At 71.4% G+C, this 418,680-nt stretch carries 412 protein-coding genes, 6 tRNA genes, 1 other RNA gene, 3 pseudogenes and 3 riboswitches (1 of these 425 only partly in view); of the genes and pseudogenes, 231 read left to right on the forward strand and 191 right to left on the reverse strand.

All coding sequences use genetic code 11. From position 1 onward, the window contains the following. A protein-coding gene (locus ASG23_RS12620) for an ArsR/SmtB family transcription factor (protein ID WP_056025365.1) crosses the window boundary here: on the forward strand, positions 1 to 92 show its 3' portion. Its footprint begins 199 nt before the window's first position; the window shows 92 of its 291 coding nt (coding positions 200–291); the start codon falls outside the window, past its left edge; the stop codon is at positions 90 to 92. Then, positions 92 to 484: a VOC family protein gene (locus ASG23_RS12625; RefSeq protein WP_056026274.1), complete on the forward strand. Its 393-nt coding sequence runs from the start codon at positions 92 to 94 to the stop codon at positions 482 to 484. Before ASG23_RS12620 ends, ASG23_RS12625 begins: the two co-directional genes overlap by 1 nt. On the opposite strand, the gene ASG23_RS12630 is transcribed toward ASG23_RS12625, so the two are convergent. After that, positions 481 to 846, reverse strand: a complete 366-nt coding sequence (locus ASG23_RS12630) for a YciI family protein (protein WP_056025368.1) — start codon at positions 844 to 846, stop codon at positions 481 to 483. The two genes, ASG23_RS12625 and ASG23_RS12630, sit on opposite strands and share 4 nt — an antisense overlap. Positions 847 to 942: 96 nt before the next feature. Between ASG23_RS12630 and ASG23_RS12635 the strand changes: the two genes are divergently transcribed. The 3 genes from ASG23_RS12635 to ASG23_RS12645 all read left to right on the forward strand — a co-directional run bounded on the left by ASG23_RS12635 (position 943) and on the right by ASG23_RS12645 (position 3,077). Further along, the gene (locus tag ASG23_RS12635; protein WP_056025371.1) at positions 943 to 1,650 is read left to right on the forward strand and encodes an SDR family NAD(P)-dependent oxidoreductase; all 708 of its coding nucleotides are present in this window, start codon (positions 943 to 945) and stop codon (positions 1,648 to 1,650) included. Positions 1,651 to 1,767: 117 nt separating this feature from the next. Continuing rightward, on the forward strand, positions 1,768 to 2,484 hold the full coding sequence (locus ASG23_RS12640; protein WP_056025374.1) for a PadR family transcriptional regulator: 717 nt from the start codon (positions 1,768 to 1,770) through the stop codon (positions 2,482 to 2,484). Between the two features lie 86 nt (positions 2,485 to 2,570). Continuing rightward, positions 2,571 to 3,077 (forward strand): hypothetical protein, encoded by a 507-nt coding sequence (locus tag ASG23_RS12645; RefSeq protein ID WP_056025377.1) that lies wholly within the window; start codon positions 2,571 to 2,573, stop codon positions 3,075 to 3,077. Positions 3,078 to 3,083: 6 nt separating this feature from the next. Here ASG23_RS12645 and ASG23_RS12650 read toward each other — a convergent pair whose 3' ends face one another. Together ASG23_RS12650 and ASG23_RS12655 are read right to left on the reverse strand one after the other, a co-directional pair. Next, entirely contained in the window at positions 3,084 to 3,800 is a 717-nt protein-coding gene (locus ASG23_RS12650; protein WP_200941590.1) for a YqjF family protein, read from the reverse strand. A 104-nt stretch (positions 3,801 to 3,904) separates the two neighbouring features. Continuing rightward, positions 3,905 to 4,651: a DUF4386 family protein gene (locus ASG23_RS12655; protein ID WP_056025380.1), complete on the reverse strand. Its 747-nt coding sequence runs from the start codon at positions 4,649 to 4,651 to the stop codon at positions 3,905 to 3,907. Between the two features lie 105 nt (positions 4,652 to 4,756). On the opposite strand from ASG23_RS12655, the gene ASG23_RS12660 reads away from it, so the two are divergent. After that, complete coding sequence (locus ASG23_RS12660; protein WP_056025383.1) at positions 4,757 to 5,470, forward strand: TetR/AcrR family transcriptional regulator; 714 nt, start codon at positions 4,757 to 4,759, stop codon at positions 5,468 to 5,470. A gap of 131 nt (positions 5,471 to 5,601) precedes the next feature. On the opposite strand, the gene ASG23_RS12665 is transcribed toward ASG23_RS12660, so the two are convergent. Both ASG23_RS12665 and ASG23_RS12670 read right to left on the reverse strand, forming a co-directional pair. Continuing rightward, the gene (locus ASG23_RS12665; RefSeq protein ID WP_056025386.1) at positions 5,602 to 6,654 is read right to left on the reverse strand and encodes an NAD(P)-dependent alcohol dehydrogenase; all 1,053 of its coding nucleotides are present in this window, start codon (positions 6,652 to 6,654) and stop codon (positions 5,602 to 5,604) included. A gap of 73 nt (positions 6,655 to 6,727) precedes the next feature. Beyond that, positions 6,728 to 7,066, reverse strand: coding sequence for a VOC family protein (locus ASG23_RS12670; protein ID WP_056025389.1), 339 nt, complete (start codon positions 7,064 to 7,066; stop codon positions 6,728 to 6,730). A gap of 114 nt (positions 7,067 to 7,180) precedes the next feature. Here ASG23_RS12670 and ASG23_RS12675 point away from each other — a divergent pair, with 114 nt between their 5' ends. Beyond that, complete coding sequence (locus ASG23_RS12675) at positions 7,181 to 8,395, forward strand: sensor histidine kinase (RefSeq protein WP_056025392.1); 1,215 nt, start codon at positions 7,181 to 7,183, stop codon at positions 8,393 to 8,395. Beyond that, entirely contained in the window at positions 8,392 to 9,039 is a 648-nt protein-coding gene (locus ASG23_RS12680) for a response regulator (protein WP_056025395.1), read from the forward strand. The genes ASG23_RS12675 and ASG23_RS12680 overlap by 4 nt, the downstream gene beginning before the upstream one ends. Here ASG23_RS12680 and ASG23_RS12685 read toward each other — a convergent pair. Next, on the reverse strand, positions 9,012 to 9,851 hold the full coding sequence (locus ASG23_RS12685) for a class I SAM-dependent methyltransferase (RefSeq protein WP_056025398.1): 840 nt from the start codon (positions 9,849 to 9,851) through the stop codon (positions 9,012 to 9,014). The two genes, ASG23_RS12680 and ASG23_RS12685, sit on opposite strands and share 28 nt — an antisense overlap. Further along, positions 9,851 to 10,573 (reverse strand): SAM-dependent methyltransferase, encoded by a 723-nt coding sequence (locus ASG23_RS12690; RefSeq protein ID WP_056025400.1) that lies wholly within the window; start codon positions 10,571 to 10,573, stop codon positions 9,851 to 9,853. The genes ASG23_RS12685 and ASG23_RS12690 overlap by 1 nt, the downstream gene beginning before the upstream one ends. A gap of 122 nt (positions 10,574 to 10,695) precedes the next feature. Here ASG23_RS12690 and ASG23_RS12695 point away from each other — a divergent pair, with 122 nt between their 5' ends. Beyond that, on the forward strand, positions 10,696 to 11,484 hold the full coding sequence (locus ASG23_RS12695; RefSeq protein WP_056025402.1) for a DUF6345 domain-containing protein: 789 nt from the start codon (positions 10,696 to 10,698) through the stop codon (positions 11,482 to 11,484). 29 nt (positions 11,485 to 11,513) lie between these two features. Further along, the gene (locus tag ASG23_RS12700; protein ID WP_056025405.1) at positions 11,514 to 12,308 is read left to right on the forward strand and encodes a hypothetical protein; all 795 of its coding nucleotides are present in this window, start codon (positions 11,514 to 11,516) and stop codon (positions 12,306 to 12,308) included. 51 nt (positions 12,309 to 12,359) lie between these two features. Here ASG23_RS12700 and ASG23_RS12705 read toward each other — a convergent pair whose 3' ends face one another. After that, positions 12,360 to 13,007: an NADPH-dependent F420 reductase gene (locus tag ASG23_RS12705; protein WP_056025408.1), complete on the reverse strand. Its 648-nt coding sequence runs from the start codon at positions 13,005 to 13,007 to the stop codon at positions 12,360 to 12,362. Between the two features lie 51 nt (positions 13,008 to 13,058). Between ASG23_RS12705 and ASG23_RS12710 the strand changes: the two genes are divergently transcribed. Genes ASG23_RS12710 through ASG23_RS12730 form a run of 5 tightly spaced genes read left to right on the forward strand, consistent with a single transcriptional unit; the run spans position 13,059 to position 15,867 of the window. Then, a complete protein-coding gene (locus tag ASG23_RS12710) occupies positions 13,059 to 13,583 on the forward strand; it encodes a universal stress protein (protein ID WP_056025411.1) in 525 nt (174 codons plus the stop codon). Next, complete coding sequence (locus ASG23_RS12715) at positions 13,580 to 14,005, forward strand: fluoride efflux transporter FluC (protein WP_056025414.1); 426 nt, start codon at positions 13,580 to 13,582, stop codon at positions 14,003 to 14,005. The genes ASG23_RS12710 and ASG23_RS12715 overlap by 4 nt, the downstream gene beginning before the upstream one ends. Then, positions 14,002 to 14,367 (forward strand): fluoride efflux transporter CrcB, encoded by a 366-nt coding sequence (crcB, locus tag ASG23_RS12720; protein WP_056025417.1) that lies wholly within the window; start codon positions 14,002 to 14,004, stop codon positions 14,365 to 14,367. The genes ASG23_RS12715 and crcB overlap by 4 nt, the downstream gene beginning before the upstream one ends. Before the next feature lie 25 nt (positions 14,368 to 14,392). Continuing rightward, positions 14,393 to 14,977, forward strand: coding sequence for a TetR/AcrR family transcriptional regulator (locus ASG23_RS12725; protein WP_056025420.1), 585 nt, complete (start codon positions 14,393 to 14,395; stop codon positions 14,975 to 14,977). Positions 14,978 to 14,997: 20 nt separating this feature from the next. Beyond that, on the forward strand, positions 14,998 to 15,867 hold the full coding sequence (locus ASG23_RS12730) for an alpha/beta fold hydrolase (RefSeq protein ID WP_082516150.1): 870 nt from the start codon (positions 14,998 to 15,000) through the stop codon (positions 15,865 to 15,867). Here ASG23_RS12730 and ASG23_RS12735 read toward each other — a convergent pair. From ASG23_RS12735 to ASG23_RS12765, 7 genes are all read right to left on the reverse strand, one after another. After that, on the reverse strand, positions 15,864 to 16,043 hold the full coding sequence (locus ASG23_RS12735; RefSeq protein ID WP_056025427.1) for a hypothetical protein: 180 nt from the start codon (positions 16,041 to 16,043) through the stop codon (positions 15,864 to 15,866). The genes ASG23_RS12730 and ASG23_RS12735 overlap by 4 nt on opposite strands. Positions 16,044 to 16,104: 61 nt before the next feature. Further along, positions 16,105 to 17,343, reverse strand: a complete 1,239-nt coding sequence (locus ASG23_RS12740; RefSeq protein WP_056025431.1) for an APC family permease — start codon at positions 17,341 to 17,343, stop codon at positions 16,105 to 16,107. Continuing rightward, positions 17,340 to 17,753: an arsenate reductase ArsC gene (locus ASG23_RS19935; RefSeq protein WP_056025434.1), complete on the reverse strand. Its 414-nt coding sequence runs from the start codon at positions 17,751 to 17,753 to the stop codon at positions 17,340 to 17,342. The genes ASG23_RS12740 and ASG23_RS19935 overlap by 4 nt, the downstream gene beginning before the upstream one ends. Next, complete coding sequence (locus ASG23_RS12750) at positions 17,750 to 18,712, reverse strand: metalloregulator ArsR/SmtB family transcription factor (protein ID WP_056025437.1); 963 nt, start codon at positions 18,710 to 18,712, stop codon at positions 17,750 to 17,752. The genes ASG23_RS19935 and ASG23_RS12750 overlap by 4 nt, the downstream gene beginning before the upstream one ends. A 31-nt stretch (positions 18,713 to 18,743) precedes the next feature. After that, positions 18,744 to 19,991 carry an MFS transporter gene (locus ASG23_RS12755; RefSeq protein WP_056025440.1) on the reverse strand — a complete coding sequence of 416 codons (1,248 nt, stop codon included), beginning with the start codon at positions 19,989 to 19,991 and terminating at the stop codon, positions 18,744 to 18,746. Between the two features lie 134 nt (positions 19,992 to 20,125). After that, positions 20,126 to 20,902, reverse strand: a complete 777-nt coding sequence (locus ASG23_RS12760) for an SDR family oxidoreductase (RefSeq protein WP_056025443.1) — start codon at positions 20,900 to 20,902, stop codon at positions 20,126 to 20,128. Between the two features lie 197 nt (positions 20,903 to 21,099). Beyond that, the gene (locus ASG23_RS12765; RefSeq protein WP_056025446.1) at positions 21,100 to 21,507 is read right to left on the reverse strand and encodes a type II toxin-antitoxin system VapC family toxin; all 408 of its coding nucleotides are present in this window, start codon (positions 21,505 to 21,507) and stop codon (positions 21,100 to 21,102) included. Positions 21,508 to 21,630: 123 nt separating this feature from the next. Here ASG23_RS12765 and ASG23_RS12770 point away from each other — a divergent pair, with 123 nt between their 5' ends. The 6 genes from ASG23_RS12770 (at position 21,631) to ASG23_RS12795 (ending at position 26,254) form a co-directional block, all read left to right on the forward strand. Further along, complete coding sequence (locus ASG23_RS12770; RefSeq protein ID WP_200941591.1) at positions 21,631 to 22,059, forward strand: nitroreductase/quinone reductase family protein; 429 nt, start codon at positions 21,631 to 21,633, stop codon at positions 22,057 to 22,059. A gap of 57 nt (positions 22,060 to 22,116) precedes the next feature. Beyond that, complete coding sequence (locus tag ASG23_RS12775) at positions 22,117 to 22,329, forward strand: hypothetical protein (RefSeq protein ID WP_056025449.1); 213 nt, start codon at positions 22,117 to 22,119, stop codon at positions 22,327 to 22,329. Between the two features lie 37 nt (positions 22,330 to 22,366). Continuing rightward, positions 22,367 to 23,476, forward strand: a complete 1,110-nt coding sequence (locus ASG23_RS12780; protein ID WP_056025453.1) for an AAA family ATPase — start codon at positions 22,367 to 22,369, stop codon at positions 23,474 to 23,476. A gap of 47 nt (positions 23,477 to 23,523) precedes the next feature. Next, complete coding sequence (locus tag ASG23_RS12785; protein WP_056026280.1) at positions 23,524 to 24,162, forward strand: class I SAM-dependent methyltransferase; 639 nt, start codon at positions 23,524 to 23,526, stop codon at positions 24,160 to 24,162. Positions 24,163 to 24,275: 113 nt separating this feature from the next. After that, positions 24,276 to 25,262 (forward strand): ABC transporter ATP-binding protein, encoded by a 987-nt coding sequence (locus ASG23_RS12790; RefSeq protein ID WP_056026282.1) that lies wholly within the window; start codon positions 24,276 to 24,278, stop codon positions 25,260 to 25,262. Next, the gene (locus ASG23_RS12795; protein WP_056025456.1) at positions 25,259 to 26,254 is read left to right on the forward strand and encodes an ABC transporter permease subunit; all 996 of its coding nucleotides are present in this window, start codon (positions 25,259 to 25,261) and stop codon (positions 26,252 to 26,254) included. Before ASG23_RS12790 ends, ASG23_RS12795 begins: the two co-directional genes overlap by 4 nt. 9 nt (positions 26,255 to 26,263) lie before the next feature. Here ASG23_RS12795 and ASG23_RS12800 read toward each other — a convergent pair whose 3' ends face one another. Genes ASG23_RS12800 through ASG23_RS12810 form a run of 3 tightly spaced genes read right to left on the reverse strand, consistent with a single transcriptional unit; the run spans position 26,264 to position 30,269 of the window. Beyond that, positions 26,264 to 28,561: an ATP-binding cassette domain-containing protein gene (locus ASG23_RS12800; protein WP_200941592.1), complete on the reverse strand. Its 2,298-nt coding sequence runs from the start codon at positions 28,559 to 28,561 to the stop codon at positions 26,264 to 26,266. Next, positions 28,558 to 29,334 (reverse strand): ABC transporter permease, encoded by a 777-nt coding sequence (locus ASG23_RS12805; protein WP_056025462.1) that lies wholly within the window; start codon positions 29,332 to 29,334, stop codon positions 28,558 to 28,560. The genes ASG23_RS12800 and ASG23_RS12805 overlap by 4 nt, the downstream gene beginning before the upstream one ends. Then, the gene (locus ASG23_RS12810; RefSeq protein ID WP_056025465.1) at positions 29,331 to 30,269 is read right to left on the reverse strand and encodes an ATP-binding cassette domain-containing protein; all 939 of its coding nucleotides are present in this window, start codon (positions 30,267 to 30,269) and stop codon (positions 29,331 to 29,333) included. Before ASG23_RS12810 ends, ASG23_RS12805 begins: the two co-directional genes overlap by 4 nt. 85 nt (positions 30,270 to 30,354) lie before the next feature. Here ASG23_RS12810 and ASG23_RS12815 point away from each other — a divergent pair, with 85 nt between their 5' ends. The 3 genes from ASG23_RS12815 to ASG23_RS12825 all read left to right on the forward strand — a co-directional run bounded on the left by ASG23_RS12815 (position 30,355) and on the right by ASG23_RS12825 (position 32,111). Further along, on the forward strand, positions 30,355 to 31,125 hold the full coding sequence (locus ASG23_RS12815) for a TetR/AcrR family transcriptional regulator (protein ID WP_056026284.1): 771 nt from the start codon (positions 30,355 to 30,357) through the stop codon (positions 31,123 to 31,125). Between the two features lie 62 nt (positions 31,126 to 31,187). Then, positions 31,188 to 31,448 carry a GlsB/YeaQ/YmgE family stress response membrane protein gene (locus ASG23_RS12820; protein ID WP_056025468.1) on the forward strand — a complete coding sequence of 87 codons (261 nt, stop codon included), beginning with the start codon at positions 31,188 to 31,190 and terminating at the stop codon, positions 31,446 to 31,448. A gap of 141 nt (positions 31,449 to 31,589) precedes the next feature. Next, a complete protein-coding gene (locus tag ASG23_RS12825; RefSeq protein ID WP_056025471.1) occupies positions 31,590 to 32,111 on the forward strand; it encodes a flavodoxin family protein in 522 nt (173 codons plus the stop codon). Between the two features lie 40 nt (positions 32,112 to 32,151). Here the strand turns inward: ASG23_RS12825 and ASG23_RS12830 are convergent, their stop codons facing one another. The 7 genes from ASG23_RS12830 to ASG23_RS12860 all read right to left on the reverse strand — a co-directional run bounded on the left by ASG23_RS12830 (position 32,152) and on the right by ASG23_RS12860 (position 37,174). Beyond that, the gene (locus ASG23_RS12830) at positions 32,152 to 32,355 is read right to left on the reverse strand and encodes a helix-turn-helix domain-containing protein (RefSeq protein WP_056025474.1); all 204 of its coding nucleotides are present in this window, start codon (positions 32,353 to 32,355) and stop codon (positions 32,152 to 32,154) included. Further along, entirely contained in the window at positions 32,355 to 32,852 is a 498-nt protein-coding gene (locus ASG23_RS12835; protein ID WP_056025477.1) for a DUF2975 domain-containing protein, read from the reverse strand. The genes ASG23_RS12830 and ASG23_RS12835 overlap by 1 nt, the downstream gene beginning before the upstream one ends. 99 nt (positions 32,853 to 32,951) lie before the next feature. Beyond that, positions 32,952 to 33,659 (reverse strand): hypothetical protein, encoded by a 708-nt coding sequence (locus ASG23_RS12840; RefSeq protein ID WP_157465648.1) that lies wholly within the window; start codon positions 33,657 to 33,659, stop codon positions 32,952 to 32,954. Positions 33,660 to 33,667: 8 nt separating this feature from the next. Continuing rightward, positions 33,668 to 34,579, reverse strand: a complete 912-nt coding sequence (locus ASG23_RS12845) for an ATP-binding cassette domain-containing protein (protein ID WP_056025482.1) — start codon at positions 34,577 to 34,579, stop codon at positions 33,668 to 33,670. Continuing rightward, complete coding sequence (locus ASG23_RS12850; RefSeq protein WP_056025485.1) at positions 34,576 to 35,418, reverse strand: CPBP family intramembrane glutamic endopeptidase; 843 nt, start codon at positions 35,416 to 35,418, stop codon at positions 34,576 to 34,578. The genes ASG23_RS12845 and ASG23_RS12850 overlap by 4 nt, the downstream gene beginning before the upstream one ends. 119 nt (positions 35,419 to 35,537) lie before the next feature. Next, a complete protein-coding gene (locus ASG23_RS12855; RefSeq protein WP_056026286.1) occupies positions 35,538 to 36,737 on the reverse strand; it encodes an RNA polymerase sigma factor in 1,200 nt (399 codons plus the stop codon). Then, positions 36,734 to 37,174, reverse strand: coding sequence for a YciI family protein (locus ASG23_RS12860; RefSeq protein WP_056025489.1), 441 nt, complete (start codon positions 37,172 to 37,174; stop codon positions 36,734 to 36,736). The genes ASG23_RS12855 and ASG23_RS12860 overlap by 4 nt, the downstream gene beginning before the upstream one ends. Before the next feature lie 99 nt (positions 37,175 to 37,273). Here ASG23_RS12860 and ASG23_RS12865 point away from each other — a divergent pair, with 99 nt between their 5' ends. Continuing rightward, positions 37,274 to 37,624 (forward strand): hypothetical protein, encoded by a 351-nt coding sequence (locus ASG23_RS12865; protein WP_056025492.1) that lies wholly within the window; start codon positions 37,274 to 37,276, stop codon positions 37,622 to 37,624. Between the two features lie 7 nt (positions 37,625 to 37,631). Here ASG23_RS12865 and ASG23_RS12870 read toward each other — a convergent pair whose 3' ends face one another. Beyond that, complete coding sequence (locus ASG23_RS12870) at positions 37,632 to 38,414, reverse strand: MBL fold metallo-hydrolase (protein ID WP_056026288.1); 783 nt, start codon at positions 38,412 to 38,414, stop codon at positions 37,632 to 37,634. A 2-nt stretch (positions 38,415 to 38,416) separates the two neighbouring features. Continuing rightward, on the reverse strand, positions 38,417 to 39,250 hold the full coding sequence (locus tag ASG23_RS12875) for an alpha/beta hydrolase (RefSeq protein WP_056025495.1): 834 nt from the start codon (positions 39,248 to 39,250) through the stop codon (positions 38,417 to 38,419). A 204-nt stretch (positions 39,251 to 39,454) separates the two neighbouring features. Between ASG23_RS12875 and ASG23_RS12880 the strand changes: the two genes are divergently transcribed. Next, positions 39,455 to 39,949, forward strand: a complete 495-nt coding sequence (locus ASG23_RS12880) for a putative immunity protein (RefSeq protein ID WP_056025497.1) — start codon at positions 39,455 to 39,457, stop codon at positions 39,947 to 39,949. A gap of 233 nt (positions 39,950 to 40,182) precedes the next feature. Here ASG23_RS12880 and ASG23_RS12885 read toward each other — a convergent pair whose 3' ends face one another. After that, positions 40,183 to 40,593 carry a GNAT family N-acetyltransferase gene (locus ASG23_RS12885; protein WP_200941593.1) on the reverse strand — a complete coding sequence of 137 codons (411 nt, stop codon included), beginning with the start codon at positions 40,591 to 40,593 and terminating at the stop codon, positions 40,183 to 40,185. After that, positions 40,590 to 41,081, reverse strand: coding sequence for a MarR family winged helix-turn-helix transcriptional regulator (locus tag ASG23_RS12890; protein WP_235521074.1), 492 nt, complete (start codon positions 41,079 to 41,081; stop codon positions 40,590 to 40,592). The genes ASG23_RS12885 and ASG23_RS12890 overlap by 4 nt, the downstream gene beginning before the upstream one ends. Before the next feature lie 102 nt (positions 41,082 to 41,183). Here ASG23_RS12890 and ASG23_RS12895 point away from each other — a divergent pair, with 102 nt between their 5' ends. The 3 genes from ASG23_RS12895 (at position 41,184) to yiaA (ending at position 43,805) form a co-directional block, all read left to right on the forward strand. After that, complete coding sequence (locus ASG23_RS12895) at positions 41,184 to 42,263, forward strand: alkene reductase (RefSeq protein WP_200941594.1); 1,080 nt, start codon at positions 41,184 to 41,186, stop codon at positions 42,261 to 42,263. A 16-nt stretch (positions 42,264 to 42,279) separates the two neighbouring features. Beyond that, a complete protein-coding gene (locus ASG23_RS12900) occupies positions 42,280 to 43,179 on the forward strand; it encodes an NADP-dependent oxidoreductase (RefSeq protein WP_056025506.1) in 900 nt (299 codons plus the stop codon). Positions 43,180 to 43,340: 161 nt separating this feature from the next. Beyond that, the gene (yiaA, locus tag ASG23_RS12905; RefSeq protein WP_056025507.1) at positions 43,341 to 43,805 is read left to right on the forward strand and encodes an inner membrane protein YiaA; all 465 of its coding nucleotides are present in this window, start codon (positions 43,341 to 43,343) and stop codon (positions 43,803 to 43,805) included. A 52-nt stretch (positions 43,806 to 43,857) separates the two neighbouring features. On the opposite strand, the gene ASG23_RS12910 is transcribed toward yiaA, so the two are convergent. The 3 genes from ASG23_RS12910 to ASG23_RS12920 form a co-directional block, all read right to left on the reverse strand. Continuing rightward, the gene (locus ASG23_RS12910; RefSeq protein WP_056025509.1) at positions 43,858 to 45,129 is read right to left on the reverse strand and encodes a pectate lyase; all 1,272 of its coding nucleotides are present in this window, start codon (positions 45,127 to 45,129) and stop codon (positions 43,858 to 43,860) included. Between the two features lie 119 nt (positions 45,130 to 45,248). Continuing rightward, a complete protein-coding gene (locus tag ASG23_RS12915) occupies positions 45,249 to 45,842 on the reverse strand; it encodes a histidine phosphatase family protein (protein WP_056025511.1) in 594 nt (197 codons plus the stop codon). 9 nt (positions 45,843 to 45,851) lie between these two features. Continuing rightward, on the reverse strand, positions 45,852 to 47,009 hold the full coding sequence (locus ASG23_RS12920; protein WP_056025514.1) for a PEP/pyruvate-binding domain-containing protein: 1,158 nt from the start codon (positions 47,007 to 47,009) through the stop codon (positions 45,852 to 45,854). A gap of 57 nt (positions 47,010 to 47,066) precedes the next feature. Between ASG23_RS12920 and ASG23_RS12925 the strand changes: the two genes are divergently transcribed. From ASG23_RS12925 to ASG23_RS12935, 3 genes are all read left to right on the forward strand, one after another. Next, a complete protein-coding gene (locus ASG23_RS12925) occupies positions 47,067 to 47,462 on the forward strand; it encodes a hypothetical protein (RefSeq protein ID WP_056025516.1) in 396 nt (131 codons plus the stop codon). Further along, positions 47,459 to 48,094, forward strand: coding sequence for a hypothetical protein (locus ASG23_RS12930; RefSeq protein ID WP_056025519.1), 636 nt, complete (start codon positions 47,459 to 47,461; stop codon positions 48,092 to 48,094). Before ASG23_RS12925 ends, ASG23_RS12930 begins: the two co-directional genes overlap by 4 nt. 114 nt (positions 48,095 to 48,208) lie before the next feature. Continuing rightward, the gene (locus tag ASG23_RS12935; RefSeq protein ID WP_056025522.1) at positions 48,209 to 49,078 is read left to right on the forward strand and encodes an AraC family transcriptional regulator; all 870 of its coding nucleotides are present in this window, start codon (positions 48,209 to 48,211) and stop codon (positions 49,076 to 49,078) included. Between the two features lie 39 nt (positions 49,079 to 49,117). Here ASG23_RS12935 and ASG23_RS12940 read toward each other — a convergent pair whose 3' ends face one another. Further along, positions 49,118 to 49,561 carry a MarR family winged helix-turn-helix transcriptional regulator gene (locus ASG23_RS12940; protein ID WP_056025525.1) on the reverse strand — a complete coding sequence of 148 codons (444 nt, stop codon included), beginning with the start codon at positions 49,559 to 49,561 and terminating at the stop codon, positions 49,118 to 49,120. A 94-nt stretch (positions 49,562 to 49,655) separates the two neighbouring features. Between ASG23_RS12940 and ASG23_RS12945 the strand changes: the two genes are divergently transcribed. Both ASG23_RS12945 and ASG23_RS12950 read left to right on the forward strand, forming a co-directional pair. Then, positions 49,656 to 50,555: an alpha/beta hydrolase gene (locus ASG23_RS12945; protein WP_056025528.1), complete on the forward strand. Its 900-nt coding sequence runs from the start codon at positions 49,656 to 49,658 to the stop codon at positions 50,553 to 50,555. 222 nt (positions 50,556 to 50,777) lie between these two features. After that, positions 50,778 to 51,629, forward strand: a complete 852-nt coding sequence (locus ASG23_RS12950; protein WP_056025531.1) for an alpha/beta hydrolase — start codon at positions 50,778 to 50,780, stop codon at positions 51,627 to 51,629. A 9-nt stretch (positions 51,630 to 51,638) separates the two neighbouring features. On the opposite strand, the gene ASG23_RS12955 is transcribed toward ASG23_RS12950, so the two are convergent. The 4 genes from ASG23_RS12955 to ASG23_RS12970 form a co-directional block, all read right to left on the reverse strand. After that, positions 51,639 to 51,878, reverse strand: coding sequence for a hypothetical protein (locus ASG23_RS12955; RefSeq protein WP_056025534.1), 240 nt, complete (start codon positions 51,876 to 51,878; stop codon positions 51,639 to 51,641). 108 nt (positions 51,879 to 51,986) lie between these two features. After that, positions 51,987 to 52,709, reverse strand: coding sequence for an alpha/beta fold hydrolase (locus ASG23_RS12960; RefSeq protein WP_056025537.1), 723 nt, complete (start codon positions 52,707 to 52,709; stop codon positions 51,987 to 51,989). Continuing rightward, the gene (locus ASG23_RS12965; protein ID WP_056025540.1) at positions 52,709 to 53,197 is read right to left on the reverse strand and encodes a RidA family protein; all 489 of its coding nucleotides are present in this window, start codon (positions 53,195 to 53,197) and stop codon (positions 52,709 to 52,711) included. The genes ASG23_RS12960 and ASG23_RS12965 overlap by 1 nt, the downstream gene beginning before the upstream one ends. Further along, a complete protein-coding gene (locus tag ASG23_RS12970) occupies positions 53,197 to 54,018 on the reverse strand; it encodes an alpha/beta fold hydrolase (RefSeq protein WP_056025543.1) in 822 nt (273 codons plus the stop codon). Before ASG23_RS12970 ends, ASG23_RS12965 begins: the two co-directional genes overlap by 1 nt. A gap of 159 nt (positions 54,019 to 54,177) precedes the next feature. Here ASG23_RS12970 and ASG23_RS12975 point away from each other — a divergent pair, with 159 nt between their 5' ends. Together ASG23_RS12975 and ASG23_RS12980 are read left to right on the forward strand one after the other, a co-directional pair. After that, complete coding sequence (locus ASG23_RS12975) at positions 54,178 to 56,448, forward strand: helix-turn-helix domain-containing protein (RefSeq protein WP_056025546.1); 2,271 nt, start codon at positions 54,178 to 54,180, stop codon at positions 56,446 to 56,448. A gap of 80 nt (positions 56,449 to 56,528) precedes the next feature. Continuing rightward, complete coding sequence (locus ASG23_RS12980) at positions 56,529 to 56,915, forward strand: nuclear transport factor 2 family protein (RefSeq protein WP_200941595.1); 387 nt, start codon at positions 56,529 to 56,531, stop codon at positions 56,913 to 56,915. On the opposite strand, the gene ASG23_RS12985 is transcribed toward ASG23_RS12980, so the two are convergent. The 4 genes from ASG23_RS12985 to ASG23_RS13000 form a co-directional block, all read right to left on the reverse strand. After that, positions 56,905 to 57,696: an SRPBCC family protein gene (locus ASG23_RS12985; RefSeq protein ID WP_056025552.1), complete on the reverse strand. Its 792-nt coding sequence runs from the start codon at positions 57,694 to 57,696 to the stop codon at positions 56,905 to 56,907. The genes ASG23_RS12980 and ASG23_RS12985 overlap by 11 nt on opposite strands. Continuing rightward, entirely contained in the window at positions 57,693 to 58,271 is a 579-nt protein-coding gene (locus ASG23_RS12990; protein WP_056025555.1) for an ArsR/SmtB family transcription factor, read from the reverse strand. The genes ASG23_RS12985 and ASG23_RS12990 overlap by 4 nt, the downstream gene beginning before the upstream one ends. A 144-nt stretch (positions 58,272 to 58,415) precedes the next feature. Further along, complete coding sequence (locus ASG23_RS12995) at positions 58,416 to 58,913, reverse strand: GNAT family N-acetyltransferase (RefSeq protein ID WP_235521076.1); 498 nt, start codon at positions 58,911 to 58,913, stop codon at positions 58,416 to 58,418. Then, positions 58,910 to 59,218 (reverse strand): cupin domain-containing protein, encoded by a 309-nt coding sequence (locus ASG23_RS13000; protein ID WP_056025558.1) that lies wholly within the window; start codon positions 59,216 to 59,218, stop codon positions 58,910 to 58,912. Before ASG23_RS13000 ends, ASG23_RS12995 begins: the two co-directional genes overlap by 4 nt. A gap of 257 nt (positions 59,219 to 59,475) precedes the next feature. On the opposite strand from ASG23_RS13000, the gene ASG23_RS19575 reads away from it, so the two are divergent. After that, the gene (locus ASG23_RS19575) at positions 59,476 to 62,550 is read left to right on the forward strand and encodes a pectate lyase family protein (RefSeq protein WP_235521077.1); all 3,075 of its coding nucleotides are present in this window, start codon (positions 59,476 to 59,478) and stop codon (positions 62,548 to 62,550) included. 76 nt (positions 62,551 to 62,626) lie between these two features. Here ASG23_RS19575 and ASG23_RS13010 read toward each other — a convergent pair whose 3' ends face one another. After that, on the reverse strand, positions 62,627 to 63,226 hold the full coding sequence (locus ASG23_RS13010; protein ID WP_056025561.1) for a GNAT family N-acetyltransferase: 600 nt from the start codon (positions 63,224 to 63,226) through the stop codon (positions 62,627 to 62,629). Between the two features lie 195 nt (positions 63,227 to 63,421). On the opposite strand from ASG23_RS13010, the gene ASG23_RS13015 reads away from it, so the two are divergent. After that, positions 63,422 to 64,594, forward strand: a complete 1,173-nt coding sequence (locus ASG23_RS13015; RefSeq protein WP_235521079.1) for a VOC family protein — start codon at positions 63,422 to 63,424, stop codon at positions 64,592 to 64,594. 25 nt (positions 64,595 to 64,619) lie between these two features. Here ASG23_RS13015 and ASG23_RS13020 read toward each other — a convergent pair whose 3' ends face one another. After that, positions 64,620 to 65,255 (reverse strand): class I SAM-dependent methyltransferase, encoded by a 636-nt coding sequence (locus tag ASG23_RS13020; RefSeq protein ID WP_157465649.1) that lies wholly within the window; start codon positions 65,253 to 65,255, stop codon positions 64,620 to 64,622. Between the two features lie 95 nt (positions 65,256 to 65,350). Here ASG23_RS13020 and ASG23_RS13025 point away from each other — a divergent pair, with 95 nt between their 5' ends. Beyond that, positions 65,351 to 65,800, forward strand: coding sequence for an HIT family protein (locus ASG23_RS13025; RefSeq protein ID WP_056026297.1), 450 nt, complete (start codon positions 65,351 to 65,353; stop codon positions 65,798 to 65,800). A 52-nt stretch (positions 65,801 to 65,852) separates the two neighbouring features. Here the strand turns inward: ASG23_RS13025 and ASG23_RS13030 are convergent, their stop codons facing one another. After that, positions 65,853 to 66,212, reverse strand: coding sequence for a VOC family protein (locus ASG23_RS13030; RefSeq protein ID WP_056025568.1), 360 nt, complete (start codon positions 66,210 to 66,212; stop codon positions 65,853 to 65,855). 170 nt (positions 66,213 to 66,382) lie between these two features. On the opposite strand from ASG23_RS13030, the gene ASG23_RS13035 reads away from it, so the two are divergent. Continuing rightward, entirely contained in the window at positions 66,383 to 67,309 is a 927-nt protein-coding gene (locus ASG23_RS13035) for a cold-shock protein (RefSeq protein WP_056025571.1), read from the forward strand. 182 nt (positions 67,310 to 67,491) lie between these two features. Here ASG23_RS13035 and ASG23_RS13040 read toward each other — a convergent pair whose 3' ends face one another. Then, a complete protein-coding gene (locus ASG23_RS13040; protein WP_056025576.1) occupies positions 67,492 to 68,322 on the reverse strand; it encodes an IclR family transcriptional regulator in 831 nt (276 codons plus the stop codon). A gap of 149 nt (positions 68,323 to 68,471) precedes the next feature. On the opposite strand from ASG23_RS13040, the gene ASG23_RS13045 reads away from it, so the two are divergent. Both ASG23_RS13045 and ASG23_RS13050 read left to right on the forward strand, forming a co-directional pair. Further along, the gene (locus tag ASG23_RS13045) at positions 68,472 to 69,761 is read left to right on the forward strand and encodes an MFS transporter (RefSeq protein ID WP_056025579.1); all 1,290 of its coding nucleotides are present in this window, start codon (positions 68,472 to 68,474) and stop codon (positions 69,759 to 69,761) included. 44 nt (positions 69,762 to 69,805) lie between these two features. Continuing rightward, on the forward strand, positions 69,806 to 71,059 hold the full coding sequence (locus ASG23_RS13050) for a glycoside hydrolase family 1 protein (RefSeq protein WP_056025582.1): 1,254 nt from the start codon (positions 69,806 to 69,808) through the stop codon (positions 71,057 to 71,059). Between the two features lie 46 nt (positions 71,060 to 71,105). Here ASG23_RS13050 and ASG23_RS19580 read toward each other — a convergent pair whose 3' ends face one another. Together ASG23_RS19580 and ASG23_RS13060 are read right to left on the reverse strand one after the other, a co-directional pair. Beyond that, on the reverse strand, positions 71,106 to 72,713 hold the full coding sequence (locus ASG23_RS19580) for a cellulase family glycosylhydrolase (protein ID WP_200941596.1): 1,608 nt from the start codon (positions 72,711 to 72,713) through the stop codon (positions 71,106 to 71,108). 182 nt (positions 72,714 to 72,895) lie between these two features. Then, on the reverse strand, positions 72,896 to 73,462 hold the full coding sequence (locus tag ASG23_RS13060; protein WP_056025585.1) for a dihydrofolate reductase family protein: 567 nt from the start codon (positions 73,460 to 73,462) through the stop codon (positions 72,896 to 72,898). Positions 73,463 to 73,683: 221 nt separating this feature from the next. Here ASG23_RS13060 and ASG23_RS13065 point away from each other — a divergent pair, with 221 nt between their 5' ends. The 3 genes from ASG23_RS13065 to ASG23_RS13075 all read left to right on the forward strand — a co-directional run bounded on the left by ASG23_RS13065 (position 73,684) and on the right by ASG23_RS13075 (position 75,325). Further along, positions 73,684 to 74,259, forward strand: coding sequence for a TetR/AcrR family transcriptional regulator (locus ASG23_RS13065; RefSeq protein ID WP_056025588.1), 576 nt, complete (start codon positions 73,684 to 73,686; stop codon positions 74,257 to 74,259). A gap of 50 nt (positions 74,260 to 74,309) precedes the next feature. Continuing rightward, positions 74,310 to 74,669 carry a DoxX family protein gene (locus ASG23_RS13070; protein WP_056026299.1) on the forward strand — a complete coding sequence of 120 codons (360 nt, stop codon included), beginning with the start codon at positions 74,310 to 74,312 and terminating at the stop codon, positions 74,667 to 74,669. Between the two features lie 218 nt (positions 74,670 to 74,887). Further along, entirely contained in the window at positions 74,888 to 75,325 is a 438-nt protein-coding gene (locus tag ASG23_RS13075; protein ID WP_056025591.1) for an SRPBCC family protein, read from the forward strand. 64 nt (positions 75,326 to 75,389) lie between these two features. On the opposite strand, the gene ASG23_RS13080 is transcribed toward ASG23_RS13075, so the two are convergent. From ASG23_RS13080 to ASG23_RS13090, 3 genes and pseudogenes are all read right to left on the reverse strand, one after another. Next, positions 75,390 to 75,824 carry a DUF2332 family protein gene (locus tag ASG23_RS13080; RefSeq protein WP_056025594.1) on the reverse strand — a complete coding sequence of 145 codons (435 nt, stop codon included), beginning with the start codon at positions 75,822 to 75,824 and terminating at the stop codon, positions 75,390 to 75,392. 182 nt (positions 75,825 to 76,006) lie between these two features. Next, positions 76,007 to 76,216: pseudogene (locus ASG23_RS20145) on the reverse strand (VOC family protein); the annotation flags it as partial. Positions 76,217 to 76,959: 743 nt separating this feature from the next. After that, on the reverse strand, positions 76,960 to 78,048 hold the full coding sequence (locus ASG23_RS13090; RefSeq protein WP_056025599.1) for a ScyD/ScyE family protein: 1,089 nt from the start codon (positions 78,046 to 78,048) through the stop codon (positions 76,960 to 76,962). Between the two features lie 362 nt (positions 78,049 to 78,410). Between ASG23_RS13090 and ASG23_RS13095 the strand changes: the two genes are divergently transcribed. Next, positions 78,411 to 78,935, forward strand: coding sequence for an AAA family ATPase (locus ASG23_RS13095; protein ID WP_056025602.1), 525 nt, complete (start codon positions 78,411 to 78,413; stop codon positions 78,933 to 78,935). Between the two features lie 92 nt (positions 78,936 to 79,027). Here the strand turns inward: ASG23_RS13095 and ASG23_RS13100 are convergent, their stop codons facing one another. From ASG23_RS13100 to ASG23_RS13120, 5 genes are all read right to left on the reverse strand, one after another. Then, complete coding sequence (locus ASG23_RS13100) at positions 79,028 to 80,458, reverse strand: serine hydrolase domain-containing protein (protein WP_056025605.1); 1,431 nt, start codon at positions 80,456 to 80,458, stop codon at positions 79,028 to 79,030. Positions 80,459 to 80,581: 123 nt separating this feature from the next. Beyond that, complete coding sequence (locus tag ASG23_RS13105) at positions 80,582 to 81,031, reverse strand: hypothetical protein (protein WP_056025608.1); 450 nt, start codon at positions 81,029 to 81,031, stop codon at positions 80,582 to 80,584. A 58-nt stretch (positions 81,032 to 81,089) separates the two neighbouring features. Further along, a complete protein-coding gene (locus ASG23_RS13110; protein ID WP_056025611.1) occupies positions 81,090 to 82,106 on the reverse strand; it encodes a hypothetical protein in 1,017 nt (338 codons plus the stop codon). After that, positions 82,103 to 82,987, reverse strand: coding sequence for an ABC transporter ATP-binding protein (locus tag ASG23_RS13115; RefSeq protein ID WP_056025614.1), 885 nt, complete (start codon positions 82,985 to 82,987; stop codon positions 82,103 to 82,105). The genes ASG23_RS13110 and ASG23_RS13115 overlap by 4 nt, the downstream gene beginning before the upstream one ends. Then, complete coding sequence (locus ASG23_RS13120) at positions 82,984 to 83,376, reverse strand: GntR family transcriptional regulator (protein WP_056025617.1); 393 nt, start codon at positions 83,374 to 83,376, stop codon at positions 82,984 to 82,986. Before ASG23_RS13120 ends, ASG23_RS13115 begins: the two co-directional genes overlap by 4 nt. Positions 83,377 to 83,670: 294 nt before the next feature. On the opposite strand from ASG23_RS13120, the gene ASG23_RS13125 reads away from it, so the two are divergent. Then, positions 83,671 to 84,315, forward strand: a complete 645-nt coding sequence (locus ASG23_RS13125) for a class I SAM-dependent methyltransferase (RefSeq protein WP_200941597.1) — start codon at positions 83,671 to 83,673, stop codon at positions 84,313 to 84,315. A 289-nt stretch (positions 84,316 to 84,604) separates the two neighbouring features. On the opposite strand, the gene ASG23_RS13130 is transcribed toward ASG23_RS13125, so the two are convergent. The 4 genes from ASG23_RS13130 to ASG23_RS13145 all read right to left on the reverse strand — a co-directional run bounded on the left by ASG23_RS13130 (position 84,605) and on the right by ASG23_RS13145 (position 87,525). After that, on the reverse strand, positions 84,605 to 85,291 hold the full coding sequence (locus tag ASG23_RS13130) for a hypothetical protein (RefSeq protein WP_056025620.1): 687 nt from the start codon (positions 85,289 to 85,291) through the stop codon (positions 84,605 to 84,607). Then, positions 85,291 to 85,869, reverse strand: coding sequence for an ATP-binding cassette domain-containing protein (locus ASG23_RS13135; RefSeq protein WP_200941598.1), 579 nt, complete (start codon positions 85,867 to 85,869; stop codon positions 85,291 to 85,293). The genes ASG23_RS13130 and ASG23_RS13135 overlap by 1 nt, the downstream gene beginning before the upstream one ends. A gap of 309 nt (positions 85,870 to 86,178) precedes the next feature. After that, positions 86,179 to 86,826: an HAD-IA family hydrolase gene (locus ASG23_RS13140; protein WP_056026304.1), complete on the reverse strand. Its 648-nt coding sequence runs from the start codon at positions 86,824 to 86,826 to the stop codon at positions 86,179 to 86,181. Positions 86,827 to 86,943: 117 nt separating this feature from the next. Then, positions 86,944 to 87,525 (reverse strand): dihydrofolate reductase family protein, encoded by a 582-nt coding sequence (locus ASG23_RS13145; protein ID WP_056025625.1) that lies wholly within the window; start codon positions 87,523 to 87,525, stop codon positions 86,944 to 86,946. 505 nt (positions 87,526 to 88,030) lie between these two features. On the opposite strand from ASG23_RS13145, the gene ASG23_RS13150 reads away from it, so the two are divergent. From ASG23_RS13150 to ASG23_RS13195, 8 genes are all read left to right on the forward strand, one after another. Further along, complete coding sequence (locus ASG23_RS13150; RefSeq protein ID WP_235521082.1) at positions 88,031 to 88,528, forward strand: suppressor of fused domain protein; 498 nt, start codon at positions 88,031 to 88,033, stop codon at positions 88,526 to 88,528. Positions 88,529 to 89,003: 475 nt separating this feature from the next. Beyond that, positions 89,004 to 90,866 carry a molecular chaperone DnaK gene (gene dnaK / locus ASG23_RS13160; RefSeq protein WP_056025634.1) on the forward strand — a complete coding sequence of 621 codons (1,863 nt, stop codon included), beginning with the start codon at positions 89,004 to 89,006 and terminating at the stop codon, positions 90,864 to 90,866. Beyond that, positions 90,863 to 91,441 carry a nucleotide exchange factor GrpE gene (grpE, locus tag ASG23_RS13165; RefSeq protein ID WP_056025637.1) on the forward strand — a complete coding sequence of 193 codons (579 nt, stop codon included), beginning with the start codon at positions 90,863 to 90,865 and terminating at the stop codon, positions 91,439 to 91,441. Before dnaK ends, grpE begins: the two co-directional genes overlap by 4 nt. A 76-nt stretch (positions 91,442 to 91,517) precedes the next feature. Then, the gene (locus tag ASG23_RS13170) at positions 91,518 to 92,477 is read left to right on the forward strand and encodes a DnaJ C-terminal domain-containing protein (protein ID WP_056025639.1); all 960 of its coding nucleotides are present in this window, start codon (positions 91,518 to 91,520) and stop codon (positions 92,475 to 92,477) included. A gap of 2 nt (positions 92,478 to 92,479) precedes the next feature. After that, the gene (locus tag ASG23_RS13175) at positions 92,480 to 92,902 is read left to right on the forward strand and encodes a heat shock protein transcriptional repressor HspR (protein WP_056025643.1); all 423 of its coding nucleotides are present in this window, start codon (positions 92,480 to 92,482) and stop codon (positions 92,900 to 92,902) included. A gap of 36 nt (positions 92,903 to 92,938) precedes the next feature. After that, entirely contained in the window at positions 92,939 to 94,105 is a 1,167-nt protein-coding gene (locus ASG23_RS13180) for an aminotransferase class V-fold PLP-dependent enzyme (RefSeq protein ID WP_056026306.1), read from the forward strand. A 197-nt stretch (positions 94,106 to 94,302) separates the two neighbouring features. Next, positions 94,303 to 95,286: an ATP-binding cassette domain-containing protein gene (locus ASG23_RS13190; protein ID WP_056025649.1), complete on the forward strand. Its 984-nt coding sequence runs from the start codon at positions 94,303 to 94,305 to the stop codon at positions 95,284 to 95,286. Then, on the forward strand, positions 95,286 to 96,113 hold the full coding sequence (locus ASG23_RS13195) for an ABC transporter permease (RefSeq protein ID WP_056025652.1): 828 nt from the start codon (positions 95,286 to 95,288) through the stop codon (positions 96,111 to 96,113). The genes ASG23_RS13190 and ASG23_RS13195 overlap by 1 nt, the downstream gene beginning before the upstream one ends. Positions 96,114 to 96,147: 34 nt before the next feature. Here the strand turns inward: ASG23_RS13195 and ASG23_RS13200 are convergent, their stop codons facing one another. Then, a complete protein-coding gene (locus ASG23_RS13200; RefSeq protein ID WP_056025655.1) occupies positions 96,148 to 99,339 on the reverse strand; it encodes a BTAD domain-containing putative transcriptional regulator in 3,192 nt (1,063 codons plus the stop codon). 476 nt (positions 99,340 to 99,815) lie between these two features. Here ASG23_RS13200 and nrdH point away from each other — a divergent pair, with 476 nt between their 5' ends. The 4 genes from nrdH (at position 99,816) to nrdF (ending at position 103,753) form a co-directional block, all read left to right on the forward strand. Next, positions 99,816 to 100,061 (forward strand): glutaredoxin-like protein NrdH, encoded by a 246-nt coding sequence (nrdH, locus tag ASG23_RS13205; protein ID WP_056025658.1) that lies wholly within the window; start codon positions 99,816 to 99,818, stop codon positions 100,059 to 100,061. A gap of 111 nt (positions 100,062 to 100,172) precedes the next feature. After that, positions 100,173 to 100,604: a class Ib ribonucleoside-diphosphate reductase assembly flavoprotein NrdI gene (gene nrdI, locus ASG23_RS13210; protein WP_056025660.1), complete on the forward strand. Its 432-nt coding sequence runs from the start codon at positions 100,173 to 100,175 to the stop codon at positions 100,602 to 100,604. Then, complete coding sequence (nrdE, locus tag ASG23_RS13215) at positions 100,574 to 102,721, forward strand: class 1b ribonucleoside-diphosphate reductase subunit alpha (protein WP_056025663.1); 2,148 nt, start codon at positions 100,574 to 100,576, stop codon at positions 102,719 to 102,721. Before nrdI ends, nrdE begins: the two co-directional genes overlap by 31 nt. Before the next feature lie 51 nt (positions 102,722 to 102,772). Beyond that, positions 102,773 to 103,753 carry a class 1b ribonucleoside-diphosphate reductase subunit beta gene (nrdF, locus tag ASG23_RS13220; RefSeq protein ID WP_056025666.1) on the forward strand — a complete coding sequence of 327 codons (981 nt, stop codon included), beginning with the start codon at positions 102,773 to 102,775 and terminating at the stop codon, positions 103,751 to 103,753. A gap of 153 nt (positions 103,754 to 103,906) precedes the next feature. Here nrdF and ASG23_RS13225 read toward each other — a convergent pair whose 3' ends face one another. After that, positions 103,907 to 104,683 (reverse strand): SDR family NAD(P)-dependent oxidoreductase, encoded by a 777-nt coding sequence (locus tag ASG23_RS13225; protein WP_056025669.1) that lies wholly within the window; start codon positions 104,681 to 104,683, stop codon positions 103,907 to 103,909. Positions 104,684 to 104,880: 197 nt separating this feature from the next. Between ASG23_RS13225 and ASG23_RS13230 the strand changes: the two genes are divergently transcribed. Beyond that, a complete protein-coding gene (locus ASG23_RS13230) occupies positions 104,881 to 105,180 on the forward strand; it encodes a DUF1540 domain-containing protein (RefSeq protein WP_056025672.1) in 300 nt (99 codons plus the stop codon). A gap of 60 nt (positions 105,181 to 105,240) precedes the next feature. On the opposite strand, the gene ASG23_RS13235 is transcribed toward ASG23_RS13230, so the two are convergent. Both ASG23_RS13235 and ASG23_RS13240 read right to left on the reverse strand, forming a co-directional pair. Then, the gene (locus ASG23_RS13235) at positions 105,241 to 106,131 is read right to left on the reverse strand and encodes an aminoglycoside phosphotransferase family protein (protein ID WP_056025675.1); all 891 of its coding nucleotides are present in this window, start codon (positions 106,129 to 106,131) and stop codon (positions 105,241 to 105,243) included. A gap of 100 nt (positions 106,132 to 106,231) precedes the next feature. Then, complete coding sequence (locus ASG23_RS13240; protein WP_235521086.1) at positions 106,232 to 106,987, reverse strand: hypothetical protein; 756 nt, start codon at positions 106,985 to 106,987, stop codon at positions 106,232 to 106,234. Positions 106,988 to 107,196: 209 nt separating this feature from the next. Here ASG23_RS13240 and ASG23_RS19590 point away from each other — a divergent pair, with 209 nt between their 5' ends. Then, positions 107,197 to 109,206, forward strand: coding sequence for a sigma-70 family RNA polymerase sigma factor (locus ASG23_RS19590; protein WP_162242692.1), 2,010 nt, complete (start codon positions 107,197 to 107,199; stop codon positions 109,204 to 109,206). Between the two features lie 133 nt (positions 109,207 to 109,339). On the opposite strand, the gene ASG23_RS13250 is transcribed toward ASG23_RS19590, so the two are convergent. The 3 genes from ASG23_RS13250 to upp all read right to left on the reverse strand — a co-directional run bounded on the left by ASG23_RS13250 (position 109,340) and on the right by upp (position 111,175). Continuing rightward, entirely contained in the window at positions 109,340 to 110,005 is a 666-nt protein-coding gene (locus ASG23_RS13250) for an SDR family oxidoreductase (RefSeq protein ID WP_056026311.1), read from the reverse strand. A 69-nt stretch (positions 110,006 to 110,074) separates the two neighbouring features. Beyond that, positions 110,075 to 110,341, reverse strand: a complete 267-nt coding sequence (locus ASG23_RS13255) for a hypothetical protein (protein ID WP_157465650.1) — start codon at positions 110,339 to 110,341, stop codon at positions 110,075 to 110,077. Between the two features lie 198 nt (positions 110,342 to 110,539). After that, the gene (gene upp, locus ASG23_RS13260; protein WP_056025681.1) at positions 110,540 to 111,175 is read right to left on the reverse strand and encodes a uracil phosphoribosyltransferase; all 636 of its coding nucleotides are present in this window, start codon (positions 111,173 to 111,175) and stop codon (positions 110,540 to 110,542) included. Positions 111,176 to 111,214: 39 nt separating this feature from the next. Between upp and ASG23_RS13265 the strand changes: the two genes are divergently transcribed. Then, on the forward strand, positions 111,215 to 111,694 hold the full coding sequence (locus tag ASG23_RS13265) for a nucleoside deaminase (protein WP_235521088.1): 480 nt from the start codon (positions 111,215 to 111,217) through the stop codon (positions 111,692 to 111,694). On the opposite strand, the gene ASG23_RS13270 is transcribed toward ASG23_RS13265, so the two are convergent. Next, positions 111,682 to 112,533: an NAD-dependent protein deacetylase gene (locus ASG23_RS13270; protein ID WP_056025684.1), complete on the reverse strand. Its 852-nt coding sequence runs from the start codon at positions 112,531 to 112,533 to the stop codon at positions 111,682 to 111,684. The genes ASG23_RS13265 and ASG23_RS13270 overlap by 13 nt on opposite strands. A 70-nt stretch (positions 112,534 to 112,603) precedes the next feature. Here ASG23_RS13270 and ASG23_RS13275 point away from each other — a divergent pair. After that, positions 112,604 to 112,693 (forward strand) — tRNA-Ser (locus tag ASG23_RS13275). 82 nt (positions 112,694 to 112,775) lie between these two features. On the opposite strand, the gene ASG23_RS13280 is transcribed toward ASG23_RS13275, so the two are convergent. From ASG23_RS13280 to ASG23_RS19595, 4 genes are all read right to left on the reverse strand, one after another. Further along, entirely contained in the window at positions 112,776 to 114,290 is a 1,515-nt protein-coding gene (locus ASG23_RS13280) for a hypothetical protein (protein WP_157465651.1), read from the reverse strand. A 170-nt stretch (positions 114,291 to 114,460) separates the two neighbouring features. Continuing rightward, complete coding sequence (locus ASG23_RS13285; protein ID WP_056025689.1) at positions 114,461 to 115,483, reverse strand: hypothetical protein; 1,023 nt, start codon at positions 115,481 to 115,483, stop codon at positions 114,461 to 114,463. Positions 115,484 to 116,362: 879 nt separating this feature from the next. After that, on the reverse strand, positions 116,363 to 116,809 hold the full coding sequence (locus ASG23_RS13290) for a hypothetical protein (protein WP_157465652.1): 447 nt from the start codon (positions 116,807 to 116,809) through the stop codon (positions 116,363 to 116,365). 244 nt (positions 116,810 to 117,053) lie between these two features. Then, the gene (locus tag ASG23_RS19595; RefSeq protein WP_200941600.1) at positions 117,054 to 117,332 is read right to left on the reverse strand and encodes a helix-turn-helix domain-containing protein; all 279 of its coding nucleotides are present in this window, start codon (positions 117,330 to 117,332) and stop codon (positions 117,054 to 117,056) included. Between the two features lie 337 nt (positions 117,333 to 117,669). On the opposite strand from ASG23_RS19595, the gene ASG23_RS13300 reads away from it, so the two are divergent. The 7 genes from ASG23_RS13300 (at position 117,670) to ASG23_RS13330 (ending at position 122,777) form a co-directional block, all read left to right on the forward strand. After that, positions 117,670 to 118,356: a hypothetical protein gene (locus ASG23_RS13300; RefSeq protein WP_157465653.1), complete on the forward strand. Its 687-nt coding sequence runs from the start codon at positions 117,670 to 117,672 to the stop codon at positions 118,354 to 118,356. Continuing rightward, positions 118,356 to 118,733, forward strand: coding sequence for a hypothetical protein (locus tag ASG23_RS13305; protein ID WP_056025698.1), 378 nt, complete (start codon positions 118,356 to 118,358; stop codon positions 118,731 to 118,733). The genes ASG23_RS13300 and ASG23_RS13305 overlap by 1 nt, the downstream gene beginning before the upstream one ends. Before the next feature lie 271 nt (positions 118,734 to 119,004). Continuing rightward, positions 119,005 to 119,424: a hypothetical protein gene (locus tag ASG23_RS13310; RefSeq protein ID WP_157465654.1), complete on the forward strand. Its 420-nt coding sequence runs from the start codon at positions 119,005 to 119,007 to the stop codon at positions 119,422 to 119,424. Positions 119,425 to 119,478: 54 nt separating this feature from the next. Next, a complete protein-coding gene (locus ASG23_RS13315) occupies positions 119,479 to 120,087 on the forward strand; it encodes a hypothetical protein (RefSeq protein WP_056025704.1) in 609 nt (202 codons plus the stop codon). Continuing rightward, positions 120,088 to 120,513: a hypothetical protein gene (locus ASG23_RS13320; protein WP_056025707.1), complete on the forward strand. Its 426-nt coding sequence runs from the start codon at positions 120,088 to 120,090 to the stop codon at positions 120,511 to 120,513. Between the two features lie 116 nt (positions 120,514 to 120,629). After that, positions 120,630 to 121,250, forward strand: a complete 621-nt coding sequence (locus ASG23_RS13325) for a hypothetical protein (protein WP_056025710.1) — start codon at positions 120,630 to 120,632, stop codon at positions 121,248 to 121,250. Positions 121,251 to 122,255: 1,005 nt separating this feature from the next. Next, positions 122,256 to 122,777: a TrmH family RNA methyltransferase gene (locus ASG23_RS13330; RefSeq protein ID WP_056025713.1), complete on the forward strand. Its 522-nt coding sequence runs from the start codon at positions 122,256 to 122,258 to the stop codon at positions 122,775 to 122,777. Positions 122,778 to 122,979: 202 nt separating this feature from the next. Here the strand turns inward: ASG23_RS13330 and ASG23_RS13335 are convergent, their stop codons facing one another. Both ASG23_RS13335 and ASG23_RS13340 read right to left on the reverse strand, forming a co-directional pair. Continuing rightward, the gene (locus tag ASG23_RS13335) at positions 122,980 to 123,594 is read right to left on the reverse strand and encodes a DUF305 domain-containing protein (protein ID WP_056025715.1); all 615 of its coding nucleotides are present in this window, start codon (positions 123,592 to 123,594) and stop codon (positions 122,980 to 122,982) included. Positions 123,595 to 123,765: 171 nt separating this feature from the next. Continuing rightward, the gene (locus ASG23_RS13340; RefSeq protein WP_157465655.1) at positions 123,766 to 124,035 is read right to left on the reverse strand and encodes a glutaredoxin family protein; all 270 of its coding nucleotides are present in this window, start codon (positions 124,033 to 124,035) and stop codon (positions 123,766 to 123,768) included. Positions 124,036 to 124,185: 150 nt separating this feature from the next. Between ASG23_RS13340 and ASG23_RS13345 the strand changes: the two genes are divergently transcribed. The 4 genes from ASG23_RS13345 (at position 124,186) to ASG23_RS13360 (ending at position 129,051) form a co-directional block, all read left to right on the forward strand. After that, positions 124,186 to 124,911, forward strand: coding sequence for a response regulator transcription factor (locus tag ASG23_RS13345; RefSeq protein ID WP_157465656.1), 726 nt, complete (start codon positions 124,186 to 124,188; stop codon positions 124,909 to 124,911). After that, a complete protein-coding gene (locus tag ASG23_RS13350; protein WP_056025721.1) occupies positions 124,908 to 126,017 on the forward strand; it encodes a sensor histidine kinase in 1,110 nt (369 codons plus the stop codon). Before ASG23_RS13345 ends, ASG23_RS13350 begins: the two co-directional genes overlap by 4 nt. 261 nt (positions 126,018 to 126,278) lie before the next feature. Then, positions 126,279 to 128,729: a heavy metal translocating P-type ATPase gene (locus ASG23_RS13355; RefSeq protein ID WP_056025723.1), complete on the forward strand. Its 2,451-nt coding sequence runs from the start codon at positions 126,279 to 126,281 to the stop codon at positions 128,727 to 128,729. A gap of 97 nt (positions 128,730 to 128,826) precedes the next feature. After that, positions 128,827 to 129,051: a heavy-metal-associated domain-containing protein gene (locus tag ASG23_RS13360; RefSeq protein WP_056025725.1), complete on the forward strand. Its 225-nt coding sequence runs from the start codon at positions 128,827 to 128,829 to the stop codon at positions 129,049 to 129,051. Between the two features lie 272 nt (positions 129,052 to 129,323). Here the strand turns inward: ASG23_RS13360 and ASG23_RS13365 are convergent, their stop codons facing one another. Then, positions 129,324 to 129,941, reverse strand: coding sequence for a TetR/AcrR family transcriptional regulator (locus tag ASG23_RS13365; protein WP_056025727.1), 618 nt, complete (start codon positions 129,939 to 129,941; stop codon positions 129,324 to 129,326). A gap of 80 nt (positions 129,942 to 130,021) precedes the next feature. Between ASG23_RS13365 and ASG23_RS19940 the strand changes: the two genes are divergently transcribed. Together ASG23_RS19940 and ASG23_RS13370 are read left to right on the forward strand one after the other, a co-directional pair. After that, the gene (locus tag ASG23_RS19940) at positions 130,022 to 130,240 is read left to right on the forward strand and encodes a hypothetical protein (RefSeq protein ID WP_157465657.1); all 219 of its coding nucleotides are present in this window, start codon (positions 130,022 to 130,024) and stop codon (positions 130,238 to 130,240) included. Next, complete coding sequence (locus ASG23_RS13370; RefSeq protein WP_235521092.1) at positions 130,231 to 130,752, forward strand: DUF2269 domain-containing protein; 522 nt, start codon at positions 130,231 to 130,233, stop codon at positions 130,750 to 130,752. The genes ASG23_RS19940 and ASG23_RS13370 overlap by 10 nt, the downstream gene beginning before the upstream one ends. 139 nt (positions 130,753 to 130,891) lie before the next feature. On the opposite strand, the gene ASG23_RS13375 is transcribed toward ASG23_RS13370, so the two are convergent. The 3 genes from ASG23_RS13375 to ASG23_RS13385 all read right to left on the reverse strand — a co-directional run bounded on the left by ASG23_RS13375 (position 130,892) and on the right by ASG23_RS13385 (position 132,698). Beyond that, positions 130,892 to 131,770, reverse strand: coding sequence for a F510_1955 family glycosylhydrolase (locus ASG23_RS13375; RefSeq protein WP_235521094.1), 879 nt, complete (start codon positions 131,768 to 131,770; stop codon positions 130,892 to 130,894). Between the two features lie 20 nt (positions 131,771 to 131,790). Beyond that, positions 131,791 to 132,030 (reverse strand): hypothetical protein, encoded by a 240-nt coding sequence (locus tag ASG23_RS13380; RefSeq protein ID WP_235521096.1) that lies wholly within the window; start codon positions 132,028 to 132,030, stop codon positions 131,791 to 131,793. 152 nt (positions 132,031 to 132,182) lie between these two features. Further along, the gene (locus ASG23_RS13385) at positions 132,183 to 132,698 is read right to left on the reverse strand and encodes a C40 family peptidase (protein WP_327019471.1); all 516 of its coding nucleotides are present in this window, start codon (positions 132,696 to 132,698) and stop codon (positions 132,183 to 132,185) included. Between the two features lie 274 nt (positions 132,699 to 132,972). Further along, a riboswitch (cyclic di-AMP (ydaO/yuaA leader) is annotated at positions 132,973 to 133,125 on the reverse strand. 171 nt (positions 133,126 to 133,296) lie between these two features. Between ASG23_RS13385 and ASG23_RS13390 the strand changes: the two genes are divergently transcribed. From ASG23_RS13390 to ASG23_RS19945, 9 genes are all read left to right on the forward strand, one after another. Further along, positions 133,297 to 133,554 (forward strand): hypothetical protein, encoded by a 258-nt coding sequence (locus ASG23_RS13390; RefSeq protein ID WP_056025733.1) that lies wholly within the window; start codon positions 133,297 to 133,299, stop codon positions 133,552 to 133,554. A 323-nt stretch (positions 133,555 to 133,877) separates the two neighbouring features. Then, complete coding sequence (locus ASG23_RS13395; protein ID WP_056025735.1) at positions 133,878 to 134,087, forward strand: heavy-metal-associated domain-containing protein; 210 nt, start codon at positions 133,878 to 133,880, stop codon at positions 134,085 to 134,087. After that, the gene (locus tag ASG23_RS13400; RefSeq protein WP_056025737.1) at positions 134,087 to 135,040 is read left to right on the forward strand and encodes a hypothetical protein; all 954 of its coding nucleotides are present in this window, start codon (positions 134,087 to 134,089) and stop codon (positions 135,038 to 135,040) included. The genes ASG23_RS13395 and ASG23_RS13400 overlap by 1 nt, the downstream gene beginning before the upstream one ends. Positions 135,041 to 135,079: 39 nt before the next feature. Beyond that, positions 135,080 to 137,350, forward strand: a complete 2,271-nt coding sequence (locus ASG23_RS13405) for a heavy metal translocating P-type ATPase (RefSeq protein ID WP_056025739.1) — start codon at positions 135,080 to 135,082, stop codon at positions 137,348 to 137,350. Positions 137,351 to 137,395: 45 nt separating this feature from the next. Next, entirely contained in the window at positions 137,396 to 137,698 is a 303-nt protein-coding gene (locus ASG23_RS13410; RefSeq protein ID WP_056025741.1) for a YHS domain-containing protein, read from the forward strand. An 80-nt stretch (positions 137,699 to 137,778) separates the two neighbouring features. Beyond that, the gene (locus ASG23_RS13415; RefSeq protein ID WP_082516232.1) at positions 137,779 to 138,132 is read left to right on the forward strand and encodes a metal-sensitive transcriptional regulator; all 354 of its coding nucleotides are present in this window, start codon (positions 137,779 to 137,781) and stop codon (positions 138,130 to 138,132) included. Positions 138,133 to 138,546: 414 nt separating this feature from the next. Further along, positions 138,547 to 139,911, forward strand: coding sequence for a M23 family metallopeptidase (locus tag ASG23_RS13420; RefSeq protein WP_235521098.1), 1,365 nt, complete (start codon positions 138,547 to 138,549; stop codon positions 139,909 to 139,911). Positions 139,912 to 140,330: 419 nt separating this feature from the next. Beyond that, the gene (locus ASG23_RS13425) at positions 140,331 to 141,509 is read left to right on the forward strand and encodes a hypothetical protein (RefSeq protein ID WP_056025746.1); all 1,179 of its coding nucleotides are present in this window, start codon (positions 140,331 to 140,333) and stop codon (positions 141,507 to 141,509) included. Next, the gene (locus ASG23_RS19945) at positions 141,506 to 141,976 is read left to right on the forward strand and encodes a PIN domain-containing protein (RefSeq protein WP_157465658.1); all 471 of its coding nucleotides are present in this window, start codon (positions 141,506 to 141,508) and stop codon (positions 141,974 to 141,976) included. Before ASG23_RS13425 ends, ASG23_RS19945 begins: the two co-directional genes overlap by 4 nt. Positions 141,977 to 142,083: 107 nt before the next feature. Here ASG23_RS19945 and ASG23_RS13435 read toward each other — a convergent pair whose 3' ends face one another. After that, on the reverse strand, positions 142,084 to 142,353 hold the full coding sequence (locus ASG23_RS13435) for a hypothetical protein (protein WP_056025749.1): 270 nt from the start codon (positions 142,351 to 142,353) through the stop codon (positions 142,084 to 142,086). Positions 142,354 to 142,582: 229 nt separating this feature from the next. Here ASG23_RS13435 and ASG23_RS13440 point away from each other — a divergent pair, with 229 nt between their 5' ends. Both ASG23_RS13440 and ASG23_RS13445 read left to right on the forward strand, forming a co-directional pair. Next, on the forward strand, positions 142,583 to 144,160 hold the full coding sequence (locus tag ASG23_RS13440) for an exonuclease domain-containing protein (protein ID WP_082516172.1): 1,578 nt from the start codon (positions 142,583 to 142,585) through the stop codon (positions 144,158 to 144,160). Positions 144,161 to 144,211: 51 nt separating this feature from the next. Then, on the forward strand, positions 144,212 to 146,296 hold the full coding sequence (locus ASG23_RS13445) for a competence protein CoiA family protein (protein ID WP_056025753.1): 2,085 nt from the start codon (positions 144,212 to 144,214) through the stop codon (positions 146,294 to 146,296). Positions 146,297 to 147,369: 1,073 nt separating this feature from the next. Here the strand turns inward: ASG23_RS13445 and ASG23_RS13450 are convergent. Further along, complete coding sequence (locus tag ASG23_RS13450; RefSeq protein ID WP_082516173.1) at positions 147,370 to 148,389, reverse strand: DUF2971 domain-containing protein; 1,020 nt, start codon at positions 148,387 to 148,389, stop codon at positions 147,370 to 147,372. Positions 148,390 to 148,960: 571 nt separating this feature from the next. Between ASG23_RS13450 and ASG23_RS20890 the strand changes: the two genes are divergently transcribed. Next, positions 148,961 to 149,533 (forward strand): GNAT family N-acetyltransferase, encoded by a 573-nt coding sequence (locus ASG23_RS20890; protein ID WP_442856817.1) that lies wholly within the window; start codon positions 148,961 to 148,963, stop codon positions 149,531 to 149,533. A 179-nt stretch (positions 149,534 to 149,712) separates the two neighbouring features. Here ASG23_RS20890 and ASG23_RS13455 read toward each other — a convergent pair whose 3' ends face one another. The 3 genes from ASG23_RS13455 to ASG23_RS13465 form a co-directional block, all read right to left on the reverse strand. Continuing rightward, entirely contained in the window at positions 149,713 to 150,627 is a 915-nt protein-coding gene (locus tag ASG23_RS13455; protein ID WP_157465659.1) for a DUF6615 family protein, read from the reverse strand. Positions 150,628 to 150,884: 257 nt separating this feature from the next. Beyond that, on the reverse strand, positions 150,885 to 151,625 hold the full coding sequence (locus ASG23_RS13460) for a hypothetical protein (protein WP_056025757.1): 741 nt from the start codon (positions 151,623 to 151,625) through the stop codon (positions 150,885 to 150,887). A 480-nt stretch (positions 151,626 to 152,105) separates the two neighbouring features. Continuing rightward, on the reverse strand, positions 152,106 to 153,488 hold the full coding sequence (locus ASG23_RS13465; RefSeq protein ID WP_157465660.1) for a hypothetical protein: 1,383 nt from the start codon (positions 153,486 to 153,488) through the stop codon (positions 152,106 to 152,108). 304 nt (positions 153,489 to 153,792) lie between these two features. On the opposite strand from ASG23_RS13465, the gene ASG23_RS13470 reads away from it, so the two are divergent. The 4 genes from ASG23_RS13470 (at position 153,793) to ASG23_RS13485 (ending at position 157,280) form a co-directional block, all read left to right on the forward strand. Beyond that, positions 153,793 to 154,254: a hypothetical protein gene (locus ASG23_RS13470; RefSeq protein ID WP_157465661.1), complete on the forward strand. Its 462-nt coding sequence runs from the start codon at positions 153,793 to 153,795 to the stop codon at positions 154,252 to 154,254. 263 nt (positions 154,255 to 154,517) lie between these two features. Further along, positions 154,518 to 154,859 (forward strand): helix-turn-helix domain-containing protein, encoded by a 342-nt coding sequence (locus ASG23_RS20895; RefSeq protein ID WP_200941601.1) that lies wholly within the window; start codon positions 154,518 to 154,520, stop codon positions 154,857 to 154,859. A 785-nt stretch (positions 154,860 to 155,644) separates the two neighbouring features. Next, a complete protein-coding gene (locus tag ASG23_RS13480; protein WP_056025765.1) occupies positions 155,645 to 156,331 on the forward strand; it encodes a hypothetical protein in 687 nt (228 codons plus the stop codon). Positions 156,332 to 156,659: 328 nt separating this feature from the next. After that, entirely contained in the window at positions 156,660 to 157,280 is a 621-nt protein-coding gene (locus ASG23_RS13485; protein ID WP_056025767.1) for a hypothetical protein, read from the forward strand. Between the two features lie 10 nt (positions 157,281 to 157,290). Here the strand turns inward: ASG23_RS13485 and ASG23_RS13490 are convergent, their stop codons facing one another. From ASG23_RS13490 to ASG23_RS13500, 3 genes are read right to left on the reverse strand one after another with little or no spacing between them, the layout of a single operon-like run. After that, positions 157,291 to 158,025, reverse strand: coding sequence for a phosphatase PAP2 family protein (locus ASG23_RS13490; RefSeq protein WP_056025768.1), 735 nt, complete (start codon positions 158,023 to 158,025; stop codon positions 157,291 to 157,293). Continuing rightward, positions 158,025 to 158,699 (reverse strand): phosphatase PAP2 family protein, encoded by a 675-nt coding sequence (locus tag ASG23_RS13495; protein WP_056025770.1) that lies wholly within the window; start codon positions 158,697 to 158,699, stop codon positions 158,025 to 158,027. The genes ASG23_RS13490 and ASG23_RS13495 overlap by 1 nt, the downstream gene beginning before the upstream one ends. Positions 158,700 to 158,755: 56 nt before the next feature. Beyond that, the gene (locus tag ASG23_RS13500) at positions 158,756 to 159,649 is read right to left on the reverse strand and encodes a L,D-transpeptidase family protein (RefSeq protein WP_056025773.1); all 894 of its coding nucleotides are present in this window, start codon (positions 159,647 to 159,649) and stop codon (positions 158,756 to 158,758) included. Between the two features lie 188 nt (positions 159,650 to 159,837). Here ASG23_RS13500 and ASG23_RS13505 point away from each other — a divergent pair, with 188 nt between their 5' ends. The 5 genes from ASG23_RS13505 (at position 159,838) to ASG23_RS13525 (ending at position 165,213) form a co-directional block, all read left to right on the forward strand. Further along, entirely contained in the window at positions 159,838 to 160,224 is a 387-nt protein-coding gene (locus tag ASG23_RS13505) for a YciI family protein (protein WP_200941614.1), read from the forward strand. Between the two features lie 19 nt (positions 160,225 to 160,243). Continuing rightward, positions 160,244 to 161,440 (forward strand): RNA polymerase sigma factor, encoded by a 1,197-nt coding sequence (locus tag ASG23_RS13510; protein ID WP_327019472.1) that lies wholly within the window; start codon positions 160,244 to 160,246, stop codon positions 161,438 to 161,440. 5 nt (positions 161,441 to 161,445) lie between these two features. Beyond that, positions 161,446 to 162,240, forward strand: a complete 795-nt coding sequence (locus tag ASG23_RS13515; RefSeq protein WP_056025779.1) for a tyrosine-protein phosphatase — start codon at positions 161,446 to 161,448, stop codon at positions 162,238 to 162,240. A gap of 125 nt (positions 162,241 to 162,365) precedes the next feature. Continuing rightward, the gene (locus tag ASG23_RS13520; protein WP_056025781.1) at positions 162,366 to 164,270 is read left to right on the forward strand and encodes an AAA family ATPase; all 1,905 of its coding nucleotides are present in this window, start codon (positions 162,366 to 162,368) and stop codon (positions 164,268 to 164,270) included. Between the two features lie 10 nt (positions 164,271 to 164,280). Then, positions 164,281 to 165,213: an Fpg/Nei family DNA glycosylase gene (locus tag ASG23_RS13525; RefSeq protein WP_056025783.1), complete on the forward strand. Its 933-nt coding sequence runs from the start codon at positions 164,281 to 164,283 to the stop codon at positions 165,211 to 165,213. Positions 165,214 to 165,226: 13 nt separating this feature from the next. Here the strand turns inward: ASG23_RS13525 and ASG23_RS13530 are convergent, their stop codons facing one another. Next, on the reverse strand, positions 165,227 to 165,877 hold the full coding sequence (locus ASG23_RS13530; RefSeq protein ID WP_235521121.1) for a DUF1684 domain-containing protein: 651 nt from the start codon (positions 165,875 to 165,877) through the stop codon (positions 165,227 to 165,229). Between the two features lie 59 nt (positions 165,878 to 165,936). Here ASG23_RS13530 and ASG23_RS13535 point away from each other — a divergent pair, with 59 nt between their 5' ends. The 4 genes from ASG23_RS13535 to ASG23_RS13550 are packed head-to-tail and all read left to right on the forward strand — an operon-like array spanning position 165,937 to position 169,597. Continuing rightward, entirely contained in the window at positions 165,937 to 166,860 is a 924-nt protein-coding gene (locus ASG23_RS13535; RefSeq protein WP_056025785.1) for an LLM class F420-dependent oxidoreductase, read from the forward strand. Positions 166,861 to 166,909: 49 nt separating this feature from the next. Then, positions 166,910 to 167,494, forward strand: coding sequence for a CDP-alcohol phosphatidyltransferase family protein (locus tag ASG23_RS13540; protein WP_056025787.1), 585 nt, complete (start codon positions 166,910 to 166,912; stop codon positions 167,492 to 167,494). 7 nt (positions 167,495 to 167,501) lie between these two features. Continuing rightward, entirely contained in the window at positions 167,502 to 168,380 is an 879-nt protein-coding gene (locus ASG23_RS13545; protein ID WP_056025788.1) for a phosphatidate cytidylyltransferase, read from the forward strand. Further along, on the forward strand, positions 168,377 to 169,597 hold the full coding sequence (locus ASG23_RS13550) for a lysophospholipid acyltransferase family protein (protein ID WP_056025789.1): 1,221 nt from the start codon (positions 168,377 to 168,379) through the stop codon (positions 169,595 to 169,597). The genes ASG23_RS13545 and ASG23_RS13550 overlap by 4 nt, the downstream gene beginning before the upstream one ends. Here the strand turns inward: ASG23_RS13550 and ASG23_RS13555 are convergent. The 4 genes from ASG23_RS13555 to ASG23_RS13565 all read right to left on the reverse strand — a co-directional run bounded on the left by ASG23_RS13555 (position 169,540) and on the right by ASG23_RS13565 (position 172,093). Then, the gene (locus ASG23_RS13555; protein ID WP_056025791.1) at positions 169,540 to 170,808 is read right to left on the reverse strand and encodes a glycosyltransferase 87 family protein; all 1,269 of its coding nucleotides are present in this window, start codon (positions 170,806 to 170,808) and stop codon (positions 169,540 to 169,542) included. The two genes, ASG23_RS13550 and ASG23_RS13555, sit on opposite strands and share 58 nt — an antisense overlap. A 131-nt stretch (positions 170,809 to 170,939) precedes the next feature. Beyond that, complete coding sequence (locus ASG23_RS19950) at positions 170,940 to 171,083, reverse strand: hypothetical protein (protein ID WP_157465663.1); 144 nt, start codon at positions 171,081 to 171,083, stop codon at positions 170,940 to 170,942. Positions 171,084 to 171,167: 84 nt separating this feature from the next. After that, positions 171,168 to 171,800: a LytR C-terminal domain-containing protein gene (locus ASG23_RS13560; RefSeq protein WP_056025793.1), complete on the reverse strand. Its 633-nt coding sequence runs from the start codon at positions 171,798 to 171,800 to the stop codon at positions 171,168 to 171,170. Further along, a complete protein-coding gene (locus ASG23_RS13565; protein ID WP_056025794.1) occupies positions 171,797 to 172,093 on the reverse strand; it encodes a type II toxin-antitoxin system VapB family antitoxin in 297 nt (98 codons plus the stop codon). The genes ASG23_RS13560 and ASG23_RS13565 overlap by 4 nt, the downstream gene beginning before the upstream one ends. 280 nt (positions 172,094 to 172,373) lie before the next feature. Here ASG23_RS13565 and ASG23_RS13570 point away from each other — a divergent pair, with 280 nt between their 5' ends. Then, complete coding sequence (locus ASG23_RS13570; protein WP_162242693.1) at positions 172,374 to 175,013, forward strand: rhamnogalacturonan lyase; 2,640 nt, start codon at positions 172,374 to 172,376, stop codon at positions 175,011 to 175,013. Between the two features lie 271 nt (positions 175,014 to 175,284). Here ASG23_RS13570 and ASG23_RS13575 read toward each other — a convergent pair whose 3' ends face one another. Both ASG23_RS13575 and ASG23_RS13580 read right to left on the reverse strand, forming a co-directional pair. Then, positions 175,285 to 176,364 (reverse strand): fatty acid desaturase family protein, encoded by a 1,080-nt coding sequence (locus ASG23_RS13575; RefSeq protein WP_056025799.1) that lies wholly within the window; start codon positions 176,362 to 176,364, stop codon positions 175,285 to 175,287. 145 nt (positions 176,365 to 176,509) lie between these two features. Further along, entirely contained in the window at positions 176,510 to 176,713 is a 204-nt protein-coding gene (locus ASG23_RS13580) for a cold-shock protein (RefSeq protein ID WP_028049733.1), read from the reverse strand. 298 nt (positions 176,714 to 177,011) lie between these two features. On the opposite strand from ASG23_RS13580, the gene ASG23_RS13585 reads away from it, so the two are divergent. From ASG23_RS13585 to ASG23_RS13600, 4 genes are all read left to right on the forward strand, one after another. After that, positions 177,012 to 177,419, forward strand: coding sequence for a YchJ family protein (locus tag ASG23_RS13585; protein WP_056025801.1), 408 nt, complete (start codon positions 177,012 to 177,014; stop codon positions 177,417 to 177,419). A gap of 43 nt (positions 177,420 to 177,462) precedes the next feature. Continuing rightward, complete coding sequence (locus tag ASG23_RS13590; RefSeq protein ID WP_056025802.1) at positions 177,463 to 178,986, forward strand: ATP-dependent DNA ligase; 1,524 nt, start codon at positions 177,463 to 177,465, stop codon at positions 178,984 to 178,986. Next, positions 178,983 to 179,312 carry a DUF2314 domain-containing protein gene (locus tag ASG23_RS13595; RefSeq protein WP_056025803.1) on the forward strand — a complete coding sequence of 110 codons (330 nt, stop codon included), beginning with the start codon at positions 178,983 to 178,985 and terminating at the stop codon, positions 179,310 to 179,312. Before ASG23_RS13590 ends, ASG23_RS13595 begins: the two co-directional genes overlap by 4 nt. A 101-nt stretch (positions 179,313 to 179,413) precedes the next feature. Then, entirely contained in the window at positions 179,414 to 180,619 is a 1,206-nt protein-coding gene (locus tag ASG23_RS13600; RefSeq protein WP_056025805.1) for an NAD(P)/FAD-dependent oxidoreductase, read from the forward strand. 7 nt (positions 180,620 to 180,626) lie between these two features. Here the strand turns inward: ASG23_RS13600 and ASG23_RS13605 are convergent, their stop codons facing one another. Then, on the reverse strand, positions 180,627 to 181,064 hold the full coding sequence (locus tag ASG23_RS13605) for a hypothetical protein (RefSeq protein ID WP_056025807.1): 438 nt from the start codon (positions 181,062 to 181,064) through the stop codon (positions 180,627 to 180,629). A gap of 386 nt (positions 181,065 to 181,450) precedes the next feature. Between ASG23_RS13605 and ASG23_RS13610 the strand changes: the two genes are divergently transcribed. Then, entirely contained in the window at positions 181,451 to 182,311 is an 861-nt protein-coding gene (locus ASG23_RS13610; protein ID WP_056025809.1) for a pentapeptide repeat-containing protein, read from the forward strand. A gap of 33 nt (positions 182,312 to 182,344) precedes the next feature. Here ASG23_RS13610 and ASG23_RS19955 read toward each other — a convergent pair whose 3' ends face one another. After that, positions 182,345 to 182,890 (reverse strand): hypothetical protein, encoded by a 546-nt coding sequence (locus tag ASG23_RS19955; protein WP_157465664.1) that lies wholly within the window; start codon positions 182,888 to 182,890, stop codon positions 182,345 to 182,347. Between the two features lie 228 nt (positions 182,891 to 183,118). Here ASG23_RS19955 and ASG23_RS13615 point away from each other — a divergent pair, with 228 nt between their 5' ends. Together ASG23_RS13615 and ASG23_RS13620 are read left to right on the forward strand one after the other, a co-directional pair. After that, entirely contained in the window at positions 183,119 to 185,023 is a 1,905-nt protein-coding gene (locus tag ASG23_RS13615) for a hypothetical protein (RefSeq protein WP_157465665.1), read from the forward strand. Between the two features lie 45 nt (positions 185,024 to 185,068). Further along, on the forward strand, positions 185,069 to 185,812 hold the full coding sequence (locus ASG23_RS13620) for a GNAT family N-acetyltransferase (protein ID WP_157465666.1): 744 nt from the start codon (positions 185,069 to 185,071) through the stop codon (positions 185,810 to 185,812). 38 nt (positions 185,813 to 185,850) lie between these two features. Here ASG23_RS13620 and ASG23_RS13625 read toward each other — a convergent pair whose 3' ends face one another. Next, a complete protein-coding gene (locus ASG23_RS13625; RefSeq protein WP_056025816.1) occupies positions 185,851 to 186,204 on the reverse strand; it encodes an antibiotic biosynthesis monooxygenase family protein in 354 nt (117 codons plus the stop codon). A 509-nt stretch (positions 186,205 to 186,713) separates the two neighbouring features. Then, positions 186,714 to 188,126, reverse strand: a complete 1,413-nt coding sequence (locus tag ASG23_RS13630; RefSeq protein WP_082516177.1) for an FAD-binding oxidoreductase — start codon at positions 188,124 to 188,126, stop codon at positions 186,714 to 186,716. A gap of 491 nt (positions 188,127 to 188,617) precedes the next feature. Between ASG23_RS13630 and arsD the strand changes: the two genes are divergently transcribed. After that, on the forward strand, positions 188,618 to 189,001 hold the full coding sequence (gene arsD, locus ASG23_RS13635; protein WP_056025818.1) for an arsenite efflux transporter metallochaperone ArsD: 384 nt from the start codon (positions 188,618 to 188,620) through the stop codon (positions 188,999 to 189,001). Then, complete coding sequence (arsA, locus tag ASG23_RS13640; RefSeq protein ID WP_056026331.1) at positions 188,995 to 190,794, forward strand: arsenical pump-driving ATPase; 1,800 nt, start codon at positions 188,995 to 188,997, stop codon at positions 190,792 to 190,794. The genes arsD and arsA overlap by 7 nt, the downstream gene beginning before the upstream one ends. A 26-nt stretch (positions 190,795 to 190,820) precedes the next feature. Here the strand turns inward: arsA and ASG23_RS13645 are convergent, their stop codons facing one another. The 7 genes from ASG23_RS13645 to ASG23_RS20570 all read right to left on the reverse strand — a co-directional run bounded on the left by ASG23_RS13645 (position 190,821) and on the right by ASG23_RS20570 (position 194,715). After that, positions 190,821 to 191,093: a metal-sensitive transcriptional regulator gene (locus tag ASG23_RS13645; protein ID WP_056025821.1), complete on the reverse strand. Its 273-nt coding sequence runs from the start codon at positions 191,091 to 191,093 to the stop codon at positions 190,821 to 190,823. Between the two features lie 67 nt (positions 191,094 to 191,160). Next, positions 191,161 to 191,556 (reverse strand): DUF302 domain-containing protein, encoded by a 396-nt coding sequence (locus ASG23_RS13650; protein ID WP_056025822.1) that lies wholly within the window; start codon positions 191,554 to 191,556, stop codon positions 191,161 to 191,163. Then, the gene (trxA, locus tag ASG23_RS13655; protein WP_056025823.1) at positions 191,553 to 191,933 is read right to left on the reverse strand and encodes a thioredoxin; all 381 of its coding nucleotides are present in this window, start codon (positions 191,931 to 191,933) and stop codon (positions 191,553 to 191,555) included. The genes ASG23_RS13650 and trxA overlap by 4 nt, the downstream gene beginning before the upstream one ends. 172 nt (positions 191,934 to 192,105) lie before the next feature. Next, on the reverse strand, positions 192,106 to 192,468 hold the full coding sequence (locus ASG23_RS13660; RefSeq protein ID WP_056025825.1) for a rhodanese-like domain-containing protein: 363 nt from the start codon (positions 192,466 to 192,468) through the stop codon (positions 192,106 to 192,108). A 14-nt stretch (positions 192,469 to 192,482) separates the two neighbouring features. After that, on the reverse strand, positions 192,483 to 194,198 hold the full coding sequence (locus ASG23_RS13665) for an FAD-dependent oxidoreductase (RefSeq protein WP_056025827.1): 1,716 nt from the start codon (positions 194,196 to 194,198) through the stop codon (positions 192,483 to 192,485). Positions 194,199 to 194,299: 101 nt separating this feature from the next. Next, complete coding sequence (locus ASG23_RS20565; protein WP_235521099.1) at positions 194,300 to 194,476, reverse strand: hypothetical protein; 177 nt, start codon at positions 194,474 to 194,476, stop codon at positions 194,300 to 194,302. Between the two features lie 32 nt (positions 194,477 to 194,508). After that, positions 194,509 to 194,715, reverse strand: a complete 207-nt coding sequence (locus ASG23_RS20570; protein ID WP_235521100.1) for a DsrE/DsrF/DrsH-like family protein — start codon at positions 194,713 to 194,715, stop codon at positions 194,509 to 194,511. A 152-nt stretch (positions 194,716 to 194,867) separates the two neighbouring features. Here ASG23_RS20570 and ASG23_RS20900 point away from each other — a divergent pair, with 152 nt between their 5' ends. After that, complete coding sequence (locus ASG23_RS20900; RefSeq protein ID WP_056025829.1) at positions 194,868 to 195,233, forward strand: tyrosine-type recombinase/integrase; 366 nt, start codon at positions 194,868 to 194,870, stop codon at positions 195,231 to 195,233. Between the two features lie 136 nt (positions 195,234 to 195,369). Here the strand turns inward: ASG23_RS20900 and ASG23_RS13680 are convergent. Then, positions 195,370 to 195,454: transfer RNA gene (locus ASG23_RS13680), tRNA-Ser, on the reverse strand. A gap of 358 nt (positions 195,455 to 195,812) precedes the next feature. Between ASG23_RS13680 and ASG23_RS20150 the strand changes: the two genes are divergently transcribed. After that, positions 195,813 to 197,435 (forward strand): LCP family glycopolymer transferase, encoded by a 1,623-nt coding sequence (locus ASG23_RS20150; protein WP_162242694.1) that lies wholly within the window; start codon positions 195,813 to 195,815, stop codon positions 197,433 to 197,435. 234 nt (positions 197,436 to 197,669) lie between these two features. On the opposite strand, the gene tsaA is transcribed toward ASG23_RS20150, so the two are convergent. After that, positions 197,670 to 198,080, reverse strand: a complete 411-nt coding sequence (gene tsaA / locus ASG23_RS13690; RefSeq protein ID WP_056025833.1) for a tRNA (N6-threonylcarbamoyladenosine(37)-N6)-methyltransferase TrmO — start codon at positions 198,078 to 198,080, stop codon at positions 197,670 to 197,672. Continuing rightward, positions 198,077 to 199,543 (reverse strand): Si-specific NAD(P)(+) transhydrogenase, encoded by a 1,467-nt coding sequence (gene sthA, locus ASG23_RS13695; RefSeq protein WP_056025835.1) that lies wholly within the window; start codon positions 199,541 to 199,543, stop codon positions 198,077 to 198,079. The genes tsaA and sthA overlap by 4 nt, the downstream gene beginning before the upstream one ends. 89 nt (positions 199,544 to 199,632) lie before the next feature. Here sthA and ffs point away from each other — a divergent pair. After that, an RNA gene (ffs, locus tag ASG23_RS19610) (signal recognition particle sRNA small type) lies at positions 199,633 to 199,729 on the forward strand. Here the strand turns inward: ffs and ASG23_RS13700 are convergent. Next, complete coding sequence (locus ASG23_RS13700) at positions 199,728 to 200,156, reverse strand: Lrp/AsnC family transcriptional regulator (protein ID WP_056025837.1); 429 nt, start codon at positions 200,154 to 200,156, stop codon at positions 199,728 to 199,730. The two genes, ffs and ASG23_RS13700, sit on opposite strands and share 2 nt — an antisense overlap. 79 nt (positions 200,157 to 200,235) lie before the next feature. On the opposite strand from ASG23_RS13700, the gene ASG23_RS13705 reads away from it, so the two are divergent. The 8 genes from ASG23_RS13705 (at position 200,236) to ASG23_RS13740 (ending at position 209,011) form a co-directional block, all read left to right on the forward strand. After that, positions 200,236 to 200,841, forward strand: coding sequence for a LysE family transporter (locus ASG23_RS13705; RefSeq protein WP_056025839.1), 606 nt, complete (start codon positions 200,236 to 200,238; stop codon positions 200,839 to 200,841). Positions 200,842 to 200,952: 111 nt separating this feature from the next. After that, a complete protein-coding gene (locus tag ASG23_RS13710) occupies positions 200,953 to 201,654 on the forward strand; it encodes an ABC transporter ATP-binding protein (RefSeq protein ID WP_056025841.1) in 702 nt (233 codons plus the stop codon). Next, a complete protein-coding gene (locus ASG23_RS13715; protein WP_056025843.1) occupies positions 201,651 to 203,009 on the forward strand; it encodes an FtsX-like permease family protein in 1,359 nt (452 codons plus the stop codon). Before ASG23_RS13710 ends, ASG23_RS13715 begins: the two co-directional genes overlap by 4 nt. Before the next feature lie 55 nt (positions 203,010 to 203,064). Next, positions 203,065 to 205,284: a DNA polymerase III subunit gamma and tau gene (locus tag ASG23_RS13720; RefSeq protein ID WP_056025845.1), complete on the forward strand. Its 2,220-nt coding sequence runs from the start codon at positions 203,065 to 203,067 to the stop codon at positions 205,282 to 205,284. Between the two features lie 63 nt (positions 205,285 to 205,347). Then, complete coding sequence (gene recR, locus ASG23_RS13725; protein WP_056025848.1) at positions 205,348 to 205,947, forward strand: recombination mediator RecR; 600 nt, start codon at positions 205,348 to 205,350, stop codon at positions 205,945 to 205,947. A gap of 10 nt (positions 205,948 to 205,957) precedes the next feature. Next, positions 205,958 to 206,521 carry a DUF5063 domain-containing protein gene (locus tag ASG23_RS13730; RefSeq protein WP_056025850.1) on the forward strand — a complete coding sequence of 188 codons (564 nt, stop codon included), beginning with the start codon at positions 205,958 to 205,960 and terminating at the stop codon, positions 206,519 to 206,521. 161 nt (positions 206,522 to 206,682) lie between these two features. Next, on the forward strand, positions 206,683 to 207,957 hold the full coding sequence (locus ASG23_RS13735; RefSeq protein WP_056025852.1) for an aspartate kinase: 1,275 nt from the start codon (positions 206,683 to 206,685) through the stop codon (positions 207,955 to 207,957). A gap of 4 nt (positions 207,958 to 207,961) precedes the next feature. Continuing rightward, positions 207,962 to 209,011: an aspartate-semialdehyde dehydrogenase gene (locus ASG23_RS13740; protein ID WP_056025854.1), complete on the forward strand. Its 1,050-nt coding sequence runs from the start codon at positions 207,962 to 207,964 to the stop codon at positions 209,009 to 209,011. A gap of 78 nt (positions 209,012 to 209,089) precedes the next feature. On the opposite strand, the gene ASG23_RS13745 is transcribed toward ASG23_RS13740, so the two are convergent. After that, positions 209,090 to 210,583, reverse strand: coding sequence for a peroxidase family protein (locus tag ASG23_RS13745; protein ID WP_056025856.1), 1,494 nt, complete (start codon positions 210,581 to 210,583; stop codon positions 209,090 to 209,092). Positions 210,584 to 210,712: 129 nt separating this feature from the next. Here ASG23_RS13745 and ASG23_RS13750 point away from each other — a divergent pair, with 129 nt between their 5' ends. From ASG23_RS13750 to ASG23_RS13790, 9 genes are all read left to right on the forward strand, one after another. Then, the gene (locus ASG23_RS13750; protein ID WP_056025858.1) at positions 210,713 to 211,075 is read left to right on the forward strand and encodes a GntR family transcriptional regulator; all 363 of its coding nucleotides are present in this window, start codon (positions 210,713 to 210,715) and stop codon (positions 211,073 to 211,075) included. Continuing rightward, positions 211,072 to 211,971 (forward strand): ATP-binding cassette domain-containing protein, encoded by a 900-nt coding sequence (locus tag ASG23_RS13755; protein ID WP_056025859.1) that lies wholly within the window; start codon positions 211,072 to 211,074, stop codon positions 211,969 to 211,971. The genes ASG23_RS13750 and ASG23_RS13755 overlap by 4 nt, the downstream gene beginning before the upstream one ends. Next, entirely contained in the window at positions 211,968 to 212,708 is a 741-nt protein-coding gene (locus ASG23_RS13760; protein WP_056025860.1) for a hypothetical protein, read from the forward strand. The genes ASG23_RS13755 and ASG23_RS13760 overlap by 4 nt, the downstream gene beginning before the upstream one ends. Positions 212,709 to 212,781: 73 nt before the next feature. Then, positions 212,782 to 213,672, forward strand: a complete 891-nt coding sequence (locus ASG23_RS13765; protein ID WP_056025862.1) for an ABC transporter ATP-binding protein — start codon at positions 212,782 to 212,784, stop codon at positions 213,670 to 213,672. Between the two features lie 19 nt (positions 213,673 to 213,691). Further along, positions 213,692 to 214,501 carry an ABC transporter permease gene (locus ASG23_RS13770; protein WP_056025864.1) on the forward strand — a complete coding sequence of 270 codons (810 nt, stop codon included), beginning with the start codon at positions 213,692 to 213,694 and terminating at the stop codon, positions 214,499 to 214,501. Between the two features lie 241 nt (positions 214,502 to 214,742). Beyond that, positions 214,743 to 218,030 carry a glycoside hydrolase family 48 protein gene (locus ASG23_RS13775; RefSeq protein ID WP_056025867.1) on the forward strand — a complete coding sequence of 1,096 codons (3,288 nt, stop codon included), beginning with the start codon at positions 214,743 to 214,745 and terminating at the stop codon, positions 218,028 to 218,030. Positions 218,031 to 218,171: 141 nt separating this feature from the next. Further along, on the forward strand, positions 218,172 to 219,506 hold the full coding sequence (locus ASG23_RS13780; protein ID WP_056025869.1) for a sensor histidine kinase: 1,335 nt from the start codon (positions 218,172 to 218,174) through the stop codon (positions 219,504 to 219,506). Then, entirely contained in the window at positions 219,494 to 220,162 is a 669-nt protein-coding gene (locus tag ASG23_RS13785; RefSeq protein WP_056025871.1) for a response regulator transcription factor, read from the forward strand. Before ASG23_RS13780 ends, ASG23_RS13785 begins: the two co-directional genes overlap by 13 nt. After that, a complete protein-coding gene (locus ASG23_RS13790; RefSeq protein ID WP_056025873.1) occupies positions 220,159 to 221,022 on the forward strand; it encodes a DUF4097 family beta strand repeat-containing protein in 864 nt (287 codons plus the stop codon). The genes ASG23_RS13785 and ASG23_RS13790 overlap by 4 nt, the downstream gene beginning before the upstream one ends. Before the next feature lie 57 nt (positions 221,023 to 221,079). On the opposite strand, the gene ASG23_RS13795 is transcribed toward ASG23_RS13790, so the two are convergent. From ASG23_RS13795 to ASG23_RS13805, 3 genes are all read right to left on the reverse strand, one after another. Then, positions 221,080 to 221,153: transfer RNA gene (locus ASG23_RS13795), tRNA-Pro, on the reverse strand. A gap of 48 nt (positions 221,154 to 221,201) precedes the next feature. Further along, positions 221,202 to 222,155, reverse strand: a complete 954-nt coding sequence (locus ASG23_RS13800) for a metallophosphoesterase (protein ID WP_056025875.1) — start codon at positions 222,153 to 222,155, stop codon at positions 221,202 to 221,204. After that, complete coding sequence (locus tag ASG23_RS13805; protein WP_056025878.1) at positions 222,152 to 224,602, reverse strand: penicillin-binding protein; 2,451 nt, start codon at positions 224,600 to 224,602, stop codon at positions 222,152 to 222,154. The genes ASG23_RS13800 and ASG23_RS13805 overlap by 4 nt, the downstream gene beginning before the upstream one ends. 235 nt (positions 224,603 to 224,837) lie before the next feature. Here ASG23_RS13805 and ASG23_RS13810 point away from each other — a divergent pair, with 235 nt between their 5' ends. The 3 genes from ASG23_RS13810 to ASG23_RS13815 are packed head-to-tail and all read left to right on the forward strand — an operon-like array spanning position 224,838 to position 225,819. Beyond that, positions 224,838 to 225,128, forward strand: coding sequence for a WhiB family transcriptional regulator (locus tag ASG23_RS13810; protein WP_056025880.1), 291 nt, complete (start codon positions 224,838 to 224,840; stop codon positions 225,126 to 225,128). A gap of 38 nt (positions 225,129 to 225,166) precedes the next feature. Next, the gene (locus ASG23_RS19960) at positions 225,167 to 225,325 is read left to right on the forward strand and encodes a DUF4177 domain-containing protein (protein ID WP_146847999.1); all 159 of its coding nucleotides are present in this window, start codon (positions 225,167 to 225,169) and stop codon (positions 225,323 to 225,325) included. After that, the gene (locus ASG23_RS13815) at positions 225,325 to 225,819 is read left to right on the forward strand and encodes a RidA family protein (protein ID WP_056025882.1); all 495 of its coding nucleotides are present in this window, start codon (positions 225,325 to 225,327) and stop codon (positions 225,817 to 225,819) included. The genes ASG23_RS19960 and ASG23_RS13815 overlap by 1 nt, the downstream gene beginning before the upstream one ends. A gap of 4 nt (positions 225,820 to 225,823) precedes the next feature. On the opposite strand, the gene ASG23_RS13820 is transcribed toward ASG23_RS13815, so the two are convergent. Both ASG23_RS13820 and ASG23_RS13825 read right to left on the reverse strand, forming a co-directional pair. Further along, the gene (locus ASG23_RS13820) at positions 225,824 to 226,501 is read right to left on the reverse strand and encodes a Crp/Fnr family transcriptional regulator (protein WP_056025884.1); all 678 of its coding nucleotides are present in this window, start codon (positions 226,499 to 226,501) and stop codon (positions 225,824 to 225,826) included. Positions 226,502 to 226,625: 124 nt separating this feature from the next. Then, positions 226,626 to 227,036 (reverse strand): hypothetical protein, encoded by a 411-nt coding sequence (locus ASG23_RS13825; RefSeq protein WP_056025886.1) that lies wholly within the window; start codon positions 227,034 to 227,036, stop codon positions 226,626 to 226,628. 178 nt (positions 227,037 to 227,214) lie between these two features. On the opposite strand from ASG23_RS13825, the gene nth reads away from it, so the two are divergent. Beyond that, entirely contained in the window at positions 227,215 to 227,934 is a 720-nt protein-coding gene (nth, locus tag ASG23_RS13830) for an endonuclease III (protein ID WP_056026334.1), read from the forward strand. 3 nt (positions 227,935 to 227,937) lie between these two features. On the opposite strand, the gene ASG23_RS13835 is transcribed toward nth, so the two are convergent. The 3 genes from ASG23_RS13835 to ASG23_RS13845 are packed head-to-tail and all read right to left on the reverse strand — an operon-like array spanning position 227,938 to position 230,951. Then, positions 227,938 to 228,879, reverse strand: a complete 942-nt coding sequence (locus tag ASG23_RS13835) for an alpha/beta fold hydrolase (RefSeq protein ID WP_056025888.1) — start codon at positions 228,877 to 228,879, stop codon at positions 227,938 to 227,940. Positions 228,880 to 228,890: 11 nt separating this feature from the next. Beyond that, on the reverse strand, positions 228,891 to 230,171 hold the full coding sequence (gene nhaA / locus ASG23_RS13840; protein WP_082516183.1) for a Na+/H+ antiporter NhaA: 1,281 nt from the start codon (positions 230,169 to 230,171) through the stop codon (positions 228,891 to 228,893). A 51-nt stretch (positions 230,172 to 230,222) separates the two neighbouring features. Next, the gene (locus ASG23_RS13845; protein ID WP_056025890.1) at positions 230,223 to 230,951 is read right to left on the reverse strand and encodes a winged helix-turn-helix transcriptional regulator; all 729 of its coding nucleotides are present in this window, start codon (positions 230,949 to 230,951) and stop codon (positions 230,223 to 230,225) included. 287 nt (positions 230,952 to 231,238) lie between these two features. On the opposite strand from ASG23_RS13845, the gene ASG23_RS13850 reads away from it, so the two are divergent. From ASG23_RS13850 to ASG23_RS13860, 3 genes are all read left to right on the forward strand, one after another. Next, positions 231,239 to 231,973, forward strand: a complete 735-nt coding sequence (locus tag ASG23_RS13850; RefSeq protein ID WP_056025892.1) for a hypothetical protein — start codon at positions 231,239 to 231,241, stop codon at positions 231,971 to 231,973. A gap of 3 nt (positions 231,974 to 231,976) precedes the next feature. Then, complete coding sequence (locus tag ASG23_RS13855; protein WP_056025894.1) at positions 231,977 to 232,438, forward strand: thioredoxin family protein; 462 nt, start codon at positions 231,977 to 231,979, stop codon at positions 232,436 to 232,438. Positions 232,439 to 232,539: 101 nt separating this feature from the next. Then, positions 232,540 to 233,001, forward strand: a complete 462-nt coding sequence (locus ASG23_RS13860; RefSeq protein ID WP_056025897.1) for a DUF4395 domain-containing protein — start codon at positions 232,540 to 232,542, stop codon at positions 232,999 to 233,001. Here ASG23_RS13860 and ASG23_RS13865 read toward each other — a convergent pair. Continuing rightward, a complete protein-coding gene (locus ASG23_RS13865; RefSeq protein WP_056025899.1) occupies positions 232,998 to 233,369 on the reverse strand; it encodes a DsrE family protein in 372 nt (123 codons plus the stop codon). The two genes, ASG23_RS13860 and ASG23_RS13865, sit on opposite strands and share 4 nt — an antisense overlap. A 180-nt stretch (positions 233,370 to 233,549) precedes the next feature. On the opposite strand from ASG23_RS13865, the gene ASG23_RS13870 reads away from it, so the two are divergent. From ASG23_RS13870 to ASG23_RS13915, 10 genes are all read left to right on the forward strand, one after another. Next, on the forward strand, positions 233,550 to 234,131 hold the full coding sequence (locus ASG23_RS13870; RefSeq protein WP_056025901.1) for an FABP family protein: 582 nt from the start codon (positions 233,550 to 233,552) through the stop codon (positions 234,129 to 234,131). After that, positions 234,131 to 235,318 carry a CAF17-like 4Fe-4S cluster assembly/insertion protein YgfZ gene (gene ygfZ, locus ASG23_RS13875; protein ID WP_056025903.1) on the forward strand — a complete coding sequence of 396 codons (1,188 nt, stop codon included), beginning with the start codon at positions 234,131 to 234,133 and terminating at the stop codon, positions 235,316 to 235,318. The genes ASG23_RS13870 and ygfZ overlap by 1 nt, the downstream gene beginning before the upstream one ends. Then, positions 235,315 to 236,427 carry an FUSC family protein gene (locus tag ASG23_RS13880; RefSeq protein WP_056025905.1) on the forward strand — a complete coding sequence of 371 codons (1,113 nt, stop codon included), beginning with the start codon at positions 235,315 to 235,317 and terminating at the stop codon, positions 236,425 to 236,427. The genes ygfZ and ASG23_RS13880 overlap by 4 nt, the downstream gene beginning before the upstream one ends. A gap of 34 nt (positions 236,428 to 236,461) precedes the next feature. Continuing rightward, complete coding sequence (locus ASG23_RS13885; protein WP_056025907.1) at positions 236,462 to 236,728, forward strand: type II toxin-antitoxin system Phd/YefM family antitoxin; 267 nt, start codon at positions 236,462 to 236,464, stop codon at positions 236,726 to 236,728. 1 nt (position 236,729) lies between these two features. Continuing rightward, positions 236,730 to 237,149: a type II toxin-antitoxin system VapC family toxin gene (locus ASG23_RS13890; protein ID WP_056025909.1), complete on the forward strand. Its 420-nt coding sequence runs from the start codon at positions 236,730 to 236,732 to the stop codon at positions 237,147 to 237,149. A gap of 19 nt (positions 237,150 to 237,168) precedes the next feature. Beyond that, complete coding sequence (locus tag ASG23_RS13895) at positions 237,169 to 237,516, forward strand: DUF2516 family protein (protein ID WP_056025910.1); 348 nt, start codon at positions 237,169 to 237,171, stop codon at positions 237,514 to 237,516. A gap of 11 nt (positions 237,517 to 237,527) precedes the next feature. Beyond that, positions 237,528 to 238,478 (forward strand): asparaginase, encoded by a 951-nt coding sequence (locus ASG23_RS13900; RefSeq protein ID WP_442856822.1) that lies wholly within the window; start codon positions 237,528 to 237,530, stop codon positions 238,476 to 238,478. Beyond that, positions 238,475 to 238,912 (forward strand): D-aminoacyl-tRNA deacylase, encoded by a 438-nt coding sequence (gene dtd, locus ASG23_RS13905; RefSeq protein ID WP_056025914.1) that lies wholly within the window; start codon positions 238,475 to 238,477, stop codon positions 238,910 to 238,912. Before ASG23_RS13900 ends, dtd begins: the two co-directional genes overlap by 4 nt. Before the next feature lie 786 nt (positions 238,913 to 239,698). Then, entirely contained in the window at positions 239,699 to 240,253 is a 555-nt protein-coding gene (locus ASG23_RS13910) for an O-acetyl-ADP-ribose deacetylase (RefSeq protein WP_056025915.1), read from the forward strand. Positions 240,254 to 240,262: 9 nt separating this feature from the next. Next, on the forward strand, positions 240,263 to 241,012 hold the full coding sequence (locus tag ASG23_RS13915; RefSeq protein ID WP_056025917.1) for a PIG-L deacetylase family protein: 750 nt from the start codon (positions 240,263 to 240,265) through the stop codon (positions 241,010 to 241,012). On the opposite strand, the gene ASG23_RS13920 is transcribed toward ASG23_RS13915, so the two are convergent. The 9 genes from ASG23_RS13920 to ASG23_RS13960 all read right to left on the reverse strand — a co-directional run bounded on the left by ASG23_RS13920 (position 241,013) and on the right by ASG23_RS13960 (position 253,667). After that, the gene (locus ASG23_RS13920) at positions 241,013 to 243,781 is read right to left on the reverse strand and encodes a cation-translocating P-type ATPase (RefSeq protein WP_056025919.1); all 2,769 of its coding nucleotides are present in this window, start codon (positions 243,779 to 243,781) and stop codon (positions 241,013 to 241,015) included. A gap of 102 nt (positions 243,782 to 243,883) precedes the next feature. After that, positions 243,884 to 245,986, reverse strand: a complete 2,103-nt coding sequence (locus ASG23_RS13925; protein ID WP_056026337.1) for an MMPL family transporter — start codon at positions 245,984 to 245,986, stop codon at positions 243,884 to 243,886. 166 nt (positions 245,987 to 246,152) lie between these two features. Further along, positions 246,153 to 247,205: an aminotransferase class V-fold PLP-dependent enzyme gene (locus ASG23_RS13930; RefSeq protein ID WP_056026340.1), complete on the reverse strand. Its 1,053-nt coding sequence runs from the start codon at positions 247,203 to 247,205 to the stop codon at positions 246,153 to 246,155. A 46-nt stretch (positions 247,206 to 247,251) separates the two neighbouring features. Beyond that, complete coding sequence (locus tag ASG23_RS13935) at positions 247,252 to 247,812, reverse strand: alpha/beta hydrolase family protein (protein WP_056025921.1); 561 nt, start codon at positions 247,810 to 247,812, stop codon at positions 247,252 to 247,254. Then, positions 247,812 to 248,615, reverse strand: a complete 804-nt coding sequence (locus ASG23_RS13940; RefSeq protein WP_056025923.1) for a Cof-type HAD-IIB family hydrolase — start codon at positions 248,613 to 248,615, stop codon at positions 247,812 to 247,814. The genes ASG23_RS13935 and ASG23_RS13940 overlap by 1 nt, the downstream gene beginning before the upstream one ends. Positions 248,616 to 248,627: 12 nt before the next feature. Beyond that, positions 248,628 to 249,872, reverse strand: coding sequence for an allantoate amidohydrolase (locus ASG23_RS13945; RefSeq protein ID WP_056025924.1), 1,245 nt, complete (start codon positions 249,870 to 249,872; stop codon positions 248,628 to 248,630). After that, entirely contained in the window at positions 249,872 to 251,089 is a 1,218-nt protein-coding gene (locus ASG23_RS13950) for a pyridoxal-phosphate-dependent aminotransferase family protein (RefSeq protein WP_056025926.1), read from the reverse strand. The genes ASG23_RS13945 and ASG23_RS13950 overlap by 1 nt, the downstream gene beginning before the upstream one ends. Beyond that, positions 251,086 to 252,594, reverse strand: coding sequence for an AtzH-like domain-containing protein (locus ASG23_RS13955; RefSeq protein WP_056025928.1), 1,509 nt, complete (start codon positions 252,592 to 252,594; stop codon positions 251,086 to 251,088). Before ASG23_RS13955 ends, ASG23_RS13950 begins: the two co-directional genes overlap by 4 nt. After that, complete coding sequence (locus ASG23_RS13960; protein ID WP_056025930.1) at positions 252,591 to 253,667, reverse strand: acetamidase/formamidase family protein; 1,077 nt, start codon at positions 253,665 to 253,667, stop codon at positions 252,591 to 252,593. Before ASG23_RS13960 ends, ASG23_RS13955 begins: the two co-directional genes overlap by 4 nt. Before the next feature lie 29 nt (positions 253,668 to 253,696). Here ASG23_RS13960 and ASG23_RS13965 point away from each other — a divergent pair, with 29 nt between their 5' ends. Continuing rightward, positions 253,697 to 254,377, forward strand: a complete 681-nt coding sequence (locus ASG23_RS13965; protein ID WP_056025933.1) for a YoaK family protein — start codon at positions 253,697 to 253,699, stop codon at positions 254,375 to 254,377. A gap of 4 nt (positions 254,378 to 254,381) precedes the next feature. Here ASG23_RS13965 and allB read toward each other — a convergent pair whose 3' ends face one another. Then, complete coding sequence (gene allB, locus ASG23_RS13970; protein ID WP_056025935.1) at positions 254,382 to 255,701, reverse strand: allantoinase AllB; 1,320 nt, start codon at positions 255,699 to 255,701, stop codon at positions 254,382 to 254,384. 227 nt (positions 255,702 to 255,928) lie between these two features. On the opposite strand from allB, the gene ASG23_RS13975 reads away from it, so the two are divergent. Beyond that, on the forward strand, positions 255,929 to 258,508 hold the full coding sequence (locus tag ASG23_RS13975; protein ID WP_056025937.1) for an ATP-dependent Clp protease ATP-binding subunit: 2,580 nt from the start codon (positions 255,929 to 255,931) through the stop codon (positions 258,506 to 258,508). A 243-nt stretch (positions 258,509 to 258,751) separates the two neighbouring features. Next, complete coding sequence (locus ASG23_RS13980; protein WP_056025938.1) at positions 258,752 to 260,206, forward strand: serine hydrolase domain-containing protein; 1,455 nt, start codon at positions 258,752 to 258,754, stop codon at positions 260,204 to 260,206. A gap of 2 nt (positions 260,207 to 260,208) precedes the next feature. Here the strand turns inward: ASG23_RS13980 and ASG23_RS13985 are convergent, their stop codons facing one another. The 4 genes from ASG23_RS13985 to ASG23_RS14000 form a co-directional block, all read right to left on the reverse strand. Then, a complete protein-coding gene (locus ASG23_RS13985; RefSeq protein ID WP_056025940.1) occupies positions 260,209 to 261,417 on the reverse strand; it encodes an MIR domain-containing protein in 1,209 nt (402 codons plus the stop codon). 243 nt (positions 261,418 to 261,660) lie between these two features. Next, positions 261,661 to 262,983 (reverse strand): ABC transporter substrate-binding protein, encoded by a 1,323-nt coding sequence (locus ASG23_RS13990; RefSeq protein ID WP_056025942.1) that lies wholly within the window; start codon positions 262,981 to 262,983, stop codon positions 261,661 to 261,663. A gap of 58 nt (positions 262,984 to 263,041) precedes the next feature. Then, complete coding sequence (locus ASG23_RS13995; protein ID WP_082516184.1) at positions 263,042 to 263,977, reverse strand: carbohydrate ABC transporter permease; 936 nt, start codon at positions 263,975 to 263,977, stop codon at positions 263,042 to 263,044. Then, complete coding sequence (locus ASG23_RS14000) at positions 263,970 to 264,920, reverse strand: carbohydrate ABC transporter permease (protein WP_056026346.1); 951 nt, start codon at positions 264,918 to 264,920, stop codon at positions 263,970 to 263,972. Before ASG23_RS14000 ends, ASG23_RS13995 begins: the two co-directional genes overlap by 8 nt. Before the next feature lie 167 nt (positions 264,921 to 265,087). Here ASG23_RS14000 and ASG23_RS14005 point away from each other — a divergent pair, with 167 nt between their 5' ends. The 6 genes from ASG23_RS14005 to ASG23_RS20805 all read left to right on the forward strand — a co-directional run bounded on the left by ASG23_RS14005 (position 265,088) and on the right by ASG23_RS20805 (position 279,287). Then, positions 265,088 to 267,049: a DUF6807 family protein gene (locus ASG23_RS14005; protein ID WP_056025944.1), complete on the forward strand. Its 1,962-nt coding sequence runs from the start codon at positions 265,088 to 265,090 to the stop codon at positions 267,047 to 267,049. Next, on the forward strand, positions 267,046 to 268,203 hold the full coding sequence (locus tag ASG23_RS14010; protein ID WP_056025946.1) for a Gfo/Idh/MocA family protein: 1,158 nt from the start codon (positions 267,046 to 267,048) through the stop codon (positions 268,201 to 268,203). Before ASG23_RS14005 ends, ASG23_RS14010 begins: the two co-directional genes overlap by 4 nt. A 50-nt stretch (positions 268,204 to 268,253) precedes the next feature. Further along, on the forward strand, positions 268,254 to 268,730 hold the full coding sequence (locus ASG23_RS14015; RefSeq protein ID WP_056025948.1) for a GNAT family N-acetyltransferase: 477 nt from the start codon (positions 268,254 to 268,256) through the stop codon (positions 268,728 to 268,730). Between the two features lie 92 nt (positions 268,731 to 268,822). Beyond that, the gene (locus ASG23_RS14020; protein ID WP_056025950.1) at positions 268,823 to 269,728 is read left to right on the forward strand and encodes a hypothetical protein; all 906 of its coding nucleotides are present in this window, start codon (positions 268,823 to 268,825) and stop codon (positions 269,726 to 269,728) included. Positions 269,729 to 269,971: 243 nt separating this feature from the next. Continuing rightward, positions 269,972 to 275,713: a rhamnogalacturonan lyase family protein gene (locus ASG23_RS20800; protein WP_082516186.1), complete on the forward strand. Its 5,742-nt coding sequence runs from the start codon at positions 269,972 to 269,974 to the stop codon at positions 275,711 to 275,713. 67 nt (positions 275,714 to 275,780) lie between these two features. After that, positions 275,781 to 279,287, forward strand: a complete 3,507-nt coding sequence (locus ASG23_RS20805) for a rhamnogalacturonan lyase family protein (RefSeq protein ID WP_056025952.1) — start codon at positions 275,781 to 275,783, stop codon at positions 279,285 to 279,287. 185 nt (positions 279,288 to 279,472) lie between these two features. On the opposite strand, the gene ASG23_RS14035 is transcribed toward ASG23_RS20805, so the two are convergent. Further along, positions 279,473 to 280,684, reverse strand: coding sequence for an alpha-hydroxy acid oxidase (locus ASG23_RS14035; protein WP_056025954.1), 1,212 nt, complete (start codon positions 280,682 to 280,684; stop codon positions 279,473 to 279,475). Positions 280,685 to 280,927: 243 nt separating this feature from the next. Between ASG23_RS14035 and ASG23_RS14040 the strand changes: the two genes are divergently transcribed. The 4 genes from ASG23_RS14040 (at position 280,928) to ASG23_RS14055 (ending at position 284,926) form a co-directional block, all read left to right on the forward strand. After that, complete coding sequence (locus ASG23_RS14040; RefSeq protein ID WP_056025956.1) at positions 280,928 to 282,253, forward strand: ABC transporter substrate-binding protein; 1,326 nt, start codon at positions 280,928 to 280,930, stop codon at positions 282,251 to 282,253. A 113-nt stretch (positions 282,254 to 282,366) separates the two neighbouring features. Then, positions 282,367 to 283,320: a carbohydrate ABC transporter permease gene (locus ASG23_RS14045; RefSeq protein ID WP_056025958.1), complete on the forward strand. Its 954-nt coding sequence runs from the start codon at positions 282,367 to 282,369 to the stop codon at positions 283,318 to 283,320. Next, a complete protein-coding gene (locus ASG23_RS14050; RefSeq protein ID WP_056025960.1) occupies positions 283,320 to 284,231 on the forward strand; it encodes a carbohydrate ABC transporter permease in 912 nt (303 codons plus the stop codon). Before ASG23_RS14045 ends, ASG23_RS14050 begins: the two co-directional genes overlap by 1 nt. A gap of 44 nt (positions 284,232 to 284,275) precedes the next feature. Continuing rightward, positions 284,276 to 284,926, forward strand: a complete 651-nt coding sequence (locus ASG23_RS14055; RefSeq protein ID WP_082516187.1) for a hypothetical protein — start codon at positions 284,276 to 284,278, stop codon at positions 284,924 to 284,926. Positions 284,927 to 284,941: 15 nt separating this feature from the next. On the opposite strand, the gene ASG23_RS14060 is transcribed toward ASG23_RS14055, so the two are convergent. Both ASG23_RS14060 and arfA (ASG23_RS14065) read right to left on the reverse strand, forming a co-directional pair. Continuing rightward, positions 284,942 to 285,940, reverse strand: coding sequence for an alpha/beta hydrolase (locus tag ASG23_RS14060; protein WP_056025962.1), 999 nt, complete (start codon positions 285,938 to 285,940; stop codon positions 284,942 to 284,944). Positions 285,941 to 286,025: 85 nt separating this feature from the next. After that, positions 286,026 to 287,543 carry an arabinosylfuranosidase ArfA gene (gene arfA / locus ASG23_RS14065; RefSeq protein ID WP_056025964.1) on the reverse strand — a complete coding sequence of 506 codons (1,518 nt, stop codon included), beginning with the start codon at positions 287,541 to 287,543 and terminating at the stop codon, positions 286,026 to 286,028. Positions 287,544 to 287,666: 123 nt separating this feature from the next. On the opposite strand from arfA (ASG23_RS14065), the gene ASG23_RS14070 reads away from it, so the two are divergent. The 4 genes from ASG23_RS14070 to ASG23_RS14085 all read left to right on the forward strand — a co-directional run bounded on the left by ASG23_RS14070 (position 287,667) and on the right by ASG23_RS14085 (position 291,384). Then, a complete protein-coding gene (locus tag ASG23_RS14070) occupies positions 287,667 to 289,112 on the forward strand; it encodes a Gfo/Idh/MocA family protein (RefSeq protein WP_056025966.1) in 1,446 nt (481 codons plus the stop codon). Beyond that, positions 289,109 to 290,014 (forward strand): PmoA family protein, encoded by a 906-nt coding sequence (locus ASG23_RS14075; protein WP_056025968.1) that lies wholly within the window; start codon positions 289,109 to 289,111, stop codon positions 290,012 to 290,014. The genes ASG23_RS14070 and ASG23_RS14075 overlap by 4 nt, the downstream gene beginning before the upstream one ends. A gap of 43 nt (positions 290,015 to 290,057) precedes the next feature. Continuing rightward, complete coding sequence (locus tag ASG23_RS14080; protein ID WP_056025970.1) at positions 290,058 to 290,786, forward strand: cupin domain-containing protein; 729 nt, start codon at positions 290,058 to 290,060, stop codon at positions 290,784 to 290,786. Positions 290,787 to 290,880: 94 nt separating this feature from the next. After that, complete coding sequence (locus ASG23_RS14085; protein WP_162242695.1) at positions 290,881 to 291,384, forward strand: hypothetical protein; 504 nt, start codon at positions 290,881 to 290,883, stop codon at positions 291,382 to 291,384. A gap of 15 nt (positions 291,385 to 291,399) precedes the next feature. On the opposite strand, the gene ASG23_RS14090 is transcribed toward ASG23_RS14085, so the two are convergent. Beyond that, positions 291,400 to 293,046 (reverse strand): bifunctional 3'-5' exonuclease/DNA polymerase, encoded by a 1,647-nt coding sequence (locus ASG23_RS14090; RefSeq protein ID WP_056025974.1) that lies wholly within the window; start codon positions 293,044 to 293,046, stop codon positions 291,400 to 291,402. A 118-nt stretch (positions 293,047 to 293,164) separates the two neighbouring features. Here ASG23_RS14090 and ASG23_RS14095 point away from each other — a divergent pair, with 118 nt between their 5' ends. After that, positions 293,165 to 293,731 (forward strand): hypothetical protein, encoded by a 567-nt coding sequence (locus tag ASG23_RS14095; protein WP_157465667.1) that lies wholly within the window; start codon positions 293,165 to 293,167, stop codon positions 293,729 to 293,731. A 235-nt stretch (positions 293,732 to 293,966) separates the two neighbouring features. Here the strand turns inward: ASG23_RS14095 and ASG23_RS14100 are convergent, their stop codons facing one another. Both ASG23_RS14100 and ASG23_RS14105 read right to left on the reverse strand, forming a co-directional pair. Further along, positions 293,967 to 295,181: an ABC transporter permease gene (locus ASG23_RS14100; protein ID WP_056025978.1), complete on the reverse strand. Its 1,215-nt coding sequence runs from the start codon at positions 295,179 to 295,181 to the stop codon at positions 293,967 to 293,969. Continuing rightward, the gene (locus ASG23_RS14105) at positions 295,178 to 296,113 is read right to left on the reverse strand and encodes an ABC transporter ATP-binding protein (protein ID WP_056025980.1); all 936 of its coding nucleotides are present in this window, start codon (positions 296,111 to 296,113) and stop codon (positions 295,178 to 295,180) included. Before ASG23_RS14105 ends, ASG23_RS14100 begins: the two co-directional genes overlap by 4 nt. Before the next feature lie 47 nt (positions 296,114 to 296,160). Here ASG23_RS14105 and ASG23_RS14110 point away from each other — a divergent pair, with 47 nt between their 5' ends. Next, positions 296,161 to 297,258 (forward strand): DNA glycosylase AlkZ-like family protein, encoded by a 1,098-nt coding sequence (locus tag ASG23_RS14110; protein WP_056025982.1) that lies wholly within the window; start codon positions 296,161 to 296,163, stop codon positions 297,256 to 297,258. A 57-nt stretch (positions 297,259 to 297,315) separates the two neighbouring features. Here the strand turns inward: ASG23_RS14110 and ASG23_RS14115 are convergent, their stop codons facing one another. From ASG23_RS14115 to ASG23_RS14130, 4 genes are all read right to left on the reverse strand, one after another. Then, positions 297,316 to 299,310, reverse strand: a complete 1,995-nt coding sequence (locus ASG23_RS14115; protein WP_056025983.1) for a beta-galactosidase — start codon at positions 299,308 to 299,310, stop codon at positions 297,316 to 297,318. Continuing rightward, positions 299,310 to 300,164, reverse strand: coding sequence for a hypothetical protein (locus ASG23_RS14120; RefSeq protein ID WP_235521107.1), 855 nt, complete (start codon positions 300,162 to 300,164; stop codon positions 299,310 to 299,312). Before ASG23_RS14120 ends, ASG23_RS14115 begins: the two co-directional genes overlap by 1 nt. 215 nt (positions 300,165 to 300,379) lie before the next feature. Next, positions 300,380 to 301,495, reverse strand: coding sequence for a Gfo/Idh/MocA family protein (locus tag ASG23_RS14125; protein WP_082516189.1), 1,116 nt, complete (start codon positions 301,493 to 301,495; stop codon positions 300,380 to 300,382). A gap of 186 nt (positions 301,496 to 301,681) precedes the next feature. Next, positions 301,682 to 302,728 carry a LacI family DNA-binding transcriptional regulator gene (locus ASG23_RS14130; protein WP_056025988.1) on the reverse strand — a complete coding sequence of 349 codons (1,047 nt, stop codon included), beginning with the start codon at positions 302,726 to 302,728 and terminating at the stop codon, positions 301,682 to 301,684. A gap of 258 nt (positions 302,729 to 302,986) precedes the next feature. Between ASG23_RS14130 and ASG23_RS14135 the strand changes: the two genes are divergently transcribed. The 4 genes from ASG23_RS14135 (at position 302,987) to ASG23_RS14150 (ending at position 308,091) form a co-directional block, all read left to right on the forward strand. Further along, on the forward strand, positions 302,987 to 303,352 hold the full coding sequence (locus ASG23_RS14135; RefSeq protein WP_056025990.1) for an L-rhamnose mutarotase: 366 nt from the start codon (positions 302,987 to 302,989) through the stop codon (positions 303,350 to 303,352). Then, positions 303,349 to 304,503: an L-rhamnose isomerase gene (rhaI, locus tag ASG23_RS14140; RefSeq protein ID WP_056025992.1), complete on the forward strand. Its 1,155-nt coding sequence runs from the start codon at positions 303,349 to 303,351 to the stop codon at positions 304,501 to 304,503. The genes ASG23_RS14135 and rhaI overlap by 4 nt, the downstream gene beginning before the upstream one ends. Continuing rightward, entirely contained in the window at positions 304,500 to 306,530 is a 2,031-nt protein-coding gene (locus ASG23_RS14145) for a bifunctional aldolase/short-chain dehydrogenase (RefSeq protein WP_442856818.1), read from the forward strand. Before rhaI ends, ASG23_RS14145 begins: the two co-directional genes overlap by 4 nt. 97 nt (positions 306,531 to 306,627) lie before the next feature. Then, complete coding sequence (locus tag ASG23_RS14150; protein ID WP_056025997.1) at positions 306,628 to 308,091, forward strand: rhamnulokinase; 1,464 nt, start codon at positions 306,628 to 306,630, stop codon at positions 308,089 to 308,091. A 152-nt stretch (positions 308,092 to 308,243) separates the two neighbouring features. Here the strand turns inward: ASG23_RS14150 and ASG23_RS14155 are convergent, their stop codons facing one another. Further along, positions 308,244 to 309,149, reverse strand: coding sequence for an AEC family transporter (locus ASG23_RS14155; protein WP_056025999.1), 906 nt, complete (start codon positions 309,147 to 309,149; stop codon positions 308,244 to 308,246). A gap of 292 nt (positions 309,150 to 309,441) precedes the next feature. Here ASG23_RS14155 and ASG23_RS14160 point away from each other — a divergent pair, with 292 nt between their 5' ends. The 4 genes from ASG23_RS14160 (at position 309,442) to ASG23_RS14175 (ending at position 314,040) form a co-directional block, all read left to right on the forward strand. Next, entirely contained in the window at positions 309,442 to 309,888 is a 447-nt protein-coding gene (locus ASG23_RS14160) for a nitroreductase/quinone reductase family protein (RefSeq protein ID WP_056026001.1), read from the forward strand. Between the two features lie 227 nt (positions 309,889 to 310,115). Beyond that, a complete protein-coding gene (locus tag ASG23_RS14165; RefSeq protein WP_056026003.1) occupies positions 310,116 to 310,874 on the forward strand; it encodes a 3-ketoacyl-ACP reductase in 759 nt (252 codons plus the stop codon). Beyond that, positions 310,874 to 312,892, forward strand: a complete 2,019-nt coding sequence (locus tag ASG23_RS14170; RefSeq protein ID WP_056026005.1) for an FAD-dependent oxidoreductase — start codon at positions 310,874 to 310,876, stop codon at positions 312,890 to 312,892. Before ASG23_RS14165 ends, ASG23_RS14170 begins: the two co-directional genes overlap by 1 nt. Next, positions 312,892 to 314,040, forward strand: coding sequence for an SGNH/GDSL hydrolase family protein (locus ASG23_RS14175; protein ID WP_056026007.1), 1,149 nt, complete (start codon positions 312,892 to 312,894; stop codon positions 314,038 to 314,040). The genes ASG23_RS14170 and ASG23_RS14175 overlap by 1 nt, the downstream gene beginning before the upstream one ends. On the opposite strand, the gene ASG23_RS14180 is transcribed toward ASG23_RS14175, so the two are convergent. From ASG23_RS14180 to ASG23_RS14200, 5 genes are all read right to left on the reverse strand, one after another. Beyond that, on the reverse strand, positions 314,037 to 314,501 hold the full coding sequence (locus ASG23_RS14180) for an HAD hydrolase-like protein (RefSeq protein ID WP_056026009.1): 465 nt from the start codon (positions 314,499 to 314,501) through the stop codon (positions 314,037 to 314,039). The genes ASG23_RS14175 and ASG23_RS14180 overlap by 4 nt on opposite strands. Before the next feature lie 33 nt (positions 314,502 to 314,534). Further along, positions 314,535 to 315,452, reverse strand: a complete 918-nt coding sequence (locus ASG23_RS14185) for a sugar phosphate isomerase/epimerase family protein (RefSeq protein WP_235521108.1) — start codon at positions 315,450 to 315,452, stop codon at positions 314,535 to 314,537. Beyond that, on the reverse strand, positions 315,449 to 316,612 hold the full coding sequence (locus ASG23_RS14190) for a Gfo/Idh/MocA family protein (RefSeq protein WP_056026013.1): 1,164 nt from the start codon (positions 316,610 to 316,612) through the stop codon (positions 315,449 to 315,451). The genes ASG23_RS14185 and ASG23_RS14190 overlap by 4 nt, the downstream gene beginning before the upstream one ends. Before the next feature lie 227 nt (positions 316,613 to 316,839). Beyond that, the gene (locus ASG23_RS14195) at positions 316,840 to 318,354 is read right to left on the reverse strand and encodes a mannitol dehydrogenase family protein (protein WP_056026015.1); all 1,515 of its coding nucleotides are present in this window, start codon (positions 318,352 to 318,354) and stop codon (positions 316,840 to 316,842) included. Further along, positions 318,351 to 319,451, reverse strand: a complete 1,101-nt coding sequence (locus tag ASG23_RS14200) for a LacI family DNA-binding transcriptional regulator (protein WP_056026361.1) — start codon at positions 319,449 to 319,451, stop codon at positions 318,351 to 318,353. The genes ASG23_RS14195 and ASG23_RS14200 overlap by 4 nt, the downstream gene beginning before the upstream one ends. Positions 319,452 to 319,664: 213 nt before the next feature. Between ASG23_RS14200 and uxaC the strand changes: the two genes are divergently transcribed. From uxaC to ASG23_RS14220, 4 genes are all read left to right on the forward strand, one after another. Beyond that, positions 319,665 to 321,149, forward strand: a complete 1,485-nt coding sequence (uxaC, locus tag ASG23_RS14205) for a glucuronate isomerase (protein ID WP_056026364.1) — start codon at positions 319,665 to 319,667, stop codon at positions 321,147 to 321,149. Then, positions 321,146 to 321,775 (forward strand): bifunctional 4-hydroxy-2-oxoglutarate aldolase/2-dehydro-3-deoxy-phosphogluconate aldolase, encoded by a 630-nt coding sequence (gene eda / locus ASG23_RS14210; RefSeq protein ID WP_056026017.1) that lies wholly within the window; start codon positions 321,146 to 321,148, stop codon positions 321,773 to 321,775. Before uxaC ends, eda begins: the two co-directional genes overlap by 4 nt. Positions 321,776 to 321,802: 27 nt before the next feature. Beyond that, positions 321,803 to 322,906 (forward strand): sugar kinase, encoded by a 1,104-nt coding sequence (locus ASG23_RS14215; protein WP_056026020.1) that lies wholly within the window; start codon positions 321,803 to 321,805, stop codon positions 322,904 to 322,906. Positions 322,907 to 323,159: 253 nt separating this feature from the next. Continuing rightward, positions 323,160 to 323,396 carry a hypothetical protein gene (locus tag ASG23_RS14220; RefSeq protein WP_157465669.1) on the forward strand — a complete coding sequence of 79 codons (237 nt, stop codon included), beginning with the start codon at positions 323,160 to 323,162 and terminating at the stop codon, positions 323,394 to 323,396. A 130-nt stretch (positions 323,397 to 323,526) separates the two neighbouring features. Here the strand turns inward: ASG23_RS14220 and ASG23_RS14225 are convergent, their stop codons facing one another. Next, entirely contained in the window at positions 323,527 to 325,056 is a 1,530-nt protein-coding gene (locus ASG23_RS14225; RefSeq protein WP_056026024.1) for a UxaA family hydrolase, read from the reverse strand. Between the two features lie 90 nt (positions 325,057 to 325,146). Here ASG23_RS14225 and ASG23_RS14230 point away from each other — a divergent pair, with 90 nt between their 5' ends. Beyond that, positions 325,147 to 326,169: a LacI family DNA-binding transcriptional regulator gene (locus ASG23_RS14230; protein WP_056026026.1), complete on the forward strand. Its 1,023-nt coding sequence runs from the start codon at positions 325,147 to 325,149 to the stop codon at positions 326,167 to 326,169. On the opposite strand, the gene ASG23_RS14235 is transcribed toward ASG23_RS14230, so the two are convergent. From ASG23_RS14235 to ASG23_RS14245, 3 genes are all read right to left on the reverse strand, one after another. Beyond that, complete coding sequence (locus tag ASG23_RS14235) at positions 326,166 to 326,861, reverse strand: FadR/GntR family transcriptional regulator (RefSeq protein ID WP_056026028.1); 696 nt, start codon at positions 326,859 to 326,861, stop codon at positions 326,166 to 326,168. The two genes, ASG23_RS14230 and ASG23_RS14235, sit on opposite strands and share 4 nt — an antisense overlap. 25 nt (positions 326,862 to 326,886) lie before the next feature. After that, the gene (locus ASG23_RS14240) at positions 326,887 to 327,765 is read right to left on the reverse strand and encodes an amidohydrolase family protein (RefSeq protein ID WP_056026030.1); all 879 of its coding nucleotides are present in this window, start codon (positions 327,763 to 327,765) and stop codon (positions 326,887 to 326,889) included. Positions 327,766 to 327,863: 98 nt separating this feature from the next. Further along, positions 327,864 to 329,591, reverse strand: a complete 1,728-nt coding sequence (locus ASG23_RS14245; RefSeq protein ID WP_200941620.1) for a gamma-glutamyltransferase family protein — start codon at positions 329,589 to 329,591, stop codon at positions 327,864 to 327,866. A gap of 179 nt (positions 329,592 to 329,770) precedes the next feature. Here ASG23_RS14245 and ASG23_RS14250 point away from each other — a divergent pair, with 179 nt between their 5' ends. Next, entirely contained in the window at positions 329,771 to 330,106 is a 336-nt protein-coding gene (locus tag ASG23_RS14250) for a hypothetical protein (RefSeq protein WP_056026034.1), read from the forward strand. A gap of 166 nt (positions 330,107 to 330,272) precedes the next feature. Here the strand turns inward: ASG23_RS14250 and ASG23_RS14255 are convergent, their stop codons facing one another. Continuing rightward, positions 330,273 to 330,734, reverse strand: coding sequence for a tRNA (cytidine(34)-2'-O)-methyltransferase (locus ASG23_RS14255; protein ID WP_056026037.1), 462 nt, complete (start codon positions 330,732 to 330,734; stop codon positions 330,273 to 330,275). Positions 330,735 to 330,762: 28 nt separating this feature from the next. Here ASG23_RS14255 and mgrA point away from each other — a divergent pair, with 28 nt between their 5' ends. Beyond that, the gene (gene mgrA, locus ASG23_RS14260) at positions 330,763 to 331,788 is read left to right on the forward strand and encodes an L-glyceraldehyde 3-phosphate reductase (protein WP_056026039.1); all 1,026 of its coding nucleotides are present in this window, start codon (positions 330,763 to 330,765) and stop codon (positions 331,786 to 331,788) included. A gap of 162 nt (positions 331,789 to 331,950) precedes the next feature. On the opposite strand, the pseudogene ASG23_RS14265 reads toward mgrA, so the two are convergent. From ASG23_RS14265 to manD, 3 genes and pseudogenes are all read right to left on the reverse strand, one after another. Further along, positions 331,951 to 332,628, reverse strand: a pseudogene (locus tag ASG23_RS14265) (acetylxylan esterase); the annotation flags it as partial. After that, a complete protein-coding gene (locus ASG23_RS20590) occupies positions 332,601 to 332,888 on the reverse strand; it encodes a hypothetical protein (RefSeq protein WP_235521128.1) in 288 nt (95 codons plus the stop codon). The gene ASG23_RS20590 and the pseudogene ASG23_RS14265, both read right to left, overlap by 28 nt. Beyond that, complete coding sequence (gene manD / locus ASG23_RS14270) at positions 332,885 to 334,156, reverse strand: D-mannonate dehydratase ManD (RefSeq protein ID WP_056026040.1); 1,272 nt, start codon at positions 334,154 to 334,156, stop codon at positions 332,885 to 332,887. The genes ASG23_RS20590 and manD overlap by 4 nt, the downstream gene beginning before the upstream one ends. Before the next feature lie 182 nt (positions 334,157 to 334,338). Here manD and ASG23_RS14275 point away from each other — a divergent pair, with 182 nt between their 5' ends. Genes ASG23_RS14275 through ASG23_RS14285 form a run of 3 tightly spaced genes read left to right on the forward strand, consistent with a single transcriptional unit; the run spans position 334,339 to position 336,847 of the window. Beyond that, positions 334,339 to 335,343, forward strand: a complete 1,005-nt coding sequence (locus tag ASG23_RS14275; protein WP_056026042.1) for a LacI family DNA-binding transcriptional regulator — start codon at positions 334,339 to 334,341, stop codon at positions 335,341 to 335,343. Positions 335,344 to 335,393: 50 nt separating this feature from the next. Beyond that, positions 335,394 to 336,368, forward strand: coding sequence for a phosphotransferase enzyme family protein (locus ASG23_RS14280; RefSeq protein WP_056026044.1), 975 nt, complete (start codon positions 335,394 to 335,396; stop codon positions 336,366 to 336,368). Next, on the forward strand, positions 336,365 to 336,847 hold the full coding sequence (locus ASG23_RS14285; protein WP_056026046.1) for a nucleoside deaminase: 483 nt from the start codon (positions 336,365 to 336,367) through the stop codon (positions 336,845 to 336,847). The genes ASG23_RS14280 and ASG23_RS14285 overlap by 4 nt, the downstream gene beginning before the upstream one ends. A 75-nt stretch (positions 336,848 to 336,922) precedes the next feature. Here the strand turns inward: ASG23_RS14285 and recQ are convergent, their stop codons facing one another. Beyond that, positions 336,923 to 338,938, reverse strand: a complete 2,016-nt coding sequence (gene recQ / locus ASG23_RS14290; RefSeq protein ID WP_082516247.1) for a DNA helicase RecQ — start codon at positions 338,936 to 338,938, stop codon at positions 336,923 to 336,925. A 101-nt stretch (positions 338,939 to 339,039) separates the two neighbouring features. Between recQ and ASG23_RS14295 the strand changes: the two genes are divergently transcribed. The 4 genes from ASG23_RS14295 to ASG23_RS14310 are packed head-to-tail and all read left to right on the forward strand — an operon-like array spanning position 339,040 to position 341,777. Next, entirely contained in the window at positions 339,040 to 339,834 is a 795-nt protein-coding gene (locus ASG23_RS14295; RefSeq protein WP_056026047.1) for an SDR family NAD(P)-dependent oxidoreductase, read from the forward strand. 22 nt (positions 339,835 to 339,856) lie between these two features. Beyond that, positions 339,857 to 340,432: an orotate phosphoribosyltransferase gene (gene pyrE, locus ASG23_RS14300; RefSeq protein WP_056026049.1), complete on the forward strand. Its 576-nt coding sequence runs from the start codon at positions 339,857 to 339,859 to the stop codon at positions 340,430 to 340,432. Between the two features lie 7 nt (positions 340,433 to 340,439). Beyond that, on the forward strand, positions 340,440 to 341,150 hold the full coding sequence (locus tag ASG23_RS14305) for a DUF3137 domain-containing protein (protein ID WP_056026051.1): 711 nt from the start codon (positions 340,440 to 340,442) through the stop codon (positions 341,148 to 341,150). Positions 341,151 to 341,207: 57 nt separating this feature from the next. Continuing rightward, on the forward strand, positions 341,208 to 341,777 hold the full coding sequence (locus tag ASG23_RS14310) for a LemA family protein (RefSeq protein ID WP_056026053.1): 570 nt from the start codon (positions 341,208 to 341,210) through the stop codon (positions 341,775 to 341,777). On the opposite strand, the gene ASG23_RS14315 is transcribed toward ASG23_RS14310, so the two are convergent. Then, complete coding sequence (locus tag ASG23_RS14315; protein ID WP_056026370.1) at positions 341,774 to 342,514, reverse strand: HAD-IIA family hydrolase; 741 nt, start codon at positions 342,512 to 342,514, stop codon at positions 341,774 to 341,776. The two genes, ASG23_RS14310 and ASG23_RS14315, sit on opposite strands and share 4 nt — an antisense overlap. Positions 342,515 to 342,555: 41 nt before the next feature. Further along, positions 342,556 to 343,323 (reverse strand): VTT domain-containing protein, encoded by a 768-nt coding sequence (locus tag ASG23_RS14320; protein ID WP_056026055.1) that lies wholly within the window; start codon positions 343,321 to 343,323, stop codon positions 342,556 to 342,558. A gap of 95 nt (positions 343,324 to 343,418) precedes the next feature. Between ASG23_RS14320 and ASG23_RS14325 the strand changes: the two genes are divergently transcribed. From ASG23_RS14325 to fbaA, 7 genes are all read left to right on the forward strand, one after another. After that, complete coding sequence (locus ASG23_RS14325) at positions 343,419 to 344,423, forward strand: LacI family DNA-binding transcriptional regulator (protein WP_056026373.1); 1,005 nt, start codon at positions 343,419 to 343,421, stop codon at positions 344,421 to 344,423. A gap of 153 nt (positions 344,424 to 344,576) precedes the next feature. Continuing rightward, positions 344,577 to 345,941: an extracellular solute-binding protein gene (locus ASG23_RS14330; RefSeq protein WP_082516193.1), complete on the forward strand. Its 1,365-nt coding sequence runs from the start codon at positions 344,577 to 344,579 to the stop codon at positions 345,939 to 345,941. A 10-nt stretch (positions 345,942 to 345,951) separates the two neighbouring features. After that, a complete protein-coding gene (locus ASG23_RS14335) occupies positions 345,952 to 346,911 on the forward strand; it encodes a carbohydrate ABC transporter permease (protein WP_442856819.1) in 960 nt (319 codons plus the stop codon). Next, positions 346,911 to 347,840 (forward strand): carbohydrate ABC transporter permease, encoded by a 930-nt coding sequence (locus tag ASG23_RS14340; protein WP_082516195.1) that lies wholly within the window; start codon positions 346,911 to 346,913, stop codon positions 347,838 to 347,840. Before ASG23_RS14335 ends, ASG23_RS14340 begins: the two co-directional genes overlap by 1 nt. After that, entirely contained in the window at positions 347,840 to 349,375 is a 1,536-nt protein-coding gene (arfA, locus tag ASG23_RS14345; protein ID WP_056026057.1) for an arabinosylfuranosidase ArfA, read from the forward strand. Before ASG23_RS14340 ends, arfA (ASG23_RS14345) begins: the two co-directional genes overlap by 1 nt. Before the next feature lie 14 nt (positions 349,376 to 349,389). Next, entirely contained in the window at positions 349,390 to 350,049 is a 660-nt protein-coding gene (locus ASG23_RS14350) for a TrmH family RNA methyltransferase (protein ID WP_442856820.1), read from the forward strand. An 81-nt stretch (positions 350,050 to 350,130) separates the two neighbouring features. Next, complete coding sequence (gene fbaA / locus ASG23_RS14355) at positions 350,131 to 351,156, forward strand: class II fructose-bisphosphate aldolase (protein ID WP_056026386.1); 1,026 nt, start codon at positions 350,131 to 350,133, stop codon at positions 351,154 to 351,156. Positions 351,157 to 351,201: 45 nt separating this feature from the next. On the opposite strand, the gene ASG23_RS14360 is transcribed toward fbaA, so the two are convergent. Beyond that, positions 351,202 to 351,621, reverse strand: a complete 420-nt coding sequence (locus ASG23_RS14360; protein ID WP_056026059.1) for an STAS domain-containing protein — start codon at positions 351,619 to 351,621, stop codon at positions 351,202 to 351,204. An 85-nt stretch (positions 351,622 to 351,706) separates the two neighbouring features. Here ASG23_RS14360 and ASG23_RS14365 point away from each other — a divergent pair, with 85 nt between their 5' ends. Continuing rightward, positions 351,707 to 353,839 (forward strand): SpoIIE family protein phosphatase, encoded by a 2,133-nt coding sequence (locus ASG23_RS14365; RefSeq protein WP_056026389.1) that lies wholly within the window; start codon positions 351,707 to 351,709, stop codon positions 353,837 to 353,839. 9 nt (positions 353,840 to 353,848) lie between these two features. Here the strand turns inward: ASG23_RS14365 and ASG23_RS14370 are convergent, their stop codons facing one another. Then, entirely contained in the window at positions 353,849 to 354,220 is a 372-nt protein-coding gene (locus ASG23_RS14370) for an STAS domain-containing protein (protein WP_056026061.1), read from the reverse strand. A 109-nt stretch (positions 354,221 to 354,329) separates the two neighbouring features. Here ASG23_RS14370 and ASG23_RS14375 point away from each other — a divergent pair, with 109 nt between their 5' ends. Both ASG23_RS14375 and ASG23_RS14380 read left to right on the forward strand, forming a co-directional pair. Next, positions 354,330 to 354,758, forward strand: a complete 429-nt coding sequence (locus ASG23_RS14375) for a DUF3151 family protein (RefSeq protein ID WP_056026063.1) — start codon at positions 354,330 to 354,332, stop codon at positions 354,756 to 354,758. A 126-nt stretch (positions 354,759 to 354,884) separates the two neighbouring features. After that, entirely contained in the window at positions 354,885 to 356,171 is a 1,287-nt protein-coding gene (locus ASG23_RS14380; RefSeq protein ID WP_056026392.1) for an adenylosuccinate synthase, read from the forward strand. On the opposite strand, the gene ASG23_RS14385 is transcribed toward ASG23_RS14380, so the two are convergent. After that, positions 356,164 to 356,739 (reverse strand): GNAT family N-acetyltransferase, encoded by a 576-nt coding sequence (locus tag ASG23_RS14385; protein WP_056026065.1) that lies wholly within the window; start codon positions 356,737 to 356,739, stop codon positions 356,164 to 356,166. The genes ASG23_RS14380 and ASG23_RS14385 overlap by 8 nt on opposite strands. A 19-nt stretch (positions 356,740 to 356,758) precedes the next feature. Continuing rightward, on the reverse strand, positions 356,759 to 358,024 hold the full coding sequence (locus tag ASG23_RS14390) for an MFS transporter (protein WP_056026067.1): 1,266 nt from the start codon (positions 358,022 to 358,024) through the stop codon (positions 356,759 to 356,761). A gap of 66 nt (positions 358,025 to 358,090) precedes the next feature. On the opposite strand from ASG23_RS14390, the gene ASG23_RS14395 reads away from it, so the two are divergent. The 5 genes from ASG23_RS14395 (at position 358,091) to ASG23_RS14415 (ending at position 363,352) form a co-directional block, all read left to right on the forward strand. Further along, the gene (locus tag ASG23_RS14395; RefSeq protein ID WP_056026069.1) at positions 358,091 to 358,687 is read left to right on the forward strand and encodes a helix-turn-helix domain-containing protein; all 597 of its coding nucleotides are present in this window, start codon (positions 358,091 to 358,093) and stop codon (positions 358,685 to 358,687) included. Between the two features lie 105 nt (positions 358,688 to 358,792). After that, complete coding sequence (locus tag ASG23_RS14400; protein WP_082516200.1) at positions 358,793 to 360,673, forward strand: phosphoenolpyruvate carboxykinase (GTP); 1,881 nt, start codon at positions 358,793 to 358,795, stop codon at positions 360,671 to 360,673. Positions 360,674 to 360,684: 11 nt separating this feature from the next. After that, on the forward strand, positions 360,685 to 361,989 hold the full coding sequence (purD, locus tag ASG23_RS14405; protein ID WP_056026071.1) for a phosphoribosylamine--glycine ligase: 1,305 nt from the start codon (positions 360,685 to 360,687) through the stop codon (positions 361,987 to 361,989). 24 nt (positions 361,990 to 362,013) lie between these two features. After that, positions 362,014 to 362,421, forward strand: a complete 408-nt coding sequence (locus tag ASG23_RS14410; protein ID WP_056026074.1) for a hypothetical protein — start codon at positions 362,014 to 362,016, stop codon at positions 362,419 to 362,421. A 28-nt stretch (positions 362,422 to 362,449) separates the two neighbouring features. Continuing rightward, positions 362,450 to 363,352 (forward strand): phosphoribosylaminoimidazolesuccinocarboxamide synthase, encoded by a 903-nt coding sequence (locus ASG23_RS14415; protein WP_056026076.1) that lies wholly within the window; start codon positions 362,450 to 362,452, stop codon positions 363,350 to 363,352. Positions 363,353 to 363,388: 36 nt separating this feature from the next. Here ASG23_RS14415 and ASG23_RS14420 read toward each other — a convergent pair whose 3' ends face one another. Beyond that, on the reverse strand, positions 363,389 to 364,192 hold the full coding sequence (locus tag ASG23_RS14420) for a DNA/RNA non-specific endonuclease (RefSeq protein WP_056026078.1): 804 nt from the start codon (positions 364,190 to 364,192) through the stop codon (positions 363,389 to 363,391). Positions 364,193 to 364,203: 11 nt separating this feature from the next. On the opposite strand from ASG23_RS14420, the gene ASG23_RS14425 reads away from it, so the two are divergent. From ASG23_RS14425 to ASG23_RS14445, 5 genes are all read left to right on the forward strand, one after another. Beyond that, positions 364,204 to 365,664 (forward strand): amidohydrolase, encoded by a 1,461-nt coding sequence (locus ASG23_RS14425; protein ID WP_056026079.1) that lies wholly within the window; start codon positions 364,204 to 364,206, stop codon positions 365,662 to 365,664. A gap of 31 nt (positions 365,665 to 365,695) precedes the next feature. Next, the gene (locus ASG23_RS14430; RefSeq protein ID WP_056026080.1) at positions 365,696 to 366,730 is read left to right on the forward strand and encodes a zinc-dependent alcohol dehydrogenase family protein; all 1,035 of its coding nucleotides are present in this window, start codon (positions 365,696 to 365,698) and stop codon (positions 366,728 to 366,730) included. Positions 366,731 to 366,870: 140 nt separating this feature from the next. Further along, positions 366,871 to 367,125 (forward strand): phosphoribosylformylglycinamidine synthase subunit PurS, encoded by a 255-nt coding sequence (gene purS / locus ASG23_RS14435; protein WP_056026082.1) that lies wholly within the window; start codon positions 366,871 to 366,873, stop codon positions 367,123 to 367,125. Further along, positions 367,122 to 367,817, forward strand: a complete 696-nt coding sequence (gene purQ / locus ASG23_RS14440; protein WP_056026084.1) for a phosphoribosylformylglycinamidine synthase subunit PurQ — start codon at positions 367,122 to 367,124, stop codon at positions 367,815 to 367,817. Before purS ends, purQ begins: the two co-directional genes overlap by 4 nt. 5 nt (positions 367,818 to 367,822) lie before the next feature. Further along, positions 367,823 to 368,794, forward strand: a complete 972-nt coding sequence (locus ASG23_RS14445) for a GNAT family N-acetyltransferase (RefSeq protein ID WP_157465671.1) — start codon at positions 367,823 to 367,825, stop codon at positions 368,792 to 368,794. On the opposite strand, the gene ASG23_RS14450 is transcribed toward ASG23_RS14445, so the two are convergent. Then, positions 368,722 to 369,099 (reverse strand): hypothetical protein, encoded by a 378-nt coding sequence (locus ASG23_RS14450; RefSeq protein WP_157465672.1) that lies wholly within the window; start codon positions 369,097 to 369,099, stop codon positions 368,722 to 368,724. The genes ASG23_RS14445 and ASG23_RS14450 overlap by 73 nt on opposite strands. Before the next feature lie 92 nt (positions 369,100 to 369,191). Between ASG23_RS14450 and ASG23_RS14455 the strand changes: the two genes are divergently transcribed. Continuing rightward, positions 369,192 to 369,674: a pyridoxamine 5'-phosphate oxidase family protein gene (locus ASG23_RS14455; RefSeq protein WP_056026089.1), complete on the forward strand. Its 483-nt coding sequence runs from the start codon at positions 369,192 to 369,194 to the stop codon at positions 369,672 to 369,674. On the opposite strand, the gene ASG23_RS14460 is transcribed toward ASG23_RS14455, so the two are convergent. Both ASG23_RS14460 and ASG23_RS14465 read right to left on the reverse strand, forming a co-directional pair. Beyond that, positions 369,671 to 370,930 carry an O-succinylhomoserine sulfhydrylase gene (locus ASG23_RS14460; RefSeq protein WP_056026091.1) on the reverse strand — a complete coding sequence of 420 codons (1,260 nt, stop codon included), beginning with the start codon at positions 370,928 to 370,930 and terminating at the stop codon, positions 369,671 to 369,673. The genes ASG23_RS14455 and ASG23_RS14460 overlap by 4 nt on opposite strands. Further along, positions 370,927 to 371,340, reverse strand: coding sequence for a rhodanese-like domain-containing protein (locus ASG23_RS14465; RefSeq protein ID WP_056026093.1), 414 nt, complete (start codon positions 371,338 to 371,340; stop codon positions 370,927 to 370,929). The genes ASG23_RS14460 and ASG23_RS14465 overlap by 4 nt, the downstream gene beginning before the upstream one ends. Continuing rightward, positions 371,336 to 371,450: riboswitch (SAM riboswitch) on the reverse strand. It overlaps the preceding gene by 5 nt. A 118-nt stretch (positions 371,451 to 371,568) precedes the next feature. Then, positions 371,569 to 371,683, forward strand: a riboswitch (SAM riboswitch). A gap of 44 nt (positions 371,684 to 371,727) precedes the next feature. On the opposite strand from ASG23_RS14465, the gene ASG23_RS14470 reads away from it, so the two are divergent. Further along, positions 371,728 to 373,122, forward strand: coding sequence for an aminotransferase class V-fold PLP-dependent enzyme (locus ASG23_RS14470; protein ID WP_056026095.1), 1,395 nt, complete (start codon positions 371,728 to 371,730; stop codon positions 373,120 to 373,122). A 40-nt stretch (positions 373,123 to 373,162) separates the two neighbouring features. On the opposite strand, the gene ASG23_RS14475 is transcribed toward ASG23_RS14470, so the two are convergent. From ASG23_RS14475 to ASG23_RS14485, 3 genes are read right to left on the reverse strand one after another with little or no spacing between them, the layout of a single operon-like run. Beyond that, positions 373,163 to 374,029 carry a MaoC/PaaZ C-terminal domain-containing protein gene (locus ASG23_RS14475; protein WP_056026097.1) on the reverse strand — a complete coding sequence of 289 codons (867 nt, stop codon included), beginning with the start codon at positions 374,027 to 374,029 and terminating at the stop codon, positions 373,163 to 373,165. After that, the gene (locus tag ASG23_RS14480; RefSeq protein ID WP_056026100.1) at positions 374,026 to 375,369 is read right to left on the reverse strand and encodes a 3-oxoacyl-ACP reductase; all 1,344 of its coding nucleotides are present in this window, start codon (positions 375,367 to 375,369) and stop codon (positions 374,026 to 374,028) included. The genes ASG23_RS14475 and ASG23_RS14480 overlap by 4 nt, the downstream gene beginning before the upstream one ends. 2 nt (positions 375,370 to 375,371) lie before the next feature. Next, on the reverse strand, positions 375,372 to 376,697 hold the full coding sequence (locus ASG23_RS14485; protein WP_056026102.1) for an acetyl-CoA C-acetyltransferase: 1,326 nt from the start codon (positions 376,695 to 376,697) through the stop codon (positions 375,372 to 375,374). Positions 376,698 to 376,815: 118 nt separating this feature from the next. Here ASG23_RS14485 and ASG23_RS14490 point away from each other — a divergent pair, with 118 nt between their 5' ends. Together ASG23_RS14490 and ASG23_RS14495 are read left to right on the forward strand one after the other, a co-directional pair. Continuing rightward, on the forward strand, positions 376,816 to 377,664 hold the full coding sequence (locus ASG23_RS14490; protein ID WP_056026104.1) for a TetR/AcrR family transcriptional regulator: 849 nt from the start codon (positions 376,816 to 376,818) through the stop codon (positions 377,662 to 377,664). Further along, positions 377,661 to 379,745: an acyl-CoA dehydrogenase family protein gene (locus tag ASG23_RS14495; protein WP_056026106.1), complete on the forward strand. Its 2,085-nt coding sequence runs from the start codon at positions 377,661 to 377,663 to the stop codon at positions 379,743 to 379,745. The genes ASG23_RS14490 and ASG23_RS14495 overlap by 4 nt, the downstream gene beginning before the upstream one ends. A 39-nt stretch (positions 379,746 to 379,784) precedes the next feature. On the opposite strand, the gene ASG23_RS20320 is transcribed toward ASG23_RS14495, so the two are convergent. Genes ASG23_RS20320 through ASG23_RS14535 form a run of 8 tightly spaced genes read right to left on the reverse strand, consistent with a single transcriptional unit; the run spans position 379,785 to position 389,585 of the window. Continuing rightward, positions 379,785 to 380,516 (reverse strand): DUF2599 domain-containing protein, encoded by a 732-nt coding sequence (locus ASG23_RS20320; RefSeq protein ID WP_200941602.1) that lies wholly within the window; start codon positions 380,514 to 380,516, stop codon positions 379,785 to 379,787. Continuing rightward, on the reverse strand, positions 380,513 to 381,991 hold the full coding sequence (locus ASG23_RS14505) for an alpha-amylase family glycosyl hydrolase (RefSeq protein ID WP_056026110.1): 1,479 nt from the start codon (positions 381,989 to 381,991) through the stop codon (positions 380,513 to 380,515). The genes ASG23_RS20320 and ASG23_RS14505 overlap by 4 nt, the downstream gene beginning before the upstream one ends. Continuing rightward, positions 381,988 to 383,781: a GH39 family glycosyl hydrolase gene (locus ASG23_RS14510; RefSeq protein WP_056026111.1), complete on the reverse strand. Its 1,794-nt coding sequence runs from the start codon at positions 383,779 to 383,781 to the stop codon at positions 381,988 to 381,990. The genes ASG23_RS14505 and ASG23_RS14510 overlap by 4 nt, the downstream gene beginning before the upstream one ends. Further along, the gene (locus ASG23_RS14515; protein ID WP_200941603.1) at positions 383,778 to 385,334 is read right to left on the reverse strand and encodes a glucoamylase family protein; all 1,557 of its coding nucleotides are present in this window, start codon (positions 385,332 to 385,334) and stop codon (positions 383,778 to 383,780) included. The genes ASG23_RS14510 and ASG23_RS14515 overlap by 4 nt, the downstream gene beginning before the upstream one ends. A 17-nt stretch (positions 385,335 to 385,351) precedes the next feature. Continuing rightward, positions 385,352 to 386,233: a carbohydrate ABC transporter permease gene (locus tag ASG23_RS14520; RefSeq protein ID WP_056026112.1), complete on the reverse strand. Its 882-nt coding sequence runs from the start codon at positions 386,231 to 386,233 to the stop codon at positions 385,352 to 385,354. Then, positions 386,230 to 387,243, reverse strand: a complete 1,014-nt coding sequence (locus ASG23_RS14525) for a carbohydrate ABC transporter permease (RefSeq protein WP_056026114.1) — start codon at positions 387,241 to 387,243, stop codon at positions 386,230 to 386,232. Before ASG23_RS14525 ends, ASG23_RS14520 begins: the two co-directional genes overlap by 4 nt. A 4-nt stretch (positions 387,244 to 387,247) precedes the next feature. Then, positions 387,248 to 388,522, reverse strand: coding sequence for a sugar ABC transporter substrate-binding protein (locus ASG23_RS14530; protein ID WP_056026116.1), 1,275 nt, complete (start codon positions 388,520 to 388,522; stop codon positions 387,248 to 387,250). A 40-nt stretch (positions 388,523 to 388,562) separates the two neighbouring features. Then, positions 388,563 to 389,585, reverse strand: a complete 1,023-nt coding sequence (locus ASG23_RS14535; protein WP_082516204.1) for a LacI family DNA-binding transcriptional regulator — start codon at positions 389,583 to 389,585, stop codon at positions 388,563 to 388,565. A gap of 276 nt (positions 389,586 to 389,861) precedes the next feature. Between ASG23_RS14535 and purL the strand changes: the two genes are divergently transcribed. From purL to ASG23_RS14550, 3 genes are all read left to right on the forward strand, one after another. Further along, on the forward strand, positions 389,862 to 392,225 hold the full coding sequence (purL, locus tag ASG23_RS14540; protein ID WP_056026120.1) for a phosphoribosylformylglycinamidine synthase subunit PurL: 2,364 nt from the start codon (positions 389,862 to 389,864) through the stop codon (positions 392,223 to 392,225). 65 nt (positions 392,226 to 392,290) lie between these two features. Then, positions 392,291 to 393,301: a ribosome small subunit-dependent GTPase A gene (gene rsgA / locus ASG23_RS14545; RefSeq protein WP_235521111.1), complete on the forward strand. Its 1,011-nt coding sequence runs from the start codon at positions 392,291 to 392,293 to the stop codon at positions 393,299 to 393,301. 174 nt (positions 393,302 to 393,475) lie between these two features. Further along, the gene (locus ASG23_RS14550; protein WP_056026122.1) at positions 393,476 to 394,843 is read left to right on the forward strand and encodes a glycoside hydrolase family 6 protein; all 1,368 of its coding nucleotides are present in this window, start codon (positions 393,476 to 393,478) and stop codon (positions 394,841 to 394,843) included. Positions 394,844 to 394,850: 7 nt separating this feature from the next. On the opposite strand, the gene ASG23_RS14555 is transcribed toward ASG23_RS14550, so the two are convergent. After that, a complete protein-coding gene (locus tag ASG23_RS14555; RefSeq protein WP_056026124.1) occupies positions 394,851 to 395,258 on the reverse strand; it encodes a hypothetical protein in 408 nt (135 codons plus the stop codon). Positions 395,259 to 395,267: 9 nt separating this feature from the next. On the opposite strand from ASG23_RS14555, the gene ASG23_RS14560 reads away from it, so the two are divergent. From ASG23_RS14560 to purM, 4 genes are all read left to right on the forward strand, one after another. After that, positions 395,268 to 395,648 (forward strand): sterol carrier family protein, encoded by a 381-nt coding sequence (locus tag ASG23_RS14560; protein ID WP_056026126.1) that lies wholly within the window; start codon positions 395,268 to 395,270, stop codon positions 395,646 to 395,648. A gap of 35 nt (positions 395,649 to 395,683) precedes the next feature. Continuing rightward, positions 395,684 to 396,076 (forward strand): histidine kinase, encoded by a 393-nt coding sequence (locus ASG23_RS14565; protein ID WP_235521113.1) that lies wholly within the window; start codon positions 395,684 to 395,686, stop codon positions 396,074 to 396,076. Between the two features lie 62 nt (positions 396,077 to 396,138). Next, positions 396,139 to 397,686 (forward strand): amidophosphoribosyltransferase, encoded by a 1,548-nt coding sequence (gene purF, locus ASG23_RS14570; RefSeq protein WP_056026130.1) that lies wholly within the window; start codon positions 396,139 to 396,141, stop codon positions 397,684 to 397,686. Beyond that, positions 397,683 to 398,813, forward strand: coding sequence for a phosphoribosylformylglycinamidine cyclo-ligase (purM, locus tag ASG23_RS14575; RefSeq protein WP_056026132.1), 1,131 nt, complete (start codon positions 397,683 to 397,685; stop codon positions 398,811 to 398,813). The genes purF and purM overlap by 4 nt, the downstream gene beginning before the upstream one ends. 255 nt (positions 398,814 to 399,068) lie before the next feature. Here the strand turns inward: purM and ASG23_RS14585 are convergent, their stop codons facing one another. Then, entirely contained in the window at positions 399,069 to 399,281 is a 213-nt protein-coding gene (locus ASG23_RS14585) for a DUF3073 domain-containing protein (RefSeq protein ID WP_056026136.1), read from the reverse strand. Between the two features lie 507 nt (positions 399,282 to 399,788). On the opposite strand from ASG23_RS14585, the gene ASG23_RS14590 reads away from it, so the two are divergent. Then, a complete protein-coding gene (locus ASG23_RS14590) occupies positions 399,789 to 399,998 on the forward strand; it encodes a BldC family transcriptional regulator (protein WP_056026407.1) in 210 nt (69 codons plus the stop codon). A gap of 221 nt (positions 399,999 to 400,219) precedes the next feature. Here the strand turns inward: ASG23_RS14590 and ASG23_RS14595 are convergent, their stop codons facing one another. From ASG23_RS14595 to ASG23_RS14615, 5 genes are all read right to left on the reverse strand, one after another. Further along, positions 400,220 to 400,537 (reverse strand): DUF3618 domain-containing protein, encoded by a 318-nt coding sequence (locus tag ASG23_RS14595; protein WP_056026139.1) that lies wholly within the window; start codon positions 400,535 to 400,537, stop codon positions 400,220 to 400,222. Further along, on the reverse strand, positions 400,534 to 400,944 hold the full coding sequence (locus ASG23_RS14600; RefSeq protein WP_056026141.1) for a phage holin family protein: 411 nt from the start codon (positions 400,942 to 400,944) through the stop codon (positions 400,534 to 400,536). Before ASG23_RS14600 ends, ASG23_RS14595 begins: the two co-directional genes overlap by 4 nt. Before the next feature lie 192 nt (positions 400,945 to 401,136). Continuing rightward, a tRNA-Phe gene (locus ASG23_RS14605) sits at positions 401,137 to 401,212 on the reverse strand. A 51-nt stretch (positions 401,213 to 401,263) separates the two neighbouring features. Continuing rightward, positions 401,264 to 401,337 (reverse strand) — tRNA-Asp (locus ASG23_RS14610). 52 nt (positions 401,338 to 401,389) lie between these two features. Beyond that, positions 401,390 to 401,462 (reverse strand) — tRNA-Glu (locus ASG23_RS14615). A 137-nt stretch (positions 401,463 to 401,599) separates the two neighbouring features. Between ASG23_RS14615 and ASG23_RS14620 the strand changes: the two genes are divergently transcribed. Genes ASG23_RS14620 through ASG23_RS14630 form a run of 3 tightly spaced genes read left to right on the forward strand, consistent with a single transcriptional unit; the run spans position 401,600 to position 403,800 of the window. Next, positions 401,600 to 401,953, forward strand: coding sequence for a metallopeptidase family protein (locus tag ASG23_RS14620; RefSeq protein WP_056026143.1), 354 nt, complete (start codon positions 401,600 to 401,602; stop codon positions 401,951 to 401,953). A 4-nt stretch (positions 401,954 to 401,957) separates the two neighbouring features. Then, positions 401,958 to 402,869, forward strand: a complete 912-nt coding sequence (locus tag ASG23_RS14625; RefSeq protein WP_056026145.1) for a cation diffusion facilitator family transporter — start codon at positions 401,958 to 401,960, stop codon at positions 402,867 to 402,869. Positions 402,870 to 402,888: 19 nt separating this feature from the next. Further along, a complete protein-coding gene (locus ASG23_RS14630; RefSeq protein WP_056026147.1) occupies positions 402,889 to 403,800 on the forward strand; it encodes an LLM class flavin-dependent oxidoreductase in 912 nt (303 codons plus the stop codon). A 45-nt stretch (positions 403,801 to 403,845) separates the two neighbouring features. On the opposite strand, the gene galE is transcribed toward ASG23_RS14630, so the two are convergent. Then, positions 403,846 to 404,805 (reverse strand): UDP-glucose 4-epimerase GalE, encoded by a 960-nt coding sequence (galE, locus tag ASG23_RS14635; RefSeq protein ID WP_056026410.1) that lies wholly within the window; start codon positions 404,803 to 404,805, stop codon positions 403,846 to 403,848. 229 nt (positions 404,806 to 405,034) lie between these two features. Here galE and ASG23_RS19965 point away from each other — a divergent pair, with 229 nt between their 5' ends. Genes ASG23_RS19965 through ASG23_RS14665 form a run of 6 tightly spaced genes read left to right on the forward strand, consistent with a single transcriptional unit; the run spans position 405,035 to position 410,305 of the window. Beyond that, positions 405,035 to 406,219 carry a polyprenyl synthetase family protein gene (locus ASG23_RS19965; protein ID WP_056026150.1) on the forward strand — a complete coding sequence of 395 codons (1,185 nt, stop codon included), beginning with the start codon at positions 405,035 to 405,037 and terminating at the stop codon, positions 406,217 to 406,219. A 16-nt stretch (positions 406,220 to 406,235) separates the two neighbouring features. Continuing rightward, positions 406,236 to 407,135 carry a phytoene/squalene synthase family protein gene (locus tag ASG23_RS14645; RefSeq protein ID WP_056026413.1) on the forward strand — a complete coding sequence of 300 codons (900 nt, stop codon included), beginning with the start codon at positions 406,236 to 406,238 and terminating at the stop codon, positions 407,133 to 407,135. Continuing rightward, positions 407,132 to 408,778, forward strand: coding sequence for a phytoene desaturase family protein (crtI, locus tag ASG23_RS14650; protein WP_056026152.1), 1,647 nt, complete (start codon positions 407,132 to 407,134; stop codon positions 408,776 to 408,778). The genes ASG23_RS14645 and crtI overlap by 4 nt, the downstream gene beginning before the upstream one ends. Continuing rightward, positions 408,775 to 409,137, forward strand: a complete 363-nt coding sequence (locus tag ASG23_RS14655; protein ID WP_056026155.1) for a lycopene cyclase domain-containing protein — start codon at positions 408,775 to 408,777, stop codon at positions 409,135 to 409,137. The genes crtI and ASG23_RS14655 overlap by 4 nt, the downstream gene beginning before the upstream one ends. Further along, entirely contained in the window at positions 409,134 to 409,436 is a 303-nt protein-coding gene (locus ASG23_RS14660) for a lycopene cyclase domain-containing protein (protein ID WP_056026156.1), read from the forward strand. Before ASG23_RS14655 ends, ASG23_RS14660 begins: the two co-directional genes overlap by 4 nt. Next, positions 409,433 to 410,305: a prenyltransferase gene (locus tag ASG23_RS14665; protein WP_082516208.1), complete on the forward strand. Its 873-nt coding sequence runs from the start codon at positions 409,433 to 409,435 to the stop codon at positions 410,303 to 410,305. Before ASG23_RS14660 ends, ASG23_RS14665 begins: the two co-directional genes overlap by 4 nt. Before the next feature lie 7 nt (positions 410,306 to 410,312). Here the strand turns inward: ASG23_RS14665 and ASG23_RS14670 are convergent, their stop codons facing one another. The 6 genes from ASG23_RS14670 to ASG23_RS14695 form a co-directional block, all read right to left on the reverse strand. Next, the gene (locus ASG23_RS14670; protein ID WP_056026160.1) at positions 410,313 to 412,346 is read right to left on the reverse strand and encodes a beta-galactosidase; all 2,034 of its coding nucleotides are present in this window, start codon (positions 412,344 to 412,346) and stop codon (positions 410,313 to 410,315) included. Positions 412,347 to 412,380: 34 nt separating this feature from the next. Continuing rightward, on the reverse strand, positions 412,381 to 413,331 hold the full coding sequence (locus ASG23_RS14675) for an aldo/keto reductase (RefSeq protein WP_056026162.1): 951 nt from the start codon (positions 413,329 to 413,331) through the stop codon (positions 412,381 to 412,383). Then, positions 413,328 to 414,197: a carbohydrate ABC transporter permease gene (locus ASG23_RS14680; RefSeq protein WP_056026165.1), complete on the reverse strand. Its 870-nt coding sequence runs from the start codon at positions 414,195 to 414,197 to the stop codon at positions 413,328 to 413,330. The genes ASG23_RS14675 and ASG23_RS14680 overlap by 4 nt, the downstream gene beginning before the upstream one ends. Beyond that, a complete protein-coding gene (locus ASG23_RS14685; protein ID WP_056026167.1) occupies positions 414,197 to 415,156 on the reverse strand; it encodes a carbohydrate ABC transporter permease in 960 nt (319 codons plus the stop codon). The genes ASG23_RS14680 and ASG23_RS14685 overlap by 1 nt, the downstream gene beginning before the upstream one ends. A gap of 59 nt (positions 415,157 to 415,215) precedes the next feature. Beyond that, a complete protein-coding gene (locus ASG23_RS14690) occupies positions 415,216 to 416,523 on the reverse strand; it encodes an ABC transporter substrate-binding protein (protein WP_056026169.1) in 1,308 nt (435 codons plus the stop codon). Positions 416,524 to 416,748: 225 nt separating this feature from the next. Beyond that, complete coding sequence (locus tag ASG23_RS14695; RefSeq protein WP_056026171.1) at positions 416,749 to 417,750, reverse strand: LacI family DNA-binding transcriptional regulator; 1,002 nt, start codon at positions 417,748 to 417,750, stop codon at positions 416,749 to 416,751. A 233-nt stretch (positions 417,751 to 417,983) separates the two neighbouring features. On the opposite strand from ASG23_RS14695, the pseudogene ASG23_RS14700 reads away from it, so the two are divergent. Continuing rightward, positions 417,984 to 418,680 (forward strand): annotated as a pseudogene (locus ASG23_RS14700) (alpha-xylosidase); the annotation flags it as partial.

Consider the following 418,680-nt stretch of genomic DNA (forward strand, 5'->3'; position numbering starts at 1 on the left):
AGGGCCGCTACAAGTTCCACCACCTCGACACCGGCCCGCTGCGGCAGATCGCCACGCGGTGGCCGGTTCCCGACGAAGGAGAGTCCCCATGATCCGCATCACCGTGACCAGCGTGTTCGTCGACGACCAGCGCAAGGCCCTCGACTTCTACACCGACGTCCTCGGGTTCGTCGTGAAGAACGACATCCCCCTCGGCGGCGACGACCGGTGGCTCACGGTCGTCTCGCCGGCCGCCCCGGACGGCGTCGAGCTCCTCCTCGAGCCCAGCGGGCATCCCGCGGTCGGCCCCTACAAGGCGGCGCTGGTCGAGGACGGCATCCCCGCCACCTCGTTCGGGGTCGACGACGTGCAGGCGGAGTTCGAGCGGCTGACCGCGCTGGGCGTGCGGTTCGTGCAGCCGCCGACGGACATGGGCCCCGTCATCGTCGCGGTGCTCGACGACACCTGCGGCAACCTCATCCAGCTCGCCCAGATGACGGCTTAGAGACCGTCCGGGGGAGCGATCGACTCGCGGATCTCGGCGACCTCGCCCGTCCCGCGGATGAGCTCGCCGACGAGCAGGGCCAGCCCGTCGACGTCGTCGGTCGCAATCCGGTAAAAGCCCGCGAGGACCTCGGTCGGCTCCGCGAAGGGGCCGTCCGTCACGGACGTCCGGCCGTCCCGCAGGCGCACCACCCGGGAGACCGAGTGATGGAGCTCGGCGCTGTCGTGGATGACGTGCCCGCCGTCGGCGCAGGCGCGTCCGAACGCCTCGTGCACCTGGTGCCCGGGGACGCGGTCGGGGGCGTCGTCGCCGTGCCAGACCGTCTGGTCGCCGTACAGGGCCACGATGTACTCGGTGGTCATGGTCGTCCTCTCGTGCTCGTCGTCGGTCGGTCGTGGCCATGACGCACGCCGTCCCCACCGATCGACAGAGTCGCACGTCGATGCTTCGGTGGACCGATGCGAACAGCGGTGGTGACAGGCGGCGGGACAGGCATCGGACGCGCGGTGGCGCGCAGGCTGGTGGCCGACGGGGATGACGTGGTGATCGTCGGGCGGCGCCGGGAGGTCCTCGAGGAGACCGCCGCGGGGGTGATGCGGGTCGAGGTCGCAGACCTCCGGGACCCGGGCGAGGTGGCCGCGCTCGCGGAGCGGCTGGGTGCGGTCGACGTGCTGGTGCTCAACGCGGGCGGGTCGCTGGAGCCTCGGGACGGCAGCCTGGAGGCGAAGGCCGACCTGTGGGTCGACGAGTTCCGGCTGAACGTCCTCACCACGGTCCTGCTGGGTGAGGCGCTGCTGCCCGCCATGCCGCGGCCGGGTGGGCGGATCATCGCGATGAGCTCGGTGGCCGCCTTGCGCGGCGCCGGGTCGTACGGCGCAGCCAAGGCCGCAATCAACTCGTGGGTCACCGGGATCGCGGCCCGGGTGGCCTCCGACGGGATCGCCGTCAATGCCGTCGCGCCCGGGTTCGTGCCCGATACGGAGTTCTGGGCGGGCCGGCTCGACGACGCCGAGTACGCGCGTCGGCTGGCGCGCGTGCCGATGGGGCGGCCGGGGACCGTCGAGGAGGTCGCCGCAGCGGTCGCCTACCTGGCGTCGCCGGACGGCGGGTGGACGACGGGGCAGGTGCTCGGCGTGCACGGCGGCGCGGTGCTCGCGCGGCTCTGAGTATCGCTAGGGGTTGTCAAAGATAGATCGACGATATATCTTTAGGTCGTCCGGTCGAGATCGCACGACCTCCCGGATCCGCGGAGCTCCGCGGCCCCATCGTCAAGGAGACATCCCATGCGACACCCACACCACCCCTTCGTCAGCACCCCCTCCGACCCGACCGCCGAGCGCGGCCGCACCCGCCGCCGTCGCGGCGACTTCCCCGACGCCCCCTACGAGGAGGGCTTCGACCCGCGCCGCGGCGGCCCTCGCGGAGCGTTCCCACACGAGCACCACGAGCACGAGGGGCACCGCGGCCCGCGGGGCTTCGGCGGTCCGGGCTTCGGCGGTCCCGGTTTCGGCCCTGGCGGCCGTGGCCGCGGTCCGGGGCGCCGCGCCGGACGGGGTGACATCCGCGCCGCGATCCTGCTGCTTCTCGCCGAGGAGCCGATGCACGGCTACCAGCTGATCCAGCAGATCGGCGAGCGGTCGGGCGGCACCTGGCGGCCGAGCCCCGGCGCCATCTACCCGGCGCTCAACCTGCTGGAGGACGAGGGCCTTATCGCCATCACCTCCGAGTCGGGCCGCAAGATGGCCACGCTCACCGAGGCGGGCGGCACCTACGTCACCCAGAACGCCGACCAGCTGGGCAGCCCGTGGGAGGACGCCGCGAGCCGGCCGACCTCGCCGGGTCGCGCGCTGCGCGGAGCGCTCGAGGCGCTCGGGGCGGCGGCCCACCAGGTCGCCCGTACCGGCACCGACCAGCAGGCGACGAAGGCCCTCGAGGTCCTCGACCGCGCCCGACGTGACCTGTACCTGATCCTGGCGGGCGACCCGACGCCGGAGCCCTGACGCACGTGACGCACCACTGACGAGGCACCCCGCGGCACGCGCTGCGGGGTGCCTCGCTGCGTCCACACATGTGAGAATCTCCAGCCATGATCGAGGTCGACCACGTCCGCCGGTGGGCGCTCGCGCTGCCTGAGACCGCCGAGAAGCCGCACGTCCACCTGGTCGGGTTCCGCGTCGCGGACGTGGGCTTCGCGGCCGTCGACGAGCGTCGCGGGGTCACGCTGCTGAACGTCGACCCCTCGCTCGAACGGTCCGAGGCGGGCATCGGACCGCTGACCAGGGGATCCACCCCCATCGGTGTCGAGGTCGATTGCGCTGTGGCCGACCCTGCCCTGGTGGAGCGGCTGGTCGCCGAGGCGTGGAGGTTCCGGGCTCCGGCGGTCGTCGCCGACGCGCACCCGTACGTCGGCGCCCCGTCCGGGGGTGCGCTGCCGAAGGCGATCGGGATCGCCGCGACCCGAGCACTCCGCCATGCCGGGTTCGCCACGTGGGATGCCGTGCGGGCCGCCGACCTCGACGCCCTGCTCGACCTGCACGGCGTCGGCCCGAGGGCCGTCCGGATCCTGCGGGAGCGGCTGGGCGAGACGGACTGACGCGGGCTACAGCGGCATCGCGAACCGGGCATGCACGCCCGGCGAGTACAGCACCGAGTCCGGCGGCCGTGACGCCACGCCAGGCAGCCCGCCGGCCGCGACGAGCTCGTCGTCCAGCGACACCAGACTCGCCCGCCGCAGCGGCCAGGGCTCGTGCTCGTTGGGCACGAACCGCGTCCGCCCCCGCAGCACCGTGTGCATGCCCCAGCGCGCGGTGAGGAAGTCGGCCAGCGGGTCGCCGACGACGGTCTCCGACGTCGGCCGGACCACCGTGTGCGTCGACGGACGCGACCCCGTGAGCCGGGTCGACCGGTAGTCGATGGCGGCTCCGGACCGTCGGATCGACATCCGCGCCCACTGGTACGGCACGTTCATGACGGTCCGCGCGCCTAGCACGGTCACCACGCGCGACGCCTCCAGCGACCGGAACAGCACCCCGCGCCTGCCCTCGTCGTCGACCGTGTAGAGCCGGACGTTGATCTCGGGGAAGTCGCCGATGTACGGCAGGGCCGGTCCGGGGACGATCGTGAAACGCGCCATCTGGAACGCGATGAGCCCCACCCAGGAGGAGCCGTCGTGCTCGTCGGGACGCGTACCCGCAGGCAGGAGCGGCGCGACGCGGTCGGACGGCACCCGCCAGTGCAGAAAGCTGACCCGCAACCAGTCCTGCGACAGGATCGCGCGCCCACGCAGCGGAGGCGCGACGCTCTGGATGGGATCCACCCGGCCACCGTAGGCGGGACCCGAACTCGTCGCCTGCGGCCGAGCTCGTGTGTGGCAACACGCGAGTTCGGCGCCGACCGACGCGTTCGGCGACGGCCGTCCGGTCAGCGTGCGACGAGGTGTGCGTCGGGTTCGGCGGGGGTCGGCTCGCCTGACCGCGAGCGCAGCAGCGTCACGCCGAGGACCAGGAGTGCCAGGTACCAGACCGAGTAGGTCGTCGTGCCGATCGTCGTCAGGGTGTCGTCGGCGAGCCAGCCGGCCGGGATCAGCGTCACCGTCCACGCGACGGCGAGGACGGCCAGCGTGCGGCGCAGCCAGGCGGGGGCGACGTCGGCGGCGCGCCACGCGAGGAGCGCGAGGCCGACTGCCCACACGCCCTGGAGCAGCCAGCCGAGGTGCTCGCCGAGCGCCCCGCCCGCGTAGGCGTTGATCAGCTCATAGGTCGCGGCGGTGGCCTCCGTGCTCGCGGGGGACGCGGACGGGTCGAGGTAGCGGTCGGCCAGGCCGGGTACGACGAGCGGCCAGCGGATCCAGCCGAGGGTCTGGATGACCGGGGCCAGCACGCCGAACGCGGTGACGGTGAGAAGTGCCGCGTCGGTGCCCCGGCTGCGGGCGAGCAGCAGGTGGAGCGCGATGACGCCGGGGACGAGGACGAGGCTGCTGGCCATCTGCATGAGGAAGAGCGTCTGGACGGTCCCGGCGATCTCGGCGAACGCGGGCAGCACCTCGGCGGCGGGGGCGTCGAGGATCTCGGGCCACCCGAACCGCGCGGCCAGGCCGATGCTGGCGACGGCGGCGAGCGTGCCGGAGGCGATGAGGGAGTAGGCGGCGGTGCGGCGGTCGCTGACCATGAGGGCTCCAGACGAGAAACAAGAACACTGTTCTCTGTTGTGTGAACAGTGTTCTCGTGCCCGCGTCCTAAAGTCAAGAACAGTGTTCTCGTTTAGGCTGCGCGGATGGTTGCCACCCGCGAGCGACGTCGTCAGGAGACCACCGACGCGATCCTGCGCTCCGCCCGCACGCACCTCGAGCGCGCCGGCGTCGAGGGGGTCACGCTGCGCGCGGTGGCCCGCGACCTCGACATCGCCGTGTCCGCGCTCTACCGGTACGTCGACGGTCGCGACGACCTGCTCACCGAGCTGCTGGTCGAGGCGTTCACCGAGCACGCCGACGCGGTCGACGCCGCCGTCGACGCGTCGCTCGCGACGGATCCCGACGACCTCGCCGCGGCCGTCACTGCGGGGCTGCGCGCCTACCGGGGGTGGTCGGTGGCGCACCCGGCGCAGTTCGGCCTCGCGTTCGGCGCACCGGTGCCCGGCTACCACGCACCTGCCGACCGCACCGTCGCGGTCGCCGTCCGGCCGGGGAGCCGGATCATGGGACTCTTCGCGACGGCGTACGAGCGCGGTCTGGTCGACGAGGACGTCGTGACCGCGCGGGCGTCGACGCTCGACGACGGCACCGCCGCGGGCTTCGACGCGCTGGCCGCCCGGCAGTCCTACCCGCTGCCCGCCCCCGCGATCGCGCTCGCCGTCGACGCGTTCGTCCGCGTGCACGGGTTCACGGTCATGGAGGTCTTCGGTCAGCTCCGACCGCTGGTGATGCCGGCGGACGCGTACTACGAGGCGCTGCTGCGCGAGATCGTCGCGACGCTCGGCCTGCGCGCCTGACCGTTCAGCCGCGCGAGCTGGGCAGTTTCCGACGAGATCGTGAGCTTCAACTGACGACCTCGTCGGAAACCGCCGAACTCGTCACCTTCGGAGCGCGTCGGTGGTGACGGACGGGCCCGGCCGGAAGGAGGTCAGGTCGCCGGGATCGTGGCCGTGTCGATGACGAAGCGGTAGCGGACGTCGCTGTTGACCACGCGGTCGTAGGCCTTGTCGACGTCGTCGGCCGTGATGGTCTCGATGACCGAGCCGATCCCGTGCTCCGCGCAGAAGTCGAGCATCTCCTGGGTCTCGCGGATGCCGCCGATGTTGGACCCGGACAGGTTCCGACGAGCCGCGGTGAGCGAGAACACGCGGAACGACTGCTTGTTCTCGGGCAGCCCGACGAACACCAGCGACCCCTCGAACCGCAGCAGCGACAGGTACGCGTCCACGTCGATGTCGGCGCCGACGGTGCTGATGATCAGGTCGAACGACCGGCGCAGGTCCCGGAAGGTCTGCCGGTCGCTCGTCGCGTAGTAGTGGTCGGCGCCCAGCGAGAGCCCGTCGGCCTGCTTGGAGAGCGACTGGCTGAGCACGGTGACCTCGGCGCCGAGCGCGTGCGCCAGCTGCACGCCCATGTGCCCGAGCCCGCCCATCCCGACGATCGCGACCTTCGTGCCCGGACCGGCACCCCAGTGCTTCAGGGGCGAGTAGAGGGTGATCCCGGCGCACAGCAGCGGTGCGGCGACGTCGAGCGAGATCCCCTCGGGGATGCGCAGCGCGTAGCTCTCGTCGACCACGATCTGCGTCGAGTACCCGCCGTACGTCGGGGATCCGTCGTAGGCCTTGCTGTTGTAGGTGCCGACGTTCCCGCGGAGGCAGAACTGCTCCTCGCCGGCCAGGCACATCTCGCACTCGCGGCAGGAGTCGACGAAGCACCCGACGCCGGCGCGGTCGCCGACGGCGTGCTTGGTGACGGCCGAACCGACGGCGGAGATGACGCCGGCGATCTCGTGGCCGGGGACCATCGGGAAGATCGCCTTGCCCCACTCCTCGCGTGCCTGGTGGATGTCGGAGTGGCAGATGCCGGCGTAGGCGATGTCGATCAGGACGTCGTGCTCGCCGAGCTCGCGGCGCTCGACGGTGCCGCGCTCGAACGGGGCGCCCGCGGAGGGGGTGAGCAGGGCGGGGACGGTCAGGGACACGGGTGACTCCTCGAGGACGTGCGGGTGGCTGGTCCCATCATGCGCCAGGGCCGATCGAACGTGCCTGTCGTGCTCACGCGTCCTGCGCGAGCCCGACCGTGTGGCCGTCGACGTCGGTCAGGGTGGCGATGATCCGGCCGCCGCCCACGGCGGTCGAGTCCTGGACGACCGTGGCGCCGGCCGCGACCAGCGCGTCCCGCGTGGCCGCGAGGTCCTCGACGTGCCAGTAGTAGACCAGTCCCGCGCTCACGTCACCGTTCGGGTTGAGCCCGAAGTGCTGGCCGGCGACCTCGAAGCCGACGTAGTACGGCGCGTCGTGCGCCGGCTCGACGCCGAGCAGCCGCGTGTAGAACGCCTTCGACGCGGCGAGGTCGCTCACCGGGACCACTACGGTCTTGATGCCGTCGGTCATCGCGTGCTCCTCATCTCGTGGGCTTCCCACGCTACTCACCGGGACCTGGGGAGGACCGGGACGTCAGCCGCGCGGCTGAGGCGGTGGGGACCTGGGAGAGGCGACGATGACGCCATGACGACGACCGCGCTCCCGACGGGGCAGTCCACCCGCCCGGTCGCGACCGTCCCGGACTGGCGCCCGTGGGTCACTCCTGCCGTCTTCGCGCTGATCGTCGGGGCCTTCCTCGTGATCACGCCCGCGTTCAGCAGCGACTGGCCGGGGGCCCAGACCTGGATGGTCGCGGCTCCGAGGATCGTCACGGTCGCCGCCGGGGTGAGCGTCGCAACCGGGGTGCTCCTCGCGCGGTGGTCGCCGGTCTGGGCGACGGTGCTGACGGTGGCTCCGTGGGTGATGGTGCCGTTCACCGGGTGGTTCGTGTGGGGCTGGTGGCTGGGGACCATCGCGGTGACCGTCGTCGCAGCGCTCGACGGGCTGCGGCGGGCGGTCGTGCCGTACGTCGCAGCCGTGACGATCGCCGTCTGGTACTGCGGTTCCGGAATGGAGGCGATGCTCCCGATCGGGCTGGTGAACGCGGGGACTGGCGGTGGCGAACATTTCCTGTGGCCCGTCTTCATCGTGTACGTCGTCATGATCAGCGCGGCGGTCGGCATCTCGGCCGCCATCGGCGCCGGGCGACGGGCGAGCGCCCGGCACATCGCGGCCCAGGTGACGGAGCAGCACGCCCTCGAGGTCGAGTCGCTGGCCGGGGAGCGGGCCCGGCTCGCACGGGACCTGCACGACGTCGTCGCCCATCACGTGTCGCTGGTCGCGGTCCGCGCGGAGTCGGCGCCCTTCCTGCACCCGGACCTGAACGAGAACGCCCGGGCGGTGCTGGCGGACATCGCTGCGGACGCCCGCGAGGCGCTGACCGAGCTGCGGCAGGTGCTCGTCGTGCTGCAGCGCACGTCCGACGAGAGCGAGCGCGCGCCGCAGCCGACGGCGTGCGACGTCGACGACCTGGTGGCGGGCGCAGTCGCGGCGGGTCAGCCGATCGAGGTCGAGGGCGCGTGGCGCGACGTCTCGCCCGCCACCGGGTACGTCCTGTACCGGGCGGTCCAGGAAGGGCTGACCAATGCGCGCCGGCACGCGGCGGCGAGCCTGACCACCGTCAGCCGGTCGCAGTCCGACACGACGGTCGGCTTCCGGATGGCCAACGCGGCCCAAGGAGCGGCCGAGCCGGGGCGCGGCCTGATCGGCATGCGCGAACGCGTCGAGGCGCTGGGTGGCACCATGACGGCCGTGGTCGTCGACGGAGAGTTCGTGCTGGACGTCGTGGTGCCCGCATGACCCGCGTCGTGGTCGCCGACGACCAGCCTGTCGTCCTGCAGGGGTTCGCCGCGATCATCGGCGCGGCGCCGGACCTCGAGGTGGTCGGTGCGGCCGCCGACGGGCGCGCCCTCCTCGGTCTCGTGGCGCAGCACCAGCCGGACGTCGCGGTGGTCGACGTGCGGATGCCGGTGCTCGACGGCATCGCGGCGACAGCCCGGATCAGCGCGGAGCACCCGTCGACCCGCGTCCTGATCCTCACCACGTTCGACCTGGACGAGTACGTGTACGACGCCCTGCGTGCCGGGGCCAGCGGGTTCCTGCTCAAGGACGTCACGGCGGACCGGCTGGTCGAGGCGGTGCGGATGGTCGCGGAGGGCTCGATGCTGCTGGGCCCGACGGTCACCCGGCGGCTGGTCGAGGACTTCACGACGCGTGCGCCGGCGCCCGTGCCCGCCAAGGGCGTCGCGGACCTGACGCCCCGCGAGCTCGAGATCCTGCGGGCGGTGGCGCGAGGCCTGTCGAACGCGGAGATCGGTGCCGAGCTCTGGATCGCCGAGCCGACCGTGAAGTCCCACGTCTCGGAGGCGCTGCGCAAGACGGGCTGCCGCGACCGGGTGCAGCTGGTGATCGCGGCCTACGAGTCGGGGCTCGTCGGCTCCTGACGGCGCCGGCCGACGTACAGCAGGTGCCCGGCGGTGGAGAGCACGCCCCGGTCCGTCGCCGTCGCGACGAGCCGGTCGAGCAGGCGGGTGTACGCCGCCGGGTACTCGACCCGCAACGCCTCGAACCCGTCCTCGACGCCCGTGAGGAACCCGTGCGTGGACGCGAGCGACACGGTCGAGAACCCGTGCGACTCGAAGAACGGTGCGACGGCGGCCGGCTCGACGCCGTACACGTGCGTGAACCGGTCGGGGACGGCGTTCTCGAGCACGCCGTCGTCGAGCAGGCGGTCCACGAAGGTGGGGTCGGCCAGCTGCCAGCGCTCGTCGGCGAGGGAGAGGACCCGGCGCAGGGACACGTACCGCGGCATGAGGGCCACGGCGACCAGACCTCCGGGTCGGGTGACACGCGCGAGCTCCTGGGCGGCGAGAGCGCGGTCGGTCGCGGTCGTCAGGTGGTACATGGGGCCGAGGCTGAGGACCGCGTCGAACGTGTCGTCGCCCCAGCGGGACAGGTCCCGGGCGTCGATCTCGACGACCTCACGGACGGTGCCGGCGGGCAGCGAGGACTCGGCGATGGCCAGCAGCTCGGGGGAGAGGTCCGCCAGGGTCACGTCCCAGCCGAGCTCGGCCAACCACACCGAGTAGGGCCCGGTGCCACCGCCCAGGTCGAGCGCGCGACCAGGAGCGCCCAGGTGGGGTTCCAGGAGCCGGGTGGTCAGCACGCGCTCGAGGAGCCCTTCCGCGGAGAGCAGCCGGTCGCGCTCGTGCTGGCTCTTCGCGGCGTAGTAGGCCCGGACGGCCGAGGGGTCCATCAGGACCGTCGCACCAGCGCGAGGACGCCCCAGCCGAGGTACGGGCGCTGGTTCGTGACGTACTCCAGGGGCGCGGTCGACAGCTCGTGCCGCAGGGACGGTGCCAGCTCGTCGTCGGGGTGCTCGTCCAGGAACCGGCGCAGGTTCAGCCACTGCGCGGCCACGTACCGGTCCCAGCTGTGCTCGTCGGCCAGCACCATCTCGACCAGGTCCCACCCGGCGTCCCGCGTCTGCCCCACCAGGCCGGGCAGCGTCAGGAAGTCACCGATCGCCCGAGCCGCCTCGGGTGGGTCCGCCCGCCAGAACGGCTCACCGACGAGCGCGATCCCGCCCGGCTTCAGCGACCGGCCCAGCAGGTCGAGCGTGCCGACGACCCCGTCGCCGATCCACGTCGCGCCGACGCAGGAGGCCACGTCGACAGGCCCGTCCGCGACGTAACCGGAGGCGTCACCCTGCACGAAGGTCACGTCGACGCCGAGCTCCGCCGCGCGCTCGCGGGCCGCCGCGACGAACACCGTGCTGAGGTCGACGCCGGTGCCGACGGTGCCGTGGTCCCGCGCCCACGTGCACAGCAGCTCGCCCTTGCCGCACGCCAGGTCGAGCAGGGTGGTGCCGGGCGTCAGGTGCAGCGCTTGGCCCAGGGTGGCCAGCTGGTCGTCCGTGAACGGGTCGAGGATCCTATGGCTGGTCTCGCGGATCGTGTGGTGGCGGGGGAGGTCCATGAGCCGGACGTTACGACCGGCTCCTTCGCCGGGCGAGCGGATATGACCCGCGCCCGCCGTATCACCGCCCCGAGCGAGTCCCTCGTTCTCGGTGACAGGACCGACGACGAAGGGGGACGACGATGTCGTACGGCATCGGCACCGAGTGGATCAACGCGTACAACAACCTCAACGTGCTGACCCACGAGCACGAGGACGCAGGCGGGTTCTACGACGAGCTCCGCGTGCACGACGGCGCGACCGGCAAGTTCAACTGGGGCGACGGCAACGCGTTCGAGGACGACTTCAAGGCGAACGCCCGCGGCGGGCACGCGGACCAGTGGGTGGAGCAGGCCGACATCGTCTACTTCACCGGCCACGGGAGCCCGAGCGGCTTCTACTTCCGCAGCGACGTGCCGGACGACTCCCAGGTGCGGGGCGACTTCACCTCGACGTCGGCCGGCAACGACGGCGACCTGCGTCTGGGCCACGGTGACCTGGAGTGGCTGGGCCTGGAGGTCTGCAACACCCTGCAGATGGACGCGTTCCAGCAGGGCGCCAACCGCGACGTCTTCGACCGGTGGGCCGACGCGTTCGAAGGTCTGCACGCGCTGCTGAGCTTCACGACGACCAGCCTCGACCTGGCCAACCCCGGGCGGGCGTTCGCGTCCGCGCTGGACGGCCGCTGGCTGACGGCCATGTACGGCATCCCCGAGTTCCTGGTCGGCCGCCGCCCGATGCGCGTGGTCGACGCGTGGTTCTGGATGGCTCAGTTCACGCAGCCCGACTGGGTGGAGTCGGCGGTGCTCTACGCCAACAGCTCCGGCACCAACACCGGTGCGGACTTCCTGCACGGCCACGGCTTCGTCAGCTCCGACCCGCAGCGCGGCGGCTCCTGGTTCTCCTGGACCTGGATCCCGCACGCCTGCTGAGCGCCCGCACACTCCCGGAAGGAACAGTCATGACCACGATCTCGGTCGCCCGCGTGCGACCCGCTGCCCTGGACGACGACCGCCTCCGTGCGCTCGCCGAGACGTACCGCATCGACGGCGACGTCGTGCGCACCGAGGAGGCGTTCGCCCTCGTCGGCACAGAGGCCACCCTCGTGCACGGCGGACCGGGCAACCGGCTCGCCGGCGTCACCACCCTGGTGGACACGGTCCGCGGCATCGCCGCCGCCGACCCCGAGAAGGACCATCCCGAGCCGCTCCCCGCGGAGAAGGCGCTCGGGATGACCGCCGAGCTCACCGAACGGTTCGGGCTGGGCCCGGCGGTCGCGCGGTTCGACGGCGTGCGGCTCGAGTCGAGCATCGACGCGACCGTCGTCCACGCCGTGCGGTTCGACGGCAAGGAACGGACGCGGTTCGCGGCGAAGACCGATGTGCGCGGCCGCGTGACGCTCGACGGCATCCCGGTGACGGGTCCGCGGGCGGGCGTGAGCGCGACGTTCCTCGACGACGACCGGCCGCTGCGTCTGATGGCGACGACGTGGGACGCGGTCGAGCTGGACCACGAGGCGGAGCTCGTCGAGGAGGGCGAGGTGATCGAGCGGGTGCTCGAGGCCGCGCGTCACCGCAAGGAGCGTCGGGGTACCCACCTCGAGGTCGCCTCGTCGGTGCTGGCCTACTGGGCCGCTCCGTACGGGGGCGGCGCCGACCTCCTGGAGCCCAGCTGGTTCATCGAGCTGGCGCACCCGGCCGACGAGTACGGGAACGACGGCCCGAAGCAGATGGTCCGGGTCAGCGCCACCCGCTGAGGGACCGGACGGCCTGCGCCCGGGGGGGAGCGCAGGCCGTCCGGCCGTCGGTCACATGTCGCGGTAGCGCACGGCCTTCGCCAGCGCGGCGCGCAGCCCGTCGGCGTCGAACCGCTGCACGTAGGCCGCGGTGTCGCGCTGGTAGCGCCAGCCCTCCGCCAGCGGGCCGACGTCGACCGTGTCGAAGCCCAGCTCGTCGATGAGCTCGGCCACCGCGGCGCGAGCCTCGTCGGAGTCGCCGGCGACGGCGAGCGCGCGACGGTCCGGGGTTCCGGCCGGTACGCCCTGCGTGGCGAGGTCGCCGGACGCGATGTGGTTGAACGCCTTGACCACGTGCGACTCGGGCAGGTGGGTCTGCAGGAGCTCCGAGACGGTGGTCGACTCGTCGTCCAGGGCGGGGATCTGGCCGTCGCGCTGGGGGTAGTAGTTGTTCGTGTCGATGACGACCTTGCCGGCCAGGGGCTCGACGGGGACGTCCTTGACGTTCTTGGTGGGGATGGTCACGACGACCACGTCACCCGCCGCGGCGGCCTCCGCGGAGGTCCCGGCCCGTGCGCTGTCACCCAGCTGCTGCACCAGGTCGACCAGGGTCTCCGGGCCGCGGGAGTTGCTGACGACGACGTCGTAGCCCTGCGCGATGGCGAGCTGGGCGAGGGCGCCGCCGATGTGGCCGGCTCCGATGAATCCGATGGTGGTCATGGGTCACGCAACCTCCGCGGCCCGACGGGTGTTCCCCGGTAGCCTCGGCAGGTGACCCGGTCCGCCCCGCACGCGTGGCACGGCTCGCCGACGCCGGGTGCGCCGACGGTCGTGGTCGGTGTGGTCCCGCGGCAGTCACCCGTGGTCGTGCGCGCTGCGGCCGACCTCGCCCGCGCCCTCGGGGCCGCGCTGGTCTGCGTGTGGTCCGACCCCGCCCGCACGTTCGTCGCCCGGGAGCCGGACGGGACGCTCGTGACCACCCCGCTCGACCCGGACCACGTCGACAGCCGCGAGGGCGACGGCGTCGCCGAGACCGCGATGGCGGAGGAGCTCGGCAGGAACCTCGAAGGGTTCGACGTCGCCTGGCGGTTCGTCTACGCGGTCGGGGAGGCGTCGCGCGCCCTGGCCCGCGTGGGACGCGAGGAGGGTGCGGCGATGATCGTCATCGGCAGCCGCCGACCCGGGCTGGGCGGGTGGATGAACCACCTGATCGGCGGCTCGACCGCCGGACACCTCGCGCACACCCAGCCGCTGCCGGTCACGATCGTGCCCCAGGCCCCCGAAGAGGTCGCGTGACCCGTCCGCCGCACCTCGACCTGCGCCTCGTCGCGGTCGTCGCGGTCGGGGGAGCGGTCGGGACCGCGGCGCGCTGGGCGGTGGCTGAGACCGTGGGGGCGTCGCCGTCGGGGTGGCCGACCGCGACCTTCGTCGTCAACCTGCTCGGGTCGTTCCTGCTCGGTGCCCTGCTGGAGGCGCTCCTGCGATCGGGCTCGGAGTCGCGACGAGGGCGTCTCGTCCGGCTCGGCGCGGGCACCGGTGTGCTGGGCGGGTTCACCACGTTCAGCAGCCTGGCCCTCGAGATGGAGCGGCTGATCGCGGCCGGCCAGGTGACGATGAGCCTGCTGTACGGGGTGCTCAGCGTGGTACTCGGACTGCTGGCGTGCATCGCCGGCGTCGTGCTCGCGTCGCGGCGCCACAGCTGGCGGCACGACCGATGACGATCCTGCTCATCGCCGTCCTCGGCGGGGTCGGCGCTGCCGCGCGGTTCGTCGTCGACGGCTCCGTGCGCGCACGGTGGACCCGTGTGTTCCCGCTGGCCACCCTCGTGGTGAACGTGACGGGCTCGTTCCTCATCGGGCTGCTCGACGGCGCCCACCTCTACCACGGCCTCGGCCCGACGTGGCTGGCGGTCGCCGCGACCGGGTTCTGCGGCGGGTACACGACGTTCTCGACCGCGATGGTGGAGACGGTCCGCCTGGTCCAGGCCGGGGAGGTCCGCCGCGCGACCGTGAACGCCGTCGGCTCCGTCGTCCTCTGTCTCGGCGCTGCAGCGCTGGGCGTCGCGGTGATGGCGCTCTAGCGCACGATCGTGCTATTAGTTGGGTATGAGCAAGGGTGATGCCACGCGGCAGGCGGTGATCGGCCAGGCGGTCGAGATCGCCGGGCGCCTCGGCGTCGCCGGTCTGACCATCGGCACGCTCGCCACCGCGACGGGCATGTCCAAGAGCGGTCTCTATGCGCACTTCCGCTCCAAAGAGGCGCTCCAGCTCGCGGTCCTGGGCAGCGCGCGCGAGAGCTTCGTCGCCCAGGTGATCCGGCCAGCACTGGCCGCTCCCCGCGGTGAGCAGCGGGTCCGCACCCTGTTCGAGGCGTGGCTCGCCACCTCGTCCTCCGGTGCTGCGGGCTGCTTGTTCGTGTCCGCGGCCACCGAGTTCGACGACCAGCCGGGCCCGGTCCGCGACCAGCTGGTCCGCGACCACTGGGACCTGGCCGACTCCCTCGCGCAGATGTACCGCTCCGGCGCCAAGGACGGGGCGTTCCGCGACGACCTGTCGCCCGAGCAGTTCGCGCACGACCTGCACGGCCTGATGCTGGCCCACTTCCACGCGTTCCGGCTGCTGCACGACCCGGCCGCCGAGGCCCACACCCGGTACACCTTCGAGCGGCTCCTGCAGTCGCTCCTGCGCTGATCCCTCTGGAGGAACCTGCCGTGACCGCTCCATCGACCGAAAAAAGCACGACCGTTCGTACGCAGCTCCCGCCGATCCCGCCACTCGTCCGGTCCGCCGTCGGGGCTGCGGACCGCATCGCCCCGGAGCTGGTGGCCCGCGGGGCGCTGCGCCTGTGGTGCACGCCCGCCCGGGCGAAGGACCGGCAGGGCATCCCCGGGGGCACCGCCTTCCGCACCGGGCCGATCGTCGGCCAGATCTGGGGCGACGGCCCGACCGTCTACCTGGTGCACGGCTGGGGCGGCCACCGCGGGCAGCTGCGGTCGCTCGTCGAGCCCCTCGTCGACGCCGGCCTGAGGGTCGTCGCGTACGACGCGCCGGCGCACGGCGACTCAGGCCCGGGCGCTCTCGGGGGCCGACGGACGACCCTCGTGGAGATGATGTCCGCGCTCGACACCGTCATCGACGCGCACGGGCCTGCCCGCGCCGTCGTCGGTCACTCGATGGGCGCCGCTGCGAGCGCGCTGGCTGTCCTGGACGGCACCCCCACGGAGCGCCTGGTGCTGGTCACCCCGCTGGCGGACCCGACCACCTACATCGAGGGCTTCGCGCACGCCCTCGGCTTCAGCGAGCGGACCCGGCACCGGTTCGAGGTCCGCATGCAGGTGCTCGCGGAGCGGCGCCTGGCTGATCTCGACGTCCCGCTGCGGGTGGCCAACACGCGACTGACGCTGCCGGCCACGCTGGTGCTGAGCGACCGGGACGACAAGGAGGCCGACCACGCCGACGGTGCCCGCATCGCACGCGCCTGGCCGGGGGCGGAGCTGGTGGTCAGCGAAGGGCTCGGGCACCGGCGGATCCTGCGCGACGAGGAGACGATCAAGCGGATCGTCGCGCACGCCGCCAGTTAGCTGTCACAGCCGCAGACGAGGTTGCGCTCGAGCACCTGGTCGCCGAGCTCCGGCTGCGCCCAGGCCTCGGCCTCGGCGCGGTCGGCGAACGACCGCGGCGCCAGGCGACCGTTGCTCATCATCACGACGGCTTCGGTCTGCTCGCGCGGGTCGGTCCAGGTGGTCTCGCTGCTCACTCTGGGATCAACCACCGCCGGGTGCCGGTTTACTCCCGTCGTCACATCGACGCGCCCGCACTCACTCGCCGTGGGTGCGGGCGCGCGTCCGTCGTGCAGCCCAGACGCCCGCGCCGACGAGAGCGACGGCGGCGCCGCCGAGCACCGACGCGGCCGGGAGCGTGAGCGCGAGGACCACGCAACCCACCAGCCCGAGCACCGCCACCCACCGCGGTGGGCGGCCTTCGTCGGCCCGCAGGCGTAGCGCGCTGGCGTTGGTGAGCGCGTAGTAGGTGAGGACGCCGAACGACGAGAACCCGATCGCGCCGCGCACGTCCAGGGTGGCGACGAGCACGATCACGACGGCCGCGACCGCCAGCTCTGCGCGGTACGGCACCGCGTGCCGAGGGTGGACGGCCGCGAGGAACGGCGGCAATTCCCGCTCGCGCGCCATCGCCAACGTGGTGCGCGATACCCCGAGCAGCAGCGCCAGCAGGGCACCGAGCGACGCGACGGCCGCCCCGACCTGCACCACCGGGCTCAGCCCCGCCAGGGACCCTGCCTCGACCACGGCGCGCAGCGGGGCCGTGGTCGCGGCGAGCCCGTCGGCGCCCACTGCGAGCAGCGCGCTGAGGCCCACGACGAGGTAGACGACCAGCACGATGCCGAGCGCGATCGGGATCGCCCGCGGGATCGTGCGACGCGGATCGACCACCTCCTCGCCCAGCGTCGCGATCCGCGCATAGCCGGCGAACGCGAAGAACAGCAGCCCGGCGGACTGGAGCACGCCGCCGAGGTCCATGCCCGAGAGGTTCTCCGCCGACGCGGTGCCGCCCGCCAGCGCCGCGACGACGACCACGGCGAGGGTCGCCAGCGTGAGGACGACGATCACCCGGCTCACCCGCGTCGACCGCTGGACGCCGCGGTAGCTCAGCGCGGAGATCGCCACCACCGCGAGGACCCCCACCAGCCGGGCGTGCCCGGGCGCGGCGTAGCTGGCGAACGTGAGCGCCATCGCCGCGCAGCTTGCCGTCTTGCCGACGACGAACGACCAGCCCGCCTGGAACCCCCAGAACGGTCCGAGCCGCCGCCGCGCGTACACGTAGGTCCCCCCGGACTCCGGGTACAGCGCCGCCAACCGAGCCGACGACGTCGCGTTGCAGAACGCGACGACTGCGGCGATCCCGAGCCCGATCAGCAGACCCGACCCGGCGGCCTGCGCCGCGGGCGAGAACACCGCGAACACTCCGGCGCCGAGCATCGCGCCGAGCCCGACGACCACCGCATCGGTGACGCCGAGCCGTCGGACGAGGGTGGTCACACGCTGACGGGCGCCACGCCCAGCTCGTCGAGCAGCGCGAGGACCCGGCCGCGGATCTCGTCGCGGATCGGGCGCACCGACTCGATGCCCTGACCCGCGGGGTCCTCGAGCACCCAGTCCTCGTACCGCTTGCCGGGGAAGTACGGGCACGCGTCGCCGCAGCCCATGGTCACGACGACGTCGGACGCCTGCACGGCCTCGGTGGTGAGGACCTTCGGCTGCTCCGCGCGGATGTCGATTCCCACCTCCGCCATGGCATCGACGGCGACCGCGTTGACCTTGTCCGCCGGCATCGAGCCGGCCGAGCGGACCTCGACCGCCCCGCCGGACAGTGCGGCGAGGAACCCGGCCGCCATCTGGGACCTCCCCGCGTTGTGGACGCAGACGAACAGGACGCTGGGCGTGGTCATGACACTCCTGGGTTGTCGGACGAGAGAGGGACATCGAGAGAGACGAGCAGATCGCGGACGCGGGCGTCGATGTCGGTGCGGATCGCCGCGACGCCCTCCGGCGAGGCGAGCGCCGGGTTGCCGACCGCCCAGTCCTCGTAGCGGATGCCGGGGTAGACCGGGCAGACATCGCCGCAGCCCATGGTCACCACGACGTCGGCGGCGCGGACGGCGTCGTCGGTGAGCGGCTTGGGGAAGCCGTCGGCGCCCAGGGCGTCGAGCTCTGGCTGGACGTGAGCGTGGACGGCGGCGGCGGGCGCTGAGCCCGCCGACCGGGCCAGGACCGCGTCGCCCGCGTACCGCTGGAGCAGGGCGGCCGCCAGCTGCGAGCGGCCGGCGTTGGCGACGCAGACGAACAGCACGCGAGGGACCGCGGCACCACCCTCGATGCGGACCAGGTCGTCGAGGCGCTGCCGGGCGAACCGTTCCGTGAGGGCGGTCGACCGGGAACCCGCGGTCCGGGCGAGGGCGGTCGAGGAGTCGCGGACCACGTCCCGCACCCGGGCGGCGTCGATCGTCGGGAAGCGCGGGGCGAGCGCGCGGGCGACGCGGTCGAGGGCGTCGTCGAGGTCCTCCGGGACCGGAGCTCGCGGTGCGTCCGCGTCTACGGTCGAGGGTGCGAACGACTCGAGGAGCGCACGGACCGCTCCGCGGTGCTCGTCGGCCAGGCGGTACCAGACCCAGGTGCCGCGGCGCTCGGCCGTGACCAGGCCCGCGTCCCGGAGCACCTTGAGGTGGTGGGAGACGGTCGGCTGCGACGCCGCCGTGAGCTCGCTGACGTCCTCCACGCACGCCTCGCCTGCGGGGCTGGCCGCGATGAGCGACAGCGCGCGCAACCGCAGAGGGTCGGCGAGGGCCTTGAGTGCTCGGGACACCTGCTCCGCGGCGGGGGCGCTCATGGCGTTCGCCGCAGTGGTCATCTGGCTATATTGATTGATTTCGATGCAGCGGTCAATCGGCAGTCAGCGCGGCGTCCTGCTCGTCGGCGTGCGCCACGTGCCGCAGCTGGTGCCAGATGAGCACGACGAAGATCGCCGACCCGACGAACGCGAACCAGAACGGCGCCGTCACGCCGTACCGCTGCGCGAGCAGGCCGCCGATCGCGGCGCCGACCACCAGCCCGCCGTACACCCCCACCAGGTTCACGCTCCCGACCCGCCCCTGCAGCTGCGTCGGCACCGCCCGCTGCCGGATGGTCACCGACGTCGTCCCCCACACGAACGCGTGGGCGCCGAACACGAAGAACACGAGCAGCGCGAACCACGCGGTCGTCGTCAGCGCGAGCGCCAGGTGGGTGAGGGTCTCGATGATCAACCCGATCCGCATGAGGTTCGCCAGGCTGACCCGGCGGGTGATCCAGCCGTAGGACAGGGTGCCGACGAGTCCACCGAGGGCGGAGACGGTCGTGATGATCCCGAACCCGATCGCCCCCAGCCCCAGCTGGTCCCGCGCGTAGAGCACCAGCACGGACCAGGCGGCTCCGAACGTCACGTTGAAGATGAGGATCGTCAGCACGAGCGTGCGCACCGCAGCGTGGTGGCGCACCCAGCGGACGCCTTCGGCGATGTCGTGGCGGATGTGCGTCGTGTGCTTCTCGGCCCGGTCGGCAGGAAGCACCACGCGGGAGATCAGCACGGCCCCCGCGGCGACCAGAACCGCCTCCGCTGCGAACGGCCACGCCTGCCCGACGGCGAACAGGAACGCCCCCAACGGCGGGCCGACGAGCTGGTTGACCGTGACGAACCCGGCCATGATCCGGCTGTTCGCCAGCGCCAGGTCGTCACGCTGCACCAGCATCGGCACCAGCGTGCTCGACGCGTTGTCGGCGAACGTCTCGGCGGTGCCCAGCAGGAACATGGCGACGAGGACGAGCCAGATGGTCGCGACGTCGACCGCGACCGCGGTCGCGAGCAGCAGCAGCACGAGGGTCCGCAACGAGTCGACGACGATGACGAGCCGTCGGCGGTCCAGCCGGTCCGTCACCGCCCCGGCCCACAGTCCGAACAGCAGCGGGGGCAGCCACTGGAGCAGCGCCGCCAGAGCGACCAGGAACGCGTCGTCCGTCCGCGACGCCACCAGCAGCGGGCCGGCCGCGAGCACGATCCCGTCGCCGAGGTTCGAGCTCCACGACGAGGCCAGCAGCCACCGGAACGAGGTGCCCAGCCTGCGCGGGACGACGGTGTCGACGATCCGGCTCACGAGGGCTAGACGCTAGTCCGTCGGGCGGGACGGGTCATACCCGATTGTCTGCCGCGTCGCGGTACCAGACGACGAACGCCTCGCCCGGTTCCCCGGTGCGACGACGGAACGCCGACCGCGGCAGGCGCGCGCGATCAGAGCGAGGAGAAGCCCCCGTCCGACGCGATCGTCTGGCCGGTCACCCAGTCGGCCTCGTCGCTGAGGAGCCAGGCGATCAGCTTGGCCGTGTCGGCCGGGGCGCTCCACCGGCCGCCGGGGCTGTGCGCGCTGAGGGCAGCACGCGCTGCCTCGTCGGCGTAGCCGGTGTCGTTCGGGCCGGGGTTCACGCAGTTGACCGTGATGCCGCGGGGCATCAGGTGCACCGCGAGGCTCGCCGTGAGCTCGTGCAGGGCCGCCTTCGACGCGATGTACGGCAGCTCGCCTGGCATCGCCCCCCGGTACTGGCCGGACGTGAAGACGACGACGCGCCCGCCAGGTCCGTCGACATGGCGCGCGGCGAACGCCTGCACGAGCAGCAGCGTGGCGCGGGTGTTCACCGCGTAGGACAGGTCGATCTCGGTGGCGGTGAGCTGCTCCAGGTTCTGCCCGGAGCTGCGCGCGTGGTTGGCGACCACGGCGTCCAGCCGGCCGAACGCGGCGTGCGCGGCGTCGACGAGCGCGTGCGGCGCTGCCGGGTCGGCGAGGTCCATCGACACGTGCTCGACGGTTCCGCCCGCCGCGCGCAGCTCGCCGACGAGGGCGTCGACTCCTCCCTCGTCGGCACCCCACGGCTGCTCGGCGTCGTGCGGGGACCAGGAGTGCAGGAGCACCGTGGCGCCGTCCGCGACCAGGCGGCGGGCGACCCCGGCGCCGATCGCGATCCGTCGGCTGGCGCCGGTGACGAGGACGACGCGTCCATCAAGTGCGGGCAAGGCGGACCTCCGGGGCTTGGGGGGCGTCACTCTGCCAGCGACGGGCGGCCTGGTCATCGGTTTTCGTTCGGTACTGGTCGGACCCGTGAGCGCTCGGTCGGAAGGGCCCTCCTCGGCATCGGACGCGGACCACGGGGTGAGGGAGACGTTCACGGAGGGACGGTGGCACGGCCAGGTCGACCGGGCGCTCGCACGGGTCAGGCCGACGGGTCGAGGAGAGCGTCGAACGGGGCCGTCGCGACCACACCCTCGACAGCGCGGGCGAGCTCGTCGTCGAGCGTCACCAGGAAGTCGCCCTGCAGCCGCGTGAGGGCGACGTACTCGGCGGCGAAGGTGGACTCCCAGCCGAGCTCGTCGGCGATCTTCCACGCCACCTGGCGCAGCACGGCGTCGCCCAGCAGCCGGATCTTCAAGCGGTTCAGCCGCACCAGGCGCTCGCGGGCGACGTCGGCCGAGAGCTCTGCGCGGTGCACGGCCTCGTGCATCGCGGAGAGCGCCTGCGAGCGCAGGAGGGTCGGCGCGAGGAGCTCGTGGGTGTCGGGCAGCCGGGTGTCGGTCGCGGCGAGCCGCAGGGCAGCGCCCGCGTCGACGACGAACTTGGTCATCCCGGCATCGTCGCACCGCGGTACGACACCCCGCTCGGCATGGGATGGCGGCGCGCCCCGGGAGGTGGTCGGGCGTGGTGCGTGCTCTCATCGACGCATGGCCCACCTCCCGGGATGCACTCCGTGACCAGCACCGTCGTCATGCGGACGCTCAGCTGGCTCCACCGTGCGGGTGTGAAGGTGAGCGGTGGCCGCGTCGGCGGGACGCTGGTGGGGCTGCCGTCGCTGGAGCTGGTGACCGTCGGGCGGCGGTCCGGAAAGCCGCGCTCGTCGATGCTCACGGCCCCGCTCACGCTCGGGGAGACGCTGGTCGTCGTCGCATCGGCCGGGGGCAACGACGAGCACCCGTCCTGGTTCCTCAACCTGCGCGACCACCCGCAGGTGACGGTGGCCGTCGGCGGGGGTAGGCCCGTGCCGATGGTTGCGCGCGTCGCGACGACCGACGAGCGCGAGCGGCTGTGGCCGCGCATCGTCGAGGCGCTGCCGAACTACGCGCGTTACCAGGAGCGGACGTCGCGGGTCATCCCCGTGGTGCTGCTGGAGCCGGTCTGAGCCGTCCCAGTAGGGTCGCTCGACGGCTCCAGGCGGCGCCGCGGACGGAGGCGTCAGATGGACGGCCAGGAACCACCCGTGGACGACGCCGCAGCGCGCGCGAAGCAGGAGAAGCAGGAGTCGGAGAACCGTGCGCTGCTGTCACTCGGCATCGTCTTCACCTGCGTCGGCATCGGCCTGTTCGCCGGGCCCCGGACCGTCGGCGTGCCGTTCCTCGTGATCGGTCTCGTGTTCCTGGCCACTGTCCTGACCCGGCGTCGCCGCCGCTGACCGGAGGACCGTCGGCGCCCGCCGCTAGGGTCGCGCCATGATCAGGACGCTCGCCGTCGAGGGGTATCGCAGCCTGCGCTCGCTGACCCTCGGCCTCGGCAACCTGACAGTCGTCACCGGCGCCAACGGGAGCGGGAAGACGAGCGTCTACCGCGCGCTGCGCCTGCTCGCCGAGGTCGCCCGCGACGGTGCCGTGTCGTCGCTCGCGCGCGAGGGCGGCATGCGCTCCGCCGTGCACGCGGGTCGCCGGCCGGACGGCCCGGTCGCGGTCCGGCTGGGAATCGCGACGGAGGACCTCTCCTACGCGATCGACCTGGGACTCCCGCAGCTGGGTCCGTTCAAGCTCGACCCGGAGATCAAGTCCGAGGTCGTGTGGGCCGGCCCGGTGCTGCGCCCGTCCACGGTGCTGACGGAGCGCACGGGATCACGCGTCCGCACCCGCGACGACGACGGCGCCTGGACGACCGTGCCGCTCACGGTGAACGCGCACGAGTCGGTGATGGCGCTCCTCGCCGACCCGGCTGCCACCCCCGACCTGTTCGCGCTGCGGGAGCAGGCCCGCCGCTGGCGGTTCTACGACCACCTGCGCACCGACGCCGACAGCCCGGTCCGGCGCCCCGGCGTCGCGACGTACACCCCGGTGCTGGCGTCGTCGGGCGACGACCTCGCGGCGGCGCTCATGACGATCGAGCTGGCGGGCGACGCCGACGCGCTCCAGGCATCCGTCGACGTCGCGTTCCCCGGCTCACGCGTGGTGATCACGGCCGACGACGACGGCGTCTGCCGAGTCGCGATGACGCAGCCGGGTCTGCGGCGACCGCTCTCGGCGGCCGAGCTGTCCGACGGCACCCTGACGTTCCTGCTGCTGGTCGCCGCCGCCCTCGCGACCCGACCGCCGCACCTGCTGGTGCTCAACGAGCCGGAGTCGAGCCTGCACTCGAGCCTGATGCCGGCTGTCGCCGCGCTGATCGCGTCGGCCGCCGAGCGGTCGCAGGTGCTCGTCGTCACCCACGCCGGCGACCTCGTCCGCGCACTGCGCTCCGCCGACGCCACGACGATCGAGCTCACCAAGGGAGGTGGCGGGGCGACGTCCGTGGAGGGCGCCGGGCTGCTCGACGGCCCGGCGTGGACGTGGCCGAAGCGCTGAGGCGCGGGGGTGTGCCGGAGGTGGGAGCGGTGGCAGCCTGGAGCACCATGAGCGTGACGCGGGCGCAGTACTGGGACGGGCAGGCGGAGAACTACGACCGGACCACCGCGTTCCTCGAGCCCCGACTCTTCGCCCCGGCACGGCGCTGGATCGCCGAGCGGGTGTCCGGCCGCACTCTGGAGGTCGGCGTCGGCACGGGCGCGAACCTGCCGTACTACGCCGACCGGGTCGCGGACCTGACGATCACCGATGTGAGCCCGGCGATGCTGCGTGCCGCGTCGGCGCGAGCGAAAGCCCTCGGCGTGCCGGTCCGGCTCGTGGAGGCTGACACCGCCCACCTGGACCTGCCGGGCGGGTCCTTCGACACCGTCGTCTCGACGTTCGCGATGTGCTGCGTGGCCGACGAGCTTGCGGTGCTGCGCGAACTGGCGCGGGTGCTGCGACCGGGCGGGCGGCTGCTGATGGCGGACCACGTGGAGTCGTCGGCACGGCTCGGCCGCGGGGTGCAGCGAGTGCTGGACGGAGTCACGCCCGCTCGCGCGGGGGAGCACCACCGCCGACGGCCTCTGCTGCTGCTGGAGCGGGCCGGGCTCACGCTCACCGAGAGCGGCGCGTCGCGGTGGCGTCTGGTCGAGCGGCTGGCCGCCACCCGGTCGCCGTCGCCCGCGCTCGCGGAGACCCCGTGACATCCAGGTGACACGGGCGGAACGGACCCGCGACCGGCAGGCGAGCGGGTACCGTGCACGCGATCGGGCGTGCGGCTCGTTCCTCGCCCTGGATCGTCAAGGAGCACACCGACGTGTCGACGGAGCTCGCCATCTCCACCCGCGGCCTGCGCAAGACGTACCGCAACCGCCGCGGTCAGCGGGCCGTCGCCGTCGGCGGGCTCGACCTCGACGTCCCCGTCGGTGGCGTGCACGGGTTCCTCGGCCCCAACGGGGCGGGCAAGACGACGACGATCCGGATGCTGCTGGGCCTGATCCGCGCGGACTCCGGGACCATGTCGCTCTTCGGGCAGACGGTGCCCGAGCGGCTGCCGGACGTCATCGGCCGCGTCGGGGCGATCGTCGAGCAGCCGAAGTTCTTCCCCAGCTTCTCCGGCCGCAAGAACCTCACGATGCTCGCGCGGGCGATCGACGCCCCGACGACGCTGGTGGACGTGGTGCTCTCGGATGTCGGGCTGCTGGACCGGGCCGGTGACCGGTACAAGGGCTACTCGCTGGGCATGAAGCAGCGGCTCGCCATCGCCGCCACGCTGCTGAAGGACCCGGACCTGCTCATCTTCGACGAGCCGACGAACGGGCTGGACCCGGCGGGCATCCGCGAGATCCGCGGCACCATGCGCGGGCTCGCCGACCGCGGCAAGACCGTCCTGGTGTCCAGCCACATCCTGGCGGAGGTCGAGCAGGTGGCGGACACGGTCTCGATCATCGCGCGGGGCGAGCTCATCGCCAGCGGCCGCGTGGCCGACCTCATCGGGGCGGGCGCGGCCGGCACCGTGCGGGTGGGCATCGCCGACGTGCCGCGCGCGCAGCAGGTGCTCGGCGCGCAGGGCTGGACGGTCCGGAGCGAGGGGCGGTACCTCCTGGTCGACGGCGGGGTGGCCCCGGCGACCATCACCGAGGCGCTCGCGGCGCAGCGGCTGTTCGTCGACGAGCTGGTCCCGGTGCGCGTCGACCTCGAGTCCGTCTTCCTCGACCTGACCGCCGGTCGCGGACCGGGCACGCACGCCCCGCCTCCCGCCGGCCAGAGCAGACCCGCCCGCCACGCCGAGGAGGCCTCATGAGCCGGCTGCTGCGGGTCGAGCTCGACCGGTTCGCGTCGCGCACGCTGATCCGGCTCGGGGTCGTGGCGGTCCTGGTCATCTGCTGCCTGGGTCTGGTCAACGCCTGGCAGTCGGCCTCCCCTCCGTCGCAGGCAGAGCTGGCTCAGGCCCAGGCGTACTACGAGCAGGCGCTCGCCGACTGGGAGGTCAACGGCGAGCAGTGGGTCGCCGACTGCGAGGCCGGTGAGGCAGCGGAGAAGGAGGCGTCCGACACCCCGGATGCGGTCGACTACGGCTGCGACTCGATGGAGCCGAGGCTCGAGAACTGGACGGGATCCGAGCCGTCGTTCGAGCGCGACACCGCCGGGCTCCTCACGTCCCTCGCGGTGCTCTTCGTGATGGCACCGCTCCTCCTGGCGGGGAGCTTCGTCTCGGCCGAGTTCTCCACCGGTGCGATCGGCAACTGGCTGACGTTCGCCCCGCAACGCGTTCGCGTGTACCTGAGCAAGGTGCTCGCCGCGGGGATCGCGATCGTGCCCGTCGCCGTGGTGGGTGTGGGTGTCGTGCTCGGCGGGTCGTGGGCCGCGTACCGGTACTTCGACGTGGTCGACTCGGGGGCCGTGGCGGGTGTGAGCCCTCCGGTCGACGTCGCAGTGCGGCTCGTGGCCCTGGCGCCGGTGGTGGCGATGGTCGGCGCCGCCGTGGGCTTCCTCGTCCGGCACACCGCGGCCGTGCTCGGCGTCGTCCTGGGCTGGCTGATCCTCGTCGAGGTCATGCTGACCAACCGCATCCAGGGGCTGCAGCCCTGGACGATGCTGCTCAACATCACGGCCTGGGTCGAGGGCGGCACCTCGTACTCGTCGCAGACCTGCACCACGACCGCGTCCGGCCAGTCCTGCGAGGTGGTCACGCACGTGGTGTCCCAGACCCAGGGCGCGATCTACCTGGGTGTCGTGACGGTGATCGTCGCCGGGGTCGCCCTGCTCGTGTTCAGGCGCCGAGACGTGGCCTGACCGGCGGACCTACCGGGCGATCCGGTGCCGGCGGGCCAGGTGCTCGCCCGTGAGGGAGTCGGCCACGTGCACCAGCTCGGCGGGCGGTCCGGCGAACACGACCCGCCCGCCGTCGGCACCCGCGCCCGGTCCCAGGTCGAGCACGTGGTCGGCGCGGGAGATCACGTCGAGGTTGTGCTCGATGACGATGACGGTGGAGCCCGCGTCGACGAACCGGTCGATGAGCCCGATCAGCCGGTCGACGTCGGACATGTGCAGGCCCGTGGTCGGCTCGTCGAGGACGTAGACGTCGGCCGGGGAGGCCAGCTCGATGGCCAGCTTGAGCCGCTGGCGCTCGCCCCCGGACAGGGTGGACAGCGGCTGACCGAGCGTCAGGTAGCCGATGCCGACGTCGTCCATCGCGGTCAGGGTCGAGGCGAGGGCCTTCTCCGAGCGCTCGGTGAAGAACTCCCGAGCCTCCACGACCGACATCTCGAGGACGTCCGCGATGGACCTGTCCCGCAGCGTGTAGCCGAGCACCTCCTCGGTGTACCGGCGCCCGCCGCACACCTCGCACGTCGACCTCATCGGCTCGAAGTTGCCCAGGTCGGTGTAGATGATGCCGAGCCCGCCACACTCCGGGCAGGCGCCCTCGGAGTTGGCGCTGAACAGGGCGGGCTTGACCCCGTTGGCCTTGGCGAACAGCTTGCGGATGATGTCGAGCATCCCCGTGTAGGTCGCGGAGTTGGACCGGCGCGAGCCGCGCGTGGTGGCCTGGTCGACCACGACGACCTCCGGGAACCGCTTGGGCAGGACGCCGCGGATCAGCGAGCTCTTGCCGGAGCCGGCGACGCCGGTGACGACGGTGAGGACGCCTCGGGGGATGTCGACGGACACGTCCTGGAGGTTGTGCAGCGTCGCCTTCTGCACGGACAGGGCGCCGGTCGCCGACCGCACGTCTGTCTTGAGCGGCTGATGGCTGGTCAGGTGGTTCCCGGTCAGGGTGCCCGAGGTCCGCAGCCCGCCGAGGTCGCCCGCGTACACGACCTCACCGCCCGCACCACCGGCGCCGGGACCCATGTCGATGATGTGGTCCGCGATCTCGATGACCTCGGGCTTGTGCTCGACCACCAGGACCGTGTTGCCCTTGGCCCGGAGCGCGACCAGGAGCTCGTTCATCCGGTGCACGTCGTGCGGGTGCAACCCGACGGAGGGCTCGTCGAACACGTAGGTGACATCGGTCAGCGCCGAGCCCAGGTGCCGGACCATCTTGACCCGCTGCGACTCCCCACCGGACAGGCTGGTGCTCTCCCGGCTCAGCGAGAGGTAGCCGAGCCCGATGCGGACCAGCGCGTCGAGCCGGTCCGCCAGGTCGTCGAGCATCGGCCGGTGCTCGGGGGAGTCGATGCCGCGGATGAAGGGCGCCAGGTCGCTCACCTGCAGGTCCGCACACTCCGCGATGGACCGACCGGCCACGAGCGAGCCGCGGGCCGCCTCGTTCAGGCGGGATCCCCCGCACGCCGGGCACGCGCCGCGGGTCGAGATGCGCTCGACCGCGGCCCGCATGTGCGGCTGGAGCTGTTCCGGGTTCTTGGTCAGGTAGAGCCGCTTCAGCTTGGGGACCAGGGCCTCGTACGTGAGCGACATCCCGGAGACCGCGACCTTGGCGCCCTTCCTCGGCGCCTCGTCTGGCCCGTAGAGGAGCAGCTGGCGCTGCTCGGGCGTGAACGACCCCACCGGCTGGTCGACCGGGTAGAACCCGCACTCGGCGTAGACCTTCCAGTACCAGGAGTCGACCTGGAAGTTCGGGAACTCGATCGCACCCTCCAGCAGCGACTTCCCCGGGTCGACGAGGGCGTCCTCGTCGATGGCCGCCACGTTGCCGATGCCCTCGCACTCGGGGCACATGCCGCGGGGGTCGTTGAACGAGAACGCGATGGGGGTCCCCAGGTTCGGCTGTCCCATGCGGGACCACACCCGGCGCATCCCGGCGTAGGTGTCGGTCGCGGTGCCCACGGTCGAGCGCGACGACCCGCCCATCGGCTGCTGGTCCACGACGATCGACGCGGTCAGCCCGGTGAGCTCGTCGGCCTCCGGCTGCGGCGACTGCGGCAGGAAGTTCTGGATGAACGCCGAGTGCGTCTCGTTCAGCAGGCGCTGGCTCTCGGCCGCGATCGTGTCGAACGCCAACGACGACTTGCCCGAGCCGGACACCCCCGTGAAGACGGTGATCTGGCGCTTGGGCACGTCGACGTCGACGCCCTTGAGGTTGTTCTCCCGACCACCGCGGATCCGGATCGCGTCGTGCACAGAGGGTCCCTTCGTCATCGGCCCAGGTGCGCCCAGCGCCGCACGGCCAGTGTCGCAAAGACCGCCGACAGGACGACCGGCCAGACGACGGCCAGCAGCACCACGTTCTCCGACGCCCACCCGCTCGCGGCCACGGTCGGGTTGCCGAACAGCTCGCGCGTCGCCGCGACGGTCGCGGTGACCGGGTTCCACGCGGACAGCGTCTCCAACCAGCCGGGCATCGTCGAGATCGGCACGAACGCGTTCGACAGGAAGACGAAAGGCCACACCAGGATCTGGACCGCCATCACGCCGCCCTGTCCCCGGAATACCAGCCCGAGGTAGATGCCGACCCAGAGGAACGCGAACCGCAGGAGCAGGAGCAGCGCCACGGCGGCCAGAGCGTTGCCGATCCCCTCGTGGATGCGCCACCCGATCACGAGCCCGGCGACGAGCAGCACGGCCAGGCCGACGACGCTCGCGAGCATGTCCGCGGTCGACCGGCCGAGGAGCACTGCGCCGCGGGACATCGGCAGTGACCGGAACCGGTCGGTCACGCCCCGCTGCACGTCCTGCGACACGGCCGTCATGGTGCTCTCGAGCCCGAACGCCATAGTCACGGCGAGCATGCCGGGGAAGAGGAACTCGATGTAGCCGCCGGGCACGTCGATCGCGCCGCCGAGCAGGAAGCCGAACATCAGCAGCAGCAGGATCGGGAACGCGAGCCCGATGAGCACGTCCCACGGCTGGCGCCGCCAGTGCCCGAGGTCGCGCAGGGTCACAGTCCACGAGTCACGCAGGGCCCAGGTCATGAGGCCTCCTTCGTCGAGCCGGTCAGGTGCAGGAACACTTCGTCGAGTGTGGGTCGGCGCAGGATCACGTCGTCGACGACGATCCCGGCGTCGTCGAGGGTGCGGACCACGTGCGTGAGCGCGGCCACGCGGTCGGTGACCGTCGCGGTGACCCGGCGGCCGTCGAGGTCGACCTCCGTGTCCCCCGCGACCGCCCGCAGCGCGGTCTGCGCAGCCGGCAGGTCGGCCTCGTCGCGCACGACGACGTCGAGCCGGTCCTGCCCGATCGACGCCTTGAGCGCGTCCGGCGTCCCCTCGGCTGCGACCCGGCCGTGGTTGAGCACCGTGACTTGCGACGCCAGCTGGTCCACCTCCTCGAGGTACTGCGTGGTGAGCAGGACCGCGGTGCCACCCGCCACGAGCGCGCGCACCGCCTGCCAGACCTCACGTCGACCGCCCGGGTCGAGGCCCGTGGTCGGCTCGTCGAGCAGCAGCACCGTCGGATCGAGCACCAGCCCGGCGGCGAGGTCGAGCCGTCGTCGCATGCCGCCGGAGTAGGTGGACACGGAGCGGTCGGCCGCGTCGAGCAGGTCGAACTGCTCGAGCAGCTCGTCGGCTCGGTGTCGCGCCTGCCGCGTGCCCAGGTGGGAGAGCCGGCCGAACATCACGAGGTTGTCCCGGCCGCCGAGGATCTCGTCGACGGCCGCGTGCTGCCCGACGAGCCCGAGGTGCCGACGCACCTGCGCGGACTGCGTGACCACGTCGTAGCCGGCGACGCTCGCCGTGCCACCGTGCGGGTCGAGCAGCGTGGAGAGGATCCGCACGGCGGTCGTCTTGCCGGCGCCGTTCGGGCCGAGCAGCCCGTGCACCGTGCCCGGCTCCACCGAGAGGTCGAGGCCGTCGAGGACCGTCGTCTCGCCGTACCTGCGGGTGAGTCCTGTCGCGCGGATGGCCATGCGTCCTCCCGAGGGCTAGTCGTACAGTGTACGACAAGAACGATGCGAGCCGCCAGGTTGTTCCCGACGGGAGAGGATGAGCGTCATGACGGAGATCACGGGCACCGGCGACCCGGCCCGCAGCCTGTCCTTGCTGTGGCGGCTGGTGGAGCCGTCGCCGCGTGGCCGGGGCGCCGAGGCGGGCCTGTCCGTCGACCGCGTGGTGGACGCCGCGATCGCGCTCGCGGATGCCGAGGGCCTCGGCGCGCTCTCGATGCGACGCCTGGCCACCGACCTCGGCGTCGGCGCGATGACCCTCTACACCTACGTCCCCGCCAAGGCCGAGCTGCTCGACCTCATGGTCGACAGCGCGCTCGGGGAGTTCCCTTCGCTCTACGCCCCGGCCGCCGATGACTGGCGCGCCCGGCTCGAGGCCGTCGCGCGCGCCAGCTGGTCCACGTACGAGCGGCACCCCTGGCTCCTGAACGTCGCCGCCTCCGGTCGCCCGCCGCTGGGACCCGGCGTGCTCACCAAGTACGAGCTGGGACTGCAGGCGGTGGACGGCACGGGCCTCGACGAGGTCGCGATGGACGCCGTGTTCACCCTGATCGAGGGCTTCGTCGCCGGGACCGCGCGCGGCGTGGTCGAGCAGGTCGCCGCCCAGCAGGCCACCGGGATCACCGAGGCCGAGTGGTGGGAGGCGACGGCCCCCGTGCTCGACCGCGTCTACGACCCTGAGCGGTTCCCCACGGTGACGCGCGTCGGACCTGTCGCCGGCGAGGCGCAGCAGGCGGCCTACGACCCCCGCCGCGCGTTCGAGTTCGGGCTCGCCCGGCTGCTCGACGGGGTGGCGGTCCTGGTCGACGGCGCAGCGTGAGCGTCGGCTCGCCGATCCGGAGCGGAACCGCCCGACAAGTCCCCGTGCCCTAGTCTCTGCGCATGCTCATCCTCGGACTGATCCTGTTCGGCATGCTCATCGGTGCGCTCGCCCAGCTGATCCTCGGCCGGAATCGCGGCCGGATCGACTGGACGATGGCGATCATCGCCGGGCTCGTCGGTTCCTTCGTCGGCGGTCTGCTGGCCAGCCTCCTGACCGGTCACGGGCTCGAGCTGCACGCCAGCGGCATCATCGGCTCCATCGTCGGCGCGATCATCGTGACCGCGATCTGGCGCTACGCCAGCGGCCGCACCAAGGCCTGACGCGCCCGGACGCCGAGAACGGCAGCTCCCCACGAGCGAGGCAGTTCCGACCGCCGCTCTCGCGTGAAGCTGCTGCTCTCGCACGGCGGATGAGGACGTTAGGCCCGCGACTGCGCAGGTTTCTTGCGCGACCGTGGATCCATGACTGCACTCCTCGTCTTCGAGTCGATGTACGGAAGCACTGCGGCGGTCGCCGCGGCCGTCGCGGCGGGGCTTGCCGAGCTGCGGATCCCGGTCACCGTCTGCGAGGTGGGTGTGGCAGGGGTCCCGACGCTCGACACCAGACCCAGCCTGCTCGTGGTGGGCGCACCGACCCACCAGCGCGGCCTGCCCACCTCTCGCACTCGGGAGGCGGCGCGCGCAGACGTCGCCGTGACGGTGTCCCGCGGTGACGGGGTGCGCGAGTGGTTGGACCAGGTGGTCGGGCAGGCGTCGGGGCAGGCTGTCGCCGTCTTCGACACCGCGCTCCCGGGCCGGCTCGCGGGGTCGGCCGCGCACGCCATCGGCAAGCGGCTCACCCGGGCGGGGGCGGAGCTCGTCATGCCGCCCGAGTCGTTCACCGTCACCGGTCGCACCAGCGGTCTGCTGCCCGACGAGCTCGAGGAGGCGCGATCGTGGGGCCGAAGCCTTGCGCTGTTCGCCGCCGCGGTCGGCGCCCGATGACCCCTGGGCCCGGTCGATAGTCCCGTCCACGGGGGGGCAGTCAGGCCTCTCGGCGCAGCAGGTCGCCCGGCTGGCACTCCAGCACCTCGCACAGGGCCTCGAGCGTGGTGAACCGGACCGCCTTGGCGCGCCCGTTCTTCAGCACCGCGAGGTTGGCGGGCGTGATCCCGACCCGGTCGGCCAGCTCTCCGACGGACATCTTGCGGCGAGCGAGCATGACGTCGACGTCCACGACGATCGGCATCAGATCACCTCGTCGAGCTCGGCGCGCAGGGTGGTCGCCGTGGTGTCGAGCGCCACGGCCTTGGCCAGCAGCACGCGCAGCACGAGCACCAGCAGGGCGATGCCGGCCGTGCCCATGCCGCCGATCACGATGAGCAGGACGATCCCGGGTGCGACCGCCTCGCCGGGCGCCAGGAGGAACGACAGGACCATCGCGAGCAGGGTCATCGCCACGGCCGAGCCGATGATGACGTCGACGTACCGGAACGCGGCGGCGCTGAACACGGTGTCTCGTCGCACCATCGTGAGCAGCTGCCAGATGCAGACCAGGGCGACCTGCACGGCCAGCACGCCGAGGAACAGGACGATCACGATGGGCCACCGCAGGTGGGCGAACTCGGCGCCGCCGTCGTCGATGTCGCGGCCGATGGCGGGGATGATCATGCCCTGCACCACCAGCAGGCCGGCGAACATCAGCGCGATCACCGCCCGGAGGGCGAGGATGGCCAGTCGGCCCATGGTGGAGCTCCTTCGAAGCGACCTATTGATTAACGATAGAAAACTATCGTTATACGACCCAGGTGGCAAGCCTGTGACGCGATCGCAGCGTTCGGCCGGTCAGGCGTCCCGTCGGCGCAGGACCACGACGGCGGCGACGAGCAGGGCGACGGCAAAGCCGCCGAACACGGCGGCATGCTCGAAGGCCTCGACGGCGGGGGTGCCCACGGACGTCGCCTCGGACGCGTTGATGAACGGCAGCAGCGAGGCGAGCGTGTTCGACGGGAAGACCGACAGGAGCCCGATCTCGACGATGTAGGCCACAGCGACCGGCACCAGGAACCCGGCGACCTGGCTGCGGGTGAGTGCGGCGACCGAGAAGCCGATCACGCCCCAGGACACGAGCACGAGAGCAGAGCGCGTGCCGAGCCCGAGCCACTCACCGCCGAAGCCGGTGCCCCCGGCAGCCACGCTGATCACGGCGGTGTCCACGCCGGTGCACACGATGCTCAGGGCGACGAGCAGCGCGACGACGACCCCGACCTTCGCCAGGACGATGTCCGTGCGTCGGGGGAAGGCTGTGTAGAGCGCGCGCAGGGTGTTCCAGCGGAGCTCGGCCCCGATCGCGGACGCCCCGATGGCAGCCGCGAGCACGCCTCCGGCGGTGAGGTGGTTCACGGCGCCGAGCGGGAAGTCGTCGGCAGTGACCTCGCCCCTCAGGAGGTTCAGGGTCGTCGCGAGCCCGACCAGGAAGATCAGACCCAGCAGGATCCAGGTGGACCACACCGACGTCACCCGTCGGACCTCGAAGAGGAGTGCTCGGCGCATGCCCGCCATCACGCGACCTCCCCACCGGTGTACTCCTGCGCGTCACGGGTCAGGTCGATGAACGCCTGCTCGAGGGAGGCGTTCCGGGCGACCAGCTCGCGGACCGGCTGCCCGGTCTCGTGCACCAGCAGCCCCACCTGCTCGGTCGACGCCCCCGTCACCACCACGCCGTCAGGCCCCTCGGACACCGCGGCGAGGCCGGCGCGTGTGGCGGCGCTCAGCACCGCTGCGGTGTCCGCCACCCGCACGAGGACCTGGCTGGACGCGCTGCGGTCGACGAAGTCGGCCACCGACTGGTCGGCCAGGACCGTGCCCCGCCCGATGACCACCACGTGGTCGGCCATGAGCTGCATCTCCGGGAGCAGGTGGCTGGACACGAAGACGGTGTGCCCGGCGTGGGCGTACGCGCGCAGGAACTCCCGCAGCCACTGGATCGACTGCGGGTCCAGCCCGTTCGAGGGCTCGTCGAGCATCAGGACGTCCGGCTCGGCGAGGATCGCCGTCGCCAGACCGACCCGCTGGGCCATCCCGAGCGAGAACCCGCCCGGAGAGTCGTCGGCCACGGAGCCGAGGCCGACGAGGTCGAGGACCTCGGCGACGCGTCGGGCGCCGACCCCGCTGGCCGCCGCGTGCATCATCAGGTGCCGACGGACGGTCCGCTTCGGGTGGAAGGCCTTGGCGTCGAGGTGCGCCCCGACCGCGCGGGCGGGGATCGGCAGGTCGCGCAGCTGTTGCCCGTCCCACTCGGTGCGGCCGTCGCCGCGGTCGAGGCCCAGCATCAGGCGCATCGTCGTGGACTTGCCGGACCCGTTCGGACCCAGGAAGCCGGTCAGGCGACCGGGCCGCAGGGTGAAGCTCACGTCGTCGACGGCCCTCTTGCGCCCGTACGTCCGACCTAGACCTGCCGTGGTGACGATCATGCGACGGCGGCCTCTCCGCTGCGCTGGACACGGCCGCGGACGAAGATCAGCCCGACGATCGCGATCAGGATGAAGATCATGTTGGACGGCCCGGCGAGCGTGAGGAGCTCGCTCTGCGGGCCCGAGTGCGCCTCGTCGATGCCGCCGGTCGCCAGGAACAGCGTCGGGTCGTAGAGGCCGTGGATGAGCATCGGCCAGATCAGGTTCCCGGTCACCCGGAGCGTCAGGTACATGCAGATGCCGAACCCGAAGGCGAAGACCACGGTCAGCGCGACGGTGAGGATCTCCTGGCCGCCCAGGATGTTCGAGGCGTGCAGCAGGCCGAAGATCAGCGACGAGACCACCATCACCACCCACTCGGACTTCCCCGCGTCACGCAGCATCTTCACCGCGATGCCGCGCGTGAGGATCTCCTCGACGAACCCGACGAGCAGGCCGGACACGAAGGTGATCGCGACGACCCCGGCCGCGTACGAGGCGTAGTCGATGCCGAGCAGCCGCAGCACGATGGAGGCGACGACGGCGACCGGTGCGAGCCACATCCACCACCGGCCGCCGATCGGCTGGCGCGCGAACAGGGCCGGGAACCAGTGCAGGGACGCGACGAACGCGATCAGCACGACAGCGCCGATGGCGAGCGGGAGGAACAGACCGAAGAACACGCTCTGGGGGGTCGCGAACAGGTCCTCGGCGTCGACCTGGTCACCGAACAGGGCGCCGACGAGCCGGCCACCGAGCAGGTAGAGGACCAGGTACACGACGGCGACGAGCACCGCCCGCCACCACCCGCCACGGTTCCAGAAGGAGCTCCAGCCGGACGTGGAGGCGGTCTCTGTCACTGATGGCTCCTGTCGCGAGGACTCGACGTGGCGGAGCGCCACTGGAAGCCACGATGACCGAAGCCGGGCGGGGTCGCACCCGGGGGGCGCAGGACCCGGCGAAGGTCACACCGCCCAGGTCAGGCGGACCCACCGGCGAGCCGGGCCACTTGGGCGTCGAGGTACCGGCGCTCCGCGACGTTCGTCGCCCGGCCGGCTGCCCGCCGGTAGTGGGTGAGGGCCAGGTCGTGGGCGCCCGCCAGCTCGTGGAGGTGCGCCTTGAGCTGGTCGACGCGAGGGAGCGTGCCGTCGACGCCGTCCAGGACCGCCAGGCCCGCCGCAGGGCCGTGCACCATCGCCGCCGCGACCGCCCGGTTGAGCGCCACCACGGGGCTGGCCGTCATCCGCTCCAGCAGCTCGTACAGAGCGAGGATCTGCGGCCAGTCCGTCGCGTCGGCGGTCGTCGCACTGTCGTGGATCGCCGCGATCGCCGCCTGCAGCTGGTACTCGCCGACCGCTCCCCGACCGATCGCGCCGTCGAGCAGCGCGGTCCCCTCGGCGATCCGGGCGTGGTCCCACAAGCTCCGGTCCTGGTCGGCCAGCGTCACCGGGGTACCGGACTCGTCGGTGCGGGCGGGACGACGGGCGTCCGTCAGGAGCATCAGAGCGAGCAGACCGACGACCTCGGGGTCGTCGTCGGCCGCGTGCACGTGCCGGGCGAGGCGGATCGCCTCGTCGGACAGGTCGACGCGCGTGAGGTCGTCGCCGGTGCTCCCGACGTAGCCCTCGTTGAACATGAGGTACAGGACACGCAGGACGCTGCGGCGCCGGTCGGGGCGCTCCTCGGGCGACGGCATCGAGAAACGTTCGCCGGCGACGCGTTGCTTGGCGCGGCTGATGCGCTGCGCCATCGTCGACTCGGGAACGAGGAACGCACGGGCGATCTCCGCGGTGGTCAGCCCACCGACCGCGCGCAGGGTCAGCGCGATGGCGGACGTCGGCGACAGCACCGGGTGGCAGCACAAGAACAGGACGGTCAGGGTGTCGTCGACCTCGGCGGCCGTGCCGGTCTCCGGTTCCGAGGCGACCCGGATCTCGCGCTCGCGACGGGCGGTGTCGCTGCGCCACTGGTCGACCATCCGCCGCGTCGCTGTCTGCAGCAGCCAGCCGCGAGGCTGCGCCGGTGCGCCGTCCGCCGACCAGTGCCGGGCGGCGGCGATCAGCGCCTCCTGCACCGCGTCCTCGGCCGCGTCGAAGTCGCCCCAGCGGCGGGCGAGCGTGCCGAGGACCTGCGGTGCGAGCTCGCGCAGCAGGTCCTCGACGTCGCGGGAGACGTTCAGCGCGGGTTGCTCGCCGTCTCGAGGTACGCGTTCATCTCCTCGACGCCCGACGGGCCGTCGTCCATGATCCGACGCACCTGGATGGGCTGCTGCGTCGGGACGCCACCGCGCCCCGGCACCGCGGAGACGAGCCCGGCGATCTCCAGCGCGCGCTCCTCGGACTCCACGTCCACGATCTGGTAGCCCGCGATCCACTCCTTGAACTCCTGGAACGGACCGTCCGTGATCACGGGCGTGACACCGTCCGACCGCACGACCTTGGCCAGGTCGGGGCCGGTGAGCACCTCGCCGCCGACGAGCTCGCCGTTGGCGATCAGCTCGGCGTTCAGCCGCCCGTAGTAGTTCAGGTGCGCGGCGACCTCGTCGTCGGTCCACTCGGACATGGGGGACTCGTCGGGACCGCTCTGGAAGTCCACGATCAGCAGGTACCTGGCCATGACTGCTCCTTCGTCGTCGTGCCCAGACTGGCACTGTCACTCGAAGAACGGAGCCCGCCCGCCGTTCTCGACGTGCGCGGTAGGAGTAGTTTCGCGCGCATGGACCCGTCGTCCTCGACCAGGATGCCCGGCCGGCTGGTACCCGCCGGCGGCGGGCACGTGCCTGTGCGGGTGCGGGGGTTCATCGAGGACGCCGCGCCGGCCCGAGCCCAGCGGTCCGAGCGGGGGTTCGCCGTCGTGCTGGCGCGCACCGAGCACGACGTGGTCAAGGTCGTCGACGGCGCCACCGTCCTCGGCTACCTGCCGGAGGCGTGGTCGCGGGTGATCGACTTCGAGCTGTGGTCGGCGGAGCAGGCCGGGGAGCCTGCTCTGGCCCGGGCGGTGCTGGAGGGTGCCCGAGGCGACCGGGACCTGTTCGTCATGCTGAGCTGGGGGCGGCGCCGGGCGTGAGCCCGGCCTACACCTCGACGACCAGCGGCCGGCCCGGCTCGGCCCAGACCGTGCGGCCGCCGTCCGGTGCGAGCTCCGGTCGCTCGAGCGCCGCGGCGCTGTCCCGGAAGTGCGACCACCCCTCGTGGTGCACGGGCAGCACCGTGCGCGGTCGCAGCTCCCGGCACAGCTCGCGCCCGTCGTTGACCGTCATCGTGAAGCGCACCGGTCCGGTGGTGGGAAACCGGACGCCGCCGAGGTGCAGGACCACGGTGCCCACCTGCACCCGCTCCGCGACCCGACGCACCGCGGAGGTCAGCACCGTGTCCCCGGTCACCCACACCGCGCCGTGCTCCTGGCCCTCCCACGTGAGGCTGAAGCCGGTGACGGCCCCCACGAGTGCCTGGGCGCCGACGGGCCCGTGCCGGCCGGGGGTCGCCGTGACCGTCAGCGCGGGTCGGTCGGGGTGGGTCAGCGTCGTCACCTCCCACGGGCTCAGGCCCTGGGCAGGAGCGCCGAGCCGACGCGCGCCGGGGACGGTGGTCAGCACCGCGGGGACACCGGCGAGCATCGCGCGGCCCGAGTCGTCGAGGTTGTCCGCGTGGTGGTCGTGGCTGAGCAGGACGGCGTCGACCTCGCCGACCTCCTCCACCGACAGCGCGGGACCGGCCGTCTTGCGCGACGACGTCCCCCAGCCGAACGCGTAGGTCCGGCCGGGGGCGTCGAACGTCGGGTCGGTCAGGATGCGCCACCCGTCGACCTCCAGCAGCGCCGTCGGGCCTCCGACGTGCGTGAACGTGAAGGACGACACCGTCAGGCGTTGACGCTGGGGGCGGGCGACCACGCGGCGTGCGCGAGCGCCCACTCCAGGGCTCGGTCGGCGATCTCCTCCCAGCCGGGCCCGGCGACCATCAGGTGCGGACGGCCCTCGTAGGTCTCGTGCTCGGTGACCGTGCCCGCGCCCTTGTAGTGCTTGGCGTTCGACGCCTGCACCGACGGCGGCATGATGTGGTCCTCCGAGCCCGACAGGAACAGCAGCGGCACCCGGTTCGGGTTTTTGAAGTCGACCCAGGCGTCCTGGTGCCCCGGCTGCACGTTCGCCAGCACGGAGTCGATGAGCACGCGGCCCGACGCCGGGATGTGGTACCGGTCGTAGAACGTCTGCGACTCCTCCTGCGTGTACGTGTTGGTGAACGCGTACGTCCACTCCTCGAACGACAGGCCGACCGCGCGGTGGTGGTTCGCCGGGTTCTTCACCACGGGGAACACCGACTTCAGCTGCGACCACGGCGTGGTCAGCACCCCCTCGGTCGGCGCCGAGTTCAGGGCGACCCCGGCGCTGCCGTGCCCCCGGTCGAGCATCAGCTGCAGGAACGTCCCGCCCGCGGAGTGGCCCATCAGGATCGGCTTGGTGGGGGTGTCCAGCGAGCTCAGGAAGTCGTCGAGGTGAGACGCGATGGCGTCCACCGTGAGGTCGGCGATCGGCGTCGGGTCCGCCCGCAGCGCCTCGACCTCCACCTCGAAGCCGGGGTACCCCGGCGTGTGGACCGTGTAGCCCTGGGCCTCGTAGTGCGCCTTCCAGCCCTCCCAGGAGCGGGGCGTGACCCAGAAGCCGTGGATGAGCACGATCGTGTCCGGAACCGTCATGACGCCACCTCGTCTCTCGTCGCCTGTCCGGTTCGTCCGACCGGTTGCGGAGCACTGTGGCACTCGCGTGTGACGCGCGGTGGTCTGTGGGTGCACAGATCTGGAACTGGTGTGCAGGTCAGCCGGCCGCCGCCGGAGCTCGCCGCACTGGCCCGGGAGCGGGGTGCGCTTCGGGCGGGCTGTGGGGGAGTGATAGGAACGGGTGTGCCGATCCTCCCGACCGAGCGTGACCCTCGACTGATCACGATCCGGCGAGGCGGCACGTTGACGGACGAGCACCACCAGCTCCTGGCCGATTGGGCCCTCCGGTGCGCCGAGCACGTGCTGCCCCTGTTCGAGGACCACCACCCCGACGACAGCCGGCCGCGCGACGCGCTCGAGGTCGGTCGGGCATGGATCCGCGGCGAGGTGCCCATGAAGGTCGCGCACGCCGCGGCCTTCCAGGCGAACGCCGCGGCGCGTGGGCTGCCCGATCCGGCGAAGTTCGCCGCGCTCTCGGCCGGCCAGGCGGTCGCGGTGGCGCACGTCGCCGCGCACGACCTCGGCGCTGCGGCCTACGCCATCAGAGCAGCGGGTGCCACGGCGCGGCTCGCGGAACGGGACTGGCAACGAGAGCAGCTGCCCGCCGCGGTGCGTGAGCTCGTCCTGGACGACCAGCGGCGCCGGAGCGCCATCTGCTGGCACGCGTTCGACGACTGACGTCAGCTCCGGTCGCCGAGTGCGTCCGTAATCATCCGGTGCCCCTGCCGCTCGAACTCCTCGTCGCCCACCACGTGCGCCCAGACCGCCGTCCCGATGGCTTCCCGCAGAAGGTCCCGTCGCCACGACGACGGGTCGCGCGGGTCAAGGCCGTAGCCGTCCAGGAACGCTTGCTCGAGGTGGGGTCGACCACGGAACTGCTGGGTGTGGAGCCGCGACTCTAGCGAGACCCGTCATACCAACCGCAGGAGTCCGGCCTCGCTGTGCTTCAAGCCGCACGCACCCTCGTAGAAGTCGACCAGGTGGGGCTCGTAGTCGGCGTGCAGCCAGTGGCAGCCTGACCGCCGCGCCTCGTCGGCTGCGGCCCTGACGAGCGCCCGCCCGACGCCACGTCCGTGCAGGTCGGGTGCGACGCAGGTGTCCAGGGGGATCGCGTGGACTCCGCCGTCGCTGATCACGTTGACGAAGCCCACGAGCCGGTCGTCGAGGCGGGCGGTGACCCACGTGAGGCTGTGGTCGGCCAGGCGCTGTCGCCAGGGGGTCTCCGTGGCCTGATGGCCGAACGCGGCGGCGTGCAGCGCGTCGAGCTCGGGGTCGGTGAGCTCGCCTCCGGTGAGCAGCTCGATGTCCGCGGAGGTGCTCACGGCTGTGCTCCGGGGCTCTGCGGGTCGAGCAGGTTCTGCTCGAGCCGGCGCAGGTTCTGCAGGGACGCTGCCTGCTCGTCGCGGTCCAGGTCGCCGACTGTCGCCTGCTCGAGGCTCGCCCACAGGGCCTCGATGCGGGGACGCAGGGCGAGGCTCGCCGCTGTGGGCTCGACGAGCGTCACTCGGCCGTCGACCGGGCTCGGTCTCCGGCGGACGAACCCGGCCCGCTCCAGGCGCTGGACGGTGCGGGTCATCGAAGCAGAGTCGGTGTCGACCAGCGCGGCGAGGTCTGCCTGACGCTGCGGACCGTGCTCCCACAGGTGCATGAGCAGGAGCTCCTGGCCGGGCCGGAGCCCGAGCTCGCGGAACAGCCGACCGGCGAGGGCGCGGTGCGTGCGGGCGAGTCGGAAGATGGCGTGGCTGATCGGCCCGCTCGCTGCTGCGCCCGGTTCACTGTCCATGGCAGGGATATCGGTGGTAGGTGCCACGGGCTGATCATATCCATCGTGAGTGCCGGGAATGTCTGAACACTGCGGCAAGTTACCTGTCTCGAACAGCAAATGCTGCTCGCGACGAGAGGGCGATACATCGTGACCACGGCATTCGACCCGGCCCGCATCGGCCGCTACACCACCCGCAACCGCATCGTGATGGCGCCCATGACCCGCTCCCGCGCCTACGGCCAGGGAGCGAGCGCGACCCCGCTCATGGCGCAGTACTACGCGCAGCGAGCCGGCGCGGGGCTCATCATCACCGAGGGCACCCAGCCGTCCGCTCATGGCCAGGGGTACCCGGACACCCCCGGTCTGCACACGACCGCGCAGGTCGAGGCCTGGCGGGAGGTCACGTCCGCGGTGCACGCCCGCAGCGGCCTGATCTTCGCCCAGCTCATGCACACGGGACGGGTCGGCCACCCGAGCATCACGGGCCTGACCCCCGTCGGCGCGTCCGCCGTCCCGGCCGCTGGCACGGTGTTCACCGCGGCCGGCCCCCAGGAGTTCGTCACGCCGCTCGCGCTCGACGAGGTCGGCATCGCCCGGACGATCGCCGACTTCGCCCAGGCGGCCCGCAACGCCGTCGACGCCGGCTTCGACGGGGTCGAGCTGCACGGTGCCAACGGTTACCTGCTGCACCAGTTCCTGGCCACCAACGCGAACACCCGCACCGACGGGTGGGGCGGAGACGTCGCCGGGCGCACCCGACTGACGGTCGAGGTGACGCGGGCGGTCGTGGACGCGATCGGCGCGGACCGCACCGCCCTGCGGATCTCACCGGGGAACCCCTACAACGACATCACCGAGGACGACGTCGAGGCCACCTACACCGCGCTCGTCGACGCGCTCGACCCGCTGGGGCTGGCCTACCTGCACCTGGCCGAGGGCCCCGATGCAGAGCTCACCCAGACGCTGCGCGCGCGCTGGGCCGGTCCGCTGATCCTCAACCCGTTCACTCCGGGGAGCTGGACTGGGCCGGACGCGCTCGACCGCATCGAGGACGGCTCGGCCGACCTCGTCTCGTACGCGGCGCTGTACCTGGCCAACCCGGACCTCCCGGCACGGCTCGCCGCCGGTGGGCCCTTCACGGCACCCGACTACGCCACCGCGTACGGCGGCCACGAGCAGGGCTACACGGACTACCCGACGCTCGACGACGCCACCGTCGTCGGCTGATCACGAGAGGCACACGATGAAGGCGATCATCATCGACACGTTCGGCGGACCGGAGGTCCTGCGCTCCGCCGAGGTTCCCGTCCCCGAGCCCGGACCCGGTCAGGTACGCGTCCGCGTCGTGGCCGCCGGCGTGAACGGCATCGACGGCAAGCTCCGCGCGGGCGTCGTCCCGGGCGCCGACCTCCCGGCCGTCCTCGGCATCGAGGTCGCCGGCGTGGTCGACGCGCTCGGCACCGGCATCGACGACGTGCGCGTCGGCGACACCGTCGTGGGCTGGGCCGACCCACCGGCGGGTGGGTATGCCGAGCTGGCGCTCGCGAGCACCTACGCGCCGGTGCCCCCAGGGCTCGAGCCGGTGGACGCGGTGACCGTCCCCGTGGCGGGCGAGACCGCCCTGCGCGTGCTGCGTGAGCTGGCCGTGCAGCCCGGCGAGACGCTCCTGGTGCACGGCGCGAGCGGCTCGGTCGGCGAGCTGGCGACCCAGCTGGCTCTCGCCCGCGGCGTGCACGTCGTCGGAACCGCCTCCCCGGACCACCAGGCCCGGGTCGCGGCACTCGGTGCGACCCCCACCACCTACGGCCCGGGGCTCGTCGACCGGGTCCGAGCCGCCGCACCTCAGGGGGTCGACGCGGTGCTCGACACCACCGGCCGCGGGGTGCTGCCCGACTCGGTCGAGCTGCGCGGTGGCACGGAACGGATCATCACGATCGCGGACCCGGCCGCGTTCGCACTGGGCATCGCCTTCAGCTCGGCCGCGCAGCGATCCGTCCCCGAGCTGGCGGACCTGCTCGCGCAGCGGGCACGCGGAGAGCTGACGACGACGATGGGCGGAGTGTTCCCCCTCGCCGACGTGCGGAGTGCGGCCGAGCTCAACGACGCCGGGCGCGGGGGCGGCAAGCTCGTCCTCATCCCCTGAGCGACGGCCTCGGCGGGCCAGGTGCCCGCCGAGGCCACGGTCGGCCGCGACTACGCCGACCGAAGGTTCGTGCGGCGAGGTGCTTGCGGTGGACCGTCCCGAACCACCACCATCATGGCCGCGGCTGGCACGATGCCGGCAGCTCGACCTCCGGAGCATCCATGTCGCAGAACCCTGTCCCCGCCCGACCGACCGCCGCCTTCGTCGGCGCGTCCTGGGTGGCCCTCGCCATCGCCCTCCTCGCGTACGGCGTCGGGCTGTGGAACGCGGAGCTGGTCCCGTCGGAGAAGGGGTTCCTCGGCACGCTGCTCCTGCTGGGTCTGTTCTCCGCGATCGCCGTGCAGAAGTCGGTGCGGGACCGCGCCGAGGGTGTCCCGGTGACCGGGATCTTCCTGGGCCTGGCGTGGGGCATGGTCCTGACCTCGCTGGTGCTCGTGTCGGTCGCGCTGGTCAACGCGCCGCTGGAGCTGTCGGAGAAGGGCTTCTTCGGGCTGAGCTTCACGATGGCGCTCTTCTCGGTGGTCGCCGTCCAGAAGAACGTCCGCGACCTGGCTGCGGCCGGCCCCGCGCCGGTCGCGCCGACGCTGCCCGCCGAACAAGACGTCAAGGCGACCGTCTGGCAGTGAGCGACGAGCGGCCCACCGCACCCCCGCGGAGGGGGTGCGGTGGGCCGAGTCGTCACTTGTAGGTGATGGACGAGCTGGAGTATCCGCACGCGGCGGACGGTCCGGAGCCGATCTTGGTCGGTTCGCCGGAGGTGACGCCCTTGTACTCGTCGCAGATCAAGATGTTCCTCGACGAGTCGCCGTAGATCTGGACGTTCGTGAGCGTGGCCTTGTCACCGAGGTTGGAGTTGATCCCGACCAGGGACTTGCCCGGGGCGGTGACCTTGATGTTGTCGATGACGACGGTGCGGGCGTACTGCGTGGAGCAGTTGCCGCACGAGCGGTAGAGCTTGCCGAAGTTGGTCACCTGGAAGTTCTTGATGACGAACTTGCCGGGGCCGTTGTGCTGGAAGACCTTGTCGGAGGCGCCCTTGGCCCCGCCGCCGTTGATCGTCATGACCTGCGAGGTCGACGAGCCCTTCAGCGTGGCGGCGTCCTCGCCCACGTCCTCCCACCAGACGTTCTCCAGCGTGCAGGTGCCGGTGCAGTGCACGCCGTCGCCGGCACCGGTGCCGATGATGACGTTCTTCAGGACGGCGCCGTTGGACAGCTGGAAGATCGGCGGCTGGGACTCGTCCTGGTCACCGGAGGAGATGCCGTAGTACCGCACGTTGCCGCCGTCGAACGTGCCCGAGACGGCGATCGTGGAGGAGACCTGCTTCTGGCTCGTGGCCGACGGCCACGACGGGAACGAACCGGTCGGCGGCGTCGTGGTGCCACCGCCGGAGCCGACCTTGATCAGCTCCCACTGCTGGTTGTACGCGTTGGAGTCGGTGGACTGCACCGCCCAGGCGCCGTCGGCCGTCGACCGGTCCTTGATCCCGAGGACCTTGCCGCTGTGCCGGTTGTAGAGGCGGATGCGTCCACCCTCGGAGTCGCCGAGCTTGAAGTGCTGGTTCCAGCCGTTGAGGTCCTGGTACTGGCGGAACTCGCCGCCGTCGGCGGTGCTCCACCCCCACAGGTCGACGACCTTGCCGGAGTTCTTCGACTTGAGCTTGTAGTAGCCGTCGCCGACGCTGACGAACTGCCACTGCTGCCAGGGTCCGTCGTTGCGGGACCACTGCTGGATGTTGGTGCCGTCGGCGGTCGACGTGCCCGCCACGTCGAGGACCTTCCCGGACTGGCGGTTGACGAGGATGTACCAGGCGCTCGTGTCGACGCTGGCCGCGGTGGCGGTCACGGCGGTGGAGACGCCGAGCAGACCGGCGAGGACGAGTGCGAGCGCACCGGCGATCATGACGCGCAACGAGCGACGTCGTTGTCTCTCGGGTGACAGGGTGGACATGGGCTTCCTTCCGGGTTGTTAAGCGCTTTCCCGGCGAAGCAACCACGCGCGACCGTTCCACGACAGGGTGTGAATCGTTCAAGGCCGTGTTTCAGAGCCCTGTTTCAGAACGGCAGCCCTCACGGCCTCACAGTGGCGGGGAACCCTGTCCAGCGCAGGTCGGGCGGCAGGTGGCCCAGGTCGTTGAAGATCACGAGCGCGGGCGGCATCGCGGGGCGGTACTCGATGACGGTCAGCGCCGCATTCCCACTCTCCAGGCCGAGCCACCGGGACGGCGGTGCGTCCAGTGCGTGCCGCACGAGCCAGGCGATCGGGTACGCGTGCGTGACGAGGACCTCGTGCGTGTCGGCATCGACCTCGGTCGTGAACCGGGCGACCAGGGCGTCGGCGACGGTACGCCCGGCGGCCGCCTCGGTGTCGTCGTAGCCGTCGAAGAAGCCGAGCCAGGACCGCGGTGTCTCGCTCGGGGCGGGGACGTGCGGCACGTGGTCGACCAGCTCCGGCGCCTCGGCGACGGGGACGCCTGGCAGGTGACGGGCGAGCTCGTGGGCGCTGGCGGCGGCGCGGGCGAGCGGCGAGTGCCACACGGCGTCGACCGGGAGGTGGGCGAGGCGAGCACCCAGCAGGCTCGCCTGCCGGCGACCTGTGTCGGTGAGCTCCCCGAAGGCGTCGGCGGCGCCGTGGCGGGCGAGGTAGAGGTGTCGAGCTCCCATGACCGGTCCTCACTCGTCGATCATCGTGACCGTGCCGGCCGCGCCGTCGATCGCGAGGGTGGTGGCATCACGCAGGGTCGTCGTCGCGTCCGGGATGCCGAGGACGGCGGGGATGCGCTGTTCGCGAGCGACGATCGCGGCGTGCGACAGCACGCCGCCGGTCTCGGTGACGACGCCGGCCGCGATGCGCAGCAGGGGCGTCCAGCTCGGGTCGGTCCAGGGGCAGACGAGGATGTCGCCCGGACGCACGCGGGCGAAGTCGGCGGGGCCGCGGACGACCCGCGCCGGTCCGGTCGCGGTGCCGCTGCTGCACGGTGTGCCGACGAGCGTCGCGGGCGAACCGCTGTGGGCGGGTGACCGTCGCGCTGGCAGGTCCGCGGTGACCGGCCGGGCCTGCAGGATCCAGGCGTCGCCGTCGACGATCGCCCACTCGATGTCCTGCGCTCCGCCGAGCACGTCGGCGACGCGTCGCCCGAGCCTCGCGAGCCGGCCGGCGGCGGCGTCGTCGAGCGTCGGACGGCCGCGGTCGGGCCCGGGGACGTCGTTCGTCACCAGCCGCGCGCCGCGCCGGTCCAGACGGGTCCGCTTGTCGGCGACTGCGCGGGTGATCGTCCCGTCGGCGGCGACGTGGAACGCGTCCGGGGTGACCGTGCCCCCGACGACGCTCGGCCCGAGACCCCAGGACGCCTCGATCTCGGTCCCGTCGGCGGGACCGCCGGGGGTGAACATCACCCCGGACACCTCGGCGTCCAGCTGACGCTGCACGAGGACGGCCATCATCGGCTCGGCGGCGGACGCGTCCCGGTAGGCGACGGCGCGCGGCGAGGACGTCGAGGCCCAGCTGCGTCGGACCGCGTCGGCCACCTGGTCGATGCCCTGCACCGCGAGGACGCTGTCGTACTGGCCCGCCGCCGACGTGCTGTCGGTGTCCTCGTCGTCGGCCGACGACCGCACGGCGACCGGCCCGTCGCCGAGCAGGTCGAGCCCGCGCGCGATCGCCTCGCGCAGGGTGGCGTCGACTATCCGGTCGTCGATCACGGCTCGGTAGACGGCGAACGGGATGACGAACCCGTCGGGCACCGGAAGCCCTGCCCGCAGCAGTGCGCCGAGCGTTCCCGCCTTGCCGCCGCAGGTCGGGCTCACGGCGTCGCCGAGGCGCACGAGCATCAGGGGTGACCTCTCGACGCGTTGACAACGTATTGTTGACTATGCACGATGTGCCGCATGGAGAGCAAGGACGACGCCGGCCGCACGGCGCGAGCGGACCAGGCGTCGGCCCGGCGTGAGGAGGAAGCCCGCGAGCGTCTGCTCCGCCTGGGAGCCGACGGGCTCGAGGATCGTCCGTGGCGTCCCGCGCCCGTGCCGGCGTCGGCGGTGGACCTGGTCCAGTTCGCCCTGTGGCGCTCCGCGGAGCTGGGCCCCGACGACATCCTGAGCGCACTGGCGCTGCTGCCCGCCGCACGCGCCGAGGTCGACGGACTCGAGGACGGCCTGCTGTTCGTCGCCCGCAGCGCAGGTCTGACATGGGCCGAGATGGCGGACGCCATGGGGTTCAACTCCCGCCAGGCGTGTCAGCAGCACTACACCAGGCTGACGGCCCGACGGGGGATGGCCTCGTGACCCAGGAGTCCGCCCCCGAGCTGCTGGTGCTGCACGCGGTGCGCATCGTCGGCTTCGCCGAGGCCCCGGTCATCGCCCGTCGCTTCGGTCTCGACCCGGCCGGCACCGAGGAGCTGCTCCTCGACGCGGAGGCGCGCGGCTGGGTCACGCACGCATCCTTCGCGGGCCTCGGCGGCTGGTCCGTGACCGAGCGAGGTCGGGCGCAGGACGAGCGCCTGCTGGCGGCCGAGCTCGCCGGCGTGCACGGGCAGGACGAGGTCCGCGAGGCCTACCGCGCCTTCCTCCCGCTCAACGCTCGCCTGCAGCAGGCCTGCACCGACTGGCAGCTCCGGCCCACCTCCGACGACCGGCTGGCCACCAACGACCACTCCGACGTCGAGTGGGATCGCCGCATCCTGGACGAGCTCGCGGCGATCGAGCGCGGCCTGACCCCGCTCGCCGAGCGGCTCGGAGCACTCCTGGCACGGTTCCAGGGCTACGACACGCGGTTCTCCGCGGCGCGACGACGCGCCCACGCGGGAGAGCACGGCTGGGTCGACCGCACCGACGTCGACTCGTGCCATCGCGTCTGGTTCGAGCTCCACGAGGACCTCCTGGCCACGCTCGGGATCGATCGTCACGCGCACCCCTGACCCGGGATCCGACGGGATGGGCCCGGCTCGGACGGTGGCCTGATCGCAACGGGCAGCGATGATCGGGTCCGTGTGCGCACCGGGACGCCAGAGTGGACGACGAAAGGGGGCACCGTGATCGCCTGGCTCAACCGGCTGGTGGACCTCGTCGAGGAGAGTCTCACCGAGGAGCTCGACGTCGTCCGTCTCGCCGCATCGCTCGGAACCACCGAGTACCACCTGCGTCGCATGTTCTCCTCGCTCGCCGGGATGCCGCTGTCCGAGTACGTGCGTCGACGCCGCATGACAGTCGCGGCGGCGGAGGTCGTCTCTGGTTCGAGGGACCTGCTGGGCATCGCCGTGCGCTACGGCTACGGCTCGGCGGAGGCGTTCGGCCGGGCGTTCCAGTCCGTGCACGGCGTCAGCCCGGGCCAGGCCCGTCGTGACGGTGGCCCCTTCCGCACCCAACCCCGTCTCAGGTTCCGCCTGACCGTCGAAGGAGCAGCCCCCATGGACGTCCGACTCGTCACCCGACCCGCGTTCCGCCTCGCGGGGCACGCCACCCGCGTCCCGCTCGTGCACCACGGGGCCAACACCGCCATCCAGCAGCACGTCACCTCTCTGGCCCCGCAGGAGCACCAGCGGCTCAAGGCGCTGGGCGACGCGGAGCCGCAGGGCTTGCTCGCCGTCAGCACCGACCTCGACCCGGACCGCCGGGAAGGCACCGAGCTGACGTACCTGCACGGCGTGGCTGTCACGGACGCTGTGCAGGTCCCCGACGATCTCGACGTGATCCCGGTCGCGGCCGGCTCCTGGGCCGTCTTCCGCGCGGCCGGTCCGTACCCGGACACCCTGCAGGCGGTGTGGGCCGCGACGGCGACCGAGTGGTTCCCGTCGAACCCGTGGCGCCTGCGACCCGGCCCCGAGGTGGTCGCCGTGATCGACCGTGCCGACGACTTCAGCACCGCCACGGTCGAGCTCTGGCTGCCGGTCGAGGAAGGCTGAGGCCTGGCCCGACCCGGCCGGGGCCTCGACCACGTGCGGTCAGAGGGAGGCGGCCTGCTGTAGCGCGGCCCGCAGCTCCCGCAAGATGTGCGCCAGCCGGTCCAGGTCCGGCCCGGACAGCAGGGCGCCGAGGGTCTCTCGGGCGGCGGCCTCGAATGCCGGTTCGGCGCGGTCGACGGCGGTCGAGCCGTCGGCAGTCAGTGACAGCACGGACGAGCGACGGTCCGCCGGGTCCACGGAACGCCTGCACCAGCCGTGGTCCTCCAGGCGGTCGACAGCCTTGCTGGCCGCGCCGACCGTGATGGAGATCGTCCGCGACACGTCCAGCACACGGCAGCCAGGCACGTCGCGGATCACGCTGAGCAGCTCGAGCTGGGGCAGCGTGAGTCCGCCGGCTTCCTTGAGGCGAGCATCCACCGCGTTGTACAGCCGCGTCTCCACCCGGACGAGGTCGATGAGCATCGACCCTGGATCGACCGCCATGTCTGACCTCCGGCCTGAAACTAGATTCCTGGGAATGCATCCCGCGACGAGATGGTTGTTCAGGAATCTATCTCGCCGCTACCAGGAGGTCAGGATGTCGCAGGACCAGCTCACCGCCATCGACGTCGCCCTGCGCAGCGGGTTCGCCGAGAACCCGTCCCTCGCCGAGCAACGCGCCGGCTACGAGCAGTTCGCTGCCCGGCCCGTCGAGCGCGACGTGGCGGTCGCCGAGGCCATGCTCGGCGGCGTCCCAGCGCTGCGGCTCGAGCCGCCGGACGCCACCGGTGCAGCGCTGCTCTACCTGCACGGCGGTGGGTACGTCATCGGTTCCGCCCGCTCGGGCGCCGGGCTCGCGACCGCTCTGGCCCGCCGCACGGGCGCGGTTGCCTACTCGCTGGACTACCGGTTGGCTCCCGAGCACCCGTTCCCGGCCGCGCTCGAGGACGGGATCGCCGCGTACCGGGCGCTGCTCGCCGGGCACGAGGCGGAGCAGGTGGTGGTCGCGGGGGACTCGGCCGGCGCCGGCCTCGCGCTCGCGCTGCTCGTCTCCGCGAGAGACGAAGGCCTGCCGCAGCCGGCGGCCGTCGCCGCCATGTCACCGTGGGTCGACCTGACGCTCACGGGGGAGAGCCTGCACGCCAAGGAGGCGGAGGACGCGATCTTCGACGCGGCGGACGTCGCCTCGTCCGCGTCCCGCTACCTCGGCGGGCACGACGCCGCCGACCCCCGCGTCAGCCCGCTGCTCGCCGACCTGAGCGGGCTGCCCCCGCTGCTCGTCCAGGTGGGGACGAACGAGGTCCTGCTCGATGACGCCACCCGGCTCGCGGCTCGCGCGGCCGCTGCGCACCTCGACGTGACGCTCGAGGTCGTCGCCCGGGCGCCCCACGTGTTCCAGCACTTCGCCGGTCGGCTGGACGAGGCGGACCGTGCGCTCGACCGCGCAGGCCGCTTTCTCGCGAGCCACCTGCACGCGCCTCTCCCCACCCGTTCCTGAGGAGGCGGTGGGCGCCAACCGCTCCTCCCGTGCACCGCGGTCGCCGCTGATGACGCGCCCCGACGTCGCGTGACGGTCTCCGGCCGCCGATGGTCGCCAGCGCCGTCGGCGGACCGGTCCAGACCCTCGACGCCCACGCCAGCCCACCGCGACGAGGAGCGGGGGACCCTGGACATGCATTCCCCTCGACGCGCGGGCGGTGCGCCTCTAGCGTCCTGAGGCGTGCCGACGCAGGTTCCGTCCAGTCCGCTCCCGCTCGACGACGTTGCCGTCACCTACGTGCACGGCCCTGACTCCCGGCGACACCCCGACGTACCGGCCGGCGAGACCGTCGAGCTGCGGTGGACCACCAGCGCGGTCTATCCCGGGACGTCGCGTCGATTCTGGATCCACGTGCCCGCAGGGTACGACCCAGCGCGGCCGGCAGCGCTGATGGTCTTCAACGACGGCTGGTGGTACCTCGACCCGGCGGGGGAGGTCCGCGGCGGGATCGTCCTCGACAACCTGGTCCGCCGCGGCGACATCCCCTGCACGATCGGCGTCTTCGTCGACCCCGGGGTCGTCGTCGGGGGCGAGCAGCCGAAGAACCGCAACGTCGAGTACGACGCCTTCGACGACCGCTACGCCACCTTCCTCCTCGACGAGATCGTCCCGATGGTCACCGCGCTGTACTCCGTCACGGACGATCCTGAGCTCTGGGGCATCTGCGGTGGCAGCAGCGGAGGGAACGCCGCCTTCACGGCCGCATGGATGCGTCCCGACCGCTTGCGTCGTGTCGTGTGCTCCCTGTCCAGCTTTGCCCAGATGCCTGACGGCAACCCGTACCCGGACCTCGTTGCACGCACGCCTCGCAAGCCGCTGCGGATCTTCATGCAGGCCGGCCACCGGGACCTGAACTGGAGTGCGCCGACGATGAACTGGCTCGCCGAGAACCTGCGCGTCGCCGCCGCCCTGGCCGAGGCCGGCTACGACTTCCGGCTCGTCCTCGGCGACGGCGGTCACAGCCCCAACCACGGCGGTGTCCTGCTGCCCGACGCTCTCCGGTGGTCCCTGGGCTCGGCACCGGGACGGTAGCCCTGGATGTCAGGCCAGCAGGCCCAGGTCGTGGAAGTAGTCGGGGTAGGTCTTGGCCACGCAGGCGGGGTCCCGGACCTGGATGCCGGGGCGGCGCAGCCCGAGCAGCGCCAGGCTCATCGCCATGCGGTGGTCGTCGTAGGTCTCGAACGTGGTCGGCTCCGGGGTGCCGGGGTGGATGGTGAAGCCGTCGTCGTCCTCGACTGCCGGTCGGCATCCGCGTCGCCCTCGACGCGCAAGAGCGGACACTGTCGCTCCTCGAACCGGCGGTACGCCCGCACGCGACACCGCCACCGGCCGGCTGACCCGCGGCGGCATCCCGGTCCCTGCGACGGGACCGGGATGCCGTGGTCCGCGCTACGCGGTGGTGAGGTGATCGATCGCCGCGAGGATCACCGCGACGACGGCGTCGGGCTGCGACACCATGACCGAGTGGGACGCGCCGGGAACTTCCTGGATGGCGACCGCTCCGGCGCGCTCTGCCATGAACCGCAGGCCTTCGACGGGGATGTTCTTGTCGGCGTCGCCGAAGACGAACCACGACGGCAGCGACTTCCAGGCCGGGGTGGCCGCAGGCTGCGCCTCGCCCAGCGCGAAGTCCCTGATGGGCCGCTGGGTCCGCGCCTGGATCGCGGCCTCGGCGGGTGCGACGTCGGCGGCGAACTGGTTCGGGAACAGGTCCCGGTCGACGAAGAGATCGTGGGTGCCGTCCCCGAGTGGGTAGGGCCGCACGGTCTCGCCGAGGGTGCTCCCGGGGAACTGTCCGGTCAGCTGGAGGGCGTTCTCCCCGTGGTCGGGTGCGAAGGCGGCGACGTAGACCAGACCGACGACCGCGGGATTGTCGACTGCTGCTTCGGTGATGACGGCGCCACCGTAGGAGTGCCCGACGAGCAGGACCGGTCCGCCGATCCCCTCGACGGCGCTCCGGACGTTCGCGGCGTCGGTGGTGACGCTGCGCAGCGGGTTGGGCGTCGCGACGACGGCGACTCCTCGCTCGGCGAGCCGGGAGATGACGCCGGACCAGCTGGCGGACTCGGCGAAGGCGCCGTGGACGAGGACGACTGTGGGTGCGGCGGACATCAGTTCTCCAGTGAGGTGAGGGGTGACGAAACTTCGACGATGAGCTCGATCTCGACGGGCGAGTCGAGCGGCAGGGTGGCGACGCCGACCGCGCTGCGGGCGTGCACGCCCGCGTCCCCGAAGATGGCGGCGAGGACGGTCGACGCTCCGTCGACGACGCCCGGCTGCGAGGTGAATCCGGGGTCGGACGCGACGAAGCCGACGACCTTGACGATGCGTACGACCCGGTCGAGGGAGCCCACCACCTCGGCCACGGCCGACAGGGCGTTGAGGGCGGCCGTGCGGGCGCACTCCTTCGCGTCCTCGGCGCTCACGTCCGCCCCGACCTTGCCGACGACGGGGAGCGCCCCGTCGACGAACGGGAGCTGCCCCGCGGTGAACACGAGGTTGCCGCTGGCCACGGCCGGTACGTAGGCGCCGGCAGGGGACGGCGAGCGGTGGGGGATCGCGATGCCCAGCTCCGTCAGGCGCGCCTCGATGTCGGCCATCAGTCGGCGATGAACGCGAGGATGTCGGCGTCCAGCTGCTTCTGGAAGTCGCCGTAGATGCCGTGCGGCGCCCCCGGGTAGACCTTCAGGGTGCCGTGCTTCACCAGCTCGGCGGACAGCAGAGCGGCACCGCCGATCGGCACGATCTGGTCGTCGTCGCCGTGCGCGATCAGGATCGGCACGTCGAGCGCCTTGAGGTCCTCCGTGAAGTCCGTCTCGGAGAACGCCTTGACGCAGTCGTAGGCGGCCGCCAGGTTGACCAGCATCCCCTGGCGCCAGAAGTCGTCCCTCGCGCCCTGGGACACGGTCGCCCCGTCGCGGTCCGCACCGAAGAACGGGGTCGTCAGGTCCTGGTAGAACTGCGAGGCGTCGTTCAGCACCCCGGCACGGATGTCGTCGAACGCGCTGATCGGCAGGCCGTCGGGGTTGGCGTCGGACTTCACCATGATCGGCGGCACGGCGCCGACGGTGACGACCTTCGAGACGCGCCCGACACCGTGCTGCGCGGCGTACCGGACCACCTCGCCGCCGCCGGTGGAGTGACCGACGACGACCAGGTCGCGAAGGTCGAGCGCCTCGACCAGCTCGGCGAGGTCGCGGGCGTACGTGTCCATGTCGTTGCCCGTGTAGGTCTTCGACGACCGGCCGTGGCCGCGGCGGTCGTGCGCGATGGCCTGGTAGCCGGCGTCGGCGAACACCTTGAGCTCCACCTGCCAGGCATCGGAGCTCAACGGCCAGCCGTGGCTGAAGAGCACCGGCTGACCGCTACCCTGCGCCGTGTAGTAGATCTCGGACCCGTCGGAAGTGGTGATGTACGGCATGTCGGTCTTCCCTCGTCTCGTGGTGGACGCATGTCTCGGGATGCCGTCCGGGCTGTCGCGAACCCATGGCAGCGCTCCCATCCTGGCGTCGGGACCCACTCCACAGCCCCGAGGTCGCCTCCGACCAGGCAGGACGCAGGCAGAAGTGCGGATCTGCGTGTGGTGAACGCGACACGCACGCTCGCCGAGCAGCTCAGAGAGCTCCGGCTCGCCGCCGACCTCACCCTGGAAGGCCTCGCGGAATGCTCCGGCGTCAGTGTCCGCACGCTCAGCGACATCGAGCGGGGCGTCAGCGCCGCGCCGCAGCGGCGGACCGTCGAGGCGATCATCGACGGGCTCGGCCTGGAGCCGCACGAGCGTGACGCCTTCCTGCGAGAGGCGCGCGCCCGGCGTGCCGTCCCGGTGCCGGGCCAGGAGTCGGCTGTCGCCCCCCGCCGGGTCCCGGACTTCACCGGCCGCGACCGGGAGGTGGCGGAGATCGTCTCGCTCCTCGGTCGGAGCCCGGCGGGGACCTCGTCGCCGGTCGTCATCGCCGGGCCCCCCGGTGTCGGCAAGACCAGCAGCGCGCTCGAGGCGCTGTCTCGCGTCGCGGAGGGCAGGCCCGTGCTCGTCGTCGATCTCGCCGGACTCAGCCCGAGCCCGCTCTCACCGCTCCAGGTGATCCGCGCGCTCTTGCGCCAGCAGCCCGCGCCGGCACGGAAGATGCCCGCCGACCTCGAGGCGGCGACAGCGCTGTGGCGCTCGGCCGTGGCGGAGCGGCCCGCGACCGTCCTGCTGGACAACGCGGCGCACGAGAGCCAGGTCCGCCCGGTCCTCACGGCCGACGGTCGCAGCAGGGTGGTCGTGACGTCGCGGCGCACCCTTGCCGGACTCGAGGGCGTGCGCCGGATGACGCTCGGGCCCCTGAGCCCGGAGGAGAGCGTGGCGTTCCTGGCGAAGCTGATCCCGTCGGCCCAGCGAGCGGCGGGGGACCTGCGGGAGCTGGCTGCTCTCTGCGACCACATCCCCCTGGCCATGCGGATCGCCGGGAACCGCATCGCGAGCCGTCCGGCGCTCCAGGCGGCGGACTTCATCGCCCGTCTTCGCGAGAGTGAGAACCGCCTGCGGCTGCTGGTCGCGGGCGACCTCGCGGTCGAGGCGGCGTTCGCCCTGTCGTACGACGACCTGGAACCGCAGACCGCGGCCCTGTTCCGGTCGATCTCGGTGATCGACGTCGGGTCGTTCGACGCCCAGGCCGCCGCCGTCACCCTGGACTCCGACGACCGCGACGTCGACCTCCGGCTGGACGACCTCGTCGACCTCGGTCTCGTGGAAGCCCGCGACGGCAACCGCTACCAGATGCACGACCTCCTGCGGCTGTTCGCCGCCGAACGCCTCCGCTCGGTGGAGGGAGAGCACGACGCGCAGCAGCGCCGTGCTCGCCTGCGCGCCTGGCTGCTGAGCACCCTCGAGCGCGCGGGCGCCTGGTTCGAACCAGGACGCACGCCCGGGGGCCCCGGCGCGATCGGGGTCGCGTTCTTAGACGCCGCGGCCGCGGAGGCATGGATCCGTCGGGAGGACCACCAGTGGTTGCCGGCGATGCATGCCGCCGCGCGCGCCGGCGACAACACCGTCGTCGTCGACGTCGCCGACGCCTTGCACTGGTTCTCCGAGAAGTGGGTGGAGTGGGGCAGCTGGCTCGAGCTGTTCAGCCTGGCTGCCGACTCGGCGCGAGCGCTCTCGGACAAGCGGCTGGAAGCCATGCACCTCGGGTACATGGTGTGGGCGACGTTCCTGGAGACCGAGGACCGTGTCGAGGCGCTGCGGATCGCCCGCCTCGCCGTGGCAGCGGCCGAGGCCTCGTCGGACCACCAGCAACGCGGGTGGGCGCACTTCTACCTGGGGTGGACGTTGCGGAGGACGCACCTGGACGAGAGCCTCGCCGCGTGCCGCGAGTCCCTGGTCCAGTTCGAGCTGGCCGGCGACAACGACGGGGCAGCGCAGGCAATGATTCTGCTGAGCCAGACGCTCCACCAGTCCGGCGACTATGCACGCGCCATCGACGAGTACCAGCGGGTGCTCGAGCATCTCGAGGAGAACCGGTCGACGATGCACGACCTGGTGCAGACGATCACGACGCTGAGCCTGCACCAGCGGATGTCCGAGATGTTCTTGGCGGTCGGCAGACCGACGGACGCCGTTCGGTCTGCCACCACCGCGGTCACCGCCGCCGTGGCTCTCGGATCAGCCACGAGAGTCGCCGAGGGGCTGCGCCTCCGGGCGACCGCGCACCTCGCGGCGGGTGACACCGACGAGGCCGAGGCGGACATCTGCCGGGCTCTCGGCGAGCTCGACGCCGGCTCGACGAGCCCCTATCTCGTGGCCGAGCGAGAGAAGCTGGAGGTGCTTCGTCTCGGAACGCGCGACGCCGCGTCCCTGGCCGACGCCTAGCACGGAGCGCCCGTCGGGCTGCCGTCAGCGGACGTTCGTCCGGCTGTCGTGCTGCCCGGGTGAGGTGCAGGATGCGCAGCGTGGACGACACCGAGCTGGTCATGCGCAGCGAGCGGGCGCTGCTCTCGTCGGTGACCCGACGCGACGCACGTGAGGTCGATCGCCTCATCGACGAGGACTTCGAGGAGATCGGCGCATCTGGTCGGCTCTGGTCGCGCAGCGAGATGATCCACGCCCTCGCGGCAGAGCGACCCGGCGACGACGACATGATCCGTGACACCGAGATGCGCGCCTGCGTCCTGGGCCCCGATCTCATCCTGCTGACGTACGTGTCCGACCGTGACGGTCGCCGGGCGCGCCGGTCCTCGCTGTGGCGCCGCACCGCGACAGGGTGGCGGCTGCGGCACCACCAAGGCACTGTGCTGGACGGCGACGGTGGCGCGTCCGGCGCAGCGATCAGGCCGTGACGGCGAGCCCCTGCAACCACTCCTGCCAGGCCGGCTCCTCGCGCCGCACGTAGTCCGCCGCGTCGGCGGAGAACAGGAACGCCCGGACACTCGCCATCACCTTGCCGTCGCCGAGGTCCCAGGCGATGACGTTGAGGATGCCGGGCACCGGCGCGGTGAGCCGGACGAGCGCCCGCCGCTCCCCGACACGCTCGACCGTGCCGGCGGCACCGCGCACGTCGACCGTCGCGCCCTCGTCGCCCAGCCCCAGCGCCGTGCGCATGGTCGACCAGAGCGCATCGGGATCGCCGGGGTGGATGGCGGAGGCCTCCAGGTGCGTGGCCTCCTGGCCGGGGAAGCGCGCCAGGTAGAGGCGCAGGTTGTCGAAGGACGGCATCCAGCCGGGGGCGAGGGTGTCCCACCACTGCGACTCCCAGTCGGCGCCGGTCCCGAAGCCGCTGCTGGTGACCCGCACGACGCAGGTGCCGCCGGACTGAGCCTCGACCAGGAACTCGGACGTCAGCGGGCTGAGCGCATCCGGGTCCTTGCCCATGAGGGCGGCCCAGTCCTCCTCGTAGACGATGCGCCGCGGCGGGTCCCAGCCGGTGACCTGACCGTCCGAGCCCATCTCGGGGCCCATCGTGAAGTGCAGGGAGCCGCCTTCGCGCTCCTCCATCTCGGTCGGCGTGAACCACGCGCTCATGCCCTTGGCGGTGGCGATGGCCTCCCAGACCTGCTCGGGGGTGCCCGGGACCTCGACGCTGAACTCCAGGCGGTACGGGACGTTCGTGATCGTGCTCATGTCTCCTCCTCAGGAACGGGGTGGGCGGCGACGACGAGCCGGTGCGGGCGCCCGTCGTCGTGGTGGTAGCGCGCGGCCAGGTCGAGCACCGCGGCGGTCAGGTCGTCCGCGAAGGCCGCCCGGTCGGCGGCCGACCGGAAGCCGATCTGCGTGTCGATGGTCAGCGTCGGCAGGCGCGTGCCCGACGCGCCGGCCCGGCGCGCCAGGGCGCCGACCTCGCGCACCAGCCGGCCGGCCAGCGCGACGAGGTAGCCCGCCGACAGGTGGTCGGCGTTGGCGTCGGGATCCGCCGCGGACGCGCTGACGGCCGCCGGCGAGACGACGTAGGACGCCGCCGACGCCTGCAGCACGCGCTCGGTGATGCCCCCGTGCCGGCGCTCCTCGGACAGCTCCACCAGACCGTGCGCCTCGAGCGCCTTGAGGTGGTAGTTGATCTTCTGGCGCGCGATGCCGACCCGGGCGGCGAGCCCGGCGGCCGAGGCCGGGACGGCCAGCTCGCCGAGCAGCCGGGCCCGGACCGGATCCAGCGCGGAGGCGGCGGCCTCGGCGCTCTCGATGACTTCGATGTCCTGCATGACGCCACCGTGGCATTGACAACAATACTTGTCAAGGGGTCGGAGTCTGATCTTGACCCCACGACCCTCTGCCGTGACGACGTGGCGCCCGCGGCTCTCGGGGGCCGCCTCGTCGTGGGTGTGGGCGAAGGTGGTTCGGCTCCGTCAGAGCTCACGCAGCATGGTGTCGGAGCCCCCGTTCCTGCCGACGGTGACGAAGCCGTGCCGCTCGTAGAGCGCGCGGGCGCCCGTGTTGCCGTCTTCGACGCTGAGGCTCAGGGCCCGCCATCCCAGTCCGCGGGCCTGCTCGATGCAACCGGCCAACAAGGCCGAACCGACACCACGCCCGCGGTGGCCGCGCGCGACCGCCATGCTGATCTCCGGGACATCGTCCGCGACGTACCCATATCCGGGTGAGGATGCCGGAAGCGCTCGGGCACAGATCGCGCCGGCGGGACTCCCGCTGTCGAGCGCCACCAACCCGAAGTCATCGACGCGCCGCCATCCGCCGAGGTAGACGGCGGTGTGCGCGTCCGCGATCACCTCGTCGCGGGTGAAGCGGGCTGTGCCATCCCAGTTGAAGGCCTCGAGGAGCATGTCGTAGAGCAGCTCGAGGTCTGCGCTGGTCGCGGCCCTGAGGTCCACACTGCGATCGCGGCTCACCCTTCCACCACGACGGCGGTCAGGTCGGTGGTCGCCCAGGTCTGGTGGACCTCGCCCGGCTCCCACACAACGACCACTCCGGGGCCGACCGGCCGACGAAGCTCCTGACCGGCCTGCACCTCGCCGCGCCCGGAGACGACCGCGAACAGCTGACGCCGCACGGCGGGGTGCCGACCTAGCGTTCCGCCCGCCGCCATCGTCGCCAGGTGCACAGACGTACCGCCTGTCGTCGGCAGGAACCGCATGGCGACGCCCTTGCTGTCGAACGAGTCAATCTCGTGCTCGGGGAGATCGAAGAGCTGCATGTGCTCATCCTGGCTGAACGTGCAGGCGCGAGGCGGGACCCGCAGCCTGCCTAGCCCGGCCACCGTATGAGAAACACCGTGCCGAAACGTTTCGCCACTCGGCCAGCGGAAAGCGGTCTCCTACAGTCGGGAAACCGGTTACTCGCTCCCGGCACGAGATCGGGATCCCCTGTCCCAGAGCGGGACGGCGCCCTGCATTCAATGACGAAGATGAGGCAACGATGAGACGAGCATTAGCACGACGGCCCCTTGCGGCGGTGGCCACGTTGGCCATGGCCGCCACGATCGGCGTGACCGCCATCTCGATGTCCGCCGCGCAAGCCGCGACCGGTGGAGTGACCGGTTTCGCGACCCAGAACGGCGGCACCACCGGTGGCGCCGGCGGTGCGACCGTGACCGCGTCCACCGGAACCGCGATCCACCAGGCGCTGTGCAACCGCGCCAGCAACAGCACCCCCATCACGATCCAGGTCTCGGGGACGATCACGGTCGGGAACACCTCGCAGGTGTCGGGCAGCTGCTCCACCGCGTCCGGCGTGATCGAGCTCAAGAACATCAGCAACGTCACCATCGTCGGCGTCGGCAGCGGTGCAACGTTCGACCAGATCGGGATCCACATCCGGGACTCGAAGAACATCATCATCCAGAACGTCACCGTCAAGAACGTCAAGAAGTCGGGCTCGCCCACGTCCAACGGCGGCGACGCGATCGGCATGGAGTCCACCGTCCGCAACGTGTGGGTCGACCACGTGTCGCTCGAGGCGTCGGGTGGGGAGTCGGAGGGCTACGACGGCCTCTTCGACCTGAAGAACGACGTGCAGTACGTGACGCTGTCCTACAGCACCCTGAAGAACTCAGGCCGCGGTGGGCTCATCGGCTCCAGCGAGGACGACCGGGGGAACTCGTTCATCACGTTCCACCACAACCTCTACTCGAACCTCGACTCGCGCACCCCGCTGCTGCGTGGCGGCATCGCGCACATCTACAACAACTCCTACGTCAACCTGAACGAGTCGGGGATCAACTCCCGGGCGGGCGCCAAGGCGAAGGTCGAGAACAGCTACTTCAAGGACTCGAAGGACGTCCTCGGCACGTTCTACACCGACCAGGCGGGCACCTGGCAGGTCGCGGGGAACATCTTCGACAACGTCACGTGGTCGCCCAAGGGCACGGACTACAACCCGGCCGGACCGAACGTGACGTCGACGACCTCCGTCAGCATCCCGTACTCCTACACGCTGGACGGGGCGAGCTGCGTGCCCGCGATCGTCAGCCAGACGGCCGGCGCCAACACGGGCCTGAAGGTCTCCGACGGGTCGTGCACGCCGACGACGCCCACCGCCAACCCGACCACACCGGCACCCACCACGCCGGCGCCCACCGCCACGACGCCGAACCCGACGCCCACGTCCAGCCCGAGCGGGACCAACCTCAGCATCGGCGCCGGCGCGGACGGCAGCAGCAAGGCTGACGGGACCTCCTACGGGAGCGTGATCGACGGCAACAAGAGCACCTACTGGTCGCCGATCGGCAGCACCGGCACGATCTCGGTCAAGTGGGCGTCCGCGAAGACGGTCTCGTCGGCCGTCATCGTCGAGGCGTCCGGCGCCACCGGTCGGCTCGGCTCCTGGAGCCTGGTCAACGCGAGCACCGGCAGCGTCCTGAAGACCGGCAGCGGTGCGGGCACGGTCACCTTCTCCCCGACGAGCCTGACCAAGCTCAGCCTCGTCATCACGAGCGCGTCCGGCACACCGCAGATCGCCGAGATCGAGACCTACGCGGGCTCCGTCTCCACGCCGAATCCCACCCAGTCGCCCAGCCCGACCTCGTCGCCCAGCCCGACGGGCGAGCCGCAGCCGAGCGCCGGCACGCTGTACGTCTCGCCCAACGGGAGCGCGAGCGCTGCGGGCACCATCTCGAACCCGACGTCCCTCGTCTCGGCCATCAGCAGGGTCACCTCGGGTGGTGAGATCTTCCTGCGGGGCGGCACCTACAACCTCTCGCAGACGGTCGTCATCGCCCCGGGCAACGACGGCACCTCGAGCGACCGCACGCGGCTGTCCGCCTACCCGGGGGAGACGCCCGTGCTGGACTTCTCCGCTCAGAGCGAGCTCACCACCGCCCGCGGCCTGTCCCTCAACGCCGACTACTGGCACGTGTACGGCATCGTCGTGCAGAAGGCCGGCGACAACGGGATCTCGCTCGGTGGCAGCAACAACATCATCGAGCGGGTCGTGACGCGGAACAACCGCGACACCGGCCTGCAGATCTCGCGCATGGCATCCGACACGCCCAAGTCCGACTGGCCGTCGAACAACCTCGTCGTGAGCAGCGAGTCGCACGACAACGTCGACTCGGACGGTGAGGACGCGGACGGCTTCGCCGCCAAGCTCACGGTCGGCACGGGCAACGTGTTCCGGGACACCGTCTCGCACAACAACATCGACGACGGCTGGGACCTGTACACCAAGCCCGACACCGGGGCGATCGGGCCGGTCACCATCGAGCACTCGCTCGCGTACGAGAACGGCACGCTCAGCAACGGAGGCCAGGCCGGTGCCGGTGACCGCAACGGGTTCAAGCTCGGTGGCGAGGACATCGCGGTCAACCACGTCGTGAAGAACAGCTACGCGGTCGACAACGGCAAGCACGGGTTCACGTTCAACAGCAACCCGGGCTCGATGACCATCTCGAACAACGTCAGCGTCGGCAACGCGCAGCGGAACTTCAACTTCGACGCCGGCACGTCGGTGTTCAGCGGGAACGTCTCCTGCTCCAGCGGGTCCACCGACCGGATCGTCGGCACCGACAAGGGCGACAACCTGTTCTGGTCCGGCTCGAACAGCTCGGCGTGCAGCAAGTACGCCGGGGCGCTCGGGTGGTCCTTCAACTCCGACGGCACGCTGAAGATCACCTTCGGCGGCACCACCACGGACCCGACGCCCACCCCGACGCCGACGGCCACGTCGACACCGACGCCGACGTCGACCAGCACGCCGACGCCCACGGCCACGACCACGCCGCCGGCGCCGACCGGCGCGTGCACGGCCAAGATCACCTCGGTCAGCACGTGGGTCGGCGGCTACTCGGCCTCGGTGACGGTCACGGCCGGATCCAACGCCATCACCTCGTGGAAGACCTCGGCGACCCTGCCCAGCAGCGGGTCGGTGGAGGGCTGGTCCGGCACGTTCGCGCTGTCTGGTAGCGCACTGACCGTCTCGAACGGGGCCTGGAACGGCGCGCTCGGATCGGGTGGGAGCACCGCGTACGGCTGGAACGGCACGGGTACCGCGCCGACCACGTCGACGCCGGTGAGCTGCTCGACCAGCTGATCTGACAGCACTGACGAGGCCCGGGGTGAACGTGACCCCGGGCCTCGTCCTGTCGTCGGAATCTCGTCGCTGGGGACTATGGCCTTGGGCTTCTCTGGTCCGCGAACGTGAGGCGCATGACCGGCCGGCTCGCGTAGGTGCGGCCGATCTCGTGGAAGCCGGCCGCCTCGAACATGGCGAGTGTGCCCGTGAACACGGCCGATCCGGAGACCTTGGCGGCACGGAGCCTGCGGACGTCGACCGGGTGGCCCTCCACTGCCGATGCCCCGTGTCGACGGGCGTGCTCGACGGCGGCCACCAGCAGCGCCGTCCCGACGCCCGCGCCGCGGTGCTCGCTGCGAACCGCGAAGCAGGTCACCCACCACGCGGCCGGATCATCGTCGAGCAGGCGTTGAAGCGCGCGGTTCGTCGTGACCCCCGGCAGGGTTGCGCGCGGAACGACCCGGGACCACCCCGCGGGATCGCCGTCGACGTAGGCGACGAGGCCGACAGGGACGTCGGCCGCCTCGATCTCTCGATGCAGCTCGTCCCGATTGCTCGGCTGGTCGTGCGTACGAAGTCGCTGGCACCAGCAGGAGTCGGGGTTGGACGCGCGAGCGCCGAACGCCGCGACGACGTCGGACCAGCGATCCGGCGCGGCCGTCTCGACGCGAATCCGCGCGCGGGCGCCGGTCATGGTTGACGGACCCGCTCCGAGGACTCCATGGCCCAACTCAACCCGACCCGCAATACTGGCACCACCGCCGCGATGGACTCACCACCCACCACGCCGCTCAGGGCACTGCCCGCGGCGCCGTCCATCGATACCCCGGCCGGGACGTGATCGGTGTCCGCGAGCAGGTCTCCTGGAATGGACGCGACAATGCCGGACGTGACAGAGGTCGGAACCGAGTGGCGCGTGCTCGATGGCGTGGCGACGGCATGGTTCGACGCGCCGTCGCTGATCGAGGGGGCCGCGCTGGCCGGGCGCATCGTGAAGCTGTCGGCCCAGATCGCGGTCGACGTGCGCGTGACAGGCATCCGGGTGCGCCTCGACTCGGACGAGCACGCCGAGGCGGTGTCGGCGGCTGCGCGGGACCTCGACCTGGCCGCGAACCCGGCCGCGCTGCAGCACCTGAGCGTCGTGCTCGAGTCCGCGAATCCGTCTGCGGTGAGGCCGTTCTGGCAGCGCGCGCTCGACTACGCGCCCGGGGAGGACGGCGGTCTGGTGGATCCGTTGCGACGCGACCCCGCGATACGGCTCCGGCGGTCGACCGAGCCACGGCCGTTGCGGAACCGCATCCACCTCGACGTCGTGCGGCCGGCCGTCGCGGTCGAGCAGGCGGGTCTGGGTGAGGCATACGGAGCGTACGGGGTCTGTCACGCCGATCCCGACGGCAACGAGGTCGACCTGGTGCCGGGCGATCCGCTCGGCGAGAAGTCCGGGACATCCGACTGGCAGGCGGTGTTCAGCGCGATGGCCTGTTACCGCACCACCTCGCCGACGCAGCAGAGCGACCTGGCCGCCGCGGCAGCGGCGCTGGCCGACGACACCGGCTTCCCGCTGCTGGTCGACCTGCGCCCCGGGCTCGTGATCCTCGACAGCGGCAAGGACCAGTGGGTGGACGACGCCCACGGCCTCGAGCTCGACTTCACCGACCTCGCCGCACACCTCCAGAGCGCTGCCCGCGATCTCGGGGCCACTGCCGATCCGACGCTGCCGCGCTTCGCCCAGCTCTTCCTGGACGCCGCCGATGTCGCTGCGGTCCGCACGTTCTGGGTCGCCGCGCTCGGATACACCCCCGACCGGCGAGACTGGAACACCGACATCGTCGATCCGCGGCGGCTGAACCCGGTGCTGGTGTTCCAAGAGATCGACACATCGGAGACGGAGCGTCGTCGGCAGCGCAACCGCATCCACGTCGAGCTCGCTGTGCCGTCGGACCTCGCGCAGACGCGCCTCGCGGCGACCCTCGCGGCCGGCGGCCGGCTCCTTGACGAGTCGGAGGGGCGCTGGCGGGTCGCCGACCCCGAAGGCAACGAGCTGGTGATCGTCGGGGGTTGAGGTCGCGGCCGGCTGAGTTCCTTCGTCACGCCCGGTCCGCCAGCAGCACGCCGTGCAGGCGGTCGGGTCGAGCGGGGTTGGGGCGGGTCTGAGCGTCTCGGACCACGAACCCAGCATCCTCGACGTGTCGGGTCAGCTCGTCGACCGGCCACGACCAGGCCGTCGTCACCGTGTGCGGGAACGGCTCGAGCCGAACGCTGGCGAAGAACCCGACGACGAGGCTGCCGTCGTCCCGGAGGCAGCGTCGGAACTCCCGCAGGACGGTAGGCACCCTGGCGGGCCCGAGGTGGATCATCGAGTACCAGGCCAGGATGCCGGCGGCCGCCTGGTCAGGCAGGCCGAGGTCGTCGAGCTGGGCCACCCGGTAGGAGGCCGTCGGGAACCGCGTCCTGGCCAGCTCGACGAACGCCGGGACGAGATCGACACCCTCGACGTCGGCCCCGAGCTCACTGAGCCAGTGGGTCCAGTGCCCGGGTCCGCAGCCGGCGTCGACGATCGGGCCACGGCAGCGCGCGGCCCAGTCGGAGATGAGCTGGATGTCGAGGGGATCCATCGCCGAGATGGAGCCGAGCGCCGCCGCATACTCGTCTGCTCGGTCCGAGTAGGCCGCCCTCACGACGTCGTCCGTCGACGCCGGCTGCGCGGCAGCGCGCTCGCCCACCTCGCCTCGTCCTGGGTCACGGGGCGCGAGAGGCACGAGACAGCATGGCACCTGCGAGCGCGCCCGCTGCGAGCCGCACTGGGACTATTGCGCGCATGACACAGAACGCGACGTCGGCGGCGCAGGGGTGCATCTTCTGCGCCATCGTGGCCCGAGAGTCCGAGGCCAGCGTGGTGTACGAGGACGAGACCGTCGTGGTGTTCATGGACCTGAACCCCGTCACACCCGGCCACCTTCTCGTCGTCCCACGCGAGCACGCGGTGGGCCTCGACGACCTCGATCAGGCCACAAGCGCTCGCGTGTGGGAGGTCGGTCGTGACATGGCACGAGCCTTGCGACGCTCACGCATGCGCTGCGAGGGGATCAACGTCCTGGTCTGTGACGGCGAGGCCGCCTTTCAGACGGTCTTCCACTTCCACCTCCACATTGTTCCTCGCTACGTCGGAGACGGCTGGATCCTCATGTCCGAGCCGCCGGAACGGGAGAGGTCGCTCCTCGACAGCGACGCGCACGCGATCAAGGAGGCCATCGCGTCGACGGACTGACTGGTGACGTCCGCTCACGCCGCGGTCGGGAGGGACGCCCGACGACCAGCACTCAGCTCAGCGGCTCCTGGTAGAGGCCCACGATGTTGCCGCCAGGGTCTCGAAATCGAGCGGTCAGCTCACCCGGGTCCCCGCCGACCGGCTGAACGAGCTCGCACCCCTCGGCGATCACGCGCTCGACGGCCGCGGCGATGTCATCGACCCAGACGTAGACGAGCACCCCGAGCGGGGTCGACTCGCGGTGGGGGACCCAGTGGCCACTGACCTCGTCGGTCGAGTCCTCGAAGAAGTAGGTGCCGTGCTCGGAGCGCACCTTCCAGTCGAAGACGCGGGCGTAGAACTCCGCCGCCTTCTCCGGATCGTCCGCCGGCAGCTCGACGTGGCAGATCTTGCCGTGGCGCAGGGTCGTCATGTCGATCGCCTCCGGTCCATGGTCGCCCCCGCCTGGGTACGCGGTCCAGTGCTACGTGTCCCGTGCCGGACGCCCGCCGGCCGAGCGCGTCGACATGATCGCCGTCGCAGCGGAACTCCTGTCGGGGGAGACTGGGCACAGCAACCTTTTGCTTCGACGAGGAGTCCACCGTGCCCCAGGGAACTGTCCGCTGGTTCGACGCCGAGCGGGGGTTCGGCTTCCTCGCCCTCGGGGACGACGCCGAGGACCTGTTCGTGCATGCGTCCGAGATCGTCAGCGACGACGGGGTCAGACAGCTCCGCGAGGGGCAGGAGGTCGAGTTCGAGGTGGGCGAGGGGGACCGCGGCCCGCAGGCGCGTCGCGTCCGAGTCACGGGCGACCACGCCGCCGACGCACCCCTGGGCGTGCTCGGCACCGTGGCCTGGTACGAGCCGGGCAAGGGGTACGGCTTCATCGCGCCCGACGGCGGTCGACCCCAGATCTTCGTGCACAGCTCGGCCATCGTCGGGGGCGGAGTGATCTCGGACGGTCAGCGGGTCGCGTTCCTGGTGGTCGACGGGGAGAAGGGGCCGCAGGCAGACCACCTGCTGCCGCTGGGGCCGGAGGCCGCGCAGCGGGCGTCCGACGGAGCCGACGGCACGGTGTCCTGGTACGACGGGGGCAAGGGCTTCGGGTTCGTCGCTCCCGACTCCGGCGGCGAGGACGTCTTCGTGCACGTCCGCGACCTGGCCCGGGGGCTGACCGAGCTGTCGGAGGGCGATCGCGTGAGCTACAGGGTCTCCGCCGGCGAGAAGGGCCCGCAGGGCAGCGACGTGCGGCTCGTGGGCGGCGCGGCGCAGGGCGTGACGCCGGCTCGCGGTCGTTCCGGCCGCCCGACCGCATCCGAGGCACCTGTGAGCGGCGGGGAGGGCGAGGTCGCCCGCTACGACGCGGAGCGCGGGTTCGGCTTCATCACCCCGGATGCGGGGGGCGCGGACCTGTTCGTGCACGTGTCGGTCGTGCGGGGCGCCGAGGCGCTGCACGAGGGCGACCGGGTCCGCTTCAAGGTGCGGCAGAGCGATCGGGGACCGCAGGCCGACAGCGTCGAACGGGTCTGAGAGCGGCCCTACGTCAGGTGAACCGCGCGCCGTACCGACTCAGCGGTGGCTGTCGGCTCGCCTCTGCGGCGAGCTCCGTGGGCGACCGAACCGCCGCCACCGCGGCGATGTCCCCGGTCCCGCGGTCCTTCGTGTGAGTCGCGCTGGTCGGCTCGAGGCGACACGTGGCGCGGGCGTCGCGATCACCAGCGGGACCAGTCGGGTTGGGCACGGGCACCTTCGCCGGCTGCCAGCGCCCGGTCGGCGGCGCGGGCGGTGGCGCGCAGCAGCGGCTCGATGCGACTGACGGGAAGACCGTCGGCGGGCACGATCATCCCGATCGCCGCGACCACCCGGCCGTGCCGGTCGCGCACGGGGACGCCCACGGACACGACGGGCGACGTCGGCCTGCGCAGCACGGCGATGTCGGCGCGGCGCACCTGCGCGACCTGTTCGCGGAGCTCGGCGCCCGACGGTCGAGGGGACTCGAACGTCGGCCAGCGGTAGTCCCCCTGCTCGATCAGCGTCTCGAGCAGCGTGCTGCCGCCGGCCGCGAGGAGCACCAGTCCGGCGGCCGTCGGGACGAGCGGCACGTGTCCTCCCACGTGGTAGTGCACGGGCAGCGCCTCCTGGCCGTCCCGGCGGTCCAGCACCACGGCCTCGTCGCCGTCCCGGACGACGAGCTGGACGTGCTGGCGGGTGACGGCGACCAGGTCGTCGAGGAGCGGGGCGACGGCGCCGCGGAGCGAGACGGTGGGTTCCGCGAGCGAGGCGAGCTCCCACAGCCGCAGCCCGACGCCGAACGTGCCCGAGGGGTCCCGGTCGAGCATGCCGAGGGCGACCAGCTGGGAGGCCAGCCTGCTCGCGGTGCTCATCGGCAGCCCGGCGCGCGCCGAGATCTGCCCGAGCGAGAGATGGCGGTCGTCGTCGTCGAACGCCTCGAGGATGCGCGCTGCCCGGCGTAGGACGGCCTCGCCCTGGGGTGGCCGACGCCCACGCGCGCGGGGCGGTGTGGTGTCCGCGCTCTCGTCCACCCGCCTCCTCCGTCCGTCGCGCTCGACTCCGGGTTTTCCATTCAATGGAATCGAGTATGCGGCGCCGACGGTCCCCGCCGCACCCTCGTCACCACGGAGCACCGCCTCCGCGCAGGTCGCCACCACCCCGCATCGACGAAGGAGTCGCCATGCACGACCTCGACCGCCACCCCGTGACCGTGGACCCACCGCCCGGCGTGCCGACAGCCGGCCGACGCCCCGGTGCGCGGTTCCACCTGCTGCTCGCTGCCGGCGTGTTCACGGTGAACGCCGCGCTGCTGACGGCGTCGATCCTCACGCTGTCGCTCAAGGCCACGCAGATCGACCCCGAGCACGCCACCTCGATCCTGTCGGTCGCGGCGAGCGTCGGTGCGGTGTTCACCATCATCGGCTACCCCCTGATGGGGCGGCTCAGCGACCGGACGCTCGGCAGGTTCGGAAGGCGGCGCCCCTACCTCGTGCTGGGCGCGGCCCTGATCGGCGCCGGCGCCGTGCTGATGGTCTCGGCGGCCACCACCCCCGTCCTTGTCGCCGCGCACGTCCTGCTCAGCGTCGGCTACGTGACCTCCCTGGTCGCCGCCTCCGCCCTGGTGCCGGACCAGGTCGTCGCCGAGCACCGCGGTCTGTCTTCGACGATCGTCGGGCTCGGAACTCCCGTGGGGGCGCTGCTCGGACTGTTCGTCGCGCAGCTGGTGCAGCCCAACCTCACCGCGATGATCGTGCTGCCCGCCGGGCTCGGCGTGATCGGCAGCCTCGCACTCGCCCTCGGGGTGAAGGACGCACCACTGCCGCGTGAGCTGCGCCCGCCGCTCGCGCTCCGCGACCTCGCCGGCACCTTCTGGGTCAACCCGCTGCGGGCACCGGCCTTCGCGTGGGCGTGGGTCAGCCGGATCCTCATCTTCTTCGGCGTCGCCGCGGTCAACGCGTACCAGGCGTTCTACCTGATCATGGTCCAGCACGTGGACCCCTCCGAGGTCGCCGGCAAGATCTTCCTCGCGACCCTGCTGCTCACCGGCGCCTCGCTCCTGCTCGCGCCGATCGCCGCACGGATCTCGGACCGGATCGGTCGTCGCAAGCCGTTCGTCCTCGTCGCGGCGGTGGTGTTCGCGGTGGGCCTGGGCCTCGTCACCACGGCGTCCTCGTTCGAGCAGTTCCTCGTCGCGATCACCATCATGGGCGCCGGTCAGGGTGTCTACCTCGCGGTCGACTTCGCGCTCGTCACCCAGGTGCTGCCGGACCCCGACAACCCCGCCAAGGACCTCGGGATCATGAACCTCGCCAACACGCTGCCGTCGTCCCTCGTCCCCGCGATCGCCCCCGCGCTGCTCGCGATCGGCGCTGCCGAAGGCCAGCAGAACTTCACGGCGTTGTTCGGCTTCGGCGCTATCGCGGCCGTGCTCGGCGCGCTCGCGGTCCTGCCCATCCGCGGCGCCCGCTGACCTCGCACGCCTTCCCCACACCCGCCATCACGCAAGGAGCAGCCATGCCCCGGACCTACCCCGAGTCGTTCCTGTGGGGCGTCGCGAGCGCCGGCCACCAGATCGACGGCAACGACGTCATGAGCGACACCTCGTTCCTCGAGCAGGTCGAGCCCACGGTGTTCGTCGAGCCCAGCGGGGACGCGTGCCGCAGCTGGGAGCTGTGGCCGCAGGACCTCGACCTCGTCGCGGCGGCAGGGCTGACGTCGTACCGCTTCTCCGTGGAGTGGGCGCGCACCGAGCCGGAGGACGGGTGTCCCGACACGGCCGGGCTCGACCACTACGACGCGATGGTCGACGGCTGCCTCGCGCGAGGGCTCGCTCCCGCGATCACGCTCAACCACTTCACGTCGCCGCAGTGGTTCGCGCGAGCGGGCGGCTGGCTCTCACCCGATGCGCCGAGCCGGTTCGCCGACCACTGCACCAGGGTCATGGAGCGGCTGGGGGACCGCGTCGCGCTCGTCGTCACGCTCAACGAGCCGAACCTGCCGGCGACGCTGCTGTGGGGTGGGCTGCCCGACAGTGTCGTCGAGCTGCAACGCAGGACGCTCGAGGCTGCGTCCCGCGCCGCCGGGGTGCCGCGGTTCCGGGCCGCCAACGTCGTCGTGCCCGAGGAGCGGCTCGCGATCGAGGACGGCCTGGCGCTCGGGCACGTAGCAGCGCGGGCCGCGGTTCGGGCCGCGGCACCCGGTGTGCCGGTTGGCCTGTCCATCGCCGTCGTCGACGACGTGGCGCTCGACGACGAGGGCGCGACCCTCGTGTCCCGCAAGCGGGCCGACTGCTACGAGCGGTGGCTGGAGCTGGCCGCCGGCGACGACTTCGTCGGCGTGCAGAACTATGAGCAGGTCGCCCACGACCGCACCGGCCCGGTGCACCCGGTCGGGGCAGCCGCGGTGAACCAGATGGGGACACCCGTCGTGCCCGGATCGCTGGGGGGCGCGGTCCGCTACGTCCACAGTGCGAGTGGTCTGCCCGTCGTCGTCACGGAGCACGGCATCGCGACCGCGGACGACACGGTGCGATCCCGGTTTCTGCCGTCGGCGCTCGCGAGCCTCGACGCTGCGACGGCCGACGGCGTCCCGGTGCTCGGGTACTACCACTGGACGCTGCTGGACAACTTCGAGTGGATCTTCGGGTACCGCTTCCAGCTGGGTCTGCACACGGTGGACCGGGTGACGGGTCGCCGGACGCCCAAGCCGAGCGCCGCCGTGCTCGCGGACGCCGTTGCCCGACGACGGTCCGAGGTGCGCGTGGCCTGACCGGCGTCGGCGTGCGGATCGACGACGTCTTCCTCGGCGGCGCGGGTCACCTCCCCATGATGGCGTCGATGATGCCCTGCTGGGTCACCGTCGCGGAGCTCCGGTCGAACAGCGCGAACCCGTACTGGCCGTTGTGGCCGTTGTCCCAGTAGGCGGTGGCCACACCGTACTTCGCCGCCGTGGCGACGAGGGTCCGGGCGTAGTCGGCGCGGTACCTGGTGTTCGACGGGTCGAACGCCGTCTTGTCGATGGAGCCGTACTCGCCGATGAGCACCGGGTACCCGTTCACGGTGAACTTGTCGTGCATCTTCTTCAGCTGCGCGTCCATGAAGTCCTGCTGGCCCCACGTCGACTTCCTCGCCGGGTCGGTCGCGGCGGGACCCCACTGGGTGATGGCGCCGTTCTCCGTACCGGTGAAGTCCCACGGGTCGTAGAAGTGCGCGGAGATCATGATGCGCCGCTCGGCGCTGGGGACGGCGGTCGACCTGTACTGGTCGGTGGGCACGACGAAGCCGTAGCTGCCGGCGGTGTAGTCGATGTTGGTGTTCCAGCCCGGCACCAGCAGCCACCGGGAGGTGTTGTTGCCGCCGGTCCGGCGCACCGTGTCCACGAAGATCTGGTTGTACGCGTTGATGTTGGAGTAGCACGGCTGCGTGGGGGCGCCGTACTGCCCGTCGAAGTTCTCGTTCATGGACTCGAGGATCAGGCGCCCGCCGTAGCCCTTGAACGTCGACGCGACCTGCTGCCAGACCTTCTGGTACTTGTCCTTGATCGTGTCCTGCGCGGACGCGTCGCAGATGAGCCAGGAGCCGCCGACGCTCTTGTAGCCGTCGCCGTGCATGTTGATGATCACGTGCAGCCCGCGGTCGTAGGCCAGGTCCACGACCTGCTGGACCCGGCCGAGCCAGGCGGGGTCGACGGTGTAGCCCGGGGCGGAGCCGATCTTGCCGAGGTAGGAGACCGGGATCCGGATCGTCGTGAAGCCGGAGGCCTTGACCCGGTCGATGAGGGCCGATGTCACGACGGGGTTGCCCCATGCCGTCTCGCTGGGCGTCCCGTTGATGTTGGCTTCCAGCTGGTTGCCCAGGTTCCAGCCCTTGCCCATGCCGGCGATGAGCTGTGCGGCGTTGCCCGTGACCGGGCCGGTGGTCGGTGAGGGGGTCGGGGTCGGCGTGGTCGTCGGCCGCGGTGTCTGAGACGGAGTGGCTGACGGCGACGTCGTCGGCGAGCTGGACGGGGTGACCGGGCTCCCGGTGCACGCGACACCGTTGAGCGTGAACGCGCTCGGCGAGGGGTTGGTCCCGGCGTACGCACCGTTGAAGCCGACCGACGCGGTGCCGTTGGTGGCGATGGACCCGTTCCACGCGGCGTTGCGCACCGACACCGCCGCTCCGGACTGGGTGACCGTGCCGTTCCACAGCTGGGAGACGGTCTGGCCGGTGTCGAAGGAGAAGCGGAGGTCCCATGCGGTGACCGGATCGCCCAGGTTGGTCACCTGCACGCCGGCGCTGAAGCCGCCCTGCCACTGGTTGGGCACCGTGTAGTCGACACGGCAGCCGGCAGCGGCGCTCGCCTGGCCGGTGACCGCGACCGAACCGGTGAGGGCGACCAAGGCGACAGCGGCCGCGGTCAGCAGCTTGCGTAGTGAGAGCACGGGATGGGTCCCTCTCAAGAACGGGAGCGCCCAAAGGCCGTGGGCGGCCCTGGCGACGGACTGGCAAGCCCACCAGACGGACGCCGCCCGCGCAGCCGTGCGAATCGATTCACGCCGGCGGTCACGCCGAAGGGCGGACGAGGTGTCGCGCACGGACGAGCGCGACAGCCGCCAGTGGTGTGTCAGGTAGCGCTTCGAACGGCGTGGCGCACGTAGATCACGCCGTTGCCGAACCGTCGGTGATCGAGCAGCTCCAGGTCGAGTCGTACGCCCCGCGGCAGCGCCGGCTTACCGCCGCCCACGATCACCGGGCACAGGAGCAGCACGCACTCGTCGACGAGCCCGTGCCGGAACGCCTCAGCCCCGAGGGTCGCGCCGCCGATGCTCAGGTCCGAGCTGGACGCCTCCTTGAGCCGTCGTACCGCGTCTGGTTCGAACCGCCGCTCGAGCCTCGTCCGCGCTGTCGACACCTCGTCGAGCGTCGTGGAGTAGACGACCTTGTCGGCGTCGCGCCAGATCCCTGCGTACTCGCGGACGACGGCTGGTTCGGTCGTCAACCAGTCGTCGCTCTCCCAGACGCGCATCGTCTCGTACATGCGGCGGCCGTAGAGCGACGTGCCGATGTGCCGCTCGTGCTCGTTCCAGAACGCGTGCACCTCGTCGTCGGGTACCGACCAGTCGAAGGCGCCGTTCTCGTCTTCCAGGTAGCCGTCGAGCGAGGTGTTGGCTGCGTAGATCAGCTTGCCCATGAGTGCCTCCGGCCGGACGAGGACTCCAGGTTTGCAGCGACACGGAGGCGCCGGCAAGCGACAGGACGCAGGAGCGCCCACTGACGGCCCGGGCCCACGACGTAGCCGTCGAGCCGGTCAGCGCCCGAGTCCTGCGCACGAGCCGGATCGCGCTGTCGTCGTCCTGCACGCGCCCGTGTCCGCGGCGGCCGCGGCGCCATACCGGATGGTACGGTCCGGCCATGAGCGAGGCGCGGGACCGCTGGTTGGACGAGGGCATCCGGGTGCTGGCGGAGGAGGGTGCGACCGGCGTCCGCATCGACCGGATCGCTGCCCGGCTGGGACTGTCCAAGGGGTCGTTCCACCACCACTTCGACGGCGCCGAGGGGTTCAAGCGCGACCTGCTCGCCTACGTCGAGCGCCTGTCGACACAAGCCCTGGACACGGCGATCGCCGAGGTCGCGCCCGACGCCGACGCCCGGACGGTCCTCGGGCACCTGACCGCGCTCATCGAGCCGAGGGACGCCGGCCTCTACCGGCCGGAGCTCGACGTCGCGGTGCGGGCCTGGGCGACGTCCGATGCGGAGGTCCGCGACGTCCAAGCGCGGATCGACGAGGCGCGGATCGCCGCCCTGCAGCGGGTGTGGCGGCCCTACGTGACGACGGAGGCCGAGGCGCGGACCGCCGCGCTGCTGCCGTACCTGCTCTCGGTGGGAGCGAGCGTGGTGACCCCGCCGGTCGGGACAAGGGAGCTACGGGAGCTGTTCGAGCTGCTGCTGCCGCTCGTGCCGGACGAGCCGGCGGCGACCAGGGGGTAGGCGCCGGACGATCCTTGCTCCGTTCCATACCATGCCGTATGGTACGGAGCATGTCGTCGTTGCCCGAGCCGATCTGGCCCGTCGTGCTCCTCGCCTTCATCCAGGTGGTCGACGGGGTGCTCTGCATCGGGCCGGTGCGGTTCATCGCGCAGTGCTTCGAGGACGTGCACTTCCCCCGCACGTACTGGTGGGTGACTCCTCCGCTCAAGTTCGCGGCGGCGGCCGGCCTGCTCGCCGGCATCTGGATCCCGTACCTCGGCGCGGTCACGTGCGGTGCGCTGGTCCTGTACTTCGTCGTCGCCATCTCGATGCACGTGCGGGCTCGGGACTTCGGCCGCAACCTTCTGGTCAACGCGACCGGGATGCTCGTGCTCTGCGTCGCCACCCTCGTCTTCGCGTTCCTCCGATGACCGCCACAGTCCGTCACCGGCACCTGGACGACGTCGACGACTTCTACGGCGCGTCGGTCCCCGACCGCCCGGATCCAGAACGGCACGCGTGCATCGAGGGATCTCCGGCGACGCTCGCGTGTGCACCGCCCTGCGCCCGGAGACGCCCGGATCCGAACAGACGATCCGCGACCTGATCGCGGATCCTGACGGCAGCATGGAGAGGGAAGGAGTCGACCATGGTCGAGTACACAGCGAGCACGCGGATCGACGCGTCGCCTGAGGTGGTGTGGAGCGTCCTGTCGGAGGTCGAGGCGATGCCCACCTGGACCCCGACCATGAGCAAGGTGGCGGTGCTGTCGCCGGAGGCACTCGGCGTCGGCAGCCGGGTCCAGATCGACCAGCCGAAGATGCGCCGCGCGGTGTGGGAGATCGAACGGTGGCAGCCCGGGACCGGGTTCAGCTGGGTGACGCGCAGCCCGGGAGTGCGTACGCGCGGCGACCACGTCCTGGCGCCCACCACCGACGGCGCCAGCGAGATCACCCTCACGGTCACGCACGACGGCCCGCTGGCGGGAGTCGTGTGGGCCCTGACCGGCAAGCGCACCCGCGCGTACGTCGACCGCGAGCTCGCCGGTCTGGCGGCGCGGTGCGCCGAGCGGATCGGGCGCCCCTGACGGCAGCGCCCTGCCGTCTTTCAACCCAAGCGCCTGCTGCCGTCTCAGCGTCTTGTCCGAATCCTCAGGCCGTCGTCATAGCGGTAGGAGTACCCTCGGGCAGGAGGCACAGCCCTGCGGCGGCGCCGACCTCCAGCAGGGCGAGCGGTTGGGGCAGCTCCGCGAGGAACGGCAGGAGGACCGCGCAGCGGTTGGCCTCGTTGGTCTGGGTGGCGCGGGCGAGGATCGTCGCACGGACCTGCGGCCACTGCTCGAGCAGCGTTGTACGGAAGTCGTCGTAGGCACCCCTCGCGCCGTGCCATCGAGCGGCCGCGAACACGAGGTTCGGCTGACGCTTGGCACGCGGGAGCGACGTCAGCAGGTCAGCAACAACGGGATCCTCGCTGACCCCGATCGCCCAGGACTCGTAGGTTCGCGAGACGCCCCGAGCCTCTCGCACGCCGAACGCGCGATAAGCCTCGGCGACGGGGGTGCCGCCACGGTGGGTCGCCGGGTCCATCGGCCCAGGATGCCTGACGTGACGCGCACAGACTTGCCGAGGTCGATGCCTCGGGCCGCTGTGACCTGCGTGGGAGCTCGCGCAGGTGGCTGTCTCACGCTCGTGACCGAATCGGTCGGTACTGGAGTTCTGCGGGGTCAGCCGATGGTCGTGATTGGGGAGCCCGCGTGGGAAGGGGCCCCTCAGGTGGCAAGGAGCTCGGGCGTCGGTGTCACGGTGGTGATGCAGAACGGGTGGCCTGCGGGGTCCAGGAGCACCCTCCACCGCGAGTCCGGCTGCGGATCAGCCAGCCTGGCTCCCAGAGCCACCGCGCGCTTCACCGGCTCGTCCAGGTCGTCGCCGGCCGTCAGGTCGAGGTGAACGATCGAAGCGCGGCTCGGGGCGCGAGACCATGGCCTCCGACCGTTCCTCGGCCAGGTCTCTCGATCGGAGGCGTCGCAGGGAGTGCGAGCGTCGGATCAGCTCGGTCGTCGCCTCCTGGGCGAACTCGGTCAGGTGCCAGTTGAGCTTCTCGATCTCCGACCAGACCGCAGGCTCCGTCCGAGGGTCGGCCTTCAGGCGGTGCACCAGGCTTGTGCACAGGACGAAGCGGTAGTGCAGGCTGCTCGGGTGCTGCGGGTCGAGGTCGTCGCGGTAGTTCAAGAAGCTCAGTGCGTGTGACGCTCCGAGGTGCCGGCGGATTCCCTGGTGGTGGGTCCTGAGCTTCTCGTTCCACTCGTGAACCGTCGCGAAGTAGACCGCCTCGCGCTCGGCGAGCTTCTGCTCCGGCTCGTCGTCGCGCACGGACGAGTACCACCGGTAGAGGCCGTAGTACCGCCGGTCGATCGACGTGAGCACCTGCTCAAGCATGGTGGTGGCGTCGACGTACCCCTGCTTGGCGATGTCGAGCCGCGCCTGCCGGTTCCACTGGGTCCGCTGGAGGCCCGCGCCGAGCAGGCCGCCGAGGACGGTCGTGAGGACGAAGCCGATGACCAGGGACTGCATGTCGGCATCCATCGGAACTCCGTTCGCTGGTGCGTGACCCGGCACGAGGTGTGCGCGCGAGCGATGTAGGAACTCGACAGGGATGTCGACGCGATCCGCCCAGGACGACGCCCCTGCGTCATGGCGGAGGGGCGTCGTCGTGGCGGCAGACCTACAGCTTGAGTGAGATGAGCGACCCGTTGCCGAAGGCGTCGATGGTGGCGTAGAGCGTCGATCCGCTCACCTCGACGTCCGCAGCATTGGTCGCCGCGAGGAACAGGCTCGCGTCGTCGGACCCGGCAGGGATCTTGTAGATGCCCTCGCCGAAGAGCGACGCGACGTACACGTTGCCCGCTCCGTCGAGCGCCAGCCCCGTCGGCGACAGGATCCCTTCGGAATACACCTCGGTGGCTCCGCTCGCCGGCGCGATCCGGAACACGGCACCGCGGGCGCCGAGAGTGGCGTCCTCCGGTCCGCCCGGCAGCGACGACACGTACAGCCACCCGTCCGGGCCCATCTCGACGTCGGTCGGCACGGGCTCGAAGGCGTACGTCAGGCCGACGCAGTCAGTGAGCCCGAAGGCGGCAGCGAACTCCGCTGTGATCGTGGCGGGTCGCGGCGGGAGGACTGCCAGGGTCCGGATCGCGCCGGTCCCGAGGTCCACGGCGAGCACGGCGTTGATCCCGGCATCGGCGACGTAGGCGGTGTTGCCGACGACGGTGAGCGCGTACGGGTGGGAGTCGACCTCTCCCGTGTAGCTGACCGGGAACCCGATGGCCGTGACCTGCGCGACGCAGCCGGGGTTGGCCGCAGCGTCGGCCGCGGACAGCCCGAAGGTGGTACCGCCGTCGGGGTTGACTGACGTCTCGTAGGCACCGATCTGGTCCGTGATGGTGCTGACGTTCCCGCGCGCGTCGATCGCTTTGAGCGACCCTGCGAGCGGGCGGGGGTCCTCGGGCCCCGCACCCTGGCTCTCCAGGAAGTAGGCCGTGCTCCCCCGGTAGTCGACGCCGGCGACGTCCCACTCCGGACCTCCGTCGTACAGGGTCGACGTCGACCCCTTGTTGACAGTCGTGAGCAGGGAGGCGAACTCCTGGGAGACCGTGACCGACTTCCCGGGCCCGACAGCCAGGTGTAGCGGGCCGATCAGACCCTGCGCCAGCGTCTCAGGCCCGGTCGGCGGCGGTGCTGCGGTAGCGGCTCCGACCGGTCCGAGGACCATGATCGCGGCGGCGGTGACGGCAAGAGCAGGAATCCTCATGACTCTCTCCTTCGAGCGACATTCGAGGTATTCAGGACATTTCGCCCCGGCCTGACGGTACGCGCAGTCCCCAAAGCCCCACAACCGCCGACCTGCCCACAGACGGACCGAGCTGTAGGAACCCACCGGACTTGTCCGCCACGCGGCGCTCTGACCTGCGCCCTGGCAGGAGCGTCTGCGAGCCTCTGTCTCCCGCTCGTGTCCGGGTCCTCAGCTGGGGCGCGCGGGCACGTTCTACCGGCCATCGCCGATGTCCGGATGCGGACGCCGAGGCGCTGCGGGCATCTCAGCCTGCCTGTGGCGGACGCGGGTCGCTCATCGCCCACCGGCACGGGGCCCAAGCGATCCGTAGGCTGGTCGAGATGTCGAATCCCCTCTTGGTGGTGCTTTCTGGCCGGCCTGGTACCGGCAAGACGACGCTGGCGCGTGCGCTCTGCCGCGAGCTGCACGCGGTCCACCTGCGCGTGGACGCCATCGAGACATCCGCGGCGCCCTTCATGAACGGCCCGGTGGGAGCGCTGGGCTATGCCGTTGCCCATGAGATCGCGGTCGGCAACCTCGCACTGGGCCTCACCGTTGTCATCGACGCGGTCAATCCTGTACCTGAGGCGCGGGCAGGTTGGCCGGTCGCGGCCCGGCGCGCCGAGGCGGCGATGGTCGTGCTTGAGACGTACGTGAGCGACGCGGACGAGCACAGGCGTCGCGTTGAGGCGCGCCTGCCCGACATGCCGGGCCAGACGGTGCCGACATGGCGGGACGTCGAGCGGTCCGAATGGGCGAACTGGGACCAGGAGCGCGACGGCCGACGAGTCCGCATCGACATGAGGGACCCCCGAGCAGGGCTCACCAACGCCATCCGGGAGTGTCGCGCTCTTCGGCGGCTGTGACTCCCGATCAACAGGGGTCGGGGCTGAATGCCGCACTGAGTATCTGACCCGTGGGCCCCGACCCCATGGACGAGCGGTCCCCGGCGGAGCGGTCAGCCCGTCGATCCCTCGACGCTCCGGAGCAGCGTCGCCGCGTCGTCGTTCTCGGGATCGAGGTCGAGGGCCCGCCGCAGGAGCTCGGCTGCCTGACCGGCGTCGCCGTCCACAAGGTGCGCCCACCCGGTCATCGCCCACGCCTGCGACGAGTCCGGCCGGATCGTCGTCCAGACGTCCAGGAGCGGTCGGACCAGCTCGGGCCGGTGCAGCTCGATGGCGCCCCAGACGGCATCCTCGAAGCGCCCGTCGTCGACGTCGACCTCGGCGGGGGCAGCCAGTTCCAGCCGGTGGAACGTCTCGACCGCAGCCGCCTTGCCCCCGGCCTCGAGGGCAGCTGCCACCGGCAGCGTGATCGGCTGGAGATGCGCGTCGATCTCGGTCGCCTCCGCCGGGAGGTCAAGGGCGAGGTCGAGCGCGGCGCTCACGACGGTGCGCATGGGGGCGGCGTTGGAGTTCGACAGCACCACGACCCCGATCCCGCGGTCGGGGAGCAGCGCGATCCGCGACTCGAAGCCGGGATCACCACCGCTGTGGCCCACCATCCGGTGTCCGCGGTAGGTGCCGAGGAACCATCCCAGAGCCATCGCCTCGCTCCACGGCGGGTCCCCGACCTCCGCCTGCCGCTGCCACATCCGCTCGGGCACGCTGGTGTCGGCGAGGGTTCCCAGCATCCACCGGGACAGCTCGGCCACGCTGGAGTGCAGCGTCGAGCTCGGTGCGTGCCGTCGGGTGTAGGGGTAGGCGCCGGTCGGAACGACCAGTGGTGCTCCGACATGTGGGGAGGAGGCGAGCTCCGACGGGACGTCCGCGCGCAGGAACGTGCTGTGCACCATGCCGGCCGGGTCGAGGACGAGGTCCTTCATCGCAGTCTCGAACGTCCGCCCGGTCACGGTGGCGACGACGTGCCCGAGCACCTCGTACCCGGCGTTGCAGTAGGCGAACTGGGCGCCGGGTGTCGTGGTCAGGCTCGCGCCGGACAGGCCGCGGACGAACTCGGCCAGGGCGTCGTCGCCCAGCTGCGGGTCGTGCCAGCCGTAGTCCACGACGTCGGGCAAACCGCTCGTGTGCGTGAGCAGGTGACGCAGGGTGACCTCGGACTGCCGCCCGTCGGCCAGGCGCAGCTCAGGTATCCACCGGACGACAGGGGAATCGAGGTCGAGCGCGGGCTCGCTCTGCTCTGGTCCGGCGGTCGCCAGCCCGACCACGGCCGCCGCGACGAACGGCTTCGACACCGACGCCAGGTGGAACAGCGTGTCGGTTGTCACCGGGCTGCCAGTGCGGACGTCGCGCGTCCCGAACCCGCGGGCCAGGACGACCTCGCCGTCTTGCACCACCGCGACCGCAAGACCCGCGAGACCGTGCGCCTGCACCAGCCGCTCGATCAGCGGCCACAGCGACGCCTCCGCCCGACGCTCCGCAGAAGTCACTCGCCCACTCTCTCGCACACACGCCGCTGGCCCTTCCAAGGGTGTAGGAACTCAGCCGAGTTGTCAGAGAGGCATCGGTCTGACCTGCGGTTGGACAAGTAGGTGAGACGCGCTTCGTCTCACCTACTTGTCCACATCCTCCGGTGCCGCTGGGGCGGTCCCAGGGACGCCCGCCCGGCGGTGGGTTCGTGCGTCAGGTGGTGCACGCCCCGTGCGCCGAGCCGGTGTCCCGCTCTGACCGGAGACGACAGCGACAAAGTCGTCGACGATCGCCGCGACCTTGTCGACGGGGGCGAAGCCGGTTCTGTGTTGGTCGGGCCGGATGTCGGTCCCCGCGATGCCCGCCGTGGCAACCGCCAGGAGTGCAGCGATCGCGAGGGCACCCACCCACGCCCTGCGCCGCTCGCTTGCCACGAGGCGTCGGAGCGGGCCGACGAGGATCAGGGCCATGCCGACGAACGCGACGCCGGCGGTGGTCTTCCCGGCGACGAGCAGGACCACGCTGCACGCACACAGCGACGAGGCCCAGATCGCTCGCGCGAGCCCGTGGCCGGTCGTCGACCCCTCTGCCATGGTGTGTCTCCCGATAGTGAGTGACGTGGCGGACCGAGGCGAGCCGCGCGGCGGATGATCAGGTGAGGTTGCGGCGGACGCGCCAGAGGCACAGTCCGGCGAGCGCGAGGCTGAGCCCCACGTAGACGGCCGACTCTCGCGCCTGCATCGGCCAGAAGTGGCTCAGCGGCTGGTAGCGAACCTGGAACTGGTATCCGAGCTCGCCCATCTCGGCGAAGCATGCGGCACGGTCCTGGTTCACCGGCGACACGCACGGGCCTGAGGCGGACACCGGGATCGAGTCGACGACGGTGCCTGAGGGATCGACGATGGTGCTGGACAGGAACCACGCACCACTGCTGCCGGGAAGCAGGGCGGCGCTGTCCGGGCCGACCCGTTCGACCGTGAAGCCGTCGCTCCTGTGGTCGCTGATCTCGGTCGTCGTCTCCACGGGCGCCGCCAGGTGAGGGCGGACGAGCACCGGGAACAGGACCTGCGCGGTGATCAGGAGCGCGACCGTGGCCGCCATGGCAGCGGTCGTGCGTCGCACCAGCATGCCCACCGTCACGCCGAGCACGAAGGCGAACAAGGCGTAGGCCACGGGTGCGACGCCCCTGGCGGCGAACATCAGGGGATCCATGAGCGGGAAGTCCCCGATTGCCACCTCGTCGAGCGGGGACGACCACCAGGACACGGCCGCTGTGCAGAGAGCCGCGGTCAGCATGGCGGCAAGCGACAGCACGCGCAGCTTGACCAGCAGCCAGTGGCGTCGCGTCGTGCTCTGGTTCCAGGCGACGAAGTGCGTGCCCGTCTCCACCTCGCGCGCCACCAGCGGGGCGCCCCAGAAGGTGCCGACGAGAGCGGGCACGACGAGCACGAGGGCGATGGCTGCCAGCCACGCGGACCTGTTCTCCCGGAAGAACGCCTGGGCGACCACCGAGCACTCCGGCCCGCCGCTGCCGCACGCGGGCCGCAGGGCGGAGTAGCGATCGCGCAGGCCCACGCCCGTGGCCGCCAGCAGCGCGAGGATCACCGCGAGTGCGGCCGTCGTGGCGTAGGCCGCGGTGCGGAACTGCCGCAGAGCGAGCCAGGTCACTGCGCCACCCCCAGGAGCGTCCGGTCCGGCGGGGCCGCGACCATGTACGCGATGACCAGGTCCTCCAGCGTGAGCCGGCTGACCGTCCACGTCGGGTCGAGGAGCGGCTCCCTCGCGCGCACGATCAGGGTGCTGTGGCGCTCGGTGTGGCTCGCGCAGATCACCTTGTGACTCCGAGGGATTCGACTGCCCTCGCGCCGGGCACCGGTGAGGCGATGATGGGTCGCGAGCAGCTCGTCGACGCTTCCGGCCAGGACCACCCGGGACTCGGCCAGCACCACCAGGTAGTCGCAGAGGCGCTCAAGGTCCGCGACGAGATGCGACGAGAGCATCACGGTCAGGTCGTTCTCCGCCATGGCCTCCATCAGGGACCCGAAGAACTCGCGACGAGCGACCGGATCGAGTGCTGCAACCGGTTCGTCGAGGAGCAGGAGCTCAGGTCGCTTGGCGAGGCCGAGGGTGAGTGCCAGCTGGGCGCGCTGGCCGCCGGAGAGCTGCCTTGCGCGACGACGCGGGTCGAGGCCCAGCCGTCGTATGCGAGCCTGTGCGAGGGCGTCGTCCCAGGCCGGGTTGAGCTTCGCCCCTAACCGCAGGTGGTCTCGCACCGACAGCCCCGCGTAGGTGGGCGTGCCCTGTGCGACGAACCCGACCTTCGCCAGCTGGACGCGACCCGAGCCCGGTCGTCCGCCGAGGACGGAGATGCTGCCGGCCGACGGGGTGAGCTGACCGCTCGCCAGACTCAGGAGGGTGGTCTTGCCGGCGCCGTTCGCGCCGACGAGCCCGACGACGCGGCCCGCCGGGATCTCGAGCGTGCAGTCGGCCAGCGCCCACGATCGCCCGTACCGCAGGCCGAGCCCGTCCGCCTCCAGCGCGGCGGTCACGCGACGTCGCCTCGGGCCTGCGCCCGGACCGCCGCGACGAACAGCGCCTCGATGCTCTCGTCGTCGAGCCCGGCCTGTCGGCTCCGTGCCAGCCAGTCGTGGAGCTCGCTGCGCAGGGCGCTGTGAGCCGCCAGTGAGGTCGAGCCCAAGGATCGGGTCACGAAGGTGCCGACGCCCGGACGGGCAGCGACGAGATCCTGGTGCTCCAGCTCCCGGTACGCCTTCTGGACGGTGTTGGGATTGATCGCCAGGCCGGCGACGACCTCCTTGACCGTCGGCAGCTGATCACCCTTCCGCAGCACCCCGAGCTGCAGAGCCTGGCGGACCTGCCGGACGAGTTGCAGGTAGGGCGGCAGTCCCGAGGCGGGTTCGAGGTAGAACTCGAGCATGGCGGACCATTTCACTAGGAAACTAGTGCGATCGTCAAACGTAGACCCCCGATCCGACGCCGGGCAAGTCTCCGCTCAGGGGTGCCCCGGAGTGTAGGAACCCATCGAAACTTTCCGGAGCCCGACGCTCTGACCTGCGGCAGGACAATTAGCTAGTACGGACGTTGTCTCACCTAGTTGTCCGAATCCTCCGCGGTCCCAGTTGAGGCCGCTTGAGTCCGGACCGACCGACGTGGGGAACCCGAAGTCTGCGTACCACGACCCGCGCCTGTGAAGCGAGGCACGATGGACGCCGTGACGAACGATGTGCGGGAGTACTGGGACAACGCGGCGGCGACCTTCGACGAGGCGGCCGACCACGGCCTGCTCGACCCGTCCGTGCGCGCCGCGTGGTCGCGAATGCTGATGCCCTTGCTCCCCGTGCACCGAGCGACCGTCGCCGATCTCGGGTGCGGAACGGGAAGTCTCTCGGTCCTGCTCGGCGAGGCCGGCTATGAGGTCACAGGACTGGATGTGGCACCCCTGATGATCGCGGCCGCCCGGCAGAAGGCACTCGCCGCCGGGCTGACGTCGACCTTCGTGGTCGGCGACGCGTCTGCTCCCGACCTGCCACCGAGCTCGTTCGACGTCGTCCTCGGCCGGCACGTCCTGTGGGCCCTCCCGGATCCGGCCGCGGCACTGGGCAGATGGATCGCGCTCCTGCGACCCGAGGGCCTCCTCCTGCTGATCGAAGGGCACTGGGACACCGGTGCCGGGCTCGCGGCGCAAGAGACGCTTGCGCTCGTCCGTCGGCACGGGCGGGACGCCACCGTCGTCCGTCTCGTCGAACCCGAGTTCTGGGGTCGAGAAATCACCGACGAGCGCTACCTGGTATCGAGTCGAGGCAGCGTGGACCGCGGACACGCAAACGCGACGACGGACACGCAGCGGACACGCTGACGCGAATCGGACGAGCTCAACGCGAACCCACATGTAGGAACTCAGCGGATCTGTCCGGGGCGCACCGCTCTGACCAGGCATCGGACAAGACGGTGAGACGGCCCGCGTCTCACGAACTTGTCCGAATCCTCAGGGCCAGCAAGACGGGGCGACCTTGCGCATCCGCGAGCGTCACCGATGCCGATGCCGGTGCCGGCATCGACGACGACGACGGGGGCCAGGCGTGCGGGCGCGGCCCCGGCTGCCACCCGTGCCGGGCGACGCGTTGCCCGGGGCTCCGGTGAAGTGCTCACGCGGCGCCGACGTACTCCAGGTGCCGGCGCCGGCGCAGCCGCACCGCGGTGATCGCGAGCGCGACGACGGCCATGCCGACGCCGTACGCGACCCAGTGCACGATCGCGGCGTCGACGTCCCCGACACCGTCGACGGCGTGCGCGACCAGCTCGCGAGTGGACCACAGCGGGAGCGCCTCGGCGACGGCTTTGGTGGGGTCGATGATCATCTGCAGGCCCACGATCGTGATGAGGACGAGCATGCCCTCGAGTTCGCGGGGGATGACCGTGCCGACGAGCAGGCCCAGGACCGCGGCGATCGTCCCGGACGCGACCAGCGCGAGCACGGCGGACCAGGGGTTCACGGTCTCCTGGTCGAGCGTGACGAGTACGGCATACAGGGCGGCGACAGACGCGCCCAGCCCCACGGTGGAGGTCAGTCTGCCCAGGTAGAGCCCGACGCTGCCGTGCCCGGCGAGACGGAGCCGCGGCTCGAGCGCGCGGACGCTGTTCGTGGCGAACAGCGCCACGGTGCTGACTGCCCACGCGAGGCCGAGGCTCGCGAACCGGATGGCCTGCCCCTGGAAGTCGTCGTGGCGGGCGGCGTAGAAGACGAGCGGGACGAGGACGAGCAGCAGGACGACGGTGCGACGGCCGAGCAGGTCACGGATGGTCATCTGGGCGGTCACGGCGAGGCCACGCATCAGTCGACCTCCGTCCCGGACAGGTCGAGCACGTCGTGGACGCGGTTCAGCTCGTGCAGCATGTGCGTGACGATGACGACCGCGCGGCCCTCGTCGCACCACTGGTCGACGAGGCCCCAGAAGTCCAGGTAGCTGCCGTGGTCGAAGCCCTGGTAGGGCTCGTCGAGCAGCACGACGCCCGGGTCGGAGAGCATCGTCGTCGTGACGTTGAGCTTCTGCCGGGTGCCGCCCGACAGGTGCCGGACCTGCTGCCGGCGGGGGACAGACCAGTCGAGCGCCGCCGCGACCCGGCTGCCCTCGGCGACCGCGGCCCGGCGGGACAGCCCTCGTCCGCGGCCGAACCAGGCGAGGTGGTCCTCGGAGGTGAGGAACCCGTCGAGCCCCATCTCCTGCGGGCAGTACCCGAGGCGGCCGTGCACGCGGACCGTGCCGCGGTCGGGCGAGACGAGGCCGGCGCAGACCTTCAAGAGGGTCGACTTGCCGCAGCCGTTCGCTCCCACGACGGCCAGCGACCGTCCTGCGGGGACGTGGAACGAGATGTCCGTCAGGACGCGGCGCCGCCCGTATGACTTAGTCACGGAGCGGACCTCGAGGCCACCGACCTTGGGCGATGGGACGGTCGGCGATGATGCCGGTGCGGGAGCGGAGCGGGAAACGGCGTCGTCGGAAGCCATGTGGCGACTCTAGCTAGGCGCCGTCCGGGAACAGTTGCTGCTCTCGGTCGGAGCAGCGGCTGTAGCAACTCATCAGAGTTGTCCGGTGCCCAGCGCTCGGACCTGCGGCGGGACACGTTCGTGAGACGAGCGGCGTCTCACCTACCTGTCCGAATCCTCATGCAGGCCCGAGGAGGTCGCGCCACGGTAGTGAAGCGCTGAAGGCATGTCGACTCAGCTTGCCGTGCTGATGACCAGGCCCTCGACAGTCACCTCGACGATGCAGGCCGCGAGGTCGGGCACGACCACGTGCGCTGCGCTCAGGTCGTGGGCCGGGTGGGAGGTGGCCACCCCGAGCACGTGCGCTCCCGCTGCACGTCCCGCCTCCAGGCCAGCTGGTGCGTCTTCCACGACGAGGCACCGGCGAGGGTTGAAGCCGAGCTGGCGGGCCGCGTTCAGATATCCCTGCGGGTCAGGCTTGCCCAGCCGGACATCCTCTGCCGCTACCAACACGTCGGGCACCGGCAGCCCGGCGGCGGCCAGCCGCGCACGCATCAGCAACTGCGACCCCGACGTCACTGCGGCCCATCGATCGGATGGGAGGCGCGACAAGAGGTCTCGCGTGGCGGGGAGCGCGATCACGTCATCGAGGTCTGCCATCTCCAGCCGCTCGAGCTCAGCGACCGCCGCGGCGCGTTGGTCGCTGGGCAGAAACTCGGCCACCGTGTCCTCCGAGCGGCGCCCGTGACAGACCCGGAGGACCTCCAAGGCGTCGATCCCGCGGACAGCGGACCATGCCCGCCACGTGCGCCCGACCGCAGCGGTCGAGTCCACCAATGTCCCGTCGATGTCGAATAGGATCGCGTCCACCTCAAAGCGCATACGTAGCAACCTACGGGCGTTGCCCGGGAACATCGCGAGGCCTCACGTTCCCCTGGGCGGTAGTGACGCCTCCGAGAGCAACTTGGTCTCGTGTACCGCCAGCCCCCGAACGGAAGGTCAGGCGGACGTGGGTGCACCCACCCGGTAGTGCAGGTGCGTGACGCCGGGCGCAGCGAGGACGCGCGTCAGCTCGAGCTCTGCGGGGTCCGTGCCGAACAGGCGACGGCCGCTCCCGAGGACCACGGGGATCAGATGGATCTCCACCTCGTCGAGCAGCGCTTCGCGCAGCAGGGTCTGCGCGAGGCGGGCGCCGTGCACCATCACGTTCTTCTCGCCCGCGGCGGCCTTGGCCGCGCGCATGGCGGTCTCGGCGTCGGGCACGAAATGCACCCAGCCGCTCTGAGGTGGCAACGGGGTGGCACGGGTCGGGACGAAGATCGGCACGCCGTGGTGGTCGCCGTCCCACTGCCCGTACTCGAACGTCTTGCGGCCGACGACGACGGCACCCGTCGCCATCAGCTCGGCGAACACCTGCCCGCTCAGCCCGGGAGGGTCGAAGTGGGGCAACGCCGCGGTGGGCTTGCCGAGCCACTCGTGCAGGCGCTCACCGCCGGTCCCGAGCCCGTTCTCCGGGCCGTCGTCTGGGCCGGTGATGAACCCGTCGAGGGACATCGACATGTAGAGCACCGACTTTCCCATCAGGACCCTCCTCGTTCCCCCGGTCGAGCGCGACCGGAATGCTCAACCCAGCCGGACGCCTCGAACGGCGCTCGTAGCGCACACCGTCTCGGCGTGGAGCAGTCATCCGGCCGGCTCCACCGCGGCGATCGATCCGGAGCGTCGGTGATCGATCCGGAGCGTCTCGAGCGCGCCCCTTCCAGCATGCCCCTGCCCGGGTCTTGACTCCACTGCACTGTGCCTTCCAAGCGAGAATGTAGGAACTCAGCAGACTTGTCCCGATCCCATCCTTCTGACCTGTGACGGGACAACTCCTGAGCCGCTGTCCGTCTCACAGAGTTGTCCAAGTCCTCAGATGTCGGCCTGCGCAGATCGATGGCCTGCGTAGAACCAACGCACTTCGTCGAGAGGCGAGCGAGGGCAGGCGCAGCCTCTGATTAGGCTGAGATTTGTGGCGACCCGGATTGAGGAGTACCTGACGCGTCTGGATCGCTTTAGCGGTGGGGCAGAGCCTCGCTTCTTCCCGGTGGATCCACCGCCGGAAGGCGCGCACAAGATCACGACGATCATCTACCAGGATCTGCCTGACCACGGTTTCCTCACCGCGCTGACCTACGGACTGTCCCTCGCCGACCACCCAGAGTGGACGCTGGGCCGCCCTGAGCTCTGCATCAGCGTCAGGTCGAGCGACGAGCGTTGGGGTCACGCGATCGGGTACCTAGCGAGCACGCTGATCCATGCGTGCCCCTTCGGATACGGCGACACCATCAACTTCGGCGAGCCCATCGCGACCGACACGACCATGACGGCGTTCGTCGTGTTCGCCCCCGCAGTCCTGGACCGGGCCGACTACATGAGGGTTCTGGACGCCCCACCCGGCGCCGACCCCGCCGACGTCGTCAACATCGCGGGCATGTACCCGATCTACGACAGCGAGCGGCACTTCATCCACGCCGAGGGCCTGGAGCGGTTCTGGCAGCTCGGCTGGGACCCGTACGACCCCTCCCGCCCAGCCGTCGTCTAAGTCCTCAGGGCCGATCAGCCGTCGCCGCAAGTCGCATGCTCGGTCCGGTCATACGGCGATCCGTGGGCTCCCCTCCGCAAGCCGGGCGCGCCCGCGCTCTCACGAGTTCAAGCGTGGGGCGAGAGGGCGGCCTCGAGCTCGTGCCCCTCGGCAGTCGCGTACGTGGCCCGAGCCACGCTCATCTCCACGCATCGAGCGCCCTCCGGGGACAACTCGGTGAGAGCGGGGCACGCCGTGGGCAACTTCGTGTGATTGGGACAACTCAGATGAGATCCCACAGAGAACAACGCCGACCACGCCTCGGCGTCCAGCTGGGAATGCATCGGGTCGTATCAAAGTTGAGCGGAACAGACTCAAGTCCGACCGTCCCGAGTTTGCGCGCAGTCCGATCCCGTCGCAGACTTGAGCCAGCCGGACTCAAGAGCGGTCCGTACGGACCACCTGAACCCAGTACGACACGAAAGAAGGCACGCACATGGCACGAGCAGTCGGCATCGACCTCGGTACCACGAACTCGGTTGTCTCGGTCCTCGAGGGCGGCGAGCCCACGGTCATCGCCAACGCCGAGGGGTCCCGCACGACGCCGTCGGTCGTGGCGTTCTCCAAGACGGGTGAGGTGCTGGTCGGCGAGATCGCCAAGCGCCAGGCCGTCACCAACGTCGACCGCACCATCACGTCGGTCAAGCGACACATGGGCACGGACTGGTCGCAGGCGATCGACGACAAGAAGTACACCGCGCAGGAGATCAGCGCGCGGGTGCTCTCCAAGCTCAAGCGCGACGCGGAGGCCTACCTGGGCGAGCCCGTCACCGAGGCTGTCATCACGGTCCCGGCGTACTTCAACGACGCCGAGCGCCAGGCCACCAAGGACGCGGGCGCGATCGCCGGCCTCAACGTCCTGCGCATCATCAACGAGCCCACCGCCGCCGCCCTCGCCTACGGCCTGGAGCGCGGCAAGGAGGACGAGCTCATCCTCGTCTTCGACCTCGGTGGCGGCACGTTCGACGTGTCCCTCCTCGAGGTGGGCAAGGACGACGACGGCTTCTCGACGATCGAGGTCCGGGCGACGTCCGGTGACAACCGGCTCGGCGGCGACGACTGGGACAACAGGATCGTCGACTTCCTGGTCTCCGAGGTGAAGAACTCCACGGGCGTCGACCTGGCCAAGGACAAGATCGCCGTGCAGCGCCTGCGCGAGGCCGCGGAGCAGGCCAAGAAGGAGCTCTCGTCCGCGACGAGCACCAACATCTCGCTCCAGTACCTGTCGATGAGCGAGAACGGCCCGGTCCACCTGGACACCAAGCTGACGCGCGCGCAGTTCCAGCAGATGACGCAGGACCTGCTCGACCGCACCAAGGCGCCGTTCCAGTCGGTCATCCGCGACGCGGGCATCAAGCTCTCGGAGATCGACCACGTCGTGCTCGTCGGCGGCTCGACCCGTATGCCCGCGGTCACCGAGGTCGTCAAGGAGCTCACGGGCGGCAAGGAGCCCAACAAGGGCGTCAACCCCGACGAGGTCGTCGCCGTCGGTGCCGCGCTCCAGGCCGGCGTCATGAAGGGCGACCGCAAGGACGTCCTGCTCATCGACGTCACCCCGCTGAGCCTCGGCATCGAGACCAAGGGTGGCGTGATGACCAAGCTCATCGAGCGCAACACGGCCATCCCCACCAAGCGGTCGGAGATCTTCTCCACGGCCGAGGACAACCAACCGTCCGTGCTGATCCAGGTGTTCCAGGGCGAGCGTGAGTTCGCGCGGGACAACAAGCCGCTCGGCACGTTCGAGCTCACCGGCATCGCGCCGGCGCCGCGTGGTGTGCCGCAGATCGAGGTCACGTTCGACATCGACGCCAACGGCATCGTGCACGTGTCCGCGAAGGACCGCGGCACCAACAAGGAGCAGTCGATGACGATCACCGGCGGCTCGGCCCTCCCCAAGGAGGACATCGAGCGCATGGTGCGCGAGGCCGAGGAGCACGCCGCCGAGGACAAGGCGCGTCGCGAGGAGGCCGAGACCCGCAACACGGCCGAGCAGCTGGCCTACTCGACCGACAAGCTGCTGGTCGACAACGCGGACAAGCTCCCCGAGGACGTCAAGACCGAGGTCCAGACGGCCGTCACCGAGCTGAAGACAGCGCTCGCGGGCACCGACCTCGACGAGGTCAAGGCCAAGCACTCGGCCCTGCTCGCGGTCAGCCAGAAGATCGGCGAGGCGATCTACTCGGCGGACAACATGGCGCAGAACGCGCCGGCCGACGAGCAGCCCGCGGCGGACACCACGTCCGACGAGGACGTCGTGGACGCCGAGATCGTCGACGACGAGGAGGAGGCGGCCAAGTGACCACCGAGCCCGGCGACCAGGACCTCCCGGACCGACAGGAGGACGAGCTGACCCCCGAGGAGCAGATCCTTGCCGACGCGGAGTCGATCGCGGCGTCCGCCGAGGAGGAGGTCGTGCTCGAGGGTCTCGTCGCGGTCGAGAAGCTGGCGGCCGAGCGGCTCGAGGAGCTGCAGCGGTCGCAGGCGGCCTACTACAACCTGGAGCAGCAGTACTCGGGGTTCGTGAAGCGGTCGAAGGCTGACGCCCTCGCCGCCCACGAGCGCGGTGTGCACACCATCGTCGAGGCGCTCATCCCGGTGCTGGACGACATCGAGCTGGCCCGCCAGCACGGTGACCTCACCGGGCCGTTCGTCTCGATCGCGGAGAAGCTCGAGGGCACCCTCGGCCGGTTCGGCGTGGTGCGCTACGGCGAGGTCGGGGAGACGTTCGACCCCGCGGTGCACGAGGCGCTCATGCACTCGCACTCCGCGGACGTCACCGAGTCGACCGTGCAGATGGTGCTCCAGCCGGGGTACCGCACGCCCGACCGGGTCATCCGGGCGGCGCGCGTCGCCGTGGTCGACCCCGAGGCGTAGAAACCGCAGTAGCGTCCGAGGCCCCACGGGTCACCGTGGGACCTCGGACGCACTCGACGATGAAGGAAGGAGCGGCGTGACCGGTCAGGACTGGCTCGAGAAGGACTTCTACTCGGTCCTCGGCGTCCCCAAGGATGCCGACGCCGCCACCATCAAGAAGGCGTACCGCAAGCTCGCGCGCCAGGAGCACCCGGACCACAACCCGGGGGACGCCAAGGCGGAGGCGCGGTTCAAGGACGTCGGCGAGGCCTACGCAGTCCTGTCCGACCCCGAGCAGCGCGGCCAGTACGACCAGCTGCGCGCGATGGCGGGCGGCCCGCGCTTCACGTCGGGCGGTCGCGGTGGCGCCGGGTTCGAGGACGTCTTCGGCGGCATGTTCGGCGGGCAGCAGGGCGGTCGCGTCCGGTACACCAATGCCCCCGGCGGCGCGGCCGGCTTCGAGGACCTGCTCGGCGGGCTGTTCGGCAACGCCGGAGCCGGTGGGTTCGGCCCGCAGCAGGGCGCCGACCTGGCCACCAGCGCGACGCTGCCCTTCCGGCAGGCCGTCGAGGGGTCGACGGTCTCGCTCAACGTCGAGGGCCGCACGGTCAACGCACGCATCCCCGCGGGGGTCCGCGACGGTCAGAAGATCCGCCTGCGCGGCAAGGGCCGCCCGGGTGCCGGCGGCGGACCTGCGGGCGACCTCGTCATCACCGTCCGTGTCACCCCGCACCCCGTCTTCTCGCTCGACGGTGACAACCTGCGGATCACCGTCCCGGTCGCCTTCGACGAGGCGGCGCTGGGCGCCACGATCGAGGTGCCGACGCTCGACGGTTCGACCGTCCGCGTCCGCGTGCCCGAGGGCACCCCGTCCGGTCGGGCGCTGCGGGTCAAGGGCAAGGGTGTCCCCGGCAGCAAGGGTGACCTGCTGATCACCGTGCAGGTCGTCGTCCCGCAGCGGCTCAGCGCCGCCGCGCGGGAGGCCGTCCAGGCGTTCGGCATCGCGACGTCCGGTGAGGACGTGCGCGCAGACCTGCTCGACGCGGCGAAGAAGTAGTCATGCCCGCCGAGGACGCCAAGGTCTACGTCATCTCGGTCGCCGCCGAGCTGGCCGGCATGCACCCGCAGACCCTGCGCCAGTACGACCGGCTCGGCCTCGTCACCCCCAGTCGCGCGAGCGGCCGGGGCCGGCGCTACTCGTTGCGGGACATCGCGACCCTGCGCGAGGTGCAGCGGCTGTCCCAGGACGAGGGCGTCAACCTGGCCGGCATCAAGCGGATCCTCGAGCTCGAGGCGGAGCTCGAGCAGCTGAAGCGGCAGGTCGAGTACCTGCGCGCGTTCGTCGACCCCGGCCGCCGCGTGTTCACGGCCGACCCCCGCGGCGACGTCGTCGCGGTCAACCGCACGGCAGGCCGCAGCCGCCGCCCGACGACGAGCACGGAACGTGCCGCAGTCGTCCTCTGGCGCCCGAGCAACCGCTGACCCCTTCCGAGGGAGTGCTGCCTAGACTCCGTGACCGTGACGATCGATCTCGACCGCGCCCGCCGTGACACGCCCGGCATCGACCATGTCGCTCACCTCAACAACGCCGGCGGCGCCCTGCGCCCTAGCGTCGTGACGGACACCGTCGTGGCGCACCTGCGCCGCGAGGCCGAGATCGGCCCGTACGAGGCGGAGGCCGAGTCGGAAGCTCGGGTCGCCGGCGTGTACGACTCGGTCGCACGGCTGATCGGCGCGCAGCCGGACGAGATCGCGCTGGTGCAGAGCGCCACCGCCGCCTGGAACGTGGCGTTCTCGTCGATCCCCCTGAAGGCCGGCCAGCGCATCCTCACCGCGCGCACCGAGTACATCAGCAACGCGATCGCCCTCCTCCAGGCGTGCGAGCGCTCGGGCGCGACCCTCGAGATCATCGAGGACGACGAGCACGGCCAGGTCGACCTCGACCATCTGGAGCGTCGGCTCGACACCGACGTCGCCCTCGTCGCGCTGACGCACGTCCCGACCGGCGGGGGGGTGGTCAACCCCGCGGCGGAGGTCGGTGCGCTCACTCGAGCGGCGGGCGTACCGTTCCTTCTCGACGCGTGCCAGTCGGTCGGCCAGCTCGACGTCGATGTCGACACGCTCGGCTGCGACCTCCTGGCCGCCACGGGCCGCAAGTTCCTGCGCGGCCCCCGCGGCACCGGGTTCCTCTACGCGTCCCGCGGGATCACGGACAGCCTGGTCCCACCCGTCCTCGGTCTTGGCGCCGCCACCTGGACCTCGCCGACCACCTACGAGGTGGTCCCCGGCGCGTTGCGGTTCGAGACGTGGGAGCGGTCGATCGCGGACAACCTCGGGCTCGGCGTGGCCGTCGACTACGCGCTCTCCTACGGTCTGGCACAGATCGAGGAGCGCGTCACCGGTCTCGCGGCCCGGCTGCGCGAGGACCTGTCGCAGACCCTCGGCGTCACGTTGCGGGACAAGGGCGTCCGCAGGGCGGGCATCGTCACGTTCACGGTCGACGGTCTGCGCGCCGACGAGGTCCGCGCCCGGGTCGCCGCGGCGGGCGTCAACGTCAGCGTCACGCGCGTGTCGTCGGCCCAGCTGGACTTCGGTGCCCGGGGACTGACGGAGGTTGTCCGGGCGTCCCCGCACTACTACACGTCCGACGAGGAGCTGGACCGCCTGCTGGCCGCGCTGCGCTAGCCGAACGTCCGCCGGTAGTCCGACGGGCTGACCCCGACGATCCGGCGGAAGTGCACCCGGAGGTTGCGGTCCCGTCTCCCGACGACGTCCGCACGATCGGTCGTCCTGACGCTCGAACCTGCGGACCTCCGGCCACCGACACGGTCGTGTCGGCGCCGTGTCGGTGGGCTGTCAGCGGAGCCCTCCACGATCGAGCCATGACACAAGACCTGGTGATCGAGGCCGAGGGCCTCGTCAAGCACTTCGGCGAGACGAAGGCCCTCCAGGGCGTCGACCTCGCCGTCGCCCGCGGCACGGTCCTCGGCGTGCTCGGCCCCAACGGGGCCGGCAAGACGACGGCGGTCCGCATCCTGTCCACCCTGCTCGTCCCCGACGCGGGCCACGCCCGGATCGGCGGCTGCGACGTGGTCAAGGACGCCGAGCGCGTCCGCCAGTCGATCGGCCTCACGGGGCAGTACGCATCCGTCGACGAGGACCTCTCCGGCCGGCAGAACCTCGTGCTGTTCGGCACGCTGCTGGACCTCGGCCGCGCGGGCGCCCGGACCAGGGCCGCTGAGCTGCTGGAGTGGTTCGACCTGACTGCCGCCGCCGACCGCCCCGCCAAGACGTACTCGGGTGGCATGCGCCGCCGGCTCGACCTCGCGGCCAGCCTCGTCGGCCGCCCCGATGTCATCTTCCTCGACGAGCCCACGACGGGCCTGGACCCCGCCAAGCGTGAGGACATGTGGGACGTCGTCCGCTCGCTGGTCACCGACGGCTCGACCGTGCTGCTCACCACGCAGTACCTGGAGGAGGCGGACGCGCTGGCCGACGAGATCACGGTCATCGACCACGGCCGCGTCATCGCGCACGACACCCCAGAGGGCCTCAAGCGCGTGGTCGGTGGCCAGACTCTCGAGGTCCGCCCGTCCGACCTGGCCCGCATGCACGACACGGCGACCATCCTCGGCCAGGTGACGTCGGGTGCGGCCGCCGAGGAGATCCGCAAGGGCGTCCTGGCGGTCCCCGTGCGCGACGACTCGGCGCTCACCGCCACGGTGTCCCGCCTGGCGAGTGCCGGCATCGGCGTCACCGAGCTGTCCCTGCACCTGCCCAGCCTGGACGAGGTGTTCTTCTCCCTCACGGGCCGCACGGCCTCCGAGGACGACAGGGCAGACACAACACAGAAGGAGGTGGCCTGATGACCACGCTCACGCAGCCCAGGTCTCCGCGCCTGACCCCTACACCGGCCGCCGCGGTGAATCGCCGGCCCTTCCCGCTCGTCCGGCACTCGCTGTCGCTGGCCAAGCGCAGCCTGATCAAGACGTGGCGGACGCCCGAGGCGCTCATCGACGTGACGCTGCAGCCGGCGATCTTCCTCGTGATCTTCGTCTACATCTTCGGCGGCGCGGTGGCGGGTGACACCCACACCTACCTGCAGTTCCTTCTGCCGGGCATCCTCGCGCAGACCATCGCGACGGGCGCCATCGCGATCGGCGTCAACCTCAACACCGACCTGGAGAAGGGCATCTTCGACCGCTTCAAGTCCCTGCCCATCCCGCGGTCGTCGCCACTGATCGGCGCCGTGCTCGGCGACGTGGTCCGCTACGTCATCGTGACGGTCATGACGCTCGGCATCGGCTACCTGATGGGCTTCCGGATCCTCACGGACCCGGTCAGTGCGCTCGCGGGCTGCCTGCTCGCCGTCGTGTTCGCCCTGTCGCTCTCCTGGGTCTCGGTGTTCGTCGGGATGAAGGTCCGGACGTCCGGTGCGGTGCAGGGGATCATGTTCCTGATCATCATGCCGCTGAGCTTCGCGTCCAACGTGTTCGTGCCGGCGGCCTCGCTGCCCAGCTGGATGCAGACGTTCGTGGCGTGGAACCCGCTGACCCACCTGGTCCAGGCGATGCGCGGGCTGTTCCTGGGCACGCCGATGGGCGAGAGCGTGTACTGGACGCTGGCCTGGTGCGTCGGGCTGGTCGCGGTGTTCCTGCCGCTGGCCATGCGGGCGTACCGCCGCAAGGTCTGAGCGTTCGACGGCATCCCGACGCCGGCTGGGATTCTCAGCCGGCGTCGGCCGTCAGCTCCCGCACCCGTGCGGCAGCCTGCGCGGGTGGCAGCGCCCGCCATCGGTCGAGCAGCTCCTGGCGGGTGGCCTCGTCTCCGAGGGCCTCGGCGGCCAGGCTGCCCAGGTCCAGCTGGAAGAACATGACGAGATTGGCGCCGAGCCGAGTCCCCAGCGCCCAGAGCTCCCGCGCGCGGTCCGCCTGGCCCCGGGAGGCCGCGAGCTCGGCGCACCCGAGCGCATACGTCCCCAGCACCGGGATGTCCGTGGACCCGACGGCGTCGGCTCCGGCGACGGAGAGGAGCTCGACCGCGCGAGCCTCGGAGGCGGCCGAGTGCGTGCCGGGCAGCGCGGCGACCCGGAGGTGGACCACCGCGATCGCGACGAGCAGCACCACGCGGGGCTGCGGCATGGGGATCCGCGCGGGGGTGATCAGCGAGGCCGCCGACTCGGCGTGGTCGATCGCGTCCTGCCGGCGCCCGTCCTTCGACGCCACCTGGGCCAGGCCGAGGTGGGCCTGCGCTGCATCGACGTCGTCCACCTGCGTCGACGCCGTGACCTCGTGCAGCTGGTCCAGGGCGGCGGTGTCGCCCGCCAGCGCCCGCTGCAGGTCGAGCTGGACCCGCAGGCTGCGCACGTCCTGCATCGCACCGACCAGCTCGAGCTGGTCCAGGCTCTCCACGAGCCACCTCTCGGCGTCGCTGCCGCCGCGCGCGACCTCCCACTGGCCGATGCCCTGCGCCGCCACCCCCATGCCCCAGTGGTCGCCGATGGCCTGGAACCGGCGGTAGGCCTCGCGCGCGTCGTCCCCGGAGATGGACGCGTCGCCGGAGTTCTCGCGGACCGCCGCCCGCATGAAGAGGCCGAGCCCCTGCAGGAAGTCGTCATCGGTCGCGATCATCCGCTCGGCCGCTCCCAGGCTGACCGTGAGGTCGGGCGAGCCGAGGGCGGGCAGGGCCTCGGCGAGCGCGCTGACCCGCGGGGACACCTCGTGCGGGCGGTCGGCCCGCACGCGCCGGACCGCGCGCAGGGCGAGCGCCACGGGTCGCTGCGAGGTGGCGACGCCGGCGTTGACGGCGGTGAAGACGCAGGCGGTGGTCGCCCGGCCGGCGTCGGGGAGCGCCCGCCCGGTCGCGGAGCCCTGGAACAGGGTCGACGCCCGCCGAGCGGCCGGGTCATCGGCGTGGAGGAGCCGCATACCCCACTGGACGCACTCGACGTGCAGCCCGCGGATGCTCCAGAGGTGGAACAGGGCGCTCGCGATGTCCACCGCGCCCACCTCGTCGCCGTGGTCGACGGCCCACCGCAGCGCCGCCAGGAACGTCTCCTGCTCCGCCGCGCAGCGGTCGAACGCGGCGAGCTGGCCCGCTCCGACGAAGTCCGCACCGACGCGCGCGGCGGTCGTCGCAGCCCAGCGGACCAGCCCGCCCATGGCGCCCGCCCGCTCGCCTGCGCCGTCGAGCCGCACGTCGCCATACTCGCGCACCGTCTCGAGCATCCGGTAGCGCGCGAGGCCGGCATCGTCCTCGTCGAAGGTGAGCAGCGACTGCTCGACCAGGGTGGACAGCCCTCGCCGCACGCTCGCGGGGTCCGCGCCGGAGACCGCGACCGCGGTCTCGGCGGTGAACGGGGCCGGCACGACCGCCAGCCGCTGGAGCAGGTCGCGGTCCTCCGGATGCAGCAGCTCGCGGCTCCAGTCGACCATCGCCCACAGGCTCGCGTGCCGGTCCGGGAGCCCGCGCAGGGCGTCGTCGAGCAGGCCGAAGCGGTCGCCCAGACCGTCCAGCACGTCCTGCACGGTCATCGCCCGCAGCCGGGCGGCCGCGAGCTCCAGCGCGAGCGGCAGGTTGTCCAGGTGGTGGCAGAGCTCGAGCGCGCGCGCGGGATTCCAGGCGAGGCCCGCACGTCCGGCGCGGGCGCGTGCCTCCAGCAGGGCGAGCGCGTCGCTGTCGGGCAGCGCGCGCAGCCGGTGCACGAGCTCGCCGACGAGGCCGAGGGGAGCCCGGCTCGTCGCCAGCACGACCACGTCCGGGGAGGCGACGGCGAGCAGGTCACCGACGACCACCGCCGCGGCTGCCAGCACGTGCTCGCAGTTGTCCAGCACCAGCAGGCCGTCGAGGTCCTGGGCGGCCAGCCGCAGGCGGTCCTGGGGTGTGAGCAGCCGGCGGTCGGTCGAGATGTCCGCGCGGGCGGCCGTCGCGTCGGACCCGCCGATCGCAGCGAGGACCGTCGGCAGCACCTCGTCTGGCGACCGCAGACCCGCGAGCTCGACCACGCGGACCGAGCCGCCCGCGGCCGCAGCACGGCGGGCCACCTCGCCGGCCAGCCGGGTCTTGCCTGCGCCGCCCGTCGCGACGACGGTGACCAGCGCCGACGTGCTGAGGCCGGCCTCCACCTGGGCGACGGCGTCGTCCCGGCCGACCAGCGCGGTGGCCGGCCGACGCCAGGCCGCGGGCATGGTGACGACGGAGCGGACCGTCGCGACGTGCGGCGCGGGGGCGGCCGCCGCCAGCTCCCCGCGCAGCAGCGCCAGGTGGGCGTCGGCGACGACCGGCGACGGGTCGGTGCCGTAGCGGTCGGCCAGCTCGGCGCGCACCTGCTCGACGACCTCGAGAGCCTCGGCGTCCCGGCCCTGCGCGGCGAGCACGCGGACCAGGAGGGCGACCAGAGGCTCGTCGGGCGGGGTCCGCAGCGCGCAGCGGCGCAGGTCCTCGACCATGTCCTCGACGTGGCCGAGCGTGAGCCCGGCCTCCGCCTGGAGTGTCACGACGTCGGCGAGGAGGCGCGCGGTCGCGGGGTCGCCGAGGTCGGGGACGGCCGGGAGCAGTCCGCGGGCGTCCCGGCCGAGGTCGCGCGCCCGTGCGGCGTCCCCGGACCGCAGAGCGTCGCGACCGCCCGCGAGCAGCGCCTCGGCCTCGACGACGTCGATCCGCAGCCCGTCGGTGGGCAGCCGGTAGCCGCCCGGCGCGGCCTCGATGGCGAACCCCAGCCGCCGCGCGCGCGAGACGAGCGCCTGCACCGCGCCCGCTGCGTCGTCGGGCGGGATGCCCTCCCACACGTCCTCGACGAGCGCTGCCGACGACACCGCGCGCCCGCGCGCGCCGAGGAGCCCAGCGATCAGGGCCACCAGGCGGTCGCCACGGACGGGCCGACCGTCGACGGCGAGCGCCCCGAGCGTCGTGATCTGCACGGGAACAGCATCCCGCACGGGCGGGTGGCACCCGTTCGGGTACATGTCGGGCGCGTCTCGCACGAGTGGTTCTGGCGTGTCGCGCACGGCATTCCCGACGTACCGGGCGAGGCGGGTGTGGACTGCCTGTGGAGCACGTTGTGGGCGCCGGACGGCCCTCTGTGGATGCCTGTGCACGGCAGTGCATCTGCGCTGGTCGGGGGCCGTGTCAGTGGTCGGCGGTAGCCTGGAACTTCTCCACAGGGTGAAGAACGACACGGTTGTCACTACAACCCCTAGTGGTCCGTTGCGTGTGGGACCCCTAGGTGTAGTGTCTAGTCACGACGCAGTGCAGAGAGTTCGGGATCAGGTCGCGGTCAGGTCATGGTCAGTCTCGGCACCACGCCAGGCCCGGAAGACGGGCCCTTCAGCTTCAGAGAAACAGCTTCGCGATCGCTCCGGGGGGAGCGTGCCGCACAGGACATGGGGAGCCCACGATGACGATCACCGTCTACAGCAAGCCGGCGTGCGTGCAGTGCAACGCGACGTACCGCGCGCTCGACAAGCTCGACGCGGACTACACGGTGGTGGACATCAGCGAGGACGCCGACGCGCGTGACTACGTGATGTCGCTCGGCCACCTCCAGGCTCCCGTCGTGATGGTCGACGGGGAGCACTGGTCGGGCTACCGGCCCGACCGCATCAAGGCGCTGGCCGACCGCCTGGCCGCTGCAGTCGCCTGACGGACTCCCCGGATCGGCGCCGGTCTCGACACCGCGCCGATCCGGCGGGCACTCCTGTGCGCCTTGAGCGTCACGCACCACCGCACGACCCGAGGTGAGGGGATCCGGCCGATGAGCTCCGTGGTCTACTTCTCCTCCGCCTCGGACAACACCCACCGTTTCGTCCAGAAGCTCGGTCTGGCTGCGCAGGGTATGTCGATACATCGCATCCCCCTGTACTCGACTGACCCGTTCCTGCACGCCTCCGAGCCGTACGTGCTGATCCTGCCGACGTACGGCGGGGGCAACGAGGGTGGCGCAGTACCGAAGCAGGTCATCAAGTTCCTCAACGACGAGGACAACCGTGCGCTGATCCGCGGCGTGATCGCGGCAGGCAACACGAACTTCGGCGAGGCCTACTGCATCGCAGGGGACATCATCGCGACCAAGTGCCGCGTCCCCTACCTGTACGGGTTCGAGCTCATGGGTACCACAGAGGACGTGCACAACGTCCGTGAGGGATTGGGAAGATTTTGGCAACGACAGTCGCAGATACCCGCGTAGAGACGTCTGGCCTGGATTACCACGCCCTCAACGCCATGCTGAACCTGTATGGCGCGAACGGCGAGATCCAGTTCGACAAGGACCGTGAGGCGGCGCGCGCGTACTTCCTGCAGCACGTCAACCAGAACACGGTCTTCTTCCACGACCTCAACGAGAAGCTCGACTACCTGGTCGAGAACAAGTACTACGACCCCGAGATCCTCGGGCAGTACGACCGCGCGTTCATCAAGACGCTCTTCGAGTACGCGTACTCCAAGAAGTTCCGCTTCCAGACGTTCCTCGGCGCGTTCAAGTACTACACGTCGTACACGCTGAAGACGTTCGACGGGAAGCGGTACCTCGAGCGCTTCGAGGACCGCGTCTGCATGGTCGCCCTCGCGCTCGCGGAGGGGAACCAGGACTTCGCGATCTCCCTCGTCGACGAGATCGTGTCCGGCCGCTTCCAGCCCGCCACCCCCACGTTCCTCAACCTCGGCAAGGCGCAGCGCGGTGAGCCCGTCTCCTGCTTCCTGCTGCGCATCGAGGACAACATGGAGTCGATCGCCCGCGGCATCAACTCCGCCCTGCAGCTGTCCAAGCGCGGCGGCGGCGTGGCGCTCCTGCTCAGCAACATCCGCGAGCACGGCGCGCCCATCAAGCACATCGAGAACCAGAGCTCCGGCGTCATCCCCGTGATGAAGCTCCTCGAAGACTCCTTCTCCTACGCCAACCAGCTGGGTGCCCGCCAGGGTGCCGGGGCCGTGTACCTGCACGCGCACCACCCGGACATCTACCGGTTCCTCGACACCAAGCGCGAGAACGCCGACGAGAAGATCCGCATCAAGACCCTCTCGCTGGGCGTCGTCATCCCGGACATCACGTTCGAGCTGGCCAAGAAGAACGAGCCCATGTACCTGTTCTCGCCGTACGACGTCGAGCGCGTGTACGGGGTGCCGTTCGCGGATATCAACGTCACCGAGAAGTACTACGAGATGGTCGACGACGCGCGGATCAAGAAGACCAAGATCAGCGCCCGCGAGTTCTTCCAGACGCTCGCCGAGCTGCAGTTCGAGTCCGGCTACCCGTACGTCATGTTCGAGGACACGGTGAACCGGGCCAACCCGATCGCCGGCAAGATCACGCACTCGAACCTGTGCTCGGAGATCCTGCAGGTCTCGACGCCGTCGACGTACAACGAGGACCTCTCGTACAAGCACGTCGGCCGCGACATCTCCTGCAACCTCGGTTCGATGAACATCGCGCTGTCCATGGACTCGCCGGACTTCGGCAAGTCGGTCGAGGTAGCCATCCGGGCACTGACGGGCGTCTCCGACCAGACCGACATCGAGTCGGTCCCGTCCATCAAGCGCGCGAACGCCGGCGGGCACGCGATCGGCCTCGGCCAGATGAACCTGCACGGCTACCTGGCCCGCGAGCGCATCTTCTACGGGTCCGACGAGGGCCTCGACTTCACCAACATCTACTTCTACACGGTGGCGTACCACGCGATCCGCGCCTCGAACCTGCTGGCCCAGGAGCGCGGTCGCGCGTTCGACGGCTTCGCGGAGTCGAAGTACGCGACCGGCGAGTACTTCGAGAAGTACATCGAGAAGGAGTGGAAGCCGAGGACGGCCCGCATCGAGGCGCTGTTCGCCGAGGCCGGGGTGCACGTCCCGACGCAGGACGACTGGCGGTCGCTCGCTGCTCTGGTCAAGGAGCACGGCATCTACAACCAGAACCTCCAGGCCGTGCCGCCGACGGGCTCGATCTCGTACATCAACCACTCGACGAGCTCGATCCACCCGATCGCGTCGAAGATCGAGATCCGCAAGGAGGGCAAGATCGGGCGCGTCTACTACCCGGCGCCCTTCATGACCAACGACAACCTGGAGTACTACCAGGACGCGTACGAGATCGGCTACGAGAAGGTCATCGACACCTACGCCGAGGCCACGCAGCACGTCGACCAGGGCCTGTCGCTGACCCTGTTCTTCAAGGACACGGCCACCACCCGTGACCTGAACAAGGCGCAGATCTACGCCTGGCGCAAGGGCATCAAGACGATCTACTACATCCGCCTGCGCCAGCTCGCGCTGGAGGGGACGGAGGTGGAGGGTTGCGTCAGTTGCATGTTGTAGCGCCTCTGACCTGCGGTTTTATCCGAATCTTGACGAGATGTGAGTGTTGACATGACCCCCACCGGCAAGCTCAAGCTGGTCAGCCGTGTGTCGGCTATCAACTGGAACCGGCTCGACGACGACAAGGACGCCGACGTCTGGGACCGCCTCGTCGGTAACTTCTGGCTGCCCGAGAAGGTGCCGGTATCCAACGACGTGCAGTCGTGGGCCACGCTGACGGAGCAGGAGAAGACGCTCACGATGCGCGTCTTCACCGGCCTGACGCTGCTGGACACCATCCAGGGCACGGTCGGGGCCGTCTCGCTGATCCCGGACGCGATCACGCCGCACGAGGAGGCCGTCTACACGAACATCGCGTTCATGGAGTCGGTGCACGCCAAGTCGTACAGCTCGATCTTCTCGACGCTGTGCTCCACCAAGGAGATCGACGAGGCGTTCCGCTGGTCGGAGGAGAACCCGAACCTGCAGCGCAAGGCCGAGATCGTCATGGACTACTACCGCGGTGACTCGCCCTTGAAGCGGAAGGTCGCCAGCACCCTGCTGGAGTCGTTCCTCTTCTACTCGGGCTTCTACCTGCCCATGTACTGGTCCAGCCGCGCCAAGCTCACCAACACGGCCGACCTGATCCGCCTGATCATCCGCGACGAGGCCGTGCACGGGTACTACATCGGCTACAAGTACCAGAAGGGCCTCGAGAAGCTGTCGGCCGCCGAGAAGGCGGAGATGAAGGACTACACCTTCGAGCTTCTCTTCGAGCTGTACGACAACGAGGTCGAGTACACGCAGGACCTCTACGACGGCGTCGGCCTGACCGAGGACGTCAAGAAGTTCCTGCGCTACAACGCCAACAAGGCGCTCATGAACCTCGGCTACGAGTCGCTGTTCCCGCGCGACGAGACCGACGTCAACCCGGCGATCCTGTCCGCCCTGTCCCCGAACGCCGACGAGAACCACGACTTCTTCTCCGGGTCGGGCTCGTCGTACGTGATCGGCAAGGCAGTGAACACCGAGGACGACGACTGGGACTTCTAGGTTCGGGGTCGGTGGGGGTCTCGGGGACACCGGGACCCCCACCGATTGGCGCGCGCGTTTCCGCATCGAGGACGACGACTGGGACTTCCGACCCGACGCTCGACCTTGTCCGACGCACGGCTCGCATGTCACGGCGCTCGGGGTGCGGTGGCGTCACAGGTCGGGCAGCGCCCCTCGGCTGAGGTTCGTCACGGTCGCTGTCATCGCGCGGGCGCGATCGGACGCGAGGAACGCGACCACGTCTCCGAGCGCGCCGAGCGAGAGCTCCTCGGCGAGCAGCGCCCCCGGCACGCCCAGGCCACCGGCCATCGCTTCTTCCAGCGTCGAGCCCCGTGCCTGCGCGGCGCGTGACCACATCGCCGCCGCGTGCGACCCGTGGGCGACCGACCCGGGGATGGCGTCGGGCCGGACGCACACCACGCGGACGCCGCTCGGACCGACCTCGGAGGCGAGCTGACGCGCGAACGCCTCGACCGCAGCGCAGGCGGGACCGAAGCCGTCGGACGGCAGCCCGACCCGCGCAGCGGTCGTCGACAGGACGACGATGACGCCACCGCCGGCCGCGGCCATGTGCCGTGCCGCAGTGGTCGCCGTGACGAACTGCGTGGTGGCGACGGCCACGATGGGTCGGAGGTAGTCGTCGACCGCGAGGTCGCGCAGCGGAACTCCCTGGACGTGGTCGGCGCCGACGGCGTTCACGGCGATGTCGACCCGGCCGACGTCGGCCAGGTGTGCATCGACAGCTCCCGGGTCTGTGGCGTCGACCTGCGCCGCGGTCCCGCCGACCTCGGCGGCGAGCACCTCCAGCGGTGCGAGCGTCCGGCCCGTGACGTGCACGGTGGCGCCGTCGCGTGCCAGTGCCCGGACGATCGCGCTGCCGAGGGCACCCGCTGCGCCGTGCACGACCGCGACCGACCCGTTCAGCTCCATGGCGAACCCCGTCCTCACCCCGCACGGGGTGCTCAGCACGATGACGCGCGAGAAGACCGCACATCGACAACGCGACGACCACGCTGCTGGGACGGGTCTGAGCTGCGGGTAAGCCAGGCCTTCCTTTCTAGGCAGGGTCCGGGGACGGGTCTACCGTCGACTGGAACAGGCCACACCCCGCCCCCACGGAGGTCGACATGAGCACCCTGATGGACATGCCCGCAGTCGCCGAGTGTTCGGTCGCCGGCTGCTCGTACAACGACCACTCGCACTGCCACGCCGCCGCCGTGAACATCGGTGGCGCCACGGGCGACGCGCAGTGCACCACGTTCTTCCCGCTCGGCACCAAGGGCGGGCTCGACAAGGTGATCACGCACGTCGGTGCCTGCCAGCGCGCCGAGTGCGTGCACAACACGTCGCTCGAGTGCACCGCGGAGTCCATCCGCGTCGGTGCCGGCCACGAAGAGGCCGACTGCCTCACGTTCAGCCCGCGCTGACCCTCCCGGAACGACGACGGCCGCCCGGCTGACCGGGGCGGCCGTCGTCGTGCGTGGGACTCAGGGGTGCGCGGTGACGTCGACGAGGTCCCCCACGAGGACCGCGGCCGCGGGGACGAGCTCCCGCTCGCCGGGCACCAGTGACGGGTCGAGAGCGCGCAGCTCAGCAGCCTCGGCCAGTGCGACGAGCGGGTCGATGTCGGTCGCCACCAGGAACGCGGCGAGCAGAGCCCGGGCCGCCTGCGAGTAGACGCCACCGGCGTCGACCGCGACCTCCGCGATGATCAGGGCGGTCAGCGACACGTCGAGCTCCGCGGTGCCGGCGCGGGCGTTGGCCCAGTCGACCAGCGCAGGTCCGTGGCTCTCGGTGAGGAACACGTTGCCGGGGTGCAGGTCGAGGTGGACGACGACGGGTCCGGACGAGACCTGTGGCCACGCCTCGCGCTCGTTCGGTCCCCACCCGTCGGGCGCCGGGATCGCGTGCAGGCGGGTGTGCAGGTCGTGCATGATGCCGGCCGCGTCGGACAGCGAGACCTCGCCGGCCCCGAGCGCCTGCAGGAGGGTCGGGCCATGCAGACGCTCCATGACCAGGTCGGGTCCGCTCGCCTGGAGCACGGCCGGCGCTGGGAAGCCGTGCGCGACGACATGCCGCAGCAGGTGGACCTCGGAGGAGGCGTCGCCGCCGGAGCGGTAGCGGCGCAGGACGTGCAGGTCGTCGAGGGCGAACACGTCGGCGGTCGCGCCGGAGGCGAGGATGGGGCCCGGTTCGGTCGAGGCGGCCAGCGCCGCGTCGACAGGCGGGAGCGGGTGGTCGATCGAGGCGGCCGCACGGCGGTCGGGCTGCGTCGGGAGACCTGGTGCGGGTTCGTGCGAGTACGACTCAGCGATCTCAGCCGCCCTTCGTTCAGAAGGCGTCGTGGGGTCGCTCGGAGCAAGTCCAGCGGAGTTCATGGATCGACGGTAGACGCATTCGCCCGAGATGTCCCCTGACTGCTACCAGGAAGTCCCTGACCTGCGCTTTACCCGCCGGACACCTGTTGCCGATCGCCGATCAGGGTCGGGCGACCCGGTCCAGCATCCGCAGCGCCTGCTCGTGGGTGGTCGGGAGCGGCTCGACCCAGACGCGGACCGGCTGACGCACCGACGAGCGGACCTTCAGGAGCTCGCACCGGCGGGCGATCTCCCGGTGGAGGGCCTCGAGCGGCGGGTGCGGGTCCTCGTTCGCGCGGGCGAGGACGGCGAAGACGCCACCGCCCAGTGTCGCCATGGGGTGCCCGTCGCCGTAGGTGTCGGTCATGGCGGCTCCGACCGCTGCGGACCGGGCGGCCCGGGTGAACGGGTCGACGTCCCCGGTGGCCACGTCGATGATCACCAGGTGGTGCCCGACCTCGGCGACGCTCCGTGCGCGCTGGGTGGGCAGCGCCGCGTCGCGGTAGGTCTCCGCGAGTCGGAGCGCCAGGTACTGCCGGCTGGGCAGTCCTGACTCGGGGTCCAGCGCGGCGCCGGTGACGACGGCGCCGGCCTGGGCATCGGCCCAGCCCTCGCACAGCGCCCTCGTGACCGCCATCGGCGGCTCGGCGGCGCCGAGGGTGCGGTACAGGCAGGCCAGGTCGTCGAGGGTCTCGCCGATCCCGACGCCGTCGTAGCCCCGGGCGGCGCCCAGCTCGGTGGCGGCGCCCACGGCGTCCCCTGAGGAGAGCAGCGCGAGCGCCAGTGCGTCGACGGCCGGGTGGTACCAGTCCGAGGGCCGCCGCCACACCGAACCGACGCTCTCGTCGCGCCAGCGTTCCCGGAGCGTCGCGGGCATCGCGTCCATCGGAACAGGGCCCGAGACGGCCGGCTGCGCGGCGGTGTGGGACCCGTGGTTCATCGTCACGCCGGATGAGAGGCCAACACCTGTCGGGTGTGACGCCACTCGGGTGACTTTTCACCCGACGAGTTTTCGCACCGCTTATGCGGAAACGCCGGATATGGCAGGCTGTGCCCCCGGACGAGTATTGCCGACGGGAGCCGTTCGTGTCAGCGAGCACGCAGCTGGACAGCGGTGTCACGGGCGACGCGGAGCTGATCGCTACCGCGCGCTCCGGAGACGCGGCTGCCATCGGCGCGCTCTACGAGCGGCACGCGGGCGCCGCCTGGGTCGTCGCACGGCAGTACTCGGACTCCCCGACGGACGCGGACGACGTCGTCGCGGACTCGTTCGCGGCCGTCTTCGGTGCGATCGAGCGGGGCAAGGGACCCGAGTCGGCGTTCCGTGCGTACCTCTTCACTGTGGTGCGACGCGTGGCGGGGCTGCGCCGTGAGAAGAACCGCCGCGTCCGGCCGACGGACGACATCGCTGTGCTCGAGGCGGGCACCGCTCTGGCGGGCACCGCGGAGGAGCCCGCGCTGGCCGGCTTCGAGCGCGGGGTCGTCGCGCGAGCGTTCCACTCGCTGCCCGAACGGTGGCAGGCGGTCCTCTGGCACACCGAGGTCGAGGGCCTGACGCCGGCGGAGATCGCGCCCATCCTCGGGCTGACCGCCAACGGCGTTGCCGCCCTGGCGTACCGGGCGCGGGAGGGCTTGCGGCAGGCCTACCTCCAGCAGCACCTTCAGGATCCCCTCGACGAGGGTTGCCGGACCGTCGCCGGCAAGCTCGGCGCCTACGTCCGCGGCGGACTGGGCACGCGGGAGACCGGGCAGGTCGAGGCGCACCTCGAGGACTGCGGCACGTGCCGCGGCCTGCTGCTCGAGCTGGGTGACGTCAACCACGGCATGCGCGCCGTCATCGCGCCCCTCGTGCTCGGCGTGCTCGGGCTGGGCGCACTCGGTGTCGCCCTGCCTGTGGGCGGCGGTCTGGCGGCCGGTGCCGCAGCGGCGTCTGCGGCGGGTGTCGCCGGAGCCGGCGCCGGCGGCGTCGCTGTTGGCGGCACGACCGCGGCGGGTGCTGCGGCGACGACCGGAACCGTCACTGCGGCGACGACCGGAACGGTCACTGCGGCGACGACCGGAACGGTCACTGCGGCGACGACCGGAACCGTCGCTGCGGCGACGACCGGAACCGCCGCTGCGACGACCGTCGCCGCGGTCGGTGCCGGAGCGGCGGGTGCTGCGGCTGCGGTCGGTGCCGGAGCGGCCGGTGGTGCGGCCGCAGCCGGCGGGGTGGCGGCGGTCCTGGCAGCGATCCCGATGGGTGTTGCCGCGGCGGTGGCGGGCGGCGTGACACTCGCTGCGGTGGCCACGGTCGGCATCACCACTCTGCTGGGCCCCCCGGACGAGGCGACGGCCGCCGCGCCGGAGCCGACCTCCAGCGAGTCCCCCAGCAGCACCGCCGAGCCGTCGACCAGCGCCGGCGCGGTCGCGACACCGCAGCCGACCGACATCCCGACGGCCGAGCCCAGCGACCTGCTTGCGGACGACCTCGTCGTCCTGGACGAGGAGGACGCCGCCACCAGTGCGGACGGGGTCGACGACGTCACGGCCGACAGCCCCGAGGGCACCGGCACCACCCTGGCCGACCCCGACGTCTTGACTGACCCCGTCGTTCCGGCGGCTCCCGAGGTCCCGGTGGACCCGCCGGCGCCTGCGCCGGTCGACGCTGTGGCACCGGTGCTCAGCCTGGACGAGGGCGATCCCCATGTCTGGCTGGGCGGCGGTACGGGGACCGTGTCGTTCACGGTGCGCGCGAGCGGCGCCGACGCGGTGGGTACGCGGGCGACGCTGACACTGCCGGTCAACCTGCGGGCGAACCTCGCCGCCGGGGCGTCGCCGGCGAACGCGTGCACCGAGTCGGCGAACCGGCGGACCGTGGTCTGCGACCTGACGACGGTGACGGCCGGTTCGACGGTGCTGGTCTCCGTCAGCGTCGTGTCGGTGGGCAATGCGCGGGGCACTGTGTCGGTCGCCGTGGAGGCTGTGGGCGCATCGGCGCAGGGGGCGAGCGAGGTCCCGACGTCGTCGGCCGGGCTGGACGTACCCGACAGTGCCACCCACGCGACCGAGAGCCGCGCTGCCGATCGCGTTCCAGTTCGCGGCCGACGCGACTGATCAACCGGCACGCGAAGCCGTGCTCGGGCACCCTCGGCCGGATCGGCGTGGTGGGCCTGTGAGGGCGACCTCGGCGGCACCGGTGACAGCCTCCTGCTGGGAGGCGCGTACCTGGGAACTCGGTCGCCTCGGGTCAGTCCGCTACTTCTGTGACGGCGGCGACCGCCGCATCGGTGGGCACGATCCCGTCGGTCACCTCGAGCACCAGCCCCGCCGTCCGCGGCTCGTGCAGCAGGGCGACGAGGACCGCGGCGACGTCGGCCCGGGGGACCGAACCGCGCGGCACGGACCCGTCGAGCTGGACCGATCCGGTGGCCGCGTCGTTGGTGAGGCCACCGGGGCGCAGGATCGTCCAGTCGAGGTCGCGGGTCCGCAGGTCGAGCTCGGCGGCACGCTTGGCGACGAGGTAGGCGGCGAACACCTCGTCGGTCCCGGGGGGTGGGGGAGCGTCCGCGCCCATCGACGAGACGAGCACGTACCGCCGGACCCCGGCCTGCTCGGCTCCGTCGGCCAGCAGCGCGGCAGCGGCCCGGTCCACGGTGTCCTTGCGGGCGATGCCGCTGCCCGGTCCGGCGCCTGCGGCGAACACGACCGCGTCAGCACCGGCGATCGCCTCGGCCACGTCCCGCGCGTTCGCACGCTCGAGGTCGAGGACCACCGCCTCGGCGCCGTCGGAGACGACGTCGTCGACGTGCGCGAGCTGGCGCACCAGGGCGACGGGCACGTCACCCCGCGCGGACAGGTCTCGGGACAGGTGTCGTGCGATCTGACCGTGCCCCCCAGCGATCGCGATGCGCATGACACCCACGGTAGGCACGACGACGAGGACCGGCGAGCGGAGGCCGGCCTGCCGGGCCCGGGCAGGTCCTCAGCCGGCGTCTCCCGGGTCGGCGAGGACGTCGAGGAGTCGCAGGTGGCTCATGCGGTCGCCGAGTCGGTGCACGTCGTCGGAGCCCGCCGGGGCGAGGGACAGCGCCGCGTACGTCTCGGCCCCGGGCAGCATCTCGGTGGCGAACTCACGCAGGACCTCGGCGACCTCGGCCAGGTCGCCGGGTGCGCGTCGGGTCCCCTCGGGCAGGCTCACGTACAGGAGCAGCCCGGGCTGCGGGGTGGGGAGCTGAGCGGGAACTGCCATGACGTCTCCGGTGTGCGCGTCCGCAGCACCCGGTGACGGGCGGCGGACAGGGTCGAGGGTCTGGTGGATCAGGACCGATGACACGCGCACGGATACGCGGCGGCGAGGCGCAGCGCAGACGTGGACATAGGGCGACTGTCGCACGCCGGTGCGCCGTCACCAAGGGAGATTGGCGGACGTCCCAGGGGATGGGACGGGTCAGACGACCCCGTACAGCCGGTCGCCCGCGTCGCCGAGCCCCGGCACGATGTACGCCTTGTCGTTGAGGCGCTCGTCCACGGCCGCGACGACGACGGACACGTCGGCCCGGTCCCCGACGGCCCGCTCGACGACCGCGAGGCCCTCGGGGGCGGCCAGCAGGCAGACCGCGGTGACGTCGCGGGCGCCGCGGGCCAGCAGGAAGTCGATGGCGGCGACCAGCGTGCCGCCGGTCGCCAGCATGGGATCGAGCAGGAAGCACTGGCGGCCGGACAGGTCGTCGGGGAGCCGGTTCGCGTACGTCACGGCCTCGAGGGTCTCCTCGTCGCGCTGCATGCCCAGGAAGCCGACCTCCGCCGTGGGCAGCAGGCGCGTCATCCCGTCGAGCATGCCCAGGCCGGCGCGCAGGATGGGCACGACGAGCGGGCGCGGGTCGGCCAGCTTGACGCCCGTCGTCGCGGTGACCGGGGTGACGATGTCGACGGACTCGACGTGGACGTGCCGGGTCGCCTCGTAGGCGAGCAGGGTGACCAGCTCGTCGACCAGGAGGCGGAACGTGGGCGACGCGGTCTTCTCGTCACGCAGGACAGTGAGCTTGTGGGCGACCAGGGGGTGGTCCGCGACGTGCAGGCGCATGGCCTCAACCTACCGGGCGCCGTACGCGATGATGCCTCCATGACCGACCTCCTCCGCCCGTGGCAGGTGGCCGACGCCTGGGCGATGGGGCTCGCGCTCGACGAGGCCCGCCGCGCCGTGCTGACCGCCGACGTGCCGGTGGGCGCCGTGGTCATCGGCCCGGGTGGTGAGGTCGTCGGCCGGGGGCGCAACGTGCGCGAGGCGCGTGCGGACCCGACCGGTCACGCGGAGATCCTCGCGCTGCGATCGGCGTCAGAGAACCTGGGCCGGTGGCGGCTCGACGACTGCACGCTCGTCGTGACCCTGGAGCCGTGCCTCATGTGCGCCGGCGCCACCGTGCTCGCGCGCATCCCGCGCCTGGTGCTCGGCGCCTGGGACCCGAAGGCAGGGGCGTGCGGGTCACAGTGGGACGTCGTGCGGGACCGGCGGCTGAACCACCGGGTCGAGGTCGTGGGCGGGGTGCGCGCGGAGGAGTGCGGGTTGCTGCTGCAGCGGTTCTTCGAGGCTCAGCGCGACTGACGAGCGGCCGGCAGCGTCTCGGCCAGGTCGGTCAACGTCTCCGACGTCCCCGCGTCCAGCGTCATGGCCGCGTACTTGTCGCCGCGGGTGGCCCCCCGGTTCACGACGACCACCGGCTTGCCCGTCTGGGCGGCGTGCCGCACGAACCGTAGCCCCGACTGGACGGTCAAGGACGACCCGGCGACCAGCAGCGCGTCGGCGGCGTCGACCATCGCGTACGCCCGCTCCACACGCTCACGCGGCACGTTCTCACCGAAGTAGACGATGTCCGGCTTGAGCATCCCGCCGCAGGCGCTGCACCCGGCGACGACGAAGTGGCTGGTCTGCTCGATGACGGCGTCGGCGTCAGGGGCGATCTCGATGTCCGCGACCGCCGCGGTGAACCCGGGGTTGAGCGTGTCGAGGCGGTCGGCCAGCTCCGCGCGGGAGATCACGATGCCGCAGGACAGGCACCGCACCCGGTCGTAGCGGCCGTGCAGGTCGATGACGTGCCGGGAGCCTGCGGCCTCGTGCAGCAGGTCGACGTTCTGGGTGATCACGCCGGTGACCACGCCGCGGCGCTCCAGGGCGGCCAGCGCACGGTGGCCCGCATTCGGCATCGTGCGGTGCACGTGCCGCCAGCCGACGTGGTTGCGCGCCCAGTAGTGGCGGCGGAAGCCCTCGTCGGACGTGAACTGCTGGAACGTCATCGGCGTGCGCGGCGGTGAGTCGGGGCCGCGGTAGTCGGGGATGCCGGAGTCCGTCGATACCCCCGCGCCCGTGAGCGCCGCGAGGCGGTGGCCGGCGAGGACCTCGACGACGTCCGCCAGCGAGCCTGCGGTCATCGGGCGTGCCTCCATCGCTCCACCGTACGACGGTCCGGCAGCGGATTCGTGGGACGGGCTCTCGACCAGGTACCCTTCTCGCCGAGGTAGCGTGTCCGAGCGGCCTAAGGAGCACGCCTCGAAAGCGTGTGTGGGTGAAAGTCCACCGTGGGTTCAAATCCCACCGCTACCGCCAGTGTGGAGGTTACGAAACTGGAGCCTCCCAGGTTACGAAACCCCCGCCGGGTCATCCCGGCGGGGGTTTCGTCTTGCTTGGGCTAAGCGGTGGGGTCGGGGTCGGGGTTGACCAACTTGTTGTAGAGCGCGATCGCGCCGGCCTTGTCGTAGAGCTCCATCTCGCCGGCCTCGTTGAGCTCCTCGTGGCCGAAGAATGCGGCTGGGCCGCGCAGGATGACGCACGGGTCGGCGATGTCGGGGTGGTCCGCGATGTACTTGATCGCGAGGCGGAGGTTCTGCGACATCGCGCTCACCGCGAACATGAAGGTCACGTTGACGAGGCCGTGCAGTTGGATCCAGCCTCGGCTGACCCGTTCGTTCGCGCTGCTCTTCACCGATGCGTAGCTACGCTCGACGGTGGTGCGGTTGCGGTAGTCCTTGAGCCAAGGGGCCGACAACCACGGGTGCCGTTGACGTGTCTTCGGGGACACGTCGTCGTACACGGTAATCGACTTCCGGAAGCAGATTCCTTCCTCGACGCGCAAGTGCGCGGGGGGCGGTTCGACGATCGTGAGCTTGTCCACGTCTGGGTACTGCATCGTGAACGCGCGCAGGGGGCACGCCGCGTGGTGTTTCAACGCCTGGCACATGAACCGCTCCTTGCCGGCGCCGTTCCCGCTGAGCCGGACGAGCTCGTAGGGGCGCCGGGCCTCCGTGAGGCTGCGGAGCTCCTCGTGCTGCTTGCGCACGTTGTCCCACATCGCTTGAGCATCTGGATCGTCGTCGCCGGGCCGCTCGCCCTGAGTGAGCCGGTCTGGGCGGTTGACCACCTGGAGGTGCACGGGAAGGCCCGGGCAGAACGGGTAGCCGTTGATGAACATCATCCCGCGGTAGTGCTCGATGCCCATGTCGAGCTCGTTGATGTCGAACACCAGCTCGGCGCCCAGCGCGCGCAGCGGGTGGTGCCAGTTCTCGGGCAGGGAGTGGGGGTACTCACGGTCGGCGTAGATCTTCGTGAACGTGTTCTCGACGTTCGTAGGGTGGTTGGCGAGCCACTGTCCGAGGCGTACCGAGGGTTCGGCACCACCGACGTTCGCCGGGCGGACCTCGACGGCCTCGATGAACGCGGGAACGTCATCGCCCACGATCGTGTACGTGTTGGCGCGATACCCGAACACCCATTGGTTGTTCCCCGTCTGGAACGTCGGTGTGGCGTGACCCCACCTTGCTTCCTGGTCGGCGGAGACGATCCGGTCGTTGCCGTCGTTGTCCTTGTACTTCGCCCAAGGCCGTGCCCACGCAGGGAGCGGTGTGTGGTCGAGCGCCCAGACACCCAGGAAGCCAAACAGCTCGGGTACCGTCCCCGATGCCATCGTGGACGCGAGCTTCTGCAGGGTGCGGCGGCGGTGTTCACGGACGGCCGCGGGCAATGCAGGGTCACTCTGATTGAGATTCTTCGCGAGACGCGCCAGTGGTTCGCGGATCTGTCGAATCGTGATGATGTCGGCGTCCTCGTCACTGCCTGCCCGCTCACGTCGCACCCCCAGCGCTACCTGCAGGGACCGCGGTAGATCCTCGGTGAGAACCTGAAGGGCGCGAGTCTCGTAGGCGCCCATGCCTGACATGACGGCGACGACGAAAGCTGCCAGCCACACATCCAGCCCGAACCGACGCGGAGCGCCTCCAAGTCGCGGGTCGGGCTTGAGGACCGCCTCCAGGAGCGGGATGACCCCGCTGGCCCGCACGACCGCGAGCACCCACATGAACAACTTGCCGTTGATACTCATCACGGGAATCGCCTCCACTTGAGGTCCATGCTGGCGAACAGCTCGTTCACGTAGTCCTTGTCCAGCGGCGTGCTGTACGGCATCAAGCGAAGAAGCGTGGTGGCGTACTTGAGGCCGGCTGCGGCGAGCAGCTCGGGCACCGGGATCCGGGCGTCCAGGGCCGCGAGCAGCCACGTGTTGCGCATCCGACGGCAGCTGACCGGCGGCCTGATGCGCGGGTCGGCTGTCCGGGCCTTCTCGATGTAGTTCTGGACGACCCCGTCACGGCCGGTCGGGGTGCCGAGGATGAACGCGTCCTCGCCCCTGCCGGCCTGGTCGTGCATCTCCATCGCGAGCTCGACCGTCGACCGCATGACGTCCGCGACGACAACGAGACGTTCGCCGTCGGTGTCGACGACCAGGACTGTGAGGACGTCTCCACCGTTGGGCGTCGGCCGTGTGCGCAGGTGTCGGCGGCGGACCAGCGACAGATCGTGAGCGTCGAGTCCAGATCCGGCGCTGAGGCCCACGATGAAGCACATCGATCGGCGGCCCGTGGGGGTCGACTGCTGGTGGGCGTACTTCACCAGCAGGCCGATCTCGAGGCCGGTGTGCGGGACGGCCGTGGTGCGCTCGTACGTGGTGGCGGGGCGTCGTCCACCCTTCGCGTGCAGCAGCGCCCGGGTGACGATGGACCGTCGCGAATCCATCGTCGCGCCCGGTTCATCGGCGGTCTCTCGGTGGCGCTCCTGGAGGCCAGGCGTGTCGAGCTCATCAAGACGAAGCGGTGCCGTCAGGTCCGTGCGGTGCGGTTGGCGTGCGACCCACCGCAAGTACCGCGACAGGTGCCACATCACGTTGACCCGTGCGGCGTCGCTGTCGGGTGCGTAGTACCTCGTCAAGAGCCGGCACAGCGGACCGATCTGCGCCCAGACGCCCGCTCCGAAGCCCGAGCCTTGGGGCTTGTACCGGTCGATCCGGTCGATCATCTCCAACGGAAGGAGCGGCAGCGGCGCCGGGCCAGCGCCCCGCAGCGCAGACACGGCCGCCTCGTGGCGCCGCTTCGCCTCCTTGACCGCGTCCTTCCCCGAGAGCGGCCTCGCCGCGCGAGGAGCGGCAGCCGATTCGCGATCGGAAGGATTGTTGGGCATTGGCGCGCCAACCTCAGGTGCAGCGGGTACCAGGCGCCGCCAGAGAACGGCGGAGCAGGGCAGTTCGGGTCCGCTGGACGAGGGTGCGGCACCGGACTGCGGTCTCCCACGTGGTGGGGTCCCCGAGTCTGGCACCGGTTCAGAAAGCGAGTCAATCGTCTGACCTGCACGATGCGCGATCTGTGACGTGGTTGGCGCTCGGGTGGCCGAAGGCCGCGGCGGTTGACGGCGCATCAGCCGAAGCAGAGCGTTCTGTGCGTCAGCCGGCCGCGTCGGCGCCTTGGGACGCAGTTCGAAGTACAGGCCGATCGCCGCGGGGGTGAGGACGGCGTCCAAGTCGAGCGGCGAACGTCGGTCCCACGTCGGTGTCACCGCGAGGAAGTTGACCAAGTCAGTCACCATGCTCTTCGCGGTGTTCCACAGTCGCGGTTCGCACTCGCGCACTCGGCATAAGACCGGGTTGCGCGCGAGCCGCCAGGCAAGGTCGTCCAGGTTGTGCGGGACGTAATCGACGAGCCTGCGCTCGAGCTCGGGGGAGACTTGTGCGGTGTGAACTCGCGCGCGGCGTGAACGCCGGCGTGTGCGGGTAGGCATGCGGGAACCTCCGTTGTTGCGACACGCGGGGACGAACCTGCGCGCGCGCGGCAACACGGAGTACCGTCAGCAGCGCACAGGTTTAGCGGCCAGTGCTTTGCCGCCGGCGCGAGTAGGGCTCGCGTCGGCGGCCTTGTGTGCGGGACCGGTAGGGCCAGCTCCTCACACGACGGTCGGCTAGGTGCTCGTCACCTCCACCTTCGAGAACGAACCGTTGCTGTTCTTCACGAGCGCGCCCCGGTCGACGAGGCGACGCGCGTAGGTCCGGATGCCTTCGACCTGACCAGGGGTTGGATCCGTGTCGTACACCGCGGTCGCGAGTTCGCGAGCCTTCCAGGTCATCCCGGTCTCGCTGTCGGCGATGAACTGCGTCAGGCGGTTCACCATCGAGGGGCGCGTCGTCTCGTCGGCGTCGTCGCTCGCGGTCCGCGTCTGCGACGCGAGCGTCTCCGTCGCTGGCAACCCGGAGACGGGCGGCGATGTGCTTGTCGGGATGGCGGCGAGCAGGTCGCGCAAGGCGTTGCGCGCGGTGAGCGTGAGCCGAACCTGGCGCTCGAGATCAGCGAGACGTGCGTCCAACGTGGCTAGCGTCGCAGCGAGCTCGTGCGTTGAGCCATCTGTCATGGGTGCGACTGTAGCGCGCGTGACTGGATTCGCTCACGGTTGTCTGGGGCGTGTCGCGCCGATGACTGGTTCAGATAGGTAGAGGTGATCAGGTAGAGCCAGTTAACCGCGGCGCCAGTGTCCGGAGGAGACGCTCGAAGCCACCAAGCACGCGTCCGTGCTAACTGGATTCCGCGCAGTGCCCCCGCAACTCCGAACGTCGCAAGGCCGCCCCACATCCGCCACGACTGTGGCGAAGTTCCGGTCAGTCCCGCTGCGAGGGCTCCCCCTTCGTAGCGCGGCGGCGACGCTCTGCGGCTCCCGTCGGCGTGTTGAGGCTCGCGAGGAAGAACTGGTCGGGCGTCACATGGAGGGCGTCGGCGAGCTGCCACATGGTGCGCAGCGAGAGGTTGCGGCGCCCGTTCTCGAGATGGCCGACGTAGGCGCGCTCCAGGCCGGCCGCACGTCCCAGGTTCTCCTGGGAAAGACCCGCCTCCGTGCGCAGATGGCGGAGCGTTGCCCCGAATGCGAGGCGCCGCTTCAACTCCAACGATCGGGATCGCGCACGCGGGGGAGCGGTGGCCCCTCCGTCAGTCCCGTGGACGCGGTCATCGGCCACCGCGCCAGAGCACCACAGCACGGTGCCCGAGCACCACGGCAGATAGTCCACACGACGTGAGCTTCGATGCATCGACGCGCACCGGGGTCGGCGCATGGACGGTGGCCCTGCCCTGCGTCGACTGGCTAATCCACGTCGTTGCTGACCGGCTGGTCGTGCGTAGGTCACCGCGGGCATGGCATCGACGTGTCCTGGCTTTGTGCGTACTATTAGTCCCCGGACTATCAGTCACGTTCGTGTCGCTCTGGCGAGGTGGTGCCCGATGAGTACGCCCGAGGCTCACGTGGATGTGCCGACGTCGGTCGAACTGCCTCCCGGGTCGAAGGTGCAACTGTTCATGCCGGGTGAGCCGGCCGAGGACCTCGACCCGGCGACGGTGGCGAGACTGTTCATGCTCGGCCTGCGGTTTGGGCGTGGCGATCGTCCGAGCCCAGCAACAGCAGCACCACTGCTTCTCCACGGACCTGTCCGTTTCATGGTCGGCTCGATGGACGTCGGTCCCAAGAGAGGGTTGCGTGCCGTCAGGGACGGGCTCGAACGGTCACTTCGCGTCATCGCCGAGATCGACGGCGCAGCGACCACGCACGCCCCCGAAGAGTCAGCCGAGCCCGCTGACCACGACGCACCGAGGACGGCGCCGACGGAGATGTTCGTGGATGTCGACCGTGCCAGCGCGGACTTCACCGACCTCGTGGACGCGGTTCGCTCCGGAACCCGGGTCGTGCTCACCGAACGCGGTGAAGCCCGTGCAGTGATGATCGACTGGGGTGCGTACTGCGAGCTGAACTATCGGTTGGCGCACGTGCAGGCTGGGTATTGGTCGGCATGGCGGCGTGGCCGGTTCGATGCCAACGCGTTCTCCGCCGTCGTCGACAACCTGCTCCGCCCGCCGACGGAGCCTCGGCCGCCGACGGCAGGCAGCGACCCCGAGTCGTCGGTGGACCAATGATGAGCGTCGATCCCTTCACCAGCCCGGGCCGGTGGCTCGTCGTGACTGGGTCCGGTGCCCAGCACCTGCTGGACTCGCGCGACCTGGACGGTCCCGTGACCGTCACTCGGGTCAGCGGCGGCGGGCAGCCAGGACCGGATCTGCGCTTTGCTGATCTGCGTCGCGATGGCGCCGCCCTGCGGGTGCTGGCCGTCGAGCACCGCGATCCCGAGTGGGGCCTGGTCGCGGGCATCGCGGTCGGGGCCGACATGTACCTGACCCTGGAGCCGCTCGCGGTGGACGCAACCGTGACGGTCCGCCGAACAACCCCGGTGCGCACCATCACTGCGTGCCCTGATGCAGTACGCCTCACTGGGGAACAGGTCCACCATGACTGACGACGACGCCCAACAGCCCCCCGTCTCTGAACCCGAGGACGCAGCGACGGTCCACGGTGATCAGGGTCGCGCCGCGCGCGTCGCCGAGCGCCGAGCGTTGCTCGAGATGATGCCAGGGGACGCACACGACCTGGACGCAGCAGCCGAGTGTGAGTGCGGATGCCACCCCCGCCCAGGCTCCGACGTGCACGACGGGCAGCGGTGCGTGTGCCAGCTCACCAAGGATGAGCGGGCACAACGGTGGGCGAACGCGAGAGCATCGTTGGCCGACGTGCGTGAGAGCCTCGCCCCGGTCGTGGCGCAGCACCGCGCAGCATTGGCCGCAGCCGCCGAACGCCTCGGCGTCGAAGCCACGGAAGTCGGGTTGTTCGCCCCGTGGGTGATCGTCGGCACGGTGGATGGGCGGGCGTTCTCGATGAGGGAGCGCTGGGAGGCCTACGAGATCCTGCTCGCTCCGGACGACGACCCGTTGCTGACCCCGTGGGGTGCACCGCAGGGCACCAAGGTCATCCTGGTGGCGTCCGGAACGATCGACGACCTCTACATCGGCGCCCCGGACTACGACCGTGCCCTGACCTCCATCGTGGCCGCGATCCGCTCCTTCCTGCGCCGTCGGACATGCACCCATGACCTCGGCGGCCGCTACTGCCCCCGGTGCGGCACCGCCCTGATCGACCCGGCCCTGCGATGACGCACGCAAGCCGCTACCCGGTGGCATCGGTAGCACTGCGACGGCGAGTTCTCGATGGATGACGACACGACCGTCAGCCGCGGCGAACACTCCCTGAACGGCGACTGGTCGGCGCAGCTCGACCAACTGCAGGCGCGGCTGCTCGCTGCCGGCGAGGGCTGGCTGGTCTGGTGCGCCGCCCACGGGGTCGACCCGTTGGGATCTGACGTCGACGAGCTCGAGCGCGCCGCACTCGCGTTGCGCGATCGTGGTGGGAGCGCGCAGGAGGTGCTGGACCTGCTCGACCAGGTTGGTTCCACGACCGGGATGTGGCGTACGTCCGAGTGGCTACACCTGCGTCGAACGATCCTGACCCGAGCCGGTGCGCCACCGATGACCGTCCAGGAGTTCATCAAGGTGCCCGGCGGTGTGCTGCGGACCCACGGGCGCGCCTCGTGCGCCGGCCCCGAACCGTGCCCAATCCACCGACCCTCCGGCCATCCCCTGCGCATGGCGCCGATGGCGTGGCGCGCGGATGTCGGATTGCTCGAGCGGATCTGCCAGCACGGGGTGCACCACCCCGACACGGATGCCCTGGCCCACCTGCGTCGCAACGACGCCGACCTCGACGTCGCGGAGCTAGCACGGCACCACTGCGACGGATGCTGCCGGGAGGCGAAGTAGATGGCAAAGACACGCTCCGAGCCGGACACGATGGCAACCGACGGGGGCTCGCGCGCGCGCGACGGCTCCTGGGCTATCCGGCGCAGGTTCCTGGTCTGGTGGGCAGACGTCGGCATCGTCGCTGCCGTGTGCCTCGCCCAGCTCGCACGACTGTGGCAGACCGGTTCCGACTTCTTGACGGTCATCGCGCCCGGGCTGTGGCTAGCAGCGTTCGTCGTCCTCAAGGTCATGGGCCTCCTCGAGTTCCGCCGAGGGTGGTTCCGCGGGATCGCCGACGCGCGACGGATGAGTCCAGGAACCCAGGGAGGGGCATCGGGGATCGATCCTCGTGCGGCGGTGGCCGATGAAGCCTGCCCTCCCTGGCCGTGGGATGAATCCGTCAACCTTCACGACCACGGCATCCGGACGGGCGGTGCTGCCTCGTGACTGGCGAGGTACGGGCCGACGTCCGGTGGGCAGCGGCTCTCGGGCGATGGGAGATCACGGCCCGACCGCTGCCCGCTCCGGTGGGCGCGGAACGTTTCGGTGAGTGCCTTCCTGCGGTGTCCGAGGCACTCGCGATGGACGGCGGGGAGGTCGTCCTCCATGTCGATGGCGTCGCCGTTCGCGGTGAACCACCCGAGCATGACCGGCACGGTTACATGCAGCGTCCTGACAACGCCGCGGTGACCTCGGACCTGACGGACGGGCGTGTCCTGGATCAGGACGAGTTCTGGGTCGACGTCGCGGGGCTGGTTCACCCGATTGGAACGATGACCACGCCGCACCTGGCGAACGTGCTCCTCTTCCTCGAGCGCACAGCCCAGCAGTGGCTGATCGAGTGGTACGTGGACCACGAGATCGCAGACGATCCCCTGCCGACCTCGCTGCTCGTCATCGCCCGTGCGCCCCGCGCCGAGGCCACCGCACTTGTGCGATCCCTGCCCGTCGTCCTCGCGATCGAGAACGAGCTCGCGCATCGACTGGGAGCCCCCACAACGGCTCCGGCGCCCATCGTGTGGTTCGGCGCACGCTTCACGTCCAAGTCGGCGTCCGAACATGCATGGTCGGCTCACCACGACGTCTCACCCGGTCCGAACCCCTCGCTGTTCAACCTTGCGTGGCACGTGAACAGCCGACCGGCGCCAGAGAGGGGCGTGCGTGACCGTCGAAGCGACCCCTAAGCGCAGAGCAGCGGCATCCCCGGACGCGGGGGTGAGGCGCATCGACGACGCCGAAAGAGTGCGGGCGAGCCGGACCTTAAGCCTCGTCGACGAGGGCATCCCGTGACTTGTCGCTACCGGCGTTCGCCCGCCGTGCCTCCCGCGGGCGCGGCCGGTCTCGTTCGGGGTCGGAAGCTTGTGATCTACCCCGCGCTCTTCATGATCCCGGGGGGAACCAAGCGTGACGTCCGCCGACTCCAGCAGCGGATCGCTCGCGCGGAGCGCGAGGGCTGGATCACGATCGCCAGCTTCGCAGCAAGCACGACCGAACCTGGCCCGCCGCCGTGCGGTGGTAGTCACAACCCCCGCTGCTGTGCGACCACAGACGGCTCGGATAGGGCGACAGGTGCACGTGCTCCATCGTCGCGGTTCTCCGCTGCAGCGAACTCCCCAGTGCACTTTGGCGCGGCGGGGGCCTTCTTTGCCGCCATCATCCGTCGCTCATGCGGCGACCGAGGCTCGAGCACGCGCCATCGGGACTGACCCGCTAGCTGGGTGGCCGGCAGATCAATCGCGAGGGCTTGGATGAACAAGTGGGCGCGGCTGAACAAGCCAGCTGACGGATCGGGCGACGTCGCCTGCACGCAGCCATTCGTGGCGTTCCGAGTAGGGATCAGTCGGTGAATCGCGCCACGCCACCATGACGTGTGTGGATGTCCATCTCACGGCCCGAGCCGGCCGCCACTCGTCAGAACCGTCCGACCACACCACCCGCACGATCACGGGCACGTCGCCCTGAGGGCGCAGCGGCGGATCCGCTGGAACCTCCCGGTTCGCCACGAAACGCGGATCCCGACCACCACTCATGGGAAGAGTATCGAACAAACTTTCGAAGACGTGGAGCCGCTAAGCCTTGGATCCCTACCAATGCGGGTGAGACACTGGCGTCCCCGATGATGGCCCGCGCGCGCCGCCAAGCGCGCTCAACATGAATGCTGAGTTTGGAGCGCACGCCCTCATTGCGCCGTGAGCGGCCCCCAGGTGCGCGTCCGCACCGCGAAGGATCTCCGCCGCGAACGCCGCCGGCGCCCGCACTCCTGCTGGGATCACCTGATCGCCGCGCCGCTGTGGCCACTGCACGGCGTCAACCTTGGCACCCTGCTGCGGACCTGCGATGCCGTCGGCGCGTGCCTCGCCGTTCCCCGGCTGCCCTGGGTGCCCGAAGCGCTCGGACGCGGCAACACCTTGCGCCATCCGGCCTGTGTGCACTGGACCGGCAACCCGACTCGCTGGCTCGAGCAGCAACGTGCGCGGAACTCAACCATCCTCGGCGTCGAACTCGCCGAGGAGTCGATCCGACTCGGCGACCTCCCAGCTGCACGTCAGCGCACCGTCATGGTCCTTGGGCACGAGCAGACCGGCATCCCACCCGAAGCACTCGACCTGCTCGACCTGGCGGTCGAGATCCCCATGATCGGGACCGGCGCAAGCTTGAACGTCGCGGTCGCGGGTTCGCTGGTGTTGTACCGCTTGGCCGGGTTGCTCTAGGCGTGAGCAGGTTGCACCGACGTGCGCCTCGCTTCGCCAACGCGCAGCAGCACGGCGGTAGATCGCCTGCGGAGACCAGGCGTCCACGTCCGTCGACGCTGAGCGCCGGGCCGTAGTGGGCAGCGTCCCCGTCACGGTTCTCCAGGACTGCGGCGTGCGTGTGCCTCCACGCGCCGTGTCAGGCACAGCCTCCGAGGCTCGGTCAAAGGTCGCTGCGCAGGTTAGTCATCTCGGTGATCTCGGCGTTCTGCGCGTCGATGATCGTGCGGGCCAAGGCCCGCGCCTCCGCGTTCTCGCCGTCCGCGAGCTCCTGTTCGGACATCTCGATCGCGCCCTTGTGGTGGGCGATCATGAGCTCCAGGAAACGCTGGTCAAACTCCGTGCCCGACAGCGACTCGAGCTCAGCCATCGCGCCCTCTTGGTCCATTCCGTCCATCTCCATGCCACCGTGGTCCATGCCGCCCATCGCACCCTGCGCCGACTCGCCCCAGGTCTGAAGCCACTCCGTCATCTGGTCGATCTCAGGCTGCTGGGCGGCGGAGATCTGTTCGCCGAATGCCTTGACCTCGGGGTGGGTGCCCTGGCTGACGGCGAGGTCGGCCATCTCGATTGCCCCCTGGTGGTGGACGATCATCATCTGCGCGAACTCGGTGTCGGCCGCGTTGTGCGTTGCCACCTCTGCGTCGGCAGACGCGGTCGAGTCACCGGCGGCTGCCGAGGCGTCGTCGGTCGACGGGTCGCCCGAGCAGGCCGCCAGTGCCAGAGCGAGCGTTGTGGCGGCTGCTGCGGCGGCCAGACGTCGGCGAAGCGTGGTCATGGTTCAACTCCTGTAGATGTCGGTGATCGGACGGGGCGATTCCCACGGGTGCGCAGATGGTGACGCGCGTGAGGTTCCGGGACGGCGTCGTACAGCGGTAGCAGGACATGCCGTCAACTTGGCGGACTGGCGGGGTGGGTGGTGGCTGTGGCTGCTCACACAGGGGGCCGATCAACCTGCGGTCTGCACGGTGGAGTGCCGCGCGGTGAGGGTGCGTTCGAGCTTGCGTCGGGGCAGCCGTCCGGCGGAGAAATACTCACCGTCGACCAGGACGAGAGGCGCCTGAGGTGGGCGGTGCCGTGCGACAAGATCCCGCCCGACCTCGGACTGCGCGTCCACCACCTCGACGCTGATCGGATGGTCCTTGGCGAGCTCGGCGAGGACGGCGTCGGCGTCCTCACACAGGTCACACGGCGACGTCTCGACGACTGTGATCCGCACGTGCGGCCGTGCCGACCCCGACACCGGAAAGCGTTGGCCTTGACTCACCCCGTCAGCCTCAACCCTCGGCCTCGCATGACCGCTCGCGGTTCGATCAAGGTTTGATGAAGGCGTCCTGCCGACCCACCGACGTCACGGAGGATGGAGGCTATGACACCCACGGCACCGCAGGTCGAGGCACTCCGGGCCGTCGTGGTGGACGACGAGGTCGCCCTGGCGCGGCTGGTTGCCGGCTACCTGGAGCGCGACGGTTTCGCGGTCTCGTTGTGCCATGACGGTTCGAGCGCTGTCGAGCTGCTCCGGGAGGTCGATCCCGACGTCGTGATCCTCGATCTCGGCCTCCCGGGCATCGACGGCGTCGAGGTGTGCCGTCAGCTGCGCACCTTCTCCGACTGCTACGTCGTGATGCTGACCGCGCGTGCGGAGGAGGTCGACACGCTGATCGGTCTCTCGGTCGGCGCCGACGACTACATCACCAAGCCGTTCAGTCCGCGAGAGCTCATGGCGCGGGTCGGCGTTCTGATGCGGCGTCCCCGGCGAGCACCGTCACACGCATCGCCGCCGGCCTCGCCCGCCCTGGAGGTTGGCGCGCTCACGGTCGACGTCGAGGCCCGAGAGACGCACGTCGGCGGACGCCGAATCGACCTGACGCGCACCGAGTTCGACATCCTCGCTGCCCTAGCCTCCCGTCCCGGCTCGGTGCTGTCTCGGCGCGCACTCATCGACGCCGTGTGGGGACCTGGGTGGGTCGGCGATGACCACCTGGTCGACGTGCATGTCCTGCACGTGCGGCAGAAGCTCGGTGACACCGCCCGCGAGCAGAGATATGTCCGGACGGTCCGCGGCATCGGCTACCGGATCGGCACGGGCACGTGACGAGACCGAGGCGGCAGCTCGGTCTGGCGTCGCGGCTGCTCGTCGCCATCGGCATCGTGCTGGCCACGGCCGCTGCGACTGCGGGGGCGGTGGTTGCCGTCGTTGGCCCGGCCGTCTTCCACGATCATCTTCATCGAGCCGGCGTGGCCGACCACGAGCTGGCCGACCTGCATGTGGAGGAGGCCTTCCGGTCGTCGTCCGCCGTGGCGTTCGCACTGGCCCTCGTTGCAGCGGCCATCGCGTCCGCCGTCGTGAGCATCGTGCTGACGCGGCGAATCGGCGGATCGTTGTCCGCGGTCTCCACTGCCGCGACGTCGCTCGGTGACGGCCACTACGACGTCCGAGTCCCCGCTCCTGGCCTCGGAGCGGAGTTCGACCAGCTGGCCGAGTCGTTCAACCGGCTCGCTGACCGCCTCGAGGACGCGCAACGCCTGCGGGGAAGGCTGCTCGCGGATCTGGCCCATGAGGTCCGAACGCCCGTCGCGACGATCACCGGTTACCTCGAGGCCATCGAGGATGGGGTTCAGCCCCTCGACGCGACGACCACCGCAGTCCTGCGCGAACAGGGTGACCGGCTCACACGGCTGGCGCACGACTTAGCGGCCTTGACCCACGCCGAGGCGGGCGATGTCGTGCTCGACACCGCACCCGTGCCCCCTGGTGAGATCGTCGAGGCCGCGCTGCACGCCGCGCGCGAACGCGCCGCAGCCAGGGGCGTAGATCTCACCGGCTCGGCGGCGCCAGGGCTTCCCGAGGTGCTTGCCGACCGTCATCGCATCGCGCAGGTGCTGGACAACCTGTTGACCAACGCCCTGCGGCACACCCCAACCGGTGGTGCGGTCCTCGTCCGTGCAACGCGAGCCGACCGGCAGCAGGTCAGCCTCGTCGTCTCGGACACAGGCGAGGGCATCGGTGCAGAGGACCTCGCCCACGTCTTCGACCGGTTCTACCGTGCGGGAACGGCCCGCGACCGAGCGAGCGGAGGCTCCGGGATCGGGCTCGCCATCAGCAAGGCGCTCGTCGAAGCGCACGGAGGAACCATCTCAGCATCCAGCGCCGGACCGGGCCAAGGCGCCACGTTCACCGTGACCCTGCCGACCGCGTGACACTCGCATCTGTGGCGGCTAGGAGACGACGAGTGCCGGGGGCCAGCGCCGAGCGGGCATCGCGAGCAGACGCGAGATCGACGTAGAACAGGGCTGGGGTGCGACCCCTTCATCGAATCTTCATCGTCCGAGGGACTACACGACGACTCACCGGCGTTAGCGTGGATATACCCCCTAGGGGTATCCCGCCGTAGAGTTGCACCAGGGTCCGATGGACGGCTCCGACGGGTAACCGAACCGGGTGACCGAAGGGATCTGGCCATGTCCAATCAGACGACAGTCCTCGAGGTGGGTGGACTTCACTGGGCGACGTCCGCGCCAGTGGTCGAGCGGGCGCTGGAGCGGCGACCCGGAGTGCTGGCGGTCGACGCGAACGCCGCCGCCCAAACCGCCACGGTGACGTTCGACGACGACCTGACATCTGTCGCGCAGCTCGCTGGCTGGGTCCGCGACTGCGGGTACCACTGCAACGGAGAGTCCGTCCCTGATCACATCTGCGAGCCGATGGGCCAAGCGTCCGACCTCGATGCGCCGCATGCGCACGCCGGACACGGCGGGACGGCAGTGGCACACGATCAGCACGCCGAACACGTCACCGCCCCGGCCGCTGCTCCGTCACCTCACGATGCGATGGGACACGGCGGCCACCACGGCGACGGTTCCATCGCTGCGATGGCCAAAGACATGCGTAACAGGTTCCTCGTGGCCCTCGTGCTCTCGGTGCCGATCACCCTGTGGTCGCCGATCGGTCGCGAGATCATCGGCTTCACGGCACCCGCACCGTTCGGCCTGCGCGACGACGTCTTCGCCTTGATCCTCTCGCTGCCCGTCATTTTCTACTCGGCCTGGATCTTCTTCGATGGCGCCTACCGTGCCCTGCGCGCCAGGACCCTCGACATGATGGTCCTGGTCGCCGTCGGGGTCGGAACCGGATGGCTCTACAGCCTGGCCGTGACGCTCTCCGGCGGCGGTGAGGTCTTCTACGAAGCAGCGAGCGTCCTGGCGACCTTCGTCTTGCTCGGCCACTGGGTCGAGATGCGCGCACGTGGTGGAGCAAACGACGCGGTCCGCACGCTGCTCGAGCTCGCGCCGGCGACCGCCGTGGTGCTGCGCGACGGAGTCGAGGTCGAGTTGCCGACCTCGGACGTGCACGTCGGGGACCTGGTCCTCGTGCGCCCCGGCGCCAAGATCCCTGTCGACGCGGTGGTGGAGTCCGGCGAGTCCGAGGTGGACGAGTCGATGGTGACCGGTGAGAGCCTGCCGGTGGCCAAGGCCGCCGGTGACGAGCTCATCGGCGCCTCGATCAATACCACCGGGACCTTGCGGGCCCGCGCGACCAAGGTTGGCGCCGACACGGCGTTGGCCCAGGTCGTGGCCCTAGTCCAGCAGGCGCAGAACTCCAAGGCTCCGGGCCAGCGCCTCGCGGACCGAGCCGCGTCGTGGCTCGTCCTCGTCGCACTCGCCGGCGGCGCCCTGACGTTCACGGTTTGGATCCTTGCGGGTGCCAGCGTGCCCACGGCGATGCTCTTCGCGATCACCGTTGTCGTGATCACCTGCCCGGACGCGTTGGGGCTTGCCACGCCGACGGCGATCATGGTGGGCACTGGGCTTGGCGCGAAGCGGGGCATCTTGTTCAAGAGCGCCTCCGCGCTCGAGAGCGCGGCGAGCATCGACACGGTGGTACTCGACAAGACCGGCACGCTCACCGCCGGCCAGCCACAGGTGACTGACGTTGTGGTCGGCGGCATCGACCGCACGGACCTGATGACCGCCGTGCGAGCGATCGAACGCGAGTCCGAGCACCCCCTGGCGAAGGCCATCTCGGCGTACGCGGCCGCGCAGGGCGCCGTTGAGGCATCGGCGTCCGACTTCCGCAACGTGCCCGGTCATGGCGCCACCGCCCTGGTCGGCGGGAAGCGGATCCTGGTGGGCAACCGCCGGCTCATGACCTCCGAAGACGTCTCGCTCGGGACACTGGACGCCGCGCGTGCCCGGCTGGCCGCCGGTGGGCGCACAGCCGTGCTGGTCGCGGTGGACGGTCGAGCCGTCGCGGTCTTCGCCCTCGCCGACGAGCCGCGCCCGACGGCGGCCGCCGCCGTCGCAGCGCTGCACGACTCCGGGGCGCAGGTGGTCATGCTCACGGGCGACAACGAAGACACAGCACGCCGCATCGCGGACCAGCTCGGCATCGACACCGTGATCGCGGAGGTGCTGCCCGGCGACAAGGCAGCGAAGATCTCCGAGCTGCAGAGTGCGGGTCGACGCGTGGCCATGGTCGGTGACGGCGTCAACGATGCTCCCGCACTCGCGACCGCCGACCTCGGCATCGCGATCGGTGCAGGTACGGACGTCGCCATCGAGACGGCCGACGTCGTCCTGATGCGTTCCGACCCGCTCGACGTTCCCATCGCCCTGCGTGTTGGCCGGGGGACAGTACGCAAGATGCGCCAGAACCTCGGGTGGGCGATCGGCTACAACGCCATCGCACTGCCGATCGCCGCCGGCGTGTTCTACCCCTCGCTCGGCCTGTCCCTGAGCCCGGAGATCGCCGCACTGGCCATGTCCGGCTCCTCGGTGATCGTCGCCGTCAACGCCCTGCTCCTGAAGCGCCTGCACCTACCGACACCGGTCGAGGCCACCACGTCTGTGCTGCCTGCATCACCGAGTGTCGAACCAACGGCCGCAACTCCGGCAGCACACAGCGACCGATGACTGTTCGCTTCCTCAAAAGTTGTCCAACCGTGCGGCGACCCGCCGCTACCCGGCGTCGACCAACCGGTCGGCGCCCCGAGCAAGAGAAGGAGTCGAGATGAGCACCACGACCTACGGCGTCACCGGAATGACCTGCGGACACTGCGTCGCGGCGGTCACCGAGGAAGTGGGCAAGGTCGCCGGCGTGAAGGACGTAACTGTCGAACTCGTCAACGGGGGCGAATCGAAGGTCACCGTGGCCAGCGACGGTGAGATCGATGTCGACGACGTCCGCGCCGCGGTCGACGAGGCCGGGTACGTCCTCACCGGCCCTTCCGCCTGATCGCTCGCCGGTCGGCTCGCCGGGTCAGCGGCGCGGTGCCCTCGCAGGCGCGACTGCGGCGCCCCTTCGAGACCATTCACGGCTCTCGCGCGGGCCACGTCCGGCGAGCCGACCGGCGGTGTGCCCCACGGGCACGGCCGACCCACAACGTCAGCGCCATCAGGTACCGCCAGGTCGAGATGGGCGCGACCACATGGCCGCCGCACGGCATTCATATGGGGACACACTCGCCCGCGCGCGGCGTGGACGTCTTGCTCGACCGTTCCAGCCATTCAGTGGTGCTCGTGCAGGTGCCCAGCCTTGTTCGGCGGCATCGCTGTCGAACTGCCCGGCCGCAAGGCGTCCAGAACGAGAGCGGTCACCGTCCGGGGCGCGTCGGGTGACGTCATGTGGGATGCCGCGCCCAGGGCGTGCGCACAGTAGGTGGCGAGGTCGTCGACGTTGATGTCACCGCGCACCTGGCCATGACGAACCCCGTCGGCGAGAAGGTCCCGCAGGAGCAAATGGAGCTCGCGCTGGGCGCCCTCCATATGCTCGCCCGTGTGCAGCGTGGCCGCTGACTCCCCGATGTCATGCGCTGACGACAGGCCGGCGTACGCCTCCAGCACGTCTCGCACCGCGCGGTCTGTGCCCCCAGCACCTGCACGCACCTCGAGCAGCTGGTCGAGGTGCGTTCGAACCTGGCGCTCATGCCAGGCGAGCACGATCTGGCGACTGTCCGAGAAGTACCGGTAGAGCGCGGCCCGCCCAATCCCAGCGCGCTCTGCTACCGCGGACATCGTCAAGCCGGTCATGCCCGTCTCTTCAAGAATCGCACCGGAGGCGTCGAGCACGGAGTCGCGCACCGCTTGGCGGTGGGCGTCGATGGAGTCTCGCCAGAGCGCAGGCATTGCTGCACAGTACCAACAACGTGACACTGCGTCGCCTCTGTGACACTGTGTATCGCAAACAGCGATCGAGGAGACACACCATGGACGTCACGCCCGACCCGGCAACCCCCACCGACTCTGCTGGTGTGCGCCAGCGTCCCCCGACGCCCACGTGGGTCAAGATCCTCGCCGTGGTCGGCGTAGTTGCACTCGTGCTTGTCATCGCCGCCTTGTTGTCCGGCGGCGAGCACGGACCGCAGCGCCATAGCTCGCAAGGTGTGCAGCCCGCGCCGGCGGTGGCGGTTGGTGCATGGCGGTGACCATGTCGCCGGGCGTGCGCAAGGCAGCGCTATGCCTGCACATCAGCTGCTCGGTCGGCTGGACCGGCGCAGTGCTGACGTTTCTGGGCCTGTCTCTGGTAGCCCTCACCACACCGGACGAGACGACGGCGCGTGCGATGTACGTGGCGATGGACGCTTTGGCGTGGACGGTGCTGGTGCCGCTGGCCGTGGCCTCCCTGGTCACCGGCGTCGTGCAGTCCTTGGGGACGGTGTGGGGACTGACCCGCCACTACTGGGTGGTCACCAAGCTCGCGATCACGGTGGCCGCCACCGTCGTACTGGTCCTGTACACGCAGACGCTTGCCGGGCTGGCCGACGTCGCGGCGGCCGCCTCCGGCCAGGACGCAGACCTGCTGCGCTCGCCGTCTCCGCTGTTGCACGTCGTCCTCGCCCTGCTCATGCTGCTGGGCGCCACGGTGCTGTCCGTGTTCAAACCCAGGGGCCTGACCGCGCGGGGATGGCGGCTGCAGCAGCGCGCGCGCTCCGCCTGAGCTCCTCCGGTCGAGCTCCTAGGCGGGGCCGGCTACCTCGGGCGCCGCGCGCACAGGGTCCCGTCGACTGCCAAGAGGGAAGGCAAGTTCATCACGCGACCGTGGTTCTGGATGGGATGGTGACCGTCTGGGTGAGGCGTCACTCGGTGAACGTGATGCCACTGTCCGTGGATCGCAGGATGGCCGACTCGATGACGACGAGGATCTCGAGCTCACCGTTCGGCTGTGCGCGCGCGGTGACAGCCTGGGGCGCGTGGCCGACGGTTCCCCGTTGATCCCAGGTCGCGCCGCCGTCGGTACTGAGAAAGACACTCCCGTCGGGTGCGACTCCGACCACCGACCGGTCGTCGGAGAAGAACGCGAGCTGCAGCAGCGGCGCTTGCGGGTCAACGCTCCACGTGGCGCCGCCGTCAGGGGAGAGTGCAGGCCCGGCCTGGCTCGTGGCGAGCAGTGTCGACCCGTCAGGTGAAACAGCCAGGGCGAACGTGTCGACCGGTGGTTCCAGAGTGGTCCAGCTCTGCCCGTCGGCGGTGCTCAGAACCGCCGTTCCGTCGTAGCCGACCACTCCCGCTTGGGATGCGGTCAGCGTGTGGAAGTCGCTCTGCCCTTCGCGCGAGAGGGTCGACCATGTCTGGCCGGCGTCGGTGGACTCAATCAGTCCGACAGGGTTCGCCATCTTCACCCCAGGCCCGGGGTGGCCCGAGGAGTAGAAGTGGTTTGGTCCCGCTGCGGTGAAGCCCATCAAATCGATCACCGGGCCGACGCGCACGGGTCCGCTTTGGTCGTAGCGGAACAGGCCGTCGTGGGTAGCGAGGTACACCTTGTCGTCGGCGGCGTTGAAGGCGACGCCGTGCACATGCTCGCTGGGAAGCCCCTGCCCGGGCGCAGCCCCCGCGGTGCCGTGGTCCCGGGAGCTGTCGGTGTTTGCGGGCGCCGAGCAGCCGGCCAGAACCAGCGCCAGCAGCGCGACGCATGAAGCGGCGCGGCGTGCGCGGTGAGGTGCAAGGGTGAGGGGCATCGCAGTTGTCCGAACGGGGGCTAGGACGGGGTCCGGTTGGACCTGTCGATGATGTGCGGATCGAACGACTCGGGAGTCGGCGCACGCCCCGGCCCGCCGTCGGTGAGCCAGTTCTCCAGTTCCTGCGTCAGCTCGTCGCCGGCGATCCTCTCGAGCCAGACCGGCCGTGCATCTCGCCTGCGACCTGATGCAGGTCGAACGACGAGGACGTCGCCGCGGTTGCACTCGTCAAGACACTCCGACAGCGTCAAGCGGGTCACCCCGCGTGCTTCGAGTCGTCGCAGGCGCCCGAGCTGGCCACCGCTGGCGGGATCGGTGTCACCGAGTGTCTCGCCCACACAGAGGGAGCACGCGGTCAAGCCCGGCTTCATGCCCAACCGGTTTCTCTAGTGTGCTGACGAGTCAACCGGCGTCAGCCGACCCGGATGAAGGTCGGGCTCGACTGCCAGATCTCTCGCACCTGGATCGTCTTGCCCGGACGCGGCGAGTCGATCTGAAGGTTGTCTCCGATGTAGATCGAGATGTGGCCCGGCGACCAGATCAGGTCCCCCGGCTGAGCGTCCGCCCGGGATACGACCGTGCCGGCGTTGCGCTGTGCCGAGGAGGTGCGCGGCAGGGAGATGCCTACCTGAGCAAAGACGTAGGACGTGAAGCCGGAGCAGTCGAAGCCGTCCGGCGTCGTGCCGCCTGCCACATAGGGAACTCCGACGTACCGCATACCGATCTCGACGATCGCATTGCCGTTTGCGCTTGCCGGGACCGCGATGGCGGGCGCGGGTGCCTCGGCCGGCGTTGCGACCGTCGAGTCAGCGGGCGCCGCGGTGGCCGCCCGTTCGCGCGACCGCGAAGCAGGGGCGGGAGCCGCCGGCGCGGGTGGCGGTGGGGGCGCGACCGCGGTGACGGCCGGCGCTTCGAAGGTCCAAGCCACGTCCGTAGGGACGACCACCTGGGACGCGAGTGCGGCACGTGCAGGCTCGGTCAGCGCAGCGGTGTCCACCGACCCGAAGGCCCATGCTGATTCGGTGCTCTGGGCCGCATGGCTTGGGGTCCCAGCCATGGAGACCACGAGTCCGGACGTGAGCACGGCCGCCGCCGAGCGACGACCGGCCGTCGCCATCCCTTCGGCCGACGCTGCGGCGATGTCATCAAGTGCGGTCAACGAGCGGCCGGTGGCGCGGTGGCGCGCGGCGGAGCGAGCGAGCATGAAGCCTCCCTGACGCCTTCGAGGTGAGCTGTCGGGTTCGGGAGAGAGTCGCCCGGCCAGACGTGCTGGCTTCACCCCAAGGACGCCGATTCGGCGTCCACGTTCTTGGTTCCCCCGTCCCTGCCATTTCTGTTGCGGGCCTGCAGTGGTGGCAGGGCTCGGCGCCCAGCTGCAGGTGTGTCGGCGGTCGCCGACCGCCTGATCCTAGGCAGCGCTCTGCTCGCACTGGGCCGTCGGCCGCAAGACTTCATCGAACCTTCATGGCTTTCAGCGATACGCATGCGGAGTGCTGACTGGTGCGCGCGAGACGTAACCTCGCCGGGTGGACCGGCACCAGATGCACCGCATCAACCTGTCTGGCGCTGACTTGATGCTGCTGCGCGCTGGACTCCGCGCGTACCTGCGGACGTTCGAAGCGCACGCAGCCGAGGACGACTACGACAGCCACAATCATGAGCAGGTGGCGGCCCTGCGAAAGACCGTAGGCGAGTTGATCTGGCGTCTCGAGGAAGCTGACGCGCCACCGGGAGCACGCATCGAGCACAGCGACGAAGCGATTGCACCGTCCAACGAGGACTGACCCGACGTCTCGCCATGCCGAAGCGATGGGTGGCCGTACCCAAGTGGCGCGCTGACCCTTCTTGAGACCGCGATCGTTTCCGGACGGTCGCCGTGATGTGCCACTCACGATCCGGCAGGCGATCGGCGGATACCCCCGGGGCGTATCGCCCTGACCCGTGCCACATGCCGGCATTCCCGCCGTGACGCAGGCCGCACGGCGTCGCCGCGCTGCGCTGCCGACGATGATCCGCCGACCGCTCCTGTGCGTCGGGAATACCCAGGGGGGGTATAGCCTTGGAGCAGGCAGATACCCACCGGGGGTATCCCAAGCATAGGAGCGACATGACGACGACCGAGTTCCAGGTGACCGGGATGACGTGCGCGCACTGCGAGATGTCGATCCGCGAGGAGGTCGGCCAGGTGCCGAACGTCACCGGCATCGAGGTCAGCGCGCACACCGGCAAGCTGGTCGTGACCAGTTCTGGCCAGGTCGTCGACGCGGCAGTTCTCGCAGCGGTCGACGAGGCCGGGTACTCGGCGGTGCGAGCCTGATGAACGCAGCTGGACGACTCTCCGCCTACGGGGCAGGGCTCGTGCTGGCCTTCGGCGGCGCGTTCGCGATCGCGACGGCAGTCGCGCCTGACGACGCGGCAGCAGACTGGCAGGCGTCGACCGCGCAGGAGCATGGTGAGGCGCCCGCGCGGGAGCACGGTGAGGTATCGACGTCCGCCGAGGGGCTTCGCGGACTGGGTCTGGCCCAGGACGGGTTCATGCTCTCGCCGGTGGAGGTGCCGGCGAGCGTGGAGGAGCAGGGCGAGCTGTCGTTCCGGGTCCTCGACGACGACGGCGACCCGGTGAGCACGTTCACCACCTCGCACGACAAGGAACTGCACCTGATCGTGGTCCGCTCGGACGGTACGCGGTACAAGCACGTGCACCCTGAGCTGGACCGCTCGAGCGGGACCTGGTCGTTGCCGTGGAGCTGGGATGCGGCCGGTGCCTACCGAGTGTTCGCCGACTTCGTGCCTGCCGACGAGGAGGACACCAACGTCACGCTGACCCGCACGGTCGAGGTCAGCGGACCGTTCACCGCGGCGACGTCGCACGAGGTCATGACCACCCACAGCGTGGACGGCTTCGATGCGACGATCACCGGTGACCTGGTCGCGGGATCGACGACCGAGCTGACGGTCTCCCTCGCTCGCGACGGCAAGCCCGTGACGACCCTGCAGCCCTACCTGGGGGCATTCGGCCACCTGGTCGCCCTGCGGGAGGGGGACCTGGGGTACCTGCACGTGCACGCCGAGGGCGACGAGCCGCAGCCCGGCGAGACAGCGGGCCCCTCGATCACCTTCGCGACCCAGGCGCCCACACCGGGCCGCTACCTGCTCTACCTGGACTTCCAGGTCGACGGGCAGGTCCACACCGCCCGGTTCGTCCTGGACGCGGCCGTCGGCGACGGCACGAGCGGCCAGATGACCGACATGGACTCCAGCGGGCACTGACCCACGGGTCGGCTCGCACGAGCTGGAAGGAACGTGCTGATGAGCACCACAGCGCCCCCGTCGACGGGGACGAGCGTCGAGCTGGAGATCGGCGGGATGACCTGCGCCTCCTGCGCGATGCGGATCGAGAAGAAGCTAAACAAGCTCGACGGGGTCGCGGCGACGGTCAACTACGCCACCGAGAAGGCCAAGGTCACCGTCCCCGAGGGGTACGACCCCGCGCAGCTGATCGCCGAGGTGGAGAAGACCGGGTACACGGCGGCGCTGCCCGCGCCGAAGAAGCCCGACACTGGCGCCGGCGTGGCCTCGGGTGAGGGCTCCGCCGAGGACCGCGAGCTCACGTCGCTGCGTCACCGCCTGGTTGGCGCCGTGACGCTTTCCGTGCCGGTCATCGCGATGGCGATGATCCCGGCGCTGCAGTTCACGTACTGGCAGTGGGCCTCGCTCGCGCTGGCCGCGCCGGTGATCGTGTGGGCGGCCTGGCCGTTCCACAAGGCGGCGTGGACCAACCTCAAGCACGGCACTGCCACGATGGACACGCTCATCTCGCTGGGCACTGGCGCGGCGTTCCTCTGGTCGCTGTACGCGCTGTTCCTCGGCACTGCCGGCACCCCGGGGATGAGGCACCCGTTCGAGTTCACCCTCGCCCCGTCCGACGGTGCCTCGAACATCTACCTCGAGGTCGCAGCCGGCGTCACGATGTTCATCCTCGCCGGCCGCTACTTCGAGAAGCGCTCCAAGCGTCAGGCCGGGGCGGCGCTCCGTGCGCTGCTCGAGCTGGGCGCCAAGGAGGTCTCGGTGCTGCGCGGCGGCATCGAGACGAAGATCCCGATCGAGGACCTGGCACCCGGCGACGAGTTCGTCGTGCGGCCGGGGCAGAAGATCGCGACCGACGGCGTCGTGGTCTCGGGCACCTCCGCAGTGGACGCGTCGATGCTGACCGGTGAGTCCGTGCCGGTCGAGGTCGCCGAGGGCGACACCGTCACCGGCGCGACGGTTAACGCCGGCGGCCGGCTGGTCGTGCGGGCCACCCGTGTCGGGTCGGACACCCAGCTGGCGCAGATGGCCAAGCTCGTCGAGGACGCCCAGACCGGCAAGGCTGAGGTCCAGCGCCTGGCCGACCGCATCTCCGGGGTGTTCGTGCCGATCGTCATCGCCATCTCCGTCGTCGCGCTCGGCGCCTGGCTGGGGGCCGGCTTCCCGGTCACCGCGGCCTTCACCGCAGCCGTCGCCGTGCTGGTGATCGCCTGCCCCTGCGCCCTGGGCCTGGCCACCCCGACCGCGCTGCTGGTCGGCACCGGCCGCGGGGCCCAGATGGGCATCCTCATCAAGGGCCCCGAGGTGCTGGAGTCGACGCGCAAGGTCGACACGATCGTGCTGGACAAGACCGGCACCGTCACCACCGGGAAGATGACCCTCGTCGATGTCGTCGTCGAGCCCGGCACCGACCGCGGCGAGCTGCTGCGTCTGGCCGGGGCCCTCGAGGACGCCTCCGAGCACCCGATCGCCCAGGCGATCGCCAAGGGCGCCACCCAGGAGATCGGCGCCCTGCCGACGCTCGAGGACTTCGCCAACGTCGAAGGCATGGGCGTGCAGGGCATCGTCGACGGGCACGCGGTCCTCGTGGGTCGCACCTCGCTGCTTGCCGAGTGGTCGCAGTACCTCAGCGACGACCTCGCGCAGGCCAAGACCCGCGCCGAGCACCAGGGCAAGACTGTCGTCGCGGTCGGCTGGGACGGCCGGGCCCGTGGCCTGCTCATGGTGGCCGACACCGTCAGGGCGACGAGCGCCGAGGCGATCGCCCAGCTCAAGGAGCTCGGCCTGACCCCCGTGCTGCTCACCGGTGACAACGAGGCGGTCGCCCGACAGATCGCCGCCGAGGTCGGCATCGAGCAGGTCATCGCCGAGGTCCTGCCCCAGGGCAAGGTCGACGTCGTAACCCGCCTGCAGTCGCAGGGCAAGGTCGTGGCGATGGTCGGCGACGGCGTCAACGACGCACCCGCCCTCGCCCAGGCCGACCTCGGCCTGGCCATGGGCACCGGCACCGACGTGGCAATCGAGGCCTCCGACATCACGCTCGTGCGCGGCGACCTGCGCAGCGCACCCGATGCGATCCGGCTCTCGCGCAGCACGCTCGGAACCATCAAGACGAACCTGTTCTGGGCGTTCGCCTACAACGTCGCGGCCATCCCCGTCGCGGCCCTGGGGATGCTCAACCCGATGCTTGCCGGCGCGGCAATGGCGTTCTCCAGCGTCTTCGTCGTCGGCAACAGCCTGCGCCTGCGCGGCTTTCGCAGCACCGCGAACTGAGCCACCCACCGACCGCAGTACCCACCCAGAAGGAGAAGTAACACCATGACGCACCAGATTGAGAACGCGACCGCCGACGCCAGCTGCTGCGGCCACTCCGCGTCCACGACGCCCGCCCCGGCGCAGGCGAGTAGCTGCCACAGCGGCACCTCGCAGCCCAACCTGCTCGCGCCCACTGGTGACGACGTCACGACTTGCCCGGTGATGGCGGGGAGCACCGTCGTCAAGGCCGTCGCCGAGGCCGCCGGCCTGTTCCGCGACTACCAGGGCGAGCGGTACTGGTTCTGCTGTGCTGGGTGCGGGCCGATGTTCGACGCCGACCCCGACAAGTACGTCACCGCGGCCTGAACGCCGCTGCGGGGCACGCGGGCGTGCGAGCACGCGCGCAGGGCCCCGCACCCAACAAGGGAGATGCCACCATGGCGATCATGAGCACTGAGCCGGGGCAGCACGAGCAGTCGGACCACAGCACCACCACTGACGCGCACGACGTGCACAGCCACCACGGCTACATCAGCGACAAGGCCAAGTATCTTGCCCGGCTGAAGCGCATCGAGGGTCAGGCCCGCGGCATCAGCCGCATGGTCGACGAAGAGCAGTACTGCATCGACATCCTCACCCAGGTCTCCGCCGTCACCAAGGCGCTGGAGGGCGTCGCCCTGGCGCTCCTGGACGACCACCTGCGCCACTGCGTCGTCGATGCCGCCCGCACCGGCGGCGAGGTCGCCGAGGACAAGCTCACCGAGGCTTCCGCGGCGATCGCCCGCCTCGTTCGCTCCTGAGCGCAGGACACGCCACCCACTACCCTGCTGCTGCTGACTGACGTGGAGTGTTCGACGGCGACGTCGAAATGGGTCGCGGCGCACTCCTGCGGCTGGTCGAGGATCCGCCCGGCGAGGCCGTCGTTGAAGGAGCCCTCGTCGACGACGACATGCGCGCTCAGCACGGGTAGACCGGCGGCGCCGAGCCATCGAACCCGAGTGGTCCCGCCGATTCGCACGCGTGTCGGACCGGCCACGTTGCTACCCGCGCGTAACCTGCCCACGGCCGCACCACACCGACCTGTCCCCGAATCGGCCGTCACGCACATGGCGATGTTCTCTCGCGGTACGCCGGCCCCGTTCAGGCCGACGCCCAGATCGGTGGCGCGGACCACTCTTCTGCGGCGCCGGGCGGGCGCCATCTGCCTCGCCGCCGTGATCACGGTGACGAGTACGGGAGGGGCCAGCTACGCAGACGGCATCGACGACCGCCGCGCCGAGGCTGAACGGCGCAGCAGCGCGGCCGACAGACGGGCGGAGGAGCTGGAAGCGTCCATCGAGGGCCTCAGCAGCGACCTCGGCCAAGCCGCGCTCGAGCTTGAGGCGACGCAGGCGCGTCTGCCCGCGGCGCAGGCGGAGCTCGACGAGGCTCGCGTGGCGCTGGAGGCCACCCAGCGTGAGGCAGTCGCGGTCGCCAGTCGGCTCCAGGATGCGACGGATCTGCGAGGGAGCCTGATCGCCACCATCGCCGCGGATCGTGCCGACGAGGAGGAGCTTCGCGCGGCCGTGGGGGCGATGGCTCGGGAGGCCTACCGCGGTGCACCGGGGGTCTCGCCCTTGGACGTGATGCTCGACGCCGAGGACGCCACCGACTTCCTCGACAACGCCCGCCTCGTTGACTCGGCCCTGCGCACTCAGGCGCGAGTCCTGGACGAGCTGCGCCAGGTCGACGCGAACAATCGCAACAGCGAGACCCGTCTGGGCGCGGTCGCCGACCGGGTCAGTGAGCTGAAGGAGCAGGCGGAGGCCAACGTCGTTGCTGCCGACGAGGCCCGGCGAGTGGCCCAGGCCCGCGAGGACGAGATCAACCAGCTCATCGCCGACCAGAGCGCCAAGCAGGACGCGATCGCGTCGCTCAAGGCACAGGCGGAGGCCGAGCAGGCCGAGGTCGACGCCCAGCGCGCCGCTATCGAGCGCGAGCTCGTCGCGATCATCGCCGAGCAACGAGCCGCCCGCGAAGCCGCCGAGGCGGCGGCACGGGCCGCCGAGGCTGCCGCGCGTGCCGCCGCCGACGCCGCAGCGCGTGCCGCGGCCGAAGCAGCGGGCCGGGAACCGCCACCACCAGCACCTGCTCCGGCTCCGGCGCCGCCATCGTCCGGCTCCGTATCCGGAGCGATGTTCACCAACCCGACGTCGATCAACCCGATGTACGTGACCTCCGAGTACGGGATGCGACTGCACCCGATCCTGGGCTATGTGCGCCTGCACGCTGGTATCGACCTCCGCACCGGGTGCAACACGCCGCTGTACGCCCCGCGCGACGCAACCGTGCTGTGGTCGCAGTGGCGCAACGGCTTCGGCAACCAGGTCATGCTCGACTACGGCACCGTTCAGGGAAATGCCGTCATGAGCAGTTCCAACCACCTGACCCGCTCGGTCGTTCGAGCCGGACAGGACGTCTCACGCGGGCAGCTCATCGGCTACTCCGGCAACACCGGGCTGTCTGGCGCATGCCATTTGCACTTCGAGGTCTACGTGAACGGTGCGACCGTGAATCCACGACCACTCCTTGGCCGCTGAGCGGCAGCCCGACGGCTCGTCTTCAGAAGCACCACCTCGCGCGGGCTAGCAGGCAACTGCTCCGTCGCGGAGGTGACTGACGTTCGGGCCTTTGGCGTTGCTCTGGACATCTCGTCGGGTCGAGTCCGGGCGCCGAGACCGGCCGAAAGTCGCAGCGAAGAACAAGTCCGGAGCCATTGAGCCATCGGATCTTGCCTCGCCACCGTTTGCGTAGTGCAGAACAGCACGGGCACGGCCGAGGAAGCGAGGGTGCGGCAGTCGACCGGCGCCGATCCGCGGAGCTTGGCAAGTCAGCCCCGATCGGTCGTCGCTCTGCGATCCTCGAGCCATGACCCGAGGATCTCGACGCGGACGAGGCGAACACCTGCTTCGGCCAGGGAGCTACAGGCCCGAGCGAGGCGCGAGCGGAGTGTCGAGCTGTGACCATTGACGTCCTCTTGGACGGCACCGCCGTCCCGATCGACGCCGCTGTGTTCTCGACGTTGCTCGGCAACTCCGTCGCAGGCACGTACGTCAACTACGAGCGCGCCCTCGAATCGGGATCGATCAAGTTCCCGACCCTCAAGTACCTCGCTCGAAAAGGCGACATCCCCTACTCCCTTTTCTTCGCGCCGCTCTCCCTCGTCGAGGCGCAAGTGCTGACGAAGACGGAAAAGCTGCTTGCCGGGGTGAGCAAGGAGACGTTCCAGATCGGGTCCCGCGAGAAAGTGGAGCTCCGGGACGTCGAGCTGATCGTCAAGGACCTGATCCGCAAGCAGGAACTGCTCAAGCGGCACGATGGCTCACTCGCGCGAAACAAGATCGTCGGGATGCTGCGCAAGCCCGGCGAATCGGCCGACGCGGACGCCGTCAGGCTCATGGGTGCCCTCGGGCTGCCCCACGCCGAGGTATGGGAGTGCCGGACGAAGGAGAAGGCGCTGGAGCTAATGATCAAGCGACTGGAGGCCAACCAGGTGCTGGTCTCCCGCAGCGTCCAGCACTACATGCCGCAGCGCCTCACGCACGTGAACTTCAGCGGCATAACGATCAGGGACAGCAAGGTCCCGTTCATCTTCCTCGCCGGCGGGGACCACGGCGACCACCAGGAGCCCGTGGGCCGCACTCTCTTCACCCTCGCCCTCATGGCCGTCCTCGTCGCCCGTAGGGTGTTCGCCCCCGTGACGTGGGACGCGGAGAGCACGCGGACCGGGCTCGGGCGCGAGTACGACACCGCAGGTGCGATGCTCATGCCTTCAGGTCGGTTCCGGGAGATCGCGCCGACGTCGCTAGACGACATGAAGGCGGCAGCCGAGCAGTTCAAGGTCACGCCGAGCGCGGTGGCTGTCCGCGCGATGCGCCTGGGGCTCATCGGTGGGGAAACCGCCCGGTCCCACCTCGACGAACTCCGCGCCGAGTTCGCCAGGCGGCCGGACAAGGGCGGGATGAGCCCGATCAGGCCCGAGAACGCCGTCCGCAAGTACGCCGGCGGCGAGTTATCGAGGCGGATGCTGCACGCCTTGGATGCGAGAAGCATCACCCCACGCGAGTTCTGCCGCGCGGTCTGTCTGAACTACCTCAAGCCCCACCAGATCGACGACCTGAGGAGGGCAGTGCGATGAACGACTTCGGAGCGAGGTACGTAGTCGACACCAACTCGCTCAGCCAACTCGGGCGGCCCCGGCGATCCAGTTCGTTCTTCCGGGAGAGCGCACGCATTCCGAGCGAGGTCCTGCACGAGGCTCAGGGTTTCCCCGATATCACCACGCTTCGAGAGAACGCCTACCCGACGACCGCTGCGGTCCTCCGATGGCTTGTCAAGGTCATGGCGACAGTCCCCGCGGATGACACGGCGCTGGTCGACCTGTACGCGAACCGCGGCAACGCCGACCCCCTCGTCGTGGCGTGCGCGCTGAACGGTCAGGACGAGGACAGCCAGTATCTGGACGCGCCGGAGTGGACCGTCGTCACGGCAGACAACGCGGTGCGGGCCAAGGCGGAGGAGTTCGGGCTGAGAGCCCTCAGCAACGCAGAGTTCGCCGCACTCATCGACGCAGCGGAGAGCAACAGTCCGGATGCTCCACCGTGAGAGGACCGGCCGGAGGTCCCGCGTACATCAGCGAGTGCGCCTGAACCCCCGCCAGCAAAACGTCCTCGGGCCGACGAGGACGCCGTTTGAACCGGCGGTACTTCAGATCAGCCCCGGCGGTCGCGGGCGTACTCGTGCCCGTACAGATTCAGCATCCACATGCAGCGCTCGGGGTCCGCGACGAGGGCTGCAAGGGCGATCCGGGTGTAGCGGGAGACGTTGAGTTTGCTCGATGGGTCCGCCGGGTCCGGAGTCTGGGCAAGAGCATCTTGGGCTGCCTGCCAGAGTTCGTCGTCGACCCGAATCGCGCGCATGCGCTTGGTGTCACGCGGTGCGCTGATGATCTCGGACTCGAACTGGTCGACATTGGTAGTCATGGTTCTCCTGGGCGTTCACGGGGCGTGCTCTACGGCTCTTGGGTAAGCCCGGCAGACGATGCCACGGCTTATTGGACAACCGTCCATGTGACACGCGCGCGTTCTCCGACGATCGAACTCGATCGCGTGTCATGGAACAGCGATATGGCGCTCGCGCCGGGGCATGGCCGGCAGGTTCGAGCGGAGCCGACCGAGCCACAGCGACTGAGCAGCTCGGCGGTGACATTCCTTGCTCTGCCCCTTCAGCGAGATGAGCAAAGCGTCTTCCTCCGGGACAGGGTGGCATTCGAGGCCCGTGATCTTCACCCGTGAGCAGCAGCCGGCGTGCCTAGGGTTTGTCGCTCATCCGTGTGACGCTGCGGGTCGAGGCGCTTCGCAGTCCAGTAGTCACGCCGTTCTGCCGATACATCTGGGTCGCCGTCTGGCGGCCCATCGCGGAAGGCATGACCACATGGGGATCTTCTCGAGGCTCTTCGGCTCGAAGGACGCGAGCATCAGCACGGACAACTCCCACCGTCGCGCTGTGTACTCGGTTCTCGACGTCGAGACCACGGGGCTCTCTCCACGAGCGGACCGCATCGTCGAGCTCGCCATAGTCCGCCTAGATGCCAACGGTGCGGTCGTCGACGACTGGGTCACTCGGTTCAATCCACAGGGACCGGTTGGTGCGACGCACATCCACGGCATCACCAGCGACGACGTCAAAGACGCGCCCCTCTTCGCGAGCCTCGTCACGGAGGTCAATCAGCGACTTGCAGGCACCGTGGTCGTGGCACACAACGCGTCGTTCGACATCGCGTTCGTGCGCGCCGAGTACCAGCGGGCGGGCTGGGAGATGCCCTTCGTTCCCACCTTGTGCACCCTCAAGGCGAGCTGGCACTACCTGCCGAGCCTCGACCGACGACGCCTAGCAGACTGCTGTGCAGCGTCCGGCATTCGACTGACGGCCGCTCACTCAGCGCTCGGAGACGCCCGCGCGACCGCATCGATGTTCGCGGACTGGTTGCGACGCAGCCCTGCCCACCCCGACCTGGCCGAAGCGCCTGTCCAGGCCGCAGCCCTCGTCTGGCCGACCGGAGCCACTCGTGCACCCCGGGCGGCCGAGCAAGTACGCCCCCCAACTACCCGTCGCGACCGCATGATCGCGCGCCCGCCGGCGCCCGCACTGGTTTCGTTGCTCGGCAACCTCGACCTGTCGAAGGTCAAGTACAGCAACGCCCCAGAGAACTTCGAGGTCTACGTCGAGAAGCTGGTCGAGGTGCTCGAGGACGGCGTCCTGGACGCCGACGAAGCAGCCGCACTGGCCGACATCGCCGCGGTGTACGAGCTCGACGAAGACACGGTGACCTCAGCGCACGCCATCGTCGTGAACCTCATGGCTCACCTCGCCCTCGCCGACTCCAAGATCACCACCGCCGAGCGCGACGAGATCCGACGCATCGCGCTCGAGCTCAACGTCGACCCCGACACGATCCCCGACCTCATCGACGCGGCCAGCGCGCAGCGCCTTGCTGCCCTGTCGGCGAGCCTCGAGCCTCTGCCCGACGGGTGGGCATTCGGCGAACCTCTACGCGTCGGAGACAAGGTCGCACTCACCGGAGGCGACCCCGACACCCGCGACAAGCTTGAATCGATCGCCGGCGAGCGCGGGGTCATCGTCATGAGCAATGTCTCGCGCTTCACCGCCCTCCTTGTCTCGGACGGCCAGCCCAGCGGCAAGGCGACCAAGGCTGCCGAGATCGGAACGCGGGTCGTAACCCACCGCGACTTTGTCGAGCTGTTGCGCCATGTTCAGCCGCGACACTGAATCGTCGTATGTCGCTAGTGCGCCCCGCCTGAGGAACTTGCAGACCCCGAGGTGACGGGGCACAGCGCAAGCCTGATCGCCGCGTTTACCAACGGGGAGACCCGCCTCGTGTACGCGGCCCGCAAGGACAACCTCGGCGGGCCGTTGGTGTACCTCGAGGACAACACCGCTAAGGCGATGAAGCAATACACCGTCGCCCACCTTCGCTGCTTCCTGCCGGACTGCACCAGCCCTGAGTTCACGACGGTCGCGCGCCGGACCCGTCGTGACGGGTTCAAGCACAAGACAGGCGGGAACCACAGCGACGAGTCGCTGTTCCACCGGCAGGGCAAGCAAGCCCTGATCGACTGGCTCGCCCGAGTGCACCCCGAGTTCGTCACCGTCGCTGAGGCCGCCCTGGACGTCGCCCGCTCACGTGTCGCGGACGTCATGGTGACGCTCCCCGACCAGCACCGCGTCGCCCTCGAAGTGCAGTACGCGGCGCTGGACGCCATCGACACCCACCACTCGTGGCAGACCCGCACCACCGACTACGGCACCGCCGGCGTCGTGGCTGTGTGGTTCTTCGGGCACACCGGGGTGCACATGAACGTGACCGGAGAGGTGGTCACCCTCAACGCGGTGCAGCGGACCGTGCTCGACACCGGTGCCAACGTGCTGTGGCTCAACCCGACCACCCGTCAGGTCGCCATCCCGTACACCGTCAAAACCGCGAACGGGGCAGCGTTCGTCGTGCCGCCCACCAGCGATACACCAGCGGTGCGATTGTGGATCGAACCGCTCGACAGCGTCACGCTGACATCGAACGGTGTACGCAGCCCACGCCTGGACACCCTGGCGGTGCAGCAGCGCAAGTACGAGGTGGCTCTGCTGGTCGAACGAGAGCGCTTCGAAGCGGACCGTGCTGCCGCTGCCGTGAAAGCCGCCGAGGACGAACGACGACGAATCGAGCTCGCCACCCAGGAGAACCAGCGACGCGTCGCGGCAGCCGCGACAGCCGAGCAGGAACGGCAACGGCGAGACCGGCAGCAGGCCGAACGTCGCCGCCGGCTGGACGCCGCCGCCCAGGCGACCCAGGAGCGCCAGACGCGGGACTGGGAGCGCTCAGGCATGCGTGCAAACGTGCTCGCCGCGCACGGAGGGATGATCCCGGACCACCTGGACCTGCCCACAAAGACGGGTGCGGGCATTCGTGCGCACCGTCAGCACTGGCAATCGGCCATCTACGGGACTGTGATGCTTCGTCACGTCGGGGAGTGCGCCTCGGTCGAGGACTGCGTAAGGGCGCTCTCGACGTGCGACATCAAGCACGACAGCACCGCGACGACCCTCGTGCATTCTTGGATCGTTCGGCTGCACGAGCTCGGGCATGTGCGCCTTGACCCCCAGCTCGCCGGGGCGTTCACCGTGACTACGCCAGACGTCGAGCTGGCAAGGCGTGCCGGTGTGGCGCAGCGGGCTGCCGTCGCGCAGCAGGAAGCCGCTCTGCGCCGCGCACAGACTTTAGATGCGGCCTGGCGACGTTCCCCGCACAAAGCAGTGCTGATCGAACGGTGCGGGGGCATCCCGAAGATCGTGCGCACCACCGGGACCATGACCGCGAGCGGGATCGAGGCCAGCGATGAGAACTGGCGCGCGATCGTGGTGCTGACGTTGCTGGACCGGGGTGCGATCACGCGGGCCGTTCCCGTCGCCGCGCTCGAGCGTGCCGTCAGCGACCAGTTGACCATCACCCACAAGGATCTGTTCCACGGCACGCTCGCCAGCTGGCTGCAGGTGCTGATGCGGCAGGGGTACCTCGGTGCGCTTCCGCTGCGGCTCGTGGCCGTTCAAGACTCGCTCCTCGCACTCGACAAGCAGCCACCACCACCAGCCGCTGTGATCGCACCTACGCGGCCGACTGGTCGACCCAGCCCTGCGCCCGTGGCGCGATGTCGCACCTGCGGGCACCCGTTGGCGGCCGAGCTCGCTGTCAGCAGTGACACCCACATCGGGTGCGGATCAGCCGCACCAACCACGCGCAGCAGCCGGACGCGAACTCGGACATGCAAAGGGTGTGCGTACCCGCTCGACGGTGACGGGCCCTACCACGCAGGCTGCGAGCCGTGGGCGCGAGCCGCCAGAGCCGGCATGTAGGGAGCGCCAACCCAATCCGCGAACGAGGCGTTTCAGCAGGACGGGCCGCGGACGGTCCAAGTCAAGCGAGCGATCATGCCGACTGCTGTCTCCACGCCCAATGCACGAGCGCCCGGATCCATGGATCTGTCACGGATCGCCCGGTGAGCACGGCGTGGGCGACTTCTTGGATCGGTCCCCCGAACGACGTCGAGTTCGTCATCCCAGATCTCATCTTCAGCGGCGTGCGGAACGACGAGCGGTCCGAACCTCGACGAAGCCCTTGACTCACGAAGCCAAGTCCTCAGCGTCATGCGGTGGGCGAGCAGCGCACCCGAGATGTAGTCCTTCAGGTGCAGCCGAGCTCGTCCTCCGCTTCCTCGTCCGTCGGGGGCTACGCCAGAGGTGACGGCTCTGCGGCCAGGGTCCCGCGTAGTGGATGAACGCGTTGTCCCAGGGTTCGCACTCCCACACAGACCTGCCAGTGCCCAGTCCAAGGTCGACCTCGGCCGAGATGAATGACGATCCGCCGCGCATCACACTTGCTACCGGGTGCCCCGCTTCATGGTGGGCGGCCAATGTGTCGAGTGCCGAGGCGCGTTCCAGAGCCTCCGGAGGCGCGACAGGCGTCGGGCCTAACGATCGAACAGCTCGGCGGGCGTGAGCACCGCCAGCGGCACCGGCGTCAGGATCCACGTCCAACACAGTGCACGTCGCAACACCCCTCCGGTAGATCAATGTCTATGCCATCACGGCCGTGGACGCACGTCGCGAGGGCCGACTTGACGACGTCGTCCGTCTGTTGGATCGGCTCGAGGTGGAAGGCGGGCACGCTCCTGCCCCCGTTTCGGAGTCCGTCTGCTCGCTTGTTTGGATTGAGGAGAGCCGCTCGTGACGGGTTCGAGGCGTGATTGGGGGCCTGAGTCGCTAGGTACGGCCGCCGCGGCTCGTCTTCACGTGGATGTTCCGCCGTTGGCTAGCTCGGTCGATGCGAACGAGTCGCGTCAAACGAGTGGACGCATGGGGCGGCGGTGGTTGCTGAGCTCCTCGCTGGCCCCGATGACCGCGCCCCTGCAAGATCGGGGGCCATCGTATTAGCGGAGCGGGACGTCTGACGGCTCGACCGCAGCATTCTTATGGCCGTGCCGTGCCAGCAATACCTCGATTGCCTCCCGGTTGTTCTCTGGGTGCAAAAGCGGGCCCATTCGGACCGACGTGATCGGCAGCGACGGCTTAATACGCCAGTCGGGGGCGACGGCAAGCTCGGAGGCTTTGTGGGCCCACATCACTTTGCCCTGAGCATGTTTCCCGCCGGTAACCGGTACGTAGCGCACCACCCCGTATCGGCCGCCCCGGAACCGCTGATGGTGGTTGCTGAGGAAAGTTGCGATCACGCGGACCTCGTTCTCACCGGAGAATCCAGGCGCCTTGATAAGCTGCGCGATCACCGAAAGGCGCTCGTACATTGCGCTCTGAAGCATCTGCCAGGACTCAGATGATTCCTCCTCGTCCATCGGCTCGCTGCGGCGCTGAGTTTCCTCGTCTGTGAAGTCCGACACGAGTTCGGCAAGAGCACGGTCGATCTCGTCCGGGTCGTAGAGCACGTGCAGCCACGGCGTCACGGTGCAGGAGTCCCTCAGCATCCGACCGAGATGGATCGTTCCGGACTTGCTGACACGCGGAACTGCGCGCTCTACCTCTGGATCTGGTTCCGAGATGTCCTTACGGGAGAGCGCGACGAGCGGCACTCGGCTGTCGAGTCCGACGGCGTACCCGCGCCCACCGTCGCCGTAGAGACGCCACTGGTTGGCATCGTCACCGCGCGTCGACCCACACAGCACAAACGTGTCAGGAGCCCGCCAGATCGGCCGCTCCGCGAGATTCATCAGATCGACGGCAGCTTCGACTTCCGCCCGCTTCGCGAGCCATCGCCGGACGTGGTCCCAGCCCTGGCGGATCTCGGCTGTGTCGTTCAGCCCAGTCGCTTCGCCGACCCAGAGCTCCTCGTTTTGCACGATCCCGACGAGGCCGTCGGCTGAGGTGTAGTGGAACACCGTTCCTTCGGCCGGGCGAACGACCGATGGGACCCGAACGCTGGGCTCCTTGACGCTCATGGCGTGAGCGTATGCGTGCGGTCAGCGAAGCGAGGTAGAAGCGGGCCGGACATGTTGTGGCGGCAGGCTCGGGAACTTCTACGTGTCCACGTCGCCGTGCCGACTATCGCTTCGCTATTGATCGACAGTGTGACGTGTCGAACCCAAGGCTTGTCGCCGGCGACCGCAGTCGCGCCGGTGAGCACGTCACCGACGGCGGACTCCGGCCCGACCCATCAGAGCGGCGGGCTCACGCTCATCCGCGCAGGCCTCGAACCAACTCAATGGGAATGTGATCGGATCGTCCGCGATTTCAGCCGGGGACGATGCAGGCCCGGCGCTAGTCTGATCAGGAACCAGCCGCGGTCCCTCATGGACGCGCCGACCGTAGGAAGGGTGATCCTCATGCGTGCGCTGCGGCGATCCAAGCCGAACGATCGGGCCGGACGCGGCGACGACGGCCTGACCGTTGGCGAGCGGTCGATACGCGCAAAGAGGTACATGCGCGCCGTGGCCGGCCCCGTGTCTGAGCAGGAGCGGCGAGTTCTGGCGGAGCGGCTCGCTGCGCGTCACATCAGTGGAGCGGACGCACGTGGCCGAAGCGGCGGAGAGTTCAACCCTCACATGGCGTGACGCTCGACGCGACGACCGCGGAGCCCTGAAGGCATTTGTCTGCACTTCGCCCGACCGGGCCACGTGGATTCCGATCCGGCGACGGCGGTACCACCCGCGGCAGTGGGAACTGGACGCGCAGGCAACCGTGCGGAGTATGAAGCCGCCTGCGCAGAACGGGGAACGCATCCGCCTCGCCTTTGATGGCGACGGCCTCGCAGCGGTAGTCCATGTCACGTCGGCGAGCCATGGTGACTTTGGCCTAACGATCCCGATCGCGGCACTCGCGCAGCGATTGCGGCATGGCAAGTCGCGCTACGGGGATGAGTTGATGGATGAGGCTCTGCGCGTCGCCGCCGAGATGCGATCTCGATTAAATGAGAGCGTGGGCGTGTTCGCTCGAGTTCACCCAAAGAACCTCGCGAGCAAGCGCATGCTTGAGCGCGCTGGTTTCAGCCCCGCCGGTCTGATCCACCAAGACCCCCCGACAACAGGACCTGACCCTCACCACCGATGCGTTGAGTGCGTCGAATCGTGGGTCGCTGACGTTTGACACTCAAGCGGGCAAGTCTCCGCCGTCGCGCCCGGAGTGGGCCGGCGATGAGTGTTGAACGGACCTGGAATCTGGCCCGGCCAGCCGCTTGCCATGTCGACGACCGGATGATCGCGTGATGCCCTCCATCTGGTTGGCGTGCTGGGGAGTCCCCGCGCTCTTGGCAGCCCCGTTCGCGCTCACTGGTCGACTGAGCGGTACTGCGCGACCACGAACCGTGGCGCTCGCCCCTGCCGTGCGAGGGGGTGGGGGAGCTGGTTCGACGGGTGGAGCTCGTCTCCGCTGACCAGGGGCACGTACGGTGGCGGCTCGCGTCGGAAGCCGTCGCTCACTAGCGATATGTCGTCCAACGAATCGGCCCGGAAGTCCGCGCGGGGTTCCGTTCGCAGCGACAGGCTTGCGACGAATGACGCAGCAGCGGCGGCGGCGTCGCCGTCCGGGCCGCCGGGCTCAGCCGGGCCATCATTCCAGGGCGCGTGCGGCCACCATCCGATGCCCATGCCGCCTCCACGTCCGAAGCATGTCGCAAGGCACGACCAAGGGGCAGCGTAGGGCCGCACTGCCTGGAGATTTATAGGAGCGTTCGACACCCCGGGAGCGTCGAGCAACCGTCGGGCGGTCGACGCGGCGATCGCGGTCACCCCGTCGATTCCAGCCGGAAGCGCGGGGGCGCAGAAGCACGAAGTCTGGGAGTAAGGGCCCGCGGAGTCCGCCTGGTTATAGAGCGCGTAGATCGCAGGAGTTCCCGTTGTCCTGGCGGTATCTAGGAGCGTGTCGATCTGGCGTAAACGCGGCGGATCGCCGCGCCTGGCCCGCGGGCGGTAGCCAAGGTCGTACGTTCCTGTCCCGTCGGACTTCCAGTGGATCCGCTTCGCCTGAACGAGAAAGTGGAACCACCCGCCGGTCCCTTCGATCCACCACTCCCAGTCCGCGCCTTCCGCTGTCTCCTCAGAGTGCTTGAGGGTTCGGATGCGGAGGCCGGGCACGGTCTGGGCCAGTTCGAGCAACACGAGCTCGGTGATCGTCTCTTCCGATTGCCGTACACCGACGCTCTCGCCGGCCGAGATCCGGTCGCCAGTCCCGATCGCGCTCATGGCCAGCGCTCGCGCAAGGGGCGCTAGTTCGCGAGGAGCGTGCGCTTGAATGATCCGCAACCAGAGCAGGGTTGAGGAGTCCACGTTTGTGATCCTCTCTTTCCTCAACGGTGTTGGACAGACCTGAAGATGAATCCAGCCGCCGAGGCGCCCGGACGGCACGCGTGCGTGCTAGGTAAGGGTCGCGACGTCTGATGGTGCGCATGCCCGGGGCCCACGGCCATGGGATGCGGGCTTCGCCTCTCGACATCGAGGTTTCAGTCGCGCACCCTGCTGGCGCCCTGGCCGAGCCAAGCCTTTGAGAGAACGCGCTCGACGAGCCACAAGACACCGTCTCCGTCGATGGCGACCTGAACGCCGCGGGCAGCGTCTGCCGGCGACTCCGGTTCCGGCGTATCCCTCTGGAGGTGGGACAGGTCGAGTCGATCGTCGGGGACGATCCGTGTTACCCCGGACAGGTACTGACCAGCGGTGTTCACGACCGGTCCATGGAGCGCGTGGAGTTGATCGAGCTGCTGATGGTTGGGGAACTCGGGAGGCCCTGGGCTGACGTACAAGTCGAGCATTGCGCTCGAGCCTGCGGGTGGTGCTTCAAGCAGTCCTGCGAACATCCGGCTGCGAACAGTGCCGGGCTCACCACCGTTCGGTGTTCCTCCCACAAGGGTGTCAGCTGGGACGCAGATACGGATCGCGTGGGTGAGGTTGTTGGCGTCGTCCTTCCCCGGGAACCACCAGGGCAGCGGATCGCCGGTGTTGACAGCGGCGGCCGGCCGGCCGACAACCGACGTATCACGGCCGAACTTGAAGCCGGGTCGCGCGTGCCGCGGATCGGGGCCGTGGAGGGAGACCTTCGACTCGGCCAGACCAGGCTCACGGGTCTTGATGTAGAACGACGTACCCGCCGACCAGACCCGCCAAGTGAGGCCGTACCGCAATGGCTCGCGGCTCCCGACGAGGAACAGGATGGCGTTGAGGGGCGCCGCGGCGGTGTCCGTCATGCTCGGACGGTACTCGCGGCACTGGTCGCCCGACGTTGCGCACCGCTCGACCGCAAGCGTGCGGTCGACCGTGACGGGCGATGCTGCAGCAGTTGCGCGAGGCGCTAGTGCCCTGGATGCGATGCTCCTGCGTCGGGGGACGATGAACATCGACGCCTACGGCGCCGCCCTCGAAGTCGGCCCGATCGCGCTCCACACTCAGAGCGTCACGATCGAGAACAGTGCGGACCCTCGCCGACGACTGGACCACGGTCACCTGGCCGGTGAGCGACTCACCTACATCGCCGACGCGACACCTGTTGGCGTGCGGTGCCCATCGTTGCGCACCAACTCGCACCAACTCGCACCGAAGCGTGGCAAGCCGTCCGCGTGGGGGCTCCTCGAGATCGACGGGCACTTGGCACTGACTGGCGAGCGCCGTGAAGGGCTCGTGATTGGGATTCAGGCTCGTCATCAAGCTCGATGTCGACACGTGTCCCATCAGATGGAGGAGCGTGACGCCCTCTTCCCGCGCTTGCGCACTCTCGTGCGCTCAGCAACGGCCGACAGTGCCGCATAGTTTTCCGTGATCGCGGCTGCGATCGTCCAATGGTGGACACGCCCGACAGCGAGCTCCTTCGCTTGAGTAGCCGCAAGTCCAACGGCGACGAGGAACCTGACCTCGAAGAGCAGCAGCAAGGCCTCGCTGGCCGCGACGAGTGGTCGTTGGTCTCGTAGGACCTCGATGGCGTGCACGTCGCCGTGGAGGGCGAAGTTGCGCAGCGCTGCGATCTCCGTTCGCCATTTGCGGTTACCGATGATCTCGTCGACGAGGTTCCCTGACTCGTCCTCGAGCCGCTTCAAGCGCTTCTCCAGCGCCATGTCGCCGACGTCGTGCGGATGCAGTGTTCGATCGAATGCCTCGATGAGCTGCGTCGCGACGCCGAATCGTGCGAGGTTTCCTCCCGCGGCCCGCTCGGCGTGAAGCAAGCTGTAGTGGCTCAGCGCAAACCGGTGGACATCCACAGCACGGAGCAGTTTCGGCATGTGCACGTCGAACTGAAGATCGGACAGCCGGTGGAGGTACTTCAGGTCAGTGCTGGCCGGTGTCTTGAGCGGCCCGTGGAAGCGTCGGACCTGGAACCACTTGGTCGGCATCTGCTCAGCTCCTGGACCGAACTCCCACGCGTTGCTTGTGCCGGCCATTGATGCGACGCCCGGCATCCTGCCGGATGCACTGAGTAGCGCCACCTGAAGTGGGTACACGTACCGGTCGAACACGTCGTTGATCGCGACGGGCCGCGCGAACGCGAACTCGAACATCGACCGGACCTGGAACGCCCACCGCCGCTCGTGCGGGTCGTACGTCACGTAGGACGCGTCAACGAGGCGCAGAACGCCTTGGTCAACATCCGCTTCGATCCTCGGCACGAAACGCAGCTCGACACCAATGTCGGTGAGCGCCCCATGCTGATACTTCACGGCGAAACGGTTCCAGCCGGTCCACACATCCTGATCGGTGAATCGGACGCGCACTTCGGTGAAGGCAAGTTCGTCCTGATCGAGGAACGCAAACCCCTCAAGTGCATAGTCCGGCCTTATCGTGACGTCGCACATGTCACTGGTGCCGCCGCGGCTCGCGACGACCCGGGCGCCGACGAGGGTGAGATGCTCGCGAAAGGACTCGCCGTGGAGCACCGGTGGCAGCTCGCGCGGTGGCCCGAAGCCAACCGGTCCGTATCCGTTCCGGGTGGCGTGAAGGTGCGCCTCGACACGTCCTTCGTCATCTACCAAATAGGTGCCAGGGACGGCCGTCTCGTCGTGGGCCTCGTCGGGCCGCGACCATCGGGCTGGATGAAGATCGCCAGTGTCCATGAGCGCCATCGTGCTCCGTCGGTGGGATTCGGGTTGGCAGTTCTGCCAAGAATCCGCCCGGCGCGTGAACCCACGTGCGTAGCCGTCGCGGTCAGGGCGGCGCGCGACTGGACTATTGCCTGTGCACAGGTCAGGTGACGTGGTCCACCAGTCGTGATGAAGTGAGCGCCGGAGTGCTTGCGTACCGAGCCACCTGTCATCCCGCCCCAGTGCGTCCCGGCGCGGGCACCGCAGGGATGTTTTGGTCGTGCGACGCCCTCCGGCAGGACAAGATGTCTTGACGCGACAGGAAACCTTGTCGATACTGGACGACATGGACCTCCAGGACGAATGTCTCGCCACAGTTCGGCTCGCCGTAGCGCGCGAGTCAGAGGCCTCGCGTGCGACGCGTCTGGCAATCGGGCAGGCGCGAATCGCAGGATGCTCGTGGGACGCGATCGGCCGGGAGCTCGGTGTGACCAAGCAGGCAGCACGCGAGCGTTACCTCGTTCTCGAGCACCTCGCGAAGGCATGGGACGCGATCGCGTTGCAGTTGGCCCAGGTCGCGCGTGCCCGACAGTGGGACAAGTCGGATGCAGAGGCCGTCGAGGCGTTGATCGCTGACGGTGTCTTGACCCGTGACGACGGCGCTCAGATCGCACGAGTGCTGGCGGCCCTCGGTGCGGCGCTCGCAGGTCGGCGAGTCACCGACGGCGAAGGCGATCGCGTCACGGATGGCGTCGAGGGGATCACGGCCCGCATCTTTGTCGCCAGCCAACCGCCGGTGCGTACGTGACCGGGCCGTTCTTGCGGCGATAGCGCAGTCGCAGGCGCGGCGGCATCAGCGGGAAGCCGGTGGAGTGGAGGGTTCGCCCAGCTGGATGACGGGGCCACGACGTCGCAGGTTTTCATTGAGCCACTCCCGGACGTGCTCGACGTCGACACGCGCGGTGCGCTGCCCCCCAATGTCTAGACATCAAGGTATCGATAGATGTGACTTATAGTCCGGTGACCTATCGTCCGTCGACGGATAAGCCGCTCGTTCCTACTGTCCGCTGGGTGCGCGACCGAGAACGACAATCAGAGCAACGCCTCGCGTTCGGCCTGCGGATGCGTCGACTGCGCACCGCGCGAGGGTTGACGCAGGAGCACCTCGCTCACGTCGCGGCGCTTGACCGGACCTACGTCGGTGCCGTGGAGAACGGGCGACGAAATCTTTCGCTCCATGCCATGTGGCAGCTCGCCGAGGCACTTCGAGTTAGCCCGGAGGCCTTCTTCTGCGACGAGGCGGCCGTCGACGATTACCTCGCGACCGCCGAGCCCGGTGACGAAGAGACAACTGGCTACGGGGGGACTGGTGACCGAGCGGACGGCGACTCGCCAACGCGACAGCCTTCCTAAGCGGCCCTACCTCTGATCGGTGGCGCCGGACGGGGGGCACTTCGGACGCGTCCGCGAGGTGCGGTCCCTTGGGACGACCCGCGCGGGCCGCGTTGCCACCTGCCGTACTGGAGAAGGTTCGGCTGCCACCGAAATGGACCTGAACCTGGCCTGCAGCCGGATCCGTTCGAATCCATCACGCGTCAGAAGCGCCGAGGGCGGCTCGCGTCACCGTCTGGCGCCACCGCTCGTACCCCGGGCGGTACCCAGGCAGTGTGAACTACAACGATGTCACTCGGATTCTGCGACGTTTCATCACGTCACAGACTCGCGTGATCAATCACGCCGAAACGTGTGATGGCAGGTCAGCGAGCCAAGCGAACCTGCAGCGCTACGTAGGTTTCGTAACCCCTCCGCCAGTCGAAGGGCCCCACCCGCGTGATCATGCGGATGTGGGGTCCTTCGTCGTTTCGGCTGCTCCGCTTTGGCTCCACATTGCCTCAAATCGAGGCCTCATCCGACGCCTGAGCGACAAGCTGGTCGATCACCACGCGCAGGTCCGGAGCGACGTGGATTCGCTGCACGACCGCTTGACCGTTGTCCCGCTTCGGTGGACGGTGGTGTGAGACACCTCGCCGCGCGGAGCACCCGTCCCGAGTCTGGGCCACCTGGCTGACGCGACCCGAACAAGCGCTCACGGAGCCGCCCGCTCGACCGTGACGCACACGGAGTACTGAGTGAGGTACGGCGGCGGGGGAAGTCCGATGGCGTCGAAGCGACCCGCAAGGCGGAACCGGGCGGTCAGGATGGTCGACGTCGAGTTCGTCGAACCCGCCGACCCGTCGGCCGCGCCTCTCGAACAGCGTCGCCGGCGTCGCGGGACGGCGTGGCTCTGGTCGGTAGCACTCGTCGGTGCTGCGGCCGTCGTGATCGTCACCTCGGGCCGGCTGGGCCTCACCACGCCGCCAGACGTGCCCGACGGCGCGACCGACACGGCGAGCATGCTGCCGGCTCCCGAAGGAGAGGGAAGTAGTTTCAACGTCCCTCCGACAATCCCGCCCAGCACGCTCGCCCCGGACTACGTGCTCGCACAGGACTACGTGCTAGCGCTGGAGTCGGTCGATGCGGACGCCGACGAGCCGAAGGACAACCACGGCACTCTCAACGCGCTGGGTCTCAGTGCCGATGAGATGCGGCGCTACGAGGACGTGGGGGGCCTCAGTGTGTGGAGCGGAGAGTCTCGTGACGGCACGACGTGCCTGCTCGTGGCCCACCCCGGCCAGGGGCTCAGGGAGGGGATTGGTGCCGAAGCGTGTTCGCCCAAAGGCATCGACCCCATCGCTGAACTGGGGCCGTTGGGCTCCTGCTGCGCCCCGCCGGGAGTCTTCGCCGCCCTGCCGGCAAGCAGTGTCATCCGGTTCGCACTCGAGGGCGACCACGTCGACGTCTCCGTGTTCGTGAGGGCCGCCGACCCGGCCGCGTCGCACGACTAGCAAGGCGTCGCGCCACTGATCCGGTCCACGGCGTCCGCTACCGGTTCGGCGCATCGAAGTGTCCCCACCTCCAGCAAGGCCCAGGAAGTCGCCTTCTAGCCTCCACTTTAGGGACCAAACGATCGCCGAGACCTGCAACCCGATGCAGACCGCTACGAAGAGTCCGACGAGGTCAGAGGGAAGATCGCCCAACGAAACCAACCCCCTCAAAGTCCCGCGTCCCAAGCCCACCGCTACCGCCGATCGACAGCCCGGACCCCTGTGGGTCCGGGCTGTCGCTGTTCGTGGCGCAGACGCACGGCGAGCCCGCGCACGCCAAGATGTCCGCGTGATCCTCTACGCACAGACCCCGTGGCGCCGTACCTTCCAGATCGCGGGCGACCTGCTCGTCGCCGCCTGGATCGTCCTGTGGGTCCGTGCTGGCCTGTGGGTGCACGAGGTAGTGGGACGGCTCGCCGCTCCGGGACGGACGCTCGAGGACGCCGGGACCTCCCTCTCGGAGAGCCTGACCTCCGCCGGGGACACCGTCGCGCGCGTCCCGCTCGTCGGCGACGACGCGCGTGCCCCGTTTACCGCCGCCGGTGGCGCCGCGGACTCGATCGCCCGCGCAGGCGTCGAGGTGCAGCAGGGGGCTACCCAGCTCGCGCTGCTGCTCGGGCTCACCATCGCCGCCGTCCCGATCCTGCTCGTCGCCGCGGTCTGGCTGCTCGCCCGCGCCCGCTTCGTCAGCCGCGCTCGTGCTGCCACGCGCATCCTCGACTCTGCCGGCGACCTAGACCTGTTCGCCCTCCGCGCGCTCGCCACACAGCCGGTCCGCGCGCTCGCCCGCGTGAGCAGCGACCCGGTGAACGACTGGCGCGACGGTGACCCTGAGGTCGTCCGCGCACTGGCGTCGCTCGAGCTCAGCGCGCTCGGCCTTCGGGTACCCGCCTGGTCGACGTCGGCGTGAGCCCCGCCGATCAGGTGTGGGTCAGGCTGCGACCCTCCGAGGTGGCCCCGGACGCGGCCGACGAGGTGTCCCGGCGCAGGTAGTTCCACGCCAGGAACGCGCAGACCAGGCCGTTGAGCGCGCCCATGAGCACGTCGGAGAGGCTGTGCATGCCCCGGTACAGCCGGGCGGTGCCGACGGCGATCGGCACCAGCAGGCAGACGACGGTGACGACGATCCGCAGAGCTCGGTGCTGGATGCGCTGGGCGAGCATCGCCAGAACGACGTAGAACGCGGTCGACGCGCCCGTGTGGCCGCTCGGGTAGCTGGACGTCGGGGGCGAGTCGTCGAGCTTCTCGACCTCGGGGCGCTCGCGGCCGACCACCAGCGCGGACGTCATGAACACGATGGCCTGGACGGCGATGGCCTGCGGCGGTACCAGCGCGAGCCACCACTGCTTCGTCCGCCACCAGAACAGAGCGACGAAGAGCACGCAGGCGCCGATGATGAACTCGGTGGTGCCGATCGCGGACATGACCGCGGTGACCGAGTCGAGCGTGGCGGTGCGCTGCTCGACGAACCACTCGTTGACCGCGGCCTCGCCCGGCAGGTTGTCCAGCGGCCCTGTGATGAGGAGCCCGACGCCGACGATGACCGCCCAGAGGGCGACCGCAGGCAGCAGGACGCGGACGGCGAAGTCGCGCCACGCCTCCTTGCGGGTGGGGGCGGACGTGTCCAGGTCGTAGCGGTGCAGGAAGGTGTTCATCACGTCTCCTGGTCGGGGGGTGTCGCGGACCAGCCGCTGTAGCCGAGATAGGACGCACCCGCGAGGGCCGTCCCGAGCGCCATCCCTGCGACGACGTCGGAGGGGTAGTGCACGCCGAGCATCACGCGGTCGACGGCGGTGAGGATCGTGCAGGTGGCGGCGACGAGCGGGACGACCACCCGGCCGCGTCGCCCGAGCAGGGGCCAGACCAGCAGCGTCAGGGTGAGCGCGACGGCCGCGGTGTTCGTCGCGTGGCCCGACGGGAAGCTGGAGCCGGGTGCGTGCGCGACGGCGTCCTCGACCACCGGCCGGGCCCGCTGGACCAGTCCCTTGGCAGCCAGCTGGAGGATCCACGCGGCCATGATCGTGAGGAACGCCCACAGCGCCCGGGTGGTCAGCCCGTGCCGGCGCCAGACCCACACGCACACGAGAGTCGCCGCGAGGTTGACCCACTTCGCCTGGAACAGCTCCTGCCAGACGAGCAGCGCCTGGTGGAGCGCGGGGTGGTCGCGGGTGTACTCCGTCGCGGCCTGGATCGTCTGCTGGTCGAACTCGACGACGGCGTGCACCTGGGCGCGCACGAGGTAGGCGAGCACGGCGACGGGGACGGTGAACGCGATCCCGAACGCAGCGGCGCGCAGGAGCGCACGGCGGCGGAGCGGAAGCGGACGCATCCCCGGAGATTATGGGCGAGGCAGGCACAGCGCGCGCTGAACGGATGGCAGGCGGGTCAGCCGACCGTCGTCACGACCGTTCCCGCAGGTGCCTGCCACACCAGGTCCAGCACGTCGTCGCCCACCCGGACGCAGCCGTTCGACACCGCGCCCGCGCCTCGCAGGGTCGTCGTGTGGATCGCTGTCACCGCGGTGCCCGTCGGCTTGTCGTAGTGGTCGATCGACTCGCTCTGCGTCGACAGCAGGAGGACCCGCGGGGTGGTGGAGCCGGGCTGCAGCCAGCGGGTACCCACCAGGAACGCCGGGACGTGCGGGGTCGGCGTGCCCGGTGCGCCGGTGGCCTTCACGGGCAGGACGTGCGTCGTGGTGCCGTCGTCGACCGTGATGGTCTGCGCGGCGGTGTCCACCTGGATCGACCAGTCGGTGCCGGCGGGCTCGGTGTCCGCGGAGTCGATCCAGACGCTGCGGCCGTTGGTCTGCGCGACGTCCTGGCTGGGCAGGGCTCCGCGGGTCGCCACCATCACGCGCAGCCACCGACCGCGCTGGTCGATGACGGGGAGCGTCGTGCGCACCTCGAGCGTCAGCGGGGGGACCACGCCGACGGCCGCACCGGCCGGTGCGACGCGTCCCGCCGTGTCGCGGACCACGACGACGGTCTGCCAGCGGCCGAGCGACGGGTCGGCGTTCTCCCGCTGCGTGAGTCCGTCGATGCCCGGTAGGCCGGGGACGACGTGCAGGAGGTCGATGACCGGCAGGGTGCTCAGGTCCGCGGCGGGCGGCGCGGGGACGGTGGGTGCGGCGGCCTTCTCGACGGCGACCGGCGCGGTCACGACCACCGGCGCCGGTGCGGCGGCCGGGGTGGCCGCGGGCGCGTCGGCGCACGCCCCGGCCAGCGCCAGGACCGCCAGTGCGGCCAGTGCGGACCGTGCCGTGAGCCTCGTGCGAGCCAATCTGCGTCCCCTCGTCGTGGCCATGGTGCGCCCGCGCCGCACGATCGGCCAAGTCGACCTGTCGCGCAGAGCTGATCAACGACAGGATGCATGTCGAGAACCTGCGCCCGGCGCCGACCACCCGGTGAGCGGACCCGCCGGGGGGCCGCATGGGCAACAGTGGACACCGGGAGTGCACCGTGAAGTACATGCTGCTGATGAACTACTACATCGAGGGCGTCCCGCCGATCGACCAGTGGGCGCCTGAGGACGTGCGGCGCCACATCCAGTTCCAGCATGACCTCGGGGCGGAGCTCGTGGCCAGCGGTGAGTTCGTCGACGGGCAGGGGCTTGCCTGGCCGGACGCCGCCAAGCTGGTCAGGAGCGACGGGCTGTCCGCCCCGGTCGTCACCGACGGACCGTTCGCGGAGTCGAAGGAGTTCCTGGCCGGCTACTGGACGGTCGACGTCGAGGACGAGGCGCGGGCGATCGAGATCGCCGCCAAGGCGTCCTCCGCACCGGGCCCCGACGGCGTCCCGATCCAGCAGGTGATGCAGGTCCGCGCCGTGATGGAGGCACCCGCTCCTGCCGAGTGACGGAGGCGTCGAGGACCTGCTGCGCGAGCTGGCGCCGCAGGTCCTCGGCGTCCTCGTCCGCCGGTCCGGGGACCTCGCCGACGCGGAGGACGCCCTGCAGGACGCGCTGCTCGCGGCCACCACCCAGTGGCCGACCGACGGGCTGCCGGACAACCCGCGCGGCTGGCTGATCGTGGTCGGCCAGAACAAGCTGGTGGATCGGTACCGCAGCGAGGACGCGCGACGACGCCGCGAGGAGCTCGTCACCGCGATGGAGGCGGTCGAGCAGGCGGAGGCGCCGCAGGCCGACGACTCGCTGCTCCTGCTGTTCGGCTGCTGTCACCCGGCGCTCAGCCCGGCGTCCGCGATCGCGCTCACGCTCCGGTCCGTCGGCGGCCTGACCACGGCGGAGATCGCGCGGGCGTTCCTGGTCCCGGAGCCGACGATGGCGCAGCGGCTCAGCCGGGCGCGCCGCACGCTGCGAGAGCTGGACGGGCCGTTCCGGATGCCGTCGGCGGACGAGTACGGCGAGCGGCTCCGCGCCGTCCTGCGCGTGCTGTACCTGATGTTCAACGAGGGGTACGCCAGCACCACGGGCGCGACCGTGGCCCGCGCCGACCTGGCCGTCGAGGCGCTGCGCCTGACCCGGACCCTGCACGCGAGCCTCCCCGACGACCCCGAGGTCACCGGACTGCTCGCCCTGGTGCTGCTCACCGACGCCCGCCGACCCGCCCGCACCGGGCCGCACGGCGAGCTGGTCTCGCTGGCCGACCAGGACCGCGCGGTCTGGGACCGCGCCATGGTCGACGAAGGCATCGCGCTGGTCGAGGACGCGCTCGTGCGCGGCGCCGTGGGGGAGTACCAGCTCCAGGCCGCGATCGCCGCCGTGCACGACGAGGCGCCGAGCACCGACGCGACGGACTGGCCCCAGCTGCTCGCGCTCTACGCGCTGCTCGAGCGGATGACCGGCAACCCGATGGTGACGCTCAACCGCGCGGTGGCGCTCGCGATGGTCGACGGACCCGACGCCGGCCTGGCCCTGCTGACGACGCTCGACGACCGGCTGCCCGGTCACCACCGCCTCGCCGCCGTGCGCGGACACCTGCTCGAACGTGCCGGCCGCCCGCAGGAGGCCGCCGACCAGCTGCTCCTGGCATCGCACGGGACCACCAGCCTCGCGGAGCGCGACTACCTCCGGGTGCAGGTGGCGCGGCTGCGGCGAGGGCTGACACCCTGAACCGCGTGACCGTCGACGCGCACGTCCTCCTGTCTCCCGCCGTCACCAACCTTCGGGACGTGGGGGGCCGGGCCACGGCCGACGGCGGCACCGTCGCGACCGGCATCGCCTACCGGTCGGCCGAGCTGACGGACGAGTCGGTCGTCACGGATGCCACGCTCGCGGACCTCGGCATCCGGACGGTCGTCGACCTGCGCACCGATGCCGAGCGCGACCCGCGCCCCGACCGGCTGCCCGCCGGCGCGCAGCACCTCGTGCTCGACGTGCTAGCGGACCTGCCCGTCAGCGCGGCGGCGCAGCTGCCGGCGCTGTTCGCCGCGGGCCGGGTCGACGAGTTCGCGCGCCTCGACCTGATGGGGGAGATGCTCGCGGTCTACCGGCACCTGGTCCTCGACCGCTCCGCGCAGGCGGCGTACGCGGCGTTCGTCCGCACGGTGCTCGACCCCGAGCGGACGCCCGTGCTGTTCCACTGCACGGCCGGCAAGGACCGCACCGGGTGGGCGGCGACCATCCTGCTGCTCGCGGCGGGCGTCGACGAGGCCGGGGCGTCCGAGGAGTTCCTCGCCGTGAACCCCGCGGTCCGCGCGACGTTCGCGCCGCTCCTCGACCGGTTCACCGACGCCGGGGGCGACCCCGACGTGCTGCGTCCGATGCTCGAGGTCCGGGTCGAGTTCTTCGAGGCCGCCCTGGCCGCCGTCCGGGAGCAGTTCGGTACGTTCGAGGGCTACCTGACGGACGGTCTCGGGCTGAGCCTGATCGAGGTCGAGGCCCTCCGCAGGACGCTTCGCACGAACGGGTGACGCGTTGGACCGTTCGGGTGGTCCGGTATGTCCGATATTGCTGACTCACCCGGTCGCGCCCACGATGGGCAGATCGCATCTCCCGCGACGCAGCGTCGTCTGAAACCAGGCGCCGAGGGAAAGGCATGCCTGTGGCCGACGAGATCACGTCCCCCATCCGACGGGGCGCGCACGACATCGCGGTCGAGCGCGACAGGGTCCGCCGCAGACGGGTGTACCGCGCCTCCGCCGTCGTGATCGCGATCGAGACGTGGGTCATCGTCAACGCGCTGCTGGACCGCCCGATCCTGCCGGCGATGCCCACGGTCGACCCGCTGGTCCTCGTGCCGGTGCTGTTCTTCGCGGCGCTGCTGCTCCTGCTGGTCGGCACGCAGATGGGTTCCGCGCGGTCCCCGCACGTGGTCTACCGGCCGGAGCAGGTGGACGTGCGGCTCGACGACGTCATCGGGATCGACCCCGTCAAGGAGGACGTGCGGCGCTCCATCGACCTGTTCCAGACGCACAAGCAGTTCGCCGAGCAGATGGGCGGGACGCCCCGTCGCGGCCTGCTGTTCGAGGGCCTGCCCGGCACCGGCAAGACGATGACCGCCAAGGCGATGGCCGCGGAGGCGGGGGTGCCGTTCCTGTTTGTCTCCGCGACGTCGTTCCAGTCGATGTACTACGGCGCCACCGCCAAGAAGATCCGCGCGTACTTCAAGGCGCTGCGCAAGGCTGCCCGGACCGAGGGCGGTGCGATCGGCTTCATCGAGGAGATCGACGCCATCGCCATGCGCCGCGGCGGCATGTCGTCCGCCGCGGTGGCGTCCAGCCCGTTCGACGCGTTCCGGGTTCCGCACATGGTCACCAACGCGGTGGTCAGCGAGGGCACCGGGGGAGTCGTGAACGAGCTGCTGGTGCAGATGCAGTCGTTCGACCAGCCCACGGGGTCCGACAAGTTCGTCAACTGGTTCATCGCGCGCATCAACCTGCTGCTGCCGGCGTCCCGCCAGCTCCAGCAGCGCAAGCCGGTCAAGGCGCCGATCCTGCTGATCGCCGCCACCAACCGCGCCGACCACCTCGACCCGGCCCTGCTGCGCCCCGGCCGCTTCGACCGTCGGCTGACGTTCGCCACCCCGGACGCGGTGGGCCGACGCGCACTCGTCGACCACTTCCTGGCCCGGCGCTCCACCGACTCCGAGCTGAACGACCCGGCCCTGCGGGACCGCCTCGCCGCGGCGACCAACGGATGGACGCCGGTCATGATCGAGCACCTGCTGGACGAGGCGCTGGTCAACGCGCTGCGCCGCGGCTCGATGGCGATGACGTACGCGGACGTCGAGCACGCGCGGATCACCGAGATGGTCGGCATCGGCCACCCGGTCCGCTACACCGAGGGCGAGCAGCGGCTCATCGCCACCCACGAGGCCGGCCACGCCGTCACCGCATGGCTCGCGGCGCCGAACCGGACCCTCGAGGTGCTGACGATCATCCGCCGCGGCGACGCTCTCGGACTGCTCGCGCACGGCGACTGCGAGGAGGTCTGGACCCACTCGCACTACGACCTGCGCGCGCTCGTGCAGATCGCGATGGGCGGCTGGGTGGCCGAGGAGCTGTTCTTCGGGCAGACCAGCACCGGCCCCGCCGGCGACCTCGCATCGGCCACGCGGACCGCTGCGCAGATGGTCGGCGCGGCCGGGATGACCGGCTCGCTCATCTCGTTCGCCGCCACGCCCCACGACCTGGTCTCCGCGGTGCTCAGCGACGCGCAGGCCCGCGCCCAGCTCGAGGCCGTCCTCGACGACGCCCGGACCACCGTGCGCCGGATGCTGTCCCGGCACCGCCACCTGGTCGAGGCGCTGCGGGACGCGCTGCTGGAGCGGCACGAGCTCATCGGCGAGGAGATCACCGACGTGCTCGAGGCGGCGACCGTGGCCCAGGAACAGCTGCTGGCGCGCGAGGAGAGCGACAAGCTGGCAGCCGGTGCGGCGGCGGTTGCCGCAGGCATCGCGGCTGCCGCCGGTGCGGCGGCGGAGCGGCTGCGGGTGGCTTAGCCTTCGGGACGTGCCCGAGGGTCATACCGTCCACCGCATCGCCCGCCAGCTCACCCAGGACCTCGTCGGTCGGCGTCTGGCTGTGAGCTCCCCGCAGGGCCGGTTCGCGGCGGGTGCGGCGCGGATCGACGGCCAGGTCCTGGTGGCCGCGGACGCCGTCGGCAAGCAGCTGTTCTGCACGTTCGAGTCGGGTGACGTCCTGCGCGTGCACCTGGGCCTGTACGGCGCGTGGGACTTCTACGGGTCGCTCACGCCGCTGGTCCCCGGAGGGTTCGCCGCCGGCAGCATGGGCGCTCCCCGGCTGCGCAGGATCGTGCGGATGGGTGAGGACGAGCGGGAGAGCCCTGCGGAGGAAGGCGGGCTCGTCGCCACGTTCCCACCCGAGCCCGTCGGCCAGGTGCGGGTGCGGCTCGCCTCCGACTCGACCGTCGCCGACCTGCGGGGGCCGTCGGCGTGCGAGGTGCTCGACCCCGCCGGTACGGCAGCGGCGATCGAGCGGCTCGGACCCGACCCGGCGTCGACCGACGACCTCGCCGCGGCCGGCGACGTGATGGTGGACCGGCTGACCTCCCGGAACGTGGCCGTCGGGCAGCTGCTCATGGACCAGTCGGTGGTCGCGGGCATCGGCAACATCTACCGCGCCGAGCTGCTGTTCCGTGCCCGCCTGGACCCGCACACCCCCGGGCGTCGGGTGCCCACCGACGTCGCCCGGGCGCTGTGGGACGACTGGACCGTCCAGCTGGCCGACGGCATCGAGCGGGGCTTCATCCTCACGCGCGACGACCTGTCGGACGCGCAGCGCGACGACGCGGTCACCGACTCGTCGCTGCGCCACTGGGTGTACCACCGCACCGGCTTCCCGTGCCTGGTCAGCGGCACTCCGGTGGTCGTGGAGGAGATGGCCGGGCGCAAGCTCTACTGGTGCCCCGCCTGCCAGGTCTGACCACGAACCGGGCTCACGACCTCATCCGTTCGCCCACCGGGACGTCCGCGGCGAGCGTGTTGGCGCGGGTGGCCAACGGGCAGGTCCACGCCGGGTCGTAGGCGCACGACGGGTTGTACGCGAAGTTCAGGTCGATGACGAGCCTGTCCCGGGCCATGCCGAGATCCGCGCCCTTGACGGTGTCCAGCAGGTAGCGCCCACCGCCGTACGTGCCGCCCGGCGCGCCGGCCAGCGCGTCCTTCACCGGCACGAACAGGCCACCTCCGTAGCCGCGGAGCACCCACACGGCGAGCCTGCCCAGGTCGCCCAGCTCGACGGTCCCGATGCGCTCGAAGGGCACGAGCCCGTCGGTGCCTGTGCTGACGTCGAGCCGCTGCGCCGTGGCGGGGCGGACCTCGCACTCGAACCGGTAGGCCGGGTCGTAGTGCGGGATGTCGAGGCCCTCGAACGCCGCCTTGGTCGCCGCGTCGAGCGGCGACGCGGGGTGCTCGGCGAGCAGCTCGTCGCGTCGCTGGACCCAGACCGCGTGCGCGGACGCCGGGTCGTCGGCGGCGATCCGGCGCACGTCGGCGTAGATCCCGGCGACGCGACGACGCCAGTCGGCGACCGCGAACGGCTCGTCGGCGGGATGGCGGCCAGGGGTCAGCACGGGGAAGCCAGGGATCACCCGCCCACCGTCGCACGGCGCGCTGTCCGGGGTCGACCTGTGTGAGGGTGGTCCGCATGGATCTGCGCATCTTCACCGAGCCCCAGCAGGGGGCCACGTACGACGACCTGCTCGCCGTCGCCAGGGCCACGGAGGACCTCGGCTTCGACGCCTTCTTCCGCTCCGACCACTACCTCAGCATGGGCGACGGCGACGGTCTGCCGGGACCCACCGACGCGTGGACGACGCTGGCGGGCCTGGCGCGGGAGACCAGCCGGATCCGGCTGGGCACACTGGTCTCGTCGGCCACGTTCCGGCACCCGGGCGTCCTGGCGATCCAGGTGGCGCAGGTGGACCAGATGTCGGGCGGCCGCGTCGAGCTGGGCCTCGGTGCCGGGTGGTTCGCGCAGGAGCACGCGGCGTACGGGATCCCGTTCCCCGAGAAGCGGTTCGGTCTGCTCACCGAGCAGCTCGAGCTGATCACCGGGATGTGGGGGACGCCGGTGGGTGAGCACTACGACTTCGCGGGCGAGCACTACCAGCTGAAGCGCTCACCCGCGCTGCCCAAGCCGGTGCAGGCGCAGGTGCCGATCATCGTCGGCGGCAGCGGTCCCAAGCGCACGCCTGCGCTGGCTGCGAGGTTCGCCGCCGAGTTCAACCAGTCGTTCCCCGCGCCGGCCGACGTCGCGGAGCGCGTGGCCACCGTCCGGGCGGCGTGCGAGGAGGTCGGCCGAGACCCGTCGACCCTCACGTTCTCCGTGGCGCAGGTGCTGTGCGCGGGTCGCGACGACGCCGAGGTGGCCCGTCGGGCGGCCGCCATCGGGCGTGACGCGGTCGAGGTGCGTGCCGTCGGGTTCGCCGGGACGCCGACCGCCGTGGTCGACCGGATCGGCTCCTACCGGGAGCTCGGCATCACGCGGGTGTACCTGCAGGTGCTGGACCTGCACGACCTGGACCACCTGGAACTCGTGGCGTCGGAGGTGGCGTCACAGCTGGGGTGACCTGTGGCTGACGTGCACGGGAGCCCCGCGACCTCGCTAGGGTCCCGGCATGCGCGGCCTGTACGCACTCAAACCCTGGTACACCCGGCAGCTCGACGGCATCGTCCGCTGGGCGGTCCGCGGGGGCGTGTCCCCTGACGTCTTCACGTGGCTGGGCGTGGTCAGCGCGGCTACCGCGGGCGTGGCGGTCGCCGTCGGCTGGTGGTTCCTCGTGCTCGTCCTGCTGGCGGGGCGGCTCGCGGGCGCCAACCTCGACGGCGCGGTCGCCCGTGCGCGGGGGGTGTCGCGCCCCTGGGGGTTCGTGCTCAACGAGATCGGGGACCGGCTCAGCGACCTGCTCATGTTCGCCGGCCTGGCCGTGCTGCTGGGGCGCGAGCAGGGCACGTCGGGGCTCGTGCTCGTGATGGTCGCCGCGGTCGTCGCGACGCTGCCGACGGTCGCGTCGCTGGCCGGCGCAGGGGCGGGTGCGCCGCGGCTGAACGGGGGACCGTTCGGCAAGACGGAACGCTGCCTCGCCGTGGTCCTCCTGGTGGCTGCGCCCGCGCTGTCGCCCCTCGTGCTGCCCGTGATGATCGGGATGTCGCTGGTGACGGCCGTTACACGACTGCGCGAGCTGCGCCGGTTGCTCGCGTGAAGCGCGCGTGAACCTCGTGCCGGACCTCGACATCCACCTCGTGCTGGCCGGGTGGCACCTCGACCTCGAGGGTCGGGCCGTCTGGCTGCTGGCGGTCAGCGTCACGATCCTGGCGCTCGCGGCCGTCCCGGTGTTCCTGTCGGGCAAGCCCGAGCTCCGCCGCCGCTGGACCACGTGGGCGCTGATCCTGCCCGTCATCGGGATCCCCATGTGGCTCGGTCCCGGGCCGACGGCGGCGCTCGCGGCGCTGCTCGCGCTCCAGGCGGTGCGCGAGTTCGCCGCGATGATGCGGCTGCCTCGCGCCGAGACGACGCTCCTGCTGGTGCTCGCGGTCGTCTACCCGGTGGCCGCCTGGCTCGCGCCGGACCTGCTCGGCCTGGTGCCGCTCGTGGCACTGCTCTGCGCGGTCCCCGCCCTGCTCTCAGGTGACTCGGAGCGGGGCCTGGAGCGCGCGACCCTGACGGCCTTCGGGTCGATCTGGCTGTGCTGGTCGCTGGCCAACCTCGTCCTGGTCGGCAGCGACGCGTACCTGCTGTGCTTCGCGGCCGCCGCCACCGACATCGCGGCCTGGTGCGGCGGGACAGGGCTGCGCCGGTTCACGTGGGCGCGACGACCACTCTCCCGGCTCAGTCCGAACAAGACCGTCGGCGGTATGGTCGGAGCCGCCGTCGGGGCTGCGATCGTGCTGGTCGTGCTGGACTCCGCCTCGCCGGGGCTGTATGTCGCCCTGCTGCTCGGAAGCGTCGGAGGAGACCTCTTGGAGTCGATGGTGAAGCGCCGCGCCGGGGTCAAGGATGCCGGGTCGTGGCTGCCCGGCTTCGGTGGCCTGCTCGACCGCGTGGACTCCCTGCTGCTGGTGCTCCCGCTCGCCGCGGTGCTCGCATGACGTCGCGCCGCCGGGTGGGCCTCCCGCCCGGGTTCAACCTGGCCGGCGCGGCGCGGCACACGTTCTGGCGCAACGTCTTCCACCTGGTCGGCGGGTACAAGGTGCGCGGCTCGGCGCCGTACGAGGCGATGGTCATCGTCGCCAACCACAGCTCGCACGCCGACACCCCGGCGCTGATCGCCGCCTTCCCCGCGCCGTACAAACCCGTGGTCGTGGCGGCGGAGGACTACTGGTTCGAGAAGGCGTGGATGCGGCTGGGCCTCAAGCTGGCGATCGGCGCGGTCCCGGTGCACCGCAACGGCGGCGGCTACGGCGGCCTGGTGGACGGCGCCCAGACGGTGCTGGGCGCCGGGTCAAGCCTGCTCGTGTTCCCCGAGGGCACCCGCAGCACCGACGGCCGGCTCGGGGAGCTGCGCAGCGGTGCCGTCCGGATCGCCCGCGAGTTCGACGTCCCGCTGCTGCCTGTCGCCATCGTCGGCACCCACGACCTGCTGCCCAAGGGCGGCGGGCTGCGCCCCGGCCCGGTCGAGGTCCGCCTCGGCCACCCCATCCAGCCGGAGGACCTCGTCGACGACGACATGTCTCCGGTCACCCACCAGCTCGAGGCGCTGCTCGCCGAGGGGCCCGCGACCGCGTCGCAGTCCCGCACGTGGAGCACCCTGCACCGGGCGATGGACGGCAACGCCGGGATGGCGGGCGCCGCCGTGTGGGGGTTCGCCGAGGCCGTGAGCTGGCCGGTGACCATGGAGATGTACCTGGCGGTCGTGGGCGTCGCCAACCCGCGCCGGATCCTGCCCGCGGCCGCGTGGCTCACCGCCGGGTCGGTCGCGGGCGTCCTGGTCACCTCCGAGCTGACCCGGCGCGGTCTGCGACCGCCCGCTCCGTTGACCACGGCCTCGATGCGCGACGAGGCCGCGCGGCACATGGCGGCCGGTGCGCGGGGCGTCTGGAAGCAGGCGGCCAACGGGGTCCCGGTCAAGCTCTACGCCGCCGCGGCAGGGGAGGCGGGCACCCCGCGGATCCCGCTCGCGTTCCATACGGCGGGTGCGCGCGGTGCGCGTGCGGCGGCGATGGGTGCGGCGATCGGTGGCGCGGCCGTGGTCGCGCACCCCGTGCTGAGGCGCTTCTACGTGCCGTACCTGGGCGTGCTCGGGGTGACCTACGCGGCTGGGCTCGCGCTCGTGATCCGCTCCTGGCGGCGCAGGGCGTCCGGCTGATCGTCCTCCCACGGTCTGACCAGCGCGACCACGGTGTGCACGAGCAGCACCACAAGGGCCACGTTCCGCGCGGCGAGCGTCAGCGTGACCGCGGGCTGGCCCGCGGTCACCTCGCTGTAGAACCAGGGGAACACCACCTGCGTCGCCGCCGCGGTGCCCAGCACGAGCCAGGCGGTCGTCCGCCAGCCGGGCAGCTGCAGCGCCAGGGCGACAGCCACGGGCGCCGCCAGCCAGCCGATGTACTGCGGCGATCCCACCTTGTTGAACACCAGCATCGCCAGCGTCAGGAGCATCGCGCCACGGACCAGGAGCTCCGTGCGCGCGATCCCGCCGGACCACATCCGGGCACCCAGCTGCTCGCGTCGCCACCACAGCAGCAACGCCGACGCGCCGAGCGCGAGGAAGAAGAGCGCCCCCAGCACGTCCGCGGCGCCCTGCGTGCCCGGTCCCGTGATCTCCCAGGTGACGAGCGGCTCGTTCAGGTAGCGCGTGATGGACGTGGAGAACAGCCCGGCGACCAGCCACGGCGTGGCCCCCGGCGCCTCGATCTGCAGCCCACGGTCCTCCTGCTCGGTGAGGAACGACGACACGTGGGGCAGGCCGCCGAGCGCCGCGACGGTGCCGACGACGACAGCGCAGACGATCGCGGCCGGCACGACCACGCTGCGCCACGGCCGGCGGACGGCCACGAACAACGCGATCAGCAACGCACCGGGCGCGACCTTGACCCACGCGGCGGTCGTCAGGAGCGCGGACGTGATGCGCGGGTGGTTCAGCGCGATGGACAGCGCCACGACGACAACGGGAGCGATGACGGCGTCGAGGCGGCCCATGGCGACCGGTCCGAGGAGCACGAGGAACGCGAGCCACCACCAGGCGCCCGCGGCGGTCGGGGGCTCGTGCGGGCGGTCGGGCCGACGCGTGTGCAGCAGGAACGCGAGCGCGACCGCGTCGAGCACGGTGACCATCAGCGCCCAGACCGCCGGATACGCGGAACCGCCGCCCGTCCCACCGATCGCGGCCGTGAGCATCGGGACGATAGCGCCCGCCGGGTACACCCACGAGCCGGAGAGCACGGGCCACTCGCCGCGGTTGATCCCGAGCCACATCCAGTAGCGGTAGAGGTCGAGGTCCCAGAACGCCTCCTGGGGGATCAGCACCAGGCCGACGAACGCGAGCCAGCCGTGCACCAGGACGAACGCGACCCACACGGCCGTGGTGGAGTGCAGCAGGCGGCGGAGCAGGACGACCTCCGAGGTTGGGCCGGACGTGGCCGACGGGCGGGCAGGGGTTCAGGCTAGCCCGCGCGCCGGGCCCGTCGCGGTCCCTCTCGCTGTGAGTGTCAGCCGGTGCGGGGCGGGGCCACCGGCGGAAGCACGCGCTCGCCGTCGACGTACTCGTCGTCACGCGGCGGGTCGTCGGGTGCGGGCGGTGCGTCCGGAGCCGTGGCCCGCACAGGGTCGGGTGTGACGTCTGGCTCGGTCATCGTCGACCTCCCTCGTCGTCCGTGGTCGGTGACCACGGCAGACACCCACGGTCGCACGGTCCTCACGGCCGCGCACGACGGGCGTCAGCCGGCGGCGGGGGTCTCCGTCGCGGCGGGGACGGCCGGTGCGACCACCTCGTCGAACGGGGTGCAGCCGGGCGGAGCCACGAGCGGGACTGCGGGGTCGAGGCCGACCGTGTCGATGGGCTTGAGCTCGGCGAACTCCGCGCCCAGCGCCAGGTCCAGGCTGGCGTCCGGTCGGGGGTCGAGCACGAGGACCGCGCCGTCGATGTGCGCGGCGAGGGTGTACGCCTGGGCCACGCCGCCGACCCCGAAGATGATGCGAGCTGTGCCGTCGTAGGAAGCGGCCGCGTTCTCCGTGGCCGCGACGACGAAGCGGCGCTCCGACAGGGCAGCCCCCGTCGCACCGGCCAGGCCGACCCGGTTGGTCGCGTTGAAGACCTTCACCGTGATCTGGTCGTAGGCCACCGGCAGCGCCCCGGCCGGGGGGCACGGGTACGGGTCCTGCGCAGCCGTGGGTGTGGCCACGGCTTGGAAGTCGCGGGCGAACACGGGCAGGTTCAGGCTTCCGGTGAACATCGCCGCGGCGCCGAGCCCGGCGAGCGCGAGGGCAGCGAGCAGCACGCCGAAGATGACGGCCTGCCGCTCGTGCATGTGCCGTCGACGCAGCTGCCGGGCCCGGTCCTGCTCGCTCACGTGATCACCAGCACCCGTGCGTGCAGCAGCGCGCGCTGGTGCAGCGCGGCCCGGACGGCCCTGTGCAGACCGTCCTCCAGGTACATCACGCCGCGGTACTGGACCACGTGCGCGAACAGGTCGCCGTAGAACGTCGAGTCCTCCGCGAGCAGCGCATCGAGGTCGAGGGTGCGCTTCGTGGTGACCAGCTCGTCGAGGCGCACCTGGCGCGGCGGGACCTCGGCCCACTGCTTGGCCGTCTCGAGCCCATGCTCGGGGTAGGGCCTGCCCTCGCCCACCGCCTTGAAGATCACGGAGGGAGTCTAGGTGACGCGCTCGTCGCCCGTACCTTCTCCGCGGGTGACGTCATCACGAGCCTCACGGGGCGGTGCGCACGGCGGCTTGGATAGCGATTTCCGTTGACGGGAGCGCTCTCGTCAACGGTATCCGGCGAATGTCGTAGCAGGGGTTGACTCGGGTGAATCAGGCGATACGGTCGTGGGCGGTCGGGGTCAACGGCGCCCCCGGCTTTCCTCGTCGGGAGCCAGCCCTCCACCCGTCGGGGGACGCCTAGCCGATTGAAAGGATTCAACGATGAGTCTGACGCAACGACGAGGTTCTACGCCGCCACGAGGCCGCACGTCGGCACAGCGCGCCCGCACGATCACTGCCATCGCCGGCTCCGTCGTGCTCGTCGGCACGCTGGCGGCCGTGCCCGCGACGGCCGCCCCCGCGACGAGCCAGGTCGCCACGACCGGTGGCCACGGACCCACCCGCGGTCCCGACGGTCTGACTCTGGAGCACCTCGACCGCGGACTCGTCGCGGCCAGCACCCCCGAAGGGGTCTTCCTCTCGTGGCGGCTGCTCGCCAGCGAGGTCACCGGCACCACCGCGACCGGCCTGACCGGACCGGACTTCGCCGTCTACCGAGACGGCGCGCTGCTCGGCACGGTCACCGACTCCACCAACTTCGTCGACCCCGCCGGTACTGCGACGTCCCGCTACCGGGTCGCCGCGGTCGTTGACGGTGCCGAGGTCGACGGGGCCGAGGCGACCCCGTGGGCTCAGCCCAGCCTCGACATCCCCCTGCACAAGCCGGCCGACGGCGTCACCCCGGTGGGCGAGGCGTACACGTACTCGGCCAACGACATGTCGGTCGGCGACGTCGACGGCGACGGCCAGTACGAGTACATCGTCAAGTGGGACCCGTCGAACTCCAAGGACGTGAGCCAGGTCGGCTACACGGGCAACGTCTTCGTGGACGCCTATGAGCAGGACGGCACGCAGCTGTGGCGCATCGACCTCGGCGTGAACATCCGCGCCGGCGCGCACTACACGCAGTTCCCCGTCTACGACTACGACGGTGACGGCAAGGCCGAGCTGATGATGAAGACGGCCCCCGGCAGCAAGATCACGACGTACGGGGCCGACGGGTCGGTGCTCAGCGAGGAGTTCGTGACGCTGCCCGGGCGCGACCGCGCCGCGGGAGTCACCGACACCGTCGACTACCGACTGAGCAAGCAGGGGTACTTCGACCACCTGGTGACCATGCTCGAGGGCTGGAGCAGCCACCCCGAGGTCGTCGCGGGCCACTGGCCCTCGACGGTCGAGGCGGCGCTCGGCATCGCGCCGCAGTACGCGTACCCGCTGTCGCACGAGGACGCGACGGCGCTCGCCAACTACTTCATCGACGTCTACGCGCCCAGCCGCAGCGCCCGCAACGTGCTGCGCAACTTCGAGGGCTTCATCGTCGACGGTCCCGAGTACCTCACGGTGTTCGAGGGGGCGACCGGCAAGGAGCTCCAGACCATCGACTACAAGCCGGGTCGTGACGACGACGGTCTGCTGTGGGGCGACTACGCGATGGCCCGCATCGAGCCCGGCAACCGCGTCGACCGCTTCCTGGCCGGCGTCGCATACCTCGACGGGCAGACGCCGTCGGCGGTCTTCGCCCGTGGCTACTACACGCGCACGACGCTCGTCGCGTACGACTGGGACGGCAAGAACCTCGAGGAGCGCTGGTACGTCGACTCGGGTCATGTCCCGATGACCAACCCGTTCAACGACGGCCCGCACGGCCGCGACGGCACCGACCCGGTGTACGGGAAGATCACCACGCAGGGCTTCCACTCGCTGTCCGCGTCCGACGTGGACGGCGACGGCAAGCAGGAGATCGTCTACGGCGCCGCGACGATCGACGACGACGGCTCTGTCCTGTACTCCTCGTTCGACACCCTGCCCGCCGGCAGCGCTGCGCCCGGTGAGGTGGTTCGTCTCGGTCACGGCGACGCCATGCACGTGACCGACATCGACCCGGACCGTCCGGGCCTGGAGATCTTCACGGCCCACGAGGGCGCCACGTACGCGCCCTACGGCATGGCGATGCGCGACGCCAAGACCGGCGAGGTCCTGTTCGGCGTGTACTCCGGGCGGGACACCGGCCGCGCGATGATCGGCGACGTGCTCCCGTCGGTGCGCGGCAGCGAGGTGTGGGCCAGCCTGCCCGGGGGCTCCGACGCGCTGGGGCTGTACTCGGCGGCCGGCGCCGTCACCCCGGGCCCCATCCCCGGCACCAACATGAGCATCAAGTGGCTGCCGGACGGGACCACGCAGATCGTCAACGGCTCCGCGGCGCAGGACGTCACGATCGACGACTGGACCCGGGGTCGTCAGCTGACCGCCACGGGCACGCGGTCGAACAACGGCACCAAGGGCAACCCGTCGCTGGTGGCGGACGTCCTGGGTGACTCCCGCGAGGAGCTGCTGGTCCGCACCGCGGACTCGTCGGCGATCCGCCTGTTCATCAACACCGGGCTGAGCCACACGAAGATGTACACGCTCATGCACGACCCGCAGTACCGGGTCGAGGTGGCCCGTCAGCAGACTACCTACAACCAGCCGTCCTACGTGGGCTTCTACCTGGCCTCCGACACCGACTACACGCAGGTGCCGGTGCCGTCGTACTTCGCGCCGGGCAGCATCGACGCCCTGCGCGACGCGACCGAGGCGCAGATCGCGGCCGGTGCGATCACGGGCCCCGTGGTCGGGCCGCTGCTCGCCGCGATCCAGGTGGCCGACAAGACCGCCGACGCGGGCAACGAGGAGGCCGCTGTGAAGTCGCTGACGGCGTACGTAGAGCTCCTCACACCGCGGACGGGGCCGTCGACGGTGACACCTGGCGCCCGGGCGCTCCTCGGGTACCAGGCTCAGCAGGTGATCTCGATGCTCGACTGACGGTCGAGGATCGAGGGGTCGCGAGGGCAAGCGCGACCCACGGGCGCCGGTCGGGATCACTCCCGACCGGCGCCCTTCTGCGTGTCGCCGGTCTGTGCGTTCCTGCCGCGAACAAGCAATGGCTGACGCGACAGCGCGCCGTGGCGGCACTCATGGCTCATGCGTCGGCTGAGGGTGGGGAACGGGGATCCGGCTCCACCCGGTGGGGCGGCCGCTCACGACGAAGCCCCCGCCGCCTCACAGGGCGACGGGGGCTTCATCGAGCCGAGCGTCAGACGCGGTAGAGCGCCGTCATCGGGCAGTTGAACGGGTCGCGGTCGGGCTTCCCGACGGTGTTCAGGTACTTCACGATGATCGCGTACGACCGCGGCAGCGAGACCTGCACGTACGGGATGTTGTGCTCCCGGCAGTACGCCTCGACGATCGGCTTCGCGCGGCGCAGGGACGGGCGGGGCATCGACGGGAACAGGTGGTGCTCGACCTGGTGGTTGAGCCCGCCCATGAGCACGTCGACCCACTTGCCGCCGCCGATGTTCCGGCTGGTCAGCACCTGGCGGCGCAGGAAGTCGAGGCGCGAGTCCTTGGGGATCAGCGGCATGCCCTTGTGGTTCGGGGCGAACGAGGCGCCCATGTAGAACCCGAAGACACCCATCTGCACGGCCAGGAAGACCAGCGCGATCGGCCAGGACATGGCCAGGAAGACGAGGGCGGTGCCGCCGACGAGCCGGATGCTCATCATCACGATCTCAGCGGCACGGTGCTCGAGCTTCTCCCGCGACGAGAGCCGCTTGATCGCGGCGATGTGCAGCGCGAGGCCTTCGAGCAGCAGGAGCGGGAAGAAGAACCAGCCCTGGTGGTTGATGAACCAGACCGACAGCGGCTTGGTGCGCTTCGCGGCCTGCTCGGGCGTGAAGGCGAGGACCTCGAGGTCGATGTCGGGGTCGGTGTCGATCTTGTTCGGGTTGGCGTGGTGGCGCGTGTGCTTGCGCTGCCACCAGCCGTGGCTCAGGCCGACGAACAGGTCGGCCAGCACGAGGGACGTCCAGTTGTTGGCGCGTCCGTCGGCGAAGATCTGGCGGTGCGCGGCGTCGTGGCCGAGGAACGCGACCTGCGTGAGGATCACGGCGGCGGCGAAGGCGACGGCTATCTGCCACCAGGAGTCACCCACCAGGATGATCGTGGCGATCAGGCCGAAGACGGCGACGACGGCGGCGGAGAGCCGCACGGCGTAGTGCGCGGGGCGACGCTTCATCAGGCCGGCGGCCTGGATGGTGCGCGTCAGCTCGGTGAAGTCGCTGACGGCGCGGTCGCGCGGGCGTTGGGGTGTGTCGGTAAGCGTCTGGGAGCTCACGGGGGTCCGTCCTGTCGGTCGTGCAGAGCGCGGCGCGAGTTCGGTCGGGGGATGAGCTGGATCGGAGGCGCCTCGGTGATGATGCGACGGGACCCCGGCCACAAGGCCGGGGTCCCGTGCGATGGAGCTATGAGCTCAGATCAGCTCAGAGAGGCGTGATGTTCGACGCCTGCGGGCCCTTCGGGCCCTGCGTGACCTCGAACTGAACCTTCTGGTTCTCCTCGAGCGTGCGGTAGCCGCTCGTGGTGATGGCGGAGTAGTGCGCGAAGACGTCGGGTCCGCCGTCCTCGGGGGCGATGAAGCCGAAGCCCTTCTCGGCGTTGAACCACTTCACGGTGCCAACAGGCATGATGCTCTCTTCTCTCACGTGCGGTATGGACAACTCCCGGGTGACCGGGACCGGTATTCACGGTGTTCGTCGTCCGTCTCCGAGGTGGTCCTCGAGAACGTCCTGCCGGGTTTCCCCTGGCCGTCATGACAAGCGATTCACTGCGACTACAGGTCTAACCGTACGGCACTATGGCTCTGACCGGAACGTAGGACGTGAAACGGTCTGCTCACACTCCCCGGCGCGGAGGGGTTGGGTCCCCTCTGCGAGCCCCACGGACTGTTGCTAGGTTCGCCGGGACGACGCGCCGGGAGGATCGATGAGCGAGCACGACGACCGCTGTCCGTGCGGCTCGGGGGAGACGTACGGCGAGTGCTGCGGCCGCTACCTGGCCGCCGGCCGCCGGGCACCGACCGCCGAGGCGCTGATGCGCTCGCGCTACACGGGCTTCGCGACGCGGGCCACCCACTACCTGCTCGCCACCTGGCACCCGAGCACGCGGCCCGAGGTCCTCGAGCTGGACGACGCCATGGTCTGGCACCGGCTGGACGTGGTCCGCACGGACGCCGGCGGCCCGTGGGACGACGCCGGCACCGTCGAGTTCGTCGCCCACTACCGGCTCGACGACGGGACCGTGATCGGTCAGCGCGGCCGGCTGCACGAGACCAGCCGCTTCGTGCGCGAGGACGGTCGCTGGCTCTACGTGGACGGCGGCATCGGCCTGTAGTCCCGACGCGCGGGATGTCGGCGCCGCGCGGCAGGATGCAGGGATGCTGCTGGTCGACCTGGCGACGACGTCGTCCGCCCTCGCGACGACGCGGTCGCGGCTGGCCAAGCGTGCGCTCCTGGTCGACCTGCTCCGTCGGACACCGCCCGAGGACGTCGGGATCGTCTCGCGGTACCTCGGGGGTCAGCTTCGCCAGCGGCGGACCGGGCTGGGCTGGCGCTCGCTGACGTCCCTGCCGTCGCCGGCAGCCGACCCCTCGCTGACCGTGGCGGGGGTCGACGCCGTGTTCGAGCAGATGTCGCGGCTGGAGGGCCCCGGCTCCGTGATCAGCAGGAACGCGCTTGCGGCCGAGCTGTTCGGAGCAGCCACCGCGGACGAGCAGCGGCTCCTGGGCGGTCTGGTGACCGGTGAGCTGCGGCAGGGGTCGCTCGACGCACTGCTCCTGGACGCCGTCGCGGAGGCCGCGGGGGTCCCGCCGGAGGTCGTGCGCAGAGCCGCGATGCTCGCGGGCGACACCGAGCCGGTCGCGGTCGCCGCCCTGACGTCCCCCGATCCGGTCGCGGCGCTCGCGGGCTTCACGCTCACGGCCGGCCGGCCGGTCCGGCCCATGCTGGCGCAGTCGGCGCCCGACGTGGACGGAGCCTGGGCGAGCCTCGGTCCCGGTCCGGTGGTCGTCGACTCCAAGCTCGACGGCATCCGCATCCAGGTCCATCGCCAGGGTCCCGACGTGAGCGTGTTCACGCGCAGCCTCGACGACATCACCAGTCGGGTTCCGGAGATCGTGGCGGTCGTCCAGGCGATGCCGGCGTCGACCCTCGTGCTCGACGGCGAGGCGCTGGCCGTCGGCCCGGACGGTCGCCCGCGACCGTTCCAGGAGACGGCGGCGCGCTCGGCCACCAAGGACGCCGAGGTCGCCGCCGTGACCACGTTGACGCCGTTCTTCTTCGACGCGCTGCACGTCGACGGCGTCGACCTGCTCGACGCACCGCTGCTGCGGCGCCTCGACGCGCTCGACACGGTGGCCGGTGCGTCGGTGGTGCACCGGCTCGTCACGTCCGACGTCACGGAGGCCCGCGACTACTTCGCCGCCGTGGTGGCCGCCGGGCAGGAAGGCGTCGTCATCAAGGCGGCCGACGCTCCGTACGAGGCCGGGCGGCGTGGCGCCGCGTGGATCAAGGTCAAGCCGAGGCACACCCTCGACCTCGTGGTGCTGGCCGTCGAGCGGGGGTCCGGGCGGCGGCAGGGGCTGCTGTCGAACATCCACCTCGGCGCCCGCGACGGGGACGGGTTCGTGATGCTCGGCAAGACGTTCAAGGGCATGACCGACGAGATGCTGGCGTGGCAGACGGAGCGGTTCCGGGAGCTGCAGGTCTCCGACGACGACTGGGTGGTGACCGTGCGGCCGGAGCAGGTGGTCGAGATCGCGTTCGACGGGTTGCAGACCTCGACGCGGTACCCCGGCGGGCTCGCGCTGCGGTTCGCGCGTGTGGTCCGCTACCGCGACGACAAGACGGCGGCGGAGGCGGACACGATCGTCACGGTGCGCGCGCTGGCGGGTCTGCGGTGAGCCTGTTCCGTCGGCGGACCGGGTGGACGCTTGCCGACGCCGTCGAGAAGCACGCGGCCGCGCCGAACTCGTTCCGCATCCCCAGCGACGACGCGAAGGCCTCCGCGCAGGTGGGGGACCGCGTCAAGCTCGTCGTCGAGCCGGACTCGGGCCTGGTCGAGCGCGTGTGGGTCCGGGTGACTGCGGTCGGTGAGGTCGAGCTCGAGGGGAGCCTGAACAGCGACCCCGCGGAGCTGCGCGGTCTGCACGCCGGTGACACGGTGCAGTTCGAGCGACGGCACATCGTCGCGATCACCCCGCATCGGTCCGACCCCGGACCGACCTGATCTGTCGGACTCTGGACCGTGCCCGCAAGGTCGACTTCCGCGCGACCGGCCACAGTCGGTTACGTTCGGCCGGTGCCGACTCCCATCCCCGAGCTCGTCCGATGAGCACGGCGAGCGTCGTCGGTGGCGGACCGGCTGGGCTGATCGCCGCCGAGGTGCTGGCCCGGGCTGGTGTCGCGGTCACGGTGTACGACCGCATGCCGTCGCCGGCCCGTAAGTTCCTCCTGGCCGGTCACGGCGGGCTGAACCTCACGCACAGCGAGGATCGCGACCCCTTCCTGGCCCGGTACGGCAGCTCCGCCGACCGGCTCGCGCCGATGCTCGAGGTGTTCGGCCCGGAGGACCTGCGCGACTGGTGCGCGGGGCTGGGGGAGCCGACGTTCGTCGGGTCGAGCGGGCGGGTGTTCCCACGGTCGTTCCGCGCGACACCGCTGGTCCGTGCGTGGTTGTCGCGGCTGGCCGACCTCGGGGTGCGGATCGAGCGACGGAGCCTCTGGATGGGCTGGGCCGACGAGGGCCTGCGCCTGACGGCCGTCGACGGACAGGAGACCTCGGTGGCGGCCGATGTCACGGTGTTCGCGCTCGGTGGTGCGTCGTGGCCGAGGCTCGGTTCCGACGGCGGATGGGTCGGCCCGTTCTCCGATCGGGGCGTGGCGGTGGCACCCCTGCGACCGGCGAACGTCGGGATGCGTGTCGGCTGGACCGACGTGTTCGCCGACCGGTTCGAGGGCACGCCGCTCAAGCACGTCTCGCTGACGGTCCAGGGTCGGCCGGGTCCCGCGGTGCAGGGCGACGCGATGGTTACCCGGGCAGGGATCGAGGGTGGACCGGTCTATGCGATCGGCGCCGCGGTCCGCGACGCCCTCGACGCCGACGGTCGGTGCATCGTCGATGTCGACCTGCGTCCCGCGCTGACGGTCGACCAGGTCGCTGACCGGTTGGCGCGCCGTCGACCCAAGGACTCCGCCTCGAACTGGCTGCGTCGGACCCTCGGCCTGGACCCGGTCGCCATCGCGCTGCTCCGGGAGGCGGGCGCCGCCCTGCCGACCGACCCGGGGGCGATGACTGCTCGGGTGAAGTCGGTGCCGGTGCTGGTGGCCGCGACGATGCCGATCGAGAAGGCGATCTCCACCGCCGGCGGCATCGCGTGGTCCGAGGTCGACGAAGCGCTCATGCTCCGCCGGCTGCCCGGAACGTTCGTGGCGGGCGAGATGCTCGACTGGGAGGCGCCCACGGGTGGCTACCTGCTGCAGGCGTCGTTCAGCACCGGGGTGGTCGCGGCGCAAGGTGCGCTGGCGCGCCTCTGACGACGGCTCAGCCGCACTCGTCGCAGATGCCGGTCGCGGGCAGGGTCATCGAGCACGTCGGGCAGATCGCCGACGGCGCCTCCCGCACGGCGGTCGCTCTCACGACGGGCGTCCGCGGAGCCCGCGGCGCGCGCGCGGAACGCACCGGCGCCGGCCGGAGCGCGACCACGGGTTCAGTCACGTCGAAACCCCGCTTGCGCAGGATCGCGACGGCGCCGTCCGTGCTGCTGCCGAACTCCTCGGAGGTGGCGAGCCGGCCAGTCGCGAGACGGTGCGCGACACCGACGACGGCCCTCAGGTCGTAGCTGCGTCCGTCGTGCAGGAGCGCGTAGCCGGGGAGCGGCTCGAAACCGTAGACGTCGAGGAAGCCCGTGTCCCCACGGGAGTCGTACTCGGCGATCGCCTGGAGGACGTGCTGTCTCGACACGGAGGAGAAGGTGGCCACGACGACGAGCCTACGGCGAGCGGCGGTCCGGCTCGCCGGCCGGCCGCCGCCCTCAGGACGTCACGGCCTCACGTCCCGGGGCCTGGAGCAGCGTGCTCGGGCCGTGCAGACCGTTGCAGGTGTCACGCATCCTCCGGTGTGGGTAGTCAGGTCGGCCGCCCGAAGACGACTCACTGCTTCGCCCTGGACGGCATGCCCGGCGAGGAGCACGATGAGATACGCATCGACCGATCCGGCAGGGGGTCGTCCGCGAGCGACCGAGTCGCCAGGGGGGCGCGAGGGTGCCGTCTGAACGTCGCGCGGCGGCTCCCAGCCGCACAGCCGGGCGGCCCATCTCCCGGGCAGTCGTCCTGTCCGTTGCCGCTTTCGGCCTTGCGGTCGCGGTCGTGTGGGTACTGGCGGCGGTGATGCCGGCGAGGATCTATCCCTCGATCTCCCTCGCGGCCGTCGGCTCGTTGGACAAGGACCAGCGTCTCGAGGTGTACCTCGCGACAGCGGAGCTGCAGGCGTCCACCCGCACGGCGCTATTGCAGATCGGTGGCGTGCTCACCGTGATCTCTGCGGCGATACTGGCATGGAATCAATTCGCGGCCGCTCAGCGCAAACAGCGTGAGGACAACCATCTGGCCGTCTTCGGGCAGGCCGTGGACGCGCTTTCCGGCAGCACGGTGGGAGTCCGAGTTGCAGGCCTGCACCAGCTGGCGATCCTCGCGGAGCAGTCGCCCGAGCATCGCGCTGCGTGTGCCCGCGCCTTCGCCGAGACTGTGCGGGCCGGTGCCCCGTGGCCGCCGACCGAGAGCCGACCGAAGGCTGAGAGGTTCACCAGCGTCGAGGCGCTCCGCCGCCAGCCGCTGCCTCCCGAGGTGACCGCTGCCTTCGAGTTCCTGTCGACCCTGAGCAGTGCGTACCCGGGCTCGGTCGGCCGAGCAGCCATCGGTGCGGCGGATCTCCGCGGATCGGTCCTCCCCCGCGTCGTCGTCCAGGAGCTCGACCTCGCCGGCTGCCAGTTAAGGCACAGCGACCTCACCAAGGCGTCGTTCATCAGGTGCAACCTGGCGGGCGCCGACTTTCGAGATGCCGTGATTCGTGGGGCACGTTTCGTGGAATGTGGGCTGGCGCATGCCGACTTCGGGGGCGCGCAGTACGACACGGAGACGGCCGTCGTCGGCGGCAGCTACGACCGGAACACGAGGTGGCACGTGGAGGGCTTCACGCCTGCGGGAGCGGAGCTCCTGCCGGACGCATGAGCTACCGGCTCGTCTCGTGGTCTTCCGCATCGCTCAACAGGGTTGGCCTCCTGGAAAGGACTGGTGACAGAGATGCCGGATCGACAATTCGTCGGACGTGACCACCTGCTCGAGAGCATCGCGATCGAAGCCGACGGCCGCGACAGTGCGCCTGTCGCGGACGTGGTCGGCAAGCTGGGTACCGGCAAGACGTCCCTGCTCTCGGCACTCAAGGAACGGCGACGGGGTCGGCCGGGCGGCGACTCTGCTACGACCATCATGGTGGACCTCGCGGACTACGACCCGGGTCACCCCGGACAGACCGGTGCCAAGGCGTCGATAGGCGCTGTGCAGGCGAGCTTCAACCAGTTCGCGGCGTTGCTTCGACAGCTGGTTGCCGAAGGATGCGATCAGGGCTCGCGTGCCCGGATGGCCGACGTCGTCAACGAGGCGCGCAGCCAGGACGTCTATGCAGGCAGGGTCAGCAGCATCGAGACGAGTCTTCTGGAGATCAAGGCGCCCTTCAGCACCCGCCAGCTCGCCGATGCATGGAGGTCGGCGGCGAACCGTGTCGCCCTCGGCTTCCTCGACATCTGGCACGCGGCCGACACCGACCGCCTGCTCCTGCTGGACAACTACGACCGCGTGGCCGACCAGGAGATCGGGCGGTGGCTACGGAGCCTGCTCAGCTCGACCGCGGGGACCGACGCGCCGTCCGGACCGTTGCGTCGCACCGCGGTCGTCCTGGCGCGCGGTCCGGGCCTGCGCGACATCGACGTGCCGTCGCCAGTGACGTCATGGCAGGTCGGCAACCTCGACCTGCGCGAGGTGAGCAAGTACCTCGTCTGGGTCGGGGGAAGCACGCCCGACGACGAGACGGCGAAGCTCGTCTTCGAGATCACCGGTGGACATCCGGCGACCCTTCGCCTGGTCCAGGAGCTGATCTGGGGTCGTGGCGTCGGTCCTGCCGGCCGCCAGGTGAAGACGGACGATTCGGAGCCGGACCTCAACCGGCTGACGACGCACCACGAGGAGCGTGCGGCCGAGCTCGTGGAGTCCCTGGTGAAGCGGCTTGACGAGCCGGTGCTTCTCGATGCGGTGCGCGCGGCAGCGGTGCCCAGGCGCTTCGATGAGCCCTTGCTCAGGGCTCTCCTGAAGAAGGGCAGACAACGGGACACGGTCGAGCAGCCATGGTCGTCAGGTGAGCTGTTCGTGTGGCTGCGCGACCTGCCGTTCATGGAGCCCGCGTCGGGCAAGATGCGTCGTGTCCATGAGTACGTTCGGGAGAGCATCCTGATTCGCCTGCAGGTCACGGATCCCGACGGACTGGAAGAGCTCCACGGGCGTGCCGCGTCCTTCTATGCGTCCGCGCTCACCAAGCACAAGGTGCGAACCGCCACCGACACCCTCGAATACGGTGACTTCTTCTTGATGGAGAAGCGGGAGTGGCAGGACAAGAAGCGCGAGTGGCTCTACCACGCCGCGCGTCTCACAGGTGACGAGCACCGGCACGGTGTCGTGCTGGAAGCGGCGAGGCTCTTCCTGGATGCCTTCTGGTGGTGGGGCAACTATGTCCACTTCGACTTCTGCGATCAGCTGCTCGCCGACCTGGAACTGCTAGTCAGCCGACGGGAAGCGACCGAGCCTGACGCGAGCGGCCATCGTGACGGGGAGGACGTCCCAGACTGGCCCCAGATGGAGAGTCTGTACCGCGGGCTCTCCGAGCTGGTCGCCGAGTACCCGCTCCGCTCGCAGAAGACCCCGCACGCCGACTGGCCCGCCGTTCGAGCCGCCCTGGTGAGGATCCAGATGGCCTGCAAGCTGGACACGCTGCCCGCGCGACCCACCGAGCGTCAGCGTCATATCTCCGCGTTGCTGTGCATCTTCATGGCGCACACATGGCGTTATCAGGCTCATGCAGGCGAAGGAGGTACCGACGATCGCCGCCTTGCGGAGCAGATGTACAGGCTGGCTGACGAGCGGCTGGGACCGTTCCGCGGTCTGAAGGAGGACAGGTGGGACAGAGCCTGGGTGGTGTTCGAGCTGGCCGACATGCTGTGGACCTGGGCCTTCCGCGACGAGCCACCCGCGCGGGAGGTGCTGGCCCGCATCGACGAGCTCTGGGGGCGAGCGGCGCGGATCGCCCAGCCTGTGACCGTCCCCGGCGGGACGGTCGAGCAGAGCCCGGGCGTCGACCCGACCGCGCCCCCGAGCGGGGAGACTGACTGGAGCGAGGTCGAGCACGAGCTGTCCAGCAACCTCCACCGGCTGCGTGGGGACATCCATCGCGCCCTGGGACGGCTGACGGAGGCTGCACAGTCCTACGGCCGAGCCGTGCTGCACGCGTACCTGTTCCACATCATCGGCGGACCGCCTGATGAGTACACCCTGCAGTTCCATGTCGATGCCAAGGCGTGGGCGATCAGCTTTGTCCGTGACCTCTGGGTCGATGAGAAGGAAGCCCTCGCCGTCGAGTGCAGCCTGGAGATGAAGAAGGCGTCCGGGCCTGCCGGGCTTGTCGAGCAGGTCCCCACGGAGGCCCACCTCCGCCAGCTGCTGACCGATGCCAGCGCCGAGCCGCCAATCCCCGTTCCGCTCGCCAACGCGCTCTTCGTCCCCGGCCCGGTGGTCAGGGACCTTGGGGTCGAAGGGTCCGCGTACGCGACGACCGTCGGGATGGCGTTCTCGGTCTTGGACCCCAGGGTCTCGATGGATCTGCACTCACCGGCCTAGGGTTCGTCCCTGGACAGCGCACGACAGTGCGAGCACCATCGGTGGATGGATGAGCTGTCCATGTCACCTGAGGCGCCCGGGAGCGGAGCCCGGCCCGGTTACGTGGAGGTTCCGCTCTCCGACCTCGGTCCAGCGCTTGTCGAGGAGGTCTACCACCGGCTGCTGGTGCCTGCGTTCAGGCCCGACGAGCTGATCACCCTGGACGAGCTGCGGGAGGCGTACGTCCGCCCGGGCACCGAGCCGTCGCTGGTGGTGCTGTCCGGCGGCGCCCCGCTGGCGGTCATGCTGGGCGAGTGGTACGTCCAGCAGCAGGTTCTTCTGCTCGCCTATCTGTCCGTCGACAAGGCGACGCGCGGTTCCGGTCTGGGAGCCCGCCTGGTTAGTGAGGTCCTCCCTGGCTGGTGCGACGGCAGGGGACCGGTCCTGGTGCTGGCAGAGGTGGACGATCCGCGGTTCTGGCCGGCGAGCGACGATGCAGGGGACCCGGACGCGCGGTTGCGCTTCTACGACCGCCACGGGGCGCGCCTGCTTCCGCTGCAGTACTTCCAGCCGTCGTTGCGACCGGGCTCGCCACGGGTGGAGGGCATGCTGCTGCTGCGCTTGGACCAGTCGCCGCAGGTGCGCAGCCAGGTGTTGCACGCCTTCCTCGAGGAGTACTTCACGGTGTGCGAGGGCTCCGCGTCCCTGGACGACCCGCCCGTCGAGCGTCTCCTGGCGGCAGCGCGTGGGCTCGAGCTCGACCGGGACGCCTGGCCCGTCAGCCGATGGACGGAGCTGGCGGCCACCTAGGTCGCGCGCCCACTGGCACGGAGCAGAGGCCGCGCTGGTCAGGCGCTGCTGTTGGCCGAGGGTTCGGGCATCGGCGTGTCGGCGTCCGACCCCCGCCGCCAGCTGTACTGGCGGCCCACCGTCGCGACGGTGATGTCGTACGCCTCGAAGAACTCCTCGCGGCCGCGCCTGCGAGTGAGCACGTGGTCCGGCTGCTCGCGCCACCGCGCGAGCGCGACGTCGTCCTCGAACCGCGCCACGGCGAGCTCGGCCCCGTCCGACGACGTGTAGCTGGAGAAGCTGAGGAACCCAGGAATGTCCTGGACCAGCTCCAGCATGTGCACGAACGCCTGCTCGTACGCGGCCTCGTCGACGTCGGCGCGGGCCCGGATCTCGAAGAGGACGACCAGCACGGTGAGCCTCCGTCTTCCGTTCGCAGCGCGTGCGCGGGCTCCGACGGAGCGTGCACCGCCAGCCCTCGATCTGATCGTCCTCCCCGTCATTGTCGACGTCCAGTTCCGCCGTGGCACTGGTCGGTTGCGACCTGACCTTCACGGCGCCGCTGCAGCCCCGAGCAGGGTCGGGCCCGTGCGGTGAAACCACGAAGGGCCCGCGGTCTGCATGTCTGCAGGTCACGGGCCCTTCGACCGGCGGAGGATGGGGGATTTCGAACCCCAGAGGGCTTTCACCCAACACGCTTTCCAAGTGCCTTCGAGGGGTTGTCGGGGAACGCGCGCATGTTCGTATGTGCAGGTCAGGCCGCATTTCCGAAGTTGACGTCGCTCGTGGAATGGCACCGAACAGAGCAAAACTGCTACCAAAACTGCTACCGCGATCCCACACCCGGCGTACGGGTGCTCTGTTCTGGAGGCAGGTTGAAGGCGGACGGCTCCGGCGATGGCGTGGGTGTGGTCGGCTTTTCTCAACCGCGCGGCGGGATGTTGTTGTTCATCCGGAACAGGTTGCCGGGATCGTACGTCGTCTTGGCCGCCACCAGCCGGTCGTAGTTCGCACCGTATGAGGCGCGCACGAGCGCCTCCTTCTCTTCGCCGAAGCCGACGAAGTTCAGGTACGGGCGGTCCGTGGCGAATCGCTTCTGCATCGCCGCCCAGGTCCTTCGGGTCCAGTCGATGCACCGCTCGGTTGCGTCGCGATCGAACCACGAGGTGTCGAGGCTGAGCAGGTACTTGGCGTCGCGCTGGGCGAACGCCGTGGCATCCGGAGCGACCCGTTCGATCTCGCCGCCCAGCTGCCAGAAGTTCACGATCGCGTCAGGCGAGGGCCGGTCGGCGGCAGCTTCGACGACCGCGTCGAGCAGGTCGTCGCTCGGTTCGCCCACGAGCAGTGACTTCCAGTAGTAGTAGCCGCCGGAGGGGAAGAACGCATCGAATGAACTCTGGGCGAGCGCCCAGGGCGCGCGCCCGCTGAGGTCGAGGATCGGCGTCGCCCAGTCGAGAACCGGTGCCAGCAGCCGCTCCCCCTCGTCGGGGTCGCCCGAGTAGACGACCAAGGCGACGACGATCGGCATCCCGTGCAGCTCTGCTGGGAAATCGTCGACCGCCGGCACGCTCCAGAACATCGCCTGCGGCCCGAACTCGTCGGGCGCGGTCGCGCAGAAGTCCCGGTACCTGCGCAGGACGGCCGGCGCATCGTCGAGCGAGAAGATCGGGGCCGCCTGGTAGATCTCGGGTCCAACCGGATGCAGCGCGAACTCGAACGACGTGACGACGCCGAAGTTGCTCCCGGCACCCCGCACCGCCCAGAAGAGCTCGGGGTTCACCGATTCGCTCGCCGTGCGCACCTGACCGTCGGCCGTGACGATCTCGACCGAGCGCAAGTTGTCGAGCGCCAGCCCGTACTTCCGATGCAGCGAGCCCAGACCGCCGTGCAGGGTCAGGCCGGCGACGCCGGTGGTGCTCACCTGGCCGCCCGGCGCGGCGAGACCCCACAGCTGCGTCTCACGGTCGACGTCGCCCCACGTCGCACCGCCCTGCACGCGCGCGACGCGGTGCTCGGGATCGACGTGCACGCTGCGCATCGCGGAGAGGTCGATGACGATCCCTCCGTCGTTGACGGCGTTTCCGGCGACGTTGTGCGCGCCGCCGCGGATCGACAAGAGCAAGCCGTGGTCACGGGCGAATCCGACAGCGTCGACCACGTCGGCCGTTCCATGGCACTGCACGATCAGCGCAGGGCGCCGGTCGATCAGCCCGTTCCGTACGGCGCGAGCATCGTCGTAGGCGGCATCGCCCGGCTGGAGGACGCCGCCGCGCACGCCCGCTGCGAACTGCTGGATCCGTTGCGCGTCGATCGACGCCGGCGCTTCGGTGCTCATCTCAGGCTCCTTCGGACTCGTCGGGACCCGTCCAATCGACGGTTGAACCGGGCCGAGCGTCGTAAGCCAGTGCGTTTCCCGAGCGTGACCGTGAGGGCGACGACCGCGGGATCCGACCTCGTCACTCACCATCCTCTTCCCCGGCCTGCGGAGTCCAGCAACCGGGAGCACAGAGCCTTGACGTCATCGGTGTCAGCCCGATACCGATCCGCGACGTTATTGCCAGTCGGCAGGTCGGATCCGCTCTTCGACCAAGATCGCGTCCGCCGGTGGCGACGGTAGCGATGTCATCCGCCGAGTCGTTCGTGACCCTATTGGCCATGGAACGACCCCCAGGGGTGCATGCCGAGGTAGTGACCGCGGTCGAGACGGTTCCGAGTCGGAGGTGACCGCAAGATAGGGCCCAAGGTCCCTGTGCCGACCGGCCTCGGAGATCGACACTGGTCGATATCGACGCGTGTCGATGTTTGCCTTTGGAAGGGTCACTGCAGATGAGCAAGATCGAGGTCTTCGAACCAGCGCAGTGCTGCAGCACCGGGGTCTGCGGCCCGGACGTTGCGCAGGACCTGGTGACGTTCTCAGCGGACCTGGACTGGGTGCGGGAGCAGGGTGCCGCGGTCTCGCGGTTCAACCTGGCCGGGGAGCCGGCGGTGTTTGTCGATAACCCCGCCGTGCTCGACTTTCTGCGGGTGTCGGGATCCGACGGGCTTCCGCTGGTGCTCGTCGACGGTGCGGTCGCGATGGCCGGTCGCTACCCGAGCCGTGCGGAGCTGGAGCGGTGGGCGCACACGGACGTGGCAGCGATGGCGGCTCGAACGGTCCTACCGATCTCCTCGGGCGGGTGCTGCGGCGGTGGCTGCGACGGGCCATGTTGACCCCCGGCGGCGCAACCCTGCCCACCTTCCTCGTCGACGCCCCGCGCTTCCTGTTCCTGACCGGCAAGGGCGGCGTGGGCAAGACGTCAATCGCCTGTGCCGCGGCGATCGCGCTGACCCGCGCGGGCGCGTCGGTCTTGCTGGTCAGCACCGACCCTGCCTCCAACATCGGGCAGGTCTTCGGGCTGCGCATCGGGAACGCGATCACGCCCGTCCCTGAAGTCCCGGGGCTCTCGGCGATGGAGATCAATCCGGAGCAGGCAACGGCGCTCTACCGCGAACGGATCGTCGGTCCCGTCCGCGGCGTCCTGCCCGAGGCGGAGGTCGCGCTCATCGAGGAGCAGCTCGCGGGCGCGTGCACGACGGAGATCGCGTCCTTCAACGAGTTCACCGCCCTGCTCACCGCAGAAGTGTCCCTCGGCTTCGACCACGTCATCTTCGACACCGCGCCGACTGGGCACACCATCCGGCTCCTCCAGCTGCCCGCGTCATGGACCGACTACCTCGATGAGGGCAAGGGCGACGCGTCCTGCCTGGGGCCGCTGGCCGGCCTGGACCGGCAGCGCACCGTGTATGCCGACGCTGTCGCCGCCCTGGCCGACTCCCGCCGCACGCGCCTCGTCCTGGTCGCCCGCGCCCAGCACGCCGCGGTCGCGGAGATCCAGCGCACCCACACCGAGCTCGCCGCCCTCGGACTTCGCCACCAGCACCTGGTCATCAACGCCGTCATGCCCCGCCCGACCTCCGGCGACGCACTCGCCACCGCCGTCCACGAGCGTGAGCGGGCAGTCCTGGCGACGCTTCCCCCGGACCTCGCCGTCCTGCCACGCGACGTACTGGCTCTCAAGGCCGAGAACATGGTGGGCCTCCTGCCGCTGGTCGAGCTGTTCGAGCCGGATCCTCAGGTCGACTTCCGGGTGCCGGCTGCGGCCACTCTTACGGTCGGTGCGTCGCTGGCTGACCTCGTCGACGAGCTCACCGCCACCGGGCATGGCTTGATCATGACGATGGGCAAGGGCGGAGTCGGCAAGACCACGATCGCCGCCGCGATCGCCGTCGCACTGGCCGAACGTGGGCTGCCCGTCCACCTGACCACCACCGATCCCGCGGCACACCTCGGGCAGACTCTCGCCGGATCCGTGTCGAACCTCGTGGTCACGCGGATCGACCCAGCAATGGAGACCGAGCGGTACCGCCAGTCGGTTCTCGCGCGCCGGGGTGCCACTCTGGACGCAGCAGGACGCGCCGGCCTCGAAGAAGACCTGCGCTCCCCGTGCACCGAGGAGATCGCCGTCTTCCAGGCCTTCTCCAAGGTAGTCAACGAGGGCAGGCGACGGTTCGTCGTCATCGACACCGCCCCGACCGGGCACACCATGCTCCTGCTCGACGCCACCGGCTCCTACCACCGGGACATCGTTCGGCAGATGGGTCAGAGCGCGGCGGCGTTCACCACGCCGATGATGCGGCTGCAGGACCCGGACTACACCAAGGTCCTCATCGTCACTCTTCCCGAGGCGACCCCGGTTCTGGAGGCCGAGGAGCTCGTCGCCGACCTGGTCCGCGCGGGGATCAAGCCGTGGGCCTGGGTGATCAACAACTCCGTCGCGGCGGCCGCGACCACCGACCCGCTCCTGTTGCAACGCGGCGCGGCCGAGGTGGACCAGATCGCGCGTGTGTACGAGGAACGCGCGGACCGGTGCGCCATTGTGCCGCTCTTGGCTGACGAACCCGTCGGCGTGGAAGCGCTGCGTGAGCTGGTCCGTGTGCGGAAGCCGGCGATTGTCACGGCGTGAGGAGGGTCGGCCACCCCTCCCTAAGGTCAGGCGAGCGAGAGGAACAGCTTCTCGAGCTTCTGCACGTCGAGTGCCGCGGTTGCGCCGTCCTGCTCGGGCTGGACCAGGCACTGCCGCATCCCTGAGGCGATGATCGCGAAGCCGGCGCGATCAAGGGCGCGGGAGACCGCCGACAGCTGCATGACGACGTCCTCGCAGTCGCGACCCTCGTCGAGCATGCGCACGACGCCCGCCAGCTGGCCCTGGGCGCGCTTGAGCCGGTTGGTCACCTTGGACATCTCGTCCTTGTCCAGCTCCATGGCGGGACCTCCTTCGTCGCGGCGAGTCACGATACCCCGGGAGGTACCACGTCGAGGTGTGTCGACCTCACAGCGTGGACACGGCGTCGAGAGCAGCACGCAGGCGTGTGCCGGCGTCTTGTGCGACGCGCTGGAGGGCGCCGTTGCCGCTCAGGCTCACGAGTACGTCCGGGTTAACGGCCTCGATGAGGGTGCTCCCGTCGGCGGCGGTGCGGACGACGACGTTGCAAGGCAGAAGCAAGCCGATGTCCGGTTCGGTCTGCAGCGCGTCGTTCGCGAGCGCGGGGTTGCACGCGCCAAGGATGACCTGGGCAGGGATCTCGACCCCGATCTTGGCCTTGAGGGTGGCGGCCAGGTCAATCTCGGTGAGCACGCCAAAACCCTGTGTCGCCAGAGCCGCGCGGGCAGCGTCGAGCGCCGCAGCGAACGGAAGTCGGGTCGTTGTGCGAAGCGCGTAGCTCATGACCGGGTCGCCGTCGGCTCGTGCTCCTGGGAGATCTCGCGACGCACCTCGTCCATGTCCAGGGTCTTGATCGCGCCGATGATCTCCTCGAGCGCGGCGGCGGGCACGGCGCCTGCCTCGGAGTAGAGCAGCACGCCTTCGCGGAATGCCATCAGGGTCGGGATGGAGGTGATGCCGGCCTGGGCGGCGAGCTGGTGCTCCGCCTCGGTGTCGACCTTGGCGAAGACGACGTCGGGGTGCTGCTCGGATGCGTTCTCGAAAACAGGAGCGAACCTCCGGCACGGGCCACACCAGGCGGCCCAGAAGTCGACCAGCACGATGTCGTTCTGGTGAATCAGGTCCGCGAACGCGGCGCCGGTCAGGGTGAGCGTAGACAACGGAGCTCCTTAGGGGGTTGAGGTGGTCAGCGGCAGGTGCACTGCTGGGTGCGCGGGACGTCGGCCATGACGGCGTCGACGTGCATCCCGCAGCCGGACCAGGTGACCTTGCCGCAGGTGGAGCAGCGGGCGGGTGAGCACATGGGGTCCTCCTTCTCGGGTCGGGTGGAGGTCAGCGGCGGACGGCGCCGCCGGCGGACTGCCAGGCGCCGATGCCGCCGGACAGGCTGGTGGCCTCGAAGCCGAGCTTGCGAAGCCGCTTGGCGGCGGTGCGTGACCGCATGCCGGAGGCGCACATCACGACGACGGGCGTGTCCTGCTTGAGGCGTCGGGGTGCCTTCTCGATCTCACCGAGGGGCACGTGCACGGCCTGGGGTGCGTGGCCCACGTTCCACTCCGACCGTTCGCGCACGTCGAGCAGGGCAGCGCCGTCGCGGACGAGCTCGACCGCCCGTGCGGCGCCGATCGTGGGCCGTAGAGTGCCGTCGTCGTCGGAGCTGCCGAACAGTCGGCGGAGGCTGCTGCTGATGGACATGGGAGTGCTTGGGATCAGGCGACGAGGTCGGGTCGGACGGCGGTCAAGGTGAGCCAGCCGCCGGACAGGTTGCGGGCGTCCAGACCCTCGGCGAGCAGGACGCGGGTGGCGATGTAAGAGCGGACGCCGGAGGCGCAGTGCACGCTGACCGGGCGGCCCGCAGCAGCGTCGCGGACCTCGTCGAGCCGTTCCCTGAGCTCGGTGTGGGGGATGTGCAGCGCGCCCTTGAGGTGGCCGCGGTCGAACTCGCCCTGCGTCCGGACGTCGAGGACGAGGGTGTCGGCGAGGGCGTCGTCCAGGTCAGACGGATGCCACTGGGGCATCGTGCCGTTGAGCACGTTCTGGGCGACGAACCCGAGCATGTTCACCGGGTCCTTGGCGGACCCGTAGGGCGGGGCGTAGGCCAGTTCGAGCTCGGCGAGGTCGTCCGCGTACATCCCTGAGCGCAGCGCCGTGGCCAGCACGTCGATGCGTTTGTCCACACCGGCGCGTCCGACGCCCTGGGCGCCGAGCAGGCGCCCGTCGGGAGCGAACGTCGCAACGAGGTGCACCTGCTCGGCACCGGGGAAGTAGCCCGCATGGTGACCCGGGTGGATCCGGACCACCTCGTGCGCGATCCCGGCGCGGGCGAGCGTCAGCTGGCTCGGGCCGGTCACGGCGGCCGTGAGCCCGAAGACCCGCACGATCGCCGTACCCAGGACCGCGGCCTGGGGCGTGGTGCGCCGCCCGAGCATTGCGTCGGCGGCGCGGCGACCCTGCCTGTTGGCCGGACCGGCCAGCGGGACAGGACCGACGGCCCCGGTCACCGCCTGGACGACCTCGACGGCGTCGCCTACGGCCCAGATGTGCGGGTCGGAGGTGCGCTGGTCGGCGTCGACGCAGATGGCGCCGGTCGGGCTCAGGTCCAGGCCCGCGTCGCGTGCCAGTGCGCTGGCCGGACGCACGCCCACGTTGACCAGGACCAGGTCGGCACTCAACGCTGCGCCGTCCGACAGCACGACGCTGAGATCGGTGTCGGTGCCCGCCGTGATGGCGCGCGCCGAGGCACCGAGGTAGAGGCCGACGTCGTGCACCCGAAGCTCCTCTGCCAGCAACGGTGCCAGCTCGGCGTCCAGCGGCGGCAGCACGTGGTCGGCGAGCTCGACCACGTCGACCTCCATGCCGCGGGCGACCAGCGCCTCGACGGCCTCCACGCCGATGAACCCGGCCCCGATGACGACGGCGCGGGGCCGCTGGTCACCGAGCTGAGCGGCCAGGAGCTGCGTCACGTGGTTCTCGACGTCGTCGAGGTCGGGGACGGTTCGCAGGGAGTGCACGGCTGGGTGGCCGATGCCCTCGATCGGCGGGCGCACGCCGACGGCGCCCGGGGAGAGGAGCAGCGCGTCATAGGCCAGCTCGTAGGAGCCCTCGGAGGTGGTGACCGAGATGGTTTGGCCCGTGCGGTCGATCGCGGTGGCCCGGCTGCCGGTGCGGACATTGAGCGCGAGCGCCGCGCCCAGCGAGGCCGGTGTGTTCAGCAGGAGGTCGTCGCGGCGCTCGATCTCCCCGGACAACCCGTATGGCAGACCGCAGTTGGCGAACGAGACGTACTCAGACTGCTCGAGCACGACGATCTCGGCCCGCTCGTCGAGCCGTCGCGCGCGGGCCGCCGCGCTCATCCCTCCGGCGACGCCTCCGACGATGACGATCCGGCGGCCTTCTGTTGGCGAGCCTGTGTCCGAGTTCTGCATGGCGTGAGAATACCCCCGGGGGTATCGAAACTCCAAGTCGGGCGCGCGCCGGAGATAGGTAGATCAGCGGGCACGACAGGCCCGCGGCCGGCGATCTGTTGTCAGATGAAGAGAAGTTGTGCTCCTGCGGTCTTCTCGATGAAGTCGCTCGCGCTGATGATGCCCTCGACGTCCTCGTCGAGGTCGTCGACGGTCAGGTGGTTCATGTCGGCGGACAACCGGCACGCCCACAGTTGCCCGCCGGACGCCACGATCTGCTCCTCCAGGAACTCGGGCACGTCCGGGACATCGAGGTCCGCGATCGCCTTCTTCAGCTCGAGGTGGCCATGTGGGTCATCCCCGGCAGCCCGCCGAGCCCCAGGGGCATGTGCGTCGCGGTGTTGCCGAGCATCTTGAACTTCAGATCGGCCATCGTCGCCTTCGTGATGATGTCGAGGCCCCAGAACGTGAAGAACAGATGGGTCTCGACGCCCTCGCCCAAGGCCGCGTTGGCAAGGATCAGGCCGGGGTAGGCCATGTCGAGGTCGCAACTGGCGCCACGGCTGCGACGACCCGCTCGCCTGCGACGAAGCTGCGGCGAAGTGCCCGCAGCGCAAGGACGGGGGACTGATCCTGACCGAGCTCAAGACGAAACAGTCGCGACGTACGCTCCCGATCCCCGGACCGCTCGTGGCTCAACTACGACAGCACCGCCAGCGGCAGCGCGAAGCCCGCATCCACACTGGGTCGCTCTGGAGCGACTCCAAGCTCGTCTTCACGAACCTCGTCGGCCGCCCTGTGGCGCCACGAGACCACTCGCTGCACTGGACAGCTTTCCTCGAACGCCTCGGCATCCGTCCCGCCCGCCTCCACGATGCGCGTCACACGACCGCGACATTGCTCCTCGTCCAAGGCGTCGACCAGCGGGTTGTGATGAGCATGTTCGGCTGGACGTCCTCAGCGATGACGACGCGCTACCAGCACGTCGTACCCGAGCTGGTCGACGAGGCGAATCGTCGAATGAGTGAGCTCCTGTGGGGGCAACAGTCCAGCTGATCCAGCCATCGCAGGCCGAGCTGGTCGGGCAAAACTGCTACCGAAACTGCTACCGGCGCTGCACTGGGCAACGATCGTGGCGGCATAGCGAAGGGCCCGTGACCTACATCGCTGCAGGTCACGGGCCCTTCGACGGCGGAGGATGGGGGATTCGAACCCCCGAGGGCTTTCACCCAACACGCTTTCCAAGCGTGCGCCATAGGCCACTAGGCGAATCCTCCTGGCCTCAATAGGTCACGAAACCATTGGATGGCTCCGTGGCGCCTGAGGACGCCGGACCAGAGTACCGGACCCTGACGCCCGCCCCGAACGTTCGCGACGACCTGCGAGACGCCCCTACCCACGTGCGCGTCTCGATGGACCGGCCTGTGAGGCGGCCGCCATCACGAGCAGCAGAGACGGAGATCCGGGAGAGAGCCGCACGCAATGGATGACGACCGACCGCATCTGGCCGGAACGACATCCGGCGTCAGGGGCGGTCGCGCGGCCGGTGTTCAACAGCTTGAGGTCTGATGCACCAGACAAATGGCTTGGAATCGGCCCATAGCGGGCCTGACGAACCTCCCGCACAATGGCTCGATGACTCCGTCCGGAACGGATGCGTCGTCGGCTCCACCGAGCCGCTTCGACGTGCTCGTCGTCGGCAGCGCGAACGTGTCCCGGTCCCGCGCCGCCGAGCGGCTGATGCGCGCGCGGGTCGGGCAGGACGAGGGCATCGAGGTGAGCAGCGCGGGCACCCGCGCCGCGCTCGGCGAGCCGGTCGTGGAACCGTTCGACGAGCTCCTCACGGCCGTCGGCGCGTACACCGACGGCCGCTCCGCCCGTCAGCTCAGCACCGAGACCGTGCACTCGGCTGACCTCGTCCTGACGGCGACCCGGGAGGAGCGGGCGGCCGTGGTCCGCCTGGTGCCCGCGGCGGTTGGGCGGACCTTCACCCTCCGCGAGTTCGCGCGCGTGGCCGCGTCGCTCGGTCCGTCGTCGCTTCCCGAGGGCGACTTGGCCGCTCGGCTGTCCGCCCTCGTGCGCGCCGCGCCGCCCCTCCGCGGTCCGACGGCGCCCACCGTGGCCGCCGACGACGACGTGCTCGACCCGTCCGGCATGGGACCGGCTGCGTTCGAACGGTCGTTCGTCCAGGTGCAGGCCGCCGTCGACAGCATCGTGCGGACCGTCCGGCCCACCCTGGCGGACGGCGACCCGCCGCTCCCCGAGCCGTACGCGCCGCCGGCACGGCGGAGCCGCGGCCTGCGCAATGTCGCGCTGCTCGCCCTCGCCTCGCTGGTCGGGCTCGTCGTCGTTGGCACCGTCGGCGCCTTCGTCGCCATAGGCCTGCTCGACGACCGCGTCGAGCGGTTCCCCGACCCGTTCGCAAACCTGTCGTCGCGCCCGGCGCCCTTCGTGCCCACGACTCCCGGAGGCGCGCTCCCGGTCACCATCCTCGTCCTCGGCTCCACGGACGACGTGCGGACCGACGACCCCGACGCGTGGGCGACGGCGGCGGCCCAGACCGACGTCGTCATGCTGGCGCACGTCTCGGCGGACCGCTCGCACGCGCATGTGATCGCGATGCCCCCGGACCTGTGGGTGGAGGTGCCCGGCGAGGTGCCCGGGACGCTTCGTGCCGCGTTCGCCGAGGGCGGGCCACCTGGCGCCGTGCAGGCGGTCGAGCGGCTCACGAACGTGCGGCTCGACCACGTCGCGCTCGCGGACTCCGAGACGTTCGCCCGGGTCACGCAGTCGCTCGGCGGGGTGACGCTGCCCCTGGAGAGCAACCTCGTGATCGGCGGTCGCGTGGTGGCCACGGCGGGCGAGCGACGGCTGACGGGGGAGCAGGCGCTGGTGTGGGTCCGGGGAGCCGTGGACGACGACCTCGGGCGCGCGCAGCGCTCGGCGGTCTGGCTCCTGGCGATCCTCGACCGCATGGGGGACGGCGACGTCCGCCACAACCCGCTCACCTGGCTCCGGCTGCTCGGCGTGATCACGGCGTCCGTGGCGGTCGACGAGGGGTTCGACCGCTCCGAGATGGTCGGCCTGCTGGCGAGCGTGCGGACCCTAGGACCTGGCGAGGTCGACGTCCTCCCCGTGCCGACGGTGCTCGCCGCCGGCGAGACCGGGGCGCTGCTCGTGCCGGACGCGGCGCCGTTCTCCACCCTCATGGACAGCCTGCGCACGGACACGCTGGGCGCGCACCTCGACGGCGGCTGACGCCGTCAACCCGTGGCTCGCCGGGAGTTGCCTCGTGCAGCGCCAGGAGGATCCTCGAACTGCGCCGTCGCGGTGCGGCATGAAGATCCGCGCACCCCTGCTCGCGCTGGTCGATTCCGGGCTCACCGTCACGGGTGCTGCACCGCCGTCGGCCGCGGTCGTCGCCGGGTTCAGCGACACACTCTCGTCGCCAAAGCCATCTCCCCCACGGCAATCGCGTTCACCCCGGACGGTTCAGCGTTCGTCGACGGCTCCCAGCACCGGCTTGATGTCGACGACGGGCGTCCCGTCGACAGCCTCGCAGCCGGACACGTGCAGGTGCAGGCCGTCGAGGCGCAGGAGCTCAACCCGGTGCAGGCCGATGGGGTTCGGACGGTCGGGGGAGCGCGTGGCGAACACTCCGGTCGTCGGGCGCGTGACGTCGCCGCGGGGGTGGACGGCGAGCGTCGTGCGGTCGGCGAGGTGGAACCAGGTGAGCAGCAGGAGATCGTCGCCGGGGTGCAGGTCCGCGGCAGCGGCGGCCGCCGACGGGACCAGCTCGACGACGACGTCGGGCGCACCCTCATCGCCCTGCCGGACGGCGTCGGCTGGATCGGTGACCGGGCTGCGAACCCAGCCGATCGGACGGAGCTCGGCGACGGTCACAGGCTGAACCTCGCCACCTGGCGGATCTTGTTCGTCGCGTCCAGGGCGGCGACCTTGTAGGCCTCCGACAGCGTCGGGTAGTTCAGGACGGTGTCGACGAGGTAGTCGACGGTGCCGCCGCACGCCATGATCGCCTGGCCGATGTGCACGAGGTCGGTGGCGGACGTCCCGAAGATGTGGACGCCGAGCAGCTCACGGGTCTCGGTGTGGACGAGGAGCTTGAGCATCCCGTAGGAGTCGCCCACGATCTGGCCACGAGCCAGCTCGCGGTAGCGCGCGACGCCCACCTCGTAGGGGACGGCCTGCGCGGTCAGCTCCTCCTCCGTGCGGCCGCAGTAGGAGATCTCCGGGATCGTGTAGATGCCGATGGGCTGGACGGACTGCAGCTCGCGGGCCGGCTCGTCGAACGCGTGGTACGCGGCGAGGCGCCCCTGGTCCATGCTCGTCGCCGCGAGCGCGGGGAACCCGATGACGTCGCCGACGGCGAAGATGTTCGGCACCTCCGTCCGGTACTGGTCGTCGACGGCGATGCGTCCCCGCGAGTCGGCCGACAGTCCCGCCGCGGACAGGTTGAGCGCGTCCGTCTGGCCCTGCCGGCCCGCGGAGTACATGACGGCGTCGGCGGCGATCCGCTTGCCGGACGCCAGCCGGGTCACGGTGCCGTGCGTGTTGCTGTCGACCCCCGACACCTCCTCGCCGAACCGGAAGGACACCGACAGGTCCCGCAGGTGGAACTTCAGGGACTCGGCGACCTCCGGGTCGCACATCTCGAGCATCGCGGGACGCTTGTCGATGACGGTGACGCGGGTGCCCAGGGCGGCGAACATCGACGCGTACTCGATGCCGATGATCCCGGCGCCGACGACCACCATCGAGTTCGGCACCTTCTCCAGCGCCAGGACGCCGTCGGAGTCGAGGACCGTGCGCTCGTCGAACTGGACCGTCGTCGGCCGGTGGGGCTTGGAGCCGGTGGCGACGATGACGAACCGGGCCGTGAGCTGGGTGCGTCGGATGCCGTCGTCGTCGAGGACGCCGAGCGTGTGCGCGTCCAGGAACGAGCCGGTGCCGCTGAGGATGTCGACGTGGTTGCGCAGCAGCTGGGCCCGGATGACCTCGTGCTCGCGGCCGATGACGTGCTGGGTCCGCGCGAACAGGTCCTCCATCGTGATGTCGGACTTCACGCGGTAGCTCGCGCCGTACACCTCCCGCTGCGCCATGCCGGTCAGGTACATGACGGCTTCACGCAGAGTCTTGCTCGGGATGGTCCCGGTGTTCGTCGAGACGCCGCCCATCATGTGCCGGCGCTCGATGATGGCCACCTTGTGGCCCAGCTTCGCGGCGGCGATCGCGGCCTTCTGCCCACCCGGGCCGGTGCCGACGACCACGAGGTCGTAGTCGTACCGCACGTCGGTCGCCGCGTCGGGGGCGGTCGGGGTCTCGTCTGGCACACCGTCAGTCGCCATGAGAAGCAGTCTGCCCACAAACCCGGCCCCGCGAGAGCTGAGCGGGTGACCGGCGTGTGAACGTGGGCGCGCGCTGGGTTAGGCTTTTCCCCGACCCCTCGTGCGGCGTCATCTCGCTGAACTCCCCCAGGGCCGGAAGGCAGCAAGGGCAGGTGAGCTCTGGCGGGTGTGCGGGGGGTCCTTTCTATGCGCGCAGCGCCAGGCGGGTGAACGTCTGGCCCGCGCCCGCCTCCCGCTTGAGCCGCCGGACGAAGAGGTCCAGCGCAGCCGGATCCGCGACGACGGCGTGCAGCAGGTAGTCGTACGACCCGGTGACGTGCACGGCGTCGAGCACCTGGCCGAAACCGTGCGTGAGCGCTGCCGTGAATGCCTCGTTCGTGATGCCGTCGGCCAGGCGCACCTCGATGAACACCTCCAGCCCGGAGCCCGGGCGCGTGGGGGGCGACGACGCCGTCACGATGGTGAACCCGCGGATGGTGCCGTCCGCGACGAGGCGGCGGACGCGGTTCGCGGCGGCGTTCGGGCTGAGGCCGACCCGCTCGCCGAGGTCGCTGTAGGAGAGCCGCGCATCCGCGGTCAGCTCGCGGAGGATTGCGTCGTCGATGCCGTCCATCCGTCGACTATCGCAGTCGGACGACCGATATCGCGGAAACGGCACGACGATGGCCAGGCCGCCGCGCGACCCTGGTCCCATGTCCCCAGCGCTTCTCCTCGGGGTGCTCGCCGGGCTGGCGGTGGCGATGCCCGTCGGCCCTGTCGGCGTCCTGCTCCTGCGCAGCGGGCTGGTCGACGGCGTGCGGGTGGCGGTCGCGGCCGCGTGCGGGATCGCGACGGTCGACCTCCTGTACGCCGTGGTCGCGGTGACCGTCGGGACCCCGGTGAGCCGGGCCGTGGGCGAGCACGCGGCCCTGGTACGCGGAGTCAGCGCCGCGGTGCTGGTCGTGATCGGCGTCGTCGGTTCCGTCGCGGCCGCCCGCCCGGCTGCGCCCGACGTCGGGCCGGACCGGACGACGTCGGCGGCAACGACCTACGGGCGGTTCGTCGCACTGACGGCGGTCAACCCGCTCACCGCCGTCACGTTCACCACGATCGCGGTCGGTCTGGCGGCGCAGGTCGGTGGCGCGGGATCCGTCGTTGCGTTCTTCGTCGGTGTCGGCCTCGCCTCGCTCGCCTGGCAGCTCCTGCTCGCGGTCGGCAGCGGGTTGCTCGGTCTGCGGCTCCCTCCGGCGGCGCGGACGTGGGTGTCGGTCGGGGGCTCGGTCGTCGTCGTGCTCGCCGGCATCGCGCTCGTCGTCTGAGGCGTCATCCGACGGGCCGACGCCGGTCCCCCTGCGGGTGCACGCCCGGCCCGGGGGAAGGATCCCGGGGTCCGACGCGGATCTCGCGCTCGACCGGGAAGCCTGGGCGGCATGAACACCGCCACCCCACGACTGTCCGCCCGCGGCCTGGTCAAGCACTTCGGCTCGACGACCGCGCTCGCCGGGGTCGACGTCGACCTCGCCGGCGGGGAGTCGCTCGCCGTCATGGGCCCGTCCGGCTCGGGCAAGTCGACGCTGCTGCACTGTATCGCCGGCATCCTGCTGCCTGACTCGGGCGCGGTCGCCCTCGACGGTCGTGAGGTGGGCGGGCTGTCGGACCGCGAGCGCTCGCTCTTGCGCCGCCGGCGGTACGGCTTCGTGTTCCAGTTCGGCCAGCTGCTCTCGGAGCTGCCCGCGATCGAGAACGTGGCCCTGCCCGCCATGCTGCTGGGGACGTCGCGACGTGACGCGACCGAGCTGGCCGGCCGGTGGCTGGTGTCGCTCGGGCTGGCGGGGATGGAGGGCCGACGGCCCGGTGAGCTGTCCGGCGGGCAGGCGCAGCGTGTCGCCGTGGCGCGGGCGCTCATCACCGGACCCGCGGTCGTCTTTGCCGACGAGCCGACGGGCGCCCTCGACCAGACCACCGGCCACGACGTGATGCGCATCCTCACGGAGACGACGAAGGCCGCGGGAGCGTCGCTCGTCGTCGTGACCCACGACGCGCAGGTGGCCGACTGGTGCGACCGGCGCATCGAGGTGCGCGACGGTCTGGTGCGTGCCGGCCTCGTCGACGAGACCACGGCCGCCCGATGAACGCGGTCCTCGCGCTCGCGCCCCGGTTGCAGCGGGCGGGCGGTCGGGACGCTCGCGTCACCACCGGGCTCGCCATCACCGCGTTCGCCGTGAGCACCGGCCTGACACTGAGCGTCGTCGGCGGGCTCCTGGGCTTCGCCGCGCGCGCCGACCTCCCGCTGGCGCCCGGTGAGAACGACATACGCAGCCTCTACGAGAGCCTCGCCTGGGTGGCCGTCATCCTGCTCGTCGTGCCGCTGGTGACCCTCGGCGGCGGCGCAGCCCGGCTGGGCGTCGCGCGACGGGACGCCCGGCTGGCGACGCTCCGGCTGCTCGGCGCGACGCCTCGCGAGGTGGTCGGGCTGACCGTCGCCGAGACCGCGTGGCAAGGGCTCGTCGGCGCGGTTCTCGGCATCGTGCTCTACGCCGCACTGCTGCCGCTGTGCGCGCTGCTGCCGTTCCAGGGCACCACGTTCACCCTCGCCGAGCTGTGGGTCGGCTGGCAGGGGCTCGTGATCGCGCTCGCGGCGGTGCCGCTCCTCGCCGCCCTGTCCGGTGCGTTCTCGCTGCGGCGCGTGAACGTGTCGCCGCTCGGGGTCGCCCGGCGGGAGACGCCGAAGAAGATGACCTGGCTGCGTGCGGTGGTCGCGGTCGTCGGCATCGGCACGTTCATGCTCGTCAGTGCCGTCGTCGGAGCGCTCGGTGCCGCGGCCGTGGCTGCGCTCCTCGGGGCGATGGCCGTCGGCTTCGCGACCCTCAACGCCGTCGGGCCGTGGGTGCTCGGGCTAGTCGGCAGGGCGCAGCTTCGCCGCGCGGCGACGCCCGCCCGGCTGCTCGCCGCGCGGCGGCTCCTCGACGACCCGAAGGCCGCGTGGCGGGTGGTCGGCGGGCTGGGGCTCGCCGGGTTCGCGGCCGGGGCGCTCGCGGTCGTGCCGTCGATCACCGCGGTCGACACCTCGCAGGACCCGCAGGGTGCGATCCTCATGGACGACCTCGTGACCGGGGCGATGGTCACCCTGGTGGTCGCGTTCCTGCTCGCGGCCGTGTCTGCGGGCATCGCGCAGGCTGCCTCGGTGCTGGACCGGCGTCGGGAGATCGCGCTGCTGAACCTGGCCGGCACCCCTGTCGAGCTGCACGACGCCGTGCGCCGACGCACCGTGCTGGTGCCGCTGCTGTTCGTCGCGGTCGGATCGGCGGTGACCGCGCTGGTCATGTTCTTCCCGCTGCTCGGCCTGTCGGCCGTGATGTCCCCCGAGGGTCCGTTGATGCTCGTCGCCTTCCTGGCCGGGGGCTGCGCGCTGGTGTTCGCCGCGACGGAGACCTCCCGATCGCTGCTGCGGTCGGTGCTGGCGGACACGGTGGTCCGCGCGGACTGAGGGTGCCTGAGGGGGCCGCTGCCTCTTGTCAGCGAGGGCGTCTAGGGTTCGTGGCGTGACGACAGCCCTGTACCGCCGCTACCGGCCCGAGAACTTTGCCGAGGTGATCGGTCAGGACCACGTCACCGCGCCCCTGCGGCAGGCGTTGCGCAGCGGTCAGGTGAACCACGCGTACCTCTTCTCGGGTCCGCGCGGGTGCGGCAAGACCACGTCCGCCCGGATCCTTGCGCGCATCCTCAACTGCGCGCAGAACACGGAGGAGAACCCGACCGACACCCCGTGCGACGTGTGCCCGTCGTGCGTCGAGCTGGCGCGCGGGGGACCGGGCAGCCTGGACGTCGTGGAGATCGACGCGGCCAGCCACGGCGGCGTCGACGACGCCCGTGAGCTGCGGGAGCGCGCCACGTTCGCGCCCGCTCGGGACCGCTACAAGGTGTTCATCCTCGACGAGGCGCACATGGTCTCGAACCAGGGCTTCAACGCGCTGCTGAAGATCGTCGAGGAGCCCCCGCCGCACATCAAGTTCATCTTCGCGACGACGGAGCCGGACAAGGTCATCGGCACCATCCGCTCGCGCACCCACCACTACCCCTTCCGGCTGGTTCCGCCGGACGTGCTGGTGCCGTACCTGCAGCAGCTGTGCGACAGCGAGGGCGTGCCCGTGGCGTCCGGCGTGCTGCCGCTCGTCGTGCGCGCGGGCGGCGGCTCCGTCCGGGACACGCTGTCCGTGCTCGACCAGCTGATCGCAGGCTCCGGCGGAGGCGAGCTCGCGTACGAGGGCGCCGCCGCGCTCCTCGGGTACACGCAGGCTTCGCTGCTGGACGACCTGACCGAGGCGATCGCCGCCCGCGACGGTGCGTCGGCGTTCCGGGTGGTCGAACGCGTGATCTCCACCGGCCACGAGCCGCGCCGCTTCGTCGAGGACCTGCTGGAGCGCCTGCGCGACCTCATCGTCATCGCGGCCTCCGGCGACGCCGCCGACGCCGCCCTGCGCGACGTGCCCACCGACCAGCTGGACCGCATGCGCCTGCAGGCCCGCCACCTTGGCGCCTCCGAGCTCTCGCGGTCGGCCGACCTCTGCAACGCCGCGCTCACCGAGATGACCGGCGCGACGTCCCCCCGTCTGCACCTCGAGCTCCTGATGGCGCGGCTCCTGCTGCCCGCGGTCGAAGACACGCGCTCCGGCTTCGGTGCACGTCTCGACCGGCTGGAGCGCGGGCTGCCCGCCGACGGCGCTGCGGCGGTCCGGGTACCGGTCGCCGGACCGTCCGTCTCGACCGCCGCGCCGCAGGTCCCCGCCCCGGCCCCGCGACCGGAGCCCGCGCAGCCCCCGGCACCGGTCGTTGCTCCGACGAGCGTGCCGGAAGGACGAGACGCCCCGGCGCTCGCACCCGCCACACCGCCGCCGGCACCGAGCGCAGATGCCGACGACAGCCCGCCGTGGGACGTCCCGGAGCCGGCGAGCAGTGCCGAGCGCGTCGTCCCCGAGACACCGGCCGCGTCGACAACCCCCGCAGCTGTGGTGAGGCCAGTCGCCGCCGCATCGTCTGCCCGTGAGGTGCAGCCGTCCGCCGTGACCCCGCGGCCCGCAGCCCAACCGTCCGCCGCGACCCAGCCTGCGACCGGAGGACCCGAGACCGAGGTGCTGCGCCGCCGCTGGCCCGAGGTCCTCGAGACCGTCAAGGGCCTGCGCCGTGTCACGTGGGCGCTCATCGACCCGCGCAACGCCCAGGTGGCGGAGCTCGACGCCACGACGCTGAAGGTGGCCTTCGACAACCCGGCGCTCGCGACCACGTTCCGCAACGGCGCCCACGCGGACGTCGTCGCACGGGCCGTGCGTGAGACGCTCGGGTTCGACGTGCGGGTCGAAGGCGTCCTCGCCGAGCAGGGCGCGCCGCCGCCCCCGGCCGCCACGACTGCTCCCCGTTCCGCACCGGACGACCGGTCGAACCCGCGCGCCGTGACGCCCGCGGAGGCGGCCGCGTCGTGGGACGACGAGCCTCCGATCGTCGAGCCGCCGGACGACGAGCCGGGCGAGCCGGTCACCGCGGCGGCGCCGCCTCAGGACCTCGCGCCACCGGCGCCGGGAACGGCCCGCGAGCGCGGTGTCGCGGCTGCCCGGGAGTCGGCGTCGCGCACGGCCACGAACGTCCCAGACGACCCGTCCCCGGACGACCCGGACATCACCACCTCGAGCCTCATCGGCGCGCCCCTGGTCGCGCAGATGCTCGGCGGGACCGTCATCGACGAGCAGCTGGACGACGGCACGTCCTGATCGGGTCGTCTGTGGGGGGTGGCGACAGGCGGTGCCGAGCCGTGCACCCCGTAGGCTGACGGGGTGTACGAAGGCGCGGTCCAGGACCTGATCGACGAGCTCGGGCGACTGCCCGGGGTCGGTCCGAAGAGCGCCCAGCGCATCGCGTTCCACATCCTCTCGGCGGACCCGGCGGAGGTCCGCCGGCTGTCGGACGCGCTCACCGAGGTGAAGCTGCGGGTCCGCTTCTGCGAGATCTGCGGCAACGTCGCGCAGGAGCCGCAGTGCCGCATCTGCCGCGACCCCCGCCGCTCCCCGACGTCGATCTGCGTGGTCGAGGAGTCCAAGGACGTCGTCGCCATCGAACGCACCCGCGAGTTCCGCGGCAAGTACCACGTGCTCGGCGGGGCCATCAACCCGATCGCGGGCGTCGGCCCGGACGACCTGCGCATCGCTGGCCTGATGACGCGCCTCGCGGACGGCACGGTCACCGAGGTCATCCTGGCCACGGACCCGAACGTCGAGGGCGAGGCGACGGCCACGTACCTGGCGCGGCTGCTGGTCCCGATGGGGCTGACGGTCAGTCGGTTGGCGTCGGGCCTGCCGGTGGGTGGCGACCTGGAGTACGCCGACGAGGTGACCCTCGGCCGGGCGTTCGAGGGCCGTCGACGGATCAGCGCGTAGGGGGAGCCCGATGAGCACAGACGACGCCGATCTCCGCGACATCGCCGAGTCGGTCGCGTCGGAGGCCCGCAGCTACCTGACGACCATCACGGAGGTCGCGTCGGGGGCGAACCCGGACGCGTCCCTGCCGCTGCTGCTGCTCGCGGTCAGCGACATGCTCGCGGCCGGTGCGCGCCTGGGTGCGACCACGGACGTGGTGCCGTCCGAGCGGTTCGAGCCGGACGTCGGTCCCGACCCGGACGTGGAGGCACTGCGGGCGAACCTCGCGAACGTGTTCGAGGGCATCGACGAGTACGCCGAGGTGGTCGACCCGCTCCTGGGCGTCGAGGTCCAGCCGGCGAGCGTGTCCGGGGACCTCGTCGCGATCGCCGGGGCGCTGGCCCAGGGCCTGCGGCACTACGAGTCCGGCGGCGTGCTCGAGGCGCTGTGGTGGTGGCAGTTCTCGTACCTGTCGGACTGGGGCGAGCGCGCCTCGAGCGTGCTGCGCACCCTGCAGACGATGCTGGCGCACCTGCGTCTCGACGTGGAGGACGACGTCGCTGCCGAGGCGGAGTACGACGCCCTCCAGCCCTGAGGCGTCGCACCCGCCCGTGCAGCGTCAGCAGCCCGGTCGATCGGTTGCCACCGCTTCACCGTGAGCCCGGACGATCCGCCATCTGAAACTCGCTGCCCACCTGGTGGGCACGCACGTACACTCGCCCGGACCTGTCCCGAGCCCGCGAAAGACCTCCTCCCGTGGCCCTGATCGTGCAGAAGTACGGCGGTTCCTCCGTCGCCGACGCCAGCAGCATCAAGCGTGTCGCCAAGCGCGTGGCCGAGGCGAAGCGCGCCGGTCACGACGTCGTCGTGGTGGTCAGTGCGATGGGCGACACGACGGACGAGCTCATCGACCTGGCCCAGCAGGTCACGCCGCTGCCGCCGCAGCGCGAGATGGACATCCTGCTGACCGCGGGCGAGCGCATCTCGATGTCGCTGCTCGCGATGGCCATCCACAACCTCGGCGTCGACGCGAAGTCGTTCACCGGGCAGCAGGCGGGGGTCATCACCGACGAGGCCTACGGCAAGGCACGGATCATCGACGTGACGCCGAGCCGGATCCGGGACACGGTCGCGCGAGGCTCCGTCGCGATCGTCGCCGGGTTCCAGGGCGTCAACCCGTCCACCAACGACGTGACCACCCTCGGTCGCGGAGGGTCGGACACGACCGCGGTCGCGCTCGCGGCGTCACTCAAGGCGGACGTCTGCGAGATCTACACGGACGTCGACGGTGTGTTCACCGCGGACCCGCGGATCGTGCCGAGCGCGCGCAAGCTGGAGCGAGTCAGCTACGACGAGATGCTCGAGCTGGCGGCCAGCGGCGCGAAGGTGCTGGTGCTGCGCTGCGTCGAATATGCCCGCCGGTACGGGGTACCGATCCACGTGCGTTCGTCGTTCACCACTCATACGGGCACCCTGGTGACCGACCAGCCTGCCGCCGAAGGAGAGATTGTGGAACAGCCGATCATCGCCGGCGTCGCGCACGACCGCAGCGAGGCCAAGATCACGGTCGTCGGTGTGCCGGACGTGCCCGGCAAGGCCGCGCGCATCTTCGAGGTCGTCGCCAGTGCGGGCGTGAACATCGACATGATCGTGCAGAACGTCTCCGTCGCCGCGACCGGTCTGACGGACATCTCCTTCACGCTGCCCGCCACGGACGGTGCGGCCGCCACCGCGGCGCTCAGTGAGCACCAGCCCGACATCGGCTTCGCGTCGCTGCAGTACGACGACACGATCGGCAAGCTCTCGCTCATCGGCGCGGGCATGCGGTCGCACCCCGGGGTCTCCGCGCGGCTGTTCGCCGCGCTGTCGGACGCCGGTATCAACATCGAGATGATCTCCACGTCGGAGATCCGGATCTCCGTCGTCACCCGCGCCGACTCGCTCGACGAGGCGGTCCGCGCGGTGCACACGGCGTTCGATCTGGACTCCACGGAAGACGAGGCCGTCGTGTACGGCGGGACGGGACGGTAGGGACATGGGACTGAACATCGCGGTGGTCGGTGCCACCGGCCAGGTCGGCAGCGTCATGCGCCGGCTTCTGGACGAGCGCGACTTCCCTGTCGACTCGATCCGCTACTTCGCGTCCGCACGCTCGGCGGGGACCACGCTGCCGTGGAAGGGCACGGACGTGGTGGTCGAGGACGTCGAGACCGATGACCTCTCGGGCATCGACGTCGCCCTCTTCTCGGCCGGCGGAGCTGCCTCGAAGGTCCACGCCCCCCGGTTCGCCGCCGCGGGAGCGCTCGTCATCGACAACTCCTCTGCCTGGCGTCGCGACCCCGAGGTCCCGCTCATCGTCTCCGAGGTGAACCCGGGCGCGCTCGCGGGTGCCGTCAAGGGCATCATCGCCAACCCGAACTGCACGACCATGGCCGCGATGCCGGTGCTCAAGGTCCTGCACGACGAGGCGGGGCTCCGGCGACTGGTCGTCTCCACCTACCAGGCCGTCTCCGGGTCGGGCCTCGCGGGCGCGGCGGAGCTGGACACCCAGATCCGCGCCGCCGTCGAGCAGGACACCCTCGCGCTGGTGCACGACGGGTCCGCCGTGACGCTGCCCGCCCCGGTGAAGTACGTCGCGCCCATCGCGTTCGACGTCATCCCGCTGGCCGGTTCGATCGTCGACGACGGCTTGAACGAGACCGACGAGGAGCAGAAGCTGCGCCACGAGTCGCGCAAGATCCTCGACCTCCCCGGTCTGCTGGTGTCCGGCACCTGCGTGCGCGTGCCCGTGTTCACCGGCCACTCGCTGTCGATCAACGCCGAGTTCGAGCGTGCGATCACCCCCGAGCGCGCCGCGGAGCTGCTGGCCGACGCCCCCGGGGTCCAGCTCACCGACGTGCCGACGCCGCTGCAGGCTGCCGGGCAGGACCCGTCGTTCGTCGGCCGGCTGCGTCAGGACGAGGGCGTCGAGGGCGGCCGCGGTCTCGCGCTGTTCGTCAGCAACGACAACCTCCGCAAGGGCGCCGCGCTGAACGCGGTCCAGATCGCGGAGCTGGTCGCGGCCCAGCGCCTCACCACCGTCTGACACACGCCAACGTCCGCACTCGAGAGGGCGACAACCCTCCCGAGTGCGGACGTTGCTGCGTTCTGCCTCGTGACGGGGTCAGGCCAGGGCGCCGACCACGCCGGCGGCCGTGAGCAGGTCCGTGATGCCGAACTCGTCGTCCGTCCCGTAGGTCGGGGTCCAGTCCGGGTCCTGCGACAGGTACGACGACGGGTCGCCGTCGATGAGCCCGTGGAACACCTCCGCGACGATCCGCCCGCCGACGGGTCCCAGGTGCTCGCCGTCTGCCGCGACCTCGGCCTCGCGCAGGATGTAGAACCACAGCGGCGTCCGCTTGTGCAGGCCGAACGGCTCGAGGTCGGCCAGGTCGGCCGCGGGCAGCGGGGTCTCCTGCATGGCGGCGGCGACGCGCTGCCCGGAGGGCACCTCCATCGTCAGGCCACGGATCAGGTTGCGGATGGCGAGGGAGTCAGGCTCGTCCGACGGCTGGCCCAGCAGGTGGAACAGGGCCGAGGAGAGCTTGGTGTCGATCCGCTTGTTCTTGCGCACCTGGCCGCCGCCGAAGTCGAAGAACGTCTGCCAGTCGATGAACCGCCGCGGTGCCCGGCAGCCGCCGCGCAGGTCGGCCGGGTCGGTGCCGGTGGCCGTGTGGTCGAAGATGACCGCGAAGAACTGCAGCGTGCGGTCCGTGGCGGACGTGCCGAAGTTCGCGCGGTAGCTGGGCCGCACCTGCGAGTGCCCGAACCGGTACGCGGCCACGGAGAACTCCACCGGGATGTAGGGCGAGTTCCGCCAGTGGTAGAACTTGCGACCGTTCGCCAGGATGTCCGCGACGAGGGCATCACCGCAGGTCAGGGGCAGGAACTCGTGCAGGATCATCCACTGGTAGTGCCACCGGACGATCCGCTGGGCCTCGGCGAACAGCTCGCCCGGCGTGGCGAGTGGGCCGAGGTCGTCCCGCACGTCGGCGACGACGCGGTTGTGGAAGCGCAGGAACGCGAGGTGCAGCTGGTCGACGATGAGGTTCTCGTCGTTGCGCGGGTCGCCGATGAGTGCGGTGCCCTGGGTGTTGCGCGGGACGTCGAAGCGCGTCACGTGGTCGATGCAGACGGTCTCGGAGCCGGCGTTGGGCTCGACCAGCATCGTGGTGCGACCGTGGTCGACGCTCTGGTCGTAGAGGTGCGGTGAGACGCCCGGGCCGCCGCCGTAGACGCTGTCCAGGTCGAGGGCCGGGATGCGGAAGTTCCGGAGCGACTCGGGGTCCTGGGTGCGCGCGAGGCTCGAGGTCGGGTCGAACGTCATGTCGTGGTCGAGGAACTGCCCGAGGAACGTCATCCCGGCGGTGAGGCGCGGGTTGTCGGGGTTGGCCGCGCTGAGGGTCGGGTCGACGATCAGCGCGAACGGGTCGGCCGTCGGGCTCTCGTTGGTGTCCATGATGCCGCCGGGCTTGCCTAGCTCGACGAGGGCCGCGCGGACAGTGGGTGTGTCCGCGGCGAACCCCGGCAGCGTCGGGAAGAGCCGGCCGAACCGACCCTGGTCGTAGAACGTGGACTTCGGCGTGCGAATGCCCTGATCGGCATCTCCGTGCGGCATGGCTCCCCCTCCAGCGGAACTGACGGTCGTTCGGGATGAGCGGCCAGGGGCGGCGCAGATACCTCTTGTGGGTGAACCGGGTCGTATGGTTAGTTGGTCATGTAATGAACCATAGAACGGAGGGCCGCGATGTTCGACGGACGTGACCCCCTGTACGTGCAGATCGCCGACCAGATCCGGTCGGACGTGCTGACCGGAGCCCTGCGAGCGGAGGAACAGGTGATGTCGACCACGCAGTACGCGACGACCTTCCGGATCAACCCTGCGACCGCCGCCAAGGCGTTCACCGAGCTGGTCGACGAGGGCGTCCTCTACAAGCGCCGCGGCATCGGGATGTTCGTCGCCGAGGGCGCCCGCGAGCAGCTGCTTGCCCAGCGCCGTGCGTCGTTCTTCGCCGACGTCGTCGAGCCGATGCTCGAGCAGGCGCGCGTGCTGGGAATCGGCGTCGAGGAGATCGTCGAACGGCTCCGCGAGAAGGAGGGACCGCGATGAGCGGCTTCGGCGTCGAGGTCCGGGACCTCACCGCCCGCTACGACACGACGGTCGCGCTCGACGCGGTGTCCTTCACCATCCGCCCCGGCGTGATCACGGGCCTGCTCGGCCGCAACGGCTCGGGCAAGACCACGGCGCTGTCCGTGCTGGCCGCGTTCCGCCGCAGGACGTCCGGCACGGTGCTCGTCGACGGGGAGGACCCGTGGGAGAACGAGCGGGTGCTGGCCGGGACGTGCCTGGTGCGGGAGAGCGGCGACGTCGCGATCGACCAGTCGCTCACGCGGACCCTGGACTTCCTCGGCGACCGACGGCCGACGTTCTCCCGCGAGCTGGCGGACTCGCTGATGGACCGCTTCGAGCTCGACCCGCACACGAAGCCGAACAAGCTGTCCCGCGGCAAGCGGTCGGCGTTCGGGGTCGTCGTCGGGCTCGCCAGCCGCACCCCGCTGACCCTGCTGGACGAGGTGCACCTCGGCATGGACGCCCCGTCCCGGTACGCGTTCTACGACGTCCTGCTGGCCGACTGGCTGGAGCACCCGCGCACGATCGTCCTGTCGAGCCACCTGATCGGTGAGGTCGAGCGGCTGCTCGAGGACGTCGTGGTGCTCGACCGGGGCACCGTGCTGACGGCGTCGGACGCGGAGACGCTCCGCGGCGGCGGCGTGACGGTCACCGGGCCGGCCGACGTGGTGGCCGAGTTCGTGGCCGACCGGAACGTCGTCGCCCGGCAGCAGCTGGGCCGCACCGCCCAGGCGACCTTGGTCGGGGCGCGCGCCGACGACGTCGACCGCGCACGACAGGTCGGGCTCGAGCTCGGCCCCGTCGCCCTGCAGGACCTGTTCGTCCACCTGACCGACCGTCCGGCCGGCGCCCAGAGCACGGAGGAGTCTCGATGAGCATCGACACGGCACGACTCCCTGCGCGCAGCTCCGTCCGCGCCACCGCGAGCTGGCTGCTCGGGATGAACGTGTACCTGGCCGCGTGGTTCTGGGGGATGGCGATCGTCGTGGTGACCGCCGCGATCGTGGTCATCACCGTGGTGGGCGAGGTCAACATGAGCATCATGGCGTTCGCGCGTCAGGGTGCCGTCTGGTTCCCGTTCTCCGTGCTGATCGCGATCACGGCCGCGTACCTGCCCGTGCACGTCGCGGCCGGGCTGACCCGGCGCAGCCTCGCGCTCGGATCGCTGGTCGCCGCGCTCGGGACCGCTCTCGCGTACTCGGCGGCGTACTGCGGCCTGCTGCTCGTCGAGCGTGCCGTCTTCGGGGCGCTCGATTGGCAGTGGCGGATCTTCGATGACGTCCCGCTGGCCTCGACAGACATGGCGACGATGCTCGTCAGCACCGTGCTGCTCCTCGTCGTCGCCGATGTGTCCGGCCTGCTGGTCGGGATCTCGTACCAGCGTCTCGGTGGCTGGTGGGGGACGCTCGCGCTGCCGCTGACGGCTGGACCGGTGGTGCTGGCCTTCGCCATCTTCGAGGTGGACGCCGGGCCGTTCTCGACGTCCGAGTGGTTCGGCGGCGCCCGGCCGCTCCTCGTCGCCTCCTTGGCGACCCTGCTGATCGCGGGCGCCATGGCGTTCGCGTTCGACCGCCTGACGCGCGGTGCGTCAGTGCCCAACCGCACCGCCTGACAACCCGTCCACCGCCCCGGGACCGGCCCAGCGCCGCTCCCGCGGCACCCCACACCTGAAACGAGGAGCCATCGTGTCCGTCATCCAGGTCGAGCACCTGCACAAGCGCTACGGCAGCAAGGTCGCCGTGGACGACATCAGCCTCGAGGTCCACCGCGGCGAGATCTTCGGCGTGCTGGGCCGCAACGGGGCCGGCAAGACCACCGCCGTGGAGATCATCGGCGGTCTCCGCGAGGCCGACTCCGGCACCGTCCGCGTCCTCGGCCTGGACCCCGTCCGGGACCGCAGCCGTCTGCGGGAGGTCGTCGGCCTCCAGCTCCAGGAGAGCCAGCTCCAGCCGAAGCTCGGAGTGCGCGAGGCCCTCGATCTCTACGCGTCGTTCTACCCGGACCCCGCCGACCCGGCGCAGCTGCTCGAGGAGCTGGGCCTGACCGACCGGGCCGACGCGCGGTTCGAGCAGCTGTCCGGCGGCCAGAAGCAGCGGCTGTCTGTCGCGCTCGCGCTCGTCGGCAACCCGCAGGTCGCCATCCTCGACGAGCTCACCACCGGCCTCGACCCGCACGCCCGCCGGGACACCTGGGACGTGGTGGAACGCATCCGCGACCGGGGCGTGACGATCGTCCTGGTCACGCACCTCATGGAGGAGGCGGAGCGGCTCTGTGACCGGATCGCCCTGATCGACGCCGGCCGTGTGGTGGCGACGGGGACGCCGGGGGAGCTGGTCGCGCGGGCGACCGTCGAGCAGGTGCTGCGGTTCCGCCCGTCGGCCCCCGTCCCCGTCGGCCTGCTGGAGCAGCTCGCGAGCATCACGCACGCCGACGACGGCACCGTCGTGGCCCGCGGCCGGGACAACGTCGTGCAGGACGTGCTCGTCGCATTGGCGCAGCACGGCATCCGCCCCGAGAACCTCCGCCTCGAGCAGAGCTCGCTCGAGGACGCGTTCGTCGCACTCACCACAGCCTGAACCCGAAGGAGGTCCGACCATGTCCAGCACGACCCCGAGCACCACCCGCACCAGATCAGGAAGCGCCACCCGGTACGGCGCCCTGTCCCGGCTCACCGTCGTCGAGTCCCGCCTGTTCCTGCGAGAGCCCTCCGGAGCCTTCTTCGCGGTCCTGTTCCCGGCAGTCCTGCTCACCGTGCTGGGGCTCGTGATGCCCTGGGCGGATCAGCCTTTCGACGACAAGGACCCGATCCTGTCCCAGGTCAACGGCATCACCGGGTACGCGCCGACCGTCCTGGCGCTCGCCGTCGCGACGGTGGCGCTGTCCTCCTTCCCGACGACGATCGCCAACTACCGCGGCCGCGGTGTGCTCAAGCGGCTGTCCACAACCCCGGTGCCGCCGTCGCGCATCCTGGTCGCCCAGGTGCTGGTGAACCTGGTCGCCCTCCTGGTCGCTGCCGTGCTCATGTACGTGCTCGGCGCGACCGTGGTGGGGGTTGCCGCGCCCGCGGAGCCGCTCGTCCTGCTCCTGGCGTTCTTCCTCACCGTGCTCTCGGCGTTCGCGGTCGGCTCCGTGATCGCGGCCCTGGCCCCGACCGCCTCAGCAGCGACCGCGTGGGGGATGGGCGTGTACTTCGGGTCGCTGTTCTTCGCCGGCGTGTGGCTCCCGCTGCCCCTGATGCCGGACGTCATCCAGACGATCGCCGGTCTCACGCCGCTCGGCGCCGGCAGCGAGGCGCTGGCGGCCGCCTGGTATGGACAGCCGTTCCCGACCTCGTCTCTGCTGGTCATGGCCGGGTGGACGCTCGTGGGTCTCCCGGCGGCCGCGCGACTGTTCCGATGGTCGTGACGACCATGTGGTCGCGCTCCCACCAGAATCGTTTAAGACCCTGGACGCTGGCTGTGGACCCCCGGAAAGTGGGCGCCGACCCGGCCGCTGTCCGCCCGGAGGCCCGCACCGCTGCGGGCCGAACAGGCATCGACGGTCAGTTCCTTCGTGCACCTCCGTCACCGCTCCCGCACGCGCGGGGCGCCGGGACGTGCCCGCGGCGTCGCGGGTTCGTGCCCGACAGCCAGAAAGGTACGAGTAGATGTCCTCATCGACCCGACGGCGAACTGCCTGGGTGGCCACGGCCACCTTGAGCGCAGCTTCGCTGCTGGCCATCTGCGGGGTCTCACCCGCGATGGCCGCCTCCGCCCCCGCGACGGTGGTCGTCCCGGCCGCCGCGCCCGTCAAGGCCGCCGTGGCCGACGGCGAGTACGCCCAGCGCTTCCTTGCGCAGTACAAGAAGATCAAGGACCCCGCCAACGGCTACTTCAGCGCGCAGGGCATCCCGTACCACTCCGTCGAGACCCTCATCGTCGAGGCCCCCGACTACGGCCACGAGACGACGTCGGAGGCGTACTCCTACTGGCTCTGGCTCGAGGCGCTCTACGGCCAGTTCACCGAGGACTGGGGCCCGCTGAACGACGCGTGGGCGACCATGGAGAAGTACATGATCCCCACGTCGGCGGACCAGCCGACGAACTCGTTCTACAACCCGAACAGCCCGGCGACGTACGCCTCGGAGTTCAACCACCCGAGCAGCTACCCGTCGCAGCTCAACAACGGCGTGACGTCGGGCAAGGACCCCATCGGCGCGGAGCTGAAGGCCACCTACGGCAACGCGGACGTCTACGGCATGCACTGGCTCGCCGACGTCGACAACAAGTACGGGTTCGGCGCGACCCCGGGTGCGGGCTGCGAGCTCGGCCCGACAGCCACTGGGACGTCCTACATCAACACCTTCCAGCGCGGCCCGCAGGAGTCGGTCTGGGAGACCATCCCGCAGCCGTCGTGCGAGGAGTTCAAGTACGGCGGCCCCAACGGCTACCTCGACCTGTTCACCAAGGACGCGTCGTACGCCAAGCAGTGGAAGTACACCAACGCCCCCGACGCCGACGCGCGTGCGGTCGAGGCCGTCTACTGGGCCAACCAGTGGGCGACCGAGCAGGGCAAGGCGGCCGACGTCGCCGCGACAGTGGCCAAGGCCGCCAAGATGGGCGACTACCTGCGCTACGCCCTGTTCGACAAGTACTTCAAGGCGGTCGGCTGCACCTCGCCGTCCTGCCCCGCCGGCTCCGGCAAGGAGAGCGCGCACGGTCTGCTCTCCTGGTACTACGCCTGGGGTGGCGCGCTCGACTCGTCGGCCGGCTGGGCGTGGCGCATCGGGTCCTCGCACGCGCACTTCGGCTACCAGAACCCGCTCGCGGCCTGGGTGCTGTCGACCGACCCGGCCCTCACGCCGAAGTCCCCGACGGCCAAGTCGGACTGGGCCAGCTCGATGGACCGCCAGCTCGAGTTCTACAAGTGGCTCCAGGCACCCCAGGGCGGGATCGCCGGTGGCGCCACCAACAGCTGGGACGGCGCGTACGCGACGCCGCCGGCCGGCACACCCACGTTCTACGGCATGGGCTACACCGAGGCGCCCGTCTACAACGACCCGCCGTCGAACCAGTGGTTCGGCATGCAGGCGTGGGGCGTCCAGCGCGTCGCGGAGCTCTACTACGCCTCGGGCAACCCGCAGGCCAAGGCGATCCTCGACAAGTGGGTCCCCTGGGTCGTCGCGAACATCTCGACCGACGGCGCCAGCTGGAAGGTTCCGTCGGAGCTGACCTGGACCGGCAAGCCGGACACCTGGAACAAGACGAGCCCCGGTGCCAACTCCGGGCTCTCCGTCTCGGTCAAGAGCTATGGCCAGGACGTCGGCGTCGCCGGCGACACCGCCCGTGCGCTGCTCTTCTACGCCGCCAAGTCGGGCGACACCGCGTCGCGTGACAAGGCCAAGGCACTGCTCGACGCCATCTGGGCCTCCAACCAGGACAGCCTGGGCGTCGGCACCGTCGAGACCCGCGGGGACTTCCTGCGCTTCGACGACACCTACGTCCCCGGCGGCAACGGCGTGTACGTCCCGGCCGGCTGGACCGGCACCATGCCCAACGGCGACGTGGTCAAGCCGGGTGTCTCGTTCCTGGACATCCGCAGCTGGTACAAGAACGACCCCAGCTGGCCGAAGATCGAGACTGCTCTGGCCACCGGTGTGGCGCCGCAGTTCACGTTCCACCGGTTCTGGGCGCAGACGGCCATCGCGGGTGCGCTCGGTGACTACGCGCGGCTGTTCGAGGGCGGCACCACGCCGGACCCCGACACCACCGCGCCGTCCGTGCCGGCGGGCCTGCTCGCCGGTACCACCACCGCGACGTCGGCCACGATCTCGTGGACGGCCTCGACCGACAACACGGGTGGCTCCGGCGTGGCCGGGTACGACATCTACCGCGGCACGACCAAGGTCGGCAGCTCGACCACCCCGTCGTTCACGGAGACCGGGCTGACCCCGTCCACGGCGTACTCGTACACCGTCCGGGCGAAGGACGTCGCGGGCAACGTGTCCGCCGCGTCGTCGGCACTGTCCGTCACCACCAAGGCCGCGCCGTCCGACACGACCGCGCCGAGCGTCCCCACGGGCCTCTCCGCGAGCGCTGTCACCCAGAACAGCCTCACGCTGTCCTGGTCGGCGTCGACCGACAACGCGGGCGGCTCCGGCCTGGCCGGGTACGACGTGTACCGGGGGACGACGAAGGTCGGCTCCACCACGTCGACGTCGTACTCCGACACCGGTCTGACGGCTGCGACGGCGTACTCGTACACCGTCCGGGCGAAGGACGTGGCGGGGAACATCTCCGCGGCGTCGAGCGCCCTGTCGGTCACGACGCTGCCGGCCACCACCCTGGACACCATCGCTCCGTCGGTGCCCGCTGGCCTCGTCGCGACGACCGTCACGGAGACCAGCGTCGCCCTCACGTGGACCGCATCCACGGACACGGGTGGCTCGGGCCTCGCCGGCTACGACGTCTACCGGGGGACCACCAAGGTCGGCACACCGACCTCGGCGTCCTACACGGACAGCGGCCTCACGGCGGCGACGGCGTACCAGTACACCGTCCGAGCACGGGACAACGCGGGCAACGTGTCCGCCGCGTCGTCGGCCCTCTCGGTGACCACGAAGTCCACCACGCCGACCGGCTCCTGCAAGGTGTCCTACACCGCCAGCAGCTGGAACACGGGCTTCACGGCCTCCGTCAAGGTGACCAACACCGGCACGACGGCACTGAGCGCCTGGACCCTCGGGTTCTCGTTCGCCAACGGCCAGACGGTCACGCAGGGCTGGAGCGCCGACTGGTCGCAGTCGGGCACGGCGGTCACGGCGAAGAACGCTGCGTGGAACGGCACCCTCGGTGCCGGTCAGAGCACGGACATCGGGTTCAACGGCTCCCACTCGGGGACCAACACCAACCCGACGGCGTTCACGCTGAACGGTGCTGCCTGCACTATCGGCTAGTCGAGTGACGAACGGGCCGGTCCTCTGAAGGGAGGATCGGTCCGTTCGTCTGTGTTGGCCAGGGGGTAGGGCAGACCCCACCGTGCCCTCGTGGGTGGTCAGGCTGTCTGCCGGTCGGCCCCGAGCCCTAGCGTCATCGTCATGACCTCACCGACGCCCCCGGGCAGCGTGTCCGACGACCTGCGCGTCGTCGCCCCCGCATTCGTCGACCTGCGGGCGCTCACCGCGGCCCCCGTGTCGGTCGCTACGTGGCGGGGCGTCTCGCAGTGCGTCGTCGGCTCCTTCGTCCTGCTGTTCGCGATCTTGTCGTTCACCGTCGTGATCTCGCTCGCACTGAGCCTCCTGATCCTGTTCGTCGGCATCCCGCTGCTCGTCGCCGGCCTGTGGCTCTGCCGGCCGTTCGCCCAGCTCGAGCGGGCCAGGCTGCACGCGCAGCTGGGCGTGGAGATTGCCGCACCCACGTACCCGCACCGGGAGGGCACGTGGGCCTCCTGGCGTGGCGTGCTGGCAGACAGCCGCACCTGGGCGCACGTGGCGTACCTCGTGGTCGCCGGGCTGATCCTCACGGTCCAGGGCGTCCTGGTCAGCGTCACCGGCGGGTTCGCGATCGGCGGCCTCGTCTACCCCGTCGTCGCGCTCGCCACCGGCCTGAGCCACCCGCCCATCCCGCTGGTCCTCCTGGTCCCGGGGGCCCTCGTCCTCGCGTGGCTGTCGGCACTGATCATCCAGGCAGGGTCGCTCGCGATCGTCCGCACGGCACGCTCGCTCGTCGGGGCGTCGGCGCGGGCGGAGGCCGTCGAGGCCGCGCGGCAGGCCCAGGCACGGGCCGCGCAGGCCGAGGGCCGGGCCGTCCAGCTCACCGAGACGCGGACCGCCGCCGTGGGTGCCGCCGACGAGGAGCGCCGCCGCATCGAGCGCGACCTGCACGACGGCGCCCAGCAGCGCCTGGTCGCCCTCGGGGTGGAGCTGGGCACCGCCCGCCGGAAGGCGTCGAGCGACCCCGACGCAGCCGCGGCCCTGGAGCACGCGCACCGCGAGGTCAAGGAGACGCTCGCCGAGCTGCGGGACCTCGTCCGCGGCATCCACCCGGCCGTCCTGACCGACCGTGGTCTCGATGCAGCCCTGTCCGCGCTGGCCGCCCGCAGCCCTGTCCCGGTCCGCGTCGACGTCCCGGACCCGCCGACGCTGGGCCGCGCGAGCACGTCCGCGCAGGCGGCTGCCTACTTCGTCGTCGCCGAGGCGCTCACCAACGCTGCCAAGCACGCCGACGCGCACCAGGTCGTGGTCACCGTCACGGCCAACGACACGCTTCGTCTCGTCATCGCCGACGACGGCCGCGGGGGAGCGGTCGCGACACCTGGCAGCGGGCTCGACGGACTGCGCAGCCGAGTCGCGGCCCTCGACGGCACCTTCGACCTGGACAGCCCGGCCGGAGCCGGCACACGACTGACCGTGGAGGTGCCGTGCGTATCGTGATCGCCGAGGACTCGGTCCTCCTGCTCGACGGCCTCACCCGGCTGCTCGTCGCGGAAGGGCACGACGTCACCGGCTACACCACCGCCGACGAGGTCGTCGCAGCTCTCGGGCCTGCCTCCGCTGTCCCCGACATCCTGGTGACAGACGTCCGGATGCCCCCGTCGCACACCGACGAAGGCCTGCGAGCCGCCGTGCACCTGCGCAGCCTGCACCCGCGGCTGCCCGTGCTTGTCCTCTCGCAGTACGTCGAGCAGCGGTACGCCCGCGAGCTCTTCGCCGGTGACGTGCGCGGCCTCGGGTACGTGCTCAAGGACCGCGTCGCGGACGTGGACGAGTTCCTCGACGCCCTCGGCCGCGTGGCCGGCGGCGGCACGGTGATCGACCCCGAGGTCGTCGCCCAGATCCTCGCCCGGACCCGCCGGTCGGGCCTCGAGACCCTCACTCCGCGCGAGCGGGACGTGCTCGGTCTCATGGCGGAGGGCCGCTCCAACGCGGCCATCGCCGACCGTCTCGTCGTCGGGCTCCCCGCCGTCGAGAAGCACGTGACCTCCATCCTCACCAAGCTGGACCTCCCGCAGGCCGCCGACGACCACCGCCGTGTGCTCGCCGTGCTGCGCTGGCTGGAGCACGAACCCACGAACGGAGAACGACCATGACCAGCACCCTGGAGCGACCGGTCGACTCCACGAGCCCCACCCCGCGCGGGCGCGGCGCCCGTGCCCTGACGTGGACCGGCGCCATCGTCGGAGGCGTCCTGCTGCTCTTCGGCGGCTACAGCGCGGTCGACCTGCTCGCGAGAAGCTCCGACGACGCGACGACGATCTCCGAGAGCGCGTCGTACGACGCCGCGCCCGTGGTCGAGATCGTCGCCGACGGGCACGTCACCGTCACCACCGGCGGTGACCGCGTCGAGGTCGACCGCACCGCGAGCACGGTGCTGGGCGCCGTGCACTACGGCGTCGACGAGTCCGCCCGGCGGCTGCACGTGAGCCACCGCTGCGACTGGTGGCGGCCTGGCTTCTGCTCGGCGTCCCTGGACGTGACCGTGCCCGACGGGACCTCCGTGGTCGTCCGCGCCCAGGATGGCTTCGTCACGGCGACCGCCCTGCGCGGACCGCTGGACGTGCACCTCCGCGACGGGGGTGCGGACGTGTCCGACATCGACGGCGACGTGACCGCCCGCGCGTCGGACGGCCGGATCGACGTCGACGGCGTCCGCGGCTCTGTGGACGCGAGCTCGGCGGACGGTGCCATCACGGTCTCCGACGTCTCCGGTGACGTCGTCACCCGGTCCAGCGACGGACTCACCGAGATCTCGCGAGCCCGAGGAGACATCGACGCCCGCGCGAGCGACGGAGACGTCACCGTGTACGGCACGGGGAAGCCGGTGGCGCTCGAGATCACCACGGCGGACGGAGGGCAGACCATCGAGGGGCCTGTTGACCCGAGCTCGTCGATCCAGGTCCGCATCGACACCGTCGACGGTCACGCGGAGTACCTGCGTCCGCGCGGCTGATCCCACGACAAAGGCCCCTGATCAGCAGATCTGCTGATCAGGGGCCTTTCTCGTCTGTCGGGGTGGCGGGATTCGAACCCACGACCTCTTCGTCCCGAACGAAGCGCGCTACCAAGCTGCGCCACACCCCGTGGAGCCTGGCAAGGATAGCCGACGACCGGGCGTGGAACGAAACCGGATCAGGGAGCGACGAGCGTGAGGAGCGTCGCTTCCGGCCGGCACGCGAACCGCACGGGCGCGTACGGCGAGGTCCCGAGCCCGGCGGACACGTGCATCCACGTCGAGCCCGCACCGCCCGGCTGGTCCGGACGCGGCCCGGGCCAGCCGTGCAGGCCCTTGGCGCGGCGCGTGTCGAGGTCGCAGTTGGTCACCAGGGCGCCCCAGAACGGGAGGGCCAGCTGGCCGCCGTGCGTGTGCCCGGCGATCGCCAGGTCGACGTCGTCGGCGTGCATCGCGTCCAGGACCCGGCGGTAGGGCGCGTGCGTGATGCCCAGGTGCAGGTCGACGGGTGTCGGAGCGGTCCGGGCGTCGTCGGCGTCACCGGCGTCGGGGAACCGGTCGCGGTCCAGGTGCGCGTCGTCCGTGCCCACGAGGGACAGCACCCGGCCGTCGACCTTGAGGACGTCCCGACGGTTGGTGAGGTCGATCCAGCCGGCGGACCGGAACCGGGACGCGAGCTCACGCCACGGCAGCTCGGGCGGGCTCTGCGCTTGACGCCGCCGGGCGTCGGGCAGCAGGTACCGGGCCGGGTTCTTCGGCGCAGGCGAGATGTAGTCGTTGGAGCCCAGCACGAACGCCCCGGGGACCGCGAGGTGCGGCTCCAGGGCCTCGAGCAGGGCGGGCATCGCGTCGAGGTGCGCCCAGTTGTCGCCCGTGTCGACGACCAGGTGCGGGTCGAGCGAGGCGAGGTCCTTCACCCAGTCGACCTTCTTGCGCTGACCGGGCGTCAGGTGCAGGTCGGAGAGGTGCAGGATCCGCAGCGGGTCCTGACCGGCGGGGAGCACCGGCACGGTGACCTGTCGCAGGGTGTACCAGCGCACCTCGATCAGCGAGGCGTACGCGAGCGCACCCGCACCGGCCAGCGCGAGCGCACCGGCGGTGCGGGCGACGCCAGACGTGGTCAGGCCGGTCAACCGTTGCCACCGCCACGGCCACCGCCGCCACCGCCCTGACCGGGCTGAGGCTGAGGAGGCTGAGGCTGAGGCTGAGGCTGAGGTTCAGCGGGGGGCGGCGCCGCCGGCGGCTGCCCGTTGGACAGCGTGAGCGTGACGTACGAGCCGCGCACCGCGGTGCCCGACGGGCTCTGCGACACGACGGTACCTGCAGGCAGCGCGGAGCTGACCTGCTCGGGAGCGATCGACGCCCTGAACCCGGCGCCAGCGAGCCGGTTGCGGGCGTCCGCCTCGTTGAGGCCGACCACGGAGGGGACGGGGATCTTCTCGCCGAACACTTCCTTGTCGCCAGGTGCGGCGAAGCCGGGGTTGGGCGCCCCGTCGCTCAGGGCGGTGACCATGAACCGCTTCCAGGTGGGTGCCGCAACCGATGAGCCGTACGCCCTGCGGACGAACTTGCCGCCGATCGTGACGTCCTTGACCGGGATCACCCCGTCGCTGTGCCCCACCCAGACGGCTGCCGCCAGCCGCGGCGTGTAGCCGACGAACCACGTGTACTCGTTCTCGGAGGTGGTTCCGGTCTTGCCCGCCGACGGGAACGGAGGAGCGCCCACGGAATCGGCGGTGCCCTGCCAGACGTGGGAGAGAGCGAAGTTCAGCGCGTTCGCGATCCGCGGCTCGAGCGCCTGCGTGCAACCGGCCTGCGGGACCGGGAGGGAGACGCCGTCGGTGTCGACGACGCTCAGGATCGCGATGGGCTTGCAGTACACGCCGCCGGAGGCGAACGCGGCGAACGCGGCGGCCATCGTAAGCGGCGCGACCCCGTCCGAGCCGAGCACGTTGGCGGGGAGGACCTTGAAGGGCTCTCCGGTGTTCGCCTGGTGGACGCCCAGCGAGGTGGCCGTGTCGATCATCCCGCAGAGGTCGATCTTGGTCGCCATGGCGATGTACCCGGAGTTGACCGAGTTCTTCGTCGCGTCGAGGACCGACATCACTGCGCCCTTGCCCTCGGCGTTGCCGAACTTGTACGGCGCGCCGGCGAGCCTGGTGCACGAGGCGTTGAACGCGGACATCGGGTACTGCATGGGCTTGCCGTCGATGATCTCGTTGAGGCTGTGGCCTTCCTTCAGCCACTGCGCGAGCGTGAACGGCTTGAACGTCGAGCCGGGGGCGAACCCCTTCGAGGCGCCGTACGCGGCGTCGGTGTTGTAGTTGACCGCGTCCTCGCCAGGGCCGGGGGTGGAGGTCGGGTTGAACACGGTGGTCTGCGCCATCGCGGTGATCTTGCCGGTGCCGGGCTCGACGACAGAGATCGCGGACTTCACGCCGGACGCGTCGCCGACCGGGACGCCTGCCTTGACCTCGCCGTCGGCGGCGGCCTGCAGGCGGGGGTCCAGTGTCGTGGTGATGGTGAGTCCGCCGGTGTAGAGCAGGGCCTTGCGCGCTTCCCTGTCCGGACCGAACGCGGGGTCGTTGAGGATCACCTTGGTGGCGTAGTCGCAGAAGTAGCCGGACCCGGCCACCACGTCACCTGCCGTCATGCAGCCCTGCTTCAGGGGCTGGATGTGCATGGTGTCCGGCAGCGGCGTCGCGACGCCGGCGGCGTACTCCTCGTCGGTGATGAAGCCCTGCTCGTTCATCAGCGTGAGGACGCGGTCCCGGCGGGTCTGGGAGGCCGCGGGGTTGAGCACCGGGTCCCACTTCGTCGGGCTCTGCGTCACACCGGCGATCGTCGCGGCCTCGATGTAGTTGAGGTCCTTGGCGGACTTGCTGAAGTAGTAGTTCGCGGCGGACTCCGCCCCGTACACCGACGCCCCGAACGGCGCGATGTTCAGGTACTTCTCGAGGATCTCGTCCTTCGTCATCGTCTTCTCGAGCGCGATGGCGAGCTTCGCCTCCCGCAGCTTGCGGGCGTACCCCTCGGTGCCCTCGGCGCCACGGGCGGCCTGCATGGCCTCGAGCCGCTCGGCCTCGGTCTCCTTCGCCAGCGCGGCGTCGATGAGGACGTTCTTGATGTACTGCTGGGTGAGCGTCGACGCGCCCTCCTGGCCGCCGTCGGAGTCCGCCTGGTTCTTCACGAACGCGCGGAACATGCCCCGGGGGTCGACGCCCACGTGCTGGTAGAACCGCTTGTCCTCCGTCGCGATCACCGCGTGCTGCAGCAGGGGCGAGATCTCGGTGAGGGGGACGATGACCCGGTTCTGGTCGTAGAACGTCGCCAGCAGCGTGCCGTCCGCGGCCTTGATGACCGACTTCTCGGGCAGCCGCTTCTGCGCGAGCTCGGTGGGCAGGTCGTCGAAGGCCGTGCGCGTGATGTCGGTCACACCGTTGGCGACGGCCACTCCGGGCAGAACGAGTCCGGCGGCGAGCACTCCGGACACACCCGCGACGAGCGCGAACGTGAGCAGGAGGGCCACCGCCTGGAAGAAGTTGACCTGTCGGCCGCGCTGGCGCGCAGGGTTCGGCATGCCGTCAGGGTAGTCGGACGCTCTGTCACACCCTGGAGAGAACGGCCTCAGCAGCCCCGACCTGCACGGGACCTGCACATCGGCGCTGGACCTCTCCTGACCCGGTCGCACGTCCACCTGACGATATGACCCGAACGGAGTCTCGCCAGGAAGGTGCTCGGACCAGTAGTTTCCCGGCAGGACTCGGGTGCGGATGCCACGGCACGCTCCCGTCGGCGTGCTCGGGAGGACATGAGTGACCACGGTTGCGCAGGACGCGCACTGGACAGCGCTCGCAGCGTGCGGGACTGGCAAGCTCGCGCCCGACGCGCTCTTCGTCGAGGGTGCTGCCCAGCGGGAGGCGCGCTCGGTGTGCACCGGCTGCCCCGTCCGGCTGGCATGCCTGGCCGACGCGCTCGACAACCGCATGGACTTCGGCGTCTGGGGCGGCATGACGGAACGCGAACGGCGGGCCCTGCTGCGTCGCCGACCCGAGGTGCGGTCCTGGCGCAACGAGCTCGTGGGGAACGTCGTCGACGCGCTGTGAGAGCGCTCCGACACGTTCCCGGGCCCTAGGGTGAGCCCATGGCAACGACGTGGGAGTACGCGACGATTCCGCTCATCATTCACGCCACGAAGGCGATCCTCGACCAGTGGGGCGCCGACGGCTGGGAGCTCGTCCAGGTGATCCAGGGACCGGACGCCGGCCTCGTGGCCTACCTCAAGCGGCCCAAGGAGTCCTGATGGGGGCCGCCGCCCGGCTCGCTGACCTGGGGCTGGATCTGCCCGAGGTGGCGCTGCCTCTCGCGGCCTACGTGCCCGCAGTCCGGTCCGGCGCCTACGTCTACACCTCCGGGCAGCTGCCCCTCGTCGCCGGCGCGCTGCCGGCCACGGGCAAGGTCGGCGTCGGGGACGGTCTGGTCTCCCCGGACGACGCGGCCGGGTACGCGCGGACGTGTGCGCTGAACGCGCTCGCCGCGGTCGCCGCGGTGGTCGCCGCCGAGGGCGGACCGCAGGGCACCGACGCGCTCGACCGGATCGTGCACGTCACCAAGGTCGTCGGCTTCGTCGCGAGCGACCCGGCCTTCACCGGTCAGCCCGCCGTCGTCAACGGCGCCAGCCTGCTGCTGCACGCCGTCCTGGGTGACGCAGGCGTGCACGCGCGGTCGGCCGTGGGCGTGGCGGTGCTGCCGATGGACGCCCCGGTCGAGGTCGAGATCGTCGTCGAGCTGGCGTGACGGCCTAGCGGGCCCGTCGTTCCAGGCGCTCCACGTCGAGCAGGACGACCGCGCGCCCTTCCCGGCGCACCCAGCCGCGGGCGGCAAAGTCGGCGAGGGCCTTGTTGACGGTCTCCCGCGACGCGCCGACGAGCTGCGCGAGCTCCTCCTGCGTCAGGTCGTGCGCCACCCGGATCCCCTCGTCGACCCTCTCGCCGAACCGGGTCGACAGGTCCAGCAGCGCCTTGGCGACGCGACCGGGGACGTCCGAGAACACCAGGTCGGCGAGCGCCTCGTTGGTGCGGCGCAGCCGTCGGGCGAGCGCCTGGAGCAGGTGCTGCGCCACCGTCGGCTTGTCCTGGAGCCAGCGGATCAGGTCGCTGTGCCCGAGCTCGAGCACCACCGCGTCGGCGACGACGGTCGCGGTCGCCGTGCGGGGGCCGGGGTCGAAGAGGCTCAGCTCGCCGAACATCTCACCCGGCCCGAGGACGGCCAGCAGGTTCTCGCGGCCGTCGTTCGAGCGTCGGCCGAGCTTGATCTTGCCCTCGCGCACGACGTAGAGCCGGTCGCCGGGCTCGCCCTCCTGGAACAGGGCGTCGCCGCGGGCGATCTCGATCGGCTTCATCGTCGCGACGAGCGTCTCGGACGCTTCCGGGTCGAGCCCGGCGAACAGCGGCGCCGACAGCACGATGTCGTCCTCCACGGGGACACCTCACCTCTCTGGCCGCACCCCGGTTCATCCCGGACGGCATCGTTCACGATGGAGACGGTCGGACCGGCCGCTGGTCAGCGGCCTGATCCGCACTCAGTCTGCCCCATGGTGGGTGTCATCCGCGGCCCAGGGGCTCCGGCAGGCCGGCGACGGCGATGCCGGGGTCCGCCGCGAGGCGGGTGATGAGCCGGTCGGTGGCCCGCGTGAGCGCCTCCTCCACGCCGGCGGCGTACGTGGAGAGCTGCTCGTCGAGGGCTCTCAGCTCGCCCAGGCGGTCGACAGCCTCCGTCCCGGCGTCGAGCACCGCGGCGAGGTCAGCGGGGCGGGGGACGTCGAGACTGACGTCGAGCGGCAGCTGGAAGGCCATCTCCTCGCCGAGGGCCTGCGGGCGGGCTGCCTGCGCGACCGCCAGGTCCAGGCGGGCGCGGACGAGCCGACGCCACCACGCGACCCTCGCGTGCTCGGCGCGCAGCGCGCGCCGGTCGAGGCGGAGATCATTGACCCGTTGCTCGACGGGTGACGTCATGGGGGCAGGTCCTCCTCGGACAGGCATCTCGAACGGGCGCCGTCGGTGGATTCGGTCCGGTGCGAGCCGACCTTGAGCGTGCAGGCCCGGGTGCGGCTGCAGATCACTCCAAGGGAGCAGCGCCGCAGGTCAGAGGCGCCCCGAACGGGTGTGGGCGACGGGTCGTAGGCTGCCGATCGTGACTTCAGGAGACGCCGGGCCCGACTCCGCCGGCAACGAGTCCTCGCTCGCCCGCACACGGCGCGCGCGCCGGGTGGACCGGGTCCTGGCCGTGCGCTACCCCGACGCGCACTGCGAGCTGGACTTCACCTCGCCGTTCGAGCTGCTGGTCGCCACCGTGCTCTCCGCCCAGACCACGGACGTCCGCGTGAACCTCACCACCCCGATCCTCTTCGCGCGCTACCCGGACGCCGCGGCGCTCGCGGCCGCGAACCCCGAGGAGGTCGAGGAGATCCTGCGGCCCACCGGGTTCTTCCGGGCCAAGACGAAGTCGGTCATGGGGCTGTCCCGGGATCTCGTCGAGCGGTTCCACGGGGAGGTTCCCGGGCGGCTCAAGGACCTCGTGACGCTGCCCGGGGTCGGACGCAAGACGGCCAACGTGGTGCTCGGCAACGCGTTCGGCGTCCCCGGGATCACCACGGACACGCACGTCATGCGGCTCTCCAGGCGGCTCGGCTACACCGCCAGCGAGGACCCGCTGGTGGTCGAGCAGGAGCTCGGCGCGCTGCTGCCCCGCAAGGACTGGACGATGGCGTCGCACCGGTTGATCTTCCACGGGCGGCGCACCTGCTTCGCCCGCAGGCCCGCGTGCGGAGCGTGCCCGGTCGCAGCGATGTGCCCGTCGGCGGGGATCGGTGAGCTCGACCCCGTGCGAGCGCTGGCGATGGTCAAGGCGTGAGCGTCACACCGTCACCGGGGCGACCTCGCGCAACCACGTCAGGAGCAGGTCGGTGACGAGGTCCGGCGCCTCCTCCGCGGGGTAGTGCCCGGCCTGCGGCAGCAGCTCGAACTGGTAGCGCGAGGCCACCACCGCGGCGGTCTCCTTGGACAGGGCTGCGCGGGACGCGGGTCGCAGCCCGTCCCGACCTCCGTGCACCTGCAGGACGGGGAGCGTCCGGGTGCTCTCCTGCAGCGTCGCGTGGTAGCGGCGACCGTCGGGACGCGGCATCGAGCGGACCAGCCAGCGCAGCTGCTCCATCTGGCTGTGCGCCGCGAAGGGCACGCGTGCCGCGGAGCGGTACGTCGTCTCCGCGCGCGGGTCGAGCCAGCCCGGGGCGCCGCCCCACTCGCGCAGGAGCCGGACGACCAGGTCGCCCTCCATCAGTGCATGCTCGGGCCACGACGGCAGCTGCACGAAGGCGAGCCGTCGCAGGGCCGACGGGCGCACGGCGCGACGTGGGTGCCCGCGGGTGTCCAGCGGGTGCGGAGCCGCCAGCGCGGCGACCGCGCGGACCCGGTCGGGCTGGAGCCCGGCCATCGCCCACGCGATCTCGCCACCCGTGCCGCTGCCGACGATCGCCGCATCCGTGGCACCCAGCGACTGGATGACGCCCGCGACGTCGGCGGCCAGGGTCGGGACGTCGTACCCGACGGGCGGCTTGTCCGAGCCGCCCGTGCCCCGCACGTCCATGGCCGCCACGCGGTAGCCGGCGTCGGCCAGGGCAGGCAGCTGGTGGCGCCATGCCCACCAGAACTGCGGGACCCCGTGCAGGAGCACGACCAGCGGGGCGTCACGGTCGTCGGGGCCGGCGACGGCCACGTGGAACCGGGCGCCGTTCGCGGCCACGTAGCGGTGCTCCCAGGGGCCGTCGATGAGGAGCGAGGCGGAGTCGACGGTGCTCATCGGTGCCGAACCTACCCGCTCAGGTCGATGTCGCGTGAGGTCCTGCCCGCCACGTGCGCGTGATGTCGGTCGCGCTGGTACAGGGCAGCGCCGCCGAGGATGGCCGCCACGAGCGACCCGACGAGCACGGAGACGACGACGTGCTCGTCGTGCGGGCTGCCGGCGCCGAACGCGAGCTCGCCCACCAGCAGGGACACGGTGAAGCCGATCCCACCGAGCAGACCGACGGCTCCGACGTCCAGCCAGCCGAGACCGGGGGCGAGCGCGGCACGCGTGAACCGGGCGACGAGCCAGGTGGCGCCGAGGATGCCGAGCGGCTTGCCCACCACGAGCCCGAGGGCGACGCCCTGGGCCACCGGGTCGGCGAACGCGGTCTGCAGCGTCCCCACGCTGAGGGTCACCCCGGCAGCGAACAGCGCGAACACGGGCACGGCGATGCCGGCGGACAGCGGCCGCCACGCGTGCTCCCACCGCTCGGCGAGCGACTCCTCCGGCAGGCTGGTGAGTCGGAGCGCCCGCCGGGTGGCCTCCGGCGTGGCCGGGACGACGAGCCCGAGCGCGACACCGGCGATGGTCGCGTGGACCCCGGACGCGTGCACCGCGGCCCACGCGGCCAGGCCGAGCGGCACCAGCAGCCACCCGCTGACCCACCCCCGCCGGATGGCGAGGGCGAAGAGGACGACGGTCGCCGCACCGACGCCGAGCCAGAGCGCGGAGACCGACTCGGTGTACACCGCGCCGATGACGATGATCGCGAGCAGGTCGTCGACGACCGCGAGCGTGAGCAGGAAGGCACGCAGCGCGTTCGGCAGGCTGCGCCCCACGATGGCCAGGACCGAGACCGCGAACGCGATGTCCGTCGCCGTCGGGACCGCCCACCCGCGCGCGTTGCCGTCGGGAGAGGACAGGTTGACGGCGAGGTAGATGCTGGCGGGGACCAGCATGCCGCCGACCGCGGCGACGATGGGCACCACCGCCGTGCGCGGGTTGCGCAGCTCACCTGCGACGATCTCGCGCTTGAGCTCGAGCCCGACGACGAAGAAGAAGATCGCGAGCAGCCCGTCGGTCGCCCAGGTGGCCAGCGTGAGGTCGAGGTGCAGGGCAGCCGGTCCGACCACCGTGTCCGACACCGCGGTGTACGACGCGGGGCTGACGTTGGCCCAGAGCAGGGCGATGACGGTGCCCGCGAGCAGCAGCGCACCGCCGACGCGCTCCTCGCGCAGGGTGTCGAGCAGGTTGCGTTCGGACGCCGGGGAGAGGGCGGCGAACAGGCGGCGGGCGGGCGTGGGCACGGGGACCTCCGGCTGGCTCGGGACGTGCCCTCGCGTCAGGCTAGGGGACGGTCAGGCGTCCGCGGGCTCGGGGACCTCGCTGCGACCGTCGACCGCGCCGCGGCGGTCCTTGGGCGGGTCGAAGCGATAGCCGACGTTGCGGACCGTGCCGATGAGCTGCTCGTGCTCGGGCCCGAGCTTGGCGCGGAGGCGTCGCACGTGCACGTCGACCGTCCGGGTGCCTCCGTAGTAGTCGTAGCCCCAGACCTCCTGGAGCAGCTGGGCGCGGGTGAACACGCGGCCCGGGTGCTGGACCAGGTACTTGAGGAGCTCGAACTCCTTGTAGGTGAGGTCGAGCGGCCGGCCACGGAGCCGGGCGGTGTAGCCGCCGGCGTCGATGGTGAGCTCGCCGGACGAGATCTCCTGCGGCGCGTCGTCGTATCCCGCGGTGGCGGCACGCTCCATGACCAGCCGGAAGCGCGTCTCGACCTCGGCCGGGTTGGCTGTCTCCAGGATGATGTCGTCCGCGCCCCACTCGGCCGTGACGACCGTGAGGCCGCCCTCGGTGAGCACGAGGATCAGCGGGACCGTCAGGCCCGTGGCGCGCAACAGCCGACAGGTGGTCCTGGCGGTGACCAGGTCGCGCCGTGCGTCGAGCACGACGATGTCGGCGTCCGGTGCGTCCACGAGGGCCGAGGGTTCGACCGGGAGCACACGGACGCGGTGGGACAACAGACCGAGGGCCGGGAGCACCTGGGCGGAGCCCCCGGACGCTGGAGTGAGCAGCAGCAGATCTGCCACCTGGGACCTCCCCGCGTGCGAGTGGGGGCAACGGTACCGCGCGGCCCGCCCTGGTCGTGCCCGGTGCCCGAGGGATGGCGCGTGTCACCAGGACGGGTGACCAGGTGCGAGGACCTCGAGAGACAAAGGCATGAGTGACGCGAGCGACGCGAGAGACGGACGGCGCCGGGATGCGACAATCGGCGGCGTGCTCCTCCCCTCCCAGCAGACCGGTCGCGTCAGCGCGCGCACGGCACCGATGCGCGACGGTTCGCTCGTGACCCCGGTCGCGGGACGGTAGGGGATCCATGCAGCTCGCCACCAGGGTGGTCGTGACGGCCGTGCTCGCCGCCGCCGTCGCCGTCGCCGGGTACCTGGGCGGCCTGCCCCTGACCGGCACCGCCGCGGTGCTCGCGCTGCTCTTCGCCCTCGGCTGGCCGGCGCTGGCGGGACTGCCGTTCAAGCCCGGGTCCGCCACGGTCGTGGCGCTGGGCGGTGTCGGTGCCGTCGCCGTCGTCCACCTCACCGTCACGCAGCCGTACCTGCGGGACCTTCCGGTCGTCTTCGCCGCCGCGATCCTGCTCGCGTTCGTCAACGAGCTCCTGCGCCGCGACGGCCGCACCCGGCTCGTCGAGTCGGTGTCCGGGACGATCGCCGGCACGCTCGTCGCGGTCGCCGCGGCCGGGTGGGTCGCGATCGGGCGGACGCCCGGCGGCGAGCCGATCGTGGTCGTCGGCGCCCTCGCGCTGGCCGTCGGCTCCGTCGTGGTCGCGCTGCACCTGCGCTCGTGGGTCGGCGCGCTGGTCACAGCGGGGGCAGCAGCCGGTGCCGGCGCGCTCGGCGGGCTCCTGCTCCCGGCGATCGACCCTCTCGCGGGTGCCCTGCTGGGCCTGTCGGTCGGGGTCCTCGTCGCCACCCTGCACGCGCTCTTCGACCAGCTGCCCTCGCTCGAGCGGCGCTGGCCGTCGCTCGCGGCCGTGACCCTGCCCGTCACCGTGACGGGCATCCTCGTGTACGTCGTCGGCCGGGTCCTGGTGGGCTGAAGAGTGGATCGCGCGCTGCTCGTCCTCGCCCTGCTGGTCGTCGCGTCCGCGCTGGGCCTGTGGTGGCGCTCGCGCAACGGCCGGTACACCGCCGTCGACCCCACGTTGCTCGAGGACGTGCCGCTCGACGTGGCTGACGACTCGCGCCTCACCGCCGACGAGCTCGGAGCGCCCCTGGGCGCCCGCGCGACGTTCGTCCAGTTCTCCAGCGAGGTCTGTGCGCCCTGCCGCCGCACCCACGCCGTGCTCGCGCAGCTGGTCTCCGAGCACGACGACCTCTCACACGTCGAGATGGACGTGGTCGAGCACCTGGATCTCGTGCGACGCTTCGGCATCATGCGCACCCCGACCACGCTCCTGCTCGACGCCCGCGGCGTCGTGGTCGGTCGCATGTCCGGTGCCACGGACCGTCGGCACGCGCTCGCCGCGCTCGACTCCTGTCCGGGCGGGGTCTCCGCCGTCTGACTCCGGGCCGTGAGGCGTCCGGCCGGGCGCGCCGCGGCCCCGGCCGATGGACCGCGCACCCCCGAACATCCCGCACGCTCTCTGCCGTCGTTGGAGTCCCCATGAGCACGCCAGTACGCACGAACGCCCCTGCCGGCATCGACCCCCGCGGCCCGCGGTTCGGCGCCGCCGTCAACCTCGTCCTGCTCGTCGCGGTCCTCCTGCTCGGCACCACGCCCGCCGCGTACGTCGTGCTCGCCGTCATCGTCGCCGGGTTCGCGCTCGGCGCGTTCGGCGGCATCGGACGCACCTGGCAGGGGTGGGTGTTCCGGAAGGTCGTCCGCCCCCGCCTGGCACCGCCGGCCGAGCTCGAGGACCCCCGTCCGCCGACGTTCGCGCAGCTGGTCGGGCTGATCATCACGGGTGCGGGCCTGGTCCTCGGGCTGGCCGGCGCGGCCGTCGCCGTCCCGGTCGCCGCCGCGATCGCCCTGGTCGCGGCGTTCCTGAACGCGGTGTTCGGGCTGTGCCTCGGCTGCGAGCTGTACCTGCTCGGCGTGCGGCTGCGCGCGGGGAGGACCGCTTAGTACACGAGCGCCTGCGCGCGCTCCGCCAGGGATTCCTCGACGAACACCGCGGCCCCCGCGATCCGGACGCCCGGCAGCACGTGCTCCGGACCGATGCCCCGTCGGGCGGCGCACTGCGTGCACACCGTCACGCGGCCGCCCTCCAGCACCAGGTCCAGGAGCTCGCTCAGCGGGGTCGCGTGCTCGAGGACGAGGTCGGCCGCGCGACCCGGCAGGGCGAGCCAGGCCGACTCGCCCGTGAGCCAGAGGCTGACCTCGGCGCCCGCCGCGACGGCCGCGGCTGCCACGGTGAACGCCTGGTTCGTGGCCTCCGGACGCTCGGTGCCGGACGTGGTCTTGATCACGAGGGGGCGTGGCGTGGGACTCATCGGAACAGGGTAGGGGTGCGCGCTCGTTAGGATCGTCGGCATGACTGCGCTCGAGGGAGTCTTCATCGGCCTGCTGGTCGCGGCGACGCTGGTGATCGGCTGGTTCGCCTGCTTCGTCGTCTACCGGCTCTACAAGGGCCAGCGCTGACGTCATGCACTGAACCGACTGGGAGGCCCGCTGTGCCGTTCGTCCTGCCCGACCCCGAGGGCCTCGCTCCCGAGGTCTACCCGCTGGCCTGGCTGGTGGGCACGTGGCGCGGTGAGGGAGTCGTCGACTACCCCGGTATCGACGAGGCGACGTTCACGCAGGAGATCGTCATCGCCAGCGACGGCGGGCCGTACCTGTCGTACACGTCGACCATCCGGCTGATCGTGGCGCCGACCAGCACGGCCGCCCTCGAGGACGAACCGCCCGCCCCGGTCTGGCAGACCGAGTCCGGGTACTGGCGGATCCCGCCCGAGCGGCCCACCGACTGGGGCCTCACCGACGACCAGCACGCCGTCGAGCTCCTGGTCGCCGACCCGTCCGGCCACGTCGCCCTGTACATCGGCGCCGTCGGCAAGGGGCGTATCGACCTGGTCAGCGACGCGATGGTCCGGGCCGCCTCCGGTGCCGACGTCAGCGCGGGCAAGCGCCTCTACGGCCTGGTGAACGGCGAGCTCATGTGGGCGCACGACATCGCCGCGTTCGGCCACCCCATGCAGTCCTACGCCTCCGGCCGCCTCGCGCGGGTCGAGGCCCTCACCGACGACGAGGCATGATGACCACCGACGTACCCGTCGAGACACCTGCCGGGCACGGCGAGCCGCCCCGGCACGCCAGTCCGCTGCTGGCCCGCCGCGGCGCGGTCGCAGGCTCCGGTCCCGACGCCGGCGTCGCGTGGCACTACGGCGACCCGACGGCCGAGCAGCGCGCGCTGTCCCGCGGCGGCGCAGTGGTGGACCAGTCCCACCTGGGGGTCGTGACCGTCACCGGCCCCGACCGGCTGACCTGGCTGCACTCGATCACCACGCAGGAGCTGACCACGCTGGCACCGCGGACCTCGACGGAGCTGCTGGTGCTCAGCCCGCAGGGGCACGTCGAGCACGCGGCGGGCGTGATCGACGACGGCGAGACCACCTGGCTGCTCACCGAGACGCCGATCGGCCTGGCAGCCTGGCTGAACCGCATGAAGTTCATGCTGCGGGTCGAGATCGTCGACGCGACCGACGCCTGGGCGGCCATCGGCGAGCCGGTCGACGCGGAGGGCGCTCCCGATGAGCCCATCACCTGGCGCGACCCCTGGCCGACGACCGCGACCGGCGGCACCCGGTATGGGCCGGCCGATGACGAGCACCCGGGGGCCGACCGCGACTGGCGGCTCGTCCTGGTCCCGCGCGACCGGCTGGTCGAGGAGGTGCGCGCACGGGAGGCCGCCGGCTGGCCGCTCGTCGGCACGTGGGCCAGCGAGGCCGCACGCGTCGAGGCGTGGCGTCCACGCGCGTCCCACGAGGCCGACCACCGGACCATCCCGCACGAGCTCGACTGGCTGCGCACCGCGGTGCACCTGACCAAGGGCTGCTACCGCGGGCAGGAGTCCGTCGCGCGCGTGCACAACCTCGGCCGACCGCCGCGCCGCCTGGTCATGCTGCACCTCGACGGGTCCGGGCACCTGCTGCCCGAGCCGGGCGCCGCCGTGCACGACGTCGTCCGGACCGCTGACGCGCAGGAGCCTGGACGGGTGGTCGGGCACGTCACGACCGTCGCGCGGCACCACGAGCTCGGCCCGGTCGCGCTCGCCGTGGTCAAGCGGTCGGTGCCCGCGGACGCCGAGCTCGTCGTCGAGTCCGAAGCAGGGTCCGTCGCGGCCGGCCAGGAGCAGATCGTGCCGGGCGACGGCGTCTCCGTGGACCGGCCCGCCGCCCGCGGACCCCTGACCCGCGGCCTGGGGCAGCACCCGAGCCTGTGAGCGCGCCGGACTCACGCACGTCCTCCCGCCTGGACGTGGTCGTCGAGGTCCGGGTGCGCCAGGGGTGGGCGCGGGTCCGGGCCGCGTGGTTCCCGATCCTGCAGGCGTCGATCGCCGCGGCGATCGCGTTCGCGATCGCCAAGTACGCGGTCGGGCACCCGTACCCGTTCTTCGCACCCGTCAGCGCCTGGGTCGCGCTCGGGTTCACGTCGGACCGGTCCGTCCGACGGGTCGCGGAGCTGGCCGTCGGCGTGGCGATCGGGGTCGCGCTCGGGGACCTGCTGGTGCACCTCATCGGCAACGGCGCCTGGCAGGTGGCCGTGGTGCTGTTCCTGGCGGCGATCATCGCGCGGTTCATCGACCGCGGGCAGATGCTCACCACGCAGGCGGGTGTGCAGGCGCTGGTCATCGTCGGACTGCCCGCGATCTCCGCGACCGGTGGGCCGCTGGGGCGGTGGATCGACGCGGCGATCGGCGGGGCGGTGGCGCTCGCCGTCGCGCTGCTGACCCCGCGCGACCCTCGTCGGCACCCCCGGACGCTGGCCCGTGCCGCGGTCGAGGACCTCGCGGGCGTGCTCCGCATCCTCGCGCGCGGGTTGCGCACCGGATCGACGGCGGACGTCGAGGACGCGCTGGTGCGCGGGCGGGCGTCGCAGCCCGCGCTCGACGAGTGGTCCGAGACCGCGACCAGCGCGGGCGAGCTGGCCCGCGTGTCCCCGACGATCCGCAAGCATCGCGCCGAGCTGGCGGGGCTGGCCGCCGACGCGGTCCACATCGACCGCGCGATGCGCAACGCCCGCGTGCTGGCGCGACGGTGCCTGGCTGCCGTCGAGGCGCAGACGCACGACATGACGACCATCGCCGCCCAGGTGGAGGCCACCGCGCGGGCGGCCGACGAGCTCGCCGTGGCCCTCGGCGCCGGCCGGGACCCGGAGCGCGCGCGGGCGCAGCTGCTGGCGGTCGCCGGCGCGCTCGACCCGTTCCGGCTGGCCGCGCGCGACTGGCAGGTGCAGAGCCTGGTGCTGCTCCACCGCTCGCTGATCGTCGACCTCCTGGAGGCTGCCCGGGTCCCGCCGCAGGTTGCCCGCGACTCCCTGCCGGAGATCTGACCTGCGGGGCCGTGGGGTCTTGTACGGTCGCTGCGTGGACGTCTCGGTCAGCGCGTTGCGCGCAGAGCTCAGGCAGTGGATCGAGGCCGCGCGCGCCGGGGAGGACGTGGTGATCACCGAACGCGGGATCCCGGTCGCCCGGCTCAGCGGCATCGAGGCGGCGGACCTGCTGACGCGGCTCGAGCGGGACGGGCTGCTGACGTCGGCCCCGGCACCCCGACCGCCGGCCCGGTCCACGGAGCGGAGCGCCCCGGCGGCGAAGGGCGGGGTCTCGGACCTGGTCCGTCGGCTGCGGCGCTGAGATGGCGGTCGTCTACCTCGACACCAGCGCGCTGGTGAAGCTGTGCGTCGCCGAGGGCGGGTCCGCGCTGGTCGCAGCACTGTGGGACGGCGCCGACCTGGTGGTCACGTCCCGGCTGGCCAACGCCGAGGTCCGGGCGGTGCTCGCCGGTGGCAGGCGCGCGGGCCGGCTCGACGAGGTCACCGCCGCGGAGGCGCTCGCCGCATGGGAGCGGTTGTGGCCCGGGTTGCACGTGCTCGAGCTGCGGGAGTCCGTGACCGCGTCAGCCGCCGTGCTCGTCGGTCGGCACCCGCTGCGCGCCGCCGACGCCCTGCACCTCGCGTCCGCCCTGGAGCTGCGGTCGCCCGACCTCGTCGTCGCCGCGTGGGACGAGCATCTTGCGGCCGCGGCGCGCGCCGAGGGCCTGCTCGTCGTCCCGTGATGTCTCGTAGGCTCGACCCGTGATCGCGAGCCTGCAGGTCGTCATCTTCTTCGTCTTCTACATCGCCATCTTCGGGCTGTGCCTGTGGGCGCTGATCGACCTGCTGCGGCGGCCGTCGAACGCGTTCCCGCAGGCGGGGAAGCGGACGAAGGGGTTCTGGGGAGCGATCGTCGGCGTCGCCACCGCGGTCTCGTTCAGCGTGATCCCGATCCCCGGCGTGCCGCACCTCCCGTCGTTCCTCGCACTGCTCGCCGCGGTGGGCGGGATCGTGTACCTCGTGGACGTGAAGCCGGCCGTGACGCCGTACTCGGGGGGGCGGGGCCGCAACGGACCCCGCGGACCGAGCGGACCGTCCGGCGGCTGGTGACCGTGGGGGACATCTCCACCGCCGCGGTCCCGCTCGCGCGGGTGCTGCGCGGGGACCTCGTGGAGTCCGTGCACTCCGGTCACGTGGTGGTGCTCGCGCCGGACGGCTCGGAGCGTCTGGTGCTCGGAGACGCCGACGCCACGATGTGGGCGCGGTCGTCGCTCAAGCCGTTGCAGGCCGTCGCGATGCTGCGCGCCGGGCTCGACGTCGACGGTGCCGAGCTCGCCCTGGTGTGCGCCAGCCACAACGCCGAGGCCGCGCACCTCGACGTCGTCCGCGCCCTCCTCGCCGGCGCAGGCCTGCGTGCCGAGGACCTGCGGAACACGCCCGACTGGCCGCTGGACCCCGACTCCGCGTGGCAGTGGCGGTCGTACGGTCACGGCACCGAGCCGCTCACGCAGAACTGCTCCGGCAAGCACGCCGGGATGCTCGCGACCTGCGTCGCCGCGGGCTGGCCGACCCAGGGCTACCTCGAGCCCGAGCACCCGCTGCAGCTGGCCACGCGCGAGGTGGTCGGAGAGCTCACCGGGGTGCCCGTGGACCTGGCGACCGTCGACGGCTGCGGCGCTCCGCTCTTCTCGACGACGCTGCGCGGGCTCGCCCGGTCGTTCGCACGCCTCGCGTCCGGTGACGACCTGCTGCCGCGGCGCACCGGGCGGGCGATGTCGGCGCACCCGTGGCACGTCGCCGGCACCGGACGGGACGCCACACGGTTCATGGAGGCGGTCCCGGGCCTCGTCGCCAAGGACGGTGCCGACGGCGTCTACGCGGCCGGCCTGCCGGACGGCGGGGCGGTCGCGCTGAAGATCGTCGACGGGTCGTCGCGGCCCCGGCCTGCGGTGCTCGCGGCCGCGCTGACCGTGGCGGGCGTGGATCCTGCACTCGTCGAGGCGGTCGCCCTGACGCCGGTCCTGGGACGCGGACGGCCCGTCGGCGCGGTCGTCGCGACCTTCGGCGCATGAGGGCGGTCGTCCAGCGCGTCACCCGCGCGTCGGTGACCGTGGACGGCGTCGTGGTCGGGGCGATCGACCGGCCCGGGCTGGTGGCGCTGGTCGGTGTGACGCCGGGCGACGGTGCGGCGCAGGTCGAGCTGATCGCCCGCAAGATCGCCGAGCTGCGCATCCTGCGGCACGAGCAGTGCGCGGTGGACGTGGGCGCCCCCGTGCTGGTGGTCAGCCAGTTCACGCTCTACGCCGACACCCGCAAGGGCCGTCGGCCCACCTGGAACGCCGCGGCACCCGGTCCGGTTGCGCAGCCGCTGGTCGAGGCCGTCGAGGAGGCCCTGCGCGCCCGCGGGCTCGAGGTGGCCACCGGGGTGTTCGGCGCGGACATGGCGGTCGAGCTGGTCAACGATGGACCTGTGACGATCCTGCTGGAGTCGGTGCCGGACGCCTAGCTGTGCTCGCAGCCGGGAACGGGGAAAGGGCCCCTCGGAGTAAGCGTCCGAGGGGCCCTTCCGAGCTCGCAGGTCTTCCGTCACCGGAGACCGGTGACCGACGCCGCGCTGACGGTGCGGCTACGTCCCAGCTCCCGGTTCGTCGCCGACACGATCACCCCAGGGGGTTCCGGCGCCGACGACCCGCCGCGGGCGGGACGACTACGAGCTACCTTCCGGTCCTTGACGGCCCCCGCGTCGTCATCCGCGGGTCGTCGCGTTGCCACGACGATGTGGTCGTCCGTTCTCCGGTCGGCTCGACATCCACAGCCTGTCCCCACCGGCGCCACCTCCCCGAAGGGCGTTCTGCGCCGCCTGCTCGAGTCCCCGAGGGGCCTCGCGCATCGAGGTTCCGGCCCTGTTCGGGCGGTCATCGACCCGGTCCACGCGATCTCCGAAGAGGCCACCTGACCTGCGGTTTCAGACTCCCCGAGAGGGATCCTTCGCCTGCGGTTCTCGATCTGTCGATCTCGATGTGAGATTTCTAACCCTGTTCGGTAGGGGGCCACAAGGGCTTCTCCGAGCTTTCTTTGTCCACCGCTCTACCCACACCCTTGTCCACAGGTCGACCTGCGGAAACACCCGGTGAACACAGGGGTGTGGACGAAAGATGTGGACGACGCGCGCGTCCTTCACCCGTCCGGCGGTGGACCCCTTGTACCCTGGCAACCGGTGAAGGCCCCTCGGAGTAAGCGTCCGAGGGGCCTTACCCATGTCTGCACCCCTCACTGCCGACATGATGGGGCGATGCTGATCGAAGCCGTCCTCGGGGACATCACGACGCAGGACGTCGACGTCGTCGTCAATGCCGCGAACTCGTCGCTGCTCGGTGGTGGGGGCGTCGACGGCGCGATCCACGCCGCCGCCGGGCCCAGGCTGCTCGACGCGTGCCGAGAGCTGCGTCGGACCACGCTGCCGGGTGGGCTGCCCGTGGGCGACGCCGTTGCGACGCCCGGGTTCGGGCTGCCGGCCCGCTGGGTCGTGCACACCGTCGGCCCCAACCGGCACCGAGGGCAGACAGATCCTGTGCTCTTGTCCTCCTGCTTCGCGCGGCCCCTCGAGCTGGCCGTGGGGCTGGGGGCGTCCAGCGTCGCGTTCCCGGCGGTCAGCGCCGGTGTCTACGGGTGGGCGGTCGAGGACGTCGCGCGGGTCGCTGTGGGGACCGTCCGGGTGTGGCAGGAGGGCACCGAGGCGGGCTGGTCCCCGGGTCATCCGCGACCGCACGGGATCGAGCTGGTGCGGTTCGTGCTCTTCTCGGCCACCGCGCTCGACGCCTTCCGGGCGGAGCTGGACCGCGCGTAGCGTCTGGGCATGCCCGAGATGCTGCCGGCGCTGCCGGACTCCGAGTTCCGTCGCGTGCTGTGCGTCGTCGCCCATCCTGACGACGTCGAGTACGGCACCTCCTCCGCGGTCGCCGTCTGGACGTCCCGCGGTGTCGAGGTCGCCTACCTGGTGCTCACCCGCGGGGAGGCCGGCATGGACGCGTCCCCGCCCGACCGCACGAGGGAGATCCGCACCCGTGAGCAGATCACCGGCTCCGCGGCGGTCGGTGTCACCGACGTGCGCTTCCTCGAGCATCCCGACGGCGTGCTCGAGTACGGGCTGCCCCTACGGCGGGACATCGCGCGACGGATCCGGGAGTACCGGCCCGACGTGGTGCTCACCGGTTCCTGGGAGATCGAGTTCGTCGCGGGGCTGAACATGGCCGACCACCGCGTCGCCGGGCTGGCGACGCTGGACGCGGTCCGCGACGCGGGCAACCGATGGGTGTTCACCGAGCTCCTCGACGACGACGGGCTGGAGCCATGGCAGGTTCGCTGGCTGCTCGTCGGCGGCGACCCCCGACCGACCCACGGCGTCGACGTCACCGGGGACGCCCTGCAGGCCGGGATCGCGTCCCTGGAGGCGCACGAGGAGTACCTCGCGGGTCTGCCGGGGCATCCGGCCCCGAAGGACATGCTCCCGATGATCGCGTCGATGCAGGGGCGCGCGATGGGGGTCGAGCACGCGGTCCTGTTCCGGGCCCACGACCTCCAGGCGCCGCCGCCCCTGCTCGACTGACTAGCCGCGGGCGCGGGCCGGGCTCACCACCTGCTGCGGGTGCAGGGCCGGCTGCGCGGTCGCCCGGCGACGCTTGATCAGCTTGTCCACCTCCGCGACGATCGGCAGCACCAGCGCGAGGCCCAGGCAGGCCAGCCACTGCGGACCCGACAGCGACTGCGTCGTGAGCCACCCCTGCAGGAAGTCCAGCTCGGTGGCCAGCACGACGAGGATCACCGGGGCGGAGAGCACCTTCACCGCCGTCAGCAGGGGAGCGGCGAGGCCCGACTCCGGCTCGCGCCGCAGGACCAGCCCGGACAGGACCGAACCCAGGCCCATGACGACGAACGCCATCGTCATCGACGCCGTCGGGGTGTCGGCGGCCGGGGTGTCCGGACCGAACACCAGCGGGATCCCCGAGGCGATGCACAGGACCAGCCCGTACAGGATCCAGCGGCGCACGGCGTAGCCGTTGCTGATGCCTACCTTCGGGTCGCGCGGCGCCCGGTCCATGATCCCGGGGCCGACCGGGTCGAGCATGATCGCGATCACCGGGAACACGGCGACGAAGAAGTTGAGGAACAGCACCATCATCGGGGTCATCGCGACGCCGTCGGCGATGTCGAAGATGCTCGCCGCGAGGAACAGCACCACGAGACCGATCAGCTGGCTCATCTGGAAGCGGATGTACGCGGTGATCTTCTGGTAGATGCTGCGCCCCAGCTCGACGGCGTGCACCAGGGTGCTGAAGTTGTCGTCGGTGAGCACGAGGCGGGCGGCCTGCTTGGTGACCTCGCTGCCCGAGCCCATCGCGACGCCGATGTCGGCCTGCTTGATGGCGGCGGCGTCGTTGACGGCGTCGCCGGTCATGGCGACCACGAGACCCTGACGCTGCATGAGCTGGACGAGCCGGAGCTTGTCCTCGGGGGTGACGCGGCCGAACACGTGCAGGTTCGGCAGCCGCTCCAGCAGCTCCTCGTCGGTGAGGCTGGCCAGCTCGGGTCCGCTGATCGCTCCCGGGCCGAGGCCCAGCTGCTTGCCGATGGCGCTCGCGGTCACCGCGTGGTCGCCGGTGATCATGCGGACCTCGATGCCGGCCTTCAGGGCGATCTCGACGGCCACCTTGGCCGTGGGCCGCAGCGGGTCGACGATGCCCACCAGGCCGACGAAGACGAGCTCCTCGACGTAGGACATCGGGTCGGCGACCAGGCCGGCCTCGTCGGCCGGCGTGAGGAACCGCGTCGCGAAGGCCAGCGTGCGCAGACCCTGCTCGGCGAGCCGCTCCATCTCCGCCTCGATGTCTGCGCGCATGTCCTCGAGCGGGACGGTCCGGCCAGGACCGGCGAGGGCGTGCGTGCAGCGTTGCAGCACGACGTCCGGACCGCCCTTCACCACCTCGACCAGCGACCGGTCGCCACGCCAGGGGAGCCAGTGGGCGGTGGCCATGAACTTGTACGCCGAGTCGAACGGCACCTCCGCGACGCGGGGGTACGTCCGGCGGCTCTCCTCCGCGTCGATCCCCAGCTTGGCGGCGAGCACCACGAGGGCGGCCTCGGTCGGGTCGCCGATGACGTCGCCGGAGTCGGACACGGTCGCGTCGCTGGCCAGGCACAGGCCGTAGGCGAGCGGGGTCAGGTCCGGCACGTCCGCGCCGGCGGTCTGCAGGATCTTGCCCGTCTTCGCGTAGCCGCTGCCCTCGACGGTGAAGTGCTGACCGATCGTGTAGAGCGCGGTCACGGTCATCTCGTTGAGGGTCAGCGTCCCCGTCTTGTCGGAGTTGATCGAGCTGGTCGCCCCGAGCGTCTCGACGTCGTTGAGGTTGGCGACGACGGCCTTCGCGTCGGCCAGCTGGCGGGCGCCGTACGCGAGCATCGCCTGCACGAAGGTGGGGAGACCGGTCGGGATCGCGGAGATGGCGACCGCCGTCGCGAGGAACAGCAGGTCGCTCGCCGACTGGCCGCGAAGGACGCCGATGAGGACGATGATCGCGACCGCGCTCCACGCGATGACGCCGAGCACCTTGGTCAGCTTGTCGAGCTCGCGCTGCAGCGGCGACTTCGTCTTCTCCACCGACGACAGGAGCGTGGCGATGGTGCCGATCTGCGTCGTCATGCCCGTCGCGGTGACGAGCATCGTGCCGGTGCCGCGGGTGACCGACGTGTTCTGGAACGCCATGTTGGCGCGGTCGCCGAGCGGGACCTCCTCGTCGGCGAGCGTGATCACGTCCTTGCCGATGGGGGTGCTCTCGCCGGTCAGGGCCGCTTCCTGCGTCTCCATCGTGGCGGTCCGCAGCAGCCGGCCGTCGGCGGGCACGATGTCGCCGGCCTCGAGCTCGACGATGTCGCCGGGCACCAGGTCGTGGGCGGGGATCTGCACCAGGGCGCCGTCCCGCCGCACGCGGGACTGCGGCTCCTGCATCGTCGCCAGCGCGTCGACGCTCTTGCGCGCGAGCATCTCCTGGCGGGCGCCGATGACCACGTTGATCACCACGAGGAACCCGACGATGAGCGCCGTCGATCCCTGGCCGATGGCTGCGCTGACCGCCGCGACGGCGATCAGCATGATGTTCATCGGGTCGCGCAGCTGCTGGAAGACGACGGACCAGACGGACGGTGGCGCCTGCGCGGTCAGCGTGTTCGAGCCGTACCGTTCGCGCCGGGCCGTGACCTCGGCGGCGGACAGGCCCGTCGCCGGATTCGTGGCGAGCTCCGCGGTCGCGGCCTCCGGGTCGAGCGCCCACCACCTGGTGGCGGGCGCGGTGGCGGTCTGGGTCTCAGCGATCTCGGTCACGTCAGCTCCTGGCGGCGCGGGGGTGCCCTACGGAGGGCCCTGCGCAGACGCTATCCCGAGATGCCCGGATCGACGGAACGACCCGGGCATCTCGCGTGGCGCTCAGGCCACCGGGACGGGCACCGGCTTCTCGGCGGGCTCCGGTTCGGCCTGCTTGCTCAGCGCGCTGGGCCACCACATCGTCGTGCCGATGTCGAGGTTCAGCGCGGTGACCAGTACCGACCGGACGATCAGCGTGTCGAGGAGCACCCCGAACGCCACGGCGAACCCGATCTCCGCGAATGCCACGAGCGGCAGCGTGCCCAGCACCGCGAACGTCCCTGCGAGCACCAGGCCGGCCGACGTGATGACCCCACCGGTGGCCGCGAGACCGACCAGCGAGCCACGGTGGTGCCCGAGCCGGATCGTCTCCTCCCGGACCCGGGTCATGAGGAAGATGTTGTAGTCGATCCCCAGCGCGACCAGGAACACGAAGACGAACAGCGGGAACGAGGTGTCCGCCCCGGCGTAGCCGAAGACGTACTTGAACACCAGTGCGCTGAAGCCGATGGCGGCGCCGAACGAGAGCACGACCGTGCCGATGAGGACCAGCGGGGCCACGATCGCCCGGAGCAGGACCATCAGGATGAGGAAGACGACGAGCAGGATGATCGGGATGATCAGCCGGTTGTCGTCCGCCGAGGCGCGCTGCACGTCGAGGTTGACGGCCGTGGCGCCGCCGACCAGGGCATCCGCGTCGGGCACGGCGTGGACCGCGTCGCGCACCCGGTCGACGGCGGCGTATGCGTCGTCGCTGTCGGGCGCCGAGGTCAGGGTGCCTTCGACGTAGGCGAGGTCGTCGATGACGGCGGGTTCGGTGATGCTCGACGGGTCGATGCCCTCGACGTCCCCGAAGACGGACGCCACCTCCGTCGCCCGGTCCGCGTTCGAGATGACGACGACGGGCGTGCCGGCTCCGCCGGGGAAGTGCGCGGAGAGCACCTTCTCGCCCTCGATCGACGGCTGGGCGCCGCGGAACGACTCCTCGGTGGTCAGACCGGTCGCGTTGAGCGCGACGACGCCGACGCACGCGACCGCCAGGGCGGCGGAGGTGCCGATCCACGTGGCACGCGGGCGGCGTGCGATCCGACCGCCGACACGGGCCCAGAAGCCGTGCTCGGACGGCTCGTCGTCGCCGAGCCGCGGCGCGCGCGGCCAGAAGATCCAGCGACCGCATGTGACCAGCAGTGCTGGGAGCAGAGTCAGCATGACGAGCACGGCGACGCCGATGCCGACGGCCGCGACCGGGCCGAGTCCGGCGGTCGAGTTCATGGTCGCGAAGAGCAGGCAGAGCATGCCGATCGCGACCGTGGCTCCGGACGCGATGATTGCCGGGCTGGCGCGGTGCAGGGCCAGGGCCATCGCCTCGTGCCGGTCGCCGTGCTTGCGCAGCTCCTCGCGGTAGCGCGCGACGAGCAGCAGGGCGTAGTCCGTCCCGGCGCCGAACACCAGGACCGTGAGGATGCCGGCGCTCTGCGCGTTGACGGTCAGGTCGTAGTTGTCCGCCAGCAGGTAGATGAGAGCCTGCGAGACCGTGAGCGCCACCCCCGCGGACACGACCGGCAGGATCCACAGGATCGGGCTGCGGTAGGTGATGAGCAGGATGACGATCACGACGGCGACCGCCGCGTACAGCAGCGTGCCGTCGATGCCTTCGAACGCCGCGGAGGAGTCGGCGGCGCTGCCGGCGGGGCCGGTGACGTAGACGTCGAGCCCGTCGGGACCGTCCTGCGCGGTGGCCCGCAGGTCGTCGACCGCGTCGGCCGCGAGGTTCCAGCCGTCGGAGCCGAGGTCGAGCGGCACGATGATCTGGACGGCCTCGCCGTCCTGCGACGGGACCGGGCCGATCACCTCACCGTCGAGCGTGTCCAGGGCGCCGAACTCCTCGGCGTCCGCCGCGACGGCGGCCAGGTCGTCGGGCGTGAGGCCCTCCTGGCGCTCGTACACGAGGACCGCGGGGATCGTGTTGGAGGACACGAAGCCGGCGGCGACGTCGAGCACCTCGGTCGACTCGGCGTCGGCGGGGAGCCAGGACGTGGCGTCGTTGTCCTGCGCGCCCGTGAGCTTGCCCGCGAGGGGGCCCAGGAGCGCGAGGACGGCGAGCCAGAAGACGATGACGGCGAACTTGAGGTAGCGATGGGTGATCCATCCGGCGACCTGAGACATGGAGACTTCCTTCGTGGGAGTCGACGACGACATGTAAAGGGCGGCCCGCGCGACGGGTGATACCTCGTCGGGGCGCCGGTGTCGGTGCTGGTAGCGATACTAGAATTTAGGCGTCGCCCGGCCCAGGGAAATCAGGGAGACCCCCTAATCGACCCTCAGGTTCCCCTCAGGAGTTGCTCAGGGCAGCCACAGCCTGCGCGACGTCCGCGGCGTCGTTCCAGACGTGGAACGCGAGACGCAGGCCCCCGCCCCGGCCCGCCGCGCGCGTGCCCTGCGCCGCCAGCCGGGCTCGCCGGGAGCCGGCGGCGTCATCGGGCAGGCGGACGATCGCGCTGCCGCCGGGCGGCAGTCCGAGCCCTGCACGGAAGGCGTCGGCGAGGCCGACGGTGTACCGGTGGACGGCCTCGTGCGGGGCGTCCGCGAACAGCTCCAGGGCCGGCACGGCGCCCACCCAGCAGAGCCAGGCGGGGGAGACGTCGAGGCGCCGCGCGTCCCGGGCGAGCTGCATCGTCGGCCCGTACACCGACGACCAGATCTCCTCGCCCGCGTACCAGCCGGCGCTCGTCGGGCGCAGCCGGTCCAGCAGGTCCGGTCCGACCGTGAGGAACGCGGTCCCCCGCGGTGCCGACAGCCACTTGTAGGACGCGCACACCGTGATGTCGAACAGGGCCGCGTCCACCGGGAGCCAGCCGGCGGCCTGCGTGATGTCGCAGAGCGTCAGGGCGCCCGCGGCTGCGGCGGCGGCACGGATCGCGTCGACGTCGGCGACGCGTCCGTCGATCGACTGCACCAGGGAGAACGCGACCGTGTGGGTGGACGGGCGGACCTCGTCGGCCAACGCCTCGAGGGCCACGGTCCGGACGGTGACACCGCGGTCCGCGTGGGTCAGGAACGGGAACACGACCGAGGCGAAGTCCCTGTCGACGGTGAGCACCTCGGTGCCGTCCGGCACGCTCGCCGCGACCATGCCGACCAGGACGGACAGGTGCGAGCCGACCGCCACCCACGACGGCGCCACACCGACCAGCCGGGCGTACGCCTGTCGCGACGCGGAGACGGCCTCGTCGTACGCGGCCAGGTCGGCTCTCCCGGCCTGCCAGGAGTCGAGGGCGTCGTGCATCGCCGTCACCGTCGCCCGCGTGGGCAGACCGCACGTGGCGGCGTCGAGGTAGCCGGGCACGGGTACGAACGCTGCGCGCAGCGTGTCGAGGACGTCCATGTCCTTGATCGTCGCGTGCACTCCGACCTCGCACAACGACGACCGGTCACGGACGGAGCGTCGGTGGCCCGTCGGGGTCGTGGAGGCTGGCCAGCCAGTCGCGGACCGCGGTCGCGACGGCGGTCGCGCTCGTCGGCAGGTGGGGTCCAGGGAGGAACACCGTGGTGACCGGTCCGGGGATCGCGGCCAGGTGGGCCGTCAGCTCGTCGGGGGAGCCGAACGGGTCGGTCGAGCCCGAGACGGCGAGGACCGGGACGTGGATGTCCGGCAGGTGCGCGACCCGGAGCGTGTCGGGCCGACCCGGCGGGTGCAGGGGGTAGGAGAGGAGGACCAGGCCGGCGGCGGGCAGACCCTGCGCGACGGCCATCGAGCACATGCGGCCACCGAACGAGCGGCCGCCGAGGACCAGGTCCCCGGTGCCGACGCCCAACGACGACGCGAAGGCCTCGGCCTGCGCCCGGACCTCCGCGACCGCCGGCGCCGCGGTCTTCGGGAGGTCGAGCCGGAGCACGGGCAGCGGGGCGACGGCCTTCTCGACGGCGACGAGCGGTGCGCCGTCGCGGGTCCCGCCGAAGCCGGGGGTGAGTAGCAGGCCGGCGATTGACATCAGAGACCGAGCACCGAGCGGATCGTGCGGACCACGCCGTTGGCGTTGTTGGAGGGGGCGACGAACCGCGCGTGCGCCCGGACGTCGGGGTGCGCGTTGTCCATCGCGAACGAGAAGGACGCGGCGTCGAGCATGCCGACGTCGTTGAAGTAGTCGCCGAACGCCATCGTGTGGTCGGCGGTGATCCCGAGGGTGTCCTGGACCGCGCGCAGGGCGTGCCCCTTGTCCGCGGTCGGGCTCATGACGTCCACCCAGTGCTCGCCCGACACCAGGGCGTCGAACTGCTGCAGCAGCGGGCCGGCGCCCGTGGCCGCCGACCCGAAGTCGTAGACGGCGACCTTGAGCACGTCGTCGTCGACCGCGAGCAGGTCGGCGACCACCTCGAGCTTCGCGTAGTACGGCACGGCCTGCTCGAGGAACGGGTCGTCGGACCGTTCGACGTAGGCGGAGCGCCTGCCGCACAGGACCGTGCCGAGGTCCAGGTGGGTCGCCGCGCGCACCGCCTCGACCGCCTCCCGGGCCGTCGCCGGGGACAGGCCGTCCACGCTGATCTCCTCGTCGTGCCGCACGACGTAGGCCCCGTTCTCCGCGATGTAGACCAGCTCGTCGCGGCCCACCTGACGCCGCAGGGTCGCGTACTGCCGACCGCTCGCCGGGCACAGCAGGATCCCGCGGGTGGCCAGCTCGTCCAGCAGCGGCCAGAAGTCGTCGTGGATCTGCTTCTCGTCGTCCAGCAGCGAACCGTCCATGTCGACGGCGATGAGACGGATGTCGGGGACGGCGTCGAAGACGGGAGGTTCCACGGGTCGATCTTCTCAGGCGGTCTCGCGGGCCAGGTGCTCGACCGTGGCGACCAGCGCGGTGAGGCCGGTCTCCACGTCCGCCAGGCTGACGTCCTCGTCCGGGTGGTGGCTGATGCCGTCGGGGTTGCGCAGGAACAGCATGCCGACGCCGGTGACCGCCCCGATCGCCATGGCATCGTGCCCGGCGCGACTGAACAGCGCGGGGACGTGCCGGCGGCCCGTGTCCTCGATCCCGGCGCGCACGACGTCCTGCAGGAGGGCGTCGCACCTGACGGCCGGTGCCTCGTGGAGCTCGCGCGCGGACCAGGTCAGCCCGCGCCGGCCGGCGATCTCGTCGAGCTCGCGGGTGATGCCGCCCCAGACGCGGTCGCGGTCGTCGTCGTGCTCGCCGCGCAGGTCGACCGTCAGCCGCGCCTCGCCGGGCACCACGTTGACTGCACCCGGGAACGTCTCCAGGCGGCCGACCGTGCCGATGATGTGGTGCTCCGCGCGGCACAGCCGCTCGACCGCGAGCGCGACCTCGCTGGCGCCGAGCAGGGCGTCGTGCCGCTTCTCGTACCGGGCGCCGCCGGCGTGCCGGGCCTCGCCGTCGATCTGCACCGCGAACCGCCGCGCGCTCGCGATCGAGGTGACGACGCCCAGCGGCGCTCCGCCGTCGTCGAGCTCGGGGCCCTGCTCGATGTGCGCCTCGAGGTACCCGGCCAACGACTCCGGCGCGCGTGCGGCGGTGCCGATGCGGCCCGGGTCCAGGCCGAACTCGCTGAACGCCGTGTGCAGCGTGGTGCCGTGCTCGTCGGTCAGGTCCCACCACGCTTCGTCCCAACGACCGGCCATCGCGGACGACCCGAGCAGCGCGGTGCCGAACCGGGCACCCTCCTCGTCCCAGAAGGCGACGACGTCGAGCCCGAAGCGGAAAGAACCGACCTGGGGCCGCAGCGCGCGGACCACCTCGATCGCCATGAGCACGCCGAGGATCCCGTCGTACCGGCCGGCGTCACGCACGGTGTCCAGGTGCGACCCGAGCAGCAGCGACGGCGCCTCCGGGTCCCGCCCGGCCAGGTGCCCGCACTGGTTGCCGGCCGCGTCCTGCCACGTGTCCAGCCCGACCTCGCGCATCCAGCGCGCGGCGAGCCGGTTCACGCGGGCGTGCTCGGGGGAGAGGTAGACGCGCTCGATGCCGTCGGTCATCGAGGTGTACGCCGCGAGCTCGTCGCAGCGCGCCATGATGCGCCGGGCGGCGGTGTGGACGTCGAGCATCAGGCCGCTGACCAGGCCGGGTAGGCCGCGTCGACGCCGCCGCCGTGCGGCACCCGGGCACCCGCGCGGCGCAGCACCTGCTCCAGCGCGGCGAGCGTGGTGAGCACGGTGTCGAGGCGCGCGTTGGCGCCCATCGTGCCGATCCGCCACACCCGACCGTGCAGCGGGCCGAACGACGTGCCGATCTCGATGCCGAAGTCCTGGAGCATCGCCCCGCGCACCGCGTCGCCGTCCACGCCATCCGGGATCTCGACCGCGACGACGTTGTTCATCTTGTGCGCCACGTCGCCGAACACCCCCAACCCCAGACCACGGACGCCCGCGAGCATCGCGCGACCGGCCCGCTCGTGCCGGTCGATCACGTCCTGCCGGCCCTCCTCGACGATGATCCGGGCGCACTCCCGCGCCGCGTAGAGCATGCTCGTCGCCTCGGTGTGGTGGTTGAGCCGCCGCGGTCCCCAGTAGTCGAGGATCATGCCGAGGTCGAAGTAGTTGGAGTGCACGGGCTCCCCGGTGTCCTCGTCGGACTCCTCCCGGATCCCGGCCTCGATCCGGCGACGTCCGCGGATCACGTCGACCGCCCGCTCGGACAGGCTGATCGGCGCGCTCCCCGACGGACCCGACAGGCACTTCTGCAGACCGGCCGTGGCGGCGTCGAGGCCCCACGTGTCCATCTCGAACGGGTTTCCACCCAGGGACGCCGTCGCGTCCGTGTAGAACAGCACGCCGTGCTTCTGGCAGACCGCACCGAGCTCGTCGAGCGGCTGGAGCATCGTCGTCGACGTGTCGCCCTGCACCATCGCGAGCAGGTGCGGGCGCACCCGCACGATCGCCTCCTCGACGACCGATGTCGGGAACACCTGCCCCCACGGCACCTCGATCGTGTGCACCTCGGCCTGCGCGCGCATGGCGATCTCCGCCAGCAGGTGCCCGAACCGCCCGAACACCGGGACCAGGACGCGCTCGCCGGGACGGACGAGGGACACCAGGGCCGCCTCGATCCCGGCTCTCGACGTGCCGTCGACCAGCACGGTCGCCTCGTTGCGCGTCGCGAAGATCTCGCGGTACAGCGCCATCGTCTCGTTCATGTACCCCGTCATCACCGGGTCGTATTGCCCGACCAGCGGTGTGGACAGGGCGCGCAGCACGCGCGGGTCGGCATTGACCGGCCCGGGGCCCATGAGCAGGCGGGCGGGCGGGTTGACCGGGCGGGTCATGAGGGTCCTCCGAGGGAGCGGGCGTGGCGGACGAGGGAGAGGTCGGAGCCGCGGGGACCGACGATGCAGACGCCGACGGGTGCCGGTCCGAGCGCCGACGGGTAGGTCAGCGCGGGGAAGGTCAGCGCGGGCAGCCCGCCGATGCCGGCCAGCGCGGTCATCCGCAGGGTGGCGGCCCGGACGCGGTCGAGCTCGTCCGCGCTCGCGGTCCGGGAGGGTGCCGGCCCGGGCGTCGTCGGCATCACCAGGACGGCGTCGTCCACGACGGCGCGGATCGCGGTCGCCAGCCGTTCGACGTCCGCGCGGGCGGCGGCCTCCTGGTCGGCGGTCACCTCGCTCGCGATCGCGAACCGCTCACGCACGCCGGGTCCGACGGCGTCGGGGTGCGCGGTGAGCCAGGTGCCGTGCGCCCGCCACGCCTCCGCGGCCTGCACGACGCGGAACGCCTCGAACCACTCGTCGAGCGGGCCGACCTCGACCTCCTCGATGCCCCCACCCGACCAGGCCTCGAACGCCTCGCGCGTCGCTGGCTCGACCAGCTGCAGGACCTCGACGGGCACGAGCCGGCGCGGCGGGAGCGGTGGGGCGTCATCCTCGAGGCACCACGTGGCGACCGCGTCGAGCGTCGCGCCGTCGCGGGCGAGCCAGCCGACGGTGTCGAACGACGGTGCCAACGGCACCATGCCCTGCCTCGGCACGAGACCGTGCGTCGTCCGCAGGCCCCACAAGCCCTGGTACGACGCCGGCACGCGGACCGACCCGGCGGTGTCGCTGGCGAGGCCCACGTCCGCCTGGCCGGTCGCGACCGCGGTCGCCGGTCCGCTCGACGAGCCGCCCGGGAGCGCCCCCGGGACGGCGCCGTTGGCCGGGGTGCCGTAGTGCGGGTTCGCGCCCGCGATCGAGTAGGCGAACTCGTCGGTGCGGGCCAGGCCGCGCACCGAGGCACCGGCCTTGAGCAGGTCCAGGACCGCGGGCGCGTGCTGGCGCTCGCGGGCCGCGTCGCGCAGCCAGGTCGGGTTGCCGGCGCCGACCCGGTACCCGCGGACGGCGAACACGTCCTTGACCGCGACGCGCAGTCCCAGCAGGGGACCGTCGAACGCGCCCTGGTAGAGCGGGTCGCCGACCGTGCGCCACACGGACCGGTCGAAGCTGGGCGTGCGGCCGGTGACGTGGGCGGCGGTGATGCGCCAGCGGCCTTCCGCCAGCTGCCACACCTGCGTCTGCAGCCCGATGCCCCCGCCCTCGTACCGGGAGGTCGCGACGATCAGCCAGCAGTCGTCGGCCAGGCGGCGGGTCTCGATCCGGTCCAGCACCCGGGGGGTGATCCCGCCGCGGGTGCTGCGGAACGCGCTGATGGCGTCGTGCCCGACGAGCAGGCCGTTGCTGTCGCCGCGGAGGGTGTCAGGACCGGGGGCGAAGAGGTCGTCCAGAACGGCCACGTCGTCGTCGGCGAGCGCGCGCTCGTAGGCGTCGAACGCCTCCTGCAGGTCCGTCGGGATCGTCATTGGGCCACCACCTTGTCGAGGTCCGCCACCCGGATCCGGGCGTGCGCGCCGCAGACCTGGTCGACCACCTGCGAGATGTCGATGTCGGTGGCCGCGGACAGGTACGCGTACGCGAGGTGCTCGTCGAGACCCCACCGCGCCTGCAGCAGCGCGAGCGCCGCCCGGACGCACTTGCGGACGGCCTCGCCGAGGTCCTTGTCGAGGCCGGTCGGCACCAGGTACTCCGACGTCTCGACGAGCGGGCCCTCGAACGGACCGAACCGCGCGAGCGCCTCGACGGCCGGGACCACGTCGAACCGGAGCGTGACCCGCAGGGACGCCTCCAGCGCGGTCAGCGCCACCTCGCCGTCGCCCTGCGCGAAGTGCGGGTCGCCCACGTACGCCAGCCCGCCTGGCACCTGCACCGGCAGGTAGAGCGTGCTGCCCACCTGCAGGAGGTTGATGTCGATGTTCCCGCCGTGCGCACCCGGCGGCACGGAGTGCGGGCGCTCGTCGCCGGCCACCGCAACGCCCATGATCCCGAGGAAGGGCGCGAGCGGGAACTCGATCAGGCGCTCGCCGCCCTCGACGGCCGGCAGGCAGCCTGTGGTGCCGTCCTTGACTGTGGCGAACACGCTCACGTTCTCCGGACCGCGCGGCAGCTCGCCCGGCAGCGCGCCGCGCCCGTGCCGATTGGAGATCACCCCGTACTGCACTCGCGGGGTGGTCTCCAGGACGGTGATGGCGAGCAGGTCGCCGGGCACCGCGCCCGCGACGTGGATCGGCCCGGTCACCACGTGCGGCCCGTCGGCGGGGTCGCGCGTCAGGGTGCCGACGATCTCGACCGCGTCGGTGAGCACGTCGCCCGGCTCGACGCCGTGGCCCGTGAAGTACGCCAGCGGGTCGCTGCCCTGGTCGTCGAGCAGGCCCTCGTGGCTGACCGTGTCGATGGTGACCTCGGTGCCCGGCTCGATGCGCAGCACGGGGGTGTCGGTCTCGCACGGGAGGCGGCCCCACAGGACGGTCTGCGGGGTCGAGGGCAGGTAGGCGGCGGCACGGATCCGGCCCGTGCCGGGCTGCAGCGTTGCACTCATCGGTCCCGCACCCCCACGATGACGCCGTGATGAAGACCTGGGACGACGCGCGCCGACACCTGGTGCTCATGCTGGCACTGACGTTCACGACAGGCATCGTCGACGCCGTCGGCTACCTCGGCCTGGACCGGGTGTTCACCGCGAACATGACCGGCAACGTGGTCATCCTCGGCATGGCGCTCGCGGGTGCCGACGACCTGCCGGTGGCGGGTCCGGCCCTCGCGCTGGTCGGCTTCCTGGCCGGTGCGGCGCTCGGTGGACGGGTGCTGCGCACCGCACCGGCAGGCTGGTCGCACCGCACGAGCGGCACGTTCGCGGCCACCGGGGTGCTCGCCGTGGGGCTCGGCGTGGGCGCGTTCGTCGCACCCCCGGTCGAGGGCACGGTCTGGGCGCTCGTCGTCACGACCCTCCTCGCCGTCGCGATGGGGCTGCAGGCGGCGAGCGCGCGCCGGCTCGCGGTCAAGGACGTCACCACGGTGGTCGTGACGTCGACGCTCACCGGCCTGGCGGCCGACTCGCGGCTCGCCGGCGGGACCGGCGACGGCTGGGCTCGCCGGTCGCTCGCGGTGGCGCTGATCCTGGTCGGCGCCGCGGTGGGCGCGCTGCTGCTGAACATCGGCGGGGAGCGCGGGGTGGGCGTCGGGATGCTGTTCGCGGGGGTGCTCGCGCTGGTGGCGGCGATCGTCGGGCACGCGCACCGCGAGGCCTGATCGCTCACGCACGAGCGCGCCCCCGTCCCGGAGCGGTGACAGCTCCGCTCCGCACGATGGTCTCCCCGTGCAGCCACACGGTCCGCACGGTGCCGGTCAGCGTGGCCCCGTCGTAGGGCGAGACCGCGTTCCGGTGCTCCAGCGCGTGCACGTCGACCACGCGCTGCTCGTCGGGCGCGAACGCCACGAGGTGCGCGGGGGCTCCGACCGCGAGCCTTCCCGCGTCCAGTCCGGCGACGCGAGCGGGTCCCGTGGTGAGCAGCGGCAGCAGGACGTCCAGATCGATCCCGCGACGCCGCGCCTCCGTCCACACCACCGACAGCCCCAGCTGCAGGCCCGCGATCCCGCCCCACGACAACCCGAAGTCGGCGTTCTTCAGGTCGGCCGTCGACGGCGAGTGGTCGGACACGATCGCGTCGATCGTCGCGTCGAGCACGGCCGCCCAGAGGAGGTCCTGGTTGCCGGCGTCGCGGATGGGCGGGCAGCACTTGAACTGCGTCGCGGCCGACGGCACGTCCTCCGCGCGCAGCGCCAGGTAGTGCGGGCACGTCTCGACGGTCAGCGGCAGCCCCTCGGCCTTCGCGGAGCGGACCAGGTCGAGCGAGCCGGCGTCGGACAGGTGCAGGACGTGCGCGCGGGCCCCCGTCCGGCGCACCGCGTCGATCACCCGGCCGATCGCGTGACGCTCGCTCACGGCCGGGCGGCTGGCCAGGAAGTCGGCGTACCGCTCGCCCAGGGCGCCGTCGCCGCGCAGGTCGGCCGGGTCCTCCGCGTGCACGACCAGCACGCTGCCGAGCGCGGCGACCTCCGTCAGCGCCGCCTCGAGCTGCCCCGGGTCGAGGTGCCCGAACTCGTCGACCCCCGACGGGGTCAGGAACGCCTTGAAGCCGCGGACGCCCGCCGCGTGCAGCGGCCCGAGCGACCCCAGGTTCTCCGGCACGGCCCCGCCCCAGAACGCGACGTCGACGCTCAGCTTGCCGGCCGCCGCGGCCCGCTTGGTGGCCAGCGCCTCGACGGTCGTGGTGGGCGGGATCGAGTTCAGCGGCATGTCGACGAGCGTCGTGACCCCACCGGCCGCCGCGGCGCGGGTCGCCGACGCGAAGCCCTCCCACGCGGTGCGGCCCGGCTCGTTGACGTGCACGTGGCTGTCGACGAGGCCGGGCAGCAGCACCTCGTCGTCGGCGAGGTCGACCACCGTGACCCCGGCCGGGACCGGTCCGTCGAGCGCGGTGATGCGCCCGTCCGTCACCGCGACCTGCGCGGCTCGCCACGTGCCGTCCACCCAGGCGCGCCGCGCGCGGACGACGAGGTCAGGCTCGGTCATGGCGGCTCCTGTGGTCGTCGGCTGCGTCAGGCTACGGCCAGCCGCCCCGCCGCGTCCGGACCTCGGACCCGGCGGTCCAGAACCTCGGCACCGGCAGGACACCGTCACGCCTGCGGCGAACACGGGCAGTTGAGGTACCACCCCGCCGTTAGCATCGAACAACGCCGCCCCGTCGACCCCAGGTGCGCCAGCCAGGGGAGCCGGCACGCAGCTCGTGAGGAGTGCACATGTTCGAGAGATTCACGGACCGAGCCCGTCGTGTGGTCGTCCTTGCCCAAGAAGAGGCACGGATGCTCAACCACAACTACATCGGGACGGAGCACATCCTCCTGGGGCTCATCCACGAGGGTGAGGGTGTCGCGGCGAAGGCCCTGGAGTCGCTCGGCATCTCGCTCGAGGCCGTGCGCGCCCAGGTGCAGGAGATCATCGGCGAGGGCCAGCAGGCTCCGTCGGGTCACATCCCCTTCACCCCGCGCGCCAAGAAGGTCCTCGAGCTGTCGCTGCGCGAGGCGCTGCAGCTGGGCCACAACTACATCGGGACCGAGCACATCCTGCTCGGCCTCATCCGCGAGGGCGAGGGCGTCGCCGCCCAGGTCCTCAACAAGCTGGGCGCGGACCTGAACCGCGTGCGCCAGCAGGTCATCCAGCTCGTCTCGGGCTACCAGGGCAAGGAGCCCGTCGCCGCCGGCGGTCCGCAGGAGGGCCAGCCCTCGGGCAGCGCCGTCCTCGACCAGTTCGGCCGCAACCTCACGCAGGCTGCGCGCGACGGCAAGCTCGACCCGGTCATCGGGCGCGAGAAGGAGATCGAGCGGGTCATGCAGGTGCTGTCCCGCCGCACCAAGAACAACCCGGTCCTCATCGGGGAGCCCGGCGTCGGCAAGACCGCCGTCGTCGAGGGCCTCGCGCAGGACATCGTGCGCGGCGACGTGCCCGAGACGCTCAAGGACAAGCAGCTCTACACGCTGGACCTGGGCGCGCTCGTGGCCGGCAGCCGCTACCGCGGTGACTTCGAGGAGCGCCTGAAGAAGGTGCTCAAGGAGATCCGCACGCGCGGCGACATCATCCTGTTCATCGACGAGATCCACACGCTCGTCGGGGCAGGTGCCGCCGAGGGCGCGATCGACGCCGCCAGCATCCTCAAGCCGATGCTGGCGCGCGGCGAGCTGCAGACCATCGGGGCCACCACGCTCGACGAGTACCGCAAGTACGTCGAGAAGGACCCGGCCCTGGAGCGCCGCTTCCAGCCGATCCAGGTGGCCGAGCCCAACCTGGCGCACGCGATCGAGATCCTCAAGGGTCTGCGCGACCGGTACGAGGCCCACCACCGCGTCTCCATCACGGACGCCGCGCTGGTCGCCGCCGCCACGCTGGCGGACCGGTACGTCAACGACCGCTACCTGCCGGACAAGGCGATCGACCTGGTCGACGAGGCCGGCGCACGCCTGCGCATCCGCCGCATGACGGCTCCGCCGGAGCTGCGCGAGCTCGACGAGCAGATCGCCGAGACGCGTCGCGACAAGGAGTCGGCGATCGACGAGCAGGACTTCGAGAAGGCAGCCCGTCTCCGCGACGCCGAGAAGCAGCTCGGTCTCAAGCGCGTGGAGAAGGAGAAGGCCTGGAAGTCCGGCGATCTCGACGCGGTCGCGGAGGTGGACGAGGAGCTCATCGCCGAGGTGCTGGCGATCGCCACAGGCATCCCGGTGTTCAAGCTCACCGAGGAGGAGTCCAGCCGTCTGCTCCACATGGAGGAGAACCTGCACAAGCGGGTCGTCGGCCAGGACGCCGCCATCAAGGCGCTCTCGCAGGCCATCCGTCGCACGCGCGCCGGGCTCAAGGACCCGAAGCGTCCCGGTGGGTCGTTCATCTTCGCCGGCCCCACGGGCGTCGGGAAGACCGAGCTGGCCAAGGCGCTCGCGGAGTTCCTGTTCGGCGACGAGAACGCGCTGATCCAGCTCGACATGTCGGAGTTCTCCGAGAAGCACACCGTCTCGCGGCTGTTCGGCTCGCCCCCCGGCTACGTCGGGTACGACGAGGGCGGCCAGCTCACCGAGAAGGTCCGGCGCAAGCCGTTCTCGGTGGTCCTGTTCGACGAGGTCGAGAAGGCCCACGCGGACATCTTCAACTCGCTGCTGCAGATCCTCGAGGACGGTCGCCTGACCGACTCGCAGGGCCGGGTGGTCGACTTCAAGAACACCGTCATCATCATGACCACCAACCTCGGCACCCGGGACATCGCCAAGGGCCTCATGACCGGCTTCCAGGCCGGCGGGGACCTGTCGACGTCGTACGAGCGCATGAAGTCGAAGGTCAACGACGAGCTCAAGCAGCACTTCCGGCCTGAGTTCCTCAACCGCGTCGATGACGTGGTCGTGTTCCCGCAGCTGTCCCAGCCGGAGATCTTCCAGATCGTCGACCTCATGGTCGCCAAGCTGGCCAAGCGGCTGCGGGACAAGGACATGGACATCGAGATCACGCCCGCGGCCAAGAAGCTGCTGTCGGAGAAGGGTTACGACCCGGTCCTGGGTGCTCGGCCGCTGCGCCGCGCCATCCAGCGGGACATCGAGGACGCACTGTCCGAGAAGATCCTCTTCGGCGAGCTCAAGGCCGGTCAGCTGGTGATCGTGGACGCCGAGGGCGAGGGTCTGCTCGGGGAGTTCACGTTCCGTGGCGTCCCGCGCGGCGCGCACCCCGCGGAGCCGGTGGCCGTCGGTGCCTCGTACGGCACCCCCGGCTCGGGCACCGACCTGCCCGCGGCGGGTCCGGCCATCAGCGATGGCGGCACGGGCACCCTGCCTCAGGTGGGCTGACCCGCACACCGCACGGCGAACGCCCCGGTTCTCCTCGGAGAACCGGGGCGTTCGTCGCGCTCGGGGCCCCGTTGCGACGAACTCGTCACTTCCGGTCGAGCTCGTCGGTTGCAACAGACGCGTTCGACCGGAGCTGACGAGTTCGACCGGAGCTGACGAGTTGGGCCGGATCTGACGAGTTCGGCTGAACTGGCGAGCTCGCCGGGTCGCGCCGGTGTGGGTCCGGGGTGGCAGGGTGGGCGCATGCCAGGACTGCGACGTCTGCCCCGTTCCACGCCCGAGGAGCAGGGGGTCGACCCGCGGGCGCTCCTGCGGCTGGTCGATGCGCTCGTGGACTGGCCGGAGCTGCACTCCGTCATGGTGGTGCGGCACGGGTCGGTGGTCGCTGAGGGGTGGGCGGCGCCCTTCGCGGCGGACCGGCTGCACGAGTTCTTCTCGCTCAGCAAGAGCTTCACGTCGACGGCGGTCGGGTTCGCGGTGGCCGAGGGTCTGCTGACGGTCGACGACCTCGTGCTGGACCACTTCGCCGACGAGGCGCCGACCGACCCGGACCCGAACCTGCGGCGGATGCGGGTTCGCGACCTGCTGACGATGACCACCGGGCACGCGGACGACCCCACCGACCGGGTGTTCCAGACCGACGACTGGGTCCGGGCGTTCCTCGCGGAGCCCGTCGAGCACGAGCCCGGCACGTTCTTCGTCTACAACACCGCGGGCACCCACATCCTGTCGGCGCTCGTCCAGAAGCTCACCGGCCAGCGTCTGCTGGACTACCTCGAACTCCGCTTGTTCGCGCCGCTGGGCATCAAGGGGGCGACGTGGCAGCAGTCGCCGAGCGGCGTCGACGTCGGCGGCAGCGGGATGTCGGGGACCACCGAGGACATCGCGGTGTTCGGCCAGCTGTACCTGCAGGACGGCATGTGGGACGGGCGCCGCGTGCTCCCCGAAGGCTGGGCCGCGCAGGCCATAACGACGCAGGTGCCGAACGACACGAACCCGGACATCGACTGGGCGCAGGGGTACGGCTACCAGTTCTGGCGCGGGCGCCACGGCAGCTACCGCGGTGACGGTGCCTTCGGCCAGTACTGCGTGGTGCTCCCCGAGCAGGAGGTCGTCGTGGCGATCACGTCGGGGGTCGCCGAGATGCACGGGGAGCTCGCGCTGGTGTGGGAGCACCTGCTGCCGGGGCTCGCCGACGGCCCGCTCACCGATGACCCGGAAGGGCGCCAGCTTCTCGAGCAGCGGCTGCGCGGACTGCGCCTGGACCCGCCGCACGGGTCGCCGACCTCCCGTACCGGTGCGCGGCTCGACGGGCGGACGATCACGTTCGAGCCGAACCCGCTGGGCATCCGGAACGCGGTGCTCGAGGTCGGCGACGGGCACGACCGGCTGACCGTCGACCACGAGGAGGAGACGGTGATCGTCTCGGTCGGGCACGCGCAGCCGGTGCTGGCCCGCACCGCACTGCGGCGAAGTGATCCCGAGGACGTCCTGGTCAGCGGCGCCTGGACGGCCCCGGACACCTATGTGCTGACGGCCAGGTTCGTGGAGTCGCCCGTCGTCGTGACCGCGACGGCGACGGTGTCGGGGGACGACGTCGTCGTCGAGGGTGGGCTCAACGTCGCCTTCGGGCCGACGCAGTTCCAGCCGTTGACGGGCAGGGTCCTCCCGGCGACGGACGACGTGTGGGTCGGCTGACGTCAGCTGAGCTCCAGCACCGTCCACCAGTCGTTGACATCGCGCTTCCCGAAGCCGGTGACCTCCTGCTGGCCGGCGGTCAGTCGCGGGTCGGTCGCGCGGTGGGAGTGCAGGGCAGCGTCCGTCGCGACGTGCACGAGGCGGACGCGGGCACCGGCGGTCCACCGACGTGCGTCGACGACCTCCACCCGCCAGTCCGCGGCGGCGTCGGCGGTGGCCGAGGCGCTGACCTGCTGCTGGCGCGAGAGCGGTGAGTGCACCCCGGCGCTGCTGCGGAGCCACCCGCCCGTCGACACGTGCCGCAGCCTGACCACCGACCCGTCGCGCAGGTTGGTGCCGGCGGGGGTCCCGCCGGTGCCGACCAGCAGCCATCGGTCGTTGTCGTCGGACCCCCCGAAGCACGTGACCTGCTGGAAGCCGTCGGAGCCGGGGTGGATGTACGGCAGGTCGTGCGAGTGCAGCGTCAGCCCGGTCCACACGTGCGACAGCTTGACGGTGTCGCCGGTGGACACCGGGTCCTTGCCGTCAGGCGCCTTCTTGGTGAGCACCCGCGGGCGCCGCGGCGTGTAGTCCTGGACGAAGAACCCCCGCCACGAGTGGCCGTTGGACGCGGTCCAGTCGTGCTGGTCGCGGACGGACGTGAGTGTCACCGCCTTGCGGGGCGTGTTGCTGTCGTGGATCAGCACGGTGGTCCGGCCGGTCGTCTGGTCCTGCTCGTAGCCGTACGCGATGACCTGGTGGTTGTCGCCGATCGCCGCGAGGTTGCGCGCGACCACCAGGCCGAGCACCACGGGACGCCCCGCGTCGATGGACGCGATGAGCCGGGGGAGCTCCTCCTCCTTGGTCCAGCGCGTGACGCCCTTGAACACCCAGGTCTCGTCGTCGGAGTGCATGGACCACGTGACGAACTTGGCCGCAGAGCCGGTGAAGAACGAGTCGTGCAGGCGCTGGGTGAACAGCCGCGCGAGCCAGTGGCTGTCCGGCGGGACGCGGCTGGGCGCCCAGAGGTCGGACCGCCAGGTCGGGACCGGCTGGCCGGCGAGGAAGTAGTCGAGCGCCGCGTACGCCATCCCGCCGCACCGGCCGGCCGTCGCGATCTTCGCGCCGTTGGGGAGCGTGAGCACCTCGTTGACGAAGGCGTTGGGGAACGCGAACCCGTGGGTGGCGGGGTCGAATGCGACCGCTCGCCCGGTGAGGACCTGCTCCGGCATCGACTTCCCTCTCGTCACCGCTGACCGCACGTCAGTGTGCGGCACCCTCGTGTCGAGGGTGACACGAAGGAGTCGGCCGGGGCGGGTGAGATACACAGACGACCCCGGTCGTGGGACCGGGGCCGTCGAGGTGCTGCCGGACGTCGTGCCCGGTCGGGTGCGACGCGACGGGGGCGGACAGCGCGACGTCCGCGCATCCGAGCGGAGGGGGCTCGGGTGCGCGGACGTCGCGGTGGGAGAGGGTCAGCCGCCGATGGCGGATTCCACCTCGAGCGTGAACTGCTTGGCCGCATCGGCCGGGCTCAGGCGGCCGAAGAGTACCTCCTGGTTGATGCGGCGCGTGATCTCCGCGACCTGACCGGCGCCGACGGGCGGGACGGGCGGGCCGTCGACGATCTCGTCCTCGAGGTCGGCCAGGAACTCGGCGGCCTGCTTGTCGGTGGCCGAGAACTTGTCCTGCACCGCGGCACGGACGTCGGTGTTGGCCGGCAGGCCACGGTCGGACAGCAGGATCTCGCCGGCGGCGGGGTCGTTGAGCAGGAAGTCGACCAGCAGTGCGGACTCCTCCGGGTGCTCGGACTTGGCCGAGACGGCGTAGTACATGGCCGGCTTGAAGTACATGCCGGTCCGCTCCTCCTCCGACTCACCGGGGACGCGGAGCAGCTTGAGCTCCTTGCCCGACGCGTTGGTGATGGCGGTCAGCTGGTTGGTCCAGAACCACGCCATGGCACCCGTGCCGGTGGCGACGAGCGACTGCTCCGGGCCGCCCGCGTCGACCTCGACGGTCTTGGCGGCGTCGGGCTGGCCGCCGGCCGCCTGCAGGTCGAGCGAGTACTGCCACCAGTCGGCGAGGGTCTTGTCGTCGTACCCGAGCTTGCCGTCCTCGTTGTACAGGGACTCGCCACGCTGACGGGCGTAGATCGAGAAGCCGGGCTCGTTGAACCCGTAGTCCTGCGCGCCGTAGATCGTCTTGCCGGTCTTGGCGGAGATCTCGTTGGCGATCTCGACGTACTCCTCCCACGTCCAGGTGGTGTCGTCGGGCATCTCGACGCCCGCGGCCGCGAAGGCGGCCGGGTCGGCGATGATCGTGTACGCGTTCACGCCCGTGGCGACGCCGTAGAGGGCGTCGTCGATGGTGCCGGACGCCAGCACGTTCTCGTCGATCTTGGACGTGTCCAGGCCCAGCTCGTTGAGGTCCGCCAGGACGCCGCGCGAGGCGTAGTCGTTGAGGAACCGCTCCTCCTGGGTGATGACGTCAGGTGCGTCACCGCCGGCGACCGACGTGCCCAGCTTGTCGAAGTAGCTGTTCCAGTCGGTGTAGTCCGGGACCACGGTGATGTGGGGGTACTTCTCCGTGAACTTGTCCAGCACCTGCTGGGTCAGCTCGTGGCGGGTGTCGGAGCCCCACCAGGAGAAGCGGATCTCGACGGGCTCGGGGGGGCCGGACGAGGTGGCCTCGGCGGCAGGCTCGTCGGAGCCGGCGTCGGAGCCGGCACAGGCGGTGAGGGCAAGGGCCGCGACGGCCAGCAGGGCACCGACGCGAAGGGACGGACGGGGGCGGCGCATGATTCTCCTTGATTGACGAGGACGACGGTGTGCTGTCAAGGCCGGCATTGCAGAACTGCTACTTGATGCCCGTCGTCGCGATCCCCTTGACCAGGTACTTCTGGCCGAACAGGAAGGCGAGGAAGACGGGGATGAGGGACACGATCGACATCGCGAACATCGGCCCCCACGAGCTGGCGCCCGTGGAGTCCAGGAACGTGCGTAGAGCAACCGGAGCGGTGTACATGTCCGGTCTGACCAGGAAGATGAGCTGACTGAAGAAGTCGTTCCACGTCCAGATGAACGTGAAGATCGCCGTCGTGGCCAGGGCCGGCAGCGAGAGCGGGAGCATGATCCGCAGATAGATGCGTCCGTGCCCGCACCCGTCCAGCCGTGCTGCCTCGTCCAGCTCCCGGGGGATGCCGCGGAAGAACTGGACCATGAGGAAGATGAAGAACGCGTCCGTGGCCAGCAGCTTGGGGATGATCAGCGGCAGGAACGTGTTGATCCAGTCCAGGCGGGCGAACAGGATGTACTGCGGCACGATGATCACGTGGATCGGCAGCATGATCGACATGAGCATGATCGCGAACCACAGCTTGCGACCCCGGAACTCGAGCCGCGCGAACGCGTAGGCCGCCATCGAGCAGCTCACCAGGTTCCCCAGCAGCGAGCCGAGCACGATGATCGCGGAGTTCATCAGGTACCGGCTGAACGGGTACTGCAGCGCGTTCCAGCCCTCGCTGTAGTTGGTCCAGTCGATCTCGCGCGGGATCAGTGACACGTCGCGGAAGATCAGCTCGGTCGGCTTGAACGAGCTGATGAGCAGCCAGACCAGCGGGTAGAGCATCAGCACGCAGAGCGCGATGAGGCCTAGGTGCTTGATGGCCGCGCGCCGGCGGTCCGGCCACGGGGAGCGGACGCGCAGGGGAGGCGCCTCGTCGGCCAGCGCAGAGATTCGCTGGGCGGGAGTGGGGGCGTCGGTGGGCGTGGGGCGCACGTGGACCTCAGTCATCGTAGAAGACCCAGAACTTGGAGGCGAAGAAGTTGATCATCGTCATCACCGCGACGATGAGGACGAGCAACCACGCCATGGCGGACGCGTACCCCATGTCGAAGGCCGTGAAGCCCTTCTGGTAGAGGTAGAGCGTGTAGAACATCGTCGAGTCGGCCGGTCCACCGGTGCCGCCGGAGACGACGAACGCCTGCGTGAAGCTCTGGAACGCCCCGATCACCTGGAGCACCAGGTTGAAGAAGATGATCGGAGTGAGCAGCGGCAGCGTGATGGAGCGGAACTTGCGCACCACGCCGGCGCCGTCGATCGCCGCAGCCTCGTAGTACATCTCCGGGATCTGCCGGAGGCCGGCCAGGAAGATGATCATCGGTGCGCCGAACGTCCAGATGTGCAGCAGGACCAGGGTCCAGAGCGCGGTCTCCGGGTCGGACACCCAGCCCTTGCCCTGGATGCCGAACAGGGCGAGGAACTCGTTGACCAGACCGTCGATGCCGAACACCTGGCGCCACAGGATGGCGACGGCGACCGAGCCACCGAGCAGCGAGGGCAAGTACAGGACCGAGCGGTAGAAGGGCAGACCCTTCAGGCCGCGGTCGAGCATGAGCGCGAGCGCCAGAGCGGCGAGCAGCTGCAGCGGAACCGCCGTGAACACGTACGTGAACGTGACGCGCAGGGAGTTGAGGAGCCGAGGGTCCTCGAACAGCCGCGTGTAGTTCTCGATGCCGATCCACTGCGGCGACTGCAGCAGGTTGTAGTCCGTGAAGGACAGGTAGCCCGATGCCACCATCGGGCCGATCGTGATGAGCCCCAGACCCAGGAACCAGGGCAGCAGGAAGACCGCTGCGGCCTTCCCGTCACCGTTGCGCAGGCCCCGCCTCGAGGGCGCAGCCTTTGCGCCCTTGGGGGACCTGGCGGTCCTGCGTAGCTCCGTCACTACGGACATGTCGTCGATCACCTCACTGTGTTCGCGATAAGGCTCCGATGAGAAACCGGTTCCTCGGCGGTACCGTAGCACCGCTTTCTGTGGGTTGGGAACCGGTTTCCCGTAGTGTATGTTCGGCGCGGAGCCGCCCCATCGTGAGTCGGCTCGATTGACCGCGGGAGGCTGCAGTGACGCAGAACGGGTGGACGCGCAGCGCGTCGACCATCGCCGAGGTCGCGCACGCCGCGGGCGTGTCCCGGGCCACCGTGTCCCGGGTCATGAACGGCCGTTCCACGGTCGATCCCGAGCTGGCAGCGCGGGTCCGTGAGGTAGCCGAGCAGCTGCACTACCGGCCGAGCAACACCGCCCGCAGCCTGTCACTCGGACGGACCAACACGGTCGCCGTGGTGGTTCCCGACCTGGCCAACCCGATGTTCCAGCAGGTGCTCCGCGGAGTCGCGTCGGCCGCGGCTGAGGAGGGCTACCGCGTGCTGGTGGCGGACACCGCCGAGCACGCGGCCGACGAGGAGCGCATCGCCCTCGACGCGCGGATGCGCTGCGACGCGCTCGTCCTGGTCTCGCCGCGCATGCCCGAGCAGACGCTGCGCGCGCTGCTCCCCGAGATCCGTCCGGTGGTCGTCGTCAACCGCGCCGCCGACGGCACCACCCCGACGCTGGCCATCGACTACGCCGCCGGCATCGACCAGATCGTCGAGCACCTCACCGGCCTCGGGCACCGGCACCTCCTGTACCTGGCCGGACCCACGGACAGCGCGTCGCACGGCGCACGGCTCGACGCCCTGCGGGTCGCCGCGGCCCGCCGCGAGGACGTGCGGCTCAGCGAGCGGCCCGCTGGGTCGTCGGTCGAGTCCGGGTACGCCGCCGCGCAGGACGTGCTGGCCTCGCGTGCCACCGCCGTCGTCGCCTACAACGACCTGGTGGCGTTCGGTCTGCTCGCGCGCCTCAACGAGCTCGGGGTGGCCGTGCCCGGCGACGTCTCCATCACGGGTTTCGACGACATCGAGCTGGCTCGGTTCGCGACGCCCTCGCTGACCACCGCGACGGTGCCGCAGGCCGAGCTCGGCCGCCAGGCGTGGGCGCACCTGCGCTCGCTCGTCGGCGGCGAGGCTCTCGACCCGACGCCGCCGCTGATCGAACCCGTCCTCGCCGTCCGGGCCAGCTCCGGCCCCGTGCCGCCCGCCGCCCGGCTCGGTCGGCGCGCCGCGTCGGACCCCGTCGAGCCGGAGGTGCCCGAGCTGACCGCGGCGGCCTGGGCGGCCGACCAGGGCGCGTACCTGCTGAGCGGTGTCGCGGACGGGGCCGGCGGCACCACCGCAGTTCCTCTCGCGCGGTACATGTCGGGCGAGCGGCTGCCGCGCGTGCACGCCCCCCGGCCGTACCTCCACCCGGTGCACTCGGCGGCCGGCACGGCGCTGACCGAGACCAGCCCCGTCGACCACCGCCACCACTACGGCGTGTCCATGGCGGTACCGGTGGTCAACGGCACCAACTACTGGGGCGGTCGCACCTTCCTGCGCGACGAGGGCCCCACCCTGCTGCCCAACCACGGTCGCCAGGTCAGTGCAGGCACGCGGCTGGACGACGACGGCGCGACGCTCGTCGACGAGATCGAGTGGCGCGACGAGCGCGACCGGCCGCTCCTCGCGGAGGACCGTCGCCTGTCGGCGGCGCCCCTGGCCGACGGTCGCGGGTACGTGCTGCGCTGGTCCAGCGTGCTGCACGCCTCGCACGGCGCTTTGCGGATCGAGAGCCCTGGCACCAACGGGCGGCCGAACGCCGGGTACGGCGGCATCTTCTGGCGGCTCCCGTCCGCGGACGTCACCACCGTGCTCGGGGCCGGGCTCGTCGGCGAGGAAGCCGTGCACGGCAGCCTGTCGCCGTGGCTCGCGTTCGTGCAGCGCCGTGAGGGCGCGACGACGACGGTCCTGCTCGTCCAGGACCCCGCGCACCTGCGCCCGTGGTTCGCCCGGGTGGCCGAGTACGTCGGCGCCGGCCCTGCGCTCGCGTGGGACACGGTGGTCGACGTCGCCGAGGGCGACCGGCTGGACGTCGGGCTGGCCGCGGTCGTGGTGGACCGGGCCCTCGGTGCCGACGAGGCGGGACGGCTCGCCGCGCAGGCCTGGGGATGACCGTGCACACGCTCCGCGACGCGCCGCAGCCCACGGCGACCGCCGTGCCGACCATCGCGGTGGTGGGCATCCACGGTCACGGGTCCAAGCACATCAGCAAGGTCGTCGACCTTCAGGAACGCGGCCTCGCGACGCTCACGGCCCTGGTGGATCCCCGCCCTCTGGACGGCGACGTCCCGTGGTACCCCGACCTCGACACCCTCCTCGCAGACGCCCGACCGGACGTCGTCGTCATCGCGACCCCGATCCACACCCACCTCGCCCTCGCGTCCGCGGCGCTCCGGGCGGGCTGCGACGTGCTCCTGGAGAAGCCGACCACCGCGTCGCTGGCCGAGCACACTGAGCTGCTGGCCGTGGTCGAGGAGACCGGACGGCTGTGCCAGGTCGGGTTCCAGACGTTCGGCTCCGGCGCGGTCGACGAGGTCGCGCGGATCATCGCCACCGGTGAGCTGGGAGAGATCACCGGCGTCGGCGCCGTCGGCACCTGGGTGCGGACCGCGGCCTACTACCAGCGGGCGCGGTGGGCCGGCCGACGCACCCTCGACGGCGTCGAGGTCGTCGACGGGGTCGTCACCAACCCCCTCGCGCACGCGATCGCCACGGCTCTCCTGCTGGCCGGCGCGCGGACCGCGCAGGACGTGACGGACGTACGGCTCGACCTGCACCGGGCGCACCCGATCGAGGCGGACGACACGTCGGCCGTCGTGGTCCAGACCCGGTCGGGGATCCGCGTCGCCGCGGGCCTGACCCTGTGCGCGCCCGAGCGGTCGCCCGCACGCGTCATCGTGCGCGGGACGCTCGGCACCGCGACCTTGCTCTACGAGACCGACGAGCTCGACGTGTCGTCGCCGCGCGGCACGCGTCGGATCCAGTGCGGGCGCGTGGACCTGCTCGCCCAGCTGCTGACCGCACGCGCCCACCCGCCCGTCACCCTGCGGTGCTCGGTCGCGGACACCGGGGCGTTCCTGCGGGTGCTCGAGGCGGTGCGGACCGGGCCGGACCCGGCAGCCGTGCCGGAGGCGTTCGTCGAGTGGGTGGGCGAAGGCGACGAGCAGCACCCGGTGATCGCCGACGTCGAGGCCTGGTGCGCGCGCGTGGCGGACGAGGCTGCGACGTTCACCGAGCTGGGCGCCCCGTTCGCCCGAGCGCACTGACCGTCGGCCGCCTGCGCGCCGACAGTGGCAGACGTCTAGGCTCGTCGGCTGTGATCCTGCGTCCGTACGGCGTCGACGACGGGCCCGCGACCCTCGAGGTCTTCCTGCGGGCGATCCGGGTGACGGCCGCCCAGGACTACTCGCCGGAGCAGGTCGCGGCGTGGGCGAGCGACGAGATCGACCCCGCGGGATGGGCCGCTCGCCGTCGGGCCTCCCGGACCCAGGTCGCGGAGGTCGACGGTCGCGTCGTCGGGTTCACCGACGTCGACGAGCACGGATACGTCGACATGCTCTTCGTCGACCCTGCGTCCGCGCGGCAGGGTGTGGCCACGGCGCTGCTGGACTGGGCCGTGACCACCGCGCGGGAGCTGGGGGCCGACGAGCTGAGCACCCACGCGAGCCTGACGGCGCGGCCGTTCTTCGAGAAGCACGGGTTCGTGGTCGTCGAGGAGCATCAGCCCGTGCTGCGCGGGGTGACGCTCCGGAACTTCGTGATGCGTCGCGCCCTCGACCTGCCGGGCGACTAAGCCTGCTCGAGACGGACGAGATCCCGGTCCAGCCGACGATCGACGTGACCGGCTGCGTGACGTGGGAGTCCTGCTGACGGCACGATCGGGGAATGTCCGGACGGTGGCGGGTGGCGGCGGTGGCGGCGGTGGCGGCGGTGCTCGCGCTCGCGGGCTGCACCGCCGGCGGGTCGTCGCCGACCCCGTCGGCCACGCCGTCGCCCATCCCCACGGCCGTGCTGGCGGGGATCATCGTGGAGGTCCGGCAAGGGCGCAGCACGTGGGCCCAGCGGGTGGTCCAGGTGCGCGTGGTCAACGCCGGCCCGGCGGACCTGTCGGTGGCGGCGGTGCGGTTGACGACGCCCGATGTCGAGGGGGTCGCGGCGACCGACCGGGGGCGGGTCCTGCGCGCCGGGGTGGACCGCGACTTCTCGGTGGCGCTGGGTGAGCCGGTCTGTGACGACGGTGGTGACGACGTCGGCGACGAGGCGCCCCAGGTGGAGGTCGACCTCACCGACGACCGCGGGCGGCGGTCGACGGTGGTCGCCGAGCCGGCGGACCCGCAGGGGCACCTGCCGCGGATCCATGGCGAGGACTGTGCGGAGGTCGCGGTCGCGTCCGGGGCCACCCTCACGTTGGCGGACACGATCACGACGGCCGACCTCGGCGGGACCCTCGCGGCGGAGGTCCAGCTCGAGGTGGTCCCGGTGGCCGGTGGCCCGCGGGTCGAGGTCACGCAGGTGGACCGGACGGTGCTGCTCGCGCCGCCCGGGGGAGCCGTGAGCTGGCCCGTCGCGCTCGACACGGCGGACGGTGGCGGCGCGGTGGCGCTGCCTGCGGTCGCGGGGCGGTGCGACCTGCATGCCGTCGCGGACGACAAACGCGGCACGTTCTTCGGGGTGCACACGCGGGTGGACGGGGTGGAGCAGCCGGTGTTCTACCTGGCGTCCAGCGAGGCGCTGCGGTCGGCGCTGTTCACGTTCATCCGGACGGCGTGCGGGGTCCCGGCGGACGGGTGAGACGCGTCGGCCGCGCTGCGTGGGGTGTCGGCGCGGACCGCCGGCCGCTCGTCGCGTGACTGCGTAGTCGCGGGCCAGCGGCGGGAAAGGACGATGGCGAGCGCTTTCCCCAATATGCCCGAAACCCTTGCGCGACCCAGCGGCTCGACTGTACGAATGTCCTTGCTCGCTCGCTGGTGAATCGTTCCAAGGCCGGAACGACCGGGCAGGCGGCCTCTCAACGACGAGACAAAGGGTGATGCCATGCGCTCGACGCGCGTGCACGACGAGGGACGACCATCCGCACGCAGGGGCGGGGCTCGCGTCCTGCTGGCCGGGGTGGCCACCGCGACGGCGGCCGCGATGATGGCGACCGGCGGGCTGCCGGCCGTGGCGGCCGACGCCCCCATCGCGTGGAAGTTCGACATGGGTACCGCGACGAGCCCGGTGGCCGAGGGCTACCAGCAGGTGACCGACGCGACCCGCTACAGCGCAGCGACCGGGTTCGGCATCGTGCCGGCCGACGGTGTGAACCCCATCTCCCGCGACCGCGGAGCGACCGATCCGGCCGACCGCGACTTCGTGCTCGCCACCGCGTGGACGTTCGTGGTCGACGTGCCCAACGGCACGTACGACGTGACGGTCCGCTCGGGCGACCTGCTCGTCGGGAGCAGCTCCACCAAGACCACGGTGACCCTGGAGGGTGCCGGCGGCGGCTCGCTGAGCACCAGCCAGGCCACGGTCTCCGGGACCTGGCCCGCCACGGTCGCCGACGGTCAGCTCACCGTCGGCATCACCGGAAGTGGCGCTGGCGGCTACGTGAGCTCGATCGTCGTCGCGCAGACGGCCACCGCTCCGGTGGAGCCGGTGCCCGGGACGTCCACGATCGCCGCGCCGACGTCCGTGCGCATGGCTCACGTCACCCCGAGCGCCGTGACGCTGCGCTGGAACGAGGTCGCCGGCGCGACGGGCTACGCGGTCTCGCGGTCCGACGCCGTCGACGGCACCTACACGGAGGTCGCCCGGACCGGGGCGCGCGAGGTGTTCGCCACCGACGCGGTCGACACCTCCGCCCTGCGCTACTACCGCGTGCAGGCGATCGACGCGGCCGGGCTGTCCGTGCCGTCCGCCGCCGCGGTCAGCAGCCTGCCGACCGCACCGACCGTGCCGGACGTCCTGGACTTCGACCTGGGCAGCGGCGCGCTCGCGCCGGACGCCATCCGGCTCGATGCCACCAGCGCGTACAGCGCGACCACCCGGTACGGCTTCGTCGACACGCGGGCTGTCACCGCGACCGACCGTGGCACGACAGACGCGGTGCGCTCCGACTTCGTGAGCGTGGGCGACACCGAGCTCGTCGTCGACGTGCCGAACGGCGACTACACCGTGAGCCTGATCGCGGGCGACGCCACGGAGGCGACCAACGTCGCGATCACCGTCGAGCAGATGGCCAAGGTCGCTGCGACGGCCAAGGCCGCCGGCCAGTACCTCGAGATGTCGTTCGACATCGCGGTGGTCGACGGGCAGCTCAACCTCGAGTTCTCCGGGTCCGCCCCGAAGCTCAACCAGCTCCGGATCGCCGCCCAGAGCCCGCGGGCACCGGGGGCCGAGCCGACCGTGTGGATCACGGGTGACTCGACCGTGCAGTCCTACACCTCGGACTACGCGCCGCAGGCCGGCTGGGGCCAGATGATCGGCCGGTTCCTGTCCGACGACGTCACGGTGGACAATCGGGCGATCGGCGGGCGCTCGTCGAAGAACTTCATCAGCCAGGGCCGTCTCGACGAGGTGCTGCGCCTGGTCAAGCCCGGCGACTACCTGTTCGTGCAGTTCGGCCACAACGACGCCACCTACGGGGTCGACGACCGGTTCGCCGCCCCGGCGGACTACGCGGAGTACCTGCGGACCTTCGTCGACGGCGCCACCCAGCGCGGTGCGCAGCCCGTGATCGTCACGCCGGTGTCCCGTCGCAGCTTCGACGCGACGACCGGGAAGTTCAACGTCTCGTTCCCGGAGTACGTCGCCGCCGCGACCGCGCTGGCCACCCAGACCGGCACCCCGCTGGTCGACCTGTCGGCGTCCAGCCGGGCCTACCTCGACGAGATCGGTCCGGAGGCGTCGACGTCGGTGTTCCTGCACGTGCCGGCCGGGGTGTACCCGAACCGGCCGACCGGCACGGTCGACGACACCCACTTCCAGGACTACGGCGCGATCCAGATGGCCCGCCTGGTCGCCACGGACGTCGCGGACCTGCCGATCCCGCTGGCCGGAGAGGTCCTCGACGTCGAGCCGCCCGCGGAGGTCCCGGCCGCGCCGGTCGGCCTGGTCGCCGGAAGCGTCTCGAATGCGGGGGTCCAGCTCACCTGGACGCCGAGCGAGGGTGCGGACATCTACCAGGTGTTCCGCAAGGCCGCCGCGGACGGGGACGACGCCTACAAGCTCGTCGCCACCTCGACGTTGCCGCAGGCCGCGATCGGTGGGCTCGTCGAGGGCGCGTCGTACGACCTGCGGGTCGTCGCGGTGAACGGTCGCGGACCGTCGGCACCGTCCGCCGCCGTGCGCGTCACCACGAAGGCCGCGCTGTACAAGTTCGACGTGCAGCTGGCCGGCAGCCCGCTCATGCCTGGGTACACCGAGGCGAGCCAGCTCTCCCGGTACACCCCGGAGATCGGCTGGGGCTGGCTGGACCCGACGGGCCTGGGCGGCCGCGACCGCGGCATCAACTTCACGCCGCCGCCGAACGACCTGCAGCGCGACTTCCTGCTGCCGGGCACCCAGCACGTGTTCGCCGTCGACGTCCCGGACGGCAGCTACGCCGTCAAGACGTACAACGGCGACTGGATCGGCACCAGCCGCTCCAACGTGCAGATCGAGGGCAAGGACTTCGGCGCCTCGAACGCGGGCGCGGGATCGGTCTCGGAGAAGGTCAGCCAGCCGGTGCTCGTCACCGACGGGCAGCTGAACCTGGTGATGACGGGGACGTCGAGCCGGCTGAACGGCATCGAGATCACGCCGCTGCTGCTGGCCCCGAGCGCTCTCACGCTGGACGACGTCAGCATCACGGGCTCGTCCGTCAGCGTCGCGCTCAGCTGGACGGGGACCGCCGACTCGGCCGGTTACCGCGTGTACCGCAAGGCTGCCGGGGCAGCTGCTCCGGAAGCGATCGGTGACGTCACGACGACGACGTTCGTGGACACCACGCCCGACGTCGGCCTGGCGTACGAGTACCACGTGGTGGCCCTCGACCCGAGCGGGCTCGAGTCCGTCCCCACCGACACGCTCGACGTGACGATCGTCGACCCCGACGTCCCCACGGCCGCCGTGCCGACGGGTCTGCGCCTGGGCGCGGTGAACAAGAACGACGTCACCGTCACGTGGGACGCCGTCGACGGCGCGCTGTTCTACCAGGTGCTCCGCCAGGCCAAGGACGGCACGTTCGTCGTCGTCGGCCGGGCCGACGGCCCCACCTACACGGACACCACGGTGCTCACGACCATCGAGTACACGTACCGCGTGGCCTCGGTGAACGCCGGCGGCGTCTCCGCGCAGTCGGACTCCCTGACCACACCCGCGGTCACCACCCTGGCCAGGCAGGCGGAGCGGCTCGACCGGTCGCCCGTGGCCGTCCAGACCGACGGCGGGGTCTACCTCGGCTGGCGCCAGCTCGGCCTCGACCCGGAGTCGATCGCGTTCCACGTGTACCGGGACGGTTCCCGCATCACGACCACACCGGTGAAGGCCAGCACCAACCTGCTCGACGAGGGCGGTGCCGCAGGCTCGGTCTACCGGGTCAGCTCGGTGGTCGACGGGATCGAGCGCTGGGCCACCGCCGAGTTCCGCGTGTGGGACAGCCAGCACCTCGACGTGCCGCTGGACAAGCCCGCCGACGCGTACACGAAGGACGGTCAGCCGTACACGTACAACGCCAACGACGCCTCCGTGGGGGACGTCGACGGAGACGGTCAGTACGAGGTCGTCGTGAAGTGGGACCCGTCCAACTCCAAGGACAACTCGCAGGCCGGGTACACGGGCAACGTGTACGTCGACGCCTACGAGCTCGACGGCACGCGCCTGTGGCGTATCGACCTGGGCAAGAACATCCGGGCCGGCGCGCACTACACGCAGTTCCAGGTGTTCGACCTGGACGGTGACGGCAAGGCCGAGGTCAGCATGAAGACCGCGGACGGCACCGTCGACGGACAGGGCACCGTGATCGGCGACGCCCGCGCGGACTACCGGAACTCCTCGGGCTACGTGCTCACCGGGCCGGAGTACCTGACCGTGTTCAACGGCGCCTCCGGCGCAGCGGTGGACACGATCGACTACACCCCGCCGCGCGGCGACGTGGGTGCGTGGGGCGACGCGTACGGCAACCGGGTCGACCGGTTCCTCGCCGGCGTGGCCTACCTCGACGGCGAGCACCCGAGCGTCGTCTTCAGCCGCGGCTACTACACGCGGACCGTGGTGGTCGCCTACGACTTCGACGGCTCGTCGCTGACGAAGCGGTGGACGTTCGACTCCGACGCCGCCGGCTCGCAGTACCGCGGCCAGGGCAACCACAACCTGTCCGTGGCCGACGTCGATGGCGACCAGAAGGACGAGATCGTCTTCGGCTCGATGACGATCGACGACGACGGGACGGTGCTCTACAGCACCGGTCTCGGCCATGGGGACGCTCTGCACGTGTCCGACCTGGACCCGTCGCGCGCCGGCCTCGAGGTGTTCGCGGTGCACGAGGAGGCGCCGCACAGCAAGGGCATCGGGGCGACGTTCCGCGACGCGGCGACCGGAGAGGTGCTGTGGTCGATGCCGTCCACCACCGACACCGGCCGTGGCGCCTCGGGCGACATCGACGCGTCGCACCCCGGTGCCGAGTCGTGGGCCGTGGTGACGGACGGCACGTGGAACTCGCGCGCCGGCCAGCTGCGGGCCGCCGACGGTGAGCTGCTGGGGACCACCATCCCCGCGGCGAACTTCCTCACCTGGTGGGACGGCGACCTCCTGCGGGAGATCACCGACCACGACTGGGACACGACGGCGCTCACGGGCGTCCCGACGATCTCCAAGTGGTCGCCGGAGTCGCAGTCCGCGGGGGAGGTGTACCGGGCCACCGGGACGCTCTCCGACAACGGCACCAAGGGCACCCCCGCGCTGCAGGCCGACCTGTTCGGTGACTGGCGCGAGGAGATCGTCACGCGTCTCGCCGACTCCTCGGCCCTGCGGATCGCCACCACGGTGGACCTTACCGACCACCGGCTGCGCACGCTGCAGTCGGACCCGGTGTACCGCCTGGGTGTCGCGTGGCAGAACACCGGCTACAACCAGCCGCCGCACACGGGCTACTTCCTGGGTGACGGCATGTCGGTCCCGCCCGCGCCGAGCATCGTCTACACCGGTGCCGCCACGGGCCCGGACGAGCGGGTGGACGGTCCGGCCACGGCGGCTCCGTCGAAGGGCGTGCTCTCCAGCGACAACTGGGACAAGGACGGCAGCTACACGGTGGCCATGGACCTGTGGTGGGGCCAGAACGCCCAGACCGTGACGCTGCTGGAGAACGGGGTCGCGATCGCGACGCGAGACCTCGTCGACGGCACGCCGAACGCCCAGTCGGCGGCCTTCCAGATCGCCGGCAAGCCCAACGGGACCTACGTGTACACCGCGGTCCTGACCAACCAGCACGGGTCCACGACGACCGCAGCCCTGACCGTCGCGGTCACCAAGGCGAGCCCCGGAACCCCGGTGCTCAGCCACGACAACAAGGACGGCGACGGGAACTACTCGATCACCACCAACCTCTGGTGGGGCACCAACGCCACCGAGTACCGGCTGTACGAGGACGGCGTGCTCATCGACACGCAGTCGCTGACCGCGAACGGGTCCAACCCCCAGCAGGCGGTCACCACCGTCAGCGGCCGGGCGGTGGGCACGCACGTGTACCGCGCCGAGCTGTCCAACCCTCTGGGCTCGACCAGCAGCGCCGAGCTCAAGGTCAAGGTCACTCGCTGACCCGGGCGCCGGGCGGGACCCCTTCCCCGCCCGGCGCCTCTCCCTTTCCACCCCGAGAGAGGCCGCCATGCGCCTGCACCGAACCTCCGCCCTGCTCACGGCCGCAGCGCTCGCCCTGGCCGCCGTGCCGTTCGCGGCCGCCCCGGCGTCCGCCGCCGGCCAGGACTACCTCTTCGACTTCGAGTGCGCAGGCAACCCGACTGCGCCTGGCTACACGGCCGTCTATGCCAACACCGCGTACAGCGCGACGACCGGCTTCGGCTTCGCGACGCCGCTGGCGGCCACCGCGTGCCGCGACCGCGGCGGCGACGACCTGGCCCTGCGCGACTTCGTCCTGCCGCCGACGACGGGCTCCACCTTCGTCGCCGACGTCCCGGACGGCACCTACACGGTCGTCCTGCGCACGGGCGACGCGATCGCCACCAGCAACACGGGCGCCACGGTCGGCGGCATCGCGGTGCCTGCTCGGCGTGCGGACGCCGGTGTCATCGACGAGCGCGTAGTCGAGGGCGTGCAGGTCACCGGTGGTCAGCTCTCGATCCTCGTCACCGGCTCGTCGGCCCGCCTCAACTCGATCCAGATCCTGCAGCCCGTCGCGTCGCCCACCGGGCTCGCCGCCACCGTGACCGCCACGGCGTCCGAGGCGTCGGTCGGTCTCGCCTGGACGGCCGTCGACGGCGCCGCCGGCTACCGCGTCTACCGCTCCGAGGCGGGCGGCACGGCCGTCGCCGTCGGCACGGTCGACCCCGCGACTCCCCACTGGACCGACACCGACGTCCGGCTGGCCGAGCAGTACACCTACGCGGTGAGCACGATCGGGGCGACGGGCCGCGAGAGCGCGCGTTCCGCGGAGGTGACGGCGACGGTCGTCGACTCGGCCGTGGCACCCCCGGCCGTTCCCACCGGACTGGCGGGCGCGTGGACTGCCGACGGCATCGCGCTCACCTGGTCCACGGTGCCCGGCGCGGTCGCCTACGACGTCTACCGCGCGCGCTCCGGCTTCGACCCGGTGGTCGTCGCGCGCACGAGCGAGCCGTCCTGGACCGACACGACCGCACAGGTCACGGTCGACCACGACTACCAGGTCGCCGCCGTCGGGCCGGGCGGTCGTTCCGACAGCTCGTCGACCGTCGAGATCGCGCGGTCCGTGCAGTACGTGCGCGAGGCCGAGCGGCTGGACCGCTCTCCGGTCGCCGTCGCCACGGACGGCGGCGTCTACGTCGGCTGGCGCCTGCTCGGTCTGGACGAGCAGGACCTCGCCTTCCACGTCTACCGCGACGGGGTTCTAGTCACCTCGACGCCCGTCACCGGCGGCACCAACGTGCTCGACCCGGCCGGCACGGCAACCTCGCGCTACCGGATCAGCACGGTCGTCGGGGGCATCGAGCGCTGGGCCACCACCGAGTTCGACGTGTGGGACCAGCAGACGCTGGACGTGCCGATCAGCAAGCCCGCCGGCGGCACCACGCCGGCCGGTGAGGCGTACACCTACCGCGCGAACGACGCCTCGATCGGCGACGTCGACGGTGACGGCCAGTACGAGATCGTCCTCAAGTGGGACCCGACCAACTCCAAGGACAACTCGCAAGCGGGGTACACGGGCAACGTGTACGTCGACGCCTACGAGCTGGACGGCACGCAGCTCTGGCGGATCGACCTCGGGCGCAACATCCGCGCGGGGGCCCACTACACGCAGCTGCAGGTGTTCGACCTGAACGGTGACGGGAAGGCCGAGGTCGCCATGAAGACGGCGGACGCCACGGTCGACGGCGCGGGCACCGTGATCGGCGACGCCGCGGCCGACTTCCGGAACGCCACCGGCTACGTCCTGGCGGGGCCGGAGTTCCTCACGGTGTTCGACGGGGCGACGGGGGCGGCGATCGACACCGTCGACTACACCCCGGCGCGCGGGAACGTCGGCGCGTGGGGCGACACCTACGGCAACCGCGTCGACCGGTTCCTGGCCGGGGTCGCGTACCTCGACGGCCAGCACCCGAGCCTCGTCGTGAGCCGTGGCTACTACACGCGGGCCGTCATCGTGGCGTACGACTTCGACGGGACCGCGCTGACCTCGCGCTGGACGTTCGACTCCGACGTCGAGGGCAGCCAGTACCGCGGGCAAGGCAACCACAACCTGTCCGTGGCGGACGTCGACGGGGACCAGAAGGACGAGATCGTCTTCGGGTCGATGACGATCGACGACAACGGCAAGGCGCTCTACACGACGGGTCTTGGTCATGGCGACGCGCTGCACGTGTCCGACCTGGACCCGTCGCACCCGGGCCTCGAGGTGTTCGCGGCGCACGAGGACATGGCGTCGTCGCGCAACCGCGGTGCCACGTACCGGGACGCGGCCACGGGTGCCGTCCTGTGGTCGATCCCAGCCACCCGGGACACCGGCCGCGCGGCCGCGGGGGACATCGACCCGCGTCACCTCGGCGCCGAGGGCTGGGCCGTCGGTGGCGACGCTGCGTGGAACTCCCCGGTCGGCGAGCTGAGGACCGCCAAGGGTGAGCTGCTGTCGACGTCCATCCCGGCGGCGAACTTCCTCACCTGGTGGGACGGGGACCTGCTGCGGGAGATCGGCGACCACGACTACAGCGACGCCGCCGGCGTGGGGGTGCCGACGATCGAGAAGTGGAACTGGGAGACGTCGCAGCCCGAGGAGATCTACCGGGCCACCGGGACGCTCACCAACAACTCCACGAAGGGCAACCCGACCCTGCAGGCCGACCTGTTCGGCGACTGGCGTGAGGAGATCGTCACGCGTCTGGACGACTCCTCGGCCCTGCGGATCGCCACCACGGTGGACCTCACCGACCACCGGCTGCGCACCCTGCAGTCCGACCCGGTGTACCGCCTCGGCGTCTCGTGGCAGAACACGGCCTACAACCAGCCGCCGCACACGTCGTACTACCTGGGTGAGGGGATGACGACGCCGCCGGCGCCCAGCATCGCCTACACGCAGCCGCTCCCCGTGGGCGACCGCGTGCCGGGACCGGCGACCGCGGCACCCGGCAAGGGCGTGCTGTCCTCCGACAACTGGGACGGCGACGGCACCTTCAAGGTGTCGATGAACCTGTGGTGGGGCCAGAACGCGCAGTCGGTGACGTTCTACGAGAACGGCGTCGCGCTCGCCACGCAGGACCTCGTCGACGCGACCCCGAACGCCCAGTCCGCCGCCCTCCAGGTGGCCGGCCGGACCAACGGGACCTACGTCTACACCGCGGTGCTCACCAACCAGCACGGGAGCACGACGACGTCGCCGCTCACCGTGACCGTGAACAAGGCGAACCCGGCGACACCGGTGCTGAGCCATGACAACAAGGACGGTGACGGCACCTACACGCTGACCACCAACTTGTGGTGGGGCACCAACGCCACCGAGTACCGGCTGTACGAGGACGGCGTGCTCATCGACACGCAGTCGCTGGTCGCCAACGGGTTCAACGCGCAGCAGGCGGTGACCACGGTGACCGGCCGGACGGTCGGGACGCACGTGTACCGCGCCGAGCTGTCCAACCCGCAGGGGTCCAGCAGCAGCCCGGAGGTGAAGGTCAAGGTCACCCGCTGACCCGCACGACACGGCGGCCGGCCCGGGTGACTCCTCTCACCCGGGCCGGCCGTCGCCGTCTGCAGCGCAACGTCCGAGCAACAACGGGTTCTGGGCCGTAGAAGCGCGGACGTCCCGCCGGGCACAGCGCAACGTCCGAGCAACAACGGGTTCTGGGCCGTAGTTGCTCGGACGTTGCGCGGGTTCTACGGGAGGCGGACGTGCCGGGGGCCGAGGTCCTTGACGGTGGAGACGCCGAGCAGGGCCATGGTGCGGCGGACCTCGCGCTCGAGGATCTGGACCGCGCGGTCGACCCCGCGTTCCCCACCGGCCATGAGGCCGTACAGGTAGGCGCGGCCGACGAGGGTCGCGTCGGCACCTAGGGCGAGGGCGGCGACGATGTCGGCGCCGGACATGATGCCGGTGTCCACCCAGACCTGGGTGCGGTCCCCGACGGCCTCGGCGACGTCGGGCAGCAGACGCAGCGGCACGGGGGCGCGGTCGAGCTGGCGGCCGCCGTGGTTGGACAGCACCACCGCGTCGGCGCCGGCGTCGGTCACGCGGCGGGCGTCCTCGACGGTCTGGATGCCCTTGATGATCAGCGGCCCGTCCCAGGACGCGCGGATCCACTCCAGGTCCGCGATGGTCATGGTCGGGTCGAACAGCTTGTCCAGCAGGTCCGCCACGGTCCCCGACCAGCTGCTCAGGGACGCGAACGTCAGCGGCTCGGTGGTCAGCAGGTTCATCCACCAGGCGGGGTGGGTGGCCGCGTCCACGACGGTCTTGACGGTCAGCGCCGGGGGGATCGAGAAGCCGTTGCGGGCGTCGCGCAGCCGGGCACCGGCCACCGGGACGTCGACCGTGAGCATGAGCGCCTCGTAGCCGGCGGCCTTGGCGCGGGCCATCAGGTCCTCACCGGCGGAGCGGTCCTTCCACACGTACAGCTGGAACCACTTGCGCGCCTCAGGTCCTGCTGCCGCGACGTCCTCGATGGACGTGGTGCCCATCGTGGACAGCGCGTACGGGATGCCCCGGCGCTGCGCCACGCGGACCACCGCGCGCTCGCCCTCGTGGTTCATCATCCTGGTGAACCCAGTCGGGGCGAACGCGAACGGCAGCGCACTCGGGGTGCCGATCATGTCCGTGGTCGGGTCCACGTGGGACACGTCGTGCAGGATCGACGGCTGGAACTCCAGCTGCCGGAACAGGGACCGGGCGCGGCGCAGGCTGATCTCGGCCTCGGCGGCGCCGTCGGTGTAGTCGAACACCGAGCGGGGGGTGCGCTTGCGGGCGACCGTGCGCAGATCAGCGATGGTCAGCGCGTCCGCCAGGCGCCGCTCGGTGCCGTTCAGGACCAGTGGCTTGGGGCGCATCAGGGGCTTGAGCTCGGACCACGAGGGGATCTGACGGTCGGTCACCGGGGACTCCTGGGTGTGTGGCGCATCGTCGGGCAGCACGGGGATTGAAACGATACATTACCGGCAGCCAACCGCGGCGTGCGCCGCTCCCACGGCGGTGGCAGCCTGGGTCGAGTGTGGCACTGTGAGGCCGACCACAACGCCTTTGTAACGATTCAGCGAGATTCGTTGACAGCCGCGCGGGGGCTCGCCTAACGTCCGGAATGCGCTTTCACCACCCCCGAGCAAGGAGGCTCAACGACGATGAAGCGAACACTCTGGAAGACAGCCGCAGTTGCAGCCGTCGCCGCCCTCGCCCTGACCGCCTGCTCCTCTGGCGACTCCGGCGAGGCCGAGCCGACGGCCACCTCCTCCGGCCCTGACACGTCCCCCGTCACCCTGAACTTCACGTGGTGGGGCAACGACGACCGGGCTGCCCGGTACAACGAGGCGCTCGCGCTCTTCAAGGAGAAGTACCCGTACATCACGGTCCAGACCAGCTTCGCTGCGTTCCCGGACTACTGGACGGCCCGCTCCACCGAGGCCGCCGGCAAGGCTCTCCCGGACGTCATGCAGTTCGACCTGTCCTACCTGCGTGAGTTCAACCAGAACGGTCAGCTGCTCGACCTGCAGGAGTGGGTGGACAACGGCACGATCGACCTTGCAGGCTTCGACGAGACGCTCACCACGGCAGGCGTCCTCGAGGACAAGATGATCGGCATCCCGACGTCGACCAACACGTTCGCCATGTTCCAGAACCCCAACGTGATCGAGCAGACCGGGGCGACGTTCCCCGACGAGGCCGACTACACGTGGGAGGACTACAACGAGTTCATCGCGGAGGTGTCCGGCGCCGGTGAGGCGACGGCCGACGGTTACGCGCTGTACGGCGCGGTCGACTACACGGGCACCTTCTGGTTCTTCATCCAGTGGCTGCTCCAGAAGGGGATCACCCCCTTCGAGGAGGACGGCACGTTCGGCTTCGACGAGGCCGACGTGACCGAGTTCCTCGACCTGACGGCCGATCTGCGGGCCGACAAGCTGGTCTACCCGGTCGACCGCGGGGTGTCGCTCGCACCGAAGGGCGGCTTCACGGTCAACGAGACCGCATCCGAGATGAGCTGGGACAACTTCTTGGCCGGCTACGTCGCCGACTCGGGCACGGACAACCTCGCCATGGCGCAGATCCCGTCGATCGAGCCGGGCGAGAAGGCGCTGTTCTTCAAGCCGTCCATGCTGCTGTCCGCGGGGGCCAACACGGAGTACCCGGAGCAGGCCGCGACCCTGATCAACTTCCTGCTCACGGACCCCGAGGTCGGCACCATCTTCGGGACCTCCAAGGGTGTCCCCGCCGACGCGGACCAGCGTGCCGCCGTCGACACCACCGAGGGCAGCGTCGACGCCCAGGTGATCGCCTACGAGGAGAAGGTCGCCGAGCAGGTGACCGAGTCCACCCCGATCCCCGTCAAGGGCTTCGGCACGATCGAGTCCAAGTGGCGGACCCTCGCCGAGGAGCTCGCGTACGGCACGCTCACCGTGGACGAGTTCGCCGAGCAGTGGTTCGCCGAGGCTGAGCTCTCCACCATGTGACCGGTGGTGGGCCGCCCGCTGGCACGGCGGGCGGCCCACCCCCCACCGCGGTCCACGGACATCGACCGCCCGTACCGCCTGCACCACCAGAAACCGACGAACGGATCACGCTCGTGACCCTCACTGCCGAGGCTCCGACGACGGGCCCCTCGACCGCCGCACATACCGCCGCGAAGAAGCGGCGCAAGCGGTCCGAGTCCCTGGCCGGCTACGCCTTCCTGAGCCCCTGGCTGCTCGGGTTCGTCCTGCTCACCGCGGGCCCGATGCTCGCCTCCCTCTACCTGGCGTTCACCAACTACAACCTGTTCTCGCCGCCCGAGTGGATCGGCATGGAGAACTTCACGCGGCTGTTCGACGACCCGAACTACCAGCAGGCGTGGAAGGTCACACTCACCTACGTCCTGCTCGGCACCCCGATCAAGCTGCTCGCCGCCCTTGCTGTGGCGATGCTGCTGAACAACGCGTTCAGCGGCAAGGGGTTCTACCGGTCCTCGTTCTACGCACCCTCGCTGATCGGGGCCTCCGTCTCCATCGCGATCGTGTGGAAGGCGATGTTCATCGACAACGGCATCGTCGACCAGGTCGGTCAGTTCTTCGGCTTCCCGGCCGGCGGCTGGGTCGGTGACCCGGAGCGCACGATGCCGATGCTCATCCTGCTGACCGTCTGGCAGTTCGGGGCGCCGATGGTCATCTTCCTGGCCGGGCTGAAGCAGATCCCGCAGGAGCTGTACGAGGCCGCGTCAGTCGACGGCGCCGGGGCAGGGCGCAAGTTCACCCGGATCACCTTGCCGATGCTGTCGCCGGTGATCTTCTTCAACCTGCTGCTCGAGATGATCCACGCGTTCCAGATCTTCGCGTCCGCGTTCATCATCTCCAACGGCACCGGCGGCCCCGCCAGGTCGACCCTCTTCTACACGCTCTACCTCTACTTCCGCGGCTTCCAGGACTTCCAGATGGGCTACGCCTCCGCGATGGCCTGGATCCTCGTGATCGTCGTCGGCGCACTCGCCGCCGTCTTCTTCTGGAGCTCGAAGCACTGGGTCCACTACTCCGGGGAGGGAAAGTGATGAGCGCCGTCACCTCCACGTCCGACCACATCGTCAGCTCGCACGACAGCGCACAGCTGCGCAAGTCCACCAAGAACCGCAAGCGCGGCCGGGCCCTGATCTTCCACGTGTGCTCGCTCGCCCTGATCGTGATCGTGCTCTACCCCGCGGTGTGGATGCTGATGTCCTCGTTCAAGCCGTCCAGCGAGATCGTCGGCAACGTCAGCCTCATCCCCACCGACTTCACCGTGGCCAACTTTCAGAAGGCCATCGAAGGGATCGGAGGCGTCTCGTTCTGGACGTTCTTCATGAACTCGGTGATCCTGGCCGTCGGCTCCGTCATCGGGATCACCCTGTCCTGCTCGATCAGCGCCTACGCCTTCGCGCGGATCGACTTCCCCGGGCGCAACGTCTTCTTCGCCCTCATGATCGGCACGCTCCTGCTGCCGTTCCACGTCGTGATCATCCCGCAGTACATCGTGTTCAACCGGCTCGGCCTGGTGGACACGTTCGTGCCGCTGCTGATCGGCAAGTTCCTCGCCGCAGAGGCGTTCTTCGTGTTCCTCATGGTCCAGTTCATGCGCAACCTGCCGCGTGAGCTCGACGAGGCCGCGCGCATCGACGGCGCCGGGCACGTGCGGATCTTCCGCTCGATCATGCTCCCGCTGATGAAGCCCGCCCTGGTCACCAGCGCGATCTTCGCGTTCATCTGGTCCTGGAACGACTTCTTCGGACCCCTGCTCTACCTGAAGAAGCCCGACCTGTACTCGCTGCCCATCGCGCTGCGACTCTTCGTCGACCAGACCACGACCTCCGACTACGGCGCCCAGATGGCCATGGCCGTCCTCGCCCTCGTCCCGGTCATGCTCTTCTTCCTCATCTTCCAGCGCTACCTCGTCGAAGGCGTGGCGACGCAGGGGCTCAAGGGCTGATGGGCGTTTCCGCGGGGCGACAGGATCGTGTGAGGCTGGATGCCATGAGCACTCCGCTTCCCGACGACTCCGGCCGCCCCGCGGACCCGGGTCCCGAGGACGTCACGCCCGGACCCGACCAGAAGCCGCTGCTCGGCGGGGGACGCTTCGGCCTGTTCAGTGAGGCGCTCCTCGTCGGTCTCGGAGTCTCGGTGCTGAGCCTGCCGATCATCACGGCCGTCCCCGCGCTCGCCGCCGGGGTGTCCCACGTCCGGCGCCACCTCGACGGGCGCCCCGACACCATCGCCGCGCTCTGGGAGGACTTCCGGTCTGCCTGCCGCGGTGTGTGGCTGGTGTCGATCGGCATGCCGGTCCTGCTGCTGGTCCTGCTGTTCAACCTGCAGCTCATCGGCGCCGGCGGGATGCCGGGCGGCACCGGGGTCCGCATCGCGACGGTGTTCCTGGTCGCCGTCCTGCTCGTCGTCGTGCTGCGGTCCGCGGCCGGGTGGTCACCGGGCGCCAGGTGGGGGACGGTCGTGCAGACCGCCGCCAAGCGCGCCGGCGACGACCTGATGGGCACCTTCCTGCTCGTCGTCGCCCTCGGACTGTGCGCGGTGATGATGTGGATGCTCGCGCCGATCGCCGTGATCGTGCCGGGCCTGCTCTCGCTGGCGGTCGTGGCCGTCGAGCACCGCGCGGCGGTCCGCCAGGGCTGAGCCGCGAGCCGCTTCCTACGGCAGCCGCGCGACGAAATCCTGGAGGGCGGCAAGCGCCTCCTGGCCGGCGTCGGTGCCGAGCTGGAACTGGAACTCGTGCCCGAGCGGCGGGTGGTGGTCCGCGTCGAAGAGCAGCGCCTCGTACGGGACGCGGAGCCGCTCGAGCGTGGCGATCAGGGACAGGGTGTGACCGAGGGCCGGGTCCGCGTTGCCGCAGGAGACGAACGTCGGCGGGAAGTCGGCGGTCAGGTGCTCGACCACGGAGATGCCCGCGAAGCGGGGGTTGTCGAGGTAGTCGGTGCTGCCGGTGAACGAGCGCATCACCGAGTCGACGAACCAGCGGTTCCGGCCCTTCAGTCCTCGAGCGAGCGACATGTCGAAGGCCCCGCAGAAGAGCACCGTCCCTGCGAGCTGGTCGGGGCTGATCCGCGGGTGGGCGTCGATGGACGCGGCGTACGGCGGGCTGGTGACCAAGCCGGCCACCTGGGACGCGATCTGTGCGCCTGCCGAGTCGCCCGCGAGCACCAGGCGCCGGGCGTCGACACCGAGCTCGTCGGCGTGCTCCGTGAGGTACGCGAGCGCGTCGAGCAGCTGGAGGGCCTGCGTGGGGTAGGTGGCCCGTGGCGAGATCGAGTAGCCGATGCCGACCACCGTGGAGCCACCGCCGGCCAGCACGCGCAGGTAGTTGGCGATGAGGTTCTTGCTTCCGGACAGCCACGCGCCGCCGTGCACCCAGACGATCGTCGGGAGCCCGGTGCCGGGCGTGGTGGACCGGTGCACGTCGAGACGGGCGTCGGGGTCACCGTCGCGGTAGGGGATGTCGAGGGTGGAGACGACGTGCCCCGGGACGAACGGCGCGGTGGCTGCGAGCCGCTCGGTGCCGTTGCGGTCGAACCGACGGCGGATCACCACCGACGCCGGCTTGGGGCTCAGACGTGCGGCGATCCCGAAGCCCACCAGGCCTGCCGCCAGGAGCCCGAGCAGCCAGCCGACTGCGAGCCCGAGGCGTCTCATCTGTCGATCGTCTCACTGCCCACGCCCGACTCGGTGGTGCGAGCCCGTGAGCGGGTCGCACCACCCAGCTCGCGCACACGTCTGCTCAAGCGCGGGTGAGCGTCCCCGGCAGGGCGGTCCACGACTCCGGAGCGAGCGTCACGACGGTGCTGCCGGTCGCGGGCGCGGGGCCGTCGACCTCGGAGACGTGGCGCTCGGTCACGGCCGCCGCGTGCTCCGGTCCCTCGACGGCGGGCTCGTCGTCGGCGGTCACCTGCACCCCGCGCCCGAGCGCGAGCGTCACGCCGGGGTGCGACAGCTCGACCTCGACCGGCTCGGCGGAGCGGTTGACCAGGAACACCGCGACGTCCGACCCGTCGAGGGTGGCCGCCGCGGTGACCACGGGGACCTCACCGTGGGCCGTGGTCGTCATCGACCGACCCGAGACGCGCAGGTCGAGGGCGGTGCCGCGGGCCAGTCGTGCGGTCGTCGCGAACGGGTGGAACGTCGGCTGGCGCCAGGCAGGGCCGCCGGGCTCGGTCATGATCGGCGCGATGACGTTGACCAGCTGGGCCAGGCACGCGACGGGCACCCGGTCGGCGTGGTTGAGGAGCGTGACCAGCAGGTCGCCGACGACGACCGCGTCGAGCGCCGAGTAGACGTCCTCGATGATGCGCGGCGCGTCGCGCTGCAGCGGCAGGTTCTTCTCGCCAGGGAAGCGGGACTGCAGGTACCAGACGTTCCACTCGTCGAACGAGATCGTGACGACCTTGTCGGAGCGGCGGCGGGCGGCCACGGCGTCGGCGGACGCGACGACCCGGCGGATGAACCGGTCCATGGACGTGCCCGACCCGAGGAACGATGCGCGGTCGCCGTCCAGCTCCTCGTAGTAGGCGTGCATCGAGAGGTGGTCGACGACGTCCCACGTGTGCTCGAGGACGGTCTGCTCCCAGGAGCCGAAGGTGTCCATCATCATCGACGACGAGCCGCAGACGACGAGCTCGATCGACGGGTCCACCAGGCGCATGGCCTTGCCGGCCTCGGCGGCGAGCTTGCCGTACTCGTCGGCGTCCTTGTGCCCGATCTGCCACGGGCCGTCCATCTCGTTGCCCAGGCACCAGAGCGTCACGCCGTACGGCTTCTCGCGGCCGTTGGCGATCCGCAGGTCGGCCCACCGCGACCCGGCCTCGCCGTTGCAGTACTCGACCAGCGCGGCGGCGGCGGCGACCCCGCGGGTGCCCAGGTTGACGGCCATCATCGGCTCGATGCCCTCGCGCTCCGCCCACTGGAGGAACTCGTCGGTGCCCACGGTGTTCGGCTCGATGGTCCGCCAGGCCAGGTCGATGAACGGCAGGCGGTCCTCGACGGGTCCAACCGCGTCCTCCCAGACGTAGTTGGAGACGAAGTTGCCGCCCGGGTACCGGACCATGCTCACGCCGAGCTCACGGGTCAGGTCGGCGACGTCCCGGCGGAAGCCGTGCTCGTCGGCGGTGTCGTGGCCCGGCTCGTAGATGCCGGTGTAGACCGCGCGCCCGAGGTGCTCGACGAACGACGCGAACAGGCGGCGGTCGATGTCGCCCACGCGGAAGTCGGGGTGCAGCAGGACGGTGGCTCGCTGGGGCATGGGGGTCTCCTTCACACGTTCGGGTCCCCGAGGTCTGTCCGAGAACTTGGTACAAGGCCTAGGCTACAGACACGACGGAGAACGCTTTCCGCAACGACGCGACGACACACACCGAGGAATCCCGTGATCGACCAGAACCCGACCGCCCCCCGTCCCGCCTCGAGCAGCAGCACGACCGCCGGCCCGGGCGTGATCCCGGAGTTCGCGCCCGCCCCCGACGGTGAGTACCGCAGGTACGCGGTCGTCGGGACCGGCCACCGGGCGGGCATGTACGTCGACGCGATCGTCGGCGAGCACGCGGACGTCGCCACCCTCGTCGCCCTGCTCGACACCAACCCGGGCCGCATGGCGCACTACGAGCGGGTCGTGTCCGAGGCTCTCGGCCGCCCGGCTGCACTTCCCACGTACGCCCCCGACGGGCTCGAGAAGATGATCGCCGAGCAGGCCGTCGACGTCGTCGTCGTCACCGCGCCCGACCACGCGCACGCCGAGCTGGTCGCGCGGGCACTCGCCGCGGGGGCCGACGTCGTCGTCGAGAAGCCGCTCACCATCGACCGTCCCGGCTGCCGGCGGATCACGGGCGCGGTCGCCGAGACAGGTCGCGACATCGTCATGACCTTCAACTACCGCTACGCCCCGCGGAACTCGTCGCTGCGTCAGGTCATCGCGTCCGGCGAGATCGGCGAGGTCACGTCGGTGCACTTCGAGTGGGCCCTGGACACCGTGCACGGCGCCGACTACTTCCGCCGCTGGCACCGCGAGAAGAAGAACTCCGGCGGCCTGCTGGTGCACAAGTCGAGCCACCACTTCGACCTGGTCAACTGGTGGCTCGGCGACGTGCCGGCCCGCGTCTACGCCCGCGGCGGGCTGAAGTTCTACGGCGACCGCAACGCCGCCGAGCGCGGCCTGGGGCCCCGACCGGCTCGCGGCACCGGCGTCGTCGGCGACCCCTTCACGCTCGAGCTCAACGACGACGCCCGTCTGAAGTCGCTCTACCTCGACGCCGAGGAGCACGACGGCTACCTGCGCGACCAGGACGTGTTCGGCCCCGGCATCACCATCGAGGACAACATGGCCCTGCTGGTCGACTACCGGCGCGGCGCCACGCTGACCTACTCGCTCAACGCGCACAGCCCCTGGGAGGGCTACCGCGTCACCGTCAACGGCACGGCCGGTCGTGCGGAGCTCGAGGTCGTCGAGCGCGGCGCGATCGAGCTGGACGAGAACGGCAACGCCCTGCTGGACCCGTCGGCCACCCCCACGTACGTCGGCGACACCCTGCGACCTGAGGGGGAGCGGCTGCTGGTGCAGAAGCACTGGGAGCGAGCGACCGAGTACGCGATCCCCGACGGCATCGGCGGCCACGGCGGCGGCGACGCGATCCTGCTCAAGGACGTGTTCCGACGCCACCTGCGGGTGTCCGAGGACGCGCTCGGCCGCCCGGCGGGGTACATGGACGGGCTGCGGGCCGTGTCCGTCGGCATCGCGGCCAACCAGTCCTTGATCACGGGCCTGCCCGTCACGATCGGCGACCTGGACCTGGGCGTCTCGCTCGAGGCAGACCTGTGACGTTCTCCGCCCTGCACGACGTCGGCCGGGCGATCGAGGTCGACCTCGACGGCACCACGCTGGCCCGCTACGTCTACGTCCCCACCGACGTGCAGCTGGAGAGCCCGCGCCCGTATCTGCACCCCGTCCGCACCCGCGGCGGCGACCTGGTCACCGCCTTCCGTCCGCACGACCACGTGTGGCACAAGGGCATCGCCTGGTCGCTCCCGGTGGTCGGGGGGCACAACTTCTGGGGTGGGCCCACGTACGTGCACGGTCAGGGGTACGTGCAGCTGGAGAACGACGGGTCGATGGACCACGTCGCGCTCACCGACCTGAGCGTCGGCCCTGACCGCGTCGACCTCACGCACACCCTCGCGTGGCACACGCAGTCGGGGGAGCACGTGATCGACGAGCAGCGGACGCTCGGGTTCGTCGTCCCCGACGGTCGCGACGACGCCTGGGTGCTGACGTTCGAGACCACGATGACCAACGTGTCCTCCGCGGACCTGACCCTCGGGTCGCCCACCACGCGCGGGCGGGAGAACGCCGGCTACGGCGGGCTGTTCTGGCGCGGCCCGCGGTCGTTCACCGGCGGGACCCTGCTCGCGCCCGGCATCTCAGGGGGCGAGGAGATCCGCGGGTCCCGCGGACCGTGGATGGGGTTCGTCGGACAGCACGACGAGACCGGCGGGGCATCGACGGTCGTCATCGTGGACAGCACCGACAACCCGTCGCACCCCCCGCAGTGGTTCGCGCGCACCGAGCAGTTCGGCTGTCTCAACCCGGCGCCGTTCTTCTCGACCGAGGTCCCGTTCACCCCCGGCGACACCCTCCGCTTCCGGTACGCGGTCGTCATCGCCGACGGTGCCTCGGATCCGGAGTCGGCGGCTGGGCTGGCGGCCCTGGGGAGCTCGGCGTGATCACGACCGGGCAGCCGGGGCCGGGCGCTGAGATGCTGCGCTGATGAACGGACTTCCCGGTCGGGTCTCGGTCAGCAACCTGCGCGTCTACGACTGGCCCGCCCCCGACGGCGTCGGCCGGGCGGGCAGCGGGTCGCCGCACCTGCACGTGGTGTCGTCGGAGGCGTACGTCGTCCTCGCCGGCACCGGCTCCGTCCACACCCTCGGGCAGTCCGGGTTCGCCGTGCAGCCGCTGCGCCCGGGTTCGATCGTGTCCTTCGGTCCCGGCGTGGTGCACCGCGCGGTGAACGACGGCGAGCTCGAGGTGCTCGTCCTCATGTCGAACGCCGGGCTGCCCGAGGCCGGTGACGCCGTCCTGACGTTCCCGGCGACCGTCCTCGCCGACCCCGCCGCCTACCGCGCGGCCGCGACCCTCCCCGGCAGGGGCGCCACCGACGAGGAGATCGCCGCAGCCGCCCGCCGACGCCGTGACCTCGCTCTCGAGGGGTACGCCGAGCTGGCTGCCGCCGTCGACCGCATCGGTCCCGATGCGCTCAGGCCGTTCCACGACGCCGCGACCCGCATCGTCCGACCGTTCGCCCCGCGCTGGCAGGAGCTGTGGACCCGCAACGTCCACCCCGAGAACGCGAGCACGGCTGCGGCGCTCGAGGGCCTGTTCCGCGGTGCCGCACCCCACCTGGCGCGAGGCACGGTCTCGACCATCGAGGCCAACGCTGAGCCGCGCCGGTACGGGATGTGCGGTCGGCTCCAGACCTGGCCGTCGTCGACCTGAGGTCTGCGCGCCGATCGGATGCCCGCGGCAGCGGCCCCGGCCGGCGTAGGACACCATAGGGAGTCGTTGTCCGACCACGAAGGGTTCAATGAACGTGGATGATCGCGTCAGCCGCGTAGGACGGTTCCTGCACAGCAAGGGCCCGGCCGAGGTGCTCTACGGAGCGCTTGTCTCGAGCGTCGTGCTGGCCGCGACGAGTGCCAGTGCCGAGACCGGCGAGCTCGTGGTCGTGGCGACTGCCATGGTCTCGGTGACCTATTGGCTCGCGCACGTGTACGCGGATGCGGTCGGCGGACGCTTCGAGGACACCGACCACAGCACGCACCACCGGCTCCGCCATGCGCTGCACAACAACACGGGCGTGCTGCTGGGTAGCCTCCCCGTCCTCGTGGTCTTCGTCATCGGTCGACTGATCGGCCTGGACGTGCACGACTCCGCCTTCCTCGCACTCTGGTTCACCGTCGCGATGCTCGCTGCAGCCGCGGCGTTCGCAGCCCATCGAGCCGGCGTCCGGGGCGCTGAGCTGCTAGGAGAGACCGCCCTGGCGGGCGCCTTCGGGCTCCTCGTGATCGGGCTCAAGCTGATCCTGACCCACTGACCCTCGCGATCGGCCTTACTTCGCCTCGTCATAGCTGTCCACCACGGCCACGTTCAGCGCGAAGTCCACAGGGTTGTCGCCGAACAGCAGCCGCCCGGCCTCCACGGCGGACTCCCTCACCGCGACCGCCACGAGATCGGCGACCTCCGCGGGCGAGTGGACCATGACCTCGTCGTGCAGGAAGAACACCAGGTGCGGACGACCGTCGACGGCCAGCAGCCGACGCCGCAGCGACGCCATCCAGCACAGCGCCCACTCGGCGGCGGTGCCCTGCACGATGAAGTTCCGGGTGAACCGCCCCCAGTCGCGGCCGCGTCGGCGTGCGGCGCGGACGTCGTCGGCCCCCGCGCCCTCGGCAGAGGCGGCGGCGAGCTCGGCCTGCCAGGCGGCGTCGGGACGCGGGGAGGTGCGGCCGAGCCAGGTGGAGACGACGTCGCCGCGCTCCCCGGCGCGGGCACCGGCCTCGACCAGGGCGACCGCACGCGGGTACGCCTTGGTCAGGCGGGGCATGAGGACGGCCGACGGGCCGGTGGTGGCGCCGTAGATGGCGCCGAGCATGGCGTACTTGGCCTCGGACCGGGTCTCGACGATGCCGGCGTCGACCACGCCTTGGTAGAGGTCGGCGTGCCGGCCGGCTGCGGCCATGGCGCCGTCGCCGGACATCGCGGCGAGCACGCGCGGTTCCAGCTGGGCGGCGTCCGCGACGACGAGCTTCCAGCCGGCGTCGGCACGGACGGCCGCGCGGATGCTCGCGGGCAGCTGCAGTGCTCCGCCGCCGCTGGTCGCCCACCGGCCGGTGACCACGCCTCCGGGCACGTAGTCAGGGCGGAACCGGCCGTCGTGGACCCACGCCTCCATCCACGCCCACCCGTTGGCGCTCAGCAGGCGCGACAGCTTCTTGTAGGCGAGCAGCGGGTCCCGCACCGGGTGCTCGAGGGCCTTGATCTCCCACGTGCGCGTCGACTCCACGTCGCACCCGGCCGCCCGCAGCCCGCGGAGCAGGTCCGGCTGCGAGTCGAGGTTCAGCGACGGCTGACCGAGCGCGTCGCGGACCTCGTCGGCGAGCGCCTCGAGCTTCGGCGGCCGCCCGCTCCGGGGCCGTGGACCCAGCAGGTCCGTCAGGAGCGCGTCGTGCGACTCCACGCTCCACGGCATGCCGTCGTGCTGCATCTCGGCGGCGATCAGAGCGCCCGTGGACTCGGCGGCGAGGAGCAGCCGCAGGCGACCGGGCTCGTCGGCACCGGCGACGGCCGCGAGCTGGCCCTGCAGCTCCTCGAGAGGATCGTCGACCTCCGACGGCCCGGCGTCGTCGAAAAGACTGCCCTCGACCGGTGGCGGAACCCGCGGACCGTCCCACGGTCCGGCCGGTGCGCTGGCCAGCGCGGACGCCTGCGAGTACACGCTCCGCCGCAGGATCGCGTGGCAGAGCCGCAGGTCGTGGCACCGCTCGACCCGCACGCCCGCAGCCAGCAGCGGTGGGTAGCGGCGCGACGTGTCGTCCCACACCCAGCGTGGCCGATCCGTCTCGCGCTCGCGGACGGCGGCAGCGAGGTCCTCGGTAGCGACCAGGTCGGAGTCGACCGGCTCGCCCTGGTCGGTCAGCGACCGCAGCTCGACGTCGCCGGCGCGCGACGGGTGGTCGAGGAGCAGCAGCAAGGACACGGCTCATTGTGGCTGCCGGGTCCGACACCTACGGCGTGCCCCGCCGGATCCTCCGCCGTGCCGCCAAGCCGGGCACTCGCCACCGTCTGCTCAGGGGATCGGTGATTTTATCCCTTTTGTGGAGATATTCGCCGTCACTAGGCTGAGCGCGGAGGCGATCCCGATGGTCAGCGTGCGACGAGCAGCAATGGTCCTGGTATCAGTTCTCCTTGTCGCGGGGTGCACGGCGACTCCACCCGATGCCGGGGAGTCGACGTCCGCGATCCCCGCGGCGGAGCCGGATCAGTCGCCCTCCTCGACGGTGGAAGGGATGCTGGAAGGGTCCGAATTCGTCACCATAGACACCGACGTGTACGGACTTCTGCCGGTTGCGGATTCACCGGACTCGATTGTTGCCTGGGCCGAGGACTACTGCGAAGCGGCGAGTCTCTCGCCGTGCGTGGGTGTTGCGGACCGCGCCGTGGCCATGTGCATCGAGAACAGGGACTGCCACCCGGCCGTGCTGGTTCCCTTCGACGAAGGAACGGCCGCCTTCCTCTTCGGCGGGAACTTCCCGGACTCTCAGGTGATCGCCGTATGGCGTCCCGAATCCGACCCTGACGTCGCGCCGTACGGCGGCGCACGGAAACTCCTTGAGGACTACCTGGCCACCGTAGAGGTGTACCCGGCGCTGGGGAGGAACTAACACGCTCCCGATCGCCCGACAGATCACGTCACCGAGAAGCCCCCACTGACAGGCACGCGCCGCATCGGGAAGATTCACGGCCCGTCGTCGGGGTCGCCGAGCGGCACGCGAGACCGCAACGGCTCGACGACATCGCGCGGCGGTGGAGCGGGCATGGCGGGCATCCTCTCCGGGGCGTGTGTCCAGATGCAACCCGCGCGACACCCGTCACGGACCACCTGACCTGCGGCAACGTTCACGACGCCGTCAGGGCGTCCTTCAGCTTGATCCGCCCGCCGCTGCGCAGGACGGCGTTCGAGTAGATCCGGCCGGCGAGCCAGACCAGCACGGGGATCAGCGCGAGGGACAGCCCCAGGGACAGCGCGATCTCCCAGGGTGCCACTTCCCCGAGCGCGATCCGCATGGGCATGAGCATGGGCGCGCAGAACGGGACGAAGCTCAGCCACACGACGAGGGGGTTGGTCGGGTCCCACGGCGCGATGCTGATGCCGATGAGGTACGGGATCATCATCAGGGTGATCACGGGCGCGGTCACGGAGCCGACGTCCTCCTGCCGCGAGACCAGAGCCGCGAGGGCGGCGAGCGCCAGGGCGTACATGGTGAAGCCGACGACGAACCAGACGATCACCCACAGGGCCGTGACGCCGAGGTTGATCGAGCTGGCGTCGACGAGCCCGAGCAGCGCAGCCGTCCCCGCCCCCGCGCCGACGACCAGCACCACCTGGCTCAGCCCGATGACCCCGATGCCCAGCACCTTGCCGGCCATGAGCTGCCACGGTCGCACGGTCGCCAGCAGCAGCTCCACGACGCGCGACGACTTCTCCTCGACCACGCCCTGAGCGACCAGCTGGCCGGCGGTCATCAGCGAGATGAACAGCAGGATGCCTGCGACGAAGCCCGCGACGATCTGCGCGTTGTCTTGTTCCGGCGCGGGTTCCAGCGCGGTGACGTCGGGTGCCGCCTGCGCGATCTCGCGGCCGACCTCGCCCGGGTCGCCACCGAGCTCGGTCACCGCCGACGACAGCGCCTCCTGCTGCGCCAGCGACCCGAGCACGGGCGCCAGCGCGTCGGGCAGCTCCGTGTGCACGACGACGGTCAGCGGGTCGGTGCCCGTCACGACCGCGCCCACGGTCCCGTCCCTCAGCAGCGCCTCCCCGGCCTCGGCCGACGCGACCTCCTGCGTCTCGATCGTGGTGCCCAGGACCGAGCCGAGGGCGACGAGCTGCTCGGCGACCCCCGACGCCTCGGGCGTCACCCCCACCTCCTGGGTGGTGTCGGACTGGGACCCGACGAAGTGCAGCAGCACCCCGCCGAGCACGACGGCCGCGACGAGCGCGACAGTGGTCCAGACGAACGCCTTGGACTTCACGCGGGTGCTGATCTCCCGTCCGGCGATCAGCCGGATGGCGGCGCCGTTCGAGATCTCGACGACGGTCGGACGGGGGCTCATGCGGACACCGTCTCTCGGTCGGTCACGGTGGCGTCGGTCGTCACGACGTGCCGGTACAGCTCGGTCAGGGACGGGCGGAGCAGACCGAACTCGTGCACCGGCCCGGCGGCCATGGCGGCCCGAAGGATCTCCTGGTCGACGGCGTCGGCGGCCTGGCCGCGCACCTCGACGACGGACCGCGTGCCCTGCGACGACACCATCTGGGCCGACGGCACCGCGGTGATCCACCCCGCCGCCGGTGGGCCGTCGACCACCCAACGCCTGTCGTCCGTCCGGCGCAGCTCCTCGATCCCGCCGAACTTCACCATCGACCCGCTCTTGATGATCCCGACGCGGTCGCACAACGCCTCGACCAGCTCGAGCTGGTGCGACGAGAACAGCACGGGCACGCCCGCGTCGGCCTGCTCACGCAGCACGCCGCTCATCACGTCGACCGCGACCGGGTCCAGGCCGGAGAACGGCTCGTCGAGCACCAGGATGTCGGGGGAGTGCACCAGCGCCGCGGCCAGCTGGACCCGCTGCTGGTTGCCCAGCGAGAGCTTGAGGATCTCGTCACCGCGCCGCTCCGCGATGCCGAGCACCTCGGTCCAGTGCTCCATCGCGGTGGTGGCCGACGCCGGGGTCAGCCCGTGCAGCCTCGCGAGGTAGACCAGCTGCTCGCCGACCTTCATCCGTGGGTAGAGGCCACGCTCCTCGGGCATGTACCCGATGCGCTGCCGGACCGCGAGGTCGATCGGTCGACCGTCCCAGCGCACCTCGCCGGAGTCGGCCTCCAGCACGCCGAGCACGATCCGCATCGCCGTCGACTTGCCGGCCCCGTTGGAGCCCACGAAGCCGACGATCTCGCCGGCCGGCACCTCCATCGACAGGTCGCGCAGCGCTCGGACCTGGCCATACGTCTTGTTGAGGGACTCGATCGTCAGTGCACCCATGGCGCCCATCGAAGCATCTGTGGGTGGCCCGGCCTAGTCTGCCGAGGGTGCACCACCTCTCCCGTGCCGACGCCCGTCGGATCGCCGTGCGTGCTCAGCGCCTCACGGCGGACCGGCCGACCGACGTGCACGACACCGTGCACGACCTGTGGCTCCTCCTGCTCAACCCGACCAGCGCGATCGCGCCGAGCGCGGACCTGGTGCTGTGGAGCCGGATCGGGTCGGCGTACGACCCGCGCGAGCTCGCCGACGCCCTCGACGCGCAGTCGATCCTCGAGTACCGCGGCACGCTGCGGGTCGCCCAGGACCTGTCGCTGTACCGCGCGGAGATGGCGGTGTGGCCCGGCGTGGGGGATCGGCTCAAGGACTGGCAACGGTCCAATCGGCAGTGGGTGGCGGACAACGAGGGGTGTCGCCAGGACATCCTCGAGATCCTGCGGGCCGACGGGCCCCTGCCCATCAGCGAGCTCCCTGACACGTGCGCACGGCCCTGGAAGTCGTCGGGCTGGAACAACAACCGCAACGTCCAGATGCTGCTTGGCCTGATGGTGCAGATGGGCGACGTCGCCGCCGCGGGGGGCACCGGCCGTGACCGGCTCTGGGACCTGGCCGAGCGCATCTACCCGCCGGGACCGCCGGTGCCGCTGGAGGAGGCGTTCCGGGTCCGTGACGAGCGACGGCTCTCGGCGCTCGGCATCGCCCGGCGGCGCGGACCCGAGCAGCCGGTCGAGCCGGTCGACGTCGCCGAGGCGGGTGAGCCCGCGGTCGTCGAGGGTGTCCGCGGCGAGTGGCGCGTCGACCCCGCGCAGCTCGACGCACCGTTCGAGGGTCGGGCCGCGTTGCTCTCGCCGTTCGACCTGCTGCTGCACGACCGCAAGCGCATGACCGACATCTTCGAGTTCGACTACATCCTCGAGATGTTCAAGCCGGTGGCCGCACGCCGCTGGGGCTACTACGCGCTGCCGGTGCTCGTCGGGGACCGGCTGGTGGGCAAGCTCGACGCGACGGCCGACGTCAAGGCCGGCGTCCTGCGGCTCCACACGGTGCACGAGGACGAGCCGTGGACCGCCGACGCACGCGCCGCCGTCGACGCCGAGATCGACGACCTGGCGCAGTGGCTGGAGCTCGACCTGGTCCGGCCGTAGCGGGTCAGGCCGGCGCCGGCCGGGTCCGCACGGGACCCGGCCGGCGCCCCTGACGGATCAGTCCTCGCGGATAACGGCGACCGCGCCCGCCGCGACGACGACCGTCCCAGGCGCGGCCTCGTCGCGGATCAGCTCGTGGCCCGACGCCGGGACCTTGACCTGGTCGTCGGTGTGGTTGAGCAGGAACAGCCAGGACCGACCGTCGTCGGCGACCCGGCGGACGGCCTCGACACCGGGCGGGAGGTCGCCTGTCGCAGCCGCCAGACCTGCCTCCGCGATCAGCGCGTCCGTCACGCCCTGCAGCCCGTCGGCGTCGAGACGCGTCGCCAGGTACCAGGCGGCTCCGGCGCCGACGGATCTCCGCGTGAGTGCCGGCCAGCCGGCCAGGTCGCCGTCGGCGAACCTGCGGACCGCCGAGGTGTCCGCCGCGAGGTGTGCCTGCTCCGACCAGACGTCGGCGGGCGTGCCGTCGTCGAGGGTCAGCGTCTCGCCGTCCTGGAGCGCCCAGAACTCTTCGGTACGCACCCCCAGCAGCTCCCGGAAGGCGCCCGGGTAGCCGCCGAGTCGGATGTGGTCGTCCTCGTCGGCGATGCCGGAGAAGTACGTGACCAGCACCGACGCACCACGCTCGGCGGCCTGGGCGATGTTCGACGCGTCGGCGTCCGTCACCAGGTACAGCCCCGGCACGACGACCAGCGAGTAGCCCGACAGGTCCGCCGACGGCCGCACGATGTCCACCGTGACGTTCCGCTGCCACAGCGCGCGGTAGTGCGCGAGCACACGGTCTGGGTAGGTGACCGCGGCCGACGGGTGGCTGTCCAGCTCGGTTCCCCACCACGCCGGGTAGTCGAAGACGATCGCGGCACGCGCGCGGACGCGGCTTCCGGCCACCTCGGCCAGCGCCTTCAGCGACGAGCCCAGCTGGACCGTGTTCCGCCACACGTCGGTGTCCGTCCCCGCGTGCGGGAGCATCCCCGAGTGGAACTTCTCCGCCCCCGCGGCGGACTGGCGCCACTGGAAGAACATCACCGCGTCGGCGCCGCGGGCGACGTGCCCCAGCGAGTGCCGGATCATCTCGCCCGGACGCTTGGTCCGGTTGCGCGGCTGCCAGTTCACCGCGCTCGTCGAGTGCTCCATGAGCATCCACGGGTCACCGCCGGCCACCCCGCGCGTGAGGTCGGCGCTGAACGCGAGCTCGACGTGCCCCTCCGGGTCGTGGGCACGCGTGTAGTGGTCGTTGGCGATGACGTCGAGGTCGTCGGCCCAGGAGAAGTAGTCCATCCACTTCGTGCCGGTGGAGAGCATGAGGTTGGTGGTCGTGGGCACGTCCGGGGTGACCTCGCGCAGCACGTCGCGCATCGCGCGGTAGTGCACGAGCAGCTCGTCCGAGGAGAACCGCGCGAAGTCCAGCTGCTGCGTCGGGTTGGGGTACGTCGGGGCGCTGCGCGGGGGCAGCACCTCGGCGAAGTCGTCGTACCGCTGCGACCAGAACGCGGTGCCCCAGGCTGCGTTGAGGGCGACGACCGTCCCGTAGCGGTCCTCGAGCCAGCGCCGGAACGCGGCCGCGGCGTCGTCGGAGAAGTCGTGCGGGACGTGGCAGCCCAGCTCGTTGTCCACGTGCCAGATCGCCAGCGCCGGGTGGCCCTTGTAGCGCTCCGCCATCGTGCGAGTCATCCGCAGCACGTACTCGCGGTACGCCCGCGACGACACCCGGTACGCCTGCCGACCGCCCGGGTACAGCACCGTGCCGTCCGCCAGCACGGGCAGGAACTCGGGGTGCTTGCGCGTCAGCCACGGCGGCGGGCTCGCGGTCGCGGTGGCGAGCGCGACCTTGATGCCCGCGGCCSCCAGCCGGTCGAGGATGTCGTCCAGCCAGCCGAAGTCGTACTCGCCCTCGCGGGGCTCCAGCTGCGCCCAGCTGAAGATCCCGACGCTGACCAGCGTGACGCCGGCCTCCTGCATGAGCTCGACGTCCTCGATGCGGGTGGCCAGCGGCCACTGCTCGGGGTTGTAGTCGCCGCCGTAGGCGATACCGGTGGTGGGCAGGGTCATCAGCTGGTCCTCGTTGCTCGTCGGAGATCAAGATCGACAGGTTCGTCGGGGTCGCACACCAGGTGGCCGTCGACCACACGTGCGGTCGCCACCCGTACCACGGCAGGCCGGGTCGCGCGCTTCTCGCCGCCCCCGGTCGGGCCGAACGGGGAGACGTCATGCGTGAAGTAGAAGATCCAGGCTTCCGTGTCGGTGGCGACGACGTCCGCGTGGTGGCCGCGCGGCTCCACCAGGATGCGCCCGTCCGCCGTCCAGTGCGACAGGTCGTCCGACCGGTACACCGCCTGCCCGCGCCACTCGTCGACGATCATCCAGTGCCACCCGCCGAGCGTGAACACGTTCGGTCCTTCGTGCGGGCGGCCCTCGATCACCGGCCTCGACGGTCCCCATGTCTCCAGGTCGGCGGAGTCGGCGCACCAGGTGGTCGAGCCCGCGGCCTCGTCCTTGAACCAGATGCGGTAGCCGTCCTCGGTGGGCGCGACGCACGCGTCGATGACGTGGTCCGAGCTCAGCGGCACGACCCCGCGGTACTCCCACCGCGCCAGGTCGTCGGACACGTGGTGCAGGATGTGGCGCTCGTGACCGGCCCACTGCTCCGGGACACCAGCGATGTAGGTGACGAACATGTGGAACCGACCCTCGGCGAACACGACCTCCGGTGCCCAGAGCGTGTTCCGGCCGTCGTGCGGATCCAGGCCGTCGACGACGCCGCGGTGCGTCCAGGTCAGTCCGCCGTCGTCGCTCGTCGCGACCGCGATGTCCGTCCCGTGCACCCAGCCGACCCCGGGCCTGTCGTCGTCGACCCGCCGCTGCGTGGCGAACAACCACCAGGTCCCGTCGGTCCCCTCGATCACCGTGGGATCGGTCGGCGCCCCGAGCGGATCGGTGAACAAGGGATCGGGCGCCCGCCGAACGTCCGCGGATCCGGTCGCCGGGAGGCGCGAACGTGCGGACGTCGCGGTCGATGGAGTGCCTGCGTCCGCGGATTCGGTCGCTGGAACGCTCGAATCTGCGGACGCTGCGCTGGTCGTCCGGGCGGCCGCGTGCTCGGACGTTGCGGGGGTGATGGTCATGCGGGGCGCAGGTCCTCGACGCCGTGCAGGAAGCCGTCGCGCAGGGTGCTGCCCGGGGCCAGGTCGGCCTTGGTGACCGGGCGGCCCCGTGCCGCCGACGCGTAGATGGCGGTGACCAGCTCGAGGGAGCGGTGGGGGTCGGCCGCGACGGGCGGCAGCGGGCTGCCGGAACGGAACGACTCGTAGACCGCGCGGAGCAGAGGCGTGTGACCGGAGGGCTCGTCGTCCTCCGGCAGCGTCCACGCCGCCGGCGCAGCGTCCGGTTCTCCGCCGGTCCGCGACGGCGCCGGCGTGAGCCGCCACGAGCGGGCGTCGTGACCGTAGAGGTGCTCGACCTCGACCGTGCCGAGCGTGGTGTCCACCCGGACGTAGCTGACCTGGCGCGGCGACAGGGCCGTGGTCAGCACCGACACGATCGCGTCGTTGGCGAACCGGACCACCGCCGTCGACGTGTCCTCGGTCTCCAGGTCGCGGTCCAGGCGGAACGCGCGGGCATCGACCTCGGCCCACTCGCCGAGCAGGAACGCGAGCAGGTCGAGCTGGTGGATGCCGAGCCCGAGCAGGGGCCCGCCGCCCTCCGTCGTCCACTTCCCGCGCCACGGCACGGCGTAGTAGTCCTCCTGCTTGCGGTACCAGAGCGTGTGGCAGACGCCGACGAGCGGACGGCCGAGGGTGCCGTCGGCGAGCAGCTTCTGCACGTGACCGACGGCGGTCCCGGTGCGCTGCTGGAACACCACCGCGTACTCGCGACCGACCTGGTGCGCGACCTCGAGGACCGCGTCCAGGTCCGCCAGCGACAGGACCGGCGGCTTCTCGCAGACCACGTGGGCGCCGCCGCGCAGGGCGGCGATCGCCTGGTCCCGGTGCAGGCCGGGCGGGGTGCAGAGGTGCACGACGTCGACAGTCTCAGCGGCGAGCAGCTCGTCGAGGCTGCCGTACCGCCCAGCCACCGAGTACTGGTCGGCGAACGCGTCCCGCACAGCCGGGCTGGGGTCCGCGACCGCGACGACCGACGCCAGCGGGTCGAGTCCGAGCACCTGCGCGTGGGCGTGGGCGATGGCCCCGGTCCCCACGAGGGCAACCCTCAGCGTGCTCTGCGACAGCTCTGTCACGTCCGCTCCCTTGCTGCATGAATCGATCCAACGTCACGGTAAGCGCTTGCCACCCGATCCGTCCACCACCTGCGGCCACTGCACGCGAGATCGCCGAGATCGTCAGTTGCCGACGAGCTCGTCAGTTGCAGCTCACGATCTCGGCGGGAACTCACGAACTCGCGCTCGCGTCGGGCGGAGATCCGGTCACGCCGACGGGTCCGACGAGCCTCGGACCACCAGCTCCGGCTGGAACTGGATGCGTTGGTGCTGGAACGTCGCGCCCTCCGAGCGCTGGCGCAGGAGGAGGTCTGCGGCGGTCCAGCCCAGCTGGTGCGTCGGTTGGCGCACGGAGGTCAGCGGCACCGTGAGCATCGACGCGAAGACGACGTCGTCGTAGCCGACCACCGCCATCTCGTCGGGGATGGCGACGCCGTGGGCCCGCAGGGCGCGCAGTGCGCCCAGCGCGGTGAGGTCGTTGACGCAGAACACCGCGGTGGGCCGGTCGCCGTCGGCCTCGAGGAGCCGGTTGATCCCGTCCTCGCCGCCCTCGGCGTTGAGCGAGCCGATAGTGATCTCGACGAGGGCCGCCGCGGGGTCCAGGCCGGCGCCCGCCAGCGCGGCGAGCACACCCTCGCGGCGGTCGATGCACTGCTTGATGGTGAGCGGTCCGTTGATGAACGCGATGCGGGTGTGCCCGAGGCTGACGAGGTGCTCGATCGCCAGGGCGCCGCCGCGCACGTCGTCGACCGCGACCGAGGAGATGTCGTCGACCGGGGACGTGGTGTCCAGCAGGACCACGTCGATGCCCCGGTCCCGCAGCGCCAGGAGGTTGTCCAGCGAGCCGGCGGACGGCGTGACCATGACGCCCTGCACGCCGTGCTCCTCGAAGAGCCGCAGGTACCGCGCCTCGCGCTCGGGGTCCTCGTCGGACGAGCTGAGCATGAGGGTGTACTCGTCGGCGGCCAGCCGGTCCTCGACGCCGCGGGCGACCTCGGTGAAGAACGGGTTGGCGATGTCGAGCACGATGGCGCCGACCGTCTGGATGGTCCCCGCGCGCAGCTGCCGGGCGGAGGCGTTGCGGACGAACTGGAGCTCCTCGATGGCTACGAGCACGCGGTCGCGCGTGCTGTCGCTGACCTGGTCGGGGCGGTTGAGGACGTTGGAGACCGTGCCGACCGACACCCCGGCCCGCTTGGCGACGTCCGTGATGGAGGGTCGGCGGTCCGCGCGTCCCCGTGTCGTCGTCGACATCGACCGTCGTCCCCTCCGTCGGACCAGCAAGCGTGCGCCCGATGCTAGTTGCCCAGCCACTGCCGCCGCGGGTGCCTCGCTGCACCATGACTCTTGTGGCGCTCGGACCGGGCGCGTACGGTGCACGATAGTGAATCGATTCATGGAGTTCAAGGAGACGCTCCTCGAGATCCGTCCCCGGCCTACTCTTGACACCGCGGCAAACGCTTACTTACAGTGCGTGAATCGTTTCAACGTCGAATCGTGAAGGGTAGACGCATGACCCGCGTGTGCTTCGTGTCCCGCGTCCGGCCCGACCGGCTGGACGAGTACCGGTCCCGGCACGCCGCCGTGTGGCCTGAGATGCTCGAGGCCCTTCGTGACACCGGCTGGCGCGACTACTCGCTGTTCCTGTCCGGTGACGGCCTGCTCGTCGGCTACCTCGAGACCGATGACTACGCCGCCGCCCAGGAGGCCATGACCCGAACCGCGGTCAACCCGCGCTGGCAGGCCGAGATGAGCGAGTTCTTCGTCGACGACGGCAACCCGGACGAGGGCTTCCAGGTCCTCGACGAGGTGTTCCACCTGGAGGACCAGCTGCGTGCGGCCGGCCTCGCCACCCACCCCCAGGAGCTCCGAGCATGACCATCACCGATGCCCTCTCCCAGCAGACGATCGAGCTGCCCTCTTGGGCGTTCGGGAACTCCGGCACCCGGTTCAAGGTGTTCGCCCAGCAGGGCGTCCCGCGCGACCCGTACGAGAAGATCGCCGACGCCGCGCAGGTGCACCGCTACACGGGCGTCGCGCCGCGGGTCAGCCTGCACATCCCGTGGGACCTGGTCGACGACTACGACGACCTCGCGCGCCACGCCAAGGAGCAGGGCGTGTCCATCGGGGCGATCAACTCGAACCTGTTCCAGGACGACGACTACATGCTCGGCTCGCTGACGCACCCGTCGGCGACCGTCCGGGCGAAGGCCGTCGCGCACCACCTGCAGTGCATCGACGTCATGCGCGCCACCGGGTCCACGGACCTCAAGCTGTGGCTGCCGGACGGCCTGAACTACCCCGGCCAGGACTCGCTGCGCGCCCGACAGGACCGGCTTGCGGACTCGCTCGCCGAGATCTACGCGGCGCTCGACCCGAACCACCGGCTGATCCTCGAGTACAAGTTCTTCGAGCCGGCGTTCTACTCGATGGACATCCCCGACTGGGGCACGTCCCTGCTGCACTGCCTCGCGCTCGGGGACCGCGCGTTCGTCGTGCTGGACACCGGGCACCACGCTCCCGGGACCAACATCGAGTTCATCGTCGCCCAGCTGCTGCGCGCCGGCCGCCTCGGTGCGTTCGACTTCAACTCCCGGTTCTACGCCGACGACGACCTCATGGTCGGCTCGGCCGACCCGTTCCAGCTGTTCCGGATCATGCACGAGATCGTGCAGTCCGGAGCCCTGGCGCCGACGTCCGGGGTCAACTTCATGCTGGACCAGTGCCACAACATCGAACCGAAGATCCCCGGGCAGATCCGCTCGGTGATGAACGTCCAGGAGGCCACGGCGAAGGCGCTGCTGGTCGACGCCGACGCGCTGCTGGAGGCGCAGACGGCCGGCGACGTGCTCGGCGCCAACGGCCTGGTCATGGACGCCTACAACACGGACGTCCGGCCGCTGCTCGCGCAGCTGCGGGAGTCGCAGGGGCTCGACCCCGACCCGATCGCCGCCTACAAGGCGTCGGGGTACGCAGAGAAGATCGTCGCCGAGCGGATCGGCGGCAACCAGGCGGGATGGGGAGCATGAGCGTCGCAGAAGAGCTGGTCGCACGGTCCAACAGGCTCGGGGCAGACCCGCGGACCACCAACTACGCGGGCGGGAACACGTCCGCGAAGGGCACGGCGACGGACCCGGTCACGGGTTCGGACGTCGAGCTGCTCTGGGTCAAGGGCTCGGGCGGTGACCTGGGCACGCTGACGGAGAAGAACCTCGCGGTGCTGCGGCTGGACCGCCTGCGCGCGCTGGTCGACGTCTACCCGGGCGTGGACCGCGAGGACGAGATGGTGGCGGCGTTCGACTACTGCCTGCACGGCAAGGGTGGTGCGGCGCCGTCGATCGACACGGCGATGCACGCCCTGGTCGACGCGCTGCACGTGGACCACCTGCACCCGGACTCGGGCATCGCGTTCGCGACGGCGGCCGACGGGGAGGCGCTGACCGCGGAGGTGTTCGGCGACTCGGTCGTGTGGGTGCCCTGGCGTCGGCCGGGGTTCCAGCTGGGGCTGGACATCGCGGAGATCAAGGCGAAGAACCCGCAGGCCATCGGCTGCATCCTGGGCGGGCACGGCATCACGGCGTGGGGCGACTCGTCGGACGAGGCCGAGGAGCGCTCGCTGGAGATCGTGCGGACCGCCGAGGCGTTCATCGCGGAGAAGCTGGCCGAGGGCCCGCACCCGTTCGGGGACGTCGTGCAGACCCCGCTTCCCGACGACGAGCGGCGGGCCCGCGCGGCCGCGCTCGCGCCGGTGATCCGTGGGCTGGCCTCGACGGACAAGCCGCAGGTCGGTCACTACACCGACTCCGAGGTCGTGCTGGACTTCGTGTCCCGCGCCGCGCTGGGTCGCCTGGCCGAGCTCGGCACGTCGTGCCCGGACCACTTCCTGCGTACCAAGGTCAAGCCGCTCGTGGTTGACCTGCCCTCGGACGCGCCCATCGAGGAGGTCGTCGGGCGGCTCAAGGAGCTGCACGCCACCTACCGGGCCGACTACCAGGGCTACTACGACCGCAACGCCACCCCGGACAGCCCGGCGATCCGCGGGGCGGACCCGGCGATCGTGCTGGTCCCGGGCGTGGGGATGTTCTCCTTCGGCAAGGACAAGCAGACCGCTCGCGTGGCCGGGGAGTTCTACGTCAACGCGATCAACGTGATGCGCGGCGCCGAGGCGATCAGCACGTATGTGCCCATCGACGAGGCCGAGAAGTTCCGCATCGAGTACTGGGCCCTCGAAGAGGCCAAGCTGCAGCGGATGCCCAAGGCCAAGCCGCTGGCCACCCGGGTCGCCGTGGTCACCGGGGCCGGGTCGGGCATCGGGCGGGCGATCGCGGAGCGGCTCGCCGCCGAGGGTGCCTGCGTGGTCGTCGCGGACCTCAACCTCGAGGGCGCGTCCGAGGTGGCCGCCGCGCTGGGCGGGCCGGACGTGGCGATCGCGGTCAAGGCGGACGTGACGTCCGAGGAGGACATCGCCCGCCTGATCGCCGAGACGTCCCTGGCGTTCGGGGGCGTGGACCTCGTCGTGAACAACGCCGGGCTGTCCATCTCCAAGCCGCTGCTGGACACCACCGCCAAGGACTGGGACCTGCAGCACGACGTCATGGCCCGGGGGTCGTTCCTGGTCGCCCGCGAGGCGGCCCGCGCGATGATCGCCCAGGACATGGGCGGCGACATCGTCTACATCGCCTCGAAGAACTCCCTGTTCGCCGGCCCGAACAACATCGCGTACTCGGCGACCAAGGCCGACCAGGCCCACCAGGTCCGCCTGCTCGCCGCCGAGCTCGGCGCGCACGGCATCCGGGTCAACGGGGTCAACCCCGACGGCGTCGTGCGCGGCTCGGGCATCTTCGCCGGCGGCTGGGGCGCCCAGCGCGCCGCCACCTACGGCGTGCCCGAAGAAGAGCTCGGTGCCTACTACGCCCAGCGCACCCTGCTGAAGCGCGAGGTCCTGCCCGAGCACGTCGCCGCAGCGGTGTTCGCCCTGACCGGCCCGGACCTGGTGCAGACCACCGGCCTGCACGTCCCGGTCGACTCCGGCGTCGCGGCGGCCTTCCTGCGATGACCCGACCGTCCGACCACGAGAGCGGCAGCTCGCGACGGGCGCGGCAGTCCGTATTGCCGCGCTCGTCGCAGACTGCCGCGTCCGGCGCGGCCGACCGATGAGCGCGTTCGCCGCCGTCGACCTCGGGGCGTCCTCCGGGCGGGTCATCGTCGGGAGCGTCGACGACGGACGGGTGGCCCTGCACGAGGTCAACCGGTTCCCCAACGGGCCGGTGCGCGTCGGCGGTGCGCTGCACTGGGACGTCATCGGGCTGTACCGGGGGATCCTCGACGGGCTGCGCGCGGCGACGCGTGAGGTCGGGACGCTCAGCGGCGTCGGCATCGACTCGTGGGCGGTCGACTACGGCCTCCTCGACGGGGACGGTGCGCTGCTCGGTACACCGTTCCACTACCGGGACGCGCGGACCCACGGCGTGCCGGACAAGGTCTTCGCGACGGTCCCCGCCGACGAGCTCTACGCCCGCTCGGGTCTGCAGGTGCAGCCGTTCAACACCGTGTTCCAGCTGGTGGCTGCGCAGGGCACGGCGGCGCTGGCCGCGGCTCGTGGTCTGCTCCTGATCCCGGACCTGCTGGGGTACTGGCTGACGGGCGCCCGGGTGGCGGAGGTGACCAACGCGTCCACGACCGGGCTGCTCGACGCGACCACGCGCACGTGGGCGAGCGACCTGGCGGAGCGGCTGGGCATCGACATCAGGCTGCTGCCTCCGCTGCTCGACGCCGGCGCCCTGCTCGGCCACGTGCGCGAGGACGTCGGCCTGCACGGGGCGGTGCCGGTGTGGACGGTTGGCTCGCACGACACCGCGTCGGCCGTCGTGGCGGTCCCGGCCGTGGGCAGCGACTTCGCCTACATCTCCTGCGGCACGTGGTCGCTGGTCGGCCTGGAGCTGGACCGGCCGGTGCTCACCGAGGCCAGCCGCGCCGCGAACTTCACCAACGAGGCCGGCGTCGACGGCACGGTCCGCTACCTGCGCAACGTCATGGGCCTGTGGGTGCTCCAGGAGTCGATCCGCACCTGGAACGAGGCCGGCCTGCCCGCCGACCTGCCGGACCTCCTGGCCGCCGCCGCGCGCGTGCCCGCCCTGACCACGGTGGTCGACATCGACGGACCCACGTTCCTGCCGCCCGGGGACATGCCGTCGCGCATCGCCGCCGAGGCCGTCCGCACCGGGCAGACGCCGCCGCAGTCGCAGGCCGAGACCGTCCGGTGCATTCTCGACTCGCTCGCTCTCGCCTACCGCAGGGCGGTCCGGCAGGCGTCGACGCTCGCGGACCGCGACGTGTCGGTGGTGCACGTGGTCGGCGGGGGAGTGCGCAACGAGCTGCTGTGCCAGCTCACCGCGGACGCGACCGGGCTTCCGGCAGTCGCGGGGCCGGTCGAGGGTGCCGCGCTGGGCAACGTCCTGGTGCAGGCGCGGGCCGCCGGGGTGCTGTCCGGGGGGCTGGCGGACCTGCGCGCCGCGGGGGCGCGTGGGCTGGACCTGCGACGGTACGAGCCCGGCGCCACCAGCGGGCCGACCGACCAGCAGTGGGCCGCCGCCGAACGCAGGGTCGAAGGTCCGTAGTCCACATGACCGCCACTTCCGTGGACCGGCGCGCGGGGCCGCTCGGGACGGGTCCGCGCGCCGGTCGTGCCATCGTCCAACCGGCGCGGCGGTGCACCCAGAGACCAAAGTCCCCGTCCTCGACGGGGGCCTGGTGCCGTCGTCGGCCTGCGTCAGCCCAGCGTCGCGGCGACGACGAGCAGCACCGGGACGCACAGCACCGTGGTGACCAGTCCCGCGTCGCGCGCGAGCGCCTCGCCGTGCCGGTACTGCATCGCGTAGACGAGCACGTTCTGGGCGGTCGGCAGCGCCGCCATCGCGACCACCGCCAGCAGCGCGTGCCGCGGCAGGACCAGCGCGGTGCCCAGCCCCCACGCGAGCAGCGGGTGCAGCACCGCGCGCAGGCCGACGGCGAGGGCCAGGTCCGCTCGGGGAGCGGCGGAGTCGACCGTGCGCGGGACGGCCAGCGCCATGCCGAACGTGAGCAGCGCGAGCGGTGCCGCCGCGGCGCCGACCAGGCGGAACGGCTCGTACACGACCTCGGGCAGCGACCAGGGCATGGCCGCGAGCAGGAGGCCGACGAGTGTCGCCACGATGATCGGGTTGCTGAGCGTCCGTCGCAGCACGGAGCCGCCTCGGGAGCCTCTGTCGAGCACGGCGAAGGCTATCGGTGCCAGGACGAGGAGCTGGAACAGCAGCGTCGGCACCACCGCGACCGGGTCGTCGAGCAGGTAGACGGCCAGCGGGAGGCCGATGTTCCCGGCGTTCACGTACGACGACGCGAGCGTGCCGACGGTGACGTCGGCGGCCTGCCGGCGCAGCACGAACCGGAGGACGAGGACCGCGACGACCGCGACGGCCACGGTGGAGGTCCAGGTGACCACGGCCTGGCGGGACAGCAGCAGGTGCAGGTCGGCGTGCGCGACCGTGGTGAGCAGCAGCGCCGGGGTGGCCACCGCGAACACGACGCGAGCGAGCACCGGTGCGGCTCGCTCGCCCAGCACCCGCTGGCGAGCCAGCAGCCAGCCGAGCGCGACGACGGCGCCCATGGTGCCGAGCGCGGTGACGACGGCGCCCATCAGGGTGCCGGTCGGCGTCGCAGGATCACGCAGCCGATCCTCGCAGGCTCAGCGGCGCGCGATGTCGAGACCGTGATGCGCTGGCCGCAGGCGGACGTCCGCAGTCGACGGGCGGCAACGCCCGTTCCGGTCGTGCCAACACGCGACAACTACACCGATCAGATGGCGAATCCATAGCTCTGGCCATGCTCTTCGTGGCCGTCCCTGTGCACCACAACCGATGCGGAGGAGACTCGAGGTTGTGAGTCATTCGCCACGTCCTGCGGTCGAGGACAAGCCGCCTCCAGCGGGCGTGCTCAAGGTGATCAACCCGGCTGTCCGAGCCATCCTCCAGTCACGTCTGCACCGCGCCCTCAGCGGGAACCTGATGCTCCTGCACGTCACGGGCAGGAAGTCCGGCCGCGTCTACCTCATCCCCGTTGGTCGGTACCAGCACAACGGCCAACTGATCGCCTCGGCAGGAGGTCAGTGGCGGCGCAACCTGGCTGGAGGTGGCGATCTTGACGTGACACTCGACGGACGCCGGCGGCACGCCAACGGCGACCTGGTCGACGACCCCCTGGAAGTGACCCAGATCTTCAGCGCGCTCCTGGCCCAGCTGGGGTTGAAGCGCGCACACAGACTGGCCCTGCAGCTCAATGTCGATCGAGCACCGACTCTCGACGAGCTGCGGGGAGCGCTAGGAGACCGCCAGATCCTCCGGTTGACACTCCTCGAGACCCGAAGTCCGGTCGGTTAGTTCAGCGCAGAAGGACACCAATCACAAGATGGCGCCGAACCTTCGCCGTCCTAGCCGAGACTCGGCAGCCATCCGCTCGGCACCGAGCATGGCGCACGCTGGCGCGGTCGTCGTCGGCCGGGAGGCGATGGCAACGGAAAGCGCTTGCCCCAACCCTCGTCGACATGGCACGATCGGGTGCGACGCGCAGGTCAGACGCGCGTCCCGCACACGGAGGTAGGGCAACGATGCCGGCAGTCGCACTGGTCACCGGGGGTAATCGGGGGATCGGCCTCGGAATCACGCAGCGGCTGCTCGCCGACGGCTTCGCAGTCTCGATCCTCGCCACCCGCGAGGAGCCGACCGAGCTGCTGGAGTCGCTGGACGCACCAGGCCGGGTCCGCTACGTGCGCGGCTCGGTGGCCGACCTCGAGGACCACGCCCGGTTCGTCGACGATGCGGTCGAGGCGTGGGGCCGCCTCGACCTGCTGGTGAACAACGCCGGGGTCGCTCCCAGCGTGCGGGCAGATCTCCTCGAGGCCGGCGCCGAGAGCTTCGACCGGGTGCTCGGCATCAACCTGCGCGGCCCGTACTTCCTGACGCAGACGTTCGCGAACCGGGTCATCGCGCTCGGCGCCGACGTCCTTCCCCGGGCCACCGTGATCAACGTGTCGAGCATCTCCGCGACCACCGTCTCCACCAACCGCGGCGACTACTGCATCTCCAAGGCGGGCGTCGCCATGGCCACCCAGCTCTTCGCGGTGCGCTTGGCGCCCGAGGGGATCGTCGTCTACGAGGTGCGGCCCGGCGTGATCGCCACCGACATGACCGCGGGCGTCACCGAGAAGTACGACGCCCTGATCGCCGAGGGCCTCGCACCCATCAACCGCTGGGGTCGTCCGTCCGACGTCGCCGGTGCGGTGTCGATCCTGGCGTCCGGCCAGACCCCGTACTCCACCGGCGAGGTGTTCCACGTCGACGGCGGCATGCACATCCCGGTGCTGTGATGACGTCACTGCAGGGTGTCCCCGTCGTCACCGTCAACACCGTCGTGGTCGGAACCGGCTCCGCCGGCTTCTGCGCGGCCGACCGCCTGTGGGAGCTGGGCCAGACGGACATCGTCATGGTCGCCGACAAGGTCAACGCCGGCTCGTCGCGCAACGCCGGCTCCGACAAGCAGACGTACTACAAGCTCACGCTCTCGGGCGGCGACGGCGACTCCGTGCGGGAGATGGCCGAGACGCTGTACTCCGGCGGGGCGATGGACGGCGACAACGCGCTCGCCGAGGCCGCCCTCTCCGCTCGCGGCTTCCTGCGCCTGTGCGACCTGGGCGTGCCGTTCCCGCAGAACCGGTACGGCGAGTTCATCGGCTACAAGACCGACCACGACCCGCGTCGTCGCGCCACGTCCGTCGGCCCGTACACCAGCCGGTCGATGGTCGAGCAGCTGGAGAAGAAGGTCCACCGCAACGGCACCCGCATCTACGACGAGTGCCGCGTGGTCGACGTGATCGTCGACGAGGGCGCGGTCGCCGGGCTGCTGGTGCTGCGGACGGACGTGCCGCACGACGGTGCCGAGAGCCCGTTCCTGCTGTTCCGGTGCACCAACATCGTCTACGCGACGGGCGGCCCCGCCGGGATGTACGCCACGCGCGTCTTCCCCAACGGCCAGTGGGGTGCGTCCGGGGCGGCGTACCGCGCGGGCGTGCACGGCAAGAACCTCACCGAGTGGCAGTTCGGGCTGGCCTCGACGCACCCGCGCTGGAACGTCTCGGGCACGTACATGCAGGTCATCCCCACCTTCATCTCGACGGATGCCGACGGTGGCGACGAGCGCGAGTTCCTGACGGAGGCGATCCCCGACTACGGGCAGCTGATGTCGCTGGTGTTCCTCAAGGGCTACCAGTGGCCGTTCGACATCCGGAAGGCCGTCGACGGTTCGTCGCTGATCGACCTGCTGGTCTACCGCGAGACCGTCCTGCGCGGTCGGCGGGTGTTCCTCGACTTCCGTCGCAACCCCGTGCACGAGTCCTTCGACCCGTCGGCGCTCAGCCCTGAGGCCTACGAGTACCTCGACCGCGCGGGTGTTCTCTTCGGCACGCCCATCGAGCGGCTGCGGCGCATGAACGAGCCCGCGTACCAGTTCTACCTGGGCAAGAACCCGTACGTGGACCTCGAGACGACGATGCTCGAGGTCGACGTGTGCGCGCAGCACAACAACGGCGGGCTCGTGGTCGACGCCTGGTGGCAGTCGAACATCGAGGGCTTCTTCCCGGTCGGCGAGGCAGGCGGCGCGCACGGGGTCTACCGGCCCGGGGGCGCGGCGCTGAACAGCGGGCAGGTGGGCGCCACGCGGGCGGCGCAGTTCATCGCGGCGCGGCGGGGTGCTTCCCCGCGGGAGTTCGACGAGGCCGCGGCGCCGGTGCTCGCCGCCGCGACCGCTCTGGTCGCTGCCGCGTCGGAGCGCGCTGCCTCGGGGATCCCTGACAACACGGGCGACCTGCTGCGCGAGGTGCAGGTGCTCATGAGCGCCAAGGCCGGCCCGGTGCGCTCCGCGGAGTCGATCAAGGAGGCGCTGGTCCAGGTCCACGAGTGGCTGTCGACCTACGAGGCGACCGTCTCGGCGGACGCCTCCTCGCGCCGCTCCATCAACCGGACGTTCCTGGTCCGCGACATCCTGACCAGCGCCTACGTGTACCTCTCCGCGATGGCCGACTACGTGGCGCACGGCGGTCGCTCGCGCGGCTCGGTTCTCTACACCGACCCGTCCGGGAGCATCCCGCACGGCCTCACGGAGCTGCCCGACGTCTTCACGTTCACGCTCGACGGCGGCGCGCTGGACGACGAGGTGCAGGAGACGTCGTGGGTCCCGGCCGACGGCTTCGTCCCCGTGGTCCCGCGTGCGGAGGGCGACCCCGCCGGCGAGCCGGTGTTCCGCTGGCGTCCCCGCCGACCGATCCCCGAGGACGACGACTTTTTCGAGAACGTCTGGCGCGAGTTCCGCGAGCACGGGAACATCCACTGATGCGCATCGCCCTGCCGGACCCCCGCGTCGAGATCCGCGGGGCGGCGTGGCTCGAGGAGACTCCTTCCGGGGTGCTGCCGCACCGGCTGCCGGCCTGGGTGCGACCCCAGCTCCCCGACGACTTCATGGCCATGGTCGAGTCGCAGCCCTCCGGCGTCCGGCTGCGGCTGCGGACCGCCGCACGCTCCGCGCGGCTCGACGTCCAGGTGCACCGCGTCGCCGTCGACCCGGCGCCGCCCGGTCCGGGCCAGCCGTACGACGTCCTCGTCGACGGTGTCTCCGTCCCTCAGGCGGAGGGAATCGCGTCGCAGGCCGGCGTCATCGCGCTCGACCCGATCGCCGGGACGGTCATCGAGCGTCCGGGGCCACCGGGCGTCGTGGACCTCGCGCTCGGTGGCGACGGCACCGTCGAGCGCGACGTCGAGATCTGGCTTCCCCCGGGGGAGACCACGCGGCTCGTCGCCCTGACCACCGACGCGCCCGTGTCGGCACCGGGCGCGGTGGATGCCCCTCGCTGGGTCCACCACGGCTCGTCGATCAGCCACGGCGCCGGTGCCGCGTCGGCGCTCGGTGCGTGGCCCGTGGTCGCAGCCCGGATCGCCGGCCTTGACCTGGTCAACCTCGGCTTCTCCGGCAACGCGGTGCTCGACCCGTTCGTCGCGCGGGCGATCCGCGACCAGCCCGCCGACCTGATCACGCTCAAGCTGGGCATCAACGTGGTGAACCACGACGCGCTGCACCTGCGCGCCTTCGCCCCCGCGGTGCACGGGTTCCTCGACACGATCCGCGACGGTCACCCGACCACACCGCTGGTCCTGGTCTCGCCTCTCCTCTGCCCGTTGGTCGAGACCACCCCCGGTCCGACGTCGCTCGACCCGGCCGACCCGACGGTCTTCCGCACCACCGGCCACCCGTCCGAGGTCGCCGACGGCAAGCTGACCCTGACCGAGATCCGCCCCGTGCTGCGCGCGGTCGTCGACGCTCGCGCGGACAGCGCACTGACGTACGTTGACGGCACGACCCTCTACGGCTGGTCCGACTCGGACGACCTGCCGATGCGCGACCTGATGCACCCGGACGCGGATGCCCACCGGCTGATCGGGACGCGGTTCGCCGCGGTCGTCCGGCGGCTGGTGAATCCGGTCTAGCCGACGAACCGAAGCACGTCGGTCGCGGCATCCGACAGCGCCGGAATCTCGGCGTCCACGATCACCTGCGGAACCGGCAGGTCCAGCGGAACCGGGAGGTCCAGCCGGCGGAAGCGGCCCTCGACACGTCGGCGGAGGTTGGCCGTCACCAGCGCCCACCGGCCGGGCTCCAGAGCGTGCAGCAACCGGTCCACGCCGGCGAACGACTCGTACTGCCCCTCGCGCACGTCGTCGTCCTCCAGGCGCTGGAAGTATTCGAGCGCGTCCGCCCGGTCCGCCTGCGGGAGGAAGTGGGCCGCCGTCTCGACGGGCCGCGTCCGCAGCGCGACGGAGTAGGCCTCGTCACCGTCCAGTCCGAATCGGACCGCCCACGTAGACCAGATTCCCCGCTGGTTGGCGACCGCGTCGACGAGGGTGCCGTCGACGTCGAAGAGCACGGCTGTCTCGGCGGGTGCGGGCACAGCCGATGACGCTATCGGCGGGAGAGGCTGTGATCAGAGGTGGGGGAGGACCAACCGCACGTACCGGTCCGCGAGCGTCGCGACCGTCTCGTCGCCCGGGGTGTCCCAGACGGACTGGTTGAAGATCTCCACCTCGACGTCACCGGCGTACCCGGTCTGGGCCACCCACCGCGTGATCGTCGCGAAGTCGATGTACCCGTCGCCCACGTGCCCGCGGGACAGCAGAGCGTCGGTCGCCAGCGGGAGCGTCCAGTCGCACACCTGGTAGTTCGCGATCCGGCCGGCTGCGCCGGCGCGGGCGATCTGCCGCTGCAGGTCCGGGTCCCACCACACGTGGTATGTGTCGACGACGACGCCGACGACGTCCGCCGGGTACGGCTCCGCGATGTCGAGCGCCTGGCCGAGCGTCGAGATGACCGCCCGGTCCGCCGCGAAGATCGGGTGCAGCGGCTCCAGGACGAGCCGGACACCGTGCCCGGCCGCGAACGGCGCGAGCTCCCCGATGCGGTCCGCCACCCGTCGGCGTGCGCCGACGATGTCGCGCCCGTCCGTCCCGGGCAGAGCCGGTCCGCCCGGCGCGCTCGCAGCCGGTAGGCCGCCGACGACCATGATCAGCTCGCGCGTGCCGAGCGTCGCCGCCTCGACGATCGCGCGACGGTTGTCGTCGAGCGCCGCCGCCGCGGCCGCGTCGTCGTCCGCGGTGAGGAACCCGCCGCGGCACAGCGACGAGACCCGCAGGCCGGCGTCGGCGATGATCCGGGCCGACTCGGCGACACCGGCCTCCTGCACGCGGTCGCGCCACACGCCGATGGCGGGAAGCCCCGCGCGCACGGCGCCGTCGACGGCCTCGCGCAGGGTCCACGACTTCGTCGTCGCCGTGTTGAGCGACAGCCGCGTCAGGTCCGTCCCCGCCGGGGTCACCGTCGGCTCCGTGGTCGTCTGGGTGGTCACAGCGTGATCGTCGGGACGTCGAGACGACGGCCCTCCGCCGACGACTGCAGGCCCAGCTCGGCGAGCTGCACGCCGCGCGCGGCCGACAGCAGGTCGAAGCGGTGGGTGCGCCCGGCGACGACGTCGCGCAGGAACTCCTCCCACTGCAGCTTGAAGCCGTTGTCCAGGTCACCGTTCGCCGGAACCTCGAGCCACTGCTCGCGGAACGACTCGGTGACCGGCAGGTCCGGGTTCCACACGGGCTTCGGGGTGTGTGCCCGCTGCTGGGCCACGCACTTGTTCAACCCGGCGACCGCCGAGCCGTGCGTGCCGTCGATCTGGAACTCGACCAGCTCGTCGCGGTACACGCGGACGGCCCAGGACGAGTTGATCTGCGCGACCACGGGGTCGCCGCCGGGCGTCTCGATCTCGAAGATGCCGTACGCCGCGTCGTCGGCGGTGGCGTCGTACGCCGCTCCGCGCTCGTCCCAGCGCGTCGGGATGTGCGTCGCGGTCTGCGCGTTCACCGTCTTGACCGTGCCGAGGATGCCCTCCAGCACGTAGTTCCAGTGGCAGAACATGTCGACGACGATGCCGCCGCCGTCCTCCTTGCGGTAGTTCCAGCTGGGGCGCTGGGCCTCCTGGCCGTCACCCTCGAACACCCAGTATCCGAACTCGCCGCGCAGCGACAGGATCCGGCCGAAGAAGCCCTCGTCCACGAGCCGGCGCAGCTTGACCAGGCCCGGCAGGTACAGCTTGTCGTGCACGACGCCCGCAGTGACGCCAGTGCTCTCGCGGAGCCGAGCGAGATCGATCGCCTCCGCCAGCGTCTCGGCCGTCGGCTTCTCCGTGAAGATGTGCTTGCCGGCCTTCATCGCCGCCGTCAGCGCCGAGTACCGACGGCTGGTCACCTGCGCGTCGAAGTAGATGTCGACGGTGGGGTCGTTGATCACCGAGTCGGCGTCGGTGGTCCAGTGCTCCACGCCGTGCAGCTCCGCCAGCTCGCGGACCTTGTCCGCGTTGCGGCCGATGAGGATCGGCTCCACCTGGACGCGCGTACCGTCCTCGAGCGTGACGCCGCCCTGGTCGCGGATCGACAGGATCGAGCGGACGAGGTGCTGGCGGTAGCCCATCCGGCCGGTGATGCCGTTCATCCCGATGCGCAGGGTGCGGGTCGTCATGAGTGCTCCGAGTGTTCTGGACCGCGGTGTCGGTCGGAGTGTGGAATGCGCTTTCCAGCGTAGGGACCGGAGCGATGCTACGTCAAGGCCTCGAAACCAAGTGCTGCGTGTCCCCGCCGCCGTCGAACCTTGCCCACGGCCCGGCATGGCGTGTCAGCGGGTCGTCCAGGGCGGCGGGTACCCCCGTCGCCCAGGAGGCAGGCCATGCCCGTCGCCCTGTCGGCCGGTTACGCCCGGATGCTTACCAGGTCCGCCACAGCACCGCGGACGGCGGACCGGAACGCGTCCGACCCGGCCAGGTCGTCACCGAACACCGCCCGCACGTCGAGCATCCGGTCGGCCAGCGAGTCGAGCGGCCCTGCGGCGGCGGCGGCGAGGGCGGGCGCCAACGGGTCGTCGAGGCCGATCTGCCGGCCGTCGACCTCCAGCTCGCCCTGCGAGGTCGCCCGCACGTAGGCGATCCAGGCGGCGACGGCCCCGGCGGCCGCGGTGGGGACAGATCCGCTGCTGAGCCGGTCGCGGACCGTGCCGAGCAGGCGCTGCGGAAGCTTCTGCGACCCGTCCATGGCGACCTGCACGGTGGTGTGCCCGGTGTTCGGGTTGGCGAACCGCGACAGGACGTCGTCGCGGTACTGCACGAGGTCCATGCCGTCCGGCGCCACGAGGGTGGGCAGGACGTCCTCGTCGACGAGCGCCCGGACAGTCGCCTCCAGGGCCGGGTCGGCGACGGCCTGCGCGATCGTCGCGTGCCCTCGCAGTGCCCCCAGGTAGGCCAGCGTCGAGTGGCTGGCGTTCAGGACCCGGAGCTTGGCGCGCTCGTACGGCGCGACATCCCCGGTCAGCGTGGCCCCGACGCGTTCCCACGCAGGCCGTGGGCCGGCGAACGTGTCCTGGATGACCCACTGCGTGAACGGTTCGCCGATCACCAGTCCCGCGTCGGTCAGGCCGAGGAGGGCCTGTGCCTCCGCGCGGTGTGCGTCGGTGGTGGCGGGGACGATCCGGTCGACCATGGTCCCTGGGAAGCGCACCGAGGTCTCGACCCACTCGCGGAGCCGGTCGCCGTGCGGGACGGCGTCCAGGGTGGCGGCGACGAGCGCGGCCAGAACGGCTCCGTTGTCGGCGAGGTTGTCGCAGCAGACCACGGTGAGGTTCCCGGCGTCGTGCCTCGCGCGCAGGGCCAGTCCCCGCAGGAGCAGGCCGAGCGGTGAGCGGGCCGCCGTCTCGGCTGCACCGCCGCGCAGCTCCGACGCCAGGGCGGCGAGGTCGGCTGCCAGGTCGGGGTCGGCCAGATCCGGGCGGCCGTCGGCTGCCCGCCGGTACCCCTTCTCCGTCACGGTCAGGGTCACCACGTGGGTGGTGGGCGCAGCGATCGTGGCGAGGACCCGCGGAGTGTCGGTCCCGGGGAAGGCCACGTCGCGCAACGATCCGATGAGCCGCAGCGACGTCTCGGTGGTGCCCTTGGTCAGCACGCCGTAGAGGCCGTCCTGTGGCGCGAGCTGCTCCACGACGCGGGCGCTGCGCTGCGTGACGCCGAGGATTCCCCACCGGTTCTCGCCGGCCGCGGCCGCGGCGTCCTCAGTGAAGACGGCCTGGTGCGCCCGGTGGAACGCACCGAGCCCGAGGTGGACCAGGCCGACGCTCACGTCTGCGGGGTCCACGGCGGGTGGCTGCACCCCGGACGGCAGGGCGGTGCTGGGCAACGTCGCGCGCGAGAGCCGGGGCGCGCCGGCGGTGGCGGTCATCCGCCGGCCGCCGATGACTGCGCCGACGCCACGCCGGTGGAGGCGCGGACCACCAGCTCGACGCCGATGAGGACCGAGGGCGGGCCGGCGTTCTCACGGTCGGACCCGAGCGCGGTCGCCGGCGCCGTGTGCCGCGCGCGTTCGGCCGACGTGAGCGCGGACTCCGTCGCCGTCGGGACGGAGCCGGCCTCGATGAGCAGGTCGACCGCCGCGCGGCCCAGCCGGGCCAGCGGCACGGTGACGGTGGTGAGGGTGGGCGAGACCAGGGTCGCCGCCGGGATGTCGTCGTACCCGACGACCGAGACGTCCTCGGGGACGCGCACGCCCCGGGCGCGCAGCCTGCTCAGGATGCCGAGCGCGAGCAGGTCGTTGTGCGCGAGGACCGCGGTGACACCGCTGGCGGCGACGAGGTCGCCGGCCGCCACGCCCCCGCCGAACAGGGGAGGAAAGTGTCCGAGGTCGACCACGTCGATGCTGCGCAGGCCGTGCGACGCATGCTCGAGACCGCGCCGTCGCTGGGCGTCGGACCACGAGCCGACCGGGCCCCCGGCGTAGCCGATCCGGCGGTGCCCGAGCGCGTACAGGTGGGTCACGGCCTGGCGGATGCCGTCGGCGTTGTCGATGACGACGGACGGCAGCCCGGCGTGCAGCCGGTTGACGAGAAGCAGCGGGACGTCGTCGTCGAGCACGTCCCGGCCGAGCCGGTCGAGCTCGACGTCGGTCATCCGCGGCGAGCACAGGATCACGCCGTCGACCTGGGCGCCGAGGTGCCCGACGAGCTCGCTCTCGAGGCGGGGGTCCTCCTCGGCGTCCGCCACGAGCAGGGCGAAGCCGAGGGCGCGGGCGCGTGCCTGGACACCCTTGGCGACAGCGGCGAAGAACGGGTTCTCCAGGTCCGGGACGACGAGGCAGAGGTTCCCTGTGCGGCCGGTGATCAGCTCCCGCGCGGCCCGGTTGGGCCGGTAGCCGAGCTCGCGGGCGACCTGCTGGACGTGCTCGCGGCGGGCGGGGGCGACGAGATCAGGGGCGCTGAGCGCGCGAGAGGCCGTCGCCGGCGAGACACCTGCGGCTCGCGCGACATCGCGCAACGTGACCACCACAGTCCCTCCTTGTCTCGACCGCTCGATGAATGAATGCGATTTCAGCACGTTCCGTCCGGAGGTGGCAAGTGGCGTACCGACATGCGGGATGCCACGACGTCGGGGCTTGTGGTCGACGCGTTCACCTGGTTGGCTTCGATGAATGCGTTTGCATCCCGCGTCATCGAGGACCTCTCGGCGGCGAATGACGGCTGGCCCGAGGAGTATTCGATGGTGAGCGAGACCGGGTGGTCCCTGCACCCCGACCGGGCGTTGCCCAGCGACCCTGTCGTGCGCCCGATCGCCCGGGAGATCCTCACCGCGACCGCGACCCTGCCGATCGTCTCCATGCATGGCCACGTCGACGCGGGCCTGCTGGCTCGCGACGAGCCGTTCCCGGACCCGGCGTCGCTGCTGGTCACGCCCGACCACTACCTGGTGCGCATGCTGGTGTCGCAGGGCGTGCCCCACGACGCCCTCGGGGTGCCGCGCCGGGACCGACCCGGCGCGGTCGCCGACCCGCGGGAGGTCTGGCGGACCTTCGCGACGCACTGGCCGCTGTTCCGGGGGACGCCGACGCGCTACTGGCTGGAGCACGTCTTCGTCGAGGTGTTCGGGCTCGACGAGCGCCCCTCGGCCGACTCCGCCGACCGCCTCTTCGACCTCCTCTCCGAGCGGCTGGAGAAGCCGGAGTTCCGGCCCCTGGCCCTCTTCGACGAGTTCGGCATCGAGATCCTGGCGACCACCGACGCGGCGACCGCGACGCTGTCGGACCACGCCGACCTGGCGGAGCGCGGCTGGGGCGACCGGATCGTGCCGACCTTTCGGCCGGACGCCCTGCTGCACGTCGACCGCCCCGGCTGGCAGGCGGACGTCGCGCTGCTCGAGGCGCGGTCGGGCGTCGCGATCAGCGGGTATCGCGACCTCGTGCGCGCGCTCGAGGAACGGCGTCGCGCGTTCGTCGCCGCCGGTGCGCGCGCCACGGACCACGGGCACCTGTCCGCGGACACGACCCCGCTGAACGAGGCCGAGGCCGAGCGGATCGTGTCGGCGGCGCTGCGCGGTGACGTCTCCGCGGCGGACGCGCAGGCGTTCTCGGGTCACATGCTGTTCGAGATGGCACGCATGTCGGCCGAGGACGGCCTCGTGATGCAGCTCCACCCGGGCGTCCTGCGCGACCACGACCGGGCGGTCGCAGACCTGCGCGGTCCTGACGTCGGCTACGACATCCCCGTGACGACCGAGTACGTGCGCGCCCTGCGCCCCGTGCTGGAGGCGTTCGGCCACCATCCCGGTCTGCGGCTGGTCCTGTTCACGGTGGACGAGGACACCTTCAGCCGCGAGCTGGCGCCGATCGCGGGCGTGTACCCCGCGGTGCGGCTGGGCGCGCCGTGGTGGTTCCTCGACACCCCCGACGGCATGCGGCGCTTCCGTGAGGCGGTGACCGACTCCGCGGGGTTCGCCAACACCACGGGGTTCGTCGACGACACCCGCGCGTTCTGCTCGATCCCCGCGCGCCACGACCTGGCCCGGCGCATCGACGCCGGCTTCCTTGCCCGGCTCGTCGCGGAGCACCGGCTCGAGGTCGACGAAGCGATCGAGACCGCGGTCGACCTCGCCTACCGGATCCCGCGTCAGGCGTATGCTCCACCACACACGGCAAACGCTTTCCCGCGACCGAGCGGGTATGAGCACGGTGCGAAGGAGCACAAGTGAGCGACATCCTGGAGCGCCTGGCGGCGCACCGACTGGTCCCCGTCGTCGTGATCGACGACGCCTCCCACGCCGACGCGCTGGCGCAAGCCCTCGTCGACGGTGGGCTCCCGGTCGCAGAGGTCACGTTCCGCACGGCAGCGGCGGCTGACGCGATCCGCGCCATCGCCGCGCGCGGCGACGTCCTCGTCGGTGCGGGCACCGTGCTCACCCCTGCGCAGGTCGACGACGCGGTGGCCGCCGGTGCGTCCTACGTCGTCTCGCCGGGCACCAGCCGCGCCGTTGTCGAGCGCTGCCAGGAGCACGGCATCCTCGCCCTGCCCGGCGCGGTCACGGCCACCGAGGTGCAGGCGGCGCTCGAGCTGGGCCTGACCACCGTGAAGTTCTTCCCCGCCGGTACCTCCGGCGGCGCCAAGGCGGTCGCCGCCCTCGCCGCGCCCTTCGGGGACGTCGGGTTCGTGCCCACCGGTGGCATCGGACCCAGCAACCTGGCCGAGTACCTGGCGCTGCCCTCCGTCCGGGCCGTCGGCGGCTCCTGGATGGTTCCCCGCGACCTGATCCGTGCCGGTGACCTCGACGCCGTCCGGGACCTCACGGCCGAAGCCGTCAGTCTCGTCGCCCACCCCTGACCTCTCGATCCCGAAGGAACGCCGCTCATGTCCGACCTGGTCATCCGCCCCGCGGGCGAGACGCGCTACGACGCCGTCTCCCTCGGCGAGGTCATGCTCCGTCTCGATCCCGGCGAGGGTCGTATCCGCACCGCCCGCTCGTTCCGCGCGTGGGAGGGCGGCGGCGAGTACAACGTGTCCCGTGGCCTGCGGCGCGCGTTCGGGCTGCGCACCGCGATCGTCACCGCGCTCGCGGACAACGAGGTCGGGCGCCTGGTTGAGGACCTCATCCTCACCGGCGGCCTGGACACGTCCTTCGTCCAGTGGGTGCTCTACGACGGCATCGGGCGCCAGGTCCGCAACGGCCTGAACTTCACCGAGCGCGGCTTCGGCGTCCGTGGAGCCGTCGGGGTGAGCGACCGTGGCCACACCGCCGCGGCGCAGCTGGCGCCCGGTGACGTCGACTGGGAGCACCTGTTCGGCGAGCTCGGGGTGCGGTGGTTCCACACGGGCGGCATCTTCGCGGCGCTGTCGGACAGTGCCGCCGAGACCGTGATCGAGGCCGTGACGGTCGCGCGCAAGCACGGAACGATCGTCAGCTACGACCTCAACTACCGGCCGAGCCTCTGGAAGGCGGTCGGCGGTCAGGCGCGCGCGCAGGAGGTCAACCGGGCGATCGCGCCGCACATCGACGTGATGATCGGCAACGAGGAGGACTTCACCGCCTCGCTCGGGTTCGAGGTGGAAGGGGTCGACGAGAACCTGTCCGCCCTGGAGCTGTCGTCGTTCGCCGCCATGATCGACCGCGTGGCCGAGGCGTACCCGAACTTCCAGGTCATCGCCACGACGCTGCGCACGGTGCACTCCGCGACGGTCAACGACTGGGGCGCCATCGCCTGGTCGAGGGGCACCGGGCTGGTCAGCGCCACGCACCGGGAGCGCCTGGAGATCCTCGACCGCGTCGGCGGTGGCGACTCGTTCGCGTCTGGTCTTGCCTACGGGCTGCTCGCCGGTGAGGACCTGCAGACCGCGGTCGAGTACGGCGCCGCGCACGGCGCCCTGGCGATGACCACACCCGGCGACACGACCATGGTCAGCAAGGCCGAGGTGCTCAAGCTGGCCGGCGGCGGCGGAGCGCGCGTCGACCGCTGACCACCGACCACCCGGCCGCCGAGTGCCCCGAGTGCTGGGCCGCGGACGGACCAGCGATCGCCGGGCGCGCGGTCCACGCGCCGCCGTGGACCGTGCACCGATCGGGTCCGCACCGACGTCGACCGCGCGCTGAGGTGGACTCACGGACCGACGTCGACCGACGCACCGATGTGGACCGACAGGCGCACCCCCACGCCTCCGTGGTGCACTTGGGCCAGCATCCGCACCCTCAGCACGACCCCCGGAGGTACCCGTGACCAAGTCGAGCCTGCCGTCCGCAATGCCTGGAGCGTCACTCGAGCTCGACGCCCAGGGGCAGCTGCTCTGCCCGAAGTGCGGGGCGTCGACGGTCGACGTCGCGGGGATCGATCAGGTGAGCGGCATGCCGTGGGTGAACCACGTCCTCGTGTGCAGCAAGTGCGGCGTCACGTCGCGGCTCGCCCTGGTGGGCGCGTTCGGCCGCACGGTGCTGCGCTGGCTCGACGACTGAGCTGACACCGGCACCCGATCCGGACACCACGACCCGACCCGCGCGTCGGTGGAGTCAGAGCTCGTATCGCTGGACCCGCGCTGCAGGTCGGTCACGACCCGTGGAAGGTCAGCAGGTCGATCGAGACGCGTCAGGTGACCGCGCCGAGCTGCCACGGCACGAACTCGTCGGACCCCAGGTCGAGCTCTTCGGAGACGGTCTGCCGGCCGGACGCGACGGCGATGATCAGCTCGAACAGCTCGTCGCCGACGGACGCCACGGTCGCGGTGCCGTCGACGATGCGTCCGGCGTTGAGGTCCATGTCCTCGGTCATCCGCAGGTAGGTGGCGGTGTTCGTCGCGACCTTGATGGACGGTGTCGGCTTGCAGCCGAGGACGGAGCCGCGACCGGTGGTGAACACGACGACGGTGGCGCCGCCGGCGACGAGGCCGGTGACGGAGACGGGGTCGTACCCGGGGGTGTCCATGAAGGTGAAGCCGCGGGCGGTGACGGGTTCGGCGTACTCGTAGACCTCGACCAGCTCCGCGGTGCCGCCCTTGGCGACGGCGCCGAGCGACTTCTCGAGGATGGTCGTCAGCCCGCCGGCCTTGTTGCCGGGGGACGGGTTGTTGTCCATGGTGCCGCCGCCGGCCGCGGTGTAGCCCTTCCACCAGTCGAGCCGGTCGAGCAGCTTCTGCCCGACGTCGCGGGAGACGGCGCGGCGCAGGAGGAGGTGCTCGGCGCCGAACACCTCGGGCGTCTCGGCGAGGATCGAGGTGCCACCGCGGGCGACGAGCTGGTCGGACGCGTGCCCGAGTGCGGGGTTGGCGGTGATGCCGGAGTACCCGTCGGACCCGCCGCAGTTGAGGCCGAGCACCAGCTCGGAGACGGGTGCAGGGGTGCGGCGCAGGGAGTCGATCGCAGGGAGCATCTTCTCGATGGCCTCGACCCCGGCGCGCACGGTGCGACGGATGCCGCCGGTCTCCTGGATGACAAGGGTGGTCACGGGCTTGTCGGGGGGAAGGTCGAGGCCGTCGAGCAGCGACTCGGCGGGGATCATCTCGCAGCCGAGGCCGAGGACGAGCAGACCGGCGATGTTGGGGTGGTCGGCGTAGCCGCGCAGGGTGCGCCGCGTGATCTGGGCGCCCTCGCTGGTGGGCACGAGGCCGCAGCCGGTGTCGTGGGTGAGGGCGACGACGCCGTCGACGTGCGGGTAGGCGTCGAGGACGCGGCCGCGGAACTGGTCGGCGATGAGCCGGGCGGTCGACGCGGAGCAGTTCACGGAGGTGACGATGCCGACGTAGTTGCGGGTGCCCCAGCGACCGTCGCTGCGGGAGTACCCGTCGAAGGTCCGGACCGGTCCGTCGGGTGTCGGCAGGGTGACGCGGGCGGTGCCGAACTCGTAGGCGCGCTCGTCGTCGTCCATGCCCAGGTTGTGCGAGTGCACGTGGTCACCGACGGCGATGTCCCGGGTGGCGCGGCCGATCGACTGCCCGTACTTGTGCACGGGCTGACCGGAGGCGACCGGGCGGACCGCGAGCTTGTGGCCGCGCGGCACGCTCTGGGTGACCACCAGCGAGTCGAGGACGGTGCCGGACTGCAGATCCCGGGTGGCTACGCCGACGTCGTCGTCGGGGCGCAGGACCAGGACACAGTCGGCCAGGCTGAGCGTCGTCGTCACGGCGTCAGGATATCGCTTTCCCGACGTTTGCACCGGCGTGCCCACCAAGAACGTCCCTCAGACCACAGGCAAGCGCCTACCCTCCTGAGCATGGCTGCTTCCGTGACGCTCAGTGACGTCGCCCGCGAGGCCGGCGTCTCGCTGGCCACCGCCTCCCGCGCGATCAACGGCAGCGCCAACCGCACGGTGCGCGCCGACCTGCGCGACCGCGTGCTGGCCGCGGCGACCCTGCTGCGGTACACCCCGGACGCGAACGCGCAGGCGATGGCGCGTGGTCGGACGACGTCGCTGGGTCTCGTCGTGCACGACATCGCGGACCCGTACTTCTCCTCGATCGCGGCGGGCGTCGCCCGTGCCGCCGACCGCGCCGGCCTGCAGGTGACCCTCGCGAGCACCCAGCACGACCCCAGCCGCGAGAGCGGGCTGGTCGACCTGCTGAAGCGGCAGCGGGCCCGCGCGATCGTCATCGCGGGCGGCCGCCTGGACGACCAGGCCACCAATGACGAGCTCCGCGCGGCCCTGGCCGACTACCGGGCCGTCGGGGGGTCCGTCGCCCTGATCGGTCAGCCGATCCTGGGTGTCGACAGCATCGTCGTCGACAACGCGCAGGGCGCCGGGGACCTGGCCAAGGCGCTGCACGGTCGCGGATACCGCCGGTTCGCGATCCTCGCCGGCCCCGCCGACCACCTCACCGCGTGCGAGCGGCGGGACGCCTTCCGCGGCGCGCTCGCCGAGCTGGGCTGTCCGGTGCCGGACGACGCGGTGATCACGAGTGCGTTCACGCACGAGGGTGGCGAGGACGCGATGCGGGCTCTGCTGCGCGGCACCGAGCTGCCGGAGCTGGTGTTCGCGGTCAACGACGTCATGGCGCTCGGGGCGCTCGCGGCCGGTCGGGAGGCGGGAATCCAGGTGCCGCAGGACGTGGCGCTCGCGGGATTCGACGACATCTCTACCCTGCGTGACGTCGTCCCGGCACTCACGACCGTCCGGATCCCGCTGGTCGACATCGGGATCGCCGCCACCGAGCTCGCGCTCGCGGAGGCGTCCGACGAGCCTCGCCTGACGCACGTCCCGACGCAGGTGGTCCTGCGCGACTCCACGCCCGGTCGCTAGAGACTGCGCCACGCCCAGACACCCGTCGCCGAGGCCTCCAGCTCGAGCAGGTGGGTCGCCATGCGCAGTCGCGCGCGGTCGGGGTCGCGGGCGGCGACGGCCGCGAGGATCGCCTCGTGCTCGACGAACGCCCGATCCTCCGCGCCCTCGTCGGACAGCCCGCGCCACAGCCGGGTCCGGGACCCTCGCCCGGCGAGGCCGACGACGAGCGCGGCGAGCACGGGGTTGCCGGACGCGCGGGCGACCTCCGCGTGGAAGGCGAGGTCCGCGTCGACGAGCCGGTCGTGGTCGAGCGGGAGCTCCACCAGGGCGCGCGCCGTCTCGTCGAGCGCGGCGCGCAGTCGGGTGAGCGACGCGTCGTCGATGTGCAGGGCGGCCAGACCGGCGGCCTCCGTCTCCAGGAGGCGCCGAACGGAGTGGAACGCCGACGCGGCGTGCTGGAGCTCGGCGACGAAGCCGACCGGCGCGAGCAGCAGCGCGGGGTCGAGCGTCGTCACGTACGTGCCGTCACCGTGCCGTGACTCGAGGATGCCGAGGGTGCCCAGCGCGTGGACGCCCTCGCGCAGGGAGCCCCGGGAGACGCCGAGGGTGACAGCGAGCTCCTTCTCGGCAGGCAGCCGCTGACCTGCCTGGAGCCGTCCGTCGAGGATCATCTGCTTGACCCCGTCGACGACGTCATCGGAACGTGACACGGAGCGAACCTAGCCGTTGCGGGAGTCAGAACGAGTCGAACGGGAGCCCGTACACCTGGGTGGCCGTACCGCCGAGCACCGCGGCGCGGTCGTCGTCGCTCAGCTGGTCGACGGTCGAGCGCAGTCCGTTCCAGACCTGGGAATAGGAGTCGCCCTGCAGGAGCGCGTACGGCCAGTCGCTGCCGAGCATGAGTCGGTCGGGACCGAACACCTCCAGCGCGCGGTCCACGGCGGGTCGCAGGTGGTCCGGAGTCCAGCCCGCACCGGCCGCGGTGGCGAGTCCGGACACCTTGGCGACGACGTTCGGCATCTGCGCGACGGCGCCGAGCAGCGCGGACCAGCGCGTCCAGCCGTCGCGGTCGCCGGCCCGCAGCGCGGCGAGCGGGGGAGCGCCGAGGTGGTCGAGGACCACCGTGAGCTTGGGGTGGTTCTCGGCGAGGGTCGCGACGTGCGCCAGGGCCGTCGGCGTGTGCGCCGTGAGGTCCAGCGTCAGCCGCCGCTCGGTCAGCAGCGTCAGGCTGTCGTCGACGGCGGCGCCGAGCAGCCACACAGGGTCGCGGGAATCGTGTCCGCTGGGCCCTCGATGGCCGATGCCGACGATCGGCTCACGGCGCCACTTGTCCAGCTGCGTGGCGGCGGCGTCGGGGGCGTCGAGGGGGACCCACGCCACGACCCCGGCGACGCGGGGGGACGAGAGGGCCTGGAAGAGCATGAGCTCGGAGTCCGCGCGGTTGTCGGCCGCCTGCACGAGGACCACCCAGGCGACGTCCTCGTCGGCCAGCTGGTCCTCGATGTCCGGGACCCGGTACGTCCGGTGCACCCCCGCGTTCTCCGCGGTCATCCAGGGGTAGTGCACCGTGTCCGGGTTCCACACCTGGAGGTGGGCATCCACGACATTGGGCATGGATCGGACGGTAACAGTGGTCCGATGTCTGAGCGCCGCCGGGATCCGATCCCTCATCGAACCCTCATGTGACCGCTCAAGTCATCGGATGACGTGCCTCACCGGCCGACGGCGTAGCCCTGCATTCCCCGCGGGTTCGCCGCTGCGACCAGCAGCCCGTCTGACCGCAGCCCGGCCGCGCTGAGCCGCCCGAGCTCCCACGGCCCGACGGTCTCCACCTGGTGCCCTCGCGACGCCAGCGCGTCCAGCACGTCCGCCCCGAGTCGTGACTCGGCGACCAGGCCGAGGGGTGTGTGGGTGCGCGGGTAGAAGGATCCGGGCACGTGCGACGAGTGCCAGGTCGGCGCATCGATCGACGCCTGCAGGCTGGCGCCGCCCACGAGGTGTCGCAGCAGGAACGGCACGGTCCACTGGTCCTGCTGGTCGCCGCCCGGGGTGCCGAACGCGACGCCCGAGCCGTCGTCCTCGAGCAGCAGCGCGGGACTAAGCGTCGTCCGCGGGCGCTTGCCCGGGGCCAGGCTGTTGGGCAGCCCCGGCTCCAGCCAGAACATCTGTGCACGCGTCGGCAGGGCGAACCCGAGGCCGGGGACGACCGGGCTCGACTGCAACCACCCTCCCGAGGGTGTGGCGGAGACGCGGTTGCCCCAGCGGTCGACGACGTCCACGTGGCAGGTGTCGCCGGGGCTCAGCCCGATCGGTGAGACGGTGGGCTCCCCGACGCCGGGGCCCGATGCCGCCCCGTCGCCTTGTACGGTGGCGGAGAGGCGCGGCACGCGACCGTCGGGCGAGCCGGGCACGAGGCCGTCCGCGGCGACGCGCCCGACGAGCGACGCACGCGACGCGGCGTACGCGGCGGAGAGCAGGGTGTCGAGCGGGACGTCGTCCACGTCGCCGTACCAGGCCTCCCGGTCGGCGAACGCCAGCTTGGCCACCTCGACCACGGTGTGCACGAGCTCGACGGTGTCGTTGGTGCGGACGAGGTCGCCGACGCCCAGGGCCTCGAGCATCGCGAGCTGCTGCAGGAGCACCGGCCCCTGCCCCCAGGCGGCGGTCTTGTGCACTGTCCGCCCGGCGAACCGCAGCGACGTCGTCGTCTCCTCGGTCGCTCGCCAGCCGGCCAGGTCCGACGCCCGCAGCAGCCCGGTGTGGCGTCGGCCCGACGAGTCCTGCACGGCGACGCCCGAGTGGAACGCGTCGACGGCCTCGGCGACGAAGCCCTCGTAGAACGCGTGCCGCGCGGCCTCGATCTGCGCCTCGCGCGAGCCGCTGCCCACCAGGAGCCGCTCGAAGGTGTCCGCCAGTGTCGGGTTGCTGAACCGTCCGCCCGCTGCCGGGACCTCCCCGTGCGGCAGGTAGACCGCAGCGGACGTGGGCCAGTGCTCGGTGAACATCGGCGCGACCGTCTCGATCGTCCTGGACGCGGCCCGGACCAGCGGGTAGCCGTCGCGCGCGTAGCCGATGGCCGGCCCGAGCACGTCGGCGAGGGGCAGCGTGCCGTACCGCGCGAGCAGGTCGAGCCAGGCGCCGAACGCGCCGGGGACCACGGCCGCCAGGTGCCCGGTGCCGGGGACGAGATCCAGGCCGAGGTCACGGTAGGCGTCGATGGTCGCTGCGGCCGGTGCGGTCCCCTGCCCACAGATCACGAAGGTGTGCCCGTCGTCGGCGCGGTGGCCGATGATCGGGGCGTCGCCACCGGGGCCGTTCAGGTGCGGTTCGACGACGCTCAGTGTGAACCCGGCGGCGACCGCGGCGTCGAACGCGTTGCCGCCGGCCTCCAGCGTCCGCATCCCGACGGACGACGCCAACCAGTGCGTCGAGGCGACCATGCCGAACGTCCCGACGAGCTCGGGGCGGGTGGTGAACACATATCGATCTTGCCCCACGGGCGAATCAACGTCCGATCGACGACGGAGACATACCCCGAGCGGGCGAATTTTGGGACTATTTCGGCCGGTTTGCCCTAATCTGGGCCCACCCGAACAGGCTTCTCTCGAAGGGAAAGTCCATGCACCTGAAGCGTCTCCTCGTCCTGCCGCTCGCGGCCGGGCTCCTCGTCGCCAGTTCCTCGATGGCGAGCGCCGGGGAAATCACTGGCACCGGTGAGCGCACCGGCGCCTACACCAAGTCCAACTCCGAGTGTGCGTTCTCCGGCCTCGAGGACGGCGAGGAGGATCCCACGGCTCCGGCTGGCCCGGGTGCCACCCCGCAGAACTGGGGCTCAGCCAAGAAGGCGGCGCTCGCCGGGATGTTCGGTCCCGACTTCGACACCATGGAAGAGCTCAAGGCGGGCGGCGTCGCCCCGGGCACGTCCTGCAACGGCCACCTCTCCGGTCGCAAGTAGCTCTTCCCCCTCATCCCTACTCACTGCATGACCCGGCCCCCGGTCGCGTTGCTCTGTCGAGCGCGCGGCCGGGGGCATTTCTTTGCCTTTCCCGTGCGCATTCTTGGACCCCCTTCGCCCACGGTGCGCGCCGGTTCTGGGCCGCATCGATCGGTGGAGGTGTGGTCTACACCCCGCCCTCGAAGCCCAGCTGTCGCCACGCCTCGTAGGTGGCGACGGCTGCGGCGTTCGACAGGTTCATCGACCGTCGCCCGGGAAGCATCGGGATCCGCACCTGCGCCGTGATCCGCGGATGCTCCAGGACCGACTCCGGCAGGCCGGTCGGCTCCGGGCCGAACAGGAGGATGTCGTCCGCGCGGTAGGAGAGGTCGCTGTGGTGCTGCGTGGCGTGGGTGGTGAACGCGTAGACGCGCCCCGGCACCGCGTCGAGCAGGGCGTCCAGCGACGGGTGCACCACCACGTGCGCGAGGTCGTGGTAGTCCAGGCCGGCGCGGCGCAGCTTGGCCTCCGACAGGTCGAACCCGAGCGGTTCCACCAGGTGCAGCGTCGAGCCGGTGCCGGCCGCCAGCCGGATGGCGCTGCCGGTGTTGCCGGGGATGCGGGGCTCGAAGAACGCGACGTGCAGCACCCGGCGATCCTACGGATAGCGTGGGGTCATGCCTTTTGTTGCCGACGACGGCCGCTACGACTCGATGACCTACCGCCGCACCGGCCGCAGCGGCCTGGACCTGCCCGCGCTGTCGCTGGGCCTCTGGCACAACTTCGGTGACACCACCCCGCTGGACACCCAGCGCGCGGTCCTGCGTCGCGCGTTCGACCTCGGCATCACCCACATCGACCTCGCCAACAACTACGGCCCGCCGTACGGCTCCGCCGAGGAGAACTTCGGCCGCATCCTGGCGTCCGACCTTCGCCCGTACCGCGACGAGCTGGTCATCTCCTCCAAGGCCGGCTACGACATGTGGCCCGGTCCGTACGGTGACGGCGGCTCGCGCAAGTACCTGCTGTCCTCCCTCGACCAGTCCCTGACGCGGATCGGCGTGGACTACGTCGACATCTTCTACTCGCACCGCCCGGACCCGTCGGTCCCGGTCGAGGAGACGATGGGCGCCCTGCACACGGCGGTGACCAGCGGCAAGGCTCTGTACGCGGGGATCTCCAACTACACGCCGGCGCAGACGCGGGTCGCGCAGCAGGTGCTGGCCGACCTGGGCACCCCGCTGCTCATCCACCAGCCCAGCTACTCGATGTTCAACCGGCACATCGAGAACATCGCCGACGGCCAGAACGAGAGCCTGCTCGACGTCGTCGGCGACCTCGGGATCGGCACCATCGTGTTCTCCCCGCTGGCCCAGGGTCTGCTCACCGGCCGGTACCTGTCGGGTGAGGTGCCCGCCGACTCCCGCGCGGCCGTCGGCCACTTCCTCAAGCCGACCGCCCTGTCCGAGACGTACCTGTCCCGGGCGCGGGCGCTGAACGAGATCGCGTCGGGCCGCGGGCAGTCGCTCGCCCAGCTGGCCCTGTCCTGGGTCCTGCGCGACGACCGCATCACGTCGGCGCTCGTCGGCGCGAGCTCGGTCGCCCAGCTGGAGGACAACGTCAAGGCGCTCTCCGCCGCCCCGCTGACGACGGACGAGATCGCCGCGATCGACCCTCACGCGGTCGACGGCACGGGCCGCTGACCTCTGGGCGCCGACCCCCGCAGGCTGCGCCCCACCTCCGCGAACTCGTCAGTTCGCGCCGAACTCGTCAGCTGCAACAACCGAGCTCGGCGCGGACTGACGAGTTCGCTGCGAGGTGGCGAGCTCGGCGCCGCGGCGGGGTGGGTGTGGGGTGCGCAGGGGTCAGGTGGTGCACAGGCGCGATGCGAGCCAGGCCAGCTGGCGGGCCGTGTGGTGGGCCTCGCCGCCCTCGTGGTGGTTGTACGGGTAGACGGCGATCTCGCGCTGCGCGGCGTACGCGTTGTGAGCCGCGAAGACCGTCGACGGTGGGCAGACCGTGTCGCGCAGGCCGGTCGCGAACAGCGCCGGGGCGGTCGCGCGCCGGGCGTGGTGGACTCCGTCGACGTACGAGAGGGTGCGGAGCGCCTGGTCGGCGGCGCCGCGGTGGACCGCGAGGTACCGGACGATCTCGCCGTACGGGTCGGCGTCGGTGATCGCCAGGGCGCGCGGGACGTCGCAGAGGAACGGCGCGCTGACCATCACCGCGGCAAGGTCGGGCACCAGGCCGGCGACGGCCAGCGCGATCCCGCCGCCCTGGCTGTTCCCGATGACGGCCACGTGGGAGACCCCCGGCAGGGCACGAGCGGCGTCGACGGCGCGGACGGCGTCGACGAGCACGCGGCGGTAGTAGTACGTCGCGGGGTCGAGGATGCCGCGCGTGACGAAGCCCGGGGCGGCCGGGTCGGAGCCGACGGGGTCCGGGGTGTCACCGCCGGAGCCGTACTGGCCGCGGGTGTCCATGAGCAGATGCGCGTACCCGGCGGCGGCCCAGGTCAGCCGCTCCTGCGGCAGCCCGTGACCGCGTGCGGGTCGCCGACGAGAGACCCGACCTGCGCGGCTCTGCCGACGATCGCGAGCACCACGTCGTGCGCGACGGCCTCCTCGTCGGAGACGGGGACCGTGGTCAGGCGCCCACCGAACCGTTCCGTGGCAGCCGCGACCTCGTCGACGACGGTCTGCGCGACCGGTCCGTCGCCCGACCCGACCGCGACCAGCACCCGCCGCGACCCGAGCGCCCGGAACGCCTCGTCGGGCAGCCACATCGGGTGCACGGCCGTCACCAGTCGTGCACCGTGCCGTCCTTGAGCCGGTTGAACGGCAGGTACGCCGCCTGGTACGGGTACCGCGCGGCCGCGTCGTCGTCGTAGGTGACGCCGAGACCGGGCGCCTCACCGGGGTGCAGGTAGCCGTCCTCGAACGTGAACGTCTGCCGGAACACCTCGTCGGAGCGGGCGCCGTGCTGCATGTACTCCTGGATGCCGAAGTTGTGGATCGCCAGGTCCAGGTGCAGAGCCGCGGCCATGCCGACGGGGGAGATGTCGGTCGGTCCGTGGATGCCGGACTTGATCTGGTACTGCGCGGCGAAGTCGAGGATCTTGCGCAGCGCGCTGATGCCGCCGGTGTGCGTGACGGCGGAGCGGACGTAGTCGATGAGCTGCTCGCGGACCAACGTCTGGTAGTCCCACACGGTGTTGAACACCTCGCCGATCGCCAGCGGCGTGGTCGTGTGCTGCCGGACCAGCCGCAGCGCCTCCTGATTCTCCGCGGGCGTGCAGTCCTCGAGCCAGAACAGGTCGTACGGCTCGAGGTCCTTGCCGAGGCGGGCCGCCTGGATCGGGGTCATCCGGTGGTGCCCGTCGTGCAGGAGGGGGACCTCAGGGCCGAACTCGTTGCGCACGGCCGCGAACACCGCGGGGATGTGCCGCAGGTAAGCGCGGGTGTCCCAGTCCTCCTCGGCCGGCAGCGGGGCGCGCTGGGCGGGCTCGTAGTCGTAGCGGCCCGACGACGACGGCTGCGCGGCGACCCCGTAGACGGCGTCGATGCCCGGGACAGAGGTCTGCACCCGGATGGAGCGGAAACCCTGCTCCTGGTGGTGTCGGATCGAGTCGAACAGCTCGGGCAGGTCCCGGCCGCTCGCGTGGCCGTATGCCATGATCCCGGTCCGGCTCGCCCCGCCGAGCAGCTGGTACAGCGGCAGCCCGGCGATCTTCGCCTTGATGTCCCACAGGGCCACGTCGACCGCGGCGATCGCCGCCATGGTCACCGGGCCCCGCCGCCAGTACGCCGAGCGGTAGAGGAACTGCCAGGTGTCCTCGATGCGGTGCGCGTCCCGCCCGAGCAGGAGCGGCACCACGTGGTCGGACAAGTACGACGCCACCGACAGCTCGCGGCCGTTCAGCGTCGCGTCCCCGAGCCCGACCACTCCGTCCTGCGTGGTGATCCGCAGCGTGACGAAGTTGCGGTCCGGGCTGGTGACCAGCACCTCCGCCGACCGGATCGCGGTCCCTCGGTCGGTGGCGGGGGCGAGGTCGCCCGGCTGCGTGCTCATGCGTGCTCCGATCCGCCGACGACGTCGTCCGCGCTGCTCCAGTACGTGCTCCGCGCTCCACCGTAGGGGGTCGCGAGGCGGAGGACAAACGTTTGCCGGTTGTTGCCAGATCCGCACCGGACCGCCACGATGGGAGCGCCCCGCCGGTCGGCAGGGCACCGGAGACGCTCGACGAGGACCCATTGACCAGGCCACCCACCCTCCGCGACGTCGCGGCCGCCAGCGGCGTGGCCATCTCGACCGCGTCCCGCGCCCTGACCAAGCCGGGCCGGGTCAACGAGCGCACCGCCACGCGCGTCCGCGAGGCGGCGCTTCAGCTGGGCTACTCGCCGAGCCCGTCGGGCCGGGCCCTGAGCTCGGGCCGCACGCGCATGGTCGCGCTCGTCGTCCCCGACGTCACCAACCCCTACTTCTTCGGGATCGTGCGCGGCACCGCGGCCCGGCTCCGCGCCGACGGCTACGTGCACGTCCTGGTCGACGCCGAGGAGTCGGTCGAGGCGGAGGAGCGTGCGCTGCGCGCGCTGCGCCCCACGGTCGACGGGGCCGTCCTGGCGGCCTCCCGGCTGAACGACGACCGGCTGACGTCCTGGTCGCTCGAGTTCCCCATGGTCACCGTGAACCGCCCGGTGCCCGGCCAGTCCGGGGTCCTCGTCGACACCGCCGGCGGCACCGGCCAGGCGCTCGCCCACCTGGCCTCGCTCGGGCATCGTCGCGTCGCCTACGCGGGCGGCCCGCGCGCGTCCTGGTCCGACCGCCGCCGGCGCGCGGTCCTGCGCACGGCCGCCAAGCGGCTGGGCGTCGAGGTCGTCGGCCTGGGGCCGTTCGCCCCGCGCCGTGAGGACGGGGCGGCCGCGGCTGACGCCGTCCTGCACGCCGACGTCACCGCGGTCCTGGCATTCGACGACCTGCTCGCGTTCGGCATCCTCGACCGGCTGGCGGAACGGGCCGTCGACGTGCCCGGGGCGATGAGCGTCGTCGGCTGCGACGACGTCTTCGGCGCCGACCTGGTCCGGCCCGGTCTGACGACGATCGCGGCCCCGCTGGAGCGTGCCGGGCACGCGGCGGCCGACCTCCTGCTGGCGCGCCTGGACCCCACCCACCCGGGCGGCACCGTGACGGTCGAGCTGCCCACGCACCTCGTCGTCCGGGGCTCCACCGGCACCGCACCCCTGCGCGTCGTACGCTGACCACCACAAACACCGTGACGGAGCCCGTCCGCAGCCACGAGGATGCGCGGATGCTCCCCCTCCCCGAGATCGCCCGTGTCGCCGCGACCGTCGACCCGTCGTGGCGCAGCCCGGTGGCCGACGCGGTCGCCGACGCGTGGGGGATCGCCCCCGGCGCCGCCCGCTGGCTGCGCTCGAGCGCGACCCACGTGTTCGTCGTCCCGCCCGACGGCGACCCCCGTGGCGTGCTGTTCGTGCGCTTCGTCCCGGCGTCGCTGCGGACGGTCCGGGACCTCGAGGCACCGGCCCGCCTGCTCGGGGCCTGGTCCGAGCACGGCGGGACCGTGGCGCCACTGCCGTCGGGGGCCGGTCTGCTCGTCGAGACGGTCCCGACGGCGCTCGGCACGATGCACGCCACCGTCGTGCCCGCCGCGCAGGGGGAGGAGCTCGAGCTCGAGGACCTGACGTCGTCGCTCGCGCAGTCCTGGGGTGCTGCCCTGGCGCGTTTGCACCGGGACGCCCCGCCGCTGACCGCCGCCGACGAGCCACCGCCGCTCGACCTCGATGCCCTCGACGACGACCCCGACGTGCTGGCGTCCGCCCGCGCTGTCCTGGCCGAGGTCGATCGGGCCGACCATCCCCGGGGCACCCTGCACGGGGACTTCGAGCTGGACAACATGCGCTGGGCCGACGGCCGGCCCACGGCGTTCGACGCGGACGAGGCGCGCACGGGCCCGTTCGTGCAGGACATCGCCGCCGCGGTCCGCGACCTGGTCGGTGATTCACCCGGGCGGGTCGAGCACCGGACGCTCCTCGCGGACTTCCTGACCGGCTACCGCCGTGTCCGGCACCTCGAGTACGACGAGGTTGCCGCCCTCGAGCTCCACGGTGCGGCGGTGGCCGTCCGTGGGCTGGTCGCGCTCGCGCACCTGGAGGTCGACGCCGTCGCGGACGAGGAGCCGTGGGCGGTCGGGCTGCGGGCGACCCTGGTCGAGCACCGGCAGAGGTTGCGCGCCCGTGTCCTGGCAGTCACGGTGGCCCGATGACGCTCTCCGAGGTCGACCTGATCCACCTCAGCCGCGCGGTCGAGCTCGCCCGCGAGGCCCTCGAGGACGGCGATGGGCCCTACGGCTCCGTCCTGGTCGACGCGGCCGGACAGGTCCGGTTCGAGGACCGCAACCGCGTCAAGGAGGGCGACGAGACCCGCCACCCCGAGCTTGAGATCGCCCGCTGGTCCGCGAACCACCTGACGCCCGACGAGCGCGCCGCGTCGACCGTCTACACCTCCGGCGAGCACTGCCCGATGTGCGCCGCGGCGCACGCCTGGGTCGGCCTGGGCCGGATCGTCTACGCGGCGTCCTCCGCGCAGATCAGCGGCTGGCGCGCGGGCTGGGGCCTTCCGCCGGGCCCCGTCGCAGCCCTGCCGATCACCGTCGTCGCCCCGGCGATCCCGGTCGAGGGGCCCGTCGACTCGCTCGTCGACGAGGTCCACGACCTGATCCGCCGCAACCACGGCATCGACTGACCTCGTTCCGTCAAGCACGTCGGCACGTCGAGGTCGCGCGTCGAGCTGGTCCGGGCGCGCGGTCGGTGACGCGCGTCAGGCCGACTCGGGCACTCCGTTCAGCGCAGCGAGGAGCCCCGGGCCGTGCCGCTCGAGCTTGGTCGCGCCCACCCCGCTGATCCCGCCGAGCGCCTCCAGCGACGTCGGCCGCTGCGTCACCACCTCACGCAGCGTCGCGTCGTGGAACACCACGTACGCGGGGACGCCCTGCTCCTTGGCCACCGCGGCACGCCAGGCTCGCAGCACCTCGAACAGCTCCAGGGCATCGTCCGACAGGTCTGCGGCGGCGGTTGCCCGGGCGCCGCGCGTCCCCCGCGTCCGCACGACCTTCTCGGTCTCCCGCCGCAGCCGCACCTCGCGGTCCCCGCGCAGCACGTCCGCGCTGTCGGGAGCCAGACGCAGGGTGCCGTACCCGTCGGAGTCCACACCGAGCAGCTCCATGGCCAGCAGCTGCCGCACGACGCCGCGCCACTCCCCGTCGGACAGGTCCTGCCCGACCCCGAACGTGCTGAGGTCCTGGTGCCCGAGCTGCGTGACGCGCGGTGTCACCTTGCCGCGCAGGATGTCGACCAGGTGCCCGACGCCGTACCGCTGCCCGCGCTGCTCCAGGCGGACGACCGTCGACAGCAGCTTCTGCGCCGCGACGGTCCCGTCCCACGACTCCGGCGGCGTCAGGCAGGTGTCGCAGTTGCCGCACGGCTGCGACGTCTGACCGAAGTAGTTGAGCAGCTGCACCCGGCGGCACGACACGGTCTCGCAGAGCGCGAGCATCGCGTCCAGGTGGGCGGTCAGCCGGCGCTTGTGGGCGGCGTCGCCCTCGGACGTGTCGATCATCCGGCGCTGCTGCACCACGTCGGCGAGCCCGTAGGCGAGCCAGGCCGTGGAGGGCAGCCCGTCACGTCCGGCGCGGCCGGTCTCCTGGTAGTAGCCCTCGACGGACTTCGGCAGGTCCAGGTGCGCGACGAACCGGACGTCGGGCTTGTCGATGCCCATCCCGAACGCGATGGTCGCGACCATCACGATCCCGTCCTCGCGCAGGAACCTCGACTGGTTCCGTGCCCGCACCTGCCGGTCGAGGCCCGCGTGGTACGGCAGCGCGGTCACGCCGTGGTCCACCAGGAACTGCGCCGTCTGCTCGACCGAGTTCCGCGAGAGGCAGTAGACGATGCCCGCGTCGCCCTCGTGCTCGGTGCGCAGCAGGTTGAGCAGCTGGTCGCGCGGCTTGTCCTTGGGCGCGATCCGGTACTGGATGTTGGGCCGGTCGAAGCTGGCGACGAAGTGCTTGGCGTCCCCGAGCTGCAGCCGCTGCGCGATCTCCGCGTGGGTCTGCTCGGTGGCGGTGGCAGTCAGAGCGATCCGCGGGACCTCGGGCCAGCGCTCGTGCAGCATCGACAGCTGGAGGTAGTCGGGCCGGAAGTCGTGCCCCCACTGGGACACGCAGTGCGCCTCGTCGATGGCGAACAGCGAGACCGTCCCGCGGTCCAGCAGCTCGATGGTCTCCCGCACCCGCAGGCGCTCGGGCGCCAGGTACAGCAGGTCGAGCTCGCCGGCGAGGTAGGCGTCCTCGACCTTCCGGCGCTCGAAGGACTGCTGCGTCGAGTTGAGGAACCCGGCCCGCACCCCCAGCGCGGACAGGGCGTCCACCTGGTCCTGCATGAGGGCGATCAGGGGGGAGACCACGACCCCGGTGCCCTGCCGGACCAGCGCGGGGACCTGGTAGCAGAGCGACTTGCCGCCGCCCGTCGGCATGAGCACGAGTGCATCACCGCCGCGCACGACGGTGTCGATGATCTCGGCCTGCTCGCCCCGGAAGGCGTCGTACCCCCACACCGTGTGCAGCACCTCGGCCGCGGCAGCCAGGGCGGCCTCCGGGTCGAGGACCTGCGCCACCTCGCGCGGGATGTCCGGTCGCGGCGGGGGAGCGGACCGAGCACCACGGACCGACGCCGCCGACGGCTCGTGCTCGGGCGGTGCGGCGTCGTAGAACGGGTCGAACGGCGGCTCCTCGTCCAGAGGCCAGTCCGGTACGTCGCTACCCCACCCGTCAGTCACGCGGCACACCCTACGTCCGACCGCCGACGTGTCGGCCGGGTCCTCCACAGTGCCGAGCACGGCGCCGCGCAACGACCCCGGGTCGTCCGTAGGGTGGGCGCATGGCAACCGCACTCATCACCGGCGCGTCCGCAGGCCTGGGCCTGGAGTTCGCCTGGCAGCTGGCCACGGCCAAGCACGACGTCGTCCTGGTCGCACGCAACGAGGAGCGGCTGAACCGCCTCGCCGCCCAGCTCGAGGCCGCGGCCGGCATCCGCGCCGAGGTGCTCGCCGCCGACCTGTCCGACCGCGCCGACGTCGAACGCGTCGCCGACCGGCTGCGCGCCACCGAGCGCCCCGTCGGTCTGCTGGTGAACAACGCCGGCCTGGGCCTGAACCAGCGCTTCGTCCCCGGCAGCCTGGCGGACGAGGAGACGGCGCTCGCGCTCATGGTCACCGCGGTGATGGTCCTCTCGCACGCGGCCGCGGGCGCGATGGTGTCGCGGGGCCGTGGGGCGATCCTGAACGTCGCGTCGGTCGCCGCCCTGCTCACGTCGGGCACGTACTCCGCGCACAAGGCCTGGGTCCGGGTGTTCACCGAGAGCCTCGCCGTCGAGCTGCGCGGCACCGGCGTCACCGCCACGTCGCTGAACCCGGGCTTCGTGCACACGGAGTTCCACGAGCGCGGCGAGATCGACATGACCGCCTACCCCGAGATCGCGTGGCTGAATGCGGAGGACGTGGTGGCCACCGGCCTTGCAGACGTCCGCCGCGGCGCCGTCCTGTCCACCCCCAGCCTGCGCTACCGGGCACTGTCGGCGGCCGCTCGGCTGGCCCCGCGGTCGGCCATCCGGGCGTTCGGCCGCTACCGCCGCTCGTTCCAGGGCCAGGACACGGACGCCCCCACCGTCGGCTGACCCGCCCGGTAGCCTGACCGCCGTGACTCACGACCTCCCCCCGACGCCCCGCGAGCAGCTGCTCGAGCTCATCCGGACCCTCGCGGTCGTGCACGGGAAGGTCACGCTGTCGTCCGGTCGTGAGGCCGACTACTACGTCGACCTGCGCCGCGTCACGCTGCACCACCGCGCCGCCCCGCTGATCGGGCACCTGCTCCTGGACCGTCTGGAGGAGGTCGGCCTCGGCACCGCGGAGATCGACGCCGTCGGCGGACTGACCCTCGGTGCCGATCCCGTCGCGACCGCGCTCCTGCACGCGGCCGCGTCCCGGGGTCAGGACCTCGACGCGTTCGTCGTCCGCAAGGAGGCGAAGGCGCACGGCATGCAGCGTCGCGTCGAGGGCCCGGACATCGCCGGCCGCAAGGTTGTCATCCTGGAGGACACGTCGACCACGGGCGGCTCGCCCATCACCGCGATCGAGGCGGCGCGCGAGGCCGGTGCCGAGGTGGTGGGTGCCGCCGTCATCGTGGACCGCGCGACCGGTGCGCAGGCCAAGATCGAGGCGCTCGGCGTCCCGTACCACTACCTGTTCAGCCTGACCGACCTCGGCCTGGCCTGACCCGACCATGGGCGACGCCCTGTTCGGCGTGCTGATCGTCGGCGGCCTGCTCGTCATCCTCGGACTGTTCTTCGCCTCGTTCTGGGTGCAGAAGAAGCGCCACGAGCGGTTCCGGGCGTGGGCGCTGCGCAACGGGTGGTCCTATGCCGAGTCGGAGCGGGCGCTCATCGACATCTCGGGCGGGCAGCCGTTCGGGCAGGGGAGTGCCCGGCGGGCCATCGAGGTCCTGCGCGGCACCCACGACTCACGACCGGCGCTGTCCTTCACGTACCAGTGGACCACCGGCAGCGGGAAGAACCGGAGCACCCACCGCGCGCACATCGTCGGGCTGGCCCTGCCGACATACCTGCCGACGGTCGAGGTGACTCCCGAGGGGATCGGCGCCCGGCTGGCCAAGCTGGTCGGCGCACAGGACGTCCAGTTCGAGTCCGAGGACTTCAACCGCGCGTACCGGGTGGCGGCCACGGACCAGCGGACCGGGCACGCCATCCTGCACCCGCGGCTCATGGAGCGCCTGCTGCAAGGTGACGCCCTCGGGAACGCGTGGCGGATCGGCGGCACCTGGATCCTGTCGTGGGAGACCGGCACCACCGACCTGGACCGTCTGGCACCGCGGCTGGGCCTGCTCGCCGCGGTCGTGCGGGCGATCCCGCGGCACGTCTGGCAGGACCACGGGTACGACCCGACGCCGACCACGATCGGGCAGCCTGACACCTGACGGCGACCACCCGACGCTACGATCGGCGCACCCGCCCGACCTCCGAGAGGCCCTGCTGTGTCCACCGGTGTCATCGTCCTGATCGTCGTCGCCGTGATCGTCGTGATCGCGCTCATCTGGGCCGTCTCCACGTACAACGGCTTCGTCCGCCTGCGGAACCTGGTGCAGGAGGCGTGGCGGCAGATCGACGTCGAGCTGCACCGTCGGCACGACCTGATCCCCAACCTGGTGGAGTCGGTCAAGGGCTACGCCGCCCACGAGCGGGGTGTGTTCGACGAGGTCGCCCGCGCCCGCGCCGCCGCCGCCGGACCGGCCTCGGGGCCGGCGGAGCAGGCCGCCCAGGAGAACCAGCTGACGCAGGCGCTCGGCCGGCTGTTCGCCGTGGCGGAGGCCTACCCGGTGCTGCGGGCCAGCGAGAACTTCCAGCAGCTCCAGGCCGAGCTGACCAACACGGAGGACCGCATCGCGGCGGGCCGCCGGTTCTACAACGCGAACGTCCGTGAGCTGAACACGAAGGTCGAGACGTTCCCGGCGAACATCATCGCCGGCATGTTCCACGTCGAGCGGGCCGAGTACTTCGAGGTCCAGGAGCCCAGCGTGCGCGCGGCGCCCGAGGTCAGCTTCTAGACCCGACCGACCAGGTCCTGCACCGAGTCGAGGATCTCCGTCGGCCGGAACGGGAAGCGCTCCACGTCGGCCAGCCGCGTCGATCCGGACAGGACCAGGAACGTGCGCAGCCCGGCCTCGATGCCGGCGACGACGTCGGTGTCCATCCGGTCGCCGACCATCACGGTGGTCTCGGAGTGCGCGTCGATCCGGTTCAGCGCGGAACGGATCATCATCGGGTTGGGCTTGCCGACGAAGTACGGCTGACGCCCGGTGGCGGCGCTGATCATCGCCGCGACCGCACCGGTGGCCGGCAGGTCACCGTCGGCCGAGGGCCCGGTGACGTCCGGGTTGGTGGCGATGAACCGGGCGCCGCCCTGGATCAGGCGGATGGCCTGGGTGATCGCCTCGAAGGAGTACGTGCGCGTCTCGCCGAGGACCACGAAGTCCGGCTGCGCGGCGGTCAGCGTGTAGCCGGCCTCGTACAGCGCGGTGGTCAGCCCGGCCTCGCCGATCACGTATGCGGAGCCGCCCGGCATCTGGTCGGTGAGGAACTGCGCGGTGGCCAAGGCCGAGGTCCAGATGGCGTCCTCGGGTACGTCGATCCCGGACGCGGCAAGGCGCGCGCGCAGGTCACGCGTGGTGAAGATCGAGTTGTTGGTCAGGATGAGGAACGGGCGGTCCCCTTCGCGGAGCGCCTTGACGAACTCCGCGGCGCCGGGGAGGGCCGTCCCCTCGTGCACGAGCACGCCGTCCATGTCGGACAGCCAGGAGCGGATCTCCCTCGGTCCGTGGTGCGTCACGCGTCGAACGCCTTGCGCTCGACCTCGTCGCGCTCCTCTTGCGTGTCGTACCGCGGGTCGCGGCCGGCCTCGTCGACGGGGAGCCCGGCCGCCAGGAGCTTCTTGTCCTTGCGGTTCTTGCGCCACACCTCGACGATCACCGGCAGCACCGACATGAAGACGACGAGGATCAGGAGCGCCTCGATGTTCTCCTTGATGAACGTGATGTTGCCCAGCAGGTAGCCGAGCAGCGTGACGCCCCCGGCCCAGAGCACGACGCCGATCGCGTTGAACAGCGCGAAGTGCCGGTACGGCATGCGGCCCACGCCGGCGGCGACCGACGCGTAGGTGCGCACGAACGGGATGAACTGGGCCACGATCAGCGTCCGCCCGCCGTACTTGTCGAAGTAGGCGTAGGTCTGGTCGATGTAGCGCTGCTTGAAGAACCGCGAGTCGGGCTTGCTGAACACCCTCGGCCCGAGCGTGCGACCGATCAGGTAGCCGGTCTGGGTGCCGGCGTAGGCGGTGGCGATGAGGATCAGGCACAGCGCCCAGATGCTGATCTCGATCTCGAGCGACTCCTGCGCGACGAGCGCGCCCGCCGTGAACAGCAACGAGTCGCCGGGCAGGATCGGGAACAGCAGGCCGACCTCGATGAAGACGATCGCCATGATGCCGAGCAGCACCCACGGCCCGAACGAGTCGATCAGGTACTGCGGGTCGAGGAAGTCGGGCCCGAGGGCGGCGACGGGTCCGGCGGCCGTGAGGGCGGTCGTCATCAGCATGCGCCCAGAGTACGGGGGCGCCGGTGGGCGGCCCGGGAGGGGAATGTGCGGACCGTGTGCGGCACGATCCCCGACAGGTGCTGAACAATGGCGCCGTGCGGGCCACCGTGAAGGACGTCGCAGCCCGGGCGGGCGTGTCGCCGAAGACCGTCTCCAACGTCATCCACGGTGTCGTGTTCGTGCGTCCGGAGACGCGCGAGCGAGTGGAGCGTGCCCTGGCTGAGCTGGACTACGTCCCGAACCTCGGCGCGCGCGGGCTGCGCAACGGCCGGTACGGCCTCATCGCGCTGGCTCTGCCCGACCTGTCGACGGCGTACTCGGCCGAGCTGGCGCACCACTTCGTCGAGGAAGCGCACTCGCGGGGCTGGTCACTGCAGATCGAGGAGACGGCTGCGGAGCCGGGCCGCGAGCGCGACCTGCTGTCCCGCGCGCGGTCGCACCTGGTCGACGGGCTCGTCCTCAACCCCGTCTCCCTGGCGGACTCGGCCGTGCCGGCGGTGCTGGGGCCGTTGCCGCCGACGGTGCTCATCGGCGAGGTCGTCCAGGACCGGGCGGACCACGTGGGCGTGGACAGCGTGCAAGCCTCGCGGGACGTGGCGGAGCACCTGCTGGCGACGGGCCGCAGGCGCATCGCCGCCGTGGGTACGCCCCCGGTCGGGGTGGAGACGGCGGCGGCCCTGCAGCGCACCGAGGGGTACCGAGCTGCCCTCGTGGCGGCCGGCCTCGTGCTGGACCCGGACCTCGAGATCCCAGTGCGGTACTGGACGACGGAGCTGGCGGTCGAGGCCACGCGTGCCCACCTTGCCCGGCACCCGGTGCCGGACGCCTTCCTGTGCTTCACGGACTCGATGGCGCTCGGCGTGCTCAGCGTGCTGTGGGAGCGAGGGCTCCGGGTGCCTGACGACGTCGCGGTGGCGGGGTTCGACGACGTCGCCTCCGCCCGGTATGCGGTCCCTCCGCTGACCACCGTGGCGTTCGACCTGCGTGGCTACGCGGCGGCCGCGCTGGACCTGCTCAGCGAGCGCATCGCCGACCCCGGCCGGCCGCCGCGACAGGTCGTGTTCCCCCACCGGGTCGTGGTCCGCGCCAGCACCGGCTGACGTCGCGGCTGGTCACAGGCGCAGTGACACGCGTGTCGGCGAGTTCGTTGCACCGCCGTTCTAACGATGTAATGATGCGATTCGGACACGGCGACGACGCCGGGCCCGGCTACCGACGACGACGTCGGACGCGTCTCACGAAGGAGTGAGGGCATGGCACCGCACCACTTTGCGCACCGGCGCACCGCCGACTTGGTCCTGCCACCCGGGCCGGGCCTCACCCGGCGCCAGATGCTGGTCGGGTCCTTGGCCACGGTCGGAGGCGTCGCAGCCGCCTCGGCGCTCGCCGGGTGTGCCCCGCCGGCGGCGGCGAGCGGTCTTCACGAGCTCGCCTACTGGCACCTGCTCAGCGGCGGCGACGGCATCAACATGGCCGGCCTCGTCGACAAGGTGAACGCCCTGGACCACGGGTACGAGGCCACCCAGACCGTGCTGGCCTGGGGTGCGCCGTACTACACCAAGCTGGCCATGGCGAGCGTCGGCGGTCGGTCGCCCGACGTCGCGATCATGCACGCGTCACGGGTGGCCGGGTACGCGCCGGGCGGGCTGCTGGACCCGTGGGACCTGGACCTGCTGGCCGAGTTCGGCGTCGAGGAGTCCGACTTCCTCGAACGTGTCTGGGCCAAGGGCGGGCTGGACGGCAAGCAGTACTCGATCGCCCTCGACTCGCACCCGTTCATCATGATGTACAACCTCGACGTCGCCGAGCAGGCCGACGTGCTCGGTTCCGACGGCCAGCTGGCGCCGATCGACAGCCCCGACCAGTTCCTCGAGGTCGCCCGTGCCATGCAGGCGGTGACCGGGAAGCACGGCCTCTCGTACGGGTACCTGGGCGACGGTGCCCAGATGTGGCGGCTGTTCTACACGCTCTACAAGCAGCACGACGCGGAGTTCGACCTGTCCGGCCTGACTGCGGTGGTCGACGACGACGCCGCGGTGGAGTCGCTGGAGTTCATCCAGCAGCTCCTCGACGGCACCATCTGCACGCCCAGCGGCGACTACGGCACGGCCGTCTCGGAGTTCATGTCCGGTGAGAGCGGGATGTTCTTCACCGGCGTGTGGGAGCTGCCCACCGCCAAGAACTCGGGCCTGGCGTTCGACGCGCAGCCAATCCCGACACTGTTCGGCACGCCGGCCGCCTACGCCGACTCGCACGCGTTCACGCTGCCGCACCAGTCCAGCCCCGACCCGGAGCAGCGGCGGGCGAGCTACCAGTTCGTTGCCGACCTCCTGCAGAACTCGCTCGGCTGGGCCGAGGCCGGGCACATTCCCGCCTACCAGCCCGTGGTGGAGAGCGACGAGTACCAGGCGCTCGAGCCGCAGGCGCACTACGCGTCCGCCGCGGAGATCCTCAACTACGACCCGGAGGCGTGGTTCACCGGGTCCGGCAGCGACTTCCAGAACTACTTCCTGGAGACCGTGCAGGGCGTGTATCTGGAAGGCGCCGACCCGGCCGAGGGCTTCGCCGCCTTCGTCCGCCGCGTGAACGTGCAGCTCGCCAAGCCCAACCCGGTGTGACCCGAAGGAGTTGACCGTGTCCTCTGCAGCTCTCGACGCCTCGGCCACCGGCGCCCCCCCGCGCACCACGTCGGCCGAGGAGGTCCGGCGCGGCGAACGTGAGCGCCGCGCCCGTGACAACCGCATCGGCTGGGCGTTCGTCGCCCCGTTCGTCATCGTCTTCGTGATGTTCCTCATCTGGCCACTGGTCCACGGCTTCTACCTCAGCTTCACCGGGGAGAGCATCACCGGTGCGGGGGGCGAGCTCATCGGCCTCGACAACTACGTCGAGGCGGTGAACGACCCGATCATGTGGCGTTCCCTACTCAACACCCTGTGGTTCACGGTCCTGTCGACCGTGCCGCTGGTGGTCGTCGCGCTCATCCTGGCGCTGCTCGTGCATCAGGGGCTGCCCGGGCAGTGGCTCTGGCGGCTCTCGTTCTTCATGCCGTTCCTGCTGGCCTCGACGGTCGCGGCCCAGTTCTGGATCTGGATGTACAACCCGCAGCTCGGTCTCGTGAACTACCTGCTCGGGGCGGTGGGCGTCGAGCCGATCGCCTGGCTGCAGGACCCGCAGTGGGCGATGCTCGCGGTGGTGGTCATGACGCTGTGGTGGACGGTCGGGTTCAACTTCCTGCTCTACCTGACGGCCCTGCAGAACATCCCGGAGCAGCAGTACGAGGCGTCCGCGCTGGACGGTGCGGGCCGGTGGCGGCAGCTGCGGTCGATCACCGTCCCGCAGCTGGGGCCGACCACCGTGCTCATCGTGATCCTGCAGATCCTGGCCTCGCTGAAGGTCTTCGACCAGATCTACATCATGACGCAGGGCGGTCCCGGCGGCGTGACCCGGCCCGTCGTCCAGTACGTCTTCGAGACGGGCTTCACGGGCTACCGGTTCGGGTACGCGTCGTCGATCGCCTACATCTTCTTCGCCATCATCGTCATCATCTCGGTCGGCCAGATGCGACTGACGACTCGGAGGGGTGCCTGATGACCACCGCCGTGCAGAGCACACAGCCTGAGCCCGGATCTGTCGGCGCCCGTCCGTCCCGCGGCCGGTTCGCCGACAAGGCGGGTCTACGCATCGGCGAGCGCTTCGCCAGCCCCGGACGGATCGGCGCGATCGTCGCCCTCGTCGTCCTCGCGGTGTTCTGGCTCCTGCCGTTCCTCTGGGCCGTCGCCACGTCGTTCAAGTCCGAGACGTCGGCCGCCGCCACGCCCGTGTCCTGGCTGCCGCCCGACGGCTTCACCACCGACGCGTACGCGAACGTGCTGCGGGAGGGGAACATCCCCCTCTGGACCTGGAACAGCCTGGTGACCGCCACGGCGATCACCCTCATCACCCTCGCGGTGACGGCCCTGGCCGCCTACGCGTTCTCGCGGCTCGACTTCACCGGCCGGCGCTGGCTGTTCTGGGGGATCATCGCGTCGATCATCATCCCGCCGCAGGTGCTGATCGTGCCCCTGTTCTACGAGATGCTCACCCTCAACCTCGTGGACACGTACTGGGCGATAATCCTGCCCCAGGTGGTCCACCCGGCCATGGTGTTCATCCTGAAGAAGTTCTTCGACCAGGTCCCCGTCGAGCTCGAGGACGCGGCACGCATCGACGGCGCCGGCCGGCTGCGCGTCTTCTGGTCGATCGTGCTGCCGCTGTCGCGGCCGATCCTGGCAGCCGTGGCGATCTTCGTGTTCATCGGGGCATGGAACAACTTCCTGTGGCCGTTCATCGCCACCAGTGATGCGTCCCTGATGACCATGCCCGTCGGTCTGCAGACGGTGAAGAGCGCCTACGGCCTGCAGTACGCGCAGGTCATGGCCTCCGCCGTGCTCGCTGCGCTCCCGCTGGTCGTGGTGTTCCTGTTCTTCCAGCGCCAGATCATCAAGGGCTTCGCCACCACCGGCTTCGGCGGTCAGTGATGTCGAAGGCACGCGTCACGCTCGACCGCGACTTCGTCGTCGGGGAGGTGCCCCGCCGGATCTTCGGGTCGTTCGTCGAGCACATGGGCCGGTGCGTCTACACCGGCATCTTCGAGCCAGGCCACCCGACGGCCGACGACCAGGGATTCCGCCGCGACGTCCTCGACCTGGTCAAAGAGCTGGGCGCGACGGTCGTCCGGTACCCCGGGGGCAACTTCGTCTCCGGGTACGCGTGGGAGGACGGCGTCGGTCCGGACCGGCCGCGGCGGCTGGACGGCGCCTGGCACACGGTCGAGACGAACGCGTTCGGGCTGCACGAGTTCGTCGACTGGGCCCGCGTGGCCGGCGTCGAGGTCATGGAGGCCGTGAACCTGGGCACCCGTGGGGTCGAGGAGGCGCGCCGGCTCGTCGAGTACGCCAACCACCCGGGCGGCACGGAGCTGTCGGACCTGCGGCGCACGAACGGCCACGAGGACCCGTTCGACATCCGGCTGTGGTGCCTGGGCAACGAGATGGACGGCCCGTGGCAGATGGGTGCCAAGACGGCCGACGAGTACGGGCGGCTGGCGCAGGAGGCCGCCAAGGCGATGCGGCTGGTGGACCCGCGGATCGAGCTGGTCGCGTGCGGCTCGTCGAACTCCGGCATGCCGACGTTCGGCGCGTGGGAGCAGACCGTGCTCGGGCACACGTACGACGAGGTGGACTACGTCTCGCTGCACGCGTACTACCAGGAGGACGACGGCGACCATGCGAGCTTCCTGGCCAGCGCCGTGGACATGGACTACTTCATCGAGTCGGTGGTGGCGACGGCCGACGCGGTCCGGGCGAAGGGGAAGCACAAGAAGCACATCGACCTCTCGTTCGACGAGTGGAACGTCTGGTACCAGACCGGTCGCGACACCGAGGACCAGCCGCACGTGATCGAGCGGGCCGGCGTCTGGAAGGAGCACCCACGGATCATCGAGGACGAGTACTCGGTGACCGACGCCGTCGTCGTCGGCACGTTCCTGAACTCGCTGCTGCGCCATGGCGACCGCGTGAAGATCGCCAACCAGGCCCAGCTGGTCAACGTCATCGCGCCCATCCGCTCCGAGGAGGGCGGCCCCGCGTGGCGGCAGTCGATCTTCTGGCCGTTCGCACGCATGGCAGCACTCGCCCGCGGGGTCATCCTCCGCACGGCCGTGACGTCGGACCGCTACGACACGGCGAAGTTCGACTCGGTCGACCTGGTCGACGTGTCGGCCACGTGGGACGAGGAGCACGGCCGCGTCGCGCTCTTCCTGGCGCACCGGGGTCTCGACGAGGACGCGGAGGTCACGGTCGACCTGCGCGGCTGGACGGCCGGTCAGGTCAGGCGTGCGGAGGTGCTGACCGTGCCCGAGGGCGGCGACCGGCACACCACGAACTCGCAGGACGCCCAGGACCGCGTCGGCCTCCGCCCGGTCGACGGGGTGCGGGCGCAGGACGGCGTCGTGAGCCTGCGGCTGCCCCCGCTGTCGTGGGCCGTGGTCGAGCTGGAGGTCACGCCGGCCTGACGGGCACAGCTACGGTGGCGCCCGTGGACGAGGAGCGCGCAGAGGTCGGGGTCGGCCCGTGGGTGGGTGAGTGGCCTGTGCTCGACAGCGCTGGCGCGCCCCTCGACCCCCGGTACGACCCCGAGCTGCTGGCGCACGGCGACCGGCGCAACGTCGTCGACGCCTACCGGTACTGGAGCCTCGAGGCGATCGTCGCCGACCTCGACACCCGCCGGCACCCGTTCCACGTGGCCATCGAGAACTGGGCCCACGACATGAACATCGGCTCGGTCGTCCGCACCGCCAACGCGTTCCTCGCGGCCGAGGTGCACATCGTCGGCAACCGCCGCTGGAACCGTCGCGGGGCCATGGTCACCGACCGCTACCAGCACGTCCGCCACCATCCGTCGGTCGGCGACCTGCTGGCCTGGGCGTCCGACGAGGGACTGCCGGTGCTCGGCATCGACAACCTGCCGGGCTCGGTGGCTCTGGAGGGCTACCCGCTACCGCGGGCCTGCGTCCTGCTGTTCGGGCAGGAGTCCGTCGGCCTGTCCGACGCGGCCCGGGCCTCCGCCGTAGACGTCCTGCACATCGCCCAGTTCGGCTCGACCCGCTCGATCAACGCGGGTGCTGCGGCTGCGATCGCCATGCACGCCTGGATCAGCCGCCACGCGTCGCCAGGTGTCCAGGGGTAGAACGTCCCAGGCGTCGGGCTGTGCAGGCGTGCCAGAATCGGTGCGATACCCCCTCCCCTCTACGCGCAGGAGATGCTGCAGATGGCCATCGCCACCCCCGAGGTCTACGCCGAGATGATCGACCGGGCGAAGGCGGGCAAGTTCGCCTACCCGGCCGTGAACGTCACGTCGTCCCAGAGCGTCACCGCCGCGCTGCAGGGCTTCGCCGAGGCGGAGTCCGACGGCATCATCCAGGTGTCGGTCGGCGGCGCCGAGTACGCGGCCGGCTCGACGGTCAAGGACCGCATCGCCGGCTCGCTGGCCCTCGCGGCGTACGCGGCCGAGGTGGCCAAGGGCTACCCGATCACCGTCGCGCTGCACACCGACCACTGCGCCAAGCAGAACCTCGACTCCTGGGTGCGGCCGCTGCTCGCGCTCGAGATCGAGCAGGTCAAGGCCGGCAAGCTCCCCACGTTCCAGTCGCACATGTGGGACGGCTCGTCCGTGCCGCTGGACGAGAACCTGGTCATCGCCGAGGAGCTCCTGGACCTCTCCGTGAAGGCCCGCACGATCCTCGAGATCGAGGTCGGCGTCGTCGGTGGCGAGGAGGACGGCCACACGGCCGAGATCAACGACAAGCTGTACACGACCGTCGAGGACGGCCTTGCCACCGTCAGGGCGCTCGGCGCGGGCGAGAAGGGCCGCTACCTGACGGCCCTGACGTTCGGCAACGTGCACGGCGTGTACAAGCCCGGCGCGGTCAAGCTGCGTCCGTCGATCCTCGCGGAGATCCAGAAGGCCGTCGGCGAGGCCATCGGCAAGGAGAACCCGTTCGACCTGGTCTTCCACGGCGGGTCCGGCTCCACCGAGGCCGAGATCTCCGAGGCCGTCGACAACGGCGTCATCAAGATGAACATCGACACGGACACGCAGTACGCGTTCAGCCGTCCGGTGGCGGACCACTTCTTCCGCAACTACGACGGTGTGCTCAAGGTCGACGGCGAGGTGGGCAACAAGAAGGCCTACGACCCGCGCGCCTGGGGCAAGCTCGCCGAGGCCGGCATGGCCCAGCGGATCGCGGAGGCCTCGCGCCAGCTCCGCTCGGCCGGGCACACGCTCGGCGCCTGACCCCAGACACACGAAAGGGCCCCCTCGCGGGGGCCCTTTCGTGTGTCAGCTGGTGGTGTCGCCCATCGGCTGGAACTCGGACTCGTCGCCCTCGACCACGTCCAGGAGCTCACCGATCCGCGTGACCTCGAGCAGGAACCGCACGGTGGGCGGTACCCGGAGGAGGCGGACCCGGTGCTGCGACCGGATGGAGAGGCGTGCCAGGAAGGCGACTCCTGAGGAGTCCATGAACGTCACGTGGTGAGCGTCCACCTCGATGGGCAGGCCCACCTGCTCGGCCTCCGCCGTCGCTTCCTGCAGCTCGGGACCGAGGTCGGCGTCGATCTCGCCCGAGAGCACGATGCGGGTGGCATCCGTCCCCACGATGACCTGTACCGCCCCTGGTTCGCCGACGACCCCTGCACCCTGATCGACCCGCGAGACGTCCGCAGGCCCGTCCGGGATCGTGCTGTTACCGTCGCGCACGGCGTTCCTTTCAGCTTCTTCCGGCAGGCACGCGCCGCTTCTCGACGACGTGCCTGTTCGGAACGCTAGACGATCGGAGGTAGTGGTGGTCAACTCCCACGCCTCGCCGTTTCCCGATCACGCCCTCGCCGACGTCCGCGACCGCGCCCTGAAGGCGACGTCCGTCCCCATGGCACTGCTGGACGCGACGGCGGCGAACCTGCCCGTGATCTGGGTGAACGACGCTTTCGAGCGGGTCACCGGCTACGGCCTGGACGAGGCGCGGCGCCGCCAGACGGCGATCCTGGGGGAGACCACGCTCCAGGAAGCCGACCGGGTCCGGTTGCAGGAGGGACTGCGTGCCGGGCGGGAGATCGTCCACACGATCGTCCTGCGCCGCGCGGACGGCACCCAGCTCGCGTGCCGCGCGAACCTCTCGCCGGTCCGCGCCGGCGGTGACGGGCCCCTGACCCACTGGGTCGCCGCGCTCCAGGACCTGACCGAGCAGCTGTCGCACGACGCCGAGCAGGCGGCGATGGTGGAGGCGGAGCGCCGCGAGCGGCGCAGCCTCGGGCTCATCGCGCAGGTCTCGGACCTCCTGATGGACGTCGACGACCCGCGCGCGCTCCGCGAGATCGCCACGATGCTGCGTCGGGCCGTCGTCGGCTGGGCGGCGTTCTACCTCAACGACGGCGGTCTGCGTGTGGCCGACGGGATCGACGCGGGACGCCCGCCCACCGGGAAGGGCGCGCGGCACGGGGAGGGCCCTGCCGTGCAGGACCGCGGGCCCGACGCCGTCCAGCAGCTCCTCGACGCCGAGACCGACCGGCCTGTCGAGCTCGCGCTCGGCACGTCCTACGGCCTCGGGACCGCGTCGGCGTGGCTTGCCCAGCACGCGGAAGCCGAGCTGGGCGCCTATGACGCCGGCCCCACGGACGGCGACCGTCGTTCTGTCCTCGTCTTCCCGCTGCCCGGCCGCCGCCGGGTGCTCGGGGTGCTCGTCGTGCACGCGCGTGACGGCCGCGGGCTGCACGACCTGGAGCCGTCCGTGCGCACGGTCCTGGACCTGACGGCCCGCCGCGTCGGGCTGGTCATCGACAACGCGCGCCTCTACGACCGTGAGCACCGCCTGGCCGAGACGCTCCAGCGCGCGATGCTCCCGGAGCAGGCCGAGGTCGACGGCCTCGACGTATGGACCTACTACGCGCCGAACTCCGAGAACGCCCAGGTGGGCGGCGACTGGTACGACGTGCTCCAGGTCACTCAGGACGTCGTCGGAGTGGTCATCGGGGACGTCGTCGGTCACGACGTCGAGGCGGCCGCGTCGATGGGCCAGCTGCGCTCGGTGGTCCGCTCCTACATCTTCGACATCACGACGCCCGGCCCGGTGCTGGAACGGGTCGACCAGCTGGTCGCCGGCATGCGGGTGCCGCGCCCGGCGAGCCTGGTCCTGTCCACCCTGACGCGCTCCGACGGCGGGTGGCGGCTGCAGTACTCGCGGGCGGGTCACCTGCCCGCCCTCCTGGTCCGGTCGGGCCAGGTCACCCTGCTCGATGCGGCCGGCGGGCCGCTGATCGGCTTCGGCGGCGTGCCCCGGGGCACGGGTGCGCTCGACCTCGAGCCGGGTGACGTCGTCATCTACTACACGGACGGCCTCATCGAGCGACGCGACCGTGGCATGCGCGACGGGCTCCTTGCGCTGTCGGCGGTGGCCGCGGCCGTCACCGCGCGGGATGCGGCGGGAGTCGGCGAGGAGCTGCTGTCCCGGCTCGCGGACCACCCGGAGGACGACGTCGCCGTCGTGGTCGTCCGTGTGCCGTCGCCCCTGGACACCTCCGAGCGGACGCGCAGCCCCCGTCGGCGGCGCTGGTCGCTGCCGAGCGAGGCGGCGTCCATCGGGCGTGCGCGGCACGCGGTGGTGCGGACCTGCCAGGCGTGGGGGATCGAGGACGCGGCGAACGCCGAGCTGGTGGTCTCCGAGCTGGTCGCCAACGCCGTGCTGCACGGGTTCGGGCACGTGTCGCTCCAGCTCTACGACACCGGGGACGGACTGCGCATCGAGGTCGAGGACGCCAACCCCGCACCGCCGGTCACCACCGACGGGCACCCCGGGCGGGTCGGGGGCTTCGGTATGCAGATCGTCGAGCGGCTCGCGGACTGGGGATGGCGTCAGTCGCGCGGCGGCAAGCTGGTGTGGGCGAAGGTGCGACCGGGGTCGATGCCCACGGACGGCCAGTAGGCGCCCGCGTCAGGCAGGCGCCGAGGCGCCGTCGGGACGGCGGAAGTCGGACTGCTCGACGGTGGACTCGCACCGGTGGTCCGCGTCGATGCGGAACAGGTCGAGGGCGCCGCAGATCTCGATGACGAACAGGTCCCGCGGGTTCGCGCCCCGAAGCACGGTCGCGCCGCCACGCTTGCGCCCGGCATCCGCCAGAGAGATGAGGAACGCCGCACCCGTCGAGTCCATGAAGGTCACGCGGCACATGTCGATGGCCACCAGCTGGCGGCGCAGACCCACGACCCGCGCGGCGATCTCCGGGAACTGGTCGCGCTCAGCCAGGTCCAGGTCGCCGGCGATGGTCAGCGTCGTCGTCGTCGAAGACGTCGAGATCTCGATCATGGGCACCCTGTCTGGAGGGGGGAGGTGCGCGCCGAACAGCGGTCCAGGTCGGCGGCACGACTGTAGTCGGGCTCTCAGGGCGTCGCACGCCGTGGGGGACACTGGGCGCATGAGCCACGAGAACCTGCTGGACGGTCCCGCCCCGACGCTGCTGCCCGCCGACGGCCCGGACGGCGACGCCCGCGCTGCCCTGAGCAGCGGATCCACCCCGCGCGAGGCTGTCGCCGCAGCACCGGCGGCGTCGATCCTGTGGGCGCTGCTGGCGGAGAACGCCCTCGCGGACGACGGCGACCCGGTGGCCGCCTACGCCTACGCGCGCACGGGCTACCACCGCGGTCTCGACGCGCTGCGCCGCGCGGGCTGGCACGGCCGCGGCCCGATCCCCGTGGACCACGAGCCCAACCACGGCTTCCTGCGCGCCCTGCTCGCCCTCGCCGCGGCGGCCGAGGCGATCGGGGAGTCCGAGGAGGCCGAGCGGTGCTCGACCTTCCTGGTGGACAGCGGGACCTCTGCCGAAGAGGTCGCAAACCTGCGCTGACATGAGCTGACCTGATCGGGCTCTTCACGTTCCGATACCCTCTCGGAGGTACTGGGTCACTGTCGCCCGGTGCTCGTGCCCTCTCCACGGGTGCGCACCGTAGGCAGGGTGGGAGTGGTGATCTGGATGCCGGCCGTCGTGGTGCTCGGGGCTCAGTGGGGTGACGAGGGCAAGGGCAAGGCGACCGACCAGCTCGGCTCGCGCACGGACTACGTCGTGAAGTTCAACGGCGGGAACAACGCGGGCCACACGGTCGTGATCGACGGTGAGAAGTACGCCCTGCACCTGCTTCCCTCCGGGATCCTCTCGCCCGGTGTCGTCCCCGTCATCGGCAACGGCGTCGTCGTGGACATCGACGTGCTGTTTGAAGAGATCGACGCTCTCGAGGCGCGCGGCGTCGACACCTCGGCCCTGCGGGTGTCCTCGGCCGCGCACGTCATCGCGCCGTACAACCGCACGCTCGACAAGGTCACCGAGCGGTTCCTGGGGAAGCGCCGCATCGGCACCACCGGCCGCGGCATCGGCCCCGCGTACTCCGACAAGATCAACCGCGTCGGCATCCGCATCCAGGACCTGTTCGACGAGAAGATCCTGCGGGAGAAGGTCGAGGGCGCCCTCGACCAGAAGAACCACCTGCTGGTGAAGGTCTACAACCGCCGGGCCATCACGGTCGACGAGACGGTCGAGGACCTGCTGCGCCACGCCGACCGCCTGCACCCGCTGGTCGCGGACACCCCCCTGCTGCTCAACACCGCGCTGGACGAGGGCAAGACGCTCGTCTTCGAGGCGGGTCAGGCCACCATGCTCGACGTCGACCACGGCACGTACCCGTTCGTCACGTCCTCGTCGGCCACGGCCGGCGGCGCGTGCACGGGCTCGGGCGTGGGGCCGACGAGGATCGACCGCGTCGTCGCCGTCGCCAAGGCGTACACCACCCGCGTGGGCGAAGGGCCGTTCCCCACGGAGCTGCTCGACGACGACGGTGAGTGGCTGCGGCAGACCGGCGGGGAGTTCGGCACCACCACCGGCCGCCCGCGTCGCACCGGCTGGTACGACGCAGTCGTGGTCCGCTACGCCAGCCGCGTCAACGGCCTCACCGACCTGGTGGTCACCAAGCTCGACGTGCTCACCGGCCGGGACAAGATCCCCGTCGCCGTGGCGTACGACGTCAAGGGGCGCCGGTTCGACGAGATGCCGTACGACCAGTCGGACTTCCACCACGCGACGCCGGTCTACGAGTACCTCGACGGCTGGTCCGAGGACATCTCGGGTGCCCGTGAGTTCGACGACCTCCCGGCCGCCGCGCAGCGCTACCTGCTGCGGCTCGAGGAGATCTCCGGCGCCCGTATCTCCTCGATCGGCGTCGGTCCCGGCCGCGAGGCCACGATCGTCCGCCACGAGCTGCTCAGCTGACACCATCCGCCAGGCGGGCGTGCAGGTGCGCGTCGTGGCGGCCGTCGCTCTGGAGGTAGGCCCCGCGCTTGGTCCCCTCGAGTGGGAACCCGGCGCGGGTGGCCACCTGGCAGGAAGCCGTGTTCTGAGTCGCGTGATCGACCTGGATCCGGTGCAGACCCACAGTCTCGAAGCCCCAGGTGGCGACGGCCCGCAGCGCGGTCGGCGCGATCCGGCGGCCGCGGGCGCCCGGCAGCACCCAGTAGGAGACCTCCGAGATGCCGTCTCCGTGCTCGAACGTGCGCAGGCTGATCTGCCCGACGGGCTCGTCGTCGATCGTGATCGCCCAACCGGCGCCCGTCTCCGCCTGCCATCGCCCGGCCCAGTGGGCGACCCACGCGGCCGCCTCGTCGGCATCCATGGACCGGTCGTGCCAGTGGCGGATGTCCGGGTCGGCATAGGCCTCGACGACCGTGGGCTCGTCGCCGGCCCGCCACGGTCGGAGCACCAGCGCGTCCGAGCGGAGGACGGGCTGCGGGAGGCGGCGGATGCTGCCGGGCGCGATCGCGGGCGGGGCAAGACGGGGCACGCGGCCAGTATGGCGACGATCAGACGGCCGCGGGGACCCTCTCGACAACGGGCAGCTCGAGCTCCGTGACCATGCGCTGGCGGACGACCGCGACGGGATACGCGATGGCCACGAGGCACAGCGCCGTCGCGCCGACGAACACGGCAGGTAGACCCCACTGCTCCGCGACGAGCCCGCCGAGCAGAGCCCCGACCGGCATGAGCCCGTAGGCCAGCGTCCGTCCGGCGCCGCCCACCCGGCCGAGCATCCCCGGGGCCACCATGCGCTGACGCATCGACTGGGAGATGACGTTCCCGTTGGTGTTGGTGAATCCGAGCAGGAACACCGCGGCCGCGATGGCCGGCACCGTGGGCACCAGGACGGGGACCAGGAGGAGCAGCGAGTTCAGGATCCAGCAGCCCAGCAGCAGCCGGACCTCGGGGATGCGGCGGCTCAGCGGCTCGGCCGCGAGCGAGCCGAGCACCGCGCCGACGGCCAGCCCCGCGACCACCAGGGGGTAGTGCGCGGGTTCGAGGCCGACGCGGGACCCGGGTCCCACCATCCAGAGCACGAACACCGCGAAGTAGCCGGTGTTCGCCATGTTCAGCACGCTCCCGGCCACGAGCAGAGGCCGGAGCACGGGGTGCCGGACGAGGAAGGCGACGCCCTCGCGGACCTCGGTGGTGGCCGAACGCTTCTGGGTCGCGGCGTGCTTGTACGTCCCGGGGATCCGGGTGGCGACGATCAGCAGCGCGAGCACGCCGAGGCCCGCCGGGACGCCGAACACCCAGCCGGCGCCGAGCGCGAGCATGGCGCCGGCGACAGGTCCGCCGACGAACGCGGCCATGACCTGCTGCGCGGCGAGCGTCCGCCCGTTCGCCGCCTCGAGGCGGGAGCGCGGCACGAGGTCCGGGACCAGCGCCGATCCGGCGAGGTCGACGAACACGTCGGTCACCCCGTAGAGCAGCACCACCACGGTCAGCGCGGGCATGGTCATCTGCCCGGAGACGACCAACCAGACGGCGACCCCGAGCAGGACCGCGCGGGCGGCGAGGCCGACCACCTGGGTGTGCTTGCGGTCGCGCCGGTCGACGACCACCCCGGCGGCGAGGCCGCACACCAGCCAGGGGAGCCACGCCGCGGCGGTGAGCAGCGCGATCTGGCCGGGGGAGCGCGTGAGCGTCAGGGCGTACAGCGGGACGCCGGTCTGCACGATGCCGTCGCCGAGGTTGGCCATCCCCGTCGCCGTCAGGTGCGCGGTGAACCGGCGGCCGAGGGGTTCGCGCGTGGCGGCAGGCTCGCTCATGGTGGACTCCCGATACGATCGAAGAGAAAATTCTGCAAAGACAACTCTGCAAAGGTATCTCTGCAAATGACCGATAACAACCCCCTGCCGTTCCGGGCCCGCGCCATCGGGCCGGAGGAGCTGAAGGCCTTGGCGCATCCCCTGCGGATGGCGATGTACGACTACCTGTCCGAGCACGGGTCGGCCACGGCCAGCCAGCTCGGCCGGCACCTGGGGGAGAGCAGCGGGCAGACGAGCTACCACCTGCGTCAGCTGGAGAAGCACGGGTTCGTCGAGGACGACCCCGCACACGAGCGGGGCCGGGACCGGTGGTGGCGCGCGGTCGGGTACAGCCTCGACGGCCGGGACATGCTGCGGGACCCGCGGACGGCCGACGCCGCCAAGGCGCTGCTCCAGGGGGTCGTCGCCGAGCGCGCCCAGGTGCTCCAGCGGTGGCTGTCCACGGGGGACACGCCGGAGTGGGAGGCCGCGTCGCTCAACGACCGGACGACGGCGGACCTGACCCTCGAGGAGATGCAGCACGTCGTGCTCGCGGTGCAGGAGATCGTCGACGACGCCGTCAAGCAGGCCAAGGCGCGCAAGGCCGCCGGACAGACGGAGGGGCGGCGGCGCGTGCGCATCTACGTCGACGCGCTCCCCCTGCCGATCGACGAGGCCGTCTGAGTTGTGCAGATCGCAAGAATCGCGGATGTTTCACGTGTGAGGTGATGGAATCCGACGGCCGGGAGGTCCACGGTGGAAGGACGTGATTCTTTCCCGGAGGTTGTCATGACGCTCGTCGAGCACCACCCGTCCTTCGACCTGGCCCCGGTCGCTGTCCCCGCAGCTCCGGGCGCCCAGCGGCACGCGGCGCTGCTGGCATGGGTCGGTGCGGTCGCGGCGCTCACCGAGCCCGACGAGGTCGTCTGGGTCGACGGCTCCCCGGAGCAGGCGTCGGCGCTGGTCGAGGGCATGGTCGATGCCGGGACGCTCATCCGGCTCGACGACGAGCTGCGGCCGAACAGCTACCTGGCGCGCTCTGACCCGTCCGACGTCGCCCGGGTCGAGGACCGCACGTTCATCTGCTCGGTCGACCCCGACGACGCCGGGCCGACCAACCACTGGCGCGAGCCGCACGTCATGCGCGCCGAGCTGGCGGGGGTGTTCGCCGGGTCGATGCGCGGCCGGACCATGTACGTCGTCCCGTTCTCGATGGGCCCCCTGGGCGGACCGATCTCGCAGCTGGGCGTGCAGGTCACCGACTCGCCGTACGTCGTCGTGAGCATGCGGGTGATGACGAGGGTCGGTACCGCCGCGCTGGACCTCCTAGGGACCGACGGCGACTTCGTCCCCGCGGTTCACTCGGTGGGTGCACCCCTCGAGCCCGGCCAGCGCGACGTCCCCTGGCCGTGCAGCTCCACGAAGTACATCTCGCACTTCCCCGAGACGCGGGAGATCTGGTCGTACGGCTCGGGCTACGGCGGCAACGCGCTGCTGGGCAAGAAGTGCTTCGCGCTGCGGATCGCGTCGGTCATGGCGCGCGACGAGGGCTGGCTCGCCGAGCACATGCTGGTGCTGCGCGTGACCTCGCCGACCGGGCGGGTGTCGCACGTCGCCGCCGCGTTCCCGTCCGCGTGCGGGAAGACCAACCTCGCGATGCTCCGGCCGACCATCCCGGGCTGGCGGGTCGAGACGATCGGCGACGACATCGCGTGGCTACGTCCTGGCGGGCCGGGCACCGACGGGCGGCTGCGGGCGATCAACCCGGAGGCCGGCTTCTTCGGGGTCGCGCCGGGCACTGGAGAGGCTACGAACCCGGCCGCCGTCGCGACCCTGTCGCACGACGTCATCTTCACCAACGTCGCGCTGACGGACGACGGCGACGTGTGGTGGGAGGGCCTGACGGACACCCCGCCGGACCACCTCACGGACTGGCAGGGGCGGGACTGGACGCCGGAGTCGCCGGAACCGGCCGCCCACCCGAACAGCCGGTTCACCGTCGCCGCGGACCAGTGCCCGACCATCGCCGACTCGTGGGACTCGCCCGAGGGCGTGCCGATCGACGCCATCTGGTTCGGCGGTCGGCGGGCCACCAACGTCCCCCTGGTCGCGCAGGCGCGGGACTGGTCGCACGGCGTGTTCCTGGGCGCGACGATCGCGTCCGAGCAGACCGCCGCCGCCGAGGGGCCCGTCGGAACCCTGCGTCGCGACCCCTTCGCCATGCTCCCGTTCTGCGGCTACAACATGGCCGACCACTGGGGCCACTGGCTCCGGCTCGGCGCGCAGCTGTCCGCCCGCGGCATCCCGCTGCCCGCGGTCTTCGGCGTCAACTGGTTCCGCAAGGGCGCCGATGGGTCCTACCTCTGGCCCGGCTTCGGGGAGAACGCGCGGGTGCTGGCCTGGGCGCTCCAGCGGCTCGACGGGTCGGTGGAGGGGACCGACTCGCCGATCGGCGTTCTCCCCGCCGAGGGCGAGCTGGACCTGAGCGGGCTGGACCTCGCGCCGGGCACGCTGGAGCAGCTGCTCGCGGTCGACCCCGCCGCGTGGCTCGCGGAGTGTGACCTGACCGAGGAGTTCTTCGCGCAGTTCGGTGACCGGCTGCCGGTGGCGATGGTCGACGAGCTGGACGCACTGCGAGCACGTCTGCGGGCGGCCGAACCCTCCCGGTAGGCTCCCGGCCCGTGAAGATCCTCGTCGTCGGCACCGGTGCCCGTGAGCACGCGCTGGTGCGCGCGCTGTCCCTCGACCCGGCGGTCACCGCGCTGCACGCCGCCCCGGGCAACCCCGGCATCGGGGCTCTCGCCACGCTGCACGCCGTCGACCAGCTGGACGGGTCCGCCGTCGCGACGCTGGCCACCAGGCTCGAGGCGGACCTCGTCGTCGTCGGGCCCGAGGCTCCGCTGGTCGCGGGCGTCGCGGACGCCGTGCGTGCCGTCGGGATCCCCGTCTTCGGTCCGTCCGCGGCAGGCGCGCGGCTCGAGGGCTCCAAGGCGTTCGCCAAGGAGGTCATGGCCGCCGCGGGCGTGCCCACGGCCGAGCCGCGGGTGGCGACGACGATCGAGGAGGCCGCCGCTGGTCTCGACGCGTTCGGCGCCCCCTACGTGGTCAAGGACGACGGGCTCGCCGCGGGCAAGGGTGTCGTGGTGACCCACGACCGCGCCGAGGCGCTGGCCCACGCGCAGGCGTGCCTGGCCAAGCCCGACGGCCGCATCGTCATCGAGGACTACCTCGACGGCCCCGAGATCTCGCTGTTCGTCCTGTCCGACGGCGTCGACGTCGTCCCGCTGGTCCCCGCGCAGGACTTCAAGCGCGCGCACGACGGCGACGAGGGCCCCAACACCGGCGGGATGGGCGCGTACTCGCCCCTGCCGTGGGCGCCCGCGGACCTGGTGGATGAGGTGGTCGAACGCGTCGCGCGGCCCACGATCGCCGAGATGGCGCGCCGCGGCACCCCGTTCTCCGGCGTCCTCTACGTCGGGCTCGCGCTCACGTCGTCCGGGCTGAAGGTCGTCGAGTTCAACGCCCGGTTCGGGGACCCCGAGACGCAGGTCGTGCTGGCCCGGCTCGAGACGCCGCTGGCCGCCGTGCTGCTCGCCTCCGCGACGGGGACGCTCGGTACCCTGCCCCGGCTGCGGTGGCGCGACGACGCGGCGGTGACGGTCGTCATCGCCTCGGGCGGGTACCCCGGCGCCGTCCGCTCCGGCGACCCGATCACCGGGACGGAGGACGCCGAGGCGCTCCCCGGCGTGCACGTCCTGCACGCCGGCACGGCCCTCCAGCTCAACGCAGCGGGTGACGACGACGACGCGATCGACGGCGCGCACCTCGTCTCCGCGGGCGGCCGCGTGCTGTCCGTCGTCGGCGTCGGCCCCGACCTCGCCGCCGCCCGTGCCGCCGCCTACGCGGGCGTCCAGGAGATCGACCTGCCGTTCTCGCACCACCGCTCGGACATCGCCGCGGCGGTGGCGGACGTCCCGCTGGTCTGAGGCGTTGTGCGGCATCATCGCCGCATGAGCACCACCACGTTCGTGTACGGCGACGGCGCCTGGGGCGGGGACGCCGCTGCGACCCCGAGCCTGACCATCGAGGTCCAGGACGGCGACATCGCCACCGTCGACTACCGGCCCGCCCCCGACGGGCTCGGCCGGTTCTACCTGGGCTTCCAGCCACGGGACTTCTTCGACGACCCCGCCGAGAGCGACCCGGTCGACCTGGCCGCCGAGGCGGAGGCCTTCGCCGAGTGGGCGTTGCTGGTCGGGGCGGTGGACGTCGAGGCCAAGCACGTGCGGCGGCTGCTCGCCGAGGACCACGTGGACGAGCCGGCGGACACGTTCGTCGAGGAGACGGTGGAGCGGCTGGTCCGGCTGGTGGGGCTACCCATCCCGGAGGGTCTCGAGGGCGGGAACGACCTCGTCTGAGGCCGTCCGGACCTGCACACTAGGGGCCGTGACCTCCACGACGACGCTCCCTGGCTGGACCCACACCTACTCCGGCAAGGTCCGTGACCTGTACGTACCGGACGGCTCGGCGTCGACGGCCGGGCTAGGCGACGTCGTCCTCGTCGTCGCCAGCGACCGGGTCTCCGCGTTCGACCACGTGCTCGACCCCGGCATCCCCGGCAAGGGCATCGTCCTGACACAGCTGAGCCTCTGGTGGTTCGAGCAGCTGGCGGACCTGGTGCCCAACCACGTGGTGTCCACCGACGTGCCCGCCGCGGTCGCCGGACGCGCGATGGTCTGCCGCCGTCTCGAGATGTTCCCCGTCGAGTGCGTCGTGCGCGGCTACCTCACCGGGTCGGGGCTGGCCGAGTACCGGGTGTCCGGCTCGGTGACGGGCATCGCGCTGCCCGCCGGTCTGGTGGACGGCTCGCGGCTGCCGGAGCCCATCTTCACGCCGGCCACCAAGGCCGAGCTGGGGGAGCACGACGAGAACGTGCCGTTCGAGACGGTCGTCGGGAAGCTCGGCGCCGAGACCGCGTCGTCGCTGCGGGCGCTGACGCTGGCGGTGTACGGGCGGGCGGAGGCGATCGCGCGCGAGCGGGGCGTGATCCTGGCGGACACCAAGCTCGAGTTCGGCACGGACCCGACCACCGGCGCGATCACCCTCGGGGACGAGGTGCTGACCCCCGACTCCTCGCGGTTCTGGCCGGCGGACCTGTGGAAGCCGGGTCGGGCGCAGCCCAGCTTCGACAAGCAGTTCGTCCGTGACTGGCTGACGTCGTCGGCGTCCGGGTGGGACCGCGCCTCCGACGCACCGCCGCCGAGCCTGCCCGCGGACGTGGTCGAGCGCACCCGCCACCGGTACCTCGACGCGTACGCGCGGCTCACCGGGACGTCTCTGTCGGTGTGACGTCGCGCTCCCTCGGACCCGGGGGTGACCGGCCTGCTACAGCTCGATCTGCTCCACCCTGGTCAGGGGCATCCATCGGCCGCGGTCCGCCCGGGCGCCGACGGGCGTCAGCACGTCGGCGTCGACCAGCGGACCGAGATCGATCCCGGTGAGCTCCTCGACGTCGACGACGGGCACCTGGAACGTGCGGAACGGGCCGAGTGCGGGGACCTCGTCGGCGGGGACCTGCAGGCTCGAGACGAAGGGGGTCTGGTCCAGCACGAACGCCGCGGCGTGCAGCGAGACGCCGGAGGCCCACGCGGCGACCTTCCAGAACATCCGCGGGATCTGGACCCCGCGGTAGACGGGGTCGTCGTCGGCGAGCACGGGTCCCGTGAAGACGGACACCCGGTGCCAGTACACCCGGGCGTACTCCAGGACGTGGTCCTCGAGGCCGACCCAGAGCAGCTCGCCCTGGTTGAACGCGGAGGCCTGCGGGGCGGCGTTCGGGTACGCGAACGTGTCGTAGTTCGCCCGCCGAGCCGTCACGAGGTCGCCCCAGACGGGGTCCCGACGACGCACCAGGTGCCCCCGGTCGAGGTCGTTGCGCGCGTACAGCTCCGGGCCGGCCTGCTCGTCGGCGGGGACTCGCGCGTCGAGGTGCCAGTCGTCACCTCGCTCGAGGTCCACCAGCTGTGCGCCGTCGATGTTCACCGCGGTGGCCGCCGCCAGCGTGCGCGCCGGGTCCAGCAGCACGGTGAAGTGCGTCGACGGGAGGTTCCGGACGGTCTGCGCCGGTACCGGGAGCGGCACCGGCGGGCCGAGGAACTTCGGGTCGTAGCCGGCCTCTGTGCTGCTCATAGGGTGCTCACATGCGGACCGTACCGACCACCTCCGACGTCCTGCTGCGCGGTGCCCGCCTGGTGGACGGCGACGGACCGGTCGACGTGCTCCTGCGCGACGGTCGGGTCGCCGCGGTCGGGCCGTCCTTGTCGGTCGATGCGCCGCAGGTGCGGCTCGACGGCCGGTGGGTCATGCCCGGCCTGTGGGACGCGCACGTGCACTTGACCCAGTGGGCGCTGGCCCGACGTCGGCTGGACGTCTCCGGGGCCACGTCCGCCGCGCACGCCGTCGCACTCGTCGCTGCGGCGCCCCGGCCCCCTGCCGGCACGGCACTCGTCGGCTTCGGGTTCCGCGACGGGCTGTGGCCCGACGCGCCGACGGCCGCGCTCCTCGACGCCGCCGTCGGCGACGTGCCCGTCGTCCTCGTCTCGGGTGACCTGCACTGCGCCTGGGGCTCGACGGCCGGGCTGCGGTTCCTCGGCGTCGGTGCGCACCCCACCGGCCTGCTCCGGGAGTCCGAGTGGCTCCCGCTGCAGGGCGCGGTCGACCATGTGCCCGACGACGTCGCCGACGCGCTCGTCGACGACGCCTCGGCGGCCGCCGCTGCACGCGGGGTCGTCGGCGTGGTCGACCTCGAGATCGCCGACAACGTCGCCGTCTGGCGTCGTCGCGCCGCTGCCCGGCCCGCCCGACTGCGCGTGCGTGCGGGCGTGTGGGAGGAGTTCCTCGACCGCGTCGTCCGCGAGGACCTGCACACCGGTGACACGATCGCCGGGCTCGTCACGCAGGGGCCACTCAAGGTCATCACCGACGGCTCGTTGAACACCCGGACCGCGTACTGCCACGACCCGTACGCCGGCCTGACCGGCCCGAACGCCCGCGGCGTCCTCGCGGTCCCACCGTCGCGGCTCGCGCCGCTGATGGCGCACGCCGCCCGCCACGGTCTGCGCTGCGCGATCCACGCGATCGGCGACGCTGCGAACGCCCTCGCCCTCGACGCCTTCGCGTCGTCCGGTGCCGCCGGGTCGGTCGAGCACGCGCAGCTGGTGTCCTGGGAGGACGTCGAGCGGTTCGCCGCGCTCGGCGTGGTCGCCAGCGTGCAGCCTGAGCACGCCATGGACGACCGGGACGTCGCCGACCGGTACTGGGCCGGACGCACCGACCGCGCGTTCGCGTTCGGCGCGCTGCACGACGCGGGCGTCCGGCTGGCGCTCGGGTCCGACGCACCGGTCGCGCCCCTCGACCCGTGGGTCGCCGTCGACGCCGCGGTGAGCCGGTCCCGCGACGGGCGCCCTGCCTGGCACCCCGAGCAGGCGATCGACCGTCGGGTCGCTCTCGAGTCCTCCGTGGACGGTCGCGGCCTGACCGTGGCGGTCGGGGCGCCCGCGGACCTCGTCGTGCTCGACGCCGACCCTCTGGTCGCGCCGCTGCGGGGGATGCCCGTGGCGGGCACGCTGGTGGCCGGCGGCTGGACGCACCGCGCGTTCTGATCGCTCTCGGGGTGTCCGCAAGGATGGGGACATGCGTGCCGTGGTGATCTCCGAGTTCGGCGTCCCTCCGACCGTGCGTGAGGTCCCGGCCCCGCCGTGTCCCGAGGACGGGGTCGTCCTGCGCGTCACGGCCACCGGCGTCTGCCGGTCGGACTGGCACGGCTGGCAGGGTCACGACGACGACATCACGCTCCCGCACGTGCCCGGGCACGAGCTGGCGGGGGTCGTCGTCGAGGTCGGTCCGCTGGTCCGCTCGTGGGCGCCCGGCGACGAGGTCACGGTGCCCTTCGTGTGCGCGTGCGGGACCTGCGCCGCCTGCGTCGCGGGCGAGCAGCAGGTGTGCGAGCTCCAGCGCCAACCGGGGTTCACCGACGACGGGTCGTTCGCCGAACGCGTCGCGATCCACCATGCCGACGTCAACCTGGTCCGCCTCCCGGAGGGGATGTCCCCGGTCACCGCGGCCGGTCTGGGCTGCCGGTTCGCGACCGCCTACCGGGCCGTCACCGTCCACGGACGGGTCCGGGCGGACGAGTGGGTCGCGGTGCACGGCTGCGGTGGCGTGGGGCTGTCGGCGGTCGTGGTGGCTGTCGCCGCCGGCGCCCAGGTGGTCGCGATCGACCCGTCACCCGTCGCCCGCGACGCCGCGCAGGCGATGGGTGCCGCCGTCGTCCTGGACGGCAGCAGTGACGTCGCCGCGCAGGTCCACCACGTGACCGGTGGGGGCGCCGCCGTCTCCCTCGACGCCCTGGGCAGCCGCGCCACGGCGACCGCGTCGATCCTGTCGCTGCGCCGTCGCGGCCGGCACGTCCAGGTCGGCCTCCTGCTCGGCGCCGACACCGCCCCGCCGCTGCCCATGGGCAGGGTGATCGCCTGGGAGCTCGAGGTCTACGGCAGCCACGGCATGGCCGCGCACGAGTACCCCGCGATGCTCGCGCGCATCGCCTCCGGCGAGCTCGACCCGTCCCGGCTGGTCGGCCGCACCATCAGCCTCGACGAGGCACCGGCCGCGCTCGCGGCCCTCGGTGACGGGACGGGTGGCCCGGGGATGACGGTCGTCGTCTCCTGAGCCCCGAGACCCGTGGGACGACACGGAGCTCGTCCCCGCGCCCTCGTCTCCACCGACTGAGCGCCTGGACCGGACGTCGCCGCGCACTGGCTAGAATCGCCGCGACCCCCCACCGCCGCGCGAACACCTGGAGCCCTTTCGTGGGACGAGTCGTCGTCGATGTCATGCCGAAGCCCGAGATCCTCGACCCCCAGGGCAAGGCCGTCGCCGGCGCCCTGCCGCGGCTCGGGTTCGGGCAGTTCGCGTCCGTCCGTCAGGGCAAGCGGTTCGAGCTCGAGGTCGACGGGCCGGTGACCGAGGAGATCCTCGCCGCGGCCCGCGACGCCGGCGAGCACGTGCTGTCCAACCCGGTCATCGAGGACGTGGTCGCGGTCTACGAGGACACCGACGCATGACGAGGATCGGCGTCGTCACCTTCCCCGGCACGCTCGACGACCGCGACGCCGCCCGCGCGGTCCGCCTCGCGGGCGCCGAGGCCGTCTCCCTCTGGCACGGTGACGCCGACCTGCAGGGGGTCGACGCGGTCGTGCTCCCGGGCGGCTTCTCCTACGGCGACTACCTGCGCGCGGGTGCCATCAGTCGGTTCGCGCCGGTCATGGGTGAGATCGTCGACGCCGCGCACAAGGGCCTGCCGGTCCTGGGAATCTGCAACGGCTTCCAGGTCCTCACCGAGGCGCACCTGCTGCCCGGCTCGATGATCAAGAACGACCACCTGCACTTCGTGTGCCGCGAGCAGGTCCTCTCGGTCGACAACGTCGACACGGCCTGGACCCGCGACTACGCGGCGGGGGAGCACATCACGATCCCGCTGAAGAACCAGGACGGCCAGTACGTGGCCGACGAGCACACGCTCGACGAGCTCGAGGGCGAGGGCCGCGTGGTCTTCCGCTACCAGGGCTGGAACCCGAACGGGTCGCGCCGAGGCATCGCCGGGATCTCCAACGCGGCAGGCAACGTCGTCGGCCTCATGCCGCACCCCGAGCACGCGGTCGAGCAGGGCTTCGGCCCGGACGGCGCCCAGGGTCCGCGCACCGGCACGGACGGCCTGCGGTTCTTCACGTCGGTCCTCAAGGCCCTCGTCGGCTGAGCCCGGTGGAGATCGCGCTCGTCGACTGGGACGACCCTGACGCCCTCCGGCTGCGTACCGCTCAGCAGGCCGAGCTGCTCGCCCTGTACGGCGAGGAAGACATCGGGGCCGCGATGACGGGCGAGAGCATCGTCGCGATGCTCCTCGTGCGGGTGGACGGCGAGCCGGTGGCGTGCGGGGCCATCCGCGACGCCTCGGACGAGCTGGGTGAGGGCGTCGGCGAGCTGAAGCGCATGTTCGTCGTCCCGTCCCAGCGGGGTCGCGGGTACTCCCGTGCGGTGGTGCGCGAGCTCGAACGCGTCGCCCAGGAGAAGGGCTTCCACCGGCTCGTCCTCGAGACCGGTGTGCTGCAGGCCTCCGCGATCGGCCTGTACCTGAGTGAGGGCTACCGCTCGATCCCGAACTTCGGCGAGTACGCGGCGGAGTCCGAGTCACGCTGCTTCGGCAAGCACCTCGGCGCGACGGCGCCCCGCGCCGTGCGGACCGGCGAGCGCCCGGCCGTCACGCTCACGCGCACGCACTGGTCGGACCCGGTCGCGGTCGCGCTGCGCCTCGCGATGTGGCGCGACATCGAGGTCCGGTACCCCGAGGTCGCCGCGAGCACGCCGGGGGGTTTCGACGCCGACGACCCGAAGCAGGGTGTCGGTGCCCTGAGCACGGTCGTCGCCTGGATCGACGGGCAGCCGGTCGGCTGCTCGACGCTGCGCGCCGCCCGCGACGGCTACCCGGCCGGGTCGGGCGAGCTCAAGAAGGTCTGGGTCGACGAGTCCGCCCGGGGCTCCGGGGCGGCCCGTGCACTGCTCGCCGCCGTCGAGGACGACGCGCGGGCGCACGGCCTGACCTCCGTCGTCCTGCAGACCGGCATCCGGCAGCCCGAGGCGGTCACGCTCTACCTCTCGGCCGGCTACCGCCCGGTGGTCCCCTTCTTCGACTTCGCGGGCGACTTCCTCTCGCTCTGGATGGCCAAGGACGTCTGAGCGCGCACCCGCGCGATCTCCGCGAACCGCATCCACTCGTCCTCCAGCGACGGTGGCAGCGCGACCCAGTCGTGGAAGAGCCGACCGCTGTCCCCGGGCGACCACACAGTCGCTCCGGGCATCGTCAGGGCCTCCGCGAACGCGGTGGTGTCCCGGCCGAGCTTCACCGCGAGCCGGTCGCCGCCCACGTGCGCGGCGAACATGGTCGACCCGACCTTGAGGATCGGCCGCCCCATCATCTGCGCGCGCGTCGCGCCGCGGGCGACCAGGTCGTCGGCCATCGCGTCGTAGTCCACCTCGGTCATCCACCGAGCATGCAGCATCCCTCCGACATGCTTACGGTGGCCGGGCCGCCGCGGTCAGCAGCCCCGCGAGCGCGCCGGTCGAGGGAGGACCCATGACGCACGACGACGACATCGCGACGGTGGCTGGTCTGATCAAGGACGCGAAGATCGCGATGCTCACGACGGTGGGTGCCGACGGGTCGCTGGTCAGCCGGCCGATGGGTGTGCAGGACGTGGACTTCGACGGGGACCTCTGGTTCTTCGCCGACGCCGACAGCCACAAGGTGCACGAGATCGAGGCGGGTAGCCCCGCGAACGCCGCGTTCGCGGACTCGACGGCGTGGGTCTCGGTGTCGGGCCCGGCCGAGGTGGTCCGGGACGTCGCCAAGAACCGTGAGCTGTGGGGTGTGACGGCCGAGGCGTGGTTCCCCGACGGTCCGGAGACCCCCGGCCTGGTCCTCGTCGTCGTGCACGGGCAGACCGCGGAGTACTGGCACGCCAAGGGCGGCCGTCTGACGACGGCGTTCAGCCTGGTCAAGGCCAAGGTCACCGGCGAGCGCTACGACGGCGGCGAGAACGAGACCGTGCACCTCTAGCCGGCGAGCGTCCCCAGGGCCTGGGCGAGGTCGTCGATCAGGTCCGCCGGGTCCTCGAGCCCGACCGAGAGCCGCACGGTCGACTCCGCGATCCCGACCGCCGCGCGACCCTCGGGGCCGAGCTTGCGGTGGGTGGTCGTCGCGGGGTGCGTGATCAGCGACTTGGCGTCGCCGAGGTTGTTCGAGATGTCCACGACGCGCAGCGCGTCGAGGACACCGAAGGTCACCTTCTTGGCGACGTCGGGCGTCGCGCCGTCGGGCACGGCCAGGTTGAACGTGACGACGGTCCCGCCCCCGGACTGCTGCGCGAGCGCGAGCTGGTGCTGCGGGTGCGACGCCAGGTACGGGTAGCGGACCAGCGAGACGCCGGGCTGCTGCTCGAGCCACGTCGCCACGTGCAGGGCCGACGCGGTCTGGTGACGCACGCGCAGAGACAGCGTCTCAAGGCCCTTGAGCAGCACCCACGCGTTGAACGCCGACAGGGACGGGCCGGTGTTGCGGATGAGGGTCTGCACCGGACCGCGGACGTACTCGTCGGTGCCGAGGATCGCGCCGCCGAGCACCCGTCCCTGCCCGTCGATGTGCTTGGTCGCCGAGTAGACGACCACGTCGGCGCCGAAGTCCAGCGGCCGGGACAGCACGGGGGTGGCGAAGACGTTGTCGACGATGACCGTGGCGCCGGCCGCGTGCGCGAGCCGGCTGACGGCCGCGATGTCGACCAGGTCCTGCATCGGGTTGGACGGCGTCTCGAAGAACACGACGTCGGCCGGCGTGGACAGCGCGGCCTCCCACTGGTCGAGCTCGTGCCCGTCGACGTACTCGGTGTGCACGCCCCACTTGGCCAGGATCTCCTCGAAGATCACGACGGTGGACCCGAACAGCGCCCGCGCGGAGACGATGCGCGAGCCGGACTGGACCAGGGCGGCGATCGACGTGAACACCGCGGACATCCCCGACGCGGTGGCGACGGCCGCCTCGGCGCCCTCGAGCAGACGCAGGCGCTCCTCGAAGGTGGACACGGTGGGGTTGTTGTACCGCGAGTACAGGAACCGGTCGGTGTCGCCGGCGAACGCGGACTCGGCCTCCGCGGCGCCGCCGTAGACGAAACCCTGCGTGAGGAACAGCGCCTCCGAGGTCTCCTGGAACTGGCTGCGGACCAGCCCGCCGCGCACCGCGAGGGTGTCGGGGCGCAGCCCGGTGCCGGGGGTGCGGCGGTCGTCCCAGTCGCCCGGGCCGGGGACGCGCGTGGCGCTCACGCCTGCCGCCAGGGGAGACCGGCGGCACGCCAGCCGGAGTGCCCTCGGTGGCCGTCGGGACCGACGTCGCCCTCGAAGCCCTCCAGCACGTTGTACGCCGGGCCGAGGCCCGCCGCGGTCGCCGCCTGCGCGGCCGCGACCGAGCGGACGCCGGAGCGGCAGAGGAAGACGACCGGCCGACCGGCCGCGACGCCCGCCTCGGCGAGCTGCTTGAGGAACTGCGGGTTCGGGCGTCCCGACGGGTAGGAGACCCACTCGACCAGGGCGGCGCGCCCGTCGATGGGTGCGGAGTCGGGGATGCCGACGTAGCGCCACTCGGCGTCGGTCCGGACGTCGACGAGCACGGCGGTCTCGTCGGAGGTCAGGAGGTCCCAGGCCTGCTGGGGGGTCAGGTCGCCGGCATAGCTCATCGAAGCCCTCGTCTCATCGGTCCTGGCGGTAGCACCCTCGGCCGGGCACAGGTGCCCGCGGGTTGCTGCGGCGTCGTCGAGCCAGATCTCTCAGCCGCTCTGGATGGTGGCCGTGATGTTACGCGCGGCGGCACCCGCCCTCCAAGTGGTGGACAAGGTGTCCCGCCAGGCGAGACGGTTCGTGCGTCGCGTTGACAGGTCCCCGGAGGTGCCGGGACCCTCGTCACAGGTCATGAGCGCCAGCGTCAAGCCCCGGCTCGCTGGCCGGCAACCCTCCTCCGCGGTGGGGTGCCCCGGGTGACGACCTGGCCGCGTCCCGCCCGGGGCGTGGCAAGCGCGGGGTTCCACCACTGCTGGTGTCCCCCCGGATCGTGTCGGAGGACCATCTTGACCGCCATCGCCGAGCGCCTCTCGTGTGCTTCCGTCGACGAGGTGAGCGCCCTGCTCCCGGTCGTCGGCGGGACCACCACCGTCCCCCTGGTCGACGGCACGCAGCGCGTCTACGCCAACCTGGACTACGCCGCCAGCGCCCCGGCCCTGGAGGCCGTCGCCGCCCGCGTGACGGAGGTGCTGCCGCTGTACGCGTCGGTGCACCGCGGCGCCGGCTATCTGTCCCAGGTGTCCACCGCCCTATACGAGTCGGCCCGCGAGACGGTCGCGCGGTTCGTGGACGCACGTCCCGACGACGTCGCGATCATCACGCGCAACACGACGGACTCGCTCAACCTGCTCGCGGGCGTGGTCCCCGACGGCGGTCGCGTCCTCGTGCTGGACGTCGAGCACCACGCCAACCTGCTGCCGTGGGTCCAGTCGAGCGAGCGCCACGGCAACCGCGCGACGATCCTGCCGATCAAGGGCACGGTCGCCGAGACCCTCGACGCGCTGCGGTCCGAGCTCGCCCGCCAGCCGTACGCGCTGGTCACGGTCACGGGTGCGTCCAACGTCACGGGCGAGGCGCTGCCGATCGACCAGGTCGTCGCGCTCGCCCACGCCGAGGGCGCCCGCGTGGCTGTCGACGGCGCCCAGCTGGTGCCGCACCGCGGCTTCTCGCTGACGGCCACGCACGCCGACTACGTCGCGTTCTCCGGCCACAAGACCTACGCGCCGTTCGGCGCGGGGGCGCTCGTCGGACGCCGGGACTGGCTCGACACGGGCACGCCGTACCTCGCAGGGGGAGGTGCGGTGCGCGACGTGCGAGCCGACCGGACCGTCTGGCAGCCGGCACCGGCACGCCACGAGGCCGGGTCGCCCAACGTCATCGGGGCCATCGCCCTCGCGGAAGCGTGCGACCAGCTCGCCGCGCTGCCGGGCGGCGCGCTGGCTGCGCACGAGGAGGCGCTGCGCGAGCGGCTGGTGTCGGGCTTGTCGGGCATCGACGGCGTGGAGATCGCGCGCATCTGGCCGGACTCGCAGGCGCCCGTCGGCGTCCTCACCTTCACGGTGCCCGACCACGACCCGGGTCTCGTCGCGGCCTACCTCGCCGCCGAGCACGGCATCGGCGTCCGCGACGGCCGCTTCTGCGCGCACCCGCTCCTGGCGCACCTGGGCGCGTCGGGCGGCGCGATCCGCGCGTCGGTGGGTGTCGGCACGACGAGCGAGGCCGTCGACCGCCTGGTCGCCGCGCTCACCCAGTACCTGTCCACGGGGCCCGCGGTCCGGTACGAGGTGGTCGACGGGTGCTGGGCGGTCGTCGAGGACACCCGCCCCCTCCTGGCGGTCCACGGCCTGAACCACCTGGCCGCCACGGCGGCGGCGGCCTGCGGCCCGGCCCTGGACGACTGAGCCCGACCGCAACCCGACCGCAACCCGACCGTGTAGCGGCTCAGCGCAGCGGGGTGACCGACCCGGTCAGGTGCGGCTTGCCGGAGCGTGAGTCCCAGCCGGCGAACGTGTACCCGTCGCCGTCATGCGCGATCCGCACGGTCACGGTCCCCGGCAGGAGCACCGGCTTCACGAACTCGACCGCCCACTCGAACGCGTCCCCGCGTCCGGCACCCACGTCGGCGAGTGCGCGCGACGCGGTGTACATGCCGTGCGCGATCGTCCGCGGGAACCCGAAGGCCTTGGCGGACAGCGCGGACAGGTGGATCGGGTTCCGGTCGCCGGACACCGCCGCGTACCGACGTCCGACGTCACCGTCGAGCTTCCAGCGGCCGGTAGGCGTCGGCGGGTCGAAGGTTTCCGACGACTCCTCGACGGCTCCGGCGAGGAACACACCTCGCGCCAGATAGGTCGACACCCCGCGCCAGGCGACCGAGCCGTCGATCGACACCTCGGTGACCAGGTCCACCTGCGTGCCGGAGCGGTGCGCCCGCAGGTCGGTGGCAGACGCGCGCACGTCGAGCTCGTCGTCCAGCAGGACCGGGCGCAGCTGCGTCACGCGGTTGGCCAGGTGGACCAGCCCGACGAGCGGCAGCGGGAAGTCGGAGCGGACCATGAGCGCGGTGGCCACGGGGAACGCCAGCACGTGCACGAACCCGGCGGGCAGGACGTCCGACGCGGGCTCGCCGAGGAGGTGCTGGTACTCGGTGAGACGCGAAGCGTCACTGCGCACCCCGCGGACCACGTAGTCGACGTCGGGCAGGACCGACGGCCCGGACCGCACGCGCCGCGCGAGGGAGAGCCCCGCCCCTCGCGCGTACAGCCCACCGAGCGAGGGGACCTCGGGCAGGACGACGGTCGTCGTCACTGGCCCACCATGTTCTGCCCGCACACGCGCAGCACGCGTCCGACGATGCCGCCCGCGGCGGGGGAGGCCAGGAACGCCACGGTCTCGGCGACGTCCACCGGCTGCCCGCCCTGCTGCAGCGAGTTGAGCCGGCGGGCGACCTGCCGCGTGACCGCGGGGATGCGCGCGGTCATCTCGGTCTCGATGAACCCGGGGGCGACGGCGTTCGCGGTGCCGCCGAACGCCTCGAGCAGCGGCGCGGTCGCGCGGACCATGCCGATGACGCCGCCCTTGGACGCCGCGTAGTTGGTCTGTCCGCGGTTTCCGGCGATGCCCGAGGTCGACGCGAGCGACACGATCCGCGGGGCGTCGGTGAAGTCCCCGGACGTCTGCAGCGCCTCGTTGATGCTCAGCTGCGACGCGATGTTCACCGCCAGCACCGAGTCCCACTTGTCGGCGGACATGTTGGCTAGCAGCTTGTCGCGCGTGATCCCGGCGTTGTGCACGACGATGTCGAGCCGCCCGTGCCGCTGCAGCGCGTGCTCCAGGATCCGTGCCCCGGCGTCAGGCGCCGTGACGTCGAGCTGCAGCGCGGTCCCCCGCACCCGGTTGGCGACGGTCACCAGCTGCTCGCCGGCGGCGGGGACGTCGACCGCGACGACGGTGGCGCCGTCGCGCGCGAGGGTGTCGGCGATCGAGGCGCCGATGCCGCGGGCCGCCCCGGTGACGACGGCCACCCGACCGGCCAGCGGCTTGTCCCAGTCGGACGGCAGCGCACCGGCGGCGGAGTCGACCCCCAGCAGCTGACCGTCGACGAACGCGGACTTCGTCGACAGGAAGAACCGCAGGGCGCCGACGACGGACGGTGCCGTGACGGGGACGTCCAGGGCCAGCACCACACCGTTGCCGGTCGACCCGCCGCGCAGCTCCTTGGCCAGCGACCGCAGCAGCCCGTCGACTCCCTGGCGTGCCGCGGCGACCGCGGGGGCGTCGTCGGCACGCGGTTCGCGGGAGATGGTGACGACGCGGGCGCCCTTCGGGAGCGACTTGAGCACGCCGCCGACGGCCAGCACCGGCTCGGACAGCTGGTCGGGGTGCGTGAGCTCGGTGAGCGCGAGCACCACGGCGGAGTACCGGGTGTCGGGCGTCGCGTGCCGGTGCACGTCGAGGTCCCAGTCGGAGGACAGGAACGAGGCGATCGCGTCGGCCTCCGACCCGCGTCCCAGCACCAGCACGGCGCCCGGCAGGAGCGGCTGCCCGGGCTCGTAGCGGCGCAGGGGAGAGGGCTGGGGCAGCCCGAGCTGCTTGGCGACCTTCTTGGTGAAGCCGCTGTTGACCAGGTTCAGGTAGGTGTCGGTCATTGTCAGGCCGCCTCGAGGATCGCGGTGAGGCCCAGCCCGCCGGCCGCGCACACGGACACGAGCGCCCGCACGGGCGCGTCGGAACCTGACGCCGCCTTCCTCCGGTGCAGCTCCTTGCTGATGGTCGCGACGATCCGCCCGCCGGTCGCGGCGAACGGGTGCCCCGCGGCCAGCGACGACCCGTGCACGTTGAGCCTGTCGCGGTCCACGGTCCCGAAGGCGCCGTCGAGCCCGAGCCGCGTGCGCCCGAACTCCTCGGACTCCCACGCGGCCAGCGTCGTCAGCACGGTCGCGGCGAACGCCTCGTGGATCTCGATGTAGTCGAAGTCCGCCAGCGCCAGCCCGTTGCGAGCGAGCAGGCGCGGCACAGCGAACGCGGGGGCCATCAGCAGTCCGTCGTCCCCGTGCACGAAGTCGACCGCGCCTGCCTCGGCATCGACGATCGACGCCAGCGGGACCAGGTCGTGCGCGGCGGCCCAGTCGGCCGACCCGAGCAGCACCGTGGAGGCGCCGTCGGACAGCGGCGTGGAGTTGCCGGCCGTCATCGTCGCGGTGGTGTCCAGGCCCAGCCCGAAGGCGGGCTTGAGCTTCGCGAGCTTCTCCAGGGACGAGTCCGGGCGCAGGTTGGCGTCGCGCGTCAGCCCGCGGAACGGGGTGACCAGGTCGTCGAAGAACCCGGAGTCGTACGCGGCGGCGAGCCGCTGGTGGCTGGCCAGCGCGACCTCGTCCTGTGCAGCCTGCGTGATCTCCCACTGCGCGGTGGTGAGCGCCTGGTGCTCGCCCATCGACAGGTGCGTGCGCGGCTCGCCGGTGTTCGGGGCGACAGGCGCGAGGTCCTTCGGGCGGATCTGCGCGATCGCGGCGAGCTTCTGGCCGGTGGTCTTCGCGCGGGACAGGTCGAGCAGCGCGCGACGCAGCCGGTTGCTCACGGCGATGGGCGCGTCGGACGTGGAGTCGACTCCGCCGGCGATCGCGGACTCGAGCTGGCCGAGCCGGATCTTGTTGCTCAGGGAGACGACGGTCTCCAGACCGGTCGCGCAGGCCTGCTGCACGTCGTACGCGGGGGTCTCGGCCGAGAGGGCCGACCCGAGGACAGCCTCGCGGGTGAGGTTGAAGTCCTTGCTGTGCTTGAGCACCGCGCCCGCGGCGACCTCACCGATGCGCTCGCCCTGCAGGCCGAACCGGGCGACCAGCCCGTCGATCGCGGCGATGAGCATGTCCTGGTTGCTGGCCCGCACGTAGGGGCCGCCGGCGCGGGCGAAGGGGATCCGGTTCCCGCCCAGCACGTAAGCCTGACGAACCTCGGGTGTGGGGGTGGGCTGTGCCATGGGCGCGTTCCTCTCGCATCGTCGTCGAGCGCAGCGGTGTCGAGCGCAGCGGTGTCGAGCACGTGCGCTCGAGATGACATGGTGTCCGAAACCCACAGTACCTGATACCTTCGGTCTCGTGAGCCCTGTCACACCGGGTCCGTCGAAGGCGACGGCCCTCACCCTGCTGAACTCCGAGGCCGGTCGTGCGCGACCGGCCCTTCCCACGCCCCCGTCGAGCCAGCGCGCGCACCGACCCCCCGAGGACGCCTTCGCGACCGACGGCCGGTCCACCCGCTGGGCCGACCACCGCGAGGCTCGTCGCGCCGAGCTGGTCCGCATCGCCCGCAAGACGGTCCACCACAAGGGCCCCGACGTGTCGATGGAGGAGATCGCGGCCGCCGCGGGTACCTCCAAGTCGATCGTCTACCGGTACTTCGCGGACAAGACCGGCCTGCAGATCGCGGTCGCCGAGGCGGTCGTGCTGCAGATCCAGGGGGCGCTCGAGGGCGTCCTGCGGATCGCGCCGACCCCGCGCGAAGGTCTGCGCGCGATGGTGGCGGTGTACCTCGAGATGATCGAGTCGTCGCCCAACGTCTACGCGTTCGTGACGCGCAACGGCTCCGTGGAGTCCGGCGGTCCGCTCGGGCACTTCCTCGACTCGGTCACCGCGCTGGTCGCCGCACCGTTCGCCCGCGGGCTGACCGAGGAGCACGCCGACGGTGGACGCAGGGCACGTCGGCCCGAAGGCTCCCCGGACGAGGACGACACCGCCCTGAAGGCCCGCGTCGCGCTGGCCGAGTCGTGGGCGGCCGGTGCCGTCGGCTTCGTCCGCGGCTCCGGCGAGTGGTGGCTGGCCCACCGCGACGAGCCCGCCAGCCCGGACCGCGAAGAGCTCACCGCCCAGGTCGCCGCATGGCTCTGGGCCGGACCCGTCGGGCTGCTCGCCCGTGACCGCAACCGCACAGCATCCGAGGAGTCCCGATGACCACCACTGCGCCTCGTCAGACACCGCGCCCCGCCGTCGAGACCCCCGAGGTCGGCGACCCGCGACTCGACGCCGACGTCACCAACGTCGACATCGCCCACCTGAGCCAGGTCCTGCTCGGCCACTACCCGGAGCTGCGGCTGGCGGCACGCAAGCTCATGGCCGACGAGCGGTTCCACCGGATCGAGGGCCAGTCGCTGGCCGACCACCGTGAGCGCGTCCTCGGACAGCTCCGCCTGCTCGCCGCCGAGGGCGACGTGCACCGCTCGTTCCCCGAGCGGTTCGGCGGCCACGAGGACCACGGCGGCTTCCTGGCCCGGTTCGAGGAGCTGACGCACGCGGACCCGTCGCTGCAGATCAAGTCGGGGGTGCAGTGGGGGCTGTTCGCCTCCGCGATCTACCACCTGGGGACCGAGCGCAATCACGACCAGTTCCTGGCCGACGCCCTGTCGGTCAAAGTCCCGGGCGCCTTCGCGATGACGGAGACGGGCCACGGCTCGGACGTCGCCGCGATCGGCACCACCGCGACGTACGACCCGGCGACGCAGGAGTTCGTCGTCCACACGCCGTTCCGCGCGGCGTGGAAGGACTACCTGGGCAACGCCGGGGTGCACGGCACGGCGGCCACCGTCTTCGCCCGGCTGGTCACGGCCGGCACCGACCACGGTGTGCATGCGTTCTACGTCCCGATCCGCGACGAGGACACGATGGAGTTCCTCCCGGGCGTCGGTGGTGAGGACGACGGGCTCAAGGGCGGGCTGAACGGCATCGACAACGGCCGGCTCTGGTTCGACCACGTCCGCATCCCGCGCACCAACCTGCTCAACCGCTACGGCGACGTGGACGAGGACGGGACGTACTCGTCGCCCATCGCGAGCCCCGGCCGCCGCTTCTTCACGATGCTCGGCACGCTGGTGCAGGGTCGCGTCTCCCTGGACGGTGCTGCGGTCACGGCCGCCCGCGTGGGCCTGACCATCGCGATCACCTACGGCAACCAGCGTCGGCAGTTCAACGGCGCGTCGCCCTCCGACGAGGTCGTCATCCTCGACTACGCCGAGCACCAGCGGCGCCTGCTCCCGCTGCTCGCGGAGACGTACGCCGCCGGGTTCGCGCACGAGGACTTGCTCGCCGCGTTCGACGACGTGTTCTCCGGCCGCAACGACACCCCGGAGACCCGCGAGGACCTCGAGACGCTCGCCGCGGCGCTCAAGCCGGCGTCGACCTGGCACGCGCTGAACACGCTGCAGGTGGCACGCGAGGCATGCGGCGGGGCCGGGTACCTCGCGGAGAACCGGCTCACCGGGCTGCGCGCGGACATGGACGTGTACGCCACGTTCGAGGGGGACAACACCGTCCTGCTGCAGCTCGTCGGCAAGCGTCTGCTGGCCGACTACTCCAAGAGCTTCAAGCACCTGGACGCGACGAAGGTCGCCCGCCTGGTGGCCGAGCGCGCGTCCGACGCCGCCCGGTACCGCACCCCGCTGCACCGGGCCGTGCAGACCATCGCCGACGTCGGCGACCCGCGCCGCTCGGCCGGTCAGCTGCGCGAGACGGCGACGCAGCGCGAGCTGCTGGTGGACCGCGTCGAGACGATGGTCGAGGAGATCGCCCAGGCGCTGCGCCCCGCGCAGAAGGCCGACCCCGCGACCGCCGCGGCGCTGTTCAACACCCACCAGCACGAGCTGATCGCGGCGGCCCGCGCGCACGCCGAGCTGGTCCAGTGGGAGTCGTTCACCGCCGCGCTGGAGCGCGTCACCGACCCGGGTACCCGCCAGATCCTCACCTGGGTCCGGGACCTGTTCGGGCTCACGGTCATCGAGCGGAACCTCACCTGGTACCTGCTGAACGGTCGGCTGTCCGCAGGGCGTGCCCGCACGGTGACGTCCTACATCGACCGGCTCCTGGCCCGGCTGCGGCCGCACGCGCAGAGCCTGGTCGACGCGTTCGGCTACGAGCAGGCGCACCTGCGCGCACCGATCGCGTCGGGCGCCGAGCAGGACCGGCAGGACGAGGCCCGCGCCTACTACCGGGCGCAGCGTGCCTCGGGCGACGCACCCGTCCCGGAGAAGCACCAGCGCTGATCCGGCGTATGGACCCCACCTGATTGGTCCGCGGGCTGATCACGTGGGGTTGCAGCGTGCCGCGATCATGTCGATCCCGTCGACGACCGGGCGCCACGGCTCGAGGTTCCAGGACGCCTTGTCGGGGGCGCCCAGCTCGTGGCACTCGAGCTGGTCCTGCATGCCCGGCACGTCGGCGTCGGGTGCCTGGTCGACCACCTGCGTCCAGAGTCCGTCCTGCGCGGCCAGGCTGCGGACGCGCGCCCAGGCGCTCGCGACCACCCCGAGCGACCGACCGCCCTCGGCCTCGCCCCAGGTCGCGCTCTCGACGGCGACCGACGCGAGCCAGACGACCACGGGCTGGTCGGCGCTGAGCCGGATGACCTCGGGTCCGACCTGCTCGAGCCCCGTCCGCCGCGGCTCGGTGGTCAGCCCGGCGACGAACCGGCCGGCGTCGTCGCGGACCACCGCGGAGCCGTCGGAGAGCGCCTCGAGGGTCATGCCCTCGGGCGCGGCGAGCAGCGCGGCGCCGCCGGACAGGGCAACCGTGGCGGATCCGTCGTCGGCAGGGGTCGCGGCCGCCGCAGGCGCGACGATGGTCACGGTCACGGGGCCGGAGGTCAGGGGCGCGCCCGTCGCGCGGACGACGGCGGGGTCGGACGGGTCCGCGGTGACCTGCACCGTCGGGGTGGGGGTCGGGCTCGCGACCTGCGGAGGCTCCGCGAAGCCGGGGCTGCACCCGACGAGCGCGACGAGCAGCGCGACCGCTGTCACCGCCCCCCGTGCCCTCACGTGGGAGAACGTACCCGTCGATCCCGCAGCCAGACACACTCCGACGGGGTGGCGATCGTCGGCTCGGCGCCGGGCACGCTCCTTGCGACCACCTCCGTAGCCACGGGCAGCCGCCACGGGCGTGACGACGTGTTGAGCACGACCAGCGCGTCGGCTCGGCGGCCGACGAGCACCCCGGGGCGGGCGTCCTGCCAGGTCAGGTCCTCGGAGGTCCACAACCACGGGCGTGCTGCGAGCGCCCGCTGCAGCACCGACCAGGCCGAGGTGGGGTCGGACTCCTGACGGTCTCGGGCGTACTGCGGCCAGGTCGCCGGGATCGGCAGCCACGGCTCGCCCGTCGTGAAGCCGACGCCCGGTCCCGACGTCCACGGCAGCGGCACGCGGGCACCGTCGCGGTTGGGCAACCGCCCGCCGGATCGCAGCGACTGCGGGTCCTGCCACGTCTCCGGAGGGACCTGGGCGTCGGGCAGGCCCAGCTCGTCGCCGGCGTACAGGTAGAACGCCCCCGGCAGGGCGAGCAGGAAGAGGTGCAGGGCCAGCGCTCGCTCGGGGCCGAGCCGCGTCGCCACGCGGGCGATGTCGTGGTTGCCGGCGACCCACGCGGGCAGGGCGCCGACCGCGCGATGTGCGGCGAGCTGGGCGTCGACGGTGCGCTGCAGCGCCGCGGCGGACCAGGGGGTGTGCAGGACGTCGAACGCGAACGCCTGGCCCAGCTCGTCGGCCCGCGCGAACTCCGCCGTGCGCTCGGGCGGTCCCCACGCCTCCGCCACCGCGGGTGCCGTGCCCAGCACGCCGCGCCACGACCGGTAGACGTCGTGCACCTCCGGACGGTCCCAGTGCGGGTGGTGCAGGGAGCCGCGCCGCACCTCTCCGTACGCCGGGTCCTTGGCCAGCCCGCCCGCGACGTCCACCCGGAACCCGTCCACCCCGCGGGCCAGCCAGAACCGCAGGGTGTCCGCGAAGTCGGACTGCACCACCGGGTGCGCCCAGTTCAGGTCCGGCTGCTCCGGGGCGAACAGGTGCAGGTACCAGCTCCCGTCGGGCAGCGGCGACCAGGCTGGGCCGCCGAACATCGACTGCCACCCGGTGGGCCGCGAGCGGATGTGGAACAGCTCCCGCTCGGGCCCACCGGCTCGTGCGGCGACGAACCACGGGTGCTGGTCGGACACGTGGTTGGGGACCAGGTCCATCAGCACCCGCAGCCCTCGATCGTGGGCCGCCCCGACGAGCCGGTCGAACGTCGCCAGGTCCCCGAAGAGCGGGTCGATGTCGCGGTGGTCGGCCACGTCGTAACCGTGGTCGACCTGCGGCGAGCGGTACACGGGGGTGAGCCACACCGCGTCGACGCCCAGGCGGGCGACGGCGTCGAGCCCGGCGGTCAGACCCGCCAGGTCACCGACGCCGTCGCCGTCACCGTCCAGGAAGGAGCGGACGTAGACCTGGTAGACGACGGCGGTGCGCCACCACGAGGTCACACGCGAACCAGCTCGATCAGCACGATCGAGGGGTTGGGCAGGTCGACGTCCAGGGACGACCCGTCCAGCGGGCGCTCCGTCACGGCCAGGCGGTCGGCCTCGCGCAGCTGTGCCCACTGCTCATCGGTCGGCCAGTCGGCCCCGTCGGACATCGACGACCACACCGCGGCGATGTTCGAGTGGTCGGCGTCCACCCGCGACTCGCGCACGGTCCACGTGCCGTCCGGAAGACCGTCGAGCGACACGTGAGCGGTCCGTCCCAGCGCGGCGGACCCGTCGACCTTGGACTGGTCCAGGGTGCCGTTCCACAGCGCGACGGCGATGCGGTCGTCATCGCGTGATGCCCACACCTCGACCAGGCTGTCCGCGCCGTCGCCGGTCACGGTCGCCGCGACCTCGTCGCGACCCAGCTGCTCGAGCAGCCACAGCGCCCACCAGCGGGGTTTGCGCAGCTCGCCGACGGTCCGCAGGCCGAAGCCTCCGTGCAGCAGCCGCGGCGGCCGGCCGAGCTCCTCGAACTGGTCGGAGACCACCCAGTAGGACAGGGCCTCGATGCGACCGGCGGCCGAGCGCATCCCGCGGACCAGGAACGCCGCGGAGAACACGCCGTCGTTTGAGTTGCCGAAGTGCGTAGGGCTCACGCCCCACTCGGTCCACCAGATCTGCGCGTCCTCGCGGCCGTGCCGCGCGAGCGTCGGCCGCACGTCGAGGGGGGCGTTGCCGTAGGTGTGCGTCGAGACGAAGTCGACCGGTGCACCCGACGACGCGACGTGCTCCAGGAGCCCGTCCACCCACCCGGCGGCCGCGGTTGACGGTCCGCCGACCACCAGCCGGTCGTCCACCTCGCGCACGGCGTTCACGGTGACGTCGTAGAGCCGCCAGAACTCGTCGCGCGTGCCGGACCAGAAGACCTCGAGGTTGGGTTCGTTCCAGACCTCGAACGACCATCGCTCCCGGACCTCGTCCAGCCCGTAGCGCTGGACCAGGTGCCCGACAAGGTCGGTGATCAACGCCGCCCAGCGGTCCCAGTCCCTCGGCGGGGACACGATCGCGCGGTAGCCGAACACCGTCACGTCCGGATCGGACGCCAGGTCGCGCGGCATGTACGACAGCTCGACGACGGGCCGCAGACCCAGGGCCAGCAGCGCGTCGTACGTCGCGTCGACCCGCGTGAAGTCGTGCACCGGCTCGCCGTCGACCTCGCGGTAGACGCCGAGGTCGTCGCACAGGATCGCGTGCGCCCGGACGGTGGCCACGCCGAGCTCGTCGTGCGCCGCCCGCAGGGCCGACGTGAGGTCCGCCGAGATGCTCTGCCCGCCGACCGTCTCGTCGCTCAGCAGGAGGCTGAGGTGCTCCGAGCCGATCATGGGCCGCCACGGTCGGGGGAGCTCGCGGACCACGGCGCCGAGGTCCACGAGGACCTCGACCGTCCCGGTCCCGGACGCCAGGGACGCCGCGACGACCTCGTCGCCCGCGGGCCCGGTCACGTCCACGTCCGTCACCGTGGCGACCGCGTACCGGTACGCCACGCCGGGCTCGCCGGTGGTGTCCGCGTACGGCCCGTGCGGGACCGCGAGGACGTCGCCGCCCTGGTGGTCGAGCGGGGTGCCGTCGCGCAGCACCTGGTACCCGACGGCGCCGGCCACCGGCTCCCAGTGGAGCGTCACCTGTCCGACGCCGGGCGCCGCGTGCAGGCCGGCTGGCGGTGCGAGGACGGGGATCCCGCCGGCCGCCGTGGCGTCCGACCTCCGCCCGATCCGGGACTCCCAGTCCGTGCGTGCGTCACTCATTCGACCACCCCCGCGCTGAACTCCTCCTGGCCGATGAGCGGACGCAGGATCTTCTCGACGTGCCGCGTGCCGAACGAGTCGTGCAGCACGCCACCGCCGAGGACGTTGCCCAGCGCGCCCAGGACCATGCCCTGGTCGAGCGACAGGTAACGCTCCGCCTGCGTGTTGGAGCGGACGGCGACCGAGTCGTAGAACCCGCCGTCGCCGTAGGCGCCGAGCACCGTCTCGATGTTGCGGAGGTTGTCGACGGCCTCGCGGGGCGCGTACGGCAGGGCCAGGAACGAGGCGTGCGGGGTGACGACGCCGTCACCGAAGGTCGGTGTCGGGTTGGTGGCCGGGCGGCAGCCCTCGTAGCCGGCGTCGACGTTCGTCGCCTCGCGGTCGGACGGGTACCCGCCCGGGTCCATGCCGATCGCGTCGACCCCGTACACCGAGTAGTTGCCGAAGGGGTCGCTCGCGGGCGAGAAGCCCCAGTAGCCGTAGCCGGCTTCCTCCATGCCGTGCTCGATGTGCGCGCGCACGGCGAGCGGGTGGTTGACGCCCCAGCTCTTCGGGGCCCACTCCGCCTCGGGCACGAACAGGTCGGGCATGAGCTCCTCGAACATGTCGCCGCCCCAGCTGGGGACGATGTGCATGCCGCGGTAGGTGAACGCGCCCTCGAAGACCTCGAGGCCCTCGTACGTCCGCGTCACGCCGACCGGGCGCTGCTCGAGCCATGACCAGTCGCAGCTCGCCGGGAACGTGCGGTTGGTCGCGAAGTAGTGCTCCGGCGGCACCTGGCCGCGCACGATGCCGATGTAGCTGGCGATCCGCGGCTCGGAGTTCGTGATGTCGTAGTGGTGGCAGGTGAACAGCACGGGCGAGCCGTCGACCGTGCCGGCCTGCGTGCACTGGTTCATGGGCGGGTCGACCCAGAAGCCGCCGCGCATCATGCCGGGCCGCGTGCCGCCGAACTGGTTCGCGTCGTAGAAGGCGCCGAAGTTCATCGGCTCCAGCAGGGCGTTCGCCTCGCGTCGCAGCGACGGCTCCGCGGTGGCGACGACCATGAGCGCCGCGGCCATCCAGCCGTTGTCCACCGTGGACAGGAACGGGTAGACGGTCTCGCCCGTCGGGAACTGCGTGAGCTTGGCGCCCGTGGCCTCGTCGTACCAGTTGTAGAACATGCCGCTCGGCTCGTGCCGCTCCATCGTCGCGACCGTCGCCAGCGTCTGCGCCATGCGCTCGCGGGCCTCGCGCTTGTCGATGATCCCGAGCTCCTGGGCGGAGATCGTGGACCACAGGTAGGCGCCGATGTTCGTCGGCGAGGTGTAGCCCGACCGCGTGGCCGGGTCGAGCGTCGCGTCGATGTTGTCGGCCGGCAGGCCGGTGGCCTCGTCGGTCATGGCGACGAAGGACGTCCACGTGTCCTGCGCCCAGCGGTGCAGGTCGGCGCGGTCCTGGTGCGTGAGGTCCAGGTCGTCGTGGTGCGGGCCGCCTGCGGAGGCGGTCGTCGCGCCGGTGACGACGAGGGCGGTGGCAGCGGCGGCTGCCGCGACGTGTCGAAGTCTCATCATCGAGCCCTTCTCGTGGGTCAGGTCTTGAGGCCGGTGGTCGCCAGCCCTTGCACGAAGTGGCGCTGCAGCGCGAGGAACACGACGAGCACGGGGACGAGCACGACGCACGCGCCCGCGAGGAGCAGGCCGTAGTTGGTCGAGTTCTGCCCGACGCTGTAGAGCGCGAGCGCGACCGGGAGCGTGTACATGTCCTCGGTGCTCGCGACCACGAGCGGCCACAGGAAGTTGTTCCAGGAGCCCAGGAACGTGAGGATCGCGAGCGTCGCGAGCGCGGGCTTGCACAGCGGCATGACCACGGTCGCGAAGATCCGCAGCTCGCCCGCGCCGTCGACGCGCGCGGCGTCGATGAGCTCGTCGGGGATCCCCTGCATGAACTGGCGCATGAGGAACACGCCGAACGCTCCGGCGAGGAACGGCAGGATCAGGCCGAAGTACGTGTTGACCATGCCCAGGTTGCTGACCAGCACGAACAGCGGGACCAGCGTCACCATGCCCGGGATCATCAGCGTGGCCAGGACGAGGCGGAACATCCACGTGCGGCCCCAGAAGTCGATCTTGGCGAACGCGTAGCCGAGCATCGAGCAGAACACCAGGTTGCCCACCGTCACCACGACGGCGACGACGACCGAGTTGGTGAAGAACTGCGGGAAGTCGAGCCGCGTGAACAGCTCCTGGTAGTTGCCGAGCGTGGGTGCCTGCGGCCACCACGTCGGCGGGTTCTGCCGCAGCTCCCCGTTCGTCTTGAACGACCCGAGAAGCATCCAGATGAACGGCGTGACGACGAGCACGAGCCCGAGCCCGAGCACGACGTAGATCCACCGGCGTGGCTGCGGTTCGCCGAGGTGCGAGCCGACGGTGCCGCGGGGCTTCGTGGCTGTCGCGGTGCTCGTGCTGGTCATGACGCACCTCCCGCCCGGCGGAACCAGCGGCGGCGCGGGCCGGCCGCGTCGTCGCGCTCACCGAGGACCTTGAAGTTGATGACCGTGAGGAGGACGACGGCAGCGAAGAGCACGTAGCTCATCGCGGCGGCGACGCCGTAGTTGCCGAACCCGAACGTGTTGTAGATCAGGTAGGCCACCGAGAGCGTGCTGTTCAGCGGGCCGCCCTGGGTCATGACGAACGGCTCCTCGAAGAACTGCAGGAACCCGATCCCGGTGATCACGCCGGCGAACAGCATGGTCGGCCGCAGCGTCGGCAGGGTGATGTTGCGCAGCCGCTGCCACGCGTTGGCGCCGTCCAGCGCGCTGGCCTCGTGCAGGGCTTTCGGCACGGACTGCAGACCGGCGAGGAAGATCACGACGAGCGTGCCCAGCGAGCGCCAGACCGACATCATGATCAGCGAGGGCATCGCCCACGTCGTGCTGCCGAGCCAGTCCGGACCCTGGATGCCGAACCAGCCCAGCACCTCGTTGATCAGCCCGTTCTCGGGCTGCAGGAGGAACCGCCACACGACGGCCACGGCGACGATCGACGTGACGACGGGCATGTAGTAGCCGACCCGGAAGAAGCCGGACAGCTTCGTGATGCCGGTGTTGAGCGCGAGCGCGATAGCCAGCGCCACGAGGATCGTCAGCGGGACGCCGACGACGACGAAGTAGAGCGTGTTGAACGCGGCCTTCTGGAAGAGCGGGTCGCTGAGCACGGTCGAGAAGTTCTCGAGCCCCACGAAATCGACAGCGAACGGGTTCTGCAGGTCACGGCTCTTGATGTCGGTGACGCTCATGAAGAGCGACGAGAGCACCGGCCACGCGGTGAAGACGAGGAACAGCACCATGAACGGTGCCGCCATGCCCCACGCGGCGATGCTGCGCCGACGGCGCAGGGGCGACGAGCGCCGCACCCGGGGAGCGGCCGTGTCGGCCGTCCCCGGGGGGCGCACACCCTTCCCGGAGGTCAGGGTCGCGGACATGGGGTCAGAGCCCCGTGCCGATCGACTCGGCCTGCTGCTGGATGGCCGTGGCGGCCTCCTGCGGGTCCATGCCCGTCTTGCAGACCTTCTCCAGCTCGGTGTCGATCACGTTGGCGATCTGCTCCCACGTGGGGATCGCCGGCGGCGCCTGGGCGGTCGTCATCTGCTCGCCGAACACCGCGAGGCGCTCGTCGGAGGCCAGGTCGCCCGACTCCCACGCGGACTGTACGGCGGGGAGGTCGCTGGTCTGCGCGTACCAGTCCGCCTGGACCTCGGGCTCGCTCAGCCACTGCACGAAGGCCCACGCGGCGTCGCGGTTCTCGGCGCTCTTGAACACCGCGAGGTTGCTGCCACCGATGAACGACGCCTGCTTCTCGTCGGCCGGCAGCGGCGCGAGGGTCACGGTGTCCACGAATCCCTCGCCGCCGGTCTCGTCCAGGATCCCGATGTGCCAGGGACCGGACTGGAACGCGCCGATCTTGCCTGCGACGAAGTCGGGCTCCAGGGTGCCTTCCGGCAGCTCCTTGGGGGCGACGCCCTCGTTGAAGAACGACTGGTAGAACGTGAGCGCCTTGACGAACTCGGGGCTGTCGAACGTGAACTCGGTCTGGTCGGAGTTCATGATCTCCGCGCCCGCCTGCCACGCGAACGGCAGGAACGTCTGCCACGCGCCGGTCTGCCCGGCCTGCAGGCTGATGCCCCACTGGGCGCCGGCGGTCTGCATGCCCTTCGACGTCGCCAGCAGGTCGTCCCACGTCGCGGGCGTCGGCGAGACACCGGCCTGCTCCGCGAGCGCGGTGTCGACGTAGAGCACGCGCGTCTCGACGTACCACGGGACGGCGTACGAGGTGCCGCCCACCTCGGTGGACCCCCAGGCTCCCGGGAAGAACGTGGACTCGTCGATGAGGTCCGGAGGTGTCGGGTCCAGGCCGCCGCTCGTCGCGAACTCGCCCATCCACGTGGTGCCGATCATCGAGACGTCGGGTACCTCGTCGGCGGCGATCGCGGTGGCGATCTTGTCGTGGGCGGCATCCCAGGGCACCGCCGTGACGTCGATCGTGACGTCGGGGTTCTCCTCGGTGAACGCCTCCGCGAACTCGCCGAGTGCCTCGCCCTCGGTGCCCATCGCCCAGACGGTCACGTTGCCGCTGAGCTCGCTGGTGTCGACGGCGGCGGCGGTCGCGTCCTCGGTGGCCGTGTCGTCGCCGCGGCCGCAGGCGGTCAGGGCGAGCGTCGTGACCGCGAGCGCGGCGACGCTGATGCGCGCTGTTCTCCTCATGGTGGTTCCTCCTCGAACCGGACGGCCCTCGTGGGGTCCGTCAGGGGTGCGGGCCGCAGCTGTCGCGGACCACCAGGTCGGTGGCGAGCAACTCGTGCCGCGGGGTCGTGCGGGTGGCGTTGATGCGCTGGTCGAGCACCTCGGCGGCGAGGGTCCCGAGCGCGCGCATCGGTTGGCGGACGGTGGTGAGGGCGGGGCGGGCATGGCGCGCGGCCATGACGTCGTCCCAGCCGGTGATCGCGATGTCCCGCCCGACGCGCAGGCCGATCTGCTCGGCCGCGACGATGGCGCCGAGCGCGATCTCGTCGTTGGCGCACACGAGTGCGTCGGGACGGTCGTCGACGGCGAGCAGACCGGCTGCGACGCGCGCGCCGGACTCCTCGTCGAACAGGCACGGCGTGACGGTCGGCTCGATGCCGTGGGCGCCGAGGCCCTCGCGGACGCCGCGCCACCGCTCGGCGACGTCGGGGGACTCCTCGGGCGAGCCGAGGAAGGCGACCTTGCGCAGGTCGTGTCCGGCGAGGTGCTCGCCGAGCGCGCGGGCGGCGTCGACGCTGTTCGCCCGGACGGAGTCGACACCGGCGACCTCGGGGCGGGCCACGACGACGACCGGGAGCCCGAAGGCGCTGAGCGCTTCCACGACATGGTCGGGGACGGTGCGGCCGAGCAGGACGATCCCGTCGACGCGGCCGGCGAGGTCGCGGACGGCCGCGTCGGGGTCGGGGCGGCCGTGGGTGGCCAGGACCAGCACGCTGCGGCCGAGCCGGGAGGCGGTCTCCTCGTACCCGAGCAGGACCTCGGCGTAGTACGGGCCGGACAGGTCGGGGAAGACGATCCCGTTGGCGGCGTGCGTGCGCGCGGCCAGCGAGGTGCCCGCGTGGCTGGGGCGGAAGCCGAGCTCCTCGACGGCGGCGAGCACCTTGGCACGTGTGGCCTCCGCGACGGGCGCCGACCCGTTCATGGCCCGGGAGACGGTCGCGATCCCCACGCCGGCGCGGGCGGCGACGTCGTAGATCGTCACCGGTCCCGTCTCGCCCTCCGGAGGCGTAGGAAGCGCTTTCATGTGGCGACCGTCACACTTTCCGACGAGTTGCGCAACTCGAACGGTGGCGCGTGCACGGGGTCATCGAGCGCCGTGGCCAGTCATGCGACGCCCTTCGTCGCAGGTCAGCCAAGCGATCGCGTCGCGCCGGGAACGGCGTCGGTCGCCGGGAATCTGGTCACCGCGGACACTGCTCCGGACCGTGTCCGGGCGCCGGTATCCTGCTGGATGTCTGCCGACGTCGGCCGCGCGGCCACCGAGCCGACGCCGAGCCACGGGTCTCCACCGAGGGAATCGATGACCACCGCACCTGCGCGCGCCCCCCAGACCGACACCGTCGACGTCGCCGCCGCGACCCCCGACCAGGAGCAGCCGTTCGCGGAGCTGGGCCTGAAGCCGGACGAGTACCAGCGGATCCGCGACATCCTCGGCCGTCGGCCCACGGCCGCCGAGCTCGCCATGTACTCGGTGATGTGGTCGGAGCACTGCTCGTACAAGTCGAGCAAGAACCACCTGCGCCAGTTCGGCGACAAGACGACGCCCGCCATGAAGGAGCACCTGCTCGTCGGCATCGGCGAGAACGCGGGCGTCGTGGACATCGGCGACGGCTGGGCGGTGACCTTCAAGGTCGAGTCGCACAACCACCCGTCCTACGTCGAGCCGTACCAGGGTGCGGCGACGGGCGTCGGCGGCATCGTGCGCGACATCATCTCGATGGGCGCGCGCCCGGTCGCCGTCATGGACCAGCTGCGCTTCGGCGCCGTCGACCACCCCGACACCGCGCGCGTCGTGCACGGCGTCGTGGCCGGCGTCGGCGGCTACGGCAACTCGCTCGGCCTGCCCAACATCGGCGGCGAGCTGGTGTTCGACCCCTCCTACCAGGGCAACCCGCTGGTCAACGCGCTGTGCCTCGGGGTCCTGCGGCACGAGGACATCCACCTGGCCAACGCCTCGGGCGCGGGCAACAAGGTGGTCCTGTTCGGTGCGCGCACGGGGGGCGACGGCATCGGTGGCGCGTCGATCCTCGCGTCCGAGACGTTCGACGACACCAAGCCCTCCAAGCGGCCGTCGGTGCAGGTGGGCGACCCGTTCATGGAGAAGGTGCTCATCGAGTGCTGCCTCGAGCTCTACGCCGCGCGCGTGGTCGAGGGCATCCAGGACCTGGGCGCCGCCGGCATCTCCTGCGCAACCAGCGAGCTGGCCTCCAACGGCGACGGCGGCATGCACGTCGACCTGGAGAACGTGCTGCTGCGCGACCCGTCGCTGACCGCCGGCGAGATCCTCATGTCGGAGTCGCAGGAGCGGATGATGGCCGTCGTCCGGCCCGACCAGCTCGACGCGTTCCTGGCGATCACCGGCAAGTGGGACGTCGAGACGGCCGTCATCGGCGAGGTCACCGGCACCGGGCGCCTCACCATCGACCACCACGGCCTGCGGATCGTCGACGTCGACCCGAAGACCGTCGCGCACGAGGGCCCCGTCTACGACCGCCCGTACGCGCGGCCGGCCTGGCAGGACACGCTGAACGCCGACACCGCGGCCACGCTGGCGAAGCCGTCGTCGAACGCGCAGATCCGCGCCACGGTGCTCGAGCTGCTGGCCAGCCCCAACCTGGCGTCCAAGGCGTGGGTGACCAACCAGTACGACCGCTTCGTGCAGGGCAACACCGCGCTCGCGCAGCCCGACGACTCCGGCGTGATCCGTGTCGACGAGACCACCGGGCTCGGCGTCGCGCTGGCGACGGACGCCAACGGCCGGTACGCCAAGCTCGACCCGTACACCGGCGCGCAACTTGCCCTGGCGGAGGCGTACCGGAACGTCGCGACGACGGGTGCCCGCCCGCTCGCCGTGACCGACTGCCTCAACTTCGGCAGCCCGGAGCACCCCGACTCGATGTGGCAGCTGGTCGAGGCCATCCGCGGCCTGGCCGACGCGTGCCAGGTGCTCGAGGTCCCGGTCACCGGCGGCAACGTCTCGCTCTACAACGGGACGGGGGAGCCGGGACTCATCGACTCCGCCATCCACCCGACCCCGGTGGTGGGCGTGCTGGGCGTGCTCGACGACGTCGCCGACGCCACGCCGTCCGGCTGGACCGCGCCCGGTCAGGCCGTCTACCTGCTGGGCACCACGCGTCCGGAGCTCGACGGTTCGACGTGGGCCGACGTCGTGCACGGCCACCTCGGCGGTCTCCCGCCGGCCGTGGACCTGGCTGCGGAGCGCCGGCTGGCCGAGGTCCTCACGCGCGCCAGCCGCGACGAGCTCGTCGACGCCGCGCACGACCTCTCGGAGGGCGGCCTGGTCCAGGCGCTCATCGAGTCCAGCCTGCGCTTCGGCGTCGGCGTCCAGGTCTCCCTCGAGCCGATCACCGCCCGGGACGGCGTCACCCCGTTCGAGGCGCTGTTCTCGGAGTCGACCGCCCGCGTGCTCGTCGCGGTCCCGCGCTCGGAGGAGGTCCGCCTGGTCGACCTCTGCACCGCGCGCGGCGTCCCGGCGCTGCGTCTGGGGGAGACCGCCGAGTCGTGCTCGCCCGGTGCTGGCACCCCGACCGACGCGGCCGACCACGTGCACGGCCCGGCCGTCGAGGTCCAGGGCCTGTTCACGCTGCCCCTCTCGGAGGCCCGCGAGGCCCACGAGGGGACGCTCCCGCACTACTTCGGCTGAGCTCCGCACCTCGCGAACGCCTATTTCCGTGGCCCCGCTCGTCCGCACGCTCCTACCGTCAGGGAGTGGTCGATCTTCTGCGGGTGGTGCGCGCCGACAAGGGCGCGGTCCTCGTGCTGCCCGCCGACGGGCTGGACGGCGCCCACGAGCCGCACCGGGTGACGCTGGACCGCGACGGCCTGCTCGGCACGCAGGACGGAGACCGGCTCGCGCCGACGGTCGGGGACTGGCTGCTCGTCGACGAGGCGGGGCCGAGCCTGCGACCTCGCACCACAGCCCTGGTCCGCGACAGCGCGGGCGCCACGTCCCGCGTCCAGGCGCTCGCCGCCAACATCGACGTCGTGCTCGTGGTCGAGCACCTCGAACCGGACCCGGACCTCGGCCGCGTCGAGCGGCTGCTGACGCTGGCCTGGCGCTCGGGTGCGACCCCTGTCGTCGTCCTGACCAAGGCCGACCTCGTCCCGGATCCCGACGGCATGACCGCGGAGGTCGAGGCGGTGGCTCTCGCGGTCGATGTCCACACGGTCAGCGTCCCCACGGGTCGGGGGCTCGACGGCCTCCGAGCGCTTCTCGTGCCGGGCGCCACGCTCGTCGCCGTCGGCCCGTCCGGCGCGGGCAAGTCCACCCTGGTCAACGCGCTGGCCGGCCGGGACGTGATGGAGACGGGTGAGCGGCGGGCCGACGGACGCGGTCGGCACACGACCACGCACCGCGAGCTCGTCCCGCTGGCGGGCGGCGCGATGCTCATCGACACGCCCGGCATCCGCGGAGTCGGTGTCGTCGCGGACGAGGACGCGCTGGACACGACCTTCGCGGACGTCGCCGCGCTGGCGGACGCGTGCCGGTTCGCCGACTGCCACCACGCGGGGGAGCCGGGCTGCGCCATCCAGGCGGCGCTCGACAGCGGGGAGCTGGCGGAGCGCCGGTTCGACAGCTGGCGCCGCCTGGCGCGCGAGGCCGCGTACCAGGCGCGGCGGTCGGACGCGCGGCTCCGGGCGGAGGAGCGCGACCGGTGGAAGAAGGTCACCAAGGACTACCAGCGCGGCCTGCGCGGACCGGGTCGTCCGCGGCCCTGAGCGCGCGCGGAAGCGCATCGACGACCCGGATCCGCGCCCGAAACGATTCGGATCCGGCGGAGCGCTCGCCAGAGCCCGGGGCGGTCGGGTTTCCTCGTCGGGACCGGGGTGCAGCAGCCGTCATCGGAGACGCGAGCCCGCCCCGCCCACGACACGGACGTCCCGAGGAGATCCATGCCCACCCGCAGAACCGCCACAGCGCTGCTCGCCACGGCAGCCCTCGCGGTCGCCGGCCTCACCGCCGCGACCGCGACCGCCGCGCAGGCCGCCACCGGCTGCAAGGTCGAGTACACGATCACGAACCAGTGGGGCGGCGGCTACGGCGCCGACGTCACGGTCACCAACCTGGGCGACCCGGTCAGCTCCTGGACGGTCGGCTGGACCTTCACGGCGGGGCAGAAGATCGTGCAGCTGTGGAACGGCAACGCCACCCAGAGCGGTGCGGCGGTCTCCGTCGCGAGCCTCCCGTGGAACGGCTCGCTGGGGACGAACGGGAAGGCGAACTTCGGTTTCAACGGCTCCTGGAGCGGGTCCAACCCGATCCCGGGATCCTTCACGGTGAACGGCACCACCTGCACGGGCACCACGCCGACCCAGACGCCGACCCCGACGCAGACCGCGACCCCGACGCCCACCCCCACGGTGACCGCGCCGCCGACGCCCACTCCGACTCCCAAACCGACGCAGACCACCCCGCCGACCTCCAGCGGCTTCTACGTCGACCCGACCACGCAGGGGTACCGCGCCTGGCAGTCCGCGAGCGGAACCGACAAGGCGCTGCTCGAGAAGATCGCCCTGACCCCCCAGGCGTACTGGGTGGGCAACTGGGCCGACCCGTCGCACGCCAGGGCCGAGGTGGCCGACTACACCGGTCGCGCGGTCGCCGCCGGCAAGACCCCGACGATCGTCGTCTACGCCATCCCGGGCCGTGACTGCGGTTCGTACTCCGGCGGCGGCGTGGCCGAGAGCGCCTACGCAGCCTGGATCGACACGGTCGCGTCCGGCATCCAGGGCAACCCCTACGTGATCCTCGAGCCCGACGCGCTCGCCCAGCTGGGCGACTGCAACGGCCAGGGCGACCGGGTCGGCTTCCTGAAGTACGCCGCCAAGGCGCTCACCCTCAAGGGCGCCCGCGTCTACATCGACGCCGGCCACTCGTCGTGGCTGCCCGTCAGCACGGCGGTGAGCCGGCTCAACCAGGTCGGCTTCGAGCACGCGGTCGGCTTCGCTCTCAACACGTCGAACTACCAGACCACCGCGGCGTCGAAGACGTACGGCCAGCAGATCTCGCAGCAGCTGGGCGGCAAGAAGTTCGTCATCGACACCTCCCGCAACGGCAACGGCTCCAACGGCGAGTGGTGCAACCCGCGCGGCCGGGCGCTCGGCGAGAAGCCGACCCTGGTGAACGACGGCTCCGGCCTCGACGCCCTCCTCTGGGTCAAGCTGCCCGGCGAGTCCGACGGCACCTGCAACGGCGGCCCGTCCGCCGGCGCCTGGTTCCAGGAGATCGCCCTGGAGCTGGCCCGCAACGCGAAGTGGTGACCGCCCCTCACGTGTAGGTCATCCCCATGAGCTCGCGGACGTCACGCATGGTGGCGTCCGCGAGCTCGTTCGCGCGCGCATTCCCCTGCGCCAGGATGTCGGCCACCAGCCCTGGCTCGGCGGCGAACAGGGCGCGACGGGCGCGCAGCGGAGCGAGGTGCTCCACCATGGCGTCCGCAACGACGGCCTTGAGGTGTCCGGAGCCGCGCGACCCCACCTCGTCCGCGATGACCTCCGGCGGGACACCCGTGCACAGCGACGCGAGCAGGAGCAGGTTGGCCACCTCGGGTCGCGACGACGGGTCGTAGGTGATCGTCCGGTCGGAGTCGGTCTTCGCGGACCGGATGGCGCGGACCGTGTCGTCCGCGCTCGCCCGCGAGATCGTCAGAACGTGCCGCGCTCGTCGGCGAGGCACAATCGCCCCATGCCGCCGCGCCGACGAACCGACCCCGCCGACGGCCGCGCCGCGCTCGCCGTCTGGCGGGACGACCCCGCCGGCGTCTCGACGTCCGTGCGGCGGACCGCGGTCCGGTTCACGCTCGAGGAGCTGGCCGAGGTGGCGCCCGGCAACGCGGTCGAGGTGCGGGTGCCGCCGGACGGTGCGGTGCAGGCGGTCGAGGGACCTCGTCACACCCGCGGGACCCCGCCGAACGTCGTGGAGACGGACGCTCAGACGTGGCTCGGCCTGGCCACGGGGGTGCTGACCTGGGAGTCCGCGGTAGCCGATGGTCGGATCAGGGCGTCCGGGGAGAGGGCCGACCTGCGCGAGTGGCTGCCGCTCCAGGCCGCCCGCCCCCGCGGCTGAGCGTGCCGATGTGGGCGCTGACCTAAGATCACGGGGTGCCTGACGACCCCCACCCCGACGTGACGCCGGAACCTGCACCGAGCCCGTCGGTCCCCGTCGACGCCCGCGGCGTGCCGATCCCCTCGGAGGAGGAGCTGGCCCGGGTCGCGCAGCCGGCCACCGTGCGCCACGCTCCGAAGTACGGCGCGTTCATCGTCACCGGTGTCCTCGTCGGCGCCGTCGTCGCCCTCGTCCTGGTCGCGGTCGTCCGCCCCGAGGTCCCCTGGGTGGCCGACGGGTCCGGCTTCATCTCGTTCCTCGACGGCGAAGGTGCCGTGCGCACCGTCATGGCCGTCGCGGGTGCGGTCCTCGGCGGGTTCCTCGGCGGGCTCGTCGCCGTGCTGGCGGACAGGCGCAGCGTGCGCAAGGCGGTCCGCCCGGACGTGTAGGCACGCGTCTGCGGACTGGGCACCGCCGCGAGGACGTGCGAGGACTGTGCGACCATAGGCACGTGGCCCCCCGCGCAGACGGACGTCTGAACCACGACCTCCTCCCCAACGAAAAAGGCCCCCAGGACGCTTGTGGCGTCTTCGGTGTGTGGGCACCTGGCGAGGAAGTCGCCAAGCTGACCTACTTCGGCCTGTACGCGCTGCAGCACCGCGGCCAGGAGTCGGCGGGCATCGCCACCTCCAACGGCCAGCAGCTGCTCGTCTACAAGGACATGGGTCTGGTCTCCCAGGTCTTCGACGAGACCGCGCTGAACGCCTTGCAGGGGCACATCGCCATCGGGCACACCCGCTACTCGACCACCGGCGGCAGCACCTGGGAGAACGCGCAGCCGACGCTCGGCCCCACGGCCGCCGGCACCGTCGCCCTCGGCCACAACGGCAACCTGACCAACGCCGCGGAGCTGGTCGACCTCGTCGCCGAGCGCTACGGCAGCCAGCGGCGCGGGGAGCTCGCGCGGGGCAACACCACGGACACCGCGCTGATCACGGCCCTGCTGGCTGGGGACCCGGACCACACGCTGGAGGCCACCGCGCTCGAGGTGCTCCCCCGCCTGCGCGGCGCCTTCAGCCTCGTCTTCATGGACGAGCACACGCTGTACGCCGCACGCGACCCGCAGGGCGTCCGTCCGCTCGTCCTCGGCCGGCTCGAGCGCGGCTGGGTCGTGGCCAGCGAGACCCCGGCCCTGGACATCGTCGGCGCCTCGTTCGTCCGCGAGATCGAGCCCGGCGAGTTCATCGCGATCGACGCCGACGGCCTGCGGAGCAGCCGTTTCGCGAAGATCGACCGCGCCGGGTGCGTGTTCGAGTACGTCTACCTCGCTCGTCCCGACACCTCGATCGCCGGCAGGTCCGTGCACGCCGCGCGCGTCGCGATGGGCCGACGCCTCGCGGTCGAGCACCCGGTCGAGGCCGATCTGGTCATCCCCGTGCCGGAGTCAGGGACGCCCGCCGCCGTCGGCTACGCCGCGGAGTCCGGGATCACGTTCGGTCAGGGTCTGACCAAGAACGCCTACGTCGGGCGCACGTTCATCCAGCCGTCGCAGACGCTTCGCCAGCTGGGCATCCGCCTCAAGCTCAACCCGCTCAAGGACGTCATCCGCGGCAAGCGCCTGGTGGTCGTCGACGACTCGATCGTCCGCGGCAACACCCAGCGAGCGCTCATCCGGATGCTGCGGGAGGCCGGCGCCGCCGAGGTGCACGTGCGCATCAGCTCCCCTCCGGTGAAGTGGCCCTGCTTCTACGGCATCGACTTCGCGTCCCGCGCCGAGCTCATCGCCAACGGCCTGGGAGTCGAGGAGATCGCCGCGTCGCTCGGCGCCGACTCGCTCGGCTACATCTCCCCGGAGGGCATGGTCGCCGCCACCGAGCAGCCCGCGTCGCAGCTCTGCGCCGCCTGCTTCACGGGCCAGTACCCCATCGAGCTGCCCCCGGACGACCGGCTGGGCAAGTTCCTGCTCGAGCAGAGCGAGCTCCCGCTGGGTGCTCCCGAGGACGGGCTGCTCGCGATCGTGCCGAGCGTCGGTGGCGCGACCGCGCTGGACCACCCGTGAGCGGCGAGCAGGGCACGCAGGTCACCTATGCCACGGCCGGCGTCGACACCGAGGCCGGTGACAAGGCTGTCGAGCTGATGAAGGACGCCGTGCGCGCGACGCACGGGCCGCAGGTGCTCGGCGGCGTCGGCGGCTTCGCCGGGCTCTACGACGCCAGCGCGTTGCTGACCTACCGCAAGCCGCTGCTGGCCACGTCGACCGACGGCGTCGGCACCAAGGTCGCCATCGCGCAGGCCCTCGACATCCACCACACCATCGGGTTCGACCTGGTGGGCATGGTGGTCGACGACATCGTCGTGGTCGGCGCGAAGCCGTTGTTCATGACGGACTACATCGCCTGCGGCCGCGTGGTGCCCGAGCGCATCGCCGACATCGTGCGCGGTATCGCGGCCGGCTGCTCGGTGGCCGGGACCGCCCTCGTCGGCGGCGAGACCGCCGAGCACCCCGGGCTGCTGGGTCCCGACGACTACGACGTGGCCGGTGCCGCGACAGGCGTCGTGGAGGCCGACCAGCTGCTCGGCCCGGACCGCGTGCGCGCCGGCGACGTGCTGCTCGCGCTCGGCTCGAGCGGTCTGCACTCCAACGGGTACTCGCTGGTCCGCAAGGTCGTGTCGGTGGCCGGCTGGTCGCTCGACCGCCATGTCGACGAGCTCGGCCGCACGCTCGGCGAGGAGCTCCTGGAGCCCACCCGCGTCTACGCCTCCGACTGCCTCGCCCTCGCGGAGCGCGCCGGTGTCGCCGGCCTGCACGCGTACAGCCATGTCACCGGCGGGGGACTCGCGTCGAACGTCGCGCGCGTGCTGCCGCAGGGCCTCGTCGCGAACATCGATCGTGCCGGCTGGACGTTGCCGCCGATCTTCTCGCTGGTGCAGCGTCTGGGGCAGGTGCCGTGGACCGACCTTGAGGGCACGCTCAACCTGGGTGTCGGGATGGTGGCGATCGTCGCGGCTGACGCCGTGGACGGGGTGCTCGCGCACGCCGCCGAGCTCGGCCTGCCGGCGTGGGAGCTGGGCACCGTCCGGCACGGCGACCCGGCGTCCGATGTCGTCGGTGCACCGGGGTTCGTGGCGGGCACCAAGGGTGTCCACGGAGGAGCCGTCCAGCTCAGCGGTGCGTACCGGGTCTAGCCGGTGCCGGCCGTCTTGAGCCAGAGGAAGGCCGGCGCGGGAGAGTCGACGCCGTACCCGGGCGCCGTCGGCGAACGGCCGGCTGAGGCGTCGCCGGGGACACCCACCGCAGCAGCAGGACGGCCCAGGCGACGCTCCCGCGCACAGTGCCAGGAGAGGAGCGCGACGAGAACGACGTGCGAGACGAGCGACAACTGAGCTGTCGCCGCCTCGCTCGACGGCCCCGTGGCATGCGCGAGTCAGTCGCGTACCGCGTCAGCGGTCGTCGTCGGACCAGCGCCGGTAGTCGTCGCTGTCGTCGTCAGTGTCCGTCTCCACAACCGCACGAGGGCGGTTGTCGGTGACGACATCGTTGTGGCCGTGCGACGTGAGCTCCTGCTCGAGAGCTCGGTAGTTGGTCTCCGGGCTGAAGTACTTCAGCTCCCGGGCCACCTTCGTCTGCTTAGCCTTCTGACGGCCGCGCCCCATGGCATCGACCCCCTCTTACGTGGATGCGGGGCGGCTCCGTGCTGACACGTGCGGCCCCGGGGTGCTGAATCGTCTCTTCGAGTGGCAACGGTACATGGTCGTTCGCTATTCCGACCACTCGCCGCGGGGGACGCGCGTCACGTGTGCGGGACCGGCAGGGTCGAAGGGTCGAACGTCCAGGTCACCTGTCCAATTCTGCGTGGACGGAGCCCGACTCGGCGTGTGTGACCGATTCGTCGGGTTTAGGGTGGTGCTGTGGCCGCGAAGGGAGCGGCATGAGAGTCGCATGAGAGTCCTGTGAAGGTTTGTTGCGGCATCGTGTCCCGGAATGCGCTGTCTGCGGCATTCGTTCATGCTAAGGAGCGATGTCACGGTTTGGGCATCGGCGACGTAGGCTCGCCATCTCGAGAACGTTTCACACCGTTGGACCCGCACCACCCGCACCTGAACTGGCTGGGCGCCGACGACGTCGGCACCGCAGGCCGCACGCTTGCCAGGAGGCAGCTCATGAACGCACAACCGGTTGAGACCGAAGCCCTGCTCACGCCTTCCGAGGTCGCCACGCTGTTCCGGGTTGATCCGAAGACCGTCACCCGGTGGGCCAAGGCCGGGAAGCTGTCCTCGATCCGCACCCTGGGTGGTCACCGGCGGTACCGCGAGTCGGAAGTTCGCGATCTGCTGAACGGCATTCCGCAGCAGCGTCCGTCGGACGGCTGAGCGACCGGACCCCGGCCGAGCCCGTCGACCTCCATCGACGGGCACTCGGCTGTCGAGCGTCCGGCACACCCGACGCATGCGTCAGGAGCCTGCGAGGATCGCGACGACGCGACCCTCGCAGTTCTCGTGTCCCGGTCCCTGATGCCCCGCTCAGCAGCGACCGCGAGGCTTCTGGCGTTCAGCCCCTGCGGCGGTGTGCGCGACCGCGTGGCATCCCGCGTTCAGCCTCTGCGGCGGCCGCCGGCGATGACCAGCGCGAGCACCACCGCGACCCCGGCCACGGCGCCGCCGAGCACCGCGAGAGCCTTCTTGCGCGCCTCGGGCGGGGCGTCGCCGCTCGTCGCGTCGCTCCACATCCGACGCCCTGACTCGACCGCCCGACCGGCCTGGGCGCGGGGATCGAGGCGCGCCACCAGCTCGTCCACGGTGGACGCCAGCTGCGCGCGGGTCACCGCGAGCTCGGCCTCGAGGGCCACCATCTCCGGCGTGCTGAAGGGCTTCTGCGTGCTCGCAGGCTTCTGGACCGACTCGTCGCTCATGCGTTGAATCCTGCCTTGACCGCGTCGATGTCGTGCTGGACGTTCTCGATCGCCCTCGCCGGCGTCGGTGGTGACCCGGCCTTCACGCGGTTGATACCGATCAGGACCAAGATCACGATCACCAGCAGCAGGAACGCGCACACGATCAGCGCGGCCAGCCACAGGTCGAGCCACAGGTCCAGCACGATGATGCTGGTGGCGATCCCGGCGCCCAGCAGGTAGAGCGCCAGCACGGCGCCGGCCGCGATGAGGCCGCCGCCGACGCCCAGCTGCTGCGCCCGCCCGGCGATCTCCGCCTTGGCCAGGTCGATCTCCGCGCGGACGAGCCGCGCTCCCTGCTCGCTGAGATCGGAAACCAGCTGGCCGAGCGACTTCTCGTCGCCTGGCAGTCCCGACTGTGTGGTCATGGGCACGGCCTCTCGTCTGCACTTGCGTAGGGCACTCAGTCTGGTGGTCGGCGATCCAGCCCGCGAGTCAGTCTGCCCACGGATGGACCTGCACCCAGACTAGGAGCAGATGCGCTGGTCGGGAGGTTGCCGCGCTCCACGGAGCGGCGCACACGACGAAGCCCCGCACCGGTTGTCCGGGCGGGGCTCGCGTGGTGGCCACTGGCAGGGTCGAACTGCCGACCTTTCGATTTTCAGTCGAACGCTCTACCAACTGAGCTAAGTGGCCGTAACCGACGACGCCCGGGTTCCTGCGAACAGGATGACCGGGCGGATCGAGCGACCCCGACGGGACTTGAACCCGCGACCTCCGCCGTGACAGGGCGGCGCGCTAACCAACTGCGCTACGGGGCCTTGGAACTGCTGCAAGGCCTGTACTGCTTGAACTGCTACTGCGAACTGCTCGTACCCCCAACGGGATTCGAACCCGTGCTACCGCCGTGAAAGGGCGGGGTCCTAGGCCGCTAGACGATGGGGGCATGTCCAACCTGCATGTCCAACCCCTGACGTCGAGGCGCCGGATGACCGGTGATGAGCATACGGGTTGATCGGCCCGAACTCCAAAGTGGATGGATGTGGCCGCCGTCACCCGCGCCTGAACAGGCAGGATGGGGCCATGGTCGACATGTCTCCCGCCGAGTTCGAGGACGCCGTGCGCGACGCGCTCGACGAGATCCCCGACGAGCTCGCCGAGATGATGGACAACGTCGTGGTGCTCGTCGAGGACGCTCCACCCGAGGGTGAGGTCGACCTGCTGGGGCTGTACGAAGGCACGCCGCTCACCGAGCGGGGCGAGTTCTGGGCCGCCGGGTCGCTGCCCGACCGCATCACGATCTTCCGGCTCCCGACGCTGGCCGTCTGCGACAGTCGCGAGGACGTGGTCGAGGAGGTCGCCGTCACCGTCGTCCACGAGATCGCGCACCACTTCGGCATCGACGACGAGCGCCTGCACGAGCTGGGCTGGGACTGAGCCCGTGGGGCACGACCACGCCCGCTCCACCGCGGCGCAGGCCCATCGCGGCAGGCTCCTCGCGGTGCTCGTCCTCACGCTCGTCGTGCTGGTGGTCGAGGTGGTCGGGGGTCTGGTCTCCGGATCGTTCGCGCTGATCGCCGACGCGGGGCACATGCTCACCGACGCCGCCGGGGTCGGTCTGGCGCTCGGTGCCACGGCGCTCGCCGCGCGCCCCGCGACCGCGGCCCGCACGTTCGGGTGGCAGCGCGCCGAGATCCTCGCCGCCCTGGTGAACGGGCTGGTCATCGGGGTCGTGGGCGTCGGCGTGATTGTCGGCGGGATCGCGCGGATCGTCACGCCTGGCGAGGTGGAGGCCGGGTTGATGCTCGGTGTCGCTGTCATCGGGCTCGTCGCCAACGGGGTCGGGCTCCTGCTCCTGCGGCGGGGGCAGGAGGAGTCGCTGACGGTGCGGGGCGCCTACCTCGAGGTGCTCGGTGACCTGCTGGGCTCTGCGGCGGTCGTCGCGGCGGCCCTGGTGGTGATGGGCACCGGGTACCTGCGGGCCGACGGCATCGCGTCCGTGCTCATCGGCCTGATGATCGTGCCGCGCGCGGTCGCGCTGCTGCGCGAGGTGGGGACGGTGCTCCTGGAGGCGACTCCGCGCGGTGTCGACCTGGACGCGATCCGCGCGCACATCTGCGGCGTCCCCGGGGTGCTCGGTGTGCACGACCTGCACGCTTGGACCATCACGTCGGGCGTCCCGGTGCTGTCCGCGCACGTCGAGGTGCCCGACGAGCTCCTGTCCGGGGGCGAGGCCGGGCGCGTGCTCGGCGACCTGCGGCACTGCCTGGCCGGCCACTTCGACGTCGACCACTGCACGTTCCAGCTGGAACCCCCGTCCACCACCGGCAGCGAGCACCACTCGCACGCCTGAGCAGCCATAGGGTCGGCGCATGGTTGCTGTGGGGATCGCGTTGCTGCCGCAGGAGCGGTGGGCGTCTGCTCGTCGCCGGTGGGAACAGGTCGACGAGTGGGGTTTCGACCACGCGTGGACGTACGACCACCTGGCCTGGCGCTCGCTCGCCGACCAGCCGTGGTTCGCGACCGTCCCGCTGCTCGCCGCCGCGGCTGCCGTCACCCAGCGGATCGCGCTCGGGACGTGGGTGGCCTCGCCCAACTTCCGGCACCCGGTCCCGTTCGCGAAGGACGTGCTCGGGCTCGACGACGTCAGCAACGGGCGGTTCCTGCTCGGGGTGGGTGCCGGCGGTGAGGGGTTCGACGCGTCCGTCCTGGGCGACCCGCCGACCCGCGGAGAGCGGACCCGGCGCTTCGAGGAGTTCGTCTGGCTGCTCGACACGCTGCTGACGCAGCCGGTCACGTCTCACCAGGGCACGTTCTACCGGGCCGACGAGGCGCGGATGATCCCCGGCACGATCGCGAAGCCACGGACCCCGTTCGTCATCGCCGCCAACGGCCCGCGCACGATGGCGCTGGCCGCGCGGTTCGGCCAGGGGTGGGCCACCTACGGACCCGCGTACGCGACCGAGGACGTGCCCGCCGACCCGGGGGCTGCACAGGAGCAGTGGTGGGCCGGCCTCGCGACGATGCGCGACCAGGTGGACGAGATCGAGTCCGCGCACCGGCCCCGCGGACAGCCGCCGCTGCGCCGCTACCTGAGCCTGGACGGGGCGCCGATCTTCTCGATGACCTCCCTCGACGTGGTGACCGAGGGCATCGAGCGCGCCGCGGCCCTGGGGTTCACCGACGTGGTGGTCCACTGGCCGCGCGCCGACGGGATCTACGCCGGCGACGAGTCGGTGCTGCACGGGCTCGTCGACGAGCTGCCGAGGCTCCAGGCGCTCTGAGCCTGCGGAGATGGCGGTAGGGGCGCGTGGACCGTCAGACGCGGGTCAGTGGGCCTGGCGGGCTGTCCAGGCGCTGGTGACCATGTCCAGCAGGGTGTGGCGCATCTGCCAGCCGAGGTCCCGGGCCGCCAGCTCACCCGACGCCACGATGCGGGCCGGGTCGCCCGGGCGGCGCGGGGCGGTCTCCGGCTCGAACGGGATGCCGGTGCCCTCGGCCATGGCGGTCATGATCTCGCGCACCGAGACGCCGTCGCCAGAGCCCAGGTTGTAGACGGGCTCCAGGGTGCGGCCGGCGGCGAGGGCCTGAGCGGCGGCGACGTGGGAGTCGGCGAGGTCCGCCACGTGGATGTAGTCGCGGACGCAGGTGCCGTCGGGAGTCGCGTAGTCCGTGCCGTTGATCCGTGGCGTCCGGCCCTCTGCCAGCGCGTTCAGCACGAGGGGGAAGAGGTTGTGAGGGCTGGTGTCGTACAGGTCCGGGGTGGCCGACCCGACGACGTTGAAGTAGCGCAGAGACGTGTGCCGCAGCCCGACAGCCCGGCCCTGGTCGCGCAGCAGCCACTCCCCGATGAGCTTGGACTCGCCGTACGGGGACTCCGGCGTGGTGGACGTAGCCTCGGTGACCAGGTCGACGTCCGGGGTGCCGTACACCGCTGCCGAGGACGAGAACACGATGGCGTCGACGCCCTGGGACGCCATGGCCTCGAGCAGGTGGGCGGTGCCCGTGACGTTCTGGTCGTACGTGTGCAGGGGCCGGTCCACGGAGACGCCGGCGTACTTGAACCCCGCCAGGTGGACCACGCCGACGACGCCGTGCTGGACCAGGGTGTCCGCCACGAGATCGGTGTCGAGGATCGATCCCTCCACCAGCGGCACGCCGTCGGGAACGAAGGCCCGGTGCCCGCTGGACAGGTCGTCCAGGACCACCGTCCCCAGCCCGACCTGCCCGAACGCCCGCACCACGTGCGACCCGATGTACCCGGCACCCCCGGTGACCAGCCATGTCATGGTGCCGAGCGTACCGACGACGGTGGCGAACGGCCGATCGGTCCACCCGTCGAAGAAAGTCGGCTGCGGGTGCATCCGCCGGCGGCCCTCGCGCGGAATGGTCCTGGACAGCCTGCGCGGTGGCGGTCGCGAGGATGCTCAGTACGCTGAGTATTTCTCGCGGCCTGCGGTCGAGCGAGGCAGGCAGGTCGGTTCCAGGTCGGTTCCGGCAGCGACGACAGGAGAGCGCATGTACGTCGAGTCGGCGCTGCGGACGCAGTCGGGGGCACCGCAGGCTCTGCAGACGGACGCGGCCGACGCGGCCGCCGACCGCGCGGACCTGGCAGAGTCGGTCGAGCGGACCATGGCGGTGACCTCGGCCGTGCTGCAGGACTTCCTCGACGCCCGCGTGCGCGCTGCAGCAGCCCAGTCCGACGTCGCGGTGCGGCTGTGGGCCGACCTCGCGGACGGCGTCGGCGGCAAGCTCATGCGCCCGCGGCTCGCGGTCGCTGCGTACCTGGGGTTGGGTGCATGGCGCGATGGGTTGGGTGCAGGGCGCGATCGGCTGGGCGGGCAGGACGCGTCGGTGATCGCCCCGGTCGCCGCCGCGATCGAGGTGCTGCACGCCGCGATGCTCGTGCACGACGACCTGCTCGACCACGACGAGGTACGCCGTGGGCGGCCCAACGTCGCGGGGGCCGCGCGCGCCCGCCTGGCCGGCCGAGGGCTCCCCGAGCGCACGGTGTCCGACCAGGTGCTCGCCGCCGGCCTGCTGGCGGGGGACCTGGCCATCGCGTCGGCGTTCGCCCTGGTGGCGGGAGCGCCCGGGGACAGTGCCGCCCTGCTGCGGGTGGTCGGTCTGCTGGCCGAGGGCATCGAGACGACCGTCGTCGGCGAGCTGCTCGACGTGACCGGTGCCCTGTCCTCTCCCCGGGACGTCGACGCGCTCGCGGTCGCGGAGCTGAAGACGGCCGCGTACTCGGGCCGGCTGCCGCTGGTCGTCGGTGCGGTCCTGGCTGGTGCCGACGACGGGCAGGTCGCCCGGCTCGGTGCCGTGGGGTCCGCGCTCGGGGTCGCGTTCCAGCTGGCCGACGACGACCTGGGCGTGTTCGGCGACCCCGCGGTGACGGGCAAGTCGGTGCTGTCCGACCTGCGCGAGGGCAAGCGCACCGAGCTGCTGCGCAGGGCCTACGCGATGACGGACGACGCGGGGCGCGCGGTGCTGGACGAGCACGTCGGCCGGGGGGACCTGGACGACGCGGGAGCCGCCGCCGTGCGGGAGGTCATGGTGTCCAGCGGAGCGTTGGACGCGGTGCGGGAGCTGACCCGCGCCACCGGGCTGCGTGCGCGGGAGCTGGCGGTGGACGGGGTGCCCGAGCCGTTGGGAGGCTACCTTGTGGGCGTCGTCGACGATCTTGTCGGACGGGGTCACTGACGTGCTGGGGGAGTCGATGTCGGACCTGCGAACAGCCCGTGACCGGGCGCTCCGGTTGTACGACGCCACAGCCGCGCGCACGAGCGCAGGGGTGCTGGCCGCCTACTCCACGTCGTTCGGCCTGGGCACGCGCCTGCTCGGGCGGCGGGCGCAGGAGGACATCCGCGCGGTCTACGCGCTGGTCCGGCTCGCCGACGAGGTGGTCGACACCTACCGCGGCGAGGATGCGGGCGCCGAGCTGGACGAGCTCGAGGAGCAGACGGCCCGCGCCCTGCGGACGGGCTACTCGACGAACCTGGTGGTGCACGCGTTCGCCCGGACCGCGCGGCGCGTCGGGATCAGCGCTGCGGAGACGGTGCCCTTCTTCGCGTCCATGCGGGCGGACCTGACCGTGCGCGCGCACGACCGGGCCAGCTACGAGGCCTACATCTACGGCTCGGCCGAGGTGGTGGGCCTGATGTGCGTGCGCGCGTTCCTCAACGAGGACCGGCAGCCCGGCCAGCCCGTGCGTGAGCCCGACGCCGCGCAGGTGAGGGGCGCACGGGCGCTCGGCGCGGCGTTCCAGAAGATCAACTTCCTGCGCGACCTCGGCGCCGACACCGAGGAGCTGGGCCGCACGTACTTCCCGGGCACCACCCCGGGACACCTGGACGAGGCGCAGCTGAGCGCGATCCTGCGTGAGATCACCGACGACGTGGAGTCGGCGCGAGCGGCGGTGCCGAGCCTGCCGCGGCGGGCGCGGTACGCGGTCGGTGCCACCCTCGCGCTCTACCAGCGGCTCCTCGACGAGATCGCGACGCGGCCAGCGGAGCAGCTCCTGGAAGGCCGGGTGCGGCTGCCCACGCCGGTGAAGCTGCTGGTCGTCGGCGAGTCGGTGCTGGCGGAGGTGCGGTCGGGCAGGGCCGGCGACGCATGACGCCTGGACGCGTCGTCGTCATCGGTGGCGGCATCGCCGGGCTGACCACGGCCGCTCTGCTGGCCCGTGGTGGTGCGCTGGTGACCCTGCTGGAGCGGCACGACCAGCTCGGCGGGCGGGCGGGGACGCTGTCGGTCGACGGGTTCCGGTTCGACACCGGGCCGTCCTGGTACTTCATGCCGGAGGTGTTCGAGCACGCGTTCGCCCTGCTGGGCGAGCGGATCGAGGACCACGTCGAGCTCGGGCGGCTGGACCCCGCGTACCGGCTGTTCCCGGAGCCGGTCGGCGCAGGGACGTCGGAACCCTTCGACGTGGTCGGCGACGCCGAGGCCAACTGGGCGACGTTCGAGGCGCGCGAGCCCGGCGCCGGGGACGCCATCCGCAGGTACACCCAGGACTCCACGCAGGCGTACCGGACGGCGTTGGACTCGTTCCTGTACACGACGTTCGCGCGCCCGGACCGGCTCCTGTCCCTCGACGTGGCCAGGCAGACCGGGACGCTGGCCGGCCTGCTGACAGGCACGCTCGCCGACAAGGTCGCGGCCACGGTGACCGACCCGGTGCTGCGGCAGGTCCTCGGCTACCACGCGGTGTTCCTCGGCTCGTCGCCGTACCGGGTGCCCGCGCTGTACTCGCTCATGAGTCACCTGGACCTCGTGGACGGCGTACGTTTTCCCCGCGGCGGGATGTACACGATCATCGAGGCGCTCGAGCGGCTCGCCCGCAAGGAGGGCGTCGAGATGCGGACGGGTACCGACGTGGCCTCGGTCGAGATCGACGACGCACCGCCGTCCCTGCGGCATCCGCGCAGGTCAGGCAGGGCCCGCGGGGTCCGGCTGGCCGACGGGACGTTCCTCGCGGCCGACGTCGTGGTGTCCGCCGCCGACCGCCACCACACGGAGACGGCGCTGCTGGGCACATACCGCGAGCTACCCGAGCCGTGGTGGGAGGACCGGGGGCCGGGCATCTCGTCGTTGCTGATCATGGCCGGCGTGCGCGGGGAGCTGCCCGAGCTGGCGCACCACTCGCTGTTCTTCACGCGCGACTGGCCGGGCAACTTCGAGGACATCCTCGGGTCGGGCCGCTCGACCCCACCGGACGGTCTGCGCGTGCCCGAGACCGCGTCGATGTACGTGTCGCGGACCACCGCGAGCGATCCCACGGCCGCGCCGCCGGGGCACGAGAACCTGTTCGTGCTGGTCCCGTTCCCCGCGGACCCGTCGCTGGGCGCGGGGGACCGGGACGACGTCGAGCGGCACGCGGACCGCTACCTGGACCAGATCGGTGCCTGGGCGGGCATCCCGGGGCTGCGCGACCGCGTGGTGACCCGGCGGGTCGTCGCTCCCGCGGACTTCGCGCGCGACTTCTCCGCGTGGCGTGGCACGGCTCTCGGGATGGAGCACACCCTGCGCCAGAGCGCGATGTTCCGGCCGGGCGACGCGTCGGCGCGCGTCCCCAACGTGCTGCACGTCGGAGGTGGCACGATCCCTGGTGTGGGACTGCCGATGTGCCTGATCAGCGCCGAGCTCGTGGTCAAGCGCATGCTCGGGGAGACGTCGTCGCGACCCCTGCCTGCCCCGCTTCGACCCGGATACCTGGCGGCCGCACGGCCGCGCGGGGTGTGGAGCGAGTCGGTCGGATGAGCTTCGCCTATCTCGGCGCCCTGCTGCTCTCTCTGGGCGGTCTCGCCCTGCTGGACCGGCGGTTCCACCTCGCGTTCTGGCACGACGCCCGCCGGGCCGCCCTGACCCTCGGCATCGGCGTCGTCGGGTTCCTGCTGTGGGACGGCATCGGGCTGGTGCTCGGCATCTTCGCGCGCGGCGACTCCCCGCACATGACGGGCCTGCTGCTGGCACCGGAGCTCCCCGTCGAGGAGGCGTTCTTCCTGGCACTCCTCTGCTACACAGCGCTGCTGGCGTGGCGGTGGTTCGACCGGAGTGCCGAGCAGCGCGATGAGGGGCGTCGCGCGATCGCGGCCCGTGACGACGGGGGACCGTCGTGACGAACGTCGTGCTCAACGTGCTGGTGCTGGCGGCGCTCGGTGCCGTGTCGTGGCGCGTCCTGCGCCGGATGCGTGGCATGCCGCTGGTGTGGACGGTGGTGCACCTGTGCGTGCTGACCGCCGTCTTCGACACGATCATGATCGACGTGGGTCTCTACGTCTTCGACCCCGACAAGATCCTCGGCCGGTACATCTGGGGCGCACCGCTGGAGGACTTCGCGTACGCGATCGCCGCGGGGGTCGGGATTCCCGTCCTGTGGGTCGTGCTCGGTCGTCGCCGTCGCCCGGAGCACGAGTGAGGGAGGTCCTCGCCGCGTCCCGGCCGTTCTCCTGGATCAACACGGCGTACCCGTTCGCGGCCGGGTACCTGCTCGCCACCGGTGGACGGATCGATGCGACGTTCGTCGTCGGCACCCTGTTCTTCCTCGGCCCGTACAACCTGCTGATGTACGGCATCAACGACGTGTTCGACTACGCCTCGGACCTGCGCAACCCGCGCAAGGGCGGTATCGAGGGCGGCCTCGTGGAGCCCGAACGAGCACGCGAGGTGCACCGCCGGATCCTGTGGGCGTGCCTCGTCACGACGGTGCCGTTCGTCGTCTACCTGCTGCTGGTCGGCGACGCTGCCGCGAACGCCACGCTGGCTCTCGTCCTGTTCCTCGTCGTCGCCTACTCGGCGCCCGTGCTCCGGTTCAAGGAGCGTCCGGTGCTGGACTCGCTGACGTCGGCGATGCACTTCGTCGGCCCGCTGCTGTACGCGCTGGTGCTGGTGGGCGCGGACCTGAGCGCGTCGACGACGTGGCCGGTACTCGTCGCGTTCGTGCTGTGGGGGATGGCGTCGCACGCGTTCGGGGCGGTGCAGGACGTGCGGGCGGACCGCGAGGGCGGGATCGCGTCCGTCGCGACCGCGCTCGGCGCGCACCGGACCGTCGTGGGGGCCACGGTGCTCTACGTGCTGGCGGCCGCGGTGCTGCTCGTCGTGCCGTGGCCCGGGACGCTCGCCGCCCTGCTCCCGATCCCGTACGCGATCAGCACCGCGCATTTCTGGTCGGTGCGCGACGAGGACTGTGAGCGCGCCAACATCGGCTGGCGGCGGTTCCTCTGGCTCAACCTGGTCACCGGGTTCCTGGTGACGATGCTGCTCATCGCCATCGCTCGGACGGGATGACCAGCGCTCAGCCCGCCGCCGTGACGTCCCACGTCGCGCCCTCGTCCTCGCGCACGACGAGGTAGCCGCCGGCAGCCACGGGGACCCCCTCGTCGGTCCGCGCGCCCGCCACCAGGTCGACGCCGGTCCCGGCCACGTGTGCCGGGCGGTCGCCGTGGTTGAGGACGAAGAGGTAGTCGTGCTCGGCGCCGCGGCGTCGGATCACCTCGACGTGCTCAGGGCGGTCGGCCACCACCGGCTCGATGCCGGCGCCCGCCGCGACCTCCTCGAGCAGGGTCTGGGTCGCCGCGAGGTCGAGGTGCGTCGAGACGTAGGTGACGGTTCCCGCACCGCGCGTCACCCGGGTCACCGCGGGGCAGCCGTCCAGGTCGCCGCCGCGGTACCGGCGGAGCACGGTGGCGGTGTCCGGCTGGACGAGCTCGGACCAGACGGTGCCCGTCGAGCCGTCGTCCAGCGTCACGCTCTCGTCCGGCGCGAGCGGCGCGAGGTGCTCCACCCGGAGCCCGACCAGGTCGCGCAGCCTTCCGGGGTAGCCGCCCGTGACGACGTGCAGGTGCTCGTCGGCGATGCCGGTGAAGGGCCAGACGACGAGATGCCCGCCGGCGGCGACGAACTCCTCCAGGGAACGGACGGCGGCGTCGTCGAGCGCGAACATGCTGGGGACGAGCAGCACTCGGTAGCCCGACAGGTCGCCGCCGGGACGGGTGAAGTCGACCTCCAGCCCGGCGTGCCAGGCGGCACGGTGCACGGAGCGCACCGCGTCGGAGTACGAGAGGTGATCGGACGGCAGGCTGCGGTTCTCGAGGGCCCACCAGCCCTCCGCGTGCCACCAGACGGCGATGGCGCTGTTCGTCAGGCGGCCGTCGGCGGGCGGCCGGACCACCTCGGCGATCGAGTCGAGCACCGAGCCCAGCTCGCACACCGCGCGGAACGTCGCGGAGTCGGCTCCCGCGTGGGGGACCATCGCGCCGTGCCACGCCTCGGAGCCCGCCGCCGACGCCCGCCACTGGAAGAACAGGGACGACTGCGCGCCGCGCGCGACGTAGCCGAGCGAGTTGCGCACCGCCCGTGCCGGGTCCTTGAACGCGATCCGGCCGTCCGTCGAGATCGAGCTCATCGACTGCTCCATGAGCAGCCACGGCCCGCCGTCCGCCCACGACCGCGTGAGGTCCGACCCGTAGGCGACGTGCGCTTCCCCGTCCGGTCCGGTGGTGTCGAGGTAGTGGTCGACGGACGGCACGTCGAGCTCCGCGGACCAGCTCCACTGCTCGAGGTGGTTCCAGCTGGGGAGCATGAAGTTCGTCGTGATCGGGACGGACGAGCCGGCCGCGCGGATCTCGGTGCTCTGCTCGCGGTACGCGTCGAGCATCTCGTCTGAGAAGAAGCGCCGGAAGTCCACGGCCTGCGTCGGGTTGTGCAGGTACTGGGTCGCCCTGGGCGGGACGATCTGCTCCCACGACTCGTAGTGCTGGCTCCAGAACGTGGTCCACCACGCCCGGTTGAGCGCGTCCAGGGTCCCGTACCTGCCCTCCAACCAGACGCGGAACGCGGCCGCGACGTGGTCGCACCAGCAGTACGTGCCGTACTCGTTGTGGACGTGCCACGCCCGCAGCGCCGGGTGGTCGCCGTAGCGCGCAGCCAGGACGCGCGCGATCGACCGGGACGCGTCCCGGTACGCCGGGGCGCAGACGCAGTAGGTGTCGCGGCTGCCGTGCCACAGTCGGGTGCCGTCGTCGAGGACCGGGAGGGCATCCGGGTGCGCGGTGGTGAACCACGCCGGCGGTGAGGCCGTCGGGGTGGCCAGCACGACGCCGATGCCCCCGGCGTGCAGCAGCTCGATGACGTCGTCGAGCCAGCCCAGGTCGTACCGGCCCTCCTCGGGCTCGAGCAGTGCCCAGGAGAAGACGCCGATGGTGGCGGTGTTCACGCCAGCACGCTGCATGAGCTCGATGTCCTGCGCCCAGACCTCGCGCGGCCACTGCTCGGGGTTGTAGTCGCCGCCGAACCAGAACCGGTCGGGGACGAAGGGGGTGCGGGTCATCGGGTCTCCAGGTGCAGGGTCAGACAACGGTGAGTCATCGACCGTCGGGACCGAGCCACACGCGCTGGTCCGGGACCAACGCCGCGAGCTCGTCCCACAGGTCCGCCGGGACAGGGTGCCGGGCCCAGGCGAGCGCGTCGTCGATCTGCTGCGGCCGGGTCGCGCCGACGATCGTCGACGTGACGCGCGGGTCGCGCGTGGAGAGCTGGAGCGCGGCGGCGGGCACCGGGACGCCGTGCCGGGCGCAGGCCTCGCCGATCGCGGACCGTGCCGCGACGTGCTCGGGCGTCGCCGGGCGGTACGCGTAGGAGAGGGCCGTCCCGGGCTGCGGGTCGCGGGCCAGGATCCCGCCCCCGTAGGGCGCCGCGTTGAAGACGGCGACCCCGTGCTCGACCGCCGCGTCCAGCAGCGCGTCGGCGGAGCGGTCGAGGAGGGTGAGTCGGTTGTGCGTCACCGCGGCGTCGAACACCCCGAGTCGCACGAACCGCTCCATCATCGCGGCCGGCCCACCGGCGACACCGACGAGCCCGACCACGCCCTCGTCCCGTAGCGCGAGCAGTGCCTCGAGTGGCCCGCCGGGAGCGGTCGCGTCCGCGAACGACAGCCGCTCGGGGTCGTGCAGGTGGACCAGCGGGAGGTGGTCGAGCCCGAGCCGGTCGAGGCTCTCGTCGACCGAGCGCCGGACGCGGTCGCCCGAGAAGTCGTCGCTGCCGGGGATCGGGTCCACCTTCGTCACGACGAGGTGGCCGGCGGGGACACCACCCAGCGCCCGGAGCACGACACCGATGCGCTCCTCCGAGCGGCCGTAGTTGTTGCCGGTGTCGAGCACGGCGATCGGGCCGGTCAGCGCCGCTGTGATCGTGGCCTGCGCCGTGGGGTCGTCGACCCGATCGCTGCCCAGTGCCGATGCACCCACCGTGAGGACGCTGACCTCCACACCGGGAGCGATCGTCCTGCGCCCGGCAGGGTCGGGTGATGCGGTCATCCCTTGAGCCCGCCGCTGATGAGGTCGAGCCGCCAGAACCGCTGCAGGAAGAGCAGCAGCGCGACGAGCGGGATGATCGAGACGGCCGCTCCGATGATCGCGATGCTGTACAGCGCCGGTTCGCCGGAGCCCTTCGACAGTAGGGTGTAGAGGCCGACGGTGATCGGGTACTTGTCCTGGTCGGACAGCATGATGAACGGCAGCAGGAAGTTGTTCCAGATGCCGACGAACTGGAGCATGAACACCGTCACCATGCCTGGGAGCATCATCGGCACGCCGATGTTCGTGAAGATCCGGGCCTCGCCGGCGCCGTCCAGCCGCGCGGCCTCGATGGTCTCGACCGGCACGGACGCCGCCGCGAACACGCGGCACAGGTAGATGCCGAACGGCGAGACGATCACGGGCAGGAGCACCGAGGCGTACGAACCGGCGAAGCCGATCTGCGACATCAGCAAGTACTGCGGGATCGCGAGCGTGATGCCGGGGATGAGCACCCCCGCGAGGATCGCGTAGAAGATCAGGTTGCGGCCGCGGAACTGGTACTTGGCCAGGCCGTAGCCCGCCATCGCCGACACGACGACGGAGAGGACCGCGCCGACACCGGCGTACAGCAGGCTGTTGAAGGCCCAGCTGACGTACTGCCCGCCGCCGTACGCGAACAGGTCCTTCAGGTTCTCGATGAACCCGGTTCCGGGCGCGAACGTGAAGGTCGTGAAGAGCTCGGAGCGCGACTTCGTCGAGGCGACGAGCACCCACGCTACGGGCACGAGGCAGTACAGGGCCCCGATGAGGATGACCGCCGTCGGCAGCGCCTTCGACATGAACGGGGTGCGCTCCGTGTCGTGCGCGAGGGTCGGGCGGGCCATCAGCTCTCTCCTCCGAATGCGCGCTTCTGCGTGAGCCGCAGGAGGATCACGGACAGGACGACGGTGATCACCGCGAGGAACACCGAGCTCGCGGCGGCGCGAGGCAGGTCGTCGCGGACGAACGCGTCGCGGTAGATGGTCATGAGCGGAACCCAGGTCTGGGAGATCGCGCTCGTCATGGGTCGCAAGGTTGTCGGCTCGCCGTACACCTGCAGCGTGCCGATGACCGCGAACAGACCGGTCAGGACGAGTGCCGGCGTCACCAGCGGCACCTTGACCCGCATCGCGATCTGCCACTCGTTCGCACCGTCGATGCGCGCGGCGTCGTAGAGCTCGGACGGGATCCCGCGCAGCGAGGTGTAGATGATGATCATGTTGAACCCGACGCCGCCCCAGATCGCGATGTTGGCGACGGACCCGAAGATCCAGGGGTCCTCCAGGAACGGGATCGTGCCCCAGCCGAGCTCGCGCGTGATGTACGAGAACGGGCTGGTCAGGGGCAGGTACATGAAGCCCCACATGAGCGTCGCGACGACGCCGGGGACGGCGTACGGGATGAAGATCGACGTCCGGGAGAACCGCTTGGCCCGCGTGGCGCCGAGGTCGAGCAGCAGCGCGAACAGGAGGGCCAGCCCGAGGGTCAGCGGGATCGCGATGGCGCCGTAGATCGCCAGCCGGCCGAAACCGGCGATGAACTCGGGGTCGGTGAGCGCCGAGATGTAGTTCTCGAACCCGATGAACACCGACTTGCGCTTGCCGAACGCACCGCCGGAGACCAGGCGCATCCCCCGGAAGCTGAGGTAGATCGAGTAGAGCATCGGCACGAGCAGGAACGCGATGTACAGCACTACCGCCGGCGCGACGAACACGTAGGGGGCGATCGGGGAGCGAGTGCGCTTCTTGGGCGTGCGGGTGGAGCCGGTCGACGTCGTCGTCGGCGTCGTGGTCGTGGTCGTCATGTCACTCTCCCGGGTAGGCCCGGCCGCGGCGCGAAGTGGCGCCGCGGCCGGGGCCGTCCTCACTCGCTGACGTCGAACCCGGTCGTCTTCATGTCCTCCACGACGACCTCTTGCGTGGCGGTGAGCGCCTCGCTGAGCGGTGTCCCGTCCTTGACGGCCTTCGCCATCGCGTCCTGGAACGCTGACTGGGCGACGTTGACGTTCGGGCCCCACGAGATGTTCGGGATCGTGTTCCCGGCGATCTCCGACGCGAGCTGCCAGAAGTCGGTCTGCTGCGGCATGAGCAGCGGCGGGTCGGACGTCTCGGCCTTGGTCTGGCCGAGGGTCGAGGCCGGGTACTGGCCGGTCTCGAGCTGGATGTCGGCGCCCTCGTCGCTCGAGTTGATCCAGGCTGCGAACTCGGCGGCCTCCTTCGGGTGCTTCGACGACGTCGTGACGACGACCGCCGACCCGCCCTGGTAGGCGACCTTGCTGTCACCGGGCGTCCACTGCGGCAGAGGCGCCATGGCCCACTGGCCCGCCATACCCTCGGCCACCCCGTAGATCACGCCGGGCGCCCAGAGCGCGGACGGCCACGACAGGACCTGGCCGGCGTTCACCTCCTGGTTCCACTGCGGCGTCAGCAGGTCCTCGACCTTGACGAGGTCGTTGTCGATGAGGTCCTGCCAGTAGTCGGCGACCTCCATCGACGCCTCGTCGTCGATGCCGACGGTCCATGTCTCGCCGTCGACGGACCACCACTCGCCGCCGGCCTGCTGCGCCATGCCGGCGAAGAAGCCGAACTCCGTGGTGTTGAACGTCGCGAGGTACGTCGTCGGGTCGGCCGCGCGCACGGCCGCGGAGGCCGTCTTGAACTCGGCCCAGGTCGTCGGGACGGGGACGCCGAGCTCGTCCAGGCGGGCCTGGTTGTAGATGAACGCCATCGGGCCGACGTCCTGCGGGACGCCGTAGATCGCGTCGTTGAACGTCGTCAGTCCCCAGGTCGCGTCCGTGAACTGCGACTTCAGGTCGTCGTCGACGTACTCCGTGATGTCGGCGGCGACGTCCCCGACGATCATCGCGGGGAGCGTCTGGTACTCGACGACGGACACGTCGGGCGCGTTGTCCGCCCGGGTTGCGGTGAGGAGCTTGGCGGACGAGTCGCTGCCGCCTCCCGCGTCGGTGTGCTTGACCTGGATGTCCGGGTGGGCCTCGTTCCAGGCCTCGACCATCGGGGCCTGCGCCGTGCCCCACGCCCAGTACTCGAGCGTGACGGGCCCGCTGCTCGCGTCGTCGTCGGAGCCGGACTCGCTGCCGCCGGAGCAGCCGACGAGCAGCGCACCTACGGCGATCAGGGCGCTGGTTGCGGCGAAAGCTCTCGAACGCATGTTTCACATCTCCCTTGACGTGGTACCGGTGCCGGGATCCGAGAACCCCGTCGAAGCGAAGCGCTTCGATGACTGATGCGCGACATCGTGGTCCCGGTCCGGACCGTGTGTCAATACTCTCGTCGAATTGTTTCCAGCCTGTGAGCGTTCGCGTCGCGCTCCAGGAGGAGAGAATTCGAAGCGCTTCGATACCGTGCGCCGAGGCGACTGCGGCGCAGGCGCAGGTCAGGCGGGGGGTGCGACGCTGCCGTGAGGCGTCAGGGTGGGGGCCACCAGGCGAGTCTCGCCGGGGCCGTCCTGCTCCAGCCGTGCCATGGCCATCTGGACGGCGATCCGACCGATGTCGTGGCCGGGCACGGTGATCGAGTCGACCGGTCGCCGCAGGCCCTCCGCGATGTTGGCGACGTTGATGGCGACCACCGACATGCCGGACGGGACCGGCCGGCCGGCGCGGTCCAGGGCGTCGACGATGCCTGCCAGCGCGGCCTCGTTGTGCACGACCAGGCCGGTCACGTCGGGGTGGTCGGTGAGCAGCCGGGCGAGCACGTCGCTGCCGCCCGCGTACGTCGGATCGCACGGAAGGACGTGCACCTCGAGCCCGCTGCGGGCGGCCTGCTCCACGACGCCGTCGCGCATCCGGACCGCGTAGTTGGCGCGCCGCGCGAACCGCTCACGCGACGCACCGATCAGCGCGATGTGGGTGTGACCTGCATCGATGAGGGTGCGGGTGGCCAGCCGGCCCGCGGCTGCGAAGTCGAGGTCGACGCACGCCAGCCCCGAGGTGTCCTCCGGTACGCCGATCAGGACGGCCGGCCGGTCCAGGGCGCGCAGGGAGGGCAGCCGGGGGTCCTCCGACTCGACGTCCATGACGATGACGGCGTCGGCGAGCGAGCGCGCCGCCACCCGGTCGATCTCCTGGACGTCCTCCTCCGTCAGGAGCAGGACGTCGTGGTCGAACGTGCGGGCCGCCGTGACCACCCCGGCGACAAACTCCATGATGATCGCGACGTTGATCCCGGGCCGGAACGGCACCATCAGTGCGATGACGTTGCTGCGCGCTGACGCGAGCGCCTGGGCCCCAGCGTGCGGGTGGAATGCGAGCTCCCGGATCGCCCGTTCGACCCGCTCGCGGGTCGGCTGCGAGATCGGTCGCTTGCCGCTGATCACGTAGCTGACCGTCGACAGGGACACCCCGGCCGCCCGGGCCACATCGCCGATGGTCGCCATCGCGCAAGGTTAGCCCCCTTCGATGACCGCGATGAAGAATTGCGCGAAGCAAATGCCGCGACCGGCATTTGAGGTCCGCCGCGGCCGTTGTCGCTCAGCACTGGGCGGATCGCCGACCGTGCCGTACGCTCCCTCGCAGGCGAAGCGCTTCGACGATCCGCGCTCCGCGCGGGACGGCTCCGACGGAGGGGCGGCCCGCGGCAGGCGTGACCCGCAGGACCGAGAGGACGACGATGAAGTTCACCGACGGTTATTGGCAGACCCTGCCGGGCGTGAGCGTCCTGCACCCGCGCGACGTGGCGGACGTCGTCGTGGGAGACGCTGACGTCCGCGTCTACGCCCCGACCGCCCCGCAACGCCGCCGCGGCGACTCCCTCAACCGCCCGCTGGTCTCCGTGGCGTTCGACAGTCCGATGGACGACGTGATCCGGGTGCGCATCGAGCACCACAGCGGCGGGGTGGACAGGGGACCGCACTTCGAGGTGGCCAGCGGCGCCGCGGACGTCAAGGTGGTCGGTCCCGAGGCCGGGTTCGTGACGCTGCAATCCGGCGCGCTGACCGCACGGATCGGCACGGCCGGGGAGTGGAACGTGGAGTTCGAGGCGGGCGGCAAGGTGCTGACCTCGTCGACCGCCCGCTCCGTCGGCGTCGTCACGGACGCGCGAGGCGATGCTTACGTGCACGAGCAGCTCGGGCTTGGCGTGCGCGAGCATGTCTACGGGCTCGGGGAGCGGTTCGGTGCGTTCGTGAAGAACGGGCAGTCGGTCGACATCTGGAACGAGGACGGCGGCACTGCGAGCGAGCAGGCGTACAAGAACGTGCCGTTCTACCTGTCCGACGCGGGGTACGGCGTGTTCGTCGACCATCCCGGGCGGGTGTCGTTCGAGGTCGGCTCCGAGGCGGTCTCCCGGACGCAGTTCTCGGTGCCGG

Source organism: Cellulomonas sp. Leaf395 (assembly GCF_001424125.1).
GTDB lineage: Bacteria > Actinomycetota > Actinomycetes > Actinomycetales > Cellulomonadaceae > Cellulomonas.

What these genes read in the sequence shown, in the direction of transcription:
- ASG23_RS14455 (WP_056026089.1), top strand. Translation starts at nt 369,192, where the DNA reads ATGACGCACGACGACGACATCGCGACGGTGGCTGGTCTGATCAAGGAC.
- allB (WP_056025935.1), bottom strand. Translation starts at nt 255,701, where the DNA reads ATGACCGAGCCTGACCTCGTCGTCCGCGCGCGGCGCGCCTGGGTGGAC.
- ASG23_RS13415 (WP_082516232.1), top strand. Translation starts at nt 137,779, where the DNA reads ATGAGCACTGAGCCGGGGCAGCACGAGCAGTCGGACCACAGCACCACC.
- ASG23_RS13590 (WP_056025802.1), top strand. Translation starts at nt 177,463, where the DNA reads ATGCTGCTGGTCGACCTGGCGACGACGTCGTCCGCCCTCGCGACGACG.
- ASG23_RS14145 (WP_442856818.1), top strand. Translation starts at nt 304,500, where the DNA reads ATGAGCGTCGCAGAAGAGCTGGTCGCACGGTCCAACAGGCTCGGGGCA.
- ASG23_RS13715 (WP_056025843.1), top strand. Translation starts at nt 201,651, where the DNA reads ATGAACGCGGTCCTCGCGCTCGCGCCCCGGTTGCAGCGGGCGGGCGGT.
- ASG23_RS13050 (WP_056025582.1), top strand. Translation starts at nt 69,806, where the DNA reads ATGCCCCGGACCTACCCCGAGTCGTTCCTGTGGGGCGTCGCGAGCGCC.
- ASG23_RS14245 (WP_200941620.1), bottom strand. Translation starts at nt 329,591, where the DNA reads ATGGTCGCCTCGACGCACTGGTTGGCGTCGTCCGTCGGGATGCGGACG.
- ASG23_RS14340 (WP_082516195.1), top strand. Translation starts at nt 346,911, where the DNA reads ATGACCACCGCCGTGCAGAGCACACAGCCTGAGCCCGGATCTGTCGGC.
- ASG23_RS19965 (WP_056026150.1), top strand. Translation starts at nt 405,035, where the DNA reads ATGTACGTCGAGTCGGCGCTGCGGACGCAGTCGGGGGCACCGCAGGCT.
- ASG23_RS13460 (WP_056025757.1), bottom strand. Translation starts at nt 151,625, where the DNA reads ATGACGGACACCGCCGCGGCGCCCCTCAACGCCATCCTGTTCCTCGTC.
- ASG23_RS14380 (WP_056026392.1), top strand. Translation starts at nt 354,885, where the DNA reads ATGCCGGCCGTCGTGGTGCTCGGGGCTCAGTGGGGTGACGAGGGCAAG.
- ASG23_RS13865 (WP_056025899.1), bottom strand. Translation starts at nt 233,369, where the DNA reads ATGAGTCCCACGCCACGCCCCCTCGTGATCAAGACCACGTCCGGCACC.
- ASG23_RS13910 (WP_056025915.1), top strand. Translation starts at nt 239,699, where the DNA reads ATGCTGATCGAAGCCGTCCTCGGGGACATCACGACGCAGGACGTCGAC.
- ASG23_RS12630 (WP_056025368.1), bottom strand. Translation starts at nt 846, where the DNA reads ATGACCACCGAGTACATCGTGGCCCTGTACGGCGACCAGACGGTCTGG.
- ASG23_RS14480 (WP_056026100.1), bottom strand. Translation starts at nt 375,369, where the DNA reads ATGACCGACACCTACCTGAACCTGGTCAACAGCGGCTTCACCAAGAAG.
- ASG23_RS13395 (WP_056025735.1), top strand. Translation starts at nt 133,878, where the DNA reads ATGACGACGACCGAGTTCCAGGTGACCGGGATGACGTGCGCGCACTGC.
- ASG23_RS13665 (WP_056025827.1), bottom strand. Translation starts at nt 194,198, where the DNA reads ATGCAGAACTCGGACACAGGCTCGCCAACAGAAGGCCGCCGGATCGTC.
- ASG23_RS14675 (WP_056026162.1), bottom strand. Translation starts at nt 413,331, where the DNA reads ATGACCGCATCACCCGACCCTGCCGGGCGCAGGACGATCGCTCCCGGT.
- ASG23_RS13860 (WP_056025897.1), top strand. Translation starts at nt 232,540, where the DNA reads ATGAGCACGCCAGTACGCACGAACGCCCCTGCCGGCATCGACCCCCGC.
- arfA (WP_056026057.1), top strand. Translation starts at nt 347,840, where the DNA reads ATGTCGAAGGCACGCGTCACGCTCGACCGCGACTTCGTCGTCGGGGAG.
- ASG23_RS12680 (WP_056025395.1), top strand. Translation starts at nt 8,392, where the DNA reads ATGACCCGCGTCGTGGTCGCCGACGACCAGCCTGTCGTCCTGCAGGGG.
- arsD (WP_056025818.1), top strand. Translation starts at nt 188,618, where the DNA reads ATGAGCAAGATCGAGGTCTTCGAACCAGCGCAGTGCTGCAGCACCGGG.
- ASG23_RS14000 (WP_056026346.1), bottom strand. Translation starts at nt 264,920, where the DNA reads ATGTCCGTAGTGACGGAGCTACGCAGGACCGCCAGGTCCCCCAAGGGC.
- sthA (WP_056025835.1), bottom strand. Translation starts at nt 199,543, where the DNA reads ATGGCGACTGACGGTGTGCCAGACGAGACCCCGACCGCCCCCGACGCG.
- ASG23_RS12705 (WP_056025408.1), bottom strand. Translation starts at nt 13,007, where the DNA reads ATGACCACCATCGGATTCATCGGAGCCGGCCACATCGGCGGCGCCCTC.
- ASG23_RS13270 (WP_056025684.1), bottom strand. Translation starts at nt 112,533, where the DNA reads ATGGAGGCACGCCCGATGACCGCAGGCTCGCTGGCGGACGTCGTCGAG.
- ASG23_RS12900 (WP_056025506.1), top strand. Translation starts at nt 42,280, where the DNA reads ATGAAGGCGATCATCATCGACACGTTCGGCGGACCGGAGGTCCTGCGC.
- ASG23_RS14315 (WP_056026370.1), bottom strand. Translation starts at nt 342,514, where the DNA reads ATGGACGGCGTGCTCGTGCACGAGGGGACGGCCCTCCCCGGCGCCGCG.
- ASG23_RS13490 (WP_056025768.1), bottom strand. Translation starts at nt 158,025, where the DNA reads ATGAACACCTTCCTGCACCGCTACGACCTGGACACGTCCGCCCCCACC.
- ASG23_RS14370 (WP_056026061.1), bottom strand. Translation starts at nt 354,220, where the DNA reads ATGATCGAGATCTCGACGTCTTCGACGACGACGACGCTGACCATCGCC.
- ASG23_RS14395 (WP_056026069.1), top strand. Translation starts at nt 358,091, where the DNA reads ATGACCGATAACAACCCCCTGCCGTTCCGGGCCCGCGCCATCGGGCCG.
- ASG23_RS12990 (WP_056025555.1), bottom strand. Translation starts at nt 58,271, where the DNA reads ATGCAGGACATCGAAGTCATCGAGAGCGCCGAGGCCGCCGCCTCCGCG.
- ASG23_RS13585 (WP_056025801.1), top strand. Translation starts at nt 177,012, where the DNA reads ATGAGCGAGCACGACGACCGCTGTCCGTGCGGCTCGGGGGAGACGTAC.
- ASG23_RS13630 (WP_082516177.1), bottom strand. Translation starts at nt 188,126, where the DNA reads ATGAGCACCGAAGCGCCGGCGTCGATCGACGCGCAACGGATCCAGCAG.
- ASG23_RS20805 (WP_056025952.1), top strand. Translation starts at nt 275,781, where the DNA reads ATGCGCCTGCACCGAACCTCCGCCCTGCTCACGGCCGCAGCGCTCGCC.
- ASG23_RS13550 (WP_056025789.1), top strand. Translation starts at nt 168,377, where the DNA reads ATGACGTCGCGCCGCCGGGTGGGCCTCCCGCCCGGGTTCAACCTGGCC.
- ASG23_RS12655 (WP_056025380.1), bottom strand. Translation starts at nt 4,651, where the DNA reads ATGGTCAGCGACCGCCGCACCGCCGCCTACTCCCTCATCGCCTCCGGC.
- manD (WP_056026040.1), bottom strand. Translation starts at nt 334,156, where the DNA reads ATGAGCACGCAGCCGGGCGACCTCGCCCCCGCCACCGACCGAGGGACC.
- ASG23_RS13075 (WP_056025591.1), top strand. Translation starts at nt 74,888, where the DNA reads ATGGTCGAGTACACAGCGAGCACGCGGATCGACGCGTCGCCTGAGGTG.
- ASG23_RS13930 (WP_056026340.1), bottom strand. Translation starts at nt 247,205, where the DNA reads ATGGACGTCCTCGACACGCTGCGCGCAGCGTTCGTACCCGTGCCCGGC.
- ASG23_RS13790 (WP_056025873.1), top strand. Translation starts at nt 220,159, where the DNA reads ATGACCAGCACCCTGGAGCGACCGGTCGACTCCACGAGCCCCACCCCG.
- ASG23_RS14150 (WP_056025997.1), top strand. Translation starts at nt 306,628, where the DNA reads ATGAGCGCGTTCGCCGCCGTCGACCTCGGGGCGTCCTCCGGGCGGGTC.
- ASG23_RS13620 (WP_157465666.1), top strand. Translation starts at nt 185,069, where the DNA reads ATGGATGAGCTGTCCATGTCACCTGAGGCGCCCGGGAGCGGAGCCCGG.
- ASG23_RS14690 (WP_056026169.1), bottom strand. Translation starts at nt 416,523, where the DNA reads ATGCGTTCGAGAGCTTTCGCCGCAACCAGCGCCCTGATCGCCGTAGGT.
- ASG23_RS13370 (WP_235521092.1), top strand. Translation starts at nt 130,231, where the DNA reads ATGGCGGTGACCATGTCGCCGGGCGTGCGCAAGGCAGCGCTATGCCTG.
- ASG23_RS14155 (WP_056025999.1), bottom strand. Translation starts at nt 309,149, where the DNA reads ATGGGCGCCGTCGTCACCGCGCTCGGCACCATGGGCGCCGTCGTCGCG.
- ASG23_RS12675 (WP_056025392.1), top strand. Translation starts at nt 7,181, where the DNA reads ATGACGACGACCGCGCTCCCGACGGGGCAGTCCACCCGCCCGGTCGCG.
- ASG23_RS14680 (WP_056026165.1), bottom strand. Translation starts at nt 414,197, where the DNA reads ATGGCCCGCCCGACCCTCGCGCACGACACGGAGCGCACCCCGTTCATG.
- ASG23_RS20800 (WP_082516186.1), top strand. Translation starts at nt 269,972, where the DNA reads ATGCGCTCGACGCGCGTGCACGACGAGGGACGACCATCCGCACGCAGG.
- ASG23_RS14190 (WP_056026013.1), bottom strand. Translation starts at nt 316,612, where the DNA reads ATGACGACCCGCACCCTGCGCATCGGGATGAACGGCATCACCGGCCGG.
- ASG23_RS13955 (WP_056025928.1), bottom strand. Translation starts at nt 252,594, where the DNA reads ATGACGATCCCGACGGACCTGCAGGAGGCGTTCGACGCCTACGAGCGC.
- ASG23_RS13120 (WP_056025617.1), bottom strand. Translation starts at nt 83,376, where the DNA reads ATGCTCGAGTTCTACCTCGAACCCGCCTCGGGACTGCCGCCCTACCTG.
- arsA (WP_056026331.1), top strand. Translation starts at nt 188,995, where the DNA reads ATGTTGACCCCCGGCGGCGCAACCCTGCCCACCTTCCTCGTCGACGCC.
- crcB (WP_056025417.1), top strand. Translation starts at nt 14,002, where the DNA reads ATGACGATCCTGCTCATCGCCGTCCTCGGCGGGGTCGGCGCTGCCGCG.
- ASG23_RS13195 (WP_056025652.1), top strand. Translation starts at nt 95,286, where the DNA reads ATGACCACGCTCACGCAGCCCAGGTCTCCGCGCCTGACCCCTACACCG.
- ASG23_RS13520 (WP_056025781.1), top strand. Translation starts at nt 162,366, where the DNA reads ATGCCTGTGGCCGACGAGATCACGTCCCCCATCCGACGGGGCGCGCAC.
- ASG23_RS12660 (WP_056025383.1), top strand. Translation starts at nt 4,757, where the DNA reads ATGGTTGCCACCCGCGAGCGACGTCGTCAGGAGACCACCGACGCGATC.
- ASG23_RS20150 (WP_162242694.1), top strand. Translation starts at nt 195,813, where the DNA reads ATGACTCCGTCCGGAACGGATGCGTCGTCGGCTCCACCGAGCCGCTTC.
- ASG23_RS14240 (WP_056026030.1), bottom strand. Translation starts at nt 327,765, where the DNA reads ATGCCCAATGTCGTGGATGCCCACCTCCAGGTGTGGAACCCGGACACG.
- ASG23_RS14040 (WP_056025956.1), top strand. Translation starts at nt 280,928, where the DNA reads ATGAAGCGAACACTCTGGAAGACAGCCGCAGTTGCAGCCGTCGCCGCC.
- ASG23_RS12670 (WP_056025389.1), bottom strand. Translation starts at nt 7,066, where the DNA reads ATGACCGACGGCATCAAGACCGTAGTGGTCCCGGTGAGCGACCTCGCC.
- arfA (WP_056025964.1), bottom strand. Translation starts at nt 287,543, where the DNA reads ATGCCCCAGCGAGCCACCGTCCTGCTGCACCCCGACTTCCGCGTGGGC.
- ASG23_RS14525 (WP_056026114.1), bottom strand. Translation starts at nt 387,243, where the DNA reads ATGTCCGCGACCCTGACCTCCGGGAAGGGTGTGCGCCCCCCGGGGACG.
- ASG23_RS14430 (WP_056026080.1), top strand. Translation starts at nt 365,696, where the DNA reads ATGCGTGCCGTGGTGATCTCCGAGTTCGGCGTCCCTCCGACCGTGCGT.
- ASG23_RS13405 (WP_056025739.1), top strand. Translation starts at nt 135,080, where the DNA reads ATGAGCACCACAGCGCCCCCGTCGACGGGGACGAGCGTCGAGCTGGAG.
- ASG23_RS12940 (WP_056025525.1), bottom strand. Translation starts at nt 49,561, where the DNA reads ATGGCGGTCGATCCAGGGTCGATGCTCATCGACCTCGTCCGGGTGGAG.
- ASG23_RS13850 (WP_056025892.1), top strand. Translation starts at nt 231,239, where the DNA reads ATGCAGCTCGCCACCAGGGTGGTCGTGACGGCCGTGCTCGCCGCCGCC.
- ASG23_RS13780 (WP_056025869.1), top strand. Translation starts at nt 218,172, where the DNA reads ATGACCTCACCGACGCCCCCGGGCAGCGTGTCCGACGACCTGCGCGTC.
- ASG23_RS14550 (WP_056026122.1), top strand. Translation starts at nt 393,476, where the DNA reads ATGCCCACCCGCAGAACCGCCACAGCGCTGCTCGCCACGGCAGCCCTC.
- ASG23_RS12765 (WP_056025446.1), bottom strand. Translation starts at nt 21,507, where the DNA reads ATGACCAAGTTCGTCGTCGACGCGGGCGCTGCCCTGCGGCTCGCCGCG.
- ASG23_RS14655 (WP_056026155.1), top strand. Translation starts at nt 408,775, where the DNA reads ATGAGCTTCGCCTATCTCGGCGCCCTGCTGCTCTCTCTGGGCGGTCTC.
- ASG23_RS13105 (WP_056025608.1), bottom strand. Translation starts at nt 81,031, where the DNA reads ATGGCAGAGGGGTCGACGACCGGCCACGGGCTCGCGCGAGCGATCTGG.
- ASG23_RS13540 (WP_056025787.1), top strand. Translation starts at nt 166,910, where the DNA reads ATGCGCGGCCTGTACGCACTCAAACCCTGGTACACCCGGCAGCTCGAC.
- nrdI (WP_056025660.1), top strand. Translation starts at nt 100,173, where the DNA reads ATGAGCTCCGTGGTCTACTTCTCCTCCGCCTCGGACAACACCCACCGT.
- ASG23_RS14600 (WP_056026141.1), bottom strand. Translation starts at nt 400,944, where the DNA reads ATGACCACACAGTCGGGACTGCCAGGCGACGAGAAGTCGCTCGGCCAG.
- upp (WP_056025681.1), bottom strand. Translation starts at nt 111,175, where the DNA reads ATGCGCCTGCACGTCGCGGACCACCCCCTGGTCGCCCACAAGCTCACT.
- ASG23_RS13320 (WP_056025707.1), top strand. Translation starts at nt 120,088, where the DNA reads ATGGCAAAGACACGCTCCGAGCCGGACACGATGGCAACCGACGGGGGC.
- ASG23_RS13225 (WP_056025669.1), bottom strand. Translation starts at nt 104,683, where the DNA reads ATGGAGCTGAACGGGTCGGTCGCGGTCGTGCACGGCGCAGCGGGTGCC.
- crtI (WP_056026152.1), top strand. Translation starts at nt 407,132, where the DNA reads ATGACGCCTGGACGCGTCGTCGTCATCGGTGGCGGCATCGCCGGGCTG.
- ASG23_RS13495 (WP_056025770.1), bottom strand. Translation starts at nt 158,699, where the DNA reads ATGCGTCCGCTTCCGCTCCGCCGCCGTGCGCTCCTGCGCGCCGCTGCG.
- ASG23_RS14410 (WP_056026074.1), top strand. Translation starts at nt 362,014, where the DNA reads ATGAGCACCACCACGTTCGTGTACGGCGACGGCGCCTGGGGCGGGGAC.
- uxaC (WP_056026364.1), top strand. Translation starts at nt 319,665, where the DNA reads ATGGTGAGCGAGACCGGGTGGTCCCTGCACCCCGACCGGGCGTTGCCC.
- ASG23_RS12860 (WP_056025489.1), bottom strand. Translation starts at nt 37,174, where the DNA reads ATGGCCAGGTACCTGCTGATCGTGGACTTCCAGAGCGGTCCCGACGAG.
- ASG23_RS13965 (WP_056025933.1), top strand. Translation starts at nt 253,697, where the DNA reads ATGAAGACCTGGGACGACGCGCGCCGACACCTGGTGCTCATGCTGGCA.
- ASG23_RS13010 (WP_056025561.1), bottom strand. Translation starts at nt 63,226, where the DNA reads ATGACCGGCGCCCGCGCGCGGATTCGCGTCGAGACGGCCGCGCCGGAT.
- ASG23_RS13915 (WP_056025917.1), top strand. Translation starts at nt 240,263, where the DNA reads ATGCCCGAGATGCTGCCGGCGCTGCCGGACTCCGAGTTCCGTCGCGTG.
- ASG23_RS12725 (WP_056025420.1), top strand. Translation starts at nt 14,393, where the DNA reads ATGAGCAAGGGTGATGCCACGCGGCAGGCGGTGATCGGCCAGGCGGTC.
- ASG23_RS14390 (WP_056026067.1), bottom strand. Translation starts at nt 358,024, where the DNA reads ATGAGCGAGCCTGCCGCCACGCGCGAACCCCTCGGCCGCCGGTTCACC.
- ASG23_RS14695 (WP_056026171.1), bottom strand. Translation starts at nt 417,750, where the DNA reads ATGGCGACCATCGGCGATGTGGCCCGGGCGGCCGGGGTGTCCCTGTCG.
- ASG23_RS12800 (WP_200941592.1), bottom strand. Translation starts at nt 28,561, where the DNA reads ATGACGAAGGGACCCTCTGTGCACGACGCGATCCGGATCCGCGGTGGT.
- ASG23_RS13080 (WP_056025594.1), bottom strand. Translation starts at nt 75,824, where the DNA reads ATGGACCCGGCGACCCACCGTGGCGGCACCCCCGTCGCCGAGGCTTAT.
- ASG23_RS13090 (WP_056025599.1), bottom strand. Translation starts at nt 78,048, where the DNA reads ATGAGGATTCCTGCTCTTGCCGTCACCGCCGCCGCGATCATGGTCCTC.
- ASG23_RS12830 (WP_056025474.1), bottom strand. Translation starts at nt 32,355, where the DNA reads ATGCCGATCGTCGTGGACGTCGACGTCATGCTCGCTCGCCGCAAGATG.
- ASG23_RS14595 (WP_056026139.1), bottom strand. Translation starts at nt 400,537, where the DNA reads ATGAGCGACGAGTCGGTCCAGAAGCCTGCGAGCACGCAGAAGCCCTTC.
- ASG23_RS12780 (WP_056025453.1), top strand. Translation starts at nt 22,367, where the DNA reads ATGATCAGGACGCTCGCCGTCGAGGGGTATCGCAGCCTGCGCTCGCTG.
- ASG23_RS12635 (WP_056025371.1), top strand. Translation starts at nt 943, where the DNA reads ATGCGAACAGCGGTGGTGACAGGCGGCGGGACAGGCATCGGACGCGCG.
- rhaI (WP_056025992.1), top strand. Translation starts at nt 303,349, where the DNA reads ATGACCATCACCGATGCCCTCTCCCAGCAGACGATCGAGCTGCCCTCT.
- ASG23_RS13470 (WP_157465661.1), top strand. Translation starts at nt 153,793, where the DNA reads ATGGACCTCCAGGACGAATGTCTCGCCACAGTTCGGCTCGCCGTAGCG.
- ASG23_RS13355 (WP_056025723.1), top strand. Translation starts at nt 126,279, where the DNA reads ATGTCCAATCAGACGACAGTCCTCGAGGTGGGTGGACTTCACTGGGCG.
- ASG23_RS14080 (WP_056025970.1), top strand. Translation starts at nt 290,058, where the DNA reads ATGAACGGACTTCCCGGTCGGGTCTCGGTCAGCAACCTGCGCGTCTAC.
- ASG23_RS20570 (WP_235521100.1), bottom strand. Translation starts at nt 194,715, where the DNA reads ATGGCCTACCCCGGCCTGATCCTTGCCAACGCGGCCTTGGGCGAGGGC.
- ASG23_RS12805 (WP_056025462.1), bottom strand. Translation starts at nt 29,334, where the DNA reads ATGACCTGGGCCCTGCGTGACTCGTGGACTGTGACCCTGCGCGACCTC.
- ASG23_RS12960 (WP_056025537.1), bottom strand. Translation starts at nt 52,709, where the DNA reads ATGTCCGCCGCACCCACAGTCGTCCTCGTCCACGGCGCCTTCGCCGAG.
- ASG23_RS14450 (WP_157465672.1), bottom strand. Translation starts at nt 369,099, where the DNA reads ATGACCGAGGTGGACTACGACGCGATGGCCGACGACCTGGTCGCCCGC.
- ASG23_RS14620 (WP_056026143.1), top strand. Translation starts at nt 401,600, where the DNA reads ATGGTCGACATGTCTCCCGCCGAGTTCGAGGACGCCGTGCGCGACGCG.
- ASG23_RS13935 (WP_056025921.1), bottom strand. Translation starts at nt 247,812, where the DNA reads ATGTCAATCGCCGGCCTGCTACTCACCCCCGGCTTCGGCGGGACCCGC.
- ASG23_RS14295 (WP_056026047.1), top strand. Translation starts at nt 339,040, where the DNA reads ATGGCAACCGCACTCATCACCGGCGCGTCCGCAGGCCTGGGCCTGGAG.
- ASG23_RS14400 (WP_082516200.1), top strand. Translation starts at nt 358,793, where the DNA reads ATGACGCTCGTCGAGCACCACCCGTCCTTCGACCTGGCCCCGGTCGCT.
- ASG23_RS14375 (WP_056026063.1), top strand. Translation starts at nt 354,330, where the DNA reads ATGAGCCACGAGAACCTGCTGGACGGTCCCGCCCCGACGCTGCTGCCC.
- ASG23_RS14495 (WP_056026106.1), top strand. Translation starts at nt 377,661, where the DNA reads ATGACCACCACTGCGCCTCGTCAGACACCGCGCCCCGCCGTCGAGACC.
- ASG23_RS13335 (WP_056025715.1), bottom strand. Translation starts at nt 123,594, where the DNA reads ATGACCACGCTTCGCCGACGTCTGGCCGCCGCAGCAGCCGCCACAACG.
- ASG23_RS12815 (WP_056026284.1), top strand. Translation starts at nt 30,355, where the DNA reads ATGACGGAGATCACGGGCACCGGCGACCCGGCCCGCAGCCTGTCCTTG.
- ASG23_RS13570 (WP_162242693.1), top strand. Translation starts at nt 172,374, where the DNA reads ATGAGTCTGACGCAACGACGAGGTTCTACGCCGCCACGAGGCCGCACG.
- purQ (WP_056026084.1), top strand. Translation starts at nt 367,122, where the DNA reads ATGACGAGGATCGGCGTCGTCACCTTCCCCGGCACGCTCGACGACCGC.
- ASG23_RS14050 (WP_056025960.1), top strand. Translation starts at nt 283,320, where the DNA reads ATGAGCGCCGTCACCTCCACGTCCGACCACATCGTCAGCTCGCACGAC.
- ASG23_RS13925 (WP_056026337.1), bottom strand. Translation starts at nt 245,986, where the DNA reads ATGTCTCAGGTCGCCGGATGGATCACCCATCGCTACCTCAAGTTCGCC.
- ASG23_RS13600 (WP_056025805.1), top strand. Translation starts at nt 179,414, where the DNA reads ATGAGCACGGCGAGCGTCGTCGGTGGCGGACCGGCTGGGCTGATCGCC.
- ASG23_RS14010 (WP_056025946.1), top strand. Translation starts at nt 267,046, where the DNA reads ATGACCGTGCACACGCTCCGCGACGCGCCGCAGCCCACGGCGACCGCC.
- ASG23_RS13045 (WP_056025579.1), top strand. Translation starts at nt 68,472, where the DNA reads ATGCACGACCTCGACCGCCACCCCGTGACCGTGGACCCACCGCCCGGC.
- ASG23_RS13140 (WP_056026304.1), bottom strand. Translation starts at nt 86,826, where the DNA reads ATGCGCTTTGAGGTGGACGCGATCCTATTCGACATCGACGGGACATTG.
- ASG23_RS13130 (WP_056025620.1), bottom strand. Translation starts at nt 85,291, where the DNA reads ATGCGTGGCCTCGCCGTGACCGCCCAGATGACCATCCGTGACCTGCTC.
- ASG23_RS13375 (WP_235521094.1), bottom strand. Translation starts at nt 131,770, where the DNA reads ATGCCCCTCACCCTTGCACCTCACCGCGCACGCCGCGCCGCTTCATGC.
- ASG23_RS13645 (WP_056025821.1), bottom strand. Translation starts at nt 191,093, where the DNA reads ATGGAGCTGGACAAGGACGAGATGTCCAAGGTGACCAACCGGCTCAAG.
- nrdF (WP_056025666.1), top strand. Translation starts at nt 102,773, where the DNA reads ATGACCCCCACCGGCAAGCTCAAGCTGGTCAGCCGTGTGTCGGCTATC.
- ASG23_RS14250 (WP_056026034.1), top strand. Translation starts at nt 329,771, where the DNA reads ATGCACCTGAAGCGTCTCCTCGTCCTGCCGCTCGCGGCCGGGCTCCTC.
- ASG23_RS13290 (WP_157465652.1), bottom strand. Translation starts at nt 116,809, where the DNA reads ATGACAGATGGCTCAACGCACGAGCTCGCTGCGACGCTAGCCACGTTG.
- ASG23_RS13700 (WP_056025837.1), bottom strand. Translation starts at nt 200,156, where the DNA reads ATGGACGGCATCGACGACGCAATCCTCCGCGAGCTGACCGCGGATGCG.
- ASG23_RS12910 (WP_056025509.1), bottom strand. Translation starts at nt 45,129, where the DNA reads ATGTCCACCCTGTCACCCGAGAGACAACGACGTCGCTCGTTGCGCGTC.
- ASG23_RS14560 (WP_056026126.1), top strand. Translation starts at nt 395,268, where the DNA reads ATGCCGCCGCGCCGACGAACCGACCCCGCCGACGGCCGCGCCGCGCTC.
- ASG23_RS13770 (WP_056025864.1), top strand. Translation starts at nt 213,692, where the DNA reads ATGTCCAGCACGACCCCGAGCACCACCCGCACCAGATCAGGAAGCGCC.
- ASG23_RS13835 (WP_056025888.1), bottom strand. Translation starts at nt 228,879, where the DNA reads ATGAGCACCGTCGACTCCGCCTCGCTCCTCATCGACGGCCCCTGGGAG.
- ASG23_RS14215 (WP_056026020.1), top strand. Translation starts at nt 321,803, where the DNA reads ATGTCCGACCTGGTCATCCGCCCCGCGGGCGAGACGCGCTACGACGCC.
- ASG23_RS13300 (WP_157465653.1), top strand. Translation starts at nt 117,670, where the DNA reads ATGAGTACGCCCGAGGCTCACGTGGATGTGCCGACGTCGGTCGAACTG.
- yiaA (WP_056025507.1), top strand. Translation starts at nt 43,341, where the DNA reads ATGTCGCAGAACCCTGTCCCCGCCCGACCGACCGCCGCCTTCGTCGGC.
- ASG23_RS14165 (WP_056026003.1), top strand. Translation starts at nt 310,116, where the DNA reads ATGCCGGCAGTCGCACTGGTCACCGGGGGTAATCGGGGGATCGGCCTC.
- ASG23_RS14535 (WP_082516204.1), bottom strand. Translation starts at nt 389,585, where the DNA reads ATGAAAGCGCTTCCTACGCCTCCGGAGGGCGAGACGGGACCGGTGACG.
- ASG23_RS13580 (WP_028049733.1), bottom strand. Translation starts at nt 176,713, where the DNA reads ATGCCTGTTGGCACCGTGAAGTGGTTCAACGCCGAGAAGGGCTTCGGC.
- ASG23_RS14320 (WP_056026055.1), bottom strand. Translation starts at nt 343,323, where the DNA reads ATGCTGATGACGACCGCCCTCACGGCCGCCGGACCCGTCGCCGCCCTC.
- ASG23_RS13030 (WP_056025568.1), bottom strand. Translation starts at nt 66,212, where the DNA reads ATGACGACCCTGCGCCACGGCAAGATCTGCCACGTCGAGCTGCCGGCG.
- ASG23_RS13945 (WP_056025924.1), bottom strand. Translation starts at nt 249,872, where the DNA reads ATGCTCGACGTCCACACCGCCGCCCGGCGCATCATGGCGCGCTGCGAC.
- ASG23_RS13760 (WP_056025860.1), top strand. Translation starts at nt 211,968, where the DNA reads ATGAGCATCGACACGGCACGACTCCCTGCGCGCAGCTCCGTCCGCGCC.
- ASG23_RS13360 (WP_056025725.1), top strand. Translation starts at nt 128,827, where the DNA reads ATGAGCACCACGACCTACGGCGTCACCGGAATGACCTGCGGACACTGC.
- ASG23_RS13175 (WP_056025643.1), top strand. Translation starts at nt 92,480, where the DNA reads ATGCCCGCCGAGGACGCCAAGGTCTACGTCATCTCGGTCGCCGCCGAG.
- ASG23_RS14135 (WP_056025990.1), top strand. Translation starts at nt 302,987, where the DNA reads ATGACCCGCGTGTGCTTCGTGTCCCGCGTCCGGCCCGACCGGCTGGAC.
- ASG23_RS13145 (WP_056025625.1), bottom strand. Translation starts at nt 87,525, where the DNA reads ATGGGAAAGTCGGTGCTCTACATGTCGATGTCCCTCGACGGGTTCATC.
- ASG23_RS13240 (WP_235521086.1), bottom strand. Translation starts at nt 106,987, where the DNA reads ATGCCCGCGACGCTCCGGGAACGCTGGCGCGACGAGAGCGTCGGTTCG.
- ASG23_RS13815 (WP_056025882.1), top strand. Translation starts at nt 225,325, where the DNA reads ATGGGGGCCGCCGCCCGGCTCGCTGACCTGGGGCTGGATCTGCCCGAG.
- ASG23_RS14645 (WP_056026413.1), top strand. Translation starts at nt 406,236, where the DNA reads ATGTCGGACCTGCGAACAGCCCGTGACCGGGCGCTCCGGTTGTACGAC.
- ASG23_RS14330 (WP_082516193.1), top strand. Translation starts at nt 344,577, where the DNA reads ATGGCACCGCACCACTTTGCGCACCGGCGCACCGCCGACTTGGTCCTG.
- galE (WP_056026410.1), bottom strand. Translation starts at nt 404,805, where the DNA reads ATGACATGGCTGGTCACCGGGGGTGCCGGGTACATCGGGTCGCACGTG.
- ASG23_RS14170 (WP_056026005.1), top strand. Translation starts at nt 310,874, where the DNA reads ATGACGTCACTGCAGGGTGTCCCCGTCGTCACCGTCAACACCGTCGTG.
- ASG23_RS13985 (WP_056025940.1), bottom strand. Translation starts at nt 261,417, where the DNA reads ATGCCGGAGCAGGTCCTCACCGGGCGAGCGGTCGCATTCGACCCCGCC.
- ASG23_RS12875 (WP_056025495.1), bottom strand. Translation starts at nt 39,250, where the DNA reads ATGACGGTTCCGGACACGATCGTGCTCATCCACGGCTTCTGGGTCACG.
- mgrA (WP_056026039.1), top strand. Translation starts at nt 330,763, where the DNA reads ATGCCTTTTGTTGCCGACGACGGCCGCTACGACTCGATGACCTACCGC.
- ASG23_RS12700 (WP_056025405.1), top strand. Translation starts at nt 11,514, where the DNA reads ATGACCACGATCTCGGTCGCCCGCGTGCGACCCGCTGCCCTGGACGAC.
- ASG23_RS19950 (WP_157465663.1), bottom strand. Translation starts at nt 171,083, where the DNA reads ATGACCGAGCCAGACGTCACACCCGACCCTGTGCGGGCCACGGCTCCG.
- ASG23_RS13065 (WP_056025588.1), top strand. Translation starts at nt 73,684, where the DNA reads ATGAGCGAGGCGCGGGACCGCTGGTTGGACGAGGGCATCCGGGTGCTG.
- ASG23_RS19945 (WP_157465658.1), top strand. Translation starts at nt 141,506, where the DNA reads ATGAACGACTTCGGAGCGAGGTACGTAGTCGACACCAACTCGCTCAGC.
- ASG23_RS12985 (WP_056025552.1), bottom strand. Translation starts at nt 57,696, where the DNA reads ATGAGCACGATCACGAACGTCCCGTACCGCCTGGAGTTCAGCGTCGAG.
- ASG23_RS13255 (WP_157465650.1), bottom strand. Translation starts at nt 110,341, where the DNA reads ATGGCAGTTCCCGCTCAGCTCCCCACCCCGCAGCCCGGGCTGCTCCTG.
- ASG23_RS14420 (WP_056026078.1), bottom strand. Translation starts at nt 364,192, where the DNA reads ATGAGCAGCACAGAGGCCGGCTACGACCCGAAGTTCCTCGGCCCGCCG.
- ASG23_RS12840 (WP_157465648.1), bottom strand. Translation starts at nt 33,659, where the DNA reads ATGCGCCGAGCACTCCTCTTCGAGGTCCGACGGGTGACGTCGGTGTGG.
- ASG23_RS13995 (WP_082516184.1), bottom strand. Translation starts at nt 263,977, where the DNA reads ATGACTGAGGTCCACGTGCGCCCCACGCCCACCGACGCCCCCACTCCC.
- ASG23_RS13805 (WP_056025878.1), bottom strand. Translation starts at nt 224,602, where the DNA reads ATGCCGAACCCTGCGCGCCAGCGCGGCCGACAGGTCAACTTCTTCCAG.
- ASG23_RS12970 (WP_056025543.1), bottom strand. Translation starts at nt 54,018, where the DNA reads ATGCCGTACATCACCACTTCCGACGGGTCCGAGATCTACTACACGGCG.
- ASG23_RS13345 (WP_157465656.1), top strand. Translation starts at nt 124,186, where the DNA reads ATGACACCCACGGCACCGCAGGTCGAGGCACTCCGGGCCGTCGTGGTG.
- ASG23_RS13400 (WP_056025737.1), top strand. Translation starts at nt 134,087, where the DNA reads ATGAACGCAGCTGGACGACTCTCCGCCTACGGGGCAGGGCTCGTGCTG.
- ASG23_RS13705 (WP_056025839.1), top strand. Translation starts at nt 200,236, where the DNA reads ATGTCCCCAGCGCTTCTCCTCGGGGTGCTCGCCGGGCTGGCGGTGGCG.
- ASG23_RS14195 (WP_056026015.1), bottom strand. Translation starts at nt 318,354, where the DNA reads ATGACCGCCACCGCCGGCGCGCCCCGGCTCTCGCGCGCGACGTTGCCC.
- ASG23_RS13095 (WP_056025602.1), top strand. Translation starts at nt 78,411, where the DNA reads ATGTCGAATCCCCTCTTGGTGGTGCTTTCTGGCCGGCCTGGTACCGGC.
- ASG23_RS19960 (WP_146847999.1), top strand. Translation starts at nt 225,167, where the DNA reads ATGGCAACGACGTGGGAGTACGCGACGATTCCGCTCATCATTCACGCC.
- ASG23_RS12925 (WP_056025516.1), top strand. Translation starts at nt 47,067, where the DNA reads ATGGAGAGCAAGGACGACGCCGGCCGCACGGCGCGAGCGGACCAGGCG.
- ASG23_RS14020 (WP_056025950.1), top strand. Translation starts at nt 268,823, where the DNA reads ATGTCCGGACGGTGGCGGGTGGCGGCGGTGGCGGCGGTGGCGGCGGTG.
- ASG23_RS13750 (WP_056025858.1), top strand. Translation starts at nt 210,713, where the DNA reads ATGTTCGACGGACGTGACCCCCTGTACGTGCAGATCGCCGACCAGATC.
- ASG23_RS14055 (WP_082516187.1), top strand. Translation starts at nt 284,276, where the DNA reads ATGAGCACTCCGCTTCCCGACGACTCCGGCCGCCCCGCGGACCCGGGT.
- ASG23_RS14285 (WP_056026046.1), top strand. Translation starts at nt 336,365, where the DNA reads ATGACGCTCTCCGAGGTCGACCTGATCCACCTCAGCCGCGCGGTCGAG.
- ASG23_RS13365 (WP_056025727.1), bottom strand. Translation starts at nt 129,941, where the DNA reads ATGCCTGCGCTCTGGCGAGACTCCATCGACGCCCACCGCCAAGCGGTG.
- ASG23_RS13410 (WP_056025741.1), top strand. Translation starts at nt 137,396, where the DNA reads ATGACGCACCAGATTGAGAACGCGACCGCCGACGCCAGCTGCTGCGGC.
- ASG23_RS13890 (WP_056025909.1), top strand. Translation starts at nt 236,730, where the DNA reads ATGGCGGTCGTCTACCTCGACACCAGCGCGCTGGTGAAGCTGTGCGTC.
- ASG23_RS13660 (WP_056025825.1), bottom strand. Translation starts at nt 192,468, where the DNA reads ATGTCCATCAGCAGCAGCCTCCGCCGACTGTTCGGCAGCTCCGACGAC.
- ASG23_RS12915 (WP_056025511.1), bottom strand. Translation starts at nt 45,842, where the DNA reads ATGGGAGCTCGACACCTCTACCTCGCCCGCCACGGCGCCGCCGACGCC.
- dnaK (WP_056025634.1), top strand. Translation starts at nt 89,004, where the DNA reads ATGGCACGAGCAGTCGGCATCGACCTCGGTACCACGAACTCGGTTGTC.
- ASG23_RS14530 (WP_056026116.1), bottom strand. Translation starts at nt 388,522, where the DNA reads ATGAGGAGAACAGCGCGCATCAGCGTCGCCGCGCTCGCGGTCACGACG.
- ASG23_RS13190 (WP_056025649.1), top strand. Translation starts at nt 94,303, where the DNA reads ATGACACAAGACCTGGTGATCGAGGCCGAGGGCCTCGTCAAGCACTTC.
- ASG23_RS13230 (WP_056025672.1), top strand. Translation starts at nt 104,881, where the DNA reads ATGAGCACCCTGATGGACATGCCCGCAGTCGCCGAGTGTTCGGTCGCC.
- ASG23_RS14485 (WP_056026102.1), bottom strand. Translation starts at nt 376,697, where the DNA reads ATGGCACAGCCCACCCCCACACCCGAGGTTCGTCAGGCTTACGTGCTG.
- ASG23_RS13435 (WP_056025749.1), bottom strand. Translation starts at nt 142,353, where the DNA reads ATGACTACCAATGTCGACCAGTTCGAGTCCGAGATCATCAGCGCACCG.
- ASG23_RS14520 (WP_056026112.1), bottom strand. Translation starts at nt 386,233, where the DNA reads ATGACCAGCACGAGCACCGCGACAGCCACGAAGCCCCGCGGCACCGTC.
- ASG23_RS14630 (WP_056026147.1), top strand. Translation starts at nt 402,889, where the DNA reads ATGGTTGCTGTGGGGATCGCGTTGCTGCCGCAGGAGCGGTGGGCGTCT.
- ASG23_RS12685 (WP_056025398.1), bottom strand. Translation starts at nt 9,851, where the DNA reads ATGGACCCCTCGGCCGTCCGGGCCTACTACGCCGCGAAGAGCCAGCAC.
- ASG23_RS14305 (WP_056026051.1), top strand. Translation starts at nt 340,440, where the DNA reads ATGGGCGACGCCCTGTTCGGCGTGCTGATCGTCGGCGGCCTGCTCGTC.
- ASG23_RS14105 (WP_056025980.1), bottom strand. Translation starts at nt 296,113, where the DNA reads ATGGGTGCACTGACGATCGAGTCCCTCAACAAGACGTATGGCCAGGTC.
- dtd (WP_056025914.1), top strand. Translation starts at nt 238,475, where the DNA reads ATGAGGGCGGTCGTCCAGCGCGTCACCCGCGCGTCGGTGACCGTGGAC.
- ASG23_RS14465 (WP_056026093.1), bottom strand. Translation starts at nt 371,340, where the DNA reads ATGAGCTATGCCGGCGACCTGACCCCCCAGCAGGCCTGGGACCTCCTG.
- ASG23_RS13745 (WP_056025856.1), bottom strand. Translation starts at nt 210,583, where the DNA reads ATGCCGCACGGAGATGCCGATCAGGGCATTCGCACGCCGAAGTCCACG.
- ASG23_RS12825 (WP_056025471.1), top strand. Translation starts at nt 31,590, where the DNA reads ATGACTGCACTCCTCGTCTTCGAGTCGATGTACGGAAGCACTGCGGCG.
- ASG23_RS19935 (WP_056025434.1), bottom strand. Translation starts at nt 17,753, where the DNA reads ATGACCACGCCCAGCGTCCTGTTCGTCTGCGTCCACAACGCGGGGAGG.
- ASG23_RS19940 (WP_157465657.1), top strand. Translation starts at nt 130,022, where the DNA reads ATGGACGTCACGCCCGACCCGGCAACCCCCACCGACTCTGCTGGTGTG.
- ASG23_RS13455 (WP_157465659.1), bottom strand. Translation starts at nt 150,627, where the DNA reads ATGAGCGCGATCGGGACTGGCGACCGGATCTCGGCCGGCGAGAGCGTC.
- ASG23_RS13990 (WP_056025942.1), bottom strand. Translation starts at nt 262,983, where the DNA reads ATGCGCCGCCCCCGTCCGTCCCTTCGCGTCGGTGCCCTGCTGGCCGTC.
- ASG23_RS13730 (WP_056025850.1), top strand. Translation starts at nt 205,958, where the DNA reads ATGAGCACAGACGACGCCGATCTCCGCGACATCGCCGAGTCGGTCGCG.
- ASG23_RS13710 (WP_056025841.1), top strand. Translation starts at nt 200,953, where the DNA reads ATGAACACCGCCACCCCACGACTGTCCGCCCGCGGCCTGGTCAAGCAC.
- ASG23_RS14585 (WP_056026136.1), bottom strand. Translation starts at nt 399,281, where the DNA reads ATGGGGCGCGGCCGTCAGAAGGCTAAGCAGACGAAGGTGGCCCGGGAG.
- ASG23_RS12795 (WP_056025456.1), top strand. Translation starts at nt 25,259, where the DNA reads ATGAGCCGGCTGCTGCGGGTCGAGCTCGACCGGTTCGCGTCGCGCACG.
- ASG23_RS13980 (WP_056025938.1), top strand. Translation starts at nt 258,752, where the DNA reads ATGCCAGGACTGCGACGTCTGCCCCGTTCCACGCCCGAGGAGCAGGGG.
- ASG23_RS13025 (WP_056026297.1), top strand. Translation starts at nt 65,351, where the DNA reads ATGACACAGAACGCGACGTCGGCGGCGCAGGGGTGCATCTTCTGCGCC.
- ASG23_RS12820 (WP_056025468.1), top strand. Translation starts at nt 31,188, where the DNA reads ATGCTCATCCTCGGACTGATCCTGTTCGGCATGCTCATCGGTGCGCTC.
- ASG23_RS13265 (WP_235521088.1), top strand. Translation starts at nt 111,215, where the DNA reads ATGACCGACCTCCTCCGCCCGTGGCAGGTGGCCGACGCCTGGGCGATG.
- ASG23_RS14685 (WP_056026167.1), bottom strand. Translation starts at nt 415,156, where the DNA reads ATGACGACCACGACCACGACGCCGACGACGACGTCGACCGGCTCCACC.
- ASG23_RS12865 (WP_056025492.1), top strand. Translation starts at nt 37,274, where the DNA reads ATGGACCCGTCGTCCTCGACCAGGATGCCCGGCCGGCTGGTACCCGCC.
- ASG23_RS12690 (WP_056025400.1), bottom strand. Translation starts at nt 10,573, where the DNA reads ATGGACCTCCCCCGCCACCACACGATCCGCGAGACCAGCCATAGGATC.
- nrdH (WP_056025658.1), top strand. Translation starts at nt 99,816, where the DNA reads ATGACGATCACCGTCTACAGCAAGCCGGCGTGCGTGCAGTGCAACGCG.
- ASG23_RS13975 (WP_056025937.1), top strand. Translation starts at nt 255,929, where the DNA reads ATGTTCGAGAGATTCACGGACCGAGCCCGTCGTGTGGTCGTCCTTGCC.
- ASG23_RS13535 (WP_056025785.1), top strand. Translation starts at nt 165,937, where the DNA reads ATGGATCTGCGCATCTTCACCGAGCCCCAGCAGGGGGCCACGTACGAC.
- ASG23_RS13755 (WP_056025859.1), top strand. Translation starts at nt 211,072, where the DNA reads ATGAGCGGCTTCGGCGTCGAGGTCCGGGACCTCACCGCCCGCTACGAC.
- ASG23_RS13505 (WP_200941614.1), top strand. Translation starts at nt 159,838, where the DNA reads ATGCTGCTGATGAACTACTACATCGAGGGCGTCCCGCCGATCGACCAG.
- ASG23_RS13465 (WP_157465660.1), bottom strand. Translation starts at nt 153,488, where the DNA reads ATGGCGCTCATGGACACTGGCGATCTTCATCCAGCCCGATGGTCGCGG.
- ASG23_RS13775 (WP_056025867.1), top strand. Translation starts at nt 214,743, where the DNA reads ATGTCCTCATCGACCCGACGGCGAACTGCCTGGGTGGCCACGGCCACC.
- ASG23_RS14510 (WP_056026111.1), bottom strand. Translation starts at nt 383,781, where the DNA reads ATGAGTGACGCACGCACGGACTGGGAGTCCCGGATCGGGCGGAGGTCG.
- ASG23_RS14060 (WP_056025962.1), bottom strand. Translation starts at nt 285,940, where the DNA reads ATGAGACGCCTCGGGCTCGCAGTCGGCTGGCTGCTCGGGCTCCTGGCG.
- ASG23_RS14100 (WP_056025978.1), bottom strand. Translation starts at nt 295,181, where the DNA reads ATGAGCCCCCGTCCGACCGTCGTCGAGATCTCGAACGGCGCCGCCATC.
- ASG23_RS12965 (WP_056025540.1), bottom strand. Translation starts at nt 53,197, where the DNA reads ATGGCCGACATCGAGGCGCGCCTGACGGAGCTGGGCATCGCGATCCCC.
- ASG23_RS13000 (WP_056025558.1), bottom strand. Translation starts at nt 59,218, where the DNA reads ATGCAGCTCTTCGATCTCCCCGAGCACGAGATTGACTCGTTCGACAGC.
- ASG23_RS12640 (WP_056025374.1), top strand. Translation starts at nt 1,768, where the DNA reads ATGCGACACCCACACCACCCCTTCGTCAGCACCCCCTCCGACCCGACC.
- ASG23_RS13235 (WP_056025675.1), bottom strand. Translation starts at nt 106,131, where the DNA reads ATGAACTCCGCTGGACTTGCTCCGAGCGACCCCACGACGCCTTCTGAA.
- ASG23_RS13305 (WP_056025698.1), top strand. Translation starts at nt 118,356, where the DNA reads ATGAGCGTCGATCCCTTCACCAGCCCGGGCCGGTGGCTCGTCGTGACT.
- ASG23_RS14670 (WP_056026160.1), bottom strand. Translation starts at nt 412,346, where the DNA reads ATGACCCGCACCCCCTTCGTCCCCGACCGGTTCTGGTTCGGCGGCGAC.
- ASG23_RS12845 (WP_056025482.1), bottom strand. Translation starts at nt 34,579, where the DNA reads ATGATCGTCACCACGGCAGGTCTAGGTCGGACGTACGGGCGCAAGAGG.
- ASG23_RS12810 (WP_056025465.1), bottom strand. Translation starts at nt 30,269, where the DNA reads ATGGCCATCCGCGCGACAGGACTCACCCGCAGGTACGGCGAGACGACG.
- ASG23_RS14590 (WP_056026407.1), top strand. Translation starts at nt 399,789, where the DNA reads ATGAACGCACAACCGGTTGAGACCGAAGCCCTGCTCACGCCTTCCGAG.
- ASG23_RS12920 (WP_056025514.1), bottom strand. Translation starts at nt 47,009, where the DNA reads ATGCTCGTGCGCCTCGGCGACGCCGTGAGCCCGACCTGCGGCGGCAAG.
- ASG23_RS13070 (WP_056026299.1), top strand. Translation starts at nt 74,310, where the DNA reads ATGTCGTCGTTGCCCGAGCCGATCTGGCCCGTCGTGCTCCTCGCCTTC.
- ASG23_RS14425 (WP_056026079.1), top strand. Translation starts at nt 364,204, where the DNA reads ATGCGGACCGTACCGACCACCTCCGACGTCCTGCTGCGCGGTGCCCGC.
- fbaA (WP_056026386.1), top strand. Translation starts at nt 350,131, where the DNA reads ATGGCCATCGCCACCCCCGAGGTCTACGCCGAGATGATCGACCGGGCG.
- ygfZ (WP_056025903.1), top strand. Translation starts at nt 234,131, where the DNA reads ATGACCACCGACGTACCCGTCGAGACACCTGCCGGGCACGGCGAGCCG.
- ASG23_RS14230 (WP_056026026.1), top strand. Translation starts at nt 325,147, where the DNA reads ATGGCTGCTTCCGTGACGCTCAGTGACGTCGCCCGCGAGGCCGGCGTC.
- ASG23_RS13315 (WP_056025704.1), top strand. Translation starts at nt 119,479, where the DNA reads ATGGATGACGACACGACCGTCAGCCGCGGCGAACACTCCCTGAACGGC.
- ASG23_RS13480 (WP_056025765.1), top strand. Translation starts at nt 155,645, where the DNA reads ATGGTCGACGTCGAGTTCGTCGAACCCGCCGACCCGTCGGCCGCGCCT.
- ASG23_RS13740 (WP_056025854.1), top strand. Translation starts at nt 207,962, where the DNA reads ATGGGACTGAACATCGCGGTGGTCGGTGCCACCGGCCAGGTCGGCAGC.
- ASG23_RS13950 (WP_056025926.1), bottom strand. Translation starts at nt 251,089, where the DNA reads ATGACCCGCCCGGTCAACCCGCCCGCCCGCCTGCTCATGGGCCCCGGG.
- ASG23_RS12695 (WP_056025402.1), top strand. Translation starts at nt 10,696, where the DNA reads ATGTCGTACGGCATCGGCACCGAGTGGATCAACGCGTACAACAACCTC.
- ASG23_RS13650 (WP_056025822.1), bottom strand. Translation starts at nt 191,556, where the DNA reads ATGAGCTACGCGCTTCGCACAACGACCCGACTTCCGTTCGCTGCGGCG.
- ASG23_RS12775 (WP_056025449.1), top strand. Translation starts at nt 22,117, where the DNA reads ATGGACGGCCAGGAACCACCCGTGGACGACGCCGCAGCGCGCGCGAAG.
- ASG23_RS12835 (WP_056025477.1), bottom strand. Translation starts at nt 32,852, where the DNA reads ATGGGCCGACTGGCCATCCTCGCCCTCCGGGCGGTGATCGCGCTGATG.
- ASG23_RS14515 (WP_200941603.1), bottom strand. Translation starts at nt 385,334, where the DNA reads ATGATGAGACTTCGACACGTCGCGGCAGCCGCCGCTGCCACCGCCCTC.
- ASG23_RS14280 (WP_056026044.1), top strand. Translation starts at nt 335,394, where the DNA reads ATGCTCCCCCTCCCCGAGATCGCCCGTGTCGCCGCGACCGTCGACCCG.
- ASG23_RS14130 (WP_056025988.1), bottom strand. Translation starts at nt 302,728, where the DNA reads ATGTCGACGACGACACGGGGACGCGCGGACCGCCGACCCTCCATCACG.
- purL (WP_056026120.1), top strand. Translation starts at nt 389,862, where the DNA reads ATGACCACCGCACCTGCGCGCGCCCCCCAGACCGACACCGTCGACGTC.
- ASG23_RS14175 (WP_056026007.1), top strand. Translation starts at nt 312,892, where the DNA reads ATGCGCATCGCCCTGCCGGACCCCCGCGTCGAGATCCGCGGGGCGGCG.
- ASG23_RS12785 (WP_056026280.1), top strand. Translation starts at nt 23,524, where the DNA reads ATGAGCGTGACGCGGGCGCAGTACTGGGACGGGCAGGCGGAGAACTAC.
- ASG23_RS13280 (WP_157465651.1), bottom strand. Translation starts at nt 114,290, where the DNA reads ATGGGCGCCTACGAGACTCGCGCCCTTCAGGTTCTCACCGAGGATCTA.
- ASG23_RS12945 (WP_056025528.1), top strand. Translation starts at nt 49,656, where the DNA reads ATGTCGCAGGACCAGCTCACCGCCATCGACGTCGCCCTGCGCAGCGGG.
- ASG23_RS13250 (WP_056026311.1), bottom strand. Translation starts at nt 110,005, where the DNA reads ATGCGCATCGCGATCGCTGGGGGGCACGGTCAGATCGCACGACACCTG.
- ASG23_RS13825 (WP_056025886.1), bottom strand. Translation starts at nt 227,036, where the DNA reads ATGACGTCACCCGTCGAGCAACGGGTCAATGATCTCCGCCTCGACCGG.
- ASG23_RS13960 (WP_056025930.1), bottom strand. Translation starts at nt 253,667, where the DNA reads ATGAGTGCAACGCTGCAGCCCGGCACGGGCCGGATCCGTGCCGCCGCC.
- ASG23_RS12750 (WP_056025437.1), bottom strand. Translation starts at nt 18,712, where the DNA reads ATGACCACTGCGGCGAACGCCATGAGCGCCCCCGCCGCGGAGCAGGTG.
- ASG23_RS12645 (WP_056025377.1), top strand. Translation starts at nt 2,571, where the DNA reads ATGATCGAGGTCGACCACGTCCGCCGGTGGGCGCTCGCGCTGCCTGAG.
- ASG23_RS13450 (WP_082516173.1), bottom strand. Translation starts at nt 148,389, where the DNA reads ATGAGCGTCAAGGAGCCCAGCGTTCGGGTCCCATCGGTCGTTCGCCCG.
- ASG23_RS13060 (WP_056025585.1), bottom strand. Translation starts at nt 73,462, where the DNA reads ATGGGCAAGCTGATCTACGCAGCCAACACCTCGCTCGACGGCTACCTG.